We start from the raw sequence: 454036 nt of genomic DNA, 5'->3' as shown, positions 1-454036 counted from the left end.
CGAGCGAACGCGGACCAGGCCAGTGGCAATTGAAGTTAAAGCGGAACATTCTGGAAAGTTTGGCCGTAGCGGGTGACAGCCCCGTACGCGTAGATACTTTGATTGTCCTAGAGTAGGGCGGGACACGAGAAATCCTGTCTGAACATGGGGAGACCACTCTCCAAGCCTAAGTACTCGTGCATGACCGATAGCGAACAAGTACCGTGAGGGAAAGGTGAAAAGCACCCCGACAAGGGGAGTGAAATAGAACCTGAAACCGGATGCCTACAAACAGTCGGAGCCTGAAAGGGTGACGGCGTACCTTTTGTATAATGGGTCAACGACTTAGTGTAACAAGCAAGCTTAAGCCGGTAGGTGTAGGCGCAGCGAAAGCGAGTCTGAATAGGGCGATTTAGTTTGTTGCATTAGACCCGAAACCGAGTGATCTAGCCATGAGCAGGTTGAAGGTTGGGTAACACCAACTGGAGGACCGAACCCGCATCTGTTGCAATAGATTGGGATGACTTGTGGCTAGGGGTGAAAGGCCAATCAAACTCGGAAATAGCTGGTTCTCCGCGAAATCTATTTAGGTAGAGCGTCGATCGAATACCCCCGGGGGTAGAGCACTGGATGGGCTATGGGGACTCACCGTCTTACTGATCCTAACCAAACTCCGAATACCGGGGAGTACTAATCGGCAGACACACGGCGGGTGCTAACGTCCGTCGTGAAAAGGGCAACAACCCTGACCTCCAGCTAAGGTCCCCAAGTCATGGCTAAGTGGGAAAGGATGTGAGGATCCCAAAACAACCAGGATGTTGGCTTAGAAGCAGCCATCATTTAAAGAAAGCGTAACAGCTCACTGGTCTAAATAAGGGTCTTTGCGCCGAAAATGTAACGGGGCTGAAGCCATGCACCGAAGCTGAGGATGTGTAGCAATACACGTGGTAGCGGAGCGTTCCGTAAGCCTGTGAAGGGACAGTCGTGAGACATCCTGGAGGTATCGGAAGTGCGAATGTTGACATGAGTAACGATAAAGAGGGTGAGAGACCCTCTCGCCGAAAGACCAAGGGTTCCTGCTTAAAGTTAATCTGAGCAGGGTTAGCCGGCCCCTAAGACGAGGCGGACACGCGTAGTCGATGGGAACCACGTTAATATTCGTGGGCCTGGTGGTAGTGACGGATTGCTCAACTTGTAAGGTCTTATTGGATTGATCTTGCAGGGACGCGGTTCCAGGAAACAGCTCCACCGTATAGACCGTACCCGAAACCGACACAGGTGGTCAGGTAGAGTATACCAAGGCGCTTGAGAGAACTATGTTGAAGGAACTCGGCAAATTGCACGCGTAACTTCGGAAGAAGCGTGACCCCATTTTACGCAAGTGAGATGGGGTGGCACAGACCAGGGGGTAGCGACTGTTTATCAAAAACACAGGGCTCTGCGAAGTCGCAAGACGACGTATAGGGTCTGACGCCTGCCCGGTGCTGGAAGGTTAAAGGGAGAGGTGCAAGCTTTGAACTGAAGCCCCAGTAAACGGCGGCCGTAACTATAACGGTCCTAAGGTAGCGAAATTCCTTGTCGGGTAAGTTCCGACCTGCACGAATGGCGTAACGACTTCCCCGCTGTCTCCAACATAGACTCAGTGAAATTGAATTCCCCGTGAAGATGCGGGGTTCCTGCGGTCAGACGGAAAGACCCCGTGCACCTTTACTATAGCTTTACACTGGCATTCGTGTCGGCATGTGTAGGATAGGTGGTAGGCTTTGAAGCGGGGACGCCAGTTTCCGTGGAGCCATCCTTGAAATACCACCCTTATCGTCATGGATGTCTAACCGCGGTCCGTTATCCGGATCCGGGACAGTGTATGGTGGGTAGTTTGACTGGGGCGGTCGCCTCCGAAAGAGTAACGGAGGCGCGCGATGGTGGGCTCAGACCGGTCGGAAATCGGTCGTCGAGTGCAATGGCATAAGCCCGCCTGACTGCGAGACTGACAAGTCGAGCAGAGACGAAAGTCGGTCATAGTGATCCGGTGGTCCCGCGTGGAAGGGCCATCGCTCAACGGATAAAAGGTACGCCGGGGATAACAGGCTGATGACCCCCAAGAGTCCATATCGACGGGGTTGTTTGGCACCTCGATGTCGGCTCATCGCATCCTGGGGCTGGAGCAGGTCCCAAGGGTTTGGCTGTTCGCCAATTAAAGCGGTACGTGAGCTGGGTTCAGAACGTCGTGAGACAGTTCGGTCCCTATCTGCCGTGGGTGTAGGAATATTGACAGGATCTGTCCCTAGTACGAGAGGACCGGGATGGACATATCTCTGGTGGACCTGTTGTCCTGCCAAGGGCATAGCAGGGTAGCTACATATGGAAGGGATAACCGCTGAAGGCATCTAAGCGGGAAACCCACCTGAAAACGAGTGTTCCCTATCAGAGCCGTGGAAGACGACCACGTTGATAGGCCGGGTGTGGAAGTGCAGCAATGCATGAAGCTTACCGGTACTAATAGCTCGATCGGCTTGATCGTTCTCATTGACCATGCTCATCAACGCGCCAAAGGCGCCGATGACCATCGATACGTGTTCAAAACAAAACACGAGTGACAAATCACTCCTGTACCAGCTTCTCAATTAGTTGCGCTTCGCTGACCTGGTGGTTATGGCGGGGTGGCTGCACCCGTTCCCATTCCGAACACGGCCGTGAAACGCCCCAGCGCCCATGGTACTTCGTCTCAAGACGCGGGAGAGTCGGTCGCTGCCAGGTCTGCAAAACGCAACTAACAATCTTCTCAACACCAAACTAACGGCCCAAAGCCAAGCAAAACGGGCCGCCCTCAAAGCGGTCCGTTCCGCTTTGAACAAAGAACACAAATATAACGCGGGGTGGAGCAGCCCGGTAGCTCGTCAGGCTCATAACCTGAAGGCCGCAGGTTCAAATCCTGCCCCCGCAACCAAAATTGACCACCAATTCAATGGGCTTCGAGGAAACTCGGAGCCCTTTTTGCGTGAAAAAGCACATAGAACGTAACCGGCCGGTTGTTACCGCGGAGATTTCGCCTTGACGCGTGCGATGAGCTCTTCGTCATCGACAAAGTCTTTCAGGAAGTTGTTCCAGGTTTCCGGCGAACGGCGACCGTAAGAAAGCATCTCGCTCAGTTCGTCGATGCCACCGTCAGTGAGAGCGGGAGCCCATACATCGGACCCGTCGTGGAACCTCCGTCACTGTGGCGCCATCCAGCCCAACCTGCATGACAATCTCGAGCTTCTGCTCATCACGCCATCGGCGCCGTCGTTCCTGCCCAAGAATATCGATCCGCATCCCAATCCTCGCCTAAGACACGACATTAAAGACGTCCTTAAAGTCGTATCTTAGGAAACCACGGCGACGCGCGGACGGCGGCGGTCAGGTTAACGCGCGTCTCGGCGATTGCCCTTTGCCGCATCTTCGCCGACTGCCACAGTTCATCGTCGATGATCTGAAGCTCAGGTACCCCCGTGATGATCCGCACGACCAACTCGTAAACAGTCAGAACAGATAACCCAACATATCGATTTGGCCGATAGGCCAACTTTCGCCTCGTACCGGTTTGACAAGGAAGCAATCCGAGAGGTCGCGCTCGATGACAGCCACACTCTCAACGTCCTCCACGGCGAGCCACTTAGTCATCGCCGGGTCAATGCGCCGAAAACCATTCGCGATGTAGAGCGTGTCAACGTCTCCCATCAAGACCAGGAAGTCGACATTGGAAGCAAGCGCCAGACTTTCGACTTGCTTTAGAAGATCTCCCGCGACGCCGACACCGCGATGCGCTGGCGTAACGCAGAGGTCGATGACTCCGAAGATCCTGATGATCTTTCCACCGGCCCTTATGACCCGGTGATCAACACCTGCCTGGCCAATGACGGTCTCGCCTTCAAACGCCAGAGAGCGGAAGTGCGGCAGTTGCTTGAAATACGTTCTGCCATCGAAGGTGTCAGGAAAACTCTCGTCCAGCAGAGCCGCAATCTGCGCCGTTGTTGGCGCGTCAATTTCGTATTCTGGCGTAAATTTCACAATATAGTTGTTTGCCATTAGCCTACCCGGCCCAAAGCCTCAAGAATGTCTTTCGCTATTGCAGCCGAGGACGCGCTCGTCCCGGGTTCAACACGCGAGACACCGTCTACAGTCTCGCTCATCAGGATTTCTGGATCGTTGTCGTTAAGGTTTCAACCGACCAACCTCCCTTGAGAGGACTGGATACATCGGAACCGGACATTCTTTCATTCCTTCCAAGTTTTTCAGAGGACAATAGTAGCTACAAGTGATACGTTATAGCATTACCTGTATGCAGTCAACGAGTGCCTGCAACGAGTGAGAGGGATTCGATGCGGCCTTTAATAACGGCGCAGTCCCGAATGAACTCGGGTTCTACGGAAACGCTGACAATCGGGAATGGCCGCAATACCAACTTTCGGAAGATGGCCGAGAAAAGCCTCTTCGGTCCCCATTTAGCAATAGTAAGGTCGAAACCTGATGGACATCAATTTCAGTATTCTTGCCCTCTATATGGTGGCGGTCGTAACGATGATTGCCGTTCCCGGTCCAGTCGCGGTTCTGGTGACCGGAGCGGGCCTTGCCGGCGGGCCGACTAAAGCTCTCCGAACAATCTTCGGCACAAATGCCGCTTCCCTCGTGCTGATCCTACTTTCGGCCTTGGTGGTAAGGGGGCTTTTTGCGATCAACGAGACGGCGTTCAATGTCCTAAAACTCGCCGGAGCCTGCTATATCGCCTATATCGGCTGGGACATTTTTCGAGAGGCTGGCGCATCGGACCAAGGCCAGGCGAACATTCAGCCCCGTGTTGGCGGTTTCTCCAAGGGCTTCGTCATGGCAATCTCGAACCCCAAGGATATCATTTTCTTCGCGTCGTTTTTCCCGCAGTTCATTGGGATCACGAGCGACACCAATACCAGCATCGCATTGCTCACAGTCGTATGGATTATCCTGGATTTTGCGACGTTGATGCTGGTCTATCGCCTGGTCAGTAAGCTGTTGAAGCCCACCGTTGATCGAACCATGCTGCGCGTGTCGGGTGTTCTGCTGCTCATGATCGCAGTTGGCGGCATCGCTATGACGGCTGTGGAGCTTTGGAGAGTGGTTAGCGCGTGAAGTTGTCGCGAACGCCTGACTTCCGAGGCGTCACAAAATTCGGCGATTCATACGACGCAATAAAATCGAAAGTTTCGCCGGCGACTCGGTGCGGAATTGGCCTTCAACCACGGCATCGACTTTGGAGGAGGACGGGGCATCGGAATCTGAACCCGTCCGATTTGCCGCCGTCTCTCCGCTACAGCCCTATGCCATATGGAACCCTCTTGGGCGCCTGTAACGGCCTGACCTGTCTGGTCCCAGCAGTTGCCAGAAACAGCCACCAGGAGGCAGGCCAGCCATGCGCGAACCAGATCGTATCATCCGTCTCAAAACCGTCCTTGCCCGCACCGGGCAAAGCTTGGCTGCTTGCGCCGCTACTCGGACGATGACTAGGCCTGAAGCGTATCCTGCAAGCAGACGCTCGATCGGTGACACGCGGTGATGAGATGATGAGATCCCGCTGCCGCTGATCGATTGACCGTAGGAGCACTAGGCGATCAGCCCATGGTCGTTTGGACCCAATCAAGGATCCATCGTCATCGACGCCGCTACGCATGGCTGCCTGAACGACGACCGGTGAGCGACACCGCTCCTGGCGACGGAGATGAAGCGGATCGCGGAAGTAGGGAAAGGTTGCCGCTGGCGACAGAGCTCATCCGGGCATGCCTTTATCATAACAGATCGGCGAATTGGTCCGAGAGGTCCTCCTCGGGGTCGTCCGGTTTAGCCGACAGGAATTCGTGCAGCACTATTAGCTTGGCCAAAAGTTCGTCGAATGTGACGATCAGCACATCTCGTTGGCTTCCGCGGTAGATCTCGAACGACCTCTTCAAGTCGTGCGTTTCCGGCAGCCTGCCGATGATCAGGATGCAGGGAACCGACCATGCCTGAATGTGGGGGGCCCGCCTCTTTGACGGCGCCACAGAAGCCGAGACCGGCTTGCGACCAAAGCAGGCTGCACAAGCCAATCTCAATTAGAACAGTCTCATCCCGCCAACTCACTGTGCCGCCGATTGCTGTGCCCTTTCGACCGGAGTAGATAACGACAATGATAAAATCAGCACGGTCAAATAGAATATCGCCGAACTCGAAATTGCTGCCGTGAGACCGTACTGGTCCGCGAGATAGCCAATTGCAGGCGCAGCAACTGCCACCACTGCAGAGTCCGATAACGAAATCAAGGACGCCGATGACGCTCTGACTTTATTTTCAATGATGGAATGGAAATGTCCATTGACCTGTATGTGCAGGATGACATGCAGCGCTATGTGCGCAAGGAATGCGATGACAACGATGTATATCTGATCTGTGAAAGCGAAGGCCCCAATTGCAGCAATGTTCGCAACGCTCAGATACTTCACGTTGGATAATTTGAGGAACGTCGATTTTGCAGCTCTCGCGGCAAGCGTCGATGCTGCATTGATTATAAAGAACCCCAGGAAGACATAGGAAAGGGCGATTTTCTCGAACTTCACCTGCCAGAGCAATATGGGTGCCACCGCACTCGCATTGCGGATGATCAGAAGATAGGTCGCTCGATATTTGAAGATTCCGACCCAGCTGGAGAACAGCTCTCGCAACGTGGAATCAGCGCCTTCTGCCGGTCGGTCGTGGAACATTGCCAACACGACGATTGCGAGAACGAAGAACAGGATGGCGAGCAACCATATCGAACTCTCCACGTAGTAGAAGGCGAGAACACCCGCGCAGCCGCCAATGAGTGAACCGGCGCCTCCATAAAGGCCCATTCTGCTGAGTTCGGAGGACATGCTTTCATGGGATCGCTCCTTCACCTCGTTGAGGATGAGCGCGTAGGTCGTTCCGCTTGCCGCGGCGGTTGCTATGCCCGCAAGCGCTTGTGCGACGAACATTGATGAGGCGCCGAAGTTCGCCGCAAAAATTGCAAAGGCGATGATGCGAAGGGAAAATCCAATATATAAGGAGAGCTTGCTCGAATACTTGTCGAACAGAATCGCAAAAGGCAGCTCGGCAAGGCTGACGAAAATATTGAATACGGACACCATCAGCCCGATGAAAACAAGATTGTAACCTATGTTTTGGAAATAGATTACATCGACTACGCTGAAGCTCGCAACCCCAGCGGCGGTGGACATGACCAATAGGAAGGGAAAGACGCTTCATCTTACATAAACATTGAATGCGTGTAGGTAATTTCACCGAGTTCGAAACCCGTTAACGAGGCGAACTGCTTGAATCGGTCATTGTTGGCGTAGAAAGTCGGGTCCGTGACAGCCATTTTTGACATGGTGATCTTGACCACCGCAAAGCCCGGCGTCTGAGCCAGGATATAGCGATACGCCCGAAGCCCTTGGGTTACAGCCTCGTCCAGCAAGTTCTTCAATCCATCGCCCGGGACCGGCAAATCTTCGATGATTTCGGCGTCGACCGGATTAAAGAAATTCGGGAAATCCGCGATCGATGTCCCGTCACGCCATCTGTCTCGCATATCCATGTCGCTGCGGGGTTCGTCGGGTGTGGCCGACAGGGAATAGTACATCTGCATGCACTCCGAGAAAGCTCTTTCAACGCTGTGCGCCAGGCGGAAGGTCGCGCCTGTGGGGTCCCGGTGCCGATCGGCAGGTTAAACAATTGTTTTTGCTAAAGCAACCGGGGCCATCACTCGATACTTATTCACAGGCACACCATAGAAATTGCTCACATGTTGCCAGCTTGGCCGTAGGTTAGGCCACGACGCCTTAGACAGCTATCTGCAACGAACGTCGGTACCGGTAGTTGCGTGCCCCCTGTACCTTTTTCATGTCGGCGCGTCGGTATCAGTTGGATAGATCGAGCACGGCGCTATCATCCAGAAAAGGGAACGGCAGCGCCCTCGGCCTTTGCGCGGTTACCGCCGCAACTTAGGCCTTGATTAATGGTGGAAGGTCCGTCCGCAACCACTGATACCAACACTCCCGCGCGAGCCGCGCCGGGAGTGTTCTCGTTTTTGTAGTCGTTCCAATGGCTTGGCGCTCGACGAATTGGGGATCGTGCCCAGTTCGCCGTGCAGCGTCGCGTCGATTTGGCCGCGTTCTGGTGCCGGCGTCAGCACGATCTTTCCTCCTGATTTCGGGCGCATCGCCGAAACCGACACGGCATGACAGGCGCTTCTTGAGGAAGATTTCATCAGCCGTCTAGCCAGGCGGCGAGGCCGTCCAGCGTCTGCAGCCCGTATTCCACCGCGCCGAAGCCGATGACCACCTGACGCCGCTCGCGACTGGGGTGGAGCTGGCGCATTGTCAGCACTGTCTTGCCGTCGGCCTGCTCATCGAACGTCACTGTGGCGCGGAAACGGTCGGGGTCGTCAGGGTCAGGTGTGCCGTAGTCCATTACGATCCGCTCGTTCGGCACGATCTCCAGAAAGCGCATGAGGTTCGGGAAGCGCTGCTCCTTGCCCTCGAACACGCCTACCATGTCGAACCGCCAGACCCCACCTTCGCGAATATCGGCCTCATGGCTTTCGATTCTAAGGCCGGCCGGACCATACCATTCAGTTAGCGCCCTAGGGTCCATCCAGGCGGCAAAGACCTTGTCGCGTGGGTGATTCAGCAGCTTGACCAGCACGATTTCGCGATCGAGCGACCAGGTCTCAAACAGGTTTGCCATGTCCTTCAACATCCTCTTCCGTCTTGTCCAAGTAGACTTCCAGGCGATCCAACCGATCGGTCCAGCGCCGGCGTTCTGTTTCCATCCAATCCGCCGCCTCGTCGAAGCGCGCCTGCACCAGCCGGCACCAGCGGCTGCGCCCCCGCTTCTCGCTGGCAATCAGCCCGCAATCTTCCAGCACCTTGAGATGCTGGGCGAAGGAGGGCAGCGCCATGTCGAAAGGGTCGGCCAGGACGCTGACCGGCACCTCGCCCTCAGCCAGCCGCGATATCACCGCGCGGCGGGTCGGGTCGCTGAGAGCGTGAAAGGCGAGGTCGAGGGGGGTCGAATGGTAAGGCATGCGACTTGTTAAAACAGCTCCGGGCTCTGGTCAAGGATAGAAAGGCACTTGCCTTAGTGTCCGGCTCCGGATACGAAGGTAAATGCCTTAGTATCAAGCCCGCTTGATATTGGGACGGTATGCAACCACTCATAAGGAGGACTCCAGTGGTAGTTCGTGTCGATCTCATGATCTCGCTCGATGGTTTCGCGACAACGACGGACCAGACGCCCGAAGCTCCGTTCGGCGAGGACTGGTCGCGTCTCGTCGGAGCATATGCTGCAACGCGAACGTTCCGCGAGCGCGTGTTAAAGGATACGACGGGAGCAGGGACCACAGGTGTCGACGACGAATACGCGAAGGAGTACTTCGATAATGTGGGTGCCGAGATCATGGGCGCTGGCATGTTCGGACTCCACAACTTTCCCGATGATCCGAACTGGCGTGGCTGGTGGGGCGACGAGCCACCGTTCCGGGTTCCGGTCTTCGTCCTCACCCATAGGCCACGGCCTTCCTTAGAGATGGCCGGCGGGACGACTTTTCATTTCATCAACACCACGCCTGCTGATGCGCTCCAGCGGGCTGTCAGTGTGGCGGGCGACAAGGATGTGCGGGTTGGCGGCGGTCCCACTGTCGTTCGCGACTTCCTAAAGGCGGGCCTTGTCGATCGTCTTCATGTTGCTATCGCTCCGATTTTGCTGGGGCGCGGTATACGCCTGTGGGACGATCTGCGCGGCTTGGAAGCTGGCTGTACCGTCAAGGCAGAAACGGCACCGAGTGGCACCATCCACCTGACCTTCCAACGCTAGCCGCTCGCCTGTGACTTGGGCGATCATGGACTGTCCACAGATGGTCCATGATGTCGGCTTATCGTGTTGCCAGTGCAGGTGCCGACAGTCTGCTTTCGGCCCCGCATCAGCCGTTTAAGTCATTGGCTATAAAATGGCTTCATGGCCGGATTGACCACAGCGCAGTTCGCCTACCAGACCGGCGCCTGCCTGTTCGGCGCGGGGCCTGTCGGCCTGGTTGCGGCCGGTGCGGCCTTTGGTTTGCTGGCGGTCCTTTTCGATACGCTGCGCTCCCCGATCCTGCGCCTCATCGTGGGGCTGGTCTTCGCCGCGTCCGCCGCCGTCGCTGGATATGGCGGGTCCAAGGCATTACGCGCGAAGCCATGCCCTCCGAAATCTGGCGACAGCTCTTCTGCATCGTCGGCGGTGGTTTCGTCGGCGTCTCAACGCTGCTACGCTTGGCAGCACCGACCAAAATGGTGTCGCAAAATCCCTGAATTTCGTCAGAAGGGCGGTAAGCTATGGAGAGTGGGATTACTATATCGCTTGAGCCAGTCTCTCCGGCCGATCTAGGCGAGGTAGATACTATCTTCGATGAACTCACCGCCTACTCGCAGCATGTCGATGGTGTCTTGAGACGCGATAACGCGGCCTATGAATTCGCAACTGCGCTCCCGCCCGGTTACGACCCGCGTCAAAAGCATGCGTTCTTAGCGAACTGCCAAGGTGCGCCCGTCGGCCTTCTGGATATCATCGACGGCTACCCTATGCCCGGGACGGAGTTCATTGGCCTTCTGGCTGTCCGGGAGAGTGCACAGGATTCTGGCGTTGGCCGAGCACTGTTTCGTGAGGCGGAACGGTTCGCTCGCGACCATCTCAGAGCACGCACCTTGCGGCTGGCCGTGGTGGAAACAAATCCGGTCATGGGCTTTTGGATTAAGATGGGCTTCCGTCCTACTGGTGAAGTTAAACCCTTCGAGGGGAAGATGATCAAATCGCGCTCGGCCCTAATGGAGAAAGAGCTTTAGTTATCTCCCTGCTGTCGCGGAAGTTCTAAGTTATAGCACCTCCTACAGCGCTGCCCAAAACAGAATCATGATCGTTCCAGCTCAGGCCGCCTCTGCTCCCATCCCGATTTCTTTTATCTGCGGTGTTGGTCCGGGTTCCCCCTCTGCTGTTGCCATCTCTGCTTCCCATAAGCATCTTCTAATGGAAAACCATCTAGTCGAGACGTCCCTCAGATCCGGTTTTAAGCCAGGCTAAAATACGCTCACTGCGATTATTTCTATAGAAAGAAAAAAAGTCAATGATATAACATTACGTGTAATTCAAAATCACTGCATCTTGGCTGTGATCGGTGAACTTGCCGCCTACGCTGATTTCCTGGTCGAGGAAAGTGGCATGCGACTCGGCGTCTCTGACTGGGGCTGTTGCGTCTATCGTGCGGAGACCGCGGCATGCATGGTAGACGAGTGTGGGCCGAACCGCTCTGACGCACCGTCGGTAGTGCTACTTCGTGGCTGAAACACTTGCCCTGAGCGCAGCTAAAAATGCGAGAACCGCAGACGACGGTGCGTCGATCATGCCGATTGCGGCAGCCTCGGGGTTTGCCTGACCGTAGAGACGGGCCAAGCGGTAGCCGATCGTGTAACCTGCCCATCGGGGCAGTTCGCCAGTGCCAAAGAACCAAGCCGCGTGATCGTAATCCTGGCGATCTTGTTCGCGTTCGGCCTGGTCGAGAAGGTCGCACCAACCGCCATCGCGCAGCGCGCTCGACCAAGGCGGGGCGGAAAGGCCAGTAATGGTTTCCGAGAAAGCGTCGGCAAGCCCCTCCGATACCAAGGCCTCACCCAACGACAATCCGTAGCCACATGCACCCCATCGCATTGCATGATGGAGTTCATGGGCCAGCATACGCCTGAAAACTCCTTGCACTAGATGGGCCTCGAGGTCAGCCGTCTTGGGATCGAGATTGATGGTCACCAGCCCGCGACGGAAGCAGGAACCGCCAAAGCCCAATTCTGGAATGACCTCATCCGGTAGGTATTGGATGACGATGTCGAACGAGCGTTGATGAAATTCCGGCGGAACGACGGCGCGAATGCGAGCGGCAACGGAATTAGCCTGCGCCCGAATAGCGTTGCGCCAAGGGGCAAGCGACCCTTCGGCTTCAAGGAAATGGAGGTTGAGCTTCATGATTGTCCAAACGCATGTTCTGCTGCACCCTTGTCTGTAGAGGCCGCATCATATTTCCGAAGGTGTCGAAGAACCTTGCGGAGAAGATTATGCAATGGTCACGAAGCTAATCATGAGGGCACCTTGCCATGATCGGCCCAGCCCGTCAAAGCGACAAGTCGAGGCTCGCTGTTGCGAAGGCTTTGGGTCCTCCTGCGGAAGATTATGACTAGCACCGGGCACAGTCCGCCGCTCGTATGCCGCTTTGAAGTCGGGTTCATCATAATCGATCGCTGCGCGCTTGCCGCTCTAACCAACTGAATCACGTATTTGCTAACGCTTTAGCGGCAAAGCAGCGGCGTGCGAGTTCGGGAGGATCTGTGCGCCCTTGTATTTTCCGTGAAAATCTTGGCTTCCAGAGGATCAGCGATGCGCTGTGAAGGATTGTAAAAACCTCGCCGGAGGAAGTGCGTGTCCGAGGACTATGGACTGGGAATAGCCGCGAACATCGCGGCGATTCTAACGGGGTCATCGCAACCGTCGCCTATGCGCGCTTTCGTTGGGAGCGTCGTCAGAAACGCCTCCGCCTGGAGAATCATCTTAAGGAGGAGCGTGAAACGGGCTTTGATCAAGGCAACGGCGCGATCCTTAATCTCGTTGCTCATCTCGGCATGACCGAAGCCGAGATTATCGATGCGGCGTTTCGCAGCAAATTCATTCAGCGCCGCGTGGCGTTGGACCAAGACGGGAGGGCGGACCGACTGCTCCTTTCTTACGAAACGCGCGACATTGAGAGGGACTACCCGCGCCGGCCCGGCAAGCCACGCTTCTAGTTCGGGAAGGATAGGATGAGCGACGAGGCTTCACATCTGGCGTGTTGCGCGCTACGGCGAGGACGAAAGCCGATCCGGTTTTGGGGATCGGCGGCAAGGCCGCCGCTCGCCGGGCACGGCCGTATCATTCCGTCGTCTTCCATGCCGCAGTTCCTACAGTTTCCAGTAGTAGACGGCGAATCGTCTTTGGCCTATCGATGAACCCATGCGATCGTCTCTGGAACATCTGCCGGAAGAAAAGCAGCGCGAGCTTGCCCGCATTGTTGCGATCATCCATGAGGAGTTCGCCGACGCGCTGTCAGGGACCTCGGCCGCCTTCAAGAAGCGCGGCCGGATCTTAAAGATTCTGCTTTTTGGTTCGTTTGCGCGCGGCACCTGGGTCGACGAGCCGCACACGATGAAGGGCTACCGCTCCGACTACGATATCCTGGTCATCGTCAATTCCAAACAGCTGGCTGAACCGCAGTACTGGGACAAAACCACCGACCGGCTGATGTGGGACAAGCAGGTCAAAACCCCGGTCGGGCTGATCGTCCATGGTGCCAGGGAGGTCAATAACTTCCTGGCCGACGGCCAGTATTTCTTCGTCGACATCCTGCGCGAGGGCATCGTGCTCTACGAGCTCGACGACCGGCCGCTGGCCGAACCAAGAAAGCTTTCCGCTACCGATGCGTATAGGGTGGCCAAGGAGCATTTCGAGAGGATCTTCAGATACTCGACGTCATTCATCAAGGGCGCCAAGTTCTACCGTACAGAAGGGGACACTAATCTCGCGGCGTTTGAACTGCACCAGTCCGTCGAGTCGGCGTATTCTGCATTGCTTCTCACGCTGACGAACTACAGCCCGCCGTCGCACAATCTGAAATTCCTCCGCGGGCTGGCTGAAGATCAGGACCACCGGCTCATCGACGCCTGGCCGCGCGACCAGCACCGCTACATCGCGTGGTACAACATCCTCAACGAAGCCTATGTCAAAGCGCGATATTCGAAGCACTTCGAGATCACCGAAGAAGCGCTTGCCTGGCTGCTTGAGCGGACCGAACACTTGCACCAGATTGTCGCGGCGATTTGTAAGGAGCGACTTTCGGAACTGGAGCGGGCAATCGTTTGACGGTTCCGCTGAATTCGGTATTGGAGCCAGTGCCGCGCGAGCGGCTTCGTCCAAGGGTCGACAGCGGAAGATGGCCTCGTCGGATCGCGCCAGAGGCAGACGTTTAGGCTCTAGCGCTGGCAGGTTCATTGCGGTCATCCTAATGCTCGACCGTTTCAATTTTGCGGAGATAGCAGATGACGGATGGAGTTACATCGGACCTGGCGGGTCTTGCCGAACCGATTGCAATTGCCGCGACACTAGACGGCGAGTTTGTCCTTCGCTCTGGTCAGGTGTCCCAAGGCTCAGACATCTCGTCCATGCAATGCGGTCAAGGCTTATAGCAAGCAGTTGAGACGAAAGCGGTTTGGTGTCCGCCATCGACTGGATCGCTGGGGATGAGTCAGCGAAACTCGCCGCGATCAGAGCTTTCGTCATGATCATAGCATAAGCCATTGATCATGGTGTTCTCGACTACCCGCCATAGGTCCTACACTCAGGTATCCCTATACCAAAGTATCGAACACACGCGCCCTCCGCACGATGGTCCAGATCCCTTGAGTTTTGCAAAGTGGAGACCCGCAGCCCGGTACGAGGAAGACCGAAAATGACCGCCCGTTTCGCGCTTTGAGGCCTAACGCCGTTTATCTTGAGGCTTAGCGGCGTTGACACAGCGTTGACGCCGGAGAGCCTGGAGCATTCGGACGATTTAATGATTGCGGCTGCTCAGCTACCGTCGCGGTTCGCCCTCGACGGGGTGCTAGGCAAACCATCGTTCTATCGATTTGGGGGACGATTTTGGGCTCTGTGGGACTGATTTTTCGAAATTCTGGAGTTTGCAATGCGCTTTTACTTTTTAGTGGCCCTTATGATTGGAACGTTCGCGGGTATACCGGAAGTGCCGGCAGCAAACGACACGATCATCGATGCCTCCCATTCAATCATCGATGGCAAGTCCGACGTTGACGGGGTCGCTTATCACTACCTTTTGGCGCAGGGTGGGCCGCAAACGGTCGTGTTGCTGCATGGCTGGGGTACCACGTCATATATGTGGCGTCATGTGATGCCGCAATTGGCGACCCAAGGGTATACAGTTCTCGCGCCGGATCTTCGTGGTCTGGGCGACACCGCCAAACCTCTGGCTGGCTATGATAAGGCTTCGATAGCCGAGGACGTTCGAAAGCTGGTGAGCAATCTGGGCATCGGTCCGTTGGTAAACCTTGTCGGCCACGACATGGGCGGCATGGTCGTCTATGCCTATGCCGCTAAATATCCCAATGACGTTGAGACACTTGCGATTTTGGATGTTCCTCTCCCCGGCATTGAGCCTTGGGACGATTTGATCCACGGTCCTCGTACATGGCATTTTCGCTTCCACTCTGTCCGTGACGTTCCGGAAATGCTTATCGCAGGCCGCGAACTCGAATATCTGAAATGGTTCCACAATGCCGAGGGCGTTAACTCGCGCGCCTTCGATAACGAAGCCGACGAAGTTTACGGACGCTCATATGCTCAGCCAGGGGCGCTTCGCGCCGGCTTTGAATACTATCGCGCCTTCCCCAAAGACGTTGAAGCTAACAGATTATTTTCGATCGAGAAGCTGCAGATGCCGGTTCTTGCCATGAGTGGAGTTGGGGGCATGGGAGCAGAGTATGGCAACCACATCCGCCATGTCGCAAAAAACGTACGCGGCGTGGTCGTGGAGGGTTCTGGCCATTGGATCCCCGAGGAGCAGCCTGCAGCCGTTACAAAAGCATTGACCGAATTTCTTCCTGCACCCATGTGATTGCGACCCTCCTATGTCACATGCATTGGAGCCGGCGGCGTATGCGACCGGCTTCTTCCATTGCAGGCCGGGCCGTGTTGCATTGTGTCAATAAACCATCGTACATCTCAATCTACTTGAAGCCTCTCTCGGCAGGCCGTCGCAAGTGGCGGTTCTCCATGGAGACGAAACTATACTCAGAAGAATTAGACCGGCCTAACCACTCTTTTGCTCGCCCGATGTTTACGCTGTCCTTCGCAGCCGAAAAAGCCGGGACGCAAAGATATCAGTCGTGTTCGACCAGAAGCTTCCGAATGTTCCTGGAAAGAGCATGGTGGGTGTCTTGGTCGAATACGGTCCAGGTGGATTTAGGTCCGCGCACAGGCATGCAAGAAGCGCTGTTATCTATACCACGGTGATAGAAGGCGAAATCAGTTCTTCAACTCGAAGGTCGGCAAAAACTCCGTCCTCAAGTACCTTGCGTGCAAGCACATTGAGGCGATCATAGATTGGCGGCACAGCGTTCATGCCGCTGCGTGCCAGCCATCGCGGATATGGCGGTAACCCTGGCGATAGACCGCTTCCGGCGTTTCGGAAAAGTCGCGCCAGACCTTTGTCGCGGCGGCAAGGTCCTTGAGCGCCCGGCCGAAGGCCTCGATCGTCAGCCAGCCGTCGTAGCCGCTCGACCGCAGGGCCTTGAACGTTTCCGCCCAGGGAATATGGCCGCGCCCCGGAACGCCGCGGTCGTTCTCAGAAATATGCACATGGACGATGCGGTCGCTGTTTCGCGTGAAGGCGCTGATGGGATCAGCCTCCTCGATATTGCTGTGGAAAGTGTCGTACATCGCGCGGATGTTGGGGTGCCCGACCGCGTCGACATGGGCCGCTAGGGCGTCCATCGTGTTGAACAGATAGCATTCGAAGCGGTTCAGCGCCTCGAGCCCGATCGTGACGCCGCGCTTTGCGGCATGATCACCGATCGCGCGTTGTGAGGAGACCGAGCGCTTGAGTTCCGCCGCGCTCGGGCCGCTTCCGGAAAATTGTCCGAGCGTCGAATGCAGCGGCCCGCTCAGCATCGTGGCGCCGAGCGCATCGCTGCAGTCGATGGCCCATTTCATGTAGTTGATGCCGCGTCTGCGGGTTGCGGCGTCGGACGCGATCAGGTTCATCGAGGGATCGCCCATGGCGGAAACGGCGGTCCGTTCCAGGCCGATCCGGTCGAGCAGGTCTCCCAGCCGGCGGTAGTTGTCGGGCGTGCCCGAAAAGATCGGTATCTCGACGCCATCAAACCCAGTGCTCTTGATGTCGCGCAACAGTCCTTCATGCTTCCGGCCGACACTCGTCGTCCAGAGGAACATGCACATGCCGATCTTCATGTCTCCTCCTTTTGGCCCCGTGGACCCCCCTGAGCGGCGTTCTTACAGCGCCCTTCGCTTTTCCATTATCTGGTAATACCAAATCCGAAAATCTGGTCAAGCCAGTTCCCGGTTCCAATCGCCTGCAAATCCGCGTGAAAACAAGAAAATTGGCATTAAAGCTCGGCAAAATAAGACGTATCGCCGTTTCTGACTCCACCTTGCAGAGGGCGAAAAATTGCGCTAGAGCTAGCAATTGACAAGAATTGGCCCAACCAGATTGCCGAAGGCAGCGGGCCGGTGACGACAAGGTGACCGTTTGCCGCCGCCATCGGCGATCGAACGAGTTGGTAACAGTCTGGGAGGACTTCATGCATCTTTCGACACACAACTGGATGCGAGCCGAACCGCTCGCCGTCACGCTGAAGCGCATCAAGAAATATGGCTACGAAAGCATCGAGATATCCGGCGAGCCGGCACAGTACGACATCAAGGAGACGCGCGCGCTGCTGAAAGAGTACGGTATCCGCTGCTGGGGCGCCGTCACGCTGACGCTCGGCGAGCGGAACCTTGCCGCAAGGGACGAAGGCCAGCGCGCCAGGTCAGTGGACTATGTCAAGAGCGTCATCACTATGGTCAGCGAACTCGAGGGCGAGATCGTTACCCTCGTACCGGCGACCGTCGGCAAGGTGGTGCCGGATGGGACCGAGGAGGAAGAGTGGACGTGGGTGGTGGACGCAACCAAGGAATGTTTTGCCCATGCCCGGAAGAAGGGCGTGCGCATTGCCGTCGAGCCGCTCAACCGTTTCGAGACCTATTTCTTCAACCGTGCCGCCCAGGCGCTGGCGCTCGCCGATGCCGTCAGCCCCGAATGCGGGGTCTGCCTCGATGCTTTTCACCTGAACATCGAGGAGGATGACATGTATGAAGCGATCCGGCTCGCCGGAAAGCGCCTGTTCGATTTCCACATCGCCGACAACAATCGTTTCGCCGCCGGCCTCGGCATGCTCGACTGGCCAAAGATCATCGGCACGCTGAGGGAGATCGGCTACGACGGCGCGGTGACGAACGAGTTTGTCGCTCCGGTCGATCGCACGCCGGCGGCCAAGTACCCGGACATGGTGGAGCGCAACCCCGTCGATATCCCGCCGGAGCAGCTGAAGTTCATCCAGGACCACGGCTCAAGCCTTCTCACCGAGAAGTTCTACGACGATCAGATGCGGATCACCGCCGAGACGATCCTGCCACTGATCAAAGTAACGAACGGAAAGGCATAGGCCCGGCGGCCCGCGGGTCGTGAGGGCGGGAGATCCGACACATGCGTATCAAGACCGTAGAGGCCTGGTGGGTCAAGATTCCCATCGAGGCGAGCCGCCAACATCGCAGCGACTTCGGCCGGCTGACGACCTTCGATGCTGCCATCCTGCGTATCGAAACGAACGACGGCATCGTCGGCTGGGGAGAAGGCAAGAATGCCGCCGGCAGTGCAGGCACCTATGGCACGCTGGTGCACATGCTGAACCACGAGGTGGGGCCGGAGCTCATCGGCCGTGATCCTGCAGACATCTCTCCCATATGGGAGATGCTTTACAACGGCGTACGCCACGAGATGGCGGCTATTTCGGGTCATGCCATGCCGCAGATCGCGCGGCGCGGCCTCTCCGTCGCGGCGATCAGCGCGGTCGACCTAGCGCTGTGGGACATTCTCGGCAAGTCGCTCGGCGTCCCCGTCTGGAAACTGCTGGGTGGCCGCAAGGCGGACAGGTTACCCGCCTATGCCTCGGGTGGTTGGGAGAGCGCAAACCTGATCGGCGAACAGCTCCAGTCCTATATCGCGGCCGGCGGTTTCAAGTCGGTCAAGATGCGCGTCGGCGCGATGGACCGCGCGCCGCATGTCTCGGCCTCACGAGTGCGGGCGGCCCGCGAGGCGATCGGCCCCGACGTCGACCTTATGGTCGATGCGCACGGCACCTATACGGTTGCCGAAGCGAAGCGCTTCATGGAGATGGTGGCGGATTGCGACCTCGCCTGGTTCGAGGAACCGGTGATCGCCGACGACAAGCCGGGCATGGCGGAGGTGCGCGCGGCGGGGAACGTGCCGATCGCTGCGGGCGAGAGCGAGTCGACACGGTTTGCCTTCCGCGATCTTGCCATGCTGCGGGCCGCCGATATATTCCAACCCGATCCGGCCTTCTGTGGTGGCATTACGGAGGCGATGCGCATCAGCTCGCTCGCCAGCGCCTTCAACCTCCGTTTCGCACCGCATCTTTGGGCTGGTGCGCCCTGTTTCTTCTCCGGCCTGCACTTGTGCGCGGCTTCCCCGGCAAGCTTCGTTATCGAATATTCGCTCGGCGCGAATCCGATGATCCATGATCTTGTCGAGGACACTGTGTCGGTAAAGGACGGCATGATAGAGATTCCTGATAAACCCGGCCTGGGCTTCACGATCAATCAGAGGGTCCTCGAGGCTCACGCCCAAAGACTGTGACGATGAAAGAAAATTCCCTCCTCTCCGATCTCGCGGCATATCTTTTCTCGAATTCGAGCGGCAACGGCCGCACGCCTTCGGAGCGGGAGCTTGCTGAGCATTTCGGCGTCAGCCGCGGCCATATCCGCGAGACGCTGGCGATCCTGGAGGCGATGCGCATCGTCGAGCGCCGCGCCAAGTCGGGTATCTACCTGACGACCACGGAGGCGAGCGTAGAGGCCATGGCACTTTTTGCTCGAGCCGGCGTGCCGCTTGATCCGATCCTGATCTACGAGACCGTGGAACTGCGCAAGATACATGAGATCAAGGCCGCGGAACTCGCCTGCCTGCGGGCGACGGAAGAAAATTACCAGCGCCTGCGCGACATCCTTGCCGCGTCCGAGGCGAAGCTTGCCGCAGGCGAGGGGCTGGCGCGCGAGGACCGAGATTTCCATCTGGAGATCGTCCGAGCCACCAAGAATAGCGTCTTCTATCGCGTGTGCAGCGTCTACTACATGATGGGCGAGCAGCGCCTGCCGATCTATTTTAGCGACGTCGCCCGCCGCTGGCGCTCGCATGAGGAACATGTCCGCATCTACGAGGCGCTGCTTGCCCGCGATGGCAATCTCGCCCAGGCGCTGATGAACGCGCATCTCCAGGGTGCGGAAAGCTATTGGAAGGGTCTCATCGGCGGGCCTGCGATGGCCGCCGGATAGGTGTAACCGGCGGGGAGGGCCGATGAGCTTCATCTTTTCCACACATCCCCTGCATCCTGCCGCCGAGGCGGTGCTTAAGGCTGCGGGCGATCTGCGCATCGCCTCCGCGCCCGACCCCGAAACGTTGCTGCGAGAAGGGCGGGGCGCGGGCATCGTCGTCGTGCGCGCGCCGATCCCGCCGGCCTTCTTCGAGGATGCGCCGGCGCTTCGCGCTGCGATCCGCCATGGCGCCGGGCTCGACATGGTGCCGATGGATGCGGCGAACCGCGTCGGCGTGCTTGTCGCCAACGTGCCGGCTGTGAATGCGTCGACGGTCGCCGAGCACGTCTTCCTCGTGACGCTCGCCCTGCTTCGGCGCTTCCGCCTGATGGACCGGGAACTGCGGCAGAGGGGCTGGGCGGCCGGGCGCGGCCAGTCGGACGGGGCTGCGGACCTCGGGGGCCGCACCATGGGCATTGTCGGCATGGGCAATGTCGGCAAGGCGATTTTCCGGATCGCGAAGTTCGGTTTCGGCCTCGAGGTGGTCGCCACGAGCCGGTCGCCGGAGCGCGTGCCGGACGGTGTGCGCTTCCTGCCGGTCGACGACCTCGTCGCGATGGCCGACATCGTCGTGCTCTGCTGCCCGCTGACGTCGGAGACGACAGGCCTGCTCAATGCCGGGCGCATCGGCCGCATGAAGCCCGATGCCATTCTGGTCAACGTCTCGCGCGGCCCGGTGATCGATGACGCGGCGCTGATCGAGGCGCTGCGCGAGGGACGCATCGGCGGAGCCGCGCTCGACGTCTTCGCGACCCAGCCCCTTCCGCTCGACCATCCATATTTCAGCTTCGACAATGTCATCGTCACTCCGCATCTCGCCGGTCTTACGGATGAGAGCATGATGCGGATGGGAACGGTCGCGGCAAGCGAAGTCCTGCGCGTCATGAAGGGCGAACTGCCCGTCAATCTGCGCAATCCCGAAGTGGTCGAGCACTACCGCCGGCGCTTTCCGGCATAGCTCAGCCCCTTCGCGACGATCCGAAACGCTGGCGGCTCCTGCGGTGTCACGGAAGCCGTTGGCATCTTTCCAACCTATCAGTTCAGCCCGCATGCCGCAGGCTGACGCCGCTTCCGGTGTCGAACAGCACGACCTTCTCCGGATTCCACGAAAAGCGAACCGTATCCTCGATCCGAAGCACCGTCTGCGCCGGCACGGTCGCGTGGATGAAGTTCTCGCCGGTGCGCAGCGTCACGATCTTTTCGACGCCATGGTTCTCCACGTCGTGCACCCGTGCTTCCCCCGGCGCACCGCTGTCGAGGAAGAGGTCTTCGGGGCGGATGCCGAAGGTGAGCGGGCGACCGTCCGTGGCAATCCCGTGCCCGCTGCCGAGCGGCAGCCGGTAGCCCTCGCTGGCCACTGCCTCGCCGCTGGCAAGCGTACCGGCGATCAGGTTCATCGGCGGCGAGCCGACCGCGCGCGCGACGAAGGTGTTGACCGGGTTTCGGTAGATCTCCTGCGGCGTACCCGTCTGCACCAGTTGGCCGTTGTTGAGAACGCCGATCTTGTCGCCCATCGACATGGCCTCGATCTGGTCGTGGGTGACGAAGAGGAAGGTCGCGCCGAGGTTCATCTGCAGGTTTTTCAGCTCGGTGCGCAGCGCCTCGCGCAGTTTCGCGTCGAGAGCCGAGAGCGGTTCGTCCATCAGAAAGACGCGCGGCTTGCGCACGATGGCCCGGCCGATCGAGACGCGCTGCATCTCGCCGCCCGATAGCCGGTCGGTCTTGCGCTCGAGCAGGTGCTCGATGCGCAGGGTTTTCGCAACCCGGTCGACGCGTTCCTTGATCTCAGCGGGTTCGACGCGGCGAATGCGGGATTTCAATGGAAATTCCAGGTTCTCCCGCACCGTAAAGCGCGGATAGAGCGAATATTGCTGGAGCACCAGGGCCACGTCGCGCTCGGCGGCACCCCAGTCGGCGACATCCTGCCCGTCGATGAAGATCTGGCCTGCCGTCGGCTTTTCGAGACCGGCGATGAGGCGCAGCGTTGTCGTCTTGCCAGCGCCGGTCCGGCCGAGCAGCACGAAGAACTCGCCGTCAGCGATGTCGATGTTCAGGTTGTTCAGCGCCGTGTGGTTGCCGAAGGTCTTTGTGATACCCTTGAGTTCGATATGCGCCATCAGAGTCTGATCCCGAGCGACGAGCCGGTCGCCGTGTTGAAGAAATGCGCCTGGGCAGGGTCGATGCGCGCCCAGACGGCTTCGCCCGGGCCGGGCACGAATCCGCTCTTGGTGCGTGCCCTGATCATCTGGTCGCCGACCTTCAGGTCGACGATGTCGTGCGACCCAAGCGGCTCGATGATATGCGCCTCGACCGGCATGAAGCCCTCGCGGGCCTCGCGCGAGATCAGCACGCCCTCAGGCCGGACGCCGAGCGTCAGCTTGCCGTCCTCGGCCCCCGCGTCCGAGAGGCGATTGGCAAGGGCGGCCGGGAACTCGAAGCCCTTTACTCCGTCGCTGACCTGCACGCTGGCATGGCCGCCCGTTTCGCTGACGGTCGCCTGCGCCATGTTCATGACCGGGCTGCCGACGAACTGGGCGACGAACATGTTGGCGGGCTGAGAATAGACCTCTTCGGGCGTGCCGACCTGCTGGAGGATGCCCTCGTGCATGATGACGATGCGGTCGGCGAGCGACATGGCCTCCACCTGGTCGTGAGTCACGTAAATGGTGGTTGACCCCTGCTTGATATGCAAACGCTTGATTTCCGCCCGCATCTCCTCGCGCAGCTTGGCGTCCAGCGCACCGATCGGCTCATCCATCAGCATGGCCTTTGGCCGTCGCACGAGCGCGCGGCCGATCGCAACACGCTGCATGTCGCCGCCTGATAGCGCCGAAGGCTTGCGGCCCAGCAGGCCGGTGATGCGCAGCACGCCGGCGATCTCGCGCACCGACGTATCGACATCTTTCCGGCTCATCCGGGTGGCGCGGAGCGGAAAGGCGATATTCTCATAGACCGTCATGTGCGGATAGAGCGAGAAAGACTGGAACACCATGGCTATGTCGCGGTCGGATGCTTTGATATGCTGCACCGGCTGGCCGTCGATCAGGATGTCGCCTTCGTCGATGGTCTCCAGGCCTGCGACGGCGCGCAATGTCGTCGTCTTGCCGCAGCCGGATTGGCCAAGCAGCACGATGAATTCGTTGTCGGCGATGGCGAGATTAAGGTCCTTGATGACCTGGACGGCACCGAAATATTTCTGGATGCCGCGAAGTTCGATCTGCGTCATGAATGGCTGCCTTCGTCTGGTTGATCGTCCCGCGGGATTTTGGTCGTCACCATGAAGGCGATCAGTCCGACGAGCGTCATCGTCATGCCGTAGCGGTGGAGAAACAGGTTCCAGGGCTGGCAGAGCGCGATGATGCCGAAGATCATCAGGTACTGCGAACCGGGTTCTATATATTTCTGGTTCAGGGCGCGGAAGGTCATTTGCGGATCGCTCCGAAGCTCATGCCGCGCAGGAGATGGTTCCTGAGCAGGAAGGTGAAGATGGCGACCGGTAGCAGGAACAAGAACGTGCCGGCGGCAATCACCGTCCAGTCCGGCAGGCCGGAGCCGACCTGGCTCGGGATGAACGGCGGTGCGGTCTGCGCGCGCCGGTTGGTCATGATCAGCGCGAATGCATATTCGTTCCAGGCCGTGATGAAGCAGAAGACGGCGGTGGCGGCGATGCCGGTGGCGGCTTCCGGGATGACGATCTTGAAGAAGGCCTGCATGCGGGTGTAGCCGTCGACGAGTGCCGCCTCCTCATATTCCTTCGGGATTTCGTCGATGAAGCCTTTCATCAGCCAGACCGAGAAGGAGAGGTTGAAGGCGGTGTAGAGGATGATGAGGCCCCAGTGGGTGTCGTTGAGCCCGACGGCGCGGTACATGAGGAACATCGGAATCGCCACGACCACGGGCGGCAGCATGCGCGTCGACAGGATGAAGAAGAGCAGGTCTGCTTCCCCCTTGACCTTGAAGCGTGAGAAGCCATAGGCCGTGAAGGTCCCCATGCCCACCGCAAGCACCGTGGAGGTAATCGCGACGATGAGCGAATTCATGAAGCGGCTGGGGTAGCCGGAGAGCTGTACTTCGCCGCGGCCGGACCGCACGACCTTCTCGCCGCCGTCGAAGACGAGCCGCTCCCACCATGGGGCCGCGGCATAGTGTTCCGGCGTCGGCCGTTCGCGAAGCTGCGAGCGCTTGGCAAAGAGTTTTACGAACGGCGATACTTCCGGCTGGAAGACAATGGTCGGGGGTATCGTCGTGGCGAGGTTGCGCGGCTTGAAGGCCGTCGACGTGATCCAGTAGATCGGTGCGAGGAAGATGAGCGTGATGACGAGCACGGCGGCGATCGCCACCCGGTTCAGGGCACGCTCGGAGCGGGTTCGGACGGCGGCCATCTCAGCGCTCCTTCACCTTGTTGAGGTACTTGACGTAAATGTTGGTGATGGCGAGCACCATGATGAGCACGATATAGGCGAGCGCGCAGGAGCGCCCCGTCTGCCATTCCTGGAAGGCCATCTTGTAGAGGCGGATCGAGATCACCTCGGTCGTTGGCTGGCTTGTGAGGATATAGGCGAGGTCGAAGGTCTTGAAGGCCTCCATCGTGCGGAAGATGATTGCAATCATCAGGATGGGGGCAACAAGCGGCAGCGTGATGCGGAAGAACGTGTAGAACGGTCCGGCCCGGTCGATTGCCGCGGCCTCATAGAGATGCTTCGGCACAGCCGACAGACCAGCGAGCGAAAGCAGCATCACAAAGGGCGACCACATCCAGATGTCGGTGATCGCGACGGCGTAGAGCGCCATATCCGGGTTCGACAGCCACTCGAAGCGGCCGAAGCCGAGCGCATGGTTGATGATACCAAAGGACGGGTCGTAGAGCAGCTTCCAGAACAGGCCGACGACTGCCATCGACAGCATCATCGGCAGCAGAAGCAGTGTGGTGAGCAAACCTTTGAACGGGATGTCACGGTTGAGCAGCATAGCCGTGCCGAAACCGACGATGACCTGACCGGCGACCGACACGATCACGTATTTCGCGGTGATGGCGAAGTTCGACCAGATGAAGGGGTCGTTGAGCAGTTCCCGATAGTTCCGCAGGCCGACGAAGTTGGCCGGAGCGTTCGTTGAGGCACGGAAGTCGGTGAAGGAGTAGCCGAGCGAATAGATCAACGGGAAGATGTTGAAGATGATCAGGAACAGGATCGTCGGGACAATGAACAGATTTCGAATCTTGATGTCGCTCAAGCCCCGCGAAAAAGCACGCGACTTCGAGTCCAGCGATGTCATAACCACAGTGGCCAATGTGCTCCTCCTCCGAGAGCCGCGCGCTGGCCGCACTTTCGGCGTCCTGTTGCGCATTGCCTGAACGCGGACGTCGTGTCCCGCGAGCACCATTGCGGTGCAGAGTTGAAAAAGGGGAGGGAGCCAGGCCCCCTCCCGCGACGTCTCACCCGCTAGTGGCGGCCGTACTTCTTGAAGGTCGCGTTCCAGTCCTCGGCGAGAGCGTCGAGCGCCTCCTTTGCCGTGCCCTGGCCGGCGGTCACATAGGGGTAGATACGCTGATTCATCTGGATCAGCAGCTCGGCATATTCCGGAGTTGCCCAGAAGTCCTTCACCTTGAACATGGTCTCGTAGAACGCCTTGTTATAGGGGGTCGCATTCTGGAATTCCGGCGATTCAAGCACCTTTGCGCTTGCCGTGTAGCCGCCGAGTTCGGCCCAGCGCTTCTGGGTCTCGTCCTTGATAAACCATTCGAGGAATTTCATAGCCTCTTCCTGGTTGTCCGAGTAGGAAACGATCGAGATGCCCTGCCCGCCAAGGGCTGCGAACTGGTGGCCGTCCGGGCCGGCCGGGTTGGCGAAGAAGCCGGTGACCTTCGCGTTCGGGTTCGATGCTTCGTTGACGAGCGCCGGGAAGAAGGCGAAGTAGTTCATGCTCATCGCTGCCAAGTTCTCGGTGATCGCCTGGTTGTTCTCGACGAAGAAGCTCTTCGCCCAACCCGGAGGCGTGAACCCGTAGAGCTCGCGGTAGGTTTCCAGAGCCTTGACGTTCTTCTCCGAGTTGATCACCCCGTCGACCTTGTAGGTGCTGTAGTCGCCGAGTTCGCCGCCGAAAGAGAAGATGGCGTTCTCGACGCCCATTACGAGGCCGTCATAAGAGTTGTCGGTGTAGATCGCGATGCCGTAGCGCTTCTGGTCCGGACGATGGAAGAACTCGGCGATGTCGCGTAACTGCTTCCAATCCTTCGGCGGAGCGAGGTCGTAGCCGTATTTGGCCTTGAACGCTTCCATCTCCTTGGGGTCTTCGAACCAGTCCTTACGGTAGGACCAGCCGACGGCGTCACCTTCCGCAGGGATCGACCAGTACTTTTTCGAGTTCGAGGGATACTCGGCGTAGTATTTCACTGTTGCCGGAGCCATGACTTCGTTCAGCTTGTGCTTGTTGAAGAAGTCGGTGAGATCGACATAGTGCCCGGCTTCGGACGCAGCACCGATCCACTGGCTGTCTCCGACGACCATGTCATAGGCCGAGCCCTTAGCATTGAACTCGGTGAAGGCTTTGGTCTGGAAGTCGGCCCAGGGCGTGGTCTCGACAGTGACCTTCACGCCCGTCTGAGCCTCGTATTCATTGACGAGCTCCTGAAGGTAATTTGCCGGGTCCCACTCGGCCCAGAAGATCGTCAGTTCCTGGGCCTGTGCGGACGTTCCACAGGCCCACATCAAGCCGACACCGGCCAAGAGACCGGTCACAGTTTTGCGCATAACGTTTCCTCCCATTTATGCACGCTTCCCGCTTCATCGCGGGCCTTCCGATCCGGCCTCCCGATCCTCCTGGGCGGTGTTCGCGCTGGGGGTTCTCCCGACCCTTCGCTCCGTTTCAGATCTCAAGCCTGAATGCTATTTCCCTGATCTGGTAGTACCAAATTTCAATATCGTCAAGTGCAACTTTGGGCGGGGCTTCCGCCAAAAGTCGTCTTCAAAGTTTCTGTATCGCCCCAATAATAGCGCGTTTCTTGATGCAGTCTTGCCGGACAGTCAGATTCATCATCACCGATCTGGACAATGATATGAAAAGAATATTAATCAAACTGGTCGTACCAGTTGTTACTTCAACTTGGAGGGCTGCCAATGTCATGCCACGCTCCCCGCCTCCCGTATCGCCGCTTCAACGAGGGCCTTGGCCGCCCATTCGGCAACAGATTGAGCGTTTTCGGAGGTCAGTCCCCAGATATCTTTCAACACGACCAGGACCTCGACGCCGAAGACAAGGGAGAGCGCCTGTGCCAGGCGCTCCCGGGATTCGGGCGGCACGGTGCCCTGCAACGGCGCAGTTGCGCTCTCCAGGAGACCGACGCGGTGGCCCCGCGTGAACAGCGGCTCGTTGCCGAGCGTGCCTGCCTGGCGCTGCGCCCACTGGTCCAGCGAAAGCTTCAGCGCCGCCTTGAAGGTGGCCTCGAACTCGTCGATGCGCGGCATCGCGGTCGCCAGCAGGTCGGCAACGCGGGTGTGGGCATCGGGGCTGTCGGACGACCAGTCGAGTATGGGCCCAAGAGCCTCGTCCACCACCGCATGCACGAGCGCTGCCTGGCTTGGAAAGTAGCGGTAGGCCGTGGCGCGCGACACTTCGGCAGCCTCGGCGACTTCGCTTACTGACGGAGTGATGCCGGATTGCATGAGCCGGGTTGCTGTTTCGAGCATCAGTTTTCGCGTGCGGGCACGAGGGCCTCGCTCGGCGGTTCTGGCAGTTTCGTTCTGTTGACGTGAGACATCCATATCTTTATGATACGCGCGTCTCATAATTTTGCAAGCGCCGTTCGAATGGTCGTGAAAGTGAGGCAAGGCGGGGGGTGGACCACTTGGTCGCGGAGGGGAAATGAAGCATATTTACGTGGTCGGCACGGCCGACACCAAGGGCGAGGAGCTTGCCTATCTGGCCGCTTGCATCGAGACGGCAGGCGGCGCTGCGGTGCGGGTAGATGTCGGCACGCGCGCGCCTGCGGCCGCCGTCGATATAAGCGCCGGGACGGTTGCGGCATGCCATCCGCAGGGTGCTGGGGCCGTTCTTGGCTGCGACGACCGCGGCACGGCAGTCGAGGCGATGGGCATTGCCTTCTCGCGCTTCCTCGTTGAGCGTCGGGACATTGCCGGGGTCATCGGTATCGGTGGAGGCGGGGGCACCTCGATCGTCACCGCAGGCATGCGCCAATTGCGGCTCGGCCTGCCAAAGATCATGGTCTCGACGCTCGCGTCCGGCGATGTTGCTCCCTATGTCGATGTTTCCGACATCGTGATGATGCCCTCGGTCACCGACATGGCAGGCCTGAACCGGCTCAGCCGGGTCATCCTGCACAATGCGGCCCAGGCGATCACGGCCATGGCCAGCCGGCCGGCCGAGGTAACGGCATCCAAACCGGCCCTGGGGCTTACCATGTTCGGGGTCACGACACCTGCCGTAGCCGCCATGGTCGAGCGGCTCAGGGCGGACTACGACTGCCTGGTCTTCCACGCCACCGGCACGGGCGGGCGCACGATGGAGAAGCTTGCCGACAGCGGGCTTGTATCGGGCGTGCTCGACATTACGACGACCGAGGTCTGCGACCTGCTTCTCGGAGGCGTCCTGCCTGCCACTGCGGACCGTTTCGGCGCGATTGCCCGCACGGGCTTGCCCTATGTCGGCTCCGTCGGCGCGCTCGACATGGTGAACTTCTGGGCGCCAGAGACGGTTCCCGCGCACTATGCCGGCCGGCTTTTCTACCGCCACAACCCGAACGTCACCCTGATGCGCACGACGGCTGCCGAATGTGCCCAGATTGGGCGCTGGATTGGTGAGAAGCTCAATCTCTGCAACGGCCCCGTACGCTTCCTCATTCCCGAGAAGGGCGTCTCGGCCCTCGACATCGAAGGCGGTGTATTCTTCGATCGGCAAGCCGACGCCGCGCTCATTGCCGCGCTCGAGGCGACGGTGAAGCCGACGGCGTCGCGACGTATCGTCCGCCTGCCGCTCCATATCAACGACCCGCAATTCGCAGAGGCCGCCGTCGCGGCCTATCGTGACATCGCCAACCCCTGAGAGACAAAATCGATGCCAGCCATACCTCGCAAGACCATCCTCGAAAAATTCCACGGCATGATCGCAGCCGGCGTGCCGATTGTCGGCGGCGGCGCCGGCACGGGCATCTCCGCCAAGGCCGAGGAGGCCGGTGGCATCGACCTCATCATCATTTACAATTCCGGGCGCTACCGTATGGCAGGCCGCGGCTCGGCGGCAGGCCTTCTTGCCTATGGCAATGCCAACGAGATCGTGAAGGATATGGCGCTCGAAGTGCTGCCCGTGGTGAAAACGACGCCGGTGCTTGCCGGCGTCAATGGCACTGACCCCTTCGTGCTGATGCCGCGCTTCCTCGCCGACCTGAAGGCAATGGGCTTTTCCGGCGTGCAGAACTTCCCCACGATCGGCCTCTTCGACGGCCGGATGCGGCAGAGCTTCGAGGAGACGGGCATGGGCTACGGTCTGGAGGTCGATATGATCGCCACCGCCCACGGGCTCGACCTTTTGACGACGCCCTATGTCTTCAACGAGAGCGAGGCTATCGACATGACGGTTGCCGGCGCCGACATCGTTGTGGCGCATATGGGTGTGACAGTCGGCGGCACGATCGGCGCCACCTCCGGCAAGTCGCTCGATGATTGTGTCGATGAGATCACGGCGATCACCAAGGCTGCGCGCTCCGTGCGGGACGACGTCATCGTGCTCTGCCACGGCGGCCCGATCTCCATGCCGGAGGATGCGCGCTACATCCTCGAGCGTTGCCCCGGCTGCCACGGCTTTTACGGCGCAAGCTCGATGGAGCGCCTGCCGGCAGAGGCGGCGATCCGCAAGCAGACGGAAGATTTTAAGGCGCTCGCCATCGGAGCGATCGTCTGAGCACGAACATGGGGGGGAGCCTATTTCATGGCAAAGGACAAGTACTTCATCTATCCGGAAGATGTGAGCGCCTTCGGTTTCGACTGGGGCAAGCTGTCGCTGACGGTGGCGCCCGAGGTCAACGGCGCCAGCCAATTTTCCGGTGGTGTTGTCGATCTGCCGAGTGGTGAGGGTCATTCCCGCCACAATCATCCCGGTGCCGAGGAAATCATCTTCGTGATTTCCGGCGAGGGTGATCAGATGGTCGAGGACGAGAACGGCAATCCGATCACGCAGAAGGTCGGCCCCGGCTGCACCATCTATGTGCCGGAAAGCCGCTTCCATTCGACGAAGAACACTGGCGCTGGCACGATGCAGCTTTTCGTCGTCTACTCGCCGGCGGGGCCGGAGCTTGCGCTTCGCGCGCTGCCTGACTTCCGCCTGCTGCCGCCGGGCCACTGAAGCGGCCATACATTTTCTGGAGGAAAACGGTGAACAACAATGCAGGGAATACAAGGCCCGCCGTGCCGCCATTCGATACGGCCAAGCTTGACCGGCTCATGGAGGAGGCAGGTATCGACGTCATCGTCGCCACCTCGAAGCACAACACGCAATATCTGATGGGCGGCTACAAGTTCATCTTCTTCGCCGCCATGGATGCGATCGGTCACAGCAGGTACCTGCCGATGGTGATCTATGAGAAGGGCGCGCCAGACCACTCGGCGTATGTGGGCAACCGCATGGAAGGCGCAGAGCACCATAACAATCCGTTCTGGACGCCCGCCGTGCATACGGCGACTTGGGGCACGCAGGATGCTGCCGGGCTCGCCGTCGATCATCTGAAGAAGATCGGCAAGACCAGCGGGCGCATCGGCATCGAGCCGGCCTTCCTGCCATCCGACGCTCGCGATCTCCTTGCCTCGCGGCTCGATGGTGCCCGGTTCGTCGATGCCACGCATGCGTTGGAGCGGCTGAGGGCCGTCAAGACGCCGGATGAACTGGCAAAGCTGAGACGCGCCTCCGAACTAATCACCGATTCGATGCTGGCGACGATCGCGGCGGCCCGCGCGGGCTCAACCAAGGCGGAAATCATCGAGCAGCTCCGGCGGGAGGAAACGAACCGCGGCCTGCACTTCGAGTATTGCCTGCTAACGCTCGGCGCCAGCCACAACCGCGCCGCCTCGTCGCAGGCCTGGGCCGAGGGGGAGGTGATGTCGATCGATTCCGGTGGAAACTATCACGGCTATATCGGTGACCTCTGCCGCATGGGCGTGCTCGGCAAGCCGGATGCGGAGCTGGAGGATCTTCTGGCCGAAGTGGAGTCCATCCAGCAGACGGCGTTCGCCGGGGTTAGGGCAGGGGCTACGGGCAGCGAGATGATCGTGGCGGCGGAAGACGTGCTCAAGGCCTCCCCGTCGGCGGCCTTCACCGACTTCTTCTGCCACGGTATGGGCCTCATCAGCCACGAAGCGCCGTTCCTGATGACGAACCACCCTGTCGCCTATGAGGGCATCGATGCCGACAGGCCACTGGAAGCCGGCATGGTGATCTCGGTCGAGACGACGATGCTTCACCCAAAGCGCGGCTTCATCAAGCTGGAGGATACGCTCGCCATAACCGATGGCGGCTACGAGATGTTCGGCGACCGCGGTCGCGGCTGGAACCGCGGCGGCGTGTGATTGCATCCCAACCGTAAAAAAGAGCCCGGCGGGTGTTATGCCTGCCAGGCCTTTCGATTCTGCTCCCGGCGTCTCAAGCGTGGCGGATTTCCGTTCCCAGCACCTTCAGGCATTCCCGGATGAAGGCGGCGAGCGCAGTCCAGCCCTTGGCCGAAACCATCGTGCCGTCGACAAAGGCCTCGGTTGGAGAGAGGTCGATGTATGTGCCGCCTGCCAAGGTGACTTCGGGTTCGCAGGCCCCAAGTGCACCCACCTTCTTGCCGCGAACGACGCCATCGACCGCAATCAGGATTTGGACGCCATGGCAAATGGTGAAGATCGGCTTCTTCTCCTCGTGGAAATGGCGCACCATCGCCTGCACCCGCTTGTCGGTGCGGATATATTCCGGCCCGCGCCCGCCAGCGCAATAGACGGCGTGATACTGGTCGAGCTGGTCCTCGGCTTCGGAAAACGTCTTGTTGATGGTGACGTTGTGCCCGAGTTTTTCGGTGTAGGTCTGGTCGCCCTCAAAATCGTGCAGCGACGTCCTGAGGATGTCGCCGGCCTTCTTGTCCGGGCAGACGACGTGCACCGTATGGCCCACAGCCTCCATCGCTTGCTGATAAACGAAGATTTCGTACTCCTCGGTGAAATCGCCGGTGAGCATCAGGATTTTCTTGCCTGGCATGGGTTCTCCTCCTCGTTGTCATGTCTGGCGGGCACGTCCTTGCCTGCCGGGGGTTGCTCAGATCTCGTCGAACGCCGGCAACAGCCGGTCGCGCGAGTGTTCGATATGGATGCGCATTGCATTCGCCGCCGCGTCGGGGTCGTGCGCGGCGAAGGCATCGAGCAGCGTCTGGTGCTCGCCGAGCGCCTCCTCGGTCACGCGGCGATGGAACATCAGGCGGAAGATGTGAAAATGCGTGTGCTGGAATGCTAGCATCTCGCGGATCAGCTCGTTGCCGGCAAATTCCATGATGCGGTCGTGGAAAATGGCGTCTTGGCGGGCGAAGGCCGAATAGTTCGCCCTCTCGTCGCTGTTGTCGCTGCGCGTCATAACGCCTGCGGCCTCCGTCAGGATCGCAAGCCTTTCGTCATTCATCGCTTGGGCCGCCTTCGCAGCGCCGGCCGGCTCCAGCAGCAAGCGGAGTTCATAGAGCTCGTCGAAGCGGTGGCGTGTGATCTGAGGCGCGGCGCGATAGCCGACGAGGTGCTGCTTGACGACGAGGCCCTCGCCTTCAAGCCGGCCGAGTGCTTCACGGATCGGCGTTTGGGAGACGTTGAACTCCTTGACCAGGTTGTCGACGGTGATGCGCGCGCCCGGCGCGATCTTCAGCGACATGAGCTGGTTGAAGATCGCTTCGTAGACGTCGCCTGCCAGACTGTTGGCGCGCGGTATCTGGGTCGTAGCCGCTGAAGGTTCTTTAGGTCTCGTCGAAATCATCTGCCGCCTTGCCTCTTGACAGGTTCAATCGCTAGCACGATGCTGCGGTCAAACGCAATCCTATATCCTATACGATTTAATATAGGGAGGAAAAATTATGCGAATATCGGAAGCGGCGGCCCTCGCGCTCGCCACCCGCCTGCTGGAAGAGCACGGCGCACCGCGTGACCATGCGGCTCTGCAGGCCCGCGTCCTAGTGACGGCCGAGATGAAGGGGCACCCGTCGCACGGCCTGCACCGCCTTCCGCGACTGCTCGAACGGATCGAGCGCGGTGTCATCGACCCGGAAACGAAGGGTACGCAGTGCTGGCGGGCGGATGCCGTGATGGAGGTGGAGGGTTCGTCGGGGCTCGGCCCTGTCGTCGCCATGGCCGCGATTGAGCGGCTGGCGTCCCACATTCCCGATCTCGGCATCGGTCTCGTCGCGATTCGCAATGCGAACCATCTCGGCATGCTAGCGCATTATGTCGAGGCCATCGCCGCATTGGGTTTCGTTGGCATCGCGCTCTCGTCGAGCGAGGCGCTGGTCCATCCCTTCGGCGGTACGCGGGCCATGCTCGGCACCAACCCCGTCGCGATCGCCGTGCCGACCGCCGCGGAGCCGCTCGTGCTCGATCTTGCCACCAGCCTCGTGCCGATGGGCAGGATCCATCACCACGCAGTGACCGGTAGGCCGATTCCTGAAGGATGGGCGCGTGACGCGGATGGCCACCCAACGACTGATCCGGTGCGTGCAAAGGCCGGCGCGATAGCGCCCTTCGGCGACGCAAAGGGCTATGGCCTCGGCATCGCCATGGAGCTGCTGGTGGCAGCGCTTGCGGGTTCGGCGCTCGCGCCGGATGTGCACGGCACGCTGGACAGCCAGTCGCCATGTAATAAGGGCGACGTCTTCATATTGATCGAGCCCAGCCTCGCGCCCGGACTTCCGGCGCGGCTGTCGGCCTATCTCGATGCCGTGCGTGCCTCACCCCCGGCGAGGACTGGCGAACCGGTCCTCGTTCCGGGCGATCGTGCCCGCCGGCGGCGGGCGGCGGCGAGCCGCAACGGCTTCGATGTCGACCAGCGCCTCTGGGAAGACCTCAACGCGCTTTCCCGCTCCCGAATTCTGGCCTTCGAAGGGCAAAGATCATGAGCCTATTTGCCGTCCTGAGGCTGCCGCGCGAAATCTTGTTTGGTATCGGCCAGCGCCATGCGCTTGCGCGTGTAGCGGGCAGGACCGGCCGGCGCGCACTCGTCTGTACGGACGCACGTTTTGCCGCGACACCCGTCTTCGCCGAAATGATTGCCGCGCTCGAAGCTGCCGGCATCGTTGTGCTGGTGCATGACCAGACGCTGCCGGACGTGCCGCGCGATACGGTCGCACTTTGCGTCGAGGCCGCGCGTGGCTTTGCGCCCGACATGGTGATCGGCATCGGCGGCGGCAGTTGCCTCGATATGGCCAAATGCGCCTCGCTGCTGCTCACCCATGGCGGCGGGCTCGGCGATTACTACGGTGAGTTCAAGGTGCCGGGACCCGTCCTGCCGGTCATCGCCGTGCCGACGACGGCGGGCACGGGCTCCGAGGTCACGCCCGTGGCGGTCATCTCCGATCCAGACCGCACGCTGAAGGTCGGCATTTCGAGCCCCTACCTCATTGCCTCAGCGGCGATCTGCGACCCGGAACTCACCCTCTCCTGCCCGCCGGAACTCACCGCAATTGCCGGTGCGGATGCCCTGACCCATGCGATCGAGGCCTTCACCGCGATGCGCCGGTCCGGCGATCCGGACCTCGCGCAGCAGCATGTCTTCGTCGGCAAGAGTGATCTCTCGGACCAGTTCGCGCTGCATGCCATCCGGCTCCTCGGCCGGAGCCTGGAAAATGCCTTCGCCAACGGCTCGGACATCGATGCGCGCGCCGAGGTGATGATGGGCGCTCTCGCGGCAGGCTGCGCCTTCGGCACGGCGGGCACGGCAGCCGCCCATGCGGTGCAATATCCGGTCGGCGCCGTGACCCATACGGCGCACGGCCTCGGCGTCGCGACCATGCTTCCCTATGTAATGACCTATAATCGCCGCGTCGCGAGCGCCGAAATTGCTGTTGTCGGCAGGACGCTTGGGCTTGATCCCGCCGGTGTGGAAGACGAGGAGACGCTTGCCGATGCGGCAATCGGCGAGGTGAGCCGCCTTTTCGCCGCCATCGGCATCTCGCCGACGCTCGCCACGCTTGGCCTGCCGGAAAACCGCCTCGACTGGACCGCCGAGCAGGCGCTTGGGATTGGCCGTCTGATCAAGAACAATCCACGTTCCCTGGATTCGGCCGCCATGCGCGGCCTCGTGCGCGCCGCCTATGATGGCGACCTGGCCGCTTCCGCCCTCTGACCTTGAGAAACATCATGAACGTCAACCAGCATCCTTCGCAGCCCGGCCACGATCGCTTCGGGTTCAGCTCGTTCTCCGATGGCCTTTATATTGGCGGCGCCTGGCGGTCTGCCGCGGGCGAGAGCCGGATCCAGGTGATCGATCCCTCGACCGAGGCAGTCATTACCGCGGTGCCCGATGCGACCGTCGCGGATGCGGCGGCGGCCGTCGAGGCCGCTGCAAGCGCGGCGGAAGGCTGGCGCGAGACGCCGCCGAGAAAGCGTTCCGAGATCCTGCGCCGCTGCTTCGAACTCATGATGGAACGCTCCGAAACGCTCGCCACACTCATTTCGCTCGAGAACGGGAAGGCGTTGCGCGACGCGCGCGGCGAGGTGGCCTATGCGGCGGAATTCTTCCGGTGGAACGCGGAGGAAGCGGTGCGCATCTCCGGCGAGTTCGGCATCGCCCCGTCCGGCACGAACCGGATCGTCGTCGATTACCAGCCCATCGGCATCTGCGTTCTCATCACGCCGTGGAACTTCCCAGCCGCCATGGCGACACGCAAGATCGCGCCAGCCCTTGCTGCAGGCTGCACCGTCATCCTGAAGCCCGCGAGCGAGACGCCGCTGACGGCCTATGCGCTTGCCGCCCTCTACGAGGAGGCTGGCGTGCCGCCAGGCGTCGTCAATGTGCTGACGACATCGACGCCAGGCCCGGTCACCGCCAACTTGCTGGCCGACCCGCGCGTTCGAAAACTGTCCTTCACCGGCTCGACGGGCGTCGGCCGTATGCTTCTGGCGGAAGCGGCGAAGAATGTCATCTCCTGCTCTATGGAGCTCGGCGGCAACGCACCGTTCATCGTGTTTGACGATGCCGATATCGACGCGGCGATCGAGGGCCTGATGGTAGCGAAAATGCGCAATGCGGGGCAGGCGTGCACGGCCGCAAACCGCATCTATGTCCAGTCCGGTATCCACGATGTCTTTGCGGAGAAATTCACCCAACGGATGGCCGCCCTCAGGGTCGGCCCGGGTGTGGATTCGGATACGGAATGCGGTCCGATGATCACGCGCAAGGCGGTGGAAAAGATCGACCGGCTCGTTGCGGACGCCGTTTCGCGGGGAGCGCGCGTTCTCTGCGGCGGACAGGCACCGGCAGGACGCGGCTTTTTCTATCTGCCGACGGTGCTTGCCGATGTTTCCCCGGCCTCCGACATGGGTTGCGAGGAGATTTTCGGTCCGGTCGCGCCGCTCTACCGTTTCGAGAGCGAGGCAGAGGTCGTCGCCATCGCCAACGATACGGAATATGGCCTCGCCGCTTACATCTATACCCGCGACATCGGCCGTGGCATGCGCGTCGCCTCGAAGGTGGAGGCAGGCATGGTCGCGCTCAATCGTGGACTGGTCTCCGATCCCGCCGCCCCCTTTGGCGGTGTGAAGCAGAGCGGCCTTGGACGTGAAGGAGGGCAGCATCACGGTATCGCGGAGTTCATGGAAGCCAAGTACATTGCGACAAGTTTCTAAAGGAGGAACCTGTGGGCGCCGATCCGTTCCGCATTCGCGACCATGTCGCAGGGTTCGACGACATTGTCGGCGATATCCGTGCCCGCAGCCTTGTCACCCGCCGCACCGTCGCGATGGAGGCCAACGTCGCCTACGGTCGTGAGGCGGGCGAGACGCTCGACATCTTCCTGCCAAATGGTGCCGGCTCGGACATGCCGATCCACATGTTCATCCATGGTGGCTATTGGCGGATGTTCTCCAAGGAGGACTATTCCTGCGTCGCTGAGACCGTCACCCGCGCCGGGGCTGTCGCCGCCATCGTCGATTATTCCCTGATGCCCATGGCCAGGATGGACGTCCTAGTCGGTCAGGTCCTGAAAGCCAAGGCTTTCCTGCTGGCGCACGCCGGTCGCTTTGGCGCGACACCGAATAGATTTTCCGTCAGCGGCCACTCCGCTGGTGCACATCTTGCGACCTTTCTCTTCAATCGCTCGGTAGCGCCCTCGGGCGTAATTGCTGCTTTCCTGCTCGGCGGAATATACGATCTCGAGCCCTTGCAGACGTCTTTCCTGCGCGACGAGATCGCCTTGAGCGACGAGGAGGTGCGACTGTTTACGCCGATGCGTCAAGAGCACGATCCTGCAACGCGCGTAACTATCATGACCGGCGAGTTGGAAACTAACCCCTTCAAAACCCAGGCAAATGCATTCAGGGACATTCTTGCCGCCCAAGGGCTTGAAGCGCGAGCGTCGCAGGTTGCAGACGGGGATCACATGAGCACGGTACGCGATCTCGCCGTCGTTGGCACACCTGTGGCGGCAGCGTTGCACGCCTTTATTGCCAATGATGCCAACGAGAAACCGCGGTGATGCACCTGTCTTCGTTAAGGTCCTTGGCCACGAACCGATGGCCCGCTTGGAGAACCGCCTACGAGAGGGCGCGACCGATAGCGCGCGAGCTTCCGGTGATGAGCCATCGTTGGGCCACTACTTTTCTCCTTCCGTCGGTTTGCCTGCTCGGCGCACTCTTGGCGTCATGCTTGCTCGCTATGGCGCGAACCGCGTGAAGACGAAGTCGTGCCCTTTGACACGGGCTTCGTGGCAAGCGAAGCAGGTTTGGTGCTGCGCCTCGTCGACCGGCTTGCCGTCGATGAAGCGACCGAAACCCCAGCCGCCGGTGTCGGCATATTTTTTCGAATCCTTGACCATTACCTGCACGGTGGTGGCATCTCCCGGGACGGTGGCGGGCTCGAACTCGGTGGATTGGATCTGCTTCCAGGCGAGCTTAACGAGAACCGTCCCCTCCGGGAACGGCAGTGTGCCGGAGCGATAGGCGTCGATCGCCGTCTTGTTTCCGACGACCGCGCGCAGCTCATTAAGGGGGACCGCCTCAAGCGCCGGTGCGATCAGCTCCCAACGCCGGTATCCCTCAGGGATGGTGACGCCGTAGATCGGCGATGAGACCTTAGGCTCCGTATCGCCTTTGGCCCCGGATATAGTCACGAAGACGAGGGGCAGCAACGCCGCACCCGCGCATGGCAGGAGGTAGACAGGCTTCATGAGACAGCTCCACTGTTGAGTTGTCAGGATCTGTCGACGTCGATGACAGCCTGTGCGAAGGCTTGAGGGGCCTCCTGCGGCAGGTTGTGACCGATGCCGCCCGAGATCACCCGGTGCTCGTATTTGCCGGAAAATTTCTTGGCGTAAGCCGCCGGATCAGGATGCGGCGCGCCGTTCGCGTCACCTTCCATGGTGATCGTCGGCACGGCGATTGCCGGCAGCGCGGCCAGCTTCTTTTCCAAGGCATCATATTGCGGCTCGCCCGGCGCCAAGCCGAGCCGCCAGCGATAATTGTGGATCGTGATGGCGACGTGGTCGGGATTGTCGAGCGCTGCGGCGGAACGGCCGTAGGTGGCATCGTCGAAGGCCCATTTCGGCGAGGCGAGCGCCCAGATCAGCCGGCCGAAATCGTGTGTGTATTTCTCATAGCCGGCCCGGCCGCGCTCGGTGGCGAAGTAATATTGATACCACCACTGTAACTCGGCCTTTGGCGGCAGCGGCATCCTGTTCAGTTCCTGGCTGCCGATGAGATAGCCGCTGACGGAAACCATCGCCTTGCAGCGCTCAGGCCAGAGCGCTGCAATGATGTTGGCCGTTCGCGCTCCCCAATCGTAGCCGGCGACGGTCGCCTTCTCGATTTTGAGCGCATCCATCCAGGCGATGATGTCGGCTGCAAGTGCGGCCTGCTGGCCGTTGCGGGGCGTCTCGTTCGACAGGAAGCGCGTCGCGCCGTAGCCGCGCAAGTAGGGGACGATGACCCGGTATCCAGCGGAGGCCAGCAACGGTGCAACATCGACATAACTGTGAACATCGTAGGGCCAACCATGCAGAAGAACGACAGCGGGGCCATCGGCAGGACCGTCCTCGGCGTATCCGACGTTTAGCGCGCCGGCGTCGATCTGCTTCAGCGCGCGGAACGATGTATGTGTTCCTGGCCTGATCAGTGGCAGTGTCGACGGCGCCTTTTCAGCCTGTGCGTTTGTGGCCCCAATCATGCCAAGTTGCGTAGCGGCAATGGTCATGGCCGCTGTACCACAGAAACGGCGGCGTGGATGATTGATTTGCTCGGGCTCTTTGATCGCATCCATCGGTGTTTTTCCTTTCGAGGGCATTGGACTCGACTGGCCGGCGGCGGCCCAGAAAGCGCGCTCAGACCAGATTGACCACGACATCGATGTTGCCGCGCGTGGCCCTGGAGTACGGGCAGGTCTGGTGCGCGGCATCCACGACAGCCTGGGCGGCGGCTCTGTCGAGACCGGGCAAGCTAACGTTGAGGCGCGCGCGGAGAAAATAGGCGCCGTCGGCGACGTTCAGGTCTACTTCCGCGTCGATCGCCAGATCCGCAGGCAGCGTAACGTCCATCTTGCGGGCGGCGATCGCCATCGCGCCCTCGAAGCAGGCCGACCAGCCGGCCGCGAAGAGCTGCTCGGGGTTGGTGCCGCCACCCGCTGCGCCGGGTGCCGAAAGCCTGATGTCCAGCCTTCCGTCGGAACTGCGCGACGTGCCCTCCCGGCCACCGGTGGTGCGGACCTTGGCGCTATAAAGTCGCTTCGCTTCTGCGGTCATTGTATTTGTTCCTCTTGAGAAAAAGTTAGCCTCGGTCAGCGCAGCGGGCGAAAGGCTGCCCGGACCTCCTGGGTGAAGAGCTGAGGCTGCTCCCACGCCGCGAAATGGCCGCCGTTATCGGCTTCATGGAAGTAGATGAGGTTGTGGTAGCAGCGCTCGGCCCAGCTTCGGGGTGCACGGTAGATCTCGCCGGGGAAGATGGTCACCGCCACCGGCAGTGTGGCGATATCGACGGCGTTGAAATTGTTGGAATGATCTTCCCAATAGATTTGCGCCGCGGAGGTTCCGGATCCGGTGAACCAATAGAGCGAGATGTCGTCAAGCATCGCGTCCTTGGTCAGGACCCGCTCGGGTTCGCCACCGCTATAGGTCCATTGGGCAAACTTCTCGTAGATCCATGCGGCGAGGCCGACCGGCGAGTCCACCAGCGAGTAGCCGATGGTCTGAGGCCGCGAGACCATCATCGCCGCATAGCCGGAGCTGTCCTTGTAGAACGTGTCGAGCGCGTCGAAGGCGGCTCTTTCCTTCTCGCTCACGCCGCTCGGCGCAGGTCCGCCGGCTGCGAGGATCGAGGCAATCTCCTTTGGGACGGTCCCGGGCATGTTGACGTGGATGCCGATCAGCCCCGGCACGTTCTGAAGCGCCATCCGATGGGAGATCACCGAGCCGCAGTCGCCGCCCTGCGACACGTAGCGGTCATAGCCCAGCCGCCGCATCAGCACGGCCCAAGCACGGCCGATATGGTCGGAGCCCCAGCCGGTCGTCGTCGGTTTGCCGGAGAAGCCGAAGCCGGGGATCGAGGGCACGACGAGGTGGAACGCATCCTCCGCGGAACCGCCATGCGCCGTGGGATTAGTAAGAGGGCCGATCACTTTCATGAATTCCAAGACCGAGCCAGGCCAGCCATGCGTCATGATCATCGGCATGGCGTTCGCATGCGGGGAACGGACATGGATGAAATGAATGTCGAGGCCGTCGATCTCGGTGACGAACATCGGCAGCGCGTTCAGACGAGCCTCGACCTTGCGCCAGTCGTAGTCGGTCCCCCAGTAATGAACGAGCTCCTGCAGCTTCGCAAGTTGCACTCCTTGGGATTGGTCCGTGACGGTCTCCCGGTCGGGCCAGCGCGTTGCGGCCACACGCCGGCGCAACTCGGCGATCGCATCGTCCGGAATGTCGACGTGGAACGGGCGGATGGCTTTGCCATCGGCGTTAGCTCGAGCCTGGAGAGGAAGCGCGCCAAGAGCGGCGGCTGCAGCCGATCCGGCAAGCAGGCTACGCCGTGTGAGCGACAGCGACGGTGCGGACATGAACGTTCTCCATGGGGTCGGCAGCGGGTTTCTTGCTGTTTCGACATATAAAAGGAGATGGCTTGGACCGCCCGTTATGCGTTATGATGCGATGTTAGCACTCGCCAGCAACTGCAAGTTCTGAAGCAGGTTCCCTACTTCATCCTCTCTACAAATCGTCGTCGGAAGTGAATTTGCGAGCTTGAATGCAGGCTTCCAGCGGCAAAATCCCGGCTTTTGAGCCACGATCTCTCAGGCGGGGCGGCTCACGAAGGAAGACACCTGATGGCTGGCAACGCGGCATGATATCGTTTGGTCCTTTTTCGCTGATCGCAGACGAACGGCTTCTGCTGCGGGAGGGCGTGCCTGTCGATCTAGGGGCGCGTGCCTTCGATATCCTCGCCACTTTGACCGCGCGTCCCAATGAAGTGGTCGGCAAGAAGGAGCTGCTGACCCAGGTCTGGCCCGATGTCTCTGTCGAGGAAGGCAGCCTGCGGTTTCACATCGCTAACCTCCGTAAGACGTTGGGAGACGGCAACGGCGGTGCACGCTACATTGCTACCTTAGCGGGGCGGGGTTACTGCTTTGTCGCGCCAGTCTCGCGTTCAACCAATCGGAACGACGCACATAACGAGGTCGCTGTCAGCTACCCGCAGGCAAATCTGCCGAGCCGCCTGATCCGGATGGTCGGGCGGGCCGATGACGCGGCCGCGCTTTCAGCTCACCTGGCTGCCGCGCGGTTCGTCACGGTCGTCGGTACGGGCGGCGTCGGCAAGACGACGGTCGCGGTGTCTGCCGGGCACGATCTGATTGAGGCGTTTGCAGGCGCCGCGCATTTCGTCGATCTCGGAGCGCTGAGCGATCCCGACCTCGTCGCGACGACCGTGGTCTCGATCCTGGGATTGGCTCTTCAGTCGGAGGATGCGACATCCGCCCTCATCGCCTATCTCAGGGACAAGCGGACCCTGCTGATCTTCGACACCTGCGAGCATGTCATCGATGCGGCCGCGGAGCTGGCCGCGCGCATCTTCGCCACCGCGCCGCAGGCGCATATCCTCGCGACGAGCCGCGAGCCTCTCAATGTCGAGGGCGAGCACGTCTACAGGCTGGCGCCGCTGGCCTATCCGCCTCACGATCTGGAGATCAGTGCGGCGGTTGCGCAGGACTTCCCGGCGACCCAACTGTTTTTGGAACGGGCCGCGGCGAGGGGCGCTCCGCTCGATCTCGACGATGAGGATGCCGCGGTCGTGGCCGACATTTGCCGGAAGCTCGACGGTCTGCCGCTCGCGATCGAGCTGGCGGCCGGACGTGTCGCGAGTTTCGGCCTTCGGAAGACCGCGGCCCTTCTCGACGAGCGTCTGACCCTGCTTTGGCCGGGCCAACGCACAGCGCCGCCGCGCCAGAAGACCCTCCAGGCCACTATGGACTGGAGCTTCGGCCTCCTCTCCGCGTTCGAGCGTCAGGTGTTTCGCCGGCTTGCCGTGTTCGTCGGCCATTTTTCGATTGAGTCCGCCCTGGCGGTCGTACCAACTGAAGCCATCAACGAGGGGCTCGTTTTCGGGGCCATCGACAGCCTCGTCGCCAAGTCGATGGTGGCGACGAGGCCGGCCGGGGCGACTATGCGTTACCGGCTGCTCGACACGACGCGGGCATATGCCCTCCAGTTCGATGTCGACAATGCCGAACTCGTGAACCTCGCTTGTCGTCATGCGACTCACTATCTGCGGTGGTTGGAGGAGACGGGAGCGGAATGGCCGCTCTTGTCGAGCGCGGCGCAGCGGTCGCTGCACCTCGCCGGTCTCGCCAATGTGCGGGTGGCCCTGGATTGGTGTTTCGGACCCACCGGAAATACCGAAGTTGGCATCCGACTCATCGCCGCTGCCGCTCCGGTCTTCCTCTCGATGTCCTTGCTAACCGAATGTCATCGCTGGGCGGCCCAGGCAATTCTATCGCTCGATAATGCCCTGCGCGACGGACGCGAGGAGATGCATCTCCAGGCGGCTCTCGGAGTATCCTTGATGTTTACGCGCGGTGGGCGGGATGCGGCCCGCATAGCGCTGAAAAGAAGCTTCGCCATCGCCGAAGAGCGCGGCGATGCGCTCGATCAGCTTCAGGTCCTAGGCCCGCTCCAGATGTTCTACTTGCGCACAGGAGAGTTCAGAACAGCGCTCGACTATGCCGAGCGCTGTTCTGACATCGCCGGCGCACTCGAGGACTCCGTCTCCACCACGCTGTCGCATTCGCTTATGGGGATATCGCTGCATCTCAACGGAGAGCTGGACCGAGCACGGGCTGCGCTCGAAGCGGCGCTGCGATACGGGCCGCATTCCGATCGGACGACGACGGATTACCTCGGTTTCGACGGCAGAATGCTGGCCGGCGCGATCCTGGCCAGGACGCTCTGGCTGCAAGGTCATCCGGACCAAGCGGTGAAGCGCGCGTTGCTGACCGTCAAGGAGGCTGAGGCTCTGGACCATCCCCTGACACTTTCTATCGCTCTTGTTTGGGCTGTCTCGGTGTTCCTTTGGGTCGGCGACCTTGAGCGCGCAGACGAGCACATCAATCGTCTTTTCTCGCGTGCCGAGCTTCACTCTTTCGGGCCGTATCTCGCGGTCGGGCGCGGCTTTCAGGGGGAACTCGCCATTCGTCGAGGCGACGCGGAGAGCGGGGTGGAGAGCCTGCAACGCTGCCTCGTGCAACTCCACATGGCGCCGTATGAGCTGCTCACCACGCCGCTCACTATCTCGCTCGTTCGGGGTCTCTCCGCGAGGCACCGATTCGCCGAAGCCTTCGCACTAATCAACGAGACGATTCGGACGGTCGAGGTGAAAGGTGATCTCTGCTATATGCCGGAATTGCTGCGCGTGAAGGGCAATCTTGTTCTCGCGGTACCGCACACTGGCGCCGACCAGGCGGAAACATATTTCACGCGGTCGCTCGAACTGGGCTGTAACCAAGGCGCCCCGGCATGGGAGTTGCGCACCGCGATTGACTTGGCTGCCCTGCTGGCTGCCCGTGGTGAACGAGAGCCAGCTCGGAAGCTCCTCCAGCCGCTGTTCGAGCGCTTCGTAGAGGGTTCCGAGACATCCGATTTAAAGTCTGCCGCCCGCCTGATGGCCGAGTTAAGCTAGGTCGGCTCCCCCGCTCTCACACGCCTGGAAGAACATCACGTCCTCAACGAAAACACGCGCCCTCACGGCTTCGAATGGCTCCTAATCTAGGCGGCAAAATATCGCGCCAACATACGATCAGCGGACTGTCCGACGTCGTACGCGCGACCATGCCGCCAACTTCGGTATTTCACGCTCAACCAATCGCAGGAATCGTTGGTTGCGCGCCTCCCGTACCTGTTTGATATCGGCGCGCCAGTGTGAGCTGTAGAGCCTTCCCGTCGGGAGCAACCCAAAGCCCCAGTGCCGTGAGCACTTGTTGCGGACCGGTGGCCCGGCGGCGACGGCCGCGACAGATGTCCGGTGGGAGGTTGCGCCGTCGAGCGCCAGTACAGGGAACGACGGGTGTCGCGAGGTCCGGCTGAAGAAGGAGGTCTTAACCATGACAGGGGAGGTTCGATGGTTTGCCGGTATCGATTGGGCAGCGGAGCGCCACCAATTGTGTCTGCTGAGCGCTGCAGGCGGTGAGCCTGTTGGAGAGCACTCGGTGCTACATGGCGGCGGACAACGTGCATCACTGGGTTTCTCCGCTCAGCGTTTCCGACACGATCGCTTTAACGTGTAGAGGTAACTTCGCTGATCTCGTCGCCCCAGATGATCCCCGATCCGATGATTGAAGCCGACAGGACGTCGCCGACGTACCCGTCCTTGATCAGGGCGTGCATATAGTTGACCGCAGGCCCGGCCCGGCTCAGTCACTGCATTTCTGTCCCAAGGGTATCGGCAACGCGCCACGGTGACCCCGCGGAGGTCGGCGGGTAGATTATCACCCTGCTCTTGCAGCCGATATCTGGTCAGTAGGGGATTGCACCTTGATCTGATTGCGGCCCTGTTCCTTTGCCGCGTACAAAGCCGCATCCGCTGCCGCCAGGAGCCTTTGCGCGTCGGACTGCGAGACGCCTCCTTCGGTCGAAGATATGCCGATGCTGGCCGTCACCCTGCCGAATTCGCTCGTTGCATGGGGAAGATTTTTCTGGCTGAGGAGGCGCCTGAATTCTTCCGCCACAGCCATGGCCCCGGTTTCATCGGTGTTCGGAAGCAATACCACGAACTCCTCGCCACCATAACGCGCGACAATATCAGTCGACCGTTTCACGGATTTTCCCAGACAGTTCCCCACGGCACGCAGGCATTCGTCGCCGGCAAGATGACCGTAGGTATCGTTGTACAGTTTGAACCTGTCGACATCGATCATCAGAACGCTCAAGGGAATGTCGGTTTCACGACACTTCTCCGCCTCGTGCGCGAAGGCGGCGTCAAAGGCTCTGCGATTTGCCAGGCTCGTTAAACCGTCCGTGTCGGCGAGCGATCTCAGTTGCTGTGCAGAGAGCTGGAGCGCCGCTTCGGCCTGTTTCGTCACGGTAATGTCCGACACAACCACCATAGCTGTCCCGTCATGCGCAAGACGTGTCTTGAGGGCGCGCCAATCACCATTCTTGAGCTGGATCTCCTCGTCCTTGTTCATATGCAAGGTCGCCGCCGCCGCTTCGATCCACTTCTCTGGCGTCTCCTCCGGCAAGCCGATCCGTTCACCGGCTTCGATTATGCGTTGAAGAATTTTCGTGATGTGCGCACCAATGACCCGCGCGTCACGCGACAACGGGAAGGCGTCCCGATACTGCTCGTTGCAAAAGATAAGAAAGCCCTTCTTGTCGAACATTGCGAAGCCTTCGGACATGCCATTCATGGCAAGCGTCAGCAGGTTCCGTTTTTCACGGAGCTCGCGCTCGAGGTCGACGCGCTCGGTAATGTCCCGTGTCACGCCCGCAAGACCGATAATCTGCCCTTCGCTGTCCCGGAGCGGAACTTTTGATGCCAGCAGGTGGCGGTCTCCCATGCGCTCGAGGAAATCGACAAGCGGCTTGCCAGTACGAATGATCTCTTGCTCTCGATGGTACAAGTCTTCCGCGTCCGGAGCCGTGCGCAAACTGAAATCCGAAAGTCCGAACATCTCAGCCGGCGAGGAGAAGTGAAAAAGGCGCGCCATGTTGTTGTTGACAGCAATAAACCGGCTGTCCCGGTCCTTCACATAGAGATAGTCGGGCGATTGTGAGAAAGCGGTTTCCAGCACCTGCCGTTCCAGCTTCAATCTGGCCGTCTTCAGCATGATCAGACCACAGACGATCGTGGCCAGACAGTTCATGAGGACAAGCGGACCGCCAAAAGCCGACGCCGCTCCCGACTTTGTGAGGCTGGGCAGGGTCACCAACATAATGGACAATCCGAGCCCAAGCCCCGTGGTGACAGCCGCGAGCTTGTAAATGTCAGCCGTTTTCCGTCGAAAGGCGAAATGGCCTACCGCGCCTATGGCACTGATGACCAGTATGGCAACGACGCCGTCGAAGGCTCCGGCACCACCGGCGGTGCCCCGGAAGACGATCGCCGGAATTGCCGCAATGGCAGCCGCAATCGCGCCGCCAAAAAGCCCTGCAAGTGCAAGTGGCGCGAAACGCAGATCGATGTAGATGCCGGACGCGAATTGGATCGCAAGCATCATGGAGCCGACGGACGTGATGCCCGCGATAATTCCCCAAAGAGGCCTTCCAAGCCCGATCAGCGATTTCTGATACCAGGTCGAAAAGTGCGCCCACATGGCAACGGCAAGCGTCACAAATGCAAGATTGCCTGCGAATTGCTCCCAACTGCCTGACGTCATCTTTTTTCCTACAGCTCGGCTGAATCCCGGTTGTATCATCAGACTGGTTTGCGATGGATTAACCTGCTTCAGAGGTGTGGCGCAAAAAAACGGATCCTGCGACGCTTGTAATCGATCGCTTCTTGAAAAGACCGGGGAAGCTGTTCAAGGCAATTACCTCAGCCGCGACATCACTTCGGCAGGACGACTGTTAAAAATGCCCGAGCGTGAGATACAGACCAGCCCAGAACATTGCCGACAATTCGGCGCCCACCAAGAATCCAATCGTTCGATCGTGCATTCGCTTCTCCTCCAGTGAACTGAGGGGCCGCCGTCGCGTTTCTAATGGTTTCTAACAGGCGAGCCTTAAGTACGTTTCCCAGGCCAGCATATTTACGGATGCTGCAGGAGGCGCGATATCGTGAGATCTCGGGAGGTGAGAGAGGAAGAAGAGAAACCCGAAGCACCGTTCCAAGTCTTTTGCCACTAAACTTTCATGCAGCGGCGGTTAGAGCCTCGGCCTCTGGTGTCAGTTTGCCACTTGCTCGGTGATAGCAGCGTTGTATCTGGCATCCGTCCCGATCGTTAGTGAGCATTTCGGAGTTTTGAATACGACTTGACAAGGCAAATGGTCGATAGGCCCACAGTCGTCGAGCGCGGCCCCCGGGAGTGGCCATCCTCGACGACTTTTACCGCGTTACTGCCGAGCCGGTTAAATGGCCAGCCTAGGGCGAGGAGTTCTATTTTATTCTGTTTTGCAGCCGCTGGGTCGCGTTGGGAATGGACGAGGTTGCGCGCGGAATTGCTGTCGCTGCTTCATAGTGGAGAAACGAGGTGATGTCGTTGAGCAGCATGAGTTCGATGGCGGCGTAGGTGGGGTCGCCTGAGAGGTTCACGGTCTCTCGTGGGTCGGTCTGGAGGTCGAAAAACTCTCGTTGGCTCGAGCCGTCGCTGGTGTAGAGAGTAAGCTTGAAGCGTTGGTCTCGCGCCATGGTCGCCTGCATCGACGGATCCCAGAGGCTGCCGCTGTCGTTTACGCCGGAGTTGCGGTAAGCACAGATTGCGCTGCTGCGCTTCGTTGCGTTCTGCGATGCCATGGCCACGAGGTCCTCGCTCTCGGGGCATGATTGCGTGTCGAGGCCCGCTGCCGCAAGACATGTGGCCGCAACGTCGCGGCCCTGTGCAAGTGCAGTGCATCGGGTGCCGGCGGCGAGGTGACTTGGCCAGCGCAGGAGCAGCGGCACTCCGACCGTAGGCTCGTAGAGTGCGGCTCCCTTGACGAAGAGCCCATGGTCGCCAAGCTGGTCGCCGTGGTCGGACATGAAGATGACCAGCGTATCCTTAGTCAGACCCGCATCGTCCAGTGCCGTTAGAACTCGGCCGATTTGCTCATCAAGGAACGCAATCGAAACGGCGTAGCCGATGCGGATCTTGCGGATTTCCTCCGGCGAGAAGTCCGTGAAACGTCCGAGATAGGACCCTTGCTGCTCCCTCTGGACGCATTCGGGTTGCGTCGTGCGCGAAACGACCGGATCTGCGATCTTCGCCGCGTCAATTCGATGCCGAAACGTGGAGGGATAATCCTCATAGGGATCGTGGGGATCAAACAGGCTCATCAGGCAAAAGAACGGCTTCCGTTCTGCTTGCATCGACTGGATGAACGCGATGGTCCGGTCCGCTGCCCACCTGCTCATGTGCAGGTCCTCGGGATGATGAAGTTCGCGGCGGCCGTTGCGCTGAAGGGCTGCGAGGAAGTCCGGCCCAGTTTCGCGAAGCCAGGCGGTATAGCCGTTGAAGGGGCTCTGCATGGCGACCGACGGTTCCAGGCACCATTCATAGATATCGAAACCGTCATGCGGGTGCCGATGGTCTGCCTCCTGCACCCGGCTGCTGACGTGCAGCTTGCCAAAAAGCGCGGTCCGATAGCCAGCCTCCTGTCGCAGCCGCTCAGTGAACAACGTCTCGTCTAGCGGCAGGTTATCGTGCACCCGCAGCACCCCGTGACCTGGCACCGGCTTGCCCGTCAAGATGCTGGCGCGTGACGGGGTGCAGATGGGATTGTCGACCGTGCAGCACTCAAAAACCGCACCGGCGTCGCCGAGCCGGTCGAGATTGGGAGTAGGGATCCAGTCGCAGCCATAGACGCCAAGCGTATCTCGACGCTGCTGGTCTGTCATTATCATCAGAATGTTTGGCGGTATCATGATGTTTACCTCGATGATTACGGCATAATTTCGGGGAGGGCGGCCCTGGCTTTCTCCCGCAATTCCGGAACGATCGAGGGATCGATCCAGCGATACGGCCTGCGGAGCCGCGTGCCGATGTCCGCCCATCCTCCGATCGCCGCCAACAGCTTGTCCAGTGCGGCGTTCGAATAGCCGTGCACTTTTGCTAGGGGCGCTATGTGGACTTCAAGGAAGGTGCGCAGCCGCTTCTCCACCTCGAGCGACTGAGCGATGTCGCTGGCCATCAACGCGGTCCATCGTTGAGCCCCCGAGGGGCTCAGGCAGGCAACGTTCGAGAACGCCCCAACCGCGACGCCTTGTTCGACGCCTGTCGCAAGATGATGGCCCGGAACATAAATTCCCCACGCGTCGAGCCACTGACGGGCTTGCTCGTACCAGGATGATTCTCCGTCTCCGAGCTTGATGCCGACGATCTGCGGTACCGGTGCCAGGATCGCAGCCAGTTCGGTCGGGGCAAAGACACGCTTGGCATGCGGTGGCTGGTAGAGAATCATCGGTACCGAACCGGCCGCCTCAGCAGCCATCCTGAGGAAATCTGTCGCCTCCGCCCCTGTCACCGGCCACCAGTCGGGAAGGATCACCTGGATTGCCTCCGGCTTGAGCTTTGCCGCCCGACGCACGCGTTCAAGGGATATCCGGGGATCAGGCTGGCAGGCGCCGACGACAAAAGGCGTCGCAGCGGCGCTGCAGCGATCTGCCAGCAGTTGTTGGATATCGTCGAACTCGGCCTCTGTTTGATTGTGGAATTCACCCGCAGTGCCGTTGGAGTAGATACCGTCCACACCGGCCGCGATCAGCTGGTCGATTTCATCAGTGAGGCGCGAGAAATCGATCGAATCGTCCTCGTTTATCGGCAGCAGCAGCGTCGCCCAATTTCCTCGAATGCGGCCCCATCGGCCATCCTGCCGTTCGAATTTTGCAATTGCCACATCCACCTCCCTTTTGCGGCACCCGGATCCGCGCGGGGCTGCCAGCGGCAAGCCGTCTCTCCCCACTCAAATCTATCTTCCATATATCGACTTGCAAGATATCCTACAAGTCGATATACCTAGCGCATCGAAGCGAAATTGCACTGGGGGTCATTCTTGGCCAAGCCGATAAAGCCGCTGGAGCGCCCGCCGCTTCTGCACGTCAGCGTTCAGGAGAGCCTGCGCAGCTATATCGAGGACAATAATCTTGCGGCTGGTGCTGCTCTGCCGCCTGAGACTTTCTTGGCGCAGCAGTTGGGGGTCGGTCGAAATTCCGTGCGTGAGGCGATCAAGGCGCTGGAATCGGTGGGCATCCTTGAGACGCGGCGCGGCATCGGCGTTTTCGTCAAGAAATTTTCGTTTGGGCCGCTGCTGGATAACCTCGCCTACGGGCTGCAGGCGTCGCTGCGCGATGTCGAGGAGCTGCTGGAGATCCGCCGCGTGCTGGAAGCCGGCCTCATCGACAGAACCATCGAGATGATGGACGAGCAGGACCTTGCCGAGCTTCGGCGCATTACCGATCGCATGCGCCAGCACGCCGAACACGGTGAAAGCTTTGCCGAGGAGGATCAGCAATTTCATCAGCTTCTGTTCCGCTGCCAGAACAACAAGATGCTGAGCGCGCTGATCGATATCTTCTGGTCTGCTTTCTACAAGGCCTCGGGCTTCGCAAATCTGGCCAGTCCTAACCCCCTGGCGACCTGGCGGGATCATCATGAGATCGTCGAGGCCGTGGCGGCCAGAGATGTCGAGGCTGCGCGCAGGCGTCTGAGCGAACACTATTCCGGAATTAGGCGAGTCATCGCGATGAACCGGCCCGAGGGGGCTGAGCCGGTCCAGTAACAAAATAAACAACACAAGAGGAGGAGAGCATGCATCGACGGAATTTCGGCCGCCTTCTGGCAGCGGCGACCTTTGCTTTAGCCGTCACCACGGCGATGGTGCCTGCGCCGGTTGCGGCGCAGACGGAAAAGACCATTACCGGTGGCTTTGACGTCGGGCCGGGCGGTTTCCCCGGCAACTTCAACCCGCAAACCGCCACCGCCGGCTTCACCTGGCTCAACACCTACTTCGAGCCGCTGGTCATCTACACGTCCGATCTCTCAAAGCTTGTCGGTGCGCTGGCATCCGATTTTGCCGTCGGCGAAGACAATCTGACCTACACATTCAAGCTTGTCGAAACGAATTGGCACGACGGCAAGCCTTTCACGTCGGCAGACGTCAAGTTCACTCTGGAACTCGCCAAGAACGCCGAGAGCGGCAGTATTTTCGCCGCGCGGCTCGCTGGCATCGCATCGATCGAAACGCCTGACGAGCACACGGCCGTCGTCAAGCTTAGCAAACCCAACTCGGCATTCCTGTCCGTCTTGTCGCAGGTGATGATGCTGCCAGAACACGCCTTGTCGTCCATGGACGTCAAGGAAATTGCCAAGAGCCCGTGGTGGTCGACAAAGCCGGTCGGCACCGGTCCTTTCAAATTCACGAAGTATGTCAGCGATCAGTATGTCGAAATGGCGGCCTATGACGGCTATCGGGGCGGCAGGCCGAAGGTTGATCGCCTGATCAATCGGTATTTCGCTAATCCCGCTGCAGCCGTCTCGGCGCTTTCGGCGGGAGAAATCCAATTCACCTTCGCCGAACCCGACGACGCCAAGACCTTCAAGGGCAATGACAACTTCCGTGTCATTGAAGGCGACTCCTATGTCGTGAACTACATCGGCTTTAATCACAGGGCTGGAATCTGGAACGACCTTCGCGTGCGTCAGGCGGTCATGCATGCCATCGATCGAAACGCGATCATCTCAAGCTTGTTTGGCGGCGCGGCCAAGCTGGCCAACTGCGGCTATGTCGCGCCGCAGCTCGTTCCGAAGGATCTGAGCGACTATGCCTATGACCCGCAGAAGGCGAAAGACCTGCTCGCGGAAGCCGGCTGGGAGAAGATCAATGGCGACAAGCCGATCCCGTGGCTGACCTATTATAATACGCCGCAGGTCGCCAACGTCATGGCCGCGATCCAGGCGATGCTGGCGCAGGTAGGCATCAACGTGGTTCCGCGCGCCCTCGACGTCCCGAGCTACAACGGGATCGTGCGAAGCGAAAAGTGGCCGGACTTCCCGCTGGTCTATGCCGGGCTGCAGAACGGGCCAAACCCCGCCTCGCTCAACGTCGGCTTGAATGCCGCCCAGATACCGCCGGCCGGCAACAACATCATGCGTGTCGAGATGCCTCAACTCACCGAGGCATTGAACACCGCGATGGCGGAAACCGATCCGGCCCAGGCGGATGCCAAGTGGCAGCAGGTCTGCAGGGAAATGAACGCTCAGCTTCCCTGGAGCCCGATGTGGGTCGCAAGCCGCTATGGCGTCGTGTCAGGCAAGCTCCAGGACTTCTTCTGGACGCCGGCTCCCGGTGGCGGTCCGTTCGTCTCCCATCCCGAGAAGTGGGATATCGCTCCATAATGTGCGGGTGAGCCGAGGCGGTCGGACTATGATGTCCGGCCGCATCTCCAGCTGGCCCTGTTGGTGAAACATGCTGCAATACATCCTCCGCCGAGCGGCTGTCGGCCTGCTGATGCTGCTGGCGCTGACCGTCCTCATCTTCACGCTGCTGCGGCTTACGCCCGGCGACCCCATCGATGCCTATATCAACCCATCGGTCCCGATGTCGGCCTCGGACCTTGTGGTGCTGCGCACGCGCCTTGGTCTCGACCAGCCGCTGCCGGTGCAGTATCTTGCCTGGCTCGGTGCGGCCGTTACCGGAGATTTCGGCTATTCGATCCAGCGCGGCGGCGAACCGGTCTTGCCGCTTGTCCTCGGCCGCATCGGACCGACGATCCTGTTGATGTTCAGCGGGCTTGCCATCTCCGTCGTCGTTGGAATTGCGACCGGCATTCTTGCCGCGGTCCGGCGCAACGAGCTCACCGATCTCTCGCTTTCAACAGCGGCTTTCGTCGGAATTTCGAGCCCGGCCTTCCTGACGGCGCTGCTGGGGCTCTACATGTTTGCGGTCGTCCTGCGGTGGGTGCCGGCCGGCGGGATGCTGACGCCAGGCGCTCCCTTTTCCGTCGGCGACCTGATGGCGCACCTCATCCTACCGGCCGTCCTGCTGTCAATCGGCCATGGTGCGCTGATCATGCGGTACATGCGCTCTTCGCTGCTTGAGGTGCTGTCGCAGGATTACGTGCGCACGGCGCGCGCCAAGGGCGTCCGCGAGTTCTGGGTCATCGTCAAACATGCTGTGCGCAATGCCTTGCTGCCGGTGATCACGTTGATCGGGTCGACCATCGGCATCGCCATCGGCGGTGCCATCTTCATAGAGAGCGTTTTCGACTGGCCGGGCATGGGCCTCTTGATGATCAACGCGGTCGTCCGGCGCGACTATCCCGTGATCATGTGTGCGACGCTGCTCACCGGCGCCTGCGTCATACTTGTCAACCTGCTGACCGACATCGCCTATGCCGCCGTCGATCCGCGTATCAAGGTAGCGTGAGATGACCAGCTTGACGAATACCCGTTCGGCCGGCCCCATCCGTCGTGCTATGTCGCGCTTTCTCAACAACGGAGCGGCCGTGGCCGGTTCGGTTATCCTGATTCCGATCCTGCTGCTCACGCTCACCTATGACCTATGGTGGCCTTACAGGCCCAATGACATCGACCTGCTGGCAATGAATCATGGCCCCTCATCGACCCATTGGCTTGGAAGCGACGGCGTGGGGCGCGATATCATGGCGCGGCTGTTGCAGGGCGGGCAGACCTCGCTGCTGGTAGCAACCACCTCGATGGCGATTTCCACGTTCATCGGTTTCTTCGTCGGAGCGGTCGCCGGCTTCGCTGGGCGCGTCGTTGATGGTGTAACGATGCGGCTGGTAGACCTTGCCATGACCTTGCCGCCAGTTATTTTCCTCCTGGTCCTCGCCTCGATCGTCGGTAGCGGCATCATGCCGACGATCCTCGTGATTTCGCTGCTCTCGTGGCCGGTTCTCTCGCGCATGATACGGGCCCGGCTGCTGGAACTGCGTGAGCGGGACTTCGTCGTGGCGTCTCGCGGCATGGGCGCCGGCCTCTGGCACCTTTTGGTTCGGCATGGCCTGCCCAATACGATCGATATTCTCGTGGTCTATGCCACCCTGCAGGTGGCGAGCGGGATCCTGCTGGAGGCAGGCCTCTCATTCCTTGGGCTCGGCGTCACGCCACCGGAAGCGAGCTGGGGCAATATGCTGAACGCCGCCCGCGCGACCAACGTGCTCGAAAATTATCCCTGGCAATGGATGTTCCCTGGCGCGGCGCTCGTCGTAACCGTTCTCGCCATCAACTTCGTGGGTGATGGGCTTCGCGATGCCTTCGACCCGCGCTCCGAACTTAACTGAAAGGTCGCACATGCCCCTGTTTACCGGCGTCATTCCACCCGTCGTCACTCCGCTCACCACGGCTTTCGAAGTGGATTATCCTTCATTCACACGTGTCATCAACCATCTGCTCAATGGTGGCGTGCACGGCCTGTTCGTTCTCGGATCGACCAGCGAGGTCGTGTTTCATGACGAAGCCGCGCGGCGGCGCATCATCGAACATGCGGTGGAGCAAGTGCGCGGCCGCGTGCCGATCTTGGTTGGCGTAATCGATCCAACGACAGAGCGCGTGATTGCCCACGCAAGGGTAGCGCAATCGGCGGGTGCCGATGCGATTGTCGTGACTGCGCCGTTCTATACGCGCACCAATCAATCCGAGACCATCGATCACTTTCGCTATATCCGGGAGGCGGTCGACATACCGGTGATTGCCTACGACATACCGGTCTGCGTCGGCACCAAGCTCGAACGTCGGACCACCGTCATGCTCGCCCGCGAAGGCACGATCGCTGGGCTTAAAGATTCAAGCGGTGATGATGGCAATCTTCGCTATGTCATGACCGACACGGCTGATTTACCCAACTTCTTCGCCATGACCGGATCCGAGATCGTGGCCGACAGCGTCGTGAACATGGGAGCGCATGGCATCGTGCCCGGCCTCGGCAATGTCGATCCGCACGGCTATGTGCGCCTCTGGAATCTATGCCAGGCGGGCGATTTTATCGCGGCGCGCCGGGAGCAGGAGCGGCTTTGCCAGCTTTTCGAGATGGTCTGGGTCAGCCTGGCGAGGACCAGTGCAGGCTCCGCGGGCGTCGGTGCCTTCAAGACCGCCATGCGCAGGTTGGGGGTCATCGACACCAACATCATGGCTCGTCCGCAACGATCCCTCAACGATGAAGAGGCGGCGATCATCGATCGCATTCTGCGCCAAACCGGGCTTTTGGATTGATGATGAGCACCGAGCCGATCCTCAACATTTCGGGACTGACCACGGAGTTTCACATCGCCGATCGCGAGGTCGTCGCCGTGCGCGACCTCCATCTCACTGTGGCGACGGGAGAAACCGTTGCGTTGGTGGGAGAGTCCGGCTCGGGAAAGTCGGTAACGAGTTTGTCGATCATGGGTCTCCTGCCGCGCGGCGTCGGCCGTATCGCCGCGGGCACGCTTCGCCTCAGACGAAAGACGGGAGAAGTCGTCGAACTGCAGGCCATTGGCGGCGAGGCACTGCGCCGCGTGCGCGGCAACGACATGGGTATGGTGTTTCAAGAACCGCTGACCAGCCTCAACCCGGTCTATACAATCGGTGAGCAGATCGCCGAACCAATCCGCATTCATATAGGCAAGTCCCGTCGCGAGGCCTTGTCGGATGCCATCCAGTTGCTGGAGGATGTCGGCATTCCCGACCCGCGCCGGCGTGCCGGACAATATCCGCACGAACTATCGGGCGGCATGCGGCAGCGCGCGACCATTGCCATGGCACTGTCATGCAATCCGACGCTGCTGATCGCCGACGAGCCCACGACGGCCCTCGATGTTACCATCCAGGCGCAGATCCTCGATCTGCTCACCCAGCTGCAACAGGAACGCGGAATGGGCATGTTGTTCGTCACCCATAATCTCGGGGTTGTTGCCGAGATCGCCGACCGCGTGGCTGTCATGTATGCCGGTTCGCTCGTCGAGACCGGTCGCGTGGCGCGAGTGTTCTCCCATCCGCGCCACCCCTACACCAAGGGGCTGATGCGCTCGGTGCCGCGCCTTGGAACTGCGACGCGTCTCAAGGAAGCGGGTACGCCGCTGCCGACCATTGCTGGATCGGTGCCGAGCCTGATGAACCTCCCCCAGGGCTGTCCATTCGCTCCCCGCTGTACCTATCGGATAGAGGCTTGCTCGCAGGCTTACCCGCCGCTCGTCGACGCCGGCGAGGGCCAGTTCAGCCGCTGCATCCGGTGGCAGGAGATCTGAATGATGTCACAGCAACACTTCCTTGAGGTCAGTGGGCTGACCAAAGATTTTGCCCCGGTGGCATTTGGGCGCGGCCCGGTCGTCCGTGCCGTCCGGGATGTCTCGTTCAACATCAGACGCGGCGAAGTCGTCGGCCTTGTTGGGGAATCCGGCAGCGGCAAGACAACCATCGGCCGCATGGTCGCGCAACTGATCGCGCCTACTTCCGGCAGCATTCGTTTTGACGATGTCGAAACGACGAGCCTCACGCGTCAGGAACTCCGCCGCCTGCACGCGCGCGTCCAGTATATTTTCCAGGATCCCTTCGCGAGCCTCTCACCCCGAATGACCATCGGTGAAATCCTCATGGAAGGGCTGGATATCCAGCGGATCGGCAGCAAGTCGGAGCGGATCGCCAAGGCCGCTGAGGCTCTCGCATCGGTTGACCTGCCGCCAGAAGCGATTTCCCGCTATCCGCACGAATTTTCCGGTGGTCAGCGCCAGCGCATCGGCATTGCGCGGGCGCTAACGCTTGGACCTGACCTGCTCGTCGCCGACGAGCCGGTATCGGCGCTCGACGTTTCGATCCAGGCGCAGATCGTCAACCTTCTGCGCGACCTGCAGATACGGCTCGGCCTTACCATGCTGTTCATCGCGCATGATCTTGCGGTGGTCGAATATGTCGCCGATACCGTCGTCGTGCTCTATCTCGGGCGGATCATGGAAATGGCGCCCAGCCGGGAGCTCTATGCAAGCCCGCAGCATCCCTACACGCGCGCCTTGCTCTCGGCCGTTCCATCGCTCGATCCGGCTCGACGCACGAGCCGGCAGATCCTCAAGGGTGATATCCCAAGTCCTGCCAATCCGCCAAGCGGCTGTGTCTTCCGTACCCGCTGCCCGGTCGCGATCGAGGCCTGTGCGAACATAGTGCCACCGCTACGAGAAGGGGCGAAAGGACACTTCAAGGCCTGCATCCGTGACGATCTCGACTGATCGAACAGGAAGGCGGTGAAGGGCCGGTCACTATGGTTTCGAGGGCGATGCATCAACCGGCTATAGGGCAGGCTCGGTCGCGGACTTTTCGATAGATGTGCTTGCCGCCGACCGGCCGCGGCAGGGCGACGGGCCGACCGCCGACGGCGCTTAAGGATTGGCGCACTTGTCAGTTCGAGCCATGTGGCCGCCGTGCTGCTTGGCGACCGAGTTTCGCTCGAGGAGATGTTCAAGCATCGCTTCGTCCAGTCTTGTCCGAAACTCACCTGCGTCGGCTTCTCCCTCGGTCGCAAACTTCATCAAGAACCCTGCGGCTGTGATTGCGGTTCGATCACGGACCGACATATCGTGGTGGGCGCAAAAATCGTTCAGGACCTTTCGCATGATGGTGACCTGCCAAAGTTCGACACTCATGACTTGGTCTCCTTTGCTGAATGCTTCGTTCGAGTTCGCTGAGCGGGTACGGTTGTCAGAATAGGGGGAAGATGTCGCAGGGATGTGCCCGAGATGTCGGAGACCTGTCGCGGCGCCGTTGTGGGAGGCGGGTCGAGGCGCGGGAAACTTGATCGGCAGTTGGGAGATACGCTTAAACCGCCGATCTCCCTAGAACACAGACGGTTTCGGCATACTCGGTGCGTCACGAAACGCGCTTGTTGCGCGCTTTTGCGATGCATGACAACAGCAGTGAACTTTGAGACATCTTGTTACAAGCTGGGCTCAGGCAGGTAAATCTTCGCGACAGATAAAGCTGTAGCGTTGCTTCCATGACGACGCGTGACGCACCAAGAGATCGAAAGTAGCGGCGTTTCTCCTGCCCGTGATCTTCCGTCGGCAGTTCTGCCACCCAAGAATTGACGGCGGCTGCGCCGGCAAACATGGCGTTCGTTCGCGCAGGCCCGATCCACAGCAGCACTTTGGGCTGTGAAACTTTGATACATTTTTTCCGATGCGGACGGGTACTCCCTTCTATAAGATGCTGCGATCAGGACGGACATTGCCCATGCAGAAAGCAGCTCACATCGCGGTCGTTGACGACCACCGAGACATCCGGGACCTCGTTGGCAAATATCTTGAAGAGCAAGGTTACCGGGTCAGCGTTGCCGACAGCGGCGCTGCATTGCGTCGTATCATCGAGCGGACTGCCGTTGACCTCGTCGTGCTCGATGTGATGATGCCCGGCGAGGACGGACTTTCAGTCTGCCGCCAACTTCGAGCAGCGACGGACACGCCGATCATTTTTCTGACGGCAATGGCGGAAGATACCGACCGCATCATCGGCTTGGAACTTGGCGCCGACGACTATCTAGTGAAGCCTTTCAACCCACGCGAACTGCTCGCCAGGATTCGCGCCGTGTTACGCAGGGCAAACAGTCTTCCGGCACAGCAGCGCGAATCCACGAAGGCGAAGGTGGTTCGTGTCGGGCATTGGAAACTCAATATGGGCAGACAAGAACTTGCAGGAGATGATGGCGTCGGTGTACCCCTCAGTACCGCCGAGTTTCGTCTTCTCAAGGTCTTCTTGGAACGCCCAGGTCTCGTTCTCAGCCGTGAGCAGCTCCTTGATCTTACTGTAGGCAAGGTGGCGGATATCTTCGACCGTAGCATCGACAATCAAGTGAGCCGCTTGCGGAAGAAGATCGAGCCAGATCCGAAAAACCCCTCGATCATCAGGACCCATTGGGGAGGCGGCTACAGCCTCTCGGTCGAGGTAGGTTATGAATGATCTACTGGTGGAGACGTAGCCTCGCTGCTCAATTCATCGGCTTTACGCTTCTCGCCCTCGTCGTGTCGCAGGCGATTACGTTTCTGATCTCTTGGGATGAGCGCGCCAAGGCTTTGCAGGCCGCGATGAAAAGCGAGTTCTTTAGTCGATCTGCGTCGATAACGCGGTTGATGGAAACAATTGCACCGGAACTGCGCGAGCGAGTGCTGCTGGCAAGCGAGACGAGTTACTCGCGCTTCTGGCTCTCAAATGAGGACATTTCGAATCCTACCGTATGGCGCAGCCGCGCTGTCGAGGAGCTGGCGCGCCCTCTGGATAACTTCGTTGATCTCAGCCAGAAGTTTGGATTGAATGCGAGCTCCGCTGGAGCCCGCCTCAGCGCACAGGATGTTGCAAAGGCAAATTCTGGTGAGAACTGGACCAGCCCCATGCAGGTGCTTTGGAACCAGCCTCAGCCTGCAAAGTTCGTCTACTTTGATGGCCGTAGCGGATATGGCCTGGCCATCAGGTTAAATGACGGTGTCTGGTTGAACTGCGCCTACCACAAGGTGGACACTACATCCTGGTGGAACTCGAAGTCGTTGACATCCCTGGGAACAACCGCCCTGATTCTATCGCTGATCGGCGTCTTCATAGCCAGCCGGATTGCCCGCCCGTTGCGGCGCCTTGCGGTGTCGGCGGAAGCTTTGGGCAGAGGCGAAAACCTGCCACCGCTTCCGGAGGAAGGACCTGACGACATTCGTCGCACTTCAGAGGCTTTCAATCGAATGCAGCAACGCCTTCACCGATTTGTCGAGGACAGGACCCGGATGCTGGCTGCAATTGGACACGATCTCCGCACGCCGTTGACGTCTCTGAGACTAAGGGCGGAATTCGTCAAGGATGCCGAAGTTCAAGAGAAGATGGTCTCTACCATCGACGAACTCCGGAGCATGACCGAGGCAGCCATCTCATTCGCACAGGGCGAGTCGACCGTGGAGGAGACGAGAGCCATCGAACTGCAGGCGCTTGTTAGCAGTATTTGTGACGACCTCGCCGATATTGGCCTGCCGGTGGTGTATATGGACGGAGATAAGACGACTTATCGGTGCCGTCCAGATGGTCTCCGCCGCGCAGTCCGCAATTTGGCGGAAAATGCGGTCCGCTACGCCGGCCACGCCAGAGTTTATGTCCAGCAGTCGGCCGCCGGCGTGGATATCGTGGTTGAAGACAACGGCCCAGGCATCCCAGAGGGCATGACCGATAAGGTATTTGCTCCGTTCTTTAGGCTGGAAACATCTCGGAACCGGGACACAGGAGGCGTTGGGCTGGGCCTGTCAATCGCTCGTGCGGTGGCGCGCCAGCATGGCGGCGATATCGCGCTATACCCTAACAATCCCGGACTCAAGGCAGTCATTTCGCTTCCAAAGGAAGGTCGCGTTGATCCGCCGTCGTCAAAGCGAAGCCGAAATAGCAAGAGCGCGATTTCGCTGAAACGCCCGGCCCGCAATAACACCGTTCCAGCCGCCGAACCGCAGGCGCCCGCTCGCGCGTCGCTCTCGTTGCCCCGGCCGAAGACGTAGTCCAGCCTGGAGCAGTGGAAACCGCCAGTATAGCACGCGGCAGCCGCCCTAAACGCCTCTGAGCAGATGAATGCTCGGTATCATTCCCTCGACCAAGTGTTGTGTTCCGCGAGAATCCAGTCGGCCGCGGCGGAAATATCGTCGACCGTCGCAGTTGGCGGCGGCCTGAACCGGGTTTCGTCCCCCGGACGATACTTGCCCGTGCGGACGAGCAGCGCCTGGGAAAGTCCAGCCTGTAGGGCACCCGCAACGTCGGTTTCCGCGTCGTCGCCGACCATTACGGCCTCCGCCTTCGAACAACTCATGCTAGCGAGCGCCAACAGGAAGAATTCGGGGGAGGGCTTTCCCAAAATGATAGCGCGCTTTTGGCTTGCGAACTCCAGTGCCGTAATGAATGCGCCCGCATCGAGACTGAGCTTTCCATCGGCATCCTGGAAAGTCCGGTTTGGCGCGAGCCCGAGGAATTCGGCATCCTCGATCAATTCTCGAAAGGCCGCGTTCAGTGTCTGGTAATCGAAAGCCTCGCCGGCATCGCCGACAACAAGAGCCTTCCCTTGCCCTCCTGCCAAGCCTTGGAAATCCGGCACGAGGTCGGGGTGAACCAGAAGGTATGGCGATCGATCGTGTTCCTCGAGCCACTTCCGCGCAGCTTGCGCAGGCGTGAAGAACTCGTCACCTGTGACAGAAAGCCCAAGTCCGTCCAGCCGCTTTAAGATTGCCTGCTTGTTCGAGCGCGTCGTATTGCTCACGAACCGGATAGGAAGGCCGGCTTCGCGCAAGCGCGCGACAGCATCTGTTGCGCCCGGTATGATTTCCTCGCCGTCATAGATGACGCCAGCGAGATCCAGAAGTACGCCGCTAATCATAGAAGGAGAATGAACGCCGAAGCATCGTGCGTCAAATTTGTGAAGGAGCTGGTCACGATAGCAACGGCAAAGCATTACACGGTGGCGGAGACTCCCAAGAGAAGCGCGAGTAGTATGATGCCGACCAAACCGGCGATGAATACCAACCGCTGCCAACTCCTCTTCAGGATGATTTCACCCTGGCGGACGTCTTCAGCAGAGAAAGTCGGGGGCGGCTTCTTAGTTTGGTCTGGCCTCTGCTGCTTGTTCATCCATACTCTGCCTTTTCATCACTGCGACAGGTTCTGTGCGGGAGGGGTGGGTGGCTGCCCTTGTTGCTCAGGTATATTGCTGCCAAATGGATTGATGATGAGCAAAACAAAAGCGATCACCAGAACGACAACAAGTCCGATGACGACGTGTCGGGTGCGCATGGGCCTTCTCCTTTTGGTGCGCTTTCGCAAGGACCGATGGTCCTTACTTTTTTCGCTTCTCCGCAAGCACCCGTGCCAGGGCATCTTTGAGAATTGCGCGGATCTCGTCGTTCGCTAAGCCTTGAATTGCGAAAGCCCGGCTTGGTTCGACGCCCGGATCTTCTTCCTGATCGCTGACGGTTTCATTGTCGCGCACCAGCGATTCCAACGCCTGATGAAACTTGGGATCTCCGGCAATGATTGTGAGCAGCGACACAAAAAGCCGACGATGGGCGTTCAACCGCGCTTCCGTTTCGTCTGCCATGTCGCTCATTTTATCGATCCCGCATCTAGCAGCGGAACGAGAGCTTGAGAAATTTGTTCCGGCGATAAGCGCAAATCGAGACGCCGACGTGGTGACGTTTCAAGATCGATATTGCATTCGGTGGCCGCTAGTCGGACGAACTGTTCCAGCGCAGAACCGTGGGAAGCATTCCCCGCTCCGCCGGCCATCCGGTCAGGGAACGATACCTCGGCAGGCCCAGGCGACGTTCGCAAAAGATCTCCGGCCGTCGGGCTGGCCGGCCTCGTAGGCGTCGCGCACGGCAGCCTCGGTGCGCACCCGTTCCGCGGCGTCGAGCGTGGCCACATATTTGCCGAGCGGCCCTTCGCCAGCGCCAATCGGTGTCCAGTAGTCGTCAAAGTTTTGATAGTCCATGCGGATCATCAGCTGGGTTTCCGTGACGTTTACGAGACCCTGCTCGACAAAAGTCCGTTTCATTTCGCCCGGTTGCATCATCGGTTGGAAGCAATAGCGGGCGCGCAGCTGGCGCCCGGCGTCGCTGAGAGCCGCCACCGTGTCGACCATCATGCGCATGCCGGGCATGCCGCCGAGATGATCCCATACGGCCGCCGCGACGATGCCGCCCGGCCGGACGACGCGACGCATCTCGGCGACGGCCTTACTGGCCTCGGGTACGAAGTGGAGGACGAGCAGCGCCAAGGCGCGGTCGAACGTGCCGTCATCGAAAGGGAGTGCGCAGGCGTCCGCTTGCCGGACCTTTATGCGCGGGTCGGTGTTGCGCCGGATTGTTTCCTCGACAAAGACGGGAGAATAATCGATCGCGGCGATCTCGCCGAGCTCGGCGGTCCTGGCGAGCGCGAACGTCAGGCTGCCGGTGCCGCAGCCGACATCGAGAATCTTTTCGCCGTCGGCAAGCCCCGCGAAATCAATGAACATGGGCGCGAGTTTTTGGCTCCAGCGCCCCATGAGTTGCTCATAGCCGGCTGCATCGTGGATGGTGAAGCTTGAGGTCATCGAACTATCCATAGATTTTGGTCATATGCTAGACTTCGATAGAGTGCTTGCCAAGGCGCAAAAGCAATCGCTTTAAGGGGTAACTGATCGCTGTGTTCACCCCGCTTCAGTCATCTCGATCAACTGGATCAAGTTCCCGCAGGTGTCGTTCAAGACGGCCATCTTGACAGTGCTTGCATCCATAGGCGCTTGCGTGAACTCCACTTCCAAGGGCACGCAGCCATATTCCGCGTCCAGTTCATCGCCTCGGGGGTGCGCTGTGGAGGCGTCGCGTAAATCTGAGGTTTCTTAGGTGGAGCTTAACGTTCTGGAATTAAGCATGTTCTCATGAAAAGGGCATGCTACACATGAAACATCCTCGGCTTCGCGCGGTATTCCTTCTCCTCATCCTTCCTGCTGCCGCGTCGGCGTCCATCTGGGCGGCGCTCGCGATTATGATCGGGGTCGCAACAGGAGCTACCGACGAGGCGTCCATTGGACGGCAGCGGCATCTTGCGGAAATCGTGGTTGCGAAGCTGCAGGAGGGCGTGGCCCACGATCAGGAAAGCGTGACGGTATGGGACGACGCAGTGCGAAAGGTTGCCGCTGGTGATCAGGACTGGATGGAGATGAACCTCGGCAAGTGGATGTTCACTTACTTCCAGCACGAGCGGGCGTTCGTGGTCGCTCCAGACGGGAGTGCAATCTACGCCTTCGCCAGTGACGAAGCCGACCCCAAAGAAGCCTTCCGGCAGATGCATGACATAGTTCTTCCGCTTGCCCAGAAGCTCCGGAGGAGGCTGGTCATAGGCGACCAGAGTGGCGTCTCCGACCAAGTCCTTAGCATCGGCGAAAGCGAGCTGGCCCTCGTCAATGGCCATCCGTCAGTCGTCAGCGTGAAACCCATAGTGTCGGATTCCGGCGATATAGAACAGGATCCGGCGCGCGTAAATCTTCACGTCGCCGTACGCTATCTCGATGGCAACTTCCTATCCGGCATGGAGCAGGAATACATGTTCGACGACCTCCGCTTCGCATGGGCGCGAAGCAACGACGACGGCCGGTCCTATGCGAAGTTGAAGAACGCGACCGGAAGCGACTTCGGATATTTTTCCTGGCGACCGTTCGCACCAGGCGCCGCCGTGGCGGCCAGCGTCGGCCCAACGGTCGCTATCGCCGGTATCGCCGTCTTCGCTGCCATGAACGCTATGGGAGGGGCGGTGCTGCTACGAAGCCGCCGCCTGCAGCGCAGCAGAGCCGAGCTGGAGCACCTAGCCGCGCACGACGGCCTCACCGGACTGGTGAACCGCTCCGAGTTCCAAAGACACCTTTCTCAGTCGTTCGCCTCCTCCGTACCTGGACAGTCCACCGCAGTGCTGTTCATCGACCTGGATCGTTTCAAGCAGGTGAACGACATGCTTGGCCATGCGGCGGGCGACGCTCTCCTAGTGGCGGTTGCCGGCCGCCTGCACGATGTCTGTTCCGGAAGCCTTGTAGCGCGCCTCGGTGGCGATGAGTTTACCGTCGTCCTGAAGAACGTCTGCGAGGAGAACGTGGCCGCCGTCTGTGAGCATATCCTTGAAGCGATGGGGCGCCCCTTCGAGATGGACGGAGGCCCGATCAGCATCGGCGCGAGCATTGGGGTGGCTATCGCCGAGAGCGGAATGGCCGCTTCGGAGCTAACGAGAAAGGCTGATATCGCGCTGTATAATGCCAAAGGCGCCGGCCGAAACTGCTACGCGATTTTCGGCGCCCATATGGAGGAGCTCCTCCAGACGCGCCGCGAAATCGAATACGATTTGCGGCGGGCCGTAGCCGAAGGAGAAGGACTGGAGCTTCATTTCCAACCCGTCTATGCGGCGGACAACGGTGCGCTCTGCGGTGCTGAGGCGCTCCTGCGCTGGCATGACCCGATCCGCGGCAGCGTCGGTCCGGACGTGTTCATACCGATTGCGGAAGAATGCGGGCTCATGAACTCGCTTGGAGAGTTCGTCCTGAGGGAGACGTGCCTCGCCGCGCAGCGCTGGCCGGCGCTCAAGATCGCAATGAATGCGTCCCCGAAGGAACTCCGGGGCGATGGCTACCCGCTCAAGGTGATGTCGATGCTAAATCACTACGGCATCAACCCAGAACAGATCGAAATCGAGATTACGGAAGGTACGCTCCTTGACAGTGGAGGACAGTGCCAGCGAAACATCGAGACGCTTCGATCGGCTGGCGTCCACTTCGCGCTCGACGACTTCGGAACGGGGTTCTCCTCGTTTGGACGCCTTCAGAACGTCAAGGTCGACCGTATCAAGATCGACAAGAGCTTTATCGACCGGTTCGGAAAGGAAGAGGAGGGGCAGGCCATCGTCGAAGCCATGATCGGATTGGCGCGCGCCAAGGGCTTGAAGACGACGGCCGAGGGCGTTGAAACCGAGGACCAGCGCGTGGCGTTGAAGGAACTCGGCTGCGATCATCTTCAGGGGTATCTGCTGTCCCGGCCTCTTTCGAAAGAGCAGTTCGATGAACTCGTCGGAGGCAACGTCGTCAACCTGCGTCTGTCAAAGATATCAACCCTCGCTCACGCCTCAAGCAGCCAGACCGAATAGCAGCGGCAGTGAGGCGGTCAGAGTCGCAAGCAGCATGCCGGACGGGCGCGCGAGGTCGACGCGCGGCGTGCTGTTGCTATTCTCGTTGAGATTCCGCCACGCAAGAAGCCGCCGCGGCCGCCAGGCCCCGCGTCGCCAGCGTCCACGGCCGCAGGTACTGCTGCACGAACGTTTGACGCTGTCAAACGCCTTGGCTCGATCTGCAACCTCGTCAATAGCCGAGAATGTCGAAACTATGTTGTAGGCTATGGGTTTGATTAAAGGCACGATACTCTAGCTGTTTAGAACGGGAACGGAAATCAGGCTCTCACTTGGATGATGTCAGGGATTTCGACGGGAATGTGCGCCTCGCGAGCGGCATCGATGAAGGCCTGCCTTGCCTGCTCTTTTGACGTTCTTCCGTCAGCTACGCCGATGCATACTTCCATGGCATCGAAAAATGCTTTGCCATCGGACACAGGCCAATACCGGAGAAGCATATCGAGGGCCTCCCGCGTATTTGTAATGGTGTAGAGCTGTCCGCTCTTCTTGCAGACAATCATTACCGGCTGAACCCATTGCGCATTGTCCATGGCCCACCTCACGACCTGTCGGCAAGTTACACTCACTGGAATCCTGCACGGGCGCAAGCGGATTCAAAGGTTGGGTTAATTTCTCATCGATCCTGAAGACACAGAAAAACGCAGGGAGCAGTTACCGCGCGTTTCGTTCGCCCGAACGCGCAGCGGTTTCCGGAGCCTTGGTGCGGGCAAGTTCCTGCAGGAATTGGTCCATCAGGGGGAATCTCCAAGCGCCAATACTTGCGTTCGGAGGCCAGCGAAAATTCAGGTTTTGTCTGCACCAATCGCGCCATTTGCAACCTGGGCTTCTGTCACATCTCCGCGACCCGCCAGCAATGCGGGTCGGTCGCTGGGAGGCGTCGCAACACCACGACCGCGGTCGGCGCTACGGACGACCGCGGTGCTCACAAATATGCTGCCAGGCTCGGCCATGGATTCAAGCCGCGAAAGGTCTCTCCGCAAAGCCGAGCTGGATACCGATACCCGCATCAAGGGCCTCATTCACGCTTGGGAATGCGGCGAGGTACCGTCGCCGGCGCTCTTGAAACTCCGGTCACCGTGGCGCTCGACCGACGGTTTGATGACATCATCGAAAACTGAACGCAGCTTTGCCTAGGTCGCAGCCTCGTCCTCGGCCATAAGGCGGCTATATCCGGCGATGTCGCCGGCCATGATCGCAGCGAGCTTCCGTTCCACGCTAAGTTCTCGTTACTTTACTTCGGGTCACAACGTGCCTCTTGCCAACACCGGTTGCTATCGGGTTGGAGGAAAAGGAGATCAGCCCTTGCGCTTGGTCGTTCCTGAAATCCATTTGGCCTGCTGGCCGCTGAGCAGGGCGCGATAGCGTTCCTGGCTGGCGGTCAGGTGAGCACGCATGGCGGCGCGGGCGGCTTCCGGGTTATTGGCAGAAATCGCCTTCAGAATTGCCAGATGCTCTCGTTGCAGGCCTTCCTGATAGTTACGCGATAGCATGCTGTCTGTACCCCAAGGGGAAGCGACGTCGCAGGGGATCGCCCGCATGCCGAGCGCATCGAGAACTTCTACGTAGTAGGTATTATTAGTGGCGGCCGCAATTGTGCGATGGAAAGCGAAGTCGCTCTTGCCCGTTGCCTCGCCGCGCTCAAGCAGCCGGTCGAATTCGAAGAAAGCTTCCTGGATTTGAGCCTCCTGAGCGGCATTGCGCCGCAGTGCGGCAAGCCCCGCGCTTTCGATCTCCAGTCCCATGCGCACCTCGATCACGTTAAGCGCGTGGGAGATCTTGTTGCCGACATCAAGGGTGATCGAACCGAAAGCAATCGTCGGGTGGTCCTTGACGAAGACGCCGGCGCCTTGCCGCGCCTCGACAAGTCCATCGGCGGCAAGGGTCGCAATCGCCTCGCGGACAACGGTGCGGCTGACGCCGAAGAGCTCGCCCATCCGGCTCTCCGTGGGTAGCTTCTGGCCGGGCGCGTATTCCCCGGACAAGACCTGAGCACGGATGGCCGAAACCACGCTTTCGGAGAGTTTCGGCCTTCGCTCGACCCTCAAATCAACGGCTATATCGGCCGCCATGTCGCTCTCCTATTTGAACACAGCCGGTAGCCACAGCGAAATTGCCGGGATGTAGGTGACCAGTCCGAGCACCACCAGGCCGGCGCCGTAGAACGGCCAGATCGAGCGCATAGCCTCCCAGACGGAAATCTTGCCGACCGCACAAGCCACGAATTGCACGGCGCCGACTGGAGGCGTGTTCAGCCCGATGCCGAAATTCAGGATCATGATCACGCCGAAATGCACCGGATCGACGCCGTAGGCCTGCGCCACCGGTAGGAATATCGGCGTACAGATGATGATGGTCGGTCCCATGTCCATGAACGTGCCGAGCAAAAGCATCAGGACATTGAGCAGCATCAACACCGTCAGTGGATCGTCGGCGACGGTCTTCATCCAGGTCACCAGCGAGGCCGGCACCTTGAGGAAGGCCATCAGCCAGGAGAAGGCGGCGGCGGTGCCGATGATCAAAAGCACCATTGCCGTCGTGCGCACGGCGCCTTGCGTGGCGTGGACGAAGTCTTTCCAGCTCATCTGCCGGTAGACGAAGAAGGTTATCAGCAGCGCGTAGAGCACAGCGATGCACGAGCTTTCCGTCGCCGTGAAGATGCCGGACCTCACCCCGCCGAAGATGATGGCGATCAGCAGAAGCCCGGGCAGCGCGACAGCGAGCAGATGCGCCGCCACGGCAAAGCCGGGGAACGGCTCCGTCGGGTAGCCGCGCGAGCGCGCGACGATGTAGGCGGTCACCATGAGTGCAACTGCGAGCAAGATGCCGGGTAGTATGCCGGCGGTGAACAGGTCGGCGATGGAGATCTTGCCGCCTGCGGAGATCGAATAGATGATCATGTTGTGGGAGGGCGGCAGGAGCAGCGCGATCAGCGCCGCCATCGAGGTCACGTTGACCGCATAGTCCGCGCCATAGCCGCGCTGCTTCATCTGCGGGATCATCAGGCCGCCGACGGCTGCGGCTTCTGCCACCGCCGAACCGGAAATGCCGCCGAACAGCGTCGCGGTGACGATGTTGACCTGGCCGAGACCGCCGCGCACGTGGCCGACCAGGGACGCGGCGAAGGCAACAATGCGGCTCGCGATGCCGCCGCGTACCATCAAGTCGCCGGCGTAGATGAAGAAGGGGATGGCGAGCAGCGAAAACACGCTCATGCCGGAATTGAGCCGCTGGAAGACGACGAGCGGCGGTAGGCCCATGTAGACCACCGTTCCGAAGCTGGCAACCCCGAGGCAGAAGGCGATCGGCGTGCCTATCAGCATCAGGGTGGTGAAGACACCGAATAGGATCCAGAGTTCCATCGCAACTACACTTTCAATTTGACGTTCGGGTCGGCATTGATGTTTTCGATCTCGACGGCGATCTCGGCGGGCAAAATCTCATCCAGCGCATCGTCGATCGGTTCGCCGGCGAGACGAAGCACGATGCGCTCCAGCGAGAAGATCACGGCAAGCACACCGCCGGCGGCGAGCGGCAGATAGTCGAACGCGCCGGAAATACCCAGGGACGGCAAGGTGGTGTTCCAGGTCAGGCTCATAAGCGCACCGCCGTACCAAATCATGCCGGCGCCGAAGGCCAGGATGACCACGTCCGAGATCATGCGCAGGACGCGCTTGCCGGATTTCGGCAGCACGTAGAGCAGCACGTCGAAACCAAGATGGTTGTTCTCCCGGATGCCGATGGCGGCGCCGAGGAAGATGAACCAACTCATCAGCATGACCGAACCCGGCTCCGTCCAACTCGGCGAGTCGTTCAGCACGTAACGGCAAAATACCTGCCAGGCGACGAAGGCTGTCATCAGCACCAGGCCGGCGCCAGCGAGCCACAGTGCGGCGTTGCTCAGGCGCGTCAGGAAATTGGTGACGGGTGTCAGGTTGTTCGACATAAGGGCCTCGTCGAATTTGGGCGTTCACTCTCCCTTATGGGGAGGATCGATCAAGATTTGCGTGAAACGGCAGATGAACCGGGGTGGAGATAACCGCCACCCCGGTAGCCTGACGCCGCCTCCTGCAAAAAAAGGGACGCAAGGCGCGGCTACTGCACCGCTTTTACATCCTCGACCATCTTCTTCAGCACGTCGTTGGTGACGTGCTTCTCGTAAACCGGGGCCATGGCGTCGATGAACCCCTGCTTGTCCGGCATGGTGATCTGCGCGCCGAGTTTTTCGACATTGGCACGCGATTCAGCGACCTTGGCTGCCCAGAGCTCGCGCTGCTTGGCGACGCTGTCCTTGGCTGCCTGCTTGAAGATCTCCTGATCCTCCGGCGTCAGCTTGTCGAAAGCGGCCTTGTTCATGACGAACACCTCCGGCAGGATCGTGTGCTCGTCAAGCGAGTAGTTCTTCGCAACTTCCGCGTGCTTGGCGGTGTCGTAGCTCGGGAAGTTGTTTTCCGCGCCGTCGATGACGCCCGTTTCGATCCCCGAGTAGACTTCGCCATAGGGCATCGGCGTGGCGTTGGCGCCGAGGGCCGCCACCATGTCGACGAAGATGTCGGACTGGATAACGCGGAACTTGAGGCCTTTCATGTCGGCAACCGAGGCGATCGGTTTCGTCTTGTTATAGAAAGAGCGTGCGCCTGCGTCATAATATGCCAGCACCACGAGGCCGGCTGGTTCGAACGCCTTCTTGATCTGGTCGCCGATCGCGCCGTCCATGACCTTGTGCATGTGTTCTTCTGAACGGAAGATATAGGGCAGCGCCGGCACGATGGTTTCCTTCACCGTCCCGTTGAACGGCGCCATCGAGATGCGGTTCAGCTCGATCACGCCCGAACGCACCTGCTCGATCGTGTCCTTCTCTTCGCCGAGCTGCGCGGAATGGTAGACTTCGACGGCGTAGCGGCCGCCCGTGCGCTCCTTCACCAGCTCGCCGAAATACTTGACGCCCTCGACGGTCGGATAGCCATCCGGATGAGTATCGGACGATTTCAGGACCGTTTGAGCGCTGGCCGCGCTGCTCATGAACGAGGCGGCAACAATAAGACCCGCCGCCAGTTTAACAAAGCTTTTCATGCTCTCCTCCCGATTTGCATGACGATTTAATTTTTCAGAGCCGGTACGCCTGCTTTGAGAGTCCAAAGGAAAAGTCCCCCTGCACGCTTTGCCTCCTTCCGGCGATAGTCCACGACCAGACACTGGTGGTCCGGCACGATTGAGAAGTTGCGCGAATTAGGAAGCCGCTCCTCCAACCGGCCCTCTATGGCTAGGGCCAGCAAGATGTAATGTCAACATACAAAACCTATGTACTTGTATGATGAATTCTTGCGCCCCGTACGGCAGAAAAACAAGCAGGGAACATGCAGACGAGGCGACAACGCAACATTGACAAGCAGGTGAATGCGGGCGTTCCTGTGTTGATCGATTGAAGGGCTGACGGAGGGACTGAGATGGCAAAATTGCGCATCGGGTTGATCGGTCTCGGCATGGCCGCAGCGCCGCATGCCAAAGGGCTGCTCGATCTTAAGGACAGAGTGGAGGTCACTGCCGCCTTCAGCCCGACGCCTGCGAGGCGGAAAGCATTTTCAGAGACCTACGGTTTTTTGACTTGCGACGACGCCGAGACGATATTCAGCGACCCGTCGATAGTTGCGGTCATGATCCTGACGCCGCCCAATACGCACCTCGAACTGGTACGGCGAGCAGCCGAAGCACACAAGCACGTGCTTCTCGAAAAGCCGCTGGAGATCACGCAGGAGCGGGCGCGGGCGCTGGTCGAGGTGGCGGAGCATGCCGGGATAAAGCTTAGCATCGTTCTTCAGCATCGCTTTCGTCCGGTCAGCATGGCATTTGCGGGACTGATCAATGAAGGGCGCCTCGGCGAGATCGCCAGCGCTTCGGCGCGCCTCCACAACTGGCGGCCGCAAAGCTATTATGACCAGCCGGGACGCGGCACTCGGGCTCGTGATGGCGGCGGCGTGCTTCTCACCCAGGCCATCCACACACTTGACCTTCTGGTTTCGCTCGCCGGCCTTCCGGAGGAGGTCAGAGCCTATGCGGCAACCAGCAAGGTGCACCGCATGGAGACGGAAGATCTGGCAATGGCGGCCATCCGCTTCGCAAGCGGAGCAATCGGGACGGTGAGCGCCACCACCTGCGCCTACCCCGGTTATCCGGACGAGATCGACGTCATCGGCACCCGCGGCATGGCCCGCCTCGGCGGGCGAAGTCTTGCCGCTTCCTTCCACGATGGAACCGAAATTTCAATCGAAGACAAAGCAGCCGGTGGTGCCGGCGCCGATCCTATGGCCTTCCCGCACGACCATCACCGCGCCGTGCTTGCCGATTTCCTCGACGCTATCGAGCATGGAGGCGAGCCGCGCGTGACCGGGCGCGAGGCGCTAAAGGTTCACCGCCTCATTGATGCCATTCTCGCCGCCGCCGAAAGCGGCCAGCCGGTACGTCCGTAAAGCGTTTCCGCGAGCAACCAAGCCGGCATGGTCGAGCTTAGTCTGGCGTCTGGTCGACCTGGCTCAGGAACTATCCTTCCCGGCGGGAGTTGAGCGTGGAAGGGAGAAACCGACATGCCAGCAAAATCCAAAGCACAGCAGAAGGCGGCTGGAGCAGCTCTCGCAGCAAAGCGCGGCGAAATACCGAAAAGCGAGCTTAAGGGGGCGTCCAAGCAGATGGTTGAATCCATGAGCGAGAAACAGCTCGAGGAGTTCGCCGCGACCAAGACAAAAGGAAAACCGGAACACGTCTCCCGGAAGCAGTAGGACGGCGTCAAAGGCGACTCCGTGCCCTCGGCCTATATTTGGCTCAATGAATCGGCAGGTTTCTCTCTCAACGTTGGCCCTACAAGAATGTCATCGGCCCTGCGTTCAGGATCACACGCCCGCATTTCGGCCGTCAGCAATTTTAAAGCCTCAGCCAACTTTCTTTCCGCATTGACGGTAAACGCTGAACCGGCTTCCCGCAACTCGCCGTAGGCTTTTGCGCACTCATAGACCTCATCGACCCTGGCAAGACACTCCGCTGTGGGTTTGATGAGTCTCAGGGCGAGACGGAGGTTGATTGCGATCGCAAGTTCGAACGCAGCAGCCGAGAAACTTGCAACCGCGCCCGGGGGATGGACTCGGTTCAGAAACACCTGCCATTGAGGGATCATTGCGGTCTCCGGAACACCGACCTAAATTTCATGAAAAACGAGAGTACGCGAACACATATCTCTCGTGGGTTGATCATGCCCTCCAAGTCCTCGTCTGTCCTCGGACCTTAGTCTTAACGCTAGCGGACGAAAGTCTGATCCCGCCCATGGGAAAGGTCTGATGACCTTCAATCCGGCGTATCGAGGGTTGACGGCCAGCATCCGACATGAGCAATCTCATGGAGCTTGGGCTGGAGTTTTTCGGCTTCGAATCTTGGCTGCACGTAAATTTGCTCAGCAGGTTTTGCCCGCCGTCTCGAGCCGAATGTCCGCCATTGCTCCAAGTGCGCCCTTTAATTATCACAAAGGATGTGGGTGCTGACCCGCGTCAGGTAACAGCGATGACTACGCGTCGGAATTTTCTAGCCATCTTGTGTTGGGCTTCGGTCGGCGCTTCCCTTTCGGTTCTTCCCTACAAGATCGAAATTGCCGGATCCGCATTCGGCGTGACCGCCCAGTCTGCTCTGGCCAAGAGTGGAAACAACGGGAATGGGGGTGGCAACGGCGGGGGCAATGGCAACGGCGGAGGCAATGGCGGAGGCAACGGCGGAGGGAATGGAAACAGCAGCGGCAATGGGAACAGCGGCTCGAGCAACGGCTCTTCCGGAAAGAACTCTGGTGCATCAGCTACGACAAGCGACAACTCCTCGCTCGAAGTGCGTCACGTCGATGGAATGAGCGAGGAGATCAAAAGGGGACGCTACGTCATGAAGGACGCGAAAGGACGCACGATCGTCAATCGGCGCGCCACCTTTGATGATGTAAAGCGGCTTCGGTCGTTCAGTCCCTGACCAGCTTTCGATCAACGGCATCGCGAAGGACCATCGCCGCCTCGGTCCTGTTATTGACGTCAAGTTTCGCCATGACCTGTGTCATGTGATGCTTGATCGTTTTCTCGTGCAGGTCGAGTTTTCTGGCCACCTCCTTATTGCTAAGTCCTGTCGCGACGAGGCTCAGAACTTCGTGCTCGCGTGCGGTAAGCGCCGCAATTGCGTCAGCATCAGAAGACGGGGGTGGATTGTGAAGCAACTTGGCGGACAGCGTCGGCGCGACATATCCGTCCCCCGCAGCCACCGTACGGATGATGTCGGCAAGCGCCCTGGAGCCGACACCCTTGAGAACATAACCTTTCGCCCCCGCTTTCAAGGCGCCGGTAACGTCGTCGTTGGCTTCAGAGACCGTCAACATAATGATCTTCTGCGACGGTGATACTTCAAGGATCGGATCAATCGCATTCAGTCCCCCGCCGGGCATGGAAATGTCGATGAGCATGACGTCAGGCTGCAGGTTCTCTGCAATTCGCAACGCGTCATCCCTCGATCCGCCTTCGGCAACCACCTCGAAGCCGTCGATCTCCGACAAGCTCCTCGTTACGCCCTCTCTAAACAACGGATGATCGTCGATAACCGCGACCCGTATCTTTTCGCTCATACTTGCTCGGCCTCCTCAGTATTCAGTGTCATTCTGACGATCGTGCCTGGCGCCGCGGATGTGATCTCGAACGTACCGCCAAGACTTTCAACGCGTTCCCTGAGGCCTGCAAGCCCAAGGCTGGTAGGCCCGACGTCGTCAGGGTTGAAACCCGGCCCATCGTCTGCAACCTCCACAGTGACGCACCTTCCCTGCAGGCGTTGAATAACGTGCTGGCCACCGCCGCCGTGACGATGCGCGTTATTCAGCGCCTCCTGGACGAAACGGTAGACGCATATCTTCGCAGACGGCGACAGACAAACAGATGTGCTGGATGTGACCAAGTCGACCACCGTTCCGGTTCTCTGCCGATGCGCGTGAACACTCCGCTCCAATATTTCCGAAAGACTCGCAGCCTCGATCTGCGGCAAGACCAGACCGCTGCAAATCGTGCGGATTTCGTGCATGGCCTCGTCGAGGCTTGCCTTGATGGACGCGATCTCCTGCTCGCGCCTGGCCGGAGAGGTCGGGGAGCCGACGACGGTGCGACTATCCAGCCGAAGCGACGCATAGGCTATAAGCTGGGCCGGGCCATCGTGAAGATCAGCGCCGATGCGCCGCAGATGGCTCTCGTTCAACGCCGTGACACGCTCGGACGCGCGCTGGACACGCTCCCGGAGAGCCTCGTTCTGGGCGAGTAGGGCGGACAGATCGTCAATCCGCTGCCTTAACGCGTGACGCTGGTTTTCGATCGTCCGGCTGCCCCTTAGAACAATCGCAGATAGCGTGGCAAAGAACACGAGCGTAAAGCCTGCCACGGCGAGCCACGTATGAAGCCGGGCCCGGTTCAGGCTGTGCTGGAAGTCGTAGGCAATCTCGTAAAACTCGGAGACGGCGACCACCTGTCCCGACCAGGGCTGAAGGACAGGGTTATAGATCTCCAAAAGCGGTTTTCCGGCCAGGCGTTCTGTCTCGTCCTCGACATCATCGAGGTCGTTGAATTGCGCCGCCATCTTGCCGGCAAAGGCCGTCTTGAGTTCATCGCTAAGCGGGAACCTCTTCCCGACCATGGCCCTGTCGTTCGAATAGAGAACGGTTCCGTCCGACCGCCACAAACGGAATGACAAAAGCCGGTCTCCGAGCGCACCTTGCCCGAGCGTCTCGTCCAGAGCTCTCGCGACCGTGTCGTCAAGCGCCTCGCTCGTCTGCATGTCAGGCAGCAGCGGAGCAACGACACTGTCCACGTAAAGGGCGGTCGTTGCGGCAGAATTGCGTGTAACGGCGTCTTCGATCATACGTGTCACGAACGCCCCGACCAGGAGCATCGCCACGATCGAGACGACGCCGCCAATGACCAGGAACTGCTTGGCCAGCGACTGCGAATTCCACTTTGAAATCAGGTTGGGCCGACGCACGAGTATTCTCGGGGATTGGTCGCATAAACTGGGCGACCCGTTTCGATCTGGCAGACAGCCTACCGTCTCCGCTGCGGCGGTCAATGGTGAGCTCGTCCTGCCCCGACTATCAGACGTTTGGAATCCCTCCATCGGACTTAAGTCCTAACCGCCGCGGCATTGGTCTGAGGATCATGGAATCGCGCCGCTGCGCGAGCTATTGTCGCCCCACTGATGCCGCTCATCTGCAGCGACCGCGATTTGCATCGCTGCTTCAACAAGGAGACAATCACATGCCTATCAGGAAACTTGTCGGCCGGAGCATCCTCGCGCTCGCCATGACCGTCGCTCCACTGGCGGGCGCCTCGCTGGGGATATCGGATGTGGCCTTCGCCAAGGGCGGAAATGGCAACGGCAATTCCGGGGGTGGGAATGGGAATGGCAACGGCAATGGGAATGGCAACGGAGGCAGCCATGGCAGCGCCGGTTCGAACCATGGCAAGTCTGGCAACGCGCATTCGAAGGCGAGTTCCAAGACTGGGACTGCAAGCACGCCGACGCTCGAATCGCTTTTCTTTCACGACAAGAAACCCAGCAAGGCCGTAAAGGCGGGTAAGCCCGCGAAGGCCGGCAATGCTGCAAAGGCAAGTCTGAGGAGCGCCAAATCAGATACGGCTGGCCTGAGTTCGTTGAACCGCAATTATCACGCCTACATGAATTCCAACGACCCGCGGCTGGCCCCTGTTGCCGACTATGTGATGGCATATGCGGAATTCGAAAAGGTAAGCGGGCCGGATGTGCTTCCGACGGATCCCGAACTGAGCGATGAGGCGCTGCGCGAGGCTCTTGCGGGCTTCACGAAGGGAGGGGTCGTGAGCGACGATGCCCTTGCAGAAGCAAAGGAAATCCTTGGCGTGGGGCCGGCCGTCGGCAAGATCGATGAGATTCGCGAAACGCTCCCCGAGCCGGAGATCGTGGATACCGTTGAGGAGCCGGCAGCCACGGAAACGACAACCGTGACGATCGTCACCGAGACGCCAGTCGAACCGGCGAACTGACGTTGGTCATTCGCCGGTACCTTGCGGCGGTGACTGAAGAGTAGGTCCGCTCGGCTTCAGGCTATTTTCGTGCTAAAGTACGAAAATTGGGGGGCGATGTTGAATGGGAGGACGAAAACATGCCCACTCAAGTCCCAAAGGATTTCCGCCGTGTGATCGTTGCCGCGTCGGTAGGAAACATCATCGAATGGTATGACTTCTATATCTTCGGAAGCTTGGCCGCCGTGCTTTCGGTGAAGTTCTTTGAGCAATCCAACCCGGTTGCAGCTCTGCTGAGTACGATTGCGCTGTTCACCGCAGGATTCCTGATCCGTCCCTTGGGGGCGTTCCTCTTCGGCTGGATGGGCGACCGGGTCGGCCGCAAATACACGTTCCTCATCACGCTCAGCGGCATGGGGTTGGGCACAGGCGCCATCGGCTTGATACCGAGCTATCAGGCGATCGGGCTGACCGCCGCATTCCTCCTCTTCGGCCTGCGGATGGTCCAGGGCTTGTGCCTGGGCGGCGAGTATGGCGGGGCCATCACCTACGTCGCCGAGCATGTCCCCGACGAACGCCGCGGCTACTACACAGGTTGGCTTCAGACCTCTCCAACTCTCGGGATCGTGGTGTCGCTGGCCGTGATCATCGCGACGCGCACGTATTTCGGCAATGAGGTCTTCGACGAATGGGCGTGGCGCATTCCGTTCCTGGTATCCTTCCTGCTGGTAGCCATTGCAATCTATATCCGGCTTCAGCTCCGGGAGACACCGATCTTCCAGGAGATCAAGGCTAAGGGACAGATGACCCGAAATCCCTGGAAGGAAGCCTTCCTCAGTGCCAACATCCAATACGTCGGGATCGCGACCATCGTGCTGATCGGGCAAGGAGTGGTCTGGTACAGCGGCCAGTTTTGGGCTTTGTACTTCCTGCAGCAGGTTTCCAAGGTGGACTCGCTGACCTCGTCCTACATCGTGGGAGCTGCGCTGCTCATTGCAACGCCGAGTCTGATCTTTTTTGGCTGGCTGTCAGACATTGTCGGCCGCAAGCCAGTGATTCTCGGAGGCATGCTGCTCGCCGCGATCACGTACTATCCGCTGTATTTGTGGCTGGGAACAGTCACGCAGCCTGACAACATCAACTTCCCGGCCGCGATCTTCATCATCTTCATCCTCGTTTGCTATGTCGGGATGGTATATGGCCCGGTCGGAGCGTTCCTGGCGGAATACTTCCCCGGCAGGATCCGGTACACGTCGGTATCGGTGCCGTATCACATCGGCAATGGCTGGGGCGGCGGATTGGTGCCGTTCATCACCTCGGCGGCGTTCGCGGCCACCGGCAGCATCGGCTACGCGCTGATCTACCCGATCGCGGTTCCTGCCGTATGCTTCCTGCTCGCCCTCTTCCTGATGCCCGAGACCCGCAGAATAAGCATCTGGGAGCCGGTCGAGCCTAGTACCGGATCGTAACAAGGTTGTCCGTGTGCGGGCCGCAAGGCCCGCCTCGCACCGTCGCATAGGAGCGCCCGTGACCCGCCAATCGCCTTCGACAGCCATCGCGGCAATCGCATCACCGGCAATTTCATTCTGATCGACCGGATGACCAATCGGACCATCGATGCCAATATGTGTCGAGCGGAAAATATTCGCTGGCAGGCTCTTGAGATCAATCGCGGGTCGCGTGCCGTCCTGATGAACCAGCGGCCTGCGGTCGTATGGTTCACCGGGCTTTCAGGCTCAGGCAAGTCGACTGTTGCAAATAGTCTCGAGAAGCTGCTCCACGCTAAAGGCCGTTACACCTACGTGCTGGATGGCGACAATATTCGCCATGGCCTCAACCGCGATCTTGGCTTCACCACTGAAGACCGCGTCGAAAACATCCGGCGCGTTGCGGAAGTGGCCAAGCTGATGGCCGATGCCGGATTAATTGTGCTCGTCTCCTTCATCTCGCCTTTTCGCGCCGAGCGCCAGCTCGCACGCGCGATGATGGAAAAAGGCGACTTCTTCGAAGTATTCATCGACACACCGATAGAGGAATGCGCCAGGCGCGATCCGAAGGGGCTCTATAAGCGCGCGATCACCGGCGAGATCAAAAACTTCACTGGAATCAGCTCCCCCTACGAGCCGCCGGAGAATCCTGAGCTCCGTCTTCGCACGGTGGGTTCCGATCCTGATCGGCTCGCCATGCAGGTGGAGGAGTTGCTCGGCGTGCGCCCTGCGGGCTGAGGGTGGGAAATCAGGTTGAGGGCGAACTGACAAGCTATTCTGCCCATCGCGGCGGTTCTCTCTATCACTGAAAGTTGAAAGGATGCGCGCGGCGGAAGGTCACTCCCGGACCAAGCTGTGTTACAGTTTTCTTATTATTTGACTAACACAGTGATTGGGTTGCCGATGCTTACGACACTCGCTGTGCTCATGAGCCTCTCTGGCGCCGCTGCGACGATGGCGCAAGCGGCAGGAGGCGAGGTCGATGTTGAGCTCGTCCTCGCGGTCGATACCTCCCGGTCCATGGACTATGAGGAAATTCGCATCCAGCGTGAGGGTTATGTCGAAGCGCTCAAGCACAAGGAATTCATCGACGCGGTAAAGAACGGTCCCACCGGCCGCGTCGCCATAAGCTATTTCGAATGGGCAGGCTATGTGGTGCCTGGTTCCGTGATCGATTGGGAGGTAATCGAGACGCAGCAGGATGCGGTCGATTTCGCCGGCAAGCTTGAAGCACGGCCGATCAACACGCAGCGCCGCACGTCGATCTCCACCGCCATCGCCCAAGGCACGATGATGATCGCCTCCAGCCCCTATAGCGGCGTGCGGGAGGTGATCGATGTTTCCGGGGACGGCCCAAACAATTCCGGCGACCCGGTCACGCCCAGCCGAGACAAGGCGATGAAAGCAGGCGTCGTCATCAACGGCCTCGCGATTATGCTGAGGCCATCTGAGAGCCGGCTCGACGAGTATTATGCAGATTGCGTGATCGGTGGGCCCGGCTCCTTCGTGCTGCCGGTGCACAAGATCGAGGATTTTGCCGTTGCCGTGCGCCGTAAGCTGGTCATGGAGATCAGCGGCTTTACCCCGCCGGCCACGGTACGGAAAGTTGCTGGCGTCGAGCCAACGACCGATTGTCTGATTGGCGAGAAGCAGTGGCAAGACCTGTTCGACCGCTGACTTCCACTATTTCATCCTCTCCAGCTTTGGTTCGGTCCTTGAACGGCGGACAGGAAAGGCGACCGGGCGCAGCTGGATCTCAGCTGCGCCCGTGTGCCTATCCACCTCAGGCGGCAAGATCGAAGCGATCGGCGTTCATCACCTTCGTCCAGGCCGCCACAAAGTCGCGCACGAACTTCTCTTGCGTGTCACTCTGACCGTAGACTTCGGCGAGCGCTCTCAGTTGGGAGTTCGAACCGAAGACGAGATCGACACGGGTGCCGGTCCACTTCATTTCATCCGTATTGCGATCGCGTCCCTCGAATACGTACTTCGATTCCGGTGCCGCCTTCCAAACCGTGCCCATGTCGAGCAGGTTGACGAAGAAATCGTTGGTGAGCGTTTCAGGGCGCGTGGTGAAGACTCCGTGCTGGGATTGTCCGGCATTGGCGTTCAAAACGCGTAGGCCGCCGACGAGAACTGTCATTTCCGGCGCCGTCAGCGTCAGCAGTTGCGCCTTGTCGATCAGCAACTCCTCGGGCGAAATGGAATATTCGCCCTTCTGATAGTTGCGGAACCCATCGGCGATCGGTTCGAGTACGGCAAAGGAGTGCACATCGGTCTGCTCCTGCGTCGCGTCGGTGCGGCCGGGCGTGAACGGAACTTCGATTTGATGCCCGCCGTTCGCCGCCGCCTTCTCGATGGCTGCTGCGCCGCCGAGCACGATGAGATCGGCGAGCGACACTTTCTTTCCGCCGGACTGGGCGTCGGTAAACGCCTTCTGAATCCGTTCAAGCGTATCGAACACGATCGCCAGCTGGTCTGGCTGGTTGACCTCCCAATCCTTCTGGGGTGCGAGGCGGATGCGCGCGCCGTTTGCGCCTCCGCGCTTGTCGGAGCTGCGGAAGGTGGATGCCGAGGCCCAGGCGGTCGAGACCAGCTGGGAGATTGACAGTCCCGATGCGAGGATACTGCCCTTGAGATTGGCGATATCCTGTGCGTCGATCAGGACGTGGTCAATCGCGGGGAGGGGATCCTGCCAGATCAGTTCTTCCGCCGGAACTTCCGGGCCGAGATAGCGCACGCGCGGTCCCATGTCGCGATGGGTCAGCTTGAACCAGGCGCGGGCAAACGCATCTGCGAACTGATCCGGATTTTCGAAGAAGCGCCGGGCAATCTTTTCGTAGGCAGGGTCGAAGCGGAGCGCAAGGTCCGTGGTCAGCATGGACGGCGCGTGACGCCTGGACTTGTCGTGCGCGTCCGGTACTGTACCGGCACCGGCACCATGCTTTGGCGTCCACTGATGCGCACCGGCCGGGCTCTTCGTCAGTTCCCATTCGTAACCGAACAGGTTCCAGAAGAAGTTGTTGCTCCACTTCGTCGGTGTCGAGGTCCAGATGACTTCCAGGCCGCTGCCGATAGTGTCGCCGCCCTTGCCGGTTCCGAAGCTGCTCGTCCAGCCGAGGCCCTGCTCCTCGATGCCGGCCCCCTCGGGTTCAATACCAACATGCGAGGCATCGCCTGCGCCGTGGGTCTTGCCGAAGGTATGTCCGCCCGCAATAAGGGCGACAGTCTCTTCGTCATTCATGGCCATACGGGAGAAGGTCTCACGAATATCCCTGGCGGCGGCGAGCGGATCGGGGTTGCCGTTCGGCCCTTCCGGATTGACGTAGATCAGACCCATCTGCACGGCGGCGAGGGGAGTTTCGAGATCTCGTTCGCCGGAGTAACGCTTGTCTGCAAGCCAGGTATCCTCGGCGCCCCAATAAACGTCTTCTTCGGGCTCCCAGACATCCGGACGGCCGCCGGCGAAGCCGAACGTCTTGAAGCCCATCGACTCCAGGGCAACATTGCCGGTGAGGATCATCAGGTCGGCCCAAGAGATCTTGTTGCCGTATTTCTGCTTGATCGGCCAGAGCAGCCGGCGTGCCTTGTCAAGATTGACGTTATCCGGCCAGCTGTTGAGCGGTGCGAAACGCTGCTGACCGGCTCCCGCACCGCCGCGGCCGTCGCCGGTACGGTAGGTACCTGCACTGTGCCATGCCATGCGGATGAAGAGTGGGCCGTAGTGACCGAAGTCGGCCGGCCACCAGTCCTGCGAATCGGTCATCAGCGCGAGGAGATCCTTCTTTAGCGCCTCCAGATCGAGCTTCTTGAACTCCTCGGCGTAGTCGAATCCTTTGCCCATCGGATCGGACAGGGAGGAGTTCTGATGGAGGATCCTGAGGTTCAGCTGGTTCGGCCACCAGTCCCGGTTCGACCTACCGCCATGGGCCGTGTGCGTATGCACGACTGGACACTTGCCCGCAGTATCGACTTTTGAATCCATATTTTTCTTCCTTGTGATCACTTGAATTGGGCCACCCAGGGGAAGACCGCCCTGAAGCAAAAGAGTTCAGGGCGTCCGGCGCCTGGATAGTCTGTACGTCAACAAGCTACGCTACGCACCATCAGTGACCATTATATGGGCCGCGTGTGACGGTGGCTGCATCTCATCTCCGCTTCAGGCACTATACCCAAGCAGGTTCATTAATTTAAGTTGGATTTTCCGATCATTGCGATAAGGTTTAGTTATGCAAAGACACTTAAGCGGCTTCGCTGCTTTTCGAGGCGTTGGCGGGTGCCATCGTCGGCGACGAAATCCGGGTTTTGTTTTCTAGGCATCACAATTGCAGCAACATTGCCTGAACATCCTTCCGTCCCAGTAATGCTGTTGCAACCTTCGCGGCAGACAAGGGAGGGACGCGAGGGCGAGGCGACGTATTGAGGCTTCTGTTAATCGAGGAGGAGAGAACTGGCCGATGCGCTGTCGGTGGCGCTGAGCAAACACGGCATCGTCACAGACGATACAATGCATCTCGCTGACGCAATCGAATTAACGCGCCAAAATGTTTACGATGCGATCCTCCTGGACCGGCGTCTACCTGATGGTGAAGGATTGACGTTCATTCCGACGTTGAGGCGGGCAGGTTGGTAGTTGCCTGTGAGGGAGAAAGCTCCTGCACTCTGATGAGCTCATCGCGCTGACATCGACAGACACCTGCAGAACGCCTCCTATTCCGGACACGCGCGATTTACGGAGCCGTCGCGTTCGATGGAGCGCCGGGAATACCGGCTGGACTTCCCCGGCATCTGCAATGGCCGATACGCGATCCGGATCCTTCCAAAGAGATTTTGCTTCGACCAAAGCGATGTTGCCTTTGGCTCGGAGGATCATCTGCTTTCGGTGGACGTTCGATGCGATTGATGGCCGCGACTGGAGCCACGGCCGTCTCTTGCGTTCAGGATGGCATGGCCTGATCGCAGGGCACACCGCAGCGGCGCCTGATGCCCGTGGCAGTGATCAGCGCGCCGGCCACGGCGGCTGCGACCGGGACGATGAGCGCCGTCTGAAGCGATACCAGCCGCGCTTCAGCAGATGTGGAATCGCCAAGAGCATAGGCGCCGATGGCACTTGCACCCGAAAGGCCGAGGGCTGCGCCGAACTGGAAGGCGGTATTGACCAGCCCGCCGGCCAGCCCCTGTTCGTCTTCACGAATGCCGTCGGTGGCGGTGATTGTCAGCGGGCTGTAGGCGATCGAGAAGGCCAGTCCGAGCAGCAGCATGCTTGGGAAGATCGCGGCATATGTCCAGTCGAGTTCCATCCGCAACAGTAATGCATAGGAGATGGCGGCAAGAACGAAGCCTCCGAAGATGACGCGTTCGTTTCCGAAGCGATCGACAAGCCTGGGCGTCAGGATGGGAGCGACGACCGCGTCGATGCCGATCACCAGCATCGCAATGCTGGTCTGCATGGGTGTCCAGCCAAGCAGTTCCTGGAGATAGAGTGTCGCGATAAACTGGAAGCCGAAGAATGATCCGGCGAACAGCAGTGCTCCGAGGTTCGACCGGACGAGGGATCCGGAGCGGAATATTCCGAAACGCACGAGCGGGGAAGCGGACCGGCGCTCGACGAGGACGAAGGCAAGCCACAACGCCGCACTCGCTCCGAACACGCCGAGCGTCCATGCCCAGTTCTGGTCCGGATGTTCGAGGCGGGTCACGCCATGGACTGCAAGCAGCATCGCCGCCGTTAGCGCGACAGCGCCAGGGATGTCGAAGCGCTCCTTGGCGGTTGCAGACTGCGTGTCGGCGATGAGCCTGATCGCGGCCGCAAAGGTGAGGAGCGCGAGGATGACCGGCGCAAAGAACACCCAGCGCCAGTCGATCGCGGAAAGAAAACCGCCCAAGACAAGCCCAAACGAGAAACCGGCGGAGGCCGTGGATGCGTAAATGGTCACTGCGCGGTTGCGCTGAGGGCCTTCCGGAAAACTCGTCGTGACAAGCGCCAAGCCGGCCGGTGTCATGAATGCCGAGGCGGCGCCCGTGACAAAGCGAGCGAGAAGGAGCATCCAGCCTTCCGTGGCAAGGCCGCCGAGGCCCGAAAATGCAATGAAGACCGCAAGTGCGGAAAGGAAGACCCGGCGCTTGCCGAAGATGTCCGCAGCGCGGCCGCCGAGCAGCATGAAACCGGCGTAACCGAGCACATAAGCGCTCACCACGCCGCTCAGCGTGGTTGTCGTCAAATTAAGATCGGACCGGATTGCCGGAAGCGCGATATTCAGCATGGCGACATCGATGCCCTCAAGAAAGATTGCCCCGCAGAGGACGATCAGCGTGGCTGCGGCACGGGGCGTCATAGGTGCAGCGCCTGTTTCAGGGGATGAAAAGGTTGTTGACATAAAGCATGATCCTTCGTTGACGATGGAGGAACAGTGACTTTTCGTCAGCCAGTTCCCTCTTGTAACTGTCAAACAATAAGGCCATGATCCGGCGCTATGAAAGAAGGCACTTTAAACTCACCGAGTAACCCTTGCAGCACCGAGGCGGATTACGAGGTCCTGCAGTGGGACGCGCGCGAAGGCTGCGAGGTACGGCAAATCCTCGATCGCATCGCCGACAAATGGTCGCTGCTGGTGATCGCGCTACTGGAAAAGCGCACTCTGCGCTTCACCGAATTACGCAACAGCATCGAAGGCATCAGCCAGCGCATGCTGACGACCACCTTGCGCAACCTGGAACGCGACGGAATTATCGAGCGGACGGTCTATCCCGTCGTGCCGCCGCGCGTGGAATACGCCCTGTCGCCCCTCGGCTGTACTCTGCACGAAACCATCCAGGCGCTGGTGGGGTGGACGGAATCGAACCAGGCTGAAATTCTGGCGGCCCGCGCCCGTTATGACACTAAGGCAGCCAGCGAGCGCTGGTGAAAGGTAATTTGCCGATGCCGACTGAACGTCCGACTTCGCCTGTAAGAGCGACGCTTGCTTCCATAGATCGCTTCTGCCGCGCCGTCTTCATTGCAGCGGGTACTGACAAGGCTACCAGCGATGGAGCGACGCGGGCGATGATGCATGGGACGCGGCTCGGCATCGACAGCCATGGCGTCCGGCTGTTGCCACACTATGTCAGGGGCTTGACCGAAGGCCGCATCAACCGGCAGCCGAAGGTGGCGCTGGCTTCGGCATTCGGAGCGGTCGGTGTGCTCGACGCCGATAATGGCCATGGAGGGCTCGCTACTTTCGTGGCGATGGATCATGCGATCGAATTTGCGGACCGTTACGGCATCGGGGCCGTGGCCATCCGCAATTCCTCGCATTTCGGGCCTGCCGGTGCCTATGCGCTCGAGGCGACCCGGCGGGGCTTCATCGGCTTTGCCTTTTGCAATTCCGACAGTTTCGTCCGCTTGCATGACGGTGCGATGCGCTTTCACGGCACCAATCCGATCGCCTGCGCCGTGCCTGTCGTCAACGACAATCCCTGGCTCTTCGACATGGCCACCAGCGCGGTGCCCTATAACCGCGTTCAGCTTTACAGGAGCCTTGGCAAGAGCCTGCCTGCCGGTACGGCTTCGGATAGCCGCGGCCACGATACCACCAACCCGGAACAAGCCGACATGCTGGCGCCGCTTGGCGGTGAATTCGGGTTCAAAGGTGCGGGGTTGGCGGGAATTTCTGAAATCCTCAGCGCTATCCTGACCGGCATGAAATTGAGCTTCGACATCGCGCCAATGCCCGGCCCGGATTTCTCGACGCCGCGGGGACTCGGCGCGTTCGTGCTCGCGATGAAGCCTGATGCTTTCCTGGATAGACATCGGTTCGACGCTGCCATGACGCGCTATCTGGAGACGTTGCGAAATTCACCGGCCCGCGATGAGCTGCATGTCATGGCGCCGGGCGACCGCGAATGGAACGTTGCCGAGGACCGCGAGAGGAATGGTGTCGAACTCGACCCCGCGACAGCGGAATGCTTTGCGGCGCTTGCCGCGCGTTACGATCTGAAACCCCCGTTCGGCCCGTAGGGCCTGTTTCTTGCGGCGGATTGACGCATAGGAAGATCAATGTTACCAAAGGACGAATTGGTCAGGCCACTTGGCCAATTGTGCGTTTGAGGAGAAACGCGCCAGGAGGCATATGTTTTCAGCTGTTGAATCGCGCCGCCTTTACAGGCAGGTGGCTGACCAAATTCGTTCGATGATCGCGACTGGCGAACTGGCTGTTGGCCAGCGCCTTCCGCCCGAGCGCGAACTCGCCGAAAAGCTGGCGGTCTCGCGCCCGACCATTCGCGAAGCTTTGATAGTGCTGGAAGTCGAAGGGCTCGTGCATATCCGCATGGGCTCGGGAATATATGTCGCCCGGAAGCACACCATTCAACCCGCTCAGCCGGAGCGCGAACCGTTCGAGGGGCCTTTCGAGCTGCTGCAGGCCCGCGCCATCATCGAATGTGCGATCGCCGAAGAGGCTGCACAGCGTGCGACGCCCAGCCACATTGCCGTGCTCGACGAGAATCTGGAGCAGATGGCAAGCGTTGTCGGCGACACCAACGCGGCGCTCGCCGTCGACCGAGCCTTCCATACAGCAATCGCCGGGATCGTCGAAAATGCGGTGCTCATTCGCTTCACCGGCGAAATCTACGATCAGCGCATGACGCCGTATTTCGAGAAGCTGGCGAGCCATTTCGAGGGACCGGATTCCTGGACGTGGGCGATGGAGGAGCATCGCGCCATCAGGAATGCGATCGCAGCCAACGACCCCGTGGCCGCCAAACAGGCGATGCGGACGCATCTCGACAGATCGCAGAAGAGATTTTCCGAAAGCTTCGGGGAGGAGTTTTTCGGAGAAGACGAAGGCCGCGCGGCCCAGAGGAAAGCAAAGATCTAACGCAAGCTCGGGAGGAAAGAGCGATGAAGATCAGACTGGCTACGATAGTTTGCACGGCAGCCGCCATCATGGCGACGACGGTTGCAGCGCACGCACAGACGGTCCTGAAATGGGCCCATGTCTACGAAACGTCCGAGCCCTTCCACACGGATTCGGTCTGGGCATCCGAGGAGATCAACAAGCGCACCGGTGGGCGCTACAAGATCGAGGTCTATCCCGCTTCACAGCTCGGCAAGGAAGCGGACATCAACCAGGGGTTGAAGCTTGGCACCGTCGATATCATCATTTCCGGGTCGAGCTTTGCCGCCCGCGACTATAAGCCGATCGGCGTCACCTACTTTCCCTATATCTTCCGCGGTCCAGAACATCTGATCGCCTACACCAAGAGCGATGTTTTCAAGCGCCTTGCGCAGGGCTACGAGGATAAGACCGGCAACCACATCGCTGCCGTCAGCTATTACGGCACGCGCCAGACGACCTCGAACAAGCCGATCGCGAAGTGCGCCGACATGCAGGGTCTCAAGATTCGTGTTCCCGACGTTCCGGCCTATCTCGCGATGCCGCGGGCCTGCGGCGCCAACACGACGCCGATCGCCTTTGCCGAGGTCTATCTGGCGCTTCAGAACGGCACGGTCGAGGCACAGGAAAACCCGCTGACGACGATCGAGGCGAAGAAGTTCTACGAAGTTCAGAAGAACATCATCCTGACCGGCCATATCGTCGATCACCTGAACACCGTGGTTTCCAAAACCCTGTGGTCGAGCCTTTCCGACGAGGACAAGAAAATCTTCGGAGATGTGATGCAGGAAGCTGCAGAGCGCACGACGAAGACGATTGAAGGGCGTGAGAACAAGCTCATTGCCACCTTCAAGGAAAAGGGCATCAACGTAACAGAAGTCGACAAGAGCGACTTCGAGAAGACGGTTGCCGAGAAGGTGGCCTTCGAGGACTTCGGCTACGAGAAGTCCGACTGGGAAGCCATCCGCGCTATCCAATAATCGTGACAATGCGGCGCCATCGAGCGCCGCATTCTCCCTTCCGGCAAAAACGGATGTCGCTCATGTCGCAAGAAGTCCATACCCAGATCACCCCCGACGAGATTGCCCACACCTTCGAAGGCGCGGCTCCAACCGCTAAAGCTTCGGACTATGCCCCGGAGGACTGGATCACCCTGATCGTCTTCTGGCTGATGACCGGCTGCGTCTTCCTGCAGTTCTTCACACGTTATGTCTTGAACGACAGCTATGCCTGGACGGAAGAGATCGCCATCAACTGCCTGATCGGCGTCGTCTTCCTCGGTTCGATCATGTGCGTGCGCACCTCGCGCCATATCCAGGTGGACGTGTTCTACCACTATATGCCTGCGCGTCTGGCGAGGGTTCTTGCCACCTTCGTCGATGTCGTGCGCATCGGCTTCTTTGCCTACGCCTGCTATCTGATGTGGCGCTATGTACAGATCGTCGCCGGCGAGGAGATGGTGACGATCGCGCTGCCCCGCAACATCGTCTTCTATAGCGTCTTTGCCGGATTCGTCCTGATGCTGCTGCGCGCCATCATGGTCTCCGTGGCCAATATGCGCCGCGGCTATTCCGTTCTGGAACGGCCTGAGGAATTCCAGAAAATCGAGGATTGATCAAATGCTCCTGCTCGTCGGCTCCTTTCTCTTGCTGATGGTCATCGGCGTGCCGGTCGCCATCTCGATGGCGTCCGCCTCGGTGCTCTATATCGTCCTTTATGGCGTCGCGCCCGACATCATCGTCGCCCAGCGCATGATCGCCGGCGTCGAGAGCTTTCCGCTGCTTGCCGTTCCCTTCTTCATTCTTGCCGGCAACCTAATGAATTCGGCTGGCGTAACAGGCCGCATCTATTCGTTTGCGGTTGCCCTCGTCGGCTGGATGAAGGGAGGGCTCGCGCAGGTCAACATCATCGGCTCGGTCATCTTCTCCGGCATGTCGGGAACCGCGCTTGCGGATGCCGCCGGCATCGGTACGATCGAGATCAAGGCGATGAAGGACCATGGCTATCCGGTCGAAGCTGCCGTCGGCGTCACCGCGGCCTCGGCGACGCTCGGCCCGATCTTTCCGCCGTCTCTGCCCTTCGTCATCTACGGCATGATGGCGAATGTATCGATCGGCGCGCTGTTTATGGCCGGCATCCTGCCCGGAATCGTCATGACCATTCTGATGATGGTGACGGTGGCCGGCTTCGCCTATGCGCGGAGCTGGGGTTCGGACGCGCCCTTCGATGTGAAGCAACTGCTGTCGGCGTCGCTGGAAATCGTCGTGGTGCTGCTCGTTCCCGTCGCGATCTATCTCATGATGCTTGCCGGCTTGTCGATGAACGTGTCGGCCGGCATTGCGCTTGCAGCGCTTCTGGCGCTGGACTGGTATTTCAGTTTTTCCGCCGTCATGGCGCTGATGACGCCGGTCATTCTCATCGGCGGGATGACGATGGGCTGGTTCACGCCGACGGAGGCGGCGGTCGCGGCGGTGCTCTGGTCGCTTTTCCTGGGGCTGGTGCGCTACCGCACGATGACGTTCGCAACGCTCGCCAAGGCGAGCTTCGATACGATCGAGACCACGGCCTCGGTCCTTTTCATCGTCACGGCGGCCTCGGTTTTTGCCTGGCTGCTGACGGTCAGCCAGGCAGCACAGCTCTTATCGACGGCGATCCTTTCGATCACCGACAACAAGTGGGTGTTCCTGATCCTCGTCAATCTGCTGATGCTTTTCGTCGGTTGCTTCCTGGATACGATCGCTGCGATCACCATCCTCGTGCCGATCCTGTTGCCGATCGTGATGCAGTTCCAGATCGATCCCGTGCAGTTCGGCCTCATCATGACGCTCAATTTGATGATCGGCCTGCTGCATCCGCCACTCGGAATGGTATTGTTCGTCCTGTCGCGGGTGGCAAAGCTCTCCGTCGAGCGCACGACCATGGCGATCCTGCCTTGGCTCGTTCCGTTGTTCATCGCGCTGTTCCTGATCACCTTTATTCCGTCGGTTTCGCTCTGGCTGCCGCAGCAGCTCGGGTTGTTGAAGTAATCACGGAGGTACGCATGCAGACGCGTTTTGCCCGGCTTTACGGACCACGGGATCTGAGGGTCGAGGCAGGCTCGGTGCCGGAACCCGGGGAAGGCGAAGTGCTCTTGCGCATGGCGGTTGCGGGGATCTGCGGCTCCGACCTGCACTACTATCAGGATGGCGGCTTTGGGCCGGTGCGTGTGCGCGAGCCGATCATTCCCGGCCACGAAGCATCCGGCTTCGTCGAGAAGGCGGGCGCTGGCGTGGCCTTGCCTCCTGGCACCCTCGTCGCCGTCAATCCGAGCCAGCCGTGCGGATCGTGCGAATATTGCGAGTGCGGGCAGCCGATCCACTGCCTCAACATGCGTTTCATGGGCAGCGCCATGCGGCTCCCGCATGAGCAAGGCATGTTTCGCCAGTGGCTGGTCGTATCGGCAGTGCAATGCGTTGCCGTCCCCGGGAAGGTCAGTGCCGCCGAAGCAGCCTGTGCCGAACCGCTCGCCGTCTGCCTGCATGCGGCTTCACGCGCGGGCGATATCGCCGGAAAGAAGGTGCTGGTCACCGGCGCCGGGCCGATCGGATGCCTCGTCGTTGCCGCCGCAAGACATCATGGGGCTGCGGAAATCGTCGTCACCGACCTCGCTGATGCAGCACTGCAGCGCGCAGGCGCCATGGGTGCCGGCAAGACGATCAATGCGAAAGATCAGGACGCGCTGGCGGCATACGAAGCCGGCAAGGGCTATTTCGACCTTGCTTTCGAGTGTTCTGCCGCAGCACCCGCAATCCGCTTTGCCATCGCGTCGGTCAAGCCGCGCGGCGCCATCGTGCAGGTGGGCGTGACCGGGGACATTGCCATTCCGTTGAACGCTCTCGTCAGCAAGGAGCTGCATATTCACGGTTCGCAGCGCTTTCATCCGGAATTCGCGGATGCCGTGGCATTGATCGCCGGCCGGCAGATCGACGTTCGTCCGATCATCAGCCACAGCTTTCCGCTCGATCGTGCCCTTGAGGCTTTCGAGCAGGCCGGTGACCGCTCGGCTGCGTGCAAGGTGCAGCTGGTTTTCTAGGGAGCAAAAAAGAGATCGCCAATTTCCTTGCACGCGATGACGCGCAAGGTAGTTGACCACGAAGGAGTTGCCCTCGATGACTTTGAAGGATTTGTTGTTGTCCTTGAAGGTTGGCACGTCGCAAATGCGAGCCCTGATTTTTAGGGAGAGCCAGAAACTCGAACTTAACCTATATAAATAATAGCTATTTACTGTGCGCTCACGTTTTCGACGCTATCTGTATGGATAGAAGAAGGCACTGCGCGGGTTCTGCGGGGCGATCGAACATGCTGACCAAAAAGGGAAAATATGGATTGAAGGCACTGGTTGATCTGGCGCGTCTTGCGCCGGGCGAAACCGCCTTCATCAACGATGTCGCCGCGCGCAACAATATCCCGAAAAAGTTTCTCGATACGATCCTTCTGGAACTCCGCAATGTCGGTATCCTGCGCTCCAAGAAGGGGCCGGGCGGCGGCTATTCGCTGTCACGGCCGGCGTCGGAAATCCGCATCGGTCACGTCATCCGCACGCTCGACGGCCCGCTGGCCCCCATTCGCTGCGCAAGCCGCACAGCTTATGAAGCCTGCGATGACTGTTCTAACCCGGAAACCTGTCATGTGCGCCGCTCGATGACCGAGGTGCGAGACGCGATCGCCGATATCCTCGACAACATGACACTCGATCAATTCGTCGCGAAGGGCGACAACCTTGGCGATGGAGTCGATGAAACGTCGCCGGTTTCCGCCGCGGGCTGATGCTCTAGCGATCCCTTCGTAAATGATGGGCGGCGCGCTGATGAAGAACATCGGCGGATGTTCCCAGCGCGCGGACGCGGGCGTTTCGCCAATGCCGGTCGAGATTGAGGCCGACGCTTGCAGCGTTTTTTCCTGCCAGTTCGAAAGCCAGGGTCGAGGCATTTATAGCCAGTTCGCTTGCGGCAGCGCGCGCGGCGGTGGCGGAAAAATAGGCATCTTCGAACGCCCGGCCACCAATATTGATCTGCGCGATGTCGAGCTTCCGGCCGGCCCTTTCCAAAAGCGCCGCAACCGTCTCCATGGCGATCGCAAGCTTGCCGATGTCGCTTGCCTGTGCCGCGCCGGCATCCGCGGAAAGAACCGCACGCGCGATCCCAAGATCGACGGCCGCATGCTGCAATTCGCCGATCGCCGACGGCGCAGTCGCGGCAGGCGCGACCGCGTCCGCGTTGACATGCACGTCGCTGGCCACGATGGCGGCTGTGCCGTTGGTGCGCTGCCCAAGGCCGTCCCAATCATCGACAAACTGAAGGCCTTCGCTGTCGCAGGGGAGGTAAAGCGTGCTCTGATCATCTCCGACCGCAATCCAATCGGCGAAGAGCACCGCGGGCGAAGACGTGCTGCGACCATTTAGTCGATACCCGAGACCGCGGGAACTGATTGCGGCAGTATCGGGGAATACGGTTGCGGCAAAGCGATCGCCGGCGAGCACCCGCGCAAAGAGGGCGCGCTGCAACTCCTCGCCGGCCTGCTGCCGCAATCCATCGAGCACCGTAAAATGAACTTCGAGAAATTCGCCGATCGAGGGATCGCCTTCAGCGATAATCGCAACGATTTCGGCGAGCAGCGAATTGGTGACGTCCAGCCCTTCATATTCGGGTGGGACCGTGATCGCGCCAAGGCCGGATTGTGAAAGCGCGTCGATTTCTTGATAGGGCAGTATGCGATTGATGTCGCGCTCGCTCGACTGCCGCTGGAACACGGCGGCAAGGCTGCGCGCCGTATTGATTGCCTCTTCCTCGCTTCCGATGCGCTGTGCGACCGGCCGCGTTCGGTCGTGAAATTGCGATACGGTTCCCATCTGTCGTACTCTTGTTCGAAGATGATAGAAGTGATGGATCAAAACCGGGATGATAAGGTCGGTTTTTCTACAAAATCAGTATGGTTTGAATTTTCTTGCCAGCTTGATAAAGATGGCGATGCCTGACTATCCCACAAACCCGGCAATTCTCAACGGCGCGACTTTCAGTCAGGCGCAGGATTGATTATGGCTCATCCGTTTGCAGCCGACCAAGAGGTTCCCATGATGCTATCGCCTGCCCGGCAACGCCTTGAGCTCGATCCCCGCGACAGGCCGATCTATGCCATAGGCGACATCCACGGGCGTCATGACCTGCTGCAGATGGCCGAACATACGATCGTGAAGGATGCAGCACGCCTGCCAGGGCGCAAGCTCATCATCATGCTTGGTGACTATATCGACCGTGGGCCGTCGTCAGCGCAGGTGATCTCGCATCTGATGGGGCCGCCGCCGGAGAATTTCGACCGCATCTGCCTGACCGGCAACCACGAAATCATGATGCTCGACTATATCGACGGGAAGATTTCGTTTTCCGAATGGATACGCATGGGCGCCGATGCGCTGCTGCGCTCCTACGGTCTCGATGCAGAGCATCTGCCGCTGATCTTCCCGACGGCGGCCAAACTTGACGGCTTCATTCGCCAATCGCTGCCGCGCCAGCACATCGATTTCATGCGGACGCTGCCAATCCTTGTCGACACGCCGGATGTTCTGTTCGTCCACGCCGGGATCGATCCAAGTTCTACGATCGAGAGGCAGAGCGATGAGGATCTCGTCTTTATCCGCGAGCGGTTCCTCGACAGCGGCATCCCGCTGCCGAAGCTTGTCGTTCACGGCCATACGCCATGCAACGAGCCGGAGGTCCAGCCGCGGCGGCTCAATCTCGACACGCGGGCCTTCAAGAGCGGGCGGCTGAGCGTCGCCCGCCTGTGGCGAGGCCAAGTTCACCTCTTCTCCACATGATCAGGCCTCGGCCGACTGCCGCTTTGCCGGAATCTCGTCCGTGTAGTAGCTGACATATTTGTGGTGGTAGCGTTCCGTCCCGCCGAAATTGCTGAACTTGCCGAGTTCCGACATATCCGTTTTGTTGAGGATGACGCCGAGAATCTTCTGCTTTATCTGTGGTTCGGCATTCACGATGTCGCGGACCATGTTGGTCGGCGTCTGGCCCCATTCCGTCACAAACAGGAAGCCGTCCACCTGTGGGGCGAAGGCCTTCGCGTCGATGACCGGGCCGAGCGGTGCAAGGTCGACGACGATGTAGTCGAACATCTTGCGGGCATTTTCCATCAGGTTGAACATGCCCTGCGAGGAAAGAAGCTCACTGGTATGCATCAGGTTGTCGTTCGAAACGACCGGCAGGATCGCGAGCTTGGTGCGGCTGTCGACCCTGACGGCACTTGCCCACGGCACTTCGCCAAGTACCGCCTCGACGAGACCCTGCTGCGGCGGGGTCTTCAACATGCGCGTCAGGCCCGGGTTGCGAAGGTCGGCGTCGATCAGCAGCGTGCGCTTGCCGCTTGAGGCGAGCAGCGCTGCGAAGTTTGCGGCGGTCGTCGACTTGCCTTCGCCGGGAAGGGCGGAGACGACGCCGATGACGCGGTCGCTCTTGCCCTGGAACATGACGTCGCTTGCAAGCTTGGCGTTGCGAAGCGTTTCGGCAAAGACCGAGCGCGGCGCTTCGAGGACAATGCGCATGATGCGCTCGAAGCTTGCGCCGTCATCCGGCGCTTCCGCGGTCTGTGGTAGCGGGGTCTTGCGCGGCTGGAAGACCTTGCGTTCCTTCGGCAATTTGCCGACCAGCGGCAGATAGCCGAGGAACTTCAGGCCCAGGATAGAGCGAACGTCGCCCTCGACGCGGAAGAAGCGTTCGCGGAATTCCTGGAATGCCGTCAGCGCGCCGCCCGCCATCAGGCCGAGGACGATCGCCAGACCGAGCGTCATCGTCTTCTTGGGGCTCGACGGCGCCGTGGGGATACCGGCTTCGGAAATCACGCGCGCCTTGGCGATCGGGAAGGATTGCTGCTGCGCAGCCTCCTCGTAACGGCCGAGATAGGCTTCATAGAGGGTCTTCAGCGCGGTCGCCCGCTGTTCGAGATCGTTGAGCTTGACGATCGACTTGTCGGACTCAGAGTTCTTTCCGGTCAGGTGCCGGATATTTTCCCGCAGCGACTCCTCGCGAGATTTGGCGACCTCGAACTCGTTGCGGTAGCTGGAGGTAAGCTGCTGAAGCTCTTGGAATATCTGACGCGTCAGGTCTTCCTTTTCCGTGCGGAGCTGCACCGCCTGCGGGTGATCGGCACCGAAATTGGTGGCGATTTCCTGCTCGCGGCGGGTGACCCCGATGTAACGTGTACGGAGGTCCTGGATCACCGAATTGTCGGTCTGGCCGGAGGAAATCGCGGCGTTGTTGACCGCACCTTCCGGACCTTGGTCGACAATCGATTTGAACTGATTGTAACGGGCCGAGGCGCTGGCCGCATCAGCCTGCGCAACGATGAGTTGCTTGTTGAGGTCGGCAAGCTGCTGCTCGGACATCAGTTCGCCATTCGCCGACGTTAGGCCGTTTTCCGTCTTGAATTTTGCGACTTCGAGTGCCGCCTGTTGCGAGCGGTCGCGGAGATCGGCAAGACGTTCCTGCAGCCAGACGGAGGCGCGTTCGGTTGCGTCGAAATTCGCGTTGAGCTGGTCGTTCAGATAGGCGTCGGCATAGGCCTTTGTGACCCTTGCCGCCAGCATCTGGTCGGTCGAGCGGAAGGAGACGGCGATCACAGAACTGCGGGAAACGCGTTCCACAGCCAGCGCCTGCTGCAGCATGGCCGCGGCCTTCTGCCGGCGGCCGTTACGTGCATCCCCCTCGGTGACAGGCGGGCCGCCCGGTATCAGGGCGCTCGCAACGAGCTTCACGCCGGACTTCACGAGCTCGGCCGGCGACATGCCGGGGTTCAGGATGGTGTCGTTCTCCGAGAGGTTCTGGGCGTCAACGACGCTCAGTGCCAACTCGTTCGACTTCAGGATCTCGACGGCGCTCGCGATCTGCATATCCACCTGCTGGGCGCTGGCGGCAGGCGCCTCATCCTCGGCGTATTTGGTCATGCTGTCATCGAGCAGGATCTGCGTCATCGACGTGTAGACGGATGTCGCAAGGATCAGATAGATGGCAGCAAGCGCCACGAACGCGATGACGCAAAGCGCAATCGAACCAGCGCGGCGAAACAGGATCGCAATCAGCCGATCGATATCGATGAAGCTGTCGGAATCGTCGGACGCTTTCGGTACGGTGCTGTGCAGGGTCAGGTTTCGTTGGTTCATGAGGTCATCCTTTGGGCGTGCGCGGTGCGCCACCGAATGTTGGAATGTCTGTCTTGAGGCCAGCGAGATTGCGGAATGCCGCGGCCAATCTGTTGAGGCGGACAGCGATCGGCATCTTGAGGTGGCGGAGGGCAATAGGATCGCTCCATGCCGCCTTGATCATGCCGGAGATCGATCTGTTCTTGACGCTTTCGACGAGGAGAAGGAACGATCTCGCCTGCCGCAGGCTGCGTGCCCGGAATTTCTGCGCAGCCATAGCCTTCACATCGAGCGTGTGCTTGCCGAGGAAGACCCTGTCTCCTTCCATCATCGCCTCGATATGCCGGAGCTCCAGCATGCGGGAGATGGAACCCTCGCGGATATTGTAGTCATAGCCGGCAACCGGCTCGACCACGCAGCGCGCGCCAAGCGCCAGCGCGGAGGCGAGGAATACATAATCCTCGCCGATCCGCAGATTCTCGTCGAAGCGCAGTGCATGGCGCTCGATGAAAGCGCGTTCGAAAACGGGCTTGAGATAACCGAAATTATGCGTCGTCTGGAAAAGCGCATTGGAGCGAATAAAAACGGGCAGCGTCAGTTCCGGCATGGCTGCGAGCACGCTCTCGGAGAACATCGTTTCCGGCGGCGTACCATCGGCGCGGATCACCCGCAGATTGTCGACTGCGATCTGCGCGCCGGCTTTCTCGGCGCGGGCAATCAGCCTGGCCAGCCGCCCCGGTTCGATCGCATCGTCGGAATCGAGCACGGCAAGCCACCGGCCCGTTGCTGCGGCCATGGCTGCGTTGCGCGCTGCGGCAGGTCCGCCGTTCTTTTCGAGGGCGAGCAGGCGGACATTCCTTTCCGCATAGCCTTGCGCCACTTCGCGCGTTTCATCGCTCGAGCAATCGTCGGCAACGATGACCTCGACGGTCACGCCGGTCTGCGCCAGCGCGCTTTCGATCGCCTTCGAAAGCGTTTCCGCTGCATTGTAAGCAGCCATAATGAAGCTGATGTCTGGCAGCTCTTTCGTCATGCAGTCCCCTCTGCTGCGCCATATTGGCGGATCTCGCGCACGCCGAGCAGGCCGCTGACGACGCCGAGATGCATCACGCCGCGAAGTGCGTAACGATAGCGCGGAACGGGAGCCAGGATGCAGATGAGCGCCACGCCCAGGCAATAGCCGGCCTTTGCCGTGGCAAACCCGATCTGTCTCAGGCGGTCAAGTCCCCGATGCTTTTCCTGCAGCAGGCGCCCATGCGTCTGGCCGAAGCGGAAGCGGCGTTTCGCGAGCCAGGAAAGCTCCGCCCGTTTTTCCGGTACCGCCTCATAGACATGCGCTTCGGGGGCGTAGGCGATGCGTCCTCCGTCCCGGTGCATATGGCTGAAGAATTCGGTGTCTTCGCCGCCCGTCTTTCCAAGCGCCAGATTGAAGCGGCGGCCCTTCACATGTTCGGAGCCGAGGCGGAGCAGCACATTGCAGGTGTAGCCCGTGCGGATTTCGCCGCCAACCCAGACCGGCAGGGTCGAATGAAAATCGCCGTCTCGCATCCAGGCAGGAGCGGTTGACGAGTAGACGCTCCGGACCGGGCCGAGGATCGCATCGGCGCCGGTCTTTTCCGCCCCCTTCAGCAGCTCCACCAGCCAGCTTTCCGAGGCATCCTCATCGTCGTCGATGAAAGCCAGAAAATCGCCCGTGGCGTTTTCGAGGCAGGCGTTGCGGGCAATCGAGATGTTTGATGCCGGGCAGTGCACATAGGCGATCTCGTGCGGGATCGTCGAGCGGAGCGCTTCAACGCGTCCTTGTGCGCTCGGCGTCACATCATTGTCGGCAACGATGATGCGCAGGCTGACATTCTCGGGAATCGCAAGCACGCCAAGCGAAAGCAGCGCCTCGTCCAACGAGGCGCGGCGATAGGTGCAAACGCCGATATCGATCTGCATGCGTTGGTCCTTCATCAAGACGCCTTGCGGTTGCGGAAGTTCAAGAGTTCCATCCAGAAACCGGCCGACCAAGCGAAATGCATCACCATGGCCGAGAGTGCGGCAAGCGGCCCGTACGGATTACGCTGGCCGACCGCCATCCAGAAACCGTAGCCGACGCAGGCGGCGGCCCAGAGGCTGAACGGAATGACCGCAATCCAGCTCAGCACGGCCAGAAACGCGCCGATAAAGACCGGCACCACCGCGAGCGGCAGCATCTGGCGAAGGTTCGGCATGCTGCCATGCTTCAGAATGTTCTTCGCACGGCCCCGGCCATAGCCGAGATATTGCCGGAAAAGCGTTCCAACGGTTGATCTTGGATAATAAATCATCTGCGTCTTATCGGTCATCCAGATGCCAAAACCCGCCTTTTTCAGACGGTAATCTAACTCCGCGTCCTCATTATGGCTGAATGTTTCATCGTAGCCGCCGACGGTCTCGAAGGCTGCGATACGCATCAGCGCATGGTGGCCGTGGTCGGTCCAATGGCCCTTGGCCCCCTCGCGATGCTTCGAGCCGCCATTGCCGAGTTTGGAGTTCTGCGCGAAGGCGGTGGCCTTCTGGAAGATGCCGAATCCGATCGTTTCCATGGAGACGACGACCGAATCCGCCTGGGTAACCTCGGCTTCCTCGACGAGTCGTTGGCAAAAATCCGTCGGATAATCGCCATGGGCATCGATCCGGATCAGGTATTCGTAGTCGCGGCCGAAAGTCTTGACTGCGAGATTGATGGCTGCGCTCTGGATGCGGCGGGGGTTGTTGAGAAGGATGACGCGCGGGTCGGTTTCGCTGATGCGGCCGACGATTTCGCGCGTGCCGTCGGTGCTGCCACCGTCTGCGACGACGATGCGGGCATTCAGCTGATCGAGCGCCGAACCGAGCTTTTCGATCAGGGGTTCGATGTGCTTTGCCTCGTTCAGGCAAGGAATGATGATGAGGCAGGCGACGCTGGAACAAACATCAGTCATCATTGCAGTCAACCCTTCTGGAACTGCTGTTGCGGGGCTAGAGGCATTGGCCGCGTGCGCTTCGGCGGCGGACGGTACAAGGCGGGACAGATTGTCGACTAAGGTGCGGCAATCGCTGCGGTCGGCAAGCCAGCTCTTCCGGTCTTCAGCAGCGACGGCCGCTGCAAGCGCGCCGTAACGCTCGCCGGTGAGGCCTTCGAAAAGCGCCTCAAGGCTTTCGACAGAGGCGTCGTGCAGCGTCAGGCCGATCTCCTTGCGGGAGAGGAAGCGAGCTGTCTCAGTGCTAGCGAGCGCTATCGGGACGCTGCCATAAAGGCAGCCTTCATAGAGGCGGTTGGGAAGCAGCCAGCTGGAATTGAGGCCTTCCTCGAAGAAGTCGATCGCCCAGGAGAAGTGGACATCGCTGTAAATTGCCGACAGGTCTTCCGGGTTCTTATACGGCCCCTCGAAGCTCAGATAGGGTTCGTTGGCGACGAAGGTGTCGAAATCCTCGAATTCGGAATAGGCCGGCCGGCCGCGCAGCACGACGCGGACGCGGCCGTTCATCCGACGGGAGAAATCGGCAAGCAGTTGCAACGACTTGCGGCAGCGGAGCGCGCCGAACCAGCCGATTTTCCAGGGCTCGCCTTCGGCTGGCGGCAGGCGGAGCGGGGTTGCTTCCGGCATGCCGTTCAGCGCGAGGACCTTGTTCTCGACAAGCATGATCGGCACCTTGAGAGCCGAGCGCGAAACGAAATAGTTGGCGATGAAGGCGGGCGAACTCGTCAGAATCAGCTTCGCCTCTCGTCCGAAATAGGCTTCCGCAAGGCCGACCGCCTTTCCGGCCATGCCGTCGCTCACGAGAAGGCGATGGATATCAAGGCACTCATTCGGCACACCGCCGAAGAGGTGGCTGGCGCGATCGGCGACTGCGAGCGATTCCAGATTGCGCCCGATAATCACGTCTGGCCGTTCGATACCCTTCAGCAGGCCCCGCAGTCCAGCGACCGCCTTTGCAACGGCGCCTATGCGCTGGCCAAATTTGGCGTCGGCGGTCCGCCCGAGTTCGATCGGCGTGAGGCCGTTGACGGCGGCAAGCGCGTTCTCGCCGCGCCGGAAGCCGGCCAGCGTCACCGAGGCAGCGCCTTCAGTCAGCATCAGCACGCGGCGGCGCACGGCGGGATCGGCCAGATCATGCGCCAGATAGAGGACTTTGAGCATCAATACTCCTTGCGCTATCCCGGATATCACCGGAGTCCGTTTCGGGGTGTGCTGTGCAATCTTTCGGTAGTTTCACTACGCTCAATTGAGCGTGCAGGCGATCGAACCCTCGAACTGGCATTTGTCGCCCGGAGCCGTGTAGGCCATCCGATCGATTTCCATCGTCGTTGGTTGCGTATAGGCGAATTTACCCATCCAGTTCGCAAGTTTGTCGGTTCCCCAGAGGCTGAAGAAGATCTTCTGCGGGTTCTGGGGGATCTTGGACGGGTCGGTGACGTCCTGGACGAGCTTGCCGTTCAGATAATAGCGAAGCCGGGCCGGCTCCCAGACGAACGCGTAGTCATTGAAGCTCTGGTCGGCCCCCTGACCAACGGGCACGAGCTTTTCGTTGCCGCCCTTGGCCTTGATGTACTGGTTCACCTGGACAGTCGACGTGTCCTTGCCGAGCACCTCGAAGTCGATTTCGTCGTGCTGCTGCTTGTCGGCAGGGCCGATATAGGTGAAGAAGGCGGAGTTCAGGCCCTTGCCGGTTGCAGTCTTGATCCGCGCTTCATAAGTGCCGTAGCTGAAGCGCTTTTTCGTCTGGATCTCGCCGCAGAGATAGTTGCGGTCCTTGGATTTACCCTCGGCGAAGGTCAGCTGCAGCATGCCGCCCTCGGCCTTCACCTGGTTTTTCGACCAGGTGCAGTTCTGGTGGGCGCCGTTGTTCCAGCCGTCGGATACATACCAGATGCTGCGGTCGATCTTGTCGAAATCATCCACGAAGGATTTGCTCGTTGCCTGCTGGGCATGTGCGGGGAGGGCGCCGAGGATAAGGGCGCCGATCGTCAAACTCTGGCAAAGCAGTCGCGCATGGGCGATTTTGGCCGTCATGTCTCACCTTTGCTGTGGAGCGAATTCTGCCGGGACCTTCCGGCGGAAAGCGGATTGAGAGCTCTTTTTGGTCCGTCCGCCGGTCAGCACGGCGTAGAGGCGCGGCGCGTTGTTGCGGACGAAGTTGTTGGAAAGCGCAAGCACTGGAAAAAGCACCAGAAGCGAGCCGCAGAAAAAGAGCGGATAGAAGCCGATGCCCGTCTTTTCCCAAATCATGAAGAATAGGACGAGCAAAGGATAATGTGCGCAGAAGATCCAAAAGCTCAGGCTTCCGGTCTTCGAAAGACGCTGGCCGAGGGAGGTCTTGATCAGCGGCGCCGAAAGCATCCAGAAGCCGGCGGCTCCGCCGATTGCCAGCGCATTGCGGCAAAGCTCCACCCAGTCCGGCATTGACGGACCGGTCATGTAGATCGCGGTCGCAAGCAGTGCCGAAGCGGCAAGCAGGGCCGCCACGCCAAGTGGTGCAAAGCGGTCGAGTGCCTTGATGTCAATCTTGTAGAGGCTCGCATAGATGCCAAATGCGAAGCTGAAGAGGATCGAGCGCTTGATCACGATGTAGAGCGACATTTCCGGAATGAGCGCGAGCAACAGCAAAGTCGACAATGTCAGCAGGGGAACGCGCCGGATGAGCCAGGCAAGCAGCGGCGAAAGCAGGACGCAGACGAAGAGGTCGCGCAGGAAGTAAAGCGGGATGTTGGTGGGAAATTCCTCTGCCGCAAAGAGCTGGCTGAGCAGATCGCGTACCGATGCCGTCCAAGGGCTTACGACGTAGCCGTCACCAATGCCGACGCTCAGCATTGCCAGCGCAGCGACAAAGAACGCGGTGTTCCAGATGAGAAACGGCAGGAAGACGGTCTGCGCTTTCGTGCGCACGGTTTTCCCATAGTTGAAGCCCTCCGTCCCGCCGCGAAACAGCAGGTAGCCGGAAATGGCGCTGAGGCAGGGAACCCCGACGCGGAAGAGCGCTTCGCTCAGGAAGACCCGCAGCCAGTCGAAGAAACCGTAGTTTCCGTTGAACGGCGTATTGGCAGGGTCAAACGGTATATGGACGAACACGATGCCCGAAATGAGCACGATGCGCATCAGGTTGATCCGCGAGGATACGTTGGCGTCAACGTTCACGTTATCAGTCACCCCTATTGGGTCGCACCTCCCCTTGCGACCGTTTCAACGAGAGCAGACTCGAGCCCGCAGACCAAAAGCTAGAGCGTTTTCACGGAAGAAAATATGGCACTGCAGCAAAAAGTGATCGGCGATCCCGTTTCGGGACGGCTGATTTTAACGGTTGCGGCCACGGGTTTTATCGTGTTTGGCTTTAAGAGAACCTACTGAAACGCCGATGGGCCAACGTATTTCGGAAAGTCATCATAAATTCAAATTGGTGAGGCTATGACGCCCGCTGCGGCGGAAAAGTTTTTTTCGTTTGGTGAAGGAGTCTATCCCTTTCCCGCGATGCCGGGCGCTTGAATGTGGCTGAAATGTGGCTTTCGCTACGCCAATGGGTTTATTCGGCACATGGCTGTTTGCGACCGCCAGCGGTCTTTGACAAATTTCGGCCGGAATGACCTTGATCATTTCGCAGTGCAGCAACTTGCTTGGTGCGGTGTCGGCCCTATGTGCCCACCGGACGGCTCTTCAGGAGAAAGAATGGCGACCTTTACGATCATTATCCCCTTTTATCAACGCGAGGACGGCATTCTTCGCCGCGCGTTGGCCTCGGTCTTTGCGCAGAGTTTTCAGGACTTCGATGTGATTGTCGTCGATGATCAGTCGCCCTATCCCGCCGAGGACGAGTTGAAGCCGCTTGGCGAAGAGCAGAGATCGCGGATTGCCGTCGTGAAGCAGGCGAATGCGGGACCGGGCGGGGCGCGTAATACCGGCCTCGACAATGTTCCGGCGGCAACGCGCTTCGCAGCCTTCCTCGATTCCGACGACTTGTGGACGCACGAACACCTGCAGAATGCCTATGATGCGCTGCAGAAGTTCGATGCCGACTGCTATTGGGCGTCGATCCACGGCGGCGAGGAATTCGATTATCATTTCAGCATCGCCGACCTGGAGGCCAGCGAAAAGGCGGTACGCCTTTGCGAACACCCGCTTCTGCTCGAGATTCCGGATATTGCCAGCGTGATGCTCAAGAACTGGGCCTTCCTCCACATGTCGTGCATGGTCATCGGCCGACCGCTGATCGAGAAGGTGCGCTTCGACGCTGCGCTGCGGTTGGCGGCGGAGGACGTGCTGTTCTTCTGCGATTGCATGCTTGCGGCGCGGCGCGTTCTTCTTTGCGTGGAGCCGGGGGCCTTGCGCGGCGAGGGCATCAATATCTTTCACGGCGTCGACAACGATTCACCGCAGTTTCTCAAGCAGCAGTTCATTACCTGGATGGCGCTCGACCGGCTTGAAAGCCGCTTTTCGAAGCGCCCGGTCGAAATTGAGACTATCAAGGCCTACAAGAATCGGGCGCGGAAGCAGGCGCTCTGGAGCCAGGCGCGGCTGGTGCGCAGGCGCCGCCTGCCGGACTTCCAAATGCTGGCCCGCTGGGCGTGGCGCGATCCGGCCCTGTTTGCGAGCGCTCTTCAGATCGCCGGCGGCAAGCTTTCGAAGTAGCGCTGGCTATTCGGCCGGTGAGGCCAGCAGATATCTGAGGCCGCCGGCGCCTCTGGTGGCGATCTCGACTCCAGCGGGGCTGCGGAAGCGTTCCGTTTTGTCCATGAAGATGCCGCCGGCAATCGCCGGAACGGCGAAAGGATGGGCGAAGGCGTAGCGCAAGGCCGCACCAGCGCCCGACTGCCTCTTGATATCGAGGAAATGGCGAAGCTCATATTTGCCGCGGGCATGCCTCTCATGGCGGCGGACGGCCGCGGCGGCTTTCGGTGTCAGGCTGCCGCTGGCCAGAATCGCTTGGTCGGCTTCGTAGAGCTTGCGGAGGTCCTCTGTCCGGTGGCTGCCGCTCAACGAGTTGCCACGCACGACGGCGCCGTAGCCGCAGCTATGGATCACCTTGTAGCGCGCGCCGCTTGCCAGGGCCCGGACGTAGATGTCGTAGTCCTCACCGAGACGCATCTCCTCGCGATAGCGCAGCTTGTGAGTATCGAGAAACGCGCGCCGCATCACCGGTTTCAGGAAGCCGATTTCGCCGCGCCGGACGCCACGCTTCGAGATATTGCCGTCGATGAAGGTTACCAGGTCGAGAAACAGGGGACGGTCCGGGAAATGGTCGAGTTGCTGAGGCGCGCGCATCACGGTCTCTGCCTCGACAAAGGCAATGTTGTCGGCGACGAAATCCCAGTCATCCTCTGCAAGCATGCGGCTGAACCGGCCTTCGAAAAAGAAATCGTCGGCATCGAGAATGCTGATCAGCGGCGCGGTGGAGATTTCGATCGCGTGATTGCGGGCGGCCGATGGGCCTCTGTTCTTCTCGAAGGAAACGACGTTCAGGCGACTGCTGCCGTCATCGGCAGATCTGGCGGCGCTGGCGGTCCCATCGCCGGATCCGTCGTCGATGACGACGACTTCAGCCACTTCTTTTTCCCGTAAAGCCGAAGCGACAGCCATTCCGATCGTATCGGCCGCGTTCTTGGCGGCGATGATCACGCAAACACTTGCCTGAGCCATTTCAACCACGTCGTACCCTCCGTTGTCTCGCGCAAGAGTTAGGACGTCGCCGCGTCGGCGGCAATGTAAAAAACCTTCAAAAGATTTTACGGGATCGTTCCGGCGCTATCGTTGACCGCGCGAAAAGACTTGTTCTTAACGGTTGAAAGGCTCGGAGCCATTGAAGGGCGAGACAGGAATCTTCTCGTTGTCGTCGCTGCGGGACGGTACATGGGATACCGCCATGGTGCCTTGCGTGTTGCGCGCCTTCGCTTCCTTCCACACGAGGAAAAGCACGCAACCGAAATAGCCGATTTGAAGGAGAACGGCACAGATCACCGTATCGATCAGTGTCGTCGTCAGTGAGCCGTTCAGCCAATAGGTCGCAACCGCAAAAACGGCCAAAGCGCCGATCATGCTGACGAAAACGCGAGGTGCATACATAGCCTTGCCTCCCTTGGGGAGGTTCGTTCAATGAACAGTCATTGAATTCGGGCTTCCTCCCTAAGGACCCTTTACTTTGTATATTTTAGAAGGCTCCTCGTTTCAACCGAACGAGGACATTCTTTTTCATCCATTGCCCCTTTTCTACAGTATTCGGTTTAAGGTTTCTTTCCCGTTTTGGGTAAAATCGACGACGCCTCGTTAAGGAATGCCGTGAGGGCATTCGGGTAGCTAATTGTGTCGATTTTACTCCAGGTTGTCCGAATTTTGACATTGCACGCAGTGCTTTGCGTCACATTTGCCTACCGAACCAACGCATGAGAGACAAATGCGTTCAACTTTTATTACAAAGTTTTCATCTAAATCGATTTGAGTGTGCGGCGCAAAATTGATGGTGCAACGCAATAAATTGGCGATAAGACAATATAGTTGACCTACTCCGGGTAGTGCCCTCATGGCTTAGCCAAATGTCACCCGGAAGGCGTAGAAAGATTTATTCTTCAATCTTTTTGCGATGCGAAGCAAATACGAAGACCTTTAGTGCGCCGCACAGAGTCTATTCAAAAACATTGCATGCTTTGAATATGAAATTTAGAGAACCCTTAAAAAAAGAAATGTGATCAAGACACGCCTGAAACGGGCCGTTACACAATCGCCATGAAATTGTGGCTTAAAAAAACAAATTCCGCCCATACACTCCTTATTCGTCAGCGCTAGCTTAGCGGCCTGGGCATACCGACCAAACGGCAAACATAAGTGGAGTTAACTCTATGAAGTCTGCGACGAGATCGGACGATACGCCATTCTTTGGCGTGGTTCATGCGAATGCGTTTCCGCCGACCGGCGGAATCATGAAGCGGGCATTCGATATCTCAGCTGCCTCGCTCGGGCTCCTTTTCCTGAGCCCGATATTTTTAATGGTGATGCTGCTCGTAAAGCTCTCCGACAAGGGGCCGGCTTTCTATGGGCATCGCCGTATTGGCCACAACGGCCAGGAGTTCCGTTGCCTGAAGTTCCGGACCATGGCCGTCAATGGCGACAAGGTCCTGCAGGAGCATCTGCGCAACAACCCGAAGGCAATGGAAGAGTGGTGCGCAACGCGAAAACTGCAGAACGATCCGCGGGTGACCGCGGTCGGAAGCGTGCTTCGCAAGCTCAGCCTTGATGAACTGCCCCAGCTCATCAACATTCTCCGCGGCGAAATGAGCGTTGTCGGGCCGCGGCCCGTCGTTCTTGACGAACTGGAGCTCTACGAGTCCTCAGCCGTCTACTATCTACAGGCGCGTCCGGGCCTTACCGGCCTTTGGCAGATCAGCGGACGCAATGATGTGTCCTACGCTGCCCGCGTTGCTTTCGATACTCACTACGTCGAAAACTGGTCGCTCATCCGCGATGTGAAGATCATTGCACAGACGATTCCCGCCGTCTGCATGCAGCGCGGCAGCTACTGAGAAGCCGCCTTCCATATACGCCAAGTAACGTACGGTACTGCTTTTGGCTTGCCGTGCCGATTTACGAGGAAGACTGAATGAGAGAAATCCTGTTGCGCCGCAACTTGCTTGAAAATTCGTTTATGCACGGCCTCGCTTTCGTTGCGGGGCTTGGCATATTGATCGGGTCCTCCGGCTTTGTCCGGGCTGCCGACTACCAGCTCGGCACCATGGACAAGCTGCGCATCCGCGTTGCCGAATGGCAAACGGCGGAAGGCGCGATCCGCGACTGGTCAGTGGTGAGTGGCGATTACACGATCGGCCCCTCAGGCAGCCTTTCACTGCCATTCGTAGGCGACCTCCCAGCCTCCGGAAAGACGACGGATGCAATCGCGAAGGAAATCGGCGTCGCGCTGCAGAAGCAGTTCGGCCTCAAGGACCGGCCGTCGGCATCCGTCGAGCTCGCTCAATTCCGGCCGGTCTTCATGACCGGCGATGTGGAAAACCCCGGCGAATATCCCTTCGCGCCCAATCTGTCAGTCGTGAAGGCCGTCAGCCTGGCTGGCGGCCTGCGGCGGGCCGATGCCGGCCAGCGCTTTGCCCGCGACTTCATAAATGCCAAGGGCGATGCCGTCGTCTATACGACGGAACGCAACCGGCTCATTGCCCGCAAGGCTCGGCTGCAGGCGGAAATTGCCAAGAGCGACGCGATCGAAATGCCGAAGGAACTCACGGATCTGCCCGAGGCAAAGGCACTGCTTGCTAGCGAAACGGCATTGATGAGTACGCGCAAGAAGCGTCTCACACTGCAGCTTCAGGCACTGGACGACCTGAAATCGCTGTTGCAGGCCGAAATCGAGTCTCTCGGCAAGAAGACCGAGACGCAAACGCGCCAGCTCGAGCTTGCCAAGGAAGATCGCGACAAAGTCGAAAACCTTGCCGAGAAAGGCCTTGCGCTCAGCGCCCGAAAGATGGCCGCCGAGCAGCGCGCCGCCGATACCGAGGCAACGCTTCTCGATATCGATACCAACATCTTGAAGGCCAAGCAGGACATCAGCCAGGCCAATCAGGACGAGATCACCCTGCGGAACGACTGGGACGCCAAACTGTCGCAGGAATTGCAAGACACGGAATCCGAACTCGATACACTCAATCTGAAGATTGCGACCAGCGATGCATTGATGTCGGAAGCCCTGGCACAATCGAACGACGCCGCCCGCTTCGATCCTCAGAATGCCGCGAGCATCAGCTATTCCATCGTGCGGGAGGTTGACGGCCTGTCGAAGGAAATTCCGGTCCAGGAAAATACCGCATTGCAGCCGGGCGACCTGATCAGGGTCACCGCCGGGGTTGCAATGAGATAGCGGAGACCCGAATGCGGATCGCCAAATCGTTGCTGATAAAACCGGGGGAGAACGAGCTTTACGCCATTCCGGCGGTTGCGCTCTCGCTCTTCTGCTTCGCCTACTCGATCCGTTTCGGACAGGTGGCGATCCTGTTTTACTATGCCTTGTGGCTGCCGCTCGTCGCCGTCAATTATCGCAAGGTGCTCGGCAGCTACAGCCGGTTCATCTGGCTGTTCGCCTTTGCCGCTTTCGCTTTCCTCTCCGTCTTCTGGTCGGCCGTGCCGAGCGTGTCGCTGAGGGCGAGCATCCAGTATCTGACGCAGGTGATCTGCGCGCTGATTGCCGTGCGCGTGCTTGATGTCCGGACGCTGACGCTCGGATCGGTGGCGGGTGCGGCGATCGTGCTGCTCTATTCGATCCTCTTCGGCTACTACGAATATGACGTGCTCGACGGGACCTACAGTTTCGTTGGCGCCTTTGCGTCGAAGAACCAGCTCGGCTTTTATGCGTCGCTGGGCATCATCTTCGCCTTTGCCGCCGTCTTCATTTATGGCGAGCGACGCCTCTGGATGATGGCGTCGGGCGTGGTCGGGCTCATGGCGGCCTATTGCCTGCTTGCCTCGCAATCGGCCACCTCGGTCATCACGACGGCGGCGATCGTCGCGCTGCTGATAGGCTTTCGCGTCGTGCTCATGTTGTCGCCGCAACAGCGCAAGCTGCTGGTGGTCGGCGGCGGCGTCGCGGCTGTCATCCTGGTAGTAGCAGGTGTCTATCTGGGCGCTATCGACGCGGTGCTCGGCATCTTCGGCAAGGATTCGACCCTGACGGGCCGCACCTATCTCTGGCAGCAGGGTATCGAGGCTGCGGCGCAGAACCCGGCCATCGGCATCGGTTATCAGGCTTATTGGGTTCAGGGCTTCGCAGAGCCCGAGCGGCTATGGAAGGAATTCTTCATCGCCTCGAGAGCCGGGTTCCATTTTCATAATACCTATATCGAGACGGCCGTCGAACTCGGCCTGATCGGCGTGTTCATCCTTGCTGTCACGATCATCGCGACCCTCTGGGGGCATCTGCGCCGGCTGATCGAGGATGTGCGCAACGATGAATCCTATGTTCTTTTCGGTATCACCGTGCTGCTTCTGATCCGTTCGTTCGTGGAGATCGACGTTCTGACGCCCTATAACGTCGGTACCTTTCTTCTTTATTTTTCCGCGGGAAAACTTGTCGGCGCGCGCCAGCGCTCGGCGATGGCCGGCCTGCAGCGTTACCAATCTGCTGCGACCGTGCGTTCCTGATTTTTTGCATGTACGCCGCCGAACGTGGCGTGATAAGGGATATGCATGAAGACCCTATACGGGATCCAATATTTGCGTGCCTTTGCGGCACTGGCCGTTGTCGTTTTTCACGCGGCAGAAAGAAGCGGCGGGCATTTCGCGATTGGCGCCGCCGGCGTCGACGTCTTCTTCGTCATCAGCGGCTTCATCATGTGGGTGATCAGCGACCGCAAGCCCCTGACGCCGCAGCGCTTCCTTCTTGACCGCATCCGCCGTATCGCACCTTCATACTGGCTGGTGACGGTCATCATGATCGGCGGAGCGCTGGCAGGATTGTTTCCGAACCTGAAGCTTGACGCTGGCCATGTCCTGGGCTCGCTCTCCTTTGTTCCCGTGCGCTCGCCGAGCAGCGGCGAGATCTGGCCGGTCCTAGTCCAGGGTTGGACGCTCAATTTCGAAATGTTCTTTTATGTCCTGTTTGCAGGCGCGTTGTTCCTGCCGCGCCAGTGGCGACTGCTTTTCCTCTCCGTGGCGTTCGGTTTCTTCTTCCTGATTGGTCTCATATGGAAGCCGTCTTCGCCGATGCTCGCCACCTACACGCGGCCGATCATCCTGGAATTCCTCGGCGGTGTCATCATCGCCGAACTGTGGCTGCGGCGTTGGATCGCTGGCAACAGCCTCGGGCTTGCCTGTGTCGGCGCCGCACTCTGCGGTTTTGCGGCGATTCACCTGATAGGTGCCGAGTTCGACGAATTCATATGCGGGCCGCTTGCGATGGCGCTGGTGTTCGGCATGGTCTCGCTGGAGGCAGACGGCAGCATCGGCCGCGTCCCGGTGCTCACCTATCTCGGCGACGCATCCTATTCCATCTACCTATGGCACACGCTCGCCATATCGGTCGCAATCAAGGTTGCTGCCGGCATCCTCGGCATCCCCGGCAGCCTTGCCGTCGTTGTGGCTATCTGCAGCGGAACGCTCCTCGGTGTCGCGGCCTACGAAATGATCGAAAAGCCGCTGCGCAAGCTGCTGTGGGACGGAGAACTCAAGCGCCGCCCGCTTGCAAGGCGCCCTTCCTAATCAGGTTGCTCCTTCAGCCGCGGCTGGTGCCGGTTCGACGGGCTTGCGCCGACGGGCGCGCAGCACGACGTAGAAGACCGGTGTCAGGAACAGGCCGAAGATCGTGACGCCGAGCATGCCTGAGAAGACGGCGGTGCCGAGCGACTGGCGCATTTCCGCACCTGGCCCCGTCGCGATCATCAGCGGCACGACGCCGAAGATGAAGGCGAATGCGGTCATCAGGATCGGGCGAAGGCGCAGATGGCTGGCTTCAATCGCCGCCTCCACCGGCGTCTTGCCTTCCTCTTCGGCTTGCCTTGCGAATTCGACGATCAGGATCGCGTTCTTCGCCGCAAGGCCGATCAGCACGATGAGGCCGATCTGAGTCAGGATGTTATTGTCCATGGCGCGGAGATGGACTCCCAGCAGCGCCCCAAGGATCGCGAGCGGCACGATCAGGATGATTGCCAGCGGCAGCACCCAGCTTTCATATTGCGCTGACAGCGCCAGAAAGACGAAGATCACCGAAAGCCCGAAGATATAGATCGCGGTATTGCCGGTGCTTCTTTCCTGGAAGGCGATCTCCGTCCATTCGAACGTCGTTCCTGCAGGAAGGGCGTTCTCGGCGAGTGCTTCCATCTTGTCGAGGGCGCTGCCGGTCGAGGTTCCCGGGGTGGCATTGCCCTGCAACGGCACCGACACATACATATTGTAGTGCTGGACAAGCGCAGGGCCGCTGGTATCGCGGATGTCGACTAGCGTACCGAGCGGCACAAGCGCGCCGGTCGCCGACCGCACCTTGAGCGCAAGGATATTGTCACGCTCGATGCGGAACTGTTGATCTGCCTGCGCGCGAACCTGGTAAACGCGGCCGAAGGCGTTGAAATCGTTGACGTAAGACGTGCCGAGATTGATGGAGAGCGTGTCGAAGATATTCGGGATCGGCACGTTCAAGGCGCGGGCCTTGTCGCGATCGATCTCCAGGAAGTATTGCGGGCTTGATGTTGAGAAGGTGTTAAAGACGCCTGTGAGCCCCTCCGTCTGGTTTGCCTGGCCCATTATTTGATTGGCAATCCCCAGCACGCGGCGCATGTCGGCGCTTTCGCGATCCATGAGCTGCATCTTGAAGCCGCCGGCATTGCCGATACCGGCGATCGGCGGCGGCGGAATGGCGATAATAAAAGCCTCCTGAATGCTCTGCAGGCTGCCGTACAATTGACCTATGATTTGGTTGGCGTTCTGGCCGTGCTCCAGCCGGTTTTCGAACGTATCGAAAGCCGCAAAGACAACACCGGCGTTTGACGCATTGGTAAAAGTCGCGCCGCTGAAGCCGGAGAAGGCAACGGCGTTCTTGACGCCAGGCGTATTCCTGATGATTTCCGATGCTTGCTGGATGACGGCGTCCGTGCGCGCGAGCGAGGCGCCTTCCGGCAATTGCACCACGACGATCGCGTAGCCCTGGTCCATGACAGGTACGAAACCACGGGGCACGATCGTGCTCATATAATAGGTGGCGCCAAGCAGGCCCGCGAAAACGAGAAGCGCAACTCCGCACGCCGTCCAGGTCCGCACCGTGTGCCGGACGACCCACGAATAGCCCGAGCTTGTCTTGTCGAAGCCAGTGTTGAAGCCGTTCGCAAGTGCGCGGCCGAACCGGGAAATCGGGTTTCGCCGTTTTTCATGATGTTCGTGCGGTTTTAGAACGATCGCCGCAAGTGCCGGTGACAGCGTCAGCGAATTCAGCGCCGAGATGGCAGTGGCGACCGCAATGGTGACGGCGAACTGCCGGTAGAACTGGCCGGAAATGCCTGGAATGAAGGCCGTCGGGACGAAGACTGCGATGAGGACCAGCGAGATTGCCACGACTGCGGTGCCGACTTCATTCATCGTCACATGTGCCGCCTCCCTCGGCGTCATACCCTTCGCGAGATTTCGCTCGATATTTTCGACGACGACGATCGCATCGTCGACCACGATGCCGATCGCCAGCACGAGGCCGAAGAGCGTCAGCATGTTGAGCGAGAAGCCGAATGCGAGCAGGAAGGCGAAGGTGCCGATCAGTGACACCGGGATCGCGACGATCGGGATGATCGCCGTGCGCCAGGACTGCAGGAAGACGAGGACCACCAGCGCCACGAGGAGCGCAGCTTCACCGATGGTCTTGTAGACCTCGTTGATCGATTCCGCGATGAATTCCGTCGGATTATAGACGATGTCGTAGGAGAGCCCCTGCGGGAAATCCTGCGACAGGTCCTGCATCGTCGTCTTGATCGAATCGGCGGCAGCCAGCGCATTCGTTCCGGGACGGGAGAAGATACCGAGGGCGACCGCCGGTTTGCCGTTCAGATAGCTGTTTGTGACGTAGTCCTTCGCGCCGAGCTCGATACGGGCAATGTCCTGCAACTGCACGAGACGACCGTCCGCAGTCGCCTTGACGATGACATAGCGGAATTGCCGCGCATCGGAGAAACGGCCCTCGGTCGTCACCGTATATTGGAATGCATTGGTGCCGGAACTCGGCGGGCCACCGATTGAGCCGCCCGACACCTGGACGTTCTGGTCCCGCAGTGCCTGCACCACATCGCTGGAGGTCATGCCATATGCTGCAAGCCTCTCCGGATCCAGCCAGATGCGCAGCGAATATTCGCGTTCGCCGAAGATGAGCACATCGCCAACGCCATCGAGGCGGACGAGCGTATCGCGAATGCGGGTGCGAGCATAATTCGAAACGTAGAGCTGGTCGTAGCGGGAGTTCGGCGACAGCACATGCACGACCATCATCAGATCGGGCGAGCTTTTGGCCGTGGTGATGCCGATGCGGCGGGCCTCCTCCGGTAGCCGCGGTTCGGCAATGCCAACGCGGTTCTGGACGAGAACCTGAGCTTTGTCGAGGTCGGTGCCGAGCCGGAAGGTGATGGTGAGCGCCATGGAACCGTCCGCTGTCGAATAGGAAGACATGTAAAGCATGTCCTCCACGCCGTTGATCTCCTGTTCGAGCGGCGTCGCAACCGTGCTGGCGATGGTTTCGGCATCCGCACCCGGATAGGAGGCGCGCACGACGATGGTCGGGGGCGCAATCTCGGGATATTGCGCGACGGGCAACTGGAAATAGGCAATGCCGCCGACAATCAGCAGCACGATGGAGAGCACCGAGGCGAAGATCGGCCGGTCGACAAAGAAATGCGCGAACCTCATTGCGCGAACTCCATGCCTGCGGCTTCCGGTGGGATGTCCTCACGGCTCTGCGGCAGCTCCGTCATCTGCGGCGTGATCTTGGCTCCCGGGCGGGCGCGCATCAGGCCGTTGACGATGATCGTCTCCTTGCCGTCCATGCCTTCGCGGATGGCGCGGTAGCCGTAAAGCCGCGGGCCGGGGCGCACGGGCTTGGTGGAAACCGTGCCGTCTTCGCCGACGACGTAGACGACGCGCTCATTCTGGTCGGTTCCGATCGCCTCATCCGGCACGAGAATGGCTTTGTAGACGTTGGATGCTTCTGCCTGCACGCGGCCGAAGAGGCCGGGCAGGAGCACGAAGTTCGGATTGGCGAAACGGGCGCGGACACGCATCGTGCCGGTCTCGTTGTCGACACGGTTTTCGGCGAAATCGAGCTTGCCTGTGAACGGTTTCTCATTGGCATTCGTGATGCGGACTTGCACCTCAAGACCGCCGCCGCCCTGCTGAAGGTCGCTGCCTCGGGCACGCGCCGTCTGCGCGAAGTTCAAGAGCCGGCGCTCGTCGACGTCGAAATAGAAGTCGATCGGATCGAGCGAAACGATCGTCGTCAGCACCGACTGGTCGGCCTGGACGAGGTTGCCGGCGGAGATCAGCCGGCGGTCTATCCGGCCGCTGATCGGAGCCGTGATCTTCGTATATTCCAGGTCGAGCGCGGCGCGATCGGCCGTGGCCTGGGCACCGCGGACATTGGCCTGTGCGGAAACCCATTCGCGGCGCCGGTCATCGAGCGTCGAGACCGACTGGCTGCCGCTGGTGGCAAGTGATTCAGCGCGTTTGAACTGCGCCTCGGCGTAGATCAATGTCGATTTGGCGACTTCAAGCGCAGCGGTTGCTTCATTGAGCGCGGTGACGAAGGGGCGCTGGTCGATGACGAAGAGCAGGTCGCCTTTCTTGACCATCGCGCCATCGGTGAAATGGACTTCCTGCAGGTAGCCGCCGACGCGCGATCGCACGGAGACCTCGTCGACAGCCTGGAAGCGGCCGATGAACTCGTCGCTGTCGACGACATCGCGAACGACGGGTTTTGCAACCGTGACGGGCGGGGCAGGCGGAGCCTCCTGGCCAATCGCGACGATCGGCGAAAGCATGGAAAGGCAGGTAAGCGTCAGTATGTTGCGAAGAGAGTAAAGCATAACGATCCCCCATTCTGGGCGGCCGGTATGCCGCCAAACTTATGCGGTAACGATGCAATTCATATCTGCTGTGTCAAACCCGGTTTTCCCGCGTTCGTCTTGCTGTCCTTGTCACACAGCATGCGTCCGGCAGGCGTGCCAGCATGCAAAAAAGGCCGAAGTTCTGCTCCGGTAACTCTCTGAAATCGGACTATAAACGTCAGTGGACAAAAATTGCAAACGTCAATCGCCGGCAGTTTGAGAAACTGACCGGGATTACCGGTTTCGACAATCAACTCTTGCCAGCGACGCTCCAGACACCCGAATTCCTGGTTTCGGAAGCTGGCCTTAACCGTGCCCTGCGGAATCGACGATCATCGCCTGTATGGACGACTTCGAGCTGCTGATGCTGATTCGCTCGCGGTGATGCCGCTGGCGCTGCTCTTGCGCAAGCCCAAGGCTGCGCCCGTATCAACGGACCACAGCGGTGATGGAATGATCAGCGGAACGGCTTGCTCAGATATCGCGAGCCCTGAATGCCGAAGCGCCATGGAACTTCGGCATTTTTCGTTATGCCGATGCGCAGGCCCGAGATGATCGGAACTGGTGCGGAGGGCGAGATCGAAAAAGGCGGGCGATCGAGAAGACGGTTGTTGATGGCGATGTCGATATCGAGCGCCTGGCAAAGCTTGCCGGGACCGCTGCAGAGCTGGGTGAGCACATCGGTGCCACGGCGCTCGATCATATGGGCGATGCCATTTTCAGGTTCAAGCGCGCGGATCAAAACGGCCGAGCCTGGCGTGCAGACGAAGTTCAGGCACCAGTACATGCCGTAGATGCGGTAGATGTAGACGTTACCCGGCGGGCCGAACATCGCGCCGTTGCGCCTGGTCGGGCCGCGGAAACTGTGCGAGGCTTCGTCATGCGGGAAATAGGCCTCCGTCTCCGTGATGCGCCCGCCCATGCCGTTGACAAGCAGGTGGCAGCCGATGAGATCGCGGGCGACGGCGATCGCGTCGCGCTCGAAGAAGCTTCGGAGGTCGCCGCCGGTCAAGGCAGCCTTTCCAATGGCACTCTTATTCGTCATTCAAGTTCCCGTCGCTTGATTCCGGCGGATATCATCGCGTGCCGGGCACCGCTACCCGAAATTTGTTCGCTGCTGCGCAAAGATATTCACCAGCCAGTCGATGAAGACACGGACCCGGGGCGAAAGCTGGCGGTTGCGCGGGTAGAGGAGCGAGACTGGTGTTTCCGTCAGCGGGAAACCCTTCAGTATCTCTATCAGCTCGCCGGAGGCGATGTAGCGTCCGGCGTGATAGCGCGGCACCTGGATGATGCCTAGCCCGCAGCGCGCCGCCGCATGAAGGCTCTCGGCTGCATTGACGGAGACAGTGGCCGGGATCATGACATTGCGGACCTGACCGTCGATGATGAATTCCAGCGGCAGCAGCCCGCCCGTCGCGCTGGACCGGAAACCGACCATACGGTGGCCATCGAGGCTGTCTGGATGTTCCGGCATGCCATGGCGCTCGATGTAGGCGGGTGAGGCGAGGGTAATCTCCTCCAGCATCGCCACGCGGCGGGCGATCATATCGCTGTCCTGCGGCACGCCGACGCGCAACACGCAATCGATGCCTTCGCGCACGAGATCGACCAACCGGTCGCCCTCGCTCATGTAAAATTCAATATCCGGATACATTTCCAGGAAGGACGGCAGGCTCGGCAGCACGAAATGCCGGGCAAGCGTGCCGTGCACATCGACTCGCAACATGCCCTTCGGCTTGACACCGGCAAAGGCCCCCTCGGCGTCCTCGATGTCGGCCAGAATCGAAAGGCAGCGCTGATAGTAGGCTTCGCCGTCGAGCGTCGGGCTGACATGGCGGGTGGTGCGTTGCAGCAGGCGGACGCCAAGTCGGGCTTCGAGCTGCTTGACGGCATCAGTCACCGTCGAGCGCGGCAGCCCGGTGTCCTCGGCTGCGAGCGTAAAGCTGCGGCGTTCCACGACGCGGGAGAAGACCCGCATAGCATCGAATCTGTCCATTCTATTTGTTCGTATCTTCCGGATAGTGATGCCGAAGAATGCGTCATTATCCGCAGATTGAAAAGCGGCATCTTCTCCTCATCGAAATGCGCTACGGCGCAATTGAACGAAGGAGAAAGAAAATGACCAGCAATAACAACAAGATCGCCCTTGTAACCGGCGCTTCCCGCGGCATAGGCGCCGCTGTCGCGGAACGTCTCGCCAAGGACGGCTTTACCGTCGTCATCAACTATTCCGGCAACGCGGCTCCCGCCGAAGAACTGGTGCAGAAGATCGAGCAGGCCGGCGGCAAGGCGCTGACGGCGAAGGCCGACGTCAGCGACTCAGAGGCCGTGCGGCGGATGTTCGATGCGGCCGAAGCGGCCTTCGGTGGCATCGACGTTCTCGTCAACAATGCCGGCATCATGATGCTGTCTTCGATCGCCGACGCCGATGATGCCAATTTCGACCGCCAGGTCAGCGTCAACCTCAAGGGCACCTTCAACACGCTCCGCGAGGCCGGCAAGCGCCTGCGCAACGGCGGCCGGATCATCAACTTCTCGACCAGCGTCGTCGGCGTCAAGCTTGAGACCTACAGCGTCTACGCCGCCACCAAGGCCGCCGTCGAAATGCTGACGGCGATCATGTCGAGGGAAATGCGCGGCCGGAACATCACTGTGAATGCGGTCGCTCCCGGCCCGACGGCCACCGATCTCTTCCTCAACGGCAAATCCGACGAACTCGTCGGCCGCATGTCGAAGATGAACCCGCTCGAGCGCCTAGGCACGCCCGAAGATATCGCTGCCTCCGTCTCGTTCCTCGCCGGTCCGGACGGCTCCTGGATCAACGGCCAAGTCCTGCGCGCCAACGGCGGCATGGTCTGATGCGCAACATCCAGCCAACCATCTCAATTCACCTCGTGAAAGAAGGAATGGGACAATGAGCAAGCAAGTTATCATCATCACCGGTGCATCGAGCGGCTTCGGCGCTCTCACTGCCCGCGCCCTTGCTAGGGAAGGCCACATCGTCTACGCCGGCATGCGCGCCACCGAAGGCCGCAATGCCAAAGCGGTCGCCGATGCAGCCGCTTTCGCCAAAGAGCACGGCGCGGATTTGCGCTCCGTCGAACTCGATGTCGCCTCCGGTACTTCGGTCGAAGCCGGTATCGCCAGGATCATCGCCGAGGCCGGCCGCCTCGATGCCGTCGTACACAATGCCGGCCACATGTCCTTTGGTCCGGCAGAGGCGTTCACGCCGGAACAGTTCGCCGAGCTCTTCGACATCAACGTGCTTTCGACGCAGCGCGTGAACCGGGCAGCGCTGCCTTATCTGCGTAGGCAGGGCAAAGGGCTGGTCGTCTGGGTGTCGTCATCGAGCGCCCGCGGCGGCACGCCTCCGTACCTTTCTCTGTACTTCGCCGCAAAGGCCGCGATGGACTCGCTTGCCGTCTCCTACGCTGCCGAACTCAGCCGCTGGGGCATCGAGACCTCGATCATCGTTCCCGGCGCCTTCACCAAAGGCACCAACCACTTCGCCCATTCCGGCTCGCCCGCCGATACAGCGGTGGCCACCGAATACAGCGAAGGCCCCTATAAGGGCGTTCCGGAGCAGGCGTTGAACGGTCTTGCCGCACCGGAGCCAGCCGATGCCGATGCGGGCTCGGTTGCCGCCGCCATTGCCGAAGTCGTCGCCATGCCCTTCGGGAGCCGCCCGTTCCGCATGCATATCGACCCGTCGCAAGATGGCGCGGAGATCGTAAACGGCGTTGCCGACCGGGTTCGCGCCGAGATGTATCGCCGCATCGGCCTCGAAGACTTGCTCAAGACTCACGTTAGGGGTTGACGTTCTGCGGCATTGTTCCGTTTTTCTGAACGGTGATGCTCGAAGTTACGGTCTTACAATCCGACCGGATGCAATTATATTTGTTGGGCAAGGAGCGAACGGAAATCCCCATCCGGGACGCCAACCTCCAAAAGCCTGCCGGGCCATTTTCCCTGGTGACGCGGCGGGCTCGAAATTCGAAGTTTATCCGATCGCGGCCCGTCGAAGGTTTCCCTGCCTTCCGGGCCGCTTCCGTTTTCAAGCGTCGTTGAGCTTCGCGTCGGCGAGCAGCTTTACCATCCAGTCCACGAAAACGCGCACCTTGTTGCTCAGGTGCCGGTTCGGCGGATAGACGACGTAGAGCGGCAGCGGATCGCGCTTCCATTCCGGCAGAACTTGAACGAGTTCTCCCTTTGCGATTGCTTCGCGCGTCATGAAACGGAGCATTTGGCCAACGCCGAGGCCGTTGGTGAGCGCACTCATGAACGTTCTGCCGTCATTCACCGAGACGATGTATCTCGGGTTCACCTCTATCTCTTCATTGCCGTTCTTGAACACGAACGGCATCATGCGGCCGGTCTGCGCGCGGAAATAGTTAATGCCGTAATGGCTACTTTCGAGTTCTTCCGGGCGTGAGGGCATGCCGAATTTCTCGATGTAGCGGGGCGATGCGCAGGTGACCATTTCGATTTCCGACACCCGCCTTGCGATCAACGACTGATCGGCGAGCGTGCCGGCGCGAAGGGCGCAATCGACATTCTCCGCAAGGTAGTCCACGGTGCGGTCGCTGACGCCGAGATCGATGCGGATATCCGGGTATTTCAGATAAAAGTCGCAGAGCGCCGGCACGATAATGGTGTCGGCAAAAGCGCCTGACATTTCAACGCGTAAGCGGCCGGTTGGAAGACTCTGGGAATTGGAAAGGCTGCCGTCGAGCTCTTCCAGTTCCGAAACAATCTGGGAGGCGCGTTCGTAGTAAAGCGCGCCGTCGGTCGTGACCATGACGCGCCGCGTCGTGCGGTTGAGCAGCTTGGTGCGCAGATGCGCTTCCAGTCCCTGGATGAGATTGGTGATTGTTGCTTTGGGCATTGCGAGCGTGTCAGCCGCCCGTGTAAAGTTGCCCGTCTCAACGACGCGTATGAAGGCGCGCATTGCCGAGAGCTGGTCCATCGGAAATCTCCACAGTTTGCACTGCGATATTATTCGAAATTCGGAACAGTGTAATCATAATACAGCTTCTTATTCCGCGATGTGAATAACAATATCTTTTTTGCAAGATTGGCAAGCCATGGCTGCTTGCCGTGCGTTACATCCCATTAAGCGAAAGCCCGACCGATGACGGTGCAGGTGAAAGACATGGTGCTGGAGAAGGTGGCTATCGGCCCCGTTTCCGCGCGCGTCTATCAGGGCGCCGAATTCGGCAAGGGGGCGCCGATCGTTCTGTTCTTTCACGGCGGCGCCTTCCTGCAGTCAGGCATCAAGGAAAGTGCGGTTGCTGAGAGCATGGCGAAAGCCGGTGCGATCGTTGCGGTCCCTGACTATAATGCGCCGCTCGGCAACGTCTTTCCGAAACCGCTCGAAGTCGGTTACTCCCTTTTTTCCTATCTTGCCAACAAGCGCGCATCCGGCATTGGCGATCGCAATTCACTGCTTCTGATCGCCGGCGAAGAGGCTGGCGGTAATATTGCCGCGGGTGTAGCGCTGAAGGCACGCGATCATTATGCCAACGCGCTCGACGGCCAGATCCTGCTTTCGCCGCTCCTAGATCCGTTCATGGGTACGTCCTCCATCCGCAAGGCGGACGGCATCGGCATGCGCCAGAGCTGGACGGAAGGGTGGAGCCACTATCTCAGCGGTGGCGGCTGCCACCCCTATGCGGCACCCTGCCTCTGTTCGCGCATTTCCGGGGTTGCGCCGGCGCTGATTTTCACCGCGGAAGACGATCCTCTGCGCGACGAGACCGTCGGTTATGCCGCCCGCCTCAAAGAGGCAGGCGTCGGGGTCCGCCAGCATATCCTCCCCGCCGGGACAGGCTGGCCATCTATCTACGGCGGGAAAACGGTCGGCACCTCGAACTGGCAGGAAAACATCAGCCGCGAGTTCGGAAGTTTCGTCCAGGAGTTAAGCGTTCAACACCAATTGCATTGAAAACGAACTGATTATCGCCGGCCACAAAAGGCCGCAAGGAGAGTACCAATGACGTCCAGAAAGAAGCGCTGGGCCCTGGTGGGCGCTGGCATAGGGCTTGTTGCGTCTGTTTCAGCAGCCGCCGTCTTTTTTGAATTGCCGATGAGCACTGCTGCCACGGCTGCTTCCGCTCCTGCACAGGCTCCCGCCGTACCGGTGACGGTTTCTGTCGTTGCTGCCCGTAATGTGACTGCTTGGGAAGAATTCTCTGGCCGTTTGGAAGCGGTCGACCGGGTTCAGGTGCGTTCTCGCGTCGCGGGCGCCATCCAGTCGGCTCACTTCCGCGAAGGTGCGCTGGTGAAGGCCGGCGATTTGCTCTTCACGATCGATCCGGCCCCCTATCAGGCCGCGGTTTCGCAGGCCGAAGGGCAGGCGGCTTCCGCCGAGGCCAAGGTCAGCCTGGCGCAGATCGAGCTTGAGCGCGGACGCCGGCTTTCGGACAGCCGCACGATCTCGCAGAGCGATATGGACCAGCGCCAGAGCGCCTATACCGAGGCGCAGGCAGGGCTTCGTACCGCGCAGGCGGCGCTGCGATCGGCTCAGCTCGATCTCAGCTATACCGAGGTCCGGGCTCCAGTTTCCGGCCGCGTCGGCAAGCTGGAAATCACCGCCGGCAACCTTGTCGCCGCAGGCTCGGCTTCACCAGCACTGACGACGCTCGTCTCGGTCGATCCGATCTATGCGAGCTTCAACGCCAGCGAGGAGATGGTGACGAAGGCGCTGTCGCAGCTTCCGGCTGGCGACGGTGCAGTCCGTCCGCTCGAACAGATCCCGGTTGAAGTCGGCACGCTCGCCGATGAGGGCACGCCGATCAAGGGCAAGCTCCAATTGGTTGACAACCAGGTCGATGCCGCAAGCGGCACGATCGGAGTACGTGCGGTGTTCGACAATCCGGGCGGCAAGCTACTTCCCGGCCAGTTCGTGCGCGTCCGCATGGGGCAGCCGAAAGCCGAAAACAGGGTTCTCGTCAGCGAACGCGCGATCGGTACCGATCAGGACAAGAAGTTCGTCTTCGTCGTCGACGGCGAGAACAAGGTCAGCTACCGGCCGGTTCAGCTCGGCAACGTAAGCGACGGCCTTCGCGTCGTCGAAAGCGGGCTGAACCCGGGCGACACGATCGTCGTCAATGGCTTGCAGCGCATCCGTCCGGGCGCGATCGTCGAGCCGCAGATGGAAGAGAAGGTGGCGGCCAAGTAGGCGTCGGCTATTCCCTTCTCTCCAGCGGGGAGAAGGTAGCCTGAAGGGTCGGATGAGGGAGCAGTCGCGGCAAACGCGCCCGCCGCTTATCGCTCGGTCGTTCGCTGCCCTGACAGGCATCTTCTCCCCAGGTGGGGAGAAGCGAGAATGAGCCAACTAAATGACCCGCCGGCGGTCTCCCAACCGCCGGACAGGGACTTTGCATCCAAGTTCATCCCGGAGAGGGCTTTGAAATGAACATCTCCAGATTTTTTGTGGACCGCCCGGTGTTTGCCGGCGTGCTTTCGGTCCTCATCCTCGTCGCCGGTCTGATCGGCTTGAGGGCACTGCCGATTTCCGAATATCCGGAGGTCGTGCCGCCGTCGATCGTCGTGCGTGCCACGTATCCAGGCGCCAACCCGGAAGTTATCGCACAGACGGTTGCCACACCTCTCGAAGAGCAGATCAATGGCGTCGAGGACATGCTCTACATGTCCAGCCAGGCAACCTCCGACGGCGTCATGACGCTGACGGTGACCTTCAAGCTCGGCACCGACCCGGATAAAGCGCAGCAGCTCGTGCAGAACCGCGTCTCGCAGGCCGAACCCCGCCTGCCGGAAGAGGTGAAGAGCATCGGCATCACGACGGTCAAGAGTTCGCCGGACCTGATGATGGTCGTCAACCTGATCTCGCCGGACAACCGTTACGACATAACCTATCTGCGCAACTACGGCGTCCTCAACATTAAGGACCGCCTGGCGCGCATCGATGGCGTGGGCCAGGTCCAGGTCTTCGGTTCGGGCGACTATTCGATGCGCGTCTGGATCGATCCGCAGAGGGCTGCCGAGCATAATCTCGCCGCCAGTGATATCACCAATGCCATCCGCGAGCAGAACGTCCAAGCCGCTGCCGGTACGATCGGCGCTTCGCCGAGCCTGCCAGGCACCGATCTGCAGCTCAACGTGAACGCGCAAGGCCGCCTGCAGACGCCGGAGCAGTTCGGCAACATCATCGTCAAGACGGGCGCCAACGGCGAGATCACCCGGCTTAGCGATGTTGCGCGCGTCGAGCTCGGCGCTGCCGATTATTCGCTGCGCTCGATCCTCGACGGCAAGCCGGCGGTTGCCATTCCGGTCTTCCAGTCTCCGGGTTCCAACGCCATCACCATCTCGGACGAGGTCCAGAAGACGATGGAAGAGCTGAAGACCGCGATGCCGGACGGGGTCAGCTACGAGATCGTCTACGACACGACGAAGTTCGTTCGTTCGTCGATCGAGAAGGTCGTCGATACGCTGCTTGAAGCCATCGCGCTCGTCGTTCTTGTCGTGATCCTGTTCCTGCAGACATGGCGTGCCTCGATCATCCCGCTGATCGCCGTTCCGGTGTCGATCATCGGCACCTTTGCGGTGATGTACGTCTTCGGCTTCTCGATCAACGCACTCAGCCTCTTCGGCCTGGTGTTGGCGATCGGTATCGTGGTGGACGATGCGATCGTCGTCGTCGAAAACGTAGAGCGCAACATCGAGAATGGGCTCAGTCCGAGGGCTGCGACCTACAAGGCCATGAAGGAAGTTTCCGGTCCGATCATCGCGATCGCGCTCGTGCTCGTCGCTGTCTTTGTGCCGCTTGCCTTCATCAGCGGCCTGTCGGGTCAGTTCTATCGCCAGTTCGCGCTGACGATCGCGATCTCGACGGTTATCTCGGCTCTCAACTCACTGACGCTGTCTCCGGCGCTGGCAGCGCTCTTGCTGCAGGATCACCACGCCAAGCGTGATTGGCTGACGCGCGGCATGGACTTCATCTTCGGCTGGTTCTTCCGCGGCTTCAACCGCGCCTTTGGTGCCGGTTCGAGGGGCTATAGCAAAGGTGTCGGTGGCCTGCTGTCGCGCAAGAGTATCGTCATGGTCATCTACCTGGCGCTGGCCGGTGCGACCTACGGCATCTTCAATGCCGTTCCGGGTGGTTTCGTGCCGGCACAGGACAAACAGTATCTGATCGGTTTTGCCCAGCTGCCGGATGCCGCAAGCCTTGACCGGACCGAAGATGTTATCAAGCGGATGAGCGATATCGCCATGGCCGAACCCGGCGTTGCCCACGCAATCGCCTTCCCGGGTCTGTCGATCAACGGCTTCACGAACTCTTCGAATGCCGGCATCGTCTTCGTGACGCTGAAGGATTTCGAGGAGCGTAAGTCGCCCGCACTTTCCGGCGGTGCGATTGCCATGTCCCTGAACCAGAAGTTCGGGGTCATCCAGGATGCCTTCATTGCGATGTTCCCGCCGCCGCCGGTCAACGGCCTCGGTACGACGGGCGGCTTCAAGATGCAGCTCGAAGACCGCGCCGGCCTCGGCTACCAGGCGCTCGATGAAGCCACCAAGGCTATCATCGGCAAGGCTTATCAGACGCCTGAGCTGACCGGCATCTTCTCCGCCTACCAGATCAACGTTCCGCAGCTCTTTGCTGACCTCGATCGCGCGAAGGCCGAGCAGCTCGGCGTCTCGGTGACTGACGTCTTCGAAACACTGCAGATCTATCTGGGTTCGCTCTATGTCAACGACTTCAATGCCTTCGGCCGCACCTACAGCGTCCGCGTGCAGGCCGATGCGAAGTTCCGCGCCCAGGCGGACGACATCGGCCAGTTGAAGGTCCGTTCGGCATCGGGCCAGATGATCCCCTTGTCGGCGTTGCTGAAGGTCAGCGCGACGACCGGGCCGGAGCGGACCAACCGTTATAACGGTTTCCTCTCCGCCGATATCAACGGCGGTCCTGCTCCGGGCTTCTCCTCCGGCCAGGCTCAGGCCGCGATCGAAAAGATCGCCAACGAGACGCTGCCGAAGGGCATCAGCTTCGAGTGGACGGATTTGACCTACCAGCAGATCCTGGCGGGCAATTCCGGCGTACTGGTCTTCCCGCTGGCGCTGCTCCTGGTCTTCCTCGTGCTAGCCGCCCAGTATGAAAGCCTCACTTTGCCGCTTGCGATCATCATGATCGTGCCGATGGGTGTGCTGGCCGCCTTGACGGGTGTCTGGCTGACGGGTGGAGATAACAACATCTTCACCCAGATCGGCCTCGTGGTCCTTGTCGGTCTATCGGCGAAGAACGCGATCCTGATCGTGGAATTCGCCCGCGAACTGGAGTTCGAAGGCCGGACACCGGTTCAAGCGGCAATCGAGGCAAGCCGTCTGCGCCTTCGCCCGATCCTGATGACCTCCATGGCCTTCATCATGGGTGTCGTGCCGCTGGTGGTCTCCACTGGTGCGGGTGCGGAAATGCGCGCTGCCATGGGTGTCGCGGTCTTTGCCGGCATGATCGGCGTGACCTTCTTCGGCATCTTCATGACGCCGGTCTTCTACGTGCTGGTCCGTAAGCTGACGGGCAACCGTCCGCTGGTGCAGCACAACGACAACCATCCAGCGTCGGATGAAAATGTCATCCGGGTCGCGGCGGAATAAGCGGCAAACGCTGTCGAAATCAAAGGCGGGACATCTGGTCCCGCCTTTTTTATTTGCATGGCGGTGTCATGCGTCTATGTCTTTGATGAACGTACATCGGGCGAACAGAGCCATCCGCCAGAGCGTACAAACATGCCCGTTAGGGGGAGGACAACATGACAGAAAACAAGCCGCCGAAGCGCCGCCTGCGTTCGCAGGACTGGTTCGACAATCCCGATCATATTGATATGACGGCGCTCTATCTCGAGCGCTTTATGAACTACGGCATCACGCCGGAAGAGCTGCGCTCCGGCAAGCCGGTCATCGGCATCGCCCAGAGCGGCAGTGATCTTACGCCCTGCAACAGGGTGCATGTCGAGCTTGCCAAGCGCGTGCGCGACGGCATCCGTGATGCGGGCGGCATTCCGATCGAGTTTCCAACGCATCCGATCTTCGAGAACTGCAAGCGTCCGACGGCGGCGCTCGACCGCAATCTCGCCTATCTCGGGCTTGTCGAAATCCTCTACGGCTATCCGCTCGACGGCGTCGTGCTGACGACCGGCTGCGACAAGACCACGCCTTCGGCAATCATGGCGGCGTCGACCGTGGATATCCCGGCGATCGTTCTTTCCGGCGGGCCGATGCTTGACGGCTGGCACGAGGGCGAACTGGCGGGCTCCGGAACCGTGATCTGGCGCATGCGGCGCAAATACGGTGCCGGCGAAATCGACAGGGAAGAGTTCCTTCAGGCAGCGCTCGATTCTGCACCGTCCGTCGGCCACTGCAATACGATGGGCACAGCCTCGACGATGAACGCGCTGGCCGAAGCGCTCGGCCTTTCGCTGACGGGGTGCGGCGCCATTCCGGCTGCTTACCGCGAGCGCGGCCAGATGGCCTACCGCACCGGGCGGCGCGCCGTCGAGATTGTGTTCGAGGACCTGAGGCCGTCGGACATCCTGACGCGCGAGGCTTTCCTCAACGCCATCCGTACCAATTCGGCGATCGGCGGTTCGACCAATGCGCAGCCGCATCTCGCGGCAATGGCGAAACATGCGGGTGTCGAGCTCCACCCCGAGGACTGGCAAGTCCATGGTTTCGATATCCCGCTGCTTGCGAATGTGCAGCCGGCTGGCGCCTATCTCGGCGAGCGTTATCACAGGGCAGGCGGCACGCCGGCCATCATGTGGGAGTTGCTGCAGGTCGGTAAGCTCGACGGCAACTGTCGCACGGTGACAGGCCGGACCATGGCCGAGAATCTGGAAGGCCGGGAGGCGAGCGACCGCGAGGTCATCCGGCCGTTTGCGAAACCTCTCAAGGAGCGGGCGGGCTTCCTCGTTCTTAAGGGCAATCTCTTCGATTTCGCGATCATGAAGATGAGCGTGGTCTCGGACGAGTTCCGCGCGCGTTATCTTCAGGAGGCCGGGCGCGAGGGCGTATTCCAGGGGAAGGCTGTCGTCTTCGACGGCTCGGAGGACTATCACAACCGCATCAACGATCCTTCGCTCGGTATCGATGAGAATACCATTCTCGTTATCCGCGGGGCGGGACCGATCGGCTGGCCGGGGTCAGCCGAGGTCGTCAACATGCAGCCGCCGGACCACCTCCTCAAACGCGGCATCAGCAGCCTGCCGACGATCGGCGACGGCCGCCAGTCGGGCACGGCGGACAGTCCTTCGATCCTCAACGCCTCGCCGGAAAGCGCCGCGGGCGGCGGTCTCGCCTGGCTTCGCTCCGGCGACATCATCCGGATCGATTTCAATTACGGCCGCTGCGACATGCTGGTCGACGACGCAGAGATCGAACGCCGGAAAGGAGATGGGATTCCGCCGGTGCCGGCCGATGCCACGCCGTGGCAGCGAATATACCGCCGGTCGGTCAATCAGCTTTCGGAAGGGGCCGTGCTTGAAGGGGCGGCAGACTTCCGCCAGATTGCAAAGGTTCCGCCACGTCACAACCATTAGGGGACACTCCCTACGGAAGTAAGAAAGGGTTCACCTCGTAACTAGATCGGGAATTCGTAAAAGGCTTCGTTAATGTGGGTTTGAGACGGTATTATAACTTCTCGCATCTGCTCAAGACCGAGACACCGAATTGCCGAAAAAAACACCGACCCGGTCGGAACAGGAATTCCAGAATCTGTTAAGGCGCCTCGAGCTTGCGCTCGACGCGTCGCAGATCGGCGTTTGGGAGCATGATGTGCGCACCAACCAGATCCTGTGGGATGCGCAGATGCACCGGCTCTATCAAACAGGCGAGACCATGTGCGTCGTTCCGACATCGATGTGGTGCGACGCGATCCATCCGGAAGACCGGCAACGCGCAGTGCAGGAATTCGAGGAGGCGGTCGCCCGGCGCGGTGCCTACAATTCCGAATTTCGCATAATCCTGCCAAGCGGCGCAATCCGGCATTTGCGCTCGCGGGCGCATTTCTACGTCAGCGAGGAGGGCGCTCCCTCGTTCATCGGCGCTGAGTGGGACGTCACGGCGGACGTCATATTGAACGCCGAGCTGAAGAACCAACGACAGGTCGCCGAGGCGCGGGCAAGGGCGCTTGAAGAAAGCAACGCGCGCATCGAATATGCGGCCGAGCACGATTATTTGACCGGGCTGCCCAACCGCCGCCTGTTCGACAGGCGGTTTACCGAACTGCATGCCGATAAGTCGAACTCGATGCTTGCCATCCTTCACCTTGGCCTCGACCAGTTCAAGCAGATCAACGATAGCTATGGCCACGCTGCAGGCGACGCCGTTCTGCGCGCGGCAGCGCTGCGGATTACGGCCGCCGTTCCGGGAAGCAGCCTCGTCGCGCGGGTTGGCGGCGATGAATTCGTCGTTCTGCTCTGGAATTTCGCAGGTGTCGACGAACTCACCCGCATTGCGGCGGATGTGCAGCAGCGGCTGCGCAAGAAGATCCGGTTCGGCCAGGAACTGCTGCAGTCCGGCACGTCAATCGGCATATCATGGAACACCGGCCGGCGGACGCGCAATCTGTTCGCCGAGTCCGATCTTGCGCTTTATCAGGCGAAGAAACTCGGCTTGAACCGCATCGAATTCTTTACCCGGCAGTTGCAGGACGAACTGCTCGGCAAACGGCGCCTCGCCGAAGAGCTGAAGCGCGGCCTGGAGCGCGGAGAGATCGTCCCATATTACCAAGTGCAATATGACGCCAGGACGCGCGCGATTTCCGGCCTCGAAGCGCTTGCCCGCTGGCTTCATCCGGAAAGAGGTTTGCTGTCGCCTGCTGCGTTCCTGAAGATTGCGGAAGAAAGTGGACTTTCGGCAGACATCGACGAAACAATCCTCAGGAAGGCGCTGGATGATCGCCGCAATTGGCAGGATCGGGGCGCCGCTGTTCCGCGCATAGCGGTCAACATTTCCAGCGCGCGGCTGTTCGATCCGGCGCTGCTCGATGGCCTCCGGGCGATGGAGGTTCCTCCTAGCGAATTCGCTTTCGAGCTGGTGGAGACGATCTTTCTCGACGATCCCGATGAGAGGCTGCTGAGCAATATCGATCAGATCAAACAGATGGGCATCGATATCGAGATCGATGATTTCGGCTCGGGGCACGCCTCACTAATCGGGTTAGCAAAGCTGCGCCCAACACGCTTGAAACTCGACCGGCAGTTGGTGACCGACATCGTCGAATCCGAGGAACAACACCGTGTCGTCAGTTCCATCATCGACATAGCCAAGGCGCTCAATGTCGCCGTGATCGCGGAAGGCGTTGAAACGGAGGGCCACGCTGAAGCGTTGACGCAGCTCGGCTGCGACATGCTGCAGGGTTATGCACTCGGATATCCGATGCCAGCTGCGGAGATCGGCAAGCTCATTTCGCCGACCGGCCGAATTCCGGTCAAATCGGGTGCGGGCGGACGAACGCTGGGAGTTACGATTCCAGCTCCCGGCGGGCTTCCAGATACCATTCGACAAAAGCTCTGATGCCGGTTTCGAGCGTCGTGTCCGGTTTGTATCCCGTCAGGGCGACAAGCAGGTCCGGGCTTGCGAAGGTGCGCGGCACGTCACCCCTCTGCATTGGCAGCATCTTACGCTGCGCCGGCTGGCCGAGCGCTCTCTCCACGGTCTCCACGAAGTCCATGAGGCTGACCGGCTGACCGCCGCCGATATTGACGACGCGGAACGGCGCCTGGCGGGACAGCGTCTCGACCTTCTCGTCGGCAACGCGGTTTTCCTCCGAGGGCGTGATCGCGGAAAGTCGCACGATCGACTCGACGAGGTCGTCGATATAGGTGAAATCGCGGCTCATCTTGCCTTCGCCGTAGATTTCGATCGGCTGGTCTTCCAGCATGCTCTTCACGAACTTGAAGAGCGCCATGTCCGGGCGGCCCCAGGGACCATAGACGGTGAAGAAACGGAAGGCGGTCGTCGGCACCTTGTACAGATGCGCATAACTGTGCGCCATCAGCTCCATCGACTTCTTGGTCGCGGCGTAGACCGTCAGGGGTTCGTCGGCCCTGTCGGTCTCATGGAAGGGAACGGAGGGATTCGCACCATAGATCGAAGAGGTCGAGGCCAGCATTAGATGCTGCACCTTATGGCGCTCCGCGGTTTCCAGGATATTCCACGAGCCTTCGACGTTCGAGCTCAGATAGGCGCGAGGATTTTCGAGACTGTAGCGGACGCCCGCCTGGGCCGCGAGGTGGATCAGGACGTCCGGCTTTGCCTGGCTGACCGCGTCCTCCAGCGCCTTCTGATCTTCAAGCATGGCGACCACCGGCTTGAAGGTGGGGAACTGGGCCAGAGCCGCATGCCGCATGTGCTTGAGCTTGACGTTGTAATACGGCGTCAGGCCGTCGAAACCGGTAACCCGATGCCCATCCTGCAACAGGCGCCGCGCGAGGTGAAAGCCGATGAAGCCTGCGGTGCCTGTTATGAAGTAATGCATTTCTATCTCTTCTCCGTCTTCTTACCGACGGCGAAGTGGCTGAAGCCGTGACGCGTGATTTCGGTGACAGGATAGACATTTCGCAAGTCCACAACCACGGGATTCTTCATCGCGGTCTTCAGGCGCTTGAAGTCGAGCGCACGGAATTCATCCCATTCGGTAACGAGCACGATGGCGTCGGCGCCTTCGGCGATTTCATAAGGGTCCGTGCCGTAGGTGACAGTGCCAAGCATTTCCTTGGCCGCTTCCATGCCTTCCGGATCGTAGGCGTGAACGGTGGCGCCGCCGTCGAGCAATGCCTGGATAATGGTGATCGACGGCGCATCGCGCATGTCGTCGGTGTTCGGCTTGAAGGTCAGGCCGAGCACGGCGATCTTCTTGCCGCGCACGCTGCCGCCGCAGGCGGCGATTACCTTGCGGCCCATGGCCCGCTTGCGGTTGTCGTTGATCGCCACCGTCGTTTCGATGAGGCGCATCGGGCTGTCATAATCCTGGGCGGTCTTGACGAGCGCCAGCGTGTCCTTCGGAAAGCACGAGCCGCCATAGCCCGGACCCGCATGCAGGAACTTGTCGCCGATGCGTTTGTCCATGCCGATGCCCTTGGCAACCTTCTGCACGTCCGCGCCGATCTGCTCGCAAAGATCGGCGATTTCGTTGATGAAGGTGATCTTCATGGCGAGGAAGGCGTTGGCGGCGTACTTGATCAGCTCCGACGTGCGGCGCTCGCAGAAATAAAGCGGTGCTTCGTTGAGGTAGAGCGGCCGGTAGACTTCGCGCATCACTTCAGTGGCGCGTGCATCTTCCGTGCCGATGACAATGCGGTCGGGGCGCTTGAAATCGGTGATGGCAGCACCTTCGCGGAGGAATTCCGGGTTGGAGACGACGGCGATATCCTTGCCGGGGAACTCCTCGCGGAAGATGCGCTCGATCTCATCGCCGGTGCCGACGGGAACAGTGGATTTCGTCACGACGACCGTGAAGCCGCTGACGGCGGCGGCAATCTCGCGTGCTGCAGCATAGACGTAACTCAGGTCGGCATGGCCGTCGCCGCGGCGCGACGGCGTGCCGACTGCGATGAAAACGACATCGGCGTCTGCGACCGGTGCAGCGAGGTCTTTGGAGAAATCGAGGCGACCGGCGGCCCGGTTATGTTCGATGATGGCATCGAGGCCCGGCTCGAAGATCGGCACTTCACCGCGCTCAAGGGCATCGATCTTCGCTTCGGATTTATCGACGCAGGTGATGTGGTGGCCGAAATCCGCAAGGCAGGCACCCGAGACGAGACCGACATAGCCCGAACCAATCATAACAATGCGCATAGGATAACCTTCATGAAAACGATCGCGGCCTACCGGCGGCAAAACGCAATCGTGTTACAGGCGCACCGTTATAAATTCAAGACAGCGCCAGTTCTCAGCTGCGCCCAAACTCGTCGACGATGCGGATGATATCGTCCTCGCCGAGGTAGGAGCCGGTCTGCACCTCGATCAGTTCGAGCATGATCTTGCCCGGGTTTGCCAGGCGGTGCACCTCGCCGAGCGGGATATAGACCGACTCGTTTTCCCGCAGCATCTGTACATTCTCGCCGATTGTCACCTCGGCCGTACCCTTGACGACGATCCAGTGTTCCGAGCGGTGGTGATGCTTCTGCAGCGACAGCTTCTTGCCGGGTGTCACGAAGATGCGCTTCACCTGAAAGCGGTCGCCGTTGAAGATCGAGGTATAGCCGCCCCAAGGCCGGTACGAGGTCGGATGGGTCTCGGTCAGTTTCGACGTCGCGGGCAGGGCGGCCAGCGTCTTGACGAGGTCGCCGACGCTCTGGCTGTCCTGCAGCTTCCCGACATAGACGGCATCTTCGCTGGCGATGACCGCGACATCCTCCATCCCCTGAACGGCTAGATGCACGCCGTGGCTCATCACCAGCGAGTTGCGGCTGTTGACGAGCGTCGTGTTGGCGGTCGCGACGTTGCCGTTCGGGTCGCGTGTCCCGGTTTTCCAGACGGAATCCCAGCTGCCGAGATCCGACCACTTGAAGGGCGAGGGCACGACGGCGGCATTGGCCGTCTTTTCCATGATCGCATAGTCGATCGAGATGTTGGGGGCCGTTGCGAAGGATTTGGCGTCGAGACGGGTGAAGTCGAGATCGCGGGCGGCCTTCGCGACGGCGTCTCCTGCCGCTATCATGACGTCCGGGGCATAGTTGCGCATCTCGGCCAGGAGTGAAGACACCTGGAACATGAACATGCCGGAATTCCAGTAGAAGCCGCCGGCAGCCACCATGTCTTTCGCCTTGTCCAAAGGCGGCTTTTCGATGAAGCGTCTCACTGTCTGCGCGCCGGTCGGAAGGTTTTCGCCGCCCTCGATATAGCCGTAACCAACTGCTGGTTCGGACGGCTGGATGCCGAACGTCACGAGCTTGCCGCTGGCGGCCGTTTCCCGTGCCATGCGCACGCTGTCGAAATAGCTCTCGTCGGCGACGATCTCATAGTCCGAGCCGAGCACATGCATGATCGCGTCCTTGCCGAAAAGGTCGGCAACGAGGGTGGCAGCGGCGGCAACGGCAGGTGCGGTGTTGCGGGCCACCGGCTCCAGCAGGATTGCCTTCAGCGTATGATCGAGTTCGCGGGCCTGTTCGGCAACGAGAAAGCGGAATTCCTCATTGGTCAGCACGATCGGCGCTTCGTAGAGGGCCGGATCGGAGACGCGGGCGAGCGTTTCCTGGAACAGCGTCTTGTCGCCGATGAACTGGATGAATTGCTTGGGCGCGGCAGCGCGCGACAGCGGCCACAGGCGCGTGCCCTTGCCTCCTGCCATGATCACGGGAACGATCTTTTGCGTCATCGGGTGCGTTTCCTCAAATCTTCTGTCTTCAATCAATTCTGTCCGGCCCAGTGCGTGATCCGGTTCAGTCCGGCGTCAAGCAGCTGGCTTGCGGCCTGTTCGGTTTCCGCTTCGACATAGCAGCGCATCTCCGGCGCGTTGCCCGAGGGACGGAAATGGATGATGCGCTTGTCGGCCAGCGTGACGCGCAAGCCATCGATATCGCTTGCTGTGAAGGGCTTGCCAATAGGCTTCAGGAATTCGGCGAGGTTTTCCTGCGAGGCGCGCAAATAGGCCATGAGCCGTGCGCTCGTCTCGACGGGGAAGTTCTCCAGCCGGTCGGCCGCCGCGACCGGAAGATTGTAGAAACCGGCAATCGCAGACAGCGGCTTCTTCTGTGCCGCCGCCAGCGAAAGGACGGCCAGTATCGGCAGGAAGCAGTCGCGTGTCGGCAATGCCTCCAGCGTCTTGCCGTTGATGGCGAAATCCGAACCGGTCAGCAGGCCGCCATTGGCTTCAAAGCCCATCACGCGGTCCTTGCCTGCGGAGATCGCCTCCTGCATGCCGGCGATGACGAAGGGCGAGCCGACACGCGTGCGGGTGACGTTGAAAGAGCCGGCCGTCTCGATGCCGGAGTTGGAGGTAACGGGCGTTACGACGGTGCCGGCGTTCAGAAAATTCGCAGCGATGAGCCCGAGCAGGTCGCCGCGCAGCGGAGCGCCGGTCTCGTCCGCTGCCAAAGGCCGGTCGCCGTCGCCATCGGCCGAAACGAGCGCATCAAGCGTCAGGGACTGTGCCCAATCCTTCAGGAACGCGATAGTTTCCGCCGAAACGGCTTCGGTATCCACGGGGATGAATGTCTCCGACCGTCCAAGCGCGATGGCTTCGGCTCCGTAATGCGACAGCAGCCGCACCATCATGTCGCGCGCAACCGTACTGTGCTGATAGACGCCGATCTTCAGGCCGGAAAGGGCATTTGGAGGCAGGATGCCGGCGTTACGCGCCATGAAGGATTCGGCACATTCGCCGGACCTGTCCTCAATATCTGCTTTGCCTGCCATTACGCCTTCGGGCAGGGGGCGGTCGAGCTTGGCTGCAAGGTCGGATATCGCCGCTTCGTCCGCCTTATCGATCTCGCCATCGGGCCGATAGAATTTGATGCCGTTGCGGTCCGCCGGGATGTGCGAGCCGGTGATCATCAGGCTGGCGGCCTTGTTGCGCGATCCGTAAAGCGCGAGCGCCGGCGTCGGAACGGTGCCGCAGTCGGCGACCCTGAAGCCCAGTCTGGTCAGCGCGAGAGCACAGGTCTCAGCGATCGCAGGGCTGGAATCGCGGAAGTCGCGGCCGAGCAGGACGAGATCGCCTTCTTTTGCGTGGCCGCTTTCAAGAAGATACTGCCCGAACGCTGTCGCATAGACAGTCGACGCCCGGCCTTTCAGATCGGTGGAAAGGCCGCGCAGGCCGCTTGTTCCAAATTTCATCCGTGTTAAGCCTTTGCTGACGCTTGCTTTCCTGCGCGAATTATCACGAGTCTGACGATACTTCGTAAATTTTGGCCGCGATAGGTGACTAAAATATTCTACACCTCCCTTTTCAAGGCAAATCCATCAACCCTTCGGTGGAACGAGGACAATCGATGAGCGAACAGACCATCGCGCTCGAAGAAAGCTGGAAGGCGGCGCTCGCGTCTGAATTTTCCAGTCCCTACATGCAGCAGCTCAAGGATTTCCTGCTGGTGCAGAAGCGGAGCGGCAAGCGTATCTTCCCCAAGGGGTCGGAGTATTTTCGTGCGCTCGATCTCACGCCGCTCGCCGAAGTGAAGGTCGTCATTCTCGGGCAGGACCCCTATCACGGTCTCGGGCAGGCGCATGGGCTCTGCTTCAGCGTTCGCCCAGGCGTGCGCATCCCGCCCTCGCTGGTCAATATCTACAAGGAGATGGAAACCGATCTCGGCATCAAGCCGCCGCGGCACGGCTTCCTGGAGCATTGGGCGCGGCAGGGCGTGTTGCTGCTGAACAGCGTTCTGACCGTTGAGGAGGCGCAGGCCGCATCGCATCAGGGCAAGGGCTGGGAGCGCTTCACCGATGCGGTGATCCGCAAGGTCAACGAGGAATGCGAGTCCGTCGTCTTCATGCTCTGGGGTTCCTACGCACAACGAAAGGCCGCTTTTGTCGACACCTACCGCCATCTTGTCCTGAAAGCGCCGCATCCGTCGCCGCTTTCAGCGCATAACGGCTTTTTCGGATGCAGGCATTTTTCGAAGGCGAACGCTTTTCTGCAGTCTCACGGCCGTGCGCCCGTCGACTGGGAATTACCTGCCAATCCGCAGGATACCTAGCTTTTTCTGAACGCCTCCGGATCGGCGTTCAACAAAAGGAGACAATGCGTTTTGATCTCCCGCACTATTCCAAAACGCTCGAAGAGATCATCTATGACCCATCAAAGGCTCGCCGTCGCGGGCAAGAAAGGGGTCTCGACATGCTCAACCAGATCAAGGGCCTGCACCACGTCACATCGATGGCGGAGGACGCCGGCACAAATAATCAGTTCTTCACGAACACGCTCGGCCTGCGCCGCGTCAAGAAGACCGTGAACTTCGATGCGCCTGACGTCTATCATCTCTATTATGGCGACGAGACCGGTTCGCCGGGTTCAATCATGACCTATTTCCCGTTTCCCAAGATGGCGCAGGGCCGTCCAGGCACCGGCGAGGTCGGCACGACCGTCTTCTCCGTTCCCGAGGGTTCGCTCGGCTTCTGGAGCGACCGGCTCGCCAAAGTCGGCACCGGCGGTCTCAAGGCCGACGAGAGCTTCGGCCAGAAGCGGTTGAACTTTGCAGGTCCCGATGGCGACGGCTTCGCGCTTGTCGAGGTCAGGGACGACGGCCGCCAGCCATGGACGCATGGCGGCATCAGCGAGGATCACGCCATCCGCGGTTTCCACTCCGTTGCCATGCGCCTTCGCGATGAGGGTGCGACGTCCGAACTCCTGAAATTCATGGGCTATGAAGTCCAGGAGGAGAAGGACGGCGTGAAGCGCTTGGTGATGCCGGGCGGCAATGGCGCGCATCTCGTCGATCTCGAAACGATGCCGAATGTTTCCCGTGCGCTGCCGGGTGCCGGCTCCGTGCACCACGTCGCCTTTGCCGTCGAAAACCGCGAGAAGCAGCTCGAAGTCCGCAAGGCACTCGTGGATACGGGTTACCAGGTGACACCGGTTATCGACCGCGACTATTTCTGGGCGATCTATTTCCGCACGCCGGGCGGCATTCTCTTCGAGGTCGCCACTAGCGAGCCCGGCTTCGATCGGGATGAAGACACGGCTCATCTTGGCGAGGCGCTGAAGCTGCCGCAGCAACATGCGCATCTGCGGCAGCTGATCGAGCAGCACTTGCAGCCGCTCGAAGCATAAGGGGCAGACCGATGAACGACCACAGCTATGTGCATCGGCTGTACGCCGGTGCACCGGGAAAACCTATCCTGTTCGTGCTGCACGGCACCGGAGGCGACGAAAACCAGTTCTTCGATTTCGGACGGCGGCTTCTGCCCGATGCGACGATCGTCTCTCCCCGCGGCGACGTTTCGGAACACGGCGCGGCACGCTTTTTCAAGCGCACCGGCGAGGGCGTCTACGACATGGACGATCTTGCCAGGGCCACGCGGAAGATGGCGGCTTTCGTCAAGGACATGACGGTCGATCACGGCGCGTCGCACATCCTGGGCATCGGCTTTTCCAACGGCGCGAACATCCTGGCGAATGTGCTCATCGAAAATGGGTTGTTTGATGCGTCGGCGCTCATGCATCCGCTGATCCCGTTCCAGCCGAAGCCGAATCCGGAGCTTGAAAGCCGCAAGGTGCTGATCACGGCGGGCGAACGTGATCCGATCTCTCCGGTCGGGCTGACCCAAGCGCTCGCCGTCTATTTCGCCGGGCAGGGGGCGGCGACCTGGACAGAGTGGCACCAGGGCGGGCATGACATCCGCCCAAACGAGATCGACGCCGTGCGGCGTTTCTTCGAGCCGTATTTCTAGCTAGCGGAAGATTGGCGGCAGTGCTTCCGAGACCTCTTTGTCCGGCGCGGGCATCCAGCGTCCCGTCGAAAAATAGGCCCTCGTCCGCGTCTGCGGACCGGGTGCTGCCTTGATCGTCAAGATAAAGTTGAAGCTGTTCTCGCTGCTGAATTCGCGGGAGAAGAATATACTTGCGCCAAAACCTTCCGCCCTGACATCCTTCAGCTCGCGGATCGCGCTCAAGGCATCATGAAGATCCGGCCAGTGCGGTTGTGCGAGCACCGTTTCGAAAACGCGCATGAAAGACGGATCGAGCCGGCCCGCGCTATCCGTCACCGGCCCGACGATCTTGGCGCGCATGTTGGAAATCGCGCCTTTGCGATCTCCGCGAATGATCAGAAACACCGAACTCAGCGGGCGCTCCCCATCTTCCTTGTAGACCTCTTGAAAAGAGCATTCATAGGCGCTGCTGCCCATGGCGGAGGCACGCCATGTGGTCATCTCGATGCCTGCCTTGCGCAACGTTTCACACATGTCCGGCCCGGACATCCGCCAGGTCCGCAGGAAATTTCCGGCGAGTTCGGGCTGCGCAACATCGATCAGCCTCGGCGGGATCTTGATCGACTGCAGTGGAGCAGGCGTTGCAACCTCTACCACCTGCGGCGGCGGTTGCTGGACCTTTTGCGGATTGAGATCGTAGCCCAACAAAGGTGTCAGGGCGCGTAGATGGCGCATGTCGTTGGATAGCAGGACCGTGCCGGCAACGAGCGAGATCGAAAGCGCAAGCATCAGCCACGGTGCTGCACGGCGCTTGCGGCGCCGCGGCGGCGTTTTCATATCGAGGCCGGACGGTTGTGTGGCCAAGGCTTTCACTCGTTGCAGATGCGCCACTGTAGACAGCATGCTTCAGGTTTCTCTTGCAACCAAATTGATCGCCGGGAGTGCTATATTAGTAAAGAATTCACTCCGTTTGCGCTAGGACGGCCAGAAGCGGCCACGCGAACCAATCTGCGGTACCGGCAAAGAGGTGCTGTCATTGAGGCTTTGCTGCTTCGACGAAGTAATTCTCTTGAGATTTCAACGGCGTTGCTTCATGATAATTGCGATGCGAAGATTTTCGTGTCGTGCCTTATGACGATCGATGCAGATCGTTTCAGCAATGAACATGTTTCTTCGCGCCCAGCAGCGATGCTGTGGTTCAGGCTTTAGCGTTTTTGGATATTCTCCCCTGCAAACTTGAGGCAGGGTTTGCTTGGGAAGGTTGCATGAGTTCGGAATTTGCGGTTCGCGCGATGCGGCCGGGTGAGTTAGAGCTTGTGCTCGAGTGGGCAAGGCAAGAGGGGTGGAATCCAGGACTCGACGATTCGCTCGCTTTCCAGGAGGCCGACCCGTCCGGCTTTTTCGTTGGTGCTGTCGGTGAAGTCCCGGTAGGCTCCATTTCGGTGGTGAAGTACGGCGAAGGCTTGGCGTTTCTCGGCCTCTATATCGTCCATCCAGATTTCCGCGGCAAAGGCTACGGCAGGGCGCTCTGGAAGGCCGGTGTGGCGTCTGCGGCAGACCGCACGATCGGTCTCGACGGTGTCCCCGCACAGCAGGAGAATTATCGCAAGGCAGGCTTCGAACCCGCCTATACCACGGTGCGGTACGGCGGCGTTCCGAAGACGTTGCCCCAGTCCTTGCTCTTGGCGCACCCAGTCTCCGACAAGCTGGACGGGCTGTTTCGTTACGACGCCTCGATTTTCACTGAACCGCGCAATGCGTTCGTTGCCGCCTGGTGCAAGAGGCGTCGCGGACGCAAGACCGTGATCGTGCGCAAGAGCGGCAAGATCCGCGGCTATGCCACGATCCGCCGCTGCTATGAGGGCTACAAGATCGGGCCGCTTTTTGCCGCCGATGCCGAGACCGCAGCTGCGCTGCTTGCCGAATTGCTGCCGGAGGCCGGCGGCGAGCCGGTGTTCATCGATGTCCCCGCCGCCAACAGGGAAGCGCTCGCGCTGGCCGAAAGCCTCGGTCTCGAACCGGTATTCGAGACGGCGCGCATGTATCGCGGCGCCGCCCCTCATATGCCGCTGAAGAACGTCTATGGCATCACGACGCTGGAGCTCGGCTAGTCCATAGGCGAAGCGGAGACGGTTGAGGTCGAAAGCTTTGGACGGCCCCTTTCAGCGATTGCAATGCCTCCCAGCGTCAGCACCAGCGAGACGATATGGAAGAGCTGCAACGTCTCGCCGAGCAGCAGCACGGATAGAAGCGTGCCGAAAACCGGGACGAGATTGATGAAGAGCCCGGCCCGGTTGGCGCCGATCCATTCCACGCCTTTGATATAGAGGATCTGCGCAACCAGCGAGGCGAAGATCGCGGTGTAGAACGTGATGATCCAGCCTTTGCCGTCGGGAAGCTGCGCATTGCCCGCCGCACTCTCCCAAAGCAACAGTGGCAGCGATGTCAGCGCCGCCGCAAGCGCGGGAAACGCCATGAGCGTGCGCCAGTCAACAGGCGGCTTCCAGCGCAGGAAGATCGTGTAGATCGAATAGGCTGCGACCGCCACCAGCATTAAGGCGTCGCCGCGATTGAGGCTGAGCCTGAGCAGCGTTGCGAGGTCGCCGTGCGCGGCGGTCAAGGCAACGCCGACGAGCGTCATGCCGAAGCCGGCGACCTGTGCCGCCGAAACGCCGGTGCGGAAGAAAACCAGATTGAGCAGGAAGATGAGCATCGGGATGCCGGCCTGCTCAATCGCGACGTTGATGGCGGTGGTGTATTTCACAGCCGAGTAAAGCATGGCGTTGAAGAGCGTATAGCCGACCATGCCGTAGAAAAGGAGCAGAGGCAGCTTATTGCGGACAATCGGCCAGTCCCTCTTGAGCTGTGGAAGCGACACTGCCGCGATGAGCGCGGTCGCAAGCGTCCAACGCAAGAAAGTCAGCGTCATGGGGCTGACATGGCCGAGCGCGAGTTTCCCGGCAACTGTGTTTCCGCCCCAGCACAGCGTCGCAATGACGAGACAAATATAGGCCGTGATATGCAAGGATGATTCTTCCGTCTTCCGAAAAAGCAGTTCGGATAGCTGCCGATGCATGGGCAATAGCCCGCGGCAGGCTGATTTGTCACGTAAAAAGCCCAATTCGCCCTGATAACAGGGTCGCTTTCCAAAAAACAAAGCTTTATAGATGCGCGGGTTTGAGCAGAGCGCGGATAATCCGCCGGTAACAGGAAGAGTTGGATGACGAACGTAGTCGTGGTCGGTTCGCAATGGGGTGACGAAGGCAAGGGCAAGATTGTCGATTGGCTTTCGGAACGTGCGGATATCGTTGTGCGCTATCAGGGCGGACACAATGCCGGCCATACGCTCGTCATCGACGGCACGAGCTACAAGCTATCGCTGCTGCCTTCCGGCGTCGTGCGCCCGGGCAAGATGGCGGTGATCGGAAACGGCGTCGTCGTCGATCCGCATGCCTTGATCGCCGAGATCGAAAAGCTGGAAAAGCAGGGCGTCAAGATTTCTCCTGACAACCTGCGCATCGCCGACAACGCGACGCTCATCCTGTCGCTGCACCGCGAGCTCGATGCCTACCGCGAAGATGCCGCCTCCAATAGCGGCACGAAGATCGGCACGACGCGCCGTGGTATCGGCCCGGCTTATGAAGACAAGGTTGGCCGCCGTGCAATCCGCGTGATGGATCTCGCCGATCTGGAAGCGCTGCCGGGCAAGGTCGACCGCATTCTTACGCATCACAATGCGCTCCGCCGCGGCCTGGGTGTTGAAGAAGTGAGCCACGAGGCTATTATGACGGAACTGACGTCGATTGCGGATCGCGTGCTTCCGTTCCGCGAAACGGTCTGGCTGCTTCTCGACAAGGAACGCCGTAAGGGCGCGCGCATCCTCTTCGAAGGCGCGCAGGGTAGCCTGCTCGATATCGACCACGGTACCTATCCTTTCGTGACCTCGTCCAACACCGTCGCGGGGCAAGCCGCAGCGGGCTCCGGCATGGGGCCGGGTTCGCTCGGCTACATCCTCGGCATTACCAAGGCTTACACGACGCGCGTCGGCGAAGGTCCGTTCCCGACCGAACTCAACGACTCGGTCGGCCAGTTCCTCGGCGAAAAGGGCCATGAATTCGGTACGGTGACGGGCCGCAAGCGCCGCTGCGGCTGGTTCGATGCCGCACTTGTGCGCCAGTCGGTTGCCACGAATGGCATCACCGGCATCGCGCTGACTAAGCTCGATGTGCTTGACGGTCTCGACGAACTGAGGATCTGCATCGGCTACATGCTCGATGGCGAGCAGATCGACCATCTGCCGGCAAGCCAGGCGGCGCAGGCCCGGGTGGAGCCGGTCTATATCACGCTGGAAGGCTGGAAGGAATCGACTGTCGGCGCCCGCAGCTGGGCCGATCTGCCTGCGCAGGCGATCAAATATGTCCGCCAGGTCGAGGAGTTGATCGGCGCCCCGGTCGCGCTTCTATCCACAAGCCCTGAGCGCGATGACACCATACTTGTGACTGATCCGTTTGAGGATTAATGTCGCGGTCATTATGGCACCTGGCCCGGTCGAGAACCGGGCCTCTCGAGAAAAGTAACTAATGGCTGATTTTATTGCAGTTATCCGGCGGGCGGTTGACGGCCTGGCCGAGAACACCCCCGAGATGCGGGCGAAGGTTTACGAGCGTGCCCGCGGGGCGGTGCAGCGGCAGCTCGAAAACATGAAGCCGCGTCCGCCGGAAGCGATGCTGCAGCGCCAGCTCGATAAGCTCGATGCCGCTATCCGCGAGGTGGAGGCCGAGCACTCCGAGGCATTGCCGGACGATGAGGCAGCCACTGCTGCAGCAGCAGAAGCGCTTGTCCATGAAGAGCCTGCGCCCGAGCTGCCGGCGGAATATGCGGCCGTGCCGAAGCCGGCTGAAGAACCGGTTGCTGAGGAATCGATTGCCGAGGAATCAGTCGCCGAAGACCATCTTGCCGACGCGGATGCACCAGCCGAACACCGGCACGAGGAGCCGCAGCCTGAGCCGCAGGAAGAGGCGGCCCCCTACGAAGCACCTTACGAGGAACCTGCGCCGATAGCGGCCGCGGAAGAGGCCGCGCCGGAAGAAGAATGGGACCGTCCGGTCGAGGAAGTTGCTGCTGCGGCGGAAGCGGAAGCAGCCCCTCCCGAGGAATGGGCTGCATCGTATCACGATGAAGTGCCGGTCGAGGAATACGCAGCTCCGCCGGAGGAATATCTCGAAGAAGCGCCTGCCGTCGAACCCGAACCGGCTGTCGAACCGGAACCCCTCCGTCCAGCCGGCGAATACGATCCGTCGAATCGCCTTGTCGAACCGTTCGTCTCCTTCGAGAAGCCGGAAGAGTTCGTCGAGCACAGCCGCGAGGAACCGCTGCAGGCGGAAACGGTTGCGCATTTCGATCCCGTCTGGGCAGAACCTGCTGCCGAAATCCCAGCCGAGCCCCCGAAAGACGCCGAGATTGCATGGGCTACTGAAGAGGTCAGAAATTTCTCAGAAAGCGTTCCGCCTGCGGCGTCGGCCAATGACCACGCGCGCGCCTTCGAGGAAGCCATTGCAGGTCTTCAAAACCCGCCGCCGCCCGCGAAGATGCCGGCCGCAAACGAGGGCTTTTCCTGGGAAGCCGCTGCCTTTGACGATCTGCCGCCGATCGAGGCAGGCACCAGCAAGAAGGCCCCAGTGGCGGCCCACTTCGACGATTCGGACCTGTTCGCCGAGATCCACGGCAAGCCTGCGGTGCCTGCTCCCGATGTGCCGGGCGAGGAGTGGCAGGAAGCAAAGGAGCTTCGGGGCTACGATCGCCGCGGCGTCGTTGCGGAGGACGACGATTCCGTACCGGCCGCTGATATTGACCAGCTCGTCGCGGCCAAACTGCAGAACAAGAACTTCCGCATGGAACCGAAGCGCCGGCGCCTCGGTCTCAACATGATCATTACCATCATTGCCGTACTGGCAGTGCTGGGTGGCGGGGCCTACGCCGCCTGGATGAACCGCGCCCAGTTGATCGCGATGGTTGACGATCTGGTGAGCGCCGCTCCGTCCAAGACGGCCGAGAGCGAGCCCGCTGCTACGCAGAACCAGACGCCAGCAGCCCCTTCGACAAACAATACCGAAGCGGCCAAGCCTGACGAAAACGATAGGCAGGTTGCCTCACTCGATGACGGCTCTTCGGTCAGCAACAAGTTTAACCAGCGCCTCATGGCAGACGGCAGGGAAGTCGACAGCGGCCCGGCTGCCATACCCGGTACGCCGACAGCCGAAGGCAAATCGGTCGCCGAGCAGAATGTCGCATCCGCCGCGCCAGCTCCGCCCGCACAGGCAGGTGCCGCGCCCGCCGAGACGCTGACACCGAACGGGCCTGCCGCTGCCTCGCAGCAGCAGGTGCCTGCCGGTGCGGCTGAGAAGATGTTCCTCTATGAGGAGCGAATCGGCCAGAGTTCGCCGACTGCGATCCAGGGGAGCGTCGCCTGGAGCGTCCAGCATGAAACTGGCCAGGGCGGTAAGCAGGAATCGACGGTGCAGGCCAATGTGACGGTGCCGGAGCGCAATCTTTCGGCTCTCGTGACCTTCAAGCGCAACTCCGACCCGTCGCTTCCGGCAAGCCATCTCGTCGAGGTCGTCTTCTCGCTTCCGCCGAATTTCGAAGGCGGCAGCATTGACAGCGTCCAGCGCATTTCGATGAAGCGCACGGAGCAGGATCGCGGCGACCCGCTGATTGCCGTGCCAGCCAAGATCACCGACGATTTCCATATGATCGCACTGAATGACTATCCGGATGCCCGCAAGGCGAACCTCGACCTGCTTGCGACGCGAGACTGGATCGATATTCCGATCACCTACCGCAACGGCCGTCGCGCGCTGATCACCATGCAGAAGGGTCCGACGGGCACGGCAGCCTTCAGCACGGCGATCAAGGAATGGACGGCGCTTGGCGACGTGAGCACGAGCCAGTAGCAGGTCTAGGGCCTAGGCGGGGGAGTTCCCTTACCCTAACCCTCTCCGCGTTTTGACGGGGAGAGGGGACCTGCCTCACTCAACGTTGGCGATTGAGGAAAACCGTGCGACACATATTCCTTGGCCCGCTTGCGGGGAGAAGGGCGCAATGGCGCCAGCAATCCAATATGGGCGAGCAATTACCTATGTTTCGGAAGAGCGCCCGCTGCCGCCGCCTCACGTCGAGGGTTCGTGTACCGCATGCTTGGACGCTCGACCATGCGTTGCCACCAGGAGGCGAGGGCGGCGTGCTGTTCCAGCAATCCTCGCGCTTCCGGAACCATCAAGAAGTAGTCCATCATTGGCGCGACGTGTAGATCGGCCAATGTCAGGGTCTCGCCGCCAAGCCAGGGTGCCCCGTCCATCAAATCCGCCAGAGCCTGCAAGCAAACAGGCACTTTGGATCGCGCGATGGCCACTCGCCTTTCATCGCTTGGCTCCCCGCGTAGTGGCTTCGAGACCAGTTCCACATACATCCCCCAGACGAGGTTGGAGTAGATGTATCCATCCGCGATGCTGATGATCTGATTCATCCGGGCGCGCTGCTTTGGAGTTGCCGGTTGCAGCCTCGGACCTTCGAATGCTTCGTCGAGATAGCGCGTTATCGCTCCGCTCTCATAGAGATTGAAGCTATCATGCTCAAAGGCCGGGATTCGGCCGAACGGCTGCCGGGCGAGATAGGATGACGGGGGTCCCGACGCGGCAAAGACATCGACGGGCACCAGATCATAGTCGACGCCCTTTTCGTGCAAGGCGAGCCGCACGGCCCGCACGTAGACGCTGTAGTCTGCTCCGAACAATTTCGGCTTCTGGCTCATCGCTTCTTGCGACCCATAAATAAGGAAAACCGCCGGCCGCGATCTGCAGCAAGCGGCTTTCCGATTTCATATCGGGGCGTGGAACCCGTTATGCCGTGGCTTCGACGACGCGGACGGCTTTTGCCCTCTCCAGAGCTTCCTTGCGCACGGCGTCCTGCACCTTTTCGAAGGCGCGGACTTCGATCTGGCGCACGCGTTCGCGGCTGATGTCGAACTCGGCCGACAGATCTTCCAAAGTGACCGGATCGTCAGCAAGACGGCGTGCCTCGAAGATGCGGCGCTCGCGGTCGTTCAGCACGCTCATCGCCTTGGAGAGCATGCGGCGGCGCGTTTCGAGCTCGTCCTGCTCGATCAGCACGTCTTCCTGGCTGTCGTGATCATCCACGAGCCAATCCTGCCATTGGCCGCTGTCGCCTTCGGAGGCCTTGATCGGCGCGTTCAGTGAAGCGTCGCCGGAAAGGCGACGGTTCATCGAAACGACTTCCTCCTCAGAGACGTTCAGCTTCGTGGCGATCTCCGCGACATGCTCCGGCCTCAGATCGCCTTCGTCGATCGCCTGGATCCGGCCTTTCAGGCGGCGCAGGTTGAAGAACAGGCGCTTCTGATTTGCGGTCGTGCCCATCTTCACCAGCGACCACGAGCGCAGAATATATTCCTGGATCGAGGCCTTGATCCACCACATGGCGTAGGTGGCGAGACGGAAACCGCGTTCCGGATCAAACTTTTTCACGGCTTGCATGAGGCCGACATTGCCTTCCGACACGACTTCGCCGATCGGCAGGCCATAGCCTCGATAGCCCATCGCGATCTTGGCGACGAGGCGCAGGTGGCTGGTGACGAGTTTATGCGCAGCTTCGCGATCGCCGTGCTCGGAATAACGCTTTGCCAGCATATATTCCTGCTGCGGCTCCAGCATTGGAAACTTGCGGATTTCGTCGAGATAACGATTAAGACCGGCTTCGCCGGCGGTGATGGACGGCAAGGTATTGCGGGCCATGATTGCACCCTCCTGTATAGATTCCGGTTCCCGATGGAACGCGTCCCCGCGTCGGAACAGGCGAACCGGGACGTGCGGCTCAAATCCAAGCCCGCACTAAGTCTATATATAGATAAGTATGGCGGAACAGCGGTTCAAGCCCGTCAAAAGCCTTCACGAAGACGTTATACGGCTAACGGCGAAGCGCCTCTGCGAGTTCCACCATATCTTCGGGAAGCGGCACTTCGAAGTGCATAAGCTCGCCGGTGCGGGGATGCTCGAACTGCAGCATATAGGCATGGAGCGCCTGTCGGCCGAAACGGTTGACGACTTTGCGGGCTTCATCCGGCAGCAGATTGGCCTTGGTTCTCAGATGCGCGCCATAGACGGTGTCGCCAAGCAGTGGATGCCCGATATGGGCCATATGGACGCGAATCTGATGGGTACGGCCGGTTTCCAGGTGGCACTCCACCAGCGAAGCAAGCGCTGTAGCATCCGAGTTCTCGTGGAAGCGTTCCAGCACTTCGTAATGTGTGATGGCCTCGTCGGCATCCTGGCTGTCGGCACGTTTGACCGAGCGGCGCGTGCGGTCGCCAGTGGAGCGGCCGAGCGGCACATTGATCGTGCCTGAGAGCGAGCGCGGCCGGCCCCAGACGATCGCCTGGTAGGCGCGTTCGAGCGGCATGGTGCGGCCGTGGTCGGCAAACTGCAGCGACAGGTGGCGGTGGGCGATGTCGTTCTTGGCGACGACCATCACGCCGGTCGTATCCTTGTCGAGCCGGTGCACAATGCCGGGCCGCCGGACGCCGCCAATGCCCGAGAGGCTGTCGCCGCAGTGGTGGATCAGCGCGTTGACGAGGGTGCCCGTCCAGTTTCCGGCGGCGGGATGGACGACCATGCCGGCCGGTTTCGAGATGACGATGAGGTGGTCGTCCTCGTAAAGGATGTCGAGCGGGATATCCTCGCCCTTCGGGGTCGGGTCTTCCGGCTCTGGCAGCAGGATTTCGTAATTGTCGCCGGGGCGCACCTTCTTTTGCGGATCGAGGGCGACTGCGCCGTTCACGAGCAACTGACCGTCCTTGATCAACACCTTGACGCGGCTGCGGGAAAATTCTTCGCCGAGTTGAGCCGTCAGCCAGGCATCGAGGCGGCCTTCGGCATTCTCATCGGCAGTCAGGACTTTCCTAATACCTGATGCTTGTTTAAAGGGGTCGCTCAAGACGCTTCTTCTCCGAAAGTATTTATAGGACGCCGTTATGACGAAAATCGAGCCAGACGATCAGGAAGAACAGCCCCTTGACCCGGCAATGGAAAATGTCCGGCGCAAGATGGTCCGCCTGCAGATCGTTTCCGGCGCCATCATGTTCGTGAGCCTTATGGCGGTCTTCGGCGCCGTTGTCTACAAGACGATGGAGGCCGAACCGGCAGCGGTCTCCAGCTCCGGCGTTCCTTCGGATTCGCCGGTCAGGTCCACCGTTTCCCTGCCGCTCGGTTTCGCCGTGCACTCCACGTCGCTCTCCGGAAGCCAGGTTCTGTTCTTCGGCCAGTCCGTCGACGGCAAGCGCCAGGCGCTTGTCTTCGACATCAAGGCTGGCCGGCTCATTGCCGACATCACCGTCGCCGGCAACTAAGGCCGATGGTCGCCGCGCCGATCACGATCGAAAGCGCTGATGATCCGCGCATTGCGGAATTCCGCGCGATCCGCGAGCGCGACCTGACAGGCAGACAGAACCGCTTCATCGCCGAAGGAACTGTCGTGCTGCGCATGCTGGCCGAAGCCCATGCCGCAAGAAGTGGTTTCGAGGCGGAGAAGATCCTGCTGCTGCGAAATCGGGCCGACGGGGTGTCCGACATCCTGGCACGCTTCCCGGACGACGTTCCGGTCTACGTCGCCGAGGCGGATGTTCTCGACGGAATCGTCGGCTTCCATCTGCATCGCGGCGTGCTGGCGCTCGGCCGACGCATCCCGGGCAGCAAGAGCTTGCTCGATAGCCTGCCGGACCGCGCACTCGTGCTCGTCGGCTGCGGCATTTCCAATCACGACAATGCAGGCTCGATGTTCCGCAATGCGGCCGCCTTCAACGCGGACGCCATCTTTCTCGACGAGACGTCCTGCGACCCGCTGTACCGGAAGGCGATGCGCGTTTCCGTGGGGTCCGTGCTGAGCGTTCCCTATCAGCGGAGCGGTTCCGCCCTTGATATCCTCACCGCGCTCGCCGAACGTGGCTTCGATATCTGGACGCTGTCGCCGCGCGGCGCGACGGACATCCGGGCGATACCGCCTTCGGATCGTATGGCGCTGGTGGTCGGTACGGAAGGAGAAGGGCTGCCGGAAGCGATCCTGTTGCGCTTCCGGAGCGCACGCATTCCGCAATCTACCGGCCTCGACAGCCTCAATGTCGCGACGGCGACCGGCATTGCTTTATTCGCGATGGCGTCCGTAGCTGGCCGTCTCTGAATCAGCCCGGTTGCGACAGGATCGTTGCCGCGCGCTGGGCGAGGCTCACGCGTTCGCCCTCTTCGTTGGCCGCATCCTCCGGCAGAAGGTCGCGGATTGGCGAGGAGGAGCCTTCGTTAAGCGCCGTCAGAGCGACCACGCCGGCCGCGATCGCAGCGATCTCTTCGCGCATGGCGCTGTCGTTGCCCGTCGTCGCCTTCGCGTTGGAAATGCGATCGGAAACGGCTGCACTGCGCGCGCGAACCTCTTCGGCAAGGCGGGCGGCAACCGCTGCTGAATCAAGTTCGGAAGCTGGAGCTTCTTCGTGCATCAGTTCGTCCCCCTTGGTTTCAACCGCTGCCAGCCCCGCATCGCGAAGCGCACGGTTTGCCTTGCGCAGGCCGACACTGAGCAACTTCAACTGCTCTTTGAGCTTGGCGATTTCCTGCTGGCGGCGACCGAGCAGCGCTTCCTTGTCGGCAGCAGCAGCTGTTTCGCGCGCGGATTTGTCTTCGAGGCGGATCACCATATGCTCTTGCTGCGTCAGCTTCTGCTCGGCATCCTTGGCCCGCTTCTGCAGAAGATTGACGTCCTGGCGTAACGTGTCGCGTTCGTCGCGCAGCGCATTGGCGCGGAATTTTACGCTTTCAATCTCAGTTTCGCGCGCCGCCATGTCGATTTTGAGGTTGTCCGCCTGCTCGGCGAGCTTGTTGAGGCGCGTGCGCAGCGTCTCGATCTCGCTTTCCTTTGCAGAACTCGCCTGTTCGGCAATGTGCAGGCTCGTCTTCAACTGGCTGATATAGTTCTCGTCCTTGCGCAGATGAGAGCGGAGTTCGGCAGCCTCGACGTTCAGATCGCCGATCTGGGCCTGCAATGCGCCGATTTCGGACGACAAGCGGCCGGCATCGAGCGCAAGGGAATCATGGCGAAGCTGCAGGGACAGGGATTTTTCACGCTCGCGTATCAGGTCCTGTGCCGTTCTAGCATTCTCCGCAGCGTAGAGCGCCCGCACCATGTCCTTCTGCGCCCGCACTTCCTGGGGGCTGAGGGGCATCGTCGCCTTCATGCGGTTTTCCGTATACCAGACGATGCGGCGATGGATTGCGGGAGAAATCAGGAAGACGAGGAACGCCGCCGTCAGGAAACCCAGTCCGAACAGAAGAGCATATTCGATCACGGCGCGGCCACTGCTTTGAGGTTTGATTTGCGTCAGCGCCAATGATTAAAGCACGCGCTGCGCCTAGAGCAAGTGGCGGATAGGTGACGGCGGGGAAGAATCCCGCCGCCTGATCGCAGCTTCAGAAGGGGTTCCAGGTCGGGCCTGGCGTGATTTTCAGATAGCCGACGTTGACGCCGAGACGGGCGCCGACCCCGGTGCGGATCGGAACCACCAAAACATTGTTGTTCTTCAGCAGCGTCATGCCGAAGCCGGCGATGACGAAGGCCTGGCCGCTGACACCGCCGAAGCGGGCATAGATGCTGTCGATTGACGGCAGGTCGTAGACCAGCATCATGACGCGCGTGCCCTGGCCGCCGTAGTCGATACCGAGGGACGGACCCTGCCAGTAAAGGGGATGTGCGCCGGCGTTCTTGGTGTTGAGCTGACCTTCGCCGTAGGTCAGGCCGGCGATGAAGGCGCCGGACCCTTCCTGTCCCAGAACGTAACCGTTCGGCAAGCCGTATTTCTGGAAGGCTGCTTCGACGACCTTGGCCAGTCCGCCGCTGGTCGAGCCGAAGAAGGAGTGGCCGGCATCGACGATCTCCTGCATCGTATACTGGCCGTTGTTGGCTTGCTGCTGCGCGGCTACCTGGTGTGGGGAGAGCATAAATGCGGAAATGGTCAGCGCGACGAGGAGCCGGCAAAAGCCCATAAATCTTCCGGGGAATTGAAGGCGCATGGTGTCATCCGTTCATCATGGTCGGTTCGATGAGCCGTTTCCGGCAGTGGATGCATTTTGCGCGGATCGTCTTAATAATCGGTTTACCAAATATGGTGTCATTATGGCGGAGAGTACGGCGCAAACTTCGTGCAATTTTGATCAAGCAAGATAGGCGGGATGAATTTACCGCCTTCAGGAGACCATGATGTCCAAGAACCCCAATCTTACATTGACCGGCCCGGATCTGGCCGCGCTACTTTGCAGCCGTGTTTGCCATGACGTCATCTCGCCCGTCGGCGCGATCAACAACGGCCTCGAACTGCTGGATGAAGGCGGCGCCGATTCGGACGCCATGGACCTCATCCGCACGAGCGCGCTCAATGCCTCGGTCCGCCTGAAATTTGCACGCCTGGCATTCGGAGCTTCCGGTTCGGTCGGCGCTTCGATCGATACCGGCGAAGCTGAGCGTGCTGCAAAGGATTTCGCGGTCGCCGAAAAGAAGACCGAAGTGATCTGGAACGGGCCGCGCGCGATCGTCGCGAAGAACCGGGTCAAGTTGTTGCTCAATCTTTTCCTTGTGGCCTATTCCTCGATCCCGCGCGGCGGCACGTTGGAACTAACACTTGAGAATCCGGAGTTCGACGCGAAGTTCAAGATCGTCGCCAGGGGCAAGCTGATGCGCGTGCCGGCGAAGTTCGTGGAAATCACATCCGGCCAAGTCGAGGAGGCGATCGATGCGCATTCGATCCAGCCTTACTACACGGTCCTGCTTGCCGAAGAGTGCGGCATGGAGCTTGGCCACAGCGCGACGGGCGAAGAAATTATCTTCACCGCTGAGTCCGTTTCCGTCTAGCGTCATGGTTGCATGGCTGCAGCCTGCTGCGATTCGCGTAACACTTCGTTAGCCTAATGGACCTATTCTCGAGGACTGAGGAAGCGCCACTGGAGTAAAAGTGGAGCGAAGGAGCAGGCATGCAGCGGTTCATGATCACTGATAGTTCGGATGTCGTCCGCAAGGTCGGAAAACGCATCCTTTCCGAACTCGATTTCCTTGTCAGTGAGGCGTCCAATGCAAGCGAAGCGCTTTCGCGCTGCCAGGCCGAGCTTCCGGAATATATGATCGTCGATTCCGGCATGGACGGCGCGCTCGAACTGATTTCCGCCATCCGGACGATGGAAGGCGGCAAGGAGGTCAAGATCTACTACTGCGTGATCGAGGCCGATCTCAAGAAGCTGATGATGGGCAAGCGGGCAGGGGCTACCGACTTCCTGCTCAAACCCTTCGACCGCAAGATCCTGACGGCCGTTTTCGGCAACCGTGCCATCGCTGCCTGATTTTCAACATTTTCAAAGGGTCGAGCCGCCTCCGGGCGGCTTTGTTTTCGCAGGTCCGAAACGAAAAGTCCCGCCGGAAAAGCGGGATATTTCATAATCGGAAAGGGTAATTTCAGTGTCTCAAGCGGTTTCGGCATATTCGGCGCCGTCCGGTTCGCGCAGAACATAGCCACGGCCCCAGACGGTCTCGATATAGTTTGCGCCGCCGGCAGCGTTTGCGAGCTTCTTGCGCAGCTTGCAGATGAAGACGTCGATGATCTTCAGTTCCGGCTCGTCCATGCCGCCGTAAAGGTGGTTGAGGAACATTTCCTTGGTGAGCGTCGTGCCCTTGCGGAGCGAAAGCAGCTCCAGCATCTGATATTCCTTGCCGGTCAGGTGAACGCGCTGGCCACCGACCTCAACGGTCTTGGCGTCGAGATTGACGAGCAGCTCACCGGTCATGATGACCGACTGGGCGTGGCCCTTGGAGCGGCGGACGATCGCGTGGATGCGGGCGACCAGTTCGTCCTTGTGGAACGGCTTGGTCATGTAGTCGTCGGCGCCGAAGCCAAGGCCGCGGACCTTGTCTTCAATACCTGCCATACCTGAGAGGATAAGGATTGGTGTCTTGACCTTGGACAGGCGGAGAGTGCGGAGCACTTCATATCCGGACATGTCGGGAAGGTTCAGATCGAGAAGGATGATGTCGTAATCATACAGTTTGCCGAGATCGACGCCTTCCTCACCGAGATCGGTGGTGTAGACGTTGAAACTTTCGGATTTCAGCATCAGTTCGATGCTCTGCGCTGTCGCGCTGTCGTCTTCGATAAGTAGTACCCGCATTATTATCCCCTTTACCGCCGCCGAAAGGTGGTCTGGCCCCCTACGCGATACCCGAATACTTCACTGCGTGATTTGGAAGCTGCCACGAAATGGTTAACAAATTCTGATTCACTCTGGCAAGAGGTAACGAATTTATTAAGCAATTTGTCCATTTCGCTGTTTTCCAACGAGAATTCGCAACGCCAACCCTTAACTTTTACATTAAGAATGGCCGGTAAGCGATTCATTCGACTCACCAATGAACAGGATCCGGAAATCGCGTAGTGATGTTTACCGACCCTTAAATCATCGGCACTATCATTAACGATGCCCGTAAACGAAAGGTTACCGCCGGTAGGTTTTTGTTAATACCGACGGAAATTTTTTGGGCAGACCGTTTCAAACCGGTGCGCAAGGGCAATTTAGTAGAGCCGGGATCTCGCATCACTGGAGTAATGCGTATGAAGTCGCGTGAGAGCCTAGTTCGCCTGAAGGAGTTTCAGGTGAACGAAAAACGACGTCAGCTGCAGCAATTGCAGATGATGATGTCGGAATTCGAACGGATGACGAAGGATCTGGAAAGCCAGATCGTCGTCGAAGAGAAGAAGTCCGGCATTTCCGACCCGAATCACTTCGCCTACCCGACCTTCGCAAAGGCCGCACGCCAGCGCGCCGACAATCTTCAGGTTTCCATCAAGGAATTGAAGATGCAGGAAGAGTCGCTGGAGCAGGCGCTCGAGGAGATGCAGGCGGAATATGCCCGTGCTACCGCGCTCGAAGAGCGGGATGGCGCCATTCGGGCCCGCGCCTGATCGGCTGGCAGCGGACGCCGGCGGCGGCGTCCTGGGGATCGCCTGAAGAAGCCATGTATGATGGGCATAAGTCCGTCATACATGGCTTTTGGTGTTGTTAATTCACCACGTCGCGCCAATCGTCATGGCGTTGTGATTGCGCCTTGAAGAACGGGCAGAGCGGAAAGATCTTCCAGCCGCCCTTTCGCGCCTCTTCGACGGCGTGAAGCGCAAGCGCCTGGCCGATGCCTTTGCCGCGAAGGGCATCCGGCACGCCGGTGTGATCGATGATGATGAGCTTCGGCGACGTGCGGGAATAGCTCATTTCAGCCTCGTGGCCGTCGACCTCGGCCACATAGCGGCCGCCCGAGGCACTGTCTTCGTTGCGAATATCCATTATATTTTCTCCGAAAACCGATGTTATTGAGCCAGATCGTGACATGGCGGTGTAGCCATGCCAAGCCGGTGCAGGCGGCGACACAGTGTTCAACCAAGGGGTATCCGATGAGAAAATTGGTGGGAGTCCGGCCGGTACTGCTTGCTGCAGCACCATTTTTCCTGGCGCTCGGGCTGGTCCTGCCTCTGATCCGATTCGAGAAACTCTACTTCTTCAATGAGACACCGTCGCTGGTGGAGATCGTCGCTTCGCTCTGGAGCGGAGGGGATATCCCGCTTGCGCTGGTCGTCGGGATCGTGTCGGTCGTATTGCCAATCCTGAAGATCATCGGCATCGCCGCCGAGGCGACGGCTGCCGGCGGCGGGACCGGCAGCTGGTTTTATCGCTACGCCGTGCCGTATCTGTCCAAGTGGTCGATGATGGACGTATTACTGGTGGCGATCGTGATTGCGGCGGCGAAGACGACGGGCCTGGCGGATGCTTTCACACAGCCCGGGCTCTGGTGCTACGCAGCGTCAACAATAATTTCGGGCCTTCTTCACTCCCTTCAGGGAGATGCGCCCGGCCCGAAATAATGTCTTTGCCTGTGGCAGGTGGTTCAGTGACGGTATTGCTGGATACGCGTCGTGCGCAGGCCGGCAAGGCCGTGGCTGTTGATCGACGACTGCCAGGACAGGAATTCCTCGACGGTGAGCGTGTAACGCTCGCAGGCTTCTTCCAAGCTCAACAGGCCACCGCGAACCGCCGCGACAACCTCAGCCTTGCGACGGATAACCCAGCGCCTTGTATTCGGCGGCGGAAGATCCGCAATCGTCAGCGGGCTGCCATCGGGGCCGATGACATATTTTACTCGGGGACGTATCATTTCGGTCATTGGACTCTCTACACAACTCAAGACCACGCCGGCACTCTAGCCCGTCACATTTAAAAATTGCCTAAGCGCATAGTAAGACTTTGATAACAACTTTAGCCGCTTTCCCGCGTGCCGCGACTTCTTGCCTGCTGTAGCGTCAATTTGTACGGGACGCATGGCTCCCATGCTGAATAAATAGTATCGATATTTCGGCGATCGCTTTATAAGCGCCGCAACATCATGAATGAGCGCTAGACCCCGTCTCCTCTTCTCGCAGCATCAGTCAAAGATTACGTCCGAATGCCTCCCGTCCTTGCGGCGCGGGGCATTGTTGCGGTCTTGCTGTTGTCCGGCGTCGCAAGGCTGTCGAGCGAGGGGCATGAGCGACGGCCGCGGCTGAGGAAAAGACAATGACTAGACGTGAGCGCGCAGCCCACAAATACGCAGACGATAATGCTTTTCCGCTTTCCACTGCCGTTCGCACAGGCGAGTTGAAGGAGGAACTGAAGCGCCGGCTGGAGAGTATGGTGAAAGCCGCAGGCTTCGATTATTATCTCTTCGCAGCCTTTCCGCGCGGCGACAGCACGGCTTTTCTCGAAAATCGCATTGCCAGCAACTGGCCGCAGAACCTCACCAATCTCTACGGCGAGGCCGATCTGTTCTATTGCAGCCGGCTGGTGGGTGTTCTGAAGCGCACGATCATGCCGGTCTTCTGCGATGCCGGTCCATTCGCTGGCGATGCCGCCAACCAGGAAAACCGCCGGTTAAATGCGCTGTTCCGCATGCACGGGCTGCAGAACACGTTCGGCTTTTCGCTGCACGACGCCGACCTGAAGCAATACATGTTTGCCTTCTCCGGTAGCCGCGCCGCGCTTTCGCGCGAAGAAGAGATGGATCTGTTTTATGCAGCGATGGAAGCGCTCGACCGTTTCAGCAGCGAGAACCGCACAGACGAGGGGCCTCCGGAAAATCTTACCCGCCGTGAGATCGAATGCCTGCGCTGGTCGGCGGCGGGCAAGAGCAGCGACGAGATTGCGATCATCCTCGACCTCTCGTCGCATACGGTGGTCGGCTATCTGAAGGGCGCGATGCGCAAGCTCGATTCGGTCAATCGCATGCAAGCCGTCGCCCGCGCCTTCCGCTACAGATTGCTATAAGCCGTTCAGGGCAGAATGGCGCTCACTTCGGTCTTCCCGGCACCGAACTCGTATGGGCGGTGCCGGTGCGAAGGATCGAGAGCCAGTCGCCGCTTGCATGCTGCGCGCGGCCGAAAGCCAGCAGCGACGCCGTATCACCGGCGGACGCTTTGTTGACCTTGATCTGGTGGCCCTGACCTTCCTGGCTGAAGAGGCTTGCAGGTCCTGCGACGGCGAGGCGATTCGTGGTGTCGGCTGTGGCGTTGAGGCCGAGAAGCGGCAGGCTGCTCGGTGCAGGTGGCGACAGATCGCTCCAGAGACCGGCCTGCAGGATGCGGAATTTGCCGGCTTCGAGAAAGAAGGCGCGCCAGCCTTCGCGTGGCGCGATGTAGAGCCAGACGCCGCTTTGCCGGTCCAGAGATCGCCGGCGCCCGATGCACTCAGATAGCAATCGGAGTGCCGATTCCGCCGTCACGGCTCACCTGCACGACGGCATCGAGACGCTGCAGCGCCTCATTGTGCGTCACGTCCTTTTCGGATTGCGAGGGAAGTATGTAGGGGAGGGCGAGATTAGTCGATTCGTCGGACAAGATGCCGTCTCCGTTTGGCGCCGAACGCGCGGTTATCGCCGCATCGTAAGGCGCCTTCGGAATGCGCCGACGAAATGCCCTTCTTTCTTTGATTTTTAATGGTTTTCGCCTGAAGCCATGCGCATTTGCACGGGCATTTCCCTGCCGCCCCAGGAGATGAAGTCGGGATTGGCGAAGTCGAAATCCGCCCTGTCGCCGGTCTTGCCGTAGGTGAGCGGCAATCCATCTATGGTGACGGTCGTGCCTCCCGCGGCGCGCAGAACCGCGTCGCCCGCTGCCGTATCCCATTCCATCGTGCGGCCAAAGCGCGGATAGACGTCTGCCTTTCCCTCGGCAAGCAGGCAGAATTTCAGCGAAGAGCCGATATTGGTGCACTCCGAGATCGCCTGCTCAGCGAGAAAGCTGTCGGTCGCGGGGCTTTTGTGGCTGCGGCTGGCAAGCGCAAGACGCTTGGCGGGCGGTTCTCGGACCGCGATCGCGATGCGCTCCATCACCGTAAAATCGGCGCCGACGACGAGTTTTTCCGCGTGTCCAGCCTCGCCTGTAAAGGCAACACCGAGTGCCGGCGCATAGACGATCCCTGCAAGCGGTACGCCGTCCACGACATAGGCAATGTTGACCGTAAATTCCCGCCGTCTGTCGACGAATTCGCGCGTGCCGTCGAGCGGATCCACCAGGAAGAAAGCCGTTCCCTCGATATCCGGCACGCGGCCGGCTGCCACCGATTCTTCGGCAATTACCGGAATATCTGGATAGCTGCGCGCAAGATGCGCGAGGATGATCTTCTCCGCCTCCTCATCGGCGCGTGTTACAGGGCTTGAATCTGCTTTTGTCGCGACGGCGCAGCCTTCCTCGAAGATCGCTATGATCGTTCTTCCCGCCTCAAGTGCCGCCTCTTCGAATGTCGCCAGCATGTTCCCCTCAATGAACGCAAGCATCCTGAAAGCCCGTCTGCAGTATATAGATAATATGGTGATTGGCTATTTTTTTGGGCGGCCGAAAAATCATCCTGCAGATGTCCGCCTGCCTTGAGATGTTTTTCGCGTCCAGCCCTCGAATTTTGTACGAAATTTGCTGAGAGTTCCTTTTCTGTGGAAAAGGTGTCATGCGAAGGGTTGCCCACCTCGCAGGCGATTTAGTTAATCCACAGCCGGTTTCTGACTAAAATTTCCCCAGGGAATGCCTCTTTAATGTGGATTTTGGTTCGAAACGCGCCACTTACGTCCGTTTGGACAAGAATCTGACCCAGTAAAGCCTTTTTGTCTTCACATTTCCGCGGAAAGCGGTATGGATGCCCCACATGAGGTTCCGATAAAAGGGAACTACAGACCAAAAAGAGATGCAGTCATGTTGGCTCGCATCCAGGGGAAATGAGATATGGAGTATTTCGTCCAGCAGCTCTTTAATGGGCTGACGCTCGGATCCATCTATGGCCTTGTCGCTATTGGCTACACGATGGTTTATGGCATTATCGGCATGATCAATTTCGCCCATGGCGATATCTTTATGCTCGGTGGTTTCGCCGCTCTTATCGTCTTTCTCGTCCTCACATCCATCTTCGCAGGCCTTCCGGTCGCAGTTCTTCTGCTGCTGATGCTTGTCGTTGCAATGTTGATGACGAGTTTGTGGAATTGGACGATCGAGCGGGTTGCATACCGGCCACTGCGCGGTTCCTTCCGCCTGGCGCCGCTGATCACCGCGATCGGCATGTCGATCACGCTGTCCAACTTCATCCAGGTGACGCAGGGCCCACGCAACAAGCCGATTCCGCCGCTCGTCGGCTCGGTCTACAACATCGGCGGCATTTCGATTTCGCTGAAGCAGATCATCATCATCGTCATCACCGTGGTGCTGCTGGCCGCTTTCTGGTATATCGTCAACCGCACGGCGCTCGGACGCGCCCAGCGCGCGACGGAGCAGGACCGCAAGATGGCCGCTCTTCTCGGCGTGAACGTCGATCAGACGATCTCCATCACCTTCATAATGGGTGCGGCGCTCGCCGCCGTCGCCGGCACGATGTATCTGATGTATTATGGTGTCGCCTCGTTCAACGATGGCTTCACGCCGGGCGTCAAGGCTTTCACCGCAGCCGTTCTCGGCGGCATAGGCTCGTTGCCAGGTGCCGTTCTCGGCGGCTTGATGATCGGCCTCATCGAGTCGCTGTGGTCCGCCTATTTCACGATCGCCTACAAGGATGTCGCGACCTTTGCGATCCTCGCTTTCGTCCTGATCTTCAAGCCGACCGGCATCCTCGGACGGCCGGAAGTCGAGAAGGTATAACATCATGGCAAACATCGAAAATTCTGCTGGCAAGCCCGCACCCGGGCTTGTCCAGAAGGGCCTTACGGAAGCCTTCTTCGCGGCCGTCCTTTCTCTCGGTCTGTTCGTTCTCTATGTCGGCCTCAAGACCGACCAGAACATCAATAACGAGCTGATCATCGTTCAGCGCTGGGGCCTGCTCGCGATCTTTGTGGCGATTGCTGCGATCAGCCGCTTCGTCATCGTCGTTTTCGTGAAGCCGAACATCGACAAGCGCAAGCTTGCAAAGGCGAAGCAGGGCGAGCTCGACATCTCGACTGAGAAGGGTTTTCTCCGCCAGCATTTCCTGAAAATCGCGCTGGTCGCGCTGCTGCTCTACCCGGCGGTCATCTATGCGGCTTTCGGCGCGCAGGGCTCGCTGAAATGGGTCGACAACTTCGGCATTCAGATCCTCATCTATGTGATGCTCGCCTGGGGTCTTAACATCGTCGTCGGCCTGGCCGGCCTGCTCGACCTCGGTTACGTCGCTTTCTATGCGGTTGGGGCCTATTCGTACGCGCTGCTGTCCAGCTATTTCGGCCTGTCCTTCTGGCTTCTGCTGCCCATGTCGGGCATTCTGGCGGCACTCTGGGGCGTCATCCTCGGCTTTCCGGTCCTGCGGTTGCGCGGCGACTATCTCGCCATCGTGACGCTCGCCTTCGGTGAAATCATCCGTCTCGTGCTCATCAACTGGACGGCTGTAACCAAGGGCACCTTCGGCATCTCGGGCATCCCAAAGGCGACGCTGTTCGGCATTCCTTTCGATGCGACGTCGGGCGGCTTTGCCAAGCTTATGGGCCTTCCGATGTCATCGGCCTATTACAAGATTTTCCTCTTCTATCTGATCCTGGGTCTCTGCATGCTGACGGCCTATGTCACGATCCGGCTTCGCCGCATGCCGATCGGCCGCGCCTGGGAAGCTCTGCGCGAAGACGAGATCGCCTGCCGTTCCCTCGGCATCAATACGGTCACGACAAAGCTCACCGCCTTTGCGACGGGCGCTATGTTCGGCGGCGTCGCCGGCTCATTCTTTGCAGTGCGCCAGGGCTTCGTCTCGCCGGAATCGTTCGTATTCCTGGAATCAGCCGTCATTCTGGCTATCGTCGTCCTCGGCGGCATGGGATCGCTGACCGGTATTGCGATTGCTGCGGTCGTCATGGTCGGTGGTACGGAACTGCTGCGCGAAATGGACTTCCTGAAAGCTGTCTTCGGTCCGGATTTCACGCCGGAACTCTACCGCATGCTTCTCTTCGGCCTCGCCATGGTCATCGTCATGCTGTTCAAGCCGCGCGGCTTCGTCGGCTCACGTGAACCGACTGCCTTCCTCAAGGAACGCAGGGCAGTCTCCGGAAGCTTTATCAAGGAGGGGCACGGCTGATGAGCCCCACAGAAATGACGACAATGTCCAGCGATACCCTGCTCAAAGTCGAGCATCTGTCGATGAAATTCGGTGGCCTCATGGCCATCAACGATCTGTCGTTCGAAGCCAAGCGCGGCGACATCACCGCGCTGATCGGTCCGAACGGCGCCGGCAAGACGACCGTCTTCAACTGCATCACCGGCTTCTACAGGCCGACGATGGGGATGGTCACGCTGAACCAGCGGAGCGGAAAGCAATACCTGCTCGAGCGTCTGCCAGATTTCCGCATTACCAAGGAAGCCCGGGTCGCCCGCACCTTCCAGAACATCCGCCTGTTTTCGGGCCTCACCGTTCTGGAGAACCTGCTCGTCGCCCAGCACAACAAGCTGATGAAGGCATCGGGCTACACGATCCTTGGCCTTCTCAATATCGGTCCGTATAAGAAAGAGGCTGCGGCATCCATCGAGCTCGCACGCTTCTGGCTGGAAAAGGCCGATCTGACCAGCCGCGCCGACGATCCTGCAGGCGATCTGCCCTATGGCGCGCAGCGGCGTCTCGAAATCGCCCGCGCCATGTGCACTGAGCCGGAGCTGCTCTGCCTTGACGAGCCCGCCGCCGGCCTTAACCCGCGTGAATCGGCGGCCCTCAATGCGTTGTTGCAGGAAATCCGAGCCGAGACCGGTACCTCGATCCTGCTCATCGAGCACGATATGTCGGTGGTCATGGAAATCTCCGACCATGTCGTCGTGCTGGAATACGGCCAGAAGATTTCCGACGGCACGCCGGAGCATGTGAAGAACGACCCGAAGGTCATCGCGGCCTATCTCGGTGTTGAGGACGAGGAAGTGGAAGAGGTCATCGCAACCGTCGTGAGCCTCGAAGGGGGCGCAAACTGATGGCCGGCGAACAGCTTCTCAAGGTTCAGGGCGTCGAAACCTATTACGGCAACATCCGTGCGCTCGCCGGTATTGATGTCGACGTCAACAAAGGCGAGATCGTCAGCCTTATCGGCGCAAACGGCGCCGGCAAGTCGACGCTGATGATGACGATCTGCGGCAGCCCGCAGGCCCGCAAGGGTTCAGTCATCTTCGAAGGACGCGACATCACCCGCATGCCGACGCACGACATTGCGCGGCTTCGCATTGCGCAGTCCCCGGAAGGTCGCCGCATCTTCCCGCGCATGACCGTCACGGAAAATCTGCAGATGGGTGCGGGTCTCGATAACCTCAAACATTTCAGCGAGGATACCGAGAAGATCTTCACGCTGTTTCCGCGCCTCAAGGAACGCCATGCGCAGCGCGGCGGCACGCTTTCTGGCGGTGAACAGCAGATGCTGTCGATCGGCCGCGCGCTGATGGCCCGTCCGAAGCTATTGCTTCTCGACGAGCCTTCGCTCGGTCTCGCACCGCTGATCGTCAAGGGCATCTTCGAGGCGATCAAGAAGCTCAACGAGCAGGAAGGCCTCACCGTCTTCCTCGTCGAGCAGAATGCATTTGCTGCCCTGAAGCTTTCGCACCGCGCTTACGTGATGGTGAACGGCAAGGTAACGATGAGCGGGTCCGGCAAGGAGCTGCTCGCCAATCCGGAAGTCCGTGCCGCCTATCTCGAAGGCGGAAGACATTGAGCCGGGCAGAAGGGAGAGTTTGATATGCAGGGACTTTTCTTTGAGCCGGATACGGGCGTGCGGATGGTCATCCGCGGGCTGGTCATGCTGATCGGATTCTGGACGGCGTGGCGTGCCGGCAAGGCTGCAGCTGAAAGCTGGAGCGACTATCCGCTGGTTGTCGTCTACACGTTCCTGCTCGCCTGGGTGATGCAGTTTCTGCATCACGCGCTCTTCAACGGGCCGATGCTCAGCGTCTTCTTTTACGTCATCGATTTCGTGCTGCTGCTCGTCTTTTCGACGGCGGGTTTCCGCTATCGCCGCACCAATCAGATGGTCAACAACTATTACTGGCTGTACGAAAGAACTTCTGCCTTCTCGTGGAAGGACAAACATTGACAGTCCGTTGAAACTAGGCATGAATTGCCTTCAGAGTGGAACAGCTTTCCTGGCGCAGTGAATGGTGGGTAATGCGCTGGGTCTTGGACCCGAACCCGCCCAAAAATTGGGAGTAAAAATATGAAGAAGTCTCTTCTGTCGGCAGTGGCTCTGACGGCGATGGTCGCCTTCAGTGGCAACGCCTGGGCCGACGTTCTCATTGGCGTCGGCGGTCCTCTGACTGGCCCGAACGCTGCGTTCGGCGCTCAGCTTCAGAAGGGTGCTGAGCAGGCAGCCGCTGATATCAATGCCGCAGGCGGCATCAACGGCGAGCAGATCAAGCTCGAACTCGGCGACGACGTCTCCGACCCGAAGCAGGGCATTTCGGTTGCCAACAAGTTCGTCGCTGACGGCGTGAAGTTCGTTGTCGGCCACTTCAACTCGGGCGTTTCGATCCCGGCGTCTGAAGTCTATGCTGAAAACGGCATCCTCGAAATCACCCCGGCTGCAACGAACCCGGTGTTCACCGAGCGCGGCCTGTGGAACACCTTCCGCACCTGCGGCCGTGACGACGCGCAGGGCGCGATTGCCGGCAAGTATCTTGCCGACCACTTCAAGGACGCCAAGATCGCTGTCGTTCACGACAAAACACCTTACGGTCAGGGTCTTGCCGACGAGACTAAGAAGTCTCTGAACGCTGCCGGCGCTACGGAAGCCATGTATGAAGGCATCAATGTCGGCGACAAGGATTTCTCCGCCCTCATCGCAAAGATGAAGGAAGCCGGCGTCTCGATCATCTACTGGGGTGGTCTGCACACTGAAGCCGGTCTCATCATCCGCCAAGCTGCCGACCAGGGCCTGAAGGCAACGCTCGTTTCCGGTGACGGCATCGTCTCGAACGAACTTGCTTCCATCGCTGGTGACGCAGTTGCCGGTACGCTGAATACCTTCGGCCCGGATCCGACGCTCAACCCGGCCAACAAGGAACTGGTTGAGAAGTTCAAGGCTGCCGGCTTCAACCCGGAAGCTTACACGCTCTACTCCTACGCTGCTGTTCAGGCGATCGCCGGTGCTGCCAAGGCGGCCGGTTCGACCGATGCGGAAGCTGTTGCAACCGCGATGAAGGAAAAGGGTCCGTTCCCAACCGTTCTCGGCGACATCTCGTTCGACGAAAAGGGCGACCCGAAAATCCCGGGCTACATCATGTACGAATGGAAGAAGGGTCCGGACGGCAAGTACAGCTACTTCCCACAGGGTATGTAAGCTTCGATTGCACGGTCCAGTACCGTTTACGGAAGCCCGGTCGAGACCGGGCTTCTTTCTTTTTGGACAGGCGTTTCAATTCTTGCGGCCATCCTCTAGTTCTTTGAGGCGAAGAATTTTGAGACGGAAGCACCAATGTCCAGACCGCGCATTCTCGTCACCCGCCGCTGGCCCGCCGCAGCAGAAGCCGCGCTTGCCGAACGTTTCGACGTGACCTTCAACGAGAAAGATGTTCCGCTTGGCCTCGGGCAGATACGGCAGGCGCTGGCGGATTATGATGCGGTCCTGCCCACCGTTTCCGACAAGCTGCCGGCCAGCGTCTTCGAGCGTGACATTCGCACGCGGATCCTCGGCAATTTCGGCGTTGGTTACAATCACATCGATATCGCTGCCGCAAAGGCAAAAGGCATCCTGGTCACGAATACACCCGGTGTTCTTACCGACTGCACGGCGGATATCGCCATGCTGCTCCTGCTGGCCGTTGCCCGCCGCGGCGGCGAGGGGGAACGCGAAGTTCGCGCCGACGCGTGGAAAGGCTGGTGCCCGACGCATATGATCGGCACGAAGGTGACCGGCAAGACGGTTGGGATCATCGGCTTCGGCCGCATCGGAAGGGCCTTTGCACAGCGCTGCCATTCCGGCTTCGGGATGAACGTGGTCTTCTACAATCGTTCCAAGATCAATGACGATGAGGCCGAACGCTATGGCGCGCTGCAACTGGCGACGATGGAGGAGGTGCTTGCTGCTTCCGATTTCGTTTCGCTCCATTGCCCCGGCGGCGCCGAGAATCGACATCTGATGAATGAAGCGCGCTTTGCGACGATGAAGCCGGGCGCGTTTCTGATCAATACGGCGCGCGGCGACGTGGTCGATGAGATGGCCCTGATCAGCGCCCTGGAGGCAGGCACCATCCGTGGTGCGGGGCTCGACGTCTATGAAGCCGAGCCGCAGGTGCCGGAGAAGTTGAAAGCGATGGAGAATGTCGTCCTGCTGCCGCATCTGGGCAGCGCGACGGCCGAGACCCGAACGGCGATGGGCATGAAGGTGGTGGAGAACATCAGCGCTTTTTTTGACGGGCGTGAGCCGCCGGATCGCATCGTTTGACTTCGCTCCATGCGGCGCAGGTTCTCCTACCGCGAGAGCTGACGATCGGGCTCGCCTGCTGCAGCTGTCCTGCTGTCGCGGCCGCTCAAACCGAACAGGATACGTGCCGGGCCGGGCACGAAGTCCACGCAGAAGGCAAACAGAGCCGAAAGCAGGATTGTCGCGGCCGTGATGATCGAGAAGCTTACGGTGACGGGCAAGTCGAGCGGCAGGACATAGTAGAGCGCGGCTACCGTTACAGTTTGATGCACGATGTAGAGCGGGAACACCAGACGGTTCAACCCCGATAGCCTTGCGCTCTCGCGATTGAAATGATGGGCCGCAAAACCGACGAGCGTCAGGATCATGCTCCAGGCCAGCAAGAATATCCCTGCCTTGAACAGCGGCGTATTTTGCGCATAGCTCCCGATCGCCTGGTCGGCCGGGACCATCCAGGCATAGCGATAAAGCAGCACGGTCGTCGCCAGCGCGATTGCGGCGCTGACGAACCGCCGGCTAATGATCGTCTCGATCAATGCGCTGTGATGGCGGGCAATGAGGAAGCCCAGTCCGAACCAGCTCGCCCAAACCGCAAACCACGCGCCATCATTGTAGAGGGCATTTGTTTGCTTCGGAAAGAAAGGCGAAAGCGCCAGGTTGAGTGCCAGCGGCAGCAGGAAGAAGAAATAGATGAAGCCGGTTTTCGAAGTGCGTTCGAACCAAGCTGCAATCTTGTTCCCGGGCTGTACCAGATATCCGAATATGGGATAGCAGATCACCGACATGACCAGCAGATAGGCGACGAACCACATATGCGCCCATGTGAAATTGCCTTTGGGATAACGGCCTTCGGTGAAGTAGCGGGTTATCCAGAATTCGAGAAGTGAGCCCTGATAGCCGTCCTCGTACATGCGCTCGTACCAAACCTGCGGCACGACGATCACTGCCATGGCAAAGAGGAGAGGTATCAGCAGACGCATCGTGCGCTTGCGCAGAAACGAAAGGCTGCTTGCCGAGCCGAAGGTAAAAGCCGCTCCCATGCCGGAGACGAAAAACAAAAGCGCAAGCCGCCACGCGCGCGGGAAGTCCATGACCAGCGAAAGCGTGGCGCTTGTCTTGTCGCTGTGGATCAGCCAGTTCATGTCAGGCAGAAAGGACGCCGACGAATGGTAGAGGAGCAGGATCGCGAAGGCGAAGATCCTAAGCCGATCCACATAGTAAAGCCTGCTTTTCATGCCCGACGCCTGCGTTGCAATGGCCTATGGTTCCTCTTGCATACGCGCAAAGGATTTAAGGATCACTGCCCAAGCGTGGTAAATGCTTTCCAACCCGAAGACGTGGGTGAACGCCATTGATGAATGCGTGTCGATCAGACACCGGTGCCGGGTTTTCCAGCCGGCTTGGCGATAAAGCTTCTCGGCTCGTGTTCCGGGGTCTGTTGTCAGCCAGATGCGATCATAGCCTGCATCCATCAGGGCCGAGCAGGCGCTGGCAAGAAGGGACGTTCCGATACCGCGCCTTGCGTAAGCATCATCGACAAACAGCGCCCAGATGTTTCCGTTGCACGGGTCGCCAGCGGAAAAGCCTTGGACCTCGCCATCCTGTTCCCAGACGAATATTCCCGGGTTTGCAATAAACCAACGCAGATCGTCGAGTGTAACCTTGCCGGGATCGGATAGCCGGTTTTCACTAACGCTGTTTCGGATCTCCACGATGCGGGCGATATCCCGTTCTGTGGCTTTCCGGATCATATCTCCAGCCTTTGTCGTGTCAGCGGCTGTCTCGATAAGCTGCACAGACGCTCATATCTCGTGCAGCACATGCGCTGCCTTGACCGCAGCAGACGCCCGGTTCTCGACGCCGAGCTTCACATAGATCTGCTCCAAGTGCTTGTTCACCGTGCGTGCCGACAGGCCCAATATCTCGCCGATGTCGCGGTTCGCTTTGCCCTTGGCGATCCAGAGCAGCACCTCGGATTCACGCTGGGTCAGGGAAAAATGCTGGCGAAGCACGACGTCGTCCCTGTGTTGATTGGCGGCGGTCAGGCGGAAGAGATATTCGTCAGGCCCGATGGCTCCGAGGAAGGCAAGCTGGAGCGTTGCCTGACCCGCATGCGCGATCGAGATGACGGCATCACGCCCGGCTGCGGCGCGAACCTTCATCCACTCGGCAATATGACTGGTGACGATCTCCATGCCGTCATCGCTGCCTGTCGCGGCATTGACGAGGCGGGTTGCCTGCGGCGTCGACCAGTGAACAGTGCCGTCGCCCCTGGCCGCAAGCAGATGCCGCCCGGCGGCGTCCAGAGCCACACGGGCGCTTTGCGCCGAGCGCGCATTGCGAAGGTGAACACGAATGCGGGCGCGAAGCTCATCGACATTGATCGGCTTGGTCAGATAATCGACGCCGCCGGATTCCAGCGCGTGGACGACGTGTTCTGTCTCCGTGAGGCCGGTCATGAAGATCACCGGCACCTGGCTGACCGCAGCATTGGCTTTCAGCCGCCGGCAGGTCTCGAAGCCGTCCATGGCCGGCATGACCGCATCAAGCAGGATCAGATCCGGCGTGATGCGGTCGACGATGTTCAAGGCCGCGGAGCCGGAGGTCGCGATCAGCACGGAAAAACCTGACTGTTCCAGCGCGTCTGTCAAAAAGCCCAGCGCCTCCGGTGAGTCGTCGACCAGCAGAACGATATCGCGGGGGAGGGCTGGTTCAGCCAATGGTGTCTACCTTTTCGTCGAAGCCGTGCAGGAAGGTCATGAAGCCGGCAAGGTCGAAGGCGGCGACATAGGTGCGGAGTTCATCCGTAAATGGCTGATTTGCCGCCACCTTGGCAAGGTCTGCCAGCTTTGCTTCGATGCCGCGAATATAGCCGATCTCGCCGAGGCGGAGCAATTCCTCGATATGGGCTGCACCGGGACTCTTCATCGGCGGTTGCGCCACGGGGAAGGTCGCTTGGGCGGCGTCGGCATAGAGCCACTTCAGGCCAAGATGCAGTGCCAGCTTGTCGCGAAGCTGCCTGATATCGACCGGTTTGCCGATTGCATCGCTATGACGGCCGTCGCTGCCGGCGGCGGCCGCCGCGTCTCCGATATTGGCGGAGAGCATGACGATCGGGGAGGTCTGGCCGGTTTCGCGCAGGCGCGAGACGAGCTGCCAGCCGTTCATGCCGGGCATCGAGATGTCGACGAGGAAGAGGTCCGGCTGGATGCCTTCGATCAGGGTGAGGCAATCGGGGCCGTTGCCCGCCGTCAGCACGACGAAATCGAGCGGCACCAGGATTTCCCGCATCATCTCGCGATGGTCTTCGTTGTCGTCGACCACGACAATCGTCCGGCGGGGGCCGTCGTAGCTGACGATCTTCTTTTCCTGCGGCGGAGCGATCATCTCGCGCATCACGGCCGACAGCATCAGGCGGACGCGGAAGGTCGAGCCCTTGTCCTTCTCGCTGCTCACGGAGATTTCGCCACCGAGCGTGTTGGTGAGGAGCTGCGTGATCGTCAAACCCAATCCCAACCCCGGCATGGGGCGAATATTGTCGGCCTCGCCCCGCTGGAAGGGCTCGTAGATGCGGCCTAGATCCTTTTCGGCAATGCCGCGGCCGGTGTCGGAAATGGTGAAGGTTGCAACCTGACTGCGATAGCCGACATCGAAGGTCACGCGGCCCTCGTCGGTAAACTTGATGGCGTTCGACAGCAGATTGACCAGGATTTGGCGCAAGCGCTTTTCGTCGGTGCGGACGAAGTGCGGCAGGGACGGAGAGCGGTCATGGCTGAAAGCAAGGCCCTTCGCCTGCGCCTGCGGGCGGAACATGTCGACGATCTGGTCGAGGAAATCGCGGATGTTGATTTCGTTCGAATAGACCTGCAGGCGGCCCGCCTCGATCTTGGAAATGTCGAGCAAACCGTCGATCAGGCCGGAAAGATGCTCGGCGCTGCGGCGGATAACCTTGATGGACGACTGGCGCGGCGCGGGGATGGTCTCGTCGCGCTCCAGAATCTGGGCATAGCCGAGAACGGCGTTGAGCGGCGTGCGCAGTTCGTGGCTGAGGCCGACGACATATCGGCTCTTCGCCCGGTTCGCGGCCTCTGCCGTCTCCTTGGCATTCTGAAGCGCTGCGTCAGTCTTCTTATGAGCGGCGATTTCCCTCAACAGCAGGGTATTCTGGCGCGAGGATTCCTCTTCGGCGACGACGCGGCTGTCATGCGCCAGCACGTAGAACCAGCAGACGACGCCGGCTATGACGGCAAAGACGAAGAAGACGATCAGGATGGTGCCGTTGACGACCTCCGCCGTCTCCGGCGAGGCAGAGGCGACCTGATGGGCGATCATCGCAAGGATCGCGCCGACCGCTGTCAGGGCCAGAACCACGGCGATACCATAACGTCCGAGACGGGTGGTCAGCTTCTCGACCACCGTTTCCGGCAACAGGACCTTGGCAACGGTGGCGACCTGCGTATTGAATCGCGCCTTCGGCTTGCACATGTCGTGGCAGCGGCTGTCGAGCGAGCAGCAGAGCGAGCAGATCGGCGCCGCATAGGCGGGGCACCAGGCCATGTCCTCCGGCTCGAACGGGTGCTCGCAGACGGAGCAGGTGATGTTCGTCAGGTTTTTCCAGCTGTGGCGCGGCTTGCGCGCTAGATAGAACTTCCCCTTCGTCGCCCAGGCGATCAGCGGCGAAGCCGTCAACGCGATCACCAGCGTGATGTAGGGTGCGAGCGAAGCGGCGATCACGCCGAAGGCGCCAAAATGGGCGATCAGCGCCACCGTCGCTGAAAGGCCCATGGCGCCGAGGCCGACGGGGTTGATGTCGTAGAGATGCGCGCGCTTGAACTCGATGCCGGGCGGTGCAAGGCCAAGCGGCTTGTTGATGAAGAGATCGGCCGAGATCGTGCAGAGCCAGGCCATGGCGATGATCGAGAAGATGCCCAGCGTTTCCTCGAGCAGCCCGTAGATGCCAAGTTCCATGAGAAGCAGGGCGATCGCGACGTTGAAGATCAGCCAGATGACGCGGCCGGGGTGGCTGTGGGTCAGGCGCGAGAAGAAGTTCGACCATGCGAGTGAGCCCGCATAGGCGTTCATCACGTTGATTTTCAGCTGTGAAACGACGACGAAGGCCGCCATCAGCAACAATGCGCCGTCCTGCCAGGGGATCATGTAGCCGAAAGCGGTCAGATACATCTGCGCCGGATCGGCGGCGCGGTCGACGGGCACGCCGGCGCTTAACGTCAGCACGACAAGGAAGGAGCCGGCGAGCAGCTTCGGTGCGCCGATGATCACCCAGCCGGGACCGGCCAGAAATACGGCAAGCCGATGGCGCCATTTGCGCTGCCCGTCCGGCGGCAGGAAGCGCAGGAAGTCGGCCTGTTCGCCGATCTGGGACATGAGCGCCAGGATGACGGCGGAGGCGGCGCCGAACTCGATCAGATTAAAGTCCGCAATCGTGCCAGGCGGGCCGGATGCGTGGCGGATTCCGGCAAAGGCGCGCCAGAGATCGAACTTCTCCCAGTCCGAAAAGGCGATGAAGAGGAAGGGGAGGATGTTGAGCACGATCCAGAACGGTTGGGTCAGGAGCTGGAAGCGACTGATAAGTTTTACACCGTAGGTCACCAGCGGGATCACCATGACGGCGCTGATGATATAGCCGATCCAGAGCGGGATGCCGAGCGTCAGCTCCAGCGCGCCGGACATGATCGAAGCCTCGATAGCAAAGAGCATGAAGGTGAAGCTGGCATAGATCAGCGAGGTGATCGTCGAGCCGATATAGCCGAAGCTTGCCCCGCGTGTCAGAAGATCGATGTCGACGCCGTGCCTGATCGCATAGCGGCTGATCGGCAGGCCGATCGCCAGCATGGCGATCGAGGCGACGATGATCGCGAAGAAGGCGTTGGTCGTGCCGTAGGAGAGGGTGATCGCGCCGCCGATCGCTTCGAGCGCGAGAAAGGAGATCGCGCCGATCGCCGTCTGCGAGATGCGCTGCGAGGAAAATTGCCGGGCACTCTTGGCGGTGAAGCGCAGCGCATAGTCTTCCAGCGTCTGGTTCGCGACCCAACGGTTGTATTCGCGTCTCACCGGAATGATGCGTTGGCGCGCTGCCATGCCTATTTTCTAGCGCTCTCTATAAAATGATTATTGAATAGGCAGCTTTGGCAGGAATGACGGAAAACGCAAGAGGCGCGGCGCGCAAGTTCATGGAACAGCCATATTTTTGAAACGCCTCTGTCACAACGAAATCCTACCACTCCGGAATTCCTTCCTAAAAAATACGGAAAATCCATTATGTCTGTCTTGCGCCGTTGCCGGTTGACCACCGCGCTTTTCGTTCTCCTGACCGTTGTGCCGTCGCTTGCAAGTGCCCAGTCGGCCCCGGCCTATGTCGATGCCGGCGTCACCAACAAGCGCGGCGATGCCTGCTTTTCGGCCGCAGACAGCAATGCCGCGGTGCGTCTTCTCTCAGGCTTTCTGAATATCTGGACGCCGCGCACGCCGTTCGTCGATGCGGGCGTCGAAGCGCCGGCCAAGGACAATTGCCCGGCCGTTGCCAAGACCGATTGGGACGGCATTCCCTTCAGCCCGACCGACGGCCATATCGTCAACCAGGCGGTTCACGACGCGAATATCGCCTATGTCATCAAGGTGACCCGTGCGCGCACGGCGCAGCAGGCCATCGTCGCCTATCTCGACGACCGGCGAGGTAAGAATGCCAGCATTGTCGACGGCCTTGGTCCGCTGACGGATGCCTGGAAGGCCGGGTCAAAGCAGACGACGACGATTACGGAAGTCGCCGCCGACGCGACGACAGTGAAGTACGACGACAAGGGAAACAATCGCGGGCTCGGCAGCAAAGCTGACGAGAAAACCAAGACCGATGCGAACCCGGACATGGGCCTTGCGGTCGACCTCATCAACGCCGCAAGCGGCGACGGCTCGACAGAAGCCGCCAAGCGCTATTTCAAATATGCGCGTCCCTATCGCTGGAGCAAGGATGTGGTGGTCCTCCCGACGCTTGAGCCAGCCAAGAACGGCAAGCCGGCCGAAGACGGCGGTTTCCCGAGTGGGCATGCGGCGGAAGCCTGGCGCGATGCACTCTCCATGGCCTATCTCGTGCCGCAACGCTTTCAGGAAATGCTGACGCGTGCCAGCGAAATGGGCGAGAGCCGCATACTGGCCGGTATGCATTCGCCGCTTGACGTCATGGGTGGCCGCGTTCTCGCCACCGCGACGGTCGTCTACAACCTCAATAAGCCGGAGAACGCCGCATTGAAGCGTGATGCTTACCGCCAGGCGCAGTCCTGGCTCGCCATCAAGAGCGGCGCGACGGGCGAGGCCGGTCTTGACGCCTTGTCGCATGCGGCGGTGCTTGCCAACGACCGCTTCGCAGACAGCAGCGCGAACCGCGCCTATGTGCTTGAACGCCTGACCTACGGTTTCGCGCCGGTCGACGCGACCGACCGGCCGCCGCGCGTGCCGAAGGGTGCTGAAGTGCTCCTCGAAACGCGTCTGCCCTATCTCGACGCCGAGCAGCGGCGCGCGGTGCTGGAAACCACCGAAATCGCTTCGGGCTATCCGCTGCTCGACGATACGGAAGGTTACGGCCGCCTCAACTTCTTCGCCGCCGCGGACGGCTACGGCGCGTTCGAGGATGAGGTGACGGTGACGATGGACGCAGCCAAGGGCGGTTTCAACGAGCTGGACACCTGGAGGAACGACATTCAAGGCACGGGTCGGCTCGTCAAGCGCGGCGGTGGCATCCTCGGGCTTTCCGGCGCCAACGGCTATACCGGCGGCACGGTGCTGGAGGAGGGTGCTTTGGCGGCCCTGTCGCCGGCGGCCTTCGGCAGCGGCGATCTGGTGGTCGACGGCGGTTCGCTCATCCTGGTGGCCGAAAAGCCAGTGACCGTCGGCGGCGACTATCGCCAGCGCGCCAGCGCCGTGATGAAGCCGACGCTCGGAGAAGGCGGCAAGGGCGGCCTCATCGTCAAGGGCAAGGCGGTACTTTCCGGCGAACTTCGCGTGACCCTTGCCGACGGCTATGCGCCGGCGCCGGGCACGAAGATCGAGTTCCTGAAAGCGGATGCTGTCACCGGGACTTTCGGCAAGGTGAGCGTCGAGGGCCATAAGGCAAGCGTTGCCTACGGCCCGACAGCCGTTACCTTGACGATCGACGGATAGCAGATAGAGGCATCCGCAGGGCTATCATCGCATTTAAGCGCGAAGCGCCGGATGAGGGGCTTCGCGGTATGTTCGGCCTTTCGCTTGTCGCTCAAGACGTTGCTTCGCTCCACCCCCTCATCTGCCCTGACGGGCCTCTTCTCCCCGCAGAAGAGGAAGAGGCAGAATGCCGTTCCTCCCCGATCTGCTCATTTCGCCCCCACCTCTACGTCATATTGCGTATACGGTTTTGCGCTGCAGCGCCCGATAGTCCCTCAAGCAACAGTTGATTTCAGTTTCCGGCCTGTTGCGGAACAAGAAGAGGGGAGTTCAACCAGATGAATCTCAAGTCCTATGTAACGAGTGCTGCGCTTGGCGCCGTCATGGCGGCCTCAGCCGCCTTCCACGGCGCGGTTGCCGCCGACGACACGATCAAGGTCGGCGTGCTGCATTCGCTGTCCGGCACCATGGCGATTTCCGAAACGACGCTGAAAGACGCGATGCTGATGCTCATCGACGGGCAGAACAAGAAGGGTGGCCTTCTCGGCAAGAAGCTCGAAGCGGTCGTCGTCGATCCGGCTTCCGACTGGCCGCTCTTTGCCGAAAAGGCACGCGAGCTGATCGAGAAGGACAAGGTTGCGGCCGTCTTCGGTTGCTGGACCTCGTCTTCGCGCAAGTCGGTTCTGCCGGTTTTCGAAGAGCTGAACTCGCTGCTTTTCTACCCGGTTCAGTATGAGGGCGAAGAGTCTTCGCGCAACATCTTCTACACGGGTGCTGCTCCGAACCAGCAGGCGATTCCGGCCGTCGACTACCTGATGGAAAAGGAAGGCGTCAAGCGCTTCGTGCTCGAAGGCACAGACTACGTCTATCCGCGCACGACCAACAAGATCCTGGAAGCCTACCTCGTCTCCAAGGGCATTCCGAAGGAAGACATCATCGTCAACTACACGCCGTTCGGCTTCTCCGATTGGCAAACGGAAGTTTCCAAGATCAAGGAATTCGGCTCGTCCGGCAAGAAGACCGCCGTCGTCTCCACCATCAACGGCGACGCCAACGTCCCTTTCTACAAGGAACTCGGCAACCAGGGCATCAAGGCAACCGATATCCCGGTCGTCGCCTTCTCGGTCGGCGAAGAAGAACTTGCCGGTCTCGACACCAAGCCGCTCGTCGGCCATCTCGCTGCCTGGAATTACTTCGAGTCGGTCGAAAGCCCGGCGAACAAGAAGTTCATCAAGGAGTGGCACGCCTTCACTAAGAACGACAAGCGCGTGACCAACGACCCGATGGAAGCCGCCTATATCGGCTTCAATGCCTGGGTTAAGGCCGTCCAGGCTGCCGGAACGACGGATACGGACAAGGTTCTCGACAGCATCATCGGCACCACGGTTCCGAACCTTTCCGGCGGCTATGCCACCGTCATGCCGAACCACCACATCACCAAGCCGGTGCTGATCGGTGAAATCCAGGCTGACGGTCAGTTCGAAATCGTCCAGGAAACGTCAGCCGTCGTCGGTGACGAATGGTCCGACTTCCTGCCGGACTCCAAGGACCTGATCTCCGATTGGCGCAAGCCCATGAACTGCGGCAACTTCAACGCTGCAACGGGCAAGTGCGGCGGCAAGGGCTCCTGAGTACGATCCCGATCCGTTGACTGCCTGAAGCCTTCCGTCCGGATCCCTTATCCGGGCGGAAGCTCCGTCCCGAGCGATTGCTGCCCACAAGGCCAACGACAAGCCAGGCGAGAGAGCCCATGTTTCGCGCCATCAAGATTTTCCTTCTGACGATTTGCCTCGCCCTGCCGGCATTCGCGACGGCGCTCAAGGCACAGGAAGACATTCACCCTCTCATCGATGCGCTTGGTGTTGGCGATTTCGATGCCCGCGAGGCGGCCATCAAGGCGCTCGTCGCTTCCAAGGATCCGCATGTCGGCCAAGTCCTGCAGCAGTTGAGCGACGGCCAGCTCTACGTGAATTCCGAAGAAGGCGGTCCCGTTCTCCTGCAGGGCGGCACGGATGACGAGCCGACCTATTCCGACCCTATCACCGGCGAAGCTGCCGCCGATGTCGATCCGGACTACATGTCCAAGGTGAAGATCAACAATTCCCTGCGCGGCGTGATCGCCAGCGCCGTGAGCACGCTGACGCTGCTGAGCCCGGACCGTACCGCGCGGCTCGCTGCCGCCCAAGGGTTGCTCAAGGATTCCGACCCTTCCAATCTCGATCTCCTGGACTCGGCGCTCGCCGATGAAAAGGACGCCGAGGTCAAGAACACGATGGAAGCGGCTCGTGCGGTGATGATGCTGAAAAGCGATGTCAGCGCCGGCGAGAAGAAGGCGGCGATCGATACGATCGCGGCGCGCGGCGGCCGCAACGCGCTCACCATCCTGACCACCGCGATGGAGACCGCGCCCGACGACTTGAAGGCCGGCATCGAGGCCAATATCGCCAATATCAAGCGCAATCTGGCGCTCTGGGATATCGTGCAGAACATCTGGTACGGCCTGTCGCTCGGCTCGGTACTGCTGCTCGCGGCGATCGGGCTTGCCATTACCTTCGGCGTCATGGGCGTCATCAACATGGCGCATGGCGAAATGGTGATGATCGGCGCCTACACGACCTATGTCGTGCAGGAATATATTGCATCGACCTTTCCCGGGCTCGCAACCTATTCGCTGGTGATTGCGATTCCGGCTGCGTTCCTGTTCACAGGCTTCGTCGGCCTCGTCATAGAACGCACGGTCATCCGCCATCTCTACGGCCGTCCGCTTGAAACGCTGCTGGCCACATGGGGCGTTTCGTTGATCCTGCAGCAGGCGGTCCGCACGATCTTCGGCCCGACCAACCGCGAAGTGCGCAATCCGAGCTGGATGTCCGGGGCCTTCGAACTCGGCGGGCTGTCGATCACCTGGAACCGGATGTGGATCATCGTCTTTTCGATGATCGTCTTCGTGACCCTGCTCTTGCTCCTGAAGCGCTCCGCCTTCGGCCTGCAGATGCGCGCGGTCACGCAGAACCGCCGCATGGCATCATCGATGGGCATCCGCACCGGCTGGGTCGATGCCTTCACCTTCGCGCTCGGTTCCGGTATCGCCGGCATGGCGGGCGTGGCCCTTTCGCAGATCGACAACGTCTCGCCGAACCTCGGCCAGAGCTACATCATCGACAGCTTCATGGTTGTGGTCTTCGGAGGCGTCGGCAATCTCTGGGGCACGCTGGTCGGCGCGCTGTCGCTCGGCGTCGTCAACAAGTTCCTCGAGCCCTTCGCCGGCGCTGTGCTCGGCAAGATCCTCGTGCTTGTCCTCATCATTCTCTTCATCCAGAAGCGTCCGCGCGGGCTCTTCGCACTCAAAGGAAGGGCGGTGGAAGCATGATTGCGGCCTTCCTGCTCCGGTCGCTCGACCGCAAGATTTCGATTGCCATCGCCATCCTGCTCGCGGTCGCTGTGCTGGTGCCGGTGCTCAATCTGCTGACCGGTCCGGATCACGCGCTGCATATCCCGACTTACATCATGGCGCTGTTCGGTAAGTATCTGACCTATGCGTTGCTGGCGCTGGCACTCGATCTCGTCTGGGGCTTCTGCGGCATCCTCTCGCTCGGCCATGGTGCATTCTTCGCGCTCGGCGGCTATGCGATGGGCATGTACCTGATGCGCCAGATCGGCTCGCGAGGCGTCTATGGCAATCCGATCCTGCCGGACTTCATGGTGTTCCTCAACTGGCAGGAGCTGCCGTGGTTCTGGTACGGCTTCGACCAGTTCTGGTTTGCGGCGCTGATGGTGCTGCTAGTGCCTGGCCTACTTGCCTTCGTCTTCGGCTGGTTCGCATTCCGCAGCAGAGTCAATGGCGTCTACCTCTCGATCATCACGCAGGCAATGACCTATGCGCTGCTGCTTGCCTTCTTCCGCAACGACATGGGCTTTGGTGGCAACAACGGCATGACGGATTTCAAGGAGATCCTCGGCTTCAACGTGCAGGCGGACGGCACGCGCGCCACACTCTTTGCCGCCACGGCGATCTTTCTGGCGCTCTCGCTGCTGCTTGCTTCCGCCATCGTGCGCTCAAAATTCGGCAAGGTGCTGGTCGGCGTGCGCGATGCGGAGAGCCGCACACGCTTCCTCGGCTACCGTGTCGAGCACTTCAAGCTTTTCACCTTCGTCGTATCGGCCATGATGGCGGGAATTGCGGGTGCGCTTTACGTGCCGCAGGTGGGTATCATCAACCCCGGCGAATTCGCACCGGCGAACTCCATCGAGGTCGTCATCTGGACGGCGGTCGGCGGTCGCTCGACGCTGATCGGGCCGATCATCGGCGCCATCCTGGTCAACGGCGGCAAGACCATCTTCACCGGCCTCTTCCCGGAATTCTGGCTCTTCGCCCTCGGCGGTCTCTTCGTCGCCGTGACGGTGTTCCTGCCGAAGGGGATCGTCGGCACGATCGCCCAATATCTCGGCAAGAAAAAGCCGAGGACGGAAGCAGTGCCACCCGCTCTGCAGGAAGAAGGCGTCGATGCAAAGATCCAGGCAGCGGAGTAGGCGGTTATGATCCCGGATATCAAACCCAACAGCGTGCTCTACCTCAACAATGTCTCGGTTTCCTTCGATGGCTTCAAAGCGCTGAACTCGCTTTCGATTGTGATCGAGCCCGGTGAGCTTCGCGCCATCATCGGCCCGAACGGCGCCGGCAAAACGACGATGATGGACATCATCACCGGCAAGACGCGGCCTGACGAGGGCGAGGTCTATTTCAACGGCGAGATCGATCTCACCAAAAAGGATGAAGCGGACATCGCCCAGCTCGGCATCGGCCGGAAATTCCAGAAGCCGACGGTGTTCGAAAGCCACACGGTCTGGGACAATCTGGAACTGGCGCTGAACCGTAAGCACGGCGTCTTTCCGACGCTCTTCTACCGCCTGTCTTCCGACGACAAGGTGCGCATCGAGGAAATCCTGGAAACCGTGCGATTGACGCATCGTCGCGACGAACTCGCGGCGAACCTCTCGCATGGCCAGAAGCAGTGGCTGGAGATCGGCATGCTGCTGGCGCAGGAGCCGAAGCTGCTGCTCGTCGACGAGCCGGTTGCCGGCATGACGGATGCCGAAACAGCCGAGACTGCGATACTGCTCCGGGAAATTGCCAAGACCCGCTCCGTCGTCGTCGTCGAACACGATATGGGCTTCATCCGCGATCTCGGCGTCAAGGTGACCTGCCTGGCGGAAGGCTCGGTGCTCGCGGAAGGGTCAATCGATTTCGTGAGTTCCGATCCGAAGGTGATCGAAAATTATTTGGGGCGGTGAGGGATGATCGATCTGTTTGTCGTTCGTGGGACTCTGACCACTCCCCAAGCCATCCCCACAAGGGGGAGGGGCTGGAGAGGGGATCTTGTATCCGAAAAACGCCAGGAGATGGCATCATGCTGACAGTCGAAAACGCAAATCTTTACTATGGCGCCGCTCAGGCGCTGCGCGGCATCTCCATCAAGGCGGACATGGGCAAGATCACTTGCGTGCTGGGGCGGAACGGCGTGGGGAAGAGCTCTCTTCTCCGCGCCGTCACCGGCCAGCATCCGCTGTCCGCCGGAACAGTCAGCTTCAACGATGTGGCGCTCAACGGCCTGCCGCCTTACGCGCGTGCCAAGCAGGGCATCGGCTACGTGCCGCAGGGCCGTGAAATCTTCCCGCTGCTAACCGTCAAGGAAAACCTCGAAACCGGCTTTGCTCCGCTTGGCCGCCGCGACCGCAACATCCCCGACGACATCTTCAGTCTCTTCCCGGTGCTGAAGTCGATGTTGTCCCGTCGCGGCGGCGATCTTTCTGGCGGTCAGCAGCAGCAACTGGCGATCGGGCGGGCCATGGTGACGCGGCCTAAGATCCTTGTGCTGGACGAGCCGACCGAGGGCATTCAGCCGTCGATTATCAAAGATATCGGCCGGGCCATCCGCTATCTGCGCGACTCGACCGGTATGGCAATCCTGCTCGTCGAACAGTATCTCGATTTCTGCCGCGAGCTTGCCGACTACGTCTACATCATGGACCGCGGCGAGATCGTCCAGGAGGGGTCGGCGGAGACACTGGATACGGCCGAGGCGCGCCGCCACCTGACCGTTTGAGCGGCATATGCCGCATTCCAAGGCAGCTTCCATGTTCTGACCAAGCATGCCCGCCATCGCTCCTCTAAGATCGGCAGGCGGCATAAAAATTGCTTGCTTTCAACTATTTGCCGGATTGAATGAGAACAGCCGGGCAAGCGGCGAAGGTGCCAAGGGAATGGAATGACGATCGTGGCCGCAATCATCAGACCGCAAAGGGCCGAGGGGCGGGGGCATCTGGCGGCAAAGCTGCTGGACGGGCGGGCGCGTATCCGCGAACTTTATCAGGAGGGTGCCGCCAAAATCCGCCTGCCGGAGACCTTCGATGACTCCTTGGAAGCCGTCATCATCAACACCGCCGGCGGGCTGACCGGCGGCGACCGGATGAACTGGAGCGTTGTCGCAGGACCCGGAACACGCATCGATGTGACGACGCAGGCCTGCGAGAAGATCTACAAGGCATCCGCTGGAACGGCTGAAGTCACGACGACGATTGAGGCAGGCGCTGGATCTCGTGTCGACTGGCTGCCGCAGGAGACCATCCTGTTCGATCGCGCCTCGCTATTCCGCCGCCTCGACGTCGATCTCGACGAGACGGCGGAATTCCTGGCTGTCGAGGCGATCCTGCTCGGCCGCAAGGCGATGGGCGAGGCGATGGAGACCGGGCTCTTCCGCGATCGCTGGCGCATCCGCCGGGCTGGCAGGCTGATCCATGCCGAGGAGTTGCGGCTTGACGGTGCCGTAAGCGCGCTGACTGCGCGCCAACCCATCCTCGGCGGGCAGGTGGCTTTTGCTACGTTGCTTTATACTGGTCCCCTCGCCGATAGCTATCTCGCGAAGGTGCGCCCCTTGCTCGACGACCACATGGCGGGCGCCAGCGCCTGGAACGGCAAGCTCGTCGTGCGCGCTGCAGCCGCTGACGGATTTGCCCTCAGAAAAGTCCTGATCCCGGTCATTTCCGCCTTGCGCAACGGAGCGCCTGTGCCGAAAGTCTGGAATCTCTAGTTTCAAGCAAGTGGATGGACGATGAACCTCACTCCGAGAGAAAAAGACAAGCTGCTCATCTCGATGGCGGCGATGGTGGCGCGGCGCCGGCTGGAACGCGGCGTGAAGCTCAATCATCCTGAGGCGATTGCGCTGATCACCGATTTCGTCGTGGAAGGCGCGCGTGACGGCCGGCCGGTGGCCGAGTTGATGGAAGCGGGGGCGCATGTCATCGGCCGGCATCAGGTGATGGAGGGCGTCGCCGAGATGATCCATGACGTGCAGGTGGAGGCGACTTTCCCGGACGGCACCAAGCTCGTCACCGTCCACGAACCGATTCGCTGAGGAGGCTCTGATGCTCGAACTTCGACCGAACTGCGAATGCTGTGACAAGGACCTGCCGCCGGAAAGCCGGGAGGCAATGATCTGCACCTTCGAGTGCACCTTCTGTGCCGATTGTGCGAGCGATGTGTTGCAGGGCCAATGCCCGAATTGCGGCGGCGAGTTCACCCGCCGCCCGGTGCGTCCAGCAGCCATGCTTGGCAAATATCCGGCATCGACGAAACGTGTCGTGAAAGCCGAGGGCTGCGCGCCCGTGAAGGCGGCGTGAGGAGAGATAAGATGATCCCAGGCGAAATCATTGCCGCAAGCGGCGAGATCGAACTGAACGCCGGCGCGCCGACCGTCACCATTGAAGTATCGAACACCGGCGACCGCCCCGTGCAGGTCGGCAGCCACTACCATTTTGCCGAAACGAATGCCGGCCTCTCCTTCGATCGCGACAAGGTGCAGGGCATGCGGCTCGACATCCCGGCGGGCACGGCCGTGCGTTTCGAGCCTGGCCAGACACGTTCCGTGACGCTGATCCCGCTTTCCGGCAAGCGCGAAGTTTACGGCTTCCGCCAGCTCGTGATGGGTAAGCTCTGAGAAGAAAAAACGGGAGGAATCGATGCGGTTGACCATGTATCTCGCCGGCGCCGCGGCATGCTTGATGATGGCAGGCATAACGCAGGCCCAGGAGCCGGATTGCAAGACCCCGAAGACCCAGTTCGACATGACTTTCTGCGAGCAGTCGCGATACGAGACGGCTGATGCAGCGCTGAACGAGCAGTGGAAGAAGGCGCGTGCGGCGGTCGCGGCGACCGACAAGGATCTGGACGAGAAGGATCGCGGAGCCGAGAAAGCGCTGCTAACTGCGCAACGCGCCTGGATTTCCTATCGCGATGCCCAGTGCGAGGCTTTCGGCTTCCAGGCGCGCGGCGGCACGATGGAGCCTATGCTGGTCGCGGGTTGCCTTGCCAACCTGACCGATGAACGCACCAAGCAGCTCAAAGAGCTTTCCGACGCGATGGGGCTAAGGTGAGCCGCAAGATCATGATCATCGGCAATGGGGAAATCGGTGAGACAGGTGCGGCGGCAATCGCAGCCGCGGACTTCGTCATCCGTTTCAACGAATGCCGCTCCTTTGTCGTAAGTCCCGGCCGCACCGACGTCGTGGCCGTCTGCAACACCGGGCGCCCGGCCAAGGCGATGCTGGGTTCGGACGCGTGGCGGAGCCACCCGGCCGTCACGGAAGCTTCGGAAATCTGGAGCGTCCGCGATCCCGAAAAATTTGCTGCGCTGCGTGTGCCGCTTGCCGTTTCGCATCCTGAACTCGGCGACTTCTGCGACGATTATACGAGTCAGTTCAACGCCTTCTGCGCGGAAGCTGGCAAGCAGCATGTAGTTGTTGAGAAAGTGATTCATGAAGCGGTCGATAAGGCCCTGGCGACCTTTGATCCCGCACCCTACGTCGTTCCGAGCAGCGGCATGATCGCGATTGCCGAGACCTTCAGCAGGTTTCCGAAATCCGAGATCGGCCTTGCCGGCTTCAGTCATACCGGCTGGGAGTGGCACCCCTTCGCTGCCGAAAGCCAGCTCGTCGACAGCTATATCGCAGATGGCCGGCTGACACGCTATGCAGCCGAACCGTCTCTTTCTTCCTCCCAAGGAGCCTGACATATGCCCCACAAGATTTCCCGCGCTGCCTATGCCAGCATGTTTGGTCCGACCATCGGCGACAAGGTCCGGCTTGCCGATACCGAGCTTTTCATCGAGGTCGAAAAGGATTTCACCACCTACGGTGAAGAGGTGAAGTTCGGCGGCGGCAAGGTAATCCGCGACGGCATGGGGCAGAGCCAGGTGACGCGCGCCAACGGGGCGGTCGATACCGTCATCACCAATGCGGTGATCGTCGATCATACCGGCATCGTGAAGGCCGATATCGGCCTCAAGGACGGACGGATCGTCGCGATCGGCAAGGCCGGCAATCCGGACACCCAGCCGGGCGTCAACATCATCGTCGGTCCGGGCACCGAAGCGATCGCGGGCGAGGGCAAGATCGTGACAGCCGGCGGGATGGACTGCCACATCCATTTCATCTGCCCGCAGCAGATCGAGGAAGCGCTGATGAGCGGGCTTACTTGCATGCTCGGCGGCGGCACCGGCCCCGCTCATGGTACGCTGGCGACGACCTGCACGCCAGGCCCGTGGCACCTCGCCCGGATGATCGAGGCGGCCGACGCGTTTCCGATGAACCTCGCCTTCGCCGGCAAGGGCAATGCCTCGCTGCCCGGCGCGCTTGAGGAAATGGTGCTCGCCGGCGCCACCTCGCTGAAGCTGCACGAGGACTGGGGCACGACGCCGGGCGCGATCGACTGCTGCCTGACGGTTGCCGATCAGTACGACGTGCAGGTGATGATCCACACCGACACGTTGAACGAGAGCGGCTTCGTCGAGGATACGATCGGCGCCATCAGGGGCCGCACGATCCATGCCTTCCACACGGAAGGCGCAGGCGGCGGCCACGCGCCGGACATCATCAAGATCTGCGGTCAGGCGAACGTCATTCCGTCGTCGACGAACCCGACACGGCCCTACACGGTCAACACGATCGCCGAGCACCTCGACATGCTGATGGTCTGCCATCATCTTTCGCCGTCGATCCCGGAAGACATCGCTTTTGCCGAGAGCCGCATCCGCAAAGAGACGATCGCGGCGGAAGACATTCTCCACGATATCGGCGCCTTCTCGATCATCTCGTCGGACAGCCAGGCCATGGGCCGTGTCGGCGAGGTGGCGATCCGCACCTGGCAGACGGCCGACAAGATGAAGCGCCAGCGCGGACGCTTGAAGGAAGAGAAGGGCGACAATGACAATTTCCGCGTCCGCCGTTACATCGCCAAATACACGATCAACCCGGCGATTGCGCACGGCCTTTCTCATGAGATCGGCTCCGTCGAAGTCGGCAAGCGCGCGGACCTCGTCATCTGGAATCCGGCCTTCTTCGGCGTGAAGCCGGACATGGTGCTGCTCGGCGGTTCGATCGCCGCAGCACCTATGGGCGATCCGAATGCCTCAATCCCGACACCGCAGCCGGTGCATTACCGACCGATGTTTGCCTCATACGGCAAGAGCTTGACCAACTCATCCGTCACTTTCGTTTCGCAGGCGTCGCTCGACGCTGGGCTGAAGGCCAAGCTCGGCGTCGCCAAGAAGCTCGTCGCGGTCAAGAATACCCGCGGCGGCATCTCCAAGGCGTCGATGATCCACAACAGCCTCACGCCGCATATCGAGGTCGATCCGGAGACCTACGAGGTGCGCGCCGACGGCGAACTGCTTACCTGCGAACCGGCAACCGTGCTGCCGATGGCGCAGCGTTATTTCCTGTTCTGAGAAATCGCCCAGGTGCACGGAGAATTCTGATGAAAGGGGGCGTCCGCTGGCTGTTGCGTGCTGTGGCCCCGCTGATCCTGTCGGTGGCGAGCGGGACCGTCATCCCCCGACCGCTGGTCCATCCTGTCCAGGCGTCTTCCGATGGGAATGCATCGCTGCGGCTCCTCATGCTGTCAGGCCCCATTCACACAGACATTGCCATTCCACTCGATGACAGGGCAAGGAAGGCGTTCCCTTTCCTTGAAAGCGCGGGCATTCCGGTCATGGATCCGGCGGCACAATGGCTGATTTTCGGCTGGGGCGGCCGCGCCTTCTATCTTGAAACTCCGACCTGGGGAGACCTTAAGCCGTTGCCGGTACTGCGGGCGCTAACGATCGACAGTTCCGTCCTGCACGTAGATGTCGCGGGGTATATTTCCGAAACGCATCCATCCGTTTCAGCATTCGATCTCAGCGGCAATCAGTTCGAGCGGTTGCTCGATTTCATTTCGAACAGCTTTGCAGGTCAGGTGGGCGAGGCCGTGCCGATTCCGGGTGCAGCTTACGGAATGTTCGACCGTTTCTTCGAGGCGAAAGGCTATTTCAACGCCTTGCTGGGTTGCAACACCTGGACTGCTGCCGCTCTGCGTTCCGTGGAGCTGCGGACGGGCAGGTGGAATCCTGTCCCGCAGACATTGAACTTATCTCTTGGTCTCCACAATTGAACTACCAGCCGTGTTGCCAATGGTACCGTCGCAGCTTGCTACTCTTAAAGTGAGCTATCAACCTCGCTCTTCTATCGGTTGTGAAAAACGGCAAAATATTCTGAAGAGGAAGATTGCTGCAACCCAAGTGCCTGGAACGTTTTAAAGTCCTAATGATCTTTTCTTTTCAGCCTTTTGACCTCGTTTTTGTGATTATTGATTCCTCTCCAAGCGGCCTGCCTCGAGCGCGCGAAAACATCACAACATTAAATAGCATAAACCCGTTTCAATTTTAACGATCTGCTTAAGACCCCGGCAGGAGTTGAGCACTAATCAGGTATTTCATGCGACGCCGAGCTGGAGGTCGATTCTCATGAGGAGCTGGATTTTTCTCCAGGCTGAACTTGGCAATTTTCACCATCGCGGCACGATCTTCAGTTTCGCGCTGAAGATGAGCTTTGCCGCCGTTATCCTGTCGATCCTGTTGATCCTCGTGGTGATGCCGCCGCTTGCCTTCCTTGGTGTGCTGCCGTTCACGCTCGCTCTCTCCATCAGTTACAGCATCGCGCTGTCCTGGCTCCTCAGTGGCATTGTCTGCGGTATCCTTTCGCTGATTGTCGGTCATGCCATGCATCAACTGACGGTATCGCGTGCGGCGTTCGAAAAGCTCAGCCGCACCGATACGCTGTCCGGGCTGTTGAACCGCCGTGCGTTTACGGAGGCGCTCGACAATATCGATGACCGCGCCTCGCTGGCGATCTTCGATGTCGACCGCTTCAAGGCGATCAACGACCGTTTCGGCCATGCCTGCGGCGACGCCGTCATCATCGCGGTTTCCGCAATTCTCGCCTCGGCATTCGACGGTTCTTCGGTCGTTGCGCGTCTCGGCGGCGAGGAGTTCGGCGTCATCGTTTCAGGCGGTGACGTTGAAGAGCGGCTGCAGAAGATCGAAGCCGTGAAGGCGCAGATTGCCCGACGGCCGATCGCTGCCGACGGCTGCGACATATCGATCACTATTTCGGCCGGCATTGCCGATCTTCTGCCCGGGCGCAGCAAGGAGGCCGTTTATGCGTCCGCCGACAAGGCGCTTTATCTGGCAAAGGCGCTCGGTCGCAACCGCGTCGTTCACGAGAGGAACGCCCTGAACCACGCATGGCATCATCATCTGGTCGAGGGCGGTCTCGGGGTCCAGGGCGCGGTGCCAGACTACGATGACACGCAGCGTGCCTACGGCATATAACTGTTTCGCAAAGCGCATTGGTGCTTGCGCCGCCAAGCGCTATTTTGCATGGTCGTGATCTCACAGAAACGGACATCACATGCAGCGCGTTACCTCCTACCTTCCGGCCGGAACCCCGTCTTCCAATCCCATTGGCAAGGTCGTCCTGCCACATGATCTGAGGCATCTGCGCCGTAAACTTTTGCATCTCGAAAACGGCGACATGGTCATGCTCGACCTGAAGGAACCGGTGCTGTTTTCAAGCGGCGACATGCTGGTCCTCGAGGACGGCGAACTCATCGAAATTCAGGCCGCGGACGAAAAGCTTTTCGAGATCAAGGGCCGGGACCGGCTGCATCTCATCGAGCTTGCCTGGCATCTCGGTAACCGCCATCTCGGTGCGCAGATCGAAGAGGAACGCATCCTGATCCTTCGCGACCATGTGATCCGGTCGATGCTCGAAGGGCTCGGCGCGACTGTCAGCGAAGTCACCGAGCCATTCCAGCCTGCCCGCGGCGCCTACCATTCCCATGGCAGTCACTCACATGGGCACGATCATGGCCACCACGCGCATGACTAAACCGCAATGAGCCGGAGCGGCGACCTACAGGGCTTGCTGCGTCTCATGGCATGGCTCTCGCCGGCCTTTCCGGTCGGCTCGTTCGCCTATTCCGGCGGCCTCGAGCGCGCCGTCCATGACAGGCTCGTCACCGATGCGGCCTCGCTGGACGGATGGATCGAAACACTGGTTTCCCACGGGAGCATCTGGAACGATGCCGTGCTCTTTGCAGCGAGCTGGCGGATGCAATCGGATGCAGCGGAGCTTGCGAACCTTGCCGCCTTGGCGGAGGCCTTTGCTGGGTCGCGGGAGCGCCATCAGGAGACTATGCTGCTCGGCGACGCCTTTCTGGCGGCGGCACGCGCCTGGCCCGATACCGTCTTCGATCGGCTGCCGCGGGCCGCTGCCTATCCCGTTGCCGTCGGCGCAGCCGCCAGCGCTCATGGCATAGCGCTGCAAAAGGCACTCGCGGCCTTCCTGCATGCTTATGTCTCGCAGTCAGTCTCGGCCGGCATCCGGCTCGGCGTCGCCGGACAAAAGGACGGCGTCGCCATCCTGGCGCGGTTGGAAGAGGCGATCGCCGCAACTGCGCATAGGGCCTCCTGTTCGACGCTCGACGATCTGGGTTCGGCGGCGGTTCAGGCGGATATCGCCTCGCTGCGGCACGAGACGCAGACGACGAGGCTCTTCCGCTCCTGACGGGAGTCTGCGCTATTTGCCGGTGGCAGCGCCGCTCTCTGGGCGGTATCATCTGCCGAAATGGAGTGTGACATATGAAATCGAGAAACGGACCTCTTCGCGTGGGCATCGGCGGACCTGTCGGCTCCGGAAAGACGGCGCTGACGGAGAAGCTCTGCAAGGCGTTGCGCGACGATTATTCCGTCGCCGTCGTCACCAACGACATCTACACGATCGAGGATGCCGAAGCGCTGATGCGCATGCAGGCGCTGCCGTCGGACCGTATCGTTGGCGTGGAAACCGGCGGTTGCCCGCATACGGCAATCCGCGAGGACGCGACAATCAATCTGCAGGCGATCGCCGGTCTCAATGAGCGTATTCCGGATCTCGATGTCGTTTTCATCGAGTCCGGCGGCGACAATCTGGCAGCGACGTTTTCGCCCGATCTGGCCGATATCACCATCTATGTGATCTCCGTTTGCCAAGGCGAAGAAATCCCTCGCAAGGGCGGGCCGGGCATCACAAAATCGGACCTGCTGGTGATCAACAAGAAGGACCTCGCACCCTATGTCGGCGCCGATCTTGAGGTCATGGACCGCGACGCGGCGCGCATGCGCGACAGGCGCCCGTTCGTCTTCTCCGACATGAAGCGCGGCGACGGCATCGGCCCAATCGTCAGCTTCTTGAAGGAGCAGGGCGGGCTCTGACGGTAGATTCGTCACTCAGAAAGGCCCGGGGGGCGCGAGGGTTAGTCGGCCTGGCCGTCATCCGCGGGCAGGAAACGCGTCTCCCACTCGCTTTCCGGAATTTCTTCACCAACTGAAAACTCGAATGCGACGATCTTCTCGATATCCGGAGAGGCCTCGCATTTGAATTTGATGTTGTACCAATGGCGGTTGCTTCGAAACGCGCCGCCTTCGGCTTGAAGAGTCAGGCCGGAGAGCTTCGTATCCGCCATAGCGTAAGCGACCAGGAAATCCGGCTTGAATTCGGCCTTCCATCTATGGACCTGCTCCATCGCTTCGATATTGCAGAGTTGAACAATGCGTTCGCCGGTTGCCAGCTGCCGCATGCCCTCACGTGCCCGCTTGCTTCGCGGATCGGCCAAGATCGCTGCGGAAAAGAGCTGTGTTGGCCGAACCATGGTCCTTGAATCCGGTGTTGAATCCGGAAGCGCCGGGGGCAGCAGGGTCGCCTCCTTTGCCGGCTGCTCGGGTTGGGCGCCGTCCTGCGCGCTTCGATAGCAGGCGGCTTCGTTTCCCCATCGATCGATGGAGACGTCAGAAGCTCGACGGTTATGCTTTCTTCCAACGGCGAAAGCTGCTGGCGCCCGGCTGGAACGAAGGCAAGCCCGATGACGGCGGCGATATGGAATGCGAGCGCAACCGCAGTGCTTCGCCAGGCCGTTTTGTCGTCCTTCCGAAAAGTCCCCAGGTTCTCTGCGACAATCGAAATCTGGAAGACCCGCTGCTAAAAATATCTTCGAAAAGGAAACCCGTTCACAACGGCCGTTGCGCGCAGCTTTCAATTCCAATTCCACATAAATGAGAGGCCGGGTTCGCCCCGGCCTCTAAACACTCGCGTAACCTCACTCCGCCGCAAAGGGCGGCAGGCGGACCACGTTCTTGTCGTTGGCATTGGCGCTCTTGCGCTTGCCTTCCGGATTCTCGATCGCTTCCACCCGTTCCGAGAGAGAGCCGATGGCTTCCGTCAGTTCCTCGCGGGACATTGCCAGCTCTTCCTGATCCTTCTTGCCCACGAGGCGGCCGAAGAGCCAGCGGAGCAGGAGCGAGAGATCGTCCATGATCAGGAAGAAGGACGGCACGACGACCAGCGACAGCACTGTCGAGACGATGATGCCGCCGATCACGGCGATCGCCATCGGCGCGCGGAACGAGCCGCCTTCGCCGACGCCGAGTGCCGAGGGCAGCATGCCGGCCGACATGGCGATCGAGGTCATGATGATTGGCTGGGCGCGCTTGCGGCCGGCCTCCACCATGGCTTCGACGCGCTCCATGCCCCGGCGGCGCATCTCGATGGCGAAGTCGACGAGCAGGATGGCGTTCTTCGTCACGATGCCCATCAGCATCAGGTTGCCGATCAGAACCGGCATCGAGAGCGGATTGTTGGTGATGATCAGAGCAACCGCCACGCCGCCGATAGCCAGCGGCAGCGAGAACAGGATGGTGAACGGCTGGATCACATCCTTGAAGAGCAGGATCAGGACGGCCAGAACCATCATCAGCCCCATCAGCATCGCGTTGACGAAGCTCTGCTGCATTTCCTTCTGGACCTTTGTGTCGCCGCTTTCAGCAAGCTGCACGGTCGACGGGATAGCGGTGTCCTTGACGATCTGCAGGAAGCGCGCCGATGCCGTGTCGAGAGCCACGCCTTGCGGCAGGTCGGAGCCGATGGCGACGACGCGATTGCGGTTGTTGCGCTTGACGGAGCTCGCACCTTCCGAATAGTCGATGTCAGCCACGGTCGAGAGCGGAACGATCGCGCCGCTCGCCGTCTGGATCTTCAGCGCGCGGATGGCGGCAAGATCGCGCCGCATATCGAGCGCGGTCTGAACCCGGATCGGGATCTGGCGGTCGTCGAGATTGATCTTGGCGAGCGCCGCATCAATGTCGCCGATCGTGGCGACGCGGATCGTATCGGAGATCTGCTCCGGCGTGATGCCGAGGCGGGCAGCCTGGTCCTTGCGCGGACGAACCTGCAGTTCCGGACGTGGCAGGGCGCCTTCGGCGCTGACGTTTGCCAGCAGCGGATCGGCACGCAGCTTCGATTCCAGAAGGCCGACTGCTTCGTTCAGGTCCTTCTCGTTCTTGGAGAGGAAGTTGAACGACAGGTCGCGCTCGCCGCGGTCGTTGAGCTTCAGGATTCGAACGTCCGGAATATCCTTCACCTTGGCGAAGACTTCCTTTTCGATATCCCATTGTGGACGCTCGCGGCCATGAACTTCGACCTTTGGCAGGTAGGGGCCGATGACCGGGAAGGAGCCGAAGACATCGTTGACAACCCTCTTCACCAGCGAGTGGTCCAGCTTGAAGAGCGTGAGTGTGATCGTTGCGCGGCGCAGTTCGAGATCGCCTTTGGGCGAGGCGCCGCCGAGAACGAAGACGCTTTCGACCCCGTTGATGTCCTTGACCCTGTTATAGATCGCGTTGGACGTCTGTTCGGTGTCTTCGAGCTTCGCATTCGGCGGCAACTCGACGGAGAGCACGATACGCGAGGCGTCTTCCGGCGGCAGGAAGCTGCCGGGAACCTGGGCAAGCAGCGCGACCGAGCCGACCAGGAAGCCGATCGCCGCAAACAGCGTCGCATAGCGCGACCACCAGTGGCCGGTCGTGGCACGCACGAGACGCGTATAGCCGCGGAAGAAGAGGCCGTCATTGTCGTGATGGTCGTCCTGGGCGTCCTGGGCGCGCATCAAGTAAGCCGCCATCATCGGCGTGATGAGGCGTGCCACGACGAGCGAGAAGAACACCGAGAAGGCGACCGTCAGGCCGAACTGGATGAAGTACTGGCCGGGAATGCCCGGCATGAACGACACCGGCACGAAGACGGCGATGATCGTGAACGTCGTGGCGATAACGGCGAGGCCGATTTCGTCCGCCGCTTCGATCGCAGCCCGATAAGGTGTCTTGCCCATCTTGATGTGCCGGGCGATGTTCTCGATTTCCACGATCGCATCGTCGACGAGAATACCCGTCGCGAGCGTGAGGGCGAGGAAGCTGACGAGGTTCAGCGAGAAGCCCATCAGGTCCATGATCCAGAAGGTTGGGATCGCCGACAGGGGGAGAGCGATCGCCGAAATCAGCGTCGCGCGCCAGTTCTTCAGGAACAGGAACACGACGACAACCGCCAGCAGCGCACCTTCCATCAAAGTGTGGAGGGCCGCTTCATAGTTGCCGTAGGTAAAATAGACGGAATCATTGATCAGTTCGATGCCGACATTCGGGTTTTCCGCGCGCACCTTGTCGAGGCTTTGCGCCACCGTTTCGGCGACACTGACTTCGCTGGCGCCCTTAGCACGGAAGACGCCGAAGGTAACGACGGGCGTATCGTCGAAGCGCGAGAAGGACTTCGGCTCCTGATAGGTGTCCTTGATGGCGCCGAGCTCGGCGAGCTTGACGAAGCGGCCGTTCGGCAGCGCGATCGTCGTATTGGCGAGTTCCGCGACATTGCGGGCATCGCCGAGAACGCGGATCGCCTGCTCGCTGCCGGCCACCTGACCGCGCCCGGAACCGAGGTCGACGTTGGTGCCGTGCAGCTGCTGGTTCACGCTGGCGGCGGTGATGCCGTAGGCGTTCAGCTTGTCGGGGTTGAGCTCGATGCGCACTTCGCGGTCGGCGCCGCCGTAGCGATCCACACGGCCGATGCCGGCCTGACCCTGCAGGGCGCGCTTGATCGTGTCATCGACGAACCAGGAGAGTTCCTCGAGCGTCATGTCCGGCGAGGAGACTGCGAAGGTCTGGATTGCCTGGCCTTCGACGTCGACCTTGGCGACGATCGGTTCCTCGACATTGGCCGGAAGATCGCTGCGGATGCGGTCGATCGCGTCCTTGGTGTCCTGGACTGCCTGCTCCGTCGGCACTTCCATGCGGAACATCACGTTGGTTTGTGACTGGCCGTCGGTGACCGTAGACTGGATTTCGTCGATGCCGTTGATCGAGGCGACGGCGTCTTCGATTTCCTTTGTCACCTGCATTTCGAGTTCGGCAGGCGAAGCGCCGCTCTGCGTCACGGTGATCGAGACGAGCGGCACGTCAATGTTCGGGAAGCGCGTGATCGGCAGCTTATAGAAGGACTGAATGCCGACAAAAAGCAGCAGAGCGAAAAGCAGCAGCGGCGCTACGGGATTTCGGATGGACCAGGCTGAAAAGTTCATCGGGCCGTCTCTCAGTTGGAAGCAGCGGGCTGTTCGCGAACCGGCGTAATGCGGTCGCCGTCGCGCACATAGGCGCCGGCCTTGGCGACGACTTCGTCGCCGTCCTTCAGGCCCTTCACGATCTCAATATAGGCGCCGTCCTGGATGCCGGTCTCTACTTTGGCGAATCTCACAACTCCGTCTTCGACCCTGCGGGCGGACGAGCCTTCGCTGCTCGTCAGGACCGCCGAAAGCGGCAAAGCCACGTTCTCGGCCGTTCTCATGATAATTTCGGCGCTGCCGTACATGCCGGAGCGCGCCTTCCTGTCATCATCGATCAGAATATGGACGAGGCCAAGGCGCGTCGTCGGATCGACGGTCGGCGAAACGAGACGTACGGAACCAGAAAGCTTGTCGCGGCTGCCGGCAAGCGAGATCGTCGCCTTCTGGCCCGGTTCGATTTTGATGATATCGCTCTCGCCGACCTCGGCGACCAGTTCGATGTCGTTGTCGCGGATGACGGTGAAGAGCGGATCGCCCGAGCCAAGGGCGATCGCGCCGACCTTGGCGTTCTTCGCCGAAACCGTACCTGCAACCGGCGTCCTCACATCGGTGCGGGCAAGCCTCAAGTCCGTGTCGGCGATCTGGCTGTCGACAACCTTGAGATCCGCCTGGGCAACCATGATAGCCTGTTCGGCAGATTTCACGCGGGCATTGGCCGAAGCGGCGGTGGCGTCCGCCTGTTCCACAGTCGCAGTGGACACCGTGCCCTTCTTCACCATTTCCCGCGCGCGGGCCTGTTGCTGGCGGGCCTGCTCGGCATTCGCCTCTGCTTCGACCAATTGTGCCCGCAACTGCGCGAGCGTCGCCTCGCCCTTTGCTTTCGTTGCCTCCATCTGGCTCTTCTGCAGGAGCAGCGCGTCGTCATTCAGCGTCGCAAGCGTGCTGTCTGCCGCAACCTTGTCGCCGACATCGGCATTCAACGCGCGGATCGAAAGGCCCTCAACCTGCGGTTGGATATAGACTTCCTCGACCGGCTTCACTGTGCCGGTCGCCACCACGCGGTCAACGAGCGCGCGCGTCTTGGCGGTGGTCACGACGATTGCCGGCAGGTTCTGCTGTGGCGTCGTGGTTGCAGTTTCCTGCGCGAAGGCGGGAGATATCGCGAGCGCGGCGATCAGAAGGGTGGAGGCGCGTAGTATTGTGAGCGTGCGTGCCATGGGTCGTCATCCAAATATTTGACATAATAAGCCAAAATCGCGCGTTGTCCCTCAGCTCGCGAAGAGGCCATTTCGTCTCTGTGTTCTCAGAGGTATTCCCGCATTATTCGCCGTCTCTATTACAGAGAAGTGTCTCCTCCGGCAAATCCGGCCTGTAAATGGTAGCGATTTGCTCAATATGCAAGACCGGCAGAATATAATTCCCCTATCCGACATGTTAATTACCGTTTATGGCTAGATCAATCACCGTATGGTTATGGGCGCATTCCGATCATTGATCGCAGCCGTGTATTGCCGGTACATTACAATGACGTGCGAGCTTCCGCCGATGCGACATTCCCCTGCAAGTTTTTTGCGGTGGTTTTAAGGAATAGAAAACGCGCGGATTTCGCCGCGCGTTTCCGTTTTCGGAATTGGGTGGAATTACTTCGCAGCCGCGTCCGTGATGTCGTGCGTCCAGGCGCCGGTAGGCTCCTTGTTGATGATCTTCTGGTCGAGAAGAGCCTTGGCCGTGCGATCGTAGAGCGCCGTGTCGAGCTTGCCGGTGCCGTTGCCGATCAGCTTGGCGACTTCGCCCATCATGCGCTTCTGGTGGTTCTCGTCCTGGCCGCCGGCATCGACGACGATTTCGGCTGCTTCATCCGGATTTTCTGTTGAGTATTTCCAGCCCTTCATCGACGCCTTGACGAACTTGACCATCTTTTCCTTGAAAGCCGGGTCCTTGAGCTTGTCTTCCATCGCATAGAGGCCGTCTTCGAGAAGATCGTTGCCCATTTCCGTGTAGTTGAAGACGATCAGCTCTTCCGGCTTGAAGCCCGCATCGATCGCCTGCCAGTATTCATTGTAGGTCATGACGGAGATGCAGTCTGCCTGCTTCTGGAGCAGCGGCTGCACGTCGAAGCTCTGCTTCAGGACGGTCACGCCATCAGGGCCGCCGTCGGTCTTCAGGCCGATCTTGTTCATCCAGGCGAAGAACGGATACTCGTTGCCAAAGAACCAGACACCGAGGGTGCGGCCCTTGAAGTCGGCTTCGGTTTTCACCGGGCCGTCCTTGCGGCAGATCATTTCCATGCCCGACTTCTGGAAGGGCTGGGCGATGTTGACGAGCGGCACGCCCTTTTCGCGGGCAACCAGCGCGCCGCCCATCCAGTCGACGATCACATCGGCGCCGCCGCCGGCGATGACCTGTTCGGGCGCGATATCCGGGCCGCCCGGCTTGATATCAACGTCGAGGCCCTCTTCCTCGTAATAGCCCTTCTCCTTGGCGACGTAATAGCCGGCGAACTGACTCTGGGTAACCCATTTCAGCTGCAGGGTCACCTTGTCGGCAGCCATTGCATGGGCTGCGGCGAGCGACATTGCGCTTGCCATCATTGCAACCATCAGTTTTTTCATTTTCTTTTCCCTCTGAAGTTATGCCCCAATCCCATTTGCGGGAATAAAGCGACGTCTAGCCACCACGGATAGACGGATGCCAGAAAGTCACCGCCCTTTCGGCGAGGGCGACGGCCCCATAGAAGATCGAGCCCGCCAGCGCCGCAACGGCGATTTCAGCCCAGACCATGTCGACATTCATGCGGCCGATCTCGGTGGAGATGCGGAAGCCCATGCCGACGATCGGCGTTCCGAAGAATTCCGCAACGATGGCACCAATCAGCGCCAGCGTCGAGTTGATCTTCAGTGCGTTGAAAACGAAAGGCATGGCGGCGGGAAGCCGAAGCTTCAGCAGCGTCTGCCAGTAGTTGGAGGCATAGGTGCGCATCAGGTCGCGCTCCATGTTGCCCGAGGCGGCCAGTCCCGCGACGGTATTCACCAGCATCGGGAAGAAGGTCATGATGATGACGACGGCAGCCTTCGACGGCCAGTCGAAGCCGAACCACATGACCATGATCGGCGCCACGCCGATGATTGGCAGTGCCGAGACCATATTGCCGATTGGCAGCAGGCCACGGCGCAGGAACGCCACGCGATCGGCCAGGATCGCGACGATGAAGCCACTGGCGCAGCCGACGGAGTAGCCAATCAGCACGGCCTTGAAGATCGTCTGGCGCACGTCGTCGCCGAGGATCGTCAGCGATCCCGCGATGCGGGCGCCGATGGCGCTTGGCGGCGGCAGGAGGACGAAAGGAATGCCCGCACCGCGGGTCGCCGTTTCCCAGAGGATGAGGATCCAGGCGCCGAAGATCGCTGGGATCAGCAGGCGCAGGAACGAGCTTGCGAAATTCGAGGCAGGGTTGAGCTTGGAAAGCACGGTGACGCAGCGCCAGGCGAGCAGCCAGCAGGCGGCGATCAGAAGGAAGAAGGACTTCGCCGCCATGCCCTCGTTGCCGGCTATGCCGGAGAGCAGCATCCAGGCGGCTTCATGGGTGCCGATCAGCAGAACGGTCGCGGAATAGAGCCCCGGCAGGGGTGCCATGGAAATGAGGGCGGATGCCGCGACGATAACCATGACAAGCATCACCCTTTCATCGCTGAAGGGGTGGGGCGCGCCTTTGCTGAGGAGCGGTAGCGAGAGCAGCGCCACTGCGCAGAGAAAAAGCGCGATCACCGCCTGCCAGGAGACACCCAGGTTCTTCATGCCGGTCTCCCGCCCATGGCGCGATCAACGATCTTTGCCACGAGGCCGACGATCGCGACAAGCGTGGCCGCCAGCACCGAGCCCGCCACGAGTGCCGCCCAGATATCGATCGTCTGGCTGTAGTAGGAACCGGCGAGAAGCTTCGAACCGATGCCGGCGACGGCCCCGGTCGGAAGTTCGCCGACGATTGCGCCGACGAGACTTGCGGCGATCGCCACCTTCATCGATGTAAAGAGGAACGGGATCGAGGCCGGGACACGCAGCTTCCAGAAGGTCTGCAATGCGGTCGCATTATAGGTGCGCATCAGGTCGAGATGCATGATCTCCGGCGAGCGCAGGCCCTTGACCATGCCAACGGCGACGGGGAAGAAGGAGAGATAAGTCGAGATCAGCGCCTTCGGAATCAGGCCGGTGATGTTGATTGCGCCGAGCACCACGATGACCATCGGCGCGATCGCCAGGATCGGCACCGTCTGCGATGCGATGATCCACGGCATCAGGCTGCGGTCGAGCGTCTTGATGTGCACGATGCCGACGGCGATTGCGATGCCGAGCAGGGTTCCGAGCGCAAAGCCGACGACGGTGGAGGACAGCGTTACGCCGGCATGATAGATTAGACTGCGATTGCTGGAGAGTTTTCGCAGGAAGGTGTTCTTGAAGACGCTGTTCGCCACCTGATGCGGCGCCGGCAGGATCGGCTTCGGCTGCGAGAGCGTCTTGCCGATGAATTCCATCGTGGCGGGGGCGACGTTGCCGCGCTGGTCCATGTCGCGCTGGAAGGGCGCGTTCATCAAGACCGCTGCGACATACCAGAAGACGACGAGCGCCAGCAGGATCGTCAGGACGGGGATGACTTTGTCCTTGAGGGTGTCGGGGGTCATGGGCATGCCCTCCCGGTGCCGAGTATGCCGGCAGCCCCCTCTGTCCTGCCGGACATCTCCCCAACAAGGGTGGAGATTGGGTCGGCGCCGGCTCCTTGCTCCTCATTTGCGTCGCGCAAGGACGAACCTATGTCGTTTGGCGAGACCAGAACGGCACAGTGATCTCCCCCCTTGTTGGGGAGATGCCCGGCACGGCAGAGGGGGGTGGCGAAGGAACGCAAATCCCTATTCCTCATAGCTATGCCCCGCTCTCAGCCCCTCACGCACGCGGTGGGCGATTTCCAGGAATTCCGGGGTTTCGCGGATGTCGAGCGGGCGTTCGGCGGGAAGCGTGGAGTCGATCACGTCGGTGACGCGGCCGGGCCGTGGGGACATGACGATGATCTTCGTGGAGAGATAGACGGCTTCGGGGATCGAATGGGTGACGAAGCAGATCGTCTTGTTGGTGCGCGACCAGAGCTTCAAAAGCTCTTCGTTCAGGTGGTCGCGGACGATTTCGTCGAGTGCGCCGAAGGGTTCGTCCATCAGCAACAGGTCGGCATCGAAGGCGAGCGCGCGGGCGATCGACGCGCGCTGCTGCATGCCGCCGGAAAGCTGCCAGGGGAACTTTTTCTCGAAGCCGGCAAGGTTGACGAGATCCAGCGCCCCGGCGATGCGCTTCTTCCGGTCTGCGGCGGCATAGCCCATGATTTCGAGGGGGAGCGCGATGTTCTTCTCGATTGTCCGCCAGGGGTAGAGCGCCGGCGCCTGGAAGACGTAGCCATAGGCGCGTGCCTTGCGGGCTTCGTCCGGCGTCATGCCGTTGACGGTGATTTCGCCCGATGTCCTCTTCTCCAGATCGGCGATGACGCGCAGGAACGTCGTCTTGCCGCAGCCCGACGGACCGATGAAGGAGACGAAGTCGCCCTTGCGGACATCGAGATTGACATCGCTCAGCGCATGCACCGGGCCGTCATTCGTCTGGTAGGTGAGACAGAGATCCTTTGCGGATACGACGGATGCTTGCATCGATGCTTTACCAGTCCTGTTTTCCCCGCGTCGCCGCGGTTTGCGTGCTATGATGGTCGCCGGTTTTCTTTGCCGCGGCAAAATTCATGGAGAATGACGATGGACGCGAAGTCAAAGCCCACCTGCCACATCATTCGCCCCAGCCACGCCTATAGCGGCAAGCAGGGGTTGAGCTACTTCGAAGGCATCGCCGCCGAGACGGTCGGCGCGAAGGGCATCTGCATGCATCTTTTGACAATCCCGCCGGGCGTTCGCGCCAAGGCGCATCTGCACGAGGCGCATGAAACGGCGATCTACATGCTCTCCGGCGAAGCGCATACCTGGTATGGCGAAGAGCTGGAGCATCATGTCGTTGTCCATGCCGGCGAGCTGTTCTACATTCCGGCGGGCGTCCCGCACCTGCCCGCCAATCTCAGCAGCACGCCTTGCACGGCGATCATCGCGCGCACCGATCCCAATGAGCAGGAGAGCGTCGTCCTGCTGCCCGAACTCGACAAGATCGTGCCGGCGTGAGGCTATTTGCATAGCGGCAGAGGCCCCCACTTGATCGTGTCGTCTGAGGTGAAGCCGATCGTGTAACCCTTTAGCCCGGAAGTGATCTTGGCGGTATCGTCGCCTTCGCCTTCTTCTCCATCGGCCTGTTCTCCCTCGGCCTGGCAGGAAACGGTTGCGGTGAAGTTCTTGCCTTCGGTGGTCAGGACCTTCTTGATCTCGCAATAGGAGGCAGCTGTGGTGATCGCCTCCAAAGTCAGCAGAAAGAAGTCGTCGGAGCCGGTGCTCTCGCCGCTCTTGGCATAGGCGCAGCCGTCCTTGTTGCCGTAACTGCCCTTGATCGGTAGCGTTTCGGCTTGAGCCGCGGTGGAAAGCGCGGCCAGCGAAACGAGTGTCAGAACCGGCCAGCCGCGTGCCATGTCAGACCCCGCTTGCCGGAATGCCGGTGCGTTCGACCTTGCGCGGGGCGGTGACTTCCTTCCAGGTCGATAGCGCCTTGCTGACGGCTGTGACCGGTTCGCGCTTGACGAATTCGCCGTGGCCCTCTTGCGTCTTGATTATGTCCTCTTCAATGGCGACCACGCCTCGCGTCAGCGTGTAGCGCGGCAGGCCGGTGACCTGCTTGCCCTCAAAGACGTTGTAGTCGATGGCCGACTGCTGGTTTTTCGAGGTGATGGTCTTTGCGCGCTTCGGGTCCCAGACGACGAGGTCCGCGTCGGCACCTACAAGGATCGCGCCTTTCTTTGGGTAGATATTGAGGATCTTGGCGATGTTCGTGGAGGTGACGGCGACGAACTCGTTCATCGTCAGGCGGCCGGTATTGACGCCGTAGGTCCAGAGCATCGGCATGCGGTCTTCCAGGCCGCCGGTGCCATTCGGGATCTTGGTGAAATCGCCGACGCCGAAACGCTTCTGGTCGGTGGTGAAAGCGCAATGGTCGGTCGCCACCACCTGCAGCGAACCGGAAGCAAGGCCCGCCCAGAGGCTGTCCTGATGCTGCTTGTTGCGGAAGGGCGGCGACATGACGCGGCGGGCGGCATGATCCCAATCCTTGTTGAAATATTCGCTCTCATCGAGCGTCAGGTGCTGGATCAGCGGCTCGCCGTAGGCGCGGATACCTTTTTGGCGGGCACGGCGGATCGCTTCGTGCGCCTGTTCGCAGGAGGTGTGGACGATATAGACCGGGCAGCCGGCCATGTCGGCGATCATGATTGCGCGGTTGGTTGCCTCGCCTTCGACTTCCGGCGGCCGGGAATAGGCATGCGCTTCCGGGCCGTTATTGCCCTCGGCGATCAGCTTTGCCTGCAATTGCGCAACGACGTCGCCGTTTTCGGCGTGGACCAGCGGCAGCGCTCCGAGTTCGGCACAGCGGCGGAAGGAGGAATACATCTCGTCGTCGTCCACCATCAGCGCGCCTTTGTAGGCCATGAAATGCTTGAAGGTGTTGATGCCCTTGTCCTCGACGACGGTCTTCATCTCGTTGAAGACCTGCTCGCTCCACCAGGTGATCGCCATGTGGAAGGAATAATCGCAATTGGCGCGCGTCGACTTGTTGTCCCACATGGTCAACGCTTCGAGCAGGGACTGGCCGGGCGAGGGAAGAGCAAAATCGACCACCATGGTCGTACCGCCGGAAAGGGCGGCGCGTGTACCGCTCTCGAAATCGTCTGAAGAGTAGGTGCCCATGAACGGCATTTCGAGATGCGTATGCGGGTCGATACCGCCCGGCATGATGAAACAGCCGGAGGCGTCCAGCACCTCGCCGCCGGAAAGGTTCGGCCCGATCTCGACGATCTTGCCGCCTCCGATTTCGATGTCGGCTTTGTAGGTGAGGTCCGCGGTAATAATGGTGCCGCCCTTGATGACTGTGGTCATTCTCCGAACTCCCTGCCGCTGCGCGGTGCCTGCGCAAGCTGTTTATCCAACGACTGGCGGTAGCGAATGCAGCCGCGCATGAACTGGGGCCAATCCGGCACGATCTGGCCGCCGGGCGGTGTGTCCGGCAGAAGCGCCCACATGTCGGGGTGATGCCAACAGAGCTCGTGCGTGGACGTATCCCGGTGGGTGCGGATCGCATGGCGCATGGCGCGGGCTGCCGAGAGCAATTCGGCATGCGTCATTGCGTTCAGATCTGCATCCAAATTCGCCATCAAACCACAATCTCCGCCGTCTCGACTACGGCATGAAACAGCACGTCCGCACCGGCGGTCGCCCATTCCTTGGAAATCTCCTCCGCCTCGTTGTGCGACAGGCCGCCGACGCAGGGGCACATGATCATCGTCGTTGGCGCGACCTTCGCGGCCCAGCAGGCGTCGTGGCCGGCGCCGGAGATGAGGTTCATGTGGCTATAGCCGAGCCTTTCGGCGGCGTTGCGCACGGCGGTAACAAGCTTCGGATCGAAGGTCACCGGTTCGAAATGGCCGATCGCCTCGATCGAACAGCCGACGCCCAGCGCATCGGTAATCTTCGGCGCCTCGGCTTCGATTTTCGCCCGCATGCGGTCGAGTTTTTCCTTGTCCGGCGAGCGGATGTCGACGGTAAAGACGACCTTGCCCGGCAGCACGTTGCGGGAATTCGGCGAGAAGAAAACCTGGCCGACGCCGCCGACGGCACCCGGCTGCTCGCTCATGGCGACCTCCTGGACCATCTCGAAGATGCGCGCCATAGCCAGGCCGGCATTGACGCGCATGTTCATTGGTGTTGAGCCGGTATGGGCTTCCCTGCCGGTCAACGTGAGTTCGAGCCACCAGAGGCCCTGACAGTGCGTGACGACGCCGATCTGCTTCTCCTCGGCTTCGAGGATCGGCCCCTGCTCGATGTGATATTCGAAGTAGGCGCGCATCTTGCGGGCGCCGACCTCTTCGTCTCCGAGCCAGCCGATACGCTTCAGTTCGTCGCCGAACGTCTTGCCCTCGGGATCCTTGCGACCATAGGCAAAGTCCAGCGAATGGACGCCGGCGAAGACGCCGGAGGCAAGCATCGCCGGGGCAAAACGGGCGCCTTCCTCATTGGTCCAGTTGGTGACGACGATCGGGTGTTTCGTCCTGATGCCGAGGTCGTTCATCGTGCGGACGACTTCGAGCGCGCCAAGCACGCCGAGTACGCCATCATATTTGCCGCCGGTCGGCTGGGTGTCGAGATGCGAGCCGACATAAACGGGGAGCGCATCGGGATCGGTGCCGGGACGGATTGCGAACATCGTGCCCATCTTGTCGACGCCTACGGTCAGGCCTGCGGCCTCGCACCATGTGCGAAAGAGCCTGCGGCCCTCGGCGTCGGCATCCGTCAGCGTCTGGCGATTGTTGCCGCCGGCAATTCCGGGGCCGATCTTCGCCATGTCCATGAGACTGTCCCAAAGTCGGTCCCCGTTGACGCGCATGTTCTCGCCTGGTGCTGCCACCATGTCTGAAAATCCTCACCTGTTTTTCACGGTCATGCAAAGAACATGCGCCGTCTGTTCCCATCGTCAATTCCCGTTGCGTTTGTTTGTTTTGTTACGCCGGAAAATCGCCAGTTGCCTTTGTTTTGCATCTGACAGATAATTTGACCGATTGGTAAACATTACAGCTTCCGGCGCCGGGCTCAAGACGAAAATCAGGAAAAATACAGACAAAATTGCGGGCAGTTGCTCAAAAGGATGGCAGGGAGAGCTGCTTGAGTAAAGCAATTGAATTTCAAGGGGAAACGAGAGCCAGATGGCAATTCCGAGAGCAGCGAAGACCCAGCGGCGCACACGGATCCAGGAGGAGAAGGAAGAGCAGATTCTGGAAGCGGCGCTCGATGTGTTTTCCGCCAGGGGTTTCCGCGGCTCTACCATCGACCAGATCGCCGAAGTGGCCGGCATGTCGAAGCCCAATCTGCTTTATTATTTCCGCACCAAGGAGGCGATGCACCGGGCGCTGATCGATCGCGTGCTTTATACCTGGCTCGAGCCGCTTCGCGCCTTCGATGCCGAAGGCAATCCGGAAACCGAAATCCGCAACTATATCCGCAGGAAGCTGGAATTGGCGCGCGACTTCCCCCGCGAAAGCCGGCTGTTTGCAAACGAGGTGCTGCAGGGCGCGCCGCATATCGAAGACGAGTTGAAGGGGCCGCTGAAGCAGCTCGTCGACGAGAAGGCCGAGGTGATCCGCGCCTGGGCCAAGGCCGGCAAGATCGCCAAATGCGATCCCTACCATCTGATCTTTTCGATCTGGTCGACGACACAGCATTATGCCGACTTCGACGTCCAGGTGCGCGCCGTGCTCGGACAGGAGCACGCCGGGGCGGGGCGCTTCGAGGACGCGGCGCGCTTCCTCGAACAGCTCTTCATCGGCGGGCTGATGGTTCGTCCGACCTGAACCTAAGCCTTGCCTCAACGGCCCTGCCGTGCAGCAAAGGCCTCAAGCGCCACGCGGATCGTTTCCGCGATGTTGCATTCCGCCTTTGAAAACGGACGCGCGCGTCCGCGCGCCAGTTCCAACCAGGTGTTGAAGCTTCCGCGAGGTGTAAGGCTTTCGGCGTTTGGACCGTATTCCCCCGGCCTGTGTGGATCGCCGGCCCAGTGCGCCGTGCGCAGGATTTCCTGGCGGAAGAACACAACATAGTCGCGAGGCAGCCGAGAGATGGGAATGACCAGAAGCCCGGCGACGTCGCCATTCGTTTCCGCTCCTGGCGAGAATTCCGCGATATGATCGGTCGTGAAGACATGGCCGGGTGCATTTCTGTCCAGCACGTCGATCAGCGTAGAGAACTGCTCCTGCGAGGGTGCCAGACCGGTCAGTGCCGTGCGGCCGTTGATCGAGACGCCGATGCCATCGGCGGGAACAGCGCCGGCGAGCGCTTCGGCCAGCCAGGCCGGATCATCAAGCAGGCCGGCATTGCCCGCAACGTCGGTGAACAGCCGCTCGACGATCTGCCGCGCCTTGGTCTCGAATTTCAGAGCCAGGCGGCATTCCCGGGTTTGAAGCCGCGAGGCGAACATCTGGGCGAAGATCTCCACCGTCGAGCGCCGCTCGAAAGAGGGCAGCCGGGCAGAATAATGATGGCAGGTAAAGAGGCCCCAAAGCATGCCGTCCGTGACGATCGGAATCGAAAGCGAGGCGGCGACGCCCATGTTCTTCAGATATTCGATCTGGCTCGGTGAGACGGAGCGCAGAATCGACAGGGACAGATCGATCGCGCTGCCGTGCTCATCGCGTTCCGGCAGGATCGGAACCGGTGCAGCTTCGACGTCGGCGATGATTCGGTAAGGGTTGCGGAGATGGAGCGTGCGCGCCAGGACAGGAATGTCCGGGGCCGGGTAGCGGAAGCCAAGAAAGGAGCCGATGGCGGGTCTTGTGGCTTCCGCCACAACCTCGCCGGCACCTCCTTCATCGAAACGATGAACCAGCACGCGGTCGAAGCCGGTGATGCCGCGCGCCAGGCGGGCACCTTCGCGGAAAAAGGCTTCCAGCGTCTGCGCTTGGTCGAGGCGCACCATCATGGCGCGGAGCGATATCGTCGAACCGCCCTGGCTGCCGGCCTGTGACGCTTCGGCCTCGATAACGACATGGTCGCCGCTGAAATGCAGAGCGACGTCGAAGATTGGACCACCCTCCGCAAAGGCGATGCCGGACAGCCGCTCGACCATATCTGCACCGCGTAGAACGGTCAGCCGATTGCGGATCGTGTGCAGCGTCTTGGACATGATGATGCCGGACAGCGGCTGCCCCAGTATGTCCTCGCAATCGACACCCAGAAATTCTCCGAGGTTAGCCGACGCCCGTACGATCCTCCAGTCGGGGGAGGCCGCAAGCAGGAAGCCGAAGGGCTGGATAGCGGCGCGCTGAAGGATGGCATCCCGGTCGCAATTCGTCAGGTCCGCACGATTGCAGGGTTCGCTCACGAGACAGGAACTCCGGTTCCGTTTCAGTTGGGCCATTCCGGCGTAACAAAGTAAGCGATATACGGCGGAAACACGCCATTTCCAGTGAATACACCAAAAAATTCAGAGGGTTCCGAGACTTTCTTCGCTAACTCATGAGAGCCGGGAGCCTCGCGGCCAAGGTGTCGATCGCCAGGCGCACCTTCGGCTGCATTGCAGGCGACTTTACCCAAACGACATTGGCATCGAAGGCGACAGCCGGAACATCCGTCAAGACCCGGCAAAGCTCGCCGGACGCAACGCGGTCCCGCACGAGCCAACACGGCAGCCAGGCAAGGCCGACGCCCTCTGCCGCCGCGTCCGCTATGGTGGCGAGATCATCAAGCCGCAGCCGCGATCGCGGCAGAACCTGCCGGAAGGGTTCGGCTTTCGTCGGGAAGATCCAGGTGCGGTTTCGATCCTGCCTGCCGTAGACGATGCCGTCATGCTTTTCGAGGTCTTCGAGCTTGGCTGGAACGCCGCGCCGTTCGAGGTAGCGGGGAGAGGCGCAAACCGTCATGCGCTGCTGGGCGATGACGCGCACCATCAGGCCCGGATAGTCCCCAAGCGGGCCGTTGCGCACGGCAAGATCGAAGCCATCTTCGACGAGATCGATAATCCGATCGTTGAACGAAAGATCAAGTTCGAGATGCGGATGCTCGTCAAGGAGCCTGATGAGTATCGGGGCCACGCATTGACGGCCGAAAAGAACCGGCATCGTCACGCGCAACCGCCCGCGCACTTCCCGCTTCCCGCTTTCGAGAACCGCCTCGCCATGCGCGATCTCCTCGATCGCGCGCAGGCAATGCTCGTAGAAGAACTGGCCCTCCTCCGTGAGGCTTTGCGCCCTCGTCGTCCGGTGAAACAGGCGGACGCCCAGTCTTTGTTCCAGCCGCGCGATCGTCTTTCCGACGGCGGATCGCGTCAGGTGAAGGCGCTCAGCTGCAACGGAGAAGCCGCCGGCCTCCGCGACTTCGACGAATACCGATATGCCTTTGAGCTGCTCCATGATTGTATCCTTTATGGAAACATTTTGTGGAATTAATACCGCAACTGACGACCAAATTTCAACGATATGCTTCGACTCCCTTCAATCAAACGGAGCAAGAGGAATGTTGAAAGCAAAGCAATGGTCCGTCGACAATATCGGTCCCACGAAACTGATGGTACGCGAAGCGGCGATCGTAGAGCCCACCGGCGACAATGTGCTGGTCCGAACGCAGGCAGTGTCGCTGAACTATCGCGACAAACTGGTGATGGAAACCGGCATGGGTCTGCCGCTGCAGTTTCCCTTCGTCCCGGCGTCGGACCTTGCCGGCGTCGTCGAAGCCGTCGGCCCCGACGTGACGCGCTTCAGGCCGGGCGATCGGGTCATCACGACCTTCCTTCCCGGGCGCATCAACGGGCCGGGCCTCGGCGATGCGCGCCACCCGCCCCATAAGACGCTCGGCGGATATTATCCGGGCGTGCTTTCTGACTATGTAACCTTCTCGGAGGACTGGTTTGTCCATGCACCCGAGACACTCGATGCCGGAGAGGCGAGCACGCTCCCATGCGCGGGCCTTACGGCATGGTTCGCGCTCATCGAACTCGGCAAGCTGAAGGCCGGCGACAAGGTGGTCATCCAGGGAACGGGCGGTGTGGCGCTTTTCGGTCTCCAGATCGCCAAGATGCACGGCGCCGAAGTCATCATCACCTCGGCAAATCCAGAGAAGCTTGCCCGCGTGCGGGAACTAGGCGCCGATCACGGGATCGGCCGCGCGAATTGGGCCGAACGCGTTCTCCAACTGACGGAAGATTACGGTGCTGACCACATCTTCGAAATGGCCGCAGGCGCCAATTTCGGCGAATCCCTGAAGGCTGTCGCAGTCAGCGGACGTATTTCGGTGATCGGCGTCATGGACGGCTTCGATCTCTCGGCCCCGGTGCAATCACTTCTGCTGAAGTCACCGACGGTGCAAGGTATTAGCGTCGGACACCGCCGCGCGCTGGAGGATCTGGTCCGCGCCGTCGATCGCACTGGCCTGAAGCCGGTGATCGACAGGCGCTACACCTTCGGCGAACTGCCGCAGGCGCTTCATCACCTCGATCGCGGCCCCTTCGGAAAGATTGTGATCGAGTTCTGAGCTAGGTGATCTCTGCTCCCGTCAGAGCATTCTGGCGGGAGCCCGGCTACAGCCACTTTGCCCGGCGGAAGAAGACGAAAAGTGTGACGCACAGGGTTGCGATCACGCCCAGCACCACGAAATAGCCATACTGAAAACTCAGCTCCGGCATATCGTTGAAATTCATCCCGTAGATACCGGCGATCGCCGTCGGAACAGCAAGGATCGCCGCCCAGGAGGCGAGCTTGCGGGCGATCGCCGTCTGTTCGGTCTGACCAATCATCACGCTGGCTTCGAAGGCGAAGGCGAGGACCTCGCGCAGTGCATCGATATCTTCCTGGACCCGGCGCACGTGGTCCGTGACGTCGCGGAACAGCGACTGAAGCGTCGAGTCCATGCCGGGAAGATCGATATGCTCATAGCGGCGGCAGACGTCCACGAGCGGCACCACGGCGTTGCGCAGCCGCAGCAGCTTGCGCCGCAGCAGGTAAAGGCGCTCGATGTCGGCCTTTGAAAGCTGTTCGCGCAGCATCAAATCTTCAAGCGTCTCGACTTCTTCCTGCACGACCTCGATCACCGGCATGTAGTTGTCGACAATGAAATCGAGGATGGAATAGAGAATGTAGTTCTCGCCATGCGCCAATGCCGCCGGCGTCGCCTCGCAGCGCTGCCGCACCGCCAGGTAAGAGGATGATGCGCCATGGCGAACGGAAACGACATAACCTCTGCCGACGAAAAGGTGGGTTTCGCCGAAGACGATTTCGCCGTCTTTCATGTGGGCGGTACGGGCAACGATGAACATGGCGTCGCCATAAATCTCAAGCTTCGGGCGCTGATGCGGCTGGGCGGCATCCTCGATCGCCAGCGGGTGAAGATTGAATTCTGCCTGCACCTGGTGCAGCAGCATCTCGTCCGGCTCGTGCAAGCCGATCCAGACGACCGCATTCTCGTGCGTCCGCCATTCGCCTGCCTCTTCTATCCGGATATCGCGGATGCGCTGCCCCTGCTGGTAAACGGCAGCTGCCACGACCCCCGGACGAACAGAGGACGACGATGCTGGAGCCGCCGCGCCAGTTTTCCCGCGAGCGGCGGCACTCTTCAGATTCTTGGTCCGTTCCAAAACCGCCTGTTCCTCCCGCTGCGGCATCCCGGCCGGTTAGGTCCCAACGCAGAGAACCATAGTCCCATTTTGCGAAACACGCATCCGGGATCAGCGTTAAAGGAGGTCCGTCATTCCGCAGTGATCGTGGCGTCACCTTCCGCAAAGGTAAAGCCCTCATCAGCCCAGCCGGTCATGCCGCCGACCATCACCTTGACGGAAAGGCCGAGCCGCGCTAGGCGCAGCGCCGCCTTGTCGGTGCCGTTGCAATGCGGGCCGGCGCAATAGACGACGAAGAGCGTGCCGGCCGGCCATTCCGACATGCGGTGCGCAGTCATCTTGCCATGCGGCAGGTTGATCGCGCCCGGAACATGCGAGCGAGAAAAGAGCGACGGCGAGCGGACGTCGAGGAGGACGAAATCGGCCTTGCCGGAGGAAATGGAGGCGTGAACATCCCAGCAGTCCGTCTCGAAGGCCAGCTTGCGGGCGTAATAAGCGGCGGTTGCTTCCCGTGAGGCGGCAGGCGTTTCACTGACGGGGCTCGGCATCGGCTTTCCTTTCGCGGTTCGAGTTGCCGTTGAGGATGGCGGATGTTATGGCTGGGCGAAATTGGCCTTAATGACGGTTAGCGTAAAGATCATGCCAAATTTTCTCAAAGGCCCGCATGTTGTCGTTCTCGCCTATGACGGGCTCTGCACCTTCGAATTCGGCATCGCTTTTGAAGTCTTCGGGCTTCCGCGTCCAGAGATGGGCGAGGGCTGGTATCGCTATTCGGTCTGCGGCATCGAACCGGGGCCGCTCCGCGCGGCAGGCGGATTGAGCGTTTCGGTTGATCGCGGCCTGGAGGTTCTGGCGGAAGCCGATCTCATCGTCGTGCCGGGCTGGCGGGCGATCGATGCGTCGGTGCCCGACCCGTTGATTCTTGCATTGCGGACTGCGCATCGGCGGGGTGCACGGGTTATGTCGCTCTGCTCCGGCGTGGCGGTGCTCGCCGCGGCCGGTCTGCTGACCGGCCGGCGTGTGACGACGCATTGGCGCTATGTCGCCTCGCTTGCGGCGCGTTATCCGGAGGTCACTTTCGATGCAAGCGTTCTCTACATAGATGAGGGCAGCATTCTGACCGCCGCGGGCAGTGCCGCCGGTATCGATCTCTGCCTGCACGTCGTGCGCGGCGATTTCGGCGCGGAGGCGTCAAACAGCGTTGCCCGCCGTCTGGTACTTCCGCCGCATCGCGAGGGCGGGCAGGCGCAGTTCATCAGCACTCCCGTACTCGAAGAGCGGGAAGGCATACGGCTCGGGCCATTGCTCGAATGGATGCGGGAACAACTGGACGTGGAACAGCCGATCAGCCTGCTGGCGCAGAAGGCGGGCATGAGCCTGCGGACCTTCCAGCGCCGCTTCGAAAAGACGACGGGCTTGAGCGTCGGCGAATGGCTGCTCAAGGAGCGGCTTCGCCACGCCCGCGACCTCCTGGAAAAGGAACTCGCCGCGTCGCTTGACGACATCGCCACCGCCAGTGGCTTCGGCACACTGGCGACGATGCGGCACCATTTCCGCAAGCGGCTCGGAACGAGCCCGAGTGCCTATAGACGGTCGTTCGGCGCTTGAGGCAGTTTAATGGCGAGCGTTTGCGGTGTGGGATCACCCCTCACCCCCGCCCCTCACCCCGTTCTGACGGGGAGCGGGGGACGTGCCCCTGCGCGCTGTCGAGAGGGACGAAGGCGATGCGGCATATGCCCTTCTCCCCGCTGGCGGGGAGAAGGTGGCGGCAGGCGGACGAGGGCATGCGCAGCCTTAATAACGCTCGCTACTCCGCCGCCTGCCTCGCCATCGGGTTGTTCGGGTGGGTCGTCCAGTTGGCGTAGTTCGGATCGACGGGGCGCCCCGTGCGCTTGTCAAGCGCGCCGGCGGGGAGCGGCTCCATGGTGATGCAGTCCTCGACCGGACAGACGTTGACGCAGAGATTGCAGCCGACGCACTCGTCTTCCATCACCTCGAAATGGCGCACGCCGTTGACGAACTGGGTGATCGCCTGGTGCGAAGTGTCCTCGCAGGCGATGTGACAGCGGCCGCATTTGATGCAGGCGTCTTGGTCGATCTTCGCCTTGGCGATGTAGTTGAGGTTCAGATACTGCCAGTCGGAGACGTTCGGAACGGCGCGGCCGGTGATGTCGTCGAGGTTCCCGTGGCCCTTTGCGTCCATCCAGTCGGAGAGCCCGCTGATCATCTCCTGCACGATCTTGAAGCCGTAGGTCATGGCCGCCGTGCAGACCTGAACGTTGCCGGCGCCAAGCGCCAGGAACTCGGCGGCATCGCGCCAGGTGGTCACGCCGCCGATGCCGGAGATCGGCAGACCATAGGTTTCTGGATCGCGGGCGATTTCGGCCACCATGTTGAGCGCGATCGGCTTGACCGCCGGGCCGCAATAGCCGCCATGGCTGCCGCGGCCGTCGATCGAGGGTTCAGGAGAGAAGGTGTCGAGGTTGACCGCGGTGATCGAGTTGATCGTATTGATCAGCGAGACGGCGTCCGTGCCGCCGGCCTTGGCCGCGCGCGCCGGCTTGCGGATGTCTGTGATGTTCGGCGTCAGCTTGGTGATGACCGGCATGCGCGTGTACTGCTTGCACCAGCGCACGACCATTTCGATGTACTCCGGTACTTGTCCAACCGCAGAACCCATGCCGCGCTCGGACATGCCGTGGGGACAGCCGAAGTTGAGTTCGATGCCGTCGGCGCCGGTTTCCTCGACCAGCGGCAGGATCGCCTTCCAGGCATTTTCCTCGCAGGGGACCATGATCGAGGCGATGAGCGCCCGGTCCGGCCAGTTCATCTTCACCTGCTTCATTTCGCGCAGGTTGGTGTAGAGGTCGCGGTCGGTGATGAGCTCGATATTGTTGAGACCCAGCAAACGGCGGTCAGCACCCCAGATCGCGCCGTAGCGCGGGCCGTTGACGTTGACGACGGGCGGGCCTTCCTCGCCCAGCGTCTTCCAGACGGCGCCGCCCCAGCCCGCCTTGAAGGCACGCTCGACATTATAGGCCTTGTCGGTGGGCGGCGCGGAGGCAAGCCAGAACGGGTTGGGCGACTTGATGCCGACGAAATTGTTGCGGAGATCAGCCATTATTTATTCTCCTCACGCGACGGCGACGGTTGGCTGCGCACCGGCAGCGAGCGTACGGTTGATGGATTCGGCGGCATCGCGGCCCTGCGCGACAGCCGAGACGGTGAGGTCATCACCACCGAAAACGCAGTCGCCACCGGCCCAGACGCCGTCGAGCGACGTGCGGCCTTCGCTGTCGATGGCGATGCGGCCGGATTCCATGCGCAGCGAGCCGAGACCGGACGCTTCGAAGGTCTGGCCGATCGCCTTGAAAATCTGATCGGCGGCGATGGCACCGGTTTCTCCGGTCGTGACGAGACGGCCGTCGGCGAGCTTAGTATATTCCACCTCGATCGCGGCAACCTTGCCGTCCTTCGACAGGATGGACTTCGGCGCCAGCCAGTGGCGGATGATGACGCCTTTGGAGGTGGCGAGGTCCTGCTCGAACTCCGAGGCGTTCATGTGCTCCTTGCCACGGCGGTAGCAGATCGTCACTTCTTCGGCGCCAAGCAGTTTTGCCTGTACGGCCGCATCGATGGCGGTCATGCCGCCGCCGAGAACGACGACGCGGCGGCCGACCGGAACGTCCGCCTTGTTCATGGCCTGCCGAAGCGAGGCAATGAAATCGACGGCGTCGTCCACTCCGGGCAAATTCTCGCCCTCGACGCGCAGCGCATTGACGCCGGCAAGGCCGATGCCGAGGAAGACGGCGTCATATTGCGATTGAAGATCAGCCAGCGAGAAATCGCGGCCAAGTTGCTGATCGTGGCGGACTTCGATGCCGCCGATCGACAGGACATAATCGACCTCTTTCTGCGCGAAGTCGTCAACTGCCTTGTAGGTGGCTATACCGTATTCGTTGAGGCCGCCGGATTTCGGCTTGCTGTCATAGATGACGGTTTCGTGGCCTTTCACCGCAAGGCGGTGAGCGGCGGCAAGGCCGGCCGGGCCGGCCCCGACAACGGCGATCTTCTTTCCGGTGGAGGAGGCGCGCGTGTAGAACTGCCTGCCTGCCTGCATGGCCGTATCCGTCGCATAGCGCTGCAGGCGGCCGATCTCAACGGGTTTTTCCTCTGCCGTGTTGCGCACGCATGCCTGCTCGCAGAGATCTTCGGTGGGACAGACGCGGGCGCACATGCCGCCCAGGATGTTCTGGTCGAAGATCGTCTTCGCCGAACCGATCGGGTTGCCGGTCGCGATCTGACGGATGAAGAGCGGAATGTCGATGGAGGTGGGACAGGCCGTCATGCACGGCGCGTCGTAGCAGAAGTAACAGCGGTCGGCGGCGACCAGCGCCTCATGCTTGTCGAGGCGCGGATGCAGATCGGAAAAATTAGCTTCATACTCGGCGGATGAGAGCCGGCCGGCATGAATCCCAGTTTCCAGTCGTTCCATTGAAGTTCCCTCATTATTGGTAAACGGCTAGTGAGGAAAAGCGTAACTCAGGATAAAAATTTTATCAAACGGTAAAATTTTGAAACGTAAAGTCATATAAGTATCTGTTTTCGTTATTAATGCAGCAACGTGGAGAACCCAGCAGACGCCATGCATGAGGACAAGCGCTTCCCAGCTCGTAAAAAAGATTCAAAAAATCCAATTTTTTTCGGAACCGGCGGAACCAAAGGTTAACGCGGTCGTTATTGGGGCATCTGGATGATGATCGCATCGACCCAACATGCGCGCCCCCAACCCATCATCCGGATTACTCACGGTCCCCTCCCGATGAGTGAAAACAGCCAGTGCGCCGCCCTCGCACTGGCTGTTTTTCGTTGCGGCCAGCAGAGCGCTGCTTACGAGCGTTTGAGAATCTCGAATTCCGTCTCGGGGATCTGCAGATAATATTCGATGCGGCCGGGGACGAGCCTGAGTTCCGCCTTGCCGTTCATCGAGGACGGAACGACGCGCTCCAGCACGGTCTTGCCGAAGCTGTTTTCGCTAAACTCGTGAATCTCTGTCCGATTCGGGAGGATCTCCATCCAGGCGATCTCGATCGCCTTCTTGCCGTTCAGCTTAGCTTCCTTGCAGTTCAGGGTGATCGATGACGCGCCGCCGGCGATTGCGCCATAGGAGGCCGAATTGACGATAAGTTCATGAAGCGCCAATCCGAGATGTACGGCGGCATTCGGCGTCATATGGGCATTGATGCCGAAGATCGGCATGGAGCCTGCCGTTTCCGGCCAATAGGGGGCGAACTGCTTTTCCGCGAGATCGAAGAGATAGGCGCCCCGCCAGCTCGAATCCGTAATCAGGTCCTGCGAGTTCGAAAGCGACTGAAGACGGCCACGGAACTTCGCGAGGAAGCTGTCGAGCGACAGCGTATTGCGGGCCGTTTGCGTCGCGATGCCCTGAATGATCGCGAGCAGGTTCTTTGAACGGTGAGAAAGTTCGCGCAGCAGCGATTTCAGAACTTTTTCGCGGTGCCGCGTTTCGGTGACTTCGGAGATGACCGAAAGAATGCCGAGGGAGCTGCCATTGCTGACGCGCTGGACCTTGAGCTCGTAGGTCCGGGCCTCACCATCGACGTCCATATCGATCTCGGCGTTGGTTGCTGTTCCGGTTTCCAGCACCTTGAGCTTCAGGGCCCTCAGGTAGTCGCCATGCGCCTTGCCGAAGAGATCACTGTCGCTGCCGCCGACGAAAAACCGTTCGGCGAAGTGGCGCGGAAGATTTTCGGCAAAGGAGAATGCCAGCTTTGAATCCTGAAAGAGAATCGAAATTCCGGCGCTGTTCAGCGCCCGCTCCATCATCGCGGACTTGCCTTCTAGCGCGAAAGGCCTGCCGGTTAATGGTTCTGTCGTATTCACCAGGCCGCCTTTCCTTCGATCCTTCTTGTGCAGCTGGAAAGGGGTTGCCACCTCGGGAACCCCGCCGGTCATACTATGACCAAGCGTTGCAGAAACCGTTAAAGCTGCTGCCGGAGCGCCCCAGCTAGCTGGGAACGCTTCGTTATTGGCTTTGTTCCGTCGCTGCGACGGTTCAGCTTCATGCTGCAACCTTGGTGGATTCATTGAAGAATAGCGCCTGGCTGATCAAAGCCTTGACCATATCGGGATTGAAGGGCTTGGTGACCAGGAAAGTCGGCTCCGGCCGCTCGCCTGTCAAAAGGCGCTCTGGAAAAGCCGTGATGAAAATCACGGGCACGTTCGATGTCTTTAGAATGTCGTTCACGGCGTCGATGCCCGAGCTGCCGTCGGCAAGCTGGATATCCGCAAGAACCATGCGCGGCTTGGTCTTGTTGTAAAGCGCTATGGCTTCAGAATGGGTGCGGGCGATGCCGGTGACCCTGTGGCCGAGGCTTTCGACCATCTGCTCTATATCCATCGCGATCAGGGGCTCGTCTTCGATGATCATGATATCGGTGGCGACCTGGCGCGAAATCTCCTGCGAGGCCTTGTCGAGCAGGCTCATTACTTCCTGGTCTTCGGTGTCGAGAATATCGGCGATCTCGCCGACGCGGAAATTCTCGACCGAAGCGAGGATGAAGGCCTGGCGCGCTAGCGGGGACACCTTGGCAAGGTTTACGGTCGCCCGCTGCTCCCACGCATAGGGCGATGCTGGCTCCGGAATCTGGACGGCGGTGGAACCAAACAGCTTAGTGAACAGTTTGTAGAGTGCGACACGGTCATTCGCGGTATCCGGGAAAATGGATATGTCGGCGATAATGGCCTCCAGAACTGCGGCAACATAAGCATCACCTGAAGTCTGCGTGCCTGTAAGCGCACGGGAATAACGACGCAAATAAGGAAGATGCGGCGCAATTCGAGTAGAAAGTGTCATTAAAAACTCCCGTCTGTAGGCCGTAACTGCCTTTAATGCAGTGGAAACGTCGCGCCATTAAAAAAGTTCCAGTATATGCGGAACTTTTTTCACAGCCTTGCATTATGCTGGCGACGAATGAAGGGCGTACCGCAATTTTGAGCCACGATACCGGTAAGTATTTCAGCACCAACCGCCCCGAGCGGCGGGCGGTGCCGTTGGCGTTCCAAGCCGCAGCATAGATATCGCCCCCACCAACATAGAGACAACCGACAAGAAGTGACGAATTGATGACAAAGCAGCAAAAAGAAGAACAGGATCAGCAGCGGCTGGAGATGCGCGCAAGCGATATCCTCGATCCAAACAACCAGATCGGCGTCAAGCTACGGTCGCTCTATGCGGCGGCACAGGATGAGGCGATCCCCGATCGTTTTCTCGATCTGCTCGAGAAGCTGGACCAGGCCGAGATGATGGCTTCGGCCAAAATGGCCAAGTAAGGGCGAGTTGATGGATAAGGCTCAACCAAGCTTCAAACGCGAACTGCTGGCGGCATTACCGAGCCTGCGTGCGTTCGCGATCTCGTTGATCGGTCGGCACGATCGCGCCGACGACTTGGTGCAGGACACCATCATGAAGGCCTGGGCAAAGCAAGACCACTTCGAGATGGGCACCAACATGAAGGCCTGGCTCTTCACGATCCTGCGCAACGAACTCTATAGCCAGATGCGCAAGAGCGGCCGCGAGATCCAGGACAGCGACGGGCTGTTCACCGAATCCATGGCGATGCATCCTGCGCAATACGGCGCGCTCGACCTGCAGGATTTCAAGAAGGCGCTCGATCAGCTACCACCGGATCAGCGCGAGGCGATCATTCTCGTCGGTGCCTCGGGCTTCTCCTATGAAGAGGCCGCGGAGATTTGCGGATGCGCCGTTGGCACCATCAAGAGCCGCGTCAACCGCGCACGCCAGCGGCTGCAGGAACTGCTGCAGATTTCCGGCGAAGCGGATTTCGGTCCGGACGCGACGTCCGCGCCGCTGACATCGAAGGCTTTTGCCTTCTGATCCTTGACGTGCATGGTAAGGAAAACCGGCGGGCTCAGGCGCCGGTTTTTTGTGCGGTGGGAAGGGGTTAGTCGTCGCCGTGTTTGGAGCGCATCAGGTTCGTTGCGACGAGGGCGGCAAGCACCCCGGCGGTCAGGAGCGGTTGCGAACGGACAAGGCTTATGCTGGCTGCCGCCAGCGACTCGATCGCCAGACGACGCTCCTGCGCGCGGCGGGCGTCCTGCACATTCATGAGCATCATGACGATCAGAACGACGATGCCGATGAGCAGGGCGCAAGCCGCGAGAAAGAGGGCTGCACCCACGGGACCGTAGACGCCTGCGAGCCAGATTGCTCCGGCCGTCACGGCAAGCACATAGGCCGTCAGCAGGAAGACCGCCGCGAGCACTATGAATATGCCGTTGCGCTTGGTTCGTGCAACGGTCCTGTGAACGCTGTTTCCTATCAGCAGGCTAAGGATCGGGAAGAGCATCGAGCCTCCTCAGCGGCGTGCGAGGAGTGCGAGCACGAGGCCGAAGGCGGCAGCAGCACCAATCGTTGCGATCGGATGCCTGCGCACGGTATGGCGAACTTCACTTGCGCCGCGCAGATAACTCTCTTGCAGGTCGTGCAGCAGGTCCTCGCTGCGGCCTAGGAGTTCGTCATAGCCGGCGGCCGCCTGATAACGGAGCTTTTCGCCGCGTCGCCGCGAATTCTTCGCAACCAGCTTCGTCAGAGTCGCGATTTCGTCGCGCAAGCTTTCGATCTGATCCTCAATCGTGGATTCGATGTCGTGAAGCGTACCGTTGCCATGGCGCCGGCCGCGAATGGACGGGAGTATAGAAGCCATGATGCTCTCCTTGGCATGGGCGCGCGCAAAGCCGCGGGCCGGTTTCAAACGAGGTCAGCACCGATCATTGCAATAAACAGTATCGCCCGGCATTGATCCAAATCATCGACACGACAACGCGTTGCCCAATCAAAAGTTCCGGTCGGTTCAGCGGCCGGCAAGCGCACTGTGAGCCAGGACAAAGGGCGTTCCGTCCGCCGGGATCTGATTGATGCGCAGCTGGCATCCGAAAACCGATTGCATGCGCTCGTCTGTGAGTACTTCGCGAACGCTGCCGGCCGCGGCAAGGCGTCCGCCTTCCATCAGCACGATCTGGTCCGCGAAGAGGGCGGTCAGGTTGAGGTCGTGCATCACCGCGATCACGCCGCCGCCCGCGTCGCAAAATTTCCGCGCAAGGCTCATGATCGTCAGCTGATGGCTGATATCGAGGCTGGAAACAGGCTCGTCGAGCAGCAACCAGCAGGGCTTCCCATCCACGACTGGCTCGGAGATTTGGCACAGCACGCGGGCGAGCTGGACGCGCTGCTGCTCGCCGCCGGAAAGCTCCTGGTAGAAACGGCCTTCGAAGCCGCCGAGGTCTACGGCGGCGAGCGCGCGTGCCGCGATCTGTTCCGCCTCCTCGGGGTGCAGGTTCAGCCCTGTCGTCAGTCCCATGCGCACGATCTCGCGCACGGTGAAGGGAAAGGAGATGGCGCTCGCCTGTGGCAGCACGCCGCGAACGGCGGCCAGCTGCCAGGGCTGCATTGTCTTGACCTCTTCGCCGTTGATGCGCACGGAGCCGTCAAAGGAAAGCTCGCCGGAGGCCGCCTTCATCGTCGTCGTCTTGCCGGAGCCGTTCGGTCCGGCGATCGCGGTCAGCTGGCCGGCCTTCGCCGTAAAGCTGACGTCGTGGACGATTGTCTTGCCTGACAGGCGGACCGAGATGCCGGAGAGTTCGATCATCGAAATTCGCTTTTAAAGTGCCAGCCGTGAGCGCTGCCGCAACAATATCCAGAGGAAGAACGGCCCGCCGACGGCCGCGGTGATGATTCCGATCGGCAATTCGGCGGGCGCGACGATGGTGCGCGCCAGAACGTCGGCGAAGATCAAGAGAGAGCCGCCGAGGAGGGCGGAGGCGGGCAGCAGGTAGCGGTGGTCGGGGCCGATGATCATGCGCAGGAGATGCGGCACGACAATGCCGACGAAGCCGATACCGCCGCTGACCGCGACCGAAGCGCCGGTCGCGGCAGCTACGGCTACGACCGCAATATTCTTCAGCCGCTGAACCGGGACGCCCATATGAAACGCGGCGGCCTCGCCGAGGGTTATGGCATTCAGCCCGCGCGCCAAGAAGGGCAGGACGGCAAAAGATACCAGAATGATCGGCGCGGCTGCGGCGATCTTCATCCAGGTTGCGCCTGCAAGCGACCCCATGGACCAGAAGGTGAGATCGCGCAGTTGTTGATCGTTAGCGACGTAAGTCAGCAGGCCCGTCATCGCGCCGGTCAAGGCTGCGAGCGCGATGCCTGCAAGCAGCATTGTGGCGACCGAGGTCTGGCCGTTGCTCGTTGCGATTCGGTAAAGCAGCACCGTTGTAATAAGGCCGCCGCCGAAAGCTGCAATCGGTAGAGCATAGATGCCGAGCAGCGCAAGGAACGGCATGGCGATCGTTCCGCCGAGCACGATCATCACGACGGCGCCAAAGCTCGCTCCGGACGACACGCCGACGAGGCCGGGATCGGCAAGCGGATTGCGGAACAGACCCTGCATCACAGCGCCCGAGACGGCGAGCGAACCGCCGACGAGAAAACCGAGGATCGCCCGCGGCATGCGGATATCGAAGATGATGATCCGATCGCGCATGTTGAGCGCCGCTTCCGAACCCAAGATCTTTGCGATCACATCGACAATCGAGGCATCCGAAGCGCCGGTCGTCACGGAAAACAGCAGCGAGAAGAACGAACCAACGACGAGCAGGCCGGTCACAAGAAGCGCCAGCCGCGCCCGATCGCCCGTTTCGTGGCGTTCACGAAACGCGGTTATCGAGAAAATTGATCGTTTCTGTCCCGTCATGGCGTCCAGCAGAGCCATCTCAGCCCCCGTAGATGGCTGCGTTCAATTCGCGGACGGCGCCTGCAGTGCGCGGGCCGAAGCCGAGCAGGTGCAGCCCGTCCATGCGGATGACGGCCTTCTTTTGAGCCGCGGGGGTCAACGCGAGCGCAGGTTGCTTGAAGAGGTCGTCGTTGGCGGCCGCGTGGCTGCCCTGACGGTTCATCATCAGGATCACATCGGGCTTTGCCTCGATGATTGCCTCATCGGTCACCGGCTTGTAGCCGGAGAAGCTGCCGACGGCATTGATGGCGCCTGCGAGCTTGACGATGCCATCGGCTGCCGTGTCCGTGCCGGAGGCCATGATCTTGCCGCCCTGCGTGCTGAGGATGAAAAGCACGCGCTTGCGCTCTGCTTCCGGCCGCTTGCCTGCATCGGCGACCGCGGCATCCAGATCGGCACCGACCTTGGCCTCCAGTGCCTTGGCCTTGTCCGGTACGGCGAGCAATGTGCCGATCCTGTTGATCTTCGTCAGGATGCCTGGGCGATCATAGGTACTCGGAATGGTCTCAAACGGCACGCTGGCGTTCTTCAGGACGGTCAGCGCTTCCGGCGGGCCGGAGCCTTCGACGGCGATGATTGCGGTCGGGTTGACGGCGAGGATGCCTTCCGGCGAGAGAGCCCGCATATAGCCCACATCCGGCAGCTTCATGGCCGCAATGGGGTAGATGCTGGTGGAATCGCGAGCGATGAGGCGGCTTTCTTCGCCGAGCGCGTAGACGATCTCCGTCACGTCTCCACCGATGGCGACGAGACGCGAAGTGTCGATCTTTTTCGGTTCCTCGGCATGCGCGGCCCGGATGAAGCTATTGTCCGCCGTCGCGGCGGGCAGCAAAGGCAGCACCATAACGGCCGCCGTCAGCGCCAGTTTCCAAAGCCGGAAGCTGCGCAGGTTCGAAGGTATTTTCATCGTTCCGTTCCTTACGCTGCGACGCTCGCTTCGGCCTTCGACAGGCTTTCGATGATCTCGCGCCAATCGGTGCGCTCGTCGAAACCCTCCTTCCGCTTGCCGAAGAACTGGATGATCATCTCGCCCTTGGCGTCATAGGCTTCCAGCGAGGTAACGTGGCCGTCCTTGGTGGGCTTTCTCACGGCCCAGGTCTCGGCGATATGGTCCTGGCGCAGATGCAGGTGGAAGGTTGGATCCATGATGTTGATCCACGGTCCCATCGCCTGAACGTTGAAGATCGGCCCGGAATGGATCTGCACGATGCCGTTGTTCGCGACAAAGCACATGATCGGCAGACCGGCCTTGACGGAGGCATGCATCATATCGGCCGTCGCGGTGTTGTCGAGCTTCCAGGCGTAATCGTCGCCGACCGTGTGCAGCGCAGCCTGACGGCCGATCTTGAGGCGCTTCAGCATGCCGAAGAATTCATGCGTGTCCGTGAGCTTGCTCCAGTTGTGGCGCAGCTCGTCACGACCGACGTTGCCGCTCTCATCCTCGGAAGCGGAGATTTCGGCCTCGATGAGTTCCTGCGACTGATCGTCGAGCTTCAGATCGGCGACGATCGAGCGGTAGGCCTCGACGTTCGAATTCGGGCGCAGATGCACTTTGTGGACCGCGTTGCCCGTCTTGTCGAAATACTGCAGGCTGAGGCGCTCCTCGTCGCCGTTCTTCTTCGTGACGGCAAAGCCATGGACCCAGCGGCTCGGGAAGATGCGAAGGTCGATGTTTTCGCCGAGCACGATTGCGCTCTGTGTGCCCATCTTGATGTTTTCGAAGACACCGATTTTTTCGTGGACGGCGCTTTCATTGCGCGAGAGCGCAAGGACTTCACCGAGTTCGGCCACGCGTTCCAGAAGCTTCAGCGCACTGGCGTCAATGCGCGTCGCGGAAATGCCGACTTCGGCGGCGACCAGGGCCGCTTCGGAAACGTTCAGCCGCGCCGCGATATCGCGCTCGCGCATCTGCGGATTTTCGGCGCGGAACGCGCGAATTTCGGCCGGTGCCGGTCTGGTCTTGTCAGTCATCTGCTACCCTCACTTATTAAGAATGAGTTTGCCCTGCCGGGTAATTTTCATGCGGTAGACCACGCCGTCATGCCGGATCATGATCTCGTTCGCACCGCGGAAAATGTCCGCGCTTTCGATGGTGCGGATTTCGGCTCCCTCCCGCGGGAGAGGCGCATGCATAAAAGTGTCTGGCTTCTCAACCATCATTTTGGTTGGCAATTTCCGCTGGCGCCGGAGCTTGTTTTCCTCCGGCGTTGATACAATTAACTTGACTTTCATAGTCACCATTTTTTAAAGACGCAATAGCGGACTTTTCAAGTCAAGTTTTAGAAATTACATGGAGAAGCGGTGATGGCGGCGGGCGGATTTGCGGCATTTGTGGCAGGCGGATTGCTGGCGACCGGAACTCTTTGCCCCGCTTATGCGCAGAATGCCGCCGCGGCGGCCCCCGCGAATGTCCTCGAAGTCGAATTGAATGCGCTAACGCCCTCGCAGAAGGGCTGCATGATGACCTTCGTGGCACTCAACAAGCTTGCCGCGCCCGTCAACAAGATCTCCTTCGAGCTTGCTTTGTTCAACGACAAGAATGCCGTCGACAAGATCACCGTGCTCGACTTCCGCGATCTGCCGCAAGGCAAGAAACGCGTGCGGCAGTTCGACATGCCGAATGTGAAGTGTGAGGCCGTAACCCGCATCCTCATCAACGACACGCCGGTCTGCGATGGCCCGGCCGCCGGCGAATGCATGAAGGGCCTCGTCACCCGTTCGCAGATTTCCGTTCCCTTCGAGGGATGAGCAGTTCATGCCGGGGATGATCTCCGGCGGGTTTCAGTTTCAAACCGGCCGGGGCAGGGCACATGGCAGTTTCAGCGAGATCCAGGTCGCGACGCGATTTCATCGTGGAGCAGGATGCTGACGGCCTGAACGACAATGCGCCGGGCATCCATCCCGGCCATGAAATGCCCGAGTTGCGGAATGCGCAGCGCCAGCCCGCCGCAGAAGCCGTGGTGCACTATGCGCGTCTCTCGCTGATTGAATCTTTTCCGGAACATCCGCAGGCACAAACGACAGTGGCGGCAGATGCACCGCCGATGGACCAAAGCGCCCTTGAAAAGCAAGTGAATGAGCCGAAGCCGGGCAAGCGCCGCGTCTTCATTGCCTGCCTCACCTCCTTTGCTTTTCACGCCATTCTCTTCACCGTCCTGGCTGTCGGCCTCGTCGTGACACCGCACGAACCGGAGGAAGAAGCAGGCGAGACCGTGAGCGTCATCATTCTCGGTGATTCAGAAGCCGACCAGGCCTCTGCCGGCGATCCGGACCTGCAAGTGGAGCCGCAGCCGGAAGAGATCGTCGCCGAGACGGTACAGCCGCAGATCGTGCAGCCTACGGAACAGCCGACGGAGGTTCCGCCAGAAACGGTGCAGCCAATCCAGGCGGAGGCCGTGCCGCCGGTGCAGGAGGTTACACGCGTCTCCCCCGAGACGGTGACGGCGGCGGAACCTGAAGTGCTGACGTCGAATGTTCCGGCAGAGACATCGGTTGTGCAGCCGATGGCGACGGAGGTGCCAGAGGAGGTGAAGCCCGTAGAGCCTGTGGAGACCGCCGAAGCGCTACCGGAGCCGGTAAAGCCCGAAGAGGCACCCGCACCGACGCCGAAGCCGAAGGCGGTTCAGCCGGTTGAGAAGCCTGTGGAAAAGAAGCAGCCGCCGAGGAAGGTGGAGAAGAAGGTCGCTGGATCGCAAGGCGAGAACAAGCAGGATTCCAAGCGAGGGGCCAGCGACGGAAGCGAGATGGCAAGTTCGGATCGCAATTCGCAGGCAGCGAGTAACAACAGTGGCATAGGCACCGCGGCCAAGGCGAATTATGCCGGTAAGGTTAGGAGCCGCATTCGACGTGCGATCAGGACGCCGCGCGGGATCGAGGGAGATGTAGTAATCACGTTCTCGGTGAGCGGTAGCGGCGGCTTAAACTCCGTTCGTGTGTCCAGAGGATCCGGCGATCCTAAGGTTGATCAATTTGCCCTTGATGCTGTGCGGCGTGCCGCGCCATTTACTCCGCCGCCGGGCGGCCAGACCATGCTCATGTCCGTGCCAATTGCTATCAATCAAAGATAATATGACAAAAACTGTCAACTTTATACTTTACTCTAAAAATCAAGTTTAATAAGGTCCGTTCGCACACGTTAGAATCGTGTGACGATCAACGAGCGAACGGGTGGTAAATGGCTCGGAAGGCGAAGAAGGGACTAAACCGGGAAATCCGCGTCAGCGCGGATGTGGCAGCGCAGGCGACGCAGCAGGATCCTGGACGATCCAAACTGGATGGCCGCAGTTTCCTCTATGTCGGCGGCCGCGATTGCCAGGTGGCGCATCTTCGCCAGATCGCGAGCAACTTCGGTGCCGAACTGATCCATCACGATGGCGGTCTGCGCGAGGCGGTCTCCCGTATCGATACAGTGCTTCCCTCCGTCGACTGCGTGTTCTGCCCGATCGACTGTATCAGCCACGATGCCTGCCTGCGTGTGAAGACCGGCTGCAAGAAGTTCGGCAAGGCCTTCATTCCACTGCGCAACGGCAGCAAATCGAGCCTCGAGCGTGCGCTGCAGACCATGAACGAACGAGACAATTCCCGATGAAAGATCAGCACCCTGACGGGTTCATGATGATCGGCCTGCACAAGCTCGCCGCGCAGAATGGTGACGGCCTTGTGCCCGAACTTTACGACCTCCTGGTGAAAAATGCCGAGCGCGAGTACCTTTATCCGAACGTGACCGAGTTTCCCGTCTGGGAAGCGCGCATGCCGGGCGAAAAGGCCGATGCAGCACTTGGCCGCGAGGCGGCAAACGGCAATAATGTCGTTGCCTTCCCGCAGGCCCGCGCGGACGGCAGTAAGGTGTGAGGAGCTTTCGATGTATATTGCGATGAACCGCTTCAAGGTCGCGACCGGCGCCGAGGCGGATTTTGAGAATGTCTGGCGCAGCCGCGATTCCAGCCTCTCGCAGGTGCCGGGCTTCATCGAGTTCCGCCTGCTGCGTGGAAAGGCCAATGCGGAGGAAGGCTATACGCTATTTTCCTCGCATACGCTCTGGCAGAGCGAGGAGGATTTCCAGAACTGGACGAAATCGGAGAACTTCCGCGCAGCGCACCGCAATGCGGGCGAGCACAAGGTGATGTACAAGGGGCCGCCGGTGTTCGAAGGCTTCAACGTCGTGGACGGCATATGAGCGGGGATCCGGACCGTATCGAGGTCCTGCCGGTCCTGCCGTCGCTCGACATTGCCGAGACGCTTGCCTTTTATCGCGACGAGCTCGGCTTTGCGCAGATCGTGCACCAAACGCCTGACTACCTGATCGTCAGGCGCGATGAGATGGAGCTGCATTTCTGGCGCACCGACGATACCGGCCTGCCGGAGAAGACGTCGGTCTATCTGCGCGGCGGGCGTATTGCCGCCCTTCATGCGGAATATCGCGCGAAGGGCGTCAGTCGTCTAACCGATATGGAAGTGCGACCGTGGAACATGGAGGAATTCTACATCCATGATCCGCACGGCAACCTGCTGCGCTTCGGCCGCGTGCCGCAACGCTGACCTTATGGTTTGGTGCGCATCAGGCCGCCGGTGGCGATCGCCAGCCAACCCAGCATCATCGCCCAGCCGCCGGTCGGCGCGGCATAGGGAAATAGTCCGATCCCCACAAACCGCAGCATCGCGAGATCGCCGGCAAAGAACAGCGTGCCAGCGATGATCAACAAACCGGCCAGGCGGGCGGTTCTGATCTTCTCGATGCCGATTGCGAGACCCAAGAGGGCAGGGGCGTGCGACAGACACATGGCGGAGGCGGAGGCTGCGAGCACGGCTTCACCGCCGCCATGGGCGGCGACGGCGGCAAGTGCAACGCCCGCCGCGCCGAAGAGGCCAGCGAAAACAAAGAAAAGCGGTGCGGCCATGGCTGATCCTATTCATTGTTCTGCATATGGAAGGCGAGCCGTTCGACCGGCGTCCAGATGATCTCGCGCAGCTTCTCGCTGGCGATCGTTTCGTCGAGCGCGCGGCGGAAGCAGAACAGCCACTCGTCGCGCTCGACCGGGCCGATCGTGGCGACGAGATGGCGGCTGCGCAGCCGCGGATGGCCGCGTTTGTCGGTATAGAGAGGCGGGCCGCCGAAGTAGCCTGTCAGATATTCGTAGAATTTCTCTTCGCTGCCTTCGAGGCTCGGCGGATGAACCGCGCGGACATGCTTTGCATCCGGCAACGTGTCCATCAGCTCGTAGAAGCGATGCGTCAGCGTCCGCACCGTGTGGTCGCCGCCGATCGCTTGATAGAGCGTGATAACTTCTTCCGTCACAAATCCATCCCCTGACGTCCGTATTCTTAATGCACTGCCGTTGCCCTATCCGCAACCGGTTGCGGTGAGCCGCGGCATTTTGCGCAGGAACAGGCGGGCGCGCGGGATGCAGATTTCGATTGACAAAACCGTCCAGACGGTATTTTTATAAATCATGTCAACCGCTCATCATCGCAAGAAGCAGCCTGTTCTCGTGCGCCGGCAACTACTGGATGTCGCCGCGCGCCTTGCGAGTGAGCAGGGCATGGCGTCGGTAACGCTCGATGCCGTGTCCGGTGCATCCGGCATCAGCAAGGGTGGCCTGCTGCACCATTTTCCGACCAAGAACGCTCTGCTGGACGCGCTGTTCGACAGTCTGCTCGAGCGTTTCGATCAAGAGCTCGATGAGCTGATGCGGGCCGATCCGGTGCCGCACGGACGCTTCACCCGCGCCTATCTTTTCGCGTGCGCCGACATCAGCGAAAGGACGGACGACTCCCGCCACTGGACACAGGTGACGATCGCGATGCTGGCCGAGCCGCGGCTGCGCAAGCGCTGGCGGGAATGGGTGCGGGAGCGGGCGGACGAATATGTCGGCACCGACTCGTCGATCGATGCGCAGATCGTGCGCTTTGCCGCGGATGGTCTCTGGCTTGCCGACGCGACGGAAAGTCACGAGATCGGTGCTGCCGAACGAAGTGCGCTGATTGCGCGCCTCACAGAACTCACGAAACACTGATTTTCGAAGGATTGAACCATGAGCCCGGCTGCCGTCTACGCGCTGCTCCTCGCCGCGATCGTATTGGAAGTAATCGGCACGACCGCCCTGCAGCTTTCGCAGCAACTCACGCGTTTCTGGCCGAGCGTACTTCTCGTCGCCTGTTACACGACGTCCTTCTACGTCCTGTCGCTCACTCTCAAGGTGATCCCGGTCGGCATCGCCTATGCGATCTGGAGCGCGTTGGGGATCGTGCTGATCTCTGCCGTCGGGCTTGTGTGCTTCAAACAGCGGCTTGACGTTCCAGCCATGATCGGGCTTGCGCTGATCATTGCTGGCGTGGTGGTCGTCAACCTGTTTTCGAAATCCATTTCCCATTGATTTTGTGTACCTTTTTCAACGAATTTCCTCGCCGTGCAGGAACGGTGTCAAAAGGTCTATGTGCCGGCCGCGTTGACGAGCATCGTGGATGCACCAAATGTCACGGTAGAAAAGGCACTTGAGCCGATCGAAGAGCGCGGCCCAAAATTGCATCAAGCCGACGAAGCCGGCTGCCGCTGAGGAGCATTCATGCGACTACTCGTTCTTGGTACGGGCGTGATGGCGAAGAACCAGCTCGACCACTTCACCCGCATCAGCGGTCTCGAGGTGGTCGGTGCCGTCGATACCGATGCCACCCGCCTTGCTGCCTTCGCCGACAAATTCGCGATCGAAAAGCGCTTTCTGACGCTTGAGGAGGCAATCGCCTGGGGTGGGTTCGATGCGGCGACGAACGTCACGCCGGACCGTGTCCACCATCCAACGACGATGGCGCTGATTGCCGCGGGCAAGCACGTGTTCTGCGAAAAACCGCTGGCGGAAAGCTATCCGAAGGCTTTGGAAATGACGGAAGCAGCGGAAACGGCCGGCGTCGTCAACATGGTGAACCTCACCTATCGCAATGTGGCGCCACTGCAGCGCGCCCGCGAGATGGTGCTCGCCGGCGAGCTCGGCACCATCAAGCACGTGGAAGCATCCTATCTACAGAGTTGGCTCGTGTCGCGCGCCTGGGGCGATTGGCGCACGGAATCGACATGGCTCTGGCGGCTCTCGACCGGTCACGGTTCGACCGGCGTGCTCGGCGATGTCGGCATCCATATCCTCGATTTTGCCTCCTATGGTGCGGCAACCGATATCGATCACGTCTTTGCCCGGCTGAAGACCTTCAACAAGGTGCCGGGCGGTCAGATCGGCGAATATATGCTCGACGCCAACGACAGCTTCACGATGTCGGTGGACTTCGCCAACGGCGCGCTCGGCGTGGTGCATGCCAGCCGCTGGGCGACGGGCCATCTCAACGAATTGAAGCTTCGCATCTACGGCGAGCGAGGAAGCCTCGAGGTCAACCATCGTCCTTCCGGCTCGGATTTGCACGGCTGCCTTGGCGGGGATGTCGAGAGTGCGACCTGGAGGGAGATCGAGGTCGCCCCAGTGCTCACCAATTACCAGCGTTTTGCCGAGGCGGTGATGAGTGGCCTGCAACCCGACCCCAACTTCCGCCACGCAGCCAACCTACAGAAGGTGATCGATCTTGCCATGGTCGCCGAGCGCGAACGGCGCGAACTTAAAGTGTGATTTCGATCTGAAGCATGCGCAAGCGCTGCGAACCCTATCAGCGCTGATGCTCCGTCAGTGGACGATATCCGTTCCAGGCGGTGGGACGGGAAAGACGCTGTCGAGAGGAAACCGCCGGGTCTCCGCATGGGAGATCGCGGCAAGTGTGCTGCTTTTTCTCGCCCGAAGCTCCTCCTGGATGATCGAGTCCATTCCGAACTTGAAATTCCTGGTGCTGAACCGCGCTGCGTACGTACGAATGGTTTCGGGATCGAACTCCTCGGCGTGTTCTTCGAAAGACCGCACTGCGTCGATGATGGCTTCAATACTCTGCTCGTAGAATAGGAGGCCGGTCTGTTCCGGAACGACCGTTTCAAGCGCTCCTCCGCTGCCGAAAGCGATGACCGGCCGGCCGCTTGCCATGGCTTCCACCGGGACAAGGCCGAAATCCTCCTCTCCGGGGAAAATCAAGGCTCGGCATCGGGCCAATTTTTCCTTGAGGACCGAAAAGGGCACTCGCCCCAGGAATTTCACGCTCGGCCCCGCAATCGACTTCAGCATGGCAAGCTCTTTGCCTTCGCCGATGACGACGAGGTTGCGCTCCATCTTGGTAAAGGCCCTGACGGCGAGATCGACCCGTTTGTAGGAGACCAACTGCCCGGCGCAAAGATAAAAGTCCTCGACGGCATCCGACGGCGCATAGTCCTCGACTGCCACCGGCGGATAGACGACCGTGGCGGAGCGTCCGTAATACTTGCCGATGCGCGCTCTCACATGGTGCGAATTCGCGACGAAACGGTCCACGCGCATGCTGGTGCTGACATCCCAGGACCGCAGCAGCGGGGCGATCACCGGAAGCATTATTCTGGAGGCGAGTCCGGCATGCGAACGGTAGACGTGATAGTGGTCCCAGATATAACGCATCGGCGAATGGCAGTAGCAGACATGCGTCGAATGTGGCGGAGCGATAATGCCCTTGGCGGGGCCGGATTCGCTTGAGATGATGAGGTCGTATCCGCTGAGATCCAGACTTTCGAGCGCGAAGGGCATCAGCGGAAGCAGCGACTGGTAATGCCTGATGGCACCCGGCAGGCGCTGCAGAAACGACGTCTTGACGACATGTCCCCTTATTTTTTCGGAGACACGGCTTTCATCGTAAACAAGCGTGAAGATATCGGCGTCCGGAAACATATCGCAGAGGGCCTCGACGACCTTCTCGCCGCCGCGCATCGACACCAGCCAGTAATGAACAATCGCGACACGCATGATGTCTCCCTCGCCAACCAGTCGTAGCATCATCGTTGAAGCGCGGGGCGTTCCACAGAGCCCAGATTGGTCTGCCGCGGCCCTAAAACGGTGTAGAGCCACGACCGAAAGACCTATGCGGACAGGATACCAAACCTGAGATACCGCAAGTGGGGTAAGCGACCGGCCGTTTTCTACTCCGTCTTCCTCAGATTGGACTAAAGCAGCCTGCGTCGCGGTGGATTTACTCGAATTGCATTAGGCGCATCATCGGCATTCGGCGGTTTTCCCGCTGCAGAATGACGAGGAGAACAAGGTCGCGCCATGCCCATTGCTGCCGTACGCAATCCCAGAACTGCATTGCCCCGCGCCCGTCGTGTCCTCCGCTTCATCATGGCGGCAGGACTCATTGGCACCGCTTTCACGGCCCCCGTCGACGCCGCAGGCGACAGCTACCGCATCAGACCGCAGACAAGGATGAAGGTCTCGGTCGTGGAATGGGTGTCGTCGACGGGCGAGTATAAGGAATGGACCGCTCTCAACGGTGAGTATGCCGTGTCTCAGCGCGGCGACATCTCGATGCCGATGGTGGGCGAGATTGCCGTTCTCGGCAAGACGACGGAAGAGACGGCGCTCCTGATTGGCGAGAGGATCAAGAAACTGACCGGGCTTGCGACCGCTCCCATCGCCTCGGTTGAGGTCGCCAAATATCCGATGGTCTATGTCACAGGTGCCGTCCAGCGGCCGAACGAGTTCGAATTCCGGCCGGGACTGACCGTCAAGCAAGCCCTTGCCCTAGCTGGCGGGCGGGAACGCCGCAATGACCGCTCCGGCGAATATGCCGACGCCGAGCAGATTCGCTATGCCGGCGAATTCAGCCGCCTCGAACTTCAGGCAAAACAGTTCATGGCCCGGCGCGCCAGACTGATCGCCGAGCTGAACGAAAAGCCTTCCGTGGATTTTCCACCCGAGTTGACCGGTGTGCCTCCAGATTCAGTCGTGGGCCGGATCGTGAAAAGCGAAAGCGACCTTTTCACAGCAAGAGCCGAGGCATTGCGGCAGCAACTGGAGTCAGCAGCAGATCTCGCAAAGCTCTTGCAAAGTGAAATCACCGTTCTTGATGAGAAGATGGTCGCGCAGGACAGGCAAGTGACGATAGCCCGGGATGAACTTGAAGACATCGCAAGGCTCGTCGATACCAAGATCTTGACCACATCACGCAAGACAGCTCTCGAGCGCGTCGTCGCCGACATGCAGAGCAATAAGCTCGATCTCGTCGTTGCGTCCATGCAGGCCAAGCAAAAGCTGAACGAAACGGAACGCGACGCACTGAACCTGAAAGGCCAGCGAAAGACGGAGGTCGGCCAGGAGCTGCAAGCAACGGAAGCGGAGTTGGAAGATGTACGGTTGAAGCGCTCCACGACCGTCCAATTGCTGCAGGCCGCGGGCGCTTCTGTTGCGCGCAACGAGAGCCTTCAGGCAGTCGATCTGCAGCCCCTCGAATACTGGGTCACCCGAGGTGGCGCCGGCACTGGCGCGCGGGTCCTGGAAAGCGCGCAGCTCGAGCCGGGGGACGTGCTGGATGTTCGCTACAATGTTTCCAAGAACCTGGACGGCTCTATGCTTTCATCCGCCAATCCTCCTGCGCGGGTGCAGTAAATCACATGAATTCGAGGATCGGGCAAAACGATATGGTTGTTCACGAAATCGGCAAGCTTGTCCCCGGCGATCAGTTCGGCAAGAAGCAATCACCTGACGCGGAAAATATATCGTTCGGTGACATATGGCGCTTTCTCCGGCGCCACACCTTGATGCTCGCTTTCTTCACGGCGGTAGGCGCCGCCGCAGGTGGTGTTTATGTCGCCACGCAGCCACCCCTTTTCTTCGCGGCCGCCCGCCTCGTCATGGATCCCGAGCAGGGCCAGATCGCATCGCAGGACGCTTTCACGGGAACGATCATCATCGAGGCTGCGGAAATTGCCAGCCAGGTGGAGATAATCAAGTCGGAGCCAATCGCGAAAGCAGTTATCAACAAGCTCAACCTCTATGAGGACCCCGAAATCCAGGATAACGCGTCGTGGCAGTCGGTCGCCAAGGGCTGGCTTCGGTCGGTAATCAGCAAAGCAGTTCAATCTGACGAACCTGGTCAGAAGACATCCGATGATGAGAGACTCATCCGCCGTACGATGGCGTCGTTCTTGTCGCGGGTCTCGGTCGTTAGAGTAGGACAATCGTATATCCTTGAAGTCGGCTACAGATCCGCCGATCCTCAAAAGGCAGCCCGGGCTGCGAACGCTCTTGCACAGGCCTACATGGATTCCACCGTCGGCGCGCGCGCAGCAGCCGCCCAAAGCGGGGCAGACTGGCTGGAAACCCGATTGATCGACGTCGAGAAGCAAGCACGTGAGGCGGCTTTGGATGCGGAAGAATTCCGGGCCAGGAACGGCATCATGGAGGTTGGCAGCACGGCGTCTTTGGACCAGCAGCAATTGTCCGAAATTAGCAGTCAGGCAATGGCGGCAAGCGCCGAGACGGCGGCGGCATCTGCCAAGTTAGAAACCCTCAATCGACTGATGGCGGGAGAGGCGATTGGCGGCAGCGTTCAGGAGACTATCGACAATCCCCGCATACAAAAGCTGCAGGAGGACGTCAGTCTCGCAACTGCCAGGCTGAACACTCTCGTGAGCCGCTACGACTCCGGCAACCCTGCGATCGTGGCTGCCAGAGATGAAGTTGCTCGGTTGACCGGCGAGATCAGGAATGAATTCGTCCGCGTTCAGAAGGTGTACGAAACGACCCTCCAGGTTGCTCAAGCGCGGGAACGGCTTCTCAACGACCAGATGGCAGCACTGACTGCTACCGTCAGAGATAAAAACCTGGCGCGTGTCAAACTGACGGAAATGGAAAGCCGTGCAACGACCTATCGCCGCATCTACGAAGGAATTCTCCAGCAACTGACCGGTACGCTACAGAAGCAGTCGTTTCCGCTCGGAGATGCCCGTATCGTGACGGCCGCGTCCGCGCCGCTGACGAAGAGCTCGCCGAAATCCTCCATTATCCTGCCCTTCACCACGTTGATGGGCCTGGCGGGTGGTCTCTTGCTCGCGTTGCTTGTCGATGGAAAGGGCAAGGGGATTCACTTGAATCCCAGGCTGCGTCAGGAGCTTGGCATAGCTTCGCTCGGCAGCCTGCCGCTTCAGGGCGCAACGGCAGTTTTGCCCGCCGGGGCGAAGGCGGCAAACCTGCAGGCCGCGATGCCGCTACGCCGTGTGCTTGATGCGCCCTATTGCGATTTCACCGAGGCCTTGCGAGGCGTGAAGAGCTCCATTGGTTCGGCATTCCGACCCAATTCGCCAATGGTAATAGGCATCACGTCGGTCGGCAGCGGCGAAGGAAAGACGACGGTTGCCGCGAACCTCGCGCAGCTCTACCAGAATGAAGGCACGCCGGTCGTGCTCGTCGATGCCGATTTCCAAAACGGCTTCCTGAGCAAAGTGGCAAGTGCTGCCGGGGAGGACTTCGGGCTCCGCGCGCTGCGGATAGATCATATTGGCGCAGATGAGCCGCAAGCCGCGGAACATGTCGTGGCACGTCACGACGAGCACGGCCGCAGGAGCAGGAGAAGCAGGGTCGACGAGCATGCTGAAGCCTCCACGCTGGTTCCCGTGCTGACCGTCGAGGAGACAACACGGTCTGCCGCATCCCATCAGATCTTCGGTCATCTTGCCGCGTTCAAGACGGAAATCGAGTTGCTCCGGCAGCGCTACGGCGTCGTCATCGTCGATCTGGCGGCATTTGAGGGTTCGGCGGATACCCGCCATATCTTCAGCTATCTGGATGGCATCGCGATTGTCGTCGGCAAGCCGAAGAAAATGACCATCGAGCGGCTGTCCGCCGCGCTTGCGAGCTTTGGCACGTCGCGGGTCAACCTTCTCGGGATCATCGCCAATCGCAGCGGCGGCAGGAAGCGTTCACCGAGAAAGCCTGCTTCGTCGCGGCCGAGCGAACCTGCCGTAAAACCGGCCGCTCCCCATCTGGCCTTCAATGACAAGCCGCGCGGGCGCCCGCTCAAGGTGGCTGTCGGCATCGCGAGTTCAGGCAGGAGCGAAATCCTCTCTGCCGTGCTTCCCCATATATCGCGCCAGACGCGTCAGCCCGAGGAGGTCGTCATCTGCGTGCCCTTGCTCGAAGATGTCGACCGAATGAGCCTTTCCTCGCTTGCATGCCCGGTCAGGGTGCTGGTTTCAGAGCGCGGGCTTTGCCTTCAGCGCAACACAATTCTCGACAGCATCGTCGATGCGGATGTGGTGCTCTTCCTCGACGACGATTTCCTGATGACGCCCACTTATATCGAGGACACTGAGCTCCTGTTTCGCACCCGGCGCGATATCGTCATGTCGACGGGCACGGTCATCGCCGACGGGATCACCGGGGCGGGCATCTCGGTCTGCGACGGCCTTAAGCTGGTAGAGAAGGTTCGCCGCCCGCAGAAACACGAGAAATCCTTCAAGCCGATCTATAACGCCTATGGTTGCAACATGGCTGTCCGCGTTTCGGCGATCGTGGCTTCAGGAGTCCGGTTTGACGAGAACCTGCCGTTTTACGGCTGGCTCGAAGATGTCGACTTCAGCCGCATGATGGCGCGCTATGGCGAGGTCATGTGTGCCGACCATCTCCAAGGCGTGCATCTCGGTACGAAGGCCGGACGAACGACCGGCATCAAGTTCGGATATTCGCAGATCGCCAATCCGATCTATCTCGTGCGCAAGAAAACGCTGAGTTCCGGACGGGCGGCTGCGCAAATGGGCCGGAATCTGGCCGCCAATCTCGTCAAAGTCTGGCGCCCCGAACCCTGGGTCGACCGGAAAGGGCGCCTCAAGGGCAATGCGATCGCACTTTTCGATCTTCTGACGGGCAGGCTTGCACCGCAGAAGATCAGAACGATGGGGTAGGGTCGTGATCACGCGCTATCCCGACCGTGTTGTCGTCATTAATGATCGTTCGACAAAGGTTGGAGGAGCCTCCAACCTTGCCATTCTGTCGGCGCACCTGCTCAAACGCGCCGGCATTCCCGTAACCTATCTGGCGGGCGACGCGGCCGGAAGCGAGCTGCCGGCGGACGACACCATCAATCTCGGCGGTGCGCCGCTGACCGATCAGGGCCGCATCGCAGCGTTAATCAGCGGGCTTTACAACACGCAGGCGCTCGAAGCCGTGCGCGAGGTTATCGACAGCGCCGACACGGCTTCGACGATCTATCATGTCCACGGCTGGTCGAAGATCCTTTCGCCCTCCATCTTCCAGGCCCTATGGCCGGTCCGCCAGCGGGTGGTCCTGCATGCGCATGATTATTTCCTGTGCTGCCCGAACGGCGGCTTTGCAAATTACCGGAAAGACACCGTCTGCCTGCTCACGCCGATGTCGGTGCCATGCATGACGACGCAATGCGACAAGCGCGGCTATCACGAGAAAATCTGGCGTTCCGCCCGGCATGTGCTGCGCGAAAGGCTCTATCCGACGAGTGAACTCCCGGCCAATATCGTCATCGTGCACCAACGGATGCGCGAATATTTCGAGCGTTCCGGCATCTGCACTGATCATATCGAGACCATTCGCAATCCGGTGGAGCCGTTTCTGCGCAGAGGGGCCGAACCTTGGACGATGCGGGATTTTTTCTTCGTGGGAAGGCTCGAGCCGGAAAAAGGCTTCGAGGATGCTGCGCGGGCGGCACGGCTTGCCAATGTGAGGCTTCAGATCATCGGCGATGGTGCCGGGCGGTCTCTATTGGAACGCGACTATCCCGAGGTCATCATTCATGGCTGGAAAGTGAAAGGGGAGATGCACGAACTCCTGCATAATGCGCGCGCCATCGTCGTATCGTCCCGCGTGCCGGAACCTTTCGCGCTTGCCGCCGTCGAGGCGATCGGAAGCGGAATTCCCGTCATTGTGCCTGACGCCGCTTTGTTGGGAAACGAGCTTGAGGAATTCGGTTGCGCGCTGACATTCAGGACGGGGAACATCGGATCGCTGGCGACGGCGATGCGACAACTTGCAGCCGATGATGCGATGGTGCGCTCCATGAGTTTGAACGGCCTCATCAACGCGTCTAGTCTAGCTCATTCCCCAGAAACCTGGGGCGAAGCGTTGATTGCTCTTTATGGGCGGATCTTGGAGCGGACGAGCTTGGCCGGCGTTGCCGGCAGGCTACCTGAACGGTCCGGAAATCGATCCGCCGCGCATCGCCGTCCATTCATTTAATTGAACGGCATCGAGCAGATACGCTCATTGAAAGCGGTTCTGTCCTCTCGTGTATCGACAGTTTCAAAAAGTTCAATAAATCAGTAGTCCCGCCATCAGTACTCGGACCTACTTCTATCTGACTACGGCTTAGCCGTTCTGGTCAATTGTCTATTCCGGCCGACACTGCCAACCTTAACTGTAGGTTGAGATATAACGGGGTTGGAAAATGCTATCGTTCTTTGATGGCGTTGCTCAGAATGGGCAATCGGCTCGGCTAAGACGGCCGACGTCGAGAGATTATCGCCTGAAGCGTGCCGGGGACATCCTGATTTCCGGTTCGGCTCTAGTTTTCTTTCTGCCATTTTTCGCGCTTATCGCGGTGGCCCTGCTGCTGGTGGATGGACGACCGCTCATATTCCGCCACGAGCGTATCGGCCGCCACGGCCGCTCATTCCCATGCCTGAAATTCCGGTCGATGCGGAAGGACGCCGATGCGCGGCTGGCCAGCATTCTCGCCAATGATCCTGAGCGGCGCGCCGAATGGAATGAAACCCAGAAGCTGGTCAACGACCCGCGTGTCCATTGGCTTGGAAAATATCTCCGGATGACGAGCCTTGATGAGCTTCCGCAGCTCTTGAACGTTTTTCGCGGTGATATGAGCCTTGTCGGACCGCGGCCGATCGTGGCCGATGAAATGGAGCGTTACGGCCGCCAGATCCACTACTATCTCGCCATGACGCCGGGCATTACCGGCCTATGGCAGGTCCACCGGCGTAGCGACACCACGTATGATGAACGGGTGCAGTTCGACGTCGACTATTACAACACGTGCTCGCTGACAACAGACTTGGCGATCCTGTGGACAACGGTGGCTGTCGTGTTTTTGGCGCAGAACGAAAGGGAGCGTCTTACCAAATGACGGCGATAGCGATAGCGATCCAAAACGCCAGACAGAACAATGCCACGAACCAGCGCAGGCCGTATTTTGCTTTGGGCACCGGAATCCGTCCCGAGATGAGGCGGTGTGGTTTTGCGTATTTCATCAACGGCTTTGAGTTTTGGCCCATGGCCGCCAACAAGAAAGGCTTGAACACATTGTTATGGTCACCAATCCTCAGTTCTGTCAGCACAGCAGCTTGAGATTCTTCCGAATCGGCAGTCTATCGGTGCGAGATTTAGAGCAGATTAAGATTAGCCGGCGAATGTGTCCTGAATTTGGACCGTCGATGCGAAGACCTTTTGGGCGGTTCCAGGCTATGGAGAATAGTATCAATCGCAGCTTAAATATCACGGGAATCCGGTTACTCGAGACTGTTTGCTTTGAACTTGGCGAACCGAAATCAAGCACCTGCTTTTTTATCGAGGCGATGCATTGATGGCGCCCCCGCTTGCGAATGCACCGAAATCAAACCGTTTCCAACTATCAGCCTGGATCCCCATGCGGCTGCCGTCCATCATTGGCGACGGCGCTTGGACTGTGGCAGCGAAGATCATTTCACAAGCGGTACAGCTTGCCGCTTTCATCGCCGCCGCCCGGCTCCTGTCGTTGGAACAATTCGGCCTTTATGCATACAGTTCGGCAATTGCGATACTCCTTGTGGTATGCGCCGAGGGCGGTTGGGGAGAATTCGTCATGAAGACCGGCGGACCCGGCGACGAGCTCGATCAAGTCGCCACCCTTTCAGTTCTGTCCGGCACTCTCGTGACCACTATTGGCTTCGGCGTTGCGGCGGTCATCGCCTTTCCGCTTCACCAGTTATGGGAAGGCACGCTGATTGCATGTTACTGCTGCTGGTTCCTGCCGTCGTCGCTATCCACTGTCTACGATGGAATTCTCGTAGCCAGAGGCATGTTGCGCAAGCAGGCTTTCATACGCATCGTCGCGGAATTATGCGGCCTATGCGTGACTTTCATCGGCCTGTGGAGCGGCTGGAGCGTCATTTCGCTTATCGCGGGGCGGCTTGCCATGCAGGTGACGAGCCTGATTATCACGGCCGCTGTTTTGCGCTGGCGCCCGAAGTTGTATCTGACGTGGCCGTTCATGATCGAGGTTCTGAACTTTTCGCGCCATATCCTGGCGAACCGGCTGATCTTCTTCTTACGCTCCTACTCAGGTACTCTGGCACTGGGGAGTTTCGTCGGCCTTGCCGACGCCGGGTACTATCGCGCCGCCGAACGCATCGTCGCAGCCTTTTCGGAACTGATCGGGGAACCGGCGCGCATGCTGGCCTGGACCGTCTTTCGCCAGGCTGTCGCGCAATCGGACGCCGAAAACGCTGCGAAAAATGTCGGTGCCATGGCAACGACCTTCATGATGCTTCTTATGGTCATTTCCGCTCCAGTCTATCTTGGCCTGGCGCTGGTTTCGACGGGCCTTGTCGATATTGCACTTGGTGGTGACTGGGCGCCGGCAGCCGTCCTGGTTGCCATACTGGCGATCAAGCAAGTCCTTCTCGTTCCCGGCCTTCTAACAGAACCCTTGCTCTCGCTCACTGGGCACATCGCAAAGATGCCTCGCGCCATCCTTCTGAACGGCGTTGTGTGCATCGGTCTGATCGTTGTCCTAGCGCCTTTTGGCATCGAGGCGACAGCATTGGGTCAGTGCGCCGCCGCACTCATGTCTTTCCTGATTTCAACACGGCTGCAAGGGCGCTATGGCGGACTGGCCTGGAATCGTGTGCTGTCCAATTGCGCTTATGTTGCGGTCGCTATCGCCGCCATGTCGGCAACGGTCTATTTGCTCGGCTACGTTGCCGAGGTCTCTGCGATGGAGCGTCTGTCCTCCATCGCGCTTCAAGTCTTAGCTGGTGGGGCCATTTATATCGGCGCGCTGGTTGTATTGCGCAGAGTGAACAGCGGTTTGATCCCGATTTTCGTGGTCGGCCGTAACTGACGGGACAATCGCATGATGCTTGCTTCCTATGTAACCAGAAATGCGCATCCTTTTTTGCGTAATGTCGCAAACGGATTTAACCGGTCGTTCGGCCTAATTCTGGCCGTGCAAGGTCGGTTGCGCTATTTATCGCCGTTTCCACGCCGGTTTACCGGTGCATATTCGTCCTTCGATGAAGCCATTGCTGCTGCAAGATCATCAACGCTCGCTGGCTATGATCACGACGAAGTTGCACATGTGGCATTCGAAAAAATGTGCCAAGTCACGCCCTGGGATTACCCTGTGCTCTTCTGGATGCGCCATCTCATGGATGACATCGATGGAGTTGTCGACGCCGGCGGCCATATGGGAACCAAATACCGTGCATTCCGCAAGCTTTTGCCGTTCGACGACTCCTTCCAATGGGTTGTTTACGATCTTCCGGCGATCGTTCGAGCCGGCCGGCGGATGGCCGAGCGAGAGGGGTTGACCAGATTATCTTTCGTGGATCGGGTCGAGGATGCCGGCGCCCTGTCGTTGTTTCTCGGTTCCGGCCTGATGCAGTATCTCGATGTTTCACCATCGGTTTTGCTGAAGCGCCTGCCTTCATTGCCGCGCCACCTCTTGCTGAACAAGGTCGCCCTTCGAAAAGGCACTACCGTCGTCACGCTTGAACGGATTGGCCCAGCCTATGTACCCTACCAAATACGCAATGAAGCCGATTTCCTGACGGAAATTATAGGTCTGGGATATCATCTGGTCGATCGCTGGCCGATTCCTTCCCTTTCCAGTGTTATCGACACCCATCCAGAACTGGGTGCAAGCGAGAGCAGTGGCTTTTATTTTCGCCTAAATTGACGGCAACACCAGCAAAGTTTCAAAAGAAACTGCGGCACCAATCTACTGGTGTGTAGTTTTGGCTTCGGCGTCGGGCAACGAGGATCGAAGTGGTCTTTCGCTTGCGAAGCGGACCTTCAGGTGATCCGCCAGACGGATGGCAAGAGCCAGTAACATAAGCGTCGGGTTTGCGTGGCCGCCCGTTGGGAACACGGAGCTGCCCGCAACGAACAGACCGTTGACGCCATGCACCATTGCATTTGCATCGACGACGCTGGTCGCGGGATCCACACCCATCCGCGTCGTGCAGGAAGGATGCGCCATATCCGTGAAGGCCATCTTGCTGTTGTCATCCTGAGCGATCCAATCCGCCAGATGTGGCCGCGGCAACCCGACGCGCGGGAACTCGTCCGATATCAAAAGGGCAAGCCGCTTCATGCTTTCAATCTCGACCGAACCTATCTTCCAATCGACACGCGGCAGAGGCTTGCCAAAGCGGTCACGCCGGTCGGAAAGGGTCACCCGGCTTTCAGCATCGAGTTGCTGTTCGACCATTGCATCAAAGCGTAACTCGACGGATCTGTGCGGCAGTCCGCGCTTCTGGACAAACCGACGGTAGAGGCCCGAGGCAACGAGATTCATTGCGCCGAAGACAGCAATGAGGTCGCCCGGCGTCGTTTGACTGAAGCCATGCCGAAGGCGTTTCAACGCTGCCCAAGGGTCGTCCGCCCGATGGACTTGAACGGGATAGGCTGCGCAATTTGTAAGGCCCTCCCTCATCTGCGTATCCGGACTGAGTGACAGCCCACGAAGATAGAAGTGTGTCCGACCGTTGTGGTGAAGACCAAAGAAGTTGAAATGCCGAGCGATTTCATCGATCCCCACGCCATTAAACCGAGCAAGAGACGTGCGTGGATGATCAGCGAGATAGCGACCCACGATGCCTTTGCTGTTGCCAATGCCGTTTGTCATCAGTGAATTCGACGCCAGCAGCAACCGAGCGTTTTCGATGCCGCCACAGCAAAGCACGATCGTTTTGGCGCGCACAATCGCCTTGTTTCCCTCAAGGCTATAGGCTTCGAGAGAGCTAACGCATCGACCGTCATTATTGAGATTGATTTCCGTGACGGTAGCCTGCGTCAGGAAATCAACATTGGGAGCTTTGAGTTGTCGGGAAATGTTGGCAAATCGCATCGGCTCGCCGCTGGTTGCACGCTCATGACTGAACTGCCAGAAAAAGCTCCGCAACCGATCGCGATCAAGGCCGATCTCTTCGGGCGGCAAGCGCAGCAGGCTTAGAAGCCGTTCGTCATAAATATTCGGCCCTAGGTTGAGGAGTGTCGCGGCGCGTTCTAGCGCGGGCTGGATGTCGCTCCGCGTGATCGGCCAGCCCGAAACGGGGAGCCAGGGGCGAGCTGCAAAGTCGATTTCGTCGAATGTTGCGCATTTGCCAATCCATGTATGGGTGCTTCCGCCGATGAGGCGGTTGCGCAGCTCAAAAGCCGGTATGTCGTTGAGCCATCCCAAACTGTCCGTATACCCGCGGCCAACCGGCACGACGTCCCCGCGCGACAGAGGCTCTCCAACATTTTCCACGGCATTCAGGGTCTGGGTTTCGGTTTCGTATTCAAAACCGCCGCTCTCAATAATGAGGACACGCATCGGCGTGTTTTCCAGTTCGCGGGCGATGGTCAGCCCGGCGGGGCCGGCACCTATGATTGCAACGTCGGCGCTAAGTATCATGTTCATCGACGCTGATCGAAGGTCGTGGACAGTCATATTCTTCCCTCGCAATATCAATTTCTTAGTAGCAAAATTGCGGACATCTCGGAACTCGCCAGAAGTGTCTAAACGCCTAAGCCGTCTACCGACTTTGGAGAGGGTAGTCGGTCCATATACAAGCCATCGTTGACCGGAAGGCCATGCTGAAATCGCCAGGTCTTGCGAATAGATTCTTCGATAGGTCGGCGGGGACGCACATGAGGCCTTTGAGGACTGTTGGCGTTTCGAGTGCTTGTCGATTTTGTTGGGGAGACGGGATATGGCTCCAGTGGGTCTGCGGGAATGGCTAGCAATCGCGCCGGTACTTGCATCAGGTAAATTGGCTCGCTACGGCGACGACACGGGCGGGCCTCTATTGCGTTTTGAGGCGGACTTCTGCGCCAAATTCAACGTACAGCACGGACTGACGATGAGCAGCGGCACTGCGGCGCTGGTGGCGGCGCTGGTGGCTGCTGGAATCGGTCCGGGCGATGAGGTGCTTGTGCCCGCTTATACCTGGATTGCGACCGCAGCCGCTCCACTGGCTGCCGGCGCAGTTCCGATCCTTGTCGAGATCGATCAAACATTGACGATGGATCCGACTGACATCGTTCGCAAAATTACACCCAACACGCGCGCGATCATTCCCGTTCACATGGCAAACATGGTCTGCGACATGGACAGCATCATGCGGATTGCACGGGAACATAGGCTAATCGTCATCGAGGACGCGTGCCAGGCCGTCGGTCTCACCTATAAGGGCCGGCGTGCCGGCACGATCGGTGACGTCGGCGCATACAGCTTCAATCAGTTCAAGAACATCAACATTGGCGAAGGCGGCGCGCTCGTGACCGACGACCCGCGTCTCTTTGCGCGTGCACGCATGTATCATGATATCGGATCGTTGTTCCGCGGTCATCTCGACAACGCCAACGAGCCGCCCATCCTCGGCATCAATTTCAAGGCAAATCAGATCCAGGGCGCCATGCTGAATGTGCAGTTGAAAAAGCTCGACCCGATGATTTCCCGCATGCGCAAACGCTACGACGCGATGACGGAGATCCTTGCCAAAAGCAATATGATGCGCGTCGGACCACATAATGACCCGACGAACGCCGCAGGGCTGCACGTCATCTTCGAAACGGCAGAAGCGGCGGGTGCCTTTGCGGCCGAGAACAAGCGCGGTGTGTATCGGCTCTACGATTCCAGCCGTCACGTCTACACGAATTGGCAGCCAATTCTGCAACAGCGGAGCGGCCATCCAGCCATGAACCCATTCAACTGGAGCGATAGGAAGATCGAGTACACGCCTGATATGTGCGCGCAGTCGCTCGACATTCTCAAGAGAACGTGCCGCATCAGTCTCGGCGAGAATTATCCTCTGGCGCTGGTGACTTATCTTGCCCGGCGTATGGTTCGGCAGCGCTCCTCTGCCACCGATGAGCTGTCCTATGCCACATGATCGGGATCGGGACGCAACCGGCCCTGGGATCATAGACATCTGGACGTGGAGCCTCGACGCCGTCGATCCCGATTTAGCCGCGATGTTGTCAAGTGAAGAGATCGCCCGTGCCTCGCGCTTTGTGCAAGCCCGCGATTGTCACCGATTTATTGCGGGGAGAGCGGGGCTGCGACGGATCCTCGCACGCTACCTCGCCGTTGCTCCACGTCGTTTAGGTCTGACCTACAACGCCTTTGGCAAACCGCAGATCGCTGGATCAAACAGGCGGCAACTTCACTTCAATCTTAGCCACACCGAGACGACGGCGATGCTTGCCGTATCGGACCACTACCATGTCGGCATAGACATAGAGACGATAAAGCCTCTGAAAGAGGACATTGCCGGTCACTTTTTTTCGCCGAAGGAATACATGACCCTGAAGATGCTGGCCCCAGAGGCATATATTCAAGGCTTTTACTGCCTTTGGACACGGAAGGAAGCGTTCCTGAAGGCCCTCGGCGTCGGATTGTCGCTGCCGCTTGACGCATTCGATATCTCGATCACTGCGCCGCAGTTGGAGCGCCTGGATGGTGATGCGGATGCGTCTATCAACTGGAGCCTATTCGACGTCGATACACCATCGGGCCTCGTCGGTACGGTAGCCGCTTTGACAGTCGGAAACTCTGTCCGTCTGCGCTATCGAACGGATGAGAATGACTTACTCACAGGCTTAGTCGCGCGTCAACGACATAACGCTCCCCTGCTGCATCGAAGTGATGACAGCCCCGCAAGCCCTTCTTGAAATCCGGCGTAATTGTACGGATACAACGCTCACGGTAGGCGGTCAGGCTCAGTTCCTCAATCTCCATGATATTCAGGCCATATCCGTAGATGCCGTGAGCGTTGCACTGCGAGGGGCGGTAGAGCTGGCCATTTCTTTCGAGGATCCGGCCGCCGTTTCGCGCGACCGTGCTCCCGATGACGACCGGATTGTGTTTGTGCGAGATGATACGCTTGAGCTCCGGACCGTCGACCTCGAAGAGGTAGAGTTCACTGCAATGGTCTTCATAGGCGTGGAAATCGGAGAGGTTCGTAAATAGCCACCATTTGCCCTTATGACGCGTGAGCACGCTATCGGCGGCCGAGCGCCCCTCGAACGCCGTCGAATAGAGTTCCCATTTCAGGGGGAATTCAACACACCGCCAGATCTCTATTCGCCGCGACTGGTGAGTTTCGGGCATCATGAAGATACTCTTCCCGTCGCGGAACACAAAGGGATAGGAGAGATGATGATCGCAACTGAGCGCGATGCCTACCGGTTCGATCTTGTCTCCGCGGAATCGGCCAACGGCGATGTGAGCCTTACGATCCCCATCGGCATAGGCCTCGTAGAACAAATAGCACTCGTTGCCGTACTGAAACAGGAACGGATCCGCTTTGATGTCGCTCTTTGTCGGCGGTATTTCCACCGATTCCCGTGGGTCGAAATCGTCAATGCGCCCTCTGCCAGTATAAAGCGTCCAGATCGCAGAGCCGGAATGCATTCTCGCTCTCAGCGCCTTGATTGCCCGCGCCAGGAAATGGCTCGACAAGCCACCCGCATAGCGGACCATATCAACGGACGATGGAGGCTTTACAACGTCATTGCGCCTCGACGGCTCAGCCTTCAATTCGCGGCTATCGGCAAGCCGACCCAATTCGCGCATAAGAAGGGTTACGGCGCGTTCCTTGAGGAAAGCGGCGTTGCGGGCGGCACTGAATTTGATGTTGAAGGACGGCGAAGCAATCGACGTCACACGAGCGTCGTCCTGCTTTGCATAGAGCAACAGTTCTGTCGCCGCAGACTTGGAAATCACATCACGATAGCTGAACCAGTCTGCTTTCCGCGATCTCTGATCGCAGAAATTGAAAGCCCACTCCCCAAACGGCAAGTCCCGGATTGCATCGCTGGGAAGGCTCGCAGGCGTCAGTCGGATAACCAGGTCAAGCTCACGCTCGTTGACGAGCTGGCGGGGCACGTCGATGTCGGCGGCAACGTACGTTCCTAATACCCGGAGATCGTCGAAGCGTTGCCGATTGGCATCAAAAGTTTGGGGAGTGTAGCGGCGCTGTCGAGCAAGAAGCCGTCGCTCCAGATGCGATTCCAGCTCGAAGAGCCGCGAGGCTTTCAAATCTCCAAAGGGATTCGGGTGAACAATGAAGGTAATGAGGGAAAAGCGCGGATCTGCCATGATCCGATCGAAGATCATAAGCTCCCAGTTCTCGAACCCCTCCTTCTGAGCAACGAGAACGCCAATCCTGAGAGGTCTAACGGTGGTCATGCTCGTGTTTCCATATTTGAGTTCGCTGGGGTCGGCGGCGCTTCGCGTCTAGCCGTCGAGCTTCCTGGATACGATCGCGGCAAGTTCGCGAATACCGTCGTTGCTCAGCGAATCCTCGTGCCATCCCTTGAGATCGAGGACGGCGGTGTCTTTCGCCACCGCATCGCCCCAACCGAAAAGAAGCTTGCGCGCTCGGGGATGATTGGCCTGGCTGCGCAGCAAAATTACCGATGGATCCTTGCTCTTTGCGGGCCGATAGCTGCGGCTTGCGCGCACGAGGAGCTCGGTGACTTCGGCATTGGCCTGCTCTTCGGGAGAATATTGACCGCCGCTGACGCCGAGCTTTTGCAACAGCGCAAGCGTTAAGTTGAATTCCTTCAGATATTCGATGAATGGTATGCGGCCAGAAAGCAACTTTCGCGTGAAGTAAATCGTCCGCTTGATGCGCCGCTCTGCATTCCAGCGCTTCTGACGTATCTTTGGCTGGGAGCGGAAGTAGCCTGGTGCCCAGGCATCGATGATGACAGTAAAGCCGACTTCAACGCCCGCCTCACGCAACTGCCGAGTGATTTCCATTGCAAGGATTCCATTGACGCATAGCCCGACGATCGCAACCGAACCAGTGTCCGGCGGAATTTGCATAGCGTCGATGGCCAGCTTGGCAATCTGTTCGAGCGACATCTGCGCAAGCTCGCTGTCAAGCTTCGCGTTGAACATATTGATGTTGTGGACGGAGACAGTATCCGGCAACTCGTTCGCCAGACGATAGAAGAGGAACGGATGGTTGAACGTGTAGACCGCCGAGCGACCAGAGCCGCGTTTACAGGTGATCAACTCCCACGGATTAGGCGTTGCTTCAGCTGTCGTCGGAGCTTCAGAAGTTTCGAAAATTGCCGCCGCGAATTTTTCGAGGGTCGGCTCCTTGAAAAGCAGTTCCAGAGTGGGCTTTACGTCAAATCTCTCGCGTATGGACGACAAGAGCCGTAGAGCGAGTAGCGAATGACCGCCGAGGGCAAAGAAATCGTCCTCGGGTCTAACGGACGGGACACCAAGAATTTTACTCCAGAGGCTAGCCAGAGTCTCTATTTTGTCGGTATCGGGCTTTCGGACGCGGCTTTCTGCAGGCATCGGTTGGGGTGCGGCCGGTGCGGTCGGTAGCGGGTCGCGCAGATGAAGGCTTGCATGGTCTATCGTGCCGCCACCTGTCCTCGGCAAACTGAGGAGGATGCTGATATCGCTCGGCATCGCGTCAGGAGGCAATTGTGTCGCGAGATATTGCATCAGCACGGCAGGCAGACGGTCGATCGGCCCGCTCAAGGTTGGAACCGGGGCAACAAACGCCGCTACACGACGTGCGGGGTGTGCTTCCGTTACGACAGCGACATCGCCCACCGACGGATGGGTGCGGAGTATTGTCTCCAATTGCGCCGCATGCGCCTCGCGCGGCTTCGATGTCACAGGCCTACAATCCGGCACCACGAGAGAGGAAAGCAATGCGTCGGGATTGCTCAGCGCGATTTCGTACGTATCCTGCCAAAGCTTGAGAAGGGCCTCTATCGTGCTCTTCTGGAAAAGATCGGTATTGTACTCGATGTTCATGCGCCAACCGCTGGGCCGTCCGATCATCATGAAGCTCAGATCGTAAAGCACGCCCGGCGATTGCGACGGAGCACTGATCAGCTCGAAGTCGCCATAGCGGTGGTCCTCAAGAAAGGCTTTCTGCAGGTTGAAGTTGATAGATATCAGTGGATTGCGTGACGGATCGCGGATCGGATTGACGAGTTCAACCAGTTTGTTGAACGGCATGCGCTGGTGATTGAGGACGGCTTCCAGCGTTTCGTTGGCATAGCGGATGTGCTCGGCGAATGAGACATCGTTGGTAAAGTCATACCTGAACACAAGATTGTTGATAAAGACACCGATCAGATTTTCGAGATCGGTATCCTCGCGGCCAGCAACCTGTGAGCCGAACAAGACCGTCGGAGCATTCGTCAGACGATGCAGCATGGCGCTCATGATCGCTGCGCCGTAGCTATAAAGAGACACGCGATTTTTGCGCGCAGCGGCATCCATCCGATCGCCGAACGAAAGCGGCAAAAGGATTGAGATTATGTCGCCATGGCTCGTTTTGACCGCGCCGCGGGGCCGATCAGGAGGAACTTCGAAATATGGCGCTCCCGTTAGCCGCTCCCGCCAGAAGGCTTTTTCCGTCTCGAAACCGTAGCTGCCAAGATATTCCTCTTGCCACAAGGCGTAGTCGCCATACTGCAGCTCAATATCCGGCAGGACCGGTGTTCGACCGTGATCGATCGCGGCGGCGATCTCCCCAACCTCTCTGCCGAGCACCCGGATCGACCACCCATCAAAGCAGCTTTGGTGCGCGGTTATGAGCAAAAACCCGCGATCATTCTCCGCCATCAACAGCGTAACATGAAAGAGGCCGGGCTTGCTGAGATCAAACGGGGCCCTGGCCGTCTCTTCGCCAATGGACGAGATCCTTTTCTCCCGCTGCTCAGGCGGCATATTTCTCAGATCGATCACCACCATCTTGAAATCGGTCTTTTCCACGGCCTGTTGAAAAGGCTGCCCATCTTTTTCGATGAAGCGCGTGCGCAAAACCTCGTGGCGTTGGATGACCTTACGGAAAGCCGCTTCGATGGTAGATGCCTTGAAGGTGCCGCGAATCTCCCATCGAACCGCAACGTTGAGCGCCGGATTTCCGGGATTCAGCTGATTAAGGATCCAGCAGCGCAATTGTGTTTGCGTGCACGGGAATTCACCAACAATTTCCAGTTCTTCTTCCGACTTCGCCGGGGTGCTTTCGACTGTACTCATAACGCCCTCTCAAGTCCGCGGCGCGCGCCTTTGCGAAAGTCCTTTAGTGATGGCACACGATACTGCGCGGCGCTCTGATCCAACTCGCTTTGCGTTTCCGCAAATGCTGCCAGTTCCGCGATAGAGGGATGGCGAAGCAGGTGTTTCGCTTCGAGTAGAAGACCGGCATCGAGCATGCGCGCAGCGATGCGAAAGATCATGAGTGAGTCTGCGCCGAGAGCGTAGAGGTTGTCATCGACACTCATCTCCGAGACGTTCATTACCTCCTGCCAGATCGCCAGCAGCTTCTCTTCCATATCCGTTCGCGGCTTTATTCTGATGACCTGAGCCTCGCGCTGAGGCACGCCGCGCTGCTGAAGGCTCTTGCGGTCGAGTTTACCATTTGGCGTTTGAGGTAGCTCGTTCTCGGTAACCCAAAAGCTTGGAAGCATGTAGCCAGGAAGGCTCGCCTTTGCATGAGCCGCAAGTTCGGCCGAGACTAGGTCTGTGCCGCTCGCTTCCGGAACGACATAGCATACGAGGGTCTGGTCACCTTTTTTGTTTTCTGCGGCGACGACCGCGCATTGGCGGACGCCGGGGGCTTTCGAGACCACAGCCTCTATGTCGCCAAGTTCAATTCGGAAACCACGCAGTTTGATCTGCTGGTCACGACGTCCGTGCAATTGCAGTGAGCCGTCGGCTAGCCGTCGGCCGACGTCGCCGGTCTTGTAAAGGCGCTTAGGTTGACCGCCATTGAAAGAAACCGGGACGAACGCTTTTTCTGTCAGGTCCAGCCGATCGAAGTAACCAGAAGCCAGACCGTCTCCGCCGATGCACAATTCGCCGGTGACACCAATGGGCACAACGTCCTCGCTCTCGTCGAGGATATATAGCTGCGTGTTGGCAATCGGATGGCCGATCGTGATAGGCGCGTCAGCGTCGGCGATGCGTTGCACTGAGGACCATATTGTCGTTTCGGTTGGGCCATACATGTTCCACAACTCGCCACCGACGCCGAGCAGCGACTTGGCAAGTTCTTTTGGCAGGGGCTCGCCGCCGCAGAGCATCTTGAGCCCCGGCCGTTGCTTGATCCCCGCCTCCACGAGCATCTGCCACAGGGTCGGCGTTGCCTGCATTGCAGTCGCGCCGCTTCTGTCGATGAGATCAACCAGAGCAAAACCATCTTGCACCTGTTGCCGATCGGCGATGACTACCTTGCCGCCGGTCACCAGCGGCAGGTACAATTCAAGACCGGCAATATCGAACGCGATTGTCGTTACGGCAATGATGGTGTCGTTGGCCGAGAAGCCTGGCTCCTTTGCCATGGAGACAAGGAAGTTGGTCAAGGCGCCGTGGGACACCTCGACGCCTTTCGGCGCCCCGGTAGAGCCCGAGGTAAAGATGACATAGGCGGGCGCCGCCGGGTCAGAAGGCGAGTTTTTTAGAACGGCCTCCGTCGCCGCGTTGATCGCTTTTACGTCCTTATCGATGCGAATGACAGGCACACCCGCCATTGCGAGTCTTGCCGTAGCATCACTGTCGCAAATCATGCCGCCGATGCGTGCTACATCGATCGTCTGGCGCAGACGCTGCTCGGGATGAGAAGGATCCATCGGGACATAAGCATGGCCGGCTTTCATGATCGCCAAAAGCGCAACGATCATCCCCAACGATCGCTCGACGAGAAGCGCGACACGCTGGCCGGGTTCGGGGATCGTCATTTGGATGTAAAGGGCAAGCTGGTTCGATTTGGCTTCGAGCTCGCCATAGGTGATGGCATTGCCGGCATACTCGACAGCAATAGCGTTCGGTTGCTCGGCCGCCTTGCGGGAGAACAGCGAGAACACCGTTTGGTCACGCTCGTACTCGACGGCGGTGTTGTTCAGGCGGTCGATCAGCCAACCTCTTTCCTCGGCGGACAACATTGGCAGTTTGGAGATTTCGGTGGCCATGTCCCGGGCCAGCGCTGCTGCGAGTGTCGAAAAATGACCAATCCAGCGCTCGATCGTGGAGCGATCGAAGACGTCGGCATTGTAGTCAACGTCGATTCGAATGGTATCTTTTCCTTCGCTCATGTTGAAAAACATATCGAAGTTGGAATATGCCTTGGGGTTCGGCGCCATTTTTGCTTTCAGCTCGCCGAAGGCTCCACCGCCGGCAAAGCGCTCCAGATTGAACTGTATCTCGGTCAGGGGCAGACGGCGCGAATCCCGTTTCACGCCAAGCTTGCGAACGAGCGTTCCGTAAGTGTAGGCCTGATGCTCAAAGGCCTGAAAGACAAGCTGCTGCGTTGCTTTCAGATGTGTCAGGAAGGATTCGCCCGGTGATACGCTTTGGCGCAGGGGAAGGAGATTGACGCAGTGGCCGACAAGGATCCTGTCGCCGATCAGGCTCTGTCCCGCCGACGGAATAGCAATGACGATGTCCTGCTGGCCCGAAAGCCGCGAGATCATCACCTGCAAGGTCGCAAGCAAGGTTGAGAACAACGTCGCACCGGACTTGGCACCGGCCTTTTTCAGGGCCTTATAGACCTCACCGTCGATGTAACCGGTGCAGGTGCCGCCAGCAAAGGTGCGGTGTTCAGGCCGCGTTCGGTCGAGTGGCATCTCCGGCAGATCCGGAATATCCCTGAACTGATCGAGCCAGAACTGTTCGGTCTCTCCAGAGGTCTCCGGCTTTGGAGCAAGATCCGTTGCGTAGGTCGCGAAGGAAAGGGCAGGCTCCAAGTGTGGTGCCTCCCCACGCAAGATCGCCCCGTAGGCCGCTGCCAGTTCGTCGACAAAGACATTCAGCGACCACCCGTCACAGATGATATGATGACCGGTGAACACGAATACGTGTTTGTCGGTCGACAACCGCACGATGCAGGCGCGTACCAAAGGCCCGTTGACGAGGTCAAACGGCGTGCGTGCCTCGTCATCTATAATCTCCTGTAACCTGGCTTCGCCGTCGGGCTCGTGCGAAAAGTCGACAAGCGGAGCCTCGAGAACAAAATCGGCAATGAACTCGAAGCGGTCGCCGACGCGGTCAAAACGGATGTGCAGCGCGTCATGGCGTCCGGTAATGGTTTGAAGCGCCTGGCGGAAGGCACTTTCCTCAAAGTCGCCTTCAAGCGTCAGCGAGAATGACTCGTTGAACGAACAGGATGCTTCGTCGCCGGCCTGCGCGGCCAGCCAGATTTCCGTTTGTGCTTCGGTAAGCGGCGTGGAGGCTGGCCGAACGATGACGTCAATGGCCGCAGAGGTATCGGCGGCGTGCACGGCGCCTGGTGTCGTCGCGGCTGGAGCCAGAATTCCCACCGCCTGCAGGGCATCAAGGCTCTTGCGAAATGTTTCCGCGATAGCCTGGAAATCTTCCTCGCTATGTGCGGTCGTCAGGAAGCAGGGATATCCCTCCTGGATGTGGATCCCGTTCAAGCGCATAAGCGGATAGACAAGCGCTCCGAGAGGGTCGTCTCCCGCAAAATCTGTGATGAACCAACTTTTGTAGCCATGGATGACATTGGCAATGTCGCGCTTGGCCAGATCAGCATTCATTTCCGCGACGAGCGCCTGGGTACGTTCGGCGACGCGGTCATAGAGGTCGGCCCCGACACCCTGAATATGCTCCAAGACCGCACGCACGGCCGCAAGCACGACAGGGTGACGGACAAACGTTCCCGCAAAAAATGTCGGCGCAGTCATAGGAACCGTGTCGTCGCCATAGTTCCAAGAACCTCCGTCGAGCGCATCCATGAAACGACTGTTCCCGGCCAGGATTCCGACAGGCATGCCCCCCCCAATGACCTTGCCATAGGTTGCCATGTCACCCTTTATGCCCCAAACCGCTTGCATGCCGCCGGGGTCGACGCGGAAGCCAGTCACCACCTCGTCAAAAACGAGAGCAAATTCGGATTGCGTTGCAATGCTGCGGAGTTCCCTCACGAATTCCACTGGGCGCAGCTCAGGATGGCGGCTTTGGACCGGTTCGATGATAACCGCTGCGATATCTTGGGCGTTCGAACGGATGAATTCGAGGCTTTCGGGTGCGCCATAACGCAAGACGATCATGTTGGCGACGGACGCCGACGGGATTCCGGAGGCGATCGGAATCGCGACGGGGTTATCTGCCCGGTTTCGCCCTTTAACCAAGACCTCGTCAAATTGACCATGATAATCATTGGAGAAGACCACGATGCGGTCGCGTCCGGTTACAGCACGTGCAAGCCTCATTGCGGCCATCACCGCCTCGGACCCGGTATTGCAGAAAGTGACGCGCTCGTGACCCGTGACAGCGCAGAGCATTTGCGCGACCTCACCGGCCAGCGGCGTTTGTGGCCCGATGGCAAAGCCTAACTCAGCTTGGTCCTTGACCGCCTGCACGACGATATCTGGAGCGTGACCAAACGCGGTTTGTCCAAATCCATTGACGAGATCGATGTATTCATTGCCATCGATGTCCCAGATGCGGGAGCCTTTCGAACGATCACACACCAGCGGGAATACCATCTCCTTCCATTCAGGACGGAATCCGGACGCGGTGCGCGGATCGGCAAGGCGGCGACGATGGGTGTTGGTCGAAGCCTTTGATTGCGCGTTCTTGGCCGCGTATGCGTCGATTAATTCCGCAATAAAGGCTTTCTTTTCCGGCGACATTTCCGGAACCACGCTCTTTGAGCCGGGACGATAGAGCTTCATGCGCCGTGAATTGGCGGCATCGTCAACGCCCTCCTGCGACGGTTTGGAGGTCGCAGTTGGGACGGCGACGGGCGCAACTTGCGCCGGCACTGATGACGGCGCGGCGGGGACAACCAGCTGCATTTGTGGCTGAGCGGCGACCGCATCGCTCTTAGCCGACTGGAGCAGCTGAAATTGCTGGGAGAACAGTGTCTGAACCAGTTGAAGCTGCGATTGCATCACGCCTTCTAGACCGGCCGCAGGTGCGGAAACTAAACCGGCCGCAGGTGCGGAAACGGCCAACTGCATTGTGTTGGCGGCGGTCGCGGCTGATTGCGCCTGGACGGCCGATGCTGCGGGTGCCGCCGGCGGCGAAACGGCGATCGCCATTTCGACCTGCAAACTTTCGACGGGCGGGGCGGCTTCAGGCGGCATCTGCCTGTCGAGGTAAAGCGCGAGATCGGCAACAGACGGAATATTGCTCAGGAGTTCGCGAAATGACAGTTTGATCCTATATTCCCTCTCGATCCTCTGTGCGAATTGGCCGATCAAAAGGGAGTCAAAGCCGAGCTCCAGGAAGGTAGCAGACCTTTCGTCAGCGCCAAGCGGATCTCCGGACATATCGCTGAGAATGGCGAGCAGCGAGGTTTCGAGCGCAAGGGCGCGATTGGATAGTGAAGGAACAACGTTCATCGTTTTCAACTCGTCCTCAGGTTGTTCTTTGGTCTCTGATGGTGCGGTGGCTTCAGGTGTTGCGTGCGGTGTTGAAACGGTCTGCTGGCTTGCAGCGCGGCGAGCGGATGGGGGTGCGTCAATCCAATGACGCTGGCGTTGGAACGGGTAGGTTGGCAATGCCACCCGCCTCTTTGCCGCAGCAGGCAGGTTCGGCCAATCGAGCCTGCATCCGGCCATCCAAAGCTTGCCGTGTGCCTCCGCAAGGCTTTCGGCGGCAGCATAGGCGCGGTCATGTTCCGGCAGCGATTGCACGATCGCGGCGACCCCCTCCCTGGCGATGGTCTGAGAGGCAAAGACCGAAAGCGTTCGGCCCGGGCCGACTTCCATCAGGACCGGTCTCTGGCTGCGGCACAGCGTCGCCAATCCCTCAGAGAAATGAACCGGTTCCCGACAATGACGGGCCCAGTAGTCCGGCGAGGTGCCGCGGTCGTTCGTCTGCCAGTCGCCCGTCACACATGAAATGTAGGGTATGGTCGCAGTCCCGTAGGTCACTCTTGCCATTTCGTCACGCAAGGCCTCGGCGGCATCATCCATCATGGCGGAGTGAAAGGCGTGGGATGTGTGCAGCCGGCTGAATGCGATTTCTGACTTTGCCAGGGCGGCGCATACCGCTTCGACACCCTCGAACGGACCGGATATCACGCACAATTTCGGGGCATTGATCGCAGCGATCTCGACGCCATCACGAAGATGAAGTGCAACCGTTTCAGCGTCGGCGCGAACCGAAACCATTGCACCCTGCGGTTGCTTTTGCATGAGATGTCCACGCGCGGCGACCAACCGCAAGCCATCTTCAAACGAGATCACGTTGGCAAGCGCCGCTGCAACGAACTCGCCGACGCTATGGCCGATCATAGCGTCGGGTTTGACACCCCGCCCCATCCAAAGCCGGGCCAGCGCATATTCGACGAGAAAGAGGCAGGGCTGAGCGATGCGCGTCTCGCGCTGCTCGTCGGCCCTGGTCTGCGTCACGGCACCGGTGTGGCAAATATAGTCGCGAAGATCGGCGTTGAGCGTCATCTTCATCATCGCCGCTCCGCGATCGATCCAACGCGCAAAGTCCGGCTCGTCGCTATAAAGGGCTGTACCCATGCCGACATATTGCACGCCTTGCCCCGGAAACATGAATGCGACCGGTGGTGGCGTCTCGCTCGCCACTGAGGATTGATAGCGGTCGGCGACGAGCCGCTCCTGCGCTTCCTCGGCATTCGTCGCTGCAATGGCAATACGGTGGCTGAACTGGCGCCGTCCGGCCTGGAGCGTATGGGCAAGCTCGGCGAGCGACGCGTCGGGATGCTTTACCAGGTGATTTTTGAGATTGCTGCGCATTGCCGACAAGGCAGCCGGATTGCGTGCGGAAAGTGGCAGGATATGCGGCCCTCGCACGTCGCCTTCCATATCCCGTTCCCGCGAGGGAGCCTCTTCGAGGATGACATGAACATTCGTGCCGCCGACACCGAATCCACTAACACCGGCATACCGCGGCCCTTCCTGCTTCGGCCAATCCATCATTTCGGCGGGAATATAAAAGGGGCTGTTGTCGAGATCGATGCGCGGGTTCGGGCGGGTGTAATTTGCCATGCCCGGAATTTTCGCGTTCTTCAGAGCCAAGGCCGTCTTGATGAGGCTGCACACGCCGGCGGCCGCGTCCAAGTGACCGACATTGCCCTTTACCGAACCGAGCGCGCATTTGCCCTTCTGCCCCCAGATCTCAGCAAACGCCTCTTTCAAGCCACCGAACTCGATGGGATCGCCAAGAGGCGTCGCGGTACCATGACATTCGATATAGCCGATCGCCGATGGCGCGATGCCGGCATTTGCCAACGCGGCCGAGATCACGTCGGCCTGCCCGTCGACGCTCGGCGCTGTGAACCCGACTTTGTCTGAGCCATCGTTGTTGACGCCATAGCCGCGCACGACCGCATAAATGGGGTCGCCATCGCGTAGGGCGTCTTCTAGCCTTTTAAGCAACACCACCCCGGCACCGCTGGCGAAGACCGTTCCGGCCGCGTTCTCGTCGAAGGGTCGGCAGACCCCATCTGGCGACACCATTCCGCCTTCCTGATAAAGGTATCCGCGCTTCTGCGGAATCGTGATGGAGACACCGCCGGCGAGCGCCATGTCGCAGCTGTAGGTCTGCAGGTTCTGGCAGGCCTGGGAAACAGCGAGCAGTGAGGTCGAGCAGGCCGACTGCAATGTGAAGGCAGGGCCACGCAAATTGAACTTGTAGGCGACACGCGTCGCCAGGGCATCGTTGAGCGCGCCGACGATCTGCTGGAAGCAGCCAATCTGATAATTGGAGGCAAATTCCTCCGCCTTGGCGCGATCGCTCAGCACATTATTGATGAGGTAGGTCGGCATGGAAGCGCCGGCGAAGACACCGATCGGTCCTCCAAAACGCTCGGGATCGTATCCAGCACTTTCCAACGCTTCCCAGCAAATTTCGAGAAAGACCCGGTGCTGCGGATCGGTGAGGGCCGCTTCCCGCGGAAACATACCGAAGAATTCGGCATCGAACATTTCGACATCGCCGAGATTTGGTCGTGCCGGCACATAGTTCGGCATCGAGCGCTCTTCATCCGTAAAAGCATCTTCGATCTCATCTGGCGTGAATTTCGAAAATGCATTGCGCTTCGCGCAGATGAGCTGCCAAAGGGCGTCGATCGTGGGTGCGCCGGGGAAGCGACCTGACATGCCAACGATTGCAATACCGCCCGAGTCGTGGTCCTCGTCGGTGCCGCCAAAATCCCGGTCCTGCGTCATGAACTGCTCCTGCGGAATTGGCTCATCGTCTTGCGCTGCAGTGCGGCACGCCGGGCCGCTGATGCGGAGCGGAGAGAATCTGACGCCTTGCCGTTCAGAAAGAGCGCCAACTCGCGAATGGTCGGATGCTTGAAGAGCATGACGACGTCTACCCCCCGCCGCAGATGCGCCTCCAGACCGGCATGGACGCGCATGAGCTGAAGTGACGTCCCTCCCAGATCAAAAAAATTCCTGTTGAGTGCGATTTCTTCCCTGCCTAGTGCTTCCCGCCAGAGATTGACCAGCACTGCCTCGACCTGGCTCTCGGGGGCCTCCCGGATTGAGCCCTCGGGTTCAGCAGGCGGCAGGCTCAGTTTTGAGCGGTCGACCTTGCCGCCCGGTGTCATCGGAAAACTGTCGAGCACAAGTGCTGAGTTTGGGATCATGTGCGCCGGCAGCGTTCTGCGCAGCGTTGCCATGACTGCGCCGGCGAGATCCGGGTCTTTGCCAGTGCTGGTTTCGCAAGGGCGCAAATAGGCCACCACGTGCTTTAGCGATTGGCTCCGTGTGTGGCAGACAACGATTGCGTCAGCCAGACGGGAATCGCGTCTCAGCGCGGCTTCGATCTCATCAAGTTCGATACGTTTGCCATTGATCTTTACCTGCCGGTCCCGGCGTCCCTTAAAGGCGACCATGCCATCTACGCCCATGATCGCGAGGTCGCCAGTCAAGTAGCAACGCTGCGGTCCATCTCGTGTCTCGACCATCACGAATTTTTCTTCGGTGAGCTCCGGTCGGTTGAAATAACCAACCGCGAGGCCGTCGCCGGAAATTGCAAGCTGCCCTTCAATGCCGGCGGGAAGCTCACGCAGCGTTTCGTCGAGGATGCGGATGCTGGTATGGGCTACCGCCATGCCGATTGGCAATTCGGGCGCCGAAAATCCCTGCGGAATGGTAAAGGCCGTCGCAAGTACCGTCGTTTCCGTCGGACCATATGCGTTGGTGAGGATGCAGCCCGGATGCCTGTCAAGGAAACGGCGCGCATGCGCTGCCGATGCCACGTCGCCGCCGAAAAACACATGACGCAGGCTTGGCAAGTCGCGATCGGAATAGTCTGCGAACAGATGAAAGAGGCCAGTTGTGAGGAGCATAGAGGTGACGTCGTAATTTCGAATGACTTGGCAAAGGCCCGCAACAGAGAAGTTTACATCCGGCATGATCACAAGCGCGCAACCATTCAGAAGCGCACACCAGATCTCCCAAGTCGACGCGTCGAATGAAATGGTTGAGGCGTGAAGGACGACATCCCTACGTGTGAGGGAGTGGTAGTTCTGATCAAGAGCAATCCGGGAAATTCCTCTGTGGGGGATAGCTACACCTTTTGGACGCCCGGTCGAGCCGGAAGTAAACATGACGTAGGCTAGGTCTCCTCCCCCGATCTCGACCATCGGCCTTGCCGCTGTGGGCGCAACTGCCACCTCTAACAGGAGGGTGTTGGCATCGACGATATTTGTCCGTTCGCTTGAAGCAGAGCTGATCTTTTCGATAGATGCGGCATCGACGAAGACGACTTTCGGCTCGCATTCAGCGAGGACATAGTCGAGATGCTCGTGTGGGTAGGCCGGATCGAGAGGGAGATAGGCGCCGCCGGCTTTAAGGATTGCCAGCATGCAGATGATAGTATCGAGGCTGCGCGGCAATAGGAGGCCGATAACGTCGCCCCTGCCGACGCCAAAGCCCTCCAGTCGCGCCGCCAGACCATCTGAAAGCCTATCGAGTTCACCGTAGGTGACTGACCTGTCGCCGAAAACGAGCGCGGTCGCACGAGGAGCTATCTGGGCTTGCTGATGCACAATTTCATGTAGACTGCGATCGCGGTCATAGTGCATCGCCGTGGAAAGCTCGTTCGGTTCGCAAAAGGCGAGATCGGTCATAGGGGCCCTTCCGTGCTGCCTGAGTGAGACAATTCGTCACTCAGAATTTCACGCCGGCGGAAAATCGCCAGTTGATCATTGGGATGACAATGAGTGCACGAAAGCCTTAGAAGGCTAGCTTCCGCATACTCTGTTACGCGCGGCGGACGGCGCGCGCTTGTTCGCTAACGCGTTGTGCGACCTGAATTTTTCTTCATGGCAGTGGAGGTAGAACGGATGATTGACGGGTTAGTTGCGCCTGTCGTTTGGGCCGGCCGTCACTTGGCGCTGTACGCCCGAACGTAATCCACAAACATGTGTGAAGGCTCCGGGATGTTCGCGTCGCCTGCGTCCTCCGCCAGCGCGAGATTGACAAGGATATACATCGGCTGACGGTGCTCCGGCTGGGTTTTGGTTTTCCAGACCAATTTCTTGTCGAAATACATGCGGATGAATTCGGAATCTATCTTTACGCCGTATGTGTGAAAATCGGTGGGTTTTGCGTCGCGGAACGCCTCGATGCGCGAGAAATCCGAGTAATGCCCGCCACCGCGGCGCCAGACATGGACGGTCGAAGAGTATCCTTCCGGTTTGTCCCCGTAGAATTCAAGAACATCGATCTCGGCGGTCGATTTCGACCTGTCCTTGCCAATCAGCCAGAAAGCCGGCCAAAGACGAGGCCCAATGGGTAACCGTGCGCGCGTCTCGAAATATCCATAACATTGCGAAAAACCTGCCCCTTTCGGGTCGACGGAAGCAAGAAGCCCCGACCGCCAATCGCCCTGGGCGTCACGGGCCGCCTCGATGCGGAGCACACCGTCAGTGACGACAAATGGAAAACCGAGTTTGGGATTGGCAAAACGAGCGCCACCGAAATCGCCCGACCATGGGGTATGAGCGATCCAGCGGGTCCCAGGGCCCCAAGCGGATACATTGAGATCATCGAAGTTGTCTTCGAAGCTAAGCCTCATCTGCTCAGTATCGAGACTGTCCCCGGTATCGCCAGGCGGCGTGCAGCCTTCGGCATGCGCAATGCCGGCCCATAGGAGGGCTGCAGCAATCATGGTGCTCAGGCGGCGACCAGTTGACCGGGTCCAGCCCGCCTCGAGACCAAAACAGGTTTTGGGCGTCAACGTTCTCATGCCGAGGAAGGTATCCCACGCGCACTTTCCCGGGAAAGGGCCTAATTCGACCTAACCGGTACTGCAAAGGGCTTAGAACGGTCGTAAATACAAACCGCTTTAGCGCATGATAGATTTCTTATTTAGGAAGCTAGGTGCGGTGGATGCGAGTCGAATTCCTTGGGCTGGTAACTATTCTGCTGGGGGTAATTTTGATGCTCGCCCCCGTCAAATATTCTTTCACATGGATGATGCTGTCGACGGCATTCGGCGCGGCCGCGGCCTTCACGCTCAGCATGGGAGCGTCGATCCTAGTGCCAAATCTCTTTTTGCTCTTTTTCACCATGCGAATATTCATGGCGTTTGGCGAAGGGCAGATTTTTGCTGCGTTTTCTCTGCAGCGTGCCGGATTTATCCTGCTGGTACTGACGGTCTTCGGACTGCTTACGGCAGTATTTTTTCCGCGGCTTTTTCAGGGAATGACTGAAACCATGGTCGTGGAGCGATCGGTCGGTCTGCGAAACATAATCTCGCTCGTGCCGCTTCGCGCTTCTGCGAGCAATATAACGCAGCCTGTTTATGCTTTAGGCGGCCTGGTTGCCTTCGCCAGCACTTTTGCGTTCTTCAGGTGTACAGGTACCCATGATGACCTGATCAGAGCCGCGTTGATCACCGCGAGGGTGATATTGATCTTCGCGCTGATTGATATCGTCACCTATTTCTCGCGTACAGAGTACCTGCTTAGTTTCGTCAGGACAGCAAACTACGCTCTGTTGACCGCCGCCGAGAAAGGAGGGCTGAAGCGGATTTCCGGGACTTTTCCGGAAGCATCAGCGTTTGCGGGCTACACGCTGATCCTGTTTGCCATGTTGGCCAGTCTCTGGCTCGACAACATTCGTGCCCGGACAACCGGTCGACTCACGATACTTCTGCTCATCGCATTGATCTTCTCGACATCGGCGACGGGGTTGGTCGGCATTGCGGCTATCATTCCGGTCCTGTTTTTGAGGTCGCTTTTCGTTTCGCCTGCAGGCAGGCCCCACCCCCCCGCGCTCTTCATTGCCGTCTCAATCGCGGCGACCCCGCTCGTCGTTCTTCTTGTCTTTGCGACGTTGCCCGAGGTCTCTGCGAGTGTCAGCAGCTTCTTTGATGAAATGCTGTTCTCAAAAGCTGACAGCCAGTCAGGGCGCGAGCGCGCTGAGTGGAATGCCGTTGCTTACAAGACCTTCCTCGATACATTCGGTTTGGGTGCCGGGCTGGGGAGTGCGCGTGCCTCCAGTTTCGTGTTGGTCCTGCTCTCCAACGTTGGTGTGCTCGGCATTTTGTTATTCGGCCTATTCATATGGGCCGTGCTGTCAGCAAGCCCACCTGCGAGGCAACTGCACTCGAACGGACGTGATGCGGCAATGCGCGCCGCGAAAATGGGAATCCTGGCGGTGCTGGTCGAAGCTTCCACATCCGGGACGGTCTATGACCTCGGGCTGATGATCTACGTTCTCGCGGGTGCCACCACAGCCCTCGCTTCGCCGCACGCATTCAGTGCAAGCGAGCCCGTCTCCAATGCGATGAGCTCGCAGGAGCGGCAATCATGAGCAGGACGCCCTTCAAGATCGTCGTCTTCAACGTCAAATACAGCGAGAACCTTGGCGATGGCATATTGGCTTTGTGCATCGAGCATGGCCTTTTGCAAACTGGCGGCGGCATCGAGGTGGAGACTGTCGATCTCGCCGGCCGCCAAGGGTTCGGCGGCACAAGCAGCAGCCGTCGCCGGCATCTGCTCAAGCTGCTTCAAAGGCTGCCAAAGCCTGCGCGGCGGTTGGCTGTCGGGTTCGTCGTCCGGCGAAGGCTCCGGCGGCAACGTGTGGAATGGGAACGGAAGATTGCCGCGGCGGATGCCGTCGTCATCGGAGGCGGCAATATTTTCCAGGACGACGACCTGAATTTCCCTTTAAAGATCGGAACAGTTCTGGATTGCGTTCGGCGCTTCGACCGCCCGCTTGCGATTTATGCTGTTGGCGTAAGCGCCAATTGGTCGGAGCCAGCCAGGCGGCTGTTCGCCCGCATCGGCGGCGTGCGGCTGCTGCACGTCTCGGTACGGGATAGGTTTGCTTACGATAGCTGGCGCCATCACTTTCCAGCCGGGCCGGCTCCGGACATCATCCCTGATCCTGGACTCCTGATCCACCAACTGGCCGATACTGCGCGCGTACCGAGCGCGAGAAAGACGGTCGCCATCTGCGTCACGGAACCGGTGGTCCTCAAGCGGCATGCCAGCCAGGCAGGTCCGATTCCGCTTGGAGATGCGGCCGGGTACCACAAGCTGATAAATGCGCTGATCGACGACGGATTCAGCGTGATGCTATTCTGCAACGGCGCCACGGAAGATCACATTTTCGCGAGGGCGATCGTGAACGAAGGCACGATGGTGCATCATCTTACCTCAGGCGTACTCCACCTTGCCGATCGGCCTACGGACGTAGGGCAGTTGCTGCGGCTGCTGAATGCCGCAGATGTCATCCTTTCCCATCGTCTCCACGCCTGCATCGCCGCCTATTCCCTGCGCATTCCGCATGTCGGACTCAGCTGGGATAAAAAGGTCGAAGGCTTTTTCCGCTCCGTCGGGCGCGAAGCCTATTTCGTGGATGCGGAGCATATGCCTGCGAGCGAAACTTCCGCTCTTCTTAAGGCCGCGCTCGCCCAAGGCATTGATCAGGAAAGATATAATCTGACGATGGACTGTGCGGAAACGGGAATGCGACGTTTGCGATTTGCGCTTTGGCCAGACCTTACCTCCGGATGTCCGATGCCGGACGACGTGCGAGGCGTTGCAGCCGGCCCTCGTTGAATCCCACCTTGAAGGACCCGATATTCGTCTGCTTGTCGATTGCCGGCGAAGTGTTGTTTTATGATGCCCTGAGAGATTCAATGTATGACCGTAGTCCTGAAGCGCGCGATATCATCGCCATTCACAAACAACTTAAGCAAAATGGAGTAAGCGACACGGCAAAAGACGCATGATATTGTGTCAATTCTAACCTTAAGATTATACTTTTGATCAGTTGAAGCGGATGTTCGCTTACGGGGTTTGGGGAATGGCAACACTGACCACCGCGGAATATGAGCGTTCTGCAAATCGTCATCTCAAGCGTCGCGAATTTGCGGGAGGAGCGTACCGCGGCTACCAAGCCGGCGAAACGATCTTCGAGATTGGACATCGCCGGACCCGCACCTTCTATCTAGTCAGCGGCTGGATAATATCCTGGAAGCTGCTTCCAAATGGCACACGGATGGTGTCCGATTTTTCGCTTCCCGGCGATATCGTCTGGACTGCTTCGGCGGAACTGTCTCGCGAGACGATGCAGGCGCTCTCCAACATCCGCATCTACGAACTGCCGGCGCTTGGCGATCGAAAGCCCGAGAGCGCGTCGAACGACCTTCACCGCGCGCTGCTCATGGAGATGGTGCGCCGTCAGGCCCGGCTGACCGAAAGGATGGCGAATATTGGCCGCCGGGACGCTTTTGCCCGTACGGCGCATCTTCTTCTCGAACTGGCTGTCCGGCTAGATGTCTTCCAGCATGAGTCGGTGGATGGGTTTGAATGTCCGCTGACACAGGCCGAAATCGGTGATGCCGTCGGTCTTTCGACCGTCCATATTAACCGCGTCCTGAAGGAAATGCGGCTCAGTGGCCTGCTTGTATTCAAAAGCGGCGTCGTCGAATTCCTGGACCGGAAGAAGCTTGAGGAACTGGTCGATTTCGACCCAAGCTACCTGGCGCCGCCGGGGGAGCGTCGGCTGTAAATTCCCAAAATACTTCCAGGCGGCCGGGCTCTTCGAAAGAAAGCCGACAACGCATCCCTGTGGATAATTCTATATATATGAGGATTATTCACAATACGCGTAATTCATAATGACTAGAAGGATTAGCGGTCATGTTGCCGCGCAGTACGAAATAAGTTTTAGATCTGATCTTTTATAAGTAATGATTAACATATGTTAATGACGACAGTTATAATAGATGCAAGTTTAAATTTGGGGCGTTTGAATTTCATATGAATGAAATTGTACTTTGGATCAGCAGACATAGTTTGATCTAACTGTATGATTCGCAAGTAAAGCGTATGTATTTCAAACGAGTCTCTAGTTTTGGCTGCCAATTTTGTTGAGAGTAGGAGTCGGCTATGAACGGGCAACAAATAACCAATGAAAATACTAGTGCCGCAAGGACAACCCGCCTCATTTCCTTGAAGGCGAGGGATCCGGTGCGGAGTTTGTCGTCGGCGAATTTCGTTACGACGGAAGAGCATACGGAATATCTGCTGCTGATCGATTCGCGTGCGCTTGACCGGGAGTGTCTGTCACGCAGCCTTCGCGATTACCAACCGACCTTAAACATCATTTCCGCCAATTCGCTGGAGGACTGGCAGAACCAGCATATCCAGCATGATCCCGCCGTCATCCTCTTGATGATCGGCGGAAAGAAGATCACGGACGTCGATGTGGGCCAGACGATCGCGAAATTGACCGAGAAGTTCAAATCCAGCCCGGTCGTCGTGGGCGCGGAAAGCGACGAACTTTCGCAAATCCTCAAAGCGCTGGAATACGGCGCCCGAGGCTACATACCCACAACTGTTAGTATTGGCGTCGCTGCAGAAGCAATCGGCCTGGCTCAGGCCGGGGGAATCTTCATTCCTGCAAGCAGCATTCTTGCCGCGAGACATGTCATCAGCGCGGTCAGTAGCGGAATGAACTGCGCTGAGGAACTCTTCACGCCACGTGAAGCGGTCGTAGCGGAAGCCTTGCTGCGCGGCAAGGCCAACAAGATCATCGCCTATGAAATGAAGCTTTGCGAAAGTACGGTAAAGGTTCACATCCGCAACATCATGAAAAAGCTGAATGCCACCAACCGTACGGAGGTTGCCTACAAGATCAGGGATTTCATGCATTAGTCGTGAATGGCTGTTGCTGAATTGCCTGAAGCTGAGGTGAAGGCGCTGCGTATGCTTTCGCGGGCAGGGCCGTCGCGTATACCGCCTGGTAAGAGGCGGATTGCGCGGTTGCCTGCGAAGGAGCCGAGGTCCGATGCCGCTTGATGGTCGAGAAGGAAGATATCTGAGCGTCCCCTGCGCCGTCCAGGTCGGGGGGCGCTGTTTTTCTGGATAAGACGGAAGACAGCTCGATATTCGTGAGACAAAAAGCCGGGCTCGCTTCAGCAATGAAGCGAGCCCTTCCGCAAGGAGCTTGTCGCGGTCATTAGTCCGCGAGTATTAGCTGCCGCATTTGGAATTGGCTCTACTCGGTACTGCCCCCGATCCCAAGGCAAGGATGCCATACTACTGCACGAAATCAATTAATCCCTTTGGGTTATGGGCCGGCCGCCAGTTCCTGTCTTATTCCGGCACAGGAAGCGCGTTTCAGCGGGCCATCGGGTGTAGGAGCGGCTCATCCATTTGGAGAAATGTTCAAGACCGGGAATCCGTGGTCTGATGCTCGGGAGCGGTATCACGCTTGCGTGACCGTCTCTTTACTCCTCCGATGAAGGGAGAAGGGCTCGCCGATAGGCAGGGCGGGTCCTTTTTCCTTGGCCATGCGGGATTTTATCTGCCGCTCAGCTCTTTGTGGGTCCCTTTGCCACAGCGGCGGAGACGGCGTTGACCTTGCCGCCCGGGGCATAGCCGCCGCCGATGGCGACGTTGAGCGAGACGTAGTCCTTGGCCATCTGCTGCACCGAAGCGGCAAGACTTGCCTGGGCGAGCGACACCTGGCGCTGGGCGTCGAGCACGTCGAGCAGCGAGGAGGCGCCGTCCTTGTAGCTCGCCGTCGACAGTTCCAGCGATTCCTGCGTCGTCTTGACCTGGGCGCGCAGCGCTTCCACCGTCTGGGCGTCGCGGCGTACCGCCGACAGCGCGTTCTCCACCTCCTCGACGGCGTTGAGCACTGCCGCCTTCCAGGCGAGATAGGCGGTTTTGGCGTCCGACTTGGCGATGTCGACATTGGCGCGCAGGCGGCCGCCGTCGAAGATCGGCAGGCTGAGCGTCGGGCCGAACGACCAGGTGGTCAGGCCGCCGCCGCTGCCGCCGGCCGGGTTGACCCAGGTCGGCGAGATCGCGCCGGAGAGCGAGATCGACGGATAAAGCTGCGATTGGGCGACGCCGATATTGGCGGTCGCCGCCGCCAGATTGCGCTCGGCCACGCGGATGTCGGGACGGTTGCGGATCAGGTCGGCCGGAATGCCGGAGATGATGCCGGCACGGTAGATCGGCTGGGAAGCACCCTTCTGCAGCTCGGCCATCAGCGCCGACGCCGGCAGACCGAGCAGCGTGGCGATGTGATGCGCCGAGACGCGGAAGTTGGTTTCGAGATTAGGGATTTCGGCCTGCGTCGACTGCACCAGGCCCTCGGCCTGGACGACGTCGAGCCTGGAGGCTGCCCCGGCTTCCAGCTGGAACTTGGTGAGGTCATAGGTCTCCCGGCGCGATTGCAGGTTGGCCTTCGACAGCGCGATGCGCTCCTGGAAGAAGCGGGCGTCGATATAGGTCGAGACGAGGTCCTGCAGGAAGGCCAGCCGCGCGACGTCGGCGCTGGCATAGGCCGAATCGAGCGAGGCAAGCGCGCTTTCCTTGGAGCGGCGGTACTGGCCGAAGAGGTCGAGCAGCCAGGAGACGTTGGCGTCGCCGCCGGTGGTGTTGGTGGCGCCCACCCGGGTGCGCTCCGAGCCCATCTGGCCCGACACCGTGTGCGAGGCGCCGACCACCAGGCTCGGCAGCGAGCCGGCGCCGGCAACCGTCACATTGGAGGACGCCGAATTGATGCGCTCCATCGCCTGCAGCACGTCGAGGTTCTGGTCGATGCCGCGCGCCACCAGGCTGTCGAGCTGCTTGTCGCGATAGGCCGACCACCAGGCCACCGTCGCAACATCGCCGATCTCCTTCTTCCCGCCCTCGCCGAACTTTGCCGGCAAAGGCATCTCAGGCGGCGTGTGATCCGGGCCACTCACGCAGCCTGCCAAGGTCGACGCAATCACGAAATACGCTGCGCTTCGAGCTAATGCTGTTCGCCCCCTCAATCTGCCGACCTCCTTGGTTTTGTTGAAACTACGCTAAACAGGGTTAACGAAACGTTGCATCCGTCCCCTTTCGCCCGGCCTGCTGTGGGAATTCGGCGATGCGGAAGGCTTCGTCCGGAGCCGGCTCAACCATTTAAAGCTCGCGCCTCGCGGGCGAGCCCAGCAACGGGATGCGGAGAGGGGCCGGCACAAAAACCGGCCGACGGAAACGAAAGGCGTCGCTCGGATTAACGCTCGTTGGCTCCTGGAGGCAGGGCGAGGCAGTGGCGCAAGCCATCAGGCGAGACGTCTTGCCCTCCATCCTGGCGGCTTGAGGACGGTAGCTTTGCCGCGAGGACTCCTGCGCCGGAGGCGCTTCTAAGATCGGATATATGGCGACGCCCAATGCAAGGCTGATGGAAACGCACGTTACGATGTAAAACAGCACAAACCTCATGGCACGTTATAACGGCAGTGTCCCGGCGACATATCAACCTGCCCAATATGATTAGGCAGGGCTGGAGATAACCGTCGCTATGCGCGCCCTGGCTTTTCAATGCCCTCTAAGCGCAGCAGGCATTTTTGCCGCTCGTGGGGCCGCAGCAGGCTTCAGCCCTGCGTGTTTCTTCTGCGAGCCAGCGGTCGCGCGGCTTGCAGCTTGCCGGGCGAGGTGCAAGTTCGACGTGAACGGTGCCGCCGCGCAAGACCGGCATGGCCGCGCAATAAAGCTGCATCGGCCGCACGCCGTCGCTGACTTCGAATGTCAGTCTGGCAGAACCGTCCAGTTTCACATGCTCGGTCACCTTGCGGATGATCGCGTAGAATTTTCCGGCCGGCATATGCGTGCGGTCGCCCTCTTCTATGTCCCATAGCTGGATGAAAATCTCTCGCCATGCTTCCGGGTTGGCGCCGCAGTCGAGCGCTGCGAACTCGCCGGCCTTGACTTCGGTGACGTGGTAACCCGGGTTCACGGGGCGGCCGTCGTAATGGAAAACCAAGGGCGAATCCTTGGTGCCTGCGAGGAAGTCGAGTAGCAGGCCGAGGCTGATGTCACGGTCCTGTATTTTGCTGTTGTCGATCGCGTTCATTTGCATTATTCCATATTTCAACAATTTAAGGATCATTGAAATATGGATCAACGTCAAGCCCTAAGCGCCTTCGCCGCACTTGCCCAGGAAACCCGCTTGCAGATCGTCCGCATGCTGGTGGTTGCGGGTCCGGACGGCATGGCCGCCGGTATGGTCGCGGAGAAGACGGCCGTATCGCCCTCGAATGTCTCCTTCCATCTCAAGGAGCTCGAACGCTCCGGCTTGATCAACCAGAAGCGTGAATCCCGATCCATCATCTACACTGCCAATTACGGGGCGCTAGGTGCCCTGATCCGGTTCCTCATGGAAGATTGCTGTGGCGGCAATGCCGAAATCTGCGCACCGGCTGCTGCTGTCGCTGTTTGCTGCACCCCTCAAACCACGGAGAAGCTGCAATGACCATCGATCGTGTCTATAACGTGCTCTTTATCTGCACCGGCAATTCCGCCCGCTCGATCCTAGCGGAATCCATCCTCAACGCCGAAGGCAAGGGCCGCTTCCGGGCGTTTTCGGCAGGCAGCCAGCCCAAAGGTGAGGTCAATCCCTATGCGCTGAAGGAGCTGCAGGCGCTGGGCTATCCTTCGACCGGTTTCAGCTCGAAGACCTGGGACGTCTTTGCCGAGCCGGGCGCGCCGGAAATGGATTTCATCTTCACGGTCTGCGACAGCGCCGCCGGCGAAGCCTGCCCGGTCTGGATCGGCCATCCGATGACCGCCCATTGGGGTGTTGAGGATCCGGCCGCCGTCGAGGGCAGTGAAGTCGAGAAGGGCCGGGCTTTCGCACAGGCTGCGCGGTTCCTCAAGAACCGGATCGTGGCCTTCCTGAGCCTGCCTTTGTCGTCGATCGACAAGCTCGCTCTGGAGCAGCACCTGCGCCAGATTGGCGCCATGAAAGGCTCGACGAGCAATCCCGCGAAGGCAGGATAATGGTGATGTTCGATCTGCCGCGCCGCCTGGTGTCCGAGGGTCTCGGCACCGCACTTCTCGTTGCGACTGTGGTCGGGTCGGGCATCATGGCTACATCGCTCACGCAGGATGTAGGACTGGCGTTGCTCGGCAATACGCTGGCGACCGGCGCGATCCTAGTGGTTCTGATCACCATCTTCGGGCCGGTTTCGGGAGCCCATTTCAATCCGGCCGTCTCGCTGATCCTTGCGATGTCGCGCTCGCTGCCGAAACGCGACTTCCTCTGCTACGTCTTGGCGCAAATCGCCGGCGGCGCCATCGGCACGATCGCGGCCCACCTGATGTTCGATCTTCCCGTTATCGAGCTGTCGACCAAGGTGCGCACCGGCGGTGCACAATGGTTTTCCGAAGGTGTCGCGACCTTCGGCCTGGTGGCCGTGATCCTCGCCGGCATCCGCTTCGAGCAGAAGGCGGTGCCGTGGCTGGTGGGGCTTTATATCACCGCCGCCTACTGGTTCACCGCCTCGACCTCGTTTGCCAATCCGGCTGTCGCCTTCGCCCGGTCGCTAACCGACACTTTTTCCGGCATTCGTCCGCTCGATCTTCCGGGCTTCTGGGTCGCCGAGATCGCCGGCGCGGTCGCGGCACTCTTTCTCATCACCTGGCTGCTGCAGCCGGGCGCGTCGCCAACCCTTTCACCCGAGGCAAAACTATGAAGGCCACCATCTATCACAACCCGGACTGCGGCACGTCGCGCAACACGCTGGCGATGATCCGCAATGCGGGGATCGAGCCAACGGTCATCGAGTATTTACAAACTCCGCCGTCGCGCGCGGAGCTGGTCAGGATGATCGTCGATGCCGGCCTGACGGTGCGCCAGGCCATCCGCGAGAAGGACACGCCTTACGCGGCACTCGGGCTCGACGATCCGACGCTGACCGACGACCAGCTTCTCGACGCGATGCTGAAAGATCCGATCCTCATCAACCGGCCCTTCGTGGTGACGCCGCTCGGCGCGCGGCTGGCGCGGCCGTCAGAAGTGGTCCTGGACATCCTGCCGAGCACCCATAAGGGCGCCTTCGCCAAGGAAGATGGCGAACAGGTCCTCGATGCGGAAGGCAAGCGCCTTGTCTGATCTGCCGGCAGCCTCCCGCGAACATCTGCGGCCTCTCGATCCCACAGCGCTGCGGCCGCTGTTTTCGATGCACAAGCCCCGTATCCTGATCCTCTACGGCTCGCTGCGCACCGTCTCCTACAGCAGGCTGCTCGCCCATGAGGCGGCGCGCCTGCTCGAGCACTTCGGCTGCGAGGTGCGGATCTTCGATCCGGAAGGATTGCCGCTGCCCGACGCGGCGCCGGTGAGCCATCCGAAGGTTCAGGAGTTGCGCGAACTCTCGCAGTGGTCGGAAGGGCAGGTGTGGGTTTCGCCGGAACGCCATGGCGCCATGACCGGCATCATGAAGGCGCAGGTCGACTGGATTCCGCTCTCCGTAGGATCGGTGCGGCCAACGCAGGGCAAAACGCTCGCCGTCATGCAGGTGTCGGGAGGTTCGCAGTCCTTCAATGCGGTCGGGCAGATGCGCATCCTCGGGCGCTGGATGCGGATGATCACCATCCCGAACCAGTCCTCGGTCGCCAAGGCCTTTCAGGAGTTCGACGCGGACGGCCGCATGAAACCCTCGTCCTATTACGACCGCGTGGTTGACGTTTGCGAGGAACTCGTGAAATTTACCTGGCTCACCCGCGACGCCTCCGCCTATCTCACCGATCGCTACAGCGAACGCAAGGAAGAGGCTGATAAGCTCGAACAGCGCGTGAGCCTGAAATCCATATGACCGAACGTCCGCCGATCGCCGCCATCGTCGCCCTTGGCCTCACGCAGATCATCGGCTACGGCACACTCTATTACAGCTTCAGCATCCTTGCTCCCGGCATGTCGCGGGATCTCGGCTGGCCCCCGGAGGCCGCGTTCGGGGCATTGTCCGTGGCTCTCCTGATCGGCGGCTTTACCGCCCCTGCGCTCGGCAAATGGATCGATCGCTTCGGCGCCGGGCGTATCATGACCGTGGGGTCGGCGATCGCCGCGGCTGCGTTGACCGCCTGCGCGCTGGTGCCCGGCAGAATTTCCTTCGTCGTGGCGCTGATCGGCATCGAGATTGCCTCGAACCTCGTGCAATATGGCGCGGCCTTCGCGCTGCTCGTGCAGATCCGGCCGCAGGCGGCACAGCGGAGCATTACCTACCTGACGCTTATCGGCGGGTTTGCCTCGACGATCTTCTGGCCGATCACCACGATGCTGCACGCCGAGATGTCTTGGCAGCAGGTCTATCTGGTCTTCGCAGGCCTCAATCTCCTCATCTGCCTGCCCATCCATGCCGTTCTCTCCCGGAAAATGCGCTGCAACCGCGAACGGAGTGGCAAGGCCTCACCAGCGAAACGCGTGGAAGGAACGCTTGCCGCATCGGCACGCAGGACCGGTTTCGTCCTGATGGCGCTTTCCTTTTCCCTCCAGTCGCTGGTGAGCTCGGCCATCCTCGTGCATATGGTGCCGGTGCTTTCGGGCCTCGGGCTCGGGGCGACCGCGGCATTGGTCGGGACGTTCTTCGGTCCCTCCCAGGTGCTCAGCAGGTTCACGAACATGCTCTTCGGCGGGAACCTGCCGCCGCTCAAGCTCGCCATCATCGCGGCCATGCTTATGGCCGCAGCGGTGTTCCTGCTAATCCCGACCGCGCCGTCCGTCGTTGGCGCCATCGCGTTCGCCGTTGTCTTCGGCCTGGGAAATGGCCTCTTCAGCATCGTTACGGGAACCCTTCCGCTGATGCTGTTCGGAAGCGACGGGTATGGAAAGCTGCAGGGCCGGGTGATGGCGGCGCGGCTGATCGTGTCGGCCACGGCACCCTTTGCGCTGGCGTACATGATGGGAGCCATCGGCGTCGTCTGGTCGCTGGCGCTGACATCAGCGGCAGGCGGCCTTGCCGTGCTGGTTCTGGCGGCCATCGGGCGGCTTGCCACGAACGTGTATGCATCCGAAATGAAGGCAGGGGAGGCGGCGAGTGCCACCTGATACTGCCGGTGCCCGGACGCCGCTTACCGACGCCGCAGATCGATGCTGCTGGTGATGACCGGCCTGCCGGTGGTAAGGTCGCGGTCGACCGTCCGGAGGCGCAGGCCATCGGCGCCGACCTTCTCGATGGTCATGTTTGCGTTCCGGTCACCGTTCACGGGGCGGGCCCACCGTACCGAGAGATCAATGGCATTGCCGCGGCGTTTTCCGGACAGCACGGACGGTTGTCCCGACGGCCCGACATAGGCTCCGGTATAGCGACTGCCGCTGAGCCTCAGATTTGCCGAAACCCCCCGGCGCACGACGAGAAAGCCGCGGCAGCTGCCGTTCATGGAGAAGTTGACCCTGCCCGCCGCCGTTGCGAAGCTGCACCGCACGTTGATCGGATCGCTGCCAATGCGCATTAGCACGTGGCCCGTGCCCTGCCAGTTTCCGGCAAGTGACTGGAGGAAATTGGCTTCCTGACCGGCGGCGGCAAGCGGCTGGGAGCCGGCGAGGGCGAAGGACAACAAAAAAGCGGCAGGGCGCATGGCGATTACCTCGTGAACGGATATTGCCGAACGTCTTTGAGGCAGTTCAGTTCCCGGATTGTGTGCCGCCGGAAGCGCAGCCGTCATCTGGTCGTTGCCGAAGAGATGCGCGGGCAAGCTCGACAGGTGTCTTCATGATGATTTCGCGATGCGGGAAGGGGATCGAAATGCCGGCTGCCTTGAATGCGTCCCACAATGCCATGAGCACTTGACCGCGAACGTTTGTGAGACCGTTGCTCGGATCGGAGATCCAGAACCTCAGCTTGAAATCCAGCGAGGATGCGCCAAAGGCCGTCATCCAGCAGACCGGCTGGGCGTAGGTGCCCGCAACCCGCGGAATGGTCTTGGCGGCCTCGATCGCGATGCGCGCAACCTCGTGCGGGTCGCTATCATACGAGGTTCCGAAATCAACCTCGATGCGGACATATTCACTGGAGAACGACCAGTTGACGACCTGCTGGGAAATGAAGTCTTCGTTTGGAATGAGGTACTCCTTGCCATCTCTCGTGATGACCGAGACGAAGCGGGAGCGCAGGTCGCGAATCGAGCCGAAGGTCTCTCCCAGCGTAATGGTGTCGCCCGGTTTGATGGATTTATCGAGAAGGATGATGATCCCAGATATGAAGTTGGAGACCACCTTCTGCAGGCCGAAACCGATACCGACGCCGACGGCACCTGAAAAAACCGTGAGCGCCGTCAGGTCGATGCCCGTCGCAGACAAGGCAACAGTGCCTGCAAAGACGATGAGCCCTATCTTCACCAGTTTGCTGATGAGAACCTTCAAGGACGGCGTGAGATCCGCGGACTTCTGGATCCAGTTCGACGACATGTTGCCGATCAGAACCGCTAGCCAGATCAGCGCGACGGAAAGGACGATGGCCTTCAAGACGAGCAGCATCGAGAGGCGAACGGCACCGAGATTGATGGCGACGTCATCGAGTGCTGCAAGGAGCGCCCGGTCCAGCCCAAGCGCGTAAAGCGCAAAGTAGAGCCAGCCCGCGGCGGCGACGACACGGGCCAGCATCTGGTTTCGAATGATGCGCGTGAGCACCGAGATGACGAACCACGCCACCACCAGGGTGAGGGCAGTTCCCATCAGCCACCGGTGGGAGGGCCATGCAAAGCGCAACAGCACTACATCGGCAATCGCCAGCAGCACAATCAGAAAGAGCCACCGCGTTCGCCGCATGAAAGCGATAATGACGCGAAGCAGATCCGGATTTCCCTTGATGGTGCGGGCGCGCGATTCCAGTGCCGGCTCGATCCGTTTTGCCAGCCAGCCGGAAAGCAGGTAACCGGCGACAATCAGGGCGGACTGATAGAGCGTCCACTCATTAAGAAGGAAAGCCTGCAGCCAGGATCCGGCAGCGTTGACCGCCTCGAGGAAATCCATCGTCGTTCTCTCGCGATTCTGCAGGATAACCAGCGGGAGCGGGGTTTTGTTCAAAATCCGGGTTCCGACGCAATTTTCCCGATCATTATCGAGATAAGCGCGGGTGAGGTTCAGTCGAGGCGCGGGGTTTCTTGGCGCTAGCGGCTGCGGGCAGTGCGGGGCCGGTTTACAGTGCGGAGCTTTGTGAACGACGCGTCCCCGCCCGCAACAGGGCAATTTGCAATGACAGTGCCGTTCGTTGTAACCATTCTGACCGCTTGATTTTAGAGGAGATGCAGCATGGACCGGTTCACCGGCGGTTGCCTGTGCGGCAACGTCCGAATCGTGGCGTTGGGACTCCCATACCGGGTCGGCGTTTGTCACTGTCTCGACTGCCGCAAGCATCATGGGGCACTCTTTCACGCTTCCGCGGTGTTCCCTCAGGATGCAGTGACGATCGATGGCGAAACACGCGACTACGCCGGGCGGTTTTTCTGTCCCCGTTGCGGTTCCTCCGTTTTCGGACGCAGCGCAGATGAAATCGAAGTGAACCTAGGATCCTTGGATGCCCCTGATCAACTGATGCCAACCTACGAACTCTGGACCGTCCGTCGCGAGTCCTGGTTGCCGCCATTTCCGCTCAAGAGACGATACGACCGCGATCGTGACGCCACGGGTCGCTTTGAGGAGTAGGTCGCGCGAACGATACGAAGGTCTATCGCAAGAAGATCAGCATCTCGACCGTGCTGGCCGGACAGAAACTGGGACTCAAGGACGTCGACGACGGCATTTGGCTCGTCAGCTTCATGAATTGTGATCTGGGATGTATCGACCCTGGAGCAGAGAACTTTGCAAACCATCGACAACCCGTTCTGCACGAGGTTGTCACCCATGTTTCAAGTGCGTTCTGTTGCCTATGTCTTCTCTATTCGGCGTGTTGGGGTCAATCGCTTACGAGCGTCTCCGCCTCTTCATCTTCAGCAGGTCCTCGCTTCTGTTCGGGATCGGCGTTTCGCCCTCCCAGCATGGTTAGGAGAATGAGGCGGTTCAATCGATCATGCTGGAGCGTGGCTGGTGGCCGTGAGAAGGGATTATTTCTTATCTGGGTGACACGACGACGGACGGCGTACTCATCAGCCACTTCCGCGACAGAGGATTCGACTTCGATCGTTATGCCTGTGGCCATGTGGTCGAAGACGATCGCAGCTTGTCGTCTCCGGTGAGCTCGGCTGCTCGATTGCGCCGGTCCGCTTTGGTGTGCCGCCGGAGATCGTCGTCATCGACCTCGGTTGAGAGGACCCCGGCCGCATGGCTTAGGCGCGCGGCCGAATGATGTATTTCGGTGTGGCGGCGTGCTCGCTATGATCCGGCAGAGAAAGAGGCGGTCGTCGACGTCGGGCGAGCGCTTTTTCCTGCCTGCCTCGCCCCCACGAAGGCGACCGGCGGCTTAAAGGTCATTCCATCGAAGGGGAGAAGGCATGCTGGCGCGGCGCGGGTTCCTCACACTTCTCGGCGGGCTGGTGATGGCGGGATTTGGTACCAGCACCTATGCCGTGGGGGTCGAGCCGTTTCAGCGGCCGCTGGTAACATCCTATGCGTTGCGGCCTGCCAACTGGCCGGCGGGCCTCAAGCTCAGGGTCGTTGTCCTGGCCGACATCCATGCTTGCGAGCCTTGGATGCCGGTGCATCGGATTGCCGGCATCTGCGATCAGGCCAGTGGGCTTGGCGGCGACATCATCCTCCTGCTCGGCGACTACATGAGCAGCCTGCGCCTGACCGGCTTCGTGGAACCGGCCCGTTGGGCCGAGGCATTGGCACGGCTGAAGGCGCCGCTCGGTGTCCACGCGATCATAGGCAATCACGACTGGCTCAACGATCCCGTCGCCCGGCTGGCCGGTCATGGTCCGACGCTGGCCCACAGCGCGCTTGCCGGCGTCGGCATCCCGGTTTACGACAATCGTGCGCTGCGACTAGAAAAGGACGGACGATCTTTCTGGCTCGCCGGTCTGGCCGATCAACTCGAGCCAACCTATCCGGCACCAGACGGCTCTGGCATGATCCCCGGGCTCGATGACCTGCCCGGCACGTTGGCTGGCATCGATGGCGATGATCCGATCATCCTGATGGCCCACGAGCCGGATATCTTCGTCGATGTCCCCCGGCGCGTTTCGCTGACGCTCGCCGGCCATACCCATGGCGGGCAGGTGAGGTTCCTGGGCTATTCACCACTTGTCCCGTCGCGATACGGCAACCGCTATGCCTACGGGCATATCGTCGAGCACGATCGCCACTTGATCGTCTCCGGTGGATTGGGTCTTTCGAATTTGCCGATCCGGATCGGATCGCCGCCGGAGGTCGTTGTCATAGACATCGGCTAAGGGCAATGCTTGCCGTCGTTCCTGTCGCAAGTTGCGTGCTATATCGCCTACGCGCCTTCCGCGGGCTGTTTGCCGAGCGCGGCCTGCCGGCGGCGATCCGCAGTGACAACGGCTTGCCGTTTGCCAGTCCAAACGGGCTCTACAATCTGTCCAAGCTGTCGGTGTGGTGGCTGAGGCTCGGCATCGTCCTCGAGCGCATCAGGCTGGGCCGTCCCCAGGAAAACGGCCGGCATGAGCGCATGCACCTGACGCTGAGGAAAGAGGCGACCCGGCCGCCGGGCAAAAACATCCTCCAGCAGATCGACTACCCCTTCTACGATCGCGATGCGCTCATCGAAGCTGTCAATTTCGGCCCTGACCAGCTGACAACTCTCGCGATAGACTATTGGACTCATCCTGATTTCGTACCGGGTTTTCTGCCTTAGCTATGCGGCGTCGGCGGCGATCGGCGCTCTGGCTTCACTTGCCATCCGCAATGCAGGGTATCTGCTGGCTCGCCGCGTTACAGCGGCTTGAGGGCGCTATCCAGGTGCGGGACGCTTTGCGGTTCAAATCTCGTCGGTGAAATGGCGCGCCGGACGAGATGAAACGGGGCATCGCTATGTCATTGCTGCGCCTGTTGATTTCTGAGAACATCTCCACGAGTGAGAAGGGCAGACTCACCTCGCACGCTGCCGAACGACGGCGTGGACAAGCAAGCGCTCTGCACGAGCCTGTCGCGCACGGTCAGAAGCTGACCGAAGCGATCCATGTGCGCCAGCCCCTGCTGATCCACCAGAAGCTCCACTGGACCGCCAATCCGGCAGCGACGAACGCAAGAACGAAGAGAATCGGTCGCGCGCTCTGGCTCGCGTCGAGCTCGCGTTGCAGGACGGCGGCCACACGTCCGGTTTCCGACGGAAACGAGCGGACACCCTCTAGCAGGTCGGCGGCATGGGCACGGAACCTCGTCGCGAATTCGGCATACGAGAGCTCGGCCCCTCCGGTATTGCTGCAGAGGGCGGCGGTTGTGGCGGCAGGAAAGGCTATTTGTAGCTGGCGGGTTTGAAAGCTTTTTGAGGATCGTTCACATTCTTGAAAGAAAATTTAGGAACCTGAGGATATTTTCAGGGGCGGCAGGATTCTTGAAAGATTTCGTGGCCGCCAGATGATTGAACGTTTTCTTAGGGAAATGCTAAATCCTGAACGTTTTTTTAGGAGCCTGAACGTTTTTTGAGGCTTCACCCTCACAAGTTCGAGAACTCTCCCGCGAAGTTCTGCACCCACTTCGGCACCGCCGCCGATGGTGACGAGATAGGGCTGAGGGATTGCCTTCTTGGCAGTCGCGCGCGCCTGCTGGAAATGCCCGGGGTCTTTTAGGGCCTCGTCGCCGCGCGATCCGAAGCACATCACGGGCTCCGACGAGCGGCCCCAGACCGCCTTCACGCCCATGATCTGGTCAACCGACCCGGCCACCTCTTCGAATGTAGGCATAGACTATACTTTACGCTCCAGCACATCGGCCAGCTGGGCGACAAGCCGGCTGCGGGCGTCGCGAGATAGCTTGTCGAGATTGAGTTGCTTCCACCTGACAGCGGGAAGTTCGTCAGCGCCTTCGACGCCAAGCAACGACCAGTCCGGTTCACCTTTTTTGAAGCCCAGCAGGAAAGCCCTGTGCTCTTCCGGCATGCCGGCCGCCACAGCGGCAATCAGTTCCTCGCGCGTTGCCAGTAGAGCGTCGAGCACGACGGGCTCTGCCGTCATGCCGTCGAAACCTTGCGCAAATTCCTGCGCAATATCCTTGCGGCGCGGCACGAGGACTTCTGAGATCGGCCTGTCATGGCTGATAAGATAGACGATAAAAGCGCGCCGAAGATCGTCGCTGATCCCTTCATTGGCGAAAAGATCCCTGACATCGAACAGGTCACGCGGATGCTGGCGGTCGAGGGCCGCCATGATCTTCCCCGCATATAGATCAGAGAAGGAAACCACCTGCATTTCCACGAAACCGAAGGCATCTTCGACGGTCGGCGATACGGCCCTCGCTTCCGGCTCGAACACGCAGCCGCGCAATACGGGCGTCACCTCAATCTTTATTTGCGCATCAGTTCCCTGAACCATCAACTTGGTGACGATCTTCTCGCGCGCATTCACTACTTCGTTGACGCGCGCGCCGCGCAGACCTGTCCTGAGCGCCGCCGCAATGCGCTTCATTCCTGCATCAATGGCGGCCAGCGACTCTGCACGGGGAGCGACTGGCAAATAGGTCAGATCGATATCGACCGACAGACGCGGCATATCACGGACAAAGAGGTTGATCGCCGTGCCGCCCTTGAGCGCGAACTCCTGCTCCGCCGCGACGAAAGGCACGGCGGCGATCAAAAGGGCAACCTGGCGTCTTAGCGATCATTCAGGGGCACCAAGATCCTCCGGCACGGTTATGAGGTATTTCGGATCCAGCTTCCCGCCTCTGACGAGCATACGCTTGCCGCTGCCAAGGCTGATCTCTTCGCGCCTTATCTGCTTCAGCCACGGCGGCGCATGGCGATCGGCGAAGAAGAAGAACAGCCGCTTGACCTTTACGCTCCGGCAATCCGCAAGCAGCGTCTGCAGACGCCGTGGGCTCAAGGTATTCAGGCTTTGAACCATCATGTCGACGAGGTGAAAGCTCTCGTGACCCGGCAGCTCGTCGAGCATTTCGAGCAGCGCCCGCTCGGGCGTCGAAGCCATAAGCGGCCAATCCGACGGCCCCGGCAATTCCCGCAGCATGCCGGCCTGCAACGCGTCCTTTTCGGCCGCGAGAGTGTTGAACAGCACCTGCGACCGGTGAAAACGGAATGACTCTTTCAACGGTAGCTTGAAGAGCCAGCCGGGAGGCGGCTCCGTCCCGTAAAGGTGGATCGTAGACGGGCCAGTCGGTGACAAATAATGGCTGAACCCTTGCAGGTCGAGCGCGGTGCGTCCGCCGACCGTAAGGGCGCGTCCCATGAGCTTCTGGAGGGAAACGACGGTTTTCTGCCAGTCGAGTTCGCCGAGTGGACGTTTGTAAGTGCCGCGCACTGGCTGAACCAGCCAACCCGCCGAAACGTACTGGCTGCGCAGGCTAGTAGAATAGCCGTGCCGCTCCATCCATGCCGCATCGGCCAATAGGCCCTCTGGAAGGGTTCTTTCAAGTTGGTTTAGCTTTCCGCTGTTTCGCCCAGTCATACTTAGTAAACTAACACAAACTCAAACCAACTTCAAGGTTTGGAAAGCCTCGGAATTACAAAGCAATACTAGGTAAAATCACGCTTCCGTAAACCGACACACGTTCCAGAGGCAGCGCTATAGAACTTCAAACGGCCAATCCTCGCCCAGGACGCCCGCGACTTCGCACCTCGACGCCGTTCCGGTAGGCGACATGCCGGAGGTCGTCGAGGATCCGGTCGGCGGCCGCCCGGTCGAAGCGGGTTCGCCCCCGTGTCCGAAACAAGGCGGTCTTTAACCGTTCGAAGTGGCCGGCGTCGCTCACTCCCTTCCAGCCGGTGACCTTCGGCAATTCGGCAGTCGTCATGGATTCGATGGTCATGCTTTCTCTCCTCTAACCGTGTACCTGCGCTGAGGGCCGGGGGGCAGTTCACTTCAGCGAACTTAGATGCGAATCGCCAAAGACAACACCGATTTCATCTGCGAAACAGACGGAGTGCCGTGCTCCCAGCGGCGAAATCAACGATGCCTGATGCGATGAGACCGCCTGAAGGCGACGTTAGGTAGACGCCACGCGCTTGCCGGAAAACACTTGCAGATCACGGTCGCCGTCGCCACCATGAAAGATGGAATCGTGAAAAATCGAGCGGAAGCTTACACTTAGTTCGCTTCGTGAACGTTTCTGTCCGGCCATGATAGCCGTTTCATTTCACGTAATTGGGGGTGCATTTCATGGCTATGGGGCAGCCTTCACTGAGGCCCGTCACATAAACTTAGAAGCTGTTTCATTGAAATTGTTTAGCTTTTTCGCTCGCCCGCTTTCAAAAACTTGGAATCTAAAACGACAATTTTAGAACGCCCGGCACCCAAGAACCACAATTTTAGAATGGCTCATCGCACGTTTTGAAGCTGTCTCAGGGTGGATCGATTCTCGACCGGCGGCAACAAAAAAGGCGCCGCCCGCTAAAGGCAGCGCCTTCTGTTGGAACTACAGAAGCGCCCTTTGCAGCCGTTCCACGTGCCAGCCGTGGGTGACTGCTCAGGGCGACAGGTGTAAGCTGTATATCCTCGACTCGTGGGAAAGCGCCTCAGAGCAATCCGAATTCGACCATGTCAGAGGATGCTAGGTCATGCCCGACATCGGAGACTGGCTCGCCAGCATCAGGCTTGAGCGGTATCGCCAAACCTTCTTGAAGAACGGCATCGATCTCGATGTCGTCGACGATCTCACCGATGCCGACCTCAACGAGCTCGGACTGTCCCTTGGTGACCGCAAGCGTTTTCTCAGGGCGGCCGCGACTCTGGCTCAGCAGTCGCCGCCGCCCACGGCGGCACTACGTCCCTCCGTGTCACCGATCCACAGCGAGGCGGAACGGCGACAGCTTACGGTGATGTTCTGCGATCTCGTTGGATCGACAGCACTCTCCGCCCGCCTCGATCCAGAAGACCTACGGCAGTCGATCGTTGCGTACCGTGCTTGCGCCACCGAGATCGTCGGCCGGTACGACGGTTTTGTTGCCAAGTATATGGGCGACGGCGTCCTCGTATACTTTGGCTATCCGCAGGCTCACGAGGAAGATGCCGAGCGGGCCGTGAGGGCCGGCCTGGCGGTCGTTGAGGCCGTCGACCGGCTGGATGCGGCAGGCGAGCACCTGGCTGTTCGGATCGGAATCGCCACTGGCCTGGTCGTGGTGGGTGACATCATCGGCACCGGCGAGGCCGAGGAATGCAGCGTCGTAGGTGAAACGCCGAACCTGGCGGCCCGCCTACAGGAGTTGGCCGGATCCGGCACGGTGGTCATTGCCGAAGCAACGCGCGCACTGCTGCGGGGCCAGTTCAAGCTCGAAAGCATCGGACTGCGGCCGATCAAAGGTTTTTCCGGGGCGGCTGAAGCGTTTCGGGTGCTCGGCGAAGTGCGTAGCGACGACCGCTTCGAGGCCGGTCACGCGACCGTGCTGCCGTTGGTCGGCCGTGACCCGGAACTCGCATTGTTGGTCGATCGCTGGACTCAGGCAAAGGCCAAGGAAGGTCAGGTCGTCCTGCTCGAGGGTGAGGCTGGAATCGGCAAGTCGCGTCTCGCCCTGGCCCTTCGCGAGCGTCTCCTTCGAGAACCACACAGGTTGCGCCGCTACTTCGCCTCGCCATACCACATCAACAGCGCGCTTCGCCCGGTGATTGGCCAGCTTGAACAGGAAGCGGGATTTGAACGCGAGGATTCATCGGTCGTGAAGCTCGCCAAACTCCAGGCGCTGATCGCGGAACAGGTCGGTGAGGTGAGCGAAGCGCTTCCATTGTTGGCCGAGCTTCTCGGAATTCCAGGCGCTGGCCGCGGTCCAATACTGGATCTCGCGCCCCAACAGCGTAAGAACCGAACCTTCGACGTGCTCATCGCCCAGCTTGGCAGACTGGCTGCGAAGCAGCCAGTGCTCCTGGTGCTTGAGGACGCTCACTGGCTGGACGCGAGTAGCCTAGAGCTGTTCGGCTTGTTCGTGAACCACATCCGGCAGCTCCCGGTGCTGCTGGTCATTACCCACAGGCCCGAGTTCGTCCCGCCTTGGCGTAGTTACCGGCACGTGACAAAGGTAGTCCTGAATCGCCTCGACCGGGTGCACGCTCAATCGCTGGTCGAACGGCTGACCGGCGGAAAGGCACTGCCTGCCGGAGTGCTCGATTACATCCTGGCCAACACCGATGGCGTACCGCTGTACCTTGAGGAGTTGACCAAAACCATGCTCGAATCTGGTCTCCTGGGAGTGGCCGGCGATCAGCTTGGACTGGCTGCACATATGCCGCCGCTGGCGATCCCGGTAACGCTGTACGACTCGCTGATGGCCCGCCTCGACCGCCTCGGGAGGGCCAAGGTGGTGGCCCAGATCGGCGCCTGCATTGGGCGCGAGTTCTCCTATGAGCTGATTGCGGCGTTAGCAGTGCTCGATGAGCATGAGCTGCAGAGGAGCCTTGATCAACTGGTTGCTACTGAGCTAGTTTTTCGGCGCGGAAGCCCCCCTAACGCGATCTACAGCTTCAAGCACGCGCTCGTCCGAGATACCGCATATCAGTCGCTCCTCAAGAGCCGCCGCCGGGAACTACATCGCCGTATTGCGCAGGTCTTCGAAGAACTCGCCCCACATGTCGTGTCCGCTCAGCCGGAGCTCCTGGCCCATCATCTGACGGAGGCAGGAGAGCTGCCGCAAGCCGTCGTGTTCTGGCACCGGGCCGCCGAGCACGCAAACGAGCGGGCGGCGAATACCGAGGCCGTCGGCCATTTGGCCAAGGCACTCGACCTGCTCGCCCAGATGCCCGAGAATCCGGAGCAACTCGAGCTTGAGCTGACGTTGTTGATCACCATGGGACGAGTGCTTACCGCCGCGAAGGGCTATGGCCACCCGGAGGTCGAGCGCGTCTACAACCGTGCTCTCAACCTGGCGGAGCGGATCCAGGAAACGCCCAGGCTGTTCCCGGTGCTCCTCGGTCTCACCATTCATCATGCGGTGCGGTCCGAGCTTTCCGCGGCGCGGGACCTTGGCGAACGGCTTCTGAGGTTGGCGCAGCAGATCTCGGATCCTGTGCTCGTGGTGGAAGCGTCCTATGCTTTGGGTATTACCTGCTCCTGGCGCGGCGAATTCGCCTCGGCATGGAAGCACTTCGAGCACGGGATCAGCCAATACGACATCGCCCAGCACCGGGCCCATCTAGCGCTCTATGGACAGGATGGAGGACCGATCTGCCTGTGCCGTGGCGGCATGGCGCTGTGGTATCTCGGCCACGATGACCGGGCGCTGGAGCTGATGGACGAGGCGCTCGCCATGACCGCGAGCCTCAGGCATTTGTTCAGCCGTGCCTATGTACTGACATGGGCGGCGATTTTGCAGGTGCATCGACGCGACATCGCCAAGGCGCAAGAGGCGGCGGAGTTGGCGTTGGCGTTCGCGGCCGAACACGAATTTCCATTCTGGCACACCCAGGGAGTCTTCCTGCAGGGGTGGGTGCTGGCGGAGCGGGGCCTGATCGCGGAAGGCATCGAGCGGTTGCGAGACGGGTTGGCTGGCATGCAGGCGATCGGGTCAGGAATGACGGCGCCTTGGGCGATGGGCTTACTCGCGGAGGCGCACGGAAAGGCTGATCGTTTTGCCGAGGGTAGCACCTTGATTGATGAGGCGCTTACCATTGTCGCACGCACTGGCAACCGCTGGTGCGAGGCGGAGCTGCATCGGCTCAAGGGCGAACTCATATCATCGAGCTCAGAGTGCGATCCTGCCGAAATCGAGGCGTGCTTCAGCCGTGCGCTCGACGTCGCCCGCATGCAGGATGCGAAGATGTGGGAACTGCGCTCGGCGGTGAGTTTGGCCCGGCTTTGGCGAGCACAGGGTCTTAGAGCGCAGGCCTGCGAGCTGCTCATGCCGCTCCTCGGCTGTCTCTCTAACCTCCACGGGACGCTCGATCTTCAGGATGCTCAAGCGGTCCTTGAGAGCTGCGGAGGTAGTAAATCGAGCACCTGAACACTTGCTCCGCTGCAACGACTTTGTCGTAACTCCCGACCCAGCCACTAACTTATTTGTGGAACTCAACCAGGTTGAGGTGCCAAACGGGCTCGCAGCAGGGACTTTGCGGGCGTCAACCTTGCCGTCATTGGGTTCGCGCCGTAAGATCAGCGGATCTGCGTGAGGCGCGCGTCATCGCCTCGATCTGGCTGTCTCAAACCCCAAACCTGCGCGCAGTCTAAAATTCACGTTCGATCAGTTTCACATTTTTTGGCTGAAGACTAGCGACCGGCTGAGAAGGCCCTCACGAACCCAAATGGGGTGCCTTTTTGCCTATGATTCTAAAATTGTGGCCTCACCATTCTAAAATTTAGCGGGTCCATTCTGAAAATATGTGACGGAACTCATTCTGCCCGACCTGTTGGGGTGGACGGCCCCCGAGCGGCATCGAAATGTGCCAGAGTGAGCCGTTAACGATCTCAAACGAAGGAGCCGTCCGTGGATCAGATTATCCGTATTGGCATGGATACGTCAAAGCACGTCTTTCAATTGCATGGTGTAAACGCCGCCGAGCAACCGATCTTGCGCAAGAAGATGCGCCGCAAGGAGATGGTGGATTTCTTTGCGAATTGCCCACCGACCGTGATTGCGATCGAAGCCTGCGGCGCTTCGCATCACTGGGCCCGGTTGCTGACGGGGCTCGGACATGAGGTCAAGCTGATCGCGCCACAACTGGCGAAGCCCTACGTCAAGCGCGGCAAGAATGATGCGGCCGATGCCGAAGCGCTATGCGAGGCGATGAGCCGTCCGACGATGCGGTTCGTTCCGGTGAAGAGTGCGGATCAGCAAGCCGCGCTGATGCTGGTGGGCATGCGCGAGCGCGCTGTCGCCGCACAGACGCAGCTTGCCAATACAATTCGTGGCTATGCAGCTGAGTTCGGGCTGACGGCGGCCAAAGGCATGTCTCATATTCCGCTCCTTCTGGAACGCACCATGATTGATGAAAGCGTTCCGGCTGTGGCGCGTGAGCTGTTTACGTCTCTCGCTGAGGAATTTGCGCAGTTGGGGGATCGCCTGAAAGAGGTGGAGGCAAAACTGATGGCCTGGTATCGCAACAATGAATGTTGTCGCCGTCTTGCAAAGATCCCTGGTGTCGGACCGATCGGCGCGGTCTTGCTGGCGATGAAAGCTCCGGCCCCGGAACAGTTTACATCCGGAAGGCAGTTTGCCGCCTGGATGGGCCTAACGCCCAGAGACCATTCGACTGCGGGCAAAGTCAGGCTCGGTGTCATCACGAGGGCCGGCGATGAGACCTTGCGCAAGACATTGGTCGTGGGTGCGACCTCGCGGCTTCAACAGGTAAGAGCGGGACGTGGAAAGAGCACTTCGCCTTGGCTCATCGAGTTGCTCAAGCGCAAGCCACCCAAGCTCGTGGCTGTCGCGCTGGCCAACAAGATCGCCCGGATCGCCTGGAAGATAATGGTGACCGGCGAGGACTACAAAGGTAATGCTCGCGACCGGCTCTGGCCTGCGCAGCATAGAGAGATCAGTCAGGTCTAGGTTAGCAGGTTACAGATGCTGCCGTGCCGATCTGATGCGTGAACTTGCAAGGAACGAGCAGATGGTGTGATCGATCGATCCGAGACGTGGGACACTCCGTATCTCTCAGTGGCCGTTGAAGGTCGCCGACCTGTTTGGAACTCACGTCGCGGAACCCATCTTGGCCAGCGTTCATGTGCGAGCGCAACAACAGGCCGGACATATGAACGCAAGCGATCTCGATCAAATCATCATAGGAGTTCTTGCAGGGAGGGGGCCGTCCACATATGAGAGATAGGTGACGTTTTGTACCGGAGACATGGGTGACACTTTTCGCTTTTTGGCGGGAGGTGTTGATGCCGTGGAAAGAGACTTCGGTGATGGAGGAACGTCTACGATTTGTCGCCCGGCTATTAGAGGGCGAAGGCATGAGCGATGTGTGCCGTGCATTCGGCATCTCGCGCAAGACCGGCTACAAAATCTTCAATCGCTATAAGGACGACGGCCTGGAGGCACTGACGGATCGGTCTCGACGGCCGGTGCGTTATGCCAACCAGCTGCCTGAGCCGGTCGAGGCGATGATCGTCTCGTGCAAGAAGAGCAAGCCGCATTGGGGTGCCAGGAAGATCAGGGAGCTTTTGGTGAAGCGCCTGGCCGGCGATGTGCGCGTGCCGTCGAAGAGTACGGTGCATGCCGTTCTCGATCGACATGGTCTGGTCGCCCATGCCCGCAAGCGGCAACGACATCGAGCCGAAGGGACAGCCTTGTCACAGGCATTACTGCCGAACGATCTGTGGTGTGCCGACTTCAAGGGCGAGTTCAAGCTCGGCGATGGCCGATACTGTTACCCGCTGACGGTCACCGACCAGGCGTCACGTTATCTTCTCGCCTGCGAAGCCTTTGAATCGACACGAGAACGGGCTGTCTTCGACGCGTTCCGGCGGCTGTTTACCGAATGCGGCCTGCCGACGGCGATCCGCAGCGACAACGGCTTGCCGTTCGCCAGCCCCAACGGGCTCTACAATCTGTCGAAGCTGTCGGTGTGGTGGCTGAGGCTCGGGATCACGCTGGAGCGCATCAGGCCGGGCCGTCCCCAAGAAAACGGCCGGCATGAGCGCATGCACCTGACGCTGAAGAAAGAGGCGACCAGACCACCGGGCAAAAACATCCTCCAGCAGCAGGCCCGCTTCGACGCTTTCGTCAGCGAATTCAATCAGGAGCGGCCGCACGAGGCGCTCAACATGAAGGTGCCGGCAGATCTCTACGTCGCTTCGTCACGCCCCTATCAGGGCCTGCCGGAGATCGACTACCCCTTCCACGATCGCGATGCGCTGGTGACCAATTGCGGCCGCATCTGCATCTACCGCAAGAAGGTCAACATCTCGACCGTGCTGGCAGGACAGAAACTGGGACTCAAGGAAGTCGACGACGGTATTTGGCTCGTCAGCTTCATGCATTATGATCTGGGATATATCGACCTGGAGCAGAGGACCTTGCAAACCATCGACAACCCGTTCGGCACGAGGTTGTCACCCATGTCTTAGGTACGATCTGTTACCGATGTCTCCGGGTCGGACAGAGAGGAAGTGGCGCACCCGACAGGATTCGAACCTGTGACCTTTGGAATCGGAATCCAACACTCTATCCAGCTGAGCTACGGGTGCATGCCTAAGGCGGTTTTGAATCGCCTGTCCGATGGCTGGTTCTTAGCCTAGCTTGCCCTTCGCTTCAATCTCTTAAATTGAAAAGTCCGCCATTCTTGCGAGCGGCGGACTTTGGTGTTCACGGGGCTATCCGTTCAGACCTGCATGGCGCCGGGGCCCGGGATCGCCTTTGGCGGCACCTTGCCGAGGATGATCATGCCGAGTACCTCGTCCTTGGTGACGTCCTCGGTGCGGGCATGGCCGACGACCTGGCCGTTTTTCATCACAGAGACGCGGTCGGCGAGGTCGAAGACGTCGTGGATGTCGTGGCTGATGAGGAAGATGCCGATGCCTTCCTTCTTCAACTGCTTGATCAGTTCGCCGACCTGCGCCGTTTCCTGGGGACCAAGGGCCGCCGTTGGCTCGTCCATGATCAGGATGCGGGCGTTGAAGAGGATCGCGCGCGCGATCGCCACCGACTGCCGCTGGCCGCCGGAAAGCGCCTTGACCGGCTCCTTGAAGCGCTTGAAGTTCGGGTTGAGGCGCCCCATCACCTCGCGGGCCGAGGCCTCCATGGCGACGTCATCGAGCGTGCCCCACTTCGTTCGGATCTCGCGGCCGAGATAGAGGTTGGCTGCCGCATCGACGTTATCGGCGACGGCGAGCGTCTGGTAGATCGTCTCGATGCCGTATTTCTTGGCGTCACGCGGGTTGCGGATGTCGGCCGCTTCCCCGTTGATCAGGATGTCGCCGCTGTCGCGCTTGTAGGCGCCGGAGAGGATCTTGATCAGTGTCGATTTGCCGGCGCCGTTATGGCCGAGCAATGCTACGACTTCGCCGGGGTAGAGGTCGACCGAGGCGTTGTCGACGGCATGGATGCCGCCGAAGGAGATCGAGATGTTTTTCAGTTCCACAAGGGGAGTGCTTTGATGTGTCATGGTTCGGACTCCTCTTACTTGGCGCGGGCGCGGTAGACGGTGTCGAGCCAGACGGCAACGACGAGGACGGCACCGACAACGATTCTCTGGAACGGGCTGTCGATGCCAAGAAGCACCATGCCGGACTGCAGCGACTGCATGACGAGTGCGCCGAGCATGGCTCCGGCGATGGTGCCGGTGCCGCCCGCAAGCGACGTGCCGCCGATGACGGCAGCGGCGATGGTATAAAGCTCGTCCAATTCGCCCTGCGCGTTCGTTGCGGCATTGAGGCGGGCAGTCGAGATTGCACCGGCGATGGCGCAGAGCAGACCCATGAGCGCGAAGATGCGTATCGTGACCCAGCGGGTCTTGATGCCGGCGAGCTCGGCTGCCTCCGGGTTGCCACCGATGGCGAAGACATACCGGCCGAAGCGCAGGCGCGTGGCGATGAAGGTCATGATCGCGCCGACGATGACGGCGATCAGGACCGGCACTGCAATGCCGTAGGGAATATCGAGGCCGGTCTCCGGCCAGGGGATGCTGTTTGCCTCCGCATATCTCTTGGCGATGTTTGTCGGCCAGTAATAGTTGTTGGCGACGGCGATCGCGCCGAGCACGAGCACGCAGCCGAGGGCAGACAGGAAGTATTCGGCCCAGAGCGGGCGCCGCGGGAAGCCGAAACGCCGGCGCTGGCGGCGGGAATTGACGATGCTGGCAACGATGGCGAGGCAGGCGATGACGCCGACGATCCAGCTCCAGGTGGCGCCGATCGAGCCATCCGTACCACCGCCCATGATGCGGAAGTTGATATCCATCGGCGCGACCGTCTGGCCGCTGGTGACGAACCAGGTGGCGCCGCGCCAGACTAGAAGCCCGCCGAGGGTGACGATGAAGGACGGCACGTTCAGGAAGGCGATGATCATGCCCTGGAGCATGCCGATCGATCCGCCGACGATAAGGCCGGCAGCAAGCGTGATGATCCAGGTGGCGGGGCTGTTGAAGCCGAGATATTGCGGCAGCACCTGCGCCTGCAAGACGCCCATCACCATGCCGCAGAAGCCGAGCATGGAGCCGACGGAAAGGTCGATGTTGCGGGTGACGATCACCAGCACCATGCCGGTCGCCATGACGGCGACAGAAGAGGTCTGGACCGAAAGGTTCCAGAGGTTCCGCGGCGTCAGGAAGAGGCCGCCGGTCATGATCTGGAAGCCGATCCAGATGATCAGCAGCGCGCCGACCATGCCGAGAAGGCGGGTGTCGATCTCCGTCGCGCGGAAGAAACGCGCCACCGGATTGGCCTCCGCATTGCGCGGCCCGTTGGAAGTCGTGGAATGTACCGTGTCGGCCATGGGTTTGCCGTTCCCCCATCTTTTGGGCAAGCCGCGGAGCTTTTGTTAGCCACCGTCCGCCGCCTACGTCCTGTTCTTAAACTATCACCATCACCGATCTTTGCAGATCCGGTCTCAGCGGCCATGATGGCATCGGGTCGGGATGGGCAATGGTGCGGTCGGGTCAGCGGTCGCTACGGGGCTGCCGCCGGACGTTGATCCGCATCCGGCGCCGCAACGGTTTGCCGTTGCGGCGCCGGCATTATTTTCAACCTATCGGCAGCGATTTAGTTGCAGGCAGCAATCGAACCGGCCTTGACGCCCTGGCAGGCTTCCGCCTTGCTGATCCAGCCCGCGTCGATGACGACGTTGAGGTTGTCCTTAGTGATCGGCAGCGGCTTCAGGAACACGGACTGCATGGCGACGCCCTTCGGGCCGCCGTTGAAGGTCTCAACGCCTTCGATTTTGTCCATGGTCTTGCCAGCGGCGAGATCGAGAGCGATTTCGGCAGCGCGCTTGCCGAGCTCGCGGGAGTCCTTCCAGACTGAGACCGTCTGCGTGCCGATGGCGACGCGGTTGAGTGCTGCCTTGTCGGCGTCCTGGCCGGAGACCGGGACGGAGCCGGCGAGGCCCTGTGCGTCGAGAGCGGCGATCGCGCCACCGGCCGTGCCGTCGTTCGAGGCAACAACGGCATCAACCTTGTTGTCGTTGGCGGTCAGGAACTGCTCCATGTTGCGCTGCGCGTTTTCCGGCTTCCAGCCGTCGGTGTAGGCTTCGCCTACACTCTTGATCTTGCCTGCATCGATCGCGGCCTTCAGCACTTCCATCTGGCCTGAGAACAGGAAGTCTGCGTTCGGGTCGGATGAGGAGCCCTTGATGAAGACGTAGTTGCCTTCAGGTTTTGCGTCGAAGACGCCCTTTGCCTGCATGCGGCCGACTTCCTTGTTGTCGAAGGTGATGTAGAAGGCGGCCGGGTTTTCGATCAGGCGGTCGTAGCCGACCACGGGGATCCCTTCGGCAGCGGCCTTTTCGATGGCCGGGGCGATGGCATCGGAGTCCTGTGCAAGCACGATGAGGGCGTTCGCGCCCTGCGAAATCAGCGATTCGACGTCCGTCAGCTGCTTTGCGGCAGACGACTGTGCGTCAGCGGAGATATATTTTGCACCCTTGGCTTCGAGAGCCTTCTTGATGGCGGCTTCGTCGGTCTTCCAGCGTTCTTCCTGGAAGTTCGACCAAGAAACGCCGACGACGAGATCGGCAGCCATGGCCGCCGTGTGTACGGAAACGAGGATGGCCGCGCCGGCCATCAGCTTCAAAATAGACTTCATGTTGTCCTCCCGAATGAGTTGCGGCCGACCCAGCCCGAATGCTTCCTCCGGCCGCCGCGGATCGCTGTCCAGAAAACGATGAATTATTTTCTCGACAGTCGAGAAATTTAGTGTCAGAGATTTTTTCAACTGTCAACACCGCACTACCGGCTAAATTCCAATGCGGAAAAGCGGCTGGAGATTCGGTGTGAAAGCGGGGCGGGGTACGGGGGAGAGGGCGGCATTCATGCTGACCAAATCGAGCACGGAGCTGGTCCGGCAAAGGAATAGCGTGCTGGTGCTCGCCGCTCTCCGCCGCCACGGCGCGCTCGCGCATACCGAGATTTCCGACTATACGCGCCTGTCCTCCGCGACGATTTCGGCAATCACCGCCGATCTCGAAAAGGCGCAGATCATCGAGAAATCGGAGCACCAGGCGGCAAGCGGGCGAGGGCGGCCGCGCGTGCTTTTCCGGCAGCGGCGGGAATGCGGCTATCTGATCGTGGTCATCATCTCGTCGGATGCCGTACAGTATTCGCTGGTGGATTATGCGGGCAAGCTGATCGATCGCTTCAGCGAGGAGCGTTCGCATGACCCTGCCGGGGCGGCGCGCTTCGCTGCTGCGGTCAAGGCGGGCCTGTCGCGTATTCTGGAACGTTCCCGGATCAGCCGCAACAAAGTCTTGCTGATCTCGATCAGCAGCAAAGGGCTGGTGAATTCGCTCGAGCCTGTACTCGTCTGGTCGCCGATCTTCGGCAGCGAACAAATCGATTTCGAATCGGCGCTGCGCCCGGAATGGCAGGCGAAGATTATCCTGGACAATGAAACGTTGCTCGTCGCCGCCGCACTCGGCGCGCGTGAGGAGAATATAAAGGGCGCGGATTTCCGCTCGCTTGCCGCGCTCTCACTCGGCCACAGCATCGGTCTTGGCATCGTCAGGCGAACGTCGCATGGCGGCCACGAGATCTCGGCGCCGAATTTCGGCCATATGCTGCACATGGCCAACGGCGGTCTTTGTCGTTGCGGCGCCAAGGGATGCATCGAGGCGCATGCGGGGTTCTATGCGATCCTTCGAACGGCCTTCGAGGTGCCGCTCGATACGATCCCGGCGAAGTTCGTGCCGGTCGCCGAACTTGACAAGATCGCGGCGCAGGCCCGCCAGGGGCATCGCATGCCGGCCTTCGCCTTCCGCCAGGCGGGCCTTGCGCTCGGCAACGGGCTGTCGCGCGTGCTGAGCCTGACGGAGCGCATGCCGGTCGCAATCACCGGGCCGGGCACGCGCTACTACGATCTTCTGCGGCAGGGGATCGAGGAGGGCCTTGGGCAATCGCATGTCGTGCGCATGGAAGGCATGCCGGAACTGAGAGTGGTCGCGGACGAGCAGAACCTCGTCTTCGAAGGACATCTGAACCGGGCGCTTGCCGTAATCGACGAGGACATCGTCAACGCCGGCGGCCCCGGGCAGGACTGAGGGGACTACCGGCGGCACACCGCGCAAGCAAAACCCCACTGGCGTGATTTGAGTCGGCGGGGCGAGCGGAAAATAATCACATGCCCACTTTTTGGCCGTGCCCGCTAGACCATCCGTTCACGTGCTCGCGGCATGGCTGCCTAAATACCGGTTTTTTGCCTGTTTTTGGCGCTGTTGACGATTTTAGGAATCTTCTCTTCGAACTGTGCATGGTTCTTGCATTGCCTTTTGCATTGTATTCAAATGAACAAAAAGAAGGGGAGCCACACCTTTGGCATTTGATGAAATGATCACCGGGGATGAAAATCCCCGTCAGCCATATGAAAAATATTTCGAATGGTACAATGCCCAAGACAGGGCGCATCTGATTGCCAAATCCCGCGACGCGGAAAACATCTTCCGGAAAACCGGCATCACCTTCGCCGTTTATGGGCACGAGGACTCTTCCGAAAAGCTCATTCCGTTCGACATCATCCCGCGCATTATCTCCGGCCGCGAATGGCGCAAGCTCGCTCAGGGTATCGAGCAGCGGGTGATTGCTCTCAACGCCTTCCTCGACGACATCTACCACAAGCAGGAGATTATCCGCGCCGGCCGCATTCCGCGTGAGCTGATCGAGAAGAACGACACGTTCCTTTCCGAGATGATCGGTTTCCGTCCGCCCGGTGGCGTCTATACGCATATCGTCGGCACCGACATCGTGCGCACCGGAGAGGATCAGTTCTACGTCCTGGAAGATAATGCCCGCACGCCGTCCGGCGTCAGCTATATGCTGGAAAACCGGGAAACCATGATGCAGATGTTCCCGGAACTCTTCCACGAGAACAAGGTCCAGCGTGTCGAGGATTATCCGTATCTGCTGCGCCAATCGCTTGCCTCGCTCGCGCCTCCCGGCTGCAAGGGCAAGCCGCGCGTCGCCGTGCTGACGCCCGGCATCTACAATTCCGCCTATTACGAACATTCGTTTCTCGCCGACATGATGGGCGTGGAATTGGTCGAAGGAGCGGACCTGCGTGTCATCGACGGCAAGGTGAAGATGCGCACCACCCGCGGCTATGAGGCGATCGACGTGCTTTACCGCCGCGTCGATGACGACTTCCTCGACCCGCTGACATTCCGTGCCGATTCCGCGCTCGGCATTCCGGGCATAATGGATGTCTACCGCTCCGGCAACATCACCATCGCCAACGCGCCGGGCACCGGTATCTGCGACGACAAGGCGATCTATTCCTATATGCCGGAGATCGTCGAATTCTATACCGGCCGGAAGGCGCTTCTCGAAAACGTGCCGACATGGCGCTGCTCAGAGGCAGACAGCCTGAAATATGTGCTGGAGCACCTCGAAGAACTCGTCGTGAAGGAGGTGCACGGCTCCGGCGGCTACGGCATGCTAGTCGGCCCGACGGCCTCGAAGAAGGAGCGGGTCGACTTTGCAGAAAAGCTGAAGGCCCGGCCGAACAACTACATCGCCCAGCCGACGCTTTCGCTCTCTACGGTGCCGATCCTCGTCAACAAGGGGATTGCGCCGCGTCACGTGGACCTGCGGCCCTATGTGCTGGTTTCCGACAAAGTTCAGATCATTCCGGGCGGGTTGACCCGCGTGGCGCTAAAGCAGGGCTCGCTGGTCGTCAATTCGAGCCAGGGCGGCGGTACCAAAGACACTTGGGTATTGGAGGATTGATGCTCGGAAGAACTGCAAACGGACTCTACTGGATGTTCCGTTACATCGAGCGCGGCGAGAATATCGCGCGTCTTATCGATGCCGGCCTGCGCATGTCGCTGACCCGAAGCGGCACAGGCGATGATGACTGGGATGGTGTTCTGCAGAGCGCTGGCGTCCGCGAAGCCTACGACGAAGGGCACGCCAAGCTCACCAGGGCCGATGCGATCGACTATCTGCTGCGTGACCTTTCCAATCCGTCGAGCGTGATGTCCTGCATCGATTCCGGCCGCAACAACGCCCGCATGGTGCGCACGGCGCTGACCCGCGAGACCTGGGAGGCAACCAACGAATGCTGGATCGAGCTCAAGGCCCTGCTTTCCAAGCGCCTCAAGGCGGCCGAGATGCCCGAGGTCATCGATGTCATCAAGCGGCGCGCAGGCCTTATCCGCGGGGCCTTTCATGGCTCGATGCTGAGAAACGAGCTCTATAACTTCGCGCGCATCGGCACCTTCATCGAGCGGGCGGACAATACGAGCCGCATTCTGGACGTCAAATATTACGTGCTGCTGCCATCCATCTCGCAGGTGGGGTCCTCGATCGACAACGTCCAGTGGGAATCGATCCTGCGGTCGGTTTCAGCGCACCGTTCCTACAGCTGGGCCTATGACGAGGAATACAAGGCGGCCAATATCGCCGACTTCCTGATCTTGAATGGCCAGATGCCGCGGTCGCTGGCCTATTGCTACGAAAAGATCGTCAGCAACCTCGGCTACATATCAAGCAGTTACGGCGGCGAACGGCTGTCGGCTCACGATACCGCTGACGCCATCCGGACGTCATTGCAAACGAGGCAGATCAAGGACGTCATGGACCAAGGGTTGCACGAGTTCCTTGAGGATTTCGTCAACCGCAACAATCAGCTGGGCATGGAAATTTCCGACGGCTATCGATTCTACGTTTAAGCGGGGCATGAGATGAGACTGAAGATTAGCCATGTCACCGAATACCACTACGACGAGCCGTCGCAGTTCTCGCTGCAGCGGCTGCGCCTGACGCCGCCCTCAGCCTTCGGGCAGAAGGTTCTGAACTGGTCGCTGCATGTCGAAGGCGCCAAGCCCGAGGTGGAATACGACGACCAGTTCGGCAACCATGTCAACCTCGTCTCGCTGCAAGGCGAACAGAAGGTGACGCGCATCGTCGCCGAGGGCGAGGTGGAAACCGAAGACCGCAACGGAATGACCGGCCCGCATACCGGCTTCTGCCCGCTCTGGCTGTTCCTGCGCGACACGCCGCGCACCAAGCCCGGCAAGCTTATCAGGGAACTGATACGGACGATAAACGGCGACAACGAGCTCGCCCGGATGCATGCGCTGATGGCTGCCATCCACGAAGCCGTCGACTACAGGCCGGGGACCAGCAACACGGACACGACCGCCGAACAGGCGATGGAGAAGAAGAGCGGCGTCTGCCAGGACCATGCCCACATCTTCGTTTCGGCGGCTCGCGCATTGCACGTGCCTGCCCGCTATGTCTCCGGCTACTTGATGATGGAGGGGAAAGCCGAGCAGGCCGCGACGCACGCTTGGGGTGAAGCGCACATACCCAACCTCGGCTGGGTCGGCTTCGATCCGGCAAACGACATCTGCCCCGATGCCCGCTACGTCCGCGTCGCTTCCGGCCTCTGCTACCGCGACGCAGCCCCGGTTTCTGGCATGCGTATCGGCACGCCGGGCGAGAAGCTGTCGGTCATGGTCAAGGTCGAAGATCAGAGCCAGATGCAAAGCCAGAGCTGATGGCTAGCGTTGTTTAAAACTGTTCGCAGAAAGAAGATCGGAAGATTTTCATTTTGGCGTTATTAAGATTTCGGCTTAAAGTCGTGCTATAGTACGCCATGGCGTATTCTTCGAAAGATTTGGAGCTTTCCCGTCGGCGCGTGGTGGAAGACAGAAAGCACATCGCGGCGCAGGAAGCCCATATTGCGGGTATTTTACTGCGGGGAGAACCGAGCTCGCTGGCCGCAGAACAGCTCGTTGATTTCAATCAGCAACTGCGTGCTCATACTTTTGAATGCGATCTGATCGCTGCAGCCCTCCGCGCTGACCGCCATTGATCTGCACCAAGGATGCTGGTGTTTCAACGAAAGGCAAAGAGACAGCCGTAAAAGCGTCACGTCTCCTTTAAGCGTGGTTACCTGTCGTACCGTTCAGCTCTCGTCCGCAAAGCCGGTGCGATCGCGATTTCCAGTGCAAGGCGCGACGCTTTCAGCCGGGCGGATTTTTCGCTCCGTTCTGCAACCTCGCTCGCCATGATCTTGTTGAAGGCGATCGTTGTCGCCTGTGCCTGATCGCGCCCCGATATCCTGGCACTCATGGTGGAATGCAAGCTTTTACGCGGCATGAGTGCCTCTTCTGCGTTTGAATAATCGTTAAGTCATATAAAACAGCCCCGGCTCGTCAGGGGGCGACCTTGCCAAGTGCGATTTGGCACGCCTGCGCTAGATCCGAATTCGGCTCGGTGCTGCCGAGAGGCGTCGCCCAACCAGCTTTCTTGACGACATCGGAACGGCTGTAGCTGCTGGCCGCCTTCAGCTCTGCCATGATTTCAGTGGCAGCCGGATCCGACTTTGCACGTTCGAGGCAATAGGGCGTCAAGGCTGCGGCTATGGCTGCCGTCCTTTCAATGCCAGCTGACTTTTGTGCGCCGGCGCCGGTTACCCAGCCGCCCCACGAAAAGCCAATGATAGTAAGGGCTGCTGCTCCGCAAACCGCGCCGTAAACGGCCGGTCGCAACCAAGAAAACTTTTCCATGATTTTGTCCAATCTTTGGCGATCGGTCCAGCAATATTGCTGGAGAGAAAGTTACAATAGCATGATATCCGCTGCGTTCTAATTAAATTAAAATATATTTTGAAAGCTAAATTTGGAATCGCAAATATATTTTGGCTAATATTTATATTGAAAACGCTCATAAATCTTGTGCCGTCCGGAATTATTAAATTCGTGGCATCGAAGAATTGATCGTTGACGAAAGATATCATGTCCTCCTTTGTCAGGCTAAGAGCAACCTCATTCCGCACTAGGCATTGATAACGCCGCGGCAGAACCCATTTTAAGGTATGGAGGTGGCATCATGCAGTTTAGCGTTGAAGCGGCACCCATGGAGCCTTCAGAACCAGCAATTGCTGAGCGGCGTGCACTTATTGATCATCTTAGGGCGGTGATTGCAAACCTTGCGCATGGACTTGCGGCCGACGGGCAACTGGAACTTGTGCCGCTAATGCTGGAAATAAACGAAGTTCTCCGCGATTTGACCGATGAAATTTCACATGCGGACGCGGCATACTCCGACGAGATTATCGCGGGCACGGTTCGTCTCATCAGAACATCCCATGCTCTGCTTGATGACGAGGTCATAGCACAGACCATCCATTGAGTATGAAATCCGTGATGGTCGCAGCATATCGCCTGACCCACGCCCATTTTGAGGACTAGCCGAATGACGCTCATCTTTCCCAACAGAAGCCGTACTTTCGACGAAACGAGGAAGGCTGTCCGCTTTACCGGCTACGACGGCATGTTCGAAGTCAGGTTTCTCGTCGAAGCAGCAGCACTTGGACAATCCGCCGCGGCGAGCGCTTCGGAACTGGCCTGTCTCGGTGCCTTTGACGCCGCACGCTCTACGATCCAGGAAGCAGCCTCCAGAGCCTATGCACATCGGCGCGGAAATAATCTGACACTCACTGCACGGGATTTTCGCTGATCGTACAAATATCGATCGCGTCTGACAGGCTTAGATGGAGGTCGTTTTCGCGGCGCTCGAATAACTGCGCCGCGAGGGATTCCCCCACCGAACGACCTTGTGCTGCCGACGTCAGATGGTGGCAGTACCTGGCCCTAACCAAAGGAGGAGGATTTCATGTCTTCCACGATAACTTTTCACTCCTGGAGGAACATCGCTCTGTCCCTCACTCAGTTTCGATATGTCGAATTCTTGATTAAATCGACGCCGGCGATCAGCCTTGCTTTCATCATCTATATTACATTCAGAGGCGTACCATGGTAGGCCCTGCGAGCACGTAGCCTGGGATTAGCTTTCTGTTTCCGTAGCGAGGGGTGCACGGCAGGCGGAATACCCGAATGCCTGCCTGGCTAGGCGGTGGCATCGCCGGGCACTTCTTCCGTCACGACCTCGAACTGCTTCAATACGGCGGGGCCGAAAGCGGTCGAGATGGCCACATCCGTCGCATCGCGGCCGGTTGCCATCAGTATGCGGCCGATGCGCGGAATGTTGTGCCGGGCATCCACGGTATGCCAGTGACCACCCAGATAGACTTCGAACCAGGCGCTGAAATCCATTGGCGCGGGATCGGGCGGCACGCCGATATCGCCGAGATATCCGGTGCAATAGCGCGCCGGTATGTTCATGCAGCGGCAGAGCGTTATGGCAAGATGCGCGAAGTCGCGGCAGACGCCGGTCCTGTCTGAATAGCCGCCATGCGCGGTTCTGCGCGCATCGGCTTTCAGGTAGTCGAACTCGATATGGCCGTGTACGAAATCGGCAATAGCTTGCACGCGCGGCCAGCCGGATATTGTATTCGAGAATGTCGCCCAGGCGAAATCACCTAGCCGATCCGTATCGCAGTAACGGCTGCCGAGAAGGAAAACGAGCACGTCGTCCGGCAGGTCCTTGATCTCGTGCTGCGGAGCGTCCACCGGCACGACATCCGGCTGGCCGCTGTCATAGATCTCGAACGCGGTCGAAATCGTGGTAACTCCGGGCGGGGCGACGATGCGCGTACAGGAATTGCCAAAACCGTCGGTATAGTTCCACGCCTCGATCGGCTGGTTGAACGACAGCACCTGATCCGTCAAGAGGTCGGGACGCCGCGAGGGGTGGATATTGAGGACGAGAAGCATTGGCGTTGGCTGCACGCATTCATAGCCTATCGTGAAACCAGCGCGAATCTTCATGGAAGCTCCTTCATCCAGCAAGCCCGCAGGCCATCATGGAACGTCAGGAAAAGCTATCAGTTCCACAGGCTCTTCACCACACTTTACCGTTCGGTGGTGACGTTGACCTGCACAATCAGATCGTCAAAATCGTCCGCCGCTCCGTCGTAGCTGCCCCAGAGTGGAACCGCTTGGCGGGGATCACGCGCAACGCCGACGCGGATCAGATCGTGGTTGCCGACGATGCCGTTCGTGGGATCGAATTCCACCCAGCCGGCGCCCGGGAGATAAACCTGGCACCAGGCATGCGTCGAGCCACCGCCGAGCGTCATCGAACCGTCGCGATCCGGCACGTAGATGTAACCGGTGACGAAACGGGCAGCGAGGCCAAGCGACCGGGCGGCCTCCATCATCAGCAGGGCAAAGTCGCGGCAAGTTCCCTGCCGCTGCATGAGCGTCTGGATCGGCGCCTGCGTTCCGTGTTCGGAGCGGCGGGCATAGACGAAACTTTCGTGGATCGCATAGCAGAGCGTCATCAGGACGTGGCCGGTCTGGCCCGAGGAGCTTGTTCCGACGAACTGGTGCGCCCAGTGAGCAACCGCACCGTCCGGATCCTCGTAGTGGCGTGTGATCGTGCAGGAAAGGTCCGGCATCTCTTCGTCGCCATAGGAAAACGGATAGGTCAGTGCCTTGCGATCGATCTCAAGATCGAGCGGCACCTGCGGTGTGTGATCAAGGCGAATATTGGTCTCGAAGCGCAACTGATCCGCCGGCCGGTCGATGTCCACGAGCGCAATGCAATTTCCGAAGACGTCGTGTATCCAGCGGATCTGGGCCGGCTCGGGGTCGACCGTCAAGGTAGCATCCAGAAGACGCTGGTCGAAGCTGTCCCGCGGGCGGAAAAGCAAGCGGTGCTGCCCGAAGGTGACGGGCCGTTTGTAGGAATAATGCGTGATGTGCTTGACGGAAAAAACGGTCATGCTGTCTCGCCCACCCCGGAGCTTCGATACGACAAAAGGCTGCGGCTAATCGAATTCCGGCACCAAGCCTGACTGGAACAGGATGACCGATGGGCCTTGTTCGCCGATGGCAGGGTTTCCCTCGTGGCACCAGACGACGACGCCATCGTAATCGTTAACGAGCGTCTGGGCGATATAGACGGCCGTGTCTTCCCTCTTCATGTGCCGAGGCTCGAATGCCGGAATCAGGGTACCGCGCTCATCCTTGTTGAAGGCACTGAGCACAATCATTTTTCGCACTCCAGGCATGGCGCCCTCCCTGGCGCGATAACGAGGGGGAGACGGGATCGTTCCGGAAGAAATGCCGGCTCTCAAAGAAAAAGGCGGAACTTTCGTCCCGCCTTTTGATGCTGGTAACCGTTTGGCCTCAGTGGCTGTCCTTGCCGACCGCGCTTCCGCGACATCCCTTGAGGAAGTCGAGGTCGGCGCCAGTATCGGCGCCTTGGACATGCTGCTGGTGCAGCCAGGCATAACCTGATGTCGGCAGCTCATGCTTCGGCTGCCATTCGGCGAGGCGCCGCGTCAGTTCCTCGTCGGAGATGTCGAGGTGTAGACGGCGGTTCGGCACGTCGAGCTCGATCATGTCGCCATTTTTCACCACCGCGAGTGGCCCGCCGACCGCAGCTTCCGGGGAGGTGTGCAGCACGACTGTGCCATAGGCCGTGCCCGACATGCGGGCATCGGAGATGCGCACCATGTCGGTGATGCCCTTCTTAAGCACCTTGGGAGGCAGACCCATGTTGCCCACTTCGGCCATACCGGGATAGCCCTTCGGTCCACAGTTCTTCATGACCATGACACAGGTCTCGTCGATGTCGAGATTGTCATCGTTGATCTTGGCCTTATAATCGTCGATGTCCTCGAAGACGACCGCGCGGCCTCGATGCGTCAACAGATGCGGAGATGCGGCAGACGGCTTCAGCACCGCGCCCTTCGGCGCGAGGTTGCCGCGCACCACTACGATGCCGCCCGAAGACGTCAGCGCCTTTTCGGCGGGCAGGATGACGTCCTCGTTCCAGTTGACGACGTCCTTGACTTCGTCCCACACGGTTTCGCCGGACACAGTCAATGCATCCTTGTGCAGGAGGCCTGCCTCGCCGAGGCGCTTCAACACGACCGGCAGGCCGCCGGCGTAGAAGAACTCCTCCATCAGGTATTTGCCCGACGGCATCAGGTTGACGATGGTCGGCACGTCGCGGCCACAGCGGTCCCAATCGTCCAGTGTCAGGTTGATGCCGACGCGGCCGGCCATGGCGAGCAGGTGGATGACCGCATTCGTCGAGCCGCCAATCGCCGCATTCGTGCGTATCGCGTTCTCGAAAGCCTCTTTCGTCATGATGTCAGAGGGCTTCAGGTCGTCCTTGACCATCTGTACAATACGGCGGCCGGTGAGTTGCGCCATGACCCTGCGGCGGGAATCGACACCGGGGATGGCGGCGTTGCCGGACAGTGCCATGCCGAGCGCTTCGGCCATGGAAGCCATGGTCGATGCCGTGCCCATGGTGTTGCAGGTGCCCGACGAACGGCTCATCGAGGCTTCCGCCTCAAGAAATTCGGCCTGGGTCATCTCGCCGGCCTTCACCATTTCGGAGAACTTCCACAGATGCGTGCCGGAGCCGACACGCTCGCCGCGGAAATAGCCGTTCAGCATCGGCCCGCCGGTGACGACGATCGAGGGCAGATCGACGGAAGCGGCACCCATGATCAGCGACGGCGTGGTCTTGTCGCAACCGACCAACAGCACGCAGCCGTCCATCGGCTGGCCGCGGATCGCTTCCTCGACGGCGAGCGCGGCGAGGTTGCGATACATCATTGCCGTCGGGCGGAAGGTGTTTTCGGATGCCGAGAATACTGGCACCTCCATTGGGAAGCCGCCGGCCTCCCAGACGCCCGCCTTCACCTTCTCGGCAAGCTCGCGCAGATGGCCGTTGCACGGCGTCATATCTGACCACGTGTTGAGGATGCCGATGACAGGGCGCCCGTCGAACAGGTCGTGCGGATATCCCTGGTTCTTCATCCAGCCGCGGTGATAGATCACGTCGCGGCTCGTGCCGCCGTACCATTCCTGCGACCTCAGCCTGCGCGGCCATTCCGCTTTCTTTTTCATTGTCCTTGCCCTTTGAGTGCCCCAAGCCGTCGGACTCGGCGGCTTGGGATTTGATATCCGTTTATGCGAGCGTGTAGGCGGTTTTCACGACAGTGAAGAATTCGGCGGCGTATTTGCCTTGCTCGCGTGAGCCGTAGGACGAGCCCTTGCGTCCGCCGAAGGGAACATGGAAGTCGACGCCTGCGGTCGGCAGGTTGACCATCACCATGCCGGCTTCGGCATTGCGCTTGAAGTGCGTCGCGTGCTTGAGGCTGGTAGTAGCGATGCCCGACGACAGGCCGAACGGCGTGTCATTGGCGACAGCCAGCGCCTCGTCGTAATCCTTGACACGAATGACCGATGCGACCGGTCCGAAGATTTCCTCGCGGGAGATGCGCATCTGGTTGGTCGCTTCAGTAAAGAGGGTCGGCTGCAGGTAGAAGCCGGGCGTGTCGCGCGAGATCAGCTCGCCGCCGAAGGCGAGCTTGGCGCCTTCTTGTCTGCCAATCTCGATGTAATCGATGTCGGTCTTCAATTGTCTCTCGTCGACGACCGGGCCGATATGCGTGCCCGTCTTCAGCGCGTGATCGACGTTCAGCGACTTCAGCTTCTCGGTCATGGCGGCCACGAACCTGTCATGGATGCCTTCCGTCACGATCAGGCGAGACGATGCCGTGCAGCGCTGGCCGGTCGAGAAGAAGGCCGAGTTGGCGGCTGCTTCGACGGCGACGTTGAGATCGGCGTCATCGAGGATGACCATCGGGTTCTTGCCGCCCATTTCGAGCTGGATCTTGCGATTATGCTCGATGGAGGAGACGGCGACGCGCTTTCCGGTGCCGACGGAGCCGGTGAAGGTGATGCCGGCAAGGTCCGGGCTGTCGAGCATCGTCTGGCCGACGACCGAGCCTTTGCCCATGACGAGGTTGAGCACGCCTTTCGGCAGGCCCGCACGATTTAGGATATCGACGATCGCCCAAGAGCAGCCGGGAACGAGCTCGGCCGGCTTGAAAACGACGGTGTTGCCGTAGCAGAGCGCCGGGGCGATCTTCCAGGCAGGGATCGCGATCGGGAAGTTCCAGGGCGTGATGATGCCGATGACGCCCAGCGGTTCGCGGGTGATCTCGACGCCGATATTCGGACGCACGGAGGGGACGACTTCGCCGGCAAGGCGCAAGGCTTCGCCTGCGAAGAATTCGAAGATCTGCGAGGCGCGGATCGTCTCGCCGATCGCTTCGGGCAGCGTCTTGCCTTCTTCACGGGCGAGCAGCGCGCCGAGCTCATCCTTGCGCGCCATGATCTCGTCACCCGCCTTCTTCAGGATGACGTGACGTTCCCAGATGCCGGAACGGGACCATGCGGGGAAGGCGGCTTTGGCGGCGGCGATGGCGTTCTTGGTGTCGGCGGCGGAGCCGCTGGCATAGAGGCCAACGACCTCCTTCGTATCGGACGGATTGATGTTTTCGACGGCGTCGGCGCCGGTCCATTCGCCGGCGATCAGGTTTTGATAAATGGTCATGGGCTGAACGAGCCTCCTTTACCCTTTACAAAGTGGTCCGGCCGCAGCTCGCGGCCAGTCCAGCGCAAAATTCAAAGCTGCTTGACAGCGATATTTTCTTCGGCGGCGACCTTCAGCGGATTGCGCAGCGGCAGGCCGAACTCGGCAACTTCGATCTCGAAGACATCGCCCTCTTCCGTCTTGACGCCATCCGCGAAGGAGAGCGTGGCAGTGCCGAACATGTGCACGTGAACATCCCCCGGCACGCGGAAGAGGCCGTATTTGAAGTGGTGATATTCGAGGTTCGCAAAGGTATGCGACATGTTCGCCTCGCCGGAGAGAAACGGCTTCTCGAAGATCACTTTGTGGCCGCGCTTGATGCGCGAGGTTCCGCGGATATCCTCAGGCGCAACGCCGATGCGGATTTCCGGGCCGAAGCTTGCGGGGCGGAGCTTGGAATGGGCGAGATAGAGATAGTTGATTCGCTCGGTGACGTGGTCGGAGAACTCGTTGGAGAGCGCAAAGCCGATGCGAAACGGCGTGCCGTCCTTGGCGATCACATATATGCCGGCCATCTCCGGCTCTTCGCCGCCGTCAAGCGCGAAGGAGGGGGAGACGAGGGGAGCACCGGGTGCGGCAGCGCCGTAGCCGTTGCCCTTGTAGAACCATTCGGGCTGCACGCCCTTTTCTCCGGCCTTCGGCTTGCCGTTCTCAAGGCCCATCTTGAACATCTTCATCGAGTCCGTGAGCGTTTCTTCCGCGGCCTCGGTGGTCTTCTTGTGCATGGAGTCGCGGGTCGCCGCCGAGCCCAGATGCGTGAGGCCGGTGCCGGTCAGATGAAGGTGAGCAGCATCCGGATGGGTGATCGGCGGGAGGAAGTTACCCTCCGCATAGGCCTTTTCCAGATCGACATCATCGCCGTAGCCATGGGTCTCGATGATGGAAACGAGCGGCTTGCCGGCGTTTGCGGCTTCCATCGCCAGCGCGTAAACGCTGTTTGCATTCTTCACGGCTTTCGCTGCACCGCCCGGCTCACGCACGGCGACGATGATCTCTCCGTTCGAACCCTTGATCTGCGAAATAAGCACGGCTTTCATCCTCTTTAGCTGGGCGCGGAAAAGCTCCGCCTCTCCGGCTCCCGAGGGAGCCGGAATTGGTCTTTCTCATGACTGCAAATGCCTGGACTGGCGCCGGAGCGCTTAGCCCTTGTTCTTGTTATAAACGTCGAAGAAGACGGCGGCTAAAAGCACAAGGCCCTTCACCATCTGCTGGAAATCAATGCCAAGGCCGACGATCGACATGCCGTTGTTCATGACGCCCATGATGAACGCGCCGATGACGGCACCGGTGATCTTGCCAACGCCGCCGGAGGCGGAGGCGCCGCCGATGAAGCAGGCTGCGATGACATCGAGCTCGAAGCCGACGCCTGCTTTCGGCGTCGCCGAGTTCAGGCGCAGCGCAACGATGATGCCTGCCAGGCCGGCAAGGACGCCCATGTTGACGAAAGTGTAGAAGCTCAGGCGCTCGGTGTTGATACCGGAAAGCTTGGTGGCTTTCTCGTTGCCACCCATCGCGTAGATCCGGCGGCCGATCGTCGTCCGGCGTGTGATGAAGGCGTAAGCTGCGATAAGCACGAGCATGACGACGAGGACGTTCGGCAGGCCCCTGTAGCTCGACAACTGCCAGCCGAGCGCCAGGATGGCGAGCGTGACGAGCGCGTGCTGGGCAATGAAGAAGCCCGCCGGCTCGACGTCGATGCCGTGGCTTTCATTCACCTTGCGGCGCCGCCAGGCAAGATAGAAGAGTACGACCGGGATGATGAGCGTCAGGATCAGCGACGTGGACTGTACCGGCGTTCCGGCGATGTCGATCATGCCGCCCGGCAGGAAGCCGGTGCTGATGATCTGGAATTCCTTGGGGAAGGGGCCGATGTTCTTGCCGCCGAGCACGAAGAGCGTCAGACCCCGGAAAACCAGCATGCCGGCCAGCGTTACGATAAAAGACGGGATGCGGTGGTAAGCGATGAAATAGCCCTGAGCGGCGCCGATAATGCCGCCGATCATCATGCAGAGCAGGCCCGCGAGCCAGAAATTCATTCCCCATTGCACGGTGAAGATGGCCGCGAGCGCGCCCACGAAGGCGACGATCGAGCCGACCGACAGGTCGATATGGCCAGCCACGATGACGAGCAGCATGCCGAGCGCCATGATGACGATGAACGAATTCTGCAGAACCAGGTTCGTCAGGTTGACCGGACGGAAGAGAATGCCGCCCGTGTAAAGCTGGAAGAACACCATGATCGCGACGAGTGCGATGAGCATGCCGTATTCGCGAATGTTGCCCCGGATGTAGTCGGCAATCGAGACGACGTTGCTTTCCTCGGTGGCTGGGTTGACCGGAGTCATTGTCTCTTCTCCCCTGAGCGCATGATAGCGCGCATGATGGTTTCCTGGCTCGCTTCTCCCTTCGGCAGTTCCGCAACGATGCGACCTTCGTTCATCACGTAGATGCGGTCGCACGTGCCGAGCAGTTCCGGCATTTCCGATGAGATCATCAGAACGCCTTTGCCGTCGGCTGCGAGCTGGTTGATGATAGTATAGATTTCGTATTTGGCACCAACATCGATGCCGCGGGTGGGCTCGTCCAGGATCAAGACATCAGGATCGGAGAAGAGCCACTTGGACAGCACGACTTTCTGCTGGTTGCCGCCTGAGAGATTGACCGTTTCCTGGAACACGCCGGAAGAGCGGATGCGAAGTTTCGACCGGTAGTCGTTCGCGACCTTCAGCTCCTGAACGTCATCGATGATCGTACCGTTCGACACGCCGTTGAGATTGGCAAGCGTGGTGTTGCGCAGGATGTTGTCATTGAGCACGAGGCCGAGATGCTTGCGGTCTTCGGTGACGTAGGCGAGGCCGGCATCGATCGCCTTGCGGACCGTGCTGACATCGACCGGCTTGCCGTGCATCAGCACTTCGCCGCTGACCTTATGGCCGTAGGATTTGCCGAAGACGCTCATGGCGAACTCCGTTCGTCCAGCCCCCATGAGACCGGCGATGCCGACGACCTCGCCCTTGCGGACGGTGACGTTGACGTCGTGCAGCACCTGGCGGTCGCGGTGATGCTGGTGATAGGCGTTCCAGTTCTTCACTTCGAGGATGGTTTCGCCGATCGGAACCGAACGTGGCGGATACCGGTCCTCGAGATCGCGGCCCACCATGTTGCGAATGATGACATCTTCGCTGACCTCGTCGGTGTGACAGTCGAGCGTCTTGACGGCCATGCCATCACGCAGAACGGTGATCTGGTCTGCGACTTTGCGTACTTCGTTGAGCTTGTGCGAAATGATGATCGAGGTGATACCCTGCTTGCGGAATTCGATCAGCAGGTTGAGCAGCGCGTCGGAGTCGCTTTCGTTCAGCGAAGCCGTCGGCTCATCGAGAATGAGCAGCTTGACGCTTTTCGACAGCGCCTTGGCGATCTCGACGAGCTGCTGCTTGCCGACGCCGATGTCGGTGACAAGCGTGTCCGGAGATTCGCGCAGGCCGACTTTTGCGAGCAACTGCCGCGTGCGGTTGAACGTCTCCTGCCAGCTGATGATGCCGCTCTTGGCATTCTCGTTGCCGAGGAAGATGTTCTCGCCGATCGACAGAAGCGGCACGAGCGCCAGCTCCTGATGGATGATGACGATGCCGATTTCTTCCGAGTCCTTAAGCACCTTAAAGTTGCGGACTTCGCCGTCGTAGACGATCTCGCCATCGTAAGTGCCGGCCGGGTAAACGCCGGAGAGGACTTTCATGAGGGTCGATTTTCCGGCCCCATTCTCGCCCACCAATGCGTGAATTTCACCCTGACGAACCTTGAGGTTCACATTCTCAAGCGCTTTTACGCCCGGGAACGTCTTGGTGATGTTCCGCATTTCGAGGATTGTATTGTCCATAGTCAAAATCCAACGCCAGCAGCCGGAAATACGGCGCGACGATCATAAAAGTGAAGACCGGAACCCGCAAGCAGCAGGTTCCGGCCAACCTGGTACGATTACTTCAGCTGGTCAGCCGTGTAGTAACCGCCTTCGACGAGAACCTTCTCGTAATTGGTCTTGTCGACCGCTACCGGCTTCAGCAGGTAGGACGGAACAACCTTGACGCCGTTGTCGTAGGTCTTGGTGTCGTTGACTTCCGGCTCCTTGCCGGACATGACAGCGTCAACCATTGCAACGGTGACCTTGGCGAGTTCGCGCGTGTCCTTGAAGACTGTCGAGTGCTGTTCGCCAGCAATGATCGACTTCACGGACGGAACTTCGGCGTCCTGGCCGGAAACGACCGGAAGCGGCTGGTCCGGGGTGCCGTAGCCGACGCCCTTCAGCGACGAGATGATGCCGATGGAGAGACCGTCGTACGGAGACAGGACGGCATCGACCTTGGCGTCGGTGTAGTTAGCCGAGAGCAGGTTGTCCATACGGGCCTGGGCCGTTGCAGCGTCCCAACGCAGTGTGCCGACCTTGTCCATGCCGGTCTGGCCAGACTTCACGACGAGCTTGCCGCTGTCGATGTAGGGCTGCAGGACAGACATTGCGCCGTCGTAGAAGAAGAAGGCGTTGTTGTCGTCCGGCGAACCACCGAAAAGCTCAATGTTGAATGGACCCTTGCCATCCTTGAGGCCGAGGGCGTCAACAATGGAGGTTGCCTGCAGGACGCCGACCTGGAAGTTGTCGAACGTTGCATAATAGTCGACGTTGGCCGAGTCGCGGATCAGGCGATCGTATGCGATGACTTTGATACCTGAGTCATGAGCCTTCTGGAGAACGTCGGAAAGCGTCGTGCCGTCGATAGCGGCGATGACGAGAACCTTAGCGCCCTTCGTGACCATGTTCTCGATCTGAGACAGCTGGTTCGGAATATCGTCGTCAGCATACTGCAGGTCGGTGCTATAGCCCGCCGCCTCAAGCTGCTTGACGATGTTGTTGCCGTCGTCGATCCAGCGAGCGGAAGATTTCGTGGGCATTGCGATGCCTACCATCCCCTTGTCCTGCGCCATTGCCGGCATAACGAATGAAGCGATGCCGAAGGCAGCCGCAGCCATCAATGAGATAATGGATTTCATTTCTCTCTCCCTTGTTAATAGACGGCGGACGAAAAATCGCCCGCCAACGAAACTGTGGCAGGTTCCGTAGATTGGATAGTTACTTCAGATGGTGAGAAACGAAGTAGGTCTCCTCCACGATCTCACACGTGTTGAGTGCCAACCAGCACACGGCCGCAAACTCGTATGGAATCTTATAACTGTCAAATAGAATAAGTGGTATAGTGCATAACAAATTTGGTATATCGTTAAAAAGTATTACTTTTAATGGAGCGCGGATGGGAGGCCGCAACCATGGCGATTGTTTCCGACGCGATTTCCACGGATCGCATCGATATCCATAGCGACAATTTCGGTGATGATGCCTTTCTGCGCGCGGGCTTGAAGCTGAATCACCTGCGCATGATCGTCGCAATCGAAGATAGCGGGCAGATTTCCGCAGCGGCGGAGACTCTGAACATTTCCCAACCGGCCGCCTCGCGGATGCTCGCCGAAATGGAATCGATCCTGAAGACGCCGCTTTACGAGCGGGTCGCCCGTGGCGTGGTGCTGACGACCTTCGGAGAAGCACTCGCCAGGCGTGCACGAAAAATTCTGCTGGAACTGCGCGAGGCCGGCCGCGAGATTGCCGAGTTGAAGAGCGGCAAGGGCGGCTCCGTCTTCATCGGCGCCGTCACTGCGCCCGCCATGAGCCTCGTCGTTCCGGCCATCGACAAGGTCCGCAAGGCGTTTCCGGGTATCGAGATCAACATAGAAGTGGAGACGAGCAACGTTTTGGCGCGGGAACTGCTCGCCGCCCGACACGACTTCATTATCGGCCGCATTCCTGACGATCTCAATCCGCGGCTCTTCGAAGTGCGTGAAATAGGAATCGAAAAAGCCTGCCTGATCGTGCGCAGGGGCCATCCGCTCCTGAAGAAGACTGAGAGCAGCCTCGCCGATCTCCATGGCTACGGCTGGGTTTTCCAGCCGCCGGGCACGCTGCTACGGCGAACGCTGGAGGATATCTTTCTAGCGGCGAGGGTGCCGCTGCCGGAAAATATCGTCAACACGTCATCCTTGCTGCTGACCTGCGCGATTATTTGCGAGACGGATGCCATCGCGCCCGTAGCGCTGGACGTTGCCCAGTTTCTCTCCGGCCAGGATGCGAAGGCGTCCGACGTGCGCGTGTTGCCGACCGATTTCAAGATAGACGTAAAGCCCTACAGCCTGATTACCGCCCGCGAGCGCGCGCTGCCCCCAAGCGCGCGGCTTCTTTATGACCTTATCCTCGAGGAAAGCCGGAAGCAGGGAGAATGAACGCAAGCCCGGCGCCATGCTGGCGGTGTTCAATACGCCACTTCGAAGGGAAGGGGCATGTTGTTCGGGCAATCGGTTTTTCAATCCGTTCTGGAGCGGCTGAAAGCGGAGGAAGAGAGCGAAGACGAGGCGTCCGTCGCGCATCGCGTCCATGGCTTCCGCACTGGTCTTGCCTTCGACGTGATGGAGGGCGTGTCGGCGGCGTCGCAACGCGCGGGCCAAGGCTATCTCGACAATATGGAACCGGAGACGCCAGCTGCCGCAGCAGACGAGGAAATCCGGCCGCAGCCCGTTGCGGAACCTGAGCCGGAACCCGTCATGCCGGAACATCTTGCGCGCACTGCGTCTGCCGAGATCGCGGCGGAGCTCGCGATTACAGCCGTCGACACGCTGCAGACGCTGAACGAAAAGCGCCGGGCCTTCGCCAAGTCGAACCATCCTGATCGCGTCGCGCCGGCATTCCGGGAGAATGCTACGAAGCGCATGATGCTCGCGAACCTGCTGATCGATGAAGCCATGCGGCGTCGCGGCCGCTGATTATTTGGGATCCGTCTCTCCCGGTTTGGAGGCTTCGTTAGGTTCTGCGGGCGGTTGCGGCTTGAAGGTCCAGAAAAGCATATAGAAGGCATAGGCGCCGGCGGCGGCCGACAGCACACCCCAGAAGGGATCGCCGGTGACGAACTCCAATGCCGCCCAGGCGAGACATACGCCCACGATCAGCGCCCGCACCCAGACGCGGCGGTAGGCCGGATGGTTCGGATCGATCAGTTGCATGTTTCCCCCCCGGTCAAATTTCGATCGCTTGTCTTTAGGATGGATTTCGCGAATGTGAAAGGGCAACGGGCTTGACGGCTCACAAAGAAAATGGAATGAAAATTCTACAATTATCGAAATTCGGTTTATTTGTTCCGAATTCCAGGGAGGTTCTCATGACAGTCAGATTTGGTCTTCTCGGCGCCGGCCGCATCGGCAAGGTTCACGCGAGGGCCGTGAGCGGCGACGTGAATGCGAAGCTTGTTGCCGTCGCCGACGCGTTTCCGCAGGCAGCCGAAGCGATCGCTTCCGCGTATGGCTGCGAGGTCCGCACCATCGAGGCGATCGAGGCTGCCAAGGATATCGACGCTGTCGTCATCTGCACGCCTACGGATACGCATGCCGACCTGATCGAGCGATTCGCGCGGGCCGGCAAGGCGATCTTCTGCGAAAAGCCGATCGATCTTGACGTCGATCGTGTCAGGGCCTGCATCAAGGTCGTTGACGAGACCAAGGCAAAGCTGATGGTCGGTTTCAACCGCCGCTTTGACCCGCATTTTATGGCGGTGCGCAAGACGATCGACGACGGCCGCATCGGCGAAGTCGAAATGGTGACGATCACCTCCCGCGATCCCGGTGCCCCCCCGGTCGACTACATCAAGCGCTCTGGCGGCATCTTCCGCGACATGACGATCCATGATTTCGACATGGCCCGCTTCCTGCTCGGCGAAGAGCCGGTCTCGATTGCGGCAACGGCTGCCGTCCTCGTCGACAAGGCGATCGGCGAAGCCGGCGATTACGACAGCGTTTCGGTCATCCTGCAGACGAAGTCCGGCAAGCAAGCGATCATCTCCAACTCCCGACGTGCCACCTATGGCTACGACCAGCGCATCGAGGTGCATGGCTCGAAAGGCATGGTCGCGGCCGAAAACCAGCGCCCGGTCTCGATCGAGGTCGCGAACGGCGATGGTTATACCCGCCCGCCGCTGCACGATTTCTTCATGACCCGCTACACCGAAGCCTATGCCAACGAGATCGCAAGCTTCATCGCCGCGATCGAAAAGGGTGCCAAGATTTCGCCCTCCGGCGCCGACGGCCTTGCCGCGCTGGCACTCGCCGATGCGGCAGTCCAGTCCGTCAAGGAAGGCAAGCTCATCAAGCTCGGCTGACGGCAACTCCCGACCGGAAGCCGCGCATGAGATGGCCGGGCAGACGCCCGGTCATTTCCGTTTCGCGCCACTCATCAGCGAAACTTGAAATAAGTATCAATGCTTCGCCTTTGACCTGGGCCTGCGGGACGGGTACAGCGCGCTCATTGCCGTTGTCCCAGGATCGCTAATGACCCTCGATCGTTTCGCTCCCGCCATCTTCGTTCTGCTCTGGTCTACCGGCTGGGTTGTCGCGAAATATGCGGCCCTGCATTCGGAGCCCTTTACCTTCCTCGGCATCCGTTTTGGGCTTTCGGCGCTAGCGTTTTTTGGCCTCTGCCGGGTGCTGAAGGCGAGATGGCCGGATCGCGCGACGGTGATGCGGGCGATCTATTCCGGTTTCTTTCTGCATGGATTCTATCTTGCCGGTCTGTGGTGGGCGATCGCCAATGGCGTTCCGGCTGGCATTTCCGGCATCATCGCAGCGCTGCAGCCGCTGCTGACGGCGATGGCAGCACCCTTCCTGATCGGCGAGCGCCTGCAGCCCACCCAGAAGTTCGGACTCCTGCTCGGCTTCTTCGGCATAGCGATCGCCGTTTCCCCAAAACTTTTCGATCCTGCGTCTGCGAGCCTCGTCCATGCGGCGGTGCCACTTGCGATCAACCTCGCCGCCATGGCCTCCGTCACCTACGGCACGATCTACCAGAAAAAACACCTGCAGACCGGTGATCTCAAGACGATTGCGACGCTGCAATATGTGGGTGCGCTTGTCGTGACCGTGCCGCTCGCGCTCACCTTCGAGCGCCTGCATTTCGACGGAACGCCGGAGGCTATCGGCGCGCTGATCTGGTCGGTCTTCGGCCTGTCGATGGGCGGGATCGGGCTGCTTCTTTATCTAATCCGCCGCGGCCAGGTCTCGCGGGCCGCGTCGTTGATCTATCTGATGCCGCCGACGGTCGCGATCGAGGCCTTCATCGCCTTCGGCGAACCGCTGACAGTGCCACTGGTCATCGGAACGATCGTCGTTGTCACCGGCGTTTATCTGTCGAACCGGAAAAGCGCCCGCATGGCCGAGGCTTGATCAAGCTACTGGCCGGCATGGGTCAGCTGATGGATTTTCCTGACATGTGTGACGGCCGCGGTACCGCCGGCTGTCTTGGTGAACAGATCCAGCTTCTCTTCTTCGCTGTCATCGACCGGCGTCAGCGCCTGGTCCATATAGTATTTGGATGCCGGGCTTCTCTTGATGAGGAACGCAGTCGCGCTCATGCGCAGGATGACGCCTGCCAGCGAAACGTGCTTGGTAACGGTTTCCCACACGAATTGCGGCCAGAAGACGAGGGGGTGCGGTTTCGGCATTCCGGGCCGGCGTTCGGAAGGATGCTTCAGCCGCAACAGCCCGCTTTGCAGCGGATGCACATTTTCCAGCGGCACCGTCGTTGCGAAGGACACCAGCACCTTGACGAGGCTTGCAAGCGGCAAGCCGCTCGCAACGGCGCGGCGCAGCAGCGTCTTTACATGCTCCGGCGAATAATAGAGCGACCAGGCCTCGTGATAGATGCTCTCCCATTCCTGCCTGCTCATCTTCTCGTGCGCAGTGCAGACATGTTCGACGTCATAGGTATTTAGGTCGGCGTCCATCGGGACACCCTTGCGCCAAAGCGTCTGGTGATCCTCCGAACCCGGCAGCGGCGTCAGGACGAAGAACTCGATAACATCGAGCGGCAGTTCGTGCTGAATGATCTTGATATCGCGGCGGATGGTTTCCGGCGTGTCGGAAGGAAAGCCCAGGATATAACCGGCGAGCGTCATGATGCCCTGCGCTTTCCAGGCAAGCAGCATCTTCCGGTATTCGGTGATCTTGTTCTGGTTCTTCTTGGCAGCTGTCAGGTTGTCCGGATTGACGTTCTCCAGGCCGATGAAGACCCGCGTGACGCCGGCGCGCTTCGCTTTTTCGATGAAGTTCGGGATCTTGTGGCAGAGCGTATCGACCTGGATCATCAATCCCAGCGGAATGCCATCCTTTTCCTTGAGTTCGATCAGCCGGTCGAAGATCGCTTCCCAATCCTTGTTGCGGGCGAAGTTGTCGTCAGTAATGAAGAACTTGTGGATGCCCTGCGCCCAGTTCATGCGCACCAGCTTTTCGACGTCATCGGCCGAACGGAAGCGGGATTTGCGGCCCTGCACGTTGATGATCGTGCAGAAGGAACACTGGTAGGGGCAGCCGCGACCGGCGTCGAAACTGCTGCTGAGGCCGAGCGTGTGCTCGACATTTTTTTTGGGCAGGAAGGGAACCGGCGTGCCGCCGATGCCTGGGAGGTCGTTCATGAAATTGTAGACCGGCGCAAGCTTGCCATAGGCCGCGTCCTGCAAGACCTTGTCGAGCCTGCCTTCGGCCTCGCCGGCGAACATCGAAATGCCCATCTCCCGGCACGCGTCGAGTTCGACCGCCTTGCCGTCGAGCATCGAGAGACAACCGGAGACATGAAAGCCGCCCATCGAAACCGGAATGCCTGCGGCGCGGAACGGCCGGGCAATGTCGAGCGCCCGCGGATACTGGTTCGACTGAACGCCGACCAGTGCGACCATGCCGAAATTGTCATGCTGCTTCAGTAGTGCGAGCAGTTCCGGAATATGCACGCGGGTATTGGTTTCGTCGATCACCTTGATGTCGATGCCGACGCCGGGGCCGAGCACTTCGCGCTCCGCACAGTCGGCTGCAATGCCAAAGAGAGCCGCCAGCGAATTCGAAGGGATCATCGCCCGCCACCAGCGGATTACATAGCCGTCGTCATCATAGTGCGACGGCTTGAGGAGAATGAGCTGAAAGCGGCGGCTGCTCGACGTCAGGGGAGATGACAAAACCTATCTCGCTCGTTGTAGGCAGTTCAGGACGGGTGTGATCAACATGCGTGGCGTTCGTGACGAACACCGGTATGGAATGCACTGACATCATCGTGACGGAATTCTGCCTGGCTGGGCAACCGTCCTGCACGAGCTTAAAATAAAAAAAGGCCGGAAGATACCCGGCCTTTTTCAGTTCTGTTTTCAGGCCTGTTCGCGGCGCTGGCCGCCGCCATTGCGGGGGCCCTTGCGGCGCATGCCGCCGGAGCCGTCCTGGCGCTGTTCGCCATGTGCCTGCTGGCCGCGATCCTCGCCATGCTTGCGGCCAGGGCGGCCGTGCGGATTGCGGGCACCGCCGGGGTGATGGCGGTTCGCATCGGCGTTGCCGTGCGGGCGCTGTTGCGGCTTCTTGCCCGGGCGGAAATCCGAGGTCGAGACGAGATCGTTATCCGGCCCCTGCGGCGTGACTTCGCCACGGCGCTGGCCGCGGAAGTCCTCGTTGCGGGCAGTTTGGCGCTCTGGCCGCGGACGGCGCTCCTCGTTGTTGGCGCGAACGCCGGCGGCTTCGCCTTCGCGGCGCGGACGGCGATCCTGGCGAATGCCGGAGCGTTGTTCGCTTGGACGGCCTTCGCCGCGGCCCTCACCACGGCCCTGGCCACCTCGATTGCGGTTGCTGCCGTTGCCATTGCTGTTGCCATTTGCACGGCGGGGCGCAGCACGCATGTCGGCCGGTGCTTCGCCGCTGGCAACGGTGATGTTGATGTTCATCAATTTTTCGATGTCGCGGAGCAGGCGTGCTTCATCAGGGGCGCAGAATGCGATTGCGATGCCGTCGCGTCCGGCGCGGGCCGTACGGCCGATGCGGTGAACATAAGCTTCCGCAACTTCCGGCAGGTCGTAATTGAAGACGTGGCTAACGGCCGGGATGTCGATGCCGCGGGCGGCCACGTCGGTAGCAATCAGCGTCTTGATGTCGCCGTCGCGGAACGCCTTGAGAGCGCGCTCGCGCTGACCCTGGCTCTTGTTGCCGTGGATCGAAGCGACGGAATAGCCGACATGCTCGAGATGCTTCATCAGCTTCTCGGCGCCATGTTTGGTGCGCAGGAAGACGATGGCGCGGCCATCCGGGTTTTCGGTCAGCGACTTCTTGAGGAGATCGGTCTTGTCGTTCTTCCCGTTGACGAAGTGGACGTACTGCTCGACCTTGTCGGCAGCCTTGCCCGGAGGTGTCACTTCCACCTTGACCGGATCGGTCAGGAAATCGGCGGCGAGGTCGGCAATGGCCTTCGGCATGGTCGCCGAAAACAGCATCGTCTGGCGCTTCTTCGGCACCATCTTGGCGATCTTACGCAGGTCGTGCACGAAGCCGAGATCGAGCATTTGGTCTGCTTCGTCGAGCACGAGGTAACGCACGGCCGTGAGGCCGATTGCGCGGCGGTTGATGAGATCGAGGAGGCGGCCGGGTGTCGCGACGAGAATGTCGGTGCCCTTTTCAAGCTGCAGCTGCTGCTTGTTGATCGATACGCCGCCGACAACGACGTTGATGCGCAGGTGCGACTTGCGCAGGAAGTTCTTCAGGTTGACGGCGATCTGGTTCACCAGTTCGCGGGTCGGAGCGAGGATGAGCGTGCGCGTCGTGCGGTTGTCCGGCCGCTTGTCGTCGGCAAGCAGCTTTTCGATGAGCGGCAGGCCGAAGGCGGCGGTCTTGCCCGTGCCGGTCTGGGCGAGGCCGATCAGATCGCGGCCTTCGAGGAGAAGCGGGATTGCCTGCGCCTGAATAGGCGTTGGCGTTTCAATGCCGAGCTGAAAAAGCGTGGCGACGATCGGCTTGGAGACACCAAGCGATTCAAAATTAGTCAAGGCATAACCTTTCGGGGCGCCGAAACGACGTGCCGGATCGCACCATGCGGTCCAGTATCATTCTTGGCGTCAAGAACCCCGCGTGAAGTGGGAACTTGTGTGTTGGAAAAACTTTCCAGCGCTTCTGGCCGCACTTGGGATCGCGGCATCCTATGAAATGCGCTTTTGTCCTTCTTCTTGCGTTTGTCTTTTTTCGCAGGGGCAGCTCACGCGGCGGCCGGAAGGTGAAAGCTGACCTGCATTTGGTCTAGTTCGGGTTGAAAGTCAAGGGACGAACGCGAGAAAGGCGTTGCAGGCGCCGCCCGAGCAGACGGCGCCGTGGCGCGGACGGGCTCCTCAATAGCCGGGGCAAACCCGGACGGTGACCCACACGTCCGCTCGATGATCGTAGCGGCGTTCCACATCGCAATATCGATAGCTGCGGTAATGGACCGGGTAGGGCCGGTAGTAGGAGCGGTAGTAAGGCCGGTAAAAGGGCCGGTCGTATGGGCGATAGACCGGATAGGGCCTGTAGTACGGCCTATAGTAGTAGGGTTCGGGATAATACCCGTATGCCGGATAAGGCCGCACGGCATGCGAGAGCAGGATGCCGCCGATGGCACCGGCGGCGACACCGCCCCAAAACTGATGATTGGCATGCGCAGGTGTTGCCGTAACGAGCGAAGTGCTCGCCAACGTCAATGCCATCAGGCCCGCCGCCATGCCTTTATGAAGTACGGACATGATCGTCTCCTTTCGTAGACGAAGCTCGTTCTTTGAAGCCGTCAGGAGAATCCGTGGCAAAACGCGGCCAGCTGATCGAGTTCAACCTTACAACGAAGGAGAGTATAGCATGGTTCCAGCCCGCTTGCGCTAACACCGTTGCCTCGATCCGGCGCCGCGCCGCAAAAGCGCTTGCCTAATCCTTATGGTTAAAGCTCTGTTAAGCCGCGCGGTTGTATGGTCGGCCTTCTCATTCATTCATTGCAGGAGCGGGCGCTTTTTGACATCTGCGGGGAACCTTCTCGAACTGGCATGCAGCCGGATCGCTGATCTGGAGACCCCGGCCTATGTCAAGAACAGCGAGCTTCGCTATGTCGCCGTCAACGAAGCCTATGCCCGCTTCTTCGGCAGGGAAATTTCCGATTTCATCGGCGGCCGGAGCCGCGAAATCCTCGACCGTCCCGAGGAAGAGGAACGCGAGGACAAGGAGCGCCGTGCTCTGGTCTTCGGCACCGAGGAAACCGCTATCTGCTTCGATCCCGCCGGAGCCACCCATGAGCGGGTGCGAATCGAAAGCTTCATGCCATCGGAGGACCGGGCCTATGTTCTCGGCATCTTCGAGGCGCGCGTGCAGGTGCGCCGCCCGGTCCTTTCGGGGCCGGATCAGGCGCTGCTCGCCGATTTCGAGCGCGTCCGCGCGACGGTGGAAAAGCTCGATCATCCGATCGGCATTTTTGCTGACGACGGCCGGCCGCTGATCGTCAATTCGGCCTATCGAAACGGCGGCGGCAATGCATCGTCCGCTGAAAACGGATGGCACGAGAGCGTGAATGAGCTCGATCTCCTCCGCACCATCATGGAAGATCTGCCGGTTGCCGCCTTCGTGCGCGACGAAAACCACCGGCTCGTCTATGCCAACCAGTATTACGAGACGTTCACCGGCCATATCCGGTCGAAAGTGCTTGGACTGACGGAGTTTGAGATGTTCGGCGAGGAGGGTGGCGCCAGCATCTACGAAGAAAACGTGCTGGCGCTCAAGGAGGGCTCGCTTACGGAAGTGGAAGGAAGGCTTCCGAGCACTGACGGCACGGTCTACCCGATCCTGTCGCGCGTCAATCGCGTCCGGACGCCGGACGGCAAGGTCTATGTCGTCGGCTCCTTCTCAGACATTTCCCCACTCAAGGAGCGCGAAGCCGAACTGATCGCATCGCAGACGCATGCCGAAGTCCTGCATCGCGACATTGAAAACATCCTGCGTTCGCTGCCGGTTGGCATGCTGATCCTCGATAACAGTCTCGATATCCTCTACATCAACGACGAATTCTACGCGATATGCGATCTCCCGCCTGAGGATCGTTTCGACGGACGGCCGTTCATCGACGTCATCCGCCGCAATTACGAACTCGGGCGTTACGGCTACGGGCGTAGCCCGGAAGATATCCTGGCAGAGCGCCAGCGCCATTTCGGCGCGGATGCAGAATCGGAACCGATCGAGCTTAGCTGGTCGGGCGGCAAGTCGATTATCTTCGACAGCCGCCGCATTTCAAACGACCGCATCCTGCTCTCCTATTCCGACATGAGCGCCATTCGCGCGAGGGAGAAGGAGATCCACGAGGCGCGCGCTGCCCTGGAGCACCTTGGCGAACTGATGCGGGACGCGACGCGGGCTATGCCGCAAGGGCTCGCCATCGTCCAGGACGGTCTCATAAAGCTCTCCAACGATGCCCTTTCCCGCGTCCTCAGCATTCCGCCTGAATATCTGGTGGCGGGCAGAGGCTGGATCGACCTCTTCAATTTCTGCGCCGATCGCGGCGACTTCAAGGGTGCAGCCGCCGATGTGCTGCACTATTGGCGCACCAACATTACCGAGAAGCAGCCGATCGCTACCGTGTTCCACGTCGCCGGCGAGCGCTGGGTGAACATGGAGGCGACGATCAGCGAGCGCGGGCATTGGGTCGCGCTCTTCACCGACGTCACCGAAATGAAGGAGCGTGAGGAAGAGCTTCAGCGGCTGCTTGCGCGCGCGGAGGCAGCCGACCGCGCCAAGTCGGAATTCCTCGCCAATATGAGCCATGAAATCCGCACGCCGATGAACGGCGTGCTCGGCATGGCCGAGCTCATGGCGAAGACCGATCTCGATGCGCGGCAGAAGACATTCATCGACATCATCGTCAAGTCCGGCAACGCGCTTCTGACGATCATCAACGATATTCTGGACTTCTCGAAGATCGACGCCGGACAGATGACGCTCCGCAAGGCGGCCTTCGATCCGGTGGAAGCGGTCGAGGACGTCGCGACACTGCTCTCTTCGCCGGCCGCCGAGAAGGACCTCGAGCTTCTCGTGCGCGCCGATCCGAACCTGCCTGCCGCCGTCATCGGCGATGCCGGGCGGTTTCGCCAAATCGTTACGAACCTCGTCGGCAACGCCGTCAAATTTACCGAGAAAGGCCATGTCTTCGTCGATATCGGCTTCCGGCCGGGATCAGACGGCGAGATCATGGTCGAGATCAGGATCGAGGATACCGGCATCGGCATTCCGGACGACAGGCTGCAGTCTGTCTTCGACAAATTCTCGCAGGTCGATTCCTCTTCGACGCGGCGTCACGAGGGCACCGGCCTCGGTCTTGCCATCACCGCCGGCCTGGTCGATCTCTTCGGCGGCTACATCAACGCTGAAAGCGAGTCCGGCAAGGGCTCGGTCTTTACCGTCAATCTGCCCTTAGCCATCGCCGCCGCCCGCCTCGAGCCCAAGCCGTTGCCGGTCAATGTGCGCGGCGCGCGGGTGCTCGTCATCGACGACAACGAGGTGAACCGCCGCATCCTCACTGAGCAGTTGGCACTCTGGGGCTTTGACGGCGTGGCTGCGGAGGGCGGCAGGATAGGAATGGCCATCCTCGAGGCCGCGCACCAGATCGGCGTCCAGGTCGATGCCGTGGTGCTCGACTATCACATGCCGGAAATGAACGGCGCGGAAGTCGCGCACATGATACGGGCCGACGCCCGTTTCGAGAACCTGCCGATCATCTTCCTGACCTCGATGGATATCTCCGGCACGGAGAAGGAGTTTGCGGCCCTAAACGGCCATGCGCATCTGATGAAGCCGGCGCGCGCCGATCTTCTTCGCAACACGATCGTCGAGGTCGTGCGCGCAAGCCGCGTGAAGCAGGCATCGGCGGCGGAAATCGTTCGCCTGCAGGCCGGGCGAGAGGTCAAGGAGCCGGAGGCTGCCGCGCCGCCCGTCGAGTCGCATAGGGCATTCATCGATGTGCTCGTCGCAGAGGACAACGAAGTGAACCAAATCGTCTTCACGCAGATCCTGCAGGGCACGGGCTTGAGCTTCCTTGTTGTCAACAACGGCCAGGAGGCGGTCAATGCATGGCAGGCGCATACACCGCGCATCATCATGATGGATGTCTCGATGCCGGTGATGAACGGGCACGACGCGACCCGCGCGATCCGCGCCCGCGAGCGCGGGCAGGGGCACCGCGTGCCGATCGTCGGAGTTACGGCGCATGCGCTCGAAAGCGACCGCGAACTCTGCCTCGACGCCGGCATGGACGACTATATGTCAAAGCCGATCAGCCCCGAACTGCTGGAAGAGAAAATCCAGTTTTGGCTCGGCAGGAGCGAGCGGTTGCCTGGCCGCTCGGGATTTTAGGGTTTTACGCCGCAAAGCATCTCGCGCTTGCCGGCGAAACCCTTACGCCGTTCGACGGTAAAGCCTGCGGCAATCAAATTGCGCCTGACGAAGCCTGCCGCGGCATAGGTCGCGAAGCTGCCGCCGGAGAGGGTCTTCTCGCAGACGAGCCGCATCAGTTCTTCCGACCACATGTCGGCGTTGCGCGACGGTGCGAAGCCATCGAGATACCAAGCGTCGAAGCCGGGTTCGGCGGCCGCAACGCCATCGATTGCCGGGCCGCAGACGACGCTCAGCGTTGTCTGGCCGTCCAGCGCAAGGGTGACGGTGCCCTGTGGTTCGCCCGGCCACAGCGCTGTCAGCGCCTGCCGCTCGGCATCGATTTCCGGCCAGTGCGAGAGGGCGCGGCCGATCTCCTCGGTGCGCATCGGATGGAGTTCGAAGGAGATGAAGTGCAGATGCTGGCCGGTCTTGTGGTGGCTCTTCCAGTGTCGCCATGTTTCGGCGAAGTTCAGCCCGGTGCCGAAGCCCAATTCTCCAATGCGGAAGTCATCCTTGCCGGTCCAGCGCTCCGGCAGGCCGTTGCCCGCCAGAAAGACGTGGCCGCATTCGAGCCGGCCATCCGTCTGGCAATAAAAATGGTCGCCAAAGGCCGGCGAATAGGGCATATCGCCGTCGCGCCATTCGAGCGGCTGGCTCGTGCTGCCCATCTGGTCGGGATCATTGTCTGTCATGCCTAAAGCCGATAATGCGGCCGTCTCCTCCGGTCAATCGTCCTTCAGCTTGCTGATCGCGGGCGGCGGCATTATGGGGCTGTGGGCGGCGGTGCATGCCGAACGCCTTGGCATTGATACGCTGCTCGCCGACGCAGGCGCGTTGGGGCAGGGCGCCAGCGGCGGCCTGCTCGGGGCGCTGATGCCGCATATGCCGGACAAATGGAATGCCAAGAAGCAGTTCCAGTTCGATGCGCTGGTTTCCCTCGAAAGCGAGATCGCCGCGATCGAAGCCGCGACCGGCCTATCCGCCGGCTACCGCCGCTCGGGCCGCATCATCCCGCTGCCGAAGCCGCACCTGCGCAAGATCGCGCTTACCCATTCCGCCGATGCCGAAACGCATTGGCATCAGGGCGGCCGCGACTTCTACTGGCATGTCGCGGATGCTCCGCCGGTCGCGGACTGGATCGATCCTGCCGCTGGCGACAGCGGCTTCGTGCACGATACGCTCGCCGGCCGCGTCGCGCCCCGCACCCTGGTTGCCGCCCTTGGCGCATTTCTGAGGCAGGCAAAGCATGTGAGCATCATCGAGAATGCAGCAGTCGGCGGTCTCGAACCAGAACGCGGGGTCGCCGATGTGGGCGGAAAGATCGTATGCTTCGGCCGCTGCATTGTCGCGGCGGGCCATCAGTCATTTCCGCTTCTGCAGCAGTTCACGCCCGGATTGGAAAAGCCGCTCGGCCAGCCGGTCAAGGGGCAGGCGGCGCTACTGAAGGCTGAGATCGATCCCGCCTTTCCCACCATCTTCCGCGATGGCCTCTATATTGTCGCCCATGAGGGCGGCTATGCCGCGATCGGCAGCACCAGCGAGAACCGTTTTGACGATCCGGCGTCGACGGATGCCCAGCTCGACGGGCTGGTCGAGGCCGCGCGCGAGATGGTCCCGGTGCTTCGGGACGCCCCGATCATCGCGCGTTGGGCCGGCCTGCGTCCGAAGGCGATCGACCGTGATCCGATGATCGGCCCGCATCCGGCGTATCCGAAGCTCATCGCCTTGACCGGCGGCTTCAAGGTCAGTTTCGGTCTTGCTCACCGCCTTGCGGAAGCTGCCGTGCATATGGCGACCGGCCGATCCGCACCCTTCGTTCTGCCGGAAAATTTCGCGCTTTCGAGCCACATCGTGGTTGCTTCACGTTAAACGTGAATTAGAAGCCGGTTCTTTTCGTTATTCTGTCATGCAAATCACCTATCTGCTTGCGCATCGACGGCGCCGGAATCGCCCGCGCGCCTTCCTTTGATGGAGGAGATTGCATGCGCTATGCCATTTGCTTCACGCCTGCGCCGAGCGATCCGCTCACCCAGGTGGCGGCCAATTGGCTTGGCCGCAACGTCTTTTCCGGCGAAATGGTCGAACCTCCAGCCATTCGCGGCATCGGCATCCACGAAATCGCATTCCATACCGCCGTGCCGCGCCGCTACGGCTTCCATGGCGTGTTGAAGGCTCCGTTCTATCTTGCACCGGATGTTTCTGAATCACAACTCTTGCGTGAAATGATGCGCTTCTCCGGCAGTCTGCAGCCATTCCTAATTCCAAGCATTGAAGTGGCGCGCCTGCGCAATTATTTCAGCCTCGTGCCGTCGGTTCCCTGCGATCACATACATTATCTCGCTTCCGCAGTCGTGCAGCATTTCGATCGCTTCCGTGCGCCGCTCTCCGAGGCGGAGATCGAGCGCAGCGATTCGGACGGGCTTTCGGCCGCGCAGTTCGCCAACCTGTATCGCTGGGGCTATCCCTATGTAATGGACGAATTCCGCTTCCATATGCCCTTGACGGGGCCAGTCAATCTTGTCGACATGCCGCGCATCGAGCAGGCGCTCAGCAGCGTCTTCGACGCTGTCCTTGCGGAACCGGTCGCTGTCGCCAACATCGCACTGATGATCGAGGAAGGCACCGGCGGGCCGTTCCGGGTCCATTCGCTGCATCCGATGGGCAAGGTTAGCGCGCGCAAGATCGCCTGATCACTTTTGTTCAAGAACGGGTGGCCCGAAGATGCTATATTCGGGTGATGGACAACATCTCCCAGGAACAGGCGACCGGGGCCATGCCGCTGTCGCGAGCGGAGACGACGCGATTCTGGCGTGACAGCCGTTTCGGCGGCATGGAGTGCCTGAGCGCGACGTTCCTCACGCATGAGTTTGCACCGCACGCCCATGAGACCTTCAGCATCGGCGCCATCGAAAGCGGCAGCCAGATCGCGACCATCAGGGGCACACGCGAAAGCTCAGGGCCTGGCGATCTCTACCTGATCAATCCCGGCGAAATCCATGACGGCGCGCCTGTGGAGGGCGGCTATCGCTACCGGATGATTTATCCGGACATGTCGCTCTTCCGTGAAATCCTGGAGGACGTCACCGGCCGCGCCTTCGGCGGTACGCCTGCCTTCGGCAAGCAGATCCTTCACGATCCGCTGCTCGCCGATGCTTTTCACGATGCTCATCGCGCGCTGGAATCGGGCGTCGGCGCGCTGGAAACCAGCCAGGGCATGTTCCTCGTGCTCGAGGCCATGTTCCGGCATCACGGCAGTTCGATCATCGTGCCGGTCGATACGCGGGAGCGATCCGCCGTGCAGCGCGCCCGCGACTACCTGATGGAAAACTACGTTTCCGATGTCGGGCTTGAAGAGCTCGCCGCGGTGGCGGACCTCAGCCGCGCGCACCTGATCCGCGCGTTCCGCAAGGAATTCCACATCACGCCGCACGCCTTCCTCACCGATATCCGCATTCGCGTTGCCCGGCGCAAGCTGCAGGCCGGCGGACAGCCGGCCGAGATTGCGCTCGAATGCGGCTTCGCCGACCAGGCGCATTTCAGCCGGCATTTCAAGGCGCGCACGGGAGTGACGCCCGGCCAATACCGCGCGCGGTAATCACTTTCGTTCAAGACGGCCATTCATCTCCATTCTAAGACCTCCCAGCAAATCGGAGATCCTATTGTGAACGGGAATGGAAAATGGGCGGAGTTTCTGGGGGGCATGCGGGCCATTTCGCCGCTGATCGCTGCCGTCATACCGATCGGCGTCGTCTTCGGCGCGGTTGCAGCCACCAAAGGGCTTTCTCCGGTGGAGACGGCGCTGATGAGCGCGCTGGTCTTTGCCGGCGGATCGCAGTTCGTGGCGATGGATATCTGGATGCATCCGGCCTCGTGGACGAGCGCCGGTTTTGCAGCGCTGCTCGTCAATATCCGGCACGTGCTGATGAGTGCCTCGCTCGGCACCAAGATGCAGGCCTTTGGCGGACGCAAGCGCTATTTCGCATGCCTGTTTCTTGCCGACGAGATCTGGGCGATGGCGGAATTCCGTGCCGGCCTTGCGCGGCTTACACCAGCCTGGTTCGCGGGGCTTGCGGCACCTTTCTATCTTGCCTGGGTGCTTTCGAGCCTTGCGGGTGCGACGCTCGGCGCTTTCCTGGGTGATCCCGCGGCGCTCGGACTGGATTTCGCCTTTCCGGCCGTCTTCATCGTGCTGGTCATGGGCTTCTGGAAGGGACCGGAAACCGGTGCTGTGCTGCTCGCAAGCGGTGCGGCCGCGGTGGCGACCCAGCATTTCGTGCCCGGCGTCTGGTATATCGCAGCCGGTGCCGTTGCCGGCCTGCTTGCGGCAGTCGCCAGCGGCAGCCGGCGTGTGGAGGTAACGCAATGACGGTCGATTTCTCCACTCTTCTCGCAATCGTCGCCATGGCGGTCGCGACCGTTCTCACGCGCCTGAGCGGCCTTCTGCTCGCGCGGCATGTATCCCTGGAGGGAAGCCGCCGCAACGCGATCGAATCCATACCACCTGCGGTTTTGATGGCGGTCGTTGCGCCGACCGCCTTTGCCACCGGTATCGCGGAAACGATCGCCTGCGCGGTCACAGCCGTTGCCGCACTCCGTCTGTCGATGCTCGTTTCCGTCGTGCTTGGTGTCTTCTGCGTCGCGCTGTTGCGGGCTGTAGGCATCTGATTCGGCAGCAGAGGTGGTGACTTGTGCCGTAGCGGCGAAAGTCAGTTTCGCATTTCCGTCTCGACATTCCGTCTCCGGGTGCTACCGTTTCGCGTATCCTTCAGAAGGTGATTTGATGGCATCCGATACCTATCCGCGCGATCTCATCGGCTACGGCCGCAATACGCCTGATCCGAAATGGCCGGACGAGGCCCGGCTCGCCGTGCAGTTCGTCATCAACTACGAAGAGGGCGGTGAGAGCTCGATCCTCGATGGCGATGCGGCGTCCGAGAACCTGCTGTCGGAAATTGTCGGAGCAGCACCTTGGCCAGGCCAGCGCAATCTGAACATGGAATCGATCTACGAATACGGCTCGCGCGCCGGGTTCTGGCGGCTCTGGCGTATGTTCACCGAGCTCAAGGTTCAGGCGACCGTCTACGGCGTGACGCTTGCGATGGCCCGCAATCCGGAGGCTGTCGCAGCGATGAAGGAAGCCGGCTGGGAAATCGCCAGCCATGGCTACCGCTGGCTGGAGTACAAGGATTTTCCGGAAGACCTCGAGCGTAAGCACATTCTCGAAGCCGTGCGCCTTCATACCGAGCTTACCGGCGAGCGTCCCTACGGCATGTATCAGGGCAAACCCTCGGACAATACGCTGCGCTTGGTGCAGGAGGAGGGCGGGTTCCTTTATTCGTCAGATTCCTACGCCGATGATCTTCCCTATTGGGTGAAGGGTGTCGACGGCAAGCCGTTCCTTATCATTCCGTATACGCTCGAAACGAACGACATGCGCTTTGCGACGCCGCAGGGCTTCAATTCCGGCGATCAGTTCTTCACCTATCTCAAGGATGCCTTCGATTCGCTCTACGACGAGGGCCGGGCCGGCAGCCCGAAGATGATGTCGGTCGGCCTGCATTGCCGCCTTGTCGGGCGTCCCGGCCGTGCGGCGGCGCTTAAGCGTTTCATCGAATATGTGCTGCAGCACGACAAGGTGTGGATTCCCCGCCGCATCGAGATCGCCGAGCATTGGCACAAGAACCACAAGCAGGACGTGATCTGATGATCCGGCGGGATGAATTCGTGTCGCGCTTCGGGGGCGTCTTCGAGCATTCGCCCTTCATTGCCGAGCGCGCCTATGACGATGGTTTCATCGGCGATGAGTTGACTGTGGACAAAGTGCACATTCCATTGGTCGCTGTCTTCCGCGCCGCAAGCGAAGAAGAGCGTCTTGGCGTGCTTCGCGCCCATCCCGATCTTGCCGGACGCCTGGCCATCGCCGGCGAACTGACGGAAGACAGCAAGAAGGAGCAGGCAAGCGCCGGTCTCGACCGGCTGAGCGCCGAAGAGCACGCCCGCTTTACCGAACTCAACAAGACATATACCGAAAAGTTCGGCTTTCCCTTCATCATCGCGGTGAAAGGGCTGAACAAGGACGGTATCCTCGCGGCTTTCGAGAAACGCATCGGTAACAGCCGCGACGAGGAGTTTGCGACCGCCGCCGCTGAGGTCGAAAAGATTGCGCTTTTGCGCCTGACATCCATGCTTCCGGAGAAGTGAATGACTGAGAATACCAATGCGAGCCTGCCGTCCTTCGCGAACGGCGCGATCAACCTTGCTTCCGCACGCCTCGGCGCCAAGGGCCTTTATGCGACGGACGAGTTCTTCGCGCCGCTGGAGCGCATGCTGCAGGATGTGCCGGCGAGCTTCGATCCGGATCTTTACGACGACAACGGCAAATACATGGACGGCTGGGAAAGCCGCCGCAAGCGCGTGCCCGGCCACGACTGGGCGATCGTCAAGCTCGCGATGCCCGGCCGCATTTTCGGCTTCGATGTCGATACCAGCTACTTCACCGGCAACTATCCGCCGCATTGTTCGATCGAGGCTGCCTTCGTCGAGGGCGGCGATCCGACCGAGGCGACCATCTGGACCGAAATCCTCACGAAGTCGCCGCTGGGGCCGAGCGCTCATCACGTCTTCGAAAACGCCGACAAGGAAAAGATCTGGACGCATCTGCGCCTGCATATCTATCCCGATGGCGGCGTTGCCCGGTTGCGCGTTTATGGTTCGGCTTATTTCGACTGGTCGAAAGTCGAGGCGAATGAAGAAGTCGACCTTGCCTATATCTTCAACGGCGCGAAGTCGCTTGGCTGGTCGGACGCGCATTACGGCCACCCGGACAAGATGCTTGGCCCCGGTCGCGGCATCAACATGGGCGACGGTTGGGAAACCAAACGGCGGCGCGGGCCTGGCCACGACTGGGCGGTGATCCGGCTTGGCCATCCGGGCAGGATCAAGCGCGTGATCGTAGACACTGCCTTCTTCAAGGGCAATTTTCCCGACACGTGTGAGCTTCTCGGCGCCTATCTGCCCGATCTTGGCGATATGCTCAGCGAGGCGGACATTGCGGCTTCGGAAAACTGGAGGCCGATCCTGCCGCGCACCAAACTGCAGATGGACCACATCCACGAATATGGCCCGGACTCCATCGCCGACGTCGGGCCGGTGACGCATGTGCGCATCGCGATGCATCCGGACGGCGGCATCATGCGTCTGAGGCTTTTCGGGGTGAAGGGGTGAGTTCTTTCTTCTTTATTGCGGCTCGCCTATATTCAAGGCATCAGGAGTGATGCCTCGATGAAGCCGTCGGAAGTGTTGGAAAAGAACAGGCAGGCGATCCGCGACGCGACAAGGCGCTTCAACGCGGCGAACCCGCGTGTCTTCGGGTCCGTCGCTCGCGGTGAGGACAGGCCGGACAGCGATCTCGATATTCTTGTCGATGCGCTGCCGGGGACGACGCTATTCGATCTCGGCGGGTTGCTGGAGGAATTGCAGACGCTGATGTCCGGGACGGAAATCCACGTTCTGACGCCAGGTGATTTTCCCGAACGTGTCCGCAGCCGGGTCCTGCAGGAAGCCAAGCCTGTATGAGTATCGATCGGCTTCGAACCTATCTCGACGAGATGCAGCAGGTCGCATTCGAAACCGTCGATTTCGTCAAGGACATGAGCAAGGATGAATTTCTGAAGGACCTTGTCAGACAGCGCGCAGTTGGAATGAACCTCCTGATGATTGGTGATGCAACCTCGCGCATCATGGAGGAATATCCCGAGTTTGCAGCGGAATTTTCCAACGTGCCTTGGCAAAAAATGCGCGGAATGAGAAACCGTATCGCTCATGGCTACATGAGCATGAACCTAGACGCCGTTTGGGATACTGCGCAAACAGCCATTCCCGATCTTCTCGATCAATTGCATGGATTGCGTCACTGGCACGCCCAAGGTGAATGACTTTTGACGGACCTTCTCGACATCCAGCCCCTCACCAAAACTACCTTCGTGCCGTTCGGTGACGTCATCGAGGCCGATCCGTCGACCATGCGCTATATCAACAGCGGCACGACCGAACGTTTCCATGCGCTGGCGACGGCAGAAGCGGCTGGCGAGGGCGCGCGCGTCGTCATCAATCTCTTTCGCGGCCAGCCGCGCAGCTTTCCTTACGAGATCGGCATGATGGAGCGGCATCCGTTCGGCAGCCAGAGCTTCTCGCCGCTTTCCGGCCGGCCGTTTCTGGTGGCGGTTTCGGAAGATCAGGACGGAAAGCCCGGCAGGCCGCAGGTGTTTCTCGCGCGGGGCGGCCAGGGCGTGAACTACCGGCGCAACGTCTGGCATCACCCGTTGTTGGTGCTCGGGCAACCGAGCGATTTTCTGGTTGTCGACAGGGATGGACCCGGAGATAATCTGGAAGAACATTTCTTCGAAACGCCATACATCATCAGCGAGCCAGCCCTATGACCGGACTGACGACCCATGTTCTCGACACGGCCTCCGGCAAGCCCGCCCAAGGGCTGAGGATCGACCTGTTTCGCCTGGATGGCGATATTCGCCATCACATCAAGACGGTCGAAACCAATTCGGACGGACGCGTGGACGGCGGGCCGATCCTCTCCGGCGAAAGTTTTCAGGCCGGAACCTACGAACTGCTGTTTCATGCGGGCGACTATCTGCGTGCTTCGGGCACGCCGTTGCCGCATCCGGCCTTTCTCGATCTCGTGCCGATCCGCTTCGGCATTGCGGATACTGCTGCGCATTACCACGTGCCGCTGCTGATCTCGCCCTACGGCTATTCCACCTATCGCGGGAGCTAGGCGATGCAGTTTGCGGCTATCGCGGATATCCACGGCAATCATCCGGCGCTGGCGGCGGTCCTTGCGGATATCCGCGCGCAGGGCATTTCGGACATCGTTGATCTCGGCGATTGCTTCAGCGGTCCGCTGGGAGCTGGCAAGACCGCCGACCTGCTCATCCCGTTCGCTCTGCCGACGGTCCGCGGCAATCACGACCGCTACCTGATCGAGCAGAAACCCGAAGCCATGCATGCGTCAGATAAGGTAGCCCACGAGCAGCTTTTGCCGCATCATCTCGACTGGCTGCGATCGCTGCCGACCAAGCTGGTCTATCAAGAAGAAGCCTATCTTTGCCACGCCACGCCTGGCGATGACAACCTGTACTGGCTGGAATCCGTGGCGCCCGAGGGCCATGTGTTTCTGAAGCCGCAGGAGGAGATCGAGGCGCTCGCGGAAGGCATCGACTTTCCGCTGATCCTTTGCGGCCATACGCACATCCCCCGCGCCGTCCGCCTTTCGCACGGTCGTCTCATCGTCAATCCCGGCAGCGTCGGCTGCCCGGCTTACAACGATGAAAAGCCTTATCCGCACAAGGTTGAGACCGGCCATCCGATGGCAAGCTACGCCATTCTGGAGAAATCCGCGTCCGGCTGGACGCCCTATTTCCGCAACGTCCCCTACGATCACATGGCGATGTCGACGCTTGCAAAAGCAAACGGCCGCCCGGATTGGGCGGCCGCGCTGGCAACGGGAAGAATGCCGCCGTTTTAAGCTGCTTCGCCGCGATCGATTTCATGTTTCGCCGCTCGCGCGAGAAAGCCGGAACGGGACAATCCCTGCGCCGCGGCAAATGCATCCACGCGTTCAAGTACGTCTTCCGGAAGGGTGATGTTGATACGAATCGCCTTGCGGGCTGGCGTTTTGAGGCTCACGAGAATTGCAACGCCGTCGCCGTTTTCCGGATCCGCCATGATGCTTTCAAGGCTGGATGGTTCGGGAATGGCTTCGCCATCTTCAGCCATGCCTTCGACATGGAATGCCAAGGCTTCCTCTGCCATTCTCCGCGCCTCGTCCAGGCTTTTCCCTGCGGTCACGACGCCTGGAAAATCAGGGAAAGACACGCCATAGTCACTGTCGCTTTCCTTATGGATCAGTCCGATATAGTTGCGCATAATCACCTCAGGCTGAGACCGGATTGCTTTTCGATGCTCTTAAGAGTGCCAATCGGAACGTCGCGCCTTGGATGGGGAACGGTCACGCGGTCGGATCTTGTAGGGTGTTTCAGCTGCATATGGCTGCCCTTACGGGCAACCTCGAACCAGCCATCCTTTTTCAGCAACGCGATGACGTCTGCACTCTTCATGAAGAGCGATTATACACACTTATGTGTATCTCGTAAACGGTGCTGCTACTGCCGTCCGGCGATGATCGACGAATTGACGTCGTTGATGTCGCGCTTGCCGCAGAGTGCCATGGTGATGTCCATCTCCTTGCGGAGGATGCCGAGCGCCAGTGTCACGCCTTCCTTGCCCATGGCGCCGAGGCCGTAGAGGAAAGGGCGGCCGATATAGGTGCCTTTGGCGCCAAGCGCCACGGCCTTCAGCACGTCCTGGCCGGAGCGGATGCCGCCGTCGAGATGGATCTCGATCTTGTGGCCGACGGCATCGACGATCTGCGGGAGCATGCTAATCGAAGAGGGAGCGCCGTCCAGCTGGCGGCCGCCATGGTTAGAGACGACGATCGCGTCGGCGCCCGTCTCGGCTGCCGCCTTCGCGTCCTCGACATCGAGAATGCCCTTGATGATGAGCGGGCCGCCCCATTTTTCCTTGATCCAGGCGACATCGGCCCAGGAAAGCTGCGGATCAAACTGCTCAGCTGTCCAGGAGGACAGCGAGGAGAGGTCGGAGACATTCTTGGCGTGGCCGACGATGTTGCCGAAGGTACGGTGCTTGGTCTTGAGCATGTCGAGGCACCAGAAGGGGCGAGTCGCCATCTGCCAGATATGCTTCGGCGTGAATTTCGGCGGAGCGGAGAGGCCGTTGCGCAGGTCTTTATGCCGCTGGCCGAGGATCTGCAGGTCGGCCGTCAGAACCAGTGCCGAGCACTTTGCCGCCTTGGCGCGGTTGATCAGGTTCATGACGAAGTCCTTGTCCTTCATCACATAGAGCTGGAACCAGAAGGGTCGCGTCGTCACCGAGGCGACATCCTCGATCGAGCAGATGCTCATCGTCGAGAGCGTGAAGGGAACGCCGGCTTCTTCCGCTGCACGGGCCGCCAGCATCTCGCCGTCGGCATGCTGCATACCGGTAAGACCCGTCGGCGCGAGCGCCACCGGCATCGAGACCTTCTGGCCGACCATCGTCGTCTCCAGCGTGCGGTTCGTCATGTCTACGAGCACCCGCTGGCGCAGCTTGATCTTGGTGAAATCGCTCTCGTTCGCCTGATAGGTCGACTCTGTCCAGGCGCCCGAATCCGCATAGTCGAAGAACATTTTCGGCACTCGGCGCTGGGCGAGTTTCTTAAGGTCGGCGATGGTGAGAGGAGTGGCCATGGACAAGACTTTCACATCTGGATAACGCCATGGCCCTTAACATGATTTTCAGGCAAGAGGGTACATCTTTCGTCGCCTAGGGAACAAGAATCAGGCTCCCTGCGGCACCTCCGTTTTCGAGGAATTGCTGCGCCTTTGCCGCGTCTGCCAAGGCATACTCGCCGGCGATCGTTGCGGCGATGCCCGACTGCGTCATTTCGATTGTTGCCTTGGCGGCGGCGGCATAATTTTCGCCGTCTGCGATGTAGGCCATGATGCTCGGATGCGTGAGCGCTTTTCCGGGACGCAACTCCTCGACGGAGACCGGAGGTATCGGGCCGCCGGCCTGTCCGATCGTTGCGGCGACGCCGAACGGGCGCACGCATTGGATGGTCTTAGAAAGCATGCTGCCGCCGATGCCGTCATAGGCGGCATCGACGCCACGGCCGCCCGTCAGCCGTTTCACTTCGCCGACCACATCCGCGTCGCGCCCGACGATCACGTGATCGGCGCCGTGTTTGACGGCAAGCCCGGCCTTTTCCTGCGAACTGACGGTCCCGATGATCGTCGCCCCGAGATGTTTTGCCCACCGCACCAGAATGCTGCCGAGGCCGCCCGCGGCCGCATGGACGAGGACGATCGTGCCGGGGCCGACCGTGTAGGTTTGCGTCAGCAGCATATAGGCGGTCATGCCCTTTAGCATCGAGGCGGCGGCGACGCGCGACGGGATCTCATCCGGAAGGCGGATGGCGCGCGCGGCGGGAAGCAGGCGTGTTGCGGCATAGGCGCCGATCGCGCCGGCATAGGCAACGCGGTCGCCCGGTTTCAGTTCGATGACGCCGGTGCCAACGGCCTCTACGATGCCCGCCCCCTCGACGCCTAGGACGGCCGGATAGGCCGGCAGGGGATAGATGCCCTTGCGGTGGTAGATGTCGAGGAAATTCATGCCGATCGCTTCGTGCCGTATGCGGATCTCATCGGGGCCAGGCTGCTTTGGCGTGCGCTCCAAGACCTGCAGTTGTTCGATGCCGCCCGGCGTCTGAAGTGTAACGATCTTGTCCATGACTGTGCTCCGATTTGCTGTTGCGGCAATCATGGCCGATGGCTTGTTGATCGAAAATTCCCTATTGTTTGCCAATCGATGGGAAAAAATGATCAATGTTCGATTGGGAAAATCTCCGCTACTTCGCAGCCTTGGCGCAGACCGGAACGTTGCTCGGCGCGGCCCGCTTACTCGGCGTGGAGCACGCGACGGTCGCCCGCCGCGTCGCCCGTCTGGAAGCGCAGATGGGTGTGAAACTCATAGATCGGCGCGGACGGCGCGTGTCGCTGACGGCAGATGGGGAGCGGGTCGCAGTGATGGCCGAGCGCATGGGCGAGGAGGCGCGGGCAATCGAACGCGTGAGTCTTGCTGCCGGCGGCGGCCTTGCGGGCGACGTCAAGGTAAGCGCGCCGCCGACGCTTGCGGCCGCCCTGCTTGCCGGGCCGCTTGTCGAACTGCGGCGCAACTATCCGGACATCGGCATCACCATTGTCGGCGAGACGCGCTACGCCTCGCTCGACCGGCGGGAGGCGGATATTGCGGTCCGAATGACGAAGCCGGAGCAGGGCGACTTTACCGTTACCAAGCTTGGCGACGTGGCTTTTGGCTTCTATGCCTCCCCGGCTTATCTGGCTTCCGTGCCTGAGGAGGCCTGGAGCTTCATCGCCTATGACGAAACGATGTCGAGCTCGCCGCAGTCGATGCGCCTGCTCGATGTGGCGAATGGGCGAAAACTGTCCATCAGGGCCACGACGCTCGAATTCCAGCTTTCCGCCGCGAAAGCCGGCGGCGGCGTCGCTCTCCTTCCGAATTTTCTCCTTGCCGGCGCGAATGACCTTGTGGAGGTCATTCGGGAGACGAAGCCGCTGACGCGTGAAGTCTGGCTGGTCGTTCACTCGGATATCAGAAATGTTCCGATCATCCGCGCGGTGATGGAGACTTTGAAGAGGAACTGGTCTTATTAATATCCTATGCCGCGTTGGTACGGATCGGCTGGATCAAAATGTCGGTCGGAATCCCGAGATGCTCATGCAGCCGGCGTATCATTTCGAGAGGGATCGCCTGCGATTGAGAAATTTCCGCTATGCGTCCCCGACTGCCGAGGATTGGCTCAAGGTCCTTGCGGCTCAAGCCCTGTTGTTCCATGCGAAACAGAATGGCGTCGATTGGGTCGGGCAGATCGATTGGATAGTGTGACGCCTCATAGGCATCGATCAGCGTCGCGATAATGTCCAGCTTGTCTGCTTCGGGAGAACCATCCGGCGCACCCCAGAGTTGCTTTAAAAGAGTGAGCGCATTCTCGTAGTCTTCATTACTCCGGATGGGTCTTAGTTCACTCATAATCCACCACTGCAGCATCGATCGTGTTGTAATCAAGGCCGCTTGACCTTTCTGACCCTTTCGACAAATTGCGTCAATGTTCGCCGGGCGATCACTCTCATGGAAGTTCTATGATGCTCCCATTTTGGGTTCAATGGTGAGGTTGCTCTTCGCTGCCTCGCCCGCCACATAGGTCTCCACAATCGCCCGGTCATCGCCCATGGTCTGGAGCAGGAAGAGTTCTTCCGGAAGAGTCTTCACGACGTCCATCTTCAGCGCCATGGCAGGCGTTGCCGCTGCGTTCAGGACGACGAGATCGGCGTCCGTGCCTTCATCCAGCGTTCCGATGCTGTCTGCAAGCGAGAGTGCTTCGGCATTGCCGAGCGTCATGTAGTAATAGCTTTCGAGCGGGTTGAGACGCTCGCCGAGGAGCTGTTGGATCTTGTAGGCTTCGTCCATCGTGCGCAGCATCGAATAGCTGGAGCCGCCGCCGATATCGGTGGCGACGCTGATCCTGACGGGTTTTTGGCGACGCGCGAGTGCCTTCAGCGGGAAGAGGCCGGAGCCGAGGAAGAGGTTGGACGTCGGGCAGTGAACGGCGACGGCGCCCGCCTCATTCATGGCGCCGGCCTCGCGATCGGAGAGGTGGATGCAGTGGCCGAAGAGGCTCTTCGGCCCAAGCAGACCGTAGCGGGCGTAGATATCGGTGTAGTCGATCGCGTCCGGATAGAGCTCGCAAGTGAACCTAATCTCCTCGTGATTTTCCGAGAGGTGCGTCTGGATGTGCAGATCCGGAAATTCCTGGGTGAGCGCCTGGGCCGCCTCCATCTGCTGCGGCGTTGAGGTGATCGCGAAGCGCGGCGTGATGGCGACGTGGTTTCGGCCTTTGCCGTGCCAGTCGGCAATCACCTGCCGCGTTTCGTCATAGCCCATCTGAGGCGTGTCGAGCAGGCCCTGAGGCGCATTGCGGTCCATCATCACCTTGCCACCGACCATGCACATGTTCCGGCGTATGGCCTCCGCGAAATAGGCATCGGCGGAGGTCTTGTGGACGGAGCAATAGGCGGCGGCCGTCGTCGTGCCGTGACGGAGCAGCTCGTCGTAGAAATGCGTCGCGATCTTCTGCGCATGCGCGCTTTCGACGAAGCGGCATTCCTCCGGGAAGGTATAGGTGTTCAGCCATTCGAGCAGGTCGGCCGCGTAGGAGGCGATCACCTGCATCTGCGGAAAATGCAGGTGCGTGTCGATAAAGCCCGGCATGATCAGGTGCGGGCGGTGGTCGATTTCGACCGCATCCGCCGGAGCCTTCTTCCTGATGCCGGAGTAGGTGCCGATCGCGGTGATCTTGCCGGCCTCGATCACCAGGCCGCCGTCGGTCTCGTAGCTATAGCTCTCCGTATCGGTGAGACTGAGCGGAGCGCGCTTGAACGAGAGCAGGCGCCCGCGCAGGAGTTTTGTCGTCATTGCTGTTTGCCTTCGACTGCGCTTTCGAACCAGGTGACGAGCAGCTTGCGCTCGTCCTGCGTGATATCCGTCACATTGCCGGGCGGCATTGCATGGCTGCGGCCTGCCTGTATATAGATTTCGCGCGCATGGGCGGCGATTTCCGCGTCATTTTCGAAGATGACGCCGTTCGGCGGGCGGGCAAGGCCCTCGTAGACGGGTTCGGCAGCATGGCACATCGAACAGCGCGTCGAGATCAACTCCTTGACGGCAGGGAAGTGCGGATCGCCGGCGAATTGCTGGAACGCGGGCGCAACAGCGGCAGTCGTATCGCGTTCGCCCGTCAGCGCCTTCGGCACGGTCGAAAGCCACATGATAAGGATGAAGAGGATGACCGTCGCGATCCATGTCCAGGTCGGCCGTCCCTTGCGCGCATGCGTCGTGTTGAACCAGTGGCGGATGGTGACGCCCATCAGGAAGACGAGGGCGGCGATCACCCAGTTGTAGGCGGTGCCGAAGGCCAGTGGATAGTGGTTCGACAGCATGAAGAAGATGACGGGCAGCGTGAGGTAGTTGTTGTGCAGCGAGCGCTGCTTGGCGATCTGCCCGTATTTCGGATCGGGCGTGCGCCCCGCGATGAGGTCGGCGACGACGATCTTCTGGTTGGGGATGATAACCATGAAGACGTTGGCCGACATGATCGTCGCGGTGAAGGCGCCGAGATGCAGGAAAGCGGCGCGGCCGGTGAAAAGCTGTGTGTAGCCCCAGGCCATGAAGACCATCACCGCATAGAGCACGGCCATCAGTCCCCAGGTGTTCTTGCCGAGCGGCGACTTGCAGAGCAGGTCGTAGACGACCCAGCCGACGGCGAGCGAAGCAAGTGACATCAGGATCGCCACCGGCGCGCTGATATCGAGCACATGCCGGTCGATGAGGAAGAGGTCGGCACCGCCGTAATAGACGATGCAGAGCATCAGGAAGCCGGAGAGCCAGGTGAAGTAGCTTTCGTACTTGAACCAGGTCAGGTGCTCGGGCATCTGCGCCGGGGCCACCAGGTATTTCTGGATGTGATAGAAACCGCCGCCATGCACCTGCCATTCCTCGCCATAGGCGCCCGGCGGAAGATGCGGCCGCTTCACCAGGCCGAGGTCGAGGGCGATGAAATAAAACGACGAGCCGATCCAGGCGATCGCGGTGATGACGTGAAACCAGCGCGCCGCGAAAGCCAGCCATTCCCACGCTATGGCATATTCATACATTGAGTTCCCCTATCTTCCTCCGACTCGCCACATTGCAGAAAGTTGCCGCGGGAGGGAAGGGGTAGAGCCTCAGTCGGTTATCTCGCCGAGGACCACGTATCGGCGATCGTCCCTCGACTATCGTGAACGCCGCGGATTTGCTGTCCGCGCAATTCATTGCTGTGAAATTTCCTGGCAATTTGCTTGGAAGAGGTAGCTCGATCGCGGCATGGGCCGCCAAAAAGTCGAGCTTAGCAGAGCGGCTAAAGCGGAGAACGCCGATCTTCGACTCTTGAATAAGGATGATTGCCCAACGGCCTTCGTCGCCGCGATATCCGATATTGGCGAGATGCTCGTTAGCGCGATCGCCACCAGTCACCATTTCGTGAAGTCTGTCTTCATAAGGTCCAAGAACACAAACGCGGTCAAACTGCTCTGCGATGAGCAGATGTGCAGGCTGTGGCTCACCGGGTTTAAGTCTCTGAAAATCGACAGGATCTGAATAGTAATATGTCGCGGCCGCGATCAAGGCTGATGCCGGGAGCATAGCAATTGCCGCGACGTATTTCCGCCCGAAAGGTCTCCGATTCAGTCTGCGTCGCCGCACTTTTCCCGGTCCTTTATGTTATTAAAAGTTGCAGAAAGCATTGGGATGGCACGTCTCATTTGAATATGTTGCGCCGCAAAATTTAGTGATCCTTGAAATGTCACGAGTCGGTTACAATTACAATTGTAGCCGCCGGGGTGAGGTGGAAACCGCATTGGGGCGGCGCATTCATCGACGGAGAAGATGCCCATGCGCAGCATTCTGGCAAGTGTGATGATTGCGTTCGCGTCGAGTGTGAGTGCTCACGACGCGCCAGCGGGTTGGTCTTACGAACCTTTCTGTTGCAATGGCGACAACCATACAGGCGATTGCCAGATGATCCCTTCGAAGAGCGTCAAAGTGACCCCCAGGGGATATCGCGTGACGCTGCTGCCTGGAGACCACCGGCTGGTGACGCGGGCTCATGTCTTCATGCTGCCGATGACGAAGGCGATGCAATCCGGCGATGGTGAGTACCATCTCTGCCTGTTCCCGAATGAGGATACGCCGCGCTGCTTCTACGCGCCGGAAATGGGTTATTGAGCGCCACTTAGAGATCGTGCGCGCCCATCTCGTCGATGATCCAGTTCCGGAAGGCCCTGATCTTCGGCACATTCCGGCGGTTCCCGGGATAGGCCAGCCAGTAATCGCGGCCGTCGTTGCAGGATAGTTCGAAAGGTTGATAGAGCCTGCCTGCGGCGATATCTTCTTCGAAATGCCCCGGATTCAGAATGGCGACGCCTTGCCCCGCCGCGGCTACACTCGCGTCCATGATTTGCGTGCCGAGTTCGTTTCTGGGGAATTTCTCCAGTCCCGGATTATCGATCCCTGCTGCGGCAAACCAAATCCGCCACCAATGGTCCCCGGCGCTGATGATCGATAGTTTGAGGAGATCGGCGGGCGTATGAACGCCGCCGACCTTGGCAGCAAGCACCGGACTTAACATCGGCGAAAAATCGAGGCGCATGATGCGATGGCAACAGAGACCCGGCCAATTGCCGTCGCCCCAGCGGACAGCCAGATCGGCCGCCTCCCTGTTGAAATCTATGAGTGTTGCAGATGTCTTCAGCCTGACGGCAATGTTAGGATGTTTTAGCTGAAACGAGCCAAGATGGCGCGACAGCCACTGTTGGGCAAAAGTCGCCGTCGAATGGATCGTCAGAGTCTCCTCGGATGCTTGTCGAAGCGATTCCATCGCCTCGGCCAGCATCGCGAAACCTTCGGTGACCCTTGGCGCCAGCCGTTCACCGGCATCGGTAAGGCTAATCATGCGCGGGCGGCGCAGGAACAGCGGTTCGCCGATATTCTCTTCCAGCAGCTTCACTTGATAGCTGACGGCAGTTTGCGTCATGCCGAGCTCTTCGCCCGCCTTGGTGAAGCTGCCGAGCCGCGCCACAGCCTCAAAGACGCGCAGCGCATTCAGCGGGAACTGTTTCGACAGCTTCATGGATAACTTCTCTTTATGCATTCAGACGATTGTTCGATTGGAATTGCAGCATTTTTAGCGGCACTCTGCAAGCCATAGCATCAGTTGAACAAAGGTGATGTCATGGACTGCCACGCTATCGAGGAAAGCTCGAAACCCGTCAATCTCTCGCTTTCAGCGCTTGTTTCAGGCATCGCGGCGTGGGCTTATGGCAAGATATTCCACCCGTCGCGGCTCGATCTCGAGGGCACACCGGACCGCGTGAAGCGCGATCTCGGCTTCCTGGATGGACGCGATCCGCGCTACGAGGCCGATCTCTGGCGATAGGCGGAAAGCGCCGTCAAGATTTCGGCGGCGGTCATGGCGGCGATCACTTCCGGCCGCTTGTCCCTGACCGCCGAACCGCCAATCGGCAGCGTGAGGCGGTCGAGCAAGCTTCGCTCGCCTCCTTCGCGCATAAGCCAGTTTGCGAAGGTCGCGCGTTTCGTGGCCGAGCCGATCATGCCGGTATAGGCAAGATCGGTTCTCTCCAGCGCTTCACGCGCGATCAGGAAGTCCAGCGAATGGTCGTGCGTGAGGATGACGACGGCGGAACCGCCGGGCATTTCCTTCACCAGCGCTTCCGGCATCGCCATAAGCCGCGTCTTCGTTTCCGCCGGCAGGTTCGCAAGCTCTTCCGTTCGCGTCTCGACCACCATCACGGAAAGCGGCAGCGGCGCAAGTGCCGCAGCGAGCGCGTGCCCGACATGGCCTGCACCGAAAAGATAGACCTCCGGCCGCCGCTCTGTTTCTTCGGCCTGCCGTGCTCCCAGTTCCGCCATCAGTTCATCCGTCACCCGCCGGAACCGCAATTGCGTACGCCCGCCGCAGCACTGCCCGATCTCCGGTCCCAGCGGAATATCCATGACCTTGCTGCCGCCGCCCGCAAGCAGTTCGCGCGCGTTGCGGATCGCCATGAACTCCAACTGCCCACCGCCGATCGTGCCCCAGGCGGCGTTTTCGGAGACGAGCATGAAGGCGCCGGCTTCGCGTGGGGTCGAACCCTGGGTTCCGACGACGTCGATGAGGATGATGGCTGGGTGGGCGGACGCGAAGGAAAGGAAAGAGGAAGTCATGGCGCGAAAGCACCCCCCTCTGCCCTGCGGGACATCTCCCCCACAAGAGGGGAGATTGATATGACGCGCGCTTGCCGCCAAACAATATGCGAATTATCGCAGCCTGCTGGTCGCAGGGAGCCGTCGTCTCTAGACAATCTCCCCCCCTGTTCGGGAGATGTCCAGCAGGACAGAGGGGGGTACAACTTGCACCAGCTTCCCCGCTCATTCCCCTTGACTTGAGGCGTTAGTGAGCAAGCCACTCTTACACCCGCTTCATCCGCTCCACCGCCATCAGTACCCGCTCCGGCGTTGCCGGGGCGTCGAGCCGTGGGCAGACCTTGTAGTCGGCGACGCTGGCGACGGCCATGGAGAGCGCTTCGAGCACGGAGATTGCCAGCATGAGGGGTGGTTCGCCGACCGCCTTGGAGCGGCCGATGGTGGGCTCGGTGTTTTCTGACCACTCGGCGAGGCGGACGTTGAATATCTTCGGACGGTCGGAGGCGAGTGGGATCTTGTAGGTCGAGGGCGCATGTGTGCGCAGCCGGCCCTTGTCGTCCCACCAGAGTTCTTCCGTCGTCAGCCACCCCATGCCCTGCACGAAGCCGCCTTCCACCTGGCCGATATCGATCGCCGGGTTCAGCGAGCAGCCGACATCGTGAAGGATGTCGGTGCGGTCGATCAGATATTCGCCGGTCAGCGTATCGATCGAGACTTCGCTGCAGGCGGCACCATAGGCGAAGTAATAGAAAGGCGTGCCGCGGCCCGCGGCCCGATCCCAATGGATCTTCGGCGTCTTGTAAAAGCCTGCTGCCGAAAGCTGCACGCGGGCGAAATAGGCCTCCTTTATGAAATTGGGGAAGGGGATTTCCGCCTCGCCAACGCGCACCCGGTTCGGCAGGAAGACGATGTCCGACGCATCGACGTTCCATTTGTCTGCGGCGAAGGCAACGAGCCGCTCCTTGATCTGCCGGGCGGCGTCATGGGCGGCCATGCCGTTCAGGTCGGAGCCGGACGAGGCGGCGGTCGCGGACGTGTTCGGCACCTTGCCGGTGGTCGTCGCGGTGATCTTCACGCGGTCGATATCGACCTGGAAGCTGTCGGCCAGCACCTGCGCGACCTTGGTGTAGAGGCCTTGGCCCATCTCGGTGCCGCCGTGGTTCAGGTGGATCGAACCGTCCTGATAGATATGCACCAGCGCCCCCGCCTGGTTGAAGGCGGTCATGGTGAAGGAGATGCCGAATTTCACCGGCGTCAGCGCGATGCCCTTGCGGATGTAGCGGCTGTCGCGGTTGAAGCCGATGATGGCATTGCGGCGTGCCTGGTAATCGGCGCTTTCCTCCAGTTCCTCGACGATGCGCAGGATGATGTTGTCTTCAACTTCCTGATGGTAGGGCGTCGTCGTGCGGCCGGAACCCGGCTGTCCGTAGAAGTTCAGCTTGCGGATTTCGAGCGGATCCTTGGCAACTGCGTAAGCGATCTCTTCGATGAAGCGCTCGGCCCCCAGCATGCCTTGCGGCCCGCCGAAGCCGCGGAAGGCGGTATTGGAGACGGTATGCGTCTTCAGCGGCATCGAGGTCAGATGCACATGCGGATAGAAATAGCTGGAATCGGCGTGGAAGAGGGCACGGTCCGTCACCGGGCCGGAGAGGTCGGAAGAAAAGCCGCAGCGCGCCGCATAGGTCGCGTCGACGGCGTGGATGCGGCCTTCGTCGTCAAAGCCCAGCTCGTAATCCACCAGGAAGTCGTGGCGCTTGCCGGTGGAGCTCATGTCCTCGTCGCGGTCAGGACGGAACTTGACGGCGCGCTTCAGCTTCTTGGCGGCGATGGCGGCAAGCGCTGCAAACTGGTTGCCTTGCGTTTCCTTGCCGCCGAAACCGCCACCCATGCGGCGCACGTTCACCGTCACGGCATTCGACGGAATGTTCAGCACGTGGCCGACGATATGCTGGATCTCGCTCGGGTGTTGAGTCGAGGCCCAGACGGTCACATCGTCATCTTCGCCGGGGATCGCCATGGCGATGTGGCCCTCGAGGTAGAAATGCTCCTGACCACCGATGCGCATCTGGCCCTTGAGGCGATGCTGGGCGTTGTCCATCTCGGCCTTGGCGTCGCCGCGCTGCAATGTCATCGGGCTGATGACGAGCGGGCTGCCGTTTTCGAGCGCACCGTCGATATCGCTCCAATGCGGCAGGTCGCGATACTCGATCTTCGCCTTCTGCGCGGCATGGCGCGCGGCGTCGCGGGTTTCGGCGATCACGGCAAAGATCGGCTGGCCGTGGAATTCGACCTTGGCGTCGGCAAGCAGCGGCTCGTCATGGCTGCCGTTGGAACTGACGTCATTGGCGCCCGGCACGTCCTTGCCGGTGAAGACCCAAACGACGCCAGGGTGTCTGCGGACTTCCGAAAGATCCATGCTGAGAATCTCGGCATGGGCGCGGTCGGAGGTGCCGAGCGCGCCGTGCAGCAGGCCGGCGGGTTCGGGAATGTCATCGATATAATCGGCAGTTCCGGTCACATGCTTATGCGCTGAATCATGTTTCAGCGAAGCGTGCATGGGGCCCCTGATGATGACTTTGGTGGTGTCGAAGGTGGATTTATCCATGGCGCACCTCCCGGGTGAATATGGGAGCCGCTACCTTTGCCTCCTCCCTCATTCCTATGCTTGTCACAGGAATCCATTCACGGCGCGTCTGCGCCGTGAATGAATCATTCGCCTGAAGGGAGTCTCTCGCGCCCAAGGGCTTGGGCGCACTGGATTCCTGTGACAAGCACAGGAATGAGGAGGAGAGGGTAGGCTTGCGAGTTTTTTCTGCCTGCACTGCCATCCGCCCTATGGGCACCTTCTCCCCGAGGGGAGAAGGTGAAACCGAGACGGGGCGGCATCCCCTTCTCCCCAGCCGGGGAAAAGTGGCGGCAGCCGGATGAGGGGGTGGGCTTGCACCAATGCTGATCACCATCACGCCACTCCCTCGAACCGCTTCAATTCCACCGGCGTGCCAACCGTTTCCAGGTAGAAGCGCTTGAGCAGGTTCTTTGCCGTCAACTGCCGGTATTCGGCGGTGGCGCGCCAGTCGGTGAGGGGCTGGAAATCGGCATCGAAGGCGCCACGTGCCCTGTCGACGGTTTCCTCGTTCCACGGTCTGCCGATGAGATCGGATTCGACGGTGCGGGCACGCTTTGGCGTTGCGGCCATGCCGCCGAAGGCGATGCGCACGTCGTTGACGTCGCCGGCCTCGTCGAGCGTCAGATAGAAGGCACCGAGCACGGCGGTGATGTCCTCGTCGCGGCGCTTGGTGATCTTGTAGACCGCGAAATGGCTGCCTTCGGCCGGGTAGGGCATGAAGACGCTTTCGACGAATTCGCCGGCTTTGCGGTCCTGCTTGCCGTATTCGACGAAATAGTCCTCCAGCCGCAGCATGCGCGTGCCCGCTGCCGAGCGCATCTTCAGCGTCGCGCCAAGCGCGATCAAAGGCGGTGGGCTGTCGCCGATCGGCGAGCCATTGGCGATGTTGCCGCCGATCGTGCCCATGTTGCGCACCTGCTCGCCTCCGATGCGGTTGATGAGATTGCCGAGCGTCGGCACTTTCGGGGCGAGGGCTTCGAAAGCCTTGGTATAGGTGACGCCCGCACCGATCGTGACGCCGCCATCGGTCACCTTGATCGTCTGCAACTCGTTCAGGTGGTTGATGAAGACGGCAGGGTTCAGGGCGCGCATCTGCTTCGTCACCCAGAGCCCGACATCGGTCGAGCCGGCGACGACGGTCGCATCCGGCTCCTCGGCCAGAATGCGCGCCAGCGCCTCGACCGAACCAGGAACGATTAACCGCTCCTCGCCGGATGCGATCGTGATCGTCTCGCGCGTCTGCATCGCCCAGAGCCTTGAGACGATCTCGGAGCGAGTCTTTTCGAGCGGGTCGAAGAGCGTGCTCGGGCGCGCGCGGCTGACGGCTTCGGCCGCCTTGACGATCGGCTCGTAACCTGTGCAACGACAGAGATTGCCCTGCAACGCCTTTTCGATCTCGGGCCGTCCGGGCTTCTCGTTTGTGAGCCACAGGCCGTAGAGGGACATCACGAAGCCCGTGGTGCAGAAGCCGCATTGCGAGCCGTGATAGTCCACCATCGCCTGCTGCACCGGATGCAGCGTACCGTTCCTGGCGGCCAGGTGCTCGACGGTGACGACATGCGTGCCGTTCAGCGATCCCAAGAAGCGGATGCAGGCATTGACCGTCTCGTAGAAGAGCTTGCCGTCGAGCAGGCGGCCGACGAGCACCGTGCAAGCGCCGCAATCGCCCTCGGCACATCCTTCCTTCGTGCCGGTCAGCCGGCGCCTCAATCGCAGAAAATCAAGAAGCGTCTCGGTCGGGTGGACATCGGTAAGCGCGATGTCCTCGCCGTTGAGGATGAAGTGGATGCTGTCTTTCATGATGTTCCTTATTCTTGTTTTTGAAATGGTTATGCCGCGGTCCAGCCTCCGTCAATCGAGATGTGGGTGCCGGTCACCTGCCGGGCGTCGTCGCTGGCGAGGTAGAGCGCCATGGCGCCGATCTCCTCGGCCTTGACGAATTCGTGCGTCGGCTGGGCCTTAAGGATGACCTCGGTCTTTACCTGCTCTTCGGTCATGCCGCGGGCCTTGGCCGTATCCGGTATCTGCTTTTCGACGAGCGGCGTCAGCACATAGCCGGGGCAAATGGCGTTCACGGTCACACCGAATTCGGCAAGTTCGAGTGCGGCTGTCTTCGTCAGACCTAATATACCATGTTTTGCGGCCACATAGGCGGACTTGAACGGCGAGGCGACGAGGCCGTGCGCCGAGGCGATATTGATGATGCGGCCATGTTTCTTCGCCTTCATCAGCGGGATGGCGGCACGCATCGTATGAAACGAGCTCGACAGGTTGATGGCGATGATCTGGTCCCACTTCTCGATCGGGAAATCCTCGATCTTCTCGACATGCTGAATGCCGGCATTGTTGATTAGCACGTCGACGGTACCGAAGGTCTTTGCCACCGTGCCGATCAGGTCGGCTATCTCCGCTGGCTTCGTCATATCTGCCGGATGGTAGAGCGCGCTTCCTTTGGAAAGTGATTCAAGCCGCTCCACTATCGCCTTGATCTCATCCGAATTTCCGAAGCCGTTGATGACGACATTGTCGCCCTTGCCGGCAAAGGCGGTGGCGATCGCAAGCCCAATGCCGCTGGTGGATCCAGTGACAACAACGGTTCTCTTCATGCTCGTCTCCCTATGGCTTGTTTTCGCGACGCAATCTCGCGAAGGTTATGCCCAAAGCGGCGCTTCTGGCAATCGCGCGGGAGAGACGATTTGTAGGCCGGAGACAACGACCGAAGGCCGGATGAGAGCTGTTTCTTTTTCGTTTTATTTTCTTTTCAGGTTCGCTTTGGTGCCTTATTGATTTCTGCAACAAAGCACTCGCATGGGAGGGACAGGCGTGAGCGGATATGTTTTGGCGATCGATCAGGGCACGACATCGACGCGGGCGATCATTTTCGATGGCGAGATGAGGATCGCCGGCGCGGGCCAGAAGGAGTTCACGCAATTCTATCCGCGTTCAGGCTGGGTCGAGCACGATCCGGAGGAAATCTGGGATTCGGTGGTTTCCACCATCCACATGGCGCTGCGCGAGGCGAAGATCGAAGCCAAGGATATCGCAGCACTCGGCATCACCAACCAGCGCGAGACGGTCGTCGTCTGGGAGCGCGAGACCGGCAAGCCGATCCACAACGCCATCGTCTGGCAGGACCGCCGCACGGCGAATTACTGCGACAATCTCAAGCGCCAGGGCCTCGAAAAGACGTTCACCAAGAAGACAGGGCTGATCCTCGATCCCTATTTCTCAGGCACCAAGCTTTCCTGGTTGCTGGCCAACGTGAAAGGGGCACGGGCGCGCGCTGTCAAGGGCGATCTCTGCTTCGGCACGATCGACACCTTCCTGATCTGGCGGCTGACCGGCGGCAATAGCTTCGTCACCGATGCCACGAATGCATCGCGCACGCTGATGTACAATATTGCCGAGAACAACTGGGACGAAGACCTGCTCGATATCCTGCGCGTGCCGGCCGCCATGCTGCCGGAGGTGAAGGACTGCGCTGACGATTTCGGCGTTGCCGATGCCTCGATCTTCGGCGCCGCGATCCCGATCTTCGGCGTTGCCGGCGACCAGCAGGCCGCGACCATCGGCCAGGCTTGCTTCGAGCCCGGCATGATGAAATCGACCTACGGCACAGGCTGCTTCGCGCTCTTGAATACCGGCGCCGACATGGTCCGCTCTAACAACCGGCTGCTCACCACAATCGCCTACCGCCTGAACGGCGAGACGACCTATGCGCTTGAAGGCTCGATCTTCATTGCGGGGGCTGCCGTGCAGTGGCTGCGCGACGGCCTCGGGATCGTCGACCGCGCTTCGAAGACCGGCGAGCTTGCGGAACGGGCCGACCCGACACAAGAGGTCTATCTCGTCCCCGCCTTCACCGGCCTTGGCGCGCCGCACTGGGATCCGAAGGCGCGCGGCGCGATCTTCGGCCTCACCCGCAACAGCGGTCCAGCCGAATTCGCCCGCGCGGCGCTCGAAGCCGTCTGCTACCAGACCCGCGACCTGCTCGATGCCATGCAAAAGGACTGGAGGAACGGCAAGGACGACACGGTGCTTCGCGTCGACGGCGGCATGGTCGCCTCCGACTGGACGATGCAGCGGCTGGCCGACCTGCTCGAAGCTCCTGTCGACCGTCCGGCCATTCTCGAAACCACCGCTCTTGGTGCTGCCTGGCTTGCCGGGAGCAGGGCAGGCGTGTGGCCCGACCGCAAGACCTTCTCGGCTAAATGGAAACGCGACCGGCGCTTCGAGCCGGACATGGATGAGAAGACGCGGGCCGCGAAGATCAAGGGGTGGCGCAATGCGGTGAAGCGGACGCTGAGCGGCTTTTAGCATTGCTTTCGCGCGGCTATCGCCGCTTGGCCGCTTCAAGCTGCAATTGCTCGCCGCTTCCGCCCTGCCGGCGGAGCGTAGAGCCAGCCGGCGCCGCTGCGATGGGCGACCGCCTTGATGGCGAGCGACAGGCCGATCGCCACGACCACGACAAGCGGTGCGGTCACATAGCCGCTTGCCGCATGCGCCTTCACCAGCGCCGCGATCGCTGCCACCAGCAGCGAAACGATCATGACGTGGGTCACATAGACCGGAAGCGTATTGCGACCAAAATAGGCGAAAGCATGCAGGACTGGCTGCAGCCGAGACATTAGCACGGCGGTTCCGCAGAACCATGCCAGACCAGCGATGGAAGAGAGCAGCGCCCAGCTGCCTTTCTCGACGGCCTGCAGCCGCCAGCGCAACAGATAGAGTGCCGCAAAGAGCAGGAAGCCGCCGAATGCCGTGAGAACTGGGCGCTCCGTGATCGTGCCGACCACGGATTTTCCGTACCAGCAGCCGAAGAGGAAGAAGACAAAATACTGCAGCACATTGCGATGGGTGAAGAGGTCGACCGGCAGATGCTCGCCGAAGGCGAGGATCGAGACCACTGCGGCGATCGCGATCGTCGCCGCATGATGGGCGGAGGAGAGGAGCTTTGTGGCAACCATGAAGATCGCCAGTGCCCAGATGAACCGGATGCCGGTGTTGGGCGCCCACCACATCTCGATCAGCTGGTAGGGATCGCTGCCTTCGGCCGGTACCAGGGCGTTGGTCTGGACATAGCGGAAGAACAGCCAGCGCGCGGTGCTCCAGATCGCGAAGAGATAGACGAGCAGCCAGATTTTCCGGCGCAAAAAGTCGCGCCAGGACGCCTGTACGGCCGATGCCGCAAGAAAGCCGGAGACGGTGAAAAACAGCGGCATCCGGATCGGCGTCATGATGCTACTGAGGCGGGCATAGAGGTCCGGGGCGATCTCGTGGAAGTCGTGGTAGAGGAGCGTGTGGTAGATGACCACGAGGATGATCGACATACCCTTGGCGATGTCGAGCCAAGCGATGCGGGTTTTTTGCTGCATGGCCGCTCCCCGAATTGTGCAACGCAACAGCAATAAATAGGCGAATTTCGTCAAAAACGAGGGCGCGCAGCCAATCTCTTCATCGGGGCGGAATGCCGCAGCAAGGCCGCTTGTCAATTATGTACCGATAGGTACAATGTAATCATATTGGTACAGGAGATGATCATGAGTGCACTTGTCCCGCCTTTCACACTAGAAACCGCAACGCAGAAAGTCCGCATGGCAGAGGACGGCTGGAATAGCCGTGATCCGCAAAGAGTATCGCTCGTCTATACGCCGGACAGCAGCTGGCGGAACCGGGCGGAATTCATCAACGGCCGCGCAGAGATCGTCGCGTTCCTGACGCGCAAATGGGCAAAGGAGCTGGATTATCGGCTGATCAAGGAACTCTGGACCTTCGGTGGGAACCGAATCGCCGTGCGCTTTGCCTATGAATGGCATGACGACAGCGGCAACTGGTTCCGCTCCTATGGCAACGAGAACTGGGAATTCGATGAGGCGGGCTTGATGCAGCGGCGTTTCGCCTGCATCAACGATCTGCCGATCAAGGAATCGGACCGTAAATTCCACTGGCCACTCGGCCGGCGGCCGGACGATCATCCCGGCCTATCCGACCTCGGCCTTTGAAAGGAGGGCGTCAGATCTGAAAACGCTCTACGAACGCACCGACGTCGTACCGCTGCTTGCCGAAATCTTCCGCGAGCTGGGCTTCGAGGGCGCGACGCTCAGCCGGATCACCGAGCGGACCGGCATCGGCAAGGGAAGCCTCTATCACTTCTTTCCCGGCGGAAAGGAAGAGATGGCGGCAGTCGTACTCGCCGATGTCGACACCTGGTTCGAGCAATTCGTCTACGAGCCGCTTCGTCGCGACGATCCTGCGGAAGCGATCGCCGCGATGTGGAAGAATGTCGATGTCTATTTCCGCTCCGGCGGCCGGATCTGCCTAGTCGGCGCCTTTGCGCTGGACGAGACCCGCGAGCGATTTGCGGCTGTCATCAACACCTATTTCCAGCGGTGGATCGATGCGCTCGCCGATGCACTCGTCCGCAGCGGCCGCCCGGCCGGCGAGGCGAGGGCGGTGGCCGAGGACGCGGTGCTCGGCATCCAGGGGGCTCTTGTGCTATCGCGCGCGCTGGATGACAAGGCCTTGTTCAAGCGCGCGCTGGATCAGATGGCGAAGCGGTTGAGCGCCACTTGAGCATAGCCGGTGCTGCAGCTCCTTGGCGTCCTCCCATTGCCGTGGCTTGCCGATCCTCCGAACGATAATTTTTTGCTGCGTCCTGTCGGTTGCCGGGTTACTTCTTCGTCATTGAGGAAGAGGAGTGAGAGATGCTTTACGCAATCCTTTGCTATGCCAATGAAGAGACGGTTTTCTCCTGGTCCAAGGAGGAGGAAGACGCCGTCATGGCGAAGCTTCATGCCGTACAGGCTCCCGTCGCCCAGGCCGGAAAACTTGGTCCGGTCGGGCGGCTGATGCCGACGACTGCGGCAACCACCGTTCGCAAGGGCAAGGAAGAGCCGCTTGTGCTCGACGGCCCGTTTGCCGAAACCAAGGAAGCGCTGCTCGGCTTCTACGTCGTCGATTTTGAAACCCTGGACGAAGCGGTCGCCTTTTCGAAGGAGCTGTCGGCGGTCAATCCAGGCTCGACATCCTATGAAATTCGGCCGTTCTACGTCTTCCGACCCGGAGAAGCCTCGACATGACGGATATTGCCTGGATCGATGTTGCGCTGACTGCTGCCCGGCCAAAGGCGCTGGGCGCGCTGCTGCGCTACTTCCGCGATCTCGATATTGCGGAGGAAGCGTTTCAGGAAGCATGCCTGCGCGCGATCCGCACCTGGCCGGACAAGGGGCCGCCGCGCGATCCGACCGCCTGGCTGATCTTCGTCGGCCGCAACAGCGGCATCGATGCGGTGCGCAAGCAGGCGAAGACCCAGGCACTGCCGGACGAAGATCTGATTTCCGACAAAGAGGATGCCGAAAGCGATATCGCCGACCGGCTGGACGATTCCAACTATCGCGACGACATCCTGCGGCTGCTCTTCATCTGCTGCCATCCGGACCTTCCGGCGACACAGCAGATCGCGCTCGCATTGCGGATCGTTTCCGGGCTCTCCGTGCAGCAGATCGCGCGCGCCTTTCTCGTCGGCGAAAGCGCCATGGAGCAGCGGATTACCCGCGCCAAGGGACGGGTCGCGAAAGCCGGCGTGCCGTTCGAGACGCCGGGGCCGGAGGAGCGGGCGGAACGTCTCGCGATCGTCTCAACGATGATCTACCTGATCTTCAACGAGGGTTATTCGCAGGGCGATCCGAAACGCGAGGCCGCTGCCTTCAGCGACGAGGCGATCCGGCTCGGCCGTCTCCTGCTTCGCATCTTTCCGAGCGAGCCGGAGATCATGGGACTGCTGGCGCTGATGCTGCTGCAGATATCCCGGCGTGATGCGCGCTTCGATGCCAATGGCGAGTTGGTGCTGCTGGAGGATCAAGACCGCTCGCGTTGGAACCATGCGCTGATCAACGAGGCGCTGAACCTGCTCGACAAGGCGATCCGTCACCGCCGGCCCGGACCCTATCAGCTGCAGGCGGCGATCGCGGCCCTCCATTCGCGGGCGAAGCGCGCCAAGGACACGGACTGGGAAGAGATCGATCTGCTTTACGGCGTGCTCGAGCGCCTGCAGCCGTCGCCGGTCGTCACGCTCAACCGGGCGGTTGCGGTATCGAAACTCAAAGGACCGGAAGAAGCGTTGAAGCTCGTCGACACGCTCGGTGAAAAGCTCGACGGCTATTTCTACTATCATGGCCTGCGCGGCGGACTGCTGAAGCAGATGGGCCGAGCGAGGGAGGCGCGCGAAGCCTTCGACCGTGCGATCGCGCTTGCGAATTCCGCTGCCGAAGCGGCTCATATCCGCCTGCAGATCGACAAGCTGCAGAGTGAGCATGCACACCCGGCTGCGAAATAAATTTCAAGAAAAAATCGCTGACGATGTCGGAACGACAAATGGCGACACGTCCTTGTAACAACCTGATGGAAAACAGGTTTTGCTCAACAGGAGGAATGCTGAAATGATTGCTGATGCAAAACACGAACTCGTTCTCGTGCGTGAATTCGATGCCCCGCGCGAAAAGATCTTCAGGGCGTGGACCGATCCGGAACTCATGAAGGAATGGTTCGTCCCGCGCCCCTGGACGGTGTCCAAGGTCGAGAGCGACGTCCGCCCGGGCGGTTCGAGTCTTGTCGTGATGCGCAGTCCGGAAGGTCAGGAATTTCCAAACCACGGCGTCTATCTGGAAGTCGTCGAAAACGCGAAGATCGTCCTGACAGACGCCTATATCAGCGCCTGGGTTCCATCCGAAAAACCTTTTATGACCGCGGTGGTGCTTCTCGAAGACCTCGGCAACGGCCGGACCAAGTACACGGCCAAAGCGCTGCACTGGCGGGCCGAAGACAAGGAAGAGCATGAAAAGATGGGCTTCCACGAAGGCTGGGGCAAAGCTGCCGATCAGCTTGCCGAGCTTTTGACCCGCATCTGATAGTTTTGGCAGTTCATGCGGGTGCTGAAGCGGTTTCATCTTGATTCCGCCGGCGCCCGCAATCCTTTGATTTTGGATTCGGATTGGCAGTTCCTTATATATGTAGCAGCGGCGCGAAGAAGGCGGCTGCAAAAGGGCCGGTCTTCATCACCGATCGCGCAAGCCTTCGCATGTTCTGTTGACGATCGAGGAATATACCAAACTTGCCGGAAAAGGTGCGAGCATTGCCGAGCTTTTTTATTCTCCTGGCGCGGATGAGTTCGAGTTCGAGCCGCCGAGAATTGACGATTTTGGGCTGAAGTCCGTCGATTTCTCCTGATGTATCTTATCGACACGAACGTCCTGTCGGAATTCCGCAAGCTGCTCACCGGCAAGGCAGATTCTGTCTTTGCCGAATGGTTTTCGACGGTATCTTCCGAGCGTCTCTATGTTTCGGTCGTGGCGCTTTTCGAGATCGGGAACGGGATATTGAGGCTGGAGCGGCGCGATGCGCATCAAGCTTCGATCTTGCGGAATTGGTTCGTCCAAGCAAGGACGCAGATGCAAGGCCGTATTATCGACATCGACCAGGGGATTGCGCTGCGCTGTGCCGCATTGCACGTGCCCGCTCGACGCGGGATGCGTTTATCGGTGCGACGGCGATCGTGCGCAATCTGACGCTCTTGACCCGCAATACCCGCGACTTCCAGGGGATGGGCGTCGAGATCATCAATCCCTGGGAGCGGCGACCCTAAGTCACCCATCAATTTCATCGAACGGTCCGTTCCAGAATTTCCGGTTGCCCTCCGCTGCCCGTCTTCTTATCTCCATGGGCACATTCAACAGGATGCCGAGCATGGAACTGGGTCTTTATACCTTCGCCGACGTCAATCCGAACCTTGAGCGCAGCAAGGGTGCCGAAGGAGCCGAGCGGCTCAAGCATCTCATCGAGGAGATCGAGCTTGCCGACCAGGTGGGGCTCGATGTGTTCGGGCTCGGCGAACATCACCGGCCCGATTATGCCGTTTCCGCGCCTGCGGTGGCGCTGGCTGCGGCGGCGGTGAAGACCAAGAATATCCGGCTGACCAGCGCGGTGACGGTGCTTTCCTCAGATGATCCAGTTCGTGTGTTCCAGCAGTTTGCAACGCTCGATCTGATTTCCAACGGCCGGGCCGAGATCATGGCGGGGCGTGGCTCGTTCATCGAATCCTTTCCGCTCTTCGGCTACAACCTCGAAGATTACGACCAGCTTTTCGAAGAGAAGCTCGATCTGCTGATGGCGCTCCGCGAAGGCGAGACCATCACATGGCAGGGCGAGCTGCGCGCGCCGGTCAACGGCCGCGGTGTCTATCCGCGCCCGCTGCAGGATCCGCTGCCGCTCTGGATCGCTGTCGGCGGGACGCCGCAATCCGTGGCGCGCGCCGGTGCGCTCGGCCTTCCGGTGGCGCTTGCCATCATCGGCGGTGAGCCGCGCCGTTTTGCGCCGCTCTTCGATCTCTACCGCGAGGCAGCGCGCCGGTCCGGACAGGATCAGGCGAAGCTGAAGACCAGTATCAACGTCCATGGCTTCATCGCCGATACGACGGATGCGGCAGCCGACCAATTCTACGGTCCGCAGGCGGAGGTCATGAACCGCATCGGCCGCGAGCGCGGCTGGGGACCGACGAGCCGGGCGCATTTCGACATGTCGCGCGGGCCTTCCGGCGCCCTCTTCGTCGGAGACCCGGAGGCGGTGGCCGAAAAGATCGTCGCACATCACAAGATATTCAGGAACGACCGTTTCCTGCTGCAGATGGCGATCGGCCTCATGCCGCATGAGCAGGTCATGCGGGGCATCGAGCTCTACGGTACGAAAGTGGCCCCGCTTGTCAGAAAGGCATTGACTGACGCGGGCGAAGGGGCGAAAGCCACGGCCTGAACCCGCGATGGCCTGCGCCTTGCGGCAGGCCGGAAAAAATTATGGTAATCGAAAACGACGACGAACTGGTAAAGCTCAAGGAGATCGGCCGCATCTGCGCCAACGCCATTCAGGTGATGGCGGCAGCAGTCGAGCCCGGCATGACAACGCTGGAGCTCGATCAGATCGGCCGCAGGGCGCTGGAAGATGCGGGCGCGCGTTCAGCGCCGGAATTCTGCTACCAGTTTCCGGGTGCGACCTGCATCAGCGTCAACGAGGAAATCGCCCACGGCATTCCGGGAGCGCGTGTGATCCGCCCGGGCGATCTCATCAACATCGATGTCTCGGCCGAAAAGGACGGTTTCTTCGCCGATACCGGCGCCTCCTTCACCGTGCCGCCGGTCAAGCCAAAGATCGAGAGGCTCTGCCGCGACGGCAAGCGGGCGCTCTGGGTAGGTCTCAACCAAGTGAGGGCCGGCGAGCCGCTGGCGAAGATCGGCAAGGCCGTCGGTGCCTTCGCGGTGAAGAACCGCTATACGCTGGTCGCCAATCTCGCAAGCCACGGCGTCGGCCGCTCGTTGCACGAAGAGCCCGCCGAGCTTTCCACTTGGCCCGATCCTTCCGAGAAGCGGATGATGACCGAGGGCCTCGTCTTTACCGTCGAGCCTTTCCTGTCGCTCGGCGCGACATGGGCCGAAGGCGGCGACGACGCCTGGACGCTCTACGCCGATCCGCAGGCGCCTACCGTGCAGTTCGAGCATACGGTCGTGGCGACGCGGAACGGGCCACTGATTTTGACGCTGCCGGATGGCGGGGTCTAGCGGCAATTCTCGCGACATAGCGTTACCCCCTCACCGACGAAATCTAGGCCTTGGCCGGCGGCCAAGGACAAGAGTTCGTACCCTCTCCTACAAAGGGAGAGGAAGCAATTTCGGCCTTTAGCATTTAGCCGCAGGCTAAGTGCTGGAAATTGCAGGTGAGGGGATCAGTGGGAGCCTGCCTCACCCTCACGTCTGCGGCTTGCCACCTTGCAGAATTTCCGTTGCGGCGCGTTCCAGGATGCCGGCGATGCGGGCGGCTTCGGCCTTTGACCATGGATAGCGCATCCTGAGTGCGGCGCGCAGCAGCGTACGGGCGGCGCGGATGTCGCCATTGTCGCGCATCAACTCTTCCTCGTCCTCGGCGTCGCGATGGCGGCCGTGGTGGTCCGGATCGAACATGCGGTTGACGAAAGCCATCTTCTCGCCGATGCGTTCGAGCTTGTTCAGCGTGTGCTGGATCATCGCGCGGTTCTCCTCGACCTTCTGTCTGCCGTGTTCGGTGATCTTGTAGAGCTTCTTGGTGCCTTCGTTCTCGACTTCGGCCAACTCGGTCTCTTCCAGATAGGTCAGTGCCGGATAGATGACGCCGGGGCTTGGAACGTAGAAACCGCCCGAGCGCTCCTCCAGGGTCTTGATCAGCTCGTAGCCGTGACGCGGACGCTCGTCGAGCAGCGCCAGCAGCACCAGTTGAAGATCAGCGGCCGAAAACTTGCGACCCATTCCCATCCGCATCGCTTCGCCGAACATGCCGCTACCTCTGAAACCTCTCATGGCCTGCTCCTTTATCGTTAGTCATATCCAGAAATATATCGTAAAATATATGTCGTAAGATATATCGTGCAAGAGGGGCGTCAAGGATTTGTGGAATTGATCGATCGATCAGATTTTCTCGTTTGTCCCTGCCATTGTGCAGCGCGATAAAGCGAGCATGTTGGCACGCGGCGATACTGAACCAGCGAACCTCTTGCGGACGGCCCTTGCCGGCATGATCGCGATGTCGGCGGCGATGGGGTTCGGGCGGTTTTCCTATACGCCCATCCTGCCCGGAATGATGAGCGGCGTGCCGCTTTCGGCGGCCGATGCCGGGTTTATCGCCTCGGCCAATTTTGCAGGATACCTCGCGGGCGCCGTGCTTGCTGCTTACAGCTGGGCGACGGGTCGCGAACGCAAGGTCGCACTGTTGGCACTTCTGGCGAATGCTGTGCTGCTCGCGGCCATGGCCGCGACCGATTCTGTTGCCGCCTTTGCGGTCATCCGCTTTCTGGCCGGACTAGCGAGCGCCTTTGCGATGATCTTCACCTCGTCGATCGTCTTGAGTCATGGTGCTGCGGCAGGCAACGACCACGTTCAGGCGGCGCATTTCGGCGGCCCGGGTGCTGGCATTGCGCTTTCTTCGGTCATGGTGATGCTGATTGGCCTCATCTTTACCGGTGCCTCGGGCTGGCAAGCCGACTGGATCGGCGGTGCGGTCTTTTCGGCAATCAGCCTCGCCGCCGTCTGGCTTCTGCTGCCATCGGCTCCGGTGCGTGCGGGCAATTCCGGCAAGGAGCCGCCGATCGCCTGGAGGCCGCCGGTGGCTCTGCTGACGCTGTCCTACGGCATCTTCGGTTTCGGCTACGTGATCACCGCGACTTTCCTCGTTGCCATCGCGCGCATGGATGCGGCGGGGCAGATGGTTGAATTCCTCTGCTGGTTCATCGCCGGACTGACGGCAGCTGTTGCGCTTTTTGCGTGGCGGCCGCTGGTCTATCCGCTTGGCCTCGGCTGGGTCTATGTCACCGCCCTTCTCATAGAGGCGCTCGGCGTTCTCGCGACCGTGATGCTGCCGCATTCGCTGGCGCCGCTGATCGGCGGGGCTCTCTTCGGCGCGACCTTCCTCGCCATCACCGCCTACGGGCTTCAGATCGGCCGCAAGCTGGCGCCGGAAAGCGCGCGCCGCATCTTCGCAACGATGACCGCCGCGTTCGGTCTCGGCCAGATCGTCGGCCCCGTCGTCGCCGGCTGGATCGCCGAGCAAACGGGCAGCTTCATCCTGCCGACCTATATCGCCGCTGCAGCCCTCATCCTATGCGCCGCGCTCGTGCTGCCGGTGATCAAGAAACTGGGATAAGCCGTTACAAATGCGTAACAATGGGCCAAACCCATTGCTGCCTTCTTCGAACTGCCATAGTTTCCGGCACAATCAGTCAGCTGATACTCCCAAGATTCCAGTTCAGGAAAGCAACGTCACCCGTGTTTGTATCGTATTTCCCCAAGCCGAAACTCTTCTTCACCTCAGCTGTGGTTTGGGCGCTTCTCGCCGTTCTGCTCTGGTATTTTGGCGGCTCCCGCCTAGGCGCTGTCATTGGCTTGGCACCGCTGCCGCCCGGGCAGGAGGCCCCGATCGGGGTTTCAGTGTTCTGGTCGACGCCGTTCCTGTGGTTCTATATCTACTACATCGTCGCGGTCGCGCTCTTTGCGGGCTTCTGGTTCGCCTACAGCCCCCATCGTTGGCAGATGTGGTCCGTGCTCGGCTCGGCGCTGATCATCTTCAATACCTACTTTTCGGTTCAAGTCAGTGTGGCAGTTAATGCCTGGTATGGCCCTTTTTACAACTTGATACAGAAGGCACTGACCACAGTCGGATCCGTTCCGGCCTCAGAGTTCTATTTTGGCATGCTGGGCTTTGCCGGCATCGCCTTTGTAGCGATTACTGTCGGCGTGCTGAACCTGTTCTTCGTAAGCCACTGGATATTCCGCTGGCGCACAGCGATGAATGGATACTACATGGCACACTGGCCGAAGCTCCGCCATATCGAAGGTGCCTCCCAGCGCGTTCAGGAAGACACGATGCGCTTCTCCACTACGATGGAAAGCCTCGGCGTCAACCTCGTCAGCTCTGTCATGACGCTGATCGCCTTCTTGCCGGTGCTCTTCAAGATCGGTGCAAGCATCACCGAACTGCCGCTGATCGGCGAGGTGCCGCATGCGCTCGTGTGGGCGGCTATCTTCTGGTCGATCTTCGGCACAGTGTTCCTCGGCCTAGTCGGTATCAAGCTGCCGGGACTGGAATTTCGCAACCAGCGCGTTGAGGCGTCTTATCGAAAAGAACTCGTCTACGGCGAGGACCATGCCGATCGCGCCGCGCCTCCGACTGTCGCTGAGCTCTTCGCCAACGTCCGCCGGAACTACTTCCGCCTCTATTTCCACTACATGTATTTCAACGTCGCCCGCATCTTCTACCTGCAGGCAGACAACCTCTTCAGCCTGATCGTGCTCATTCCCTCGATTGTCGCCGGCAAGCTGACGCTCGGCCTGATGACACAGATCAACAACGTATTCGATCAGGTGCGCGGCTCGTTCCAGTATCTCGTCAATTCGTGGACGACGATCGTTGAGTTGCTGTCGATCTATAAGCGCCTGCGGACGTTTGAATCGGCGATTGAGGGCGAACCGCTGCCGGAAATCGACCAACGCTATCTGGAGCGTGAAGCAGGCGTCGTTCACGCCGACGGTTGAGGCATGGTATGCGGATTTTATTTCCGCTAACTCGAACGTTCCGGTTTGCGGCGCCCCCGTCATCCGGCACCTTCTCCCGAGGGGAGAAGGGCCTCGTGGCGGCGGCGTTTGCGCCACTCGAAAGGTGGAATGATTGTGGTGGCGCTGATCAATGGTGAGGGCAGTGATAAAGTTGGCGGGCGTGCCACTTTCACCTTCTCCCCAGCGGGGAGAAGGTGCCCGAAGGGCGGATGAGGGGGCCGCCTGGTATGAGTTTCAATGGACGCGTGGAAGCGACCTCATAGCCCCGAAGTCTCCTGTTCCCTCAGCGTCCCGCGTGCTTCGATCATCGGGATCGCTTCCGCGTAGCTGACGCAAGCCACATCGGCGCGGCGGCAGACGTCGCTCACCAGGCGGTCGAGCGCGCGCCAATAGGCGCCACCGTTCATTTCCACGAAGTGGAAGCCGAGCTGGAGGGGAATGCGGTCGCCCGCATATTGCCTATCGAAAGCGTGCCTGAAGGCCGCGTAGGCGCGCTCCTCGAAAACCTTGCTGCCGGTCTTGTCTTCTTCGCCCTTAGAATGGCGGACGAAGAGATTGTAGTCCATGCCGATCACCGGTTTTTCATTCGGGCCTTCTGGGATCAGCGGCAGGCCGAAGCGGATCACGCCGTGTTCGACGACGGGCATCGCCGGACCTTTGGTCACCAAGCTGGCGTCATAGGAAAAGCCCGCCTTCTTCTCCGCGGCGATCATGTCGGCGCCCGGTGTTGCGGAAAGATACGGTGCGCGAAACCCCTTGATGCCGTGCTCGACCAAGCCCTGCCAGCCCTGCGGCTCTTCAAGACCGACGCTTTTCCAGGCGTTTTTCAGCGTCGCGTTGAAGGTCGCGTATTCGGCGGACCAATCGGCCTCGCTCCATTGGCGGCCGTCGAAATGGCCGCAGGCGTGGCTCGAAATATCGTGGCCTTCGAGGTGCGCATGCCAGATATTGCCGAGCCGCTCGCGGATTTCCTCGTCGCTCTGCGCAAAGCCGACATTGGACTTTCCGCGTTTTTGGTGAGGGGCTTGGTAGGCTTTCTTCGTGGCTTGATTCATCAGAAAGGTACAGGAGAGAAAATAGGTGAAGTGCGCGCCGTTCCTTGCCGCCATCTCGCGGCTCTTCTGCCACAGCGCGTTGTCATGGGCGCCGTCGAAGGAAACGATCACGAGCTGCTTCGGCGGCTGATCGGCTGCCTGGGCGGGGAGGGAAGCGACAAGGCAAAGGGCCAGCGAGGCAGGAAAAATGGAATGAAACATGGACACCGCGACAATTTGTTTGCGGCTTTCCTGTTACAGAATTGCGGCGAAGCTGCGGTGGCACTGGCATTTTCCGGTGGCTGCCGCTAATCCTCGGGAAACGGACAGGAGACGCGCTATGGCATTGCTCATCGTCGGCATCATACTTTTTCTCGGTCTCCATCTGGTGCGCGTCGTCGCGCCCGGCTTTCGTCAGTCGATGATCGCAAGCTTGGGCGAGCGCCGCTGGAAGGCCGGTTATGCGATCGCGAGCCTTCTTTCGCTGATCCTGCTGATCTACGGTTTCGGCCAGGCGCGGCAGGTCACCGGCTTGCTTTATGCGCCGCCGGTCTGGATGGCGCATATCGCCGTGACGCTGATGCTGATTGCGCTCATCTGTCTTGCCGCCTCGCTGCTGCCGGCGGGGCACATTGCGGTTCGGACCAAGCATCCGATGGTGCTCTCGGTGAAGATCTGGGCTTTCTCGCATCTGCTGGCCAACGGCGAGACCTCGTCGGTGCTGCTGTTTGCGGCCTTTCTCGCCTGGGGCGTCGTCCTCCGCATCGCCCTGAAGCGGCGCGAGCGGGCGGGCGAGTTGAAGCTGCGGCCCTTCGTCTCGGCGAAGTACGATCTCTACGCCGCCGTCATCGGCGTGGTCGCTTGGGCGCTGGTCACCTTCAGGCTGCACGAATGGCTGATCGGCGTTTCGCCGCTCGCCGTGTGACGAATCTTTGCGATCCCCCTTACAAGTGCCGCAAAATGGAGTAGAAGGCCCCACAATATGCGGCAACGCATGCAATGGGCTTATCCGTGCCGGAGACGAGAATGGCATTCAACGACGACAGCTTCATCCGTGAAGTCAACGAGGAACTCCGTTCCGACCAGATGAAGGGCGCCTGGCGCCGTTTCGGCCGCTATGTCATCGCCGTCGCCGTTCTGATCGTGGTCGGCACGGCAGGCAAAGTTGCCTTTGACTACTGGGACGACAACCGCTCGTCCGGCACCGGCGATCAGTTTCTGGCGGCGATGAAGCTTGCCGACGAGAACAAGAGCGACGAGGCGCTTGCCGCGCTCGCCACGCTCGAAAAGGAAGGACATGGCGCCTATCCGGTTCTCGCCCGCATGCGCGCAGCCTCGGTCCAGGCGCAGAATGGCGACAATACCGCGGCTATCGCCGCCTTCGAAGCGATCGGCAAGGACCAGTCCGTGCCGGAAGCTGTCCGCGATGCTGCCAAGATGCGTGCCGGCTGGCTGCTGATCGAAAACGGTACTTACGAGCAGGTTTCCGCCGCCGTCGAGGAAATGGCCATTCCGGCGAATGCCTTCCGTCACTCGGCCCGCGAAGCGCTCGGTCTTGCCGCCTACAAGGCCGGCAACATGGCGCAAGCCCGCCAGTGGTATCAGGCGATCGCCGACGATGCCGCAAGCCCGCGCAACATTGCAAACCGCGCCCAGATCATGCTTGATAACATCACCGCATCCGGCAAGGCGCCCGCCGCACAGGGCTGAATCTAAGGATTTCTAATGAGCTTTACGGTCGCGATCGTCGGTCGCCCGAATGTCGGCAAGTCGACGCTTTTCAACCGTCTGGTTGGGAAGAAACTGGCGCTTGTCGACGATACGCCCGGCGTCACCCGCGACCGCCGGCCGGGCGATGCGCGGCTGATGGACCTCAAGTTCACGATCGTCGACACCGCCGGCCTCGAAGAGGCCGATGCCGAAAGCCTGCTGGGGCGCATGCGCGCCCAGACGGAAGCGGCAATCGACGAGGCCGATCTGTCTCTCTTCGTCGTCGACGCCAAGACCGGTCTGACGCCGGTCGATACCGCCTTGGCCGAGATGCTGCGCCGCCGCGGCAAGCCCGTCGTCCTCGTTGCCAACAAGGCCGAAGCGAAGGGCTCCGACAGTGGCTTCTACGACGCCTATACGCTCGGTCTTGGGGAGCCGACGCCGATCTCGGCCGAGCACGGACAGGGCATGCTCGACCTGCGCGACGCGATCGTCGCAGCACTCGGCAAGGAGCGCGCTTATCCGCCAAAGGAGGACGTCGCCGTTACCGACGTCGACGTGCGGCCGTCGGAGGTCGAGGGCGAGGAAGACGAAGAGCCCGCCTACGACGATACAAAGCCGCTGCGCGTCGCGATCGTCGGCCGGCCGAATGCCGGCAAGTCGACGCTCATCAACCGCTTCCTCGGCGAGGACCGGCTGCTGACCGGGCCGGAAGCGGGCATCACGCGCGATTCCATCTCCGTCGAGTGGGACTGGCGCGGCCGCACCATCAAGATGTTCGATACCGCTGGCATGCGCCGCAAGGCGAGGGTGATCGAGAAGCTGGAAAAGCTCTCCGTAGCTGATGCGCTGCGCGCCATCCGTTTCGCCGAGCTCGTCGTCATCGTCTTTGATGCGACGATCCCCTTCGAGAAGCAGGATCTGCACCTTGTCGATCTGGTGCTGCGCGAAGGCCGCGCTGCCGTGCTCGCCTTCAACAAATGGGACATGATCGAGGACACGCAGGCCGTTCTCTCCGATCTGCGCGAAAAGACCGAGCGGCTGCTGCCGCAGGCGCGCGGCATCCGCGCCGTGCCCATTTCCGGCCAGACGGGCCGAGGGCTCGACAAGCTGATGCAGGCGATCATCGATACCGACAAGATATGGAACAAGCGCATTTCGACGGCGAGGCTCAACCGCTGGCTGGAGCAGGCGCAGGTGCAGCATCCGCCGCCGGCCGTTTCCGGCCGCCGCATCAAGCTGAAATACATGACGCAGGTTAAGGCCCGCCCGCCGGCCTTCATGATTTCCTGCACGCGTTCAGACGCTCTGCCGGAATCCTATACGCGCTATTTGATCAATGGTCTGCGCGAAGATTTCGACATGCCGAGCGTGCCGATCCGCATCCATTACCGCTCGCCGGACAATCCGTACGAGTCGAAGAAAAAGCGGTAGCCGCCTTTCACTCCTGTTCGGGATATGCGCCGCCGCACGGCGCGCTGAAAAGCTGGAGCTGCCACATGGCCGCTCCAGCAATGACCCTACGAAACCTTGGCGCTCCTAGTCGAGGAACGCCGCGCGCAGCCGATGGAGCACGCCGCGCTTTCCTTCAGCAAAGAAGGAGCGGATTTGCCGGGCAGCGGTTGCAGCGTTCACCGTAGCGCCGAAGTGGCAGTAGCAGATGACCTTATGCAACTCCCTGTCGGTCAACTCGAAGAAACGCTTTGCCTCGCCATAGGTGTCGTTTTCCATCCCGGCTGCACGCAGCACAGGATCCTTGAACGCGACGGAGATCGGCGAATTGTCGGCGCGCATGATGTCGCGCCCTGCTTCCGGCTGATATTCTGTCTGGTGCAGCGTCGAGAGGTGCCGGTTTGGGAACTGCTCGAGAACTTCTGCCCAGCGCTGCAGGCGCTCGCTGCGCGACATCGGCCGGCGTGGCTGATCCGGGTTGACGTTTGCGACGGTCCGCAGTTGGTCAAGTGCTTGATATTTCATTTTAGCCTCCGATTCAGACGATGGCTGCTCCGCCCCCTTGCTCATTTGCCCTGAGATAAGATTGACTCTTGCGGGCGCGGAAGTCCAATCACGATGCTCATCGAGGCGGCTTTTTGCGTCATTGGCAGCGTTTTCGGGCGCTTTGGTGCTGGAGAGCCGGGTACGTGGGTTGCCGGTGAATTGTAGGCGACCGATAAGCGCGAGAAGCAGTCACTGCCCGCCATTGATCCCCGCAGTCGAAGCAGTGTTCCGGCGGGCTAACAGCACATTCGCTCTTCTAGGCTGTCACACTCCTGTTCAACGCCTCGCCAAGAGCCACGGTCTCGGCCTGCAAGCGCGAGACCGGCGGCGTCCCGGCCGGTGGCGCCGGCGACGCAATTGGGGATCGCGGCGGCTTTTTCCTTCAGCCTGATCCTTCGCCGCTCCGGCGGACGATAACGACGCGTCCGTCTTCCTTGCAGCGCTCTCGGCGAACATAGCCGGTGGCCTCGAGGCACCTCAGCAGGGGTGGGCGTGCTCGGTTTCAGGAAGAGCTTTTCGCCAAGACTGCCGACAGCCTGGCCGTCTCTTGAAGGCCATCAGCAAAACCGCGACCGTCCACAGCGCCATCACGCTTGCCGACCGCATAATCAGGTCAAGCGCTCGACTTCATCGGGCCGACGGCATCGCTGGCCTTTCTGCTTTTGGGCAAGGTCTTGGCATATTGCCAGGCCTTCTTCCATTTCGGCGTAATGACGCCGTTGGCGGCGCGGATGTTGTTGATGAATTGCTGCGTCGCTGCTTCCCAGGAGTATTGCAGTGCAAGGTCCCGTGCCTTCTCGCGTGAGGCGGACAATGCGCCGAGGCAGGCCGTCTGCAAGTCTTCGTCCAAGGCTCCGACCTCGCCATTCTCGCCGATGATATCGAGCGGGCCGGTGACGGGGTAGGCGGCAACGGGAACGCCGCAGGCGAGCGCTTCCAGGATCGTGTTGCCGAAGGTGTCGGTCAGTGACGGGAAGACGAAGACATCGGCTTGCGCGTAGATCCTGGCAAGCTCTTCGCTGAATTTCAGGCCGGTGAACAGCACGTCCGGATAGCGTTTTTCCAGCTCCGCGCGGGCAGGGCCGTCACCGACCACAACCTTGGAGCCGGGCAGGTCGAGATCGAGGAAGGCGGGCAGGTTCTTTTCCAGCGCCACACGTCCGACCGTCATGAAGATGGGGCGCGGCAGGCCGAAGGGCTTTTCCTCCAGCTCCATAGGGCGGAATTGCGCGGCGTCGATGCCGCGGCTCCAGGGCATCAGGTTGCGGATGCCCTTTTCCGACAGTTCGCGTGCAAGGCTCGGCGTTGCCACCATGCAGCCGGCGCCGGAATTGTGGAACCACCTCACGAATGCATAGAGCCAGCTCTTCGGCACCGGCAGGCGGGCCGAGACATATTCCGGGAAGCGCGTGTGGTAGCTGGTGGAGAACGACATGCGATTCCTGAGACACCAGCGCCGCGCCGTCAGCCCGAGCGGGCCTTCGGTGGCGATATGCACATAGGATGGCTTGTGTTTTTCGATCTCGCGGGCGACCCGGCGGTAATTGGCGATCGAGAGGCGAATTTCCGGATAGGTCGGGCAGGGGAAGCTGCTGAAACGCTCGGGCGTCACCATGGACACAGCGACCCCAAGGTTCGCAAGCTCGCGGTTGGTGTTCTCGATCGAGCGGACAACGCCGTTTACCTGCGGATGCCAGGCGTCGGTGACGATCACCAGCCTCTCCGGCACGCTTCCAAGCGCGGCATTGGGGCAGCTCTCGCCGCTATGGCTGTTCGACGAATGTTGCAGCATTTCCCGTTTTCCATCCACGCCGCGCCGTACCGGACGGCAGCGGACAACCCCAGGCGGGCGTGAGGAACGTGATTCCCGCATGCCCTATTTTGAGGCCTCTCCATGATGGATTTATTACAGGCGGATTTCGGCTGGCGATCGATGCACGATTGCCACACCCGGGGCTACAGTCCGAGCTTGTCCTTCGCGACCAGCGCACCATGTTCGCTGACGACGCGCGCGGCAACCTTCGCTGCGAAATGGGCGCTGGCGACCGGATCCTTCGTCTCGAGATATTTGGCCAGGAATGAGCCGTTGAAGCTGTCGCCGGCGCTGGTGGTGTCGACAACCTCCTTGACCTTTTCGGCCGGCACGAAGTTCTGCTGGCCGGCGAAGTTCAGCGTAACGCCTTCTGCGCCGTTCTTGATCGCGACGTTCGGCGCGCCGAGCGCGCGGTAGCGGTGGACCGTGGCTTCGATGGAGTCGTCGCCGAAATGCAAGGCCTCGTCTTCGAAACTCGGCATGACGAGAGAGGAGGAGCGGGCGCCTTCGCTGATCGTCGTGTGCATGACGTCATAGCTCGCCCAGAGGCGCGGGCGGATGTTCGGATCGAAGACGACGAACTTTCCCGCGGCCTTGGCGCGGCGGGTTTCGGCCAGCAGCGTGTCGGCATCTTCGCGCGGCAAGATGGCGAGCGTGATGCCCGAGAAATAGACGACGTCCGAGCCTTCGATCGCCTCGCGCAACCGATCGGGATCGGCGGCGAGCTGCCGGGCGGCGGAGTTCTCGCGCCAGTAGCTGAAGAAGCGCTCGCCATTCCTGAGGTTGATCAAGTAAAGGCCAGGCGCCTTGCCCTTGATGCGGCGAATGAGCTTTGTGCCGATGCCAGCTTCCTCGAAGAAGGCGATCATCTCGTCCGACATGGGGTCATCGCCGAGCGCGGTGAAATAGTCGACGCTCCAGGCCGGCTGCATGCAGGCGCGGGCATACCAGGCGGTGTTCAGCGTATCGCCGGCGAAGCCTTTTCTCAGCAGGCCGCCGCCTGCCTGCGAAAGCTCCACCATGCACTCTCCGATCGATAAGAACCGTCCGCTCAAAACTGCCTCCCGAAAATTTCCTTCGTTTGCTGATAACGCGGAGAGGCGCTGGGAGGCAAGCGTCGGTATGGCTGGTTCCGGCACGTTTGCCGGGCGGCGGCCGCAAGAAAGTCTGCTTCGCTCTGTCTGCGAAGCAGGTTTGATCAACGGCGCGTTGCTATTCGTGGATCGTGTAGCTGCCGAGCTGGCAGAGGTCCTGCGTGTCCTCGGTCGTGTCGAGGTCGGATGCCTCGTCGAATTCGAAGCGCATGTCGTATTTGCAGACATCGCGGCCGTCGGCGATGGTGATGCTTATCGTTTCGCCCGGATTCAGGACCTGCTCGCCGAAGACGTCGTCTTCCCATTCATCGACGCCCGTCGGGGAGGTGTAGAAGCGCGTCAGCTCGGATTGGGTGCCGTTGATGAGCTTGAATGTCAGATCTTCAGCCTGCGCCGGAAAGGCAACGGCAAAAAGCACCGCTGCAGCAGCTGCGGCAACGTTTAAGCCTGTGTGTTTCATGAAAAGAATCCCCCGCCCATGATTGGGCCGATTCCTCCTAGCTGAAGCTTGTGAAAGGACAATCATCAGGAAGTTGCAGTTTTGCCAAACCGGGCAATCGACCCTAAAATGGCTGACGCAAAAAGCCCGCCGGCGACGGCGGGCTCATGTCGCAGATCGCCTATCCGATCTCCGGGCAGCCCCGGCGGTTCGCGAAGACGATGCGGTCCGGGCCGTAACGGGTCCAGCCTTGCACCGTGACGCTACGGTTCGTCACGCGGACGACCTCAGCGCGGCGTAAGCCGGATTCGCGAGCGGCTATCTGTGCCTCGCGCGGGCTGCAGCCCCGGCGGTAGTCGTCGCGATAACGATCATAGCGATCGCGTTCGTAGATGCGTGCGCCGTCCGGACCGATGCGGAACTCAAGATCCTGAGCCTGAGCAAAGGACGCGGGCGCGACAGCGCCTCCGAGCGTAAGCGCCAGCACAAGGCCGGCATTGGATATCAACTTGAGCATTTTCTCCTCCTTTCGGAGCCCCTGCAGTGACCCTCATGCTTGTGTAGGGGTGAACTGCCTCGGAGCGCGAATTGTTCCGCTCCGAGGCAGGTCCCGGCAGCCCGCGTGTTGCCCGCGATCTGACCCAGGACAGACGCGAATTACCGATCCATGTGGTAGCAGGCTGCCGTTTGGCCCGGACGCACATGCTCGGTCGGCGGCATTTCCGTCCGGCAGATGTCCGTCGCCTTCCAGCAGCGGGGCGAGAAGACGCAGCCCTTCGGCGGGTTCAGCGGCGAGGGCGGATCGCCCTGTAGGCGGATGCGTGTGCGCTGGCGGGCAAGCTTCGGATCGGGGATGGGGGCGGCCGAAAACAGTGCCTGCGTATAAGGATGCGCGGGATGTTCGAAGACCGTTTGGCAATCGCCAGCTTCCACCACCTTGCCGAGATAGAGCACGAGCACGTCGTCCGAGATCAGCCGCACGACGGAAAGGTCGTGGCTGATGAAGATCAGCGTCAGGCCGAACTCCTTGCGGAGCTTGCGCAGGAGCGTGATGACCTGCCCCTGGATCGACACGTCCAGCGCCGACACCGGCTCGTCGCAGATGATGAGCTTCGGCCTTGTCACAACCGCGCGGGCGATGCCGATGCGCTGTGCCTGGCCGCCGGAGAACTCATGCGGGTAGCGGTTGATCATTTCCGGCACGAGGCCGACGGCGCTCATGATCTCGCGTACACGTTCGAGGCGCTGCGCTTTGGAAAGTTTCGGCTCGAAGACCGTTAGCGGTTCAGCGATGATGTCGCCGACCGTCATACGCGGGTCGAGTGATGCGATCGGATCCTGGAAGATGATCTGCATGTCGCGGCGTGCAGCACGCATCTCCTCATCCGAGAGGTCCAGCAGGTTGCGGCCTTGCCAGAGTATTCGGCCTTTCTGCGAGCGCAGGAGCCGCAGGATGGAGCGGCCGAGCGTGGATTTTCCGCAACCGGATTCGCCGACGATTCCGAGTGTGCGGCCCTCCTTCAGGTCGAAGCTGACATTATTGACCGCCGTCAGCATCACCGGCGGCTTGAAGAAGCCCTTCGCGGGCAGTTCGAACTGGGTCGTCAGGTTCTCGACCCTCAGCAGCGATCGTTCAGCCATGGTTCAAAAGCTCCTCGATTCGCGGGAAGGGATGGAAGCAGGCTGCGCAATGACGCGGTGCCAGCGTTTCGAGCGGCGGCGGATGATCGATGCAGTCGTCCTCTACCTTTGGACAGCGCGGCGAGAAGTTGCAGCCCTTCGGCAGGTGCTGCAGGTTCGGCGGCCGTCCGGGAATGACGACGAGCTGATCGACATCCTGATCCGGTCGCGGGATCGCCGCGTGCAGCGCCGCCGTATACGGATGTGCCGGATTCTCGAAGAGCTCGTCGACCGGCGCTTCCTCGACGATGCGGCCGGCATACATGACCGCGACGCGATCGGCGAGGCCGGCAACGACGCCGAGATCGTGAGTGATCATCGCGAGCGCCGTATTCATCTCGGCCGTCAGATCGTTGAAGAGATCGAGAATCTGCGCCTGGATGGTGACGTCGAGCGCAGTGGTGGGCTCGTCGGCAATCAGAAGCTTCGGCTTGGTGAGCAGCGCCATGGCAATCACGATGCGCTGCCGCATGCCGCCGGACAGCTCGTGCGGATAGAGGTTGAAGCGGCGCGTGGGGTCGGGGATGCCGACGCGCTTCAGCATGTCGAGCGCTTCGGCAGAGGCCGCGCGTGCGGTGAAGCCGCGATGAACCTCAAGCTGTTCCGTCAGTTGCCGGGAAATCCTGAGAGACGGATTCAAGGCGGTCATGGGGTCCTGGAAGACCATGGCCATGTCCTTGCCGCGCACCCGATCGAGTTCGCGCGGTTTCAGCGACAGCACGTCCCTGCCTTCGAGCAGCGCCTGGCCTGTGGTCCTGCCGTTCTTGGCGAGCAGGCCCATGATGCCCAGGAACGTCTGGCTCTTGCCGGAGCCGGACTCGCCGACGATCGCGATGCGTTCGCCGCGCTTGATCGTGAGGTTCATGTTTGAGACGGCCTTCACCTGGCCGTCCGGCGTCTCGAAGGTGATTGAGTAGTCTTTGAGTTCGAGAAGGGTGTCGGTCATCTTCAGCGATCCTTCGGGTCGAACGCGTCGCGCAGGCCGTCGCCGATGAAGAGCAGGCTGAGCAGCAGCGCGACGAGGAAGCTTGCCGGGAAGACCAGCAGCCAGGGCATGCTTTCCATGGCATCCGTGCCTTCGGCAATCAGCGTGCCGAGCGAGGTCAGCGGCTCCTGGACGCCGAAGCCGAGATAGGAAAGGAAACTCTCCGTGGCGATGATTTCGGGAACGGTGAGCGCCGCAAAGATGACCACCGGACCGATGAGGTTCGGGATGATATGCTTGAGGATGATCTTGAAAGGCCTCTGCCCCGAGGCGCGCGCGGCCTCGATGAACTCGCGCTGCTTGATCGACAGCGTCTGGCCGCGGACGATGCGAGCCATGGTCAGCCACTCCAGCGCGCCGATGGCGGCGAAGAGCAGATAGACGTTGCGGCCGAAGATCACCATTAGCAGGATCACGAAGAGGATGTAGGGAAGCGCGTACATGATATCGACGAAGCGCATCATGACTGAATCCAGCCTGCCGCCGATATAGCCGGAGACGGCGCCGTATAGCACGCCGATAACCACGGAGACGACGGTTGCCGTCAGCGCGACGGCAAGCGAGACGCGGGTGCCGTAAAGTACGCGGGCCAGCAGGTCGCGGCCGTTCGGATCGGTGCCGAAGTAATGGCCGCTGGCAAAGTCCGGCGGTATGCGGAAGGCGGCCCAGTCCGGATCTTCATAGTTGAATGGAATGGCATAGGGGCCGAGGAAGGCTGTGAGGATGAGCAGCGCCAGCACCGCGATGGAAAGCACGGCGGCCTTGTTGTGCGAGAGGCGGCGGAGTGCATCCTTGGTGAGCGAGCGGCCTTCGGGGGCAAGGCCTTCGGCCTGCAAAAGTTCAGCCGCGAGCAATTCGCGTTTTGCGGGGTTGAGGATCATCTATTTCTCACTTTCGGATCGAGCCAGGCATAGGCGATATCGACGAGAAGGTTGAGGAAGACGATCAGCACCATGTAGAAGATGACCGTTCCGAGAACCATGCCGTAGTCGCGGTTCAGCGCCGCGTTGATGAAGTAGCGGCCGATGCCGGGCAGTCCGAAGACGCTCTCGACAACCAGCGAGCCGGTGAGAAGATAGCTTGCCGCTGGTCCGAGATAGGAGACGACAGGCATCATGGCGGGCTTCAGCGCATGGCGCATGACCGTCAGGCGCGCGCCGATGCCCTTTGCCTTGGCGGTGCGGATGAAGTTCTGGCTCATGACCTCGATCATCGAGCCGCGCGTGATGCGCGATATGCGGCCGGCATGCGGCAGCGCCAGAACAACGATCGGCATGATGAGGAATTTGAACGAGCCGTCGCCCCAGCCACCGACTGGAAGCCATGCGAGGCGGATGCCGAAAACGAGCTGCAGGATGGGAGCGATCAGGAAGTTGGGAAGCACGACGCCGATCAGAATGAGCGCGCCCAGAACGTAGTCGGGCGTCTTGTTCTGGTAGAGCGCCCCAAGACAGCCGACAGTGATGCCGACGAGAATGGCGAGCAGGAAGGCGGCGGTGCCGATCGTGAACGTATAGGGCAAGCCGATCATGATCTGCTGCCCGACGGTGAAATCCTCGCTGGCGAAGGACGGGCCAAGATCGCCTTTCAGCAGGTCGCCGACATAGATCAGATATTGCTGGATCAGCGGCTTATCCAGATTGTAGTGGGCCGCGAGGTTCTTCATGATGACCGGCGGCAATGGCCTTTCGCCATCGAAGGGGCCGCCGGGGGCAAGGCGCAAAACGAAAAAGCAGGCTGTGACGGCGATCCAGAGAACGGGGATCGTCGACAGCAATCGACGGAGTGCATATTTGATCATGATCGTGGACCGGCCCCTCCCGCAGACTGCGGGAAGGGCCGTTTTTCCTTACTCTTTCATCGACAGCCAGCGCGTACGGTGGATGTCCTGCACGTTGTCGACGAAGCCCTCGATCTTCGGCGAGACGACGTTTTTCGAGACGTAGTAGTAGATCGGCATGGCGGCGGACTCATCCAGCGCCAGCTGCTCGGCCTTCTTGAAGATCTCAGCGCGCTTGGCGAGATCCGTCTGCGCGTTGCCTTCCTTGATCAGCTTGTCGTATTCGGGATTCGACCAACGGCCGTAGTTCATCTGAACGCCGGTGACGAGCAGGTTCAGGAAGTTATCCGGATCGTTGTAATCCGCAAGCCAGCCAGCTCGGCCGATCTCGACCTGACCGCGCTGCATTTGGTCATAATGCACCTTGGTTTCGGCGTTGACGAGCTCGACATTAACACCGAGCGGCTTCCACATAGAGGCGATCGCGACGGCGATGCGCTTGTGGTTGTCGTTGGTGTTGTAACTCAAGACGGCATGGAGCGGTTTGTCGGGACCAAAGCCAGCTTCCTGAAGCAGCTTCTTGGCTTCAGCAACTTTCTCGCCGTAGGGCATATCCTTCCAGGAGACATAGGCCGGTTCACCGTAGTTCGCTGTGCCCGGCGGAACCCAGGAGTAAGCCGGCAGTTCACCGGTACCAAGGATCTGCGGGCCAATGACTTCGCGGTTGATCGCCATGGAAAGCGCCTGACGGACGCGTTTGTCGCTGAATGGCGGCTTGGTGGAGTTGACGACATAGTAGTAGAGGCCGGCAAACGGAGCCACATGCGCCTGGCCCGGCAGGTTCGTCTTCATCCACTCATACTGGTCGGTCGGGAAGTCGGTGAGGATATCGAATTCGCCGGCGCGGTAGCGCTTCAGCGCAGCTTCCTGATCTTCGAGCACGAAGAACTTGGCGCCGTCGATCTTCAGATCCTTCACGCCGTACCACTGATCGTTCTTGACGGTGGTGACGTGGGAGCCCGGAACCCATTCCGTTGGCTTGTAAGGGCCGTTGGTAACAATGTTGCCGATCTTGACCCAATCCTGGCCCTTGGCCTCGACGACATGCTTCGGCAGCGGATAGGCCGTGTAGTGCATCAGGGCATTGATGAAATAGGGGGTCGGGTTTTCAAGGGTGATCTCTAGCGTCTTGTCATCGATCGCCTTGACGCCGAGCTGGTTGAAATCGGTGATCTCGCCCTTGTTGATCTTTTCGGCATTCTTGATGGTGGACTGCAGATAGGCGTAGTCGGCGGCGTTCTTCGGGTCCATGATGCGCTGTAGGGCGAAGACGAAATCTCCGGCCGTCACCGGCTGGCCGTCGGACCATTTGATGCCGTCACGAAGCTTGAAGGTATAGACCTTGCCGTCATCCGAAACGGTCCAGCTTTCGGCCTGGGCCGGGATCGGATTATCCTTGGCGTCTTCAGTGACGAGGCCTTCAAAGATGTCGCCGGCGATACGATTCTCCCAGTCGCCGGAGAGTTTTTGCGGATCGAGCGATGTTGGGTCGCCGCCATTGTGGATGTTTAGCGTGGCCGCGTGGGCCGAGAAGGCCAGCAATGTGCCAAGCATTGCTGAGGCTAGAAATTTTTTCGTTATATGGTTCATATTGGGCCACCTTTCCAGGCTTTTTTGCCTATTCTTAGTCGTTTGTTCCCGGTTTTTGACCTGTTACGTGCAAGTCAACGCGCACCTTATCGCAAAGGTTTGGCGTTGCAACCCCCAATGACGGCGGGTTGATCGAGATGTGGACAAGCCCATAAGCGGCATTTCCTTTGCCGTGAGCGTCCCGCCCAAAAGAGGTCATCAGCGCAGTTGTTTTTTGTTTTCCGGGCTTTAGTCTGTGCGCATTTCGAGTGGCGCGGAGAATCCGGCAAATGGCGACAAAGGCAGCGGACTGGTGGCGGGGGGCGGTCATCTATCAGGTTTATCCACGGTCGTTTCAGGATACGAACAGCGACGGTCTTGGGGACCTCAAGGGCATCACCCGCCGCCTTTCGCATATCGCCGACCTCGGCGTCGACGCGATCTGGCTCTCGCCGTTCTTCAAATCGCCGATGGCGGACATGGGTTACGATGTCTCGGATTATTGCGACGTCGATCCGATTTTCGGCACGCTAGACGATTTCGACGAGATGATGGTTACCGCCCATTCGCTGGGGATAAAGGTCATCATCGACCAGGTGATTTCGCATACGTCCGACCAGCACCCGTGGTTTATCGAGAGCCGCTTGAGCCGCACGGATCCCAAGGCGGACTGGTATGTCTGGGCCGACCCGAAACCCGACGGCACGGCACCCAACAACTGGCTTTCGATTTTCGGCGGCCCGGGCTGGGAATGGGATGGCGTACGGCGCCAATACTACCAGCACAATTTCCTGACCTCGCAACCGGATCTCAACTTTCACAACGAGGATGTCCAGGATGCCGTATTGAAGACGGTAAAGTTCTGGCTCGACCGTGGCGTCGACGGCTTCCGCCTCGATACGGTCAACTACTACTTCTGCGACAAGCAGCTTCGCGACAATCCACCTCATGAGCCCGGCGTGAGCGACGGCGGCCTGGATGCGCCCGATACCAATCCCTACGGGATGCAGAACCATCTCTACGACAAGACGCGGCCGGAAAATCTCGATTTCCTGAGACGTTTGCGGGCGCTTCTCGATCGATATGAAGGGCGGGCGACAGTCGGCGAGGTCGGAGACGGGGCGCGGTCGCTGAAGACTGTTGCGGCCTATACGACCGGGGGCGACAAGCTGCACATGTGCTACACCTTCGATCTGCTCGGACCGGATTTCACCGCCGCGCATATTCGCAACTGCGTCGAGAGCTTTCAGAAAACGGTTGTCGACGGCTGGGTGTGCTGGGCCTTCTCCAACCATGACGTCAAGCGCCATGTGAGCCGGTTCGCAAAGACCGAGGAGGAGTGTCCGGTGATCGCCAAGCTCGCGATTTCCGTGCTCGCGGCGCTGCGCGGTTCGATCTGCCTTTATCAGGGTGAGGAGCTGGGGCTTGCCGAAGCTGAACTGGCTTTCGAGGACCTGCGCGATCCCTATGGCATTCGCTTCTGGCCAGCGTTCAAGGGCCGCGACGGATGCCGCACGCCGATGCCCTGGGAGGCCGGCAAAGCGCATGCGGGCTTCACCTCGGCGGAGAAAAGCTGGCTGCCGGTACCCTATGAGCAGGCCGCCCTATCCGCCGACACGCAGATAGCGGATACCAATTCCGTACTCACCCACTACCGGCGAACGCTGGACTTCCGGAAGCGGTATCCGGCGCTCGTCGACGGCGACATGGAATTCATAGACACAAATCAGGACCTTCTGGCGTTCACGCGCGGGAAGGACGGAGAGAAGCTGCTTTTCGTGTTCAACCTGACGCGAGAGGCGGCGGAGTTCAGATTGCCCGCGGGAATGATACTTGGCAAGCCGGTCGATATGCCGGGAACTGGCGGTTCGATTGGCAGAGAGTCGATCCAACTTGAAGCGCTAAGTGCGTTTTGTGGCCGGATTTGACAATTGTATGTTATAAATTACAAATGCGAATATAAATCTCAAGCAGACGCCGACTGTGGCGCGACAAAACGCATTCACGAAATCGATATAGAACAGTGAAGAAGATTGCTGCGGAACTGCACGAAACTGATGACTGAGAAGCTTTTTGATTTCGAACCAGCGCAGACGCTCGATTCAGACGAAGCGGTCGAGGTCTTTTTGACGGAAGCGCTTGAAACCGGAGATGCGAAATTTATCGCATCCGCCCTTGGCGTGGTCGCACGTGCCAAAGGAATGACGAAAATTGCAAAGGAAGCCGGCCTTGCGCGCGAACATCTATATAAGGCGCTGAGCGAGAACGGGAACCCGACATTGGAGACCACATTGGCGGTTCTACGAGCCATCGGTCTTGAGCTTACCGCCAAGCCGAATGCCGGATAACGAATCTCACCCGATCAGCACGAAACGGTCCACATCGACCATTCCCCGGTCCGAAATCTTTAGATGCGGGATCACGGGCAGCGGCAGGAAGGCGAGCTGGAGGAAAGGCTCTTCTAACGTGGCGCCGAGCGCGTAGGCTGCCTTTCGGAGATGATGGAGGGTGTCGCGGACCTTTTCGTAAGGTTCGAGGCTCATCAGCCCGGCGACGGGGAGGGCGATTTCGCCGGTGACCCTGCCGTCCTCGACGACCACGAACCCGCCTTTGATGTCTCCGAGGCGGTTGGCGGCACGTGCCATATCGTCCTCGTTGACGCCGACGACACAGATATTGTGGCTGTCATGGCCGACGGTGGAGGCGATCGCTCCTTTCTTCAGGCCGAAGCCCTGGACGAAGCCGTTGGCGTGGTTGCCGTTCTTGCCGTGGCGCTCGATGACGGCGACCTTGATGATGTCGTTTTCGAGGTCGATGCCGATCTGGTTGCCCTTTGTTGGCAGGCGCTGCCGGCGAAATTCGGTGATGATCTTGCCGGGGGTGACGCCGATGACCGCCGTTTCGTCCTCGTTGGCCGGCACGCTGAAATGGGCGGCACTGACGGGGCGGGCCTTGACGCTGTCGAGACCCACCGGCGCGACCAGTTTGCGGGTGGCGAAGAGTGCATCCGTGACGGGGCGGCCGGCGGAAAAGACGATCTCGGCTTTGCAGCGCTCCAGGCTGTCGATGACGGCGAGATCGGCGCGCCAGCCGGGCGCGATTAGGCCGCGGTCCATCAGCCCGAAGGCGCGGGCGGCGGAGATCGAGGCGGCGCGGTAGATCGCGAGCGGCTCGACCCCGCTCGCGATTGCGGTACGGATCATGTAGTCGAGGTGACCCTGTTCGGCGATATCGAGCGGATTGCGGTCGTCGGTGCAAAGCGCGAGATAGGGCGACAGACGTTCGGTGATGATCGGCATCAAGGCCTTCAGATCCTTCGAGACCGAGCCTTCGCGCACAAGGATGTGCATGCCCTTGCTGATCTTTTCGAGGGCCTCTGCTGCGGTCGTGCATTCATGCTCGGTGCGGATTCCGGTGGCGAGGTAGCCGTTGAGGTTCATGCCGCGCAGCAACGGTGCGTGGCCATCGATATGACCGCCCTGGAAAGCTGCGAGCTTTTCCATGCAGACCGGATCCTTGTGGATCACGCCGGGGAAATTCATGAACTCCGCAAGGCCGATGACCTTCGGGTGATCGCGGAAGGGAAGGAGCCTTTCGACGGGCAGATCCGCGCCCGATGTCTCAAGATGCGTGGCGGGCACGCAGGAGGAGAGCTGGACGCGGATGTCCATGATCGTTTCGAGGGCCGAATCGAGAAAGAACTGGATGCCTTCGGTGCCGAGCACGTTGGCGATCTCGTGCGGATCGCAGATGGCGGTGGTGACGCCGTAGGGCAGGACGCAGCGGTCGAATTCATGCGGCGTAACAAGCGAGGATTCGATGTGGAGATGGGTGTCGATGAAGCCCGGAACGACGATCCTGCCGGAGATGTCGATCTCGGTTTCGCCCTCATAGGTGCCGCAGGTGCCGACGATGCGGTCGCTGCCGATGGCGATGTCGGATTCGACGAGTTCGCCGGTCACGAGATCGAAGAAACGTCCGCCTTTCAAGACGATATCGGCCGGCAGGCGGCCTATGCCCTGGTCGATGAGGCGTTCAAGCTTGGTGGTCATGGGCATCCTCGTTCTGGCTATCCGTCCGTTATAACTGAAGTGCCGGACAAAGCGCTACAAGCGAGACTGCTCCGCAAATGAAAACCGGGCGCCGATAAGACGCCCGGTCAATGGAGTTGCCGGTTATCAGGCCTTATTCGGCGGCGACGATCTTGCCGCCTTCCCACTTGTAGAGCGCAAAGCTCTGCGAGGTGAGATCGCCGGTTTCGCCATAGGTGAGCTTGCCTATCGCGGTCGGGATCGGTTCGCCGGTCTTGAGGGCGGCTGCAACCGCTTCGGAATCTTCGGCGCTGCCCGCCTTCTCGATGCCTGCCTTCAGGACCTCGACGGCGGCGTAGGCATTCAGCGTGAAGGCTTCGGCCGGGATGTTCTTGGCGGCGAGCGCATCGGACGCTGCCTTCGAGTCGCCGCTCTTGGTCGCATCGGACGCATTGGTGAAGACCGTACCTGCTGCGGCTTCTGTTCCGATGTTCCAGAATTCGCTGTTCGACAGGCCGTCACCGCCGATGATCGTTGCCTTGACGGAAAGGTCGGCGAGCTGGCGGGCGAGCAGTCCACCCTCCGGATGGTAGCCGCCGAAATAGATCACGTCGACATTTTCGGCCTTGAGGCGGGTTGTGAGCGCGCTGAAATCCTTATCGCCGGGGGTGATTGCATCATTGATGACCTCGGTGAGGCCGCCAGCGTTGAGCGTCGCCTTGAATGCATCGGCAAGCCCCTTGCCATAGGCGCCCTTGTCGTTGACGATGGCGACGCGCTTGTCCTTGAAGGTCTTGAGCACGTATTTGGCGGCGACTTCGGCCTGCTGGTCGTCGCGGCCGCAGGTGCGCAGTACATTGGTGAGGCCGCGCTTGGTGAGATCAGGTGCTGTCGCTGTCGGGGTCACCATCAGAATGCCGTTTTCGGCAAGCACGTCGGAAGCGGGGATGGCGACGCCGGACGTGACCGGACCGACGACGAAGCGGATGCCTTCGCCGACGAGCTGGTTTGCGGCGGAAACGCCCTGCTTCGGCTCGCCCGCGTCGTCGGCAGTCTTCAGGACAACCTTCTCGCCGAGGATGCCGCCTTTCTTGTTGATCTCCTCGACAGCGGTCTGCGCGCCGTTCTTCACTTGGTCGCCATAGGCGGCAACCGGGCCGGTCAGCGGTGCGATGAGGCCGATGGTGATGTCGGCATAGGCAAACGGCGCAAAGGCCAGCGATGCGACAAGGGTCGCGCCAGTCAAAGTCTTAAGACTCATTTTCGTTCTCCTTGGGTGGGGCCTTCCGGCCCGCGACGACTGCCGCGACAGCGAAACCCGCTCGTTCAACACCCCAAAGGGATGCGCCAAAGGACGGCGGCTACGGTGCGGTCAACGCGCCTTCCGGCCACTTTTGGCTTCGGAAGGCACAGAGTAATTTTCTATGAATTTTGCTGCGATTCCGCAAGGAGATAACAAAACGAGGCCCGTCCTTGGCAAATCCGGTAGGGAACAGGCGTCGATCGCGATTTTCTTGGAGGTTTTCGCGATCTATCTTGTTGGAAGGGCTCTTTGCAGGAACGCGACGATCATGTTTGCAATTTGCCGATGAATGGTGCTTCGATCGGCGCCCTGACCATCCTTGCAGACGATGCTCTCGCCCCGTGCTTCCTCCTCAATCAGCGCTGCCGCTCCCGGTTTGCAAGGCTGCATGAAACTGAAATGCAGGGAGCCAGGGACGAGGGCATAGGAGGTCGTGGCAGAAGGCAGATACTGGGCCAAGTAGGCAGAGTCCTTGTTGGTGGCGGCGATGTCCGCTTTGGAGGCAGTCTCCTTGTCGACATCCTCGGCCGCACCTAAGACGAGCGCTGGCACGCGGACGGACGCGAGGCTTTGCGGCGTAAGGCCGCGTCCTGGGCCGAGGTCAAGCATGACGACCGCGCGGATCCGCCGGTCGCTGAGATCGGCGCCCATCGCTGCGGTGGAGGCTGCATCCCGTCCTACACCCAACGCTTTGAATATCTTGCAATAGAGGGAGCCGAACCGCGCCATGCAATTCTTCATTATATCGTTGGCATCGAAGCGACCGCCCGCAAGTTCAATGACCGTCCATCCGCCGAGCGAATGACCGATGGCAGCGATGCGGTCGATTGCGATGCCGCCGGTCAGTTCCCGACGAGAAAGCAACGCGTCGATAACGAGGCTGAGATCGCGCGGGCGCTTCCAGAGCATTACAGCTTCAGGTGGCCGCATATCGAAGGTGGTAGTGCCGGGGTGGTCAGGTGCTGCGATGACATAGCCTTTGCGAGCAAGTTCGCTCGCGAGCCAGGCGAGGTTGCGCCAACTACCGCCATAGCCGTGCGAAAGGAGCACCAACGGGTGAGGGCCGGTCCTGGCTTCGGCACCCTTGACGACAGGCTGGCCGCTGAAGGCGGGCGTTTCGCCGAGCAGCACCGGTTCCCGGTCGGTGTCCGTAGGATACCAGATGCTGACATGTATGGGTCGGTCGCCTTCGGTGTCCGGCAAGGTCATCTCGCGGAACCCGACCGCAGCGAATGCCGACTGGGCCGAGAATGAGACGAGCAAGGCGATGAAAGGCATGAACTTGAGCATGGAATCCCCGGTTGGAAATGAACTCGTCCTTCCTGCAGGGAATTTGTGCGGGCTGCGACCCGCAACGCGATCGAGGTCGCAACAAAAGGGTCGAGACAAAAGCCTCGACCCTTGGACTTCAAATCTCAGCGTGAACCGTCGATGCAGTCTCAGATGTTGTTCTGCAAAATTTCGCGCAGTTTGCCAAAGAGCTCGTCGATGTGCTTCTTCTCTATGATGAGCGGCGGGGAAAGGGCGATGATGTCGCCTGTGGTGCGGATCAGCAGGCCGTTTTCGTAAGCCTTCAGGAAGGCCGTAAACGCGCGCTTCGTCGGTTCACCGGCGATCGGGTCGAGTTCGATGGCGCCGATCAGGCCGGTGTTGCGGATATCGATGACGTTCGGGCAGTCCCTCAGCGAGTGAAGGGCGTCGGCCCAGTAATCCGAGAGTTCGGCGGCGCGGGTAAGCAGGCCTTCTTCCTTGTAGGTGTCGAGGGTGGCAAGCGCGGCGGCGGCGGCGATCGGATTGCCCGAATAGGTGTAGCCGTGGAAGAACTCGATCATGTGCTCCGGTCCATTCATGAATGCGTCGTGAATCTCGGAGGTGACAAAGACGGCGCCCATCGGGATGACGCCGTTGGTCAGGCCCTTGGCGGTGGTGATGATGTCGGGCTTCACGTCGTAAAACTGCGCGGCGAAGGGAGCGCCGAGACGGCCGAAGCCGGTGATGACTTCGTCGAAGATCAGCAGGATGCCGTGCTTGGTGCAGATTTCGCGGAGCTTCTGCAGGTAGCCCTTCGGAGGAATGAGAACGCCGGTGGAGCCTGCGACGGGCTCGATGATCACGGCGGCGATCGTGGAAGCGTCATGCAGTGTCACGATGCGCTCCAGCTCGGTTGCGATGTCGCCGCCATGTTCGGGCTCGCCGCGGGTGAAGTTGTTCTTTCCGGGCTGATGCGTATGGGGCATGTGGTCGACGCCGGTCAGAAGCGTGCCGAACATCTTGCGGTTGGAAACGATTCCGCCGACCGAGATGCCGCCGAAATTGACGCCGTGGTAGCCGCGTTCGCGGCCGATCAGGCGGAAGCGGGAGCCGTTGCCCTTCACGCGGTGATAGGCCAGCGCCACCTTGAGCGCGGTCTCGACCGACTCGGAACCCGAGTTGGTGTAGAGGACGTGATCCATCCCTTCCGGTGCGATATCGACGAGGCGGTTTGCCAGTTCGAAGGCCTTCGGATGGCCGAGCTGGAAGGCCGGGGCGTAGTCGAGCTCGCCGGCCTGCTCGCGGATCGCCTCGGTGATCTTCGGCCGGCAGTGGCCGGCATTCACGCACCAGAGGCCGGCGGTGCCGTCGAGAACCTGACGGCCGTCATGCGTCGTGTAGTACATGTCCTTGGCGCCGACGAACATGCGCGGCTCCTTCTTGAACTGCCGGTTTGCCGTAAACGGCATCCAGAAGGCGCGAAGATCGTTTGGTGCATTGAGGCGATTGGACATGCTGTTCTCCTGGCCGTCGCGAGGCCGTTCCCGGGGCTTTGCGCCCAATTTTTACTGTTCGGTCAAATTATCAGGGCTTCTTGGGGCGTCAAGCCATGGACGTCATCGATGGCGGCGCAGCCTTCCCGCAAACAAACAAAACCGGCAAATCGAGAGATTTGCCGGCCAAAGTTATTTTATCGTGCTGAAATACTGCTCACCGTGCCATTCCGGATACATCCCTTTGGCAGCACGGCTTTTTAGCAAACTTTATGTCTGCGTTATTATGCTGCAGATCTGCTGCGGCCCTGGACTGCATAAATATCCTCGAGCGTCGCCAGGATCTTCATCACCGGTTCCGAATTGCTCGAGTAATAAATGGTCTGCGCATCGCGGCGGGTCTTCACCAGTTTCTGTGCCCGCAGCTTCGAAAGATGCTGCGAAAGCGCGGACTGGCTGAGCCCGACCTGGGTTGCAAGTACGCCGACGGGGACCTCGCCTTTGACGAGGCTGCAGAGGATCAGGAGGCGCTTGGGATTCGCCATCGCTGATAAGAGGGCGGCCGCCACATTAGAGTGGTCTGACAAGTCAGTGGTTTCCATATTTCCAATCTTCCTAAGCGAATCGTACATCCGTATAGGCACAGGGCGTTAGACGGGGGGTTGGCGGACAGTCAAAAGTAGCAACTGGTCTGGAAGATTGTATATACCTAAATTTCACGTACTGAGTATGCTATTTTAGATATGTGTGACGTAATGTCCGCCGCATTGTCGATGAGTGACTCAAATTCGCAACGGTTGATCAAATCGCCGGAAATAGCGTCGAACCCCGCGCAGTCCACCCCACATACGCGCCATGCCGCACCGTTTGGCTCATTAAAGAGCTTTGCGAGCGCCCCGGACAGGTCGGGGTGCTTATCTACTAAATCTCGCACTACCTGCGCCGCCTGTGCGGCAACGGCATCGTTCGCTGGCGAGAGAATCATGAGGTCGGCGCCTTCCAGAAGATATGCGCGGCCGAACCCTCCATTAAGGCTTGCCGACTGCGGCATGAGACGGAAGAAGCGGAAGTCCGGGAAGTCTATATAGAGCTTCGCCTTTGCATGCCGGTCGAGGAAACGGGTGCGGATGCGCTGGTGAGCGGAGCTTCCCCGCTCGACCGTTTCGGCAATGCATTGGGTGGTGAGCCGCGGATGCGCCAACGGGTCACCTCTGCCGGGTTCGCCTGTCAGCAAGGATGCGCGCGGATCGGCCTCCAGCGCCTTCGTATGCGTCGAGAGCGCCGAAACCAGGATCACCGGCACGCCGTCAATATCGGTGCCGAGCAGAACTCGGCTCGCGAAGGGAAAGCCGGTCGCTGGATCGAGAACGGCAAGAGCACCATAGCGGGCGGAACGTAGAAGAATGCGCGCGAGCTTGCGCGCTTCTTCGTCCGTTTCCCTGAGTACGGAAGCCTGATCTTTCATGTCCACTTTCTTGACGGAAGCGGACGGCGGGATCAAGCCTGTTCTTTGCGCCGGTGCTGGGTCAGGCCGGCAACGACATCCTGAGCCGAAATCGTGCCGATGATGGCGCCGTTCTCGACGACGCCGATACTGCCCGGCTGCCGGGAGAGCGCGTCGAGAATATCGATTAGCGGCGTTTCGGCGCGTGCCGTGGCGCTGACGCTCGCCCCCGCCGCATGGCCGAGGCCTGGCTGCATCACGTCCTGCGCCGTCAGCATGCTGATCGGGTTCATGTGCTGGACGAAATCGGCGACATACTGATCGGCGGGGTTCTTGACGATATCTTGCGGCGTGCCGCACTGGATGATGCGCCCGCCTTCCATGATGGCGATGCGGTTGCCGATGCGGAAGGCCTCGTCGAGATCGTGGCTGACGAAGAGGATCGTCTTCTTCAAGCGCCGCTGGAATTCGAGAAGCTCGTCCTGCAGGCGGGTGCGGATCAGCGGGTCGAGCGCGGAGAACGGCTCGTCCATGAGCAGGATCGGCGCGCCGGTGGCGAAGGCGCGGGCGAGGCCCACACGCTGCTGCATGCCGCCGGAGAGTTCGTTGACCTTGCGGTCGGCCCACTTCGTCAGGTTGACGAGCTCGAGTTGTTCTTCGACGCGCTTCTTGCGTTCGGCGTCCGGCATGCCGGCCAGTTCGAGGCCGAAGCCGACATTCTCGGCGACGGTCCGCCAGGGCAGCAGGGCGAATTGCTGGAACACCATAGAAACGGTGTGCATGCGCAGGTCGCGCAGACCCTTGGCGCTTGTCTTGTAGGGATTGCAGGGGCCATCGGCGGTGGCGACCGAAACCTCGCCGCGAACGACTGGGGCAAGGCCATTGACGGCGCGCAGCAGCGTCGACTTGCCGGAGCCGGAAAGGCCCATCAGCACCAGGATTTCGCCCTCCTCGACGGTGAGCGAGGCGTCGGCGACGCCGAGCACTAGACCGGTCTCGGCGCCGATCTCGTCACGGGTCTTTCCCTGATCGACGAGGGCGAGGGCGGTTTGCGGCTTGTCGCCGAAGATGATGCTGACATTGTCGAAGCGGACTGAGGTCATGCGCCGTCTCCTTCACCTGCCGCGCGGAACATGCGATCGAGGATGATCGCCAGGATGACGATACAGAGACCGGCCTGGAAGCCCATGGCGACATTCACCGTGTTAAGTGCGCGAACAACGGGCTTTCCAAGGCCATCGGCGCCGACGAGCGCGGCGATGACCACCATCGATAGCGACAGCATGATCGTCTGCGTGAGGCCAGCCATGATCTGCGGCATCGCGAAAGGCAGCTCGACCTTGCGCAGTACCTGCGTCGGGGTTGCGCCAAAGGACTCGGCTGCCTCGACGAGGGAGGGCGGTGTCGAGATGATGCCGAGGCGGGTCAGACGGATCGGTGCAGGAATGGCAAAGATCACGGTTGCGATTAGGCCTGGCACCATGCCGAGACCGAAGAGAATGAGTGCGGGGATCAGATAGACGAATGTTGGGATCGTCTGCATCAGATCGAGCACTGGGCGCATGATGGAGAAGACCCAGGCGCGTCTTGCCCCGGCAATGCCGAGCGGAATGCCGATCGCCATGCTGACGAATGTCGAGGCGAGGACAAGGGCCAGCGTTTCCGTCGTCTCCTTCCAGTAGCCTTGGTTCATGATCAGCAGCAAACCGAGCAAGGTGAAGACCGCAACGCCGATCGAGCGGCGGAGCCAATAGGCAATCGCCGTAATGGCGAGGAGCACGATCAGCGGATGTGGCGCCTGCAGGATGAAGAGCAATGCGCCAATCACATGCGAGAGAGTCAGGGCCAGCCTGTCGAAAAACCATTCGCCGCTCGTCGTCAGCCAATCGACGGTGGATTTGGCGACGGGGCCAATAGGGATTTTGTAATCGGTGATCCAGTTCAAGAAGCGCGCCTATCCAAAAGAGCAGAGATCAGGATGAAACAAAAAGGGGCGGCGTGCGGGCCGCCCCGTTCATCAGTTTCAGAGGCCGAGGCCGGACTTGACGGCCGCGGCGGCGTCCTTGCCGTCCTTGGTCGTGACGCCTGCGAGCCATGGCTCGACTGCTGTCGGATTTGCCTTCAGCCATTCGGTTGCCGCGTCCTGGGGGTCCTCGCCATCGTTGAGGATCTTGCCCATGATCTGGTTTTCCATCTCCAGGGTGAACTTCAGGTTGGACACGAACTTGCCGACGTTCGGGCACTCGGTGACGAACCCTGCGCGGGTGTTGGTGTAGACCGTCGCGCCGCCGAAGTTGGGGCCGAAGGAGCTGTCGCCACCCGTGAGGTAGGTCATCTTGAAGTTCTCGTTCATCGGATGGGGGGCCCAACCGAGGAATACGACAGGCTTACCGTCCTTTTCGGCACGAGCAACCTGCGCCAGCATGCCCTGTTCGGAGGACTCGACGACTTCAAGGCCGCCCATTCCCATCTCGTTCTTCTCGATCAGGGTCATGACAAGGCGGTTGCCGTCGTTGCCCGGCTCGATCCCGTAGATCTTGCCATCGAGGGCATCCTTATGCTTGCCGATGTCGCTGAAGTCCTTGATGCCCAGTTCGGCGCCCTTGGCGTTGGTGGCAAGCGTGTACTTGGCACCTTCGAGATTGGCTGCAATGGATTCAACCGACTTGTCGTCGAGATAGGGTTGGACGTCCTTCTGTTGCGCCGGCATCCAGTTGCCGAGGAACACATCGATGTCCTTGTTCTTCAGCGACTGATAGGTGACCGGTACGGAGAGAACCTTGACGTCCGGCTCGTAGCCGAGGCTCTTTAGCACGACCGCGGCAACGGCGGTGGTTGCCGTGATGTCCGTCCAGCCTACGTCCGAGAAATGGACGGTCGAGCAGCTTTCGGGTTCTGCAGCAAATGATGCGGTTGCGATTGAAAGTGCTGCAACTGCAGTGGCGGTGGTCAGTTTGAATGCGCTTGTCATTTTCATTTTAGACTCCCAGTCTTAAGTTCCCAAGCCAAGCATCAATAGACGACATTTACAAGCGACCTGCGTGTGTTTGCGCCGGATTGGCTACCCCGAATGCGACGTGCCGCTTTTCTCACGATATGCCCGGATTTCCGGGCTTTTGCGATTTTTGCCTCCGGATTTCCTGTGATTATCGATTCTGCGGTCTTTTCTTTGCCGATTCGAGCTTTCAAGAAGCAAAACACGGAGAAAATGATGGCGAAGCTCTATTTCAACTACTCTACCATGAACGCCGGCAAATCGACCATGCTGCTGCAGGCGTCCTATAACTACCACGAACGCGGCATGCGCACCGTGCTCTTGATCGCAGCCTTCGACGAACGCACCGGCAAGGGCGTCATCGGCTCGCGTATCGGGCTGGAAGCCAGCGCGATCGCTTTTGAAGGTCATACCGATCTCTTCGCCCTCATCAAGGAACTGAGCGGCGAGGGAAGCCCGGTCGCCTGCGTCTTCGTCGACGAGGCGAATTTCATGACACGCCAGCATGTCTGGCAGCTCGCCCGCGTGGTTGACCGGCTGAACATACCGGTCATGGTTTATGGCCTTCGGACCGATTTCCAAGGCAAGCTGTTTCCCGCTTCCGAGGAACTGCTGGCGATTGCTGACGAGATGCGCGAGGTGCGAACCATTTGCCATTGCGGCCGCAAGGCGACGATGGTCGTACGGCTCAATGCCGATGGAGAGGTTGTCCGCGAGGGCGCGCAGATCGAGGTCGGCGGCAACGAGAAATACGTATCGCTCTGCCGCAGGCACTGGGACGATGCAATGAATGGCGAATGGTGCGCCGAGGCCGTTTGAGCTTCGGCCTGCGAGCGGCTAGGCTAAGCACGGAGATTCTCTGGAGAGGCCGGTGCGCAAAGCTCCCTCGTTCGACAGTCAATTCGAAGCAGCCGACGCGCTTGTCTCAACCCTGCGCGCCGACGCGGCCGCATGCGCTGCCTTCATCGAGCACTTTGCGCGCAAAGGAGCACAATCGGACGACGAGGCGATTCTGGCGCAGCGAGACCGGTTCCAGGCTTTTGCGACGGCGCGCTTGGAATTCGACGGACTTCTTGGCGAAATGGTGGCCGGCCTCGACCGGATGACAGCGGAGGTCTCCGCGGATATGGACAGCTTCCGCGGGCTGACCGCACGCGAGAGGCTGACCGGCTGGTTTTCGAGGCAGCGCATGTGGCGCCTCCACCGTCAGCGGGTGCACGAAGCGCCGGTGATCGAGCGGCTGCTCGATCTGCTGTCGAAATCCAACGCCATTACCGGTTTGGTCGGCGGCCACCGCGAATTCGCCCTCGCTTGCCATAAGGCGGCAGAGAGCGATGTTGTCACGATCGTCAAGCAACGCGGGCGCCTTGTCGGTGCCATCGATATTGCGCGGTTGCGCATGAAGGAGATGAAGGCGAAGGCGCTAACGAGACAGGGACGCATCGGTCTTTACGGCGGCAGGGCCGAATGGGAGCGAATGGAGGAGGAGCGGCGTGCGCTTGAGGCCGAGGCTGGGAAGATTGCCGAAGAAGAGCTGAAGATGCGCGACGAAAGCCAGCGGCGCGAAGGCTTCATTACGATGTTCCAAGAGTTCGTCGATGCATTGAACAGCCAGATCGGCCTTTCCAATGCGTTGCTCCGCAAGCTGTCGATCGGTACGGAAGAACGGCTGATCATCTATCAGGCGCAGGTAGATACCGACGTTCCGGGATCGAAAGCGAAAATAACCCAGCAGCGGTATCCACATATCGCCGGCCCGATCTCGCTCTTCGAAAGGGGTATGCTCGTCCCGCAGGACATCGGATTGCGCAAGGCGGCCGCGGATGCGGCCTTCGGCAAGAAGTTTGCGGCATTCGCCGAAAGCCACGACGCGACCGGCGCTCCGATCATCGACCTGACGCAAAGATCCTCCAGGTTCAGGCTGCGCTTTGCCCGTTTTTGATGAAACGGCGGCCTGCGCGATCTTCTAAAAATCTCTCCTTCATGTTGTGCTCGATCGAGCAAACACATATGTGAAATGCAGGACTTTCTGACGTTCGCTAGGGTTTAGGAGAAGGGCATGCTCGACCGGATCGCCGGTTTCTTCAGGCTGATCGGCCGCACGATCGCCCGCTGGTTCAGTCTTTTTGCCGCCTGGGCGTTCTGGCCCTTCCTTGCCGCCCATGGCTGGTACCAGCGCCGGACGTGGATGATCCGGATCCCCATCATTGCGTTCGCGGCACTGCTGGTCGTCCTTTACGCGTACTTCTTCTGGCAGACGCAGGTCTGGTCGAATTTCAATCCGTCCTTCGTTAACCAGTACCGTCTTTCCGAGCGCAAGGTTCCGGCAGGCCAGGAACTGCCGGCTGCCGGCGGCGTGGCAGCACCGGAGGCCAAGACCTGCCAGCGTTCTGCGATCGTCGACGTCGCCGCCGACCTGACGGACTTCAACGTCAACCAGAACGCATGGATCTCCTCCATGCTGCTCTACCGGCTCGGGTTTTTCGGTGTCGCCTGGGACCACACGCCGTTCCTCGACAACAAGGCGTCCTTCCAGCGCGGCGTCAATCAGGCGGCCCGGCGGACCTCGGCCGAGCTTGTCGATACGCTCGGGCGCGTACGCGGCACGTCCGGCATCAACAACGATCTTCAGAACGCCCGCGGCAATCTGCAATTCGACGAATACAGCTGGTATTTCGGGCTCAATCCGTTCGGGCCGAAGACCCCGACGCCGAGCTACTATCGTTCGGCGATCGGCAGCCTGCGCAAGTTCAATACCGACCTTGCCAGCTGCAACGCCGTCTTTGACGGCCGCGCGGACAACCTCATCCAATTCATCGACCGGATCGCGAACGATCTCGGCGGCACGTCCGACATGCTGGCGGAGCGCTCGGAGAACCACAATCGCGGCTGGTTCGATACGCGCGCCGACGACCGCTTCTGGTTCGCCTACGGGCAACTCTATGCCTATTACGCCATTCTCTCGGCGGCACAGTCGGATTTTTCGCAGGTGGTAGCGGAGCGCAATCTCGGCGCCATCTGGAGCGGCACGACGAGGCAATTTCAAGCCGCCCTGCGCATCCAACCGGCGATCATTTCCAATGGCCGTGAGGACGGCTGGATCATGCCGAGCCATTTGGCGACCATGGGTTTCTACATCTTGCGGGTGCGATCGAACCTCGTGGAGATGCGTTCTGTCCTCGACCGCTGACCGTCAGGGCTGGAGCGAATTGTCTTCTACCCCCGACGATGCGGAGTGGCTCGACGAATTCATATACGACGCCAAAGATCTCGTTGTTGCGGAAACGGCCGACCGATTGGACCATCTTGTAGCCGCCGCGCCGGTTGTCGACCCGATAAACATAGCGACAGCCCACTTTGTGCCGGCTCGCATGCTCGAAGGTCTGCGTTATCAGGATGCGGTCCTCGTCGTGAATCCGTGGAAGCAGCTCTACGAGATTTGCCGGGCCGGTGGTGTAGGGTAGGTCGAAGATGGCATGGACGTCCTCGGCAGCAAAAAAGTGACCTGTTTCGAGTTTCATGCGCCAGAAGCCGAATAGCCGTTGGGCCGAATCAAGCTGGACGATTTCGGCATCGCTGATGCCAATATGATCGCGTGATTGCTCGTTCTTGTGGAGTTCCGGCTGCTTCGAATCGAAGAGGCACGTTTCTTCCCGCGTGAGGTCTTCGCACTGATTCTCTTCTGATTTCTCAGCTGATCAGCTTCAATCGGATAGCTTTTGCTACCAATTGCGTGCGGTTGACGCAATCGAGTTTTTTGATCGCGTTCGTCATATAGGCGTTCACCGTATGGTCAGAGAGAGCGAGGATCTGGCCGATTTCAACTGACGTCTTGCCCTGGGCCGTCCAGCGGACGACTTCGAGCTCGCGCGCGGAGAGCGCGTTGTAGGTGCTGTCTTCGTTTCGCTTGACGGCACTGTAGGCGTCAAAGGCGTGAAGCACGATTACCGTGAGTTCGTTGATTTCGCTCTGGCTGAGCGATGCGCGCTCGCCTGAAAACCAGAAAGCCAGCCGCTTGCCGTCTACGGCATTGACCGGCAAAACGATGCCCGCCGGCATCTTATGCTGAAGCATCAGGCTGCGAAGTTCGCAGCGAAACATTTGGGCCGTTGCGGCGTCGGAGAGATGCCAGCTCTGCGGGGCGACAGATTCTCTCAGCTTTGCCGTAAACGGACAGGCGCGCAGCATATGAGCGCGATCGAACTCTCTGAGGTATGTGCCCGTCAATGACGTTTCTACGACCAGTGGCTTAAGAAACAAGTCCTCGGAAGAGGGCGTATTCATCAACGTATAGTGAGTTAACCCGAAAGCATCTGCAATCCTGTGCAAGACCTGGACAAAAAGAGCGCGCGTCCGCGCAGATGCCAATTCCGTTGATAAAAGTGACTGCCTTTCGGAGGTAGTCATGTAAGACATAATGCGCCCCGCCTTGCCTTCATGTTACCGCTATCAAATACGTTAATTGCCAGCCACGCTAGCCTGAATTGGCTTAGTACACGCTGATTAAATCATACTGTTAAAAATTAATCGCACAGATACCCTCTCAGGTTGCTTTGTATGTTATACAGGTAGCAGCCCGGCTGATTTTACTTCTTCCATTACTGCATAAGTATGAGTTTCCCTTACGCCAGGCAGCGGCAGAATCACCTCTGAAAGAAATTGCCGGTAAGCCTCCATGCCCGCGACGCGGGCCTTAACGAGGTAATCGAAGCCGCCGGCGACCATGTGGCACTCCATGACGTCGTCCGAGCGTTTTACGGCATCTGCGAAGGCATCGAAGACGTCGGGCGTCGTGCGGTCCAGCTTGACCTGGACGAAGACGAGCAGGGTGCGCCCGAGCTTGTCCGGCGACAGGACGGCCATGTAGCCGGTAATATAGCCGTCGCGGGTAAGGCGCTTGACCCGCTCGGCCGTCGCGGTGGGGGAGAGGCTGACGCGCTCGGCAAGCTCGATGTTCGTAAGGCGGCCTTCCTTCTGCAGGGCGCGGAGAATCTTGCGGTCGAGACGGTCCAGTTCTTTCATTTTCCACGGCCTTTCGGGCAATCGGTAGCTGAAGAAAATTTGATGATCCATCAATTTAGTGAAAAACGCTACGGATGACCAGCTATGTTGCGGATATCACGGAGAACCCTTTATGAACCACCAGATTTCCACGCAATATCCCGCGTTCAACGCTCCATTCGCCGGTGACGATGACCGTTTGTTGCATGCGTTCAGCGAGAAGCTGCACTTCAGCGCCGCAGAGGACAAGTCGATCGACAAACGCGCAAGCGGCATGATCAAGGCGATCCGCGACAATTCCGGCGCGATGGGCGGCGTGGAGGATTTCCTGCGCGAGTACGGGCTTTCGACGCGCGAGGGGCTGGCGCTCATGGTTCTTGCCGAAGCGCTGCTGCGCGTGCCCGACGCGCTGACGCAGGACAAGCTGATCGAGGACAAGCTCAAGGAAGGCGGTTGGAGTGAGCATGAGGGCAAAGCCGAAAGCTGGTTCGTCTCGGCTTCCGCCTGGGCGCTCGGTGTTTCTGCCCGCATCCTGCGCCCCGGGGATACTCCGGAAGGCGTGGTCCGCGGCCTCGTCAAGCGCCTCGGCCTGCCGACGGTGCGCAATGCGACAAAACAGGCGATGCGCTTTCTCGGCCACCACTTCGTGCTCGGCGAAACGATCAAGGATGCGCTGAACCGCGCCTCAAAGAATGAGGAGAAGGGCTATCGCCACTCCTTCGACATGTTGGGCGAAGGAGCGCGAACGGCGGAAGACGCCAAGCGCTACTGGCAGTCCTATGCAATGGCGATCGAAGCGATCGGCACCTGGATGGGGAAGAACGCCAAGTCCAAGCAGTTGCCCGACCGCATGGGCATTTCGGTCAAGCTTTCGGCGCTGCATCCGCGCTATCTCGCCACCCATCGCGACCGGGTGATGAAGGAACTGGTGCCGGACCTCCTGAAGCTCGCGCAGATGGCAAAGGCACATAAGCTGAACTTCACCGTCGACGCCGAGGAGGCCGATCGCCTGGAGCTTTCGCTCGACGTGATCGCCGCCGTGTTCAGCGACCCCTCGCTTGACGGCTGGGATGGTTTCGGCCTTGCGATCCAGTCCTATCAGAAACGCGCGACGGCGGTGATCGACTACATTGATGCGCTCTGCGAAAAGCTCGGCCGCCGGATGATGGTGCGTCTCGTGAAGGGCGCCTACTGGGATACGGAAATCAAGCGCGCCCAGGAGCGCGGGCTCGACGACTATCCGGTCTGGACGCGCAAGCAGGCGACGGACCTTTCCTATCTCGCCTGCGCCAGGCAGATGCTCGACAAGCGCGCCCGCATCTTCCCACAGTTCGCAACGCACAATGCGCTGACGGTTTCGACCATTCTGGAGCTGGCGGGCGAAGACCGGACCGGTTTCGAATTCCAGCGCCTGCACGGCATGGGCGAGACGCTCTACAATCAGCTGCTTGACAGCAACGATCGCATCGCCTGCCGCATCTATGCCCCTGTCGGCGGTTATCGCGACCTCCTTGCCTATCTCGTCCGCCGTCTTCTGGAAAACGGCGCCAATTCCTCCTTCGTCGCCATGGCCGGCGATAAGAACACGCCGATTAAGGCGCTGCTGGAGCGCCCCGCCGACAAGCTGCAACTCAATACCGGCACGAGCGCCCGCAACAGCAGGATCCCGATGCCGCTTGCCATTTACGGGAAGCGCAAGAACAGCACGGGCCTCGAATTCGGCCATCGCGAAACCCTGGAGAAGCTTATGTCGAATATCCGCAGGGGCGACGCCGCAATCGCTGCCACCCCGCTGATCCCCGGTGTTTCCGCGACCGGCGCGGAAATGGCGGTGCTCTCGCCGTCCGATCATTCGCATAAGGTCGGCTCAGTTCGCGACGCGACGGCTGCCGATGTGGACAAGGCCTTTGCCATTGCCGCCAAGGGTTTCAAGAGCTGGTCGCGCAGGCCGGTGGAGGAGCGCGCCGTGACGCTGGAGCGTATGGCGGACCTCATGGAGGAAAACCGCGACCGGCTGCTGGTGCTGCTTTCGGCGGAAGCGGGCAAGACGCTGGACGACGGCGTTGCCGAAATCCGCGAGGCGGTGGATTTCTGCCGCTATTATGCAGCCGAAGCGCGCCGCCAGTTCGGCACCATCACCAAGATGCCCGGGCCGACCGGCGAGGACAACCGCTATCTCTGGCGCGGTCGCGGCGTCTTTGCCTGTATCTCGCCCTGGAACTTCCCGCTGGCGATCTTCCTCGGCCAGGTCTCGGCAGCGCTCGCCGCCGGTAACGCCGTGATCGCCAAGCCCGCGCCGCAAACGCCGCTGATCGCCTTTGAGGCCGTCAAGCTGTTCCATCAGGCGGGCATCCCGCAGGATGCGCTGCTCTTCGTGCCGGGTGGCCCGGAGGTCGGTTCTGCGATTACTGCGCATCCGGCACTTGGGGGCGTTGCGTTCACCGGCTCGACCAAGACCGCCTGGGCGATTAACCGGGCGCTTGCCGCCAAGGACGGCCCAATCGTGCCGCTGATTGCCGAAACCGGCGGTCTCAATGCCATGATTGTCGATGCGACGGCGCTCTCGGAGCAGGTGGCAGACGACGTCATCCTCTCGGCCTTCCGCTCCGCCGGTCAGCGCTGCTCGGCGCTCCGTCTTCTCTTCCTGCAGGAGGACGTCGCCGAACACATGACGCGGATGATCGAAGGTGCGGCGAAGGAGCTTCAGCTCGGCGATCCAAGCCTGGAGACGACCGATGTCGGCCCGATCATCGATGACAAGCAGAAGGCCATGCTGGAAGCACACATCACCGATATGCAGAAGACACAGAAGGTACGCTATGCGGGCAAGGCGCCTGCCGGCGGCAGCTTCTTTGCGCCGCACATCGTCGAGCTCGACAAGGCCTCTGCGTTGACGAAGGAAGTCTTCGGCCCGGTCCTGCATATCGTGAAGTGGAAGGCGAAGGACCTGCCGAAGGTGCTGGAAGACATCCAGTCCTCCGGCTACGGCCTGACGCTTGGCGTCCACAGCCGCATCGAAGCGACGATCCGCACCGTCACCGACGCGCTTGATACCGGCAACGTGTACGTCAACCGCAACATGATCGGCGCCGTGGTCGGAACCCAACCGTTCGGCGGCTCCGGCCTTTCCGGGACCGGCTTCAAAGCCGGCGGTCCGGCTTATCTGCTGCGTTTTGCGCTCGAACAGGTGATCTCGGTGAACACGGCGGCGGCTGGCGGCAACGCCAGCCTGATCGCCATGGGCGACGGTTGAAGGCGAGGTCGACGGCGTTCCCTTAGCAGGGGAGCGCCTTCCGGTTTTGCAGAGCGTTGTGATTTTCCTGTGCTTCAACGCTGCTGGCCGCCTTGGCCAAGCGGTCGCCTCTTGTTTCCGGCCCGCGGATGGCGTCATGTTCCGGCAGAGACAAAGCTCCGGGGGACCAGCGTGGCCATCAAATCCGATATCGAAATCGCGCGCGCGGCAAAGAAGAAGCCTATTTTCGAGATCGGCGCGAAGCTCGGCATTCCGGCGGAACACCTCGCATCTTATGGCCACGACAAAGCGAAAGTCAGTGCGGAATTCATCGCCGCACAGATGGAGAAGAAGGAAGGCAGGCTGATCCTCGTCACCGCCATCAACCCGACACCGGCGGGCGAGGGCAAGACGACAACCACCGTCGGTCTCGGCGACGGGCTGAACCGGATCGGCAAGAAAGCCATCGTCTGCATCCGCGAAGCGTCGCTCGGGCCATGTTTCGGCGTGAAGGGCGGGGCTGCCGGCGGCGGCTATGCGCAAGTCATTCCAATGGAAGACATCAACCTGCATTTCACCGGCGATTTCCATGCGGTTACCTCGGCGCACAACCTTCTCGCCGCTATGATTGACAACCATATCTACTGGGGCAACGAGCTGGACATCGACCTGCGCCGCGTCACCTGGCGCCGCGTGATGGACATGAATGACCGGGCGTTGCGCGAAATGGTGTCCTCGCTCGGCGGCGTCGCCAATGGCTTTCCGCGGCAGAACGGCTTTGACATCACCGTCGCCTCGGAGGTCATGGCGATCCTCTGCCTGGCGACTGGCCTCAAGGATCTGGAAGCCCGTCTCGGGAACATCATCATCGGCTATCGCCGCGACAAGATGCCGGTCTATGCCCGCGATCTGAAGGCGGACGGTGCAATGGCCGTGCTTCTGAAAGACGCGATGCAACCGAACCTCGTCCAGACGCTGGAGAACAATCCGGCTTTCGTCCACGGCGGTCCGTTCGCCAATATCGCGCATGGTTGCAACTCGGTGATTGCGACGAAGACTGCGCTGAAGCTCGGCGATTATGTCGTGACCGAGGCGGGGTTCGGGGCCGATCTTGGCGCAGAGAAATTCTTCGACATCAAATGCCGCAAGGCGGGGCTGAAGCCCGATGCGGCGGTGATCGTTGCCACGGTGCGCGCGCTGAAGATGAACGGTGGCGTGAACAAGGAGGATCTGGGAGCCGAGAACGTCGCAGCGCTTGTGAAGGGCTGCTCGAACCTTGGGCGGCATCTCGCGAATGTGCGGAAATTCGGCGTTCCGGTGGTGGTCGCGATCAATCATTTCGTTTCGGACACGGACAAGGAAATCGCGGCCGTCCAGGAATATGTTGCGCGCCACGGCGCCGAGGCGATCCTCTGCCGCCACTGGGCGGAAGGCTCGGCCGGCATAGAGGATCTTGCCTACAAGGTGGTGGAACTGGCGGAATCCGGCCAGGCGAAATTTGAGCCGCTTTACGCCGACAGCGTACCGCTGTTCGAAAAGATTGAGATCGTCGCCTCGAAGATCTACCACGCCGGCGAGGTGACGGCGGACAAGGCTGTTCGCGACCAGCTCGTCACCTGGGAAGAGCAGGGCTACGGCAATCTGCCGGTCTGCATGGCGAAGACGCAATATTCGTTTTCCACAGACCCGAACCTTCGCGGCGCACCGGAGGGCCATATCGTGTCCGTACGCGAAGTGCGGCTTTCGGCAGGCGCCGGGTTCGTCGTCGTCATCACCGGCGAAATGATGACGATGCCGGGGTTGCCGAAATCGCCATCCGCCGAGCGGATATTCCTGAATGATCAAGGGCATATCGAGGGGCTTTTCTGATGCCGTCCTTCAGGTATCCTCGAATGTATGTTTTCGCCGCTGCCGCAGTATTTGCGCTCATGGTGAACGGCTCTGCGGCCGATGCGCAGGCGTCTGTGCAGCAGAGCATGGCCGATTTCATGAAGAGCAATCCCGACTGCAAAGAGTTCAACGATCAGTGCTCGATCTGCGCCGTGACTGACGGCAAGGCCGAGTGTTCCACGCCCGAGATCGCCTGCGTCAAGAAGCCTTATGTCTGCACGCGGCGCGCGGACAATTGAGGTGGCGAAGCCGCCGGATTTTCCGGCATGAAGAAAAGTCAAAGTCTTTCTGGCCATTTTTACGATGTATCGAGGATTGTCAGGAGGTCGATGTTTTCTCCTGATATCCGGTACGCAATGATTTAGGGAATATCAGCGAACACCATTTCCCGAGTGCTAGGCACGCGCGCCACCGGGCCCAGCAGGGATGCTCTATCAATGCTTCGGCAGTCGTTGCTACCCGCTCGATCACGCGAGCGGCGTTCGGATCATGCTTTGCGATATAGGATCCAATATGATCGAGCCAAGCCAAGGCGCTATGCGTCCAGCGGAGCTGAAAGCTCATTTGCGGAGATATTTTGAGATGATGCATTCGCTTCATCGTCAGAAGCAAATTCGCCTGCGTTGGCTTCACGGACCGCCGCTTCGATTTCCGCGACCTGCCATTCTTCTCGCTCGATGAATTCCTCTCTCAACAAGGAAGCGGTTTCTTCCGTAGATAGCTTGCGCTTTTCGGCAAGGCGGTCGAAGCGCGAAGCTATCGATTTTTTCAATGAAAACTTAAAACAGTCATCAAGTGCCCCTGCAGCGTGCAAGAGAATTCTAGTCTGTCCACGTCTTGATTCAATTGGCAAGCATAACCTGTTGAAAGCTATGGCCTCTGCCTAATGACAATAACGATATCCTCCTTTCCGCTGCAGCACATCCAGATGGAAGTGTTTTTCGTGCGCGGCGTCGCTCTCAGGATCGAGCACGGTGGAAAAATAGAGGCAGCCGGACGCACTGACCGTGCGTTGGAAGGCGCCGGTGAGGGTGGAATCTTCCCGGCGCGGCTTCACCGCAATGGCCTCGCCCTTTTCGAAACTGAAGCTTGCGATGTCGATGGCGTTGCCGCGGGCGTGCTCGGAGATCTTTCCGGCAAACGCACCGTTGCGCAGGCGGCAGATGTATGAAGAGGCCTGGTTGATGGTCGTGATCTGCCCGTGTTCCTTCGCGGCGACGGCGGCTGCCGGAATGACGCTCTCCTTCATCCAGCGCGCAAGTGCCAGAGCCGCCGGACAGCGCAGCGTCGCCTGCGGCTTCACCGCGATGCCTGGGAGTGCCTCGACGAGATTGATCGGCTTGTCGATGCCGCAGCCGTGACCGTCATCGATGCGCGGGATGTCCTTGAAGACGGCGCCGAGGGCCTGCAACTCCCTCACGCATTTCGCATGATCGGCGTCGCTTTCCGGCTCGATGGTCAGGTTCTGCGCTTCCAGCGTACCCGGCGCCGGCGGCCCGAATTTCTCCGGCTTTTCCTCCGGTTTTGCCGTGTCCAATGGCTTCTCATTCGGAGGGGTTGGTGGGTTTTCGGTCCCGTTTGCGGTTGAGGGCCTCGGTTCGGGGATCGGTGCGGTCTCTGCGGGTGCTTCGGTTTCGCCGTCAATCCGCGGCTTTTCCTGAGGGAAGGGACCTTTGTCGGGGAGGCTTGCGCCGGTGAGGATGATCAGGGCTGTCGTCGCCGCTGCAACTGCGATGTTCTTCAAGCTTCAACCGTCCGTGGCTGCTGATGAGAAAAGGGCAACGCACGAGGGCGGATTTCGTTGCAATTTCGCGGCATTATGGAGCAAGTGCCACAAGGGTTGGTCGTACATTAGCGGAATCTGATATTATGTCGAAAGATGAAGATGGCTTTAGAAAGCGTCCCGTCACGGGCGCTTGGGGAAGACATGCCAACCTGTCAACAAATGCGTCGAGGAATATCTTTAGCTTCGGGCAAGCGCGTTGCGCTCTGTATATTGATCGCTGTTGCAAACACCATTTCTCTCAATGAAGAGTCGCGGGCCAGTTCTTCTGCGCTAACCGCTAAGTTGCGAATGGTTTGTGGTCGCTCCGATGTCGTATGGAACTACATTGTAAGCGTAATGGGTGAAAAGAAAGCTATCGTGAACTACAGCAATCCTGGCAAGCAGGGCGAAACGATCCGTCACTTCTTGCTGTACGGCGACAAAAGCTGGGTCCTGATTTACGACTTTTTTCGACAGGGGCGTCCCAGTGCGGAGGATCAAGCCTGCATCGTCGCCAGCGGCACCCATAAAACTGCCTACGAAGCGACCGACCTCCTGGTCGATAGCCTTCCTGAAGATTGGATCGGTGAGAGGCTAAACGACGTTCCTCCGCCCCAGCTTGATCGCATGCCTCAGTACCAGCTTGATCGCATACCTCAGTAGGACAGGAAGCGCGTCCGTTTCGAGTGTCGGATCAAGCTTGTGGCACTTGCTCCATAGTGCCGCAATTTCGCAACGTTCGTGGGTATCGTTAAAACTTGACGATTTAATTCAACATAAGGCGGGCATTTATATTGACAATTACACTCATGTTTTTTATGCGGCAGAAAGAAGGCGGAATGTTGGGTCCCGCCGTAAATCCGAAACGCCTAGCCAGCCCCTCGAGCGCCTGACGCGCCCCGACCAGCCAGCCCGGTATTTATTCATCCTAGAGGGTTGGTTTAATGATTGTCCACAATTCGCGCGCCGTTCTTTTGGCTTGCACTGCATTGGTCGTTTTTGGCGCCGGTTTTCCGGCATATTCGCAAAGCCCGGAAGAGGAGGCGGCTTCCCAAAAGACGGATCGCGTAACGCCGCTGAAGAAGATCGTCGTCGGTGCGGGACAGCGCAAGATCGCCATCGATACGCCGCAGGCCGTTACTGTTCTCGACCAAAAGGATATTGATGACGCCCAGGCTGAAACGATCGGCGATATCTTCAAGGATGTGCCCGGCGTCTCCATTGCCGGCAGCGACCGTGTTTTCGGTGAGGCGTTCAATATCCGTGGTATCGGCTCCACCGAGGATTCCGCCGACGGCTCGCGCATCGTGGTAAATGTGGACGGAGCCCAGAAATTCTACGAGCAGTACCGGATGGGATCGTTCTTCTCGGACCCTGAGCTTTACAAGTCCGTCGAAGTGCTGCGCGGTCCGGCCTCTTCCACGCTTTACGGCGCCGGTGCCCTCGGTGGCGTCATCAACTTCACCACCAAGGATGCCTCAGAGTTTCTGCTGGAGGGCTACGACAATGCTCTCAGGCTCAAGAGCAGCTATGAAACAAACGGGAATGGCTATCTAGGTTCGTCTATTTTTGCACATCGCTTCAACGAGGGTGCTGAATTCCTCGGTATGTTGAACAAGCGCGGGTCCAGCGAATTCGAGTTGGGAGATGGCAGCGACTTGTCGGGCTCGGACTTTCAGTCGTGGTCGGGCCTGGCCAAGGGAACTTTCCATTTTGGTGATGGCGACGAGCAGACAGTGCGCTTGTCCTATCAGCATTGGGACAGCGATGCGAACGATCAGGACTATGCTCAGACCGGCACGCAGGCCGCATTCGGTACCGTCGACCGCCATGTGATTGATGATACCGCGGTCTTGAGCTACGAAAATCCAGTCAGCGACAATCCCTGGCTCGACTTCAAGGCAACCCTTTCATACTCCGACACTTCGGTCGACCAGAGCGACGGAACGCTTGGCGGGTTTTCGAATATCATCGAAGCTGATTATGGCTATCGGACCTGGCAGGCTAATCTTCAAAATACCTCTGAGTTCTCGGGCGATAGCTGGGTAAACTACCTGACCTACGGCACGCAACTGAGCCATCAGGATCGCACCGCGGATTCGCCGCTTGCGACCAGCCCGACGCCCGGTGCGATCGCCACGCATCCCGAAGGCACTGACAACAAGGTCGGTCTCTTCGTGCAGAACGAGTTCGTCTATGATGAGCGGCTGACAATCATCGGCGGCGTTCGCGGCGACTTCGTCTGGCGACAGCCTGGCGACTCAACGGCGGCCTTCAGCAATGCTGTCGATGTCAACGATCAAGCTTTCTCCCCCAAGCTCGCCGCACACTACAAGCTGACCGATGAGTTCGGCATTTTCGGATCGATTGCCCATACGGAACGTCTGCCGACGTTGGATGAGCTCTACACCTGGAGCAAGGGAACCAGCCTGGATCTCAAGAAAGAAAAATCCAACAACTACGAAATTGGCTTTACAGCAACACGGGACGACATATTTCAGGCGGGCGACAATATCAGTTTCAAGACGACCGCCTTCTACAATGACCTGGAGAACCTCATTGCAACTACCGGCACGGGAGCATCCTCCTATTTCTACAATGTCGGCAAGGCCCGCATTTATGGCGTCGAAGTCGAAGGGGCGTACGAATCGGATTACGTTTTCGCCAAGCTTGCCTACACAGGCACGCAGGGCCAAGACCGCAGCGATGGGGTGAACTACAACAAGCCGCTGCCGACCGTACCGGCCCACAAGATAGCCTTCACTTTGGGCGGCCGGCTTCCCGAGCGGGACATCGAATACGGCACGCGTATCACGCATGCCTTCGAGGCGCAGAACAGCGTCCGCGGAACGGCCGCATCCTCCGGTTCCACGCCGGACCATCTCGTCGTTCCGGCGCCCGATTGGACGACCGTGGACCTGTTCGCCTCCTGGAGGCCGCAGAGCGGCGAAATGCAGGGATGGCAGGTTCTGGCCAGCGTCAACAATCTTTTCGATCAATACTATCGGGAAAACACGTCCAACGATTACGCCAAGGGGCGCACGTTCAAGATTACCTTGAGCAAGCAGCTCGATTGGTAATTTGGTTTTAGCGGGTTCGTTTCAGCCGTTTCCGACCGGTGAAAGCGAACCCGCTAAAACCGCTCTTGCGCTTCTCCCAATCTCACGCTAACAATTCCGCCCATGAAGAAGTCCTTGAACATTGCTGTTTGGTGGTGGGCTCGCTGAGGCGGCCTCGATCAATCGTGTTCAAAGACGACGAGTGAGCCGCCCGAGACTTCGAGGCGGCTTTTTTGTTTTCAAGGCCGCCTGTCGTCCGGGCCCCGATAACGGAGTGGAACAATGGTAACGATCCTTCGGGACGACGGTGCGGAAATTTACGAGACGAGGGGCGGCGTTACCGTCACGCGACAGCGCAGGGCGATCCCCTATGCCGATGCGGTCGTCTCCTATGTCGACAAGCTCGATGAGCGCCGCGGCGCGGTCTTTTCCTCCAACTACGAATATCCGGGCCGTTACACGCGCTGGGACACTGCCGTCGTCGATCCGCCGCTCGGCATCTCCTCCTTCGGGCGCGATGTCTGGATCGAAGCCTATAACGAGCGCGGCGAAGTGCTGCTCGGCTTCGTGGCGGAGCGGCTGAAAAAAGTTGTCGAGCTGGAACTCGGCGCTGCCACCGCACGGCGCCTCGATCTCAAGGTGAAGATGCCGGACCGGGTGTTCACCGAAGAGGAACGCTCGAAGATACCGACGGTGTTCACGGTTCTGCGCGCCGTCACCGACCTGTTCCATTCGCAGGCGGATGCGAGCCTCGGCCTTTATGGCGCCTTCGGCTACGATCTCGCCTTCCAGTTCGATGCGATCAACCTGAAGCTGACGCGCCCTTCCGACCAGCGTGACATGGTACTCTACCTGCCGGACGAAATTCTGGTGGTCGACAATTATTCCGCCAAGGCCTGGATCGACCGCTACGATTTTGAGAAGGGCGGCGTGACGACCGAGGGCAAGAAAGGTGATATCGCGCCGGAACCCTTCAAGCAGACCGACGCCATTCCGCCGAAGAGCGATCACCGGCCGGGCGAATATGCCGAACTCGTCGTCAAGGCAAAGGAGAGCTTCCGCAAGGGCGACCTCTTTGAGGTCGTGCCGGGGCAGAAATTCATGGAGCGCTGCGACAGCAAGCCTTCCGACATTTCCAAGCGCCTGAAGGCGATCAATCCGTCGCCCTATTCCTTCTTCATCAATCTCGGAAATCAGGAATATCTCGTCGGCGCCTCGCCGGAAATGTTCGTGCGCGTCTCGGGCCGCCGCATCGAGACCTGCCCGATCTCCGGCACGATCAAGCGCGGCGACGATCCCATCGCCGACAGCGAACAGATCCTGAAGCTGCTCAACTCCAAGAAGGATGAGTCCGAGCTCACCATGTGCTCGGATGTCGACCGCAACGACAAGAGCCGTGTCTGCGAGCCGGGTTCAGTCAAGGTCATCGGCCGCCGGCAGATCGAGATGTATTCGCGCCTCATCCACACCGTCGACCATATCGAGGGGCGGCTGCGGGACGACATGGATGCCTTCGACGGCTTCCTGTCGCATGCCTGGGCCGTGACCGTCACCGGCGCCCCGAAGCTCTGGGCGATGCGTTTCATCGAAAGCCATGAGAAGAGCCCGCGCGCATGGTATGGCGGGGCGATCGGCATGGTCGGCTTCAACGGCGACATGAATACCGGCCTGACGCTGCGCACCGTCCGTATCAAGGACGGAATTGCCGAAGTGAGGGCAGGGGCGACGCTGCTCAACGATTCCATTCCTGATGAAGAAGAAGCCGAAACCGAACTGAAGGCCTCCGCCATGCTTTCCGCCATCCGCGATGCAAAGGCCGGCAACGCCGGCAAGGTGAGCCGCGACGTCGCTGCCGTCGGCAAGGGCGTCAACATCCTGCTGATCGACCATGAGGACAGCTTCGTCCATACGCTGGCGAACTATTTCCGCCAGACGGGGGCGACGGTTTCGACCGTGCGCACGCCGGTGCCGGAGGAGATTTTCGACCGCCTGAATCCTGACCTCGTCGTCTTGTCGCCGGGCCCCGGCAATCCGAAGGATTTCGATTGCAAGGCGACAATCAAGAGGGCGCGCGCCCGCAACCTGCCGATCTTCGGCGTCTGCCTCGGCTTGCAAGCGCTCGCCGAAGCCTATGGCGGTGAATTGCGGCATCTGGCGCTGCCGATGCACGGCAAGCCGTCGCGCATCCGCGTGCTGGAACCGGGCATCGTCTTCTCCGGGCTTTCCAGGGAAGTCACCGTCGGCCGCTACCACTCGATCTTCGCCGATCCCTCGACCCTGCCGCGTGACTTCATCATTACGGCGGAGAGCGAGGACGGCACGATCATGGGCATCGAGCACGCCAAGGAGCCGGTTGCCGCCGTGCAGTTCCACCCGGAATCGATCATGACGCTCGGCGGCGACGCCGGCATGCGGATGATCGAGAATGTCGTGGCGCATCTGGCGCGCAAGGTGAAGACCAAGGCGGCTTGAGCCGGCGCCCGTACTTCGGCCGGTCCGCTGCCGTGGATCGGCCGTTTATGCCCGGCGTTTGACGATGCGCAGGTTCATTTCGGAGCCTAGCCTGAAGCCGAGCGACTTGTAGAGGGCGATTGCCGGCGTATTGTTCGCATAGGCGTGCAGATAGGCAGTTTCGCCTTGGGTGGCGATTTCGCCGGCGACAAAACGAAAGAGCAAAGTGCCGAGCCCGCGCCGCTGGAATTCCGGATGCGTGCAAAGCCCGCTGAGTTCGGTAAAGCCGGTCTGGCGCAGCCGCTGGCCGGCCATGGCGATGAGCCTGCCTTCAGTCTTGATCCCCCAGAAGGGGCCGAGGCTTTGGGCGCGGAATGTGAACGGCCCGGGCTTGGTCAAGGTTGCAAGTGCCAGCATCTCCTCCGCATCGGATTGATCGAGAGGCTGGATGCGATTATCCTCGATCCGCTCGTGGGGACGCTCGGCAACCATCTGAACGGCTAAAGCCTCGGAAACGACAACCAGTCCCGGTGGAATGGAGATCGGGCCGGCTTCGACAAGCAGCATTGGCTTCGTCGTCTTCCGGGAGGTCTTCCAATGCCTCGAGACTTTCAGGAGTAGTGTCGGCGGCGGCTGCGAAGGGAACGATCGACGGCGGGTATCGCCGGGCTCGTTCGCTGCCTTCGGCGAGGCCCGCATGCACCGTGTCGAGCGCGCTCCAAATCGGACGGTCGAGAATATGTCTCACCTCGTTTCCTCCTTCACGATTGAACCGCGTCGGGCGAGGGGAGCTTCCGCAAGACCGTCCTCGATCGCCGCGAGTTGTTCGAGGATAGGTCCGCCCAGATCGCTGCAAAGCTCGGCGACGGCTGCGGCGACGCGCGGCCAGACAGTTTGCTTCGAGTAATCGACGAGGCTCTGTCCCTTTTGGGAAAGCGAGATCAACCGCCGCCGCTGATCGGCGGGGGCTGCCCGCATGTCGACCAAGCCCAGTTCCAGCAACTGGCCCACCGTCCGTGTCGCGCCCGGTTGCGTGATGCCAACCGCCTGCGCAAGCTCGCCAATCGTCAGCGGGCCGGCACGGTCGAGAGCCGCCAGAAAAGGATACTGGGCGGCCTGTATGGCGATGCCGTATTCTTCGATGATCTGCTGCGTGTCGGCCTGCAGACGCTCCCCAATACGGCGAAAGCGGCTGCCCATGCACAGAAAACCGAGGGATCGCACCACGTCGTCAACCACGCGACATCTCCACAATCAATCAGAGATTATATAACGTGTTATGCAACTTGGTCAATTGATGCCGCAGGCCGTCCAATTTGACAAAATGCCGGTAATCCCCCATATCACCCGCATTGGCCGCCTGCGCGATTTTCGCGTGGGCGGTTTTGCGTTTGAATGGGCCAAATGCTGCAATTCATTCGCATCCGCACTGAGGTTGGCAAGAGGGATCGACATGGACGGACAGGGCAATCTCGCGGTTCAGCGGCTGGCGCTTTGGAGCATTCCGCTATCGCTCGGCGTCATGGGACTGAAGATGGTGGCTTGGTGGGTTACCGGCTCGGTCGCGCTGCTTTCGGATGGCCTGGAGTCGACCGTTAACGTCGTTGCCGCCCTCATTGCCTATTTCGTCATCCGCTACGCGCAGAGGCCGGCGGATCACGACCATCCGTTCGGGCACCACAAGGCCGAGTACCTCTCAGCGGTGATCGAAGGCGTGCTCATCGTCGTCGCTGCGCTCCTGATCGTCAACGAGGCGATCGGTCACCTGGCGGCGCCGCGCATGCTCGATGCGCCGGCGCTCGGCCTTGCGATCAATTTCGGGGCAGGGGTGATCAACGCCGTCTGGGCGCAGTTGCTGATCCGCACCGGCCGAAAACACCGCTCGGCGGCGCTTGCCGCCGACGGCCAGCATATCATGTCGGACGTCGTGACCTCCGTCGGCGTGCTGATCGGCCTGCTTCTGGCGATCGCGACGGGCTATCCGATCTTCGATCCGATGCTTGCGATCCTCGTCGCCGTCAACATTCTCTATCAGGGCTGGAAGGTGATCTCGCATTCGATCGGCGGGCTGATGGACCAGGCGGTGGAACCGGAGGAAGAGGAGGCCATCAAGCAGGCAATCGCCACGCATGCGGCGGGGTCGATCGGCGTTCACGACCTGAAAACCCGCCGGGCGGGTTCGGTCACCTTCGTCGATTTTCATCTTGTCGTTCCGGCCGCAATGCCGGTAAGGCAGGCGCACGATATCTGCGACCGCCTTGAAGATGCCATCCGCGCGGTGCATCCGGGCGCTAGCATTGCCATTCACGTCGAGCCCGAGGGCGAAAGGGCCCATGGGATCCGCGTCAAAGTTGTAAAGGACGTCTAATGCCGAAAACCGATGTTTCCAGCCTGTCGATGCTGGGAAACGAGACCGAAACAGCCAAGTCGCCGGAAGAGGCGGTGCTGGAGAAGGTGCCGTCAAACCATGCGGGCACCGACTTCGTCGTGCGCTTCACCGCGCCGGAGTTCACCTCGCTCTGCCCGATGACCGGCCAACCGGATTTCGCCCATATCGTCATCGACTACATCCCGAACGCGTGGCTGGTTGAGTCGAAGTCGCTGAAACTCTTCCTGCATTCCTTCCGCAATCACGGCGCCTTCCATGAGGACTGCTCGATCTATATCGCCAAGCGTCTCGTGGAACTGCTCGATCCGAAGTGGCTTCGGATCGGCGCTTATTGGTATCCGCGCGGCGGTATTCCAATCGATGTCTTCTGGCAGACGGGCAAGCCGCCGGAAGGCGTATGGTTGCCCGATCAGGGTGTTGCGACGTATCGCGGCCGCGGCTGACACTTAGGCCGATCGGTCAGACGTCGAAACTATCGTCGCCGGACTGATCGTCTGCGACGTCGTCGTCACTTTTGTAATCGGCCTGCCGGATATCGTTGTCATTGTTATTGTTGTCGTCGTCAGCCTGTGGCTTCTGATCGCCATAATAATTGTTGATGACGGTCTCTTCGGCGGGAGCGCTGGCATTGCCGAAAGGATTGCTGCCGGAAAAAGGCGAGCCCCATCCGAGCGACGACATATGATTGCCGAAGATGCCGCTCAGCGAATTGGCAAGCAGCATGCCGCCTGCCACGCCGGCAGCCGTGCCGAGTGCGCCGCGAAGGAAGCTGCCGCCGGCAGAGGGTGCGCCGGGCTGCGGATCCCAAGGACCGCTCGGCTGCTGCTGCCGAATCGGGCGGACGGGCTCATCATAACCGCGATCCTGCTGGGCTTGGCGGGGCGCATTTCCCCAAGGGCCGGAAGTCTGCGCTGGCTGCTGCGCCTGGCCGGTGCCGAAGATCGAGCTTAGGAACCCGCCACCCTGTTCGGCCTGGTGATGTTCGCTTTCGCCGGCCTCGAGCTGGCGGATGCGCTCTTCCAGTTCCTTGATGTGATTGGCGGCCGCTTCAAGACCCTTTTCCTGGACGATGACGGCCTGCGCCAGATAATAGGTAGTATAGGGCTGCTCGCGCACGCCCTGATCGATGAAGGTCTCCGCTTCGCGATCGCGCGGTGTCGCGGCGGCGGTGCGGACCCTGTCGAAAAGCCCGGTCAGCAATTGGCGTTCTTCCGGTGACATGGCTGTCTTCCTTGTGTCTTTCGTGCGGACATGGCCGCATGAGGATGAGGTAGGAACGGATTTTGGCTTTTCAAAGCCGCGGCGCGTTACATTTCGGTAAGGCGCTCAGACCGGACCCAGACGCGCAGCGGGCCGAGCGATGTGAAGCCGAGCTCCAGCGCATCGCTCAAATCATCACCATGCTCATAGCCGACGACGGGCGTGCCGGGAAAGATCTCCGCCGCCTTCTGCACGAGCCCCGCGCGAATGGCTCGCTTCCTGCTTTTGATGGCAAAGACGTTCGAATGGGCGACCACATCCGCCTGGCGGTTGAGAATTCCGCCGCCTTCGAGCGCTTTGCCCTCGAAGGCGGCGAAAAAGGCGATATCGGGATTGCGCAGCAGCGGTTCGGCGAAGATCGGCGTTGCTTGTGGCGGGTCGCCTGCGCCCCAGGCTTTTTCCCAGAGGTCCAATTCATCCGCCGTTGCGATCCGCTTCCATGTCAGGGACGGATCTTCCGGCGCATGAATCTTGTCCGCCTCGATGCCGAGCCATTCGGCCTCGAACAGGATTTCGAAACCGAGAGGGGCAAGGTTAAGCGCGGCGTAACTGTCCTTGACGCCCCAGCCGCCCTTTCGCGAGCGGATCAGCACCGCTATCGCTTCCTCCTGCTCGCGCGCGGTATCGCCGCCCGTCAGCGTTATGGCGTCCGGATAAAAGCGCGGCGTGCCCTGGCGGTGGAGCCAGAGGGTTGCGGAAAACTCGCCGGGCCCGCCCTGCGCCTCGCAGACGGCATTGCACCAGAGCGCATTGTTGCGGACGGCCGCGCGTAACATTTCCGATGCCATTTTCTCCTCCGCTTCGAGCTCGGCAGAATGCGACCATATCGTCGGTTTGTCATAAGAATATCTTCACCCGTTCCGTGCCTTGCCTTTTTCCCGCATTGTTTTACCCATTGAGTCGCACTATGTGCGAGGAACGCGAGTTCACGTGAGAGAGATTCGAATGAACGACGAAGAACAAGACGACGACAAGACGAAGGAACTGCCGCTCAGCAAGGAAACGGAGGCGAATCTTTTCAAGTCGCGTTCGATCTTCATCTACGGGCCTATCAACCAGGAAATCGCCCAGAAGGTCTGCTCGCAGCTCGTGGCGCTTGCTGCAGCCAGCGACGACGACATCCGTATATATGTCAGTTCGCCCGGTGGTCACGTCGAATCCGGCGATTCGATCCATGACATGGTCAAATTCATCAAGCCGAACGTCTGGATGATCGGCACCGGCTGGGTCGCCTCCGCCGGCGCGCTGATCTACGTCGCGGTACCGAAGGAACGGCGTCTCTGCCTGCCCAACACGCGCTTCCTGCTGCACCAACCCTCCGGTGGCACGCGCGGCATGGCCTCCGACATCGAGATCCAGGCGCGCGAGATCATCAAGATGAACGAGCGCCTGAACAAGATCATGGCGGCTGCCACCGGTCAGCCGATCGAAAAGATCGCCGCCGACACCGACCGCGACTACTGGCTCTCGGCCGAAGAAGCCAAGGCCTACGGCCTGGTTTCGCGAATCATCACTTCGCAGAGCGAGATTTGATTTTCTCCTCTCCCATTAGGGAGGGGCTGAAGGATCTGATGAGGGGCGGCGCGGCAAGCGTCGCCCCTTTTTCTGATCAAAGTTGGAGTTCGCAATCGATCCTGAGGATCGACTGCCCGGCTTCGCCGACCTCATATGCCATGATGGGCATCTTCTCCCCGGAGAGAGGGCGAAACCAGAACGCGGGCATCCGCACTTGCGCGACTCCACCTAATAGGGCTCCATGCGGCTTTCCCGTTCATCCTGAGTCCCGCCATGCTCAAAGACTTTTCCGTCCAGGCACTGTTCATGGGAGTCCTCACTGCCTTTGTCGGCTTCGCCAGTTCCTTTGCGGTTGTCCTGCAAGGGCTGCATGGCGTCGGCGCGACGGACGCCCAGGCGGCGTCGGGGCTTATGGCGCTGTCGATCTCGCTGGGGCTTTGCGCGATCGTGCTCAGCACCGTGACGCGGATGCCCATCAGCACCGCATGGTCCACCCCTGGCGGGGCTCTGCTTGCCAGTACCGGTGTGGTCGAGGGCGGGTTCAATGCGGCGGTAGGAGCGTTTCTGATCTGCGCGCTGCTGATCGTCATCGCCGGCCTGTTCAAGCCGCTCGGCCGGGCGGTTGCCGCCATTCCGGCGCCGCTCGCCAATGCCATGCTCGCGGGCGTGCTGATCGGGTTGTGCTTCGCGCCGGTGAAGGCGATCGCTTTCGATCCGGTGCTCGGACTGCCTATCGTGCTTGCATGGATCGTCGTCGGCGCGTTCAAGCGGCTCTGGGCGGTGCCGGCGGCTCTGGGGGCTTTCGTGCTGATTCTTGCCTTCGGCGTGGACATTCCCGAGGGAGCGCTGGGCTCGATCGGGCAGGCGCTGCTGCCGACCGTCGAGATCGTTACGCCTGTTTTCAACCTGCCGGCTTTCATCTCCATCGCGCTGCCGCTCTTCATCGTCACCATGGCGTCGCAGAACATTCCGGGCATCGCCGTGCTGAAGGTAAATGGCTACGCGCCGAAACCCGGATCGCTCTTCTCGGTAACCGGTCTGTTCTCGGTCGTATCGGCGCCCCTCGGCGGCCATGCGGTCAATCTGGCTGCGATTACCGCGGCGATGTGCGCCGGTCCGGACGCGCATCCGGATCCCGCTCGGCGTTACTGGGCGGTGCTAATCTGCGGCGTCTGCTATCTCATTGTCGGCCCGCTCGCCGGCGTCGTGACGACTTTCGTGGCGCTGGCACCGCCGATCCTGATCCAGGCGGTCGCCGGCCTTGCGCTCGTCGGCGCCTTCTCGGGCTCGGCGATGGCCGCCTTCCAGGCGCCGGAATCGCGGGAGGCCGCGGCGATCACCTTCCTGGTCACTGCGTCGGGTGTTTCCTTCGGCGGAATTTCCGGGGCTTTCTGGGGACTGGTGGCCGGCGGCCTGATGCTGGCGCTGTCGCGTTTTGTGCAAGCGGCAAGAAAATAGGCGGGGGGTTGCCAGTTTTTTGTTCGGCGGCTATAAGCGCGCTTATGAAGACGACTGGCGCAAAGATTTCCGACACCATTGTCCGCGGCCGCGTTGCCCTGCGTGACAATACGCGCGCCCTGACGTCGCTTCTTCTCCTCGGCCTTACGCGCGGTTGCCGGGTCCTTTGAGGAGCGCCCGGCGGCCGAAAGCCCGCTGGCCCATCGCTCCTCGCGACGATTTCCCTGAATATCAAGATAGAGCAACAAGGTCCGTATTTGCTGTCGCAAAGCCTGCTATGATGGGCTAAGACGCGAGGCAAATTGCCGGGACGAGGAAGAAGACAATGGACGCGACGACGCAAATTCCCGCAAAAGGCATGCAATCCGCAGGCGTGAAATACCGCCCGTACCCGCAGGTGAGCATTCCCGATCGCACCTGGCCGACGAAAGTGATCACCAAGGCGCCGGTCTGGTGCTCGGTCGACCTTCGCGACGGCAATCAGGCGCTGGTGGATCCGATGGGTCACGACCGCAAGGCCCGCATGTTCAATCTGCTGCTCGACATGGGCTTCAAGGAAATCGAGATCGGATTTCCGTCCGCCTCGCAGACGGACTTCGACTTCGCGCGCTGGTGCATCGAGGAAGGAAACGTCGCGGACGATGTTTCGCTGCAGGTCCTGGTTCAGTGCCGTCCCGAACTCATCACCCGCACCTTCGAAGCGCTGCAGGGCGCCAACAGGCCGATTGTGCATTTCTACAACTCGACGAGCGAGCTGCAGCGCCGCGTGGTTTTTGCCAAAGACGTGCAGGGCATCAAGCAGATCGCCGTCGATGCGGCGAAGATGATCACTGACATGGCGGCCAAGGCCGGCGGCGGCTACCGCTTCGAATATTCGCCGGAAAGCTTCACGGGCACCGAGCTCGAAGTGGCGCTGGAGATCTGCAACGCCGTCATCGACGTCATGAAGCCAACGGCGGACAACAAGCTGATCATCAACCTGCCGTCCACCGTCGAGATGGCGACGCCAAACGTCTATGCCGATCAGATCGAATGGATGTGCCGCAATCTCGACAATCGCGAGAGCCTGATCGTTTCGCTGCACCCGCATAACGACCGCGGCACCGGCATTGCAGCAGCCGAGCTCGGCCTGCTGGCGGGCGCCGACCGCGTCGAGGGCACGCTTTTCGGCAACGGTGAGCGCACCGGCAACGTCGACGTCGTGACGATGGCGCTCAACATGTTCACCCAGGGCGTCGATCCGGAAATCGACTGCTCGGATATCGAGCGCATAAAGAGCGTTTTCGAATATTCGAACCAGATGGCGATCGGCGAACGCCATCCTTACGTCGGCGAACTGGTATACACCGCGTTTTCCGGCTCGCACCAGGATGCGATCAACAAGGGCATGAAGGCGATCAAGGTCGCCAACCATCCGCTGTGGGAAGTACCCTACCTGCCGATCGATCCGCAGGACGTCGGCCGCTCCTACGAGGCGATCATCCGCATCAACTCGCAGTCCGGCAAGGGCGGCATCGCCTATATCCTGCAGCAGGATTACGGGCTGAACCTGCCGCGCAATCTCCAGGTCGAGTTCCGCGAGGAGATCCAGCGCATCACCGACGAAGAAGGCAAGGAGCTGCCGTCGCGCCGCATCTACGACCGCTTCATCGAGCGCTACGTGACGCAGCCCGAGGGCCGTATCAAATTCGTCGATCACCACACTTTCGCCGATCCCGATCGCAAGGGCGTGCGCGTCGTTGCAGCGGAGATTACCGACAATGGCGAGACGAAGCGTATCGAGGGCCGCGGCAACGGGCCGGTCGACGGCTTCATCAACGCGCTCTCGCACTATCTCGGCATCGAGATGTCGGTCGAAGACTATTCCGAGCACTCGCTGCAGCACGGCTCGAACGCGGCGGCCATCTCCTACGTCGAAACCGCCTATCCCGGTGGCAAGCTCTTCGGCGCCGGCATCAGCACCAATATCGTCGGCGCCTCGCTCGAGGCGATCGTCTCGGCGGCGAACCGGGTGCTTGATGTGAGAGCCGGGAAGAACTGATCGGCGTCGCGCAGCGGGTTCTGCCCGCTGCGCATTTTCGCCGCTCAAGCGGCGATATTTTCATCGCGCGGACGGACGATGCAGTCGGCAATATCGGCGACTTCGTTCAGCGCTTCGGCATGGCGCTGTCCCCATTGGCAGAGCGCCAGCAGCACCGGCTCAAGCCCAAGTCCAAGTTCCGTCGCGGTATATTCGACGCGTGCGGGAACCTCGGCGAAGACCTCGCGCCTCACCAAACCGTGCTCTTCCATCTCGCGCAGCTGTTGGATCAGCACCTTCTGCGTGATCTCCGGCATCAGGCGTTTCAGCTTCGAGAGGCGCTTCGGTCCGCTGATAACGTAATAGAGGATGATTGGCTTCCAGCGCCCCGCGATCACCTTCAGGGCGCGTTCGACGGGCAATTTCGGCAGTTTTTTGATGGGTTCAGCCATGGTCACTTCCTGGTGGGTATGGCACGAAAGAGTGTGTATTCCTGCCGCCAAGCTTACTGGTAAAGCGCTGCTCACGCCATTCAAACGTGAGGTCTGCCCATGAGAGCCGTCCGCTTCAACCATTTCGGTCCGCCTGAGGTCCTGAAAATTGTCGAGGTTCCGAAACCGGTGGCCCGTGAAGGGGAGCTTCTTGTTCGTGTCCGTGCTGCGGGTGTCAATTTCTTCGAGGTGCTGATGCGTGCCGACCGGTATGAGGTGACGCCGGAATTGCCGATGATCCTGGGTGTCGAGGTTGCAGGCATCGTCGAGGCGGTGGGCGAGGAAGCTGATGCCGCTCTCATCGGTGCACACGTCGCCGTTCCGCTTTTTGCGCTTGGACGGGGCGAGGGCTACGCGGAGTACGTCGCCGTGCCAGGAAGCTCAGTGATCCCGATCCCGGATCAATTGTCTTTCGAGGCGGCCGCATCGCTGATGGTGCAAGGGCTGACGGCGCTGCATATGGTGCGCCAGGCGCCGCCGCGGGGCAAAGCCGTTCTTGTCCATGCTGCTGCCGGTGGCGTCGGGTCGCTGCTAGTGCAATTGGCGAAGCGCGAGGGTGCAGGATCGGTCATTGCGACAGCCAGCAGCGCGAAGAAGAGATCGCTGGCGCGCGCGCTCGGCGCGGATTCGGCGATCGACTATACGGCCGACGGCTGGCAGGAAACCATCCGTGAGCAGGCATCCGTCGATCTGATCTATGATACGATTGGCGGCGAGGTGACGCGTGCCTCTCTTGCAACGCTTGCGCCGGGCGGAGAGCTTGTCTTTGCCGCACTGGGCCGCTTCCAGCTTGAGGCGACCGACCTCAACGCCATGTTCAAAAAGAACCAGTCGCTGAAGGGATTTGCCCTGCTGCCTCTATTATCCGAAACGCTGTCGGACGATCTCTCGACGCTGTTTTCACTTGCTGTCTCCGGCGCGTTGACTATCGCGGAGGGCGCAAGTTTCCCGCTGGACAAAGCTGCCGACGCGCATCGCGCCATCGAAAACCGGAGCGTCAGCGGCAAGGTCGTGCTGGTGCCGTAAGCTCAGATCGCGGTTGCGACTTCCATGGCGATCTGGCTGAGCGAGGCTTCGGCGGAAGGGCCTGCCAGAACGTAGGATGTGCCGGCATTGTGCCAGGTGATCAGGCCGATTTCGTCTCTGATCGTTTCCTTGAAGTCCTCGGACTCGGGTGGCTGGGGATCCTTGCGGAAGCAGATCGAGATGAGATCGCCATCAGCGCTCGTATAGACCAGCTGGCCGACCGGTTTTCCGTCGCCAAGAAGTACACGGGCGCCCTGAAAGGTCCAGCCGTCGGCGGACAGGTCAGGCACGCGGAAGGCGACGCCGACCGTTGACGTCAGCCAGTTGGAAATCTCCTCGGCCTGCGTCGAGGGAACCTCGACGATATGCCGTGGCTGGCGGATCATCAGGCGCTGGTAGGCGGTGATGTCGTTCAGCCAGTTCTTGCTGCCGGCGTTGTCATCCACGGCTTGCGTTGTGCCATTGCCCGTGGGAGCGCCGGGGCTTGCGCCGGCGAGATAGCCGATGCCGCAGCCGACGATGAAAAGGATGATCGCCGCGGCCAGCGCCTGCGTGCCGCTGGGCGCAAGCTTCATCGATGGGCGGCTGGTTCTCGGGGCGATCGGCGCCTTGGGCGGCTGAACGCTCTTGATCGAGCGCACGAGCGCCAGCGGAACCGGCTCTTTCAGAATATCGTCCAGTCGGTGGCGGCCGAAATCGGCGCCGTGACGCAACTTGTCGTAAAGCCGGCGTGCACCTTCGTCGGTGGCGAGACGCTGTTCCAGCTCATGCTTCTGCTCCGGCGTCGCTTCCCCGTCGAGAAGGGCGGTCAGCTGGGCGTCAAGCGTCAGTTTCTTGAAATCGGGCAAGGTTCAGTACCTGTGAGGATGGTCGTCGGCGAGGCTTGCGAAGTGCAACCGCGCCGCGGCAAGCTGCGCGGGCACGCTGCCTGCCGATATGCCCATGATGTCGGCGGCCTCCTGATAGGTATGGCCTTCGACAGCGACGAGCAGGAAGACGCTCGAAATGCCCTCGGGCATTTCGGCGAGCATGCGGTGTATGGCATCCGTATCAGCGACGGCTGCGCGGTCGCGCACGGCATCGCGGATGTCCGTGACGTTGCCCTTTGAAGCCGGCCGCGCCTTGCGCTTGCGGCCATCGTCGCTCCATTGCTGGCGGGCGAGCGTGTAAATCCAGCTTTCGAGCCTGCCTTCGCCGCTCCATTGGTGGCTTTTCGCCACCGCGCGCTGACAGACCGCCTGCACCAGATCGTCGGCAGCTGCTGCATCGCCGGCAAGCGTCATCGCGAAGCGCCGCAGCCGCGGGAGCAGTCCCACCAGGTCGCGTCGGATATCGATGGTCGTTACAGGCTGACGCATAGTCTCATTTCATGAATGTGTTCGGGCGAAGCACCCAATGTGGGCTAAGCTTTTTATATCGTGGAAGTGACCTTTATGAAACAATTTTGCACTGCCGCGCAAGAAGAAGACGGCGCGGCCGAAGAATTCCCAAACGTTTTTCTATTGGACGCCGGCGCGGCTCCCGTTTCAATAGGTCCGGTAGCCGTTCAGGCTCTGCAATAGCGCCCGGTAAGCCCAAGTGTTCTCGCCGCCGCGGTCGCGGATTTCGACGAGCTGGACGCGGGCGCCTTGGATGTCTCCTTCTTCGACCAGGGCTTGGCCCATATATGACCGCGCGAGAATGTAGTTCCCATCGGCCTGCAGCGCCTTGCGGTAATACGACATTCCGAGCTCGGTCCGGCCGGCCTTGCGGTTTGCGTAGCCGAGATAGTTCAGGATGCGCGGATCCTTCTGATTCCTGGCGAGATTCAGGACGGTGATGGCGTTCTCATACTGGCCGGCATAGGCGAATTCGCGCGCAGCCTTGAAGAGGTCATCGTCGTTGAAGCTGCTCTTCTTCGGCGCGACGCATTCCTTCTTCTTCTTGTCCCACACCTTGCCGTCGGCGCATTTCGTGGTGGTTTCGGTCTTCGGAGGTGGTTTGGTCTCGTCGCTTTCGTCACCGACAGCGAAGGCCGGTGCCGAGAGCCCGGCTGCAAGACCGAAGGCGAGGATGAGACGGCAGATGCGGTTTGCTGCGGTGCGCATGGATTGCTCCTGGTCGGCGGCAGTTGCGGCCGGATTGTACCGCGGGATTTGGAAATACCAAGGGGAGAAGCATCGCGCAGCGGAAAATCGTGACGGCTTCAGAAAATGATTCAAGAGGCGGCGAAACCGATTCCGCTTTCCTGTCTAAAGCTTGAAAATATCGACACTTTCCGGCGTGACGCCGTCACCCATATCGTTCAAGCTGAAGCGCTCGCCCTGCAGTTCCCAGGCGCCCGGCGAACCGTCGATGCTGAAGAGATTATAGGCGGCGCGGGGCTTCAGGCCGCCCGGTCCCTGCGAGGCGGAGGCGATGCCGACTACAGGCACGGGGCTGGTCTGACCGCGCAGCCAGTGGAGCGTATTGAGGTGCGTATGGCCGTGGAGCACTAGTTCTGCCCCGCCGGTCGAGACGACGGCGGCGAAGCGGCGGATGCCGATCATCCGCTTGTAGAAGGCGGTCGCGCCGCGGATCGGCGGATGATGGATCATGACGACGCGGAAGAGGCCTGCCTCGCCGGCCGCGCGCAGCATGTTGACGGTCTCGCGGGCCTGCCGCTGGCTGAAGAAGCCGCTGGCGGCAAAAGGCGGCGTGGCGACGGCCGTCGAGCAGCCGACGAGCGCGACTTTGCCGCGGACGCGGAGATAGGGAAAGATGTGCTTGTCTTCCTCCCATTCAACTGGGGCGAGATCGCCGCGCACATAGTCATACCAGGCGCGCATGGATTTTTCGTAAGCGCCCGGCACATAGGCGTCGTGGTTGCCGGGAACCACGGAGGTTTCGGCTGGCTCTCCGAGCGCGCGCAGCCAGGCGGCGGCGGAGCGGATCTCGATGCCGCTTGCAAGGTTCACCAGGTCGCCGGTCACCGCGAGGTGGTCCGCATGGCGCGCGCGGATATCGTCCAACAGCAGATCCAGCGTGCCGCCGAAAAGATGCTTGCGCCTATGGCGATGCCAGTTCACAAAGCCGGTGATGCGCTTCGAGAAAAGCTCGCGGAATGAAAGATTTGGAAGCGGACCGAGGTGGATATCCGAGATATGCGCGAGCTTGAACATGCTACGACACATAGACCAGGATAGTTACAAATCAAACACATCCGATTGAACGAAATAGTGAAAACAGAACCATGACGACCAAGGAAATCAGGCCCTGGCAATCCAAGCTGCTGATGCGGATCGTGCATGGTTATTTCGCGCTCGCACGCGGCATGACGATGGGTGTGCGGGCCGCCTGCTTCGATTCGTCGGGGCGGATTTTCCTGGTGCGTCACAGCTATATTCCCGGTTGGCATATGCCGGGCGGCGGGCTGGAGCGCAACGAGACGGCAGAAGAGGCTCTGATCAAGGAACTGCGCGAGGAGGGCAACCTCAGGATCATCGGCAGGCCGCAGCTCTTCCATGTCTATTTCAACGCATCGGCGAGCCGGCGCGACCATGTGGTCTTCTATCGTGCCGAGGTCGAGCAGACGGCGCCGCGCAAGCCGGACATGGAGATCGTCGAATGCGGTTTCTTCGCGCTCGACGATCTGCCGGAGGGTGCGACCGCGGCGACGAGGCGGAGGCTCCGCGAACTGAGTGGCGAAGAGCCCGCCGCTCACTACTGGTAGGATTCAGGCCGCAGCAGCAAGCTTGGCGCGCCCGTGCGCGCCGTCGAGGTCGAGCGCCGGTCCGACCGGCACCACACCCGTCGGGTTGATCGTCTTGTGGCTGCGGTAATAGTGCTGCTTGATGTGGTGGAGGTTCACCGTCTCCTTGACGCCCGGCGTCTGGTAGAGATCGCGCAGGTAGCCCGAAAGGTTCTTGTAGTCTTCGATGCGGCGGATGTTGCATTTGAAGTGGCCGACATAGACGGCATCGAAGCGCGCCAGCGTCGTGAACAGGCGCCAGTCCGCTTCCGTCAGCCGGTCGCCGAAGAGGTAGCGGGTCTTGCCGAGGCGCTCGTCCAGCATGTCCAGCGTTTCGAAAATCTTGACGACATTTTCTTCGTAGGCCTCCTGCGTCGTTGCAAAACCGGCCTTGTAGACGCCGTTGTTGACAGTGTCGTAGACGATTGCGTTCAGCGCATCGATATCGGCGCGAAGATCGACGGGATAGAAATCCATTTTCGACTCCGTCAGGCCGTCGAAGGCGCTGTTGAACATGCGGATGATCTCGGCCGATTCATTGTTGACGATCGTGCCGGTCTTCTTGTCCCAGAGCACGGGAACTGTGACGCGGCCGGAATAATGCGGGTCGGCCTTCACGTAGATCTCCCAGAGGGTCTTTGCTCCGTAAAGATGATCGCCGGTGGCGCCGTCGCCGGATTTGAATTCCCAGCCGTTCTCGGCCATCAGGGGATCGACCACGGAGACGGAGATGATGTTCTCAAGTGTCTTCAGCTTGCGAAAGATCAGCGTACGGTGTGCCCAGGGGCAGGCGAGCGACACATAGAGATGATAACGGTCCGCCTCGGCCTTGAAGCCGCCGATGCCTGTCGGGCCGGCCTCTCCATCGGCCGTGATCCAGTTGCGGAACTGCGAGGCCGCGCGCTTGAAGTGGCCCTTCGTTTCCTTCGTATCGTACCAGACGTCCTGCCAGACGCCGTCAACCAGAATGCCCATGGTGTGCTTCCTTCAAATTCGTCGTTGGCGGCAACATATCGCAGGCGGCCCTTCTTTGCAGGGTGCAAACGCTGAACAGTGCGTCCTGCAGTTTTTCGACGGCCGCATTTTGCGTTGGACGGGGGGAATTTTTCCTGCTATCGGCCTTTTCACATTTTCTCAGGATCCGACTTGATGCCCGCAACCAGAAACCTGCGACGACGCTGATGCTCCCGAACGCCTGAACGGCGTGCTCGAGAATCCATCACTTCCGTCTATCCGGTTTCTGTCTCATCATGCACAAGCACGATCTGGTCTACCTCACCGAGGATGCGTCTCACGACGCGGCTATCGAACACATCAACGAAGAAGCATTCGGCCCCGGCCGGCATACGCGTGCCGCGGCCCGCATCCGCGAACAGGGACCGCACGATCTGTCGCTCTCCTTCATCTGCACCGATGATGGCGAAACGATCGCTTCCGTCAGAATGACGCCGGTCATGGCGGGCGAGGTGAAGGGGCACCTGCTCGGGCCGCTCGCTGTCCGGCCATCGCACAAGAATATGGGCATCGGGCGCGAACTCGTGCGGATCGCGGTGGAGGCGGCAAGGAGCAAGGGCTCCGAGGCCGTCATCCTCGTCGGCGATCCGCCTTACTATTGCCCGCTCGGCTTCGAGAGGGTCGCCTACAACGCGCTCGCCTTTCCGGGTCCGGTCGATCCCGCCCGCGTTCTCGCCGTTCCGATTGCCGAAAATGCGCATCAGCGTCTCAAGGGTATAATCGGCTGGCGTGCATAGGTCATATGTTCTATCGCTGATTACCCCGGAACCTCACTTGGCGCGAGATTTCGGCAGCTTGGTGGAGGGCGATATGAGTGGAATTTCGATGGACGAGGCGCTGAATCGCGCCGGGACAGGCGCCTTTCAGCGGGGGCTGATGGCGATTTTTGGGCTTGTATGGGCGGCCGACGCCATGCAGGTGCTCGCCGTCGGCTTTACGGCCGCTTCGATCGCCGCCACGTTCCAGCTGACGGTCCCGCAGGCGCTGCAGACCGGCACGCTTTTCTTCCTCGGCATGCTGATCGGGGCCGTCGTTTTCGGTCGGCTTGCCGACAAGGTGGGTCGACGCTCCGTGCTGATCCTGACGGTCGGCTGCGATGCCTTGTTCGGCACGCTTTCGATCTTTGCGCCGGATTTCACCAGCCTGCTCGTTTTGCGTTTCCTGACGGGGATGGCGGTTGGCGGCACGTTGCCGGTCGATTATGCGATGATGGCGGAGTTCCTGCCGGCAAAGAACCGCGGCCGCTGGCTCGTCGTGCTCGAAGGCTTCTGGGCGGTCGGCACGCTGATCGTCGCGCTTGCCGCATGGGCTGCGAGCGTCGCCGGCGTTGCCGATGCGTGGCGCTACATCTTCGCCGTGACGGCGTTGCCTGCCATCCTTGGCATCGGGCTCCGTTTCTTCGTACCGGAATCGCCGCTCTATCTGTTGCGGACCGGCCATGCGGAAGAAGCCAAGGCGATCGTCAACCGCATGCTGAAGCGCAACGGCAGGCCGCAGCTTGCCGCCGCCGAGCAGATTGTGCCGGTTACGCATGCGGCTTCCGAGGGCATCTTCTCCGCCTCGCTTCGCCGCCGTAGCCTGATGATCCTGGCGATATGGTTCCTCGTCTCGGTGTCCTATTACGGCGTGTTCACCTGGATGCCCGCCAGGCTTGCCGGCGAGGGCTTCGGTTTCGTGCGCGGCTACGGCTTTCTCGTCTTCGTGGCGCTCGCCCAAATACCGGGCTATGCGCTTGCTGCCTATGGCGTCGAAAAGTGGGGACGGCGGCCGACGCTGATCGGCTTCTGCCTGCTTTCGGCGGCGGGATGCCTGCTCTTCGTGCTTTCGCCGGACGATACGTTGATCGGTGCATCGCTGCTGATCATGAGTTTCGCGCTGCTCGGTACCTGGGGCGCGCTCTACGCCTATACGCCGGAGCTTTACCCGACGGGATCGCGCGCCACCGGGATGGGAGCCGCAGGCGCAATGGCCCGGCTCGGCGGGCTTGCCGCACCGTCGCTGATGGCATTCGTCGTGTCGCTGGGGCTCGGCGTCGCCATCGGGCTGTTTGCAGCGCTGCTGGTCATCGCTGCCATCGCAGCGCTGGTGATCGATGCGGAAACACGGCGAGTCTCGCTCGCCTAACCAAGGTTCTTGCGCAGGAAGCTCCGTGTCCGGCCTTTCGGAAACTGCGGCAGGTCGCCGAAGATTTCATAGCCCGCCTGCTGGTAGGTGTGCAGCGCCTGCGGATTGAACGTATCGATCCATGCGCCGTGGCAGCCGCGGGCTTTTGCCTCTTCCTCTGCCGCAGCGAGGATCTTTCCGGCCATGCCTTTGCCGCGCTGGGTTTCCGGAATGTAGAGGGTCTGCGTAAAGAGCCAGCCCCATGCGGTGTAGCCCGAAAGTCCACCTGTCACCTTGCCGTCGGTATCGCGGATGAGGACGGCGAGCGGCTTGCGTTCCCAAGCGCCGACGTCCTCCGTGTTGAAGGCGCTGAGCGCATCCTGGATGATGGCAAGGTCCTCTGGGGAGGGCGATGCTGTCAGCTCGAATTCCGGCATGGCGTCATCGTCCTTCGCGCCACCACATGGCGCCAAAGGCGAGCAGCAGCACGCCGACGCCGGCAAAACCGGCAAAGAGCGGCAAGGTGTTGATGCCCTTCAGAACTGTCTCGTTAGTCAGCTTGATCTGCATGCGATCGTTGTCGACCACGCGGATCTGGCCGCGAACCGGCAGGATCGGCGGCACCTCGACAGCGCCATTAGTATCTGAAACGCGGGTGACAAGGCCGCGTGTCTTGTCGGAAATCGGCTTCAGCACGTCCGTCGTCGAGATCATCGCCTTGAATTCGGGCGCATCGACGGCACCGACATGGACGAGCGTCGTCAGGTCGCCGTTGCGGATTTCGAAGAGGCCGATCTCATCCATCTTCTTCTCGGCCTTGAAGAGACCGGGCTCGGATTGCGCCAGCGGAAGGTTTTCCATCTTGCCTGACGGATATCGGACCGTAGCCTCGCCCGGATTGTCGCCGATCGTCTGGCGGGTAACCTCCAGCGTGCGGCCTGAGGCGCGTGCCGTCAGCGCTTCCTCCTCCAGCGCCGGTTCCTTCATCAGCCAATGCGCGATGCGGCGGTAGAGCGAGACATGCGGGCCGCCGCCCTCGAAGCCGCGGGCCCAGAGCCAGCCCTGGTCGGAGAGCAGCATGGCGACGCGCCCCTGGCCGGCGCGGTTCAAAAGCAGCAGCGGATGATTGTCGGCGCCGACCATCACCGTCTGGCCATGCGGAGAGGCGACATCGACGCTGCGGAACCAGCGGCCCCAATGCGGCGGCTCATCAACGGAGCCGTCGAGGCCGCGGGTGACGGGATGCTTGCGGCCCTCCTCGGAAAGGCGGGGATAGAAGGCCTTGTCGATCATCTGGCCGGTCGGCTCGGCGGGAAGAACGGCCGAAAGCGGCGTCAGCGCGATCGAATCCTGGCCGGCATGTTCGGGACCCGCGGCGATCAGCAGCGCGCCGCCGTTTTCGACATATTGGGCGATGTAGTCGTAGTAAAGGATCGGCAGCACGCCGCGGTGCTGGTACCGATCGAAGATGATCAAGTCGAAGTCTTTGATCTTGTCGACGAAAAGCTCGCGCGTCGGGAAGGCGATCAGCGAAAGCTCGTTGATCGGCGTGCCGTCCTGCTTTTCGGGCGGGCGCAGAATGGTGAAATGGACGAGATCGACCGAGGCGTCGGACTTCAGGAGATTGCGCCAGGCGCGCTCGCCGGCATGCGGTTCGCCGGAGACCAGAAGCACGCGCAGGTTCTCACGGATACCATCGATGACATGAACGGCGCGGTTGTTTGCCTCGGTCACTTCGCCGGGGAAACCAGCCACCGAGAATTCCAGCACGTTGCTGCCGCCGCGCGGGACCCTGAAGGAAAACGGCGTATCCTGACCCGGCGTCGCCTGCATCGTGGCGATCACGTCGCCGTTCAGCTTCACGGTGACATCGGCCGCGCTGCCGGGGCTCGGGCCGTCGTCGAAGACGCGCAGGACCAGTTGCTGCTCTTCATTGACGATGCCGAAGCGCGGCGCCTTGATCACCTCGATGCGGCGGTCGAATTCGTTGGCCTTACCGGTAATCAGGCCGTGGACCGGCGCTTCGAAGCCGAGCGCCTGAGTGACGCCCGGCGCGTCATGCACTTCGCCGTCCGTCAGCATGATCGCGCCGCCGATGCGGGCAGGAGGCACGTCGGCAACGGCAGCCGAAAGCGCGGTGAAGAGGCGTGTGGACGGCGTATCAGAATCTTCCGGCTCGGTCGCATCGACATAGCGAGGTTCGATGTTCGGGAAGCGCGAGAGGCGATCCTTCAGCTGCGCCAGCGCCTCGTCGGTCATCTTGATGCGTTCCGGCGTCTGCTGGCTCTGGCTGCGGTCGACGATGACGGGAACGACCGTCGAAAGCTGCTCGCGGTCTTCCTGCATGAGCAGCGGATTGGCGAGCGCTGCCAGCAATGCGAAGGCGGCGAGCGTGCGGATCCAGGCGCCGCGGATGCCGCGCCAGATGGCGAAGGCCGCGACAACGGCGACCACGGCCGCAAGCGCCGCAAGAACCGGCCAGGGAATGAAGGGCGAGAAATCAACCGTCATGTCACTGTCCCAGCCGTTCGAGGAGCGCGGGGATGTGGACCTGATCGGTCTTGTAGTTGCCCGTCAGCATATACATCATGATGTTGACGCCGGCCCGATAGGAGTATTCGCGCTGCATTTCATCCGGCGGAACTGTCGGCAGCATTGGTGAACCGTTCTGATCGACCGCCCAGGCTCCGGCCAAATCGTTGCCGGTGATCAGGATCGGCGAAACGCCGTCGGCCGAGGCGGTGGATTTGGCGTCCGACGCGCGGTCGTCCTGTCGCGACTCGATCCACAGAGGGCTTCCGGAATAGCGGCCCGGGAAGCTGGAGAGCAGGTAGAAGGACTTCGTCAGCACGTGGTCCGAAGGAACCGGCTCCAGTGGAGGGATGTCGAGATTGGCGAGGATCTGCTGCAGACGCTCGCCATTGGCGCTCGACGCACCGCCATTATTGTCCAGCGAGGCGAACTGGTCTCGCGTATCGAAAAGTACCGTTCCGCCGGCGCGCATATAGGCGTCGATGCGGTTAATCGCAGCCGCAGACGGCATCGGCGCGGAGGCCGAAACCGGCCAATAGATGATCGGATAGAAGGACAGCTCGTCCTTCGTCAGATCAAGGCCGACGGGTGGCGCCGGTTCTAGTGTCGTGCGGAAGGTCAGGAACTCGGTCAGGCCTTCAAGGCCATGCTCGGAAATATTGTCGACGTCCTGCTCGCCGGTGACGACATAGGCGAGGTGAGTATTGTCCAGTCGCTGGAATATCTGGTCGTCGCCGGGCTTGGAATCGTCGGCGCGCAATTGCGACGGCTGCAGGAAGAAGGCCGCACCGACGGCAACTGCGATGATCGCCGCAGGACGCGCGGCCGAACGCAACCGGGAGAAGGCGCCGCCCATGAACATCACGATGAGGCTGTCCGCCAGGAGCAAAAGGAAGGCGATGAGGAAGAGAGTGGGCTTGGCGGACCAGGTTTCACCGCCGATCAGGCCTTCGCGCAGGACATTGATGCCAGCCGTGTCGAGCGGCCTCAGCTCGGCGTTATTCGGTAATACGTTCAATGCGGTAAAGCCGTCTTCTGAACCATAGAGTCCGGGCGGATTGTCGAAATTGGAAACGGGCTCGGCCTTTGCGTTCGGGATCAGCGGCCGCGCAGTGCCGGTCTCCGTCGTCAGCACGCCCTTCGCGGTCAGCAGGCGGAAGGGCGGCAGGGCTTCGGCGGTCGTTGCTGCACCGGCCTCGGAGGTTACGCCGCCCGAGCGGGAGAGTTGAACGATGCGACGCAGCATCTCGACGAAATTGCCGGAGATCGGCAGGTTGGACCAGGTCGCCTCGGCGCTGACATGGAAGAGCACGATACGGCCGGCATTGATCGGCTTGGTCGTTACCAGCGGCGTGCCGTCGGCAAGGCTTGCCCAGGTGCGCTCGGCAAGATCGGGCGTCGGCTCGGCCAGAACCTGGCGCTTGACGGTCACATCTGTCGGTTTGGCCATGCCGGCGAAAGGACCGAAATTCGGGAAATCCGCGAGCGGCTGCGGCTCGGCCCAGGAGAGCGCGCCGCCAAGCGCACGCTCGCCCTGGCGCAACGTCACCGGCACCAGTGGGTCATCCGCCGGCGCGGCGGCGAGGCGCGGACCGGCGAAGCGGATCAGCGTGCCGCCATTGGCGATCCAGCGCTGCATCGGCTCATAGGTCTCCTGCGGCAGCCGGCCGATATCGGCCATGATGATGACGGACGGGTTCTGCGACAGCAGGTCGGGAATGGAGGCCGCGAGATCCGGTGTGTTCGGCTGGATCAGATCGGCATAAGGCTGCAATGCGCGCTGAATGTAATAGAGAGGCGAAAGCAGCGGCTGGAATTCATCGCCCGCTTCGCCGGAAAGCAGCACCACGCGGCGGCGCTTGAAGCCATCGTCGAGCAGATGGACCGAGCCTGCCGTGGCATGATTGTCGATGCTGACGCGTGCGAAATCGTTGCGCATCTCGAAGGGGGCGGGAATCGAGCCTGAGGCAACAGACTGTCCGGGCTGGAAATCGACCGTGCCTGCGGCAATCGCGCGGCCCTGGGCATCCTGCGCCGTCAGCGGCAGCGAGGCAGCGCCCGTGCTGTCAACGCGCGTCGCTGTCACGCTCATGGCGTCTGCGGCATTCGTGGCACCGGTGATCGCGACCGTTCGTGTGGCATCGCCTTCGATGAGACGGAGCTCGGCAGGCTGCAGGTCGGCGAGTTGGCGGACGGTGGCATCGTCTTCCTTGGCGGCAACGCCATCAGAAAGGAAGGCGAGGGTGCCGGGTTTCGTGCCGTTGAGGGCCGCGCGCAATGCCTCGAAGGCGCGTTCGCGATCCGGAACGAGCGGCTGCGGCTCGGCGGCGCGCAGCATATCGCGGGCTGCTGTCGCGGTGCCCGGCACGGCATTGTTGGTCGGATCGGCCGTAAAGGCGACCGCGACGGGCGTGCCCGCGGATTCGGCATCGTCGATCAGCGCTTCGGCGGTCTGCACGCGGCGTTCCCAATCCGGCGACGTCGCCCAGCCGTTGTCGACGAAGAGCACCAGCGGGCCGCCTGCGGCGAGCGAACTGGTACGCGGATTGAAGACCGGGTCGGCAATGGCGAGGATCACGGCAGCGGCCAGCAGCATACGCAGCAGCGTCAGCCACCAAGGGCTTTGGGCAGGTGTTTCCTCACGCTTCAGCACGGCCGCCAGAATCTTCAGCGGCGGGAAGACTTCGGACTTCGGACGCGGCGGCGTGAGCCGCAGCAGCCACCAGATGACCGGCAGGGCGACAAGCGCGCCGAGGATTGCAGGATAGGCGAAAGCAAAGGGAAGGGTGCTCATAACAGCCCTCCATGCGTCGCCTTGGCCGGCATGCCGGAAAGATACATGTGCACGGCGACCAGCGCTTCGGATGCCAGGTGATCGGTGCGATGGGTGACGAACGTCCAGCCGAGGTGGCGAAGCGACTGGCCGAGATCGTCCCGGCGTGCCAGATAAGCGCGGCCATAGGCTTCGCGGATGTTTTCCGCACGGCCGGACACGAGCTTCGAACCGGTTTCCGGATCGGTGAATTCGGTGCGGCCGGTGTAAGGAAAAAGCTCCTCGGCGGGATCGGCGATCTCGACCATATGGCCGCGAAGGCCGCGGCGGGCAAGCGGGGTGATGCGGGCCATGATCGCCGGTGCATCGTCTAGGAAGTCGCCGATGAGCACGAGATCGCTCCAGCCGCGGATCATGGCGATTTCCGGTAGTCCGCCGGGCAGCGGCGCATGCATCAGCGCGGTCGCAAGCCGCTCGGCGGCGTTGCGGGCGGCGACCGGTTCCATGACGCCGGGGCAGCCGATGCGTTCGCCGGAGCGCGCCAGGATTTCAGCGAGCGCCAGCATGATGACGAGCGCGCGGCCTTCCTTCGAGACGCTGCCGAAGGTCGACTTGTACATCATCGAGGGCGACATGTCGGCCCAGAGCCAGATGGTGTGGGCGGCTTCCCATTCGCGCTCGCGGACATAGGTATGGTCGTCGCGGGCCGAACGGCGCCAGTCGATGCGCGACAGGCTTTCCCCTTCGGTATAGGGGCGGAATTGCCAGAAGTTCTCACCGATGCCGCGCTTGCGGCGGCCGTGCCAGCCGGCAATCACGTTGTTGGCGATGCGCTTGGCTTCGACCAGGCAGTCCGGCACCAGGGAAGCCCGCTGCCTTGCGCGGGCAAGGGCATCGCTGCCAGGGGTCGGATTGACGATCTGTCCGATAGATGCCACGCGTCCGGATTCCTTATCCTTTGGCCTGCTTGACGAGGCCGGCGATGACATCGCGGACCGACATGCCCTCGGCGCGGGCAGCGAAGGTGAGCGCCATGCGGTGTTCGAGAACGGGTTCGGCAAGCGCATGGATATCATCGAGCGACGGCGCGAGCCGACCTTCGTAGAGGGCACGGGCGCGGGCGCAGAGCATCATGGCTTGGCCGGCGCGCGGGCCGGGCCCCCAGGCGACATTCTTGTCGGTCGCGGCGTTGCCCTGGCCAGGGCGGGCGGAGCGCACGAGATCGAGGATCGCGTCGACCACCTTGTCGCTCACCGGCATCTGGCGGATGAGCCTCTGGATTTCCATCAGCCGCCCGGCATCGAGGACGGCTTGCGGCTTCGTTTCGCTGATACCGGTCGTTTCCAGCAGGATCTGGCGTTCGGCGGCAAGCTCCGGATAGTGCACGTCCACCTGCAGCAGGAAGCGGTCGAGCTGGGCTTCCGGCAACGGGTAGGTACCTTCCTGCTCCAGCGGGTTCTGGGTCGCGAGAACGTGGAACGGCGTCGGCAGGTCGTAGCGCTGGCCGGCGATGGTGACGTGATACTCCTGCATCGACTGCAGCAGCGCCGACTGCGTGCGCGGCGAGGCGCGGTTGATCTCGTCGGCCATCAACAGCTGGGCGAAGACCGGGCCCTTGACGAAGCGGAAGGAGCGGCGGCCGTTCTCGTCCTGGTCCATCACTTCGGAGCCCAAGATGTCGGACGGCATCAGGTCCGGCGTGAACTGGATGCGGTTGGCGCCGAGGCCCAGCACTTCGCCGAGCGTGGTCACCAGCTTGGTCTTTGCAAGGCCGGGAACGCCGACCAGAAGCGCATGGCCACCGGAAAGGACGGCGAGCAGGGTGTTTTCGACGACGCTTTCCTGGCCGAAGATCACCTTCGAGACTTCTTCGCGAATAAGGGCGATATCGGCGAGCGCCTTTTCCGCAGCGGCGATGACTTCCCTTTCATCGAGGCTGTCTTCGGTCTTCATCATACCCATCAGGTATCTCCAACGGCTGAATCATTCGTCGCGAATCGGCGGATTTACGCCTCTGGCCCGTACCCTATAGAGTTATGGAGATGTTGCGGGCTGACAAGTTCGTTCCAAATGACTATCTCGTGACTACCCTTTCGTTAAAAGCAAACCGGGACAGAAGAATGGCAGCGCAAGAGATAAGAGCGAGCGAAGATGCCGCAGGGCTTGCCGCGCTGATTTCGCGTGCTGCGGGCGAAGACGGAGGCAAAAAGCGCGGACTTCCGCCCGTCGAGAAATGGAATCCGCCGTTTTGCGGCGATATCGACATGGAAATCCGCGCCGACGGCACCTGGTTCTACATGGGAACGCCGATCGGCCGCGCGCCCTTGGTTCGCCTGTTTTCGACCGTCCTGCGCAAGGACGAGGACGGAAAGACCTATCTCGTAACTCCTGTGGAAAAAGTCGGGATCCAGGTCGCGGACGCGCCGTTCGTCGCAGTCGAGATGATCGCTACGAATCGCGGCGGTCAGCAGGCGCTGACATTCCGCACCAATACCGGCGATGTCGTCGAAGCCGGCAAGGAGCATCCGTTGCGTTTCGTGATCCATGGCGCAAACCGCGAACTGAAGCCCTATCTGCATGTGCGCGGGCGTCTCGAGGCCTTAGTATCGCGTGCCGTGATGTACGAGCTGGCGGACCTCGGCGAGATTGCCGACATGGAGGGCAAGGAGATGTTCTGCGTCCGCTCCGGCGGATCGCTCTTTCCCATCATGCCGGCCGACGAACTGGATGCGCTTTCCCGATGAGCAATACCCTGAACCAGCGTTATCCACTTTATTCCGCCGCCGAATTCCGCCGCCGGGCGCTCAATCAGAGCGGCGGGCCGGTCGATCATTCCTGGCGGGATCACGGTGATCACGTCCTCAATCCGGATATCGTCACGATGGTCGAGGGCTTCCGTCTACGCGACGCCGCGGTCCTCGTGCCGGTGGTCGACGACGGCGACCAGGCGCGGGTGATCTTCACCAAGCGCACGACAAACCTGCGCAAGCATTCCGGGCAGATATCTTTTCCGGGCGGGGCGATCGACTCTACGGACATTTCTCCGGAGATGGCAGCTCTACGGGAAACGCAGGAGGAGATCGGCATTGCCGGCTCCTTCGTGGAGACGGTCGGCCGCCTGCCGCATTATCTCGCCGCCACCGGCTTTCGCATCACGCCGGTGCTTGGCATCGTTAAGCGGGGTTTCGAGCTAAAGCTCAATCCGCGAGAAGTCGACGATGTCTTCGAGGTGCCGCTATCGTTCCTGATGAATCCGGACAACCACACCCGCGATAGGCGCGTTGTCGAAGGCATCGACCGGCATTTTTACCGCATGCCCTATGAAAGCTGGATGATCTGGGGCATCACCGCGGGCATTGTTCGCACCCTTTACGAGAGGCTTTATGTATGACCAGCCTTGCTGATGAAGCATGGTTCCAAGATCTCCGCCTTCAGCGCGTCTTCGCGCTCTTGAATGCGGACGGCGGCGAAGGGCGCGTCGTAGGCGGCGCCGTGCGCAACAGCCTGATGGGGATCCCGGTCAGCGATATCGACGTCGCGACGACGCTGACGCCGGACACCGTGACGCAACGGGCGAAAGCAGACGGCATCAAGGCGATCCCGACCGGCGTCGAGCATGGCACGGTGACGCTCGTGATCGAAGGAAAGCCGTTCGAAGTGACGACGCTGCGCACCGACGTCGAAACTGACGGGCGCCGCGCCAAGGTCGCCTTCAGTACTAATTGGCAGGCGGATGCGGAGCGACGCGACTTTACGATCAATGCGCTTTACATGAATTCCAAGGGCGAAGTGGTCGATCTCGTCGGCGGGCTTGCCGATATCGAGAAACGCAATATCCGTTTCATCGGCGATGCGGCCGCGCGGATCGCCGAAGACTATCTGCGCATCCTGCGGTTCTTCCGCTTTTTTGCTCATTACGGCTCCGGCCGGCCTGACGCGGAAGGGCTGCGGGCCTGTTCGGCGGCACGCTCGAAGCTCAGCACCCTTTCATCCGAAAGGGTCTGGTCCGAACTTCGCAAGCTGCTTGCTGCCGAAGACCCGGGCAGGGCGCTGCTCTGGATGCGGCAGGTCGCGGTGCTCAGCGAGGTCCTGCCGGAGACCGAGAAATGGGGCATAGACGCCATTCCGGCGTTGGTTGCGACAGAAAAGGCGCTCAGCTGGAGGCCCGACCCGCTCCTGCGGCTTGCTTCGATCGTTCCGCCCGATGCCGAACGGCTGGAGAGGATGGCAGTCCGCCTGAGATTTTCGAATGCCGAAGCGGCCTATTTCAGGGCCTGGGCGGCGGCCCGCCCGGTCGATGACGAAATGTCTGCCGCGGCCTTCGACCGGCTGCTCTATCGCAACGGAGCTGAAGGCATCGCCACGCGCCTGAAGCTCGCGCTCGCCGTTGCCCGCGGCAAGGCGGAAGGCAATATGGAGGAGATGAGCCGATCGGCCAGGCTCGGCAAACTGCTGGCCCAGGCACTCGCGTGGAGGAAGCCGAAATTTCCGATCGGCGGCGGCGATGTCATTTCCACCGGAATCCCGGCAGGTCCACGTGTCGGCGAGACGCTTGCGAAACTCGAGAGCCAATGGGTGGACGAGAATTTTGCCGCCGACCGGGCGGCGCTGCTCGCCCGGCTGAATGAACTTTCGAAGTGATCAGGCCGCGGTCGCTTCGTCGCGGATGCGGGCCTTGATGTTGTCGATCATGTTCTCGCGAATGACCGTTTCACCATGGGCGGACTTCAAATGCTCGACCACGCGGCGGACGACCTCGGCGTCTTCATCGGCGCGTGTATGCCAAGTGCAGCCCGGTACGAGCGTACCGCATTCGAAAAGTCGCATTGTCTAACTCCTTTGTCCGGAACATGACGGAATAATCGCGCTGACACGCGTCTCTCTTCAATGTGCGAAACGGGGAGAAGGTTCCGGCCGATGATGCACATCGGCCGCCAAGTCACCTGCGATATTCCGGCATCGCCCAAGCACGGAAGCACTCGGACGACTGGTACGGGGCATTCGAATTTGCACTTTCTCGTGCCTGTCCCCGCAGTTCTTCGGGCGATTTTCCGGCAGCGAGCTGCAACTTCACCTGTTCGATGAAGCAGGACAGGGGCAGATCGGAGCCGCTCGTTGCTCGCATTTCTTCGGCGATGCGGTTCAGGAAGTCCGGGGTATCGATTGCACGGGATGCCTCCCGAACATCCGAAGGCGCCGGCGAACCGCTCTGTATCATCATGACAATCCTCCTCCGATTGTTAGGCAACACAAGCTCAGTTTAGCACGTTAGTTTAGCGCACGCTCACGCTTCTTGAAGGCCATGTAATGTATTTTTACCCGTACGCTGTCGTACGGTCATGGCCACCGGACGACCGGCGGCATCGATGAGAGAATTGACTCGATATTGCCACCTGTCTTCAGTCCGAAAATTGTACCGCGATCGTAGAGCAAATTGAACTCGACATAGCGCCCGCGCCTGATCAATTGCTCGTCACGGTCCGCCTCCGTCCATTCCTTGTTGAAGTTGGAGCGGACGATTTTCGGATAGACCATGGCGAAGGCCCGGCCGACATCGCGCGTGAATGCAAAATCGGCCTCCCAGCCGCCAGCTTCCTCGCTCGAATGCAGCCAGTCGTAGAAGATGCCGCCGATGCCGCGCGGCTCGTTGCGATGCTTCAAGAAGAAGTACTCGTCGCACCATTTCTTGTAAGCACCGTAGTCTGCGACGCCTGAATGGCTGCGGCAGGCGATTTCCATCGCCTTGTGGAAGAGGCGGCTGTCGTCGTCTTCCTGCGTACGGCGCCGGTCGAGCACCGGCGTCAGGTCCGCACCGCCACCGAACCAGCGGCTGGAGGTGACGACCATGCGGGTGTTCATATGCACTGTGGGCACGTTGGGGTTCACCGGATGGGCGATCAGCGAAATCCCCGAGGCCCAAAAGCGCGGGTCTTCGCTGGCGCCCGGCATCTGGGCACGAAGATCGGGCGCGAATTCGCCGTAGACGGTGGAGGTATGCACGCCGACCTTTTCGAAGACGCGGCCATGCATCATCGACATGCAGCCCCCACCGCCGGCACCATTTTCACGCGACCATTCCTTGCCGACGAAACGGCCTGGCTCCTGATCCGAAAGCGGGCCGGTCAACTCGTCTTCCAGAGCTTCGAAGGAGGCGCAGATCGTATCGCGCAAACCTTCGAACCACGTGCGGGCGGCGGTTTTCTTGTCTTCGATATCGTCCGGCAGGCCGACCGGCAGGTCTGGTCGTTCCATCATTACCCCTACATTACAACACAACGCGACTCGATCATCGCTAATTATGGCTTCGTGGTATCAGGTGCATCGGTGGCTTGCCAGCGGGCGGAAGGACGCAGTCGAGGCGGCAAAGATTCGACTCGCAAATTGAAATTTTCAATACTACCTTTTCGGTCAGAGGTAGGTTTCATGACTAAAATCCCGGGACCTCCGTCGTTTGACGGCCTGAAGCGAAGGATCGAACGGCATCGGGCGGAAGGCACTGCCCGGAAGGGCGACCATTTCGTACGCCAGACATACCGCCTTGGCCTGCTCGACGCGCGGGCCAAGGCGCGCGAATGGTTCGCCGAATACCCGAAGGCGGCCTACTGGACCGAAGTGGAAAGCTGGCGGCAGCTCGACAACGACCAGATCGAATTCACCATGCGCCGGCTTCCTTCCGCCGACTGACCGTCATTCCGCAGGCGTGCGCAGCCGGCTCTCGATGAGCAATCCGCTCTCGTCGAGGATCGGGTGCGCCACCGAGACAATGTGGGCGTTGATGCGCTTCAGGTCGCGCAGCATGTCGAGATGTAGCGAGCTCGTCTGCAGACTGTCGGCGTAGCCCTCGCGCAGGCGTTCAAGGTGGCGTTCGGCGGATTGCTTCTCCATCCTGCGCACCTCGACCTTCACTTCCATCATCTGCTTGGCGAGATTGAAGTCGCGCGTCACGAAGATCGTTTGTGCGATCCGCAGGTTGTCGATCGTCAGATGGAAGAGCTTCTTGAGCTCCTGGTAGCCGTCGTCGGAGAACCGCAGGCCGAGCGAAGCCTTCTTGCCTATCTGCGGCAGCAGGCCCTTTTCGATGATGTCGCCGATATGCTCGAGGTTGATGGCGTAGTCAATGATGACGATCGAGTGGCGGCCGTTCTCCTCGCTCAGGCCCTTGCGACCGAGCTTGGAAAGGTAGACCTTCACTTCCTGCTGCAGGCTGTCGACCCGCTTTTCGAGCGTGGGAATTTCCTTGAGCTTCGTCAGGTCGTTCTGCTCGAAGGCGTCAGAGGCGCGCATCAGCATACGTTCGATGATGTCACCGACACCGAGGACTTCGCGAGTGGCGCTCGCAAGCGCCACGACGGGCGTCGACAACTCGTGCTGGTCGAGGTATTTCGGCGCATTATCGGTCTGTGTTTCCTCCGGAACGAGGCGCAGCATCAGCTGCGACAAGAGGCGCGAGAACGGCCAGGCGAGAGCAGCGAGGATCAGGTTAAAGCCGAGATGCGCGTCGACCGGCAGCTTGGTGGGCGCAAGCGGCAGCATTTCCAAAAGTATAGCTCCATAGCCGGCAAGCGGCAGCGCGATCACGCAGCCGGTGGCGCGCACGATCAGGTTGCCCAGCGCAACGCGTTTTGCGGAGGCGGGCCCCGCAAGCGAAGCGACAACCGGCGGAATTGCGCCGCCAAGATTGGCGCCCAGAACGAGCACGATCACGAGGCCGGCCGAAAGAATACCGGTTGACGCCAACGAAAGGATCAGCACCACGGCGGCGAGGCTCGACGAGGAGATGAAGGCAATGCCGGCGGAAAAGGCAAGCGCCACCGGCCAGGCGTTGTCGAGCAGGCCGATGAAGGCGGCGAGGGCAGGAGATTGGCGCATCGGCTCGGTTGCGCCGCTCAGGAGGTGCAGCGACAGGAGCATGAGACCGATGCCGATCAGGGCGGTGCCGCCGCCCTGGCGTGCGGTCGAGCCGCTACGATAGAGGATGATACCCGCGAGGATGACGAGCGGCGACAGCCACTCGATGCCGGTCGCGACGATCCAGGCCGTGACCGCCGTGCCGACATTGGCGCCGAGCAAGACGATCTGCGCCATGCGCGGCTTCACGAGTTCGCGCTCGACGAAGGAGGCGACCATCAGCGCCGTCGCCGTGGAGCTTTGCAATGCCAGCGTCGCGACGAAGCCTGAAACGAAGGAGCGCAATCCGCCGCGCGTGCCTGTCGCAAGACCCGTCCGCAGCCGTGCACCGAAGGCCCGCGATACGCCATCCTTCACCTGCGCGAGACCGAACAGCAACAGGGCTACTGCGCCGAACAGGTTTATCATGACGATCGTGGATTTCATGCTCTGCGGGTCTTTTCTTCTCGTTCGCGGCCGGCGCAATGCTGTGCAATCTGACGTTCAGCGCATTGCCATCTCTTTGAAATCGCGGCCTGGATTCTGGCTTCTTTTGATTGTCCGGCTAAATATAATACGCCTGTTTCGGGATATCACAACGTCGTTCGCGACATATCTTGGCGAGGCTTCGCGCGGCCGCTCGGAGACGAAATCAACGCCAGACGGTCTGGCGTATGGCCTCGCCGGCGATCATCGCGGCGGAGACCGCGACATTGATCGACCGCTGGCCTTCGACCATCGGGATCAGAATACGCCCGTCGGCTTTTTCGTGAACATGGTCCGGAACGCCCGCGCTTTCGCGGCCGAACAGCAAAATGTCGTCCGGTCGGAATGCGAAGTCCGTGTACCGGCCCGATGCCTTGGTGGAGGCAAGCACGATGCGGCGGCCCGTCGGAGCCCGCCATTCCTCGAAGCGATCCCAACTGACATGACGGGTGAGCGCGACGGCTGCGATATAGTCCATGCCGGCGCGTTTCAGGTTGCGGTCGGAAATGTCGAAGCCGGCGGGCTCGATGATGTCGACGGCAATTCCGAGACAGGCGGCGAGACGAAGGATCGTGCCGGTATTGCCGGGGATATCGGGCTGATAGAGCGCCAGTCTGAGATCGGTCATCCGAAATACCATTTTGCTGCTTAAGGCAAAGAGACCTAGTTCAACTGTGATTTCGGTGCAACAGGACGCATCTTGGCCCTGAATTGTTCAATTTCCGCCGATTTTGGACTGGAAATTTCGCAATTTTCGCGTTATTGGTGCACATCTTCAATCGCCAGCTAGGGAGGGCCGACATGAATATTCTGATGCTTACGCGCCTTCCAGCCGTGATACCAAGCGTGGCGATCTCGCGCTCCTGAGCGCAAAACTTCCTAAAATTCCCATTTTTGATCCATTGCGCGGCTGTCGTGGCCTCGCCCCTCGAACGTCCGGTTCCCATATGTGCCTCAGTGCGTTTTGCGCAGGCCGGGAGGCGGAACGGCAAAGTTCCGGAGCACTTTTCATGTTTAGCTGGTTCGAACAGCGACTGAACCCCTTTCCGAGTGAGGAGCCCGTCGTTCCCCCGAAAGGCCTTTTTGCCTTCTGCTGGCACTATACGAAGCCTGCAGCGCCCTGGCTTGCGGCCATGGCGGTGCTGACGGCGCTGATTGCGATCGGCGAGGTGGCACTCTTCCAGTTCCTCGGCGATGTCGTCGACTGGCTGACGAATGCTGACAAGGCGACGTTCCTGCAGACGGAGTGGCACAAGCTTGCCTGGATGGCGGCTTTGATCCTTATCGGCCTGCCGCTGGCGGCCGGGCTCGATTCGCTCATCATGCATCAGGTTCTGCTCGGCAACTACCCGATGAGCGCGCGCTGGCAGATGCACCGCTTCCTGCTGCGCCACAGCATGACCTTCTTCGCCAACGAATTTGCCGGACGCGTTGCGACCAAGGTGATGCAGACCTCGCTTGCAGTTCGTGAAACAACGATGAAGATCCTCGACGTCTTCGTCTATGTCGTCACCTACTTCCTGACGATGATCATCGTGATCGCCGCGGCAGACTGGCGGCTGATGATGCCGATCCTGGTCTGGCTTGGCATCTATGTCGGCATCGTGTCGTATTTCGTCCCGCGGCTTCGCAGGATCGCCGCACGTCAGGCCGATGCGCGTTCAATGATGACCGGCCGGGTGGTCGATAGCTACACGAACATTGCGACCGTCAAGCTGTTCTCGCACGCGGGCAGGGAGGAAGGCTATGCCAAGGCCGGCATGGACGAATTCCTGCAGACGGTGCACCAGCAGATGCGCCGCGTCACGCTGTTCCATGTGTGCGTCTATATCAACAACTGCGTGGCACTCTTCGTCATCTCGGGCCTGTCGATCTGGTTTTGGCTGAATGGCCAGATCTCGGTCGGCGCGATCGCCATCGCGATCGGCCTTGCGATGCGTGTCAACGGCATGTCGCAGTGGATCATGTGGGAGGTGTCGGCGCTCTTCGAAAACATCGGTACCGTCTATGACGGCATGGAAATGATGACGAAGAGCCACGACATCACCGACAAGCCCGGTGCACCGCCGATGCAGGCGAAGAAAGGTGCGATCCACTACGACCGCATCCGCTTCCACTACGGCAAGGGCAAGGGCGTCATCGAAAGCCTTTCGCTCGATATCAAGGCGGGTGAGAAGGTCGGCCTCGTCGGCCGGTCCGGGGCAGGCAAGACGACACTGATGAACCTGCTGCTGCGCTTTTACGATCTGGAAGCCGGCCGCATCACCATCGACGGGCAGGATATCTCGCAGGTGTCGCAGGAAAGCCTCCGGTCGCTGATCGGCGTGGTGACGCAGGATACGTCGTTGCTGCATCGCTCGATCCGCGACAACATTGCCTACGGCCGTCCGGACGCGACGGATACGGACGTGATCGAGGCGGCGAAGCGGGCAAATGCCTGGGAATTCATCGACGGGCTTGTCGACATGCAGGGCCGCAAAGGGCTCGACGCGCAGGTCGGCGAGCGCGGCGTCAAGCTCTCCGGCGGCCAGCGCCAGCGCGTTGCGATCGCGCGCGTGTTCCTGAAGGACGCGCCGATCCTGGTGCTCGACGAGGCGACCTCGGCGCTCGATTCCGAAGTGGAAGCGGCGATCCAGGAGAACCTATTTGCGCTGATGGAAGGCAAGACGGTGATCGCGATCGCCCATCGCCTGTCGACGCTGACGGAGATGGACCGCCTGATCGTGCTCGACAAAGGCCGGATCATCGAGGCTGGTTCGCACGCCGATCTCGTCAGCCAGGGCGGCATATATGCCGACCTCTGGACCCGACAGTCCGGCGGCTTCCTCGCTGATCATTCGGTAGAAGCCGAGGAAGCGGCGGAGTAAGGCGAAAAGGCCCTCCCGGTGAAAGTAAACTGACCCCATTAAGTTGGACGGTTTAAAGGCGCGGCAGATTTAAGGGCTGGGTTCTGTACTGTACAGGGCTCAGCCCTTTGAGTTTCATTTTGATCCTGTCGTGATTGTAGTAGTGGGTATAGTCGGTACTGGCGGACTGCAGGCTCTGAACGAATCCTAAAAGAGCCTGTTCACAGGCTGTCCGCCCAATCCCGTACCCTATGACGTTCGACCACGACGATGGCGCCCGCCATCGTGCGGAGTGCCGTCAGGCGGCGTTCTTCCTCGTTGTCGAGCCATGCGGCAACGGCCTCGCTGACGATGGTGTCGCGCGATATGCCGAGTTGGGCTGCGGTTTCATCGAGTCTTTTCGCAAGCGGAAGCGGAATATGCGACGCGAGCACCCTCGTTTCCATGACGGTATTTCTCCGTTAAACGGCGATTGTACTCCGAGATCGTGACGAGGTCAGCGACATTCAACACGGATGCCGCCGATGTTACCGAAAATTGCCAAAATATAAGGTTCTGCCCCTCCTCCATTGCCTTTGCCGCAGGGTTGTCCCGGACTATAACGCAATGATGCTCCTGCGCCCGATACTCAATCTGTTCGAACACTGGATCGATCCGTTCCGACCGCGCGGCAATATCCAGCCGCCGCGTTCGACCGCGGGCTTCATCTGGTTTTACATCGGCCAGGCTAAATGGCCGTTCGTCGCGATGCTCGTTCTGGGCGGCATGTCGGCGGCGATCGAGGCCGCGCTTTTCTGGTTCGTCGGACGGCTGGTCGATATACTGGGCGCCGTCAAGCCGGGCGTTGGCTGGAGCGAACTGCTTGCTGCGCACGGCGGCGAATTGTTCGGCATGCTGGCCCTGATCGGCCTCGTTCGTTTCGTGGTTGCCTTTCTCATCGCGCTGGTCGATCAGCAGGTGATCACGCCGGGCTTCTATAATCTCGCACGCTGGCAGTCCTATCTGCATGTGTCGCGCCAGTCGCTGCACTTCTTCCAGAGCGATTTTTCCGGGCGGATCGTGACGAAGGTCTGGTCGGCCGGCCAAGCGGTGGGCGATCTCACCACCTCTCTCATGGAGAGCGTCTGGTTCGTCGGAATCTACGCAGCGACGACACTGGTGCTGGTCGCGCGGCTCGATCTTTCGCTTGCCGCCGTGGTGCTGTTCTGGCTTTGCGCCTTCGGCGTGCTTGCCCGCTATTTCGTGCCGCGCATCCGCTATCACTCACGCGAAACGGCGGAAGCCGCCTCGATGCTCAACGGCCGCATGGTCGATTCCTACAGCAACATCCAGACGCTGAAGCTTTTCGCTCGTCACGAGGAGACCGACCGCTACATGCGCCAGGGCTTCGACATCTATCAGGATACCGTGCTGCGCTTTACCCGGTTTATCACCGGTGTGCGCGCCTCGATGGCGCTGCTTTCCGGCCTAATGATCGTGACGATGGCCGGGTTGAGCGTCGATCTGTGGCTGCGCGGGTTGGTGAGTTCCGGTTCGGTGGCTTTTTCGCTGGCGCTGGTCCTGCGCCTCAACTTCCTCCTCGGGCGTCTGATGACGCAATTCAACGGCATCATGCGCAATCTCGGCACGATCCAGAACGCCGCCGAGCTGATTTCGCAGCCACTCGCCCTCGTCGATCGGCCCAATGCTTCCGATCTCGTCGTCCGGGAGCCCGGCATCCGCTTCGAAAACGTCTCCTTCCATTACGGCCGGGGCAAGGGTGTCATCGAGAATTTCTCGCTCACCGTCGCGGCCGGCGAGAAGGTCGGGATCGTCGGGCGTTCCGGCGCCGGCAAATCGACGCTGGTCCACCTCCTGCTGCGCCTTTACGACCTTGAAGGCGGACGCATCCTTGTCGATGGCCAGGATATCGCCGCCGTCAGCCAGGAGTCGCTGCGCATGCAGATAGGCGTCGTCAGCCAGGATACGTCGCTGCTGCACCGCTCGGTCAAGGACAACATCCTCTTCGGCCGGCCCGATGCGGGCGAGGAGAGGCTGCTTGACGCCGCGCGACGGGCCGAGGCGCTCGGCTTCATCGATCAACTGCAAGATCAGCAGGGACGCAAGGGTTTCGATGCGCATGTCGGCGAGCGTGGCGTGAAGCTTTCAGGCGGGCAGCGGCAGCGCATAGCGATCGCGCGCGTCATGCTGAAGGACGCGCCGATCCTCGTGCTCGACGAGGCGACCTCGGCGCTTGATTCCGAGGTGGAAGAGGTGATCCAGTCCAATCTCAGCCGGATCATGGAGGGGAAGACTGTGCTCGCCATCGCGCACCGCCTTTCCACCATCGCCGCACTCGATCGGCTGATCGTCGTCGATCGCGGTCGGATCATCGAAGAAGGAACGCATGAATCACTGGTCGGAAGGGGCGGGCTTTATGCAGAGCTATGGGCGCGCCAGTCCGGCGGCTTCCTTGGTGCAGACGAAGAGATGCCCGGGCGCGAGGCGAAGGTGGTCTAGAAAAGCGTCTGCCGGCTAGGCTTCGATCCGTTGAAGCCTGCGGATTGCCAAAAAAATTTCATCCGTATTTTCCCGCGACATTGTGCCCCCATCCCCTTGTCAAGGCTGGACATAATTTGCGATCAAGCATAGAACGCGCCGGATTGGCGGGGAATCTATGGCCGAACTGTGTCTATATGGATTCGCCGCGTAGAGGGGCAGGGCGGAATTCCGCGAAAATTGCGCAGAGGATGGTTTAGCCGTGAGCGAACACGAAACGACAAGCGAGGCTTCAGCGGAGCCCACGCGCCGTGATTTCCTTTATCTCACCACTGGTATGGCGGGCGCGGTCGGCGCTGCGGCCGTCGCCTGGCCTTTCATCGATCAGATGCGTCCGGATGCGTCCACGCTCGCTCTCGCGTCCATCGAAGTCGATGTATCGAGCCTCCAGCCCGGCATGTCGCTGACCGCGAAGTGGCGCGGCAAGCCGGTCTTCATCCGCAACCGTACGCCCGAGGAAGTAAAGGCTGCCGACGAGGTTCCGCTTTCGGATCTCAAGGATCCGATTGCACGCAACGAGAACCTTCCGGCCGAAGCGCAGGCAACCGGTATCGACCGCTCTGCCGGCAAGGACAAGGAAAACTGGATCGTCATGATCGGCTCGTGCACCCATCTCGGCTGCGTGCCGCTCGGGCAGGCCGGCGAATACAATGGTTGGTTCTGTCCCTGCCATGGCTCGGTCTACGACACGGCCGGCCGCATCCGTAAAGGTCCGGCGCCGACGAATCTGCCGATTCCGACCTATTCGTTCGTTTCCGATACAATGATCAAGATCGGTTGAGGGGAGACTGATTTATGAGTGGCCATTCCAGCTACGAGCCATCAACCGGCCTAGAGAAGTGGATCGACGCGCGCCTGCCGCTACCGCGCATGGTCTACGACAGCTTCGTTGCATATCCGGTTCCGCGTAACCTGAACTATGCCTACACCTTCGGCGCCATGCTTGCGGTCATGCTGATCGCTCAGATCCTGACCGGCGTGGTGCTCGCCATGCATTATGCCCCTGAGGCCTCGGTCGCTTTCAACGCCGTCGAAAAGATCATGCGCGACGTCAACCACGGCTGGCTGCTGCGCTACATGCATGCCAACGGCGCATCCTTCTTCTTCGTTGCTGTCTACCTGCACATTGCCCGCGGCCTCTACTACGGCTCCTACAAGGCGCCGCGCGAAATCCTCTGGATCCTCGGTGTTCTCATCTACCTGCTGATGATGGCGACCGGCTTCATGGGCTACGTCCTGCCCTGGGGGCAGATGTCCTTCTGGGGCGCGACCGTCATCACCGGCTTCTTCTCGGCCTTCCCGCTGGTCGGCGAATGGGTGCAGCAGTTCCTGCTCGGTGGCTTCGCAGTCGAAAACCCCACGCTGAACCGCTTCTTCTCGCTGCACTACCTGCTGCCCTTCATTATCGCAGGCGTTGTCGTGCTGCATATCTGGGCGCTGCACGTCGTCGGTCAGACGAACCCGACCGGCGTCGAGGTCAAGACCAAGACGGACACCGTCCGCTTCACGCCTTATGCTACCCTGAAGGACGCACTCGGCGTTTCGATCTTCCTGCTGGTCTACGCCTACTTTGTCTTCTACATGCCGAACTTCCTCGGCCATCCGGACAACTATATCCCGGCAGACCCGCTGAAGACGCCGGCCCACATCGTTCCGGAATGGTACTTCCTGCCGTTCTACGCGATGCTACGCTCGATCACCTTCAACATCGGCCCCATCGACTCCAAGCTCGGCGGCGTCCTCGTGATGTTCGGCGCAATCATCGTGCTGTTCTTCCTGCCGTGGCTCGACACGTCGAAGGTCCGCTCTGCGGTCTACCGCCCGTGGTACAAGATGTTCTACTGGCTCTTCGTGATCGATGCGATCATCCTCGGCTGGCTCGGTTCCCAACCTGCGGAAGGTTCTTTCGTCCTGATCTCGCAGATCTGCACGCTGCTTTACTTTGCTTTCTTCCTGGTCGCCATGCCGGTGCTTGGTCTCGTCGAGACGCCGCGCCGCATTCCAAACTCGATCACCGAAGCCGTGCTGGAAAAGCGCAATCAACAAACTGCTACGGTCAAGGCATAAGCGAGCGGAAGGAATAGAACGATGAAAAAGCTTGTTGCAAGCATTCTGCCGCTCGCAGTCGCAGCCTTCCTCGGAAGCGCTGCATTCGCCCAGGAAGCGACGCCCGGCGAGGGCGCTGCTCCGGCCGAGCATGAGGAGGGTGCCACCCCGCACTACCCGCTGAAGCACCCGCGCGAACAGGACTGGAGCTTCGCTGGCCCGTTCGGCCATTATGACAAGGGCCAGCTGCAGCGCGGCCTGAAGGTCTATACGGAAGTCTGTTCCGCCTGCCACTCGATGAGCCTCGTTCCGTTCCGCATGCTCGGCGAACTCGGTTACTCCGAGGCACAGGTCAAGGCTTTTGCCGCGAATTACGAAGTTCAGGATGGCCCGGATTCTGCGGGTGAGATGTTCACACGCAAGGCTATCGCCTCTGATTATTTTCCGTCGCCTTACGCCAACGCCCAGGCTGCTGCAGCCTCGAACAATGGCGCGGCCCCGCCGGACTTTTCGCTGATTGCGAAGGCCCGCGGTATCACCCGCGGCTTCCCGCAGTTCGTCTTCGATATCTTCACCCAGTATCAGGAAGGCGGGCCGGACTACATCTACTCGCTGTTGACCGGCTATGAAGAGCCGCCGGCGGGTTTCCAGGTTCCGGAGGGTGCGCATTACAACCCGTACTTCAACGCGGCGGCGGCCTTTGCGATGCCGAAGCCGCTTTCGGACGATCAGGTGACCTATGATGACGGCACGCCGCAGACCGTCGACCAGTACTCCAAGGATGTCTCGGCATTCCTGATGTGGGCGGCAGAGCCGCACCTCGAAGAGCGCAAGCGCACCGGCTTCATGGTCATCGTGTTCCTGCTGATCTTCTCGGGGCTCATCTTCCTGACGAAGCGCTCGGTCTACGCCAACAAGGAACACTGAGTGGTCTAACTCAACAAGCAAAAGGCGGCTTTCGGGCCGCCTTTTTGGTTGGTTCCATGTCAGTCAGTTGATAGGGTACAGCCGACTAAATGCCTTCGCAGACAGACGGACTTTCCATGAACAATATTGCCTCGGAGCTTGCGGCCAGCATCCGCTCCATCCCGGACTATCCGAAGCCCGGCATCATCTTTCGCGACATCACGACGCTGCTTGGCAATCCGCGGGCGTTCCGCCGCGCCGTGGACGAACTGGTGCAGCCCTATGCGGGCCTGAAGATCGACAAGATCGCCGGCATGGAAGCGCGGGGTTTCATCCTCGGCGGTGCTGTGGCGCATCAGCTCTCGGCGGGCTTCGTGCCGATCCGCAAGAAGGGCAAGCTGCCGCATGACACGGTGCGGATCGCCTACAGCCTGGAATATGGCGTCGATGAGATGGAGATGCACCGGGATGCGGTTCAGCCGGGCGAAAAGGTCATTCTCGTGGACGACCTCATTGCGACCGGCGGGACGGCCGTCGGCGCGACGAAGCTGCTTCGCCAGATGGGCGCGGACGTCGTCGGCGCGTGCTTCGTCATCGATCTGCCGGATCTCGGCGGACGCAGGAAGCTCGAGGAGCTTGGCGTCAAGGTCCACACGCTGGTCGAATTTGCCGGGCATTGAGCTTCGGCATTACTCGAATTCCAGCACGCTGCTTTCGAAGCGGATGACGGGCGTGCCGTCCTGATTGACGCCTTCGTTGAGAATTGAATTGAGGAACCAGCCCGGCCGCGATGTGAGAGGCCGGCTGGCAAGCAAGGTCACCGAGTAGCTGACCGTCTCGTCGACGAAGACCGGGCGCAGCCATTGCAGCTTCTGGAAGCCTGGCGAGGGGCCGAGTTTCGGCGGGGCGATGCCTTCCCTGGCAAGCCGTGCGGTTTCCTTTTCCCAGTAGTCCAGGAACGTCCGCATCCACGCAGCGCAGGTGTGCCAGCCGGAGGCGCAGAGATTGCCGAAGAGCGTCTTCCTGGCTGCCTCCTTGTCGACATGGAAGCGCTGCGGGTCGAAACGCGTGGCGAAATGGACGATCCGTTTCTCGGTAAACGTATAGCTGCCGATCACCGTCTTTTCGCCGATCGTGTAAAGCTTTGCCATCCTCATGGGTTTGCCTCCGCTGCATCGCGCATGCCGAACATGATCCAGTTTTCGCAGTAGCAGACCAGATCGCCGCGCTGATTCTGGACCTCATGCTTGAACCGGGCGATGCCGATGCCGGGCCGCGAGCGCATGGTGCGCGCTTCGAGTACAGTCGAGCGGCCGGATAGCGTGTCGCCGGCCAGCACAGGCTTCTTCCATTCCATGAGATCGATGCCCGGCGCGCCCTCGGAACGGGAATTCAACAGATAGCCGTAAGCCATCATGCGCATGAAGAGGGCTGAGGTGTGCCAGCCTGAAGCTGCGAGCCCGCCGAGGATGCTCGCGCGCCCGGCGGTCTCGTCCATATGCATCGGCTGCGGATCGAATTCGGTTGCGAACTCGATAATTTCCTGCGCCGTCACGGCGACCGGGCCTAACGCAAAAGTGCGGCCCGGTTCGAAGTCTTCAAAAGTTAGCTTCATCTGGCCTCGTCCTCCCTCGGCCGTGGTGCCAATCAGGTATTGAAGCGGAAGTGGATCACGTCGCCATCCTGAACTACATATTCCTTGCCTTCGTCCCGGGCTTTGCCGGCTTCCTTCGCGCCGGTTTCGCCGCCGAGCGCGATGTAGTCATCATAGGCGATAGTGAAGGCGCGGATGAAGCCGCGTTCGAAATCCGTGTGGATGACGCCGGCAGCGGCCGGCGCCTTGGTGCCGCGCACGATCGTCCAGGCGCGGGTCTCTTTGGGGCCGACGGTGAAATAGGTGATCAGGTCGAGCAAGTGATAGCCCGCACGGATCAGGCGATCGAGGCCGGCCTCTTCGAGACCAAGTGCGGAGAGGAATTCTTTGCTTTCTTCTTCCGGCAGTTGAGCCACTTCGGATTCGATCGCGGCCGAGATGATCACGCATTCGGCGCCTTGGGCTTTCGCCATCTCGGCAACAGCCTCGGTATGTTCGTTGCCGGCCGCGGCATCGGCTTCCGCGACGTTACAAACGTAGAGCACCGGATGGGACGTCAGAAGGTTCAGGCCCTTCAGGATTTCGATCTCGTCGGCGCCGAGTGTCTTCAGCAAGAGGCGTGCCGGTTTCCCTTCGTTGAGGAGCTTGATCACCGCTTCCATGACGGGAAGCTGGGCCAGCGATTCCTTGTCCTTGGAGGCGGCGCGTTTACGGGTTTGCTCGACACGGCGCTCCAGACTTTCAAGGTCGGCGAGCATCAGCTCGGTTTCGACGGTTTCGGCGTCGCTGACCGGATTGATGCGGCCTTCGACATGGGTGACATCGTCATCCTCAAAGCAGCGCAGCACATGCACGACGGCATCGACCTCGCGGATATTGGCGAGGAACTTGTTGCCGAGTCCTTCACCCTTGGACGCGCCGCGCACGAGACCGGCGATATCGACGAAGGAAATGCGGGTGGGAATAATTTCTTTCGAGCCGGCGACCGAGGCAAGTTTCTGCATCCGCGGATCGGGAACGGCAACTTCACCGGTGTTCGGCTCGATCGTGCAGAAGGGATAGTTCGCTGCCTGCGCCGCTGCCGTCTTGGTGAGCGCGTTGAAGAGTGTCGACTTGCCGACGTTCGGCAGACCGACGATACCGCATTTGAAGCCCATGGCTGGATGTCCGTATTCGCTGAAATCGTTGCCTTGCCTATGGGATAAAGGAGCCATGCGGTCAAGTCTTCGGGCACTTTTACCGCTGCTCACTTGCCGATGGGGCGATGCTGGCCTATTCTTTCTGCACGCGGAGATTTCGAGACGTGATATTGCGGATTTCACCGAAAGGTCAGTGACCCTCACGAAGGAGATCCTCGACCATCTTGGTGTCAAACCCGGCGACGAGCTTGAACTTGAGCTCTTACCTGATCGAAAAGCTGTAGTCCGTGCTTGCAATCGACAGGTGAGCGTCGAAATTTCCTAGCCGACAATAATTGTCTAATTTAGAAAACTCCCTCTCATGTCATCAACGGGTGGATTTTCCGATGAGTGACAACGACGTTGCCATAAAGCCGAAAACGAAGGTCAAGCTGAAGCTGGATAAGCCGAAGCTCTACAAGGTTCTTCTTTTCAACGACGATTATACGCCGCGCGAATTTGTGGTCATGATCCTCAAGGCCGTCTTCCGGATGAGCGAGGAGACGGGTTACCGTGTGATGATGACGGCGCATAAAATGGGCTCCAGCGTGGTCGTCGTCTGCGCCAAGGATATCGCCGAGACGAAGGTCAAGGAGGCGATGGATTATGCCAAGGAGGCGAGCTTCCCGCTGATGTTTACGGCCGAGCCGGAAGAGTAGCTACCGTTTCCAGTCTTCTGAAACCGCCATCCGTCAAATCGCGCTGGATTTGCGATCGATGACAAAGACCTCGCGGTTCATTGCCAGTTCAGGCTTCGTGGCTGAACCTGTAGTGATGGAAGGAGAAGCAGATGCGCACGCAACTCGTCCTATTTGCTGCCATGGCGATGACGACCAGCCTGGCGGAGGCCGGGAGCCAATCGTCGAATACGAGCTCGAACAGCTCTTCCAATAACGGTGTCGTGCGCGAGCGGGTTGTCGATACCTATTGCGAAGACGGCCGAAGACGGCTGAAGACGGCTGAAGACGCCTATTGCGAACGCTACGTTTTGCGTCGGGTCTATCGCGACGACTGGCGGAGTGGCCATGAGGGCAACCGGCGCTAGGCAGGCGCCATTACGATGATGACGATTGACCTCAGTGCAGCCTGAAGCTTGTCGTTCAATCCAGGGTATTCGGGGTGGCTGCTTCTGGCGAAAAATCGCCCACGCGGCCCACCGAATGCATAAATCCCTTTGATCAGCCAGGGCGCCTGATCTGACAGCCGGTCTTATCCCGCATGAAACCACAGTTTTCATAGAAACGCAGGGTCTCAGGGTTCTTTGAACCGGAGAGGAGCATCACTTTATAGCAATTCTCCTCCCAGGCCGTTGCGCAGGCATGCCGGATCAACGCGCCGCCATAGCCCTTCCTGCGATGGTCGGCATGTGTGATGACATTCTCGATCAGGGCGTATGGGGCACCGTTTCGCGTCGGATTAGGTGTGATGATCAGCGTAGCGGATGCGACGGGCACGTCGTCGGCCAGCGCGATAAATATGGTCATGCCCGGTTGAGCGAGGATGGCCGCAAAGCGCTCGTTTGCCCGTGCCGGATCGATCGCGGGATCATCGGGATTAAGGTGGTGGTAGAGATCGAGAAGCGCCAGTAGGTCGTTGGGGCCCGCGGACCTGATCAAGATATCTCGCTTCGGCATCTTGCCTACTCGCCTTTGTTGCCGAATATCTTCTTCAGCATCTCGGCCATGGGGCCGGTCGCGGGCAGCTTCGGCTGAGCGTGATTGCGTGCCTGAGGGATGTGCGATTGCGCTGCCTGCTTTTTCTGCGGCTTCGGCTTCTCCTCCTCCTCCGCCGCCTTGCCGCCGACGGCAAGAGCGAGCTTGTTCATCAGCTGCGAATCCTCTTTGCGCACAAGCATATCGGCATTGTCGGCAAGCGTTTCCAGAAGTAGCTCCAGCCAGGTCTGGTCGGCCTTGGCGAAATCGCTGAGGACGTGGTGCTGCACCAGCTCCTTGACGCCAGGGTGACCGATGCCGAGGCGCAAGCGCCGGTACTCCTTGCCGCAATGCGCGTCGAGCGACCGGATGCCGTTATGGCCGCCATTGCCGCCGCCGGTCTTCAGCCGGGCTTTGCCGGGAGGGAGGTCCAGTTCGTCATAAATGGCAACGAGATCAGCGGGCTGCAGCTTGTAGAAGCGCATCGCTTCGCCGACGGCCTCGCCCGAAAGGTTCATGTAGGTCTGCGGCTTGATCAACAGCACCTTTTCGCCACCAAGCTCGCCTTCCGAAATTTCCGCCTTGAACTTCTTGGACCAGGGCGAGAAGTTGTGACGCCGGTGAATGGCGTCGGCTGCCATGAAGCCGATATTGTGACGGTTTCGGGCATATTTGCTTCCGGGATTGCCGAGACCCGCGATGATCAGCATTGGCAGTCCGCTCCTTCAATACTTCGCCCGTTTCACCACCGCGAAACGGGCGGGAAGTCAAGCGCAAAGGCAAGGCGGCGTCAGTTGCCGAGGTTCAGTCCGTACTTCAGGAAAATCTCTTTCTGCGTACCGTCGGCGATCAGCTTGTCGAGCGCGGCCTGCATCCTGGCTTGCAGATCGGATGGAAAATCCTTGTGGCAGGCTATGCCCATCGGCTGCGAGGAGAGCATGGTCACCATCTCCACCGGTTGATCCGTCTTCAGCTTCTCGAAATAGATTTCCGAAATGGGCATCATGTCGATACGGCTGCCGAGAAGCTTGCGAAGCGTGGCATTGAAATCCGTCGCGACGTCAAGCTTGGTGAAGCCCTTCTCTCTTAGTACCATCTCGGTATAATCCTCGCGCTGCGTGCCGATGATATATTTCTTGGCCTCCTCAAGATCTTTTGCAACGACGCCCGATCCCTTCCGCGTGATCAGGATGTTGCGGTCGACGAGCAGCGGTTCGATCCATTTGAAGAGCGGATCGCGCAGCGCATTGTGCGCCGTGGCAAAGACGCAGGTCATGGGTTGCGATTGCGCAAGGCTATAGGCCCGGGCCCAGGGTAGCACCTCCATCGCATAGTCGATGCCGATATCAGCCATGATCTTTTCGACTTGTTCGACGGTCGCGCCTTTGATCGCCTTTCCATCACGATAGTTGAAGGGCGGGTACTCCTCGGTTGTGAAATTTACCGTCTGCGACCGTGCCGGCGCTGCGCAATGCAGCGCCAGAAGAGCAAGGAGCAGGAGCTTTTTCATCGCATTCCCTCCTTCGACGTGCAGATCACGAGGCGCGCGCCACCGCATTCGGCGCGTGTGTGAGTTCTTCGATCAATTTTTCGGCATTCTGCGGGCGATGGAAGAGGTAGCCCTGGCCGTAGTCAAGCCCCATCTGGTGGAGGGTGCGGCATTCTTCCTCTGTTTCAATGCCTTCTGCGATGACGGCGCAGCCCATCTTGTGCGACAACGTGGTGATGCCTTCGATAAGCATCCGGCTCTTGTGGCGGACGTCATCGTTCGCGTCGTTGATCGACCGCGTGAAGGACTGGTCGACCTTGATGATATCGACGGGGAAACGGTTGAGATAACTCAGAGACGAATACCCCGTGCCGAAATCATCTAGCGCGATGCGGCAGCCGAAGCGGCGTAGTTCGGTCACTACCATGCGGATCTGCGGGTTGTCGTGCATCAGTACGGCTTCCGTGATCTCGACGACGATTCGATCCGGACGGATGCCGTGTCGCCCGAGGAGTCCGGCGAGTCGGGAGGGCAGTGTGGTTTCGAACTGCAGCGGCGAGAAATTGATCGCAAGGTAGGCATCGTGCATCCCCGGAATCCGGGAAATCTGCGCTAGATGCCCGATTGCCTTTTCCATGATGACGTTTCCGACGCGGACAATCTTGGCGGTCTCCTCGGCGACGTGGATGATGCCAGCCGGGGACATAAGCCCTTTCTGCGGGTGATTGAGACGCAAGAGCGCTTCGAAGCCGGTAATGCGGCGGTCATCGAGGCCCACGATTGGCTGCAGATAGGCATCGAACCAATCCTCGGTGAGGCCGTTCTCGATGTGGCTTTCGATCTCGGCTCGGGCGCGGGCACTATCCAGCATGCCGTTGTCGAAGAGCTGCGATCCGTTCTTGCCGTCGCGCTTCTTTGCATACATCGCCATATCCGATTTCTGCAGCAGTTCGGCGGCATTCGATGCATGGCGCGGATAGATGGCGATGCCGACGCTGGCGCTCAGATGCAGGTCCGGTCCGAAAGGCTCCTCGAAGAGGGAGGCGATCTGTTCGCACATCGCCTTGGCGCGCTTCTCGCCATCCTTGGCCGGAAGCAGGATGGCGAACTCATCGCCGCCAAGGCGCGCTGCCTGGTCGGAGGGGGCAAGATGCGTGTTAAGCCGCTCCACGAGCTCGCGCAGCGCACGGTCGCCCTCGGCATGGCCGAGATTGTCGTTGATCCACTTGAAGCGGTCGAGGTCGACGAAGAGGCAGGCAACTTCCTGTCCCGCGGCATCGGCTTCGGCAATCTTGATGTCGAGCGCGGCCTCGAAGCCTTGGCGGTTCAAAAGGCCGGTGAGATGATCGGTGATCGCCTGGCGGTGATTGCGGTCCTCGGAGGCCTTCAGTTCCGTTACATCGGTCATAACGGAGAGCGAGAGCTGGTTTGGCCCGGTGGCTGTCTTGGATTCCAGGATAAGCACATCCATCACATGGCCGCCGGCGCAGAGGAACTTGACGGTCACGTCGAGCGCCGCGCCGGTTTCCATCCCTTCCTTGCGATTTTGGAAGACGTCGCGGGTGTCGGGCGTCACGAGTTCGGAAAATCTGCGTCCGGTGACGTCGGCCCTGCCGTAACCCGTTGCGACCAGCCAATAATCGCTGACCGCGGTGATGCGATCCTCGTTGTCCAGCGAGAAGAGCATGGCGGGCGTCAGGTTATAGATGTCGGTTGCGAGGCGGTGGGCGAGCTTCAGCTCCTTCTCCTCGCTCTCCAGTTTGGTCTGCATCTCGTTGAAGCTGCGGGCGAGGCGGCCCATCTCATCGCTCGATTGCCAATCGACATGATGGCGCGATCCGAGCTGGCGGGTAGCCTCGATGGCAGCGATGAGCCGCATGAGGGGCTGGATGACGAAGAGGCGGTTACCGATCAGCGCCGTGCCGAAGACGGTGAGCACAGCGAAGATGAAGATGGATATGAAGACGACTTCTTCATGCTTCAGGCCGGAAAATAGGCCGAGCTTTGGATAATAGACCGCGATGCTGCCAAGATTCTTCGGGCCGTTGACTGTGTTGTAGATGATGGCGCGGGAAACCTGAACGAGCTCGCCGTTGAAGGACTTCGGGATGGTCGACTGCGTAACATTGAGCTGGCTGGACTGATCACGGACCTCGACCTTCACGATGGCGCCCTGCGAAACCATCGTGGCGCTGATCTGGGTCACGCTTTCCTCGTCCAGATCCCAGAGCGGCTTTGCGAGCGCCTGGGAATTTGCGACCAGAAGAATGGAGATGTGGTCGCGTATTTCCTTGTCGGCGCGCTCGGAGGAAAGGAAAAGAAACAATACAAAAAGCGGAGCAACAAATATGAACAGCGCTCCGCAAACAATCGCAAAAAATCTGTTCTCAACGGAATTATTCATAGTTTCCGTTTTCTCCCCAGGCCTGAACTTCGGGGCCGTAGTGGCAAAGATGCAAGTATACAAATGCTCGGAGAATGCTTTCACGAATGTGTTAAATGTTGCTGAAGTAAGCTCGCGCCTAAATTGAAAAGGCCCGCCTTCAAGAGGAAAGCGGGCCTTATGATTACGAATTGGTGTATGCGGGTTATGCTTCCGCTTCGCCTTCGCCTTCAGCCGGAGCTTCTTCTTCGACGCCAGCGGCCGGAGCAACGATTGTGGCGACCGTGAAGTCGCGGTCGATAACCGTGGTCACCCCCTTCGGCAGCGTGACTTCGGAGATATGGATGCTGTCGCCGATCTTCTTACCGGTGAGGTCGATATTGAAGAATTCCGGGATCGCATCAGCCGGGCACTGAACTTCGATGGTGTGGCGAACGATGTTCAAAACGCCGCCGATCTTCACCTGCGACTTCTCTTCGTTGATGAAGTGAACCGGGATTTCGACGGTGACCTGCGTGTTGCCGGAGACGCGGAGGAAGTCCACGTGCATCATGAAGTCGCGAACCGGATCGCGCTGATAGTCCTTCGGCAGAACCTTGTACTTCTGGCCGCCGACGTCGATCGTCGCGACAGTGGTCATGAAACCACCGGCATGAATGCGCTTCGTCACCTCGTTGGTGTTGAGAGCGATAGAAATGGGGGCCTGCTTATCACCGTAGATGACAGCGGGAATCAAACCGTTGCGGCGAAGTTCACGGGCGGACCCCTTACCAACCCGTTCGCGCGCCTCGGCCTTGAGCTCGTAAGTTTCCTGGCTCATGGCTATTCCTTTCGAGGTTATTTGGAGAGTCTCCGCCAGGCATCAGCCTTCCGGTGACTGGAGGGGCGTTTAGGCCTTCCTCATCCGCATTGCCTCCAAGGGTGTCTGCGCGGACGCGTGCGCTATAGTATAAGTGAAGCGGAAACGCAAGCTGACGCAACGTCTACATCTTGAGTTGCCGTCCATCGGGTGGCGGTTGCATTTTCTATGGATTGTTTAACCATCAAAGTACGTCACTCCTCGGAATTAAGGAATCCTACGCAGCGAGACAATAATGATGGAGCCGATATCAATGTTCGGTTTTTCTAAATGTTGCGCGTTATTTCCTGCATCACGGTCGAGCACAGCTTTGACGATCTTATATTTGCGACGATCATCTGCTTGCTTGGCTCGCTGCTCACGATGCGGCTGTTTACCAGGGCTCGTCGCACGCAGGGGCTTCAGAGGGTCAACTGGCTATTCCTCTCCGGCTTCGTCGGCGGCTCGACCATCTGGACGACGCATTTCATCGCGATGCTCGGCTACCGCTCGCCGGTCATGAGCGGCTACGATCCCGGCCTGACGCTTCTCTCGCTGTTTATCGGCATGGTCGCGACGATGCTGGGCTTCACGATCGCTTCCATGTCGCAGAAGAGTGCGCTGATCGAAGCCGGCGGCGCCATCGTCGGGCTCGGCGTCGCGCTGGTGCACTACGTAGGTATTGCGGGATTTGAAGTCGGAGGCGATCTGGTGTGGCAGACGTCCTATGTCGCCGCCTCGCTTGTCTTTGCCGGTATCTTCGGGGCCGCCGCAACCAACCGCGTTGCCCGCCCTTTGACACGCTTTTGTAGACACGGCTCGGCCTTGGCGCTGGTTCTTGCGATCGTGCTGACGCATTTCACCGGCATGGCCGGCCTATCGATCATGCCGGATCCGTCCGCAGCGGTGCCGGCCGAATTGATATCCGTCGGTATCATGACCGGTCTGGTTGGTGCGATAATGGTGATCATCCTCGTGCTCGGCGCTTCGACTTACATCATCGATATGCAAACGACACAGGCCGCCGTCGCGCGTTACCGGCATCTGTCGCTGCACGACCCGCTGACCAACCTGCCCAATCGCGCCGCATTCAACGAGCATTTGGCCAGCCTGATCAACAGGCCGAAGGACATGACGGCCCATATTGCCGTTCTCTCCTTCGATCTCGATCGCTTCAAGGAAATCAATGACGTTCACGGTTTTCACGGATCAACGGTTTCCGCCTAAAACATAAGGTATCCGCAACTAATTGAATTCGCAAGCACTTTCGTAGCCTTCAAACCGAGTATCCGCCGACCAGGCGGATTCCTTCTTGGTAGACGGGCCGTTCGGACAGCGACCGTTTAGAGTCTTGCGGTCCGTTCGGCACGGATACAAAAGACTCCGGGCGTAGCCCGTCCGTTGGCTTGCTTGCAAGCCATGAAAGCCCCGCAGGGCTTGTCGGCACTGACCGCAATCTCGGCGGTACTGGTCCGCAATCTCCAGCAGTTGTGAGGTGCCCGTGCGTGCCTTATCTATCCTGATCACTTGGATCGGCCGTCTTAGGGCACTGGCTGCTTCACAACTACGAAAGGGCAAACGCGCGGCACAATGGCATTCATACAGATCGAACGCATTTTCGATGATATCCACGTCTGGGCAAACTTCGCGCCCAATGACGACATTATTGGTTTTGGACAGCAGACCTTCGACGAAGTCCTCGCTCGTATCGACGCCGACAACCACGTCGAGATCAAGGCCGTCTTCGATGATGTCAGGGCGAGCGGCGGAGAAGATTGTCTCTTAACGTTCGAAATCAACCCTGATGGTTGCGACGGAATATCGGATTTTAAGGCTGAGGCCTTGGGCCACGAGCTTACGCTCGGATGCTATTTCGTATTCGCGGAAGGTGGCGGTCTGGCTGGGGTCTTTAGCTGGGCTCGCGCGATTGACCGCATAGTCTCACAACCCATACGCTGAACAGACCGCTTTCCGGCCGAGAATATGTAAAGCTGATGGCCACAATCACCCACGTCTTCGCTATCAATCACGTCGCAAAAATGCTCGGCGAGGATTCTGAACTCCTGGAGGCGATCGTCAGCAACAAGGACAACCTGGCCTACGGCAGTTTTATAGAAAGCGGAAGCTAAAGCTCCCTAGCTTCAAATCTCTGTTATTGGCGCATTGGGGCGCTAATGACCGATAACATTCATTATCGGACACTAGAACGAGAAGCGCCTATTGCGTCCAGATGTGCCCTTCGAATAGCCACTTTGGGACGTCTACATCTTTACAGGCAGGATGATTGGCAAAAACCTGCCGCAGGAAACGAACCGCCCCATATGCTGCGATGATTAGTTCTCGCTGTTGCTGATAATAGGCCTCATCGAAAACGTTGTCCTCGATCTTATGGGCGGGTTTCTGGCGAGCCTTGCGAACGGCCCTGAAACCCTCATTGATGGGGACCATATCGTTTTCGTCTTTGGGCTTAAATTTCGCTGCCAACCACTCCATCAGCAGCGAGATAGTTCCCTTCATTCTTTTAATCTGTTCGCCACTGTCCATCTTTCCGTATTCGTAGACCTCGATATCCCCTTCGAAAAACTTGTAGTTCATGTCATCGGACATCAGCTGGTCAAGCCGGAGGCAGAAATCTGAGAACTCCTTTTTGGTCGGGCGGATCAGAAAGCCGAAATGGTCTGGGCGGCGATAGGCCTCATAGTCGGACTTAAAAAGCCTCGGCTTGCCCATGCTTTCGCTCATGATGTTGATGATCTTCTTCTCTTCGAGGATCGCGTCGAATACCGACACTCCTTCAGGCCATTCCCCGAGAATAGACGAACGGTAATAATCCGGGTGAAGCTGGAAATCGCCTTGGAGTTCAAATCCAGCCCAGTAGGCCTGCTGTTCGGCTGACATGTCATGTAGGTATCGGAGGAAGGCAGCGACATATCGGTTCACGTTCTCATCGAACGCAAAGCCGAACTGGGCATATTCGTGGGATTCTTTATCCTCGCTGTCGCGATAGATGGTTCCGGACGTGTCGTCGACCGAATACCTAAAGGTAGGATCGTTGCGGTATCGCTCCAGCACCTCCAAGCGAAAGGTCCGGAATTCAAGCTGTGGGGCTCCGAGCTTTAATGCCGCTGTATAAGGAGCGGCAGGATCAGGACCAACGCCTGCAACCTCAACCAAGGCCTTTCGAGTGGGAAACAAACACCCGAACTTCAATCCCTTGTTCGACACTCGCTTGACTTGATCGGAGATAGGCCTGGCTGGCAGCAGTCGAATGTGCGGATTATGAGTTTCTTCGTCGTTGATCAGGTCCACCAGTCCCGCCTCGATCAGGTCGATCAACGCAGCTTTCTCGTCCTGCGAATGGATTGCGTGAGCAGGCCAACCATTGAAGTCGCTGGACTCTTGATACTTTTTCAGAACAGTGGCCAATATCGTCGCTGCGTCCAATTTCATCTCCTCGTAGGCATTATCAGTGCCTGCTTTGCACCGTTTATCGCAGAGATACCTCGAAATCATCGGATGCGAAATTGCGTCAGAATTGCACTACAGTAACGGTAATAATGTTCAACTGAGGTGGCGGAGCCGGTGGCGAAATCTTTCGACGAAAGCGAATTTGAGGCATCCCGATCCGGCAATTTCGGCGATCTTCTGCAGGGTCGGGATTACCTCTTCTTCCTGCTCGACAATCTGGACTGGGATTCGCAGCTTTCGGCCGTCCGGATGATGATCGCCAGGAACCGGCATGCTGAGGAAGCATTCAGCAAGGCTATTGAGCGCGACGAGGAAGAGGTTCAAGCTTATAGGGGACCTCACCATCATCATTACGTCGATCAGCACACCGACATGCTGCACGAATCCGTCTTTCGAGACGCAGCTGAAAGCATGGCGGCAATAGGTATGATCGCACCAATGGTCGAAAGCACCTTGGGGCAATCGCTTGCTGCCTTGGGCGAGATGTATACCCGCAAAAATTTGACGCCACCCGAGCATAAACGCTGGAAGCGGGCGAAGAGCAACCCGGCCCGATGGAACTGCCAAATCTATTTCAACGACAAAGGCGAGGCGAAAAGCAACATCTTGGAAGGCTTTCCGCAGTTGGCGGCGGCGTCTGGGCTTGAGCCATTTCTATCGCCGGGTTTCCATGCCTGGTTTAAGGCCATGTTCACCTACCGGAATTTCATGTTTCACGGGGGGTTCGAATGGAGCCTTGAACGTAGGGCAGCATTTAAAGAGGCTATCGAAAAAAACGGTTGGGACCTGTTTACTTGTTCGAAATCAGGGGGCGAACCATGGGCCTTTTACATCACCAATGAAGCAATCAATCAGATGCCGACTATGGTCGAAAATATGCTCGACAGCCTCGCACAGTTCGCGAAATCGCTGCCATTCGAGCTGATATCGGACCCCTGAACGGGATTCCTCCCGCACACTAGCCAAGGGTCGCAATCTCGTCCTCGAATTCTCTGACCCCTTCGACAGCTTCCTTTTCGGTCAGTCGGCCGGACGCCATCAGCTTGAGCTGCAGACCTTGAACAGCTTCAGGTATGCTTTGCCCTTGTCACTAAGCACGCCTCGATAGATGTGAAGCTGCCCAGTCATGATCTCGGCGGAAGCATATTCCGAGATGATCATGTGGGCCGCGTCGGGCACGGACCAGTCACCCTTTACAATCAGGTCGTTGGCGTATTTGTTGTCGTTTCGCAAGCCTCGCGAGACTTCCTGCACAACGGCATCCACGGCCATGTCGTCGTGGGGGCCTTGCCCGCGATACCGAATTCTGTCGGCAACAGCTGGTTTTCAGGCGTGAATTGCTGCTGTTTTTGCTTCCGCTTAAATAGTCCGAATAACATGATGGCTCCCGCATCTTTCAACGCGAGAGCAACTGGTTTGCGCCACAATGTCAACATTGACTTCAGTCGTGGAGATTGGGAAAACCAGCTACATCCCCTCCCTTCAGCTCCGAAGAATTCGAACCAATTCGCTTAGCAAAACATCGAAGCTCTGTCGGAAATCAACTTGGGTGGTGGTCGGAATTGTTTCTCTGCGCCGGATTTGCGTATGGAGCGCACCGTCCGCAATATGACGAAGCGCCGTCTGAATGTGCTCGAACGACCCGCGTATTGATCGAGATGCTTGGCTCGTCACCTGTGAAAAGTTCGTCTGGCCGAAAATTGGTGGGACGTGGTCCACCATCGCCCTCGCGAGCATCGCGACCGATATCGTGTTACCAGCTCCCCAGGCACTGTTGATCTCTTCGCACATTCTCACGAGACGTGTGAGGTCGAATTGACTGTCCGAAATTGCCCGTAGTTCCGCCATCCGGGCGCTGTCGACGAAGTCGCCCCGTTGCTGCCGGGGTATGTGCGGCGGCTCGGACGCTGACAGCCGATCCCAGGCAGCTTTTGTCAGTCGATAACAATCATCAGGCACGAATTGGATCAGTCCGGAACTTGTTGCCTCATCCATGAGGTCGCCTGCACTGTCTTCCGAGGCGGCTCCCATTATGGCGCAGACGTCCATTGCTGAAAATTCGAGCGCGGCGAGATGGTCTTCACCTACCTGCTCTGCCATCCAGCGCAAAAGATTCTCTATCTGTTGATTTGGTGACGGGAGCTTTTGCGCGACCATTTCGTCGATCAACGCAGAATCGATCTCTAGCCAATCTTCCTCGGTCGAATGCGTGCGAATGTAATGACTGACCTTCGCCACAATGAGGTCGTTGACCTTCCCAGTTGGTTGAGTACGGCCCTTCAAGACGGCGACTGCGGTGCCTGTTACAACGAAAGGCCCACAGCGGTCGCAGCGATACTGGCGGACGTCCCCATTACTGCCGATCTCGGCAGCACTGCCGCATACAACGCATTGGCCCATCATATTTCTCACCCCTCAGTGTGCTGGAAGGCCATTGATGCAGAAGCTTTCCGCTCTCGCAACAAAGGCGCAGGCTGTTCCCACAAGCGTTTGCTGGCAAAATCGGGAATTGGCCTACTTTATGCCGCGACCGAGACAAATCTACCGAGCCGTAAGCAGGATCAGTCGTCGAGATTGATCGCCCGACGAGACCTCCGCCGACGCTCCTCTGCCTGCTGCTGCTCATACTCGTGCAACCAGTTGACAGTACCATCGAGCGTCAAAAACGCCGTATCCTTTGCTGCCTGCAAGCTGTCCTGCCAGCGCGGCCATGACGGCGAGTAACCGGTTAGCGTGCGTCATGTGGCTCTTCCAGCGGGCCTTTGTTTGGGGGAGCAGGGTAATGATGAATCCTCCGCCTTTGCGGTCCAGCTACCATCAGCAAGTTGCGTCTGGCCGATTTCGGGAAGGGCGAGGCCGTCGCTTTCCGCGTCGAGCTGCCCCAGGGTGTTGACCCGGCAGAACATCAGATCGTTTCTTTGACCCTTGCCGCCGCAGGCTTCCTGCAGCGTCAACACCGCGCCGATTGGATCGCTTGGAGCTACCCGGCTTTGTCGGCTATTCAGCTTATGCCCCGGCTTGCGGGTATCGGATTCGAGGTTTCGCACACTGGCGACGTTCCCGATTACATCATTCGGAAGGCAGCTTGACCATGACGACCGTTATTCTCAATAGGCCCGCGATCCGCTGACTTTCAAATTCGCTCTCGATGAGGACATTCGAAGCGGCGATTATGGCGTGATTCAGCGCGGTTTAATCCAGGTTCTCCGCTCTATTCCCAACCTGCAATTCAGCTACAAATGGCCCGCTTTGAGGTCGCATTGGCTGACCGGACC

421 protein-coding genes, 2 tRNA genes, 2 rRNA genes and 16 pseudogenes (1 of these 441 cut by a window edge) are annotated in these 454036 nt (G+C 60.2%); 223 read left to right on the top strand and 218 right to left on the bottom strand.

Translation table 11 applies throughout. The features are described from left to right. From N2599_RS13700 to N2599_RS13690, 3 genes are all read left to right on the top strand, one after another. Positions 1-2500, top strand: a 23S ribosomal RNA gene (locus tag N2599_RS13700); it begins 449 nt to the left of the window's first position. Positions 2501-2621: 121 nt separating this feature from the next. Then, positions 2622-2736 (top strand): 5S ribosomal RNA (gene rrf, locus N2599_RS13695). Positions 2737-2849: 113 nt separating this feature from the next. Further along, positions 2850-2926 (top strand) — tRNA-Met (locus N2599_RS13690). A 572-nt stretch (positions 2927-3498) separates the two neighbouring features. Here the strand turns inward: N2599_RS13690 and N2599_RS13685 are convergent. Beyond that, positions 3499-4044, bottom strand: a complete 546-nt coding sequence (locus tag N2599_RS13685; protein WP_027510013.1) for a GNAT family N-acetyltransferase — start codon at positions 4042-4044, stop codon at positions 3499-3501. 352 nt (positions 4045-4396) lie between these two features. Here N2599_RS13685 and N2599_RS37835 point away from each other — a divergent pair. Together N2599_RS37835 and N2599_RS13680 are read left to right on the top strand one after the other, a co-directional pair. Continuing rightward, positions 4397-4486, top strand: a pseudogene (locus N2599_RS37835) (hypothetical protein); the annotation flags it as partial. Next, the gene (locus tag N2599_RS13680) at positions 4486-5121 is read left to right on the top strand and encodes a LysE family translocator (protein ID WP_027510014.1); all 636 of its coding nucleotides are present in this window, start codon (positions 4486-4488) and stop codon (positions 5119-5121) included. The pseudogene N2599_RS37835 and the gene N2599_RS13680, both read left to right, overlap by 1 nt. Before the next feature lie 653 nt (positions 5122-5774). Here N2599_RS13680 and N2599_RS37830 read toward each other — a convergent pair. From N2599_RS37830 to N2599_RS13650, 6 genes are all read right to left on the bottom strand, one after another. Beyond that, entirely contained in the window at positions 5775-5936 is a 162-nt protein-coding gene (locus N2599_RS37830) for a hypothetical protein (protein WP_375714109.1), read from the bottom strand. Between the two features lie 165 nt (positions 5937-6101). Beyond that, positions 6102-7217: an MFS transporter gene (locus N2599_RS13670; RefSeq protein WP_027510015.1), complete on the bottom strand. Its 1116-nt coding sequence runs from the start codon at positions 7215-7217 to the stop codon at positions 6102-6104. 29 nt (positions 7218-7246) lie between these two features. Beyond that, positions 7247-7621: a hypothetical protein gene (locus N2599_RS13665; protein ID WP_156915269.1), complete on the bottom strand. Its 375-nt coding sequence runs from the start codon at positions 7619-7621 to the stop codon at positions 7247-7249. 372 nt (positions 7622-7993) lie between these two features. Next, a complete protein-coding gene (locus N2599_RS13660) occupies positions 7994-8248 on the bottom strand; it encodes a hypothetical protein (protein WP_156915270.1) in 255 nt (84 codons plus the stop codon). Continuing rightward, a complete protein-coding gene (locus tag N2599_RS13655) occupies positions 8248-8727 on the bottom strand; it encodes an SRPBCC family protein (RefSeq protein ID WP_037141920.1) in 480 nt (159 codons plus the stop codon). Before N2599_RS13655 ends, N2599_RS13660 begins: the two co-directional genes overlap by 1 nt. After that, the gene (locus N2599_RS13650) at positions 8711-9067 is read right to left on the bottom strand and encodes an ArsR/SmtB family transcription factor (protein WP_027510018.1); all 357 of its coding nucleotides are present in this window, start codon (positions 9065-9067) and stop codon (positions 8711-8713) included. Before N2599_RS13650 ends, N2599_RS13655 begins: the two co-directional genes overlap by 17 nt. Positions 9068-9213: 146 nt before the next feature. On the opposite strand from N2599_RS13650, the gene N2599_RS13645 reads away from it, so the two are divergent. The 3 genes from N2599_RS13645 (at position 9214) to N2599_RS13635 (ending at position 10862) form a co-directional block, all read left to right on the top strand. Next, positions 9214-9855 (top strand): dihydrofolate reductase family protein, encoded by a 642-nt coding sequence (locus N2599_RS13645; RefSeq protein WP_027510019.1) that lies wholly within the window; start codon positions 9214-9216, stop codon positions 9853-9855. A gap of 141 nt (positions 9856-9996) precedes the next feature. Next, positions 9997-10407: a hypothetical protein gene (locus N2599_RS13640; RefSeq protein ID WP_375714108.1), complete on the top strand. Its 411-nt coding sequence runs from the start codon at positions 9997-9999 to the stop codon at positions 10405-10407. 59 nt (positions 10408-10466) lie between these two features. Beyond that, the gene (locus N2599_RS13635) at positions 10467-10862 is read left to right on the top strand and encodes a GNAT family N-acetyltransferase (RefSeq protein WP_245209243.1); all 396 of its coding nucleotides are present in this window, start codon (positions 10467-10469) and stop codon (positions 10860-10862) included. A 481-nt stretch (positions 10863-11343) separates the two neighbouring features. Here N2599_RS13635 and N2599_RS13630 read toward each other — a convergent pair whose 3' ends face one another. Further along, positions 11344-12030 (bottom strand): DUF2268 domain-containing putative Zn-dependent protease, encoded by a 687-nt coding sequence (locus N2599_RS13630; protein WP_051336561.1) that lies wholly within the window; start codon positions 12028-12030, stop codon positions 11344-11346. A 446-nt stretch (positions 12031-12476) separates the two neighbouring features. On the opposite strand from N2599_RS13630, the gene N2599_RS13625 reads away from it, so the two are divergent. The 4 genes and pseudogenes from N2599_RS13625 to N2599_RS13610 form a co-directional block, all read left to right on the top strand. Next, positions 12477-12842: a hypothetical protein gene (locus N2599_RS13625; protein WP_156915271.1), complete on the top strand. Its 366-nt coding sequence runs from the start codon at positions 12477-12479 to the stop codon at positions 12840-12842. Between the two features lie 205 nt (positions 12843-13047). Then, positions 13048-13953 carry a nucleotidyltransferase and HEPN domain-containing protein gene (locus N2599_RS13620; RefSeq protein WP_027510021.1) on the top strand — a complete coding sequence of 302 codons (906 nt, stop codon included), beginning with the start codon at positions 13048-13050 and terminating at the stop codon, positions 13951-13953. An 820-nt stretch (positions 13954-14773) separates the two neighbouring features. Then, entirely contained in the window at positions 14774-15718 is a 945-nt protein-coding gene (locus N2599_RS13615; RefSeq protein ID WP_084606453.1) for an alpha/beta fold hydrolase, read from the top strand. A gap of 253 nt (positions 15719-15971) precedes the next feature. Then, positions 15972-16136: pseudogene (locus N2599_RS13610) on the top strand (cupin domain-containing protein); the annotation flags it as partial. Between the two features lie 85 nt (positions 16137-16221). On the opposite strand, the gene N2599_RS13605 reads toward N2599_RS13610, so the two are convergent. After that, a complete protein-coding gene (locus N2599_RS13605) occupies positions 16222-17073 on the bottom strand; it encodes a sugar phosphate isomerase/epimerase family protein (RefSeq protein WP_027510023.1) in 852 nt (283 codons plus the stop codon). A 350-nt stretch (positions 17074-17423) separates the two neighbouring features. Between N2599_RS13605 and N2599_RS13600 the strand changes: the two genes are divergently transcribed. Genes N2599_RS13600 through N2599_RS13585 form a run of 4 tightly spaced genes read left to right on the top strand, consistent with a single transcriptional unit; the run spans position 17424 to position 21232 of the window. Continuing rightward, the gene (locus tag N2599_RS13600; protein WP_027510024.1) at positions 17424-18329 is read left to right on the top strand and encodes a sugar phosphate isomerase/epimerase family protein; all 906 of its coding nucleotides are present in this window, start codon (positions 17424-17426) and stop codon (positions 18327-18329) included. A gap of 41 nt (positions 18330-18370) precedes the next feature. Beyond that, positions 18371-19540: a mandelate racemase/muconate lactonizing enzyme family protein gene (locus N2599_RS13595; protein ID WP_027510025.1), complete on the top strand. Its 1170-nt coding sequence runs from the start codon at positions 18371-18373 to the stop codon at positions 19538-19540. 2 nt (positions 19541-19542) lie between these two features. After that, positions 19543-20235 (top strand): FadR/GntR family transcriptional regulator, encoded by a 693-nt coding sequence (locus N2599_RS13590; protein ID WP_100772259.1) that lies wholly within the window; start codon positions 19543-19545, stop codon positions 20233-20235. Between the two features lie 22 nt (positions 20236-20257). Continuing rightward, positions 20258-21232: an NAD(P)-dependent oxidoreductase gene (locus tag N2599_RS13585; protein WP_027510027.1), complete on the top strand. Its 975-nt coding sequence runs from the start codon at positions 20258-20260 to the stop codon at positions 21230-21232. An 82-nt stretch (positions 21233-21314) separates the two neighbouring features. On the opposite strand, the gene N2599_RS13580 is transcribed toward N2599_RS13585, so the two are convergent. From N2599_RS13580 to N2599_RS13550, 7 genes are all read right to left on the bottom strand, one after another. After that, positions 21315-22391, bottom strand: coding sequence for an ABC transporter ATP-binding protein (locus N2599_RS13580; RefSeq protein WP_027510028.1), 1077 nt, complete (start codon positions 22389-22391; stop codon positions 21315-21317). Continuing rightward, positions 22391-23500: an ABC transporter ATP-binding protein gene (locus tag N2599_RS13575; protein WP_027510029.1), complete on the bottom strand. Its 1110-nt coding sequence runs from the start codon at positions 23498-23500 to the stop codon at positions 22391-22393. The genes N2599_RS13580 and N2599_RS13575 overlap by 1 nt, the downstream gene beginning before the upstream one ends. Next, positions 23497-23700, bottom strand: coding sequence for a hypothetical protein (locus N2599_RS13570; protein ID WP_027510030.1), 204 nt, complete (start codon positions 23698-23700; stop codon positions 23497-23499). Before N2599_RS13570 ends, N2599_RS13575 begins: the two co-directional genes overlap by 4 nt. Beyond that, positions 23697-24656: a carbohydrate ABC transporter permease gene (locus N2599_RS13565; RefSeq protein WP_027510031.1), complete on the bottom strand. Its 960-nt coding sequence runs from the start codon at positions 24654-24656 to the stop codon at positions 23697-23699. The genes N2599_RS13570 and N2599_RS13565 overlap by 4 nt, the downstream gene beginning before the upstream one ends. Position 24657: 1 nt before the next feature. After that, positions 24658-25563 (bottom strand): carbohydrate ABC transporter permease, encoded by a 906-nt coding sequence (locus N2599_RS13560; RefSeq protein ID WP_027510032.1) that lies wholly within the window; start codon positions 25561-25563, stop codon positions 24658-24660. 152 nt (positions 25564-25715) lie between these two features. Next, positions 25716-27023: an ABC transporter substrate-binding protein gene (locus tag N2599_RS13555; RefSeq protein WP_027510033.1), complete on the bottom strand. Its 1308-nt coding sequence runs from the start codon at positions 27021-27023 to the stop codon at positions 25716-25718. 369 nt (positions 27024-27392) lie between these two features. Further along, on the bottom strand, positions 27393-28034 hold the full coding sequence (locus N2599_RS13550) for a TetR/AcrR family transcriptional regulator (RefSeq protein ID WP_027510034.1): 642 nt from the start codon (positions 28032-28034) through the stop codon (positions 27393-27395). A gap of 100 nt (positions 28035-28134) precedes the next feature. Here N2599_RS13550 and N2599_RS13545 point away from each other — a divergent pair, with 100 nt between their 5' ends. From N2599_RS13545 to N2599_RS13530, 4 genes are read left to right on the top strand one after another with little or no spacing between them, the layout of a single operon-like run. Beyond that, positions 28135-29331 (top strand): Tm-1-like ATP-binding domain-containing protein, encoded by a 1197-nt coding sequence (locus N2599_RS13545; protein ID WP_027510035.1) that lies wholly within the window; start codon positions 28135-28137, stop codon positions 29329-29331. 12 nt (positions 29332-29343) lie between these two features. Further along, positions 29344-30186 (top strand): phosphoenolpyruvate hydrolase family protein, encoded by an 843-nt coding sequence (locus N2599_RS13540; RefSeq protein WP_027510036.1) that lies wholly within the window; start codon positions 29344-29346, stop codon positions 30184-30186. Between the two features lie 27 nt (positions 30187-30213). Beyond that, positions 30214-30627: a cupin domain-containing protein gene (locus tag N2599_RS13535; RefSeq protein WP_027510037.1), complete on the top strand. Its 414-nt coding sequence runs from the start codon at positions 30214-30216 to the stop codon at positions 30625-30627. A gap of 29 nt (positions 30628-30656) precedes the next feature. Further along, the gene (locus tag N2599_RS13530) at positions 30657-31844 is read left to right on the top strand and encodes a M24 family metallopeptidase (protein ID WP_027510038.1); all 1188 of its coding nucleotides are present in this window, start codon (positions 30657-30659) and stop codon (positions 31842-31844) included. A gap of 73 nt (positions 31845-31917) precedes the next feature. Here N2599_RS13530 and N2599_RS13525 read toward each other — a convergent pair whose 3' ends face one another. Together N2599_RS13525 and N2599_RS13520 are read right to left on the bottom strand one after the other, a co-directional pair. Continuing rightward, the gene (locus tag N2599_RS13525; RefSeq protein WP_027510039.1) at positions 31918-32511 is read right to left on the bottom strand and encodes a DJ-1/PfpI family protein; all 594 of its coding nucleotides are present in this window, start codon (positions 32509-32511) and stop codon (positions 31918-31920) included. A gap of 57 nt (positions 32512-32568) precedes the next feature. Further along, entirely contained in the window at positions 32569-33267 is a 699-nt protein-coding gene (locus N2599_RS13520; protein WP_027510040.1) for a GntR family transcriptional regulator, read from the bottom strand. Between the two features lie 97 nt (positions 33268-33364). Between N2599_RS13520 and N2599_RS13515 the strand changes: the two genes are divergently transcribed. From N2599_RS13515 to N2599_RS13500, 4 genes are read left to right on the top strand one after another with little or no spacing between them, the layout of a single operon-like run. After that, entirely contained in the window at positions 33365-34399 is a 1035-nt protein-coding gene (locus N2599_RS13515) for an Ldh family oxidoreductase (RefSeq protein WP_027510041.1), read from the top strand. After that, positions 34396-35625: an iron-containing alcohol dehydrogenase gene (locus tag N2599_RS13510; RefSeq protein WP_027510042.1), complete on the top strand. Its 1230-nt coding sequence runs from the start codon at positions 34396-34398 to the stop codon at positions 35623-35625. Before N2599_RS13515 ends, N2599_RS13510 begins: the two co-directional genes overlap by 4 nt. Before the next feature lie 14 nt (positions 35626-35639). After that, complete coding sequence (locus N2599_RS13505) at positions 35640-37127, top strand: NAD-dependent succinate-semialdehyde dehydrogenase (protein ID WP_027510043.1); 1488 nt, start codon at positions 35640-35642, stop codon at positions 37125-37127. Positions 37128-37138: 11 nt separating this feature from the next. Further along, the gene (locus N2599_RS13500; protein WP_027510044.1) at positions 37139-37975 is read left to right on the top strand and encodes an alpha/beta hydrolase; all 837 of its coding nucleotides are present in this window, start codon (positions 37139-37141) and stop codon (positions 37973-37975) included. 177 nt (positions 37976-38152) lie between these two features. Here the strand turns inward: N2599_RS13500 and N2599_RS13495 are convergent, their stop codons facing one another. From N2599_RS13495 to N2599_RS13480, 4 genes are all read right to left on the bottom strand, one after another. Then, complete coding sequence (locus N2599_RS13495) at positions 38153-38665, bottom strand: cytochrome P460 family protein (RefSeq protein WP_027510045.1); 513 nt, start codon at positions 38663-38665, stop codon at positions 38153-38155. A 23-nt stretch (positions 38666-38688) separates the two neighbouring features. Next, a complete protein-coding gene (locus N2599_RS13490; protein ID WP_027510046.1) occupies positions 38689-39753 on the bottom strand; it encodes an alpha/beta fold hydrolase in 1065 nt (354 codons plus the stop codon). 61 nt (positions 39754-39814) lie between these two features. Then, a complete protein-coding gene (locus tag N2599_RS13485; protein ID WP_027510047.1) occupies positions 39815-40231 on the bottom strand; it encodes an organic hydroperoxide resistance protein in 417 nt (138 codons plus the stop codon). A 35-nt stretch (positions 40232-40266) separates the two neighbouring features. Beyond that, positions 40267-41541: an epoxide hydrolase family protein gene (locus tag N2599_RS13480; RefSeq protein WP_027510048.1), complete on the bottom strand. Its 1275-nt coding sequence runs from the start codon at positions 41539-41541 to the stop codon at positions 40267-40269. A 281-nt stretch (positions 41542-41822) separates the two neighbouring features. On the opposite strand from N2599_RS13480, the gene N2599_RS13475 reads away from it, so the two are divergent. After that, entirely contained in the window at positions 41823-44651 is a 2829-nt protein-coding gene (locus N2599_RS13475; protein ID WP_027510049.1) for an ATP-binding protein, read from the top strand. A gap of 593 nt (positions 44652-45244) precedes the next feature. Here N2599_RS13475 and N2599_RS37825 read toward each other — a convergent pair. From N2599_RS37825 to N2599_RS13460, 4 genes are all read right to left on the bottom strand, one after another. Beyond that, the gene (locus N2599_RS37825) at positions 45245-45355 is read right to left on the bottom strand and encodes a hypothetical protein (RefSeq protein WP_375714107.1); all 111 of its coding nucleotides are present in this window, start codon (positions 45353-45355) and stop codon (positions 45245-45247) included. A 101-nt stretch (positions 45356-45456) separates the two neighbouring features. Then, the gene (locus tag N2599_RS13470; protein WP_027510050.1) at positions 45457-47346 is read right to left on the bottom strand and encodes a diguanylate cyclase; all 1890 of its coding nucleotides are present in this window, start codon (positions 47344-47346) and stop codon (positions 45457-45459) included. Between the two features lie 719 nt (positions 47347-48065). Next, positions 48066-49529: a sulfatase family protein gene (locus N2599_RS13465; RefSeq protein ID WP_051336563.1), complete on the bottom strand. Its 1464-nt coding sequence runs from the start codon at positions 49527-49529 to the stop codon at positions 48066-48068. Between the two features lie 17 nt (positions 49530-49546). After that, the gene (locus tag N2599_RS13460; protein WP_244915038.1) at positions 49547-50500 is read right to left on the bottom strand and encodes a dihydrodipicolinate synthase family protein; all 954 of its coding nucleotides are present in this window, start codon (positions 50498-50500) and stop codon (positions 49547-49549) included. Between the two features lie 156 nt (positions 50501-50656). On the opposite strand from N2599_RS13460, the gene N2599_RS13455 reads away from it, so the two are divergent. The 7 genes from N2599_RS13455 (at position 50657) to N2599_RS13425 (ending at position 57818) form a co-directional block, all read left to right on the top strand. Further along, the gene (locus tag N2599_RS13455; protein WP_037141924.1) at positions 50657-51382 is read left to right on the top strand and encodes a FadR/GntR family transcriptional regulator; all 726 of its coding nucleotides are present in this window, start codon (positions 50657-50659) and stop codon (positions 51380-51382) included. A 29-nt stretch (positions 51383-51411) separates the two neighbouring features. Next, a complete protein-coding gene (locus N2599_RS13450; RefSeq protein ID WP_027510053.1) occupies positions 51412-52998 on the top strand; it encodes an ABC transporter substrate-binding protein in 1587 nt (528 codons plus the stop codon). Between the two features lie 70 nt (positions 52999-53068). Further along, positions 53069-54028, top strand: coding sequence for an ABC transporter permease (locus N2599_RS13445; protein WP_027510054.1), 960 nt, complete (start codon positions 53069-53071; stop codon positions 54026-54028). A gap of 1 nt (position 54029) precedes the next feature. Next, on the top strand, positions 54030-54905 hold the full coding sequence (locus N2599_RS13440) for an ABC transporter permease (RefSeq protein ID WP_027510055.1): 876 nt from the start codon (positions 54030-54032) through the stop codon (positions 54903-54905). Positions 54906-54915: 10 nt separating this feature from the next. Next, on the top strand, positions 54916-55833 hold the full coding sequence (locus N2599_RS13435) for a dihydrodipicolinate synthase family protein (RefSeq protein WP_027510056.1): 918 nt from the start codon (positions 54916-54918) through the stop codon (positions 55831-55833). Between the two features lie 2 nt (positions 55834-55835). Beyond that, positions 55836-56846 (top strand): ABC transporter ATP-binding protein, encoded by a 1011-nt coding sequence (locus N2599_RS13430; RefSeq protein ID WP_027510057.1) that lies wholly within the window; start codon positions 55836-55838, stop codon positions 56844-56846. A gap of 3 nt (positions 56847-56849) precedes the next feature. After that, complete coding sequence (locus N2599_RS13425) at positions 56850-57818, top strand: ABC transporter ATP-binding protein (protein ID WP_027510058.1); 969 nt, start codon at positions 56850-56852, stop codon at positions 57816-57818. A 150-nt stretch (positions 57819-57968) separates the two neighbouring features. On the opposite strand, the gene N2599_RS13420 is transcribed toward N2599_RS13425, so the two are convergent. Next, positions 57969-58232 (bottom strand): hypothetical protein, encoded by a 264-nt coding sequence (locus N2599_RS13420; RefSeq protein WP_027510059.1) that lies wholly within the window; start codon positions 58230-58232, stop codon positions 57969-57971. Positions 58233-58455: 223 nt separating this feature from the next. Beyond that, positions 58456-58695: a hypothetical protein gene (locus tag N2599_RS13415; RefSeq protein WP_132564289.1), complete on the bottom strand. Its 240-nt coding sequence runs from the start codon at positions 58693-58695 to the stop codon at positions 58456-58458. A gap of 123 nt (positions 58696-58818) precedes the next feature. On the opposite strand from N2599_RS13415, the gene N2599_RS13410 reads away from it, so the two are divergent. Next, a complete protein-coding gene (locus N2599_RS13410; RefSeq protein WP_027510061.1) occupies positions 58819-59541 on the top strand; it encodes a response regulator in 723 nt (240 codons plus the stop codon). Continuing rightward, a complete protein-coding gene (locus N2599_RS13405) occupies positions 59538-61103 on the top strand; it encodes a sensor histidine kinase (RefSeq protein ID WP_084606456.1) in 1566 nt (521 codons plus the stop codon). Before N2599_RS13410 ends, N2599_RS13405 begins: the two co-directional genes overlap by 4 nt. Before the next feature lie 80 nt (positions 61104-61183). Here N2599_RS13405 and N2599_RS13400 read toward each other — a convergent pair whose 3' ends face one another. From N2599_RS13400 to N2599_RS13385, 4 genes are all read right to left on the bottom strand, one after another. Beyond that, complete coding sequence (locus tag N2599_RS13400; protein ID WP_027510062.1) at positions 61184-61969, bottom strand: TIGR01458 family HAD-type hydrolase; 786 nt, start codon at positions 61967-61969, stop codon at positions 61184-61186. 269 nt (positions 61970-62238) lie between these two features. Then, the gene (locus N2599_RS13395) at positions 62239-62382 is read right to left on the bottom strand and encodes a hypothetical protein (RefSeq protein WP_156915272.1); all 144 of its coding nucleotides are present in this window, start codon (positions 62380-62382) and stop codon (positions 62239-62241) included. A 43-nt stretch (positions 62383-62425) separates the two neighbouring features. Beyond that, positions 62426-62695, bottom strand: coding sequence for a hypothetical protein (locus N2599_RS13390; RefSeq protein WP_027510063.1), 270 nt, complete (start codon positions 62693-62695; stop codon positions 62426-62428). 183 nt (positions 62696-62878) lie between these two features. Next, positions 62879-63679: a class I SAM-dependent methyltransferase gene (locus N2599_RS13385; RefSeq protein WP_027510064.1), complete on the bottom strand. Its 801-nt coding sequence runs from the start codon at positions 63677-63679 to the stop codon at positions 62879-62881. Between the two features lie 347 nt (positions 63680-64026). Here N2599_RS13385 and N2599_RS13380 point away from each other — a divergent pair, with 347 nt between their 5' ends. Continuing rightward, a complete protein-coding gene (locus tag N2599_RS13380; RefSeq protein ID WP_051336574.1) occupies positions 64027-66252 on the top strand; it encodes a putative bifunctional diguanylate cyclase/phosphodiesterase in 2226 nt (741 codons plus the stop codon). A 299-nt stretch (positions 66253-66551) separates the two neighbouring features. Here the strand turns inward: N2599_RS13380 and N2599_RS13375 are convergent, their stop codons facing one another. The 6 genes and pseudogenes from N2599_RS13375 to N2599_RS13350 form a co-directional block, all read right to left on the bottom strand. Continuing rightward, positions 66552-66824, bottom strand: coding sequence for a DUF982 domain-containing protein (locus N2599_RS13375; RefSeq protein ID WP_027510065.1), 273 nt, complete (start codon positions 66822-66824; stop codon positions 66552-66554). A gap of 357 nt (positions 66825-67181) precedes the next feature. Beyond that, a pseudogene (locus tag N2599_RS13370) lies at positions 67182-67508 on the bottom strand (nucleotidyl cyclase domain-containing protein); the annotation flags it as partial. Between the two features lie 81 nt (positions 67509-67589). After that, positions 67590-68363 carry a FadR/GntR family transcriptional regulator gene (locus tag N2599_RS13365; protein ID WP_027510067.1) on the bottom strand — a complete coding sequence of 258 codons (774 nt, stop codon included), beginning with the start codon at positions 68361-68363 and terminating at the stop codon, positions 67590-67592. A gap of 9 nt (positions 68364-68372) precedes the next feature. Then, the gene (locus N2599_RS13360) at positions 68373-69653 is read right to left on the bottom strand and encodes a TRAP transporter large permease (protein ID WP_027510068.1); all 1281 of its coding nucleotides are present in this window, start codon (positions 69651-69653) and stop codon (positions 68373-68375) included. 5 nt (positions 69654-69658) lie between these two features. Then, positions 69659-70237, bottom strand: a complete 579-nt coding sequence (locus N2599_RS13355) for a TRAP transporter small permease (protein WP_027510069.1) — start codon at positions 70235-70237, stop codon at positions 69659-69661. A 149-nt stretch (positions 70238-70386) separates the two neighbouring features. After that, positions 70387-71364, bottom strand: coding sequence for a TRAP transporter substrate-binding protein (locus N2599_RS13350; RefSeq protein WP_027510070.1), 978 nt, complete (start codon positions 71362-71364; stop codon positions 70387-70389). Positions 71365-71738: 374 nt separating this feature from the next. Here N2599_RS13350 and N2599_RS13345 point away from each other — a divergent pair, with 374 nt between their 5' ends. Then, positions 71739-72758, top strand: coding sequence for a Gfo/Idh/MocA family protein (locus N2599_RS13345; RefSeq protein ID WP_027510071.1), 1020 nt, complete (start codon positions 71739-71741; stop codon positions 72756-72758). Between the two features lie 114 nt (positions 72759-72872). Further along, positions 72873-73064, top strand: coding sequence for a DUF3008 family protein (locus tag N2599_RS13340; RefSeq protein WP_027510072.1), 192 nt, complete (start codon positions 72873-72875; stop codon positions 73062-73064). 32 nt (positions 73065-73096) lie between these two features. Here N2599_RS13340 and N2599_RS13335 read toward each other — a convergent pair whose 3' ends face one another. After that, entirely contained in the window at positions 73097-73456 is a 360-nt protein-coding gene (locus N2599_RS13335) for a hypothetical protein (protein WP_051336564.1), read from the bottom strand. A gap of 380 nt (positions 73457-73836) precedes the next feature. Between N2599_RS13335 and N2599_RS13330 the strand changes: the two genes are divergently transcribed. Beyond that, positions 73837-74286, top strand: coding sequence for a hypothetical protein (locus tag N2599_RS13330; RefSeq protein ID WP_027510073.1), 450 nt, complete (start codon positions 73837-73839; stop codon positions 74284-74286). Here the strand turns inward: N2599_RS13330 and N2599_RS13325 are convergent. Then, positions 74276-74926, bottom strand: coding sequence for a response regulator (locus tag N2599_RS13325; protein ID WP_027510074.1), 651 nt, complete (start codon positions 74924-74926; stop codon positions 74276-74278). The genes N2599_RS13330 and N2599_RS13325 overlap by 11 nt on opposite strands. Then, complete coding sequence (locus tag N2599_RS13320; RefSeq protein ID WP_027510075.1) at positions 74923-76320, bottom strand: sensor histidine kinase; 1398 nt, start codon at positions 76318-76320, stop codon at positions 74923-74925. Before N2599_RS13320 ends, N2599_RS13325 begins: the two co-directional genes overlap by 4 nt. Positions 76321-76592: 272 nt before the next feature. Here N2599_RS13320 and N2599_RS13315 point away from each other — a divergent pair, with 272 nt between their 5' ends. The 4 genes and pseudogenes from N2599_RS13315 (at position 76593) to N2599_RS13300 (ending at position 80500) form a co-directional block, all read left to right on the top strand. Further along, positions 76593-77357: a hypothetical protein gene (locus N2599_RS13315; RefSeq protein WP_027510076.1), complete on the top strand. Its 765-nt coding sequence runs from the start codon at positions 76593-76595 to the stop codon at positions 77355-77357. A 119-nt stretch (positions 77358-77476) separates the two neighbouring features. Further along, positions 77477-78805 carry an MFS transporter gene (locus tag N2599_RS13310; protein ID WP_027510077.1) on the top strand — a complete coding sequence of 443 codons (1329 nt, stop codon included), beginning with the start codon at positions 77477-77479 and terminating at the stop codon, positions 78803-78805. Between the two features lie 66 nt (positions 78806-78871). Then, a pseudogene (gene cysC, locus N2599_RS13305) lies at positions 78872-79561 on the top strand (adenylyl-sulfate kinase); the annotation flags it as partial. A 165-nt stretch (positions 79562-79726) separates the two neighbouring features. Continuing rightward, on the top strand, positions 79727-80500 hold the full coding sequence (locus tag N2599_RS13300; protein WP_027510079.1) for a DUF1194 domain-containing protein: 774 nt from the start codon (positions 79727-79729) through the stop codon (positions 80498-80500). Positions 80501-80606: 106 nt separating this feature from the next. Here the strand turns inward: N2599_RS13300 and katG are convergent, their stop codons facing one another. After that, positions 80607-82808 (bottom strand): catalase/peroxidase HPI, encoded by a 2202-nt coding sequence (katG, locus tag N2599_RS13295; protein ID WP_027510080.1) that lies wholly within the window; start codon positions 82806-82808, stop codon positions 80607-80609. 434 nt (positions 82809-83242) lie between these two features. On the opposite strand from katG, the pseudogene N2599_RS13290 reads away from it, so the two are divergent. Further along, positions 83243-83450: pseudogene (locus N2599_RS13290) on the top strand (response regulator); the annotation flags it as partial. 310 nt (positions 83451-83760) lie between these two features. On the opposite strand, the gene N2599_RS13285 reads toward N2599_RS13290, so the two are convergent. After that, positions 83761-85158, bottom strand: a complete 1398-nt coding sequence (locus tag N2599_RS13285; protein ID WP_086998155.1) for an MFS transporter — start codon at positions 85156-85158, stop codon at positions 83761-83763. A 138-nt stretch (positions 85159-85296) separates the two neighbouring features. On the opposite strand from N2599_RS13285, the gene N2599_RS13280 reads away from it, so the two are divergent. The 8 genes from N2599_RS13280 to N2599_RS13245 all read left to right on the top strand — a co-directional run bounded on the left by N2599_RS13280 (position 85297) and on the right by N2599_RS13245 (position 92502). Then, a complete protein-coding gene (locus N2599_RS13280) occupies positions 85297-85728 on the top strand; it encodes a winged helix-turn-helix transcriptional regulator (protein ID WP_027510082.1) in 432 nt (143 codons plus the stop codon). A 14-nt stretch (positions 85729-85742) separates the two neighbouring features. After that, on the top strand, positions 85743-86819 hold the full coding sequence (locus N2599_RS13275; protein WP_027510083.1) for an Ldh family oxidoreductase: 1077 nt from the start codon (positions 85743-85745) through the stop codon (positions 86817-86819). A 112-nt stretch (positions 86820-86931) separates the two neighbouring features. Next, the gene (locus N2599_RS13270) at positions 86932-87678 is read left to right on the top strand and encodes a FadR/GntR family transcriptional regulator (protein WP_027510084.1); all 747 of its coding nucleotides are present in this window, start codon (positions 86932-86934) and stop codon (positions 87676-87678) included. 23 nt (positions 87679-87701) lie between these two features. Continuing rightward, positions 87702-88676, top strand: coding sequence for a sialic acid TRAP transporter substrate-binding protein SiaP (locus tag N2599_RS13265; protein ID WP_027510085.1), 975 nt, complete (start codon positions 87702-87704; stop codon positions 88674-88676). A 62-nt stretch (positions 88677-88738) separates the two neighbouring features. Beyond that, positions 88739-89311, top strand: coding sequence for a TRAP transporter small permease (locus N2599_RS13260; protein ID WP_027510086.1), 573 nt, complete (start codon positions 88739-88741; stop codon positions 89309-89311). A 4-nt stretch (positions 89312-89315) separates the two neighbouring features. Then, positions 89316-90722, top strand: a complete 1407-nt coding sequence (locus tag N2599_RS13255) for a TRAP transporter large permease (RefSeq protein ID WP_027510087.1) — start codon at positions 89316-89318, stop codon at positions 90720-90722. A 14-nt stretch (positions 90723-90736) separates the two neighbouring features. Continuing rightward, complete coding sequence (locus N2599_RS13250; protein ID WP_027510088.1) at positions 90737-91768, top strand: L-idonate 5-dehydrogenase; 1032 nt, start codon at positions 90737-90739, stop codon at positions 91766-91768. 266 nt (positions 91769-92034) lie between these two features. Further along, a complete protein-coding gene (locus tag N2599_RS13245) occupies positions 92035-92502 on the top strand; it encodes an RrF2 family transcriptional regulator (RefSeq protein WP_027510089.1) in 468 nt (155 codons plus the stop codon). A gap of 4 nt (positions 92503-92506) precedes the next feature. On the opposite strand, the gene N2599_RS13240 is transcribed toward N2599_RS13245, so the two are convergent. Further along, positions 92507-93583 (bottom strand): acyl-CoA dehydrogenase family protein, encoded by a 1077-nt coding sequence (locus N2599_RS13240; protein WP_027510090.1) that lies wholly within the window; start codon positions 93581-93583, stop codon positions 92507-92509. Between the two features lie 225 nt (positions 93584-93808). Between N2599_RS13240 and N2599_RS13235 the strand changes: the two genes are divergently transcribed. Further along, a complete protein-coding gene (locus N2599_RS13235; RefSeq protein WP_027510091.1) occupies positions 93809-94546 on the top strand; it encodes a metallophosphoesterase family protein in 738 nt (245 codons plus the stop codon). On the opposite strand, the gene N2599_RS13230 is transcribed toward N2599_RS13235, so the two are convergent. The 6 genes from N2599_RS13230 to N2599_RS13205 form a co-directional block, all read right to left on the bottom strand. Beyond that, positions 94547-96895: a polysaccharide biosynthesis tyrosine autokinase gene (locus N2599_RS13230; protein ID WP_027510092.1), complete on the bottom strand. Its 2349-nt coding sequence runs from the start codon at positions 96893-96895 to the stop codon at positions 94547-94549. Between the two features lie 4 nt (positions 96896-96899). Further along, complete coding sequence (locus tag N2599_RS13225) at positions 96900-97907, bottom strand: glycosyltransferase family 2 protein (protein WP_027510093.1); 1008 nt, start codon at positions 97905-97907, stop codon at positions 96900-96902. Continuing rightward, positions 97904-98815, bottom strand: a complete 912-nt coding sequence (locus tag N2599_RS13220; RefSeq protein WP_375714106.1) for a glycosyltransferase family 2 protein — start codon at positions 98813-98815, stop codon at positions 97904-97906. Before N2599_RS13220 ends, N2599_RS13225 begins: the two co-directional genes overlap by 4 nt. Positions 98816-98829: 14 nt before the next feature. Further along, positions 98830-99825, bottom strand: coding sequence for a glycosyltransferase family 2 protein (locus N2599_RS13215; protein ID WP_027510095.1), 996 nt, complete (start codon positions 99823-99825; stop codon positions 98830-98832). A 1278-nt stretch (positions 99826-101103) separates the two neighbouring features. Then, a complete protein-coding gene (gene exoK / locus N2599_RS13210) occupies positions 101104-101895 on the bottom strand; it encodes an endo-1,3-1,4-beta-glycanase ExoK (protein WP_027510096.1) in 792 nt (263 codons plus the stop codon). Positions 101896-101898: 3 nt separating this feature from the next. Next, positions 101899-103017, bottom strand: coding sequence for an acyltransferase family protein (locus tag N2599_RS13205; RefSeq protein WP_051336565.1), 1119 nt, complete (start codon positions 103015-103017; stop codon positions 101899-101901). Positions 103018-103542: 525 nt separating this feature from the next. On the opposite strand from N2599_RS13205, the gene N2599_RS13200 reads away from it, so the two are divergent. After that, positions 103543-104502, top strand: a complete 960-nt coding sequence (locus N2599_RS13200; RefSeq protein ID WP_027510098.1) for a glycosyltransferase family 2 protein — start codon at positions 103543-103545, stop codon at positions 104500-104502. 6 nt (positions 104503-104508) lie between these two features. Here the strand turns inward: N2599_RS13200 and N2599_RS13195 are convergent, their stop codons facing one another. Both N2599_RS13195 and N2599_RS13190 read right to left on the bottom strand, forming a co-directional pair. After that, positions 104509-105510, bottom strand: a complete 1002-nt coding sequence (locus tag N2599_RS13195) for a glycosyltransferase family 2 protein (protein WP_027510099.1) — start codon at positions 105508-105510, stop codon at positions 104509-104511. Between the two features lie 135 nt (positions 105511-105645). Then, complete coding sequence (locus tag N2599_RS13190) at positions 105646-105933, bottom strand: exopolysaccharide production repressor protein (protein WP_027510100.1); 288 nt, start codon at positions 105931-105933, stop codon at positions 105646-105648. 770 nt (positions 105934-106703) lie between these two features. On the opposite strand from N2599_RS13190, the gene N2599_RS13185 reads away from it, so the two are divergent. The 4 genes from N2599_RS13185 to N2599_RS13170 all read left to right on the top strand — a co-directional run bounded on the left by N2599_RS13185 (position 106704) and on the right by N2599_RS13170 (position 111060). Continuing rightward, complete coding sequence (locus N2599_RS13185; RefSeq protein ID WP_027510101.1) at positions 106704-107384, top strand: sugar transferase; 681 nt, start codon at positions 106704-106706, stop codon at positions 107382-107384. Positions 107385-107506: 122 nt separating this feature from the next. Next, positions 107507-108727, top strand: coding sequence for a polysaccharide biosynthesis/export family protein (locus tag N2599_RS13180; RefSeq protein WP_280523756.1), 1221 nt, complete (start codon positions 107507-107509; stop codon positions 108725-108727). Between the two features lie 11 nt (positions 108728-108738). Next, positions 108739-110004 carry an O-antigen ligase family protein gene (locus N2599_RS13175; protein ID WP_027510103.1) on the top strand — a complete coding sequence of 422 codons (1266 nt, stop codon included), beginning with the start codon at positions 108739-108741 and terminating at the stop codon, positions 110002-110004. 45 nt (positions 110005-110049) lie between these two features. Next, the gene (locus N2599_RS13170; RefSeq protein WP_027510104.1) at positions 110050-111060 is read left to right on the top strand and encodes an acyltransferase family protein; all 1011 of its coding nucleotides are present in this window, start codon (positions 110050-110052) and stop codon (positions 111058-111060) included. Here N2599_RS13170 and N2599_RS13165 read toward each other — a convergent pair whose 3' ends face one another. From N2599_RS13165 to N2599_RS13150, 4 genes are all read right to left on the bottom strand, one after another. Next, entirely contained in the window at positions 111061-114234 is a 3174-nt protein-coding gene (locus tag N2599_RS13165; RefSeq protein WP_027510105.1) for an efflux RND transporter permease subunit, read from the bottom strand. It lies immediately after the preceding gene. Then, positions 114231-115406, bottom strand: a complete 1176-nt coding sequence (locus N2599_RS13160) for an efflux RND transporter periplasmic adaptor subunit (protein WP_027510106.1) — start codon at positions 115404-115406, stop codon at positions 114231-114233. Before N2599_RS13160 ends, N2599_RS13165 begins: the two co-directional genes overlap by 4 nt. 478 nt (positions 115407-115884) lie before the next feature. Further along, positions 115885-116472 carry a DNA-3-methyladenine glycosylase gene (locus tag N2599_RS13155; RefSeq protein ID WP_027510107.1) on the bottom strand — a complete coding sequence of 196 codons (588 nt, stop codon included), beginning with the start codon at positions 116470-116472 and terminating at the stop codon, positions 115885-115887. 51 nt (positions 116473-116523) lie between these two features. Further along, positions 116524-117426 (bottom strand): LysR family transcriptional regulator, encoded by a 903-nt coding sequence (locus N2599_RS13150; protein WP_027510108.1) that lies wholly within the window; start codon positions 117424-117426, stop codon positions 116524-116526. A 122-nt stretch (positions 117427-117548) separates the two neighbouring features. Between N2599_RS13150 and N2599_RS13145 the strand changes: the two genes are divergently transcribed. Both N2599_RS13145 and N2599_RS13140 read left to right on the top strand, forming a co-directional pair. Then, a complete protein-coding gene (locus N2599_RS13145) occupies positions 117549-118289 on the top strand; it encodes an SDR family oxidoreductase (protein ID WP_027510109.1) in 741 nt (246 codons plus the stop codon). A gap of 55 nt (positions 118290-118344) precedes the next feature. Continuing rightward, positions 118345-119247, top strand: a complete 903-nt coding sequence (locus tag N2599_RS13140) for an SDR family oxidoreductase (RefSeq protein ID WP_027510110.1) — start codon at positions 118345-118347, stop codon at positions 119245-119247. 237 nt (positions 119248-119484) lie between these two features. On the opposite strand, the gene N2599_RS13135 is transcribed toward N2599_RS13140, so the two are convergent. Beyond that, complete coding sequence (locus N2599_RS13135) at positions 119485-120396, bottom strand: LysR family transcriptional regulator (protein WP_027510111.1); 912 nt, start codon at positions 120394-120396, stop codon at positions 119485-119487. 165 nt (positions 120397-120561) lie between these two features. Between N2599_RS13135 and N2599_RS13130 the strand changes: the two genes are divergently transcribed. From N2599_RS13130 to N2599_RS13110, 5 genes are all read left to right on the top strand, one after another. After that, complete coding sequence (locus tag N2599_RS13130) at positions 120562-121374, top strand: alpha/beta hydrolase fold domain-containing protein (protein ID WP_027510112.1); 813 nt, start codon at positions 120562-120564, stop codon at positions 121372-121374. Between the two features lie 48 nt (positions 121375-121422). Next, positions 121423-122610: an efflux RND transporter periplasmic adaptor subunit gene (locus N2599_RS13125; RefSeq protein WP_027510113.1), complete on the top strand. Its 1188-nt coding sequence runs from the start codon at positions 121423-121425 to the stop codon at positions 122608-122610. 233 nt (positions 122611-122843) lie between these two features. After that, positions 122844-126041, top strand: a complete 3198-nt coding sequence (locus N2599_RS13120; protein WP_027510114.1) for an efflux RND transporter permease subunit — start codon at positions 122844-122846, stop codon at positions 126039-126041. 155 nt (positions 126042-126196) lie between these two features. Next, positions 126197-127981 carry an IlvD/Edd family dehydratase gene (locus tag N2599_RS13115; protein WP_027510115.1) on the top strand — a complete coding sequence of 595 codons (1785 nt, stop codon included), beginning with the start codon at positions 126197-126199 and terminating at the stop codon, positions 127979-127981. Between the two features lie 130 nt (positions 127982-128111). Then, positions 128112-129959, top strand: a complete 1848-nt coding sequence (locus N2599_RS13110; RefSeq protein ID WP_051336567.1) for a putative bifunctional diguanylate cyclase/phosphodiesterase — start codon at positions 128112-128114, stop codon at positions 129957-129959. Here N2599_RS13110 and N2599_RS13105 read toward each other — a convergent pair. From N2599_RS13105 to N2599_RS13090, 4 genes are all read right to left on the bottom strand, one after another. Continuing rightward, the gene (locus tag N2599_RS13105; protein WP_027510116.1) at positions 129907-130923 is read right to left on the bottom strand and encodes an NAD-dependent epimerase; all 1017 of its coding nucleotides are present in this window, start codon (positions 130921-130923) and stop codon (positions 129907-129909) included. The genes N2599_RS13110 and N2599_RS13105 overlap by 53 nt on opposite strands. 2 nt (positions 130924-130925) lie before the next feature. Continuing rightward, positions 130926-132242, bottom strand: a complete 1317-nt coding sequence (locus N2599_RS13100) for a UDP-glucose dehydrogenase family protein (protein WP_027510117.1) — start codon at positions 132240-132242, stop codon at positions 130926-130928. A 94-nt stretch (positions 132243-132336) separates the two neighbouring features. Next, positions 132337-133764, bottom strand: coding sequence for a mannose-1-phosphate guanylyltransferase/mannose-6-phosphate isomerase (locus tag N2599_RS13095; protein ID WP_027510118.1), 1428 nt, complete (start codon positions 133762-133764; stop codon positions 132337-132339). A gap of 32 nt (positions 133765-133796) precedes the next feature. Next, positions 133797-135224 (bottom strand): phosphomannomutase, encoded by a 1428-nt coding sequence (locus N2599_RS13090; protein WP_027510119.1) that lies wholly within the window; start codon positions 135222-135224, stop codon positions 133797-133799. A gap of 155 nt (positions 135225-135379) precedes the next feature. Here N2599_RS13090 and ung point away from each other — a divergent pair, with 155 nt between their 5' ends. The 3 genes from ung (at position 135380) to N2599_RS13075 (ending at position 137774) form a co-directional block, all read left to right on the top strand. Next, complete coding sequence (gene ung, locus N2599_RS13085) at positions 135380-136081, top strand: uracil-DNA glycosylase (RefSeq protein WP_027510120.1); 702 nt, start codon at positions 135380-135382, stop codon at positions 136079-136081. 140 nt (positions 136082-136221) lie between these two features. Continuing rightward, complete coding sequence (locus N2599_RS13080; protein ID WP_027510121.1) at positions 136222-137154, top strand: VOC family protein; 933 nt, start codon at positions 136222-136224, stop codon at positions 137152-137154. An 11-nt stretch (positions 137155-137165) separates the two neighbouring features. Next, positions 137166-137774 carry an alpha/beta hydrolase gene (locus N2599_RS13075; protein WP_027510122.1) on the top strand — a complete coding sequence of 203 codons (609 nt, stop codon included), beginning with the start codon at positions 137166-137168 and terminating at the stop codon, positions 137772-137774. Here the strand turns inward: N2599_RS13075 and N2599_RS13070 are convergent, their stop codons facing one another. Further along, positions 137775-138617: a DUF6030 family protein gene (locus N2599_RS13070; RefSeq protein WP_245209241.1), complete on the bottom strand. Its 843-nt coding sequence runs from the start codon at positions 138615-138617 to the stop codon at positions 137775-137777. 401 nt (positions 138618-139018) lie between these two features. Between N2599_RS13070 and N2599_RS13065 the strand changes: the two genes are divergently transcribed. Next, positions 139019-139864, top strand: coding sequence for a GNAT family N-acetyltransferase (locus N2599_RS13065; protein ID WP_027510124.1), 846 nt, complete (start codon positions 139019-139021; stop codon positions 139862-139864). Here the strand turns inward: N2599_RS13065 and N2599_RS13060 are convergent. After that, entirely contained in the window at positions 139861-140778 is a 918-nt protein-coding gene (locus N2599_RS13060) for a DMT family transporter (RefSeq protein ID WP_027510125.1), read from the bottom strand. The genes N2599_RS13065 and N2599_RS13060 overlap by 4 nt on opposite strands. Before the next feature lie 195 nt (positions 140779-140973). On the opposite strand from N2599_RS13060, the gene N2599_RS13055 reads away from it, so the two are divergent. Then, positions 140974-142272, top strand: a complete 1299-nt coding sequence (locus N2599_RS13055) for an adenylosuccinate synthase (protein ID WP_027510126.1) — start codon at positions 140974-140976, stop codon at positions 142270-142272. A gap of 61 nt (positions 142273-142333) precedes the next feature. Continuing rightward, entirely contained in the window at positions 142334-144706 is a 2373-nt protein-coding gene (locus N2599_RS13050) for a hypothetical protein (RefSeq protein ID WP_027510127.1), read from the top strand. A gap of 179 nt (positions 144707-144885) precedes the next feature. Here the strand turns inward: N2599_RS13050 and N2599_RS13045 are convergent, their stop codons facing one another. The 3 genes from N2599_RS13045 to N2599_RS13035 form a co-directional block, all read right to left on the bottom strand. Beyond that, the gene (locus N2599_RS13045; RefSeq protein WP_051336569.1) at positions 144886-145563 is read right to left on the bottom strand and encodes a glutathione S-transferase family protein; all 678 of its coding nucleotides are present in this window, start codon (positions 145561-145563) and stop codon (positions 144886-144888) included. A gap of 88 nt (positions 145564-145651) precedes the next feature. Further along, positions 145652-146560 (bottom strand): RNA polymerase sigma factor RpoH, encoded by a 909-nt coding sequence (gene rpoH / locus N2599_RS13040; RefSeq protein WP_027510128.1) that lies wholly within the window; start codon positions 146558-146560, stop codon positions 145652-145654. Positions 146561-146732: 172 nt separating this feature from the next. Continuing rightward, entirely contained in the window at positions 146733-147758 is a 1026-nt protein-coding gene (locus N2599_RS13035) for an RluA family pseudouridine synthase (RefSeq protein WP_027510129.1), read from the bottom strand. Positions 147759-147795: 37 nt separating this feature from the next. On the opposite strand from N2599_RS13035, the gene N2599_RS13030 reads away from it, so the two are divergent. Beyond that, positions 147796-148170: a hypothetical protein gene (locus N2599_RS13030; RefSeq protein ID WP_027510130.1), complete on the top strand. Its 375-nt coding sequence runs from the start codon at positions 147796-147798 to the stop codon at positions 148168-148170. Positions 148171-148175: 5 nt separating this feature from the next. Then, positions 148176-148997 carry a TrmH family RNA methyltransferase gene (locus N2599_RS13025; RefSeq protein ID WP_027510131.1) on the top strand — a complete coding sequence of 274 codons (822 nt, stop codon included), beginning with the start codon at positions 148176-148178 and terminating at the stop codon, positions 148995-148997. Position 148998: 1 nt separating this feature from the next. Here N2599_RS13025 and N2599_RS13020 read toward each other — a convergent pair whose 3' ends face one another. Together N2599_RS13020 and N2599_RS13015 are read right to left on the bottom strand one after the other, a co-directional pair. Next, positions 148999-150153 (bottom strand): coiled-coil domain-containing protein, encoded by a 1155-nt coding sequence (locus tag N2599_RS13020; protein WP_027510132.1) that lies wholly within the window; start codon positions 150151-150153, stop codon positions 148999-149001. Between the two features lie 121 nt (positions 150154-150274). Then, positions 150275-150874, bottom strand: coding sequence for a DUF1134 domain-containing protein (locus N2599_RS13015; RefSeq protein ID WP_027510133.1), 600 nt, complete (start codon positions 150872-150874; stop codon positions 150275-150277). 184 nt (positions 150875-151058) lie between these two features. Here N2599_RS13015 and chpT point away from each other — a divergent pair, with 184 nt between their 5' ends. Together chpT and N2599_RS13005 are read left to right on the top strand one after the other, a co-directional pair. After that, positions 151059-151709 (top strand): histidine phosphotransferase ChpT, encoded by a 651-nt coding sequence (gene chpT, locus N2599_RS13010; RefSeq protein ID WP_027510134.1) that lies wholly within the window; start codon positions 151059-151061, stop codon positions 151707-151709. A gap of 119 nt (positions 151710-151828) precedes the next feature. Next, the gene (locus N2599_RS13005; RefSeq protein WP_027510135.1) at positions 151829-152191 is read left to right on the top strand and encodes a response regulator; all 363 of its coding nucleotides are present in this window, start codon (positions 151829-151831) and stop codon (positions 152189-152191) included. Positions 152192-152311: 120 nt separating this feature from the next. Here the strand turns inward: N2599_RS13005 and ctrA are convergent, their stop codons facing one another. After that, positions 152312-153013: a response regulator transcription factor CtrA gene (gene ctrA, locus N2599_RS13000; protein ID WP_027510136.1), complete on the bottom strand. Its 702-nt coding sequence runs from the start codon at positions 153011-153013 to the stop codon at positions 152312-152314. Positions 153014-153453: 440 nt separating this feature from the next. On the opposite strand from ctrA, the gene N2599_RS12995 reads away from it, so the two are divergent. Then, on the top strand, positions 153454-153804 hold the full coding sequence (locus tag N2599_RS12995) for a hypothetical protein (protein ID WP_027510137.1): 351 nt from the start codon (positions 153454-153456) through the stop codon (positions 153802-153804). Positions 153805-153901: 97 nt separating this feature from the next. Here N2599_RS12995 and N2599_RS12990 read toward each other — a convergent pair whose 3' ends face one another. Continuing rightward, positions 153902-154180 (bottom strand): GNAT family N-acetyltransferase, encoded by a 279-nt coding sequence (locus N2599_RS12990; protein WP_027510138.1) that lies wholly within the window; start codon positions 154178-154180, stop codon positions 153902-153904. Positions 154181-154287: 107 nt separating this feature from the next. On the opposite strand from N2599_RS12990, the gene N2599_RS12985 reads away from it, so the two are divergent. Next, positions 154288-154755 carry a paraquat-inducible protein A gene (locus N2599_RS12985; protein WP_027510139.1) on the top strand — a complete coding sequence of 156 codons (468 nt, stop codon included), beginning with the start codon at positions 154288-154290 and terminating at the stop codon, positions 154753-154755. Between the two features lie 23 nt (positions 154756-154778). On the opposite strand, the gene sciP is transcribed toward N2599_RS12985, so the two are convergent. Then, the gene (gene sciP / locus N2599_RS12980) at positions 154779-155054 is read right to left on the bottom strand and encodes a CtrA inhibitor SciP (protein ID WP_007533628.1); all 276 of its coding nucleotides are present in this window, start codon (positions 155052-155054) and stop codon (positions 154779-154781) included. 389 nt (positions 155055-155443) lie between these two features. On the opposite strand from sciP, the gene N2599_RS12975 reads away from it, so the two are divergent. After that, the gene (locus tag N2599_RS12975; protein ID WP_027510140.1) at positions 155444-156190 is read left to right on the top strand and encodes a LuxR C-terminal-related transcriptional regulator; all 747 of its coding nucleotides are present in this window, start codon (positions 155444-155446) and stop codon (positions 156188-156190) included. Between the two features lie 22 nt (positions 156191-156212). Here the strand turns inward: N2599_RS12975 and N2599_RS12970 are convergent, their stop codons facing one another. The 3 genes from N2599_RS12970 to cysQ form a co-directional block, all read right to left on the bottom strand. Then, complete coding sequence (locus N2599_RS12970) at positions 156213-156644, bottom strand: DUF2793 domain-containing protein (RefSeq protein WP_260307374.1); 432 nt, start codon at positions 156642-156644, stop codon at positions 156213-156215. Next, positions 156610-156759 (bottom strand): hypothetical protein, encoded by a 150-nt coding sequence (locus N2599_RS12965; protein WP_156915273.1) that lies wholly within the window; start codon positions 156757-156759, stop codon positions 156610-156612. The genes N2599_RS12970 and N2599_RS12965 overlap by 35 nt, the downstream gene beginning before the upstream one ends. A gap of 95 nt (positions 156760-156854) precedes the next feature. Further along, positions 156855-157673, bottom strand: a complete 819-nt coding sequence (gene cysQ, locus N2599_RS12960; protein WP_027510142.1) for a 3'(2'),5'-bisphosphate nucleotidase CysQ — start codon at positions 157671-157673, stop codon at positions 156855-156857. 463 nt (positions 157674-158136) lie between these two features. Here cysQ and N2599_RS12955 point away from each other — a divergent pair, with 463 nt between their 5' ends. The 7 genes from N2599_RS12955 (at position 158137) to N2599_RS12925 (ending at position 164765) form a co-directional block, all read left to right on the top strand. Then, the gene (locus tag N2599_RS12955; RefSeq protein WP_027510143.1) at positions 158137-159039 is read left to right on the top strand and encodes a branched-chain amino acid ABC transporter permease; all 903 of its coding nucleotides are present in this window, start codon (positions 158137-158139) and stop codon (positions 159037-159039) included. Positions 159040-159043: 4 nt separating this feature from the next. Further along, positions 159044-160435, top strand: coding sequence for a high-affinity branched-chain amino acid ABC transporter permease LivM (gene livM / locus N2599_RS12950; RefSeq protein ID WP_027510144.1), 1392 nt, complete (start codon positions 159044-159046; stop codon positions 160433-160435). Then, positions 160435-161313, top strand: coding sequence for an ABC transporter ATP-binding protein (locus N2599_RS12945; RefSeq protein ID WP_027510145.1), 879 nt, complete (start codon positions 160435-160437; stop codon positions 161311-161313). The genes livM and N2599_RS12945 overlap by 1 nt, the downstream gene beginning before the upstream one ends. Beyond that, positions 161313-162041: an ABC transporter ATP-binding protein gene (locus N2599_RS12940; protein WP_027510146.1), complete on the top strand. Its 729-nt coding sequence runs from the start codon at positions 161313-161315 to the stop codon at positions 162039-162041. Before N2599_RS12945 ends, N2599_RS12940 begins: the two co-directional genes overlap by 1 nt. 24 nt (positions 162042-162065) lie before the next feature. Further along, positions 162066-162419, top strand: coding sequence for a DUF6867 family protein (locus N2599_RS12935; protein WP_027510147.1), 354 nt, complete (start codon positions 162066-162068; stop codon positions 162417-162419). Positions 162420-162539: 120 nt separating this feature from the next. Continuing rightward, a complete protein-coding gene (locus tag N2599_RS12930) occupies positions 162540-163661 on the top strand; it encodes a branched-chain amino acid ABC transporter substrate-binding protein (RefSeq protein ID WP_027510148.1) in 1122 nt (373 codons plus the stop codon). A gap of 135 nt (positions 163662-163796) precedes the next feature. Next, positions 163797-164765 carry a 2-hydroxyacid dehydrogenase gene (locus tag N2599_RS12925; RefSeq protein ID WP_027510149.1) on the top strand — a complete coding sequence of 323 codons (969 nt, stop codon included), beginning with the start codon at positions 163797-163799 and terminating at the stop codon, positions 164763-164765. Positions 164766-164791: 26 nt separating this feature from the next. Here N2599_RS12925 and N2599_RS12920 read toward each other — a convergent pair whose 3' ends face one another. The 4 genes from N2599_RS12920 to N2599_RS12905 are packed head-to-tail and all read right to left on the bottom strand — an operon-like array spanning position 164792 to position 170843. Beyond that, positions 164792-165979 carry an acyltransferase family protein gene (locus N2599_RS12920; RefSeq protein WP_051336570.1) on the bottom strand — a complete coding sequence of 396 codons (1188 nt, stop codon included), beginning with the start codon at positions 165977-165979 and terminating at the stop codon, positions 164792-164794. A gap of 24 nt (positions 165980-166003) precedes the next feature. Next, on the bottom strand, positions 166004-166540 hold the full coding sequence (locus N2599_RS12915; RefSeq protein ID WP_260307373.1) for a GNAT family N-acetyltransferase: 537 nt from the start codon (positions 166538-166540) through the stop codon (positions 166004-166006). Between the two features lie 6 nt (positions 166541-166546). Next, positions 166547-167464, bottom strand: a complete 918-nt coding sequence (locus N2599_RS12910) for a response regulator transcription factor (RefSeq protein WP_027510150.1) — start codon at positions 167462-167464, stop codon at positions 166547-166549. Further along, positions 167457-170843, bottom strand: a complete 3387-nt coding sequence (locus N2599_RS12905; protein ID WP_027510151.1) for a hybrid sensor histidine kinase/response regulator — start codon at positions 170841-170843, stop codon at positions 167457-167459. The genes N2599_RS12910 and N2599_RS12905 overlap by 8 nt, the downstream gene beginning before the upstream one ends. Positions 170844-171023: 180 nt before the next feature. Between N2599_RS12905 and N2599_RS12900 the strand changes: the two genes are divergently transcribed. From N2599_RS12900 to ureG, 18 genes are all read left to right on the top strand, one after another. Then, positions 171024-172916 (top strand): acid phosphatase, encoded by a 1893-nt coding sequence (locus N2599_RS12900; RefSeq protein ID WP_027510152.1) that lies wholly within the window; start codon positions 171024-171026, stop codon positions 172914-172916. A 317-nt stretch (positions 172917-173233) separates the two neighbouring features. Continuing rightward, positions 173234-174526, top strand: a complete 1293-nt coding sequence (urtA, locus tag N2599_RS12895) for an urea ABC transporter substrate-binding protein (RefSeq protein WP_027510153.1) — start codon at positions 173234-173236, stop codon at positions 174524-174526. A gap of 119 nt (positions 174527-174645) precedes the next feature. Beyond that, complete coding sequence (gene urtB, locus N2599_RS12890) at positions 174646-176265, top strand: urea ABC transporter permease subunit UrtB (RefSeq protein ID WP_027510154.1); 1620 nt, start codon at positions 174646-174648, stop codon at positions 176263-176265. Beyond that, positions 176262-177425 carry an urea ABC transporter permease subunit UrtC gene (urtC, locus tag N2599_RS12885; protein ID WP_027510155.1) on the top strand — a complete coding sequence of 388 codons (1164 nt, stop codon included), beginning with the start codon at positions 176262-176264 and terminating at the stop codon, positions 177423-177425. Before urtB ends, urtC begins: the two co-directional genes overlap by 4 nt. A 6-nt stretch (positions 177426-177431) precedes the next feature. Beyond that, on the top strand, positions 177432-178187 hold the full coding sequence (gene urtD / locus N2599_RS12880; protein WP_027510156.1) for an urea ABC transporter ATP-binding protein UrtD: 756 nt from the start codon (positions 177432-177434) through the stop codon (positions 178185-178187). 116 nt (positions 178188-178303) lie between these two features. Further along, positions 178304-178999, top strand: coding sequence for an urea ABC transporter ATP-binding subunit UrtE (urtE, locus tag N2599_RS12875; RefSeq protein ID WP_027510157.1), 696 nt, complete (start codon positions 178304-178306; stop codon positions 178997-178999). A 162-nt stretch (positions 179000-179161) separates the two neighbouring features. After that, the gene (locus N2599_RS12870; protein WP_027510158.1) at positions 179162-179983 is read left to right on the top strand and encodes an urease accessory protein UreD; all 822 of its coding nucleotides are present in this window, start codon (positions 179162-179164) and stop codon (positions 179981-179983) included. A 21-nt stretch (positions 179984-180004) separates the two neighbouring features. Next, entirely contained in the window at positions 180005-180307 is a 303-nt protein-coding gene (locus N2599_RS12865) for an urease subunit gamma (protein WP_024315673.1), read from the top strand. Between the two features lie 10 nt (positions 180308-180317). Continuing rightward, the gene (locus N2599_RS12860; protein ID WP_027510159.1) at positions 180318-180572 is read left to right on the top strand and encodes a DUF1272 domain-containing protein; all 255 of its coding nucleotides are present in this window, start codon (positions 180318-180320) and stop codon (positions 180570-180572) included. A gap of 11 nt (positions 180573-180583) precedes the next feature. After that, a complete protein-coding gene (locus N2599_RS12855) occupies positions 180584-180889 on the top strand; it encodes an urease subunit beta (RefSeq protein WP_027510160.1) in 306 nt (101 codons plus the stop codon). A gap of 22 nt (positions 180890-180911) precedes the next feature. Beyond that, on the top strand, positions 180912-181325 hold the full coding sequence (locus tag N2599_RS12850; protein ID WP_027510161.1) for a lysozyme inhibitor LprI family protein: 414 nt from the start codon (positions 180912-180914) through the stop codon (positions 181323-181325). A gap of 11 nt (positions 181326-181336) precedes the next feature. After that, positions 181337-181960 (top strand): hypothetical protein, encoded by a 624-nt coding sequence (locus tag N2599_RS12845; RefSeq protein WP_027510162.1) that lies wholly within the window; start codon positions 181337-181339, stop codon positions 181958-181960. A gap of 3 nt (positions 181961-181963) precedes the next feature. Next, positions 181964-183676 (top strand): urease subunit alpha, encoded by a 1713-nt coding sequence (gene ureC, locus N2599_RS12840; protein WP_027510163.1) that lies wholly within the window; start codon positions 181964-181966, stop codon positions 183674-183676. A gap of 29 nt (positions 183677-183705) precedes the next feature. Continuing rightward, positions 183706-184380, top strand: coding sequence for a TIGR02117 family protein (locus N2599_RS12835; protein ID WP_027510164.1), 675 nt, complete (start codon positions 183706-183708; stop codon positions 184378-184380). 352 nt (positions 184381-184732) lie between these two features. After that, complete coding sequence (locus tag N2599_RS12830) at positions 184733-185599, top strand: GGDEF domain-containing protein (protein ID WP_027510165.1); 867 nt, start codon at positions 184733-184735, stop codon at positions 185597-185599. Between the two features lie 79 nt (positions 185600-185678). Beyond that, positions 185679-186158, top strand: a complete 480-nt coding sequence (gene ureE, locus N2599_RS12825) for an urease accessory protein UreE (RefSeq protein WP_027510166.1) — start codon at positions 185679-185681, stop codon at positions 186156-186158. Between the two features lie 6 nt (positions 186159-186164). After that, complete coding sequence (locus N2599_RS12820) at positions 186165-186836, top strand: urease accessory protein UreF (RefSeq protein ID WP_027510167.1); 672 nt, start codon at positions 186165-186167, stop codon at positions 186834-186836. 74 nt (positions 186837-186910) lie between these two features. Then, positions 186911-187522 (top strand): urease accessory protein UreG, encoded by a 612-nt coding sequence (gene ureG, locus N2599_RS12815; protein WP_027510168.1) that lies wholly within the window; start codon positions 186911-186913, stop codon positions 187520-187522. Positions 187523-187563: 41 nt separating this feature from the next. Here the strand turns inward: ureG and N2599_RS12810 are convergent, their stop codons facing one another. The 7 genes from N2599_RS12810 to N2599_RS12780 all read right to left on the bottom strand — a co-directional run bounded on the left by N2599_RS12810 (position 187564) and on the right by N2599_RS12780 (position 197375). Continuing rightward, entirely contained in the window at positions 187564-187959 is a 396-nt protein-coding gene (locus N2599_RS12810) for a DUF930 domain-containing protein (protein WP_027510169.1), read from the bottom strand. A 444-nt stretch (positions 187960-188403) separates the two neighbouring features. Next, entirely contained in the window at positions 188404-191709 is a 3306-nt protein-coding gene (locus N2599_RS12805; protein WP_027510171.1) for an efflux RND transporter permease subunit, read from the bottom strand. An 11-nt stretch (positions 191710-191720) separates the two neighbouring features. Further along, on the bottom strand, positions 191721-192908 hold the full coding sequence (locus N2599_RS12800) for an efflux RND transporter periplasmic adaptor subunit (RefSeq protein ID WP_027510172.1): 1188 nt from the start codon (positions 192906-192908) through the stop codon (positions 191721-191723). A 423-nt stretch (positions 192909-193331) separates the two neighbouring features. Continuing rightward, positions 193332-194303 carry an ABC transporter substrate-binding protein gene (locus N2599_RS12795; protein WP_027510173.1) on the bottom strand — a complete coding sequence of 324 codons (972 nt, stop codon included), beginning with the start codon at positions 194301-194303 and terminating at the stop codon, positions 193332-193334. A 55-nt stretch (positions 194304-194358) separates the two neighbouring features. Then, entirely contained in the window at positions 194359-195486 is a 1128-nt protein-coding gene (locus tag N2599_RS12790) for an ABC transporter permease (protein WP_027510174.1), read from the bottom strand. Next, a complete protein-coding gene (locus N2599_RS12785; protein WP_027510175.1) occupies positions 195483-196367 on the bottom strand; it encodes an ABC transporter permease in 885 nt (294 codons plus the stop codon). The genes N2599_RS12790 and N2599_RS12785 overlap by 4 nt, the downstream gene beginning before the upstream one ends. A gap of 225 nt (positions 196368-196592) precedes the next feature. Then, positions 196593-197375 carry an ABC transporter ATP-binding protein gene (locus tag N2599_RS12780; RefSeq protein WP_027510176.1) on the bottom strand — a complete coding sequence of 261 codons (783 nt, stop codon included), beginning with the start codon at positions 197373-197375 and terminating at the stop codon, positions 196593-196595. A gap of 99 nt (positions 197376-197474) precedes the next feature. On the opposite strand from N2599_RS12780, the gene N2599_RS12775 reads away from it, so the two are divergent. Further along, positions 197475-197888 carry a cupin domain-containing protein gene (locus N2599_RS12775; protein ID WP_027510177.1) on the top strand — a complete coding sequence of 138 codons (414 nt, stop codon included), beginning with the start codon at positions 197475-197477 and terminating at the stop codon, positions 197886-197888. 2 nt (positions 197889-197890) lie between these two features. Here the strand turns inward: N2599_RS12775 and N2599_RS12770 are convergent, their stop codons facing one another. The 4 genes from N2599_RS12770 to N2599_RS12755 are packed head-to-tail and all read right to left on the bottom strand — an operon-like array spanning position 197891 to position 201270. Beyond that, positions 197891-198286 carry a hypothetical protein gene (locus tag N2599_RS12770; protein WP_027510178.1) on the bottom strand — a complete coding sequence of 132 codons (396 nt, stop codon included), beginning with the start codon at positions 198284-198286 and terminating at the stop codon, positions 197891-197893. 1 nt (position 198287) lies between these two features. Further along, a complete protein-coding gene (gene hydA, locus N2599_RS12765) occupies positions 198288-199742 on the bottom strand; it encodes a dihydropyrimidinase (RefSeq protein WP_027510179.1) in 1455 nt (484 codons plus the stop codon). Continuing rightward, a complete protein-coding gene (locus N2599_RS12760; protein ID WP_037141938.1) occupies positions 199739-200017 on the bottom strand; it encodes a hypothetical protein in 279 nt (92 codons plus the stop codon). Before N2599_RS12760 ends, hydA begins: the two co-directional genes overlap by 4 nt. Continuing rightward, positions 200017-201270, bottom strand: coding sequence for a Zn-dependent hydrolase (locus N2599_RS12755; protein ID WP_027510181.1), 1254 nt, complete (start codon positions 201268-201270; stop codon positions 200017-200019). The genes N2599_RS12760 and N2599_RS12755 overlap by 1 nt, the downstream gene beginning before the upstream one ends. A 292-nt stretch (positions 201271-201562) precedes the next feature. On the opposite strand from N2599_RS12755, the gene N2599_RS12750 reads away from it, so the two are divergent. Then, positions 201563-202207, top strand: coding sequence for a TetR family transcriptional regulator C-terminal domain-containing protein (locus N2599_RS12750; protein WP_027510182.1), 645 nt, complete (start codon positions 201563-201565; stop codon positions 202205-202207). A 44-nt stretch (positions 202208-202251) separates the two neighbouring features. Here the strand turns inward: N2599_RS12750 and N2599_RS12745 are convergent. Both N2599_RS12745 and N2599_RS12740 read right to left on the bottom strand, forming a co-directional pair. Then, positions 202252-203733 (bottom strand): annotated as a pseudogene (locus N2599_RS12745) (GAF domain-containing protein); the annotation flags it as partial. A 127-nt stretch (positions 203734-203860) separates the two neighbouring features. Beyond that, positions 203861-204760: a LysR family transcriptional regulator gene (locus tag N2599_RS12740; RefSeq protein ID WP_027510183.1), complete on the bottom strand. Its 900-nt coding sequence runs from the start codon at positions 204758-204760 to the stop codon at positions 203861-203863. Between the two features lie 103 nt (positions 204761-204863). Here N2599_RS12740 and N2599_RS12735 point away from each other — a divergent pair, with 103 nt between their 5' ends. Beyond that, entirely contained in the window at positions 204864-205877 is a 1014-nt protein-coding gene (locus N2599_RS12735; protein ID WP_027510184.1) for a zinc-dependent alcohol dehydrogenase family protein, read from the top strand. Between the two features lie 46 nt (positions 205878-205923). Here the strand turns inward: N2599_RS12735 and N2599_RS12730 are convergent, their stop codons facing one another. Both N2599_RS12730 and N2599_RS12725 read right to left on the bottom strand, forming a co-directional pair. Further along, on the bottom strand, positions 205924-206976 hold the full coding sequence (locus N2599_RS12730; RefSeq protein ID WP_027510185.1) for a magnesium and cobalt transport protein CorA: 1053 nt from the start codon (positions 206974-206976) through the stop codon (positions 205924-205926). Positions 206977-207086: 110 nt separating this feature from the next. After that, entirely contained in the window at positions 207087-207503 is a 417-nt protein-coding gene (locus N2599_RS12725; RefSeq protein WP_027510186.1) for a rhodanese-like domain-containing protein, read from the bottom strand. Between the two features lie 70 nt (positions 207504-207573). Between N2599_RS12725 and ftrA the strand changes: the two genes are divergently transcribed. After that, positions 207574-208563, top strand: coding sequence for a transcriptional regulator FtrA (ftrA, locus tag N2599_RS12720; protein WP_027510187.1), 990 nt, complete (start codon positions 207574-207576; stop codon positions 208561-208563). A 199-nt stretch (positions 208564-208762) separates the two neighbouring features. On the opposite strand, the gene preA is transcribed toward ftrA, so the two are convergent. From preA to N2599_RS12700, 4 genes are all read right to left on the bottom strand, one after another. Then, positions 208763-210076: an NAD-dependent dihydropyrimidine dehydrogenase subunit PreA gene (gene preA / locus N2599_RS12715; protein WP_027510188.1), complete on the bottom strand. Its 1314-nt coding sequence runs from the start codon at positions 210074-210076 to the stop codon at positions 208763-208765. Positions 210077-210088: 12 nt separating this feature from the next. Further along, positions 210089-211450 carry an NAD(P)-dependent oxidoreductase gene (locus tag N2599_RS12710; RefSeq protein ID WP_027510189.1) on the bottom strand — a complete coding sequence of 454 codons (1362 nt, stop codon included), beginning with the start codon at positions 211448-211450 and terminating at the stop codon, positions 210089-210091. Between the two features lie 395 nt (positions 211451-211845). Further along, on the bottom strand, positions 211846-212799 hold the full coding sequence (locus tag N2599_RS12705; RefSeq protein WP_051336576.1) for an HWE histidine kinase domain-containing protein: 954 nt from the start codon (positions 212797-212799) through the stop codon (positions 211846-211848). Positions 212800-213037: 238 nt separating this feature from the next. Further along, a complete protein-coding gene (locus tag N2599_RS12700) occupies positions 213038-213832 on the bottom strand; it encodes a response regulator (RefSeq protein ID WP_027510191.1) in 795 nt (264 codons plus the stop codon). 269 nt (positions 213833-214101) lie between these two features. Between N2599_RS12700 and N2599_RS12695 the strand changes: the two genes are divergently transcribed. Together N2599_RS12695 and N2599_RS12690 are read left to right on the top strand one after the other, a co-directional pair. Beyond that, positions 214102-214308 carry a NepR family anti-sigma factor gene (locus N2599_RS12695; RefSeq protein ID WP_027510192.1) on the top strand — a complete coding sequence of 69 codons (207 nt, stop codon included), beginning with the start codon at positions 214102-214104 and terminating at the stop codon, positions 214306-214308. A 10-nt stretch (positions 214309-214318) separates the two neighbouring features. Next, on the top strand, positions 214319-214873 hold the full coding sequence (locus N2599_RS12690) for an RNA polymerase sigma factor (protein WP_037141941.1): 555 nt from the start codon (positions 214319-214321) through the stop codon (positions 214871-214873). A 67-nt stretch (positions 214874-214940) separates the two neighbouring features. Here N2599_RS12690 and N2599_RS12685 read toward each other — a convergent pair whose 3' ends face one another. The 7 genes from N2599_RS12685 to hemP form a co-directional block, all read right to left on the bottom strand. Next, a complete protein-coding gene (locus N2599_RS12685; protein ID WP_027510194.1) occupies positions 214941-215345 on the bottom strand; it encodes a hypothetical protein in 405 nt (134 codons plus the stop codon). Between the two features lie 9 nt (positions 215346-215354). Continuing rightward, complete coding sequence (locus tag N2599_RS12680) at positions 215355-215702, bottom strand: ElaB/YgaM/YqjD family protein (protein WP_037141980.1); 348 nt, start codon at positions 215700-215702, stop codon at positions 215355-215357. 147 nt (positions 215703-215849) lie between these two features. After that, positions 215850-216644, bottom strand: a complete 795-nt coding sequence (locus tag N2599_RS12675; RefSeq protein ID WP_027510196.1) for a heme ABC transporter ATP-binding protein — start codon at positions 216642-216644, stop codon at positions 215850-215852. A gap of 12 nt (positions 216645-216656) precedes the next feature. Beyond that, the gene (locus tag N2599_RS12670) at positions 216657-217772 is read right to left on the bottom strand and encodes a FecCD family ABC transporter permease (RefSeq protein ID WP_027510197.1); all 1116 of its coding nucleotides are present in this window, start codon (positions 217770-217772) and stop codon (positions 216657-216659) included. A 1-nt stretch (position 217773) separates the two neighbouring features. Continuing rightward, a complete protein-coding gene (locus N2599_RS12665; protein ID WP_027510198.1) occupies positions 217774-218700 on the bottom strand; it encodes a heme/hemin ABC transporter substrate-binding protein in 927 nt (308 codons plus the stop codon). Between the two features lie 11 nt (positions 218701-218711). Beyond that, positions 218712-219764: a hemin-degrading factor gene (locus tag N2599_RS12660; protein WP_027510199.1), complete on the bottom strand. Its 1053-nt coding sequence runs from the start codon at positions 219762-219764 to the stop codon at positions 218712-218714. Between the two features lie 9 nt (positions 219765-219773). Then, positions 219774-219953, bottom strand: a complete 180-nt coding sequence (hemP, locus tag N2599_RS12655; protein WP_027510200.1) for a hemin uptake protein HemP — start codon at positions 219951-219953, stop codon at positions 219774-219776. A gap of 144 nt (positions 219954-220097) precedes the next feature. On the opposite strand from hemP, the gene N2599_RS12650 reads away from it, so the two are divergent. The 6 genes from N2599_RS12650 to N2599_RS12625 all read left to right on the top strand — a co-directional run bounded on the left by N2599_RS12650 (position 220098) and on the right by N2599_RS12625 (position 223331). Then, the gene (locus tag N2599_RS12650) at positions 220098-220541 is read left to right on the top strand and encodes a hypothetical protein (RefSeq protein WP_027510201.1); all 444 of its coding nucleotides are present in this window, start codon (positions 220098-220100) and stop codon (positions 220539-220541) included. Between the two features lie 62 nt (positions 220542-220603). Beyond that, positions 220604-221860: an energy transducer TonB gene (locus N2599_RS12645; protein ID WP_027510202.1), complete on the top strand. Its 1257-nt coding sequence runs from the start codon at positions 220604-220606 to the stop codon at positions 221858-221860. A 107-nt stretch (positions 221861-221967) separates the two neighbouring features. Beyond that, positions 221968-222381 carry a DUF2325 domain-containing protein gene (locus N2599_RS12640; protein ID WP_027510203.1) on the top strand — a complete coding sequence of 138 codons (414 nt, stop codon included), beginning with the start codon at positions 221968-221970 and terminating at the stop codon, positions 222379-222381. Next, entirely contained in the window at positions 222378-222644 is a 267-nt protein-coding gene (locus tag N2599_RS12635) for a hypothetical protein (RefSeq protein WP_027510204.1), read from the top strand. Before N2599_RS12640 ends, N2599_RS12635 begins: the two co-directional genes overlap by 4 nt. A gap of 10 nt (positions 222645-222654) precedes the next feature. After that, on the top strand, positions 222655-222969 hold the full coding sequence (gene hmuQ, locus N2599_RS12630) for a heme-degrading protein HmuQ (protein ID WP_027510205.1): 315 nt from the start codon (positions 222655-222657) through the stop codon (positions 222967-222969). Then, positions 222966-223331, top strand: coding sequence for a bleomycin resistance protein (locus N2599_RS12625; RefSeq protein WP_027510206.1), 366 nt, complete (start codon positions 222966-222968; stop codon positions 223329-223331). Before hmuQ ends, N2599_RS12625 begins: the two co-directional genes overlap by 4 nt. Before the next feature lie 2 nt (positions 223332-223333). Here N2599_RS12625 and N2599_RS12620 read toward each other — a convergent pair whose 3' ends face one another. Continuing rightward, positions 223334-223690 (bottom strand): DUF423 domain-containing protein, encoded by a 357-nt coding sequence (locus N2599_RS12620; RefSeq protein ID WP_037141943.1) that lies wholly within the window; start codon positions 223688-223690, stop codon positions 223334-223336. A gap of 8 nt (positions 223691-223698) precedes the next feature. Next, on the bottom strand, positions 223699-224088 hold the full coding sequence (locus N2599_RS12615; RefSeq protein ID WP_027510208.1) for a group II truncated hemoglobin: 390 nt from the start codon (positions 224086-224088) through the stop codon (positions 223699-223701). A 154-nt stretch (positions 224089-224242) separates the two neighbouring features. Between N2599_RS12615 and N2599_RS12610 the strand changes: the two genes are divergently transcribed. The 4 genes and pseudogenes from N2599_RS12610 to N2599_RS12595 all read left to right on the top strand — a co-directional run bounded on the left by N2599_RS12610 (position 224243) and on the right by N2599_RS12595 (position 226399). After that, positions 224243-224806, top strand: a complete 564-nt coding sequence (locus N2599_RS12610) for a TetR/AcrR family transcriptional regulator (protein WP_027510209.1) — start codon at positions 224243-224245, stop codon at positions 224804-224806. 18 nt (positions 224807-224824) lie between these two features. Continuing rightward, the gene (locus tag N2599_RS12605) at positions 224825-225166 is read left to right on the top strand and encodes a DMT family transporter (RefSeq protein WP_027510210.1); all 342 of its coding nucleotides are present in this window, start codon (positions 224825-224827) and stop codon (positions 225164-225166) included. Between the two features lie 69 nt (positions 225167-225235). Next, a pseudogene (locus N2599_RS12600) lies at positions 225236-225346 on the top strand (ThuA domain-containing protein); the annotation flags it as partial. Between the two features lie 9 nt (positions 225347-225355). After that, a complete protein-coding gene (locus N2599_RS12595; RefSeq protein WP_027510211.1) occupies positions 225356-226399 on the top strand; it encodes a Gfo/Idh/MocA family protein in 1044 nt (347 codons plus the stop codon). A gap of 54 nt (positions 226400-226453) precedes the next feature. On the opposite strand, the gene N2599_RS12590 is transcribed toward N2599_RS12595, so the two are convergent. Beyond that, positions 226454-227644, bottom strand: coding sequence for a glycosyltransferase (locus tag N2599_RS12590; RefSeq protein WP_084606460.1), 1191 nt, complete (start codon positions 227642-227644; stop codon positions 226454-226456). A gap of 303 nt (positions 227645-227947) precedes the next feature. Here N2599_RS12590 and N2599_RS12585 point away from each other — a divergent pair, with 303 nt between their 5' ends. The 4 genes from N2599_RS12585 (at position 227948) to N2599_RS12570 (ending at position 234782) form a co-directional block, all read left to right on the top strand. Then, on the top strand, positions 227948-229282 hold the full coding sequence (locus tag N2599_RS12585; RefSeq protein WP_027510212.1) for a polysaccharide biosynthesis/export family protein: 1335 nt from the start codon (positions 227948-227950) through the stop codon (positions 229280-229282). 32 nt (positions 229283-229314) lie between these two features. After that, complete coding sequence (locus tag N2599_RS12580; protein WP_167333900.1) at positions 229315-232575, top strand: nucleotide-binding protein; 3261 nt, start codon at positions 229315-229317, stop codon at positions 232573-232575. 4 nt (positions 232576-232579) lie between these two features. Continuing rightward, a complete protein-coding gene (locus tag N2599_RS12575; protein ID WP_063829598.1) occupies positions 232580-233881 on the top strand; it encodes a glycosyltransferase family 4 protein in 1302 nt (433 codons plus the stop codon). 208 nt (positions 233882-234089) lie between these two features. Beyond that, entirely contained in the window at positions 234090-234782 is a 693-nt protein-coding gene (locus N2599_RS12570) for a sugar transferase (RefSeq protein ID WP_027510213.1), read from the top strand. Here N2599_RS12570 and N2599_RS12565 read toward each other — a convergent pair. After that, entirely contained in the window at positions 234772-234993 is a 222-nt protein-coding gene (locus N2599_RS12565; RefSeq protein WP_027510214.1) for a hypothetical protein, read from the bottom strand. The two genes, N2599_RS12570 and N2599_RS12565, sit on opposite strands and share 11 nt — an antisense overlap. Positions 234994-235301: 308 nt before the next feature. On the opposite strand from N2599_RS12565, the gene N2599_RS12560 reads away from it, so the two are divergent. Continuing rightward, entirely contained in the window at positions 235302-236756 is a 1455-nt protein-coding gene (locus tag N2599_RS12560) for an oligosaccharide flippase family protein (RefSeq protein WP_051336572.1), read from the top strand. A 12-nt stretch (positions 236757-236768) separates the two neighbouring features. Continuing rightward, on the top strand, positions 236769-237593 hold the full coding sequence (locus N2599_RS12555; RefSeq protein ID WP_244915104.1) for a methyltransferase, TIGR04325 family: 825 nt from the start codon (positions 236769-236771) through the stop codon (positions 237591-237593). A gap of 42 nt (positions 237594-237635) precedes the next feature. On the opposite strand, the gene N2599_RS12550 is transcribed toward N2599_RS12555, so the two are convergent. Continuing rightward, positions 237636-239321 carry an FAD-dependent oxidoreductase gene (locus N2599_RS12550; protein ID WP_244915105.1) on the bottom strand — a complete coding sequence of 562 codons (1686 nt, stop codon included), beginning with the start codon at positions 239319-239321 and terminating at the stop codon, positions 237636-237638. Between the two features lie 292 nt (positions 239322-239613). Here N2599_RS12550 and N2599_RS12545 point away from each other — a divergent pair, with 292 nt between their 5' ends. Continuing rightward, entirely contained in the window at positions 239614-240795 is a 1182-nt protein-coding gene (locus tag N2599_RS12545; RefSeq protein ID WP_037141945.1) for a DegT/DnrJ/EryC1/StrS family aminotransferase, read from the top strand. Further along, positions 240785-241576, top strand: a complete 792-nt coding sequence (locus N2599_RS12540) for a 4'-phosphopantetheinyl transferase family protein (RefSeq protein WP_027510216.1) — start codon at positions 240785-240787, stop codon at positions 241574-241576. Before N2599_RS12545 ends, N2599_RS12540 begins: the two co-directional genes overlap by 11 nt. On the opposite strand, the gene N2599_RS12535 is transcribed toward N2599_RS12540, so the two are convergent. From N2599_RS12535 to N2599_RS12515, 5 genes are all read right to left on the bottom strand, one after another. Beyond that, the gene (locus N2599_RS12535; RefSeq protein ID WP_027510217.1) at positions 241497-243095 is read right to left on the bottom strand and encodes a glucosamine inositolphosphorylceramide transferase family protein; all 1599 of its coding nucleotides are present in this window, start codon (positions 243093-243095) and stop codon (positions 241497-241499) included. The genes N2599_RS12540 and N2599_RS12535 overlap by 80 nt on opposite strands. Before the next feature lie 48 nt (positions 243096-243143). Further along, the gene (locus tag N2599_RS12530) at positions 243144-245930 is read right to left on the bottom strand and encodes a condensation domain-containing protein (RefSeq protein WP_027510218.1); all 2787 of its coding nucleotides are present in this window, start codon (positions 245928-245930) and stop codon (positions 243144-243146) included. Continuing rightward, a complete protein-coding gene (locus N2599_RS12525) occupies positions 245927-254062 on the bottom strand; it encodes a hybrid non-ribosomal peptide synthetase/type I polyketide synthase (protein ID WP_027510219.1) in 8136 nt (2711 codons plus the stop codon). The genes N2599_RS12530 and N2599_RS12525 overlap by 4 nt, the downstream gene beginning before the upstream one ends. Beyond that, positions 254059-255975, bottom strand: a complete 1917-nt coding sequence (locus N2599_RS12520) for a non-ribosomal peptide synthetase (protein ID WP_051336573.1) — start codon at positions 255973-255975, stop codon at positions 254059-254061. The genes N2599_RS12525 and N2599_RS12520 overlap by 4 nt, the downstream gene beginning before the upstream one ends. 257 nt (positions 255976-256232) lie before the next feature. Then, complete coding sequence (locus N2599_RS12515) at positions 256233-257096, bottom strand: glycoside hydrolase family 16 protein (protein ID WP_084606462.1); 864 nt, start codon at positions 257094-257096, stop codon at positions 256233-256235. Between the two features lie 335 nt (positions 257097-257431). Here N2599_RS12515 and N2599_RS12510 point away from each other — a divergent pair, with 335 nt between their 5' ends. The 4 genes from N2599_RS12510 (at position 257432) to N2599_RS12495 (ending at position 262023) form a co-directional block, all read left to right on the top strand. Continuing rightward, a complete protein-coding gene (locus N2599_RS12510) occupies positions 257432-258667 on the top strand; it encodes a hypothetical protein (protein WP_198521685.1) in 1236 nt (411 codons plus the stop codon). Next, positions 258664-259920 carry a polysaccharide pyruvyl transferase family protein gene (locus N2599_RS12505; RefSeq protein WP_027510220.1) on the top strand — a complete coding sequence of 419 codons (1257 nt, stop codon included), beginning with the start codon at positions 258664-258666 and terminating at the stop codon, positions 259918-259920. The genes N2599_RS12510 and N2599_RS12505 overlap by 4 nt, the downstream gene beginning before the upstream one ends. Positions 259921-260167: 247 nt before the next feature. Further along, a complete protein-coding gene (locus N2599_RS12500) occupies positions 260168-260875 on the top strand; it encodes a Crp/Fnr family transcriptional regulator (RefSeq protein ID WP_084606463.1) in 708 nt (235 codons plus the stop codon). 461 nt (positions 260876-261336) lie between these two features. Further along, positions 261337-262023: a LuxR C-terminal-related transcriptional regulator gene (locus tag N2599_RS12495; RefSeq protein WP_244915107.1), complete on the top strand. Its 687-nt coding sequence runs from the start codon at positions 261337-261339 to the stop codon at positions 262021-262023. Positions 262024-262682: 659 nt separating this feature from the next. Here the strand turns inward: N2599_RS12495 and N2599_RS12490 are convergent. Beyond that, on the bottom strand, positions 262683-264098 hold the full coding sequence (locus tag N2599_RS12490) for an efflux transporter outer membrane subunit (protein ID WP_027513608.1): 1416 nt from the start codon (positions 264096-264098) through the stop codon (positions 262683-262685). 584 nt (positions 264099-264682) lie between these two features. After that, positions 264683-265207, bottom strand: coding sequence for a DUF6428 family protein (locus tag N2599_RS12485; protein WP_027513610.1), 525 nt, complete (start codon positions 265205-265207; stop codon positions 264683-264685). Positions 265208-265249: 42 nt separating this feature from the next. Between N2599_RS12485 and N2599_RS12480 the strand changes: the two genes are divergently transcribed. Genes N2599_RS12480 through arsK form a run of 6 tightly spaced genes read left to right on the top strand, consistent with a single transcriptional unit; the run spans position 265250 to position 269176 of the window. After that, a complete protein-coding gene (locus N2599_RS12480; protein ID WP_027513611.1) occupies positions 265250-265606 on the top strand; it encodes an ArsR/SmtB family transcription factor in 357 nt (118 codons plus the stop codon). Further along, positions 265603-266133 carry an arsenate reductase ArsC gene (locus N2599_RS12475; protein ID WP_027513612.1) on the top strand — a complete coding sequence of 177 codons (531 nt, stop codon included), beginning with the start codon at positions 265603-265605 and terminating at the stop codon, positions 266131-266133. Before N2599_RS12480 ends, N2599_RS12475 begins: the two co-directional genes overlap by 4 nt. Further along, the gene (locus N2599_RS12470; RefSeq protein WP_027513613.1) at positions 266133-266828 is read left to right on the top strand and encodes an MIP/aquaporin family protein; all 696 of its coding nucleotides are present in this window, start codon (positions 266133-266135) and stop codon (positions 266826-266828) included. Before N2599_RS12475 ends, N2599_RS12470 begins: the two co-directional genes overlap by 1 nt. Next, on the top strand, positions 266825-267247 hold the full coding sequence (gene arsC, locus N2599_RS12465) for an arsenate reductase (glutaredoxin) (protein ID WP_027513614.1): 423 nt from the start codon (positions 266825-266827) through the stop codon (positions 267245-267247). Before N2599_RS12470 ends, arsC begins: the two co-directional genes overlap by 4 nt. Continuing rightward, positions 267222-267947 (top strand): arsenical resistance protein ArsH, encoded by a 726-nt coding sequence (arsH, locus tag N2599_RS12460; protein WP_027513615.1) that lies wholly within the window; start codon positions 267222-267224, stop codon positions 267945-267947. The genes arsC and arsH overlap by 26 nt, the downstream gene beginning before the upstream one ends. Beyond that, a complete protein-coding gene (arsK, locus tag N2599_RS12455; RefSeq protein WP_051336836.1) occupies positions 267944-269176 on the top strand; it encodes an arsenite efflux MFS transporter ArsK in 1233 nt (410 codons plus the stop codon). Before arsH ends, arsK begins: the two co-directional genes overlap by 4 nt. A gap of 23 nt (positions 269177-269199) precedes the next feature. On the opposite strand, the gene N2599_RS12450 is transcribed toward arsK, so the two are convergent. Both N2599_RS12450 and N2599_RS12445 read right to left on the bottom strand, forming a co-directional pair. After that, on the bottom strand, positions 269200-269712 hold the full coding sequence (locus N2599_RS12450; RefSeq protein ID WP_375714126.1) for a hypothetical protein: 513 nt from the start codon (positions 269710-269712) through the stop codon (positions 269200-269202). Positions 269713-269752: 40 nt separating this feature from the next. After that, a complete protein-coding gene (locus N2599_RS12445) occupies positions 269753-271099 on the bottom strand; it encodes a mechanosensitive ion channel family protein (RefSeq protein ID WP_051336838.1) in 1347 nt (448 codons plus the stop codon). 279 nt (positions 271100-271378) lie between these two features. On the opposite strand from N2599_RS12445, the gene N2599_RS12440 reads away from it, so the two are divergent. The 5 genes and pseudogenes from N2599_RS12440 to N2599_RS12425 all read left to right on the top strand — a co-directional run. Next, the gene (locus N2599_RS12440) at positions 271379-271771 is read left to right on the top strand and encodes a GFA family protein (protein ID WP_027513617.1); all 393 of its coding nucleotides are present in this window, start codon (positions 271379-271381) and stop codon (positions 271769-271771) included. A gap of 20 nt (positions 271772-271791) precedes the next feature. Then, positions 271792-271972, top strand: a pseudogene (locus N2599_RS37820) (IS481 family transposase); the annotation flags it as partial. A 271-nt stretch (positions 271973-272243) separates the two neighbouring features. Beyond that, positions 272244-272371, top strand: a pseudogene (locus N2599_RS12435) (metallophosphoesterase); the annotation flags it as partial. 185 nt (positions 272372-272556) lie between these two features. Continuing rightward, entirely contained in the window at positions 272557-273456 is a 900-nt protein-coding gene (locus N2599_RS12430; protein WP_027513619.1) for a metallophosphoesterase, read from the top strand. A gap of 53 nt (positions 273457-273509) precedes the next feature. Then, a pseudogene (locus N2599_RS12425) lies at positions 273510-273755 on the top strand (IS481 family transposase); the annotation flags it as partial. A 427-nt stretch (positions 273756-274182) separates the two neighbouring features. Here N2599_RS12425 and N2599_RS12420 read toward each other — a convergent pair. From N2599_RS12420 to N2599_RS12400, 5 genes are all read right to left on the bottom strand, one after another. Continuing rightward, entirely contained in the window at positions 274183-274338 is a 156-nt protein-coding gene (locus N2599_RS12420; RefSeq protein WP_156915376.1) for a hypothetical protein, read from the bottom strand. A 204-nt stretch (positions 274339-274542) separates the two neighbouring features. Continuing rightward, complete coding sequence (locus N2599_RS12415; RefSeq protein ID WP_027513621.1) at positions 274543-274929, bottom strand: hypothetical protein; 387 nt, start codon at positions 274927-274929, stop codon at positions 274543-274545. Between the two features lie 3 nt (positions 274930-274932). Beyond that, the gene (locus tag N2599_RS12410; protein WP_051336837.1) at positions 274933-275817 is read right to left on the bottom strand and encodes a nucleotidyl transferase AbiEii/AbiGii toxin family protein; all 885 of its coding nucleotides are present in this window, start codon (positions 275815-275817) and stop codon (positions 274933-274935) included. Between the two features lie 24 nt (positions 275818-275841). Continuing rightward, entirely contained in the window at positions 275842-276642 is an 801-nt protein-coding gene (locus N2599_RS12405) for a type IV toxin-antitoxin system AbiEi family antitoxin domain-containing protein (RefSeq protein ID WP_027513622.1), read from the bottom strand. A gap of 127 nt (positions 276643-276769) precedes the next feature. Next, a complete protein-coding gene (locus N2599_RS12400) occupies positions 276770-277003 on the bottom strand; it encodes a hypothetical protein (protein WP_027513623.1) in 234 nt (77 codons plus the stop codon). Positions 277004-277751: 748 nt separating this feature from the next. Between N2599_RS12400 and N2599_RS12395 the strand changes: the two genes are divergently transcribed. The 3 genes from N2599_RS12395 to N2599_RS12385 all read left to right on the top strand — a co-directional run bounded on the left by N2599_RS12395 (position 277752) and on the right by N2599_RS12385 (position 284185). Next, entirely contained in the window at positions 277752-281120 is a 3369-nt protein-coding gene (locus tag N2599_RS12395) for an AAA family ATPase (RefSeq protein ID WP_027513624.1), read from the top strand. Between the two features lie 480 nt (positions 281121-281600). Next, positions 281601-282662 carry an IS110 family RNA-guided transposase gene (locus tag N2599_RS12390; protein ID WP_260307350.1) on the top strand — a complete coding sequence of 354 codons (1062 nt, stop codon included), beginning with the start codon at positions 281601-281603 and terminating at the stop codon, positions 282660-282662. 335 nt (positions 282663-282997) lie between these two features. Further along, positions 282998-284185, top strand: coding sequence for an IS481 family transposase (locus tag N2599_RS12385; protein ID WP_260307349.1), 1188 nt, complete (start codon positions 282998-283000; stop codon positions 284183-284185). 43 nt (positions 284186-284228) lie between these two features. Here N2599_RS12385 and N2599_RS12380 read toward each other — a convergent pair. The 4 genes from N2599_RS12380 to xylF form a co-directional block, all read right to left on the bottom strand. Further along, positions 284229-284305 (bottom strand) — tRNA-Arg (locus tag N2599_RS12380). 134 nt (positions 284306-284439) lie between these two features. Beyond that, entirely contained in the window at positions 284440-285222 is a 783-nt protein-coding gene (locus tag N2599_RS12375; RefSeq protein WP_027508215.1) for an ATP-binding cassette domain-containing protein, read from the bottom strand. A gap of 14 nt (positions 285223-285236) precedes the next feature. Then, positions 285237-286550, bottom strand: a complete 1314-nt coding sequence (locus N2599_RS12370; protein WP_027508216.1) for a sugar ABC transporter permease — start codon at positions 286548-286550, stop codon at positions 285237-285239. A gap of 266 nt (positions 286551-286816) precedes the next feature. Beyond that, the gene (gene xylF / locus N2599_RS12365) at positions 286817-287857 is read right to left on the bottom strand and encodes a D-xylose ABC transporter substrate-binding protein (protein ID WP_027508217.1); all 1041 of its coding nucleotides are present in this window, start codon (positions 287855-287857) and stop codon (positions 286817-286819) included. 226 nt (positions 287858-288083) lie between these two features. Between xylF and N2599_RS12360 the strand changes: the two genes are divergently transcribed. From N2599_RS12360 to N2599_RS12340, 5 genes are all read left to right on the top strand, one after another. Beyond that, positions 288084-289307 (top strand): ROK family transcriptional regulator, encoded by a 1224-nt coding sequence (locus N2599_RS12360; protein ID WP_027508218.1) that lies wholly within the window; start codon positions 288084-288086, stop codon positions 289305-289307. Between the two features lie 271 nt (positions 289308-289578). After that, positions 289579-290988: a circularly permuted type 2 ATP-grasp protein gene (locus tag N2599_RS12355; protein WP_027508219.1), complete on the top strand. Its 1410-nt coding sequence runs from the start codon at positions 289579-289581 to the stop codon at positions 290986-290988. Further along, complete coding sequence (locus N2599_RS12350) at positions 290988-291932, top strand: alpha-E domain-containing protein (RefSeq protein WP_027508220.1); 945 nt, start codon at positions 290988-290990, stop codon at positions 291930-291932. Before N2599_RS12355 ends, N2599_RS12350 begins: the two co-directional genes overlap by 1 nt. Positions 291933-291944: 12 nt before the next feature. Further along, positions 291945-292763 (top strand): transglutaminase family protein, encoded by an 819-nt coding sequence (locus tag N2599_RS12345; RefSeq protein WP_027508221.1) that lies wholly within the window; start codon positions 291945-291947, stop codon positions 292761-292763. 98 nt (positions 292764-292861) lie between these two features. Continuing rightward, positions 292862-293080 carry a hypothetical protein gene (locus N2599_RS12340; protein WP_084606380.1) on the top strand — a complete coding sequence of 73 codons (219 nt, stop codon included), beginning with the start codon at positions 292862-292864 and terminating at the stop codon, positions 293078-293080. A gap of 77 nt (positions 293081-293157) precedes the next feature. Here N2599_RS12340 and N2599_RS12335 read toward each other — a convergent pair whose 3' ends face one another. Together N2599_RS12335 and N2599_RS12330 are read right to left on the bottom strand one after the other, a co-directional pair. Beyond that, the gene (locus tag N2599_RS12335) at positions 293158-293367 is read right to left on the bottom strand and encodes a hypothetical protein (RefSeq protein ID WP_027508222.1); all 210 of its coding nucleotides are present in this window, start codon (positions 293365-293367) and stop codon (positions 293158-293160) included. A gap of 56 nt (positions 293368-293423) precedes the next feature. Further along, positions 293424-293777 (bottom strand): hypothetical protein, encoded by a 354-nt coding sequence (locus N2599_RS12330; RefSeq protein WP_027508223.1) that lies wholly within the window; start codon positions 293775-293777, stop codon positions 293424-293426. Positions 293778-294099: 322 nt separating this feature from the next. Here N2599_RS12330 and N2599_RS12325 point away from each other — a divergent pair, with 322 nt between their 5' ends. After that, positions 294100-294402, top strand: a complete 303-nt coding sequence (locus tag N2599_RS12325) for a hypothetical protein (protein WP_027508224.1) — start codon at positions 294100-294102, stop codon at positions 294400-294402. 63 nt (positions 294403-294465) lie between these two features. Continuing rightward, on the top strand, positions 294466-294729 hold the full coding sequence (locus tag N2599_RS12320) for a DUF1488 family protein (protein WP_027508225.1): 264 nt from the start codon (positions 294466-294468) through the stop codon (positions 294727-294729). Between the two features lie 389 nt (positions 294730-295118). On the opposite strand, the gene N2599_RS12315 is transcribed toward N2599_RS12320, so the two are convergent. The 9 genes from N2599_RS12315 to chvE form a co-directional block, all read right to left on the bottom strand. Next, positions 295119-295940 carry a transglutaminase-like domain-containing protein gene (locus N2599_RS12315; RefSeq protein ID WP_027508226.1) on the bottom strand — a complete coding sequence of 274 codons (822 nt, stop codon included), beginning with the start codon at positions 295938-295940 and terminating at the stop codon, positions 295119-295121. Between the two features lie 83 nt (positions 295941-296023). Continuing rightward, positions 296024-296899, bottom strand: coding sequence for a transglutaminase family protein (locus tag N2599_RS12310; protein ID WP_027508227.1), 876 nt, complete (start codon positions 296897-296899; stop codon positions 296024-296026). Positions 296900-296944: 45 nt separating this feature from the next. Beyond that, the gene (locus N2599_RS12305) at positions 296945-297169 is read right to left on the bottom strand and encodes a hypothetical protein (RefSeq protein WP_244915045.1); all 225 of its coding nucleotides are present in this window, start codon (positions 297167-297169) and stop codon (positions 296945-296947) included. A gap of 136 nt (positions 297170-297305) precedes the next feature. Next, a complete protein-coding gene (gene araD / locus N2599_RS12300) occupies positions 297306-299045 on the bottom strand; it encodes an L-arabinonate dehydratase (protein ID WP_027508229.1) in 1740 nt (579 codons plus the stop codon). A gap of 61 nt (positions 299046-299106) precedes the next feature. After that, on the bottom strand, positions 299107-300540 hold the full coding sequence (locus N2599_RS12295; RefSeq protein ID WP_027508230.1) for an aldehyde dehydrogenase family protein: 1434 nt from the start codon (positions 300538-300540) through the stop codon (positions 299107-299109). Between the two features lie 71 nt (positions 300541-300611). Then, a complete protein-coding gene (gene araD1 / locus N2599_RS12290; RefSeq protein ID WP_027508231.1) occupies positions 300612-301607 on the bottom strand; it encodes an AraD1 family protein in 996 nt (331 codons plus the stop codon). Between the two features lie 111 nt (positions 301608-301718). After that, positions 301719-302924 (bottom strand): multiple monosaccharide ABC transporter permease, encoded by a 1206-nt coding sequence (mmsB, locus tag N2599_RS12285; RefSeq protein ID WP_027508232.1) that lies wholly within the window; start codon positions 302922-302924, stop codon positions 301719-301721. Next, entirely contained in the window at positions 302921-304459 is a 1539-nt protein-coding gene (gene mmsA, locus N2599_RS12280) for a multiple monosaccharide ABC transporter ATP-binding protein (protein ID WP_027508233.1), read from the bottom strand. Before mmsA ends, mmsB begins: the two co-directional genes overlap by 4 nt. Positions 304460-304557: 98 nt before the next feature. Continuing rightward, entirely contained in the window at positions 304558-305622 is a 1065-nt protein-coding gene (gene chvE / locus N2599_RS12275; RefSeq protein ID WP_027508234.1) for a multiple monosaccharide ABC transporter substrate-binding protein, read from the bottom strand. 273 nt (positions 305623-305895) lie between these two features. Here chvE and N2599_RS12270 point away from each other — a divergent pair, with 273 nt between their 5' ends. Further along, a complete protein-coding gene (locus tag N2599_RS12270) occupies positions 305896-306900 on the top strand; it encodes a LysR family transcriptional regulator (protein ID WP_027508235.1) in 1005 nt (334 codons plus the stop codon). Between the two features lie 57 nt (positions 306901-306957). Beyond that, positions 306958-307437 carry a hypothetical protein gene (locus tag N2599_RS12265; RefSeq protein WP_027508236.1) on the top strand — a complete coding sequence of 160 codons (480 nt, stop codon included), beginning with the start codon at positions 306958-306960 and terminating at the stop codon, positions 307435-307437. Here the strand turns inward: N2599_RS12265 and N2599_RS12260 are convergent, their stop codons facing one another. Beyond that, positions 307438-307674, bottom strand: a complete 237-nt coding sequence (locus N2599_RS12260; protein WP_051336452.1) for a hypothetical protein — start codon at positions 307672-307674, stop codon at positions 307438-307440. A 155-nt stretch (positions 307675-307829) separates the two neighbouring features. Here N2599_RS12260 and iolG point away from each other — a divergent pair, with 155 nt between their 5' ends. Together iolG and N2599_RS12250 are read left to right on the top strand one after the other, a co-directional pair. Continuing rightward, complete coding sequence (iolG, locus tag N2599_RS12255) at positions 307830-308822, top strand: inositol 2-dehydrogenase (protein ID WP_027508237.1); 993 nt, start codon at positions 307830-307832, stop codon at positions 308820-308822. A gap of 169 nt (positions 308823-308991) precedes the next feature. After that, entirely contained in the window at positions 308992-309882 is an 891-nt protein-coding gene (locus N2599_RS12250) for a DMT family transporter (RefSeq protein ID WP_027508238.1), read from the top strand. 5 nt (positions 309883-309887) lie between these two features. On the opposite strand, the gene N2599_RS12245 is transcribed toward N2599_RS12250, so the two are convergent. The 3 genes and pseudogenes from N2599_RS12245 to N2599_RS12235 all read right to left on the bottom strand — a co-directional run bounded on the left by N2599_RS12245 (position 309888) and on the right by N2599_RS12235 (position 314228). Further along, positions 309888-311663 carry a B12-binding domain-containing radical SAM protein gene (locus N2599_RS12245; protein ID WP_027508239.1) on the bottom strand — a complete coding sequence of 592 codons (1776 nt, stop codon included), beginning with the start codon at positions 311661-311663 and terminating at the stop codon, positions 309888-309890. A gap of 186 nt (positions 311664-311849) precedes the next feature. Further along, positions 311850-313551 (bottom strand): annotated as a pseudogene (locus N2599_RS12240) (DEAD/DEAH box helicase). A 290-nt stretch (positions 313552-313841) separates the two neighbouring features. Beyond that, positions 313842-314228 (bottom strand): hypothetical protein, encoded by a 387-nt coding sequence (locus tag N2599_RS12235; RefSeq protein ID WP_027508241.1) that lies wholly within the window; start codon positions 314226-314228, stop codon positions 313842-313844. A 53-nt stretch (positions 314229-314281) separates the two neighbouring features. Between N2599_RS12235 and N2599_RS12230 the strand changes: the two genes are divergently transcribed. Both N2599_RS12230 and N2599_RS12225 read left to right on the top strand, forming a co-directional pair. Then, complete coding sequence (locus N2599_RS12230; RefSeq protein ID WP_260307347.1) at positions 314282-314407, top strand: hypothetical protein; 126 nt, start codon at positions 314282-314284, stop codon at positions 314405-314407. Positions 314408-314487: 80 nt separating this feature from the next. Beyond that, the gene (locus N2599_RS12225) at positions 314488-317865 is read left to right on the top strand and encodes a response regulator (RefSeq protein WP_027508242.1); all 3378 of its coding nucleotides are present in this window, start codon (positions 314488-314490) and stop codon (positions 317863-317865) included. Here N2599_RS12225 and mnmC2 read toward each other — a convergent pair. After that, positions 317862-318578 (bottom strand): tRNA (5-methylaminomethyl-2-thiouridine)(34)-methyltransferase MnmC2, encoded by a 717-nt coding sequence (mnmC2, locus tag N2599_RS12220; RefSeq protein ID WP_027508243.1) that lies wholly within the window; start codon positions 318576-318578, stop codon positions 317862-317864. The two genes, N2599_RS12225 and mnmC2, sit on opposite strands and share 4 nt — an antisense overlap. Here mnmC2 and N2599_RS12215 point away from each other — a divergent pair. From N2599_RS12215 to N2599_RS12155, 13 genes are all read left to right on the top strand, one after another. Then, a complete protein-coding gene (locus N2599_RS12215) occupies positions 318577-319755 on the top strand; it encodes an NAD(P)/FAD-dependent oxidoreductase (protein ID WP_027508244.1) in 1179 nt (392 codons plus the stop codon). The two genes, mnmC2 and N2599_RS12215, sit on opposite strands and share 2 nt — an antisense overlap. A 113-nt stretch (positions 319756-319868) precedes the next feature. Continuing rightward, on the top strand, positions 319869-320576 hold the full coding sequence (locus N2599_RS12210) for a DUF1045 domain-containing protein (RefSeq protein WP_027508245.1): 708 nt from the start codon (positions 319869-319871) through the stop codon (positions 320574-320576). A gap of 47 nt (positions 320577-320623) precedes the next feature. Beyond that, on the top strand, positions 320624-321481 hold the full coding sequence (locus tag N2599_RS12205; protein WP_027508246.1) for an AraC family transcriptional regulator: 858 nt from the start codon (positions 320624-320626) through the stop codon (positions 321479-321481). A gap of 105 nt (positions 321482-321586) precedes the next feature. Continuing rightward, positions 321587-322252, top strand: a complete 666-nt coding sequence (locus N2599_RS12200) for an AzlC family ABC transporter permease (protein WP_051336453.1) — start codon at positions 321587-321589, stop codon at positions 322250-322252. After that, entirely contained in the window at positions 322249-322551 is a 303-nt protein-coding gene (locus tag N2599_RS12195; protein WP_027508248.1) for a branched-chain amino acid transport AzlD family protein, read from the top strand. Before N2599_RS12200 ends, N2599_RS12195 begins: the two co-directional genes overlap by 4 nt. Positions 322552-322666: 115 nt before the next feature. After that, the gene (gene puuE, locus N2599_RS12190) at positions 322667-323590 is read left to right on the top strand and encodes an allantoinase PuuE (RefSeq protein ID WP_027508249.1); all 924 of its coding nucleotides are present in this window, start codon (positions 322667-322669) and stop codon (positions 323588-323590) included. Beyond that, a complete protein-coding gene (gene uraD, locus N2599_RS12185) occupies positions 323590-324087 on the top strand; it encodes a 2-oxo-4-hydroxy-4-carboxy-5-ureidoimidazoline decarboxylase (RefSeq protein ID WP_027508250.1) in 498 nt (165 codons plus the stop codon). The genes puuE and uraD overlap by 1 nt, the downstream gene beginning before the upstream one ends. After that, positions 324088-325110 (top strand): allantoicase, encoded by a 1023-nt coding sequence (alc, locus tag N2599_RS12180; protein ID WP_027508251.1) that lies wholly within the window; start codon positions 324088-324090, stop codon positions 325108-325110. A gap of 57 nt (positions 325111-325167) precedes the next feature. Beyond that, on the top strand, positions 325168-325461 hold the full coding sequence (locus N2599_RS12175) for a nucleotidyltransferase family protein (protein ID WP_027508252.1): 294 nt from the start codon (positions 325168-325170) through the stop codon (positions 325459-325461). Beyond that, positions 325458-325820 carry a HepT-like ribonuclease domain-containing protein gene (locus tag N2599_RS12170; protein WP_027508253.1) on the top strand — a complete coding sequence of 121 codons (363 nt, stop codon included), beginning with the start codon at positions 325458-325460 and terminating at the stop codon, positions 325818-325820. Before N2599_RS12175 ends, N2599_RS12170 begins: the two co-directional genes overlap by 4 nt. 3 nt (positions 325821-325823) lie before the next feature. Beyond that, the gene (locus N2599_RS12165) at positions 325824-326324 is read left to right on the top strand and encodes an ureidoglycolate lyase (protein WP_027508254.1); all 501 of its coding nucleotides are present in this window, start codon (positions 325824-325826) and stop codon (positions 326322-326324) included. Continuing rightward, positions 326321-326677 carry a hydroxyisourate hydrolase gene (gene uraH, locus N2599_RS12160; RefSeq protein WP_027508255.1) on the top strand — a complete coding sequence of 119 codons (357 nt, stop codon included), beginning with the start codon at positions 326321-326323 and terminating at the stop codon, positions 326675-326677. Before N2599_RS12165 ends, uraH begins: the two co-directional genes overlap by 4 nt. Positions 326678-326680: 3 nt before the next feature. After that, positions 326681-327427, top strand: coding sequence for a metallophosphoesterase family protein (locus tag N2599_RS12155; RefSeq protein ID WP_027508256.1), 747 nt, complete (start codon positions 326681-326683; stop codon positions 327425-327427). Here N2599_RS12155 and N2599_RS12150 read toward each other — a convergent pair. From N2599_RS12150 to N2599_RS12135, 4 genes are all read right to left on the bottom strand, one after another. Then, positions 327424-327828: a type II toxin-antitoxin system HicB family antitoxin gene (locus N2599_RS12150; protein WP_027508257.1), complete on the bottom strand. Its 405-nt coding sequence runs from the start codon at positions 327826-327828 to the stop codon at positions 327424-327426. The two genes, N2599_RS12155 and N2599_RS12150, sit on opposite strands and share 4 nt — an antisense overlap. 2 nt (positions 327829-327830) lie before the next feature. Next, entirely contained in the window at positions 327831-328019 is a 189-nt protein-coding gene (locus N2599_RS12145) for a type II toxin-antitoxin system HicA family toxin (RefSeq protein WP_027508258.1), read from the bottom strand. 45 nt (positions 328020-328064) lie between these two features. Then, a complete protein-coding gene (locus N2599_RS12140; protein WP_027508259.1) occupies positions 328065-329207 on the bottom strand; it encodes an alpha-hydroxy acid oxidase in 1143 nt (380 codons plus the stop codon). Between the two features lie 76 nt (positions 329208-329283). Continuing rightward, positions 329284-330249 carry a quinone oxidoreductase family protein gene (locus tag N2599_RS12135; protein WP_027508260.1) on the bottom strand — a complete coding sequence of 322 codons (966 nt, stop codon included), beginning with the start codon at positions 330247-330249 and terminating at the stop codon, positions 329284-329286. 95 nt (positions 330250-330344) lie between these two features. Here N2599_RS12135 and N2599_RS12130 point away from each other — a divergent pair, with 95 nt between their 5' ends. Further along, positions 330345-331193 (top strand): LysR family transcriptional regulator, encoded by an 849-nt coding sequence (locus N2599_RS12130; protein ID WP_027508261.1) that lies wholly within the window; start codon positions 330345-330347, stop codon positions 331191-331193. Positions 331194-331197: 4 nt separating this feature from the next. On the opposite strand, the gene N2599_RS12125 is transcribed toward N2599_RS12130, so the two are convergent. The 4 genes from N2599_RS12125 to N2599_RS12110 all read right to left on the bottom strand — a co-directional run bounded on the left by N2599_RS12125 (position 331198) and on the right by N2599_RS12110 (position 334776). Then, positions 331198-331587, bottom strand: a complete 390-nt coding sequence (locus N2599_RS12125; protein WP_244915044.1) for a helix-turn-helix domain-containing protein — start codon at positions 331585-331587, stop codon at positions 331198-331200. A 90-nt stretch (positions 331588-331677) separates the two neighbouring features. Further along, positions 331678-333012, bottom strand: coding sequence for a guanine deaminase (guaD, locus tag N2599_RS12120; RefSeq protein ID WP_027508263.1), 1335 nt, complete (start codon positions 333010-333012; stop codon positions 331678-331680). Beyond that, positions 333009-334250, bottom strand: coding sequence for a urate hydroxylase PuuD (locus tag N2599_RS12115; RefSeq protein WP_027508264.1), 1242 nt, complete (start codon positions 334248-334250; stop codon positions 333009-333011). The genes guaD and N2599_RS12115 overlap by 4 nt, the downstream gene beginning before the upstream one ends. After that, on the bottom strand, positions 334243-334776 hold the full coding sequence (locus tag N2599_RS12110) for a hypothetical protein (protein WP_156915204.1): 534 nt from the start codon (positions 334774-334776) through the stop codon (positions 334243-334245). The genes N2599_RS12115 and N2599_RS12110 overlap by 8 nt, the downstream gene beginning before the upstream one ends. A 249-nt stretch (positions 334777-335025) precedes the next feature. On the opposite strand from N2599_RS12110, the gene N2599_RS12105 reads away from it, so the two are divergent. Beyond that, positions 335026-335358 (top strand): hypothetical protein, encoded by a 333-nt coding sequence (locus tag N2599_RS12105; RefSeq protein WP_027508266.1) that lies wholly within the window; start codon positions 335026-335028, stop codon positions 335356-335358. 7 nt (positions 335359-335365) lie between these two features. Here the strand turns inward: N2599_RS12105 and N2599_RS12100 are convergent, their stop codons facing one another. Continuing rightward, the gene (locus N2599_RS12100; RefSeq protein WP_027508267.1) at positions 335366-336262 is read right to left on the bottom strand and encodes a LysR substrate-binding domain-containing protein; all 897 of its coding nucleotides are present in this window, start codon (positions 336260-336262) and stop codon (positions 335366-335368) included. A 102-nt stretch (positions 336263-336364) separates the two neighbouring features. Here N2599_RS12100 and N2599_RS12095 point away from each other — a divergent pair, with 102 nt between their 5' ends. After that, complete coding sequence (locus N2599_RS12095; protein WP_027508268.1) at positions 336365-336568, top strand: hypothetical protein; 204 nt, start codon at positions 336365-336367, stop codon at positions 336566-336568. Here N2599_RS12095 and xdhC read toward each other — a convergent pair. The 4 genes from xdhC to N2599_RS12075 form a co-directional block, all read right to left on the bottom strand. Then, positions 336544-337356: a xanthine dehydrogenase accessory protein XdhC gene (xdhC, locus tag N2599_RS12090; RefSeq protein WP_027508269.1), complete on the bottom strand. Its 813-nt coding sequence runs from the start codon at positions 337354-337356 to the stop codon at positions 336544-336546. The genes N2599_RS12095 and xdhC overlap by 25 nt on opposite strands. A gap of 244 nt (positions 337357-337600) precedes the next feature. Beyond that, entirely contained in the window at positions 337601-339940 is a 2340-nt protein-coding gene (xdhB, locus tag N2599_RS12085; RefSeq protein WP_027508270.1) for a xanthine dehydrogenase molybdopterin binding subunit, read from the bottom strand. Between the two features lie 354 nt (positions 339941-340294). Further along, positions 340295-341761, bottom strand: a complete 1467-nt coding sequence (gene xdhA / locus N2599_RS12080; protein WP_027508272.1) for a xanthine dehydrogenase small subunit — start codon at positions 341759-341761, stop codon at positions 340295-340297. Positions 341762-341790: 29 nt separating this feature from the next. Further along, a complete protein-coding gene (locus N2599_RS12075; protein ID WP_027508273.1) occupies positions 341791-342567 on the bottom strand; it encodes a 3-hydroxybutyrate dehydrogenase in 777 nt (258 codons plus the stop codon). 217 nt (positions 342568-342784) lie between these two features. On the opposite strand from N2599_RS12075, the gene glpK reads away from it, so the two are divergent. After that, positions 342785-344278, top strand: a complete 1494-nt coding sequence (gene glpK, locus N2599_RS12070; protein WP_027508274.1) for a glycerol kinase GlpK — start codon at positions 342785-342787, stop codon at positions 344276-344278. Positions 344279-344313: 35 nt separating this feature from the next. Here the strand turns inward: glpK and N2599_RS12065 are convergent, their stop codons facing one another. Then, complete coding sequence (locus N2599_RS12065) at positions 344314-345336, bottom strand: acyltransferase family protein (protein ID WP_027508275.1); 1023 nt, start codon at positions 345334-345336, stop codon at positions 344314-344316. Between the two features lie 165 nt (positions 345337-345501). Between N2599_RS12065 and N2599_RS12060 the strand changes: the two genes are divergently transcribed. The 8 genes from N2599_RS12060 to map all read left to right on the top strand — a co-directional run bounded on the left by N2599_RS12060 (position 345502) and on the right by map (position 351564). Next, positions 345502-345963 (top strand): nuclear transport factor 2 family protein, encoded by a 462-nt coding sequence (locus N2599_RS12060; protein ID WP_027508276.1) that lies wholly within the window; start codon positions 345502-345504, stop codon positions 345961-345963. Positions 345964-345979: 16 nt separating this feature from the next. Continuing rightward, positions 345980-346534 (top strand): TetR/AcrR family transcriptional regulator, encoded by a 555-nt coding sequence (locus tag N2599_RS12055; RefSeq protein WP_027508277.1) that lies wholly within the window; start codon positions 345980-345982, stop codon positions 346532-346534. 131 nt (positions 346535-346665) lie between these two features. Continuing rightward, entirely contained in the window at positions 346666-347040 is a 375-nt protein-coding gene (locus tag N2599_RS12050) for a YciI family protein (protein ID WP_027508278.1), read from the top strand. Next, positions 347037-348296, top strand: a complete 1260-nt coding sequence (locus tag N2599_RS12045; RefSeq protein WP_027508279.1) for an RNA polymerase sigma factor — start codon at positions 347037-347039, stop codon at positions 348294-348296. Before N2599_RS12050 ends, N2599_RS12045 begins: the two co-directional genes overlap by 4 nt. 103 nt (positions 348297-348399) lie before the next feature. Continuing rightward, entirely contained in the window at positions 348400-348867 is a 468-nt protein-coding gene (locus N2599_RS12040) for an SRPBCC family protein (protein ID WP_027508280.1), read from the top strand. Positions 348868-349185: 318 nt separating this feature from the next. Next, positions 349186-349524 (top strand): PIN domain-containing protein, encoded by a 339-nt coding sequence (locus N2599_RS12030; RefSeq protein WP_244915043.1) that lies wholly within the window; start codon positions 349186-349188, stop codon positions 349522-349524. A gap of 178 nt (positions 349525-349702) precedes the next feature. Beyond that, complete coding sequence (locus N2599_RS12025) at positions 349703-350764, top strand: LLM class flavin-dependent oxidoreductase (protein WP_027508281.1); 1062 nt, start codon at positions 349703-349705, stop codon at positions 350762-350764. 41 nt (positions 350765-350805) lie between these two features. Then, positions 350806-351564 (top strand): type I methionyl aminopeptidase, encoded by a 759-nt coding sequence (map, locus tag N2599_RS12020; RefSeq protein WP_027508282.1) that lies wholly within the window; start codon positions 350806-350808, stop codon positions 351562-351564. Between the two features lie 186 nt (positions 351565-351750). Here the strand turns inward: map and N2599_RS12015 are convergent, their stop codons facing one another. Next, complete coding sequence (locus tag N2599_RS12015; RefSeq protein ID WP_027508283.1) at positions 351751-352335, bottom strand: PadR family transcriptional regulator; 585 nt, start codon at positions 352333-352335, stop codon at positions 351751-351753. A 157-nt stretch (positions 352336-352492) separates the two neighbouring features. Between N2599_RS12015 and N2599_RS12010 the strand changes: the two genes are divergently transcribed. Next, a complete protein-coding gene (locus N2599_RS12010; protein ID WP_027508284.1) occupies positions 352493-353674 on the top strand; it encodes a YbfB/YjiJ family MFS transporter in 1182 nt (393 codons plus the stop codon). Between the two features lie 122 nt (positions 353675-353796). Continuing rightward, positions 353797-355062, top strand: a complete 1266-nt coding sequence (gene bacA / locus N2599_RS12005) for a bacteroid development protein BacA (RefSeq protein WP_027508285.1) — start codon at positions 353797-353799, stop codon at positions 355060-355062. 278 nt (positions 355063-355340) lie between these two features. On the opposite strand, the gene N2599_RS12000 is transcribed toward bacA, so the two are convergent. Next, on the bottom strand, positions 355341-356339 hold the full coding sequence (locus N2599_RS12000; protein ID WP_027508286.1) for a polysaccharide deacetylase family protein: 999 nt from the start codon (positions 356337-356339) through the stop codon (positions 355341-355343). Positions 356340-356457: 118 nt separating this feature from the next. Here N2599_RS12000 and N2599_RS11995 point away from each other — a divergent pair, with 118 nt between their 5' ends. The 3 genes from N2599_RS11995 (at position 356458) to der (ending at position 359261) form a co-directional block, all read left to right on the top strand. Then, positions 356458-357042, top strand: coding sequence for an NnrU family protein (locus tag N2599_RS11995; RefSeq protein WP_027508287.1), 585 nt, complete (start codon positions 356458-356460; stop codon positions 357040-357042). A 101-nt stretch (positions 357043-357143) separates the two neighbouring features. Further along, positions 357144-357827 carry a tetratricopeptide repeat protein gene (locus N2599_RS11990; RefSeq protein WP_027508288.1) on the top strand — a complete coding sequence of 228 codons (684 nt, stop codon included), beginning with the start codon at positions 357144-357146 and terminating at the stop codon, positions 357825-357827. A gap of 15 nt (positions 357828-357842) precedes the next feature. Further along, positions 357843-359261 carry a ribosome biogenesis GTPase Der gene (der, locus tag N2599_RS11985; RefSeq protein WP_027508289.1) on the top strand — a complete coding sequence of 473 codons (1419 nt, stop codon included), beginning with the start codon at positions 357843-357845 and terminating at the stop codon, positions 359259-359261. A gap of 105 nt (positions 359262-359366) precedes the next feature. Here der and N2599_RS11980 read toward each other — a convergent pair whose 3' ends face one another. From N2599_RS11980 to N2599_RS11930, 10 genes are all read right to left on the bottom strand, one after another. Further along, positions 359367-359804, bottom strand: a complete 438-nt coding sequence (locus tag N2599_RS11980) for a hypothetical protein (RefSeq protein WP_027508290.1) — start codon at positions 359802-359804, stop codon at positions 359367-359369. Between the two features lie 634 nt (positions 359805-360438). Continuing rightward, positions 360439-361617 carry a glycosyltransferase family 4 protein gene (locus tag N2599_RS11970; RefSeq protein ID WP_027508291.1) on the bottom strand — a complete coding sequence of 393 codons (1179 nt, stop codon included), beginning with the start codon at positions 361615-361617 and terminating at the stop codon, positions 360439-360441. A gap of 164 nt (positions 361618-361781) precedes the next feature. Next, entirely contained in the window at positions 361782-362693 is a 912-nt protein-coding gene (locus N2599_RS11965) for a sugar kinase (protein WP_027508292.1), read from the bottom strand. A gap of 157 nt (positions 362694-362850) precedes the next feature. Beyond that, entirely contained in the window at positions 362851-363192 is a 342-nt protein-coding gene (locus N2599_RS11960) for a hypothetical protein (RefSeq protein WP_027508293.1), read from the bottom strand. Positions 363193-363352: 160 nt separating this feature from the next. Then, positions 363353-363688, bottom strand: a complete 336-nt coding sequence (locus N2599_RS11955) for a hypothetical protein (RefSeq protein WP_027508294.1) — start codon at positions 363686-363688, stop codon at positions 363353-363355. A 140-nt stretch (positions 363689-363828) separates the two neighbouring features. Then, positions 363829-364812 (bottom strand): ABC transporter ATP-binding protein, encoded by a 984-nt coding sequence (locus tag N2599_RS11950; protein ID WP_027508295.1) that lies wholly within the window; start codon positions 364810-364812, stop codon positions 363829-363831. Continuing rightward, a complete protein-coding gene (locus N2599_RS11945) occupies positions 364805-365797 on the bottom strand; it encodes an ABC transporter ATP-binding protein (protein WP_027508296.1) in 993 nt (330 codons plus the stop codon). Before N2599_RS11945 ends, N2599_RS11950 begins: the two co-directional genes overlap by 8 nt. A gap of 2 nt (positions 365798-365799) precedes the next feature. Beyond that, complete coding sequence (locus N2599_RS11940; RefSeq protein WP_027508297.1) at positions 365800-366717, bottom strand: ABC transporter permease subunit; 918 nt, start codon at positions 366715-366717, stop codon at positions 365800-365802. Continuing rightward, a complete protein-coding gene (locus N2599_RS11935) occupies positions 366714-367637 on the bottom strand; it encodes an ABC transporter permease subunit (RefSeq protein ID WP_027508298.1) in 924 nt (307 codons plus the stop codon). Before N2599_RS11935 ends, N2599_RS11940 begins: the two co-directional genes overlap by 4 nt. Positions 367638-367685: 48 nt before the next feature. Further along, positions 367686-369266 (bottom strand): peptide ABC transporter substrate-binding protein, encoded by a 1581-nt coding sequence (locus tag N2599_RS11930; RefSeq protein ID WP_027508299.1) that lies wholly within the window; start codon positions 369264-369266, stop codon positions 367686-367688. A 269-nt stretch (positions 369267-369535) separates the two neighbouring features. Here N2599_RS11930 and bglA point away from each other — a divergent pair, with 269 nt between their 5' ends. Together bglA and N2599_RS11920 are read left to right on the top strand one after the other, a co-directional pair. After that, positions 369536-371173 carry a beta-galactosidase BglA gene (gene bglA, locus N2599_RS11925; RefSeq protein ID WP_027508300.1) on the top strand — a complete coding sequence of 546 codons (1638 nt, stop codon included), beginning with the start codon at positions 369536-369538 and terminating at the stop codon, positions 371171-371173. A gap of 129 nt (positions 371174-371302) precedes the next feature. Further along, complete coding sequence (locus N2599_RS11920) at positions 371303-371593, top strand: addiction module antidote protein (protein WP_027508301.1); 291 nt, start codon at positions 371303-371305, stop codon at positions 371591-371593. A gap of 6 nt (positions 371594-371599) precedes the next feature. Here N2599_RS11920 and ade read toward each other — a convergent pair whose 3' ends face one another. From ade to N2599_RS11875, 9 genes are all read right to left on the bottom strand, one after another. After that, positions 371600-373297: an adenine deaminase gene (gene ade, locus N2599_RS11915; protein ID WP_027508302.1), complete on the bottom strand. Its 1698-nt coding sequence runs from the start codon at positions 373295-373297 to the stop codon at positions 371600-371602. Positions 373298-373430: 133 nt separating this feature from the next. Next, positions 373431-374537 (bottom strand): branched-chain amino acid ABC transporter substrate-binding protein, encoded by a 1107-nt coding sequence (locus N2599_RS11910; protein WP_027508303.1) that lies wholly within the window; start codon positions 374535-374537, stop codon positions 373431-373433. A 270-nt stretch (positions 374538-374807) separates the two neighbouring features. Then, the gene (locus N2599_RS11905; protein ID WP_027508304.1) at positions 374808-375869 is read right to left on the bottom strand and encodes an alpha/beta hydrolase family protein; all 1062 of its coding nucleotides are present in this window, start codon (positions 375867-375869) and stop codon (positions 374808-374810) included. A 149-nt stretch (positions 375870-376018) separates the two neighbouring features. After that, on the bottom strand, positions 376019-377344 hold the full coding sequence (aptA, locus tag N2599_RS11900) for an omega-aminotransferase AptA (RefSeq protein WP_027508305.1): 1326 nt from the start codon (positions 377342-377344) through the stop codon (positions 376019-376021). A 263-nt stretch (positions 377345-377607) separates the two neighbouring features. Then, positions 377608-377925: an ArsR/SmtB family transcription factor gene (locus N2599_RS11895; RefSeq protein WP_022714154.1), complete on the bottom strand. Its 318-nt coding sequence runs from the start codon at positions 377923-377925 to the stop codon at positions 377608-377610. A 107-nt stretch (positions 377926-378032) separates the two neighbouring features. Next, complete coding sequence (locus tag N2599_RS11890; protein ID WP_027508306.1) at positions 378033-378788, bottom strand: HugZ family pyridoxamine 5'-phosphate oxidase; 756 nt, start codon at positions 378786-378788, stop codon at positions 378033-378035. A 32-nt stretch (positions 378789-378820) separates the two neighbouring features. After that, entirely contained in the window at positions 378821-379870 is a 1050-nt protein-coding gene (gene choV, locus N2599_RS11885) for a choline ABC transporter ATP-binding protein (RefSeq protein ID WP_027508307.1), read from the bottom strand. After that, complete coding sequence (gene choW / locus N2599_RS11880; RefSeq protein WP_027508308.1) at positions 379867-380712, bottom strand: choline ABC transporter permease subunit; 846 nt, start codon at positions 380710-380712, stop codon at positions 379867-379869. The genes choV and choW overlap by 4 nt, the downstream gene beginning before the upstream one ends. Positions 380713-380790: 78 nt before the next feature. Continuing rightward, positions 380791-381744, bottom strand: coding sequence for a choline ABC transporter substrate-binding protein (locus tag N2599_RS11875; protein WP_027508309.1), 954 nt, complete (start codon positions 381742-381744; stop codon positions 380791-380793). A 234-nt stretch (positions 381745-381978) separates the two neighbouring features. On the opposite strand from N2599_RS11875, the gene N2599_RS11870 reads away from it, so the two are divergent. From N2599_RS11870 to N2599_RS11860, 3 genes are all read left to right on the top strand, one after another. Further along, on the top strand, positions 381979-382581 hold the full coding sequence (locus tag N2599_RS11870) for a thymidine kinase (RefSeq protein WP_027508310.1): 603 nt from the start codon (positions 381979-381981) through the stop codon (positions 382579-382581). A 52-nt stretch (positions 382582-382633) separates the two neighbouring features. Further along, positions 382634-383704, top strand: a complete 1071-nt coding sequence (locus N2599_RS11865; protein WP_027508311.1) for a hypothetical protein — start codon at positions 382634-382636, stop codon at positions 383702-383704. 117 nt (positions 383705-383821) lie between these two features. Then, the gene (locus tag N2599_RS11860) at positions 383822-384952 is read left to right on the top strand and encodes a DUF2333 family protein (protein WP_027508312.1); all 1131 of its coding nucleotides are present in this window, start codon (positions 383822-383824) and stop codon (positions 384950-384952) included. A 7-nt stretch (positions 384953-384959) separates the two neighbouring features. Here N2599_RS11860 and N2599_RS37605 read toward each other — a convergent pair. From N2599_RS37605 to N2599_RS11845, 3 genes and pseudogenes are all read right to left on the bottom strand, one after another. After that, positions 384960-385407, bottom strand: a pseudogene (locus N2599_RS37605) (PAS domain-containing protein); the annotation flags it as partial. A 45-nt stretch (positions 385408-385452) separates the two neighbouring features. Then, entirely contained in the window at positions 385453-386178 is a 726-nt protein-coding gene (locus tag N2599_RS11850; protein ID WP_027508314.1) for a helix-turn-helix transcriptional regulator, read from the bottom strand. 144 nt (positions 386179-386322) lie between these two features. Continuing rightward, positions 386323-386784 (bottom strand): Lrp/AsnC ligand binding domain-containing protein, encoded by a 462-nt coding sequence (locus N2599_RS11845; protein ID WP_027508315.1) that lies wholly within the window; start codon positions 386782-386784, stop codon positions 386323-386325. Positions 386785-386896: 112 nt separating this feature from the next. Between N2599_RS11845 and putA the strand changes: the two genes are divergently transcribed. From putA to N2599_RS11830, 3 genes are all read left to right on the top strand, one after another. Next, complete coding sequence (gene putA, locus N2599_RS11840; protein ID WP_027508316.1) at positions 386897-390016, top strand: bifunctional proline dehydrogenase/L-glutamate gamma-semialdehyde dehydrogenase PutA; 3120 nt, start codon at positions 386897-386899, stop codon at positions 390014-390016. Positions 390017-390187: 171 nt separating this feature from the next. Beyond that, positions 390188-391864 (top strand): formate--tetrahydrofolate ligase, encoded by a 1677-nt coding sequence (locus N2599_RS11835; protein WP_027508317.1) that lies wholly within the window; start codon positions 390188-390190, stop codon positions 391862-391864. A gap of 23 nt (positions 391865-391887) precedes the next feature. Beyond that, positions 391888-392124 carry a hypothetical protein gene (locus tag N2599_RS11830; RefSeq protein ID WP_037141036.1) on the top strand — a complete coding sequence of 79 codons (237 nt, stop codon included), beginning with the start codon at positions 391888-391890 and terminating at the stop codon, positions 392122-392124. 79 nt (positions 392125-392203) lie between these two features. On the opposite strand, the gene N2599_RS11825 is transcribed toward N2599_RS11830, so the two are convergent. The 3 genes from N2599_RS11825 to N2599_RS11815 all read right to left on the bottom strand — a co-directional run bounded on the left by N2599_RS11825 (position 392204) and on the right by N2599_RS11815 (position 393629). Then, positions 392204-392449, bottom strand: a complete 246-nt coding sequence (locus N2599_RS11825; RefSeq protein ID WP_244915042.1) for a type II toxin-antitoxin system RelE/ParE family toxin — start codon at positions 392447-392449, stop codon at positions 392204-392206. Continuing rightward, positions 392421-392657 (bottom strand): hypothetical protein, encoded by a 237-nt coding sequence (locus N2599_RS11820; RefSeq protein WP_027508319.1) that lies wholly within the window; start codon positions 392655-392657, stop codon positions 392421-392423. The genes N2599_RS11825 and N2599_RS11820 overlap by 29 nt, the downstream gene beginning before the upstream one ends. A 111-nt stretch (positions 392658-392768) precedes the next feature. Beyond that, entirely contained in the window at positions 392769-393629 is an 861-nt protein-coding gene (locus tag N2599_RS11815) for an extensin-like domain-containing protein (protein WP_027508320.1), read from the bottom strand. Between the two features lie 141 nt (positions 393630-393770). Between N2599_RS11815 and N2599_RS11810 the strand changes: the two genes are divergently transcribed. The 3 genes from N2599_RS11810 to N2599_RS11800 all read left to right on the top strand — a co-directional run bounded on the left by N2599_RS11810 (position 393771) and on the right by N2599_RS11800 (position 399181). Next, positions 393771-394313, top strand: coding sequence for a hypothetical protein (locus N2599_RS11810; RefSeq protein WP_156915205.1), 543 nt, complete (start codon positions 393771-393773; stop codon positions 394311-394313). A gap of 281 nt (positions 394314-394594) precedes the next feature. Then, entirely contained in the window at positions 394595-396730 is a 2136-nt protein-coding gene (locus tag N2599_RS11805) for a TonB-dependent receptor domain-containing protein (RefSeq protein WP_027508322.1), read from the top strand. Between the two features lie 261 nt (positions 396731-396991). Next, positions 396992-399181 carry an anthranilate synthase gene (locus N2599_RS11800; protein WP_027508323.1) on the top strand — a complete coding sequence of 730 codons (2190 nt, stop codon included), beginning with the start codon at positions 396992-396994 and terminating at the stop codon, positions 399179-399181. Positions 399182-399226: 45 nt separating this feature from the next. On the opposite strand, the pseudogene N2599_RS11795 reads toward N2599_RS11800, so the two are convergent. Both N2599_RS11795 and N2599_RS11790 read right to left on the bottom strand, forming a co-directional pair. Next, a pseudogene (locus N2599_RS11795) lies at positions 399227-399908 on the bottom strand (GNAT family N-acetyltransferase). Then, the gene (locus N2599_RS11790; protein ID WP_027508324.1) at positions 399905-400399 is read right to left on the bottom strand and encodes a MarR family winged helix-turn-helix transcriptional regulator; all 495 of its coding nucleotides are present in this window, start codon (positions 400397-400399) and stop codon (positions 399905-399907) included. The pseudogene N2599_RS11795 and the gene N2599_RS11790 overlap by 4 nt, the downstream one beginning before the upstream one ends. 214 nt (positions 400400-400613) lie before the next feature. Here N2599_RS11790 and emfA point away from each other — a divergent pair, with 214 nt between their 5' ends. Continuing rightward, complete coding sequence (gene emfA, locus N2599_RS11785; RefSeq protein ID WP_027508325.1) at positions 400614-401528, top strand: CDF family cation efflux transporter EmfA; 915 nt, start codon at positions 400614-400616, stop codon at positions 401526-401528. After that, on the top strand, positions 401528-401992 hold the full coding sequence (queF, locus tag N2599_RS11780) for a preQ(1) synthase (RefSeq protein WP_027508326.1): 465 nt from the start codon (positions 401528-401530) through the stop codon (positions 401990-401992). Before emfA ends, queF begins: the two co-directional genes overlap by 1 nt. Before the next feature lie 16 nt (positions 401993-402008). Here queF and N2599_RS11775 read toward each other — a convergent pair whose 3' ends face one another. Together N2599_RS11775 and N2599_RS11770 are read right to left on the bottom strand one after the other, a co-directional pair. Continuing rightward, complete coding sequence (locus N2599_RS11775) at positions 402009-402770, bottom strand: DUF2076 domain-containing protein (RefSeq protein WP_027508327.1); 762 nt, start codon at positions 402768-402770, stop codon at positions 402009-402011. Positions 402771-402856: 86 nt separating this feature from the next. Beyond that, the gene (locus N2599_RS11770; protein ID WP_027508328.1) at positions 402857-403597 is read right to left on the bottom strand and encodes a hypothetical protein; all 741 of its coding nucleotides are present in this window, start codon (positions 403595-403597) and stop codon (positions 402857-402859) included. Positions 403598-403754: 157 nt separating this feature from the next. Here N2599_RS11770 and N2599_RS11765 point away from each other — a divergent pair, with 157 nt between their 5' ends. The 3 genes from N2599_RS11765 to leuA all read left to right on the top strand — a co-directional run bounded on the left by N2599_RS11765 (position 403755) and on the right by leuA (position 407823). Then, positions 403755-404342 (top strand): ATP-dependent Clp protease proteolytic subunit, encoded by a 588-nt coding sequence (locus tag N2599_RS11765; RefSeq protein WP_027508329.1) that lies wholly within the window; start codon positions 403755-403757, stop codon positions 404340-404342. Positions 404343-404597: 255 nt separating this feature from the next. Next, positions 404598-405782: a benzoate/H(+) symporter BenE family transporter gene (locus tag N2599_RS11760; protein WP_027508330.1), complete on the top strand. Its 1185-nt coding sequence runs from the start codon at positions 404598-404600 to the stop codon at positions 405780-405782. Between the two features lie 325 nt (positions 405783-406107). Beyond that, the gene (gene leuA, locus N2599_RS11755; protein ID WP_027508331.1) at positions 406108-407823 is read left to right on the top strand and encodes a 2-isopropylmalate synthase; all 1716 of its coding nucleotides are present in this window, start codon (positions 406108-406110) and stop codon (positions 407821-407823) included. Positions 407824-407867: 44 nt separating this feature from the next. Here the strand turns inward: leuA and N2599_RS11750 are convergent. Then, positions 407868-408351 (bottom strand): annotated as a pseudogene (locus N2599_RS11750) (winged helix-turn-helix transcriptional regulator); the annotation flags it as partial. A 2-nt stretch (positions 408352-408353) separates the two neighbouring features. On the opposite strand from N2599_RS11750, the gene N2599_RS11745 reads away from it, so the two are divergent. Next, on the top strand, positions 408354-409319 hold the full coding sequence (locus tag N2599_RS11745; RefSeq protein WP_027508333.1) for a quinone oxidoreductase family protein: 966 nt from the start codon (positions 408354-408356) through the stop codon (positions 409317-409319). A 2-nt stretch (positions 409320-409321) separates the two neighbouring features. On the opposite strand, the gene N2599_RS11740 is transcribed toward N2599_RS11745, so the two are convergent. The 4 genes from N2599_RS11740 to N2599_RS11725 form a co-directional block, all read right to left on the bottom strand. Continuing rightward, on the bottom strand, positions 409322-410167 hold the full coding sequence (locus tag N2599_RS11740; RefSeq protein ID WP_027508334.1) for an anti-sigma factor family protein: 846 nt from the start codon (positions 410165-410167) through the stop codon (positions 409322-409324). A gap of 3 nt (positions 410168-410170) precedes the next feature. Next, a complete protein-coding gene (locus N2599_RS11735; RefSeq protein WP_027508335.1) occupies positions 410171-410677 on the bottom strand; it encodes an RNA polymerase sigma factor in 507 nt (168 codons plus the stop codon). Between the two features lie 168 nt (positions 410678-410845). Further along, positions 410846-411406, bottom strand: a complete 561-nt coding sequence (locus N2599_RS11730) for a tetratricopeptide repeat protein (protein ID WP_027508336.1) — start codon at positions 411404-411406, stop codon at positions 410846-410848. Between the two features lie 144 nt (positions 411407-411550). Continuing rightward, entirely contained in the window at positions 411551-412459 is a 909-nt protein-coding gene (locus tag N2599_RS11725) for a metallophosphoesterase family protein (protein ID WP_027508337.1), read from the bottom strand. Positions 412460-412530: 71 nt separating this feature from the next. On the opposite strand from N2599_RS11725, the gene N2599_RS11720 reads away from it, so the two are divergent. After that, positions 412531-413010 (top strand): NUDIX domain-containing protein, encoded by a 480-nt coding sequence (locus tag N2599_RS11720; RefSeq protein ID WP_027508338.1) that lies wholly within the window; start codon positions 412531-412533, stop codon positions 413008-413010. A gap of 3 nt (positions 413011-413013) precedes the next feature. Here the strand turns inward: N2599_RS11720 and N2599_RS11715 are convergent, their stop codons facing one another. Then, positions 413014-414003 carry a glutathione S-transferase family protein gene (locus N2599_RS11715; protein ID WP_027508339.1) on the bottom strand — a complete coding sequence of 330 codons (990 nt, stop codon included), beginning with the start codon at positions 414001-414003 and terminating at the stop codon, positions 413014-413016. Between the two features lie 275 nt (positions 414004-414278). Here N2599_RS11715 and N2599_RS11710 point away from each other — a divergent pair, with 275 nt between their 5' ends. Next, positions 414279-414779 carry a GNAT family N-acetyltransferase gene (locus tag N2599_RS11710; protein WP_027508340.1) on the top strand — a complete coding sequence of 167 codons (501 nt, stop codon included), beginning with the start codon at positions 414279-414281 and terminating at the stop codon, positions 414777-414779. 73 nt (positions 414780-414852) lie between these two features. After that, positions 414853-416166: an MFS transporter gene (locus N2599_RS11705; RefSeq protein ID WP_027508341.1), complete on the top strand. Its 1314-nt coding sequence runs from the start codon at positions 414853-414855 to the stop codon at positions 416164-416166. On the opposite strand, the gene N2599_RS11700 is transcribed toward N2599_RS11705, so the two are convergent. The 5 genes from N2599_RS11700 to N2599_RS11680 are packed head-to-tail and all read right to left on the bottom strand — an operon-like array spanning position 416163 to position 423412. Beyond that, positions 416163-416582, bottom strand: coding sequence for a GNAT family N-acetyltransferase (locus tag N2599_RS11700; RefSeq protein ID WP_027508342.1), 420 nt, complete (start codon positions 416580-416582; stop codon positions 416163-416165). The two genes, N2599_RS11705 and N2599_RS11700, sit on opposite strands and share 4 nt — an antisense overlap. A gap of 4 nt (positions 416583-416586) precedes the next feature. Next, entirely contained in the window at positions 416587-418656 is a 2070-nt protein-coding gene (locus tag N2599_RS11695) for a membrane protein (RefSeq protein WP_027508343.1), read from the bottom strand. A 1-nt stretch (position 418657) separates the two neighbouring features. Next, a complete protein-coding gene (locus N2599_RS11690) occupies positions 418658-421471 on the bottom strand; it encodes a DUF4159 domain-containing protein (RefSeq protein WP_027508344.1) in 2814 nt (937 codons plus the stop codon). Beyond that, positions 421468-422388, bottom strand: coding sequence for a DUF58 domain-containing protein (locus N2599_RS11685; RefSeq protein WP_027508345.1), 921 nt, complete (start codon positions 422386-422388; stop codon positions 421468-421470). The genes N2599_RS11690 and N2599_RS11685 overlap by 4 nt, the downstream gene beginning before the upstream one ends. A 13-nt stretch (positions 422389-422401) precedes the next feature. Beyond that, positions 422402-423412 (bottom strand): AAA family ATPase, encoded by a 1011-nt coding sequence (locus N2599_RS11680; RefSeq protein ID WP_027508346.1) that lies wholly within the window; start codon positions 423410-423412, stop codon positions 422402-422404. Positions 423413-423570: 158 nt separating this feature from the next. Between N2599_RS11680 and N2599_RS11675 the strand changes: the two genes are divergently transcribed. From N2599_RS11675 to N2599_RS11665, 3 genes are read left to right on the top strand one after another with little or no spacing between them, the layout of a single operon-like run. Further along, positions 423571-424194 carry a DUF1285 domain-containing protein gene (locus tag N2599_RS11675; protein WP_027508347.1) on the top strand — a complete coding sequence of 208 codons (624 nt, stop codon included), beginning with the start codon at positions 423571-423573 and terminating at the stop codon, positions 424192-424194. Then, complete coding sequence (locus tag N2599_RS11670; protein ID WP_027508348.1) at positions 424191-424841, top strand: CoA pyrophosphatase; 651 nt, start codon at positions 424191-424193, stop codon at positions 424839-424841. Before N2599_RS11675 ends, N2599_RS11670 begins: the two co-directional genes overlap by 4 nt. After that, the gene (locus tag N2599_RS11665) at positions 424838-426091 is read left to right on the top strand and encodes a CCA tRNA nucleotidyltransferase (protein WP_027508349.1); all 1254 of its coding nucleotides are present in this window, start codon (positions 424838-424840) and stop codon (positions 426089-426091) included. Before N2599_RS11670 ends, N2599_RS11665 begins: the two co-directional genes overlap by 4 nt. On the opposite strand, the gene N2599_RS11660 is transcribed toward N2599_RS11665, so the two are convergent. The 3 genes from N2599_RS11660 to hemF form a co-directional block, all read right to left on the bottom strand. Further along, the gene (locus N2599_RS11660) at positions 426092-426277 is read right to left on the bottom strand and encodes a DUF1059 domain-containing protein (protein ID WP_027508350.1); all 186 of its coding nucleotides are present in this window, start codon (positions 426275-426277) and stop codon (positions 426092-426094) included. A 112-nt stretch (positions 426278-426389) separates the two neighbouring features. Further along, entirely contained in the window at positions 426390-426671 is a 282-nt protein-coding gene (locus N2599_RS11655; protein WP_027508351.1) for a hypothetical protein, read from the bottom strand. Between the two features lie 116 nt (positions 426672-426787). Then, a complete protein-coding gene (gene hemF, locus N2599_RS11650) occupies positions 426788-427702 on the bottom strand; it encodes an oxygen-dependent coproporphyrinogen oxidase (RefSeq protein ID WP_027508352.1) in 915 nt (304 codons plus the stop codon). 171 nt (positions 427703-427873) lie between these two features. On the opposite strand from hemF, the gene N2599_RS11645 reads away from it, so the two are divergent. Beyond that, positions 427874-428134, top strand: coding sequence for a hypothetical protein (locus N2599_RS11645; RefSeq protein WP_022714201.1), 261 nt, complete (start codon positions 427874-427876; stop codon positions 428132-428134). Between the two features lie 3 nt (positions 428135-428137). On the opposite strand, the gene N2599_RS11640 is transcribed toward N2599_RS11645, so the two are convergent. Both N2599_RS11640 and N2599_RS11635 read right to left on the bottom strand, forming a co-directional pair. Next, positions 428138-429784 (bottom strand): Na/Pi cotransporter family protein, encoded by a 1647-nt coding sequence (locus tag N2599_RS11640; protein ID WP_027508353.1) that lies wholly within the window; start codon positions 429782-429784, stop codon positions 428138-428140. 205 nt (positions 429785-429989) lie between these two features. Next, positions 429990-430451 carry a tRNA (cytidine(34)-2'-O)-methyltransferase gene (locus N2599_RS11635; RefSeq protein WP_027508354.1) on the bottom strand — a complete coding sequence of 154 codons (462 nt, stop codon included), beginning with the start codon at positions 430449-430451 and terminating at the stop codon, positions 429990-429992. 382 nt (positions 430452-430833) lie between these two features. Here N2599_RS11635 and N2599_RS11630 point away from each other — a divergent pair, with 382 nt between their 5' ends. Then, a complete protein-coding gene (locus N2599_RS11630; protein ID WP_027508355.1) occupies positions 430834-432690 on the top strand; it encodes an ABC transporter ATP-binding protein in 1857 nt (618 codons plus the stop codon). A 52-nt stretch (positions 432691-432742) separates the two neighbouring features. On the opposite strand, the pseudogene N2599_RS11625 reads toward N2599_RS11630, so the two are convergent. Together N2599_RS11625 and N2599_RS11620 are read right to left on the bottom strand one after the other, a co-directional pair. Then, positions 432743-432841, bottom strand: a pseudogene (locus tag N2599_RS11625) (IS3 family transposase); the annotation flags it as partial. Positions 432842-432890: 49 nt separating this feature from the next. Continuing rightward, positions 432891-433115, bottom strand: coding sequence for a ribbon-helix-helix domain-containing protein (locus N2599_RS11620; RefSeq protein ID WP_027508356.1), 225 nt, complete (start codon positions 433113-433115; stop codon positions 432891-432893). A gap of 163 nt (positions 433116-433278) precedes the next feature. Between N2599_RS11620 and N2599_RS11615 the strand changes: the two genes are divergently transcribed. The 5 genes from N2599_RS11615 (at position 433279) to N2599_RS11595 (ending at position 438839) form a co-directional block, all read left to right on the top strand. Next, entirely contained in the window at positions 433279-435168 is a 1890-nt protein-coding gene (locus N2599_RS11615; protein WP_027508357.1) for an ABC transporter ATP-binding protein, read from the top strand. A gap of 241 nt (positions 435169-435409) precedes the next feature. Continuing rightward, positions 435410-435988 (top strand): ubiquinol-cytochrome c reductase iron-sulfur subunit, encoded by a 579-nt coding sequence (gene petA / locus N2599_RS11610; RefSeq protein WP_027508358.1) that lies wholly within the window; start codon positions 435410-435412, stop codon positions 435986-435988. 14 nt (positions 435989-436002) lie between these two features. Then, a complete protein-coding gene (locus N2599_RS11605; RefSeq protein ID WP_027508359.1) occupies positions 436003-437274 on the top strand; it encodes a cytochrome b in 1272 nt (423 codons plus the stop codon). A gap of 21 nt (positions 437275-437295) precedes the next feature. Further along, positions 437296-438180: a cytochrome c1 gene (locus N2599_RS11600; RefSeq protein ID WP_027508360.1), complete on the top strand. Its 885-nt coding sequence runs from the start codon at positions 437296-437298 to the stop codon at positions 438178-438180. Positions 438181-438296: 116 nt separating this feature from the next. Next, positions 438297-438839, top strand: a complete 543-nt coding sequence (locus N2599_RS11595) for an adenine phosphoribosyltransferase (RefSeq protein WP_027508361.1) — start codon at positions 438297-438299, stop codon at positions 438837-438839. 9 nt (positions 438840-438848) lie between these two features. Here the strand turns inward: N2599_RS11595 and N2599_RS11590 are convergent, their stop codons facing one another. From N2599_RS11590 to ychF, 3 genes are read right to left on the bottom strand one after another with little or no spacing between them, the layout of a single operon-like run. After that, a complete protein-coding gene (locus N2599_RS11590) occupies positions 438849-439316 on the bottom strand; it encodes a MaoC family dehydratase (protein WP_027508362.1) in 468 nt (155 codons plus the stop codon). Continuing rightward, positions 439313-439774, bottom strand: a complete 462-nt coding sequence (locus tag N2599_RS11585; protein WP_027508363.1) for a MaoC family dehydratase — start codon at positions 439772-439774, stop codon at positions 439313-439315. Before N2599_RS11585 ends, N2599_RS11590 begins: the two co-directional genes overlap by 4 nt. A gap of 32 nt (positions 439775-439806) precedes the next feature. Beyond that, positions 439807-440910, bottom strand: a complete 1104-nt coding sequence (gene ychF / locus N2599_RS11580) for a redox-regulated ATPase YchF (protein ID WP_027508364.1) — start codon at positions 440908-440910, stop codon at positions 439807-439809. A 368-nt stretch (positions 440911-441278) separates the two neighbouring features. Between ychF and clpS the strand changes: the two genes are divergently transcribed. Further along, on the top strand, positions 441279-441590 hold the full coding sequence (gene clpS / locus N2599_RS11575; RefSeq protein ID WP_027508365.1) for an ATP-dependent Clp protease adapter ClpS: 312 nt from the start codon (positions 441279-441281) through the stop codon (positions 441588-441590). A gap of 131 nt (positions 441591-441721) precedes the next feature. Next, on the top strand, positions 441722-441976 hold the full coding sequence (locus N2599_RS11570) for a hypothetical protein (RefSeq protein ID WP_244915041.1): 255 nt from the start codon (positions 441722-441724) through the stop codon (positions 441974-441976). Between the two features lie 133 nt (positions 441977-442109). Here N2599_RS11570 and N2599_RS11565 read toward each other — a convergent pair whose 3' ends face one another. The 5 genes from N2599_RS11565 to N2599_RS11545 all read right to left on the bottom strand — a co-directional run bounded on the left by N2599_RS11565 (position 442110) and on the right by N2599_RS11545 (position 447275). After that, positions 442110-442565 (bottom strand): GNAT family N-acetyltransferase, encoded by a 456-nt coding sequence (locus N2599_RS11565; RefSeq protein WP_027508366.1) that lies wholly within the window; start codon positions 442563-442565, stop codon positions 442110-442112. Positions 442566-442570: 5 nt separating this feature from the next. Then, on the bottom strand, positions 442571-443293 hold the full coding sequence (pth, locus tag N2599_RS11560; RefSeq protein WP_027508367.1) for an aminoacyl-tRNA hydrolase: 723 nt from the start codon (positions 443291-443293) through the stop codon (positions 442571-442573). An 80-nt stretch (positions 443294-443373) separates the two neighbouring features. Further along, on the bottom strand, positions 443374-444093 hold the full coding sequence (locus N2599_RS11555; RefSeq protein WP_027508368.1) for a substrate-binding periplasmic protein: 720 nt from the start codon (positions 444091-444093) through the stop codon (positions 443374-443376). Positions 444094-444118: 25 nt separating this feature from the next. Further along, positions 444119-446476, bottom strand: a complete 2358-nt coding sequence (locus N2599_RS11550; protein ID WP_027508369.1) for an EAL domain-containing protein — start codon at positions 446474-446476, stop codon at positions 444119-444121. A gap of 184 nt (positions 446477-446660) precedes the next feature. Next, positions 446661-447275, bottom strand: coding sequence for a 50S ribosomal protein L25/general stress protein Ctc (locus tag N2599_RS11545; RefSeq protein WP_027508370.1), 615 nt, complete (start codon positions 447273-447275; stop codon positions 446661-446663). A gap of 309 nt (positions 447276-447584) precedes the next feature. Between N2599_RS11545 and N2599_RS11540 the strand changes: the two are divergent. The 3 genes and pseudogenes from N2599_RS11540 to N2599_RS11530 form a co-directional block, all read left to right on the top strand. Next, positions 447585-448493: pseudogene (locus N2599_RS11540) on the top strand (MHYT domain-containing protein); the annotation flags it as partial. A 390-nt stretch (positions 448494-448883) separates the two neighbouring features. Beyond that, entirely contained in the window at positions 448884-449252 is a 369-nt protein-coding gene (locus N2599_RS11535) for a hypothetical protein (RefSeq protein ID WP_027508371.1), read from the top strand. Positions 449253-449287: 35 nt separating this feature from the next. Next, positions 449288-449422: a hypothetical protein gene (locus tag N2599_RS11530; protein ID WP_260308460.1), complete on the top strand. Its 135-nt coding sequence runs from the start codon at positions 449288-449290 to the stop codon at positions 449420-449422. Between the two features lie 88 nt (positions 449423-449510). Here N2599_RS11530 and N2599_RS11525 read toward each other — a convergent pair whose 3' ends face one another. Beyond that, on the bottom strand, positions 449511-450737 hold the full coding sequence (locus N2599_RS11525; RefSeq protein WP_156915206.1) for an AAA family ATPase: 1227 nt from the start codon (positions 450735-450737) through the stop codon (positions 449511-449513). 138 nt (positions 450738-450875) lie between these two features. On the opposite strand from N2599_RS11525, the gene N2599_RS11520 reads away from it, so the two are divergent. Continuing rightward, on the top strand, positions 450876-451700 hold the full coding sequence (locus N2599_RS11520) for a hypothetical protein (protein ID WP_027508373.1): 825 nt from the start codon (positions 450876-450878) through the stop codon (positions 451698-451700). Positions 451701-451799: 99 nt separating this feature from the next. On the opposite strand, the gene N2599_RS11515 is transcribed toward N2599_RS11520, so the two are convergent. The 3 genes from N2599_RS11515 to N2599_RS11505 form a co-directional block, all read right to left on the bottom strand. Then, the gene (locus N2599_RS11515) at positions 451800-452027 is read right to left on the bottom strand and encodes a hypothetical protein (protein ID WP_245209206.1); all 228 of its coding nucleotides are present in this window, start codon (positions 452025-452027) and stop codon (positions 451800-451802) included. A gap of 216 nt (positions 452028-452243) precedes the next feature. Further along, positions 452244-453164: a hypothetical protein gene (locus N2599_RS11510; RefSeq protein WP_156915207.1), complete on the bottom strand. Its 921-nt coding sequence runs from the start codon at positions 453162-453164 to the stop codon at positions 452244-452246. A 335-nt stretch (positions 453165-453499) separates the two neighbouring features. Beyond that, complete coding sequence (locus tag N2599_RS11505) at positions 453500-453808, bottom strand: hypothetical protein (protein WP_156915208.1); 309 nt, start codon at positions 453806-453808, stop codon at positions 453500-453502. Positions 453809-454036 lie beyond the last annotated feature (228 nt).

The organism is Rhizobium sullae (genome assembly GCF_025200715.1).
Classification (GTDB): domain Bacteria; phylum Pseudomonadota; class Alphaproteobacteria; order Rhizobiales; family Rhizobiaceae; genus Rhizobium; species Rhizobium sullae.
Note: the sequence above shows the minus strand (reverse complement) of the source record. Positions and strands in the feature narration are given on the sequence as shown.

Excerpts from the sequence above, each read along its gene's own strand:
- ung (WP_027510120.1), top strand. The coding sequence starts at position 135,380 with ATGAGCGAACAGACCATCGCGCTCGAAGAAAGCTGGAAGGCGGCGCTC.
- N2599_RS13075 (WP_027510122.1), top strand. The coding sequence starts at position 137,166 with ATGAACGACCACAGCTATGTGCATCGGCTGTACGCCGGTGCACCGGGA.
- N2599_RS11680 (WP_027508346.1), bottom strand. The coding sequence starts at position 423,412 with ATGGGTATGATGAAGACCGAAGACAGCCTCGATGAAAGGGAAGTCATC.
- N2599_RS11895 (WP_022714154.1), bottom strand. The coding sequence starts at position 377,925 with ATGGAAACCACTGACTTGTCAGACCACTCTAATGTGGCGGCCGCCCTC.
- N2599_RS12175 (WP_027508252.1), top strand. The coding sequence starts at position 325,168 with ATGAAGCCGTCGGAAGTGTTGGAAAAGAACAGGCAGGCGATCCGCGAC.
- livM (WP_027510144.1), top strand. The coding sequence starts at position 159,044 with ATGGCAAACATCGAAAATTCTGCTGGCAAGCCCGCACCCGGGCTTGTC.
- N2599_RS11850 (WP_027508314.1), bottom strand. The coding sequence starts at position 386,178 with ATGTCTTACATGACTACCTCCGAAAGGCAGTCACTTTTATCAACGGAA.
- N2599_RS13195 (WP_027510099.1), bottom strand. The coding sequence starts at position 105,510 with ATGGCTCAGGCAAGTGTTTGCGTGATCATCGCCGCCAAGAACGCGGCC.
- chvE (WP_027508234.1), bottom strand. The coding sequence starts at position 305,622 with ATGAAATCCATTATCTCATTGATGGCTGCGGCTGCCTTCGGCATCGCT.
- N2599_RS11585 (WP_027508363.1), bottom strand. The coding sequence starts at position 439,774 with ATGAAGCTAACTTTTGAAGACTTCGAACCGGGCCGCACTTTTGCGTTA.
- hmuQ (WP_027510205.1), top strand. The coding sequence starts at position 222,655 with ATGTATATTGCGATGAACCGCTTCAAGGTCGCGACCGGCGCCGAGGCG.
- N2599_RS11905 (WP_027508304.1), bottom strand. The coding sequence starts at position 375,869 with ATGCTCAAGTTCATGCCTTTCATCGCCTTGCTCGTCTCATTCTCGGCC.
- N2599_RS12010 (WP_027508284.1), top strand. The coding sequence starts at position 352,493 with ATGTTGGCACGCGGCGATACTGAACCAGCGAACCTCTTGCGGACGGCC.
- N2599_RS12385 (WP_260307349.1), top strand. The coding sequence starts at position 282,998 with ATGCCGTGGAAAGAGACTTCGGTGATGGAGGAACGTCTACGATTTGTC.
- N2599_RS12330 (WP_027508223.1), bottom strand. The coding sequence starts at position 293,777 with ATGGAAAAGTTTTCTTGGTTGCGACCGGCCGTTTACGGCGCGGTTTGC.
- N2599_RS12335 (WP_027508222.1), bottom strand. The coding sequence starts at position 293,367 with ATGCCGCGTAAAAGCTTGCATTCCACCATGAGTGCCAGGATATCGGGG.
- N2599_RS13185 (WP_027510101.1), top strand. The coding sequence starts at position 106,704 with ATGAAGTCTGCGACGAGATCGGACGATACGCCATTCTTTGGCGTGGTT.
- N2599_RS12940 (WP_027510146.1), top strand. The coding sequence starts at position 161,313 with ATGGCCGGCGAACAGCTTCTCAAGGTTCAGGGCGTCGAAACCTATTAC.
- N2599_RS13220 (WP_375714106.1), bottom strand. The coding sequence starts at position 98,815 with ATGCAGATCGATATCGGCGTTTGCACCTATCGCCGCGCCTCGTTGGAC.
- N2599_RS13550 (WP_027510034.1), bottom strand. The coding sequence starts at position 28,034 with ATGGATGTCTCACGTCAACAGAACGAAACTGCCAGAACCGCCGAGCGA.
- N2599_RS12270 (WP_027508235.1), top strand. The coding sequence starts at position 305,896 with ATGGCGATTGTTTCCGACGCGATTTCCACGGATCGCATCGATATCCAT.
- N2599_RS11665 (WP_027508349.1), top strand. The coding sequence starts at position 424,838 with ATGACCAGCCTTGCTGATGAAGCATGGTTCCAAGATCTCCGCCTTCAG.
- N2599_RS11645 (WP_022714201.1), top strand. The coding sequence starts at position 427,874 with ATGACTAAAATCCCGGGACCTCCGTCGTTTGACGGCCTGAAGCGAAGG.
- uraH (WP_027508255.1), top strand. The coding sequence starts at position 326,321 with ATGACCGGACTGACGACCCATGTTCTCGACACGGCCTCCGGCAAGCCC.
- N2599_RS13470 (WP_027510050.1), bottom strand. The coding sequence starts at position 47,346 with ATGACGTCAGGCAGTTGGGAGCAATTCGCAGGCAATCTTGCATTTGTG.
- N2599_RS12925 (WP_027510149.1), top strand. The coding sequence starts at position 163,797 with ATGTCCAGACCGCGCATTCTCGTCACCCGCCGCTGGCCCGCCGCAGCA.
- N2599_RS11615 (WP_027508357.1), top strand. The coding sequence starts at position 433,279 with ATGCTCCTGCGCCCGATACTCAATCTGTTCGAACACTGGATCGATCCG.
- N2599_RS11535 (WP_027508371.1), top strand. The coding sequence starts at position 448,884 with ATGGCATTCATACAGATCGAACGCATTTTCGATGATATCCACGTCTGG.
- N2599_RS12430 (WP_027513619.1), top strand. The coding sequence starts at position 272,557 with ATGCTGGCGCGGCGCGGGTTCCTCACACTTCTCGGCGGGCTGGTGATG.
- N2599_RS12665 (WP_027510198.1), bottom strand. The coding sequence starts at position 218,700 with ATGAAAATACCTTCGAACCTGCGCAGCTTCCGGCTTTGGAAACTGGCG.
- N2599_RS11920 (WP_027508301.1), top strand. The coding sequence starts at position 371,303 with ATGACTGAGAAGCTTTTTGATTTCGAACCAGCGCAGACGCTCGATTCA.
- urtA (WP_027510153.1), top strand. The coding sequence starts at position 173,234 with ATGAATCTCAAGTCCTATGTAACGAGTGCTGCGCTTGGCGCCGTCATG.
- N2599_RS13215 (WP_027510095.1), bottom strand. The coding sequence starts at position 99,825 with ATGATGACTGATGTTTGTTCCAGCGTCGCCTGCCTCATCATCATTCCT.
- N2599_RS12520 (WP_051336573.1), bottom strand. The coding sequence starts at position 255,975 with ATGACCGATCTCGCCTTTTGCGAACCGAACGAGCTTTCCACGGCGATG.
- N2599_RS13585 (WP_027510027.1), top strand. The coding sequence starts at position 20,258 with ATGAGCTTCATCTTTTCCACACATCCCCTGCATCCTGCCGCCGAGGCG.
- N2599_RS13615 (WP_084606453.1), top strand. The coding sequence starts at position 14,774 with ATGCGCTTTTACTTTTTAGTGGCCCTTATGATTGGAACGTTCGCGGGT.
- N2599_RS13400 (WP_027510062.1), bottom strand. The coding sequence starts at position 61,969 with ATGATTAGCGGCGTACTTCTGGATCTCGCTGGCGTCATCTATGACGGC.
- N2599_RS12590 (WP_084606460.1), bottom strand. The coding sequence starts at position 227,644 with ATGCGTGTCGCGATTGTTCATTACTGGCTGGTGTCGATGCGCGGCGGC.
- N2599_RS12345 (WP_027508221.1), top strand. The coding sequence starts at position 291,945 with ATGAGACTGAAGATTAGCCATGTCACCGAATACCACTACGACGAGCCG.
- N2599_RS12945 (WP_027510145.1), top strand. The coding sequence starts at position 160,435 with ATGAGCCCCACAGAAATGACGACAATGTCCAGCGATACCCTGCTCAAA.
- ftrA (WP_027510187.1), top strand. The coding sequence starts at position 207,574 with ATGACGGTTAGCGTAAAGATCATGCCAAATTTTCTCAAAGGCCCGCAT.
- xdhB (WP_027508270.1), bottom strand. The coding sequence starts at position 339,940 with ATGGATAAATCCACCTTCGACACCACCAAAGTCATCATCAGGGGCCCC.
- N2599_RS12205 (WP_027508246.1), top strand. The coding sequence starts at position 320,624 with ATGGACAACATCTCCCAGGAACAGGCGACCGGGGCCATGCCGCTGTCG.
- N2599_RS12905 (WP_027510151.1), bottom strand. The coding sequence starts at position 170,843 with ATGGCAGCGCGCCAACGCATCATTCCGGTGAGACGCGAATACAACCGT.
- N2599_RS12100 (WP_027508267.1), bottom strand. The coding sequence starts at position 336,262 with ATGAAGCTGTCGAAACAGTTCCCGCTGAATGCGCTGCGCGTCTTTGAG.
- N2599_RS12705 (WP_051336576.1), bottom strand. The coding sequence starts at position 212,799 with ATGGAGCGGGCGCTGAACAGCGCCGGAATTTCGATTCTCTTTCAGGAT.
- N2599_RS13485 (WP_027510047.1), bottom strand. The coding sequence starts at position 40,231 with ATGACCGCAGAAGCGAAGCGACTTTATAGCGCCAAGGTCCGCACCACC.
- N2599_RS12155 (WP_027508256.1), top strand. The coding sequence starts at position 326,681 with ATGCAGTTTGCGGCTATCGCGGATATCCACGGCAATCATCCGGCGCTG.
- bglA (WP_027508300.1), top strand. The coding sequence starts at position 369,536 with ATGGCGACAAAGGCAGCGGACTGGTGGCGGGGGGCGGTCATCTATCAG.
- N2599_RS11770 (WP_027508328.1), bottom strand. The coding sequence starts at position 403,597 with ATGGCATCGGAAATGTTACGCGCGGCCGTCCGCAACAATGCGCTCTGG.
- N2599_RS12485 (WP_027513610.1), bottom strand. The coding sequence starts at position 265,207 with ATGAACGCGATCGACAACAGCAAAATACAGGACCGTGACATCAGCCTC.
- N2599_RS13170 (WP_027510104.1), top strand. The coding sequence starts at position 110,050 with ATGAAGACCCTATACGGGATCCAATATTTGCGTGCCTTTGCGGCACTG.
- N2599_RS12740 (WP_027510183.1), bottom strand. The coding sequence starts at position 204,760 with ATGGAGCAGCTCAAAGGCATATCGGTATTCGTCGAAGTCGCGGAGGCC.
- N2599_RS13280 (WP_027510082.1), top strand. The coding sequence starts at position 85,297 with ATGAAAGAAGGCACTTTAAACTCACCGAGTAACCCTTGCAGCACCGAG.
- N2599_RS11545 (WP_027508370.1), bottom strand. The coding sequence starts at position 447,275 with ATGAGCCAGGAAACTTACGAGCTCAAGGCCGAGGCGCGCGAACGGGTT.
- N2599_RS12685 (WP_027510194.1), bottom strand. The coding sequence starts at position 215,345 with ATGCTCTTCCCGATCCTTAGCCTGCTGATAGGAAACAGCGTTCACAGG.
- N2599_RS12325 (WP_027508224.1), top strand. The coding sequence starts at position 294,100 with ATGCAGTTTAGCGTTGAAGCGGCACCCATGGAGCCTTCAGAACCAGCA.
- N2599_RS13510 (WP_027510042.1), top strand. The coding sequence starts at position 34,396 with ATGAGCCTATTTGCCGTCCTGAGGCTGCCGCGCGAAATCTTGTTTGGT.
- N2599_RS11830 (WP_037141036.1), top strand. The coding sequence starts at position 391,888 with ATGTATGTTTTCGCCGCTGCCGCAGTATTTGCGCTCATGGTGAACGGC.
- N2599_RS12295 (WP_027508230.1), bottom strand. The coding sequence starts at position 300,540 with ATGACCATTTATCAAAACCTGATCGCCGGCGAATGGACCGGCGCCGAC.
- N2599_RS12680 (WP_037141980.1), bottom strand. The coding sequence starts at position 215,702 with ATGGCTTCTATACTCCCGTCCATTCGCGGCCGGCGCCATGGCAACGGT.
- N2599_RS12475 (WP_027513612.1), top strand. The coding sequence starts at position 265,603 with ATGACCATCGATCGTGTCTATAACGTGCTCTTTATCTGCACCGGCAAT.
- pth (WP_027508367.1), bottom strand. The coding sequence starts at position 443,293 with ATGCTGATCATCGCGGGTCTCGGCAATCCCGGAAGCAAATATGCCCGA.
- N2599_RS13425 (WP_027510058.1), top strand. The coding sequence starts at position 56,850 with ATGTCACAGCAACACTTCCTTGAGGTCAGTGGGCTGACCAAAGATTTT.
- urtE (WP_027510157.1), top strand. The coding sequence starts at position 178,304 with ATGCTGACAGTCGAAAACGCAAATCTTTACTATGGCGCCGCTCAGGCG.
- N2599_RS12535 (WP_027510217.1), bottom strand. The coding sequence starts at position 243,095 with ATGACCACCGTTAGACCTCTCAGGATTGGCGTTCTCGTTGCTCAGAAG.
- N2599_RS13355 (WP_027510069.1), bottom strand. The coding sequence starts at position 70,237 with ATGTCGAACAACCTGACACCCGTCACCAATTTCCTGACGCGCCTGAGC.
- N2599_RS11565 (WP_027508366.1), bottom strand. The coding sequence starts at position 442,565 with ATGCCGAAGCGAGATATCTTGATCAGGTCCGCGGGCCCCAACGACCTA.
- N2599_RS13050 (WP_027510127.1), top strand. The coding sequence starts at position 142,334 with ATGGCTGATTTTATTGCAGTTATCCGGCGGGCGGTTGACGGCCTGGCC.
- N2599_RS11635 (WP_027508354.1), bottom strand. The coding sequence starts at position 430,451 with ATGACCGATCTCAGACTGGCGCTCTATCAGCCCGATATCCCCGGCAAT.
- N2599_RS12530 (WP_027510218.1), bottom strand. The coding sequence starts at position 245,930 with ATGAGTACAGTCGAAAGCACCCCGGCGAAGTCGGAAGAAGAACTGGAA.
- sciP (WP_007533628.1), bottom strand. The coding sequence starts at position 155,054 with ATGACCGAAATGATACGTCCCCGAGTAAAATATGTCATCGGCCCCGAT.
- N2599_RS12790 (WP_027510174.1), bottom strand. The coding sequence starts at position 195,486 with ATGAAGAACCTGGGTGTCTCCTGGCAGGCGGTGATCGCGCTTTTTCTC.
- N2599_RS12305 (WP_244915045.1), bottom strand. The coding sequence starts at position 297,169 with ATGATTGTGCTCAGTGCCTTCAACAAGGATGAGCGCGGTACCCTGATT.
- N2599_RS12260 (WP_051336452.1), bottom strand. The coding sequence starts at position 307,674 with ATGCAACTGATCGATCCGAACCATCCGGCCTACCGCCGCGTCTGGGTG.
- N2599_RS13685 (WP_027510013.1), bottom strand. The coding sequence starts at position 4,044 with ATGGCAAACAACTATATTGTGAAATTTACGCCAGAATACGAAATTGAC.
- N2599_RS12785 (WP_027510175.1), bottom strand. The coding sequence starts at position 196,367 with ATGACCCCCGACACCCTCAAGGACAAAGTCATCCCCGTCCTGACGATC.
- N2599_RS12415 (WP_027513621.1), bottom strand. The coding sequence starts at position 274,929 with ATGCCTACATTCGAAGAGGTGGCCGGGTCGGTTGACCAGATCATGGGC.
- N2599_RS12050 (WP_027508278.1), top strand. The coding sequence starts at position 346,666 with ATGCTTTACGCAATCCTTTGCTATGCCAATGAAGAGACGGTTTTCTCC.
- N2599_RS12550 (WP_244915105.1), bottom strand. The coding sequence starts at position 239,321 with ATGAACATGATACTTAGCGCCGACGTTGCAATCATAGGTGCCGGCCCC.
- N2599_RS11605 (WP_027508359.1), top strand. The coding sequence starts at position 436,003 with ATGAGTGGCCATTCCAGCTACGAGCCATCAACCGGCCTAGAGAAGTGG.
- hemP (WP_027510200.1), bottom strand. The coding sequence starts at position 219,953 with ATGATGGTTGAGAAGCCAGACACTTTTATGCATGCGCCTCTCCCGCGG.
- N2599_RS13590 (WP_100772259.1), top strand. The coding sequence starts at position 19,543 with ATGAAAGAAAATTCCCTCCTCTCCGATCTCGCGGCATATCTTTTCTCG.
- N2599_RS13115 (WP_027510115.1), top strand. The coding sequence starts at position 126,197 with ATGACAGAAAACAAGCCGCCGAAGCGCCGCCTGCGTTCGCAGGACTGG.
- N2599_RS12125 (WP_244915044.1), bottom strand. The coding sequence starts at position 331,587 with ATGCTGCAGTGGTGGATTATGAGTGAACTAAGACCCATCCGGAGTAAT.
- N2599_RS11555 (WP_027508368.1), bottom strand. The coding sequence starts at position 444,093 with ATGAAAAAGCTCCTGCTCCTTGCTCTTCTGGCGCTGCATTGCGCAGCG.
- N2599_RS12710 (WP_027510189.1), bottom strand. The coding sequence starts at position 211,450 with ATGGAACGACTGGAAACTGGGATTCATGCCGGCCGGCTCTCATCCGCC.
- N2599_RS13650 (WP_027510018.1), bottom strand. The coding sequence starts at position 9,067 with ATGCCTTACCATTCGACCCCCCTCGACCTCGCCTTTCACGCTCTCAGC.
- N2599_RS13415 (WP_132564289.1), bottom strand. The coding sequence starts at position 58,695 with ATGTTTGCCGGCGCAGCCGCCGTCAATTCTTGGGTGGCAGAACTGCCG.
- N2599_RS12060 (WP_027508276.1), top strand. The coding sequence starts at position 345,502 with ATGAGTGCACTTGTCCCGCCTTTCACACTAGAAACCGCAACGCAGAAA.
- N2599_RS13015 (WP_027510133.1), bottom strand. The coding sequence starts at position 150,874 with ATGCGCCTTCAATTCCCCGGAAGATTTATGGGCTTTTGCCGGCTCCTC.
- N2599_RS12735 (WP_027510184.1), top strand. The coding sequence starts at position 204,864 with ATGTTGAAAGCAAAGCAATGGTCCGTCGACAATATCGGTCCCACGAAA.
- N2599_RS13595 (WP_027510025.1), top strand. The coding sequence starts at position 18,371 with ATGCGTATCAAGACCGTAGAGGCCTGGTGGGTCAAGATTCCCATCGAG.
- N2599_RS11845 (WP_027508315.1), bottom strand. The coding sequence starts at position 386,784 with ATGAAAGAACTGGACCGTCTCGACCGCAAGATTCTCCGCGCCCTGCAG.
- N2599_RS11760 (WP_027508330.1), top strand. The coding sequence starts at position 404,598 with ATGCTCAAAGACTTTTCCGTCCAGGCACTGTTCATGGGAGTCCTCACT.
- alc (WP_027508251.1), top strand. The coding sequence starts at position 324,088 with ATGACTGAGAATACCAATGCGAGCCTGCCGTCCTTCGCGAACGGCGCG.
- N2599_RS13095 (WP_027510118.1), bottom strand. The coding sequence starts at position 133,764 with ATGACGCAAAAGATCGTTCCCGTGATCATGGCAGGAGGCAAGGGCACG.
- N2599_RS13255 (WP_027510087.1), top strand. The coding sequence starts at position 89,316 with ATGCTCCTGCTCGTCGGCTCCTTTCTCTTGCTGATGGTCATCGGCGTG.
- N2599_RS12140 (WP_027508259.1), bottom strand. The coding sequence starts at position 329,207 with ATGGCCACTCCTCTCACCATCGCCGACCTTAAGAAACTCGCCCAGCGC.
- N2599_RS11910 (WP_027508303.1), bottom strand. The coding sequence starts at position 374,537 with ATGAGTCTTAAGACTTTGACTGGCGCGACCCTTGTCGCATCGCTGGCC.
- N2599_RS12075 (WP_027508273.1), bottom strand. The coding sequence starts at position 342,567 with ATGAAGAGAACCGTTGTTGTCACTGGATCCACCAGCGGCATTGGGCTT.
- N2599_RS12470 (WP_027513613.1), top strand. The coding sequence starts at position 266,133 with ATGGTGATGTTCGATCTGCCGCGCCGCCTGGTGTCCGAGGGTCTCGGC.
- clpS (WP_027508365.1), top strand. The coding sequence starts at position 441,279 with ATGAGTGACAACGACGTTGCCATAAAGCCGAAAACGAAGGTCAAGCTG.
- N2599_RS13670 (WP_027510015.1), bottom strand. The coding sequence starts at position 7,217 with ATGTCCACCGCCGCTGGGGTTGCGAGCTTCAGCGTAGTCGATGTAATC.
- N2599_RS11955 (WP_027508294.1), bottom strand. The coding sequence starts at position 363,688 with ATGCTCAAGTTGATATCCAATGCCGGCCTTGTGCTGGCGCTTACGCTC.
- hemF (WP_027508352.1), bottom strand. The coding sequence starts at position 427,702 with ATGGAACGACCAGACCTGCCGGTCGGCCTGCCGGACGATATCGAAGAC.
- N2599_RS11810 (WP_156915205.1), top strand. The coding sequence starts at position 393,771 with ATGGCTTTAGAAAGCGTCCCGTCACGGGCGCTTGGGGAAGACATGCCA.
- choV (WP_027508307.1), bottom strand. The coding sequence starts at position 379,870 with ATGACCTCAGTCCGCTTCGACAATGTCAGCATCATCTTCGGCGACAAG.
- N2599_RS12145 (WP_027508258.1), bottom strand. The coding sequence starts at position 328,019 with ATGAAGAGTGCAGACGTCATCGCGTTGCTGAAAAAGGATGGCTGGTTC.
- katG (WP_027510080.1), bottom strand. The coding sequence starts at position 82,808 with ATGGATTCAAAAGTCGATACTGCGGGCAAGTGTCCAGTCGTGCATACG.
- N2599_RS11510 (WP_156915207.1), bottom strand. The coding sequence starts at position 453,164 with ATGATGGGCCAATGCGTTGTATGCGGCAGTGCTGCCGAGATCGGCAGT.
- N2599_RS13350 (WP_027510070.1), bottom strand. The coding sequence starts at position 71,364 with ATGAAAAGCTTTGTTAAACTGGCGGCGGGTCTTATTGTTGCCGCCTCG.
- N2599_RS12645 (WP_027510202.1), top strand. The coding sequence starts at position 220,604 with ATGGCAGTTTCAGCGAGATCCAGGTCGCGACGCGATTTCATCGTGGAG.
- N2599_RS13540 (WP_027510036.1), top strand. The coding sequence starts at position 29,344 with ATGCCAGCCATACCTCGCAAGACCATCCTCGAAAAATTCCACGGCATG.
- N2599_RS12830 (WP_027510165.1), top strand. The coding sequence starts at position 184,733 with ATGAGGAGCTGGATTTTTCTCCAGGCTGAACTTGGCAATTTTCACCAT.
- N2599_RS12725 (WP_027510186.1), bottom strand. The coding sequence starts at position 207,503 with ATGCCGAGCCCCGTCAGTGAAACGCCTGCCGCCTCACGGGAAGCAACC.
- N2599_RS11675 (WP_027508347.1), top strand. The coding sequence starts at position 423,571 with ATGGCAGCGCAAGAGATAAGAGCGAGCGAAGATGCCGCAGGGCTTGCC.
- N2599_RS13265 (WP_027510085.1), top strand. The coding sequence starts at position 87,702 with ATGAAGATCAGACTGGCTACGATAGTTTGCACGGCAGCCGCCATCATG.
- urtD (WP_027510156.1), top strand. The coding sequence starts at position 177,432 with ATGATCCCGGATATCAAACCCAACAGCGTGCTCTACCTCAACAATGTC.
- N2599_RS12845 (WP_027510162.1), top strand. The coding sequence starts at position 181,337 with ATGATCATCGGCAATGGGGAAATCGGTGAGACAGGTGCGGCGGCAATC.
- N2599_RS13575 (WP_027510029.1), bottom strand. The coding sequence starts at position 23,500 with ATGACGCAGATCGAACTTCGCGGCATCCAGAAATATTTCGGTGCCGTC.
- mmsB (WP_027508232.1), bottom strand. The coding sequence starts at position 302,924 with ATGACTCCGGTCAACCCAGCCACCGAGGAAAGCAACGTCGTCTCGATT.
- N2599_RS13025 (WP_027510131.1), top strand. The coding sequence starts at position 148,176 with ATGGTCGCCGCGCCGATCACGATCGAAAGCGCTGATGATCCGCGCATT.
- N2599_RS13345 (WP_027510071.1), top strand. The coding sequence starts at position 71,739 with ATGGCAAAATTGCGCATCGGGTTGATCGGTCTCGGCATGGCCGCAGCG.
- N2599_RS12660 (WP_027510199.1), bottom strand. The coding sequence starts at position 219,764 with ATGACTGACAAGACCAGACCGGCACCGGCCGAAATTCGCGCGTTCCGC.
- N2599_RS13080 (WP_027510121.1), top strand. The coding sequence starts at position 136,222 with ATGCTCAACCAGATCAAGGGCCTGCACCACGTCACATCGATGGCGGAG.
- N2599_RS12760 (WP_037141938.1), bottom strand. The coding sequence starts at position 200,017 with ATGGCGAATTTGGATGCAGATCTGAACGCAATGACGCATGCCGAATTG.
- N2599_RS12370 (WP_027508216.1), bottom strand. The coding sequence starts at position 286,550 with ATGGCCGACACGGTACATTCCACGACTTCCAACGGGCCGCGCAATGCG.
- N2599_RS12795 (WP_027510173.1), bottom strand. The coding sequence starts at position 194,303 with ATGAAAAAACTGATGGTTGCAATGATGGCAAGCGCAATGTCGCTCGCC.
- N2599_RS11630 (WP_027508355.1), top strand. The coding sequence starts at position 430,834 with ATGTTTAGCTGGTTCGAACAGCGACTGAACCCCTTTCCGAGTGAGGAG.
- N2599_RS13385 (WP_027510064.1), bottom strand. The coding sequence starts at position 63,679 with ATGACCTCAAGCTTCACCATCCACGATGCAGCCGGCTATGAGCAACTC.
- N2599_RS13605 (WP_027510023.1), bottom strand. The coding sequence starts at position 17,073 with ATGAAGATCGGCATGTGCATGTTCCTCTGGACGACGAGTGTCGGCCGG.
- N2599_RS12320 (WP_027508225.1), top strand. The coding sequence starts at position 294,466 with ATGACGCTCATCTTTCCCAACAGAAGCCGTACTTTCGACGAAACGAGG.
- N2599_RS13055 (WP_027510126.1), top strand. The coding sequence starts at position 140,974 with ATGACGAACGTAGTCGTGGTCGGTTCGCAATGGGGTGACGAAGGCAAG.
- N2599_RS12865 (WP_024315673.1), top strand. The coding sequence starts at position 180,005 with ATGAACCTCACTCCGAGAGAAAAAGACAAGCTGCTCATCTCGATGGCG.
- N2599_RS12780 (WP_027510176.1), bottom strand. The coding sequence starts at position 197,375 with ATGCAAGCATCCGTCGTATCCGCAAAGGATCTCTGTCTCACCTACCAG.
- N2599_RS12860 (WP_027510159.1), top strand. The coding sequence starts at position 180,318 with ATGCTCGAACTTCGACCGAACTGCGAATGCTGTGACAAGGACCTGCCG.
- cysQ (WP_027510142.1), bottom strand. The coding sequence starts at position 157,673 with ATGCTGGCGACATTCGAAGAGGCGGCACTTGAGGCGGGAAGAACGATC.
- N2599_RS11695 (WP_027508343.1), bottom strand. The coding sequence starts at position 418,656 with ATGACGGTTGATTTCTCGCCCTTCATTCCCTGGCCGGTTCTTGCGGCG.
- N2599_RS12405 (WP_027513622.1), bottom strand. The coding sequence starts at position 276,642 with ATGACTGGGCGAAACAGCGGAAAGCTAAACCAACTTGAAAGAACCCTT.
- N2599_RS13535 (WP_027510037.1), top strand. The coding sequence starts at position 30,214 with ATGGCAAAGGACAAGTACTTCATCTATCCGGAAGATGTGAGCGCCTTC.
- N2599_RS11550 (WP_027508369.1), bottom strand. The coding sequence starts at position 446,476 with ATGAATAATTCCGTTGAGAACAGATTTTTTGCGATTGTTTGCGGAGCG.
- N2599_RS12810 (WP_027510169.1), bottom strand. The coding sequence starts at position 187,959 with ATGGTTCGGCCAACACAGCTCTTTTCCGCAGCGATCTTGGCCGATCCG.
- N2599_RS11980 (WP_027508290.1), bottom strand. The coding sequence starts at position 359,804 with ATGAAATATCAAGCACTTGACCAACTGCGGACCGTCGCAAACGTCAAC.
- N2599_RS12095 (WP_027508268.1), top strand. The coding sequence starts at position 336,365 with ATGGACTGCCACGCTATCGAGGAAAGCTCGAAACCCGTCAATCTCTCG.
- N2599_RS13580 (WP_027510028.1), bottom strand. The coding sequence starts at position 22,391 with ATGGCGCATATCGAACTCAAGGGTATCACAAAGACCTTCGGCAACCAC.
- N2599_RS13160 (WP_027510106.1), bottom strand. The coding sequence starts at position 115,406 with ATGCTTTACTCTCTTCGCAACATACTGACGCTTACCTGCCTTTCCATG.
- ureE (WP_027510166.1), top strand. The coding sequence starts at position 185,679 with ATGCAGCGCGTTACCTCCTACCTTCCGGCCGGAACCCCGTCTTCCAAT.
- hydA (WP_027510179.1), bottom strand. The coding sequence starts at position 199,742 with ATGACCACAGTCATCAAGGGCGGCACCATTATTACCGCGGACCTCACC.
- N2599_RS11710 (WP_027508340.1), top strand. The coding sequence starts at position 414,279 with ATGCACAAGCACGATCTGGTCTACCTCACCGAGGATGCGTCTCACGAC.
- N2599_RS12995 (WP_027510137.1), top strand. The coding sequence starts at position 153,454 with ATGAAGTCGCGTGAGAGCCTAGTTCGCCTGAAGGAGTTTCAGGTGAAC.
- mmsA (WP_027508233.1), bottom strand. The coding sequence starts at position 304,459 with ATGGACAATACAATCCTCGAAATGCGGAACATCACCAAGACGTTCCCG.
- N2599_RS11970 (WP_027508291.1), bottom strand. The coding sequence starts at position 361,617 with ATGCTGCAACATTCGTCGAACAGCCATAGCGGCGAGAGCTGCCCCAAT.
- N2599_RS12820 (WP_027510167.1), top strand. The coding sequence starts at position 186,165 with ATGAGCCGGAGCGGCGACCTACAGGGCTTGCTGCGTCTCATGGCATGG.
- N2599_RS12250 (WP_027508238.1), top strand. The coding sequence starts at position 308,992 with ATGACCCTCGATCGTTTCGCTCCCGCCATCTTCGTTCTGCTCTGGTCT.
- N2599_RS11670 (WP_027508348.1), top strand. The coding sequence starts at position 424,191 with ATGAGCAATACCCTGAACCAGCGTTATCCACTTTATTCCGCCGCCGAA.
- N2599_RS13225 (WP_027510093.1), bottom strand. The coding sequence starts at position 97,907 with ATGACGAAAGAGCTGCCAGACATCAGCTTCATTATGGCTGCTTACAAT.
- N2599_RS13335 (WP_051336564.1), bottom strand. The coding sequence starts at position 73,456 with ATGATCCCTCAATGGCAGGTGTTTCTGAACCGAGTCCATCCCCCGGGC.
- N2599_RS13420 (WP_027510059.1), bottom strand. The coding sequence starts at position 58,232 with ATGAGTGTCGAACTTTGGCAGGTCACCATCATGCGAAAGGTCCTGAAC.
- N2599_RS13240 (WP_027510090.1), bottom strand. The coding sequence starts at position 93,583 with ATGGGAACCGTATCGCAATTTCACGACCGAACGCGGCCGGTCGCACAG.
- N2599_RS12990 (WP_027510138.1), bottom strand. The coding sequence starts at position 154,180 with ATGGATATTCGCAACGAAGACAGTGCCTCGGGCGGCCGCTATGTGGCC.
- N2599_RS12675 (WP_027510196.1), bottom strand. The coding sequence starts at position 216,644 with ATGATCGAACTCTCCGGCATCTCGGTCCGCCTGTCAGGCAAGACAATC.
- N2599_RS13230 (WP_027510092.1), bottom strand. The coding sequence starts at position 96,895 with ATGAACCAACGAAACCTGACCCTGCACAGCACCGTACCGAAAGCGTCC.
- N2599_RS13620 (WP_027510021.1), top strand. The coding sequence starts at position 13,048 with ATGCGATCGTCTCTGGAACATCTGCCGGAAGAAAAGCAGCGCGAGCTT.
- N2599_RS13165 (WP_027510105.1), bottom strand. The coding sequence starts at position 114,234 with ATGAGGTTCGCGCATTTCTTTGTCGACCGGCCGATCTTCGCCTCGGTG.
- N2599_RS11690 (WP_027508344.1), bottom strand. The coding sequence starts at position 421,471 with ATGAGCACCCTTCCCTTTGCTTTCGCCTATCCTGCAATCCTCGGCGCG.
- N2599_RS12595 (WP_027510211.1), top strand. The coding sequence starts at position 225,356 with ATGCGACTACTCGTTCTTGGTACGGGCGTGATGGCGAAGAACCAGCTC.
- N2599_RS11640 (WP_027508353.1), bottom strand. The coding sequence starts at position 429,784 with ATGAAATCCACGATCGTCATGATAAACCTGTTCGGCGCAGTAGCCCTG.
- N2599_RS11595 (WP_027508361.1), top strand. The coding sequence starts at position 438,297 with ATGAACAATATTGCCTCGGAGCTTGCGGCCAGCATCCGCTCCATCCCG.
- xylF (WP_027508217.1), bottom strand. The coding sequence starts at position 287,857 with ATGAAGTCTATTTTGAAGCTGATGGCCGGCGCGGCCATCCTCGTTTCC.
- N2599_RS13175 (WP_027510103.1), top strand. The coding sequence starts at position 108,739 with ATGCGGATCGCCAAATCGTTGCTGATAAAACCGGGGGAGAACGAGCTT.
- N2599_RS13520 (WP_027510040.1), bottom strand. The coding sequence starts at position 33,267 with ATGATTTCGACGAGACCTAAAGAACCTTCAGCGGCTACGACCCAGATA.
- N2599_RS13315 (WP_027510076.1), top strand. The coding sequence starts at position 76,593 with ATGCCTATCAGGAAACTTGTCGGCCGGAGCATCCTCGCGCTCGCCATG.
- N2599_RS12750 (WP_027510182.1), top strand. The coding sequence starts at position 201,563 with ATGGCAATTCCGAGAGCAGCGAAGACCCAGCGGCGCACACGGATCCAG.
- N2599_RS13155 (WP_027510107.1), bottom strand. The coding sequence starts at position 116,472 with ATGACGAATAAGAGTGCCATTGGAAAGGCTGCCTTGACCGGCGGCGAC.
- N2599_RS12605 (WP_027510210.1), top strand. The coding sequence starts at position 224,825 with ATGAGCCCGGCTGCCGTCTACGCGCTGCTCCTCGCCGCGATCGTATTG.
- N2599_RS13600 (WP_027510024.1), top strand. The coding sequence starts at position 17,424 with ATGCATCTTTCGACACACAACTGGATGCGAGCCGAACCGCTCGCCGTC.
- N2599_RS12110 (WP_156915204.1), bottom strand. The coding sequence starts at position 334,776 with ATGCTCCCGGCATCAGCCTTGATCGCGGCCGCGACATATTACTATTCA.
- N2599_RS12985 (WP_027510139.1), top strand. The coding sequence starts at position 154,288 with ATGAGAAAATTGGTGGGAGTCCGGCCGGTACTGCTTGCTGCAGCACCA.
- N2599_RS11660 (WP_027508350.1), bottom strand. The coding sequence starts at position 426,277 with ATGCGACTTTTCGAATGCGGTACGCTCGTACCGGGCTGCACTTGGCAT.
- chpT (WP_027510134.1), top strand. The coding sequence starts at position 151,059 with ATGATGTCCAAGAACCCCAATCTTACATTGACCGGCCCGGATCTGGCC.
- N2599_RS12045 (WP_027508279.1), top strand. The coding sequence starts at position 347,037 with ATGACGGATATTGCCTGGATCGATGTTGCGCTGACTGCTGCCCGGCCA.
- N2599_RS12105 (WP_027508266.1), top strand. The coding sequence starts at position 335,026 with ATGCGCAGCATTCTGGCAAGTGTGATGATTGCGTTCGCGTCGAGTGTG.
- N2599_RS12440 (WP_027513617.1), top strand. The coding sequence starts at position 271,379 with ATGGACCGGTTCACCGGCGGTTGCCTGTGCGGCAACGTCCGAATCGTG.
- N2599_RS13640 (WP_375714108.1), top strand. The coding sequence starts at position 9,997 with ATGGCCGGATTGACCACAGCGCAGTTCGCCTACCAGACCGGCGCCTGC.
- N2599_RS12570 (WP_027510213.1), top strand. The coding sequence starts at position 234,090 with ATGCTATCGTTCTTTGATGGCGTTGCTCAGAATGGGCAATCGGCTCGG.
- N2599_RS12210 (WP_027508245.1), top strand. The coding sequence starts at position 319,869 with ATGCGCTATGCCATTTGCTTCACGCCTGCGCCGAGCGATCCGCTCACC.
- N2599_RS11860 (WP_027508312.1), top strand. The coding sequence starts at position 383,822 with ATGCTCGACCGGATCGCCGGTTTCTTCAGGCTGATCGGCCGCACGATC.
- N2599_RS12525 (WP_027510219.1), bottom strand. The coding sequence starts at position 254,062 with ATGACGCAGGACCGGGATTTTGGCGGCACCGACGAGGACCACGACTCG.
- N2599_RS11590 (WP_027508362.1), bottom strand. The coding sequence starts at position 439,316 with ATGAGGATGGCAAAGCTTTACACGATCGGCGAAAAGACGGTGATCGGC.
- N2599_RS13005 (WP_027510135.1), top strand. The coding sequence starts at position 151,829 with ATGCAGCGGTTCATGATCACTGATAGTTCGGATGTCGTCCGCAAGGTC.
- N2599_RS13410 (WP_027510061.1), top strand. The coding sequence starts at position 58,819 with ATGCAGAAAGCAGCTCACATCGCGGTCGTTGACGACCACCGAGACATC.
- N2599_RS12920 (WP_051336570.1), bottom strand. The coding sequence starts at position 165,979 with ATGAAAAGCAGGCTTTACTATGTGGATCGGCTTAGGATCTTCGCCTTC.
- N2599_RS11805 (WP_027508322.1), top strand. The coding sequence starts at position 394,595 with ATGATTGTCCACAATTCGCGCGCCGTTCTTTTGGCTTGCACTGCATTG.
- N2599_RS12215 (WP_027508244.1), top strand. The coding sequence starts at position 318,577 with ATGCCTAAAGCCGATAATGCGGCCGTCTCCTCCGGTCAATCGTCCTTC.
- N2599_RS13525 (WP_027510039.1), bottom strand. The coding sequence starts at position 32,511 with ATGCCAGGCAAGAAAATCCTGATGCTCACCGGCGATTTCACCGAGGAG.
- N2599_RS11570 (WP_244915041.1), top strand. The coding sequence starts at position 441,722 with ATGCGCACGCAACTCGTCCTATTTGCTGCCATGGCGATGACGACCAGC.
- N2599_RS12025 (WP_027508281.1), top strand. The coding sequence starts at position 349,703 with ATGGAACTGGGTCTTTATACCTTCGCCGACGTCAATCCGAACCTTGAG.
- N2599_RS12360 (WP_027508218.1), top strand. The coding sequence starts at position 288,084 with ATGCTGACCAAATCGAGCACGGAGCTGGTCCGGCAAAGGAATAGCGTG.
- N2599_RS12265 (WP_027508236.1), top strand. The coding sequence starts at position 306,958 with ATGTTGTTCGGGCAATCGGTTTTTCAATCCGTTCTGGAGCGGCTGAAA.
- N2599_RS13360 (WP_027510068.1), bottom strand. The coding sequence starts at position 69,653 with ATGGAACTCTGGATCCTATTCGGTGTCTTCACCACCCTGATGCTGATA.
- N2599_RS12580 (WP_167333900.1), top strand. The coding sequence starts at position 229,315 with ATGGTTGTTCACGAAATCGGCAAGCTTGTCCCCGGCGATCAGTTCGGC.
- N2599_RS12640 (WP_027510203.1), top strand. The coding sequence starts at position 221,968 with ATGGCTCGGAAGGCGAAGAAGGGACTAAACCGGGAAATCCGCGTCAGC.
- N2599_RS12310 (WP_027508227.1), bottom strand. The coding sequence starts at position 296,899 with ATGACCGTTTTTTCCGTCAAGCACATCACGCATTATTCCTACAAACGG.
- araD (WP_027508229.1), bottom strand. The coding sequence starts at position 299,045 with ATGAAAAAGAAAGCGGAATGGCCGCGCAGGCTGAGGTCGCAGGAATGG.
- N2599_RS13440 (WP_027510055.1), top strand. The coding sequence starts at position 54,030 with ATGACCAGCTTGACGAATACCCGTTCGGCCGGCCCCATCCGTCGTGCT.
- N2599_RS13275 (WP_027510083.1), top strand. The coding sequence starts at position 85,743 with ATGCCGACTGAACGTCCGACTTCGCCTGTAAGAGCGACGCTTGCTTCC.
- N2599_RS11825 (WP_244915042.1), bottom strand. The coding sequence starts at position 392,449 with ATGAGCTTTCAGCTCCGCTGGACGCATAGCGCCTTGGCTTGGCTCGAT.
- N2599_RS13135 (WP_027510111.1), bottom strand. The coding sequence starts at position 120,396 with ATGGACCAGCTCTCGGCAATGCGCGCCTTCATACGCGTCGTTGAGACG.
- ychF (WP_027508364.1), bottom strand. The coding sequence starts at position 440,910 with ATGGGCTTCAAATGCGGTATCGTCGGTCTGCCGAACGTCGGCAAGTCG.
- N2599_RS11875 (WP_027508309.1), bottom strand. The coding sequence starts at position 381,744 with ATGAAAATGACAAGCGCATTCAAACTGACCACCGCCACTGCAGTTGCA.
- preA (WP_027510188.1), bottom strand. The coding sequence starts at position 210,076 with ATGGCTGATCTCCGCAACAATTTCGTCGGCATCAAGTCGCCCAACCCG.
- N2599_RS11775 (WP_027508327.1), bottom strand. The coding sequence starts at position 402,770 with ATGTCACCGGAAGAACGCCAATTGCTGACCGGGCTTTTCGACAGGGTC.
- N2599_RS12195 (WP_027508248.1), top strand. The coding sequence starts at position 322,249 with ATGACGGTCGATTTCTCCACTCTTCTCGCAATCGTCGCCATGGCGGTC.
- N2599_RS12150 (WP_027508257.1), bottom strand. The coding sequence starts at position 327,828 with ATGCGCAACTATATCGGACTGATCCATAAGGAAAGCGACAGTGACTAT.
- uraD (WP_027508250.1), top strand. The coding sequence starts at position 323,590 with ATGATCCGGCGGGATGAATTCGTGTCGCGCTTCGGGGGCGTCTTCGAG.
- N2599_RS12375 (WP_027508215.1), bottom strand. The coding sequence starts at position 285,222 with ATGACACATCAAAGCACTCCCCTTGTGGAACTGAAAAACATCTCGATC.
- ade (WP_027508302.1), bottom strand. The coding sequence starts at position 373,297 with ATGACCACCAAGCTTGAACGCCTCATCGACCAGGGCATAGGCCGCCTG.
- N2599_RS12505 (WP_027510220.1), top strand. The coding sequence starts at position 258,664 with ATGAGCAGGACGCCCTTCAAGATCGTCGTCTTCAACGTCAAATACAGC.
- N2599_RS11700 (WP_027508342.1), bottom strand. The coding sequence starts at position 416,582 with ATGCCGGAATTCGAGCTGACAGCATCGCCCTCCCCAGAGGACCTTGCC.
- N2599_RS12585 (WP_027510212.1), top strand. The coding sequence starts at position 227,948 with ATGCCCATTGCTGCCGTACGCAATCCCAGAACTGCATTGCCCCGCGCC.
- puuE (WP_027508249.1), top strand. The coding sequence starts at position 322,667 with ATGGCATCCGATACCTATCCGCGCGATCTCATCGGCTACGGCCGCAAT.
- N2599_RS13310 (WP_027510077.1), top strand. The coding sequence starts at position 77,477 with ATGCCCACTCAAGTCCCAAAGGATTTCCGCCGTGTGATCGTTGCCGCG.
- N2599_RS13555 (WP_027510033.1), bottom strand. The coding sequence starts at position 27,023 with ATGCGCAAAACTGTGACCGGTCTCTTGGCCGGTGTCGGCTTGATGTGG.
- N2599_RS12955 (WP_027510143.1), top strand. The coding sequence starts at position 158,137 with ATGGAGTATTTCGTCCAGCAGCTCTTTAATGGGCTGACGCTCGGATCC.
- N2599_RS13405 (WP_084606456.1), top strand. The coding sequence starts at position 59,538 with ATGATCTACTGGTGGAGACGTAGCCTCGCTGCTCAATTCATCGGCTTT.
- N2599_RS12170 (WP_027508253.1), top strand. The coding sequence starts at position 325,458 with ATGAGTATCGATCGGCTTCGAACCTATCTCGACGAGATGCAGCAGGTC.
- N2599_RS13250 (WP_027510088.1), top strand. The coding sequence starts at position 90,737 with ATGCAGACGCGTTTTGCCCGGCTTTACGGACCACGGGATCTGAGGGTC.
- putA (WP_027508316.1), top strand. The coding sequence starts at position 386,897 with ATGAACCACCAGATTTCCACGCAATATCCCGCGTTCAACGCTCCATTC.
- map (WP_027508282.1), top strand. The coding sequence starts at position 350,806 with ATGGTAATCGAAAACGACGACGAACTGGTAAAGCTCAAGGAGATCGGC.
- N2599_RS13105 (WP_027510116.1), bottom strand. The coding sequence starts at position 130,923 with ATGCATTACTTCATAACAGGCACCGCAGGCTTCATCGGCTTTCACCTC.
- N2599_RS13390 (WP_027510063.1), bottom strand. The coding sequence starts at position 62,695 with ATGAGCGACATGGCAGACGAAACGGAAGCGCGGTTGAACGCCCATCGT.
- N2599_RS12200 (WP_051336453.1), top strand. The coding sequence starts at position 321,587 with ATGCGGGCCATTTCGCCGCTGATCGCTGCCGTCATACCGATCGGCGTC.
- N2599_RS12935 (WP_027510147.1), top strand. The coding sequence starts at position 162,066 with ATGCAGGGACTTTTCTTTGAGCCGGATACGGGCGTGCGGATGGTCATC.
- N2599_RS11960 (WP_027508293.1), bottom strand. The coding sequence starts at position 363,192 with ATGAAACACACAGGCTTAAACGTTGCCGCAGCTGCTGCAGCGGTGCTT.
- N2599_RS11735 (WP_027508335.1), bottom strand. The coding sequence starts at position 410,677 with ATGCGTCAGCCTGTAACGACCATCGATATCCGACGCGACCTGGTGGGA.
- N2599_RS12805 (WP_027510171.1), bottom strand. The coding sequence starts at position 191,709 with ATGAACTTTTCAGCCTGGTCCATCCGAAATCCCGTAGCGCCGCTGCTG.
- N2599_RS12835 (WP_027510164.1), top strand. The coding sequence starts at position 183,706 with ATGAAAGGGGGCGTCCGCTGGCTGTTGCGTGCTGTGGCCCCGCTGATC.
- arsC (WP_027513614.1), top strand. The coding sequence starts at position 266,825 with ATGAAGGCCACCATCTATCACAACCCGGACTGCGGCACGTCGCGCAAC.
- N2599_RS11725 (WP_027508337.1), bottom strand. The coding sequence starts at position 412,459 with ATGTTCAAGCTCGCGCATATCTCGGATATCCACCTCGGTCCGCTTCCA.
- N2599_RS13340 (WP_027510072.1), top strand. The coding sequence starts at position 72,873 with ATGCCAGCAAAATCCAAAGCACAGCAGAAGGCGGCTGGAGCAGCTCTC.
- emfA (WP_027508325.1), top strand. The coding sequence starts at position 400,614 with ATGGACGGACAGGGCAATCTCGCGGTTCAGCGGCTGGCGCTTTGGAGC.
- N2599_RS13150 (WP_027510108.1), bottom strand. The coding sequence starts at position 117,426 with ATGGACAGATTCGATGCTATGCGGGTCTTCTCCCGCGTCGTGGAACGC.
- N2599_RS12900 (WP_027510152.1), top strand. The coding sequence starts at position 171,024 with ATGTCTGTCTTGCGCCGTTGCCGGTTGACCACCGCGCTTTTCGTTCTC.
- urtC (WP_027510155.1), top strand. The coding sequence starts at position 176,262 with ATGATTGCGGCCTTCCTGCTCCGGTCGCTCGACCGCAAGATTTCGATT.
- N2599_RS12555 (WP_244915104.1), top strand. The coding sequence starts at position 236,769 with ATGATGCTTGCTTCCTATGTAACCAGAAATGCGCATCCTTTTTTGCGT.
- N2599_RS13430 (WP_027510057.1), top strand. The coding sequence starts at position 55,836 with ATGAGCACCGAGCCGATCCTCAACATTTCGGGACTGACCACGGAGTTT.
- N2599_RS12855 (WP_027510160.1), top strand. The coding sequence starts at position 180,584 with ATGATCCCAGGCGAAATCATTGCCGCAAGCGGCGAGATCGAACTGAAC.
- xdhA (WP_027508272.1), bottom strand. The coding sequence starts at position 341,761 with ATGAAAGACAGCATCCACTTCATCCTCAACGGCGAGGACATCGCGCTT.
- N2599_RS13380 (WP_051336574.1), top strand. The coding sequence starts at position 64,027 with ATGAAACATCCTCGGCTTCGCGCGGTATTCCTTCTCCTCATCCTTCCT.
- mnmC2 (WP_027508243.1), bottom strand. The coding sequence starts at position 318,578 with ATGACAGACAATGATCCCGACCAGATGGGCAGCACGAGCCAGCCGCTC.
- N2599_RS13465 (WP_051336563.1), bottom strand. The coding sequence starts at position 49,529 with ATGATACCGCCAAACATTCTGATGATAATGACAGACCAGCAGCGTCGA.
- N2599_RS11715 (WP_027508339.1), bottom strand. The coding sequence starts at position 414,003 with ATGGGCATTCTGGTTGACGGCGTCTGGCAGGACGTCTGGTACGATACG.
- N2599_RS13665 (WP_156915269.1), bottom strand. The coding sequence starts at position 7,621 with ATGTACTATTCCCTGTCGGCCACACCCGACGAACCCCGCAGCGACATG.
- N2599_RS12700 (WP_027510191.1), bottom strand. The coding sequence starts at position 213,832 with ATGACACTTTCTACTCGAATTGCGCCGCATCTTCCTTATTTGCGTCGT.
- N2599_RS12500 (WP_084606463.1), top strand. The coding sequence starts at position 260,168 with ATGGCAACACTGACCACCGCGGAATATGAGCGTTCTGCAAATCGTCAT.
- N2599_RS13495 (WP_027510045.1), bottom strand. The coding sequence starts at position 38,665 with ATGAAGCCTGTCTACCTCCTGCCATGCGCGGGTGCGGCGTTGCTGCCC.
- N2599_RS13515 (WP_027510041.1), top strand. The coding sequence starts at position 33,365 with ATGCGAATATCGGAAGCGGCGGCCCTCGCGCTCGCCACCCGCCTGCTG.
- N2599_RS12135 (WP_027508260.1), bottom strand. The coding sequence starts at position 330,249 with ATGGACAAGATCGTTACACTTCAGACGCCGGGCGGCATCGAACAACTG.
- N2599_RS13680 (WP_027510014.1), top strand. The coding sequence starts at position 4,486 with ATGGACATCAATTTCAGTATTCTTGCCCTCTATATGGTGGCGGTCGTA.
- N2599_RS12040 (WP_027508280.1), top strand. The coding sequence starts at position 348,400 with ATGATTGCTGATGCAAAACACGAACTCGTTCTCGTGCGTGAATTCGAT.
- N2599_RS11800 (WP_027508323.1), top strand. The coding sequence starts at position 396,992 with ATGGTAACGATCCTTCGGGACGACGGTGCGGAAATTTACGAGACGAGG.
- N2599_RS13395 (WP_156915272.1), bottom strand. The coding sequence starts at position 62,382 with ATGCGCACCCGACACGTCGTCATCGGACTTGTTGTCGTTCTGGTGATC.
- N2599_RS12515 (WP_084606462.1), bottom strand. The coding sequence starts at position 257,096 with ATGAGAACGTTGACGCCCAAAACCTGTTTTGGTCTCGAGGCGGGCTGG.
- N2599_RS13375 (WP_027510065.1), bottom strand. The coding sequence starts at position 66,824 with ATGGACAATGCGCAATGGGTTCAGCCGGTAATGATTGTCTGCAAGAAG.
- N2599_RS11745 (WP_027508333.1), top strand. The coding sequence starts at position 408,354 with ATGAGAGCCGTCCGCTTCAACCATTTCGGTCCGCCTGAGGTCCTGAAA.
- queF (WP_027508326.1), top strand. The coding sequence starts at position 401,528 with ATGCCGAAAACCGATGTTTCCAGCCTGTCGATGCTGGGAAACGAGACC.
- N2599_RS11730 (WP_027508336.1), bottom strand. The coding sequence starts at position 411,406 with ATGCGCACCGCAGCAAACCGCATCTGCCGTCTCATCCTCGCCTTCGGT.
- aptA (WP_027508305.1), bottom strand. The coding sequence starts at position 377,344 with ATGTCCAATCGCCTCAATGCACCAAACGATCTTCGCGCCTTCTGGATG.
- N2599_RS12930 (WP_027510148.1), top strand. The coding sequence starts at position 162,540 with ATGAAGAAGTCTCTTCTGTCGGCAGTGGCTCTGACGGCGATGGTCGCC.
- N2599_RS13145 (WP_027510109.1), top strand. The coding sequence starts at position 117,549 with ATGACCAGCAATAACAACAAGATCGCCCTTGTAACCGGCGCTTCCCGC.
- N2599_RS13270 (WP_027510084.1), top strand. The coding sequence starts at position 86,932 with ATGTTTTCAGCTGTTGAATCGCGCCGCCTTTACAGGCAGGTGGCTGAC.
- N2599_RS12755 (WP_027510181.1), bottom strand. The coding sequence starts at position 201,270 with ATGGTGGCAGCACCAGGCGAGAACATGCGCGTCAACGGGGACCGACTT.
- N2599_RS13505 (WP_027510043.1), top strand. The coding sequence starts at position 35,640 with ATGAACGTCAACCAGCATCCTTCGCAGCCCGGCCACGATCGCTTCGGG.
- N2599_RS12510 (WP_198521685.1), top strand. The coding sequence starts at position 257,432 with ATGGCGTTTGGCGAAGGGCAGATTTTTGCTGCGTTTTCTCTGCAGCGT.
- N2599_RS12340 (WP_084606380.1), top strand. The coding sequence starts at position 292,862 with ATGGCGTATTCTTCGAAAGATTTGGAGCTTTCCCGTCGGCGCGTGGTG.
- N2599_RS13235 (WP_027510091.1), top strand. The coding sequence starts at position 93,809 with ATGCTATCGCCTGCCCGGCAACGCCTTGAGCTCGATCCCCGCGACAGG.
- N2599_RS13565 (WP_027510031.1), bottom strand. The coding sequence starts at position 24,656 with ATGGCCGCCGTCCGAACCCGCTCCGAGCGTGCCCTGAACCGGGTGGCG.
- N2599_RS12395 (WP_027513624.1), top strand. The coding sequence starts at position 277,752 with ATGCCCGACATCGGAGACTGGCTCGCCAGCATCAGGCTTGAGCGGTAT.
- N2599_RS12130 (WP_027508261.1), top strand. The coding sequence starts at position 330,345 with ATGTTCGATTGGGAAAATCTCCGCTACTTCGCAGCCTTGGCGCAGACC.
- N2599_RS12635 (WP_027510204.1), top strand. The coding sequence starts at position 222,378 with ATGAAAGATCAGCACCCTGACGGGTTCATGATGATCGGCCTGCACAAG.
- N2599_RS12235 (WP_027508241.1), bottom strand. The coding sequence starts at position 314,228 with ATGTCCGTACTTCATAAAGGCATGGCGGCGGGCCTGATGGCATTGACG.
- N2599_RS12030 (WP_244915043.1), top strand. The coding sequence starts at position 349,186 with ATGTATCTTATCGACACGAACGTCCTGTCGGAATTCCGCAAGCTGCTC.
- N2599_RS11945 (WP_027508296.1), bottom strand. The coding sequence starts at position 365,797 with ATGACCGACACCCTTCTCGAACTCAAAGACTACTCAATCACCTTCGAG.
- N2599_RS13330 (WP_027510073.1), top strand. The coding sequence starts at position 73,837 with ATGACTACGCGTCGGAATTTTCTAGCCATCTTGTGTTGGGCTTCGGTC.
- N2599_RS12115 (WP_027508264.1), bottom strand. The coding sequence starts at position 334,250 with ATGTATGAATATGCCATAGCGTGGGAATGGCTGGCTTTCGCGGCGCGC.
- N2599_RS12540 (WP_027510216.1), top strand. The coding sequence starts at position 240,785 with ATGCCACATGATCGGGATCGGGACGCAACCGGCCCTGGGATCATAGAC.
- leuA (WP_027508331.1), top strand. The coding sequence starts at position 406,108 with ATGGACGCGACGACGCAAATTCCCGCAAAAGGCATGCAATCCGCAGGC.
- N2599_RS12620 (WP_037141943.1), bottom strand. The coding sequence starts at position 223,690 with ATGGCCGCACCGCTTTTCTTTGTTTTCGCTGGCCTCTTCGGCGCGGCG.
- N2599_RS13630 (WP_051336561.1), bottom strand. The coding sequence starts at position 12,030 with ATGAAGCTCAACCTCCATTTCCTTGAAGCCGAAGGGTCGCTTGCCCCT.
- N2599_RS12975 (WP_027510140.1), top strand. The coding sequence starts at position 155,444 with ATGACTAGACGTGAGCGCGCAGCCCACAAATACGCAGACGATAATGCT.
- N2599_RS11720 (WP_027508338.1), top strand. The coding sequence starts at position 412,531 with ATGACGACCAAGGAAATCAGGCCCTGGCAATCCAAGCTGCTGATGCGG.
- N2599_RS12695 (WP_027510192.1), top strand. The coding sequence starts at position 214,102 with ATGACAAAGCAGCAAAAAGAAGAACAGGATCAGCAGCGGCTGGAGATG.
- N2599_RS11870 (WP_027508310.1), top strand. The coding sequence starts at position 381,979 with ATGGCGAAGCTCTATTTCAACTACTCTACCATGAACGCCGGCAAATCG.
- N2599_RS13655 (WP_037141920.1), bottom strand. The coding sequence starts at position 8,727 with ATGGCAAACCTGTTTGAGACCTGGTCGCTCGATCGCGAAATCGTGCTG.
- N2599_RS12480 (WP_027513611.1), top strand. The coding sequence starts at position 265,250 with ATGGATCAACGTCAAGCCCTAAGCGCCTTCGCCGCACTTGCCCAGGAA.
- N2599_RS13260 (WP_027510086.1), top strand. The coding sequence starts at position 88,739 with ATGTCGCAAGAAGTCCATACCCAGATCACCCCCGACGAGATTGCCCAC.
- N2599_RS13200 (WP_027510098.1), top strand. The coding sequence starts at position 103,543 with ATGGCGACCTTTACGATCATTATCCCCTTTTATCAACGCGAGGACGGC.
- der (WP_027508289.1), top strand. The coding sequence starts at position 357,843 with ATGAGCTTTACGGTCGCGATCGTCGGTCGCCCGAATGTCGGCAAGTCG.
- N2599_RS12870 (WP_027510158.1), top strand. The coding sequence starts at position 179,162 with ATGACGATCGTGGCCGCAATCATCAGACCGCAAAGGGCCGAGGGGCGG.
- N2599_RS12545 (WP_037141945.1), top strand. The coding sequence starts at position 239,614 with ATGGCTCCAGTGGGTCTGCGGGAATGGCTAGCAATCGCGCCGGTACTT.
- N2599_RS12610 (WP_027510209.1), top strand. The coding sequence starts at position 224,243 with ATGTCAACCGCTCATCATCGCAAGAAGCAGCCTGTTCTCGTGCGCCGG.
- urtB (WP_027510154.1), top strand. The coding sequence starts at position 174,646 with ATGTTTCGCGCCATCAAGATTTTCCTTCTGACGATTTGCCTCGCCCTG.
- guaD (WP_027508263.1), bottom strand. The coding sequence starts at position 333,012 with ATGACGACAAAACTCCTGCGCGGGCGCCTGCTCTCGTTCAAGCGCGCT.
- exoK (WP_027510096.1), bottom strand. The coding sequence starts at position 101,895 with ATGACGGCCAAAATCGCCCATGCGCGACTGCTTTGCCAGAGTTTGACG.
- N2599_RS12850 (WP_027510161.1), top strand. The coding sequence starts at position 180,912 with ATGCGGTTGACCATGTATCTCGCCGGCGCCGCGGCATGCTTGATGATG.
- N2599_RS12015 (WP_027508283.1), bottom strand. The coding sequence starts at position 352,335 with ATGAGAGGTTTCAGAGGTAGCGGCATGTTCGGCGAAGCGATGCGGATG.
- N2599_RS13570 (WP_027510030.1), bottom strand. The coding sequence starts at position 23,700 with ATGACCTTCCGCGCCCTGAACCAGAAATATATAGAACCCGGTTCGCAG.
- N2599_RS13445 (WP_027510054.1), top strand. The coding sequence starts at position 53,069 with ATGCTGCAATACATCCTCCGCCGAGCGGCTGTCGGCCTGCTGATGCTG.
- arsK (WP_051336836.1), top strand. The coding sequence starts at position 267,944 with ATGACCGAACGTCCGCCGATCGCCGCCATCGTCGCCCTTGGCCTCACG.
- iolG (WP_027508237.1), top strand. The coding sequence starts at position 307,830 with ATGACAGTCAGATTTGGTCTTCTCGGCGCCGGCCGCATCGGCAAGGTT.
- ureG (WP_027510168.1), top strand. The coding sequence starts at position 186,911 with ATGAAATCGAGAAACGGACCTCTTCGCGTGGGCATCGGCGGACCTGTC.
- N2599_RS13180 (WP_280523756.1), top strand. The coding sequence starts at position 107,507 with ATGCACGGCCTCGCTTTCGTTGCGGGGCTTGGCATATTGATCGGGTCC.
- N2599_RS12625 (WP_027510206.1), top strand. The coding sequence starts at position 222,966 with ATGAGCGGGGATCCGGACCGTATCGAGGTCCTGCCGGTCCTGCCGTCG.
- N2599_RS11600 (WP_027508360.1), top strand. The coding sequence starts at position 437,296 with ATGAAAAAGCTTGTTGCAAGCATTCTGCCGCTCGCAGTCGCAGCCTTC.
- N2599_RS12445 (WP_051336838.1), bottom strand. The coding sequence starts at position 271,099 with ATGGATTTCCTCGAGGCGGTCAACGCTGCCGGATCCTGGCTGCAGGCT.
- N2599_RS13065 (WP_027510124.1), top strand. The coding sequence starts at position 139,019 with ATGAGTTCGGAATTTGCGGTTCGCGCGATGCGGCCGGGTGAGTTAGAG.
- N2599_RS13090 (WP_027510119.1), bottom strand. The coding sequence starts at position 135,224 with ATGAAATTTGGAACAAGCGGCCTGCGCGGCCTTTCCACCGATCTGAAA.
- N2599_RS13130 (WP_027510112.1), top strand. The coding sequence starts at position 120,562 with ATGACGGTGCAGGTGAAAGACATGGTGCTGGAGAAGGTGGCTATCGGC.
- N2599_RS12400 (WP_027513623.1), bottom strand. The coding sequence starts at position 277,003 with ATGACCATCGAATCCATGACGACTGCCGAATTGCCGAAGGTCACCGGC.
- N2599_RS12000 (WP_027508286.1), bottom strand. The coding sequence starts at position 356,339 with ATGTTTCATTCCATTTTTCCTGCCTCGCTGGCCCTTTGCCTTGTCGCT.
- N2599_RS12065 (WP_027508275.1), bottom strand. The coding sequence starts at position 345,336 with ATGCAGCAAAAAACCCGCATCGCTTGGCTCGACATCGCCAAGGGTATG.
- N2599_RS13100 (WP_027510117.1), bottom strand. The coding sequence starts at position 132,242 with ATGCGCATTGTTATGATTGGTTCGGGCTATGTCGGTCTCGTCTCGGGT.
- N2599_RS12770 (WP_027510178.1), bottom strand. The coding sequence starts at position 198,286 with ATGGCACGCGGCTGGCCGGTTCTGACACTCGTTTCGCTGGCCGCGCTT.
- N2599_RS13325 (WP_027510074.1), bottom strand. The coding sequence starts at position 74,926 with ATGAGCGAAAAGATACGGGTCGCGGTTATCGACGATCATCCGTTGTTT.
- N2599_RS11530 (WP_260308460.1), top strand. The coding sequence starts at position 449,288 with ATGGCCACAATCACCCACGTCTTCGCTATCAATCACGTCGCAAAAATG.
- N2599_RS11655 (WP_027508351.1), bottom strand. The coding sequence starts at position 426,671 with ATGATGATACAGAGCGGTTCGCCGGCGCCTTCGGATGTTCGGGAGGCA.
- N2599_RS37825 (WP_375714107.1), bottom strand. The coding sequence starts at position 45,355 with ATGCACGCCCTGATCAAGGACGGGTACGTCGGCGACGTCCTGTCGGCT.
- N2599_RS11705 (WP_027508341.1), top strand. The coding sequence starts at position 414,853 with ATGAGTGGAATTTCGATGGACGAGGCGCTGAATCGCGCCGGGACAGGC.
- N2599_RS13125 (WP_027510113.1), top strand. The coding sequence starts at position 121,423 with ATGACGTCCAGAAAGAAGCGCTGGGCCCTGGTGGGCGCTGGCATAGGG.
- N2599_RS13545 (WP_027510035.1), top strand. The coding sequence starts at position 28,135 with ATGAAGCATATTTACGTGGTCGGCACGGCCGACACCAAGGGCGAGGAG.
- N2599_RS13190 (WP_027510100.1), bottom strand. The coding sequence starts at position 105,933 with ATGTATGCACCTCGCGTTTTCGTCAGCATGATCGGCGCTTTGGCCGTT.
- N2599_RS13120 (WP_027510114.1), top strand. The coding sequence starts at position 122,844 with ATGAACATCTCCAGATTTTTTGTGGACCGCCCGGTGTTTGCCGGCGTG.
- ureC (WP_027510163.1), top strand. The coding sequence starts at position 181,964 with ATGCCCCACAAGATTTCCCGCGCTGCCTATGCCAGCATGTTTGGTCCG.
- N2599_RS11990 (WP_027508288.1), top strand. The coding sequence starts at position 357,144 with ATGGCATTCAACGACGACAGCTTCATCCGTGAAGTCAACGAGGAACTC.
- N2599_RS12775 (WP_027510177.1), top strand. The coding sequence starts at position 197,475 with ATGGACGCGAAGTCAAAGCCCACCTGCCACATCATTCGCCCCAGCCAC.
- N2599_RS11620 (WP_027508356.1), bottom strand. The coding sequence starts at position 433,115 with ATGGAAACGAGGGTGCTCGCGTCGCATATTCCGCTTCCGCTTGCGAAA.
- N2599_RS12560 (WP_051336572.1), top strand. The coding sequence starts at position 235,302 with ATGCGGCTGCCGTCCATCATTGGCGACGGCGCTTGGACTGTGGCAGCG.
- N2599_RS12670 (WP_027510197.1), bottom strand. The coding sequence starts at position 217,772 with ATGGCTCTGCTGGACGCCATGACGGGACAGAAACGATCAATTTTCTCG.
- rpoH (WP_027510128.1), bottom strand. The coding sequence starts at position 146,560 with ATGGCCCGCAATACCTTGCCGTCCATCACCGCCGGCGAAGCCGGTCTT.
- N2599_RS13030 (WP_027510130.1), top strand. The coding sequence starts at position 147,796 with ATGACGAAAATCGAGCCAGACGATCAGGAAGAACAGCCCCTTGACCCG.
- N2599_RS11995 (WP_027508287.1), top strand. The coding sequence starts at position 356,458 with ATGGCATTGCTCATCGTCGGCATCATACTTTTTCTCGGTCTCCATCTG.
- N2599_RS11930 (WP_027508299.1), bottom strand. The coding sequence starts at position 369,266 with ATGAACCATATAACGAAAAAATTTCTAGCCTCAGCAATGCTTGGCACA.
- N2599_RS11935 (WP_027508298.1), bottom strand. The coding sequence starts at position 367,637 with ATGATCAAATATGCACTCCGTCGATTGCTGTCGACGATCCCCGTTCTC.
- N2599_RS11890 (WP_027508306.1), bottom strand. The coding sequence starts at position 378,788 with ATGAAAGATCAGGCTTCCGTACTCAGGGAAACGGACGAAGAAGCGCGC.
- N2599_RS13475 (WP_027510049.1), top strand. The coding sequence starts at position 41,823 with ATGATATCGTTTGGTCCTTTTTCGCTGATCGCAGACGAACGGCTTCTG.
- N2599_RS13140 (WP_027510110.1), top strand. The coding sequence starts at position 118,345 with ATGAGCAAGCAAGTTATCATCATCACCGGTGCATCGAGCGGCTTCGGC.
- xdhC (WP_027508269.1), bottom strand. The coding sequence starts at position 337,356 with ATGACTTCCTCTTTCCTTTCCTTCGCGTCCGCCCACCCAGCCATCATC.
- ctrA (WP_027510136.1), bottom strand. The coding sequence starts at position 153,013 with ATGCGGGTACTACTTATCGAAGACGACAGCGCGACAGCGCAGAGCATC.
- N2599_RS11950 (WP_027508295.1), bottom strand. The coding sequence starts at position 364,812 with ATGGCTGAACGATCGCTGCTGAGGGTCGAGAACCTGACGACCCAGTTC.
- N2599_RS13045 (WP_051336569.1), bottom strand. The coding sequence starts at position 145,563 with ATGAGCCAGAAGCCGAAATTGTTCGGAGCAGACTACAGCGTCTACGTG.
- N2599_RS12800 (WP_027510172.1), bottom strand. The coding sequence starts at position 192,908 with ATGGCACGCACGCTCACAATACTACGCGCCTCCACCCTTCTGATCGCC.
- N2599_RS12315 (WP_027508226.1), bottom strand. The coding sequence starts at position 295,940 with ATGAAGATTCGCGCTGGTTTCACGATAGGCTATGAATGCGTGCAGCCA.
- N2599_RS12690 (WP_037141941.1), top strand. The coding sequence starts at position 214,319 with ATGGATAAGGCTCAACCAAGCTTCAAACGCGAACTGCTGGCGGCATTA.
- N2599_RS13450 (WP_027510053.1), top strand. The coding sequence starts at position 51,412 with ATGCATCGACGGAATTTCGGCCGCCTTCTGGCAGCGGCGACCTTTGCT.
- N2599_RS13285 (WP_086998155.1), bottom strand. The coding sequence starts at position 85,158 with ATGACGCCCCGTGCCGCAGCCACGCTGATCGTCCTCTGCGGGGCAATC.
- arsH (WP_027513615.1), top strand. The coding sequence starts at position 267,222 with ATGCGGAAGGCAAGCGCCTTGTCTGATCTGCCGGCAGCCTCCCGCGAA.
- N2599_RS11940 (WP_027508297.1), bottom strand. The coding sequence starts at position 366,717 with ATGATCCTCAACCCCGCAAAACGCGAATTGCTCGCGGCTGAACTTTTG.
- N2599_RS13480 (WP_027510048.1), bottom strand. The coding sequence starts at position 41,541 with ATGTCCGCACCGTCGCTGTCGCTCACACGGCGTAGCCTGCTTGCCGGA.
- N2599_RS13365 (WP_027510067.1), bottom strand. The coding sequence starts at position 68,363 with ATGGCGGCCGATATAGCCGTTGATTTGAGGGTCGAGCGAAGGCCGAAA.
- N2599_RS12650 (WP_027510201.1), top strand. The coding sequence starts at position 220,098 with ATGGCGGCGGGCGGATTTGCGGCATTTGTGGCAGGCGGATTGCTGGCG.
- N2599_RS13660 (WP_156915270.1), bottom strand. The coding sequence starts at position 8,248 with ATGAAATCTTCCTCAAGAAGCGCCTGTCATGCCGTGTCGGTTTCGGCG.
- N2599_RS11765 (WP_027508329.1), top strand. The coding sequence starts at position 403,755 with ATGAACGACGAAGAACAAGACGACGACAAGACGAAGGAACTGCCGCTC.
- N2599_RS13490 (WP_027510046.1), bottom strand. The coding sequence starts at position 39,753 with ATGGATGCGATCAAAGAGCCCGAGCAAATCAATCATCCACGCCGCCGT.
- N2599_RS12350 (WP_027508220.1), top strand. The coding sequence starts at position 290,988 with ATGCTCGGAAGAACTGCAAACGGACTCTACTGGATGTTCCGTTACATC.
- N2599_RS13300 (WP_027510079.1), top strand. The coding sequence starts at position 79,727 with ATGCTTACGACACTCGCTGTGCTCATGAGCCTCTCTGGCGCCGCTGCG.
- N2599_RS13435 (WP_027510056.1), top strand. The coding sequence starts at position 54,916 with ATGCCCCTGTTTACCGGCGTCATTCCACCCGTCGTCACTCCGCTCACC.
- N2599_RS13245 (WP_027510089.1), top strand. The coding sequence starts at position 92,035 with ATGCTGACCAAAAAGGGAAAATATGGATTGAAGGCACTGGTTGATCTG.